Consider the following 459,313-nt stretch of genomic DNA (forward strand, 5'->3'; position numbering starts at 1 on the left):
GGTTGATTAAATGTAAAAGTAAGTCCAAAGGACCTTCAAACGAATCTATTTTCACCTGATATTCCAGCATTTTTTTCTCACCATTTCTACTGTCTTCTAAGTACCGTTTCACCGGCTAACCTTTAGTATAAGACAGGATAAAGCTCTCGTCCAATATAATTTCGACCATGATGTCCTAGGCAAAACAAGAAAAACAGTGGTTCCGCCCATACCACTCAGGGCATTTATACATAGAATACCATTGTAAAACAGAACTGATGAAAAAGGAGGCCGTATCATTATGGGAGATGGCTATAACTTTAGCGGAGGTTTCGCGCTTATTGTCGTGCTTTTCATCTTGCTGATCATCGTTGGCGCGGCTTGGGTTTATTAAAGAAACAGAGCGTCCTTTTCACGAAGGGCGCTCTTTCTTCTTTTCTTTTCAATATGTTAGACTGAGAGTGGAAAAGGAGATGACCACTGTGTATCCTGAAGCGTACGTGGCTTTTTTACATGAATTTCATACGACAAGAGATTATTTTGAGTGTCATGAAATTCTTGAGGAATATTGGAAGGAAGACCCGCCTGAGCAGCGCAAAGAATATTGGGTTGGTTTCATTCAGCTTGCCGTTGCTTTGTATCATCAAAGACGGGGAAATGGAAAAGGGGCAAAACGGCTCATTTCAAACAGCCTCCACTTGCTGGAAGCAAACCGGCCCGTATTAGCGAACCTCGGTCTAGATGATGAGGCGTTTCTCATACTTCTGAGAACGCTAAAGAAGAAAATGAATGAAGACATGCCCTACGAAAGTGTGTTGCTCCCGATCAAAGATCAAGCGCTTCTTTCTTTATGCCAAGAAATGGCTCAAAAAGAAGGACTGACCTTTGGACAGGAGAGCAACTTATCCCACACATTTTTGATCGAAAAACATAGACTGCGTGACCGGACAGATGTATTGCTTGAACGAAAAAAGCAGATCGAACGTAAAAAAAGCAGAGGACTGTAGCCTCTGCTTTTACATGTGTGATATTTAATTTGTTTCGCTGTGACACTTATGAAAGAAGCCTTGCGTTAATTCATTTGGAATGAGTGTTTTGGTTTTGAATACCTCTTCCACGGCTAAAACCATTTCCTTGCCGATTCCTTGATCTCGATGGGATGGATTCACACTAATATGCTCGATTTGTACTTGGTCGTCTGTTTTCAACACACCAATGGCACCTACGATATCCTCGCCATCTTTCCAAAGGAACAGCTGCCGATTTTCATCCATTTCATATGACTTCATCGTCTGCTGAAGCTGTTTGACGTCTTTCTCACCCGGCATGAAGGAGAGTAGCCCCATGGCAATTTTTTCAAAAGACCTCTTATAACGAATTAACATATATACCCCTCAATATTCAAATTATCCTAATGTCCAGCAAATGTCTCACGAATCATTTGCTCATCACACATTATAAACATTTTTATACCGTTTTTAAACTCTTTTTCACTAAATTAACGAAAGGTTCGATTGAGATTCGCCATTTCAATGGCAGCTGCAGCCGATTCGCTGCCTTTATTTCCAGCTTTTGTGCCGGCTCTTTCGATGGCTTGTTCAATGGATTCTGTTGTTAGTACACCAAAGATAATCGGTACTCCTGTTGACATGGCACTTTGAGCAATTCCTTTAGCGGCTTCATTACAAACATAATCGTAGTGAGTTGTTGCGCCCCGGATTACGGTTCCTAGTGTAATGACGGCATCGTATTTCTTTGTTTCAGCTAGTTTTTTTGCCATGTACGGAATTTCAAAAGCACCCGGTACCCACACGACATCAATATCGTCACCGTTTGCTCCGTGTCTGAGCAATGTATCTTCTGCTCCGTCAAGCAGTTTACTTGTAATAAAGTCATTAAATCTCGCGACGACGATTGCAAATTTTAGTCCTTCTGCTACTACATGCCCTTGTATTGTATTCATATGTTGATCATCCTTTTTTGTGATTTTTATTTTGTTTCGATAGTTGCTGTTTCGTTATTGTTTAAATAGGTCTGCAATGCTTCGATTGTCAGCATCTTTAAACCGTGCTGTTTTTGGATCTCTTTTAGTTCGGGGACGCGCGCCATTGTGCCATCTACATTCATAATTTCACATATGACACCCGCTGGCTCTGAACCTGCCAGTTTCGCAAGATCTACCGCTGCCTCTGTATGACCTGGTCTTTCTAGTACACCGCCCTCTTTTGCAATGAGCGGAAACACATGACCTGGGCGGGCAAATTCTTCTGGTGTTGCGTCTTTATTTAACATGGCAAGCATGGTCGCAGAGCGCTCAAAAGCACTAATACCAGTCGTCGTTGTCACATGATCAATGCTCACTGTAAACGCTGTATGGTGTGCATCTGTATTTTGTTCTACCATTGGATGCAGGTTCAGGTGTTTGGCGATCGACGCATGGACCGGTGTACAAATGAGGCCTCTTCCATGTAAAGCCATAAAGTTAATAACTTCAGGCGTGGCATGCTCAGCAAGTGCCACAAAATCTCCTTCATTCTCTCTGTCTTCATCATCCACTACAATAATGATTTCTCCTTCTTTTAGAGCATATACTGCTTCTTCTACTGAATGATACATACAATCGCCTCCTAGAATCCGTGCTCTTTTAAAAATGATGGGGTCAATCGGGATGGCTGCTTTTCGCCTTGTTCTTTTGTTAAAAAGCGATAAATGTATTTGCCGATCATGTCACACTCTATATTCACAATCTCTCCCATAGATTTAGTCGGGAAAATAGTTCCTTCAAGCGTATGAGGAATAATAGAGACTGTGACGTGTGAATCTTGCAAATCGAAAATGGTTAAGCTGACACCATCTATTGCGATCGAACCCTTTTGCGTGAGCATATCTGTGAGGGTCTTGTCCATCTCCAAATCATAGTAAATGGCATTACTTTTCTTTTCTATTCGGGTAATGACTGCCGTTCCGTCAACATGGCCTGAGACAAAATGGCCGCCGAATCGTCCATTCGAGGACATGGCCCGCTCTAAATTCACTGGACTGCCTGATGTCAGCTGATCCAGTGATGTCGCTTTGACCGTCTCTGGCATCACATCTGCTGCGAACTGTGCTTTTGTAAAGCTTGTGACTGTAAGACATACACCATTGATCGCAATACTGTCTCCAAGGTGAACATCTTCTAGCACACGGCTGCACTTAATGACAATTTCCATGGCATCTGCTGACTTTTTACTTAATGACTGTACGGTGCCAACTTCTTCAATTATCCCCGTAAACATGTGATCCTCCCTTTCTTTTCATTTGTATTTCTCACTTTATAAAAAAGCGATGTTAGGGACATGTGATCGATTGAGCACCTTCGTCGCTTTTTAAGGTCCATACAAGGTAGATGAGGGATCACCTAATAAACACTGCATGCCGGTCTATTAACTACATGTACATACAGAAAGCCCCGGAAAAAATTCCGGGGCTTTGGCTTTTTTGCATCAGAAATAAAACTATGATCAACAAATATTTTTCGTTCATAGCTTTCTTTATCCTTCTCCCATCCAGACTTTCACTGTCGGCTTCAGCTTTTCACTGAATCAACCGTTAATAAATTAACGGGTCACGGGCTGTAAAGCATTTGCTTTATTACCGTCGGTCGGGATTTTCACCCTGCCCCGAAGGATACAATCGATATTTAGCTGTCCTTAGGGGCTATTATAGCGATCCTTGTTGTCAAATGCAACAATCAAGATTTCTCACAAAAAAAGTCTCCTTATAGGAAAGGAGACTTGTTAATTAACGACTTTTACTACTTTTATAAGTCCATCTATTCTTTTTTCATTACTAAAGTAGGCTTTAATACGATCGCCTTTCTTCAAGTCGGCCACATCATCTTCGAATTTCTTTCCATTAAAAATGATTTTTGTGCCGTTTTTTGCTTGACCGTAATATTCATCTCCATCAATTTTCGTAATGGTATATTCATAGATGGTATAATCTTTATCATTATTTGTTAAGCTTTCACCAATGGCTGTTGGCACATCTTCAATTTTCATGCCATTCATGTATAAATAACCTGCGCCTAAACAAAGCAGTAAAACAAATAAGACGGCAATTTTCAATTTAATTTTCCCCATATTTAGAACCTCCATCATCTGCACTTCGCCTATTTGTATGTTTTATTCCTTCTTTTGATGAAATAAAACCAAAAAAGCTGATTTCCATTAATGGTTACTTATATAACGATTGAGTTGGACCTTTGGTTCCACCTTTTCATCATTACATATGATACGAATATGCGTTCTTTATTAAGGGGGTCTCTTTCCTCTTTATCCGTTAGTAGGGCGCACACCATTGATGATCATCTTTTTTCGAGTGCGAATAGATCTTCCTCTAACAATTGCGATCTCTGAACAGCAATGTTCCGGCTGTCACGAACCCCTTGATTATAATAGTAACTTCCAAGATTTTTTGTGATAAATTCTAGTATATTAATGGCTGCTAATTCACCAATCTCTTCTTCTCGTTCTTCGGCAAAGTAACGCTGAATGGCAATCATCATTTGATTTTTTTCTTCTTTTGTTAATGGTTTCAAATTATCTCCTGCTTTCTTTCAGCATGAAACACGCTTTTTTAATTTGCATTGACATCTGTTTTTCAGTTGAATGTGGCGACACCCACAAATGCGAATATTTGTTCTCTTATCATATCACAAAATCGAGTTCTGTCCATAACTGTCCTAAAAGAAAAAGCGTGTTTTGATAGCTTGATCAAAATACGCTTTCCCTATATTGACTGTTTTCCACGTAGACTGTTTATTTCAATATGGAAAGTATCGTCGCTACAGAATGATCTACAAATGAACGCTCTGGACGAGATTTCATGAGGACGGTAAGTCCAATGAAAGAAACGACCAGTGTCTGTGCTAAAGCTTTAGCATTCAGACTGCTTTCGAGCTCACCCGAGCGAATACCTTGAACAATCCTTTCTTCAAAAATGACCGAAAGATACATCTGATGCTCTCTTGTAAGAATTTCAAATTTCTCTTCGTGTGGCGCAAGTTCCACTATTGTATTGATGCAAAAACATCCTTTACTCGGACCATCTCTATATTCCTCTTCTACTAAATCTGCAAATAATGCATGAAATGCTTCCTTTGCAGAAAGATTGCTTTGAAGTTTTGTTCGAATATGGCCAGCATGCTGTTTTGTATATTTGCGTAATGCGGCCTCAAATAATTCCTCTTTATCTCCAAAAGCTGAGTATAAGCTTGGCCGCTGTATTCCCATTTTTGCAGTCAAATCGCTTAATGTAGTGGCCCTATACCCCTTTTCCCAAAAAAGCACCATTGCCTCATCCAACGCTTTTTCCTTATCAAATTCCCGTTGTCGAACCATCAGCAATTCCTCATTTCAACAATAAAATTTCTTCACAAAGTCAGCCATCTATTTCTTGATATTATTCTCTATTTGGTTACCAATCAGTACATTATAATTTTATTTTATTGACGTACTAATGTCAAATTGCCTTACCCTCTCAAGATCAGCATCAATTAACTGTATCAAAGTCTTGACTTTAAAACGTTTTGTTGGTTATCCTTAACAGGAATCATAATATACCGAACAGTATATTATACTTTTTAGTACAAAAGGAGACGATGAAATGCATGGTGAAAGAAAAAATCACTTCCATTGAACATCTTGATATGGAAACGACTCATTTACCAATCAAACCAAGATCAACGATGACTCGCTATATGGCACTGCTGTTTGCGATAGCCTGCGGGATGGCAGTTGCAAACATATACTTTGCACAACCGTTATTAGACTCCCTCGCATCCGAGTTTGGTATCACCTATTCATCCATTGGCATGGTCATTACGATTACTCAGCTTTGTTATGCGCTGGGACTGCTACTGATAGTACCACTTGGTGATCTATTGAATAGACGCCGGCTCATCATTGGTCAGATGCTTTTATCCGTGTTGTCTCTCATTCTAGTCGGCATCGCTCCTATCGTCACCGTCCTCTTTATAGGATTAGCTGTGGTCGGACTGCTTGCTGTGGTCACTCAAGTACTCGTAGCGTTCGCAGCGACTTGGGCCGCTCCAGAAGAGCGCGGTCGTATTGTTGGCTTGGTGCAAAGTGGAATCGTGATCGGGATTCTTCTCGCACGAACGTTTGCTGGTGTACTAACCGATCTCGCCGGCTGGAGGTCAGTCTACCTAGTTTCTGCCATTATGATGCTTATCATAACTGGCGTGTTGTTCCGAATTCTCCCGGGTGATGACAGCGAAAGAGAGTCATTATCCTATGCAAACCTGCTTCGTTCAATGTTTACATTGTTCAGACAAGAACGAATCCTGCGCATCCGTGGAATTCTGGCTCTTCTTATTTTTATTGTGTTTGGTACGTTATGGACTTCGCTCGTGCTGCCCCTCAGTACCACGCCATTCTCTCTTTCACATACTGCTATTGGCGCATTTGGCCTTGCTGGAGTAGCCGGAGCATTAGGTGCTGCTCGGGCTGGGAGTCTTGCTGATCGAGGTTTAGGACAGTTCACAACCTGCATTGCCCTTGTCCTATTGCTCGTTTCATGGTTTTTCATCGGTTTGGTTAAGCATTCACTTATTGCATTAGTCATTGGTATTATCATTCTTGACCTATCTGTGCAGGCCGTACACGTGACCAATCAGAGTATGATTTTCACTGTGCGGCCTGAGGCGAGAAGCCGGCTTACTGCTGCTTATATGATTTTTTACTCCATCGGCAGTGCGACTGGTTCTATTGTTTCAACCAGCATCTACGCAAACGATGGCTGGATCGGGGTATGTTTATTTGGTGCCTCTGTCAGTGCCATTGCCCTTTTGTATTGGATCATCACCTACCGCCTCACGGAACAAATAACCGTAAAATCAGATTTAACATAAAAAAACACCGCGATTAAGCGGTGTTTTGGATTAAGCATCGACAACTTCGACTTTTTCCATACCTTGGCCTTGTTCCATATCTAGAACAGCCTCGATACCAGATGTTACTTTGCCAAAAACAGTGTGAACACCGTTTAAATGCGGCTGAGGGTCATGTACGATAAAGAATTGGCTGCCGCCTGTATCTTTACCAGCATGCGCCATTGATAATGAACCTCTTTCGTGTTGATGTGGATTCCCTTCTGTTTCACATTTAATTGTGTAACCAGGACCACCAGTTCCATTACCGTTTGGATCGCCGCCTTGGCTTACGAAGCCTGGGATGACGCGGTGGAATTTCAATCCATCGTAGAAGCCTTCATTCGCTAATTTTTCAAAGTTTGCTACTGTACCTGGAGCAGCCTCTGGGTATAGTTCAAACTCAATTTTCTTACCATTCGTTAGTTGTATGTATCCTTTTTTCGCCATTTTTCACATTCTCCTTTCAGGTTAAACAACGCTCATTATAGCACATTTTCGGTGATGTTAAACATCCCCTGCTCTTTGATTGTGATTTACCTCTTTTCTTAGGATTGATACAATAGAAGAGCTTGATCCTTTTTTCCTATTAAATTGATGACAGACTGTGCAACATGTCTTCATTATATTGGAAAAGGAAAACATCTTAAAAAGAAAATTGAAACGTCGAATCGATTTGTTACGTCTATATGATGGAGTGCATTTCTTTACGTGTGCTCAAAAGATGAGTTTCTCTTGAAAGAGGAACCCTTTCGACTTGAAGGAGGTCAACATGTTTAAAAAATCAATGCTTGGTATGATGGCAGCGCTCCTTTTCCTAATTGGTGCGCCAAAAGTCAGCTTAGCGGATGCAGCTGTCGGCGATGTCATCGTCACACTTGGGCAAGACTTAACTCCGGCTGATCGCCAGAAGGTGCTTGACGAGTTGAATCCACCTGAAAATGCGACAAAAATTGAAGTAACCAATAAAGAAGAGCATGAATATTTAGGAAAGTATATCCCTCGTTCTTCTATCGGGACGAGAGCATTATCATCTTCATCTATCACCATTGAAAAATCAGGTACTGGTCTGACTGTGGATACACATAACATCAAGACCATTACAGATGAGATGTATTTAAATGCTTTAATGACAGCCGGTGTCAAGGATGCCAAGGTTGTCGTGACTGCGCCGTTTGAAGTTTCTGGTACAGCCGCACTGACGGGTCTATTAAAAGCCTATGAAGTGTCAAGCGACAAAGCCATTCCAGAAGATGTGAAACAGGTAGCAAACGAAGAGCTTGTGACAACTTCTAAATTGGGTGACTCCATCGGGAAAGACAATGCTTCTGCCCTTATTGCAAAAATCAAGGATGACATTGCGAAAAATGGTGTCCCTAAAACAACAAAAGAAGTAGAAGAAAAAGTGGATCAGGCTGCTTCTGATTTAAACTTAAATCTAACGCAAGATCAAAAGGATCAGCTTGTTTCACTATTCGATAAAATGAAGAACATCAATATCGATTGGAGCCAAGTAGGATCTCAAATCGATAAAGCAAAAGACAAGATTACGAAATTCATAGAATCAGATGAAGGGAAAAACCTTCTTCAAAAGATTTGGGATTTCTTTGTCTCCATTTGGAACGCAATCGTCTCTGTATTTACTGGAGGAAAATAAGTCATCATAAAAAGCTGCCTGTACATCAGGCAGCTTTTTTACGTAGATGATTTCACTTTTGATTGATACGGTAAATCAAGTTTGACAATATCGGCATATGTTTCGCGTTCAACGACAAGCTGCGCTTCCCCGTCTTCTACAAATACAACAGCCGGGCGCGGGATGCGGTTATAGTTGTTTGACATACTGTAGCCGTAAGCTCCGGTACAAAAGACAGCTAATAAATCTCCTTGTGATAACTCTGGCAAATCGATATCCCAAATGAGCATATCTCCGCTTTCACAGCATTTCCCTGCAATGGAAACCGTTTGATCATGCGTTTGGCTCATTTTGTTGGCACTTGCCGCTTCATATTTCGCTTGATATAAAGCTGGACGAATGTTGTCACTCATTCCCCCATCTACCGCAACATAATCGCGAATGCCAGGTACATGTTTTGATGAGCCGATCGTATAAAGCGTTGTCCCTGCATCTCCAACGAGAGAGCGGCCTGGCTCAATCCAAATTTCCGGCATATCAAACTCATAGCGGGCTACGTTCTCTTTTACAGCTTGGATAATTTTCTCGACGTATTCTGTCGCAGGAAGTGGTTCATCTTCTTCTGTATAACGGATACCAAAGCCGCCGCCTAAGTTTAACACGGTCGAAATAAAACCAAATGATTCTCTCCATTCATCTAGCTTCAAAAAGATTTTATCTGCTGCAAGGACAAAACCAGCCGTATCAAAAATTTGTGAACCGATATGGCAATGAACGCCTAAAAGCTCGATCACTTCTGATCCAAGCACTTGTTTCACCGCTTCATCTGCTTGTCCATTGTGAAGGTCAAAGCCAAATTTGGAATCCTCTTGGCCTGTTGTAATGTAATCATGTGTATGCGCTTCGACACCTGGTGTAATACGGAGCAGCACTTTCACCTGTTTTGACAGCTCTTGACCAAGCTCTTCAATGAGCTTCATTTCGTAGAAATTATCTACGACAATACAGCCGATCTCGTGCTCTAACGCCATTTTCAATTCTTCCCTGCTTTTATTGTTGCCATGGAAATGAATTTTTTCTACCGGAAACCCGGCGCAAATGGCTGTGTGAAGCTCCCCTCCTGATACGACATCAAGAGATAATCCTTCTTCCTTGGCAAGCTGAAACATGGCGATGGAGGAAAATGCTTTACTCGCATATGCTACCTGCGCTGTTAACTCTTCTTCTATAAATGCTTTTTGAAAGCTTTTTGCACGCTCCCGTATTAAAGCCACATCATATACATAAAGTGGTGTCCCATACGTTTCAGCTAAAGAAACGGCATCAACACCACCAATTTCTAAATGACCGAGTTCATTTTGTCTGCAAGTGCCGTGTAAATACAATGTCATTCCCTCTTTCTCCGCCTCGGCTGAAAAAAGACAGCTGCGTGAGCTGCCTTTTGCCGTTTCTCAAAGTTAAAAATACAATATCACAATCTTCAGCCACTTTCAATGAGCGTTAAGAATTTGGCGGAATTTTTGATCTGTTTTGAGGGTGAACGATGCTTGGCCTTACTTTTGAGCCAGGAACAGACGTCCGAATTAACACTTGCCATAAAGCTTTCCCATTAAAAGGAAGAAACGGCCACATATAAGGCGTCTGCAATGAACGTATGGATGTTAAATATATGATTAACAACGTAAAACCAATGATGAGTCCATTCAGCTTAAAGATCGCCACGAGTGCTAGTATGATGAGTCGTACAATCTTATTGGCGACACTCAGCTCATAGCTTGGCGTTGTAAATGTCCCGATAGCCGCTAGTGAGACGTATAAGATGACCTCTGGCGTAAATAAACCGACATCAATGGCGATTTGTCCAATTAAAACAGCCGCAATCAGCCCCATGGCGGTCGACAAAGCGGTTGGCGTATGAATCGCTGCCATCCTTAAAAATTCCACCCCAAAATCAGCAAGGAATACTTGTAATATGACCGGGATATGAGAAGGTTTATTAAAGCCAATATAGCTTAAATGATCCGGCAGAAGACTTGGTTCGAGGATAAACAGAAACCAAATCGGTAAAAGAAACGTTGAACATAAAATGCCTAAAAAGCGTACCCATCTTAGGAACGTACCAACTGCAGGTGCCTGGCGGTATTCTTCTGCGTGCTGAACGTGGTGAAAAATGGTGGTTGGCGTAATGATGACACTAGGAGATGTATCCGTAATGATGATGACATGACCTTCTAGTATATGGTTAGCGGCGACATCTGGACGCTCGGTGTAGCGTACAAGGGGAAAGGGATTGTATCCTTGTTTAATAATGAATTCTTCAATCGTTTTATCAGACATCGTCAGCCCATCGACTTTGATTCCTGATACTTCTTTCTCTATAATATCGACAAGATCTGGGTCCGCAATATCTTCAATGTAGCAAACACATACATCCGCTTTCGAACGTTCGCCTACTTTGAGCATTTTGTATCTCAGTTTTTCATCTCGCACCCGTCTTCGTATGAGCGCTGTATTGACAATAATGTTTTCAACAAAGCCGTCTCTTGCGCCCCGGACAACCTTTTCTGTATCCGGCTCCTCTGGCATTCTGCCAGGATAGCTTCTGACATCAATGATAAATGCGTAGTTTTCACCTTCTACTACAACTGCCACAAGCCCCGACAGTACTTGGTCTACCGCTTCATCGAGCGTTTCAACCTTTGAGACCTGCTGATTGACTAGACGGTTCTCGACCACACGTGCCAGATCATCTGATTCAGGTTCGTTGTCATTGATTTCAATTAGCTCTTTTAATAAGTAGATGACATACTGTGTATCACACAGTCCGTTTACATAGTAAAGTTGGATTTCCTGATCGTGTATATAAATTTTCCGCACGCCAAGGTCAAAGCTGAGACCCATTCCGACATTTTCCTTGAAGTAATCTTCATTTTTCTTCGGGTCTCGGTACACGTTTACCTTGTCTTTCTTCATGGAAACCACTCCTTTCTAAAATTAATTCAACTGCTTTCATTGTGATCGGAGATCCCTTGCTCAGATCATCTTTACGTCCCATTTTGCCAATATCTCCAATCCCAACAACAAACGGAAGATGGAGCGAGTCAAGACAATACACTGTATCCCCGCTCATTTTATGAGGCTCCATTTCAGGAAGACCATGCTTGTCGACACCGTATTCTGTCAGTTCACCCTCCCGGTCAATGGAAACATGAACTTTTGTCCATTCAGCTTGATGCGTTTTGGATGCAACGGCGATCGCTCCTATGACTTCAATTTTAGGGTGACGCGCCACATGCTTCATCGCTGTCTCTCCTGTTCCTTCACCTGTCAGGCCAGAGTCATCAAACATGACAAACACTGGATCATACGGCGTTTTTAAAATCATCTGTACAAGTTCAGGCCCTGTCCGTTTGCTTGGATTTCCTTTTGAGCTGGAAATACATCGTCCACCGACTTTTTTAGCAGCAAGCTCAATGGTTTTGGCAGCATATATATCTCCGTCTGTCACTAAAATGACTTTCCGTCTTTGCCCCATATTAGGTTATCCTTTCGGTTTAAAGATAAGAGCGATAATAAATGAGAATAAAATCGCAGCTGATATTCCAGCAGAAGTTAATTCAAAAATACCGATCCCGATTCCGATGAACCCGTGTACATCTGCCTGATGCATCGCCCCATGAAGCAAGCTATGACCAAAGCTGACGATTGGTACGGTTGCGCCCGCACCAGCAAATTCAATAAATTTATCATAAATACCGAAACCGTCTAATATGGTACCCGCCACAACAAAGGTGGTCATGACATGTGCAGGCGTAAGTTTGAGTACGTCTAGTAAAAGCTGGCCAATGACGCAAATAAGTCCGCCTGCAACAAAAGCGATAAGATAATCCATTAGCTCTCTCCTCCTGCACGCTCAAATACGACACCGTGCGCAATGGTTGGAATGGTCTCTTTTTGCTGGACCATCGTCGGGCTGAGAAGTGCCCCGGTTGCGACAACCAGTACTCTTTGCAAATTCCCTGCCTTCATTTCTTGAAAGATGTGACTGAATGTCACAATAGCTGAACAAGCACACCCGCTGCCTCCAGCGAACACGTTTTGATCGGGTGTATAGATGATTAATCCGCAATCATCGTGCTTTCGGCCGAGCTGAATGCCGTCTTCTTTGAGCAGATCCTTTAAGATCGGTGAGCCAATGCCAGATAGATCACCTGTTAAAATAAGATCGTAATCGTCAACCGTTCTCTCTAGATCTTCTAAATGCTGCTTGATGGTATCTGCTGCTGCCGGTGCCATTGCGGACCCCATGTCAAATGGATCTGTAATCCCAAGATCCATAACTCGTCCCACAGTTGCGCTTGTAATTTGAATTTGGGAGGGCTCTTGGCTGATAATAACGGCCCCGCTCCCAGTCACTGTACTTGTCGCTGTATCTGGTTTTTGTCCGCCGTATTCTGTCGGATTACGAAATTGGCGTTCTGCCGTCGCATTATGACTGCTTGTCGCAGCAATGGCTCTTTTTGCAAAACCACCATCTACTAATGCCGAAGCAATGGCGACCGATTCCATTGATGTGGAGCATGCTCCAAATAAACAAAGAAACGGGATTTTAAGTTCTCTTGCCACATAGTTTGCTGTGACGTTTTGATTCAGTAAGTCTCCTGCCAGCAAAAGATCAACATCGCTTTTTTGCAAATTTGCTTTTGATAAAGCGGTTGATATCGCATCATCCATGAGCTGCCTTTCAGCCATTTCCCAGTTCTTTTGATAACAATGCATTTCGTCGTATGTTTTATCAATAAGATGACCGATCGGGCCTTCTTTTTCTTTCGGTCCTGCAGCTGTTCCTTCTGCATTGACATAAAGCTTGTGCTCAAATACCCAAGATTGTTTACCTGTTAGTTTCACGTTTCATTCCTCCTACGAAAACGCCTTTTCCAAGATGTATCGAATGATCCCTACGACATATGCCGAGACGACACCAAAAACAATGACGTTCCCAGCAAGCTTAAACATATTCGTGGCTACACCTAACACAAGCCCTTCACTTCTATGTTCAAGAGCAGCACTTGTCATGCTGTTTGCAAACCCTGTCACCGGGACAGCGGATCCCGCTCCAGCAAACTGGCCGATTCTATCGTAAATACCGATACCAGTTAATATAGAAGAAATTAAAATGAGGGTCGCTACGGTTGGGTTCCCTGCTGTCTTTTCATTAAAATCAAAAAAGTGAATATAGAAATTTTGCAGCCCCTCGCCTATGGCACAGATCAATCCACCAACAAGAAAAGCCTTGATGCAGTTGAGGACATAAGGAGGTTTAGGCTGATACGTTTTCACCTTAGATGGATAGTTCTCTTTTAAACTCGACACGTGTTGTTCCCTCCAAATTCTTAAATATAAATTAGCCAATGAAATAGTGAACCAAATACCTTTCCTAAGACAATGGCCATGAGAAGCAAAACAATTTTCCCGTCCATTCCAATTCTTTTCGTTAATATAGGAAGTACATTTAATACTTCAGTCAGCGCAGCTGCAAGCATGCCGACGAAGATGCCCGCTAAAAGACCGATCGGAAGTGCCAGCCATTTGGATAAATGCAAATGTATTGGACTTAAGGTTGCCCAGCCGCCAACGACCGCCCCGCTGATGACAGCCGCCTCGTACCCTTGTATGAAGCGCTGCGTTTTGGTTAATTGCATTAAACGAGGGATGATGCCCAGCACTGTGAGAAATGCCACAAATCCTGCTCCTACCGTTAAACCGCCGCCAAGTCCAACAAGCACGACAAAAAGCCACTTACCGATCATGAATGTCTTTCATTGTCTCTTTATTTTCTTTGAGGGCGACATAATGATCGAGATCGAGCTGATATTTAAACATTTCCACTTCAAGCGGACTTGGTTCTTCATTTAAACGCTTTTTAAATACATGATTGAAAAATAAAATCATGCCGAAGCCTAGTCCGAAGCTATATGGAATTTGCAATAAATAAGGATGCTCAACCGTTTTTCCTGTGATCATTTCATATAGGCGGATATGAACGAGCCGCATACTGACATCCTCGTGGAAATTCATAATGGCAAGCGCCGCTCCGACAAATAACAGGAGCCATACAAACACAAATAAAACGGGAGAAAGCTGGCGTTTGCCTGTATCAATTTCGACAATGGCCTCAGCGCCTCCAACGGTTTGAATGTCGATGTCTGGCCATGTTTTTTTGATCGTTTTGACCACATGCATGATATCAAGAACGGCGATGTGACGATCCTTTTTACTGACATGATATATCGGCATTTTGCTAAGCTTTTGCACAGCAAACTCATCACCAGTGATTTGGGCGATATCTTCTAAATAAACAAGCTGATCATTACCGGTCTTGATTCGATGGCGCAGCCGAAGAAAGATTTGTCCGTCCATCCAAGTCACTTCCTATACGATGGGTTAAAAATAGTATGTGGTGAAAAATGGTTCTCATACTGATAGAACTTGATTTACCGGTAATTACCACAAAAAAAAAGCCAGCCTAATTGGCTAGCTGTCTTTTTGATCCATTTGCATTTGGATTTGTTTTAAAATTTTCTTTTCAAGCCGCGAGACTTGTACTTGTGAAATACCGAGCCTCTCTGCTACCTCAGATTGTGTTTGGTCTTTATAATATCTTAAGTACACAATGAGTTTTTCTCGTTCTTCTAATTCCTTGATCGCTTCTTTCAGAGCGATTTTATCAAACCATCTTTCTTCTGAATGATCCGCAATTTGATCAAGCAATGTAATCGGGTCTCCGTCATTTTCATACACGGTTTCATGAATCGATGTCGGTGAGCGGACCGCTTCTTGGGCGAGAACGACATCCTCTGGTGTGATATCAAGATATTCGGCAATTTCCTGGACAGTGGGCATTCTTCCGTGAGACTTAGACAATTCATCTCTTGCCCGCCGAATTTTATTTCCAAGTTCTTTTAGTGACCGGCTCACTTTGACTGTTCCATCATCACGAATGAATCGCTGGATTTCACCAATGATCATTGGAACAGCGTAGGTCGAAAACTTCACATCATATGACAAATCAAATTTATCAACAGATTTCAGCAGTCCAATACAGCCAATCTGAAACAAATCATCTGGTTCATATCCTCTATTTAAAAAGCGCTGAACAACGGACCAAACAAGTCGCATGTTTTTTTCTACGAGGAGGTCTCTTGCTTGCTGATCACCGTCTTGGCTTTTTTTGATGAGCTCTTTGACTTCATCATTTGACAGCTGGGCTTTTTTTGCTTGCTTTTTTACCTCCACATCCATATGAGCAGCTCCTTTAATTACAAAGCGCTTTGCTTTTTGATAGATGCTTTGTTAAACGGATGGTCGTGCCCATTTCTGGAGATGAGTCTATCATGACATCATCCATAAAATTCTCCATGATGGTAAAGCCCATTCCAGAGCGTTCTAAGTCTGGTTTTGTGGTGAATAGCGGCTGTCTTGCTTCTTCAAGATCTGTAATGCCCATGCCTTCGTCACGGATGGTGAGGTACACAACATGGTCATCAAGTGTGACATGGATATGCACCTTGCCATCTGGATTTCCATCATAGCCATGGATAATGGAGTTTGTCACCGCCTCTGACACAACGGTTTTGATTTCTGTTAATTCATCTAATGTCGGATCAAGCTGGGCGATAAACGCTGCGACTGTCACCCTCGCAAAGGATTCATTTTGACTTAAAGCAGAGAAGGTCAGGTTCATTTCATTCCTCATGATGCCACCCCCAATGTTTGCAATGCCGTTTGCTCTGAAGGCTCCATACGGATGATTTTAAATAAGCCAGACATATCAAATAATCGGTTCACTGCTGGCGAGATAGCACAGACGACCATTTCTCCGCCAAGCTGCTTAATTTCTTTATATCTTCCTAAAATCACTCCGAGACCTGAGCTGTCCATAAACGTTAAATCAGCCAAATTCAGCACGATGTGGCGAATGTCCTCTGTTTCCAAATAATTCGTCACCTTTTGTCTCAATGTTTCTGCGGAGTGATGATCAAGCTCTCCTGTTAACCGAATGCAAAGTACGCTCTCTTTTACTTGAAAATCAATTTCAAGGCTCATCTTTTTATTCCTCCTTGCTCTAATTTCGGATAAAGATTGTTTCTCTTTTTTATCAAGTAAATCCTTCACCATGACAAAACTAGTGACCATTCGTCACATTTAGATGTTCTTTTCTTCTTACTCATAGCAAAAAGACTGCCAATTACAGCAGCCTTTCACATTTTATTTCCATTTCACAAATTCCGCCATCGCTCGTTTCAAGAAAGTCCAAACGCCTGCTTTTTCCATTCCTTCTTTAGCTTCTACAGGGCTTTCATGCAGCACTTTTCCGTCTTTTTTCAAGACAATTGTACCTAGTTCCGTTCCTTTTGAGAATGGGGCCGTGACATCCTGAGACAATTTGATTTCTTTTTTAATCTGATCCACATTTTCGCCTTTTTTCGTTAAAAGGGAGATTGGCTCAGAGGTGACAAGCTGAATTTTTTTCTTTTTCCCTTTGCTTACCTTGATCTCCGCTACATCTTGTCCTCGTTTGTAAAGCGGGTGAGTGGTGTATTGACTAAATGCATAGTCTAACATTTTGACCACTTGAGCGTTTCTGTCTTTCGGTGTACTTGCGCCGAAGACAACTGCAATGACGCGCATGTTGCCTTTTTTAGCGGATGCAGTTAAACAGTATTTGGCTTCGCCTGTAAAACCTGTTTTCAACCCATCGACTCCTGGATAAAATTTAATCAATCGGTTCGTATTCACAAGCCAGAATTTTTTATCCGTGTTTTGACGGAGATAGTCTTCGTAGACCCCTGTGAATTTAGTGATTTGTTCATATTTCAACAGCTCTTTTGCCATTTTTGCCATATCATGAGCTGTACTGTAATGGTCTTTTTCAGGAAGTCCTGTTGGGTTTTGAAAGACCGTAGAGGTGAGGCCGAGTTCTTTTGCCTTTTTGTTCATTTGCTCCACAAACTGTTCTTCAGACCCTGCAATATGCTCTGCCATGGCAACTGAAGCATCATTTCCTGACGCAATCGCAATGCCTTTCATCATTTCTTTCACGGTCATTTCTTCTCCAGGCTCAAGGAAGATTTGTGACCCTCCCATTGATGCTGCATAGTCACTTGTTCTAACCTTGTCAGTCATTTTCAGTTTTCCTTGATCAATGGCTTCCATGATGAGAAGCATCGTCATGATTTTGGTCATACTTGCGGGTGCAAGCTTTTCATCGCTGTTTTTGTTGTAAAGCACTTTTCCCGTGTCACGTTCTATTAAGATCGCTGATTTGGCTTCGTGCACCAATTCTGATGTTTGTTTTTCTCCTGGTTTTTCAATCTTTTCTTTTGCTATCGCTGATGGTGAAACCATTGAGATAAGGATCATTAAAATAAACAATGCACATATATGACGTTTCAAGTGGCAGACCTCCATTATCGTAATCCTTTCTATTTTTTCCTCATACAGGCTGTTTTATTCAGAGATCGTATGATTGCCATAAAAAAACCTTCTGTCGATAAAACAGAAGGCTTCTTGAAACATGCTATGAGAGTTGTTTGACTACATCTTTTACTAAATCAAGGAAACTCGCTTTCACTTTTTCCGTTACTTCAATGACTTCATCATGAGACAGCGGCTGATCTAAAATACCTGATGCCGCATTAGAAATGCATGAAATACCAAGCACTTTGATTCCTGCATGACGCGCAACAATCACCTCTGGAACAGTTGACATGCCTACAGCATCTGCTCCAAGTGTTCTGAGGAAACGAACTTCAGCCGGTGTTTCATATGAAGGACCTGTCATCCCTGCATAAACACCATGCTGTACAGATATACCTAAGCGCTGAGCTGTTTCTTCTGCAAGTGCCAGCAAATCTTTATCGTATGGGGCAGACATATCAGGGAAACGAACACCTTGACTGTCATTTGGTCCAATTAATGGATTGGTCCCCATCATATTGATATGATCTGTAATCAGCATGAGATCGCCTGGATGGAAGGATGTATTCACACCGCCGGCTGCATTTGTCACAATACATGTCTCAATGCCAATTTCTTTCATCACACGGACTGGAAACGTCACTTGCTTCATATCATATCCTTCATAGAAGTGAAAACGTCCTTGCATAGCACATACGACAGTGCCTTTCAGCGTCCCGATGACGAGCTGTCCTGCATGACCCTCTACTGTTGAAACAGGGAATCCAGGAATATCTTCATATTTCAATTTGATTGGATTTTCAATCTCATCTGCTAAAATGCCAAGCCCTGAACCTAAGATCAATCCAACTGTTGGTACGTTTGTCGATGCTTGTTTAATGTATGCCGCCGCTTCTGAAAACTGTGCTCCCACGAGATTTCCCCCTATTTGAGTTTAGATAAAAAGCTTGTGCCGTATTTTGGCATGGCTGACTTGAAATTGTCTGCAACTGTTGCTCCAAGATCAGCAAAGGTTTTTGCTGTTGGCAGTTCATTTGCTTCCTGATGCTTTTTGCTGTAAGCAATGAGCGGAACGTATTCTCTTGTATGATCTGTTCCGTGATGAACAGGGTCATTTCCATGATCTGCTGTGATCACAAGGAGATCATCCTCTTTCAACAGGTCAAACACTTCAGGAAGTCGTGCGTCAAATTCCTCTAATGCTTTTCCGTAGCCCTCTGGATCTCTTCTATGTCCGTAAAGAGCGTCAAAATCAACAAGGTTTAAAAAGCTGAGTCCTGTAAAGTCTGTTTTAAGTGTATCGACCAGCTTGTCCATTCCATCCATGTTCGATTTTGTTCTAAGAGAAGATGTGATTCCTTCGCCATCATAAATATCAGAGATTTTGCCGATTGCAATCACATCGAGCCCATCATCTTTCAGCTCATTCATAACTGTACGGTCAAATGGTTTTAAAGCATAGTCATGGCGGTTTGGTGTTCTGACAAATGCGCCAGGCTCCCCGACAAACGGACGAGCGATAATACGTCCAACCATATACTTTTCATCTAATGTGAGTTCACGTGCAATTTCACAAATACGGTAAAGTTCATCTAAAGGCACCACTTCTTCGTGCGCAGCAATTTGCAGCACAGAATCCGCAGATGTATAGACGATTAGATCGCCTGTTTTCATGTGCTCTTCGCCAAGCTCGTCTAAAATTTCAGTACCAGACGCAGGTTTATTTCCAATAATGCCTCTGCCTGTTTTTTCTTTTAGTTCATTTAATAGTTCATCTGGGAATCCGTCTGGGAAGACTTTGAACGGTGTGTCTATGTAAAGACCCATGATTTCCCAGTGTCCTGTCATTGTGTCTTTACCATTTGATGCTTCTTGCATTTTTCCATAATACGCAAGCGGTTTTTCATCCGCTGGAATTCCTTTGATTTCTTTAATATGGCTCAGCCCAAGCTTCGCCATATTCGGCATATGAAGCCCGTTCATTTTTTCAGCAATATGTCCTAGTGTATCTGCACCTACATCATTAAATTCAGAAGCATCGGGTGCTTCCCCAATTCCTACTGAATCCATTACGACGAGGAAAATGCGTTTATACTGATAATCAGGCATTAAAAAGCGCCTCCTTCAATATTCTTGTCTTTTGACCTTTCAAAAAGAGAGGTCTGACATCTCAAGTATAAACCGTTTACAAGCCGGTTGACAACCATAAACGGTGCAAACATGAAAAAGCATGACACACGTTCACTGTGTCATGCTTTACTTATGCCCTTGGATGGAATTTGTGATACACATCTTTCAGTCTTGTTTTCGTCACATGTGTATAAATTTGTGTTGTTGAGATATCGGCATGTCCGAGCATCTCCTGCACGGCTCTTAGGTCTGCACCGTTTTCAAGCAGATGTGTTGCAAATGAATGCCTGAGTGTATGGGGTGTGAGTTCCTTTTGAATCCCTGCTTCGATGGTTCTTTTTTTCAAATTCTTCCAGAAACCTTGCCGCGACATTTTTTTTCCGTGATGATTGAGAAATAAGGCATCTGCCGGCTGTTTTTTTAACAGCTTGCTTCTTCCCTTTTCGATATATTCTTCAATCGCACTTGCAGCAGCTTCACCAATTGGCACAATCCGCTCTTTTCTTCCTTTTCCAAAACAACGGATAAAGCCCATTGTGAGGTGAACATCAGCAAGAGTCAGATCCAGCATTTCACTGACGCGAATGCCTGTTGCATATAAGAGCTCGAGCATCGCTTTGTCACGGTAGTCAAACGGAGTGTGCTGATTTGGTGTATCAAGCAGCTTTTCGACTTCCCCTAGTGATAGAACTTTCGGTAGTTTCCGCTCTGTTTTTTGCGTTTCAATGTTCCACGACGGATCATCTGTTGTCACTTTTTCCCGGAGCAGAAATTGATGGAAGGAACGGATCGAGGATAGATGCCGCACTGACGTTTTGCTCGATTTCCCTTCCTCCTTTAGCTGCTTTAAATAATGAATGATATGCAGGCGCGTGACATCTTTGATATCCGTCAGCTGCTCATGTGTCATTAAAAAAGAAAGGTAGTTCTGTAAATCTCGTTTATAAGAAACAATGGTATTTTCAGAGAGTCCTCTCTCTACTGTCATAAAATGAATAAAGTCGGATAATTGATCGTTCAATGATTTCTACTCCCCGTTTTGATAAAAATAAATCAATCGGTCTTGCCAGTTGTCTTGATTCGGCTGATCCATTTCCATCACTTTAATTGCTGCACCCTCTGGTTTATCATAACGATGGTAGCTTTCATATTCTGAATTTATCCATATCATAGCATAATAGAACAAGACGGTAAAACCAGTGAACAAGATGAATACTTTCATCACTTCACCTGTTGTTTTGAGCCATTTTCGCATGATTTTCATGTCCTTTCTCAAGCTTCTCATTACTTCAGCATATGCCAGGTGGGACAAGGAATATACAGCGAAAATGCAAAAAACCTCTTCATCTTAAATGAAAAGGTTCCAATTCGGATTATTTGCCGGATTCATCATCATGACACCGGTGGCAAATACCATGGAATGTCAATCTATGATCCTTAATTTTAAATTTCCAGTCACGTTCAATAATCTCTTCAACGTCTTCTAATAAATCATCTTCTATCTCATCGACTGTCCCGCATTCCATGCAGACAAGATGATGATGGAAGTGAGCGGCTCCTTCTTTGCGAAGATCATATCGCGAAACGCCGTCTCCAAAGTTAATTTTATCAACAACTTTCAGTTCAGTTAGCAATTCTAACGTTCGATAAACAGTAGCAAGACCAATTTCAGGAGACTTCTCTTTTACGAGGAGGTATACATCTTCTGCACTTAAATGGTCTTCTTCATTCTCAAGCAGTACTCTTACTGTTGCTTCACGCTGTGGCGTGAGCTTATAGCTGGAAGAATGAAGCTGTTTCTTAATTCGATCAATCCGATTTTCCATTGACTTTCCCTCCTACGCCACATTACTTGATCATTATATCAAATGATGTGCTGAGAGCCAACTATAATCATTTTAAATTGATAAATAAATTGATTATTATTTAATAACGATTATAAAATTATGAAAAAAGAACACCTGCCAGCTTTTTCATGAGCATGAAAGATACGTAAGATTCAAAAAAGGACGAAAGTGCAGCAAGCGTTAAAATCATCAGCAAAACAGATGCATACCGGGCGAACCACTGAACAGGTGCTTGACTGATGGTTTTTTTCATGAACAGCTGCCCAATGAGACGGATGGAAAACGCAATCGCACATGTACCAATCACTAAATAGGCTGGAATAAGCAATATGTTTTGCGGAAGAACCGATACGAACGAAAGGAAAAAACCACTCAGCCCCATTTGATTTACTAGAAAACCAACTGTAAACCCAACGACAATTCCTTTTAAAAAGATCATGAGAAAGATGAGCGGCAGGCCAATGATAGATATTCCTAGTATCCACATAAGACCTAAATATTTCATATGATGCAAAAAGCTTTGCAAAAACATTTCTTTTGATTCTGCTGCTTTCTCATTCGTCAGCTGACCAAAAAATTGATTTAAATAATAGAATAAATCCTCTTTCTGACTAATTGTCATACTATTAACGATGATGGCCCCAAAGATCACGCCCATTAAAAAGAGTACAGAGACAAACAAATAAATCGATAGATGGTCTTTTACGTGCTGAAGAAGATGTTCCTTCCAAGACTTTTTCCGCATGCGTCTTCCTCCCAAATAGTAAAGGTTACTAGATTCTATGAGAGAGATTACGAAACATGACAGTTTTATTGAAAGAAAAAAGAGAAAGCAGCCTAAACACTGCTCTCTCTTATCATTTATCGGGCGGCTTTTTGTACGTTCACAAGCCCGGCACCATAATAAAAAGGATCTCCAAGCTTTGCAGCCGTTTTTGAAAGTCTCTCGCGCACTTCATCGTTTGTCAAATTCGGATGTTTTGATAGAATGACAGCCGCAGCGCCCGCTACATGCGGTGATGCCATGGATGTTCCACTCTTATAGCCATATTCATTATGAGGAATGGTGCTGAGCGTTGAAACGCCCGGTGCTGAGACTTCCACTTCTTCGCCGACAGATGAATCAAAGGCTCTTTGTTTTCTTTCGTCAACAGAGGCAACCGCCATCACTGAGGCGTACTTAGCTGGATAGTCAACCGTGTTGAGAGAGCCATAACTTCCTGCATTCCCAGCAGAAGCCACAATGAGAATCCCTTTGCCATATGCTCGATCTACCGCTTCTTTCAGCGCTTCAGATTCACTTGCTCCTCCCATACTAATATTGATGACATCCATGTCATTCTCAATGGCCCATTCAATTCCTTTAATGATCCAGCTATAGTAGCCGTCACCATTTTCATCTGCCACCTTGACCGCATAGATAGAAGCCTTTGGCGCAACACCAACGACACCTACCTTATTATCTAACGCTGCAATTGTGCCTGCCACATGCGTTCCGTGTTCATGCGGGTCAACAAGCGGATCTGACTTTGTTGGAACAAAGCTGACTCCGCCGGTGACATGTAAATCTTCATGTTTGCCATCGATGCCGCTGTCAAGAACGGCTACTTTGACATTCTGTCCGGCGTATCCCCGTTTATGTACCTTTTGTGCTTTGATGCTTTTGATGCCATATGGGATCGTTTGACCGCTTGTTTTTGCCTTTTGGTCCTCCTCAATGAAGGTCACTTCTTTTGCCTGATTCAGTTTCTCTTTCGATGCCTCATTCAAGGAAACTTTCATCATATCTATTTGCTCTATGGATTCTTTTACATGCCCACCAGCTTCTTCGACAAGCTGTTTTTGTGTATGATCTTGAACGGAAGAAGAAAAGCCGATCATGTACTCTTTTTTTGCTTGCTCCTTTGCAGAAATATGTGAGGCGCCGAACGTGACCGATGCCAGCATCATACTTGCCATACAAAGCCTTGCTCCAATTGACTTGACGTTCACAATACTCACTCTCCCTTTCATCTTTTTGTCATTTAACTACATTTTCAGACAAAAAGAAACGACCGTTTGTCCTATTTTTTAAATTTTTTCCATTTATTTGAACTAGTTGTCACAAAAAAGCAAAATAAAAATGCTTATGATCCTCTTGATAGTGGTCATAAGCATTCCTTCTTTTATGTTTTTTCATCATATGCTGCAAGGCTTCTTGTTTTGTTTTTGTCTTTCTTTCATGTGTGCTAAAGTGCGGCATGTTTCCTCTCGACAGTTCCGGGTTTCGGCTGTGCTGCCTTTCAATATGTTCTCGTTTTTTCTTTGCATTGCTTTTTCCCATTTGGCAAAACCCCTTTCGTTGACGTTATGATACACGATGTGACATAAAAAAGATAGACGTATACACGCCTATCTTTCTGTTTTCACCATATCAAGATGCGGAATTCCATCTTCATCATAACAATCTGAAACGGCCTTAAAACCAAATGATTCGTAAAACGACTTCAAGTAGGCCTGCGCCTGAATTTTGACACTTGTTTCACCTAATTCACTCAGCTTTTCCAAAGCCTTGCTGAGCAGCATTTTTCCATAGCCTTTTTTTCGGCCTGCCTGCGTCACAAGAACGCGGCCAATGGACGCCTCTTCGTACATGATTCCGCTTTGAAAAATTCGGCAATAAGCCACAATCGTGCCGTCCTCTTTTGCAGACAGATGAAGCGCTTCTTGGTCCCGGTGATCAATTTCAGGGTAAGGGCATGTTTGTTCAACAACAAACACATTGACTCTTTCCATTAAAATCAGGTAAAGATCCTCTTTTGTTAATTGGTCAAACGTTTGACATGTCCAGTTAACTTGATTCATGATTGATATCCACCTTACCGTACACTCCGCCCCCGCCAGCGATCAGTTCGACTTCACCTTTTCTTGCTTTGATGATGTAATTGGCTGTTTTTTCTGGCAGGATAGCTTTTAGTTCTTGTTCTGTTGCTTGATGAAGGATATTCATCTCTGTGTGAAACACGGCTTTTAGCTTCTCCAGCGTTTTGGCTCCGACACCCGGAATAAATTGAAGCGGGAGCTGATGAACATAAGGAGGTCTTGTTCCTTTGTCACTTTCTTGGTCAGCAAGCTCCTTTAAACGCTCACTCACCCCTTTTGTCATCCGGGTATGTCCGCATGCGTGGCACTTTTCTTGATCTAGCGCGCGAGGTCTTACTCCGCACTTCTCGCAGGTTGTATGATAGTACTTCCCAAGCCGCGGAGCGAGTCCATAATTTCCTGTAATGGCTCTTCCCTCTTTCCCTTCAAGGGCTAGTTTGAATTCGGCAAAAGAGGCATGATCCATTCGGATTTTTGTATATTCTCGCGCAATTTTCCCTAAAGAATGAGCGTCTGAATTCGTTAAAAAGGGATAACGGTTCAGCTCACTTATTTGGGACGCCATTGACGTATCGCAGCTAAGACCTAGTTCAACAGCATCAATGAGGTCTGGGTCGAATACTTCCGTTAAAGACGTGTTGACTCCTTTGCCAAATAAGCTTTTATGCGGCGTGAAAATATGAGCAGGAATAAACAAGCCTCCTAGCTCCTTGACCTTGCGCTGAAGTGTTTTCCCATCAACATAGAGGCGCTGTGAACTCAAATGCACATTTTTCATATGAAGCGCGAGCCATACGGAGAACTCAGACATTTTGTGAAGTGTGGGCATAAATGCAAGCACGTGAATTGGACCTTTTGAATGGTTATCGTTAATTTCTAATTCACTGCCTAAAAGCAGCACAGTCTGTCCAAATGATAGACCGCCATCATTTAGTTCAGTGTACTTGCCTTCCTCTACACCCTCTATTAATTCTTCTAGGACTTCTGGAGATTGTGCATCAATCACACCAATCATCCCCATCCCTTTACTTTGCGTTGCTTCAATGAGAATTTGGTCAATTGTCAGTGACCTTGCACCTGTAATTTTAACAGCTCTGCCTGTTCTTGTTCTGCCAATATGAATATGGATGTCTGCAAAAAACTCCCTCATTTTGTTGACTTAAGTACCTCTTGCAATTGTAAGTACTGAATGGCATAGGCTGTTTTTGCATCATAAATGTGCTGCTTTTCAATGAGGTGCAAGGCTTCTTCTAATGAAACTTCCATCACTTCAACAAATTCATCTTCATCCAGCTCTCTTTTTTCTTCAAGCGGAACCAGCTGATCTGCAAGATAAATGTGGACGATTTCATCTGCGAAACCAGGTGATGTATAAAAGGCCGTCAGCTTTTGGAGCTGCTGAGTGGTGTACCCTGTTTCTTCTTCTAATTCTCGCAGTGCTGTATGTGCCGGCTCTTCTCCTGGCTCTAATTTTCCAGCCGGAATTTCAACGATGGCTCTCTCTAGTGCTTTACGGTATTGCTTGACCAAGATGATTTTATTTTCGTCTGTACGAGCAATGACGGCTACTGCACCAGGATGTTTGATGATTTCGCGTTTGCCTTGTTTTCCGTTTGGCAATTCTACATCTTCAAGAACCAAATCAATGATTTTTCCATTATATAATTCTTTAGTCGATAATGTTTTTTCTTCAAAGTCCTTCAATTTTGTCAGCTCCTCGTTCTACTTTCACTTTTTACTTCATTCATTTTAACATAGATGATTTAGGAGAAGCGAAATGCGAACGCTTGCTTCAATGCGCCACTTGAAATCACCTAGCTTGAATTCCAGATTTTTTTCACTTAATGTGAAGGGATAGGAGTGTGATGGAATTGAAAAAAAGACGAATTGGTACCTCGGATCTTTTGGTGAGTGAGGCAGCACTAGGATGTATGTCCCTTGGAACGGAAAAAGGAAAAGCGCTCTCTTTATTAGATGAGGCTATAGACCTTGGAATTAATTATTTGGATACAGCCGATTTATATGATTTTGGGACAAATGAAGAAATTGTCGGGGAGGCTATTAAAAACAGGCGGCAAGATTTGATTTTGGCCACAAAAGGCGGCAACCGCTTTGAAAAAGGCAAATCTGGCTGGGACTGGGACCCTTCAAAGGCGTACATAAAAAAGGCCGTGAAACAAAGCCTCAAGCGGCTGCAAACAGATTATATTGATTTATACCAACTGCACGGAGGCACGATAGATGATCCTATCGATGAGACGATTGAGGCTTTTGAAGAATTAGTGGAAGAAGGCGTTATTCGCTATTATGGCATCTCTTCTATCCGTCCAAACGTCATTAAAGAATACGCCAAAAAATCGAACATCGTCAGTGTGATGATGCAATATAGTTTACTCGACCGCCGTCCAGAGGAATGGTTCTCTCTTCTTGAAGAACAAGGCATTAGTGTCGTCGCAAGAGGACCTTTAGCAAAAGGGCTTTTAACTGAAAAACCACTTTCGCAAGCAAGTGCAGCGATTCAAAAAAACGGCTATCTTCAATATTCATTTGACGATCTCCAGCAGGTCATTCCTTCTTTAAAGAAAGTCGCTTATGACCTATCACTCACAGAGCTGTCCATTCAATATTTGCTTAAGCATTCTGCGGTCAGTTCCGTTGTATTTGGCGCAAGCTCGGTGGAACAGTTAAAAGAAAATGTTGCAGCGGCAAATGCACGTTCTTTAAGTGACCAAGAAGTAAAAGCATTGACTTACTATACAAAACCATCTGTGTATGAGGCGCACCGGTTTAAATAAGATAAAAAGAGATCGCTTTATGTGATCTCTTTTTTATCGTGTTTTTCTCTATTAAAAATGAGAAGGGGCTAAAAGCCCCTGTACTCTTATCTATTTGCACTTTCATAATACGCATAATTTCCGGCTTTGCCTTTAAGGTGAAATGTAGTACCAAAACGTTGAAAATTATTTGCAAATACGCCATTATCTGAATGCATACATAATCGATTACCTCCACCTTTAAAAGGAGTTACAGAACAATCAACAATTGTAGTCACCGACGTACGAAAATCCGCTTCCGTTGAATCATTTGTAGCAAGAGCTTGTCCAGAAACAGGTAAAAGCAATCCTAAAGATAAAGCAACTCCAGTCATTGTTCTTCTCAATTTCATGTGAATCATCTCCATTTCCAAATTTTTCAATGCATCTTCATTATAAGAAGAATGCTCCTTTATTTAAAGGGTCTTAATTACTATATTTGTAATAAAAAGGGATTTTAATAAATCAATACTCCCGTTTCTTCTATTTTGATCACGTATAAAATAGGTGATGGGATTTAGTTTTAAATCATATTGTCACGAAGCTGAAATGAAGTGAAATTCGAAGGAGTCAGAAGAGTCTGCTCTCAAATCACCTATGTTTTGAACAAGTTCATTTCGTGTTGATCAATCTCAATGATGACATGAAAAAAAGGAGCATCAGAGCTCCCTTTTTTTAGCTTTTATATTTTCTCCAGTCCAAATGACTTTCATCTAGCAGCTCGGAGAAGCTTTTATTTTTTTCTTTTTCTTTCTGCTGCCGAAGGAGGTCTTGTCGTTTTTGTTCTTCTCTTTTTTCTGTCTGGGCGGCAAGGTTCTGCTTCATTTGAAGGAGCTGCTGTTTGAGATCCTCGTTTATGCCGTCCTTTAATTTCGCTTGATCTTGATTGGTCTTTTTCATTGTGCCTCTCTCCTTTTGCCCTAAGTGTATCATCCGTTTTATTTGCTGAGCAAGAGTCACGCCAATCTCCCAACATGTGGTATGATCGTCATAGGAAAAACTTCGGAAAGGAAGAATCAGCTGGATGAAGAAATGGATCGCTATACTTGCCTTGATATTATGTCCGCTCGCTGCAATCGGCATTTTTTTCACCAATAAAATGATGTATATTCGAAAATTAACAGATGAAGAGCTCATCAAAAGAGAATCAGATGAAGGACACTATCATCACGAAGAGTTTCAACAGCTTAAAAAAGAGAAAGTGTGTATTCCTTCAGCATTTGGTTATGATCTTCATGGCTATTTTGTACCGCACCCACATCCACATACAACACGCACCATCGTACTTTGTCATGGCGTCACAGTCAGTTTGATTAATTCCGTTAAGTATATGAAATTATTCCAAAAGCTCGGATGGAATGTGATGCTTTATGATCATAGAAGACACGGAATGAGTGGCGGGAAAACCACGAGTTATGGATACTACGAAAAAGAAGATTTAGCGCAGGTCGTGAAGTGGCTCAGACAAAGACTCGGGGAAAATGCCATTATCGGCATACATGGAGAATCAATGGGTGCAGTCACGACTTTGTTATATGCTTCAAAGCCGGAAGCAAGCGCCAATTTTTACATAGCTGACTGTCCTTTTGCTTCTTTTGAGGATCAGCTTCTCTATCGATTAAAAACAGATTTTCGTCTTTCAGGGCAATGGATTCTTCCACTAAGTGATCGAGTGTTAAAATGGCGGGATGGATACAGCATTCGGCAAGTTTCACCGCTGGATGTGATCGATCAGGTGAAAGAACCTGTGCTTTTTATCCATAGTCTTCATGATGACTATATTCCATGCGAGCAGAGTCAGCAGCTATATGCTCGAAAAAAAGGTGATAAACAGCTATTTATAGCGCCGCACGGGGCACATGCGATGTCTTTTAGCGAAAATAAGGCAGCTTATGAACAAGAAGTTCAAGGATTTCTTCAACAATTTGAATCGAATGAAGATAAAAGAGGAGAATGAACAGCGGTTCGTCTCCTCTTTTTGAGCTAACTTATGCGATAGTCACCACTGTTGTATGATGTCTGCCCGCCAGCTCCATATGACTCTCTTCCGATTGCTGCTGACTCATGACCGATAATCCTGCAGTTGCTGCCAATAAAAGAACTATCAAACTCGTTTTCATATAAATGACCCCCATTTTGAATTTTTGATATGGCTTGAATCTTCCTTTCGTAAAACCGTGTAGATGCTTCATACAGTCCAAGCTCATTGTAATAATGAGCCGCATCAAGTGCCAATTCCTCAATATCTGGGTATAAGCGCTTGTCCTCGAGCAGGTCTAATGTATCGTCTATGATCGTTATTTCTGCATCAACGTATAATGCTTTTAAGAACTGAAATTTGCAGATGTAAATTTCATCTTCTAATTCACAGGCTTTCATAATACCTTGTTGATAGAGGGTTAACGACTCTTCTATTTGTTTTTGTTTAAACAGGATTTGGGTCAGCATAAATAGTGGGTCTAGAGAGCGATTAAGATGGGTTAAATTCTCCTTTTCAAACACTTCAAGAGAGTCTTTCAGATAACGGCTTGCTTCCGCAAGATCGTTCATTTGGTAATAACAGTTACCTAAGTTGAAAAGGGCCGAACCTATGACTCGAGGGTTTCCAATTGAGCGTGCTCGATTTAGAGCATTTTTAAAGTAGGGCAATGCATGTTCATAGCATTTCAAATCATCATAGTTTGCACCGATGACAAATTCACAGTGGATGATTCTCAGCGTGTACGTTCTGTAGGCAGAGTACGTATCTAACGCTTGCAAGGCATAGTGCATCGAAAAGTGGGTTTGTTTCATGTGGTAGTATATTTCAGCTAATTTAAAGTAAAATTCTGCTCTTTCTATATCATCTGATATAAGATTGAGCTTTTTTTCTGCTGAACGGTAATAAGCAATGGCACTTAAATAGTTTTGCTGTTCAAACTCAAACATTCCTGTGAAAAAATGAACATAGTATTCAAGCATGTCCGTTAATTTCGTTTGCGAATGTTCGATCGTTTCTAGCAGGTTCTTAATTTCTTCATCGTTTGAGGCTTTCTTTGCCGGTTCAAAATATTCAAGCATCACCTTATGGCGAAAATCCATCAGCTGGTAAAACAGCAACAAGTTTTGATCCTGTTCCATCTCCAGAATTTCCTGCTCGATCTCGGCCTTCAGCTTCTCTGCTTTCATGACATGAAATCCGCAAATCTGCCTATACCATTCGTTTATTTTGATTCCAACCTGAGGCGATGACAGCTTGAGCTTCAATTCACTTTAGCACCTCCCTTCTCATATACGATACATGTTGTATTCTATCACATTCCCTCGAATGGAAGAAATATGAAATGTCATTTTTCGCAAAGTTTTCGGTATCCCGCAATAAACGCTTTCATTGCCTATTTTTCGGCATTTATAACCACGATTTTTCCATTTCTATTTTTCTCATTTTGTCGAATTGGTTGTTATAAAACGGTTTTTTTGCGTTTTAAAAGATCATTTTTCAGATTAGACATCCCTGCTGTTTGATGAGATGATGAAGGCACGAAAAAAACCCTTTTGTCAAAAAAGGGCTTTTATAATACATCTGTTACCTGTTCCATATTCTCTTTGATCCAATTGACAGCTAATTCGAGCGTTGGAAATTCTTCCGTTTCAAATGTGACTTCATCTTGAAGAAGCCAAACGTCCTTTTTCACCGAATCCATTCCACCTATTGACCAGTGCAAAAGGGTATAGGGATGATTGTTATTTAAAAACGACACCCATGTTTTATTTTGTGCCGTGTTTTGTATCACTCTAAGCTTCTGATCCACTACGTTTCCACCTTACTTTACAAGTATGCCCATTCTTGGACTGAGTATTTGCTGAGGACTTTTCAGCATCAATGTATTGGCTTTTTCATTAAAATCGATGGTCATTTCCTCATCAAAAAATACCTTCTGTGCAATGTGTATATATAGTTTTAAATGTTGGCTATTATTCAGTTGTTCCCATTCACCTGTTCTTTCACTTGTTAACCAAAGCATTGGTACGCCACTCACTGCACAGCCACAACCTTCTGAATCGTAGCGAAGCAGTAATTCCTTAGTTTCGTTTCCTATTTGCTGTTTTTCTATATATGTTTTAGCCAGTTTTGTGATGTGAATATACATGGCGAACATCCTTTTTAAATTGATGCTTACATTGTAACACATAAAACACCATAAAACATGACACACGACTAAATCCGAAAGTCATATTCTTTGAAATACACGCTCTTCTCACTAGGATTATATCTATCTATTGGCTCTTTTCGCTTCTTGTTTTTTAGAATTATACTTATGACGCTACCAATTTTAAAAGAATAAACAGGAGGTTTTAGATCGTGAAAAAAAGATTATCTCTCTGCTTCATCGGGGCACTGATATTTATGTTGAGTTTTGCTGTGCCAAACATGAAAGCGGCATCTGTCCTTGATGAAGTACGAGAAAGCTATGCGACTTATACGGGATCTGGTTACTCAGGGGGCGCCGCATTATTAGATCCTATTCCATCTGACATGAAAATTACGGCTTTAAATCCTCATGACTATAACTATAAAGGGGTAAATGCGGCACTTGCAGGTGCTTACCTTGAAGTAAAGGGTCCAAAAGGAAAAACCGTTGTGTATGTAACCGATAAATATCCAGAAGGAGCAAAAGGAGCTCTTGATCTTTCTCCTAATGCCTTTGCCAAAATCGGTAATATGGCAGATGGAAAAATCCCAATTAGTTGGAAAATTGTAAAAGCACCGATTAGCGGAAATGTAGCTTACAGAATAAAAGAAGGCAGCAGTGAGTGGTGGGCTGCGATTCAAGTGCGCAATCATAAATATCCGATTATGAAAATGGAATATTACAAAGATGGACAATGGGTGAACATGGAAAAGACAGACTACAACCATTTCCTTGGATTTAATATGGGGTCTAAATCTCTTCCTGTTCGAATCACAGATATTCGCGGGGCCATAGTAAAGGATAAATTACCCGCTCTTCCATCTACTGCTGCTTCACAGGCCTATATTGTAAAAGGCAATGTTCAGCTTCCTAATTAACGAGGAAAAGAGGTAGCTTATTTAAGAGCTTCCTCTCTTCCTTCTCTATCCCAGTGATATGCCTCATTTTCTATTTCTTTTATGATTTCATTCTTTCCTGCCATATAGCTTTGTATATCTTCCGGATACTGATTTGCTAATTGTTCCTTGACAGACGCATACGCTTCAGCTCGTTCTGGATGTGCCCTTAAGTAATCTCGAATCAATAAATGCCTTTTCACATCAGGGTGATTTCTCTCATAAACATGGACATGATGCGTACGATTCAAGCCACCCTTTTGAAAAAAACGTCTCCCTTTTATGCCATTTTCACCCAGCGCTTGATATCCAAGATGTTCAAAGCTCTCTCTTTTTCTATCGATCTCTTTTATATGACTTACTTCTATTAAGATATCAATAATTGGTTTGGCAACAAGCCCTTCAACTGACGTACTACCAATATGATGTCCTTCTATCCAGTTCTTTTGAATGATTTGCTTGAGTTGCTGCTTTTCTTGATGGAATTCTTCATGCCACTCTTTTTTGAATTCGACAACCTCAACCTTTCGCCTTGGTCTCCATTTCATTTTTGATAAGGTGAGCTCTTTTGCAACATGAATCACATCTGTTTCAAGAAATCCCAACTTTTCGTATAGCCTTTTTGCAGGGGTGTTTGTTTGCCCTGTGGTCAGTTCTATAGGGACATTTTTCTCCATAATTGTGGACATAAGTCTTGTTCCAATACCCTGCTTTAGCGCTTTTGGATGTACAGCCAATCGACTAATGATCAAATAATCTTTCTGCTCTTCATAAGAGGCAACACCTAGTAAGATTCCCTTTTGCTCAAAACCAATAAATTGCTCTTTTGCTTTCATTACATCTTGAATGGTCTCTTTTAATGGTGGGAGATCGGCATAGCCAATTTGTTCAGCTTCTTGTTGGTATGCAGCTAGTTGAATATGTAAGATCTGCTTTGCTACATCACTTATTGTTTGATCTAAATTGACAATCATTGCATTGCCTCTAATTTTTTCACAAATAAAACACGATCTTCATTTATTCCATCATAGTCTGAAAACACGGAGATTCCTTCTACAGTTTTGTCCCCTTTTTCAATTTGAAAGCCCAATTTTGCATGATAGGCAATCGATACTTTATTTACAGGTGCTGTTACCGCTTTAATGGTTGTTCTTCCTTCCTGTTTTGCCACATCATAAAAGGCTTGATATAGGATTTTTCCTATCTTTAATTTCCGATGGTCTGGATGTACACCTACAAAATGAATATACGCTTCATCTGAATGAGATTGCGATAAAAAACCGACTAAAAAGCCAATCAGTTCACCTTTTTCAACGACGACAAAACTTGTTTGCTGAAAATGTTCAAAAAATAGCTTCGGCAATTTTGCGCGCAAATCTCTGCCTCCCCACCAGCTTTGGATGACGGATGTGACGGCGTAAAAATCTGACGGCTTCACTTGACGTATCATGATGACCTCGCCCCTTTTCATTTTTGGCTTACCGCTCTCTTTTTTTAAAAAACTGTTGTTTCAATAGTCTACCTGTTCGATTAATTGTTTGTAAAGATCACGTGTCAGCCTTTTTTCCTTTCAGCTTTGTTGATTCTTCGTTCTTTCGCCGTCATCTCCTTTTAAATCTTCACACTTATTTCAAAAAGTTCACTTTTTGTGCGAAAGTTTCATTCTTTTGGTATGTTAAGATGGTTCATATAGGAAATGTAACAAATGTTTATTGGAGATGATGATATTGGTTTGGATTGTTACTTCACTTGTTGTGTTTAGTCTTTTAAAGCTTCTTGTCACTTCGCTGCCTTCTGGTGTTGTGGAACGCCTTTTTAGTCGTTATGCGGTGCATGCAAAAGTAACAAGTGATCAAACAACGATCATGTTTGAAGATCGTCCGCTCAATGATCAGCAAGTATCTGAAATTATTCGACATTTTAATGATGCGATCTTTATTGAACGCTATTATATTTATCCTGGTGATGAAGAGCGTTTTCTTCATCCGCAGGAAGGGCCTGCGCCGCTTACCATGCAAACAAAGCTTGGCAAACATGATGTGACCCTTTATCTGTATCATTACGATGACCACGTGGATGTGGTGCGGCAGTTTACACATAAGCCTAAGAAAAAACTGACGGCCTATCGTTTGCGTTCTGAGCCGCTCCAAACATCTCACAACTTGGCACATGCTTAAAATAATGTTGCATCAAATGAGACGAAGTGGAAGACACTTCGTCTTTTTTGTATGGATTTACACTCTTTTCTTTGAATGATTTACCAGTATCAATTTCGCCTCCTGACGGTTACAATATAAACGGAACATATGTTCTAAGAGGTGAAAATAATGAATGAACGAGCCATTCTGCTTGTGGATATGCAATCGTTTTATGCGTCAGTCGAAAAAGTGGAGGCTCCCCACTTGAAGGATGTGCCGCTCATCGTCTCTGGAGATCCTGAGCGGCGGAGCGGGGTCGTACTTGCCGCCTGCCCGCTCGCTAAAAAACGAGGCGTACAAAATGCATCAAGATTATGGGAAGCGCAGGAGAAATGCCCCGAAGCTGTCGTCGTACGCCCCCGTATGCAGCGCTATCTTGATATCTCTGTCATGATAACAGAGCTGCTCGAACAATACACAGATCTTGTCGAACCCTATTCAATTGATGAACAATTTCTTGATATTACAGGCAGTCTGACACTACTCGGGTCTCCCCGCGAGATCGCTCAAAATATACAAACAACCATTATGAACCAGACTGGCATTTACGCACGTGTTGGCATCGGTCCTAATAAAGTGCTCGCTAAAATGGCCTGTGACCATTTTGCTAAAAAAAACACATCTGGTATCTATGAACTTCGTACAGACAGTGTTGCGGCTGATTTATGGCCGCTTCCGATTGGAAAATTATTTGGCGTCGGCAAACGAATGGAGCACCATTTAAAACGAATGGGCATCAGTACCATTGGGACGCTTGCTGCTTATCCGTTAGACCGGCTTAAAAAACGCTGGGGAATCAACGGAGAGCTTTTGCAGCGAACAGCTTTAGGGCATGATCCCTCTCCGGTCACCATTCACACACATGATCAGCAAAAAGCGGTTGGACATCATATGACTCTTCCCCATGATTATGCGTCTTTTGAGGATATCAAAGTCGCTCTTCTTGAATTGAGTGAAGAAGTGGCAAGACGTGCACGCTTTAAGCATTATCTTGGGCAAACAGTGTCTGTTGGCGTGAGAGGCGCTGATTTTTCTCATCCGACTGGATTTCATAGACAAATCAAGCTTCATTCACCTACACAGTACGGGACAGATATTGCAGACGCAGCCATTCAGCTATGCCAGCAGCACTGGGATGGCCAGCCCATTCGCAGTGTGGGTATTACTCTCTCACAGCTGCAGTCTGACAGCCAATATCAGCTGACTTTATTTGATCACCATGTTCAAAAAGACAAACTCAGCAAAGTATTTGATGCGATCCACATGAAGTATGGACCTGCTGCCCTGCTGCACGCTTCGTCACTGACAAGCGCAGGGCAGGCGTATCACCGCGCCGAAAAAATTGGCGGACATTACAAATAACGGAGGCGAACAGCCATGAATCCCAATAAATTAACACCTGGATACAACCTCATGTGGGAATCAAGCCGAATGATGCTTCCAGAGCACCGGGAGCAGCTGCTTGCTCAAAAACGGAAGAAAAAAGAGTACACCCCTCCCCCGCTGAGCACCGATCAACTGGAGGAAATGAATTTTTTGATCACACAGTCGATTACCGAGGATCAAGCGATTTACGTGACATATGCCGCAGCAGGTATGAAAGAGCAGTTTTGGGGCTGGGTAAAAGCCATTCATTATGAAACGCAGCGCATAAAAATCGTCAATGATGAGGATGTTCTCAACCTGTCCTTGCAGCAAATCGTCGCGATCGACCTTGATTAAATGGTCGCCAAATGACCGCGCGAATCAGTGACATAGAAGCACTGGCAGTAAAAAGCAAACCTCCAAATGGCGAGCCAATCTTGCTTCTTTGCCATATGGCAGATGTCTCCTCCATCAAATTGTGTATTTAATTTGCACAATTTTTCATGTATGATTGGAACATCTTACAAACTCAGGGGAGAAACAGCATGAAAAATAACTTACGTACGTTACATCCGCTTAGTTGGACGATCATCATCGGCACCATATTTGGCCGAATGGCGACGTCCATGAGCATTCCTTTTTTGGCCGTTTATTTGACACAAGTCAAAGGCGCCTCAGCGTCTTCTGCTGGATTAATCATTGCCGTTAGCTCTCTGATTGGGATCGTTGCGAGTTTTTACGGCGGATATATTTCTGATCGTATCGGCAGAAAAAAGGTCATGCTTCTATCGATCTTCGGTTGGTCACTTGTCTTTGTTGGCTTTGCATTTGCAGATGCCATTTGGGTCTTCTTTATCATGAACGCTTTAAACGGACTGTGCCGGGCACTGTTTGAACCAACATCTAAGGCGCTCTTATCTGATGTCACCCCATCAAGTATTCGGTTGTTTGTGTTTAATTTACGGTATACAGCCATTAACATAGGGGTCATCTTCGGTCCTCTGCTTGGCTTATATCTCGGGTCATCGAAAACAACGTTCCCATTTCTCGTTGCTGCCTTCATTTACTTGTTATACGGATTAACGCTGGTCTGGCAATTTCAGAAACATCCAGTTGCTGCTCCAGAAAGCACGAAACAAATTGGTGTCAAAAAAGCCCTTTCCATTATCCAAAAAGATACGGTCTTTAGCATTATCCTCATCGGCGTGACCTTATGTTCGTTCGGTTATTCGCATTTGAGCTCAACGCTGCCTCAATATTTATCCGCTTCGCCTATGATTGAGGATGGTCCGAAACTGTTTGGATACCTTTTATCTTTAAATGCAGTTGTTGTCATTGTCGTACAATATCCGCTCATCATGATCGCCAAGCGCTACTCCACCATATTGTCGCTGACCACTGGGAATATTCTTCTTGCCGGCAGTTTGTTTGCCATTGCTTTTTCACAGAGTCTCGGCATGCTTGCTTTCATCATTGTCGTGTTTACAATTGGAGAGGTTCTGCTGTTTGCGATGATGGATCTTTTTGTAGACAATGTGGCAAAGCCAGAAGTAAAGGGATCGTACTTTGGTGCGATGGGATTTTCTCAGCTCGGCAGCGTCATCGGACCATTTGTCGGCGGACTGTGCATTGACTATTTTGGCGCAGCCCATCCCTTCTCCATTTTTTCAGTCTTGTCGATGGTCACCATCGCAGGTGTCCCGTTCTTACTCATTGGATACTACCGCCTGAAAAAGCGATCCGCAGCTGCGGTCGCTGTTAAAGTCAGTGGAGATCATTAAAAAAACCGCTCTCGTTTGAGCGGTTTTTCTTTATACTCGGCGGATAGCAATCTCTTCCACCTTATGCTGATCACCTTTTTTCAAAATGAGATCGGCTCGATATTTTGTCGGTAAAATATTTTGATATAAATTAGGGCGATTGACGGTATTCCAAATCGTGCTTGCCATGTGATCTGCCTCTTCATCCGTCAAATCTTTGTATTGATGAAAGAAGGATTCAGGGTCTTGGAAAGCTGTTTCCCTTAGCAAACGGAACCGTTCTTTATACCATGATTGAATTTGCGTTTCAGCAGCATCTACATAAATCGAAAAATCAAAGAAATCTGATACAAACACACGCGGTTCATCCTTCAGATCATCCAGCGCTGGGGATTGCAGCACATTGATTCCTTCAATGATGACAATATCGGCATCCTCCACTGTTTCATACACCCCTTCAAGCCGGTCATAGGTCAGATGCGAATATACCGGGGCATGAACAGTTTGTTTGCCTGATTTTAATTCGTTTAAAAAAGATAACAAGGCTTTGACATCATAGCTTTCCGGGAAGCCTTTCTTTTCCATGAGTCCTCGATCCTTTAATTCTTTTTGAGGATACAAAAAGCCATCTGTTGTCACAAGACTCACTTTCAGCCCATCTCCAAGTCTCGATAAAAGCGTTTCAATGATACGAGCCGTTGTACTTTTCCCGACAGCCACACTTCCAGCAATCCCAATTAAAAAAGGGATTTTCGCATGATGCGGGTAGTTTAAAAAGGCATTCACATGCTGATTTTTTTGTTTTTCTGCAAAGACATGCAATGTCAGAAAACGAATAAGTGGTATGTAAATATCTTGAACTTCTTCAAGCGATAAATAGTCATTTAATCCTTGAAGTGCTCTCGCTTCCTCTTCTGAAACAGATACCGGCATATATTCCCCAAGAGCAGACCAAGCCTCTCTTGTATGCCGTGTATATAAAGTATTAAAATCTAGTCGTGTGTCACTCAAAGTCTTTCCCACCAATCTTCACTAAACTCGTAACCAAAAAGACGATAATCCGATTGTAGCTTAAAATGAAGGCGCTGTCTTTATTTTTCAACTAAAGTTTGCTTCTTTTGCGAAAAAAAGCATTAAAAAAAGGAAAATGAGGGTAAATAAGAGTATTCAGTTCGATAGATAGAAGGGAGCACACCAAATGAAATATGTGATGATTGGCGGAGATGCAGCAGGAATGAGCTGTGCTATGCAAATATATAGAGAGGATCCAGAGGCACATATTGTCGCTTTTGAAAAAGGAGAGATTTTCTCATATGGACAGTGCGGCCTTCCCTACTTGATCGGCGGTCTCATTGATCATCACAGCAAGCTGATTGCACGCAGCGCTGAAACCTTTCGCGACAAATATGGAATTGATGCTAGATGCTTACACGACGTGACCTCCATTGACCCAAAGCAAAAAACGGTGTCAGGTCATCATACGAAAACAAAAGAACCATTTACCGAAAGCTTTGACCGCCTCTTAATTGCGACAGGAGCAAGCCCCGTCACACTGGGTTTAGACAATCAGCCGCTAGAAGGCGTACACGTATTAAAAACCATTCCGCATGCGCTGTCCATTTTAGACCATTTAAAACAAAATATCACACATGTCACCATCATTGGCGGCGGGTATATTGGCTTAGAAATGGCTGAAAATTTAAAAGCGCTGGGAAAAAAAGTACATATCATTCAGCGGGGTTCAACACTAGGTCCGGGCTTTGACCCCGATATGGCGAAGCACCTGAAAGAAGAGGCGGATGCCCAAGGTATTCACGTGACACTTGGGGAAACCGTGCAGACATTAGAGGGCGAGTCACATGTAACAGCTGTTCAAACAGACAAACAAACCATTAAAACGGATATGGTCATCATGGCCATCGGCGTCACACCGCAAACATCCTTTTTAGACAAAACAGGAATCAAGCGTCTTCCAAATGGCGCCATTGTTGTAAACGAATACATGCAAACCAATGTAAAAGACATCTATGCTGCCGGGGATTGCGCAGCAACTTATCACCGCATCAAACAATCACTAGATTATATTCCGCTCGGCACAACGGCGAATAAACAAGGAAGAATCGCTGGTTTTCATATGACGGGAACAAACCGGGCGTTTCAAGGCGTGACTGGAACAGCAGTCATGAAATTTATGAGCATGACAGCGGGACGAACGGGCTTATCAGAAAAGGAAGCACAAGCAGCTGACATTCCTTATTCCACCATCACCATTGACAGTACGGATCACGCTGGATATTTTCCAGATGCGCAGAAAATGAAAGTCAAACTGATTTACAGAAGTGATGACTACACCTTGCTCGGTGCCCAAATCATCGGAAGAAACGGTGTAGATAAACGGATCGATGTGATGGCAACAGCCCTTTACCAACAGCTGACCATAACAGATCTAGAAGATTTAGATATTAGCTATGCCCCGCCTTTTAACAGTGTGTGGGACCCGCTTCAGCAAGCGGCAAGGCGGAGATAAAAAGACGGTCAAAATGGCGTCTTATCTCAAAAAAAGAAACCAGCTCACGACCGGTTTCTTTTTGTTATTTTTTCATCATCGCTTTGCGTGCTGCTTTTTCAAATAAAAACGGGAATAATTGATACAATTTACTGCCAGCGTTCATCCATCCAGGCAGATTAATCTCTCTTTTTTTCGTCATCATGGCGGATACGACCTTCCCAGCCACCTTGTCCGCACTAAGCATCATGAATTCAACATTCTTCACATATTCACCGCTGCGATCGGCGATGATAAAAAAGTCAGTGGCGATCGGTCCTGGATTCACCGTGGTGACGTGAATGCCGAGGTCTGCCAGCTCCATTCTAAGGCTGTTTGAAAATCCAAGGACGGCATGCTTTGATGCCGAATAAATGGCTGATTTCGGAGTGGCAATCTTTCCTGCCTGAGAAGCAATATTGATAATATGTCCCTGTCCTCTTTGTTTCATCTCTGGAATGACCTTTTTCGTGCAGGCGATTAAGCCAAACACGTTTACTTCAAACATCGACACCATTTCCTCAATGGACGCATCTTCAACGAGGTCAAACGCACCAAAACCGGCATTGTTAACCAAAATATCAACAGCCCCCACTTCTTGATATGCGCGATCAATGTCCTCAAGGTGACTGACATCTAACTCCACGATGTGACACACCCCGCCAGCACTCATAATCTTTTCTTTTACACCCGTCAGCTTTTCGATTCGTCTTGCTGAAATAATGATTTCTGCGCCTTCTTCTGCTGCCAAGTACGCCATTTTTTCACCAATGCCCCCAGATGCGCCTGTAATCCATATCCTCTTTCCTGTTAATCTCCCCATGCGTTTCACTCCTTAGTTTGCCCTGTAATAGAGAATTCCGTCTTTTTGCACTTCTTCAATTTGCCCGGCTTCTAAGAGGACATCCAGCTGCCCAACTGTCTCCGACATCGTTAAAAATAAGGCCTCTTCATACAGCACTGGAAATAGCTTGCGGCAAAGATGAAAGGCAGTCATTTCTTTTCGTTTGAGCAGCTGATACATCGTATTTGCCCGTTTCTCTTGTTTCTTAAATCTTTCTTCGATCAATTCATGATGAGAGGTAATGAGCTCACCGTGTCCTGGATAAATCGTCTTGATTGGCAGATGCAATAATCGATTGAGTGATGCTTTATATTGAAGCAGCGATTTTTGGCGTTCCTCCCCTTCAAACGGCGCTTCCATTAACGGGTTTGAGGAAATGGTCGTCAAAAGCAGGTCTCCACCAATGAAATGGCCCGTTGTTTCATCTAGAAAGGAAAGATGAGATTGTGCATGTCCCGGTGTTTCCATCACGAAGAAGTGTTCATGCTCTTTCAACCGATCGCCTTCTTTGATGACGTCATCTACATGTGCAGTACAGGAATATGTATAAGATTGCTTCACGATTCTTTCACACTCACCTTGACGAAGCGGCACACCTAACTGCTGAAAAAAGCGTTCCATAAAAGCAATTTGACGCTCTTTAAACACAGGGTCCTGGCTAATATACGGCTCATTTAACTCGTGTCCGATTACACGGACATGAGGTTTCATCAGATTTAAAAGACCGACATGATCTGCATGATGATGGGTCAACACCACTTGATCAATATCGTCTATCGATAAACGATGCTCTTGTAGTTGCGCGACAAAGGCGTGCTCCGCCTCTTCTGTCATCGGCCCGCAGTCCACTAAGGTCACGGCTTCTCCTTTTAATATATATGCATGTACATCCCCAACAGCAAACGGTGTAGGGATGGATAATTGAATGATGTCTTCTTTCACTTTTATATGTCATCTCCTGCTTTTTGACTCATGGTTCATTGTAACTCTGTCTTCTTTATTCATTGTATCTTGCAAAAGGCAGACTGTCATGCGGTTTAGGCGGTCAATTTTTTTATCTGTCCCTATTGACACAAACTTGTCCATCGTTGCATAATGAACAACAAATATAAGATGCGCGATGACAAGGATTAGTAAGCAAAATAATGATGAAAGAGAGTGAGGTCCGCCGGCTGTAAGGCCTCACCGTCCTCTTATTTGCTGAACCTGCCCTTTGAGCTGTTAGGCAAACCTAAACGTTTCCCGCGTTAAGGGACTAGAGCTGAGTATGCATGTCTGCATGCTAATTGAGGGTGGTACCGCGAAAAACCTTTCGTCCTTTTCAGGCGAGAGGTTTTTTTATTTTCTACAAGGAGGAGCAGCTTATGAGTAAAATTGGATTTATTGGTGCAGGCTCGATGGCAGAGTCGATGATAAAAGGTTTATTAAAAAGCGGCATCATGTCAAATGAAGATATTATTATCACAAACAAAACGAATGAAAAACGTCTAGAAGAATTAAAGGTGCGTTATGGGGTCAAAACGGATTTCTCTCGTTCTTTTATTTATGAAGAAGCGGATATTCTCGTATTTGCTTTAAAACCGAAAGATGCGGAAAGCGGGATATCTGATGTGCGGCCTCATTTACAAGGACAGTTGATCATTTCGATTTTAGCTGGCATCTCCATTGAAACGATTCAGCACTATGCTGGCGAGAAGACTGCGGTGGTTCGCGCAATGCCAAATACATCAGCGGCGATTCAGCAATCAGCAACAGGCATTGCCGTAAGTCAAGAAGTGACAGAGGATCAAAAGAATAAAGCAATCGAGCTGTTTGAAACGATCGGTCATGTGACGGTATTGGATGAATCACAGCTGAATGCTGTTACAGCTATTGCAGGAAGCGGCCCTGCCTTCATTTATCATTTGATTGAAGGAATGGAGCGAGGCGCCTCGGAACTTGGGATGGACCAAGCAACAGCGAAGTTACTCATTTGCCAGATGATTGCGGGCGCCGCCAACATGCTTCAAAGCAGCGGTAAAGAACCTGCTGAATTGCGCAAAGAAATCACAAGTGAAGGCGGAACGACAGAAGCCGGCCTGAACACACTTGCTGCCTATCAATTTGAAGAAGCCGTTGTCGATTGTGTTAAAACGGCAACAAAACGCGCAGCAGAATTAAACGAAATGTTTTCAGCAAGCACGTATAAATGATAGAGAAAAGCACCTGTTTTGATGACAGGTGCTTTTTTACATACTGCTATCGTTCACTCTTTGACATGATGGCTTTGATTTGATCCAGATGATGTTGTTCATGTAAAGCGATGGTTTCAGCTAATATTTGCACTGTCATCACCCCTTCTTCAGGATGCACACCCGATTGCTCCCATGTATCCTTTTCTAATAGATAAAGTGTGTTGTTTCTTCTCTCTTTCAATCGTTTGATCAGTGCTTTGATCTCCTGTTCGTTATACCTTTCATAGCCTCTTTCCTTCACATATATTTCAGGATCATACGATTGAAAAGGCGTCTGCTCATCTGATATCGCCTGCTCTATCCGCTCTGACCAGACTTCTTCTGTATCATACAAATGCCCTGCGATTTGCTTGATCGACCACTTGCCCTCTCCCAAAGATTGATCTAGCGTGTGCTCATCACATGTTTCCACTAGCTTTTCTAGTTCACGGATACTTTCCTGAAGCGATGTAATGATGTATGTTTTTGTTAATTTTCCAGTTTCCATTTCATCCTCACAATCTCCCTTCAAATAAGTGTAAGTCTTATTCTTTATCATACTCTATCTAAGTCGATGGATCGTCTATTTAAAAATAAAAGCCCTATCATCACGATAGGGCTCTTCATCATATACTTACTTTTTCTCTAACAAAGCATGAATCGCTGATTCTAGTAATTCTGGCAAAATGCCGAATGAGAACGGGATGTGCAGCCGCTCTGTCCATTTGTGCGGGTCCTTTCCTAATGGCCCCACGTTAATAACTGGAACGTAAAGTGCTCCCTTTTCTCCTTCCGGTAAAGAATAGCCTTTTTGATAAAGCGGCATATTGGTCGTGTAATGACCTACTTCCTGTTTTTCGAGCTGTAAGTAACTTAAATCAGACAATCCGGGGAAATATTTCACTTCTTCTATTTCAAGTCCATAACTCTTTTTTGCCTCTATTTGAATCCTCTTTAAGGTTGCTTGGATATGCGGATCTTCCGTTGAAGAAACCGCAGGATAAAATGGCGGACTATAAAATAGAACAATCAGCGGCCCTTCTTCCTTACAAAGCGTCGTCAGCTCAGAGATGATTTTGGTTGAAAAATCACGATCTCCAAGCTCACCTCGATTGGCGAACGCATAGTTAACAATGCGTTCAACCTCCTGTTTACCTGAGCGTTCTGCAGCTTTTTGATACAGCTCATGATACGTGAGAACCGTAATCTTCGTATCAATCGGTGTAAAAGGTTTAAAGCGCTGAAATTCAACTGTTTTCTGTTTGAGATTTGCCTCGATTTCGTTTGCTGCTCGTTTCGCAGTGTCATAGAGAAGCCCGTGCAGTTCTTCACTTGAACGATTCATCATCAGCACATTAAATAAAGAAACAGCTGTGTGAGGTGTTTGAACGGAATAGGCTTCTTTTAAGTCCTTTTGCATCAAGTTGGTGGGCGGCGGCGTGACTTCACCGTCTACTTCCTCACAATAATCACTATTCAGCTCTAACAGCCGGTTTAATTCAGATACCATAAAATTCGCATTTAAGCCTGAGAATGGCTCTCCTACATGCGTTTCAATTCCTTTGCAGAAAAATCCGGCCAGCACCTTCCCTATACTGCCTGTATACATATATTTGTGTTCATCACCTGGATATTTTTCAAACATGGGCTCACTGTTTAAGCACGCGGTATAGTCAAGGTCATGCTTTTCCTTAAGCTCCTTTAGTTTCGGAACAGCTTCAAGCATTCCTTGAGAATTCACTTCTTCATCAGGGACTGTGACGAGCAGGACATTTCCATGAAAGGTTTCTGTCATCGCTCTTTCCAGCATAGAAAGCTGTACAGTAAGACCTGCTTTCATATCCATGGCACCTCTTCCAAACAACCAGTCACCTGAAGCTAGATCTTCTCTTGCTCTTTTTGGGAGAAGCGCACTTTTTTGAGAAAATGACGCCATTAACTCTTCTGGCTTGCATGCCATGTTTTGAAATTCACCGTAATCTTCTGTATCGACGACATCGAAATGACTAAGCAGCAAAACGGTACGTGGCAGCGTGCTGCGCTTTACAAGCGCCGTTAAATAATACCGGCCATCTTTCATCGGATGCAAAGCCAAATGATCAGGGTTCTGCTTGAAATAAGGCCGCTCCCTCAGCAAATAATATAAATATTCAGCTAACGCGACTTCTCCAGTTGTACCCGATATGCTTTCATACTGCATAAGAGCGGTGAGCAGTTCCTTTAGTTCACTCTCTGTTTGCCATTTCATCCCTTTTCCCCCTTTGTTGTCTCTATCTCTCCATTATACAAAAACGCGTATAAAAGCTATATTCTTTGAGCACCTTTTATGACGAAAGTTTGAATGGCTGTTATAATCGGCTATACAATTCCATGAGGAGGCGAAGGTATTTGGAAACAAAACTTTTTTCACCTTGGACATTAAAAGGTGTTACACTGAAAAACCGCATCGTGATGTCCCCGATGTGTATGTATTCATCCTATGACCATGATGGGAAATTACAGCCTTTCCACTTTACGCATTATATTTCCCGTGCCCAAGGTCAGGCTGGCCTGATCATGGTGGAGGCAAGTGCTGTTTCTCCCGAGGGAAGAATTAGTGATCAAGACCTCGGTATTTGGAGTGATGAGCACATTGAAGGATTTGCTTCATTAAACGAACAAATCAAAGCATACGGAACCAAGACAGCTATCCAGCTGGCTCATGCAGGGCGTAAGGCTGAACTAGGTGGTGACATCCTGGCACCATCAAGCATTCCATTTGATGAACAGTCTAAAACCCCTGCCGAGATGTCTATCGATCAAATCAAAGATACCGTTCAGGCGTTTCAGGATGCAGCTGTCCGAGCAAAAAAGGCCGGCTTTGACATCATTGAAATTCATGGGGCGCATGGCTATTTGATCAATGAATTTCTTTCACCGCTGGCAAATCATCGAACAGATGACTATGGCGGTTCACCAGAGAACCGTTATCGTTTCTTAAGAGAAGTCATCGATGCAGTCAATGAAGTATGGGACGGACCATTATTTGTCCGTGTGTCTGCTTCTGATTACACGACAAAAGGACTTGATATTGCAGATTACATTGGCATTGCTACATGGCTGAAGGAACAAGGTGTCGACTTAATCGATGTCAGCTCAGGCGCTGTCGTACAGGCGAAAATCAACACATTCCCTGGCTACCAAGTGACCTTCGCAGAAAAAATAAAAGAAGGTGCCGGTATTCAAACAGGGGCAGTCGGTCTGATCACATCTGGTGTACAGGCAGAGGAAATTTTACGAAATCAGCGTGCAGACTTAATCTTTATAGGCAGAGAATTTTTACGGGATCCATACTTTCCAAAAACAGCTGCTCAAGAACTTCGTACATCTATCGAAGGCCCGCGTCAATATGATCGCGCTTGGTAAAAGCTCATAGAAAAAAGGTGTCTATTTTTTGAAATAGGCATCTTTTTTGTTTTTAAGAGAAACATATCAGCCTTTTGTGCCGTCTTTTAGCTAAAGAACCACTTAGAGGAGATGGAAGAATGAACTCGGCAATGATTGAAAGAATGTATCATATAGATGGACATCATTTTTATACAAAACATCGTCAAGGCAAAAGGCAAGCCACCATTATCTTTGAAGCAGGCTACGGCATTTCGGGTGATACGTGGTCGAATATGGCCCGCGATATTGATCCTGAGCTTGGGGTTTTCTTATACGATCGATTAGGAAATGGAAAGAGCAGTGACAGCAGTGAAGGAAGAACATTGCATGATCTTGCAGATGATTTAGATGCGCTGCTAGAAGAAGCCAATATTCAGCCACCCTTTCTCATTGTGGCTCACTCATTTGGCTCTCTTGTCAGCCGGTTATGGGCAAGTCGCAGAGGAGATGACGTCATTGGCATGGTGATGTTAGACCCAGCAAGTGAGGAGCAAGAACAGGTCATCCTGCCGCTTTTATCAAAGGAAGAACGCACCTCATATATGGCGCAATTCACAGCAGAATGTACACATGAGGACTTTCAGCAAATGCTAAGTACAATGAAAGAGGAGCAAACCCATTATGGGATGATGCCGCTCCTTGTCATTTCCTCAGGTAAGAGCCGATTGTTTCATCCAGCGCATGAAGCTTGGCTCAGACTTCATAAACGGATGCTGTCTTTGTCATCCCAAAGCGGATGGATTCAGGCGCAGAACAGCTCGCACTATATTCATCATGATGAACCGCATATTGTGCAGCTTGCGATCTATGATGTATGGTGCGCAGCCAAACAACCTGTTTCCTATTATCAAACAGCCAATTAAAAACAAAAACTCCTTGACTAGTTATCAGTCAAGGAGTTTTCTTTTCTTTATGCCGTTGGAGCAGACTGACTTTTTTTAGAAAGCAGCTTTTCAATGCTGACAAGCTGAACACATAATGTAAAGATGTCAATCGCTTGCTCTAGCTCTTCAAGTGTTGGGAACGTTGGCGCAATGCGAATGTTACGATCAAGCGGGTCTTTTCCATAAGGATATGTCGCGCCTGCACCTGTCATTGTAACACCTGCTTCTTTTGCCTTTTGCACAACAGCTTTTGCACAATGATCGAGCGTATTTAAACTAATGAAATATCCGCCATTTGGCTTGTGCCATTCAGCAATGTCTTTCCCGCCAAGTGTTTCATCAAGAATGGAAAGAACGAGGTCAAACTTTGGCTTAATGATCGCTGCATGTTTTTTCATATGTTCCTTCAAGCCTTCTGGATTCTTGAAGAAACGAAGATGTCTTAATTGATTGATTTTGTCTGGTCCGATCGTTTGAACCGATAATTGCTTTTGAGTGAAGCTTACATTGTCCGGGCTAGACGCCATCAGTGCAATACCTGATCCTGGGAATGTAATTTTAGAAGTAGACGCAAACATAAACACACGATTTGGGTGCCCTGCTTCCTCTACTGCTTGAAAAATATCTTTTAACGTATCAGGCGTATCAGTTAGATGATGGACTGCGTATGCATCATCCCAAAAAATGCGGAAGTCGTCTGCTTTTGTTTTCATAGAAGCGAGGCGGTCAACAACCTCATCTGAATACGTAATGCCATCTGGGTTGCTATATTTCGGTACACACCAAATGCCTTTAATCGCTTCATCTTCTGCGACCAATTTTTCTACCTGATCCATATCAGGTCCATCAGCCTTCATATCGACTGTGATCATCTCTATGTTAAATAGCTCACAAATGGCAAAGTGACGGTCATATCCTGGGCTTGGTGCAAGGAATTTTACTTTTGGCAGCTTTCCCCAAGGTGTTTTGCTGTCATATACGCCGTGAGTCATGGCACGGGCAATGGTATCGTGCATCATATTAAGGCTGGAATTACCGCCGATGATGATTTGTTCTGGCTTCAGATTGAGTACATCTGCAAAAAATGTCTTCGTTTCAGGAAGCCCTGTCAAGCCGCCATAGTTTCGCACATCTGTGCCATCTTCAGCAGTCATCGCATCCTTTGATGTCACAACATCGAGCATGCCCATAGACAAATCGAGCTGTTTTGGTGAAGGTTTTCCTCTAGACATGTCTAAGTGTAAGTTTTTACTTTTATAAGTTTCGTACTCATTTTGTAGTGCTGCATATAGGTCATTTAATTCTGCTTCACTTAACGCTGTAAAACCGCTCATCTTTGATTGTGCCTCCCGTATTCTTCATAGTTTCATTCTTCATAGTTTCATTCGTCATTTGTTTTTTCTTCACCATTTTACCACTACCTGAAAAAGAGAGTCATTATAAATATCAAAAAAATCACACAACTTTTTTTGACGATTCATCCAATTTTTACAGCGTGCGGTCAATGGAAAAAGAAAAGAAATCATGTGCAGCTTCTGTCAGCGGGAATATATCGCGGGCTTCTTTCAATAGTTGTTTCAGTGCCTCTTCTCCTTGGTAACGTGCACTAATATGGGTCAAAATTAATCTTTTTGCGCCTGCTTCCTGCGCCGTTTTCGCTGCTTGTTCTGTCGTGCTGTGATAATAATTGTAGGCTAGATCAGCATCTTCTTTACCGAATGTTGCTTCATGGACTAACACATCCGCATCTTTGGCAAGCCTTGTTATATTCTCGCATAAACGGGTATCTCCTGAAAATGCAACGATTCTCCCTTTTTTAGGGGGTTCCAAATAATCGGTTCCATCAATGATTCTTCCATCTTCGAGTGTCACGGTTTCCCCATTTTTTAACTTCTGATACAAAGGTCCAGGTTTTACACCGATTTCTTTCAGGTCTTCGGCTTTTAATGCACCTGGTACATCTTTTTCCACTACCCGATAGCCGTAAGCTGGAATACCGTGAGATACTCGTCTTGCTTCTACTTGAAAGGTATCATCTTCAAATATGATCCCTTCATCTATCTCTATGATATGCAGCGGATATGTCAAATGCGTTTGTGTAGCTGAAAGTGCTGCGTTCACAAACGCTTTGATGCCCTTAGGCCCATAGATCGTTAGTTCATCCTCTCCGCCTTGAAAGGATCTGCTGCCAAGCAGTCCTGGGAGACCGTATACATGATCACCATGCATATGAGTGATAAATATTTTCTCGATCTTTCTCGGTTTAATCGTTGTATGTAATATTTGATGTTGCGTCGCTTCTCCGCAATCAAAAAGCCACACTGCTTTTCTTTCTTCTAAAAGCTTTAGCGCAGTGCAAGTGACGTTTCTAGTTTTTGCAGGAATGCCTGCACCTGTTCCTAAAAAGAGCAGTTCCATTACTTTTCCTCCTAAAGCCGGTATACAATATCTTCATTCATATAGAATACATGAAGACAAGGTAAATGTGAATTCAGCGGAATTTTCGAAAAAAGTCAAACGAGAGCAGAAAAAGTCGAATCAAATGTTTGCTTTACGAACAATGAACCTTTAAAATAAAGAAAATGTACATACAATCTCGGTTTTTACAACAATGCTACGAATAAAGTGAGGTACTTTTCGTGAATACAGAAACTAACAATCCAAAAGCAGTCATTGTCATTTTTGGCGCAACAGGAGATCTTGCCAAACGCAAGCTCTACCCTTCTATACATAGACTTTTTCATAGCGGAAAGCTTGGTGATCAATTCGCCGTCGTCGGTGTTGGACGCCGTCCGTGGTCTCATGAGGATCTCAGAGCTGTGGTGAAAGAATCTGTTTCTTCTGATGATGCAGAAGCGAAAATAGAGGAATTCAGTTCGCATTTTTATTATCACGACTTTGACGTATCAAGCCCTGCTTCCTATCAATCGCTTAACACACTTTTAGCAGGCCTTGAAGATACGTACAGTATCCCAAATAACCGGATGTTCTATTTAGCGATGGCACCGGAATTCTTCGGAACGATTGCGAAGTTCCTAAAAAGTGAAGGCGTATCAAAAACAACCGGCTGGTCAAGACTTGTCATTGAAAAACCATTTGGCCATGACCTGCCAAGTGCCAAAACATTAAATGAAGAAATTCGAGATGCATTCTCTGAAGATCAAATTTATCGTATTGACCACTATCTCGGTAAACAAATGGTTCAAAACATTGAGGTCATCCGTTTTGCGAATGCCATCTTTGAACCACTTTGGACAAACCGATATATCTCAAACATTCAAATTACATCTAGTGAATCATTAGGGGTTGAAGACCGGGCTCGCTATTACGAAAGTTCAGGTGCACTAAGAGATATGGTCCAAAACCATATGCTTCAAATGGTGGCACTTTTAGCAATGGAGCCGCCAATTAAGCTGAATACAGAGGAGATCCGCAGCGAAAAACGGAAAGCATTACGCGCTCTTCGTCCTTTCTCTAAAGATGAGGTCGATCAATTCTTTGTCCGCGGACAGTATGATGCTGGTACGGTTGATGGCAGCATGGTTCCTTCCTATCTTGAAGAGCAAAATGTAGACCCGAACTCAAACACAGAAACCTTCGTTGCAGGGAAGCTGCTCATTGATAACTTTAGATGGGCCGGGGTGCCATTTTACATTCGTACAGGAAAACGATTAGAAAAGAAATCTACTCAAATCGTTGTTCAATTTAAAGACATTCCAATGAACCTGTACTATGGAAACGGAAATTCCATGCATCCAAACTTACTCGTCATTCACATTCAGCCAGATGAAGGCATTACCCTTCACCTGAACGCTCGCAAGCTTGATGGCGGTACGTATGCGAAACCGATTAAGCTCGACTACCAAACAAACTATAACGACATCATGAATACACCAGAAGCATATGAAAAGCTGATTCATGACTGCTTGCTAGGCGATGCAACGAACTTTGCTCACTGGGATGAAGTGGCGCTTTCTTGGAACTTTGTTGATCCGATTTCTGAAAAATGGGCAGAAAACAAAACATTAAAACCAAATTATCCTGCTGGTTCAATGGGACCAAAAGAAGCCGATCAGCTTCTAGAAAAAGACGGATATCATTGGTGGAATATATAAAATGAAATAAAAAAAGAGCAGTCTCCCTCGGGGGTTCTGCTCTTTTTTTAACGTCCTGTTTTCGTAATTTCAACCGTTGAAAAGTCGAACTTATCATAGCGGTGATGACTAAAGGAGTACTCAAACGGGCGGCCTGTGTTTAAATAAGCAACCTGCTCGACTTCGAGCACAGGATCCGTTGGGTCACAGCCTAAATATTGCTGGTCCAGCTCATCTGATTTAGCCGCTCTAATTTTCTTGTGCGCTCCTGCCACTTTTAAATGGAGTTCATTTGATATGTAGCCATAAATCGATCCCAATAAAACCTCTTCATCTATGCCCTTAATGACATTGACCGGCATAAACGTTTTTTCTAATACATATGGCTCCTCATCCACGAGGCGGAGCCGGATGATGTCATAAACGGGTGTGGTTAAGTCAATGGATAGGTGGGCTGCCACTTCTTCGCTTGGAAAATGGACATCAAAGCGAATGATTTGGCTCGTGACGTTTTTGTCCGCCATGACTTTCGTGAATCCTTTATTTTCATGACCAGATACATTAATAGCCCCTTGGTTTAGCGCTGCCTTCACAATAAATGTGCCGTGGCCTCTTTTTCTAAAGAGCAGACCTTCTGCTACGAGAAGATCGAGCGCACGCTTCATCGTCATTCGGCTGCATTGAAATTCAGCGGCAAGCGAGTTTTCATCTGGAATGGGTTGATCTTCTGGATAATAAGCTGTTCCTATTCGTTTTCTGATTTCTTCTGAAATGAGTTCGTACTTTTTCATCTCACACCACCAACTGACTTGTTTTTTCATAGCTTCCTCTCATTCTACACTAAGCCTAGTGAGCTTAAAAGGTACCAGCCATTTTTGTTTCATCCACTTACCGTCACATAAGAAAAATACTTGCCCTTTTCAGGAAAGAGCAAGTATCTTGATTAAAAACCGTTATTCTCTGATACCGATTGAAACCAGTATCCGCTTTTCTTGATGGTTCGTTTCCCGTCTTCTTGAAGATCAACTGAGACAAATCCATAACGATTCTTATAGGCATTCGACCATGACCAGTTATCCATAAACGTCCACAGATGATAGCCTTTTACATTACTTCCTTCTTGAATGGCTTGATGCACCCATTTGAGATGCTCAGAAATAAAGTCAATGCGGTAATCGTCATGAATCATTCCTTCTTTATCCTTAAACCGCTCTTCTCCTTCGACACCCATTCCATTTTCAGAAATAAAGCATTCAATATTATCATAGTCTGTTTGAACTTTTTTCAATATATCATAAATACCTTTTTCATAGATTTCCCAGCCTCGATACACATTCATTTTTCTTCCCGGCATTTCAAACGCATCAAAATAATGATTTGGCATAAATGGTGCTTTCGGATGCGGCATATGCTCTTTCGCTTTCACTCTTCTTGGCTGATAATAGTTGATCCCAAGGAGGTCGACGGTATTCTCTTGAATGAGCTCAAGGTCTCCTTCTTCAATACTTGGCATAAAGCCTTCTTTCTTTAAGACCTCTACTAGTTTTTCTGGGAAATGTCCCTTCACCGCAGGATCTAGGAAGGAACGGTTAAAGAAAGCATCAGCCATCTCAGCTGCTTCTACATCGCACGGATTCTGGCTTCTCGGATAAGATGGGGTTAGATTTAGGATGATGCCAATCTTCCCGCCTTGCTGCAGCTTTTTATAAGCCGCAATCGCCTTAGCATTTGATAAAAGTTCATGAAAACCGACCTGTACAGCCTTTTGGAAATCGACTTCGTTTGGATAATGAAAGCTATACATATACCCGCCCTCTACAGGAACTATCGGTTCATTATGGGTAAACCATTTTTTCACCCGGTCGCCAAATAATTGAAAGCACAATTCCGCATAGCTGACATAATCATCTACTACCTGTCTGTTCACCCATCCGCCTTTTTCCTGCAGCGCCATTGGCATATCGAAATGGTACAGGTTCACAAACGGCTCAATATCATGTGCAATCAGTTCATTGATCACATCATTGTAAAAAGATACTGCTTCTTCATTGACCACACCTTTCCCTTCAGGTAAAAGACGTGACCATGAAATGGACAGCCGAAATGAATTGTGCCCAATTTCTTTCATCAGACGGATATCCTCTTTATATTTTCGATAAAATTGGGATGTCACGTTTGGGCCTACACCATCAAAAAAACGAGTCGGCTCTTGTTCAAACCAATGATCCCAAATATTCGGTCCCTTACCATCTCCAGGGACACTGCCTTCTGTTTGCGTGGCAGAGGCAGAAGATCCCCACCAGAAACCTTCTGGAAATGTATATGATTGCTTGTTATTTTCCATCGACATGTATTGAGTCTCCTTCGCCTTTGATGTTTGTTGTCTTCGTTTTTTCCGTTGGGGTTATTTTTTCATTCTTCACATTCATACGGTCAATAAACTTCAGGAACGGGAACCAAATGACAAACACAATCATCAGATTAAACAGCTGAAGCAGACCGCCCGCTAGTGAATTTGTTGCCATTATTCCGCTAATAAAGATCGGCACCGTCCATGGAATATTCACGCCTGTCGGCGGCGGTACAATGCCTGTTGCCATCGCAAAATAAGAAATACATGTAATGACCATTGGCGCCAAAATCCATGGAATGAGAATAAGTGGATTCATGACAATCGGTAAACCGAAAATAATCGGTTCATTGACGTTAAATAATCCTGGTCCTAAGCCGAGCTTTGCTACTTGTTTTAATTGCTTACTTTTCAGGAAAATTAAAATCGTAAACACAACAGCCAGCGTCATACCGGTTCCGCCCATGCCAACCGTATAGATTTCGATAAACTGCTTGCTGATGATATTCGGAACCTCACCAGTTTTTGTGTAGCTCTCTAGGTTTTGAATGGACAATGTATTCCAAATCGGGTCCATGACAGAGTTGATAATAATTTGGCCGTGGAGCCCAAAGAACCAAAGAATTTGTATAAAGAAAACAGCGATCAAGGTCGGGATGATACCGCTTCCAAGTCCAACAAGCGGCGCCTGAATGGCATGATAAATCAGGTCATGCATGTTTGTTTTGAAGCCTTGTGTAATGATGATATTGATCAGTAAAAAGGTTGTGAGTGTCAAAGTAGCCGGGATCAGTGCAGCAAAAGACTTTGAAACAGCTGGCGGAACCCCTTGCGGCATATTGATGACAAATTTCTTTTGGACAAAATAACGATAAATTTCAGCAGACAAAAAGCCTGTGATCATTCCTAGGAACATCCCCTTTGCTCCTAAACGATCGACTGGGATCACACCTGCAATAGATGCACCGCCTTCTTGTTCTAGTAAAAATGGCGTCAGAAGCAAGAAAGAGGCTAAAGCAATCACGCCGCCAAATACAGCTTCCACATCATAGCTTTTCGATAAATAGTAGCCAATCCCAAATACAACAAACACGCTCATAATGCTGATGGTCGCACTTGGCGCGATATTCAGTGCAGACTGGACTCCTTCCAGTGCGGTTTGACTCATGATTTTATCTAAAAATGGCAAATTCATTAGCACAACCATAATGGAACCAAAAATGGTGAGCGGGAACGCAAGCATAAAAGCATCCCGTAATACGCCTAAATAGCGGTTGTTGTTCAATCTCCCAGCAATCGGAACCAAAATGGCACTTATTTTATCAAACATTGGTTTCCCCCCTTGTTTACACCCTTTATTGTTTAAGCGATTGGAAAATCGGCAGGAGCTCTCCCACAAGCTCCTTGATCGTAATGGTGGACATTAAGTGATCTTCGGCGTGCATGAGCAATAAGGAGAAAGGCGTTTTCTCCCCGCCTGCCTCTTGCTGCACGAGTTGAAAATGGATACCATGAGCATGACGTAAATCTTCTTCCGCTTCTTTCATGAGACCAAATGCCTCATCTTCTTGACCTTCTCGAAATTGTTTAAGAGATTGAAGCAATTTGCTGCGTGCATTTCCACTGTGTAAGATCAATTGAAAACTGACTTGTTCCTCTGTGAGCCCTTCGAGTGTTTTCTTTTCCATTCTTTACGATTCCTCCATCAATGTAACGGCTTGTTCATACGCTTTTTGTCCATCGGCAAGCCCGTACGCCTGCATATCTATGACCTCTACTGCAATCCCGTATTTTGTTGCTTCTTTTTGAAGATCCCCTTTTAAAAAGCTCATTTGCGGTCCAATTAACACAACATCCGCATTCGCCATTTCTTTTCTCGCTTGATCTTGCCCAACTGCCCAAATTTCTGCCTCGTCCCCTATTGAGTCGGCATGAGCCTTCATCTTTGTAACTAGTAAACTCGTAGACATTCCTGAACTGCATGCTAATAAAATACGTTTCATTTCTCTCACCCCATTGTTGTAATAAAAGCGCTTCCATTTAATATTATATATTTTTATTTTTAAATGTCTAGACATTTAATTTTATTTGTCTGTATTTTATATAAAAAAAGAGCGTCATGTGTGTACGCTCTTTGTCTTTCTCCCTATCCTTTTCCTGCCTGGAAGCCAGGATACTTTGTCATGCCGCCGTCCACATAGAGCGTCAAGCCTGTGACATAGCTTGCCTCTTTTGACGCCAGCCAGACAGCACATGCTGCCACTTCTTCCGGCTTTCCAATATAGCCGATGGGGATCAATTCAATCACGCCTTTTTTCAATGCGGGATCATCGAATTTTTCCGCATTGATCGGGGTATCGATGGCGCCTGGTGCAATGCTGTTTACACGGATTTTTTTAGGGGCGTATTCTAGTGCCAGCGTTTCTGTCAGCAGCTTGGCGCCCCCTTTACTTGCTGCATAATGAACGAAATGAGGCCAAGGGATTTGCTGGTGAACCGACGACATATTGATGATCGATCCTTCTATCCCGTGATCTGTCATATACTTCAGTGCATCACGGCAGCCGAGAAACATACCTGTTAAATTAGTCGACATGACTTTGTTCCAATTATCCAGCGTCATTTCTGTGGAAGGCACTTCGTTTTCAATACCTGCGTTATTGATCATGACATCAAGGCTGCCGTACGTATGAATGGCTTTATCAATCATTGCCCGCATATCCTCTTCCTTTGATACATCTCCCTTGATTTTCACAGCCTGGCCGCCATTTTTTTGAATATCCGCAATGGTGTCATCCGGATTTTCTTGATCTGAGAAATAATTGATCACCACATTGGCTTTTTCTTGTCCAAACCGGCGCGCCATTGCTTGCCCTATTCCTGTGCCGGCTCCTGTAATCAGGACTGTTTTTCCTTCTAAATCTGGATACATTCGTTTACCCTCCTATTTTGTAAAGCCTAGCAGCACGCCGCCTGCAATGATCATCAAGCAGCCTGCAATGACAAAGCTTGTTCTGGATGCTTTCTCTTTTAATAAGTAAATGCCGCCTAATGTTGAGATGACAATCCCTGTCTGTGACATCGAAAAGCTTACGGCTACGCCAATGAGCGGAATGGCCAAAAGAAGCCCAAGATTTCCTGTCGACCAAACCAAACCGGCAATGATATTTTTAAACGTATATTTACTAAACGGGTTCTGTTTTAGACTAATCGCCAAGGATGAAAGCAGCATACCGACCGATTGCGGAACGAGGGCAGACCACCCATCAATATGAAACCATCTTAAAATGACGACATATCCGACATAGCCAACCGTTGAGATGAGCAGAATAATGATCCCTTTTTTGAAATTGCCTCCACCGTTCCCGCCGCCATTCTTCTTTTGACCGAGCGATGTCATCACAACACCTGCAATAATCAGTAAAATGGCGCAAGAACCAATGAGTATGACCGTCATCGTTTGCCATTCTTTAAAAACCATGACACCAAATAAAGTAGTGCTCACAAGCTGCATGCCTGTTGACAAAGGAACCGCCTTCGAGACTCCGAGAAACGCAACACTTGAAAGCTGATTCATTTGTCCAATGCTCCAAAAGATGCCTGAAATCACAGAAACCGCAAAAATAAACGGTGTCAGCTCTGGCATTTTGATGAAGAAGGCTGCAATTGAAAATAAAAATGCGCCAAGCGTAATGCCGAGCGTTTGCTGGTATGCATTCCCGCCAAGTTTGACACTGATCAGAACAATACTTCCCCAAAATATTGCTGGGAGAAGTGCATATAAGATGCCCACTTCTATCCCTACTTTCTTTTCTTTTTTACATAGCATCCCTCTTTTTCGCATTTTTAGCCGAAAAGATGCAAACACAAAAAAACCTTACCAATCCAATGGTAAGGTTTTTCTGACGTTCTATTTTATTTCATCCATTCCGTATGGAAGACGCCTTCTTTATCTGTGCGCTCATACGTATGTGCACCGAAATAGTCACGCTGCGCTTGAATTAAGTTCGCTGGCAGGACAGCTGTGCGATAGCTATCAAAGTAAGCAAGTGCACTTGAGAATGAAGGAACAGGAACTCCTTGCTCCACTGCAAGTGAAATGACTTTACGAAGTGATGATTGATAGCTTTGAGCAATATCCTTAAAGTAAGGATCTAGCAATAGGTTTTTCAGTTCAGGGTTACGGTCATATGCTTCTTTAATTTGTTGTAAGAAGGCTGCACGAATGATACATCCACCGCGGAAGATCATCGCAATTTCACCGTATTTTAAATCCCAGTTATATTCATCAGATGCTGCTTTCATTTGCGCAAAACCTTGAGCATACGAGCAGATTTTACTCATGAATAGGGCTTTTCTAACAGCTTCGATCAGCTCTTGTTTATTCTCAGCTGATTGCGTTGGCTCAGGACCTTGAATTGATTGACTTGCTTCTACACGCTCATCTTTCATTGCTGAAATATAGCGCGCAAAAACAGACTCAGTAATGATTGGAAGCGGGACACCTAGATCAAGAGAACTTTGGCTCGTCCATTTTCCAGTTCCTTTTTGACCAGCTTTATCTAAGATGACATCCACAAGCGGCTGGTTTGTTTCTTCATCCACTTTTGTGAAAATATCCGCTGTAATTTCGATTAAATAGCTGTCAAGCTCGCCTTTATTCCACTCTGAGAATACTTCATGAAGCTCCTCTGCTGATAAGCCAGCCACATGCTTCAAGATAAAGTATGATTCAGAGATCAATTGCATGTCTCCGTACTCGATGCCGTTATGGACCATTTTGACATAATGTCCTGCTCCATCTGGGCCAATATACGTTGTACATGGCTCGCCATCTACTTTCGCAGAGATCGCTTCTAAAATTGGTTTCACTAGCTCATGCGCTTCTTTTTGACCGCCTGGCATGATAGATGGACCTTTTAGTGCACCTTCTTCACCGCCAGAAACACCTGTACCAATGAAGTGGATACCACTTTCCGCAAGCTCTTGATTACGTCTTTGCGTATCCTTGTAATATGTATTTCCACCATCAATTAAGATGTCACCTTTCTCTAGGTGAGGAAGTAATGATTGAATGGTTGCATCCGTTGCTGCACCAGCTTTTACCATTAAAAGAATTTTACGCGGTGTTTCAAGCGACTGAACAAATTCTTCAATGCTGTATGTGCCTACAACGTTTTTTCCTTTTGATTCTTCGAGAAACTCTTCCGTTTTGCTGCTAGATCTGTTATAAACGGACACGGAGAAACCGCGGCTTTCAATATTAAGGGCAAGGTTTTTCCCCATAACGGCTAGTCCAACCACACCGATTTGTTGTTTTGACATAATTCTGACGTCCCTTCTAACACACTATATTGATTACTGCTGAAATGATGTACCCTTTGAAATTACCACAACACCACCTCTTTTATCAAGTTTTCAGGCTAGTCATTTCCTTTTTCGTCCTGAAAAAAGTCTTTATTAAAACTTGTTCCGCTTGTTTTGCTCTCTTTTTCCTTGATAGTCATTCCTCTTTGAATGAGTGATTTGCCATATTTTTCTTTCAGCCCTTCTAAAACGGTTTGGAGAGGCTCTTCTTTTGCATCTTCTGTATAGGAAAATAAATCAAGCTGTTTAACAGCTGCTTTTCGTTCTACAAGGTCTGTCCCCGTCACACCCAAGAGCCTCACGGGCTGGTCATTCCAATGTTTAAGGAATAACTGCTTTGCTGCCTCAAATAAGTCTTCCTTTCGATCCGTTGGATTCGTGAGTGTGACACTTCGCGTGATATTTTTCCAGCTTGCGTACCGTATCATGATGAGAAGCCGATTTGCCATCACTTCTTTTCTCCTTAATCTTGCACTCACAGATTGTGACAGCTTATCAATTAACGTGACAAGTTCATCTGGATCGTCAGAATCATGAGGAAGGGTTGACGAATTACCGACGGATTTAAATTCGTATATCCTTTCTGGGTCCACGATACTGTCATGTTCACCATTCGCCTTTTGCTTTAATCTCGGTCCATTGATGCCCAGTAATTCCTTTAGCGTATACTCATTTGCTTTCGCTAAATCTTCAATGGTATGAATGCCAATCGTTTTCAATTTATCTGCCGTTTTCTGTCCAACTCCGTGCATGTCACCCGCTGGCAGCGGCCAGAGCATTTGGGGCACATCTCGTTTACGTAAAATGGTGATGCCCATTGGTTTTTTCCAATTAGACGCCATTTTCGCTAAAAATTTATTCGGTGCAATGCCAATACTTGAAGGAAGCATGAGCTCCTCTACAAGCCTCGTTTGAATATCATGAGCCGTTTTCACCGCGTGCTCGGCATAAGGCGTATGCGTTAAATCAATATAGCCCTCGTCAATGGATACGGGTTCGACTAAATCGCTGTATTCTCTTAGTATCGTAAACATCTCTTGTGAGGAGCTGCGGTACCGGTCAAAGTTAGGTGTACGGACAATCAGCCCCGGACAAAGCCGCTTCGCTTCCCATAACGGCATCGGGGGCTTTACACCTAGTGCTCTTGCCTCGTAGCTGCACGTCACAACAATCCCTTTACGCTCTTTCGCATTTCCGCTAATGGCTAAAGGTTTCCCTCTCAAAGAAGGATCATACGCCATTTCGACAGATGCATAAAAACTATTCATATCAATATGAAAAATAATTCGACCCTTCCTTTGAGAATCACCCATTTGCCTGCCTCCTACATTTATTGACTCTTGTTACTTCATGTTTGTTCCAATAGACATTTCATATAGTGTATAGTACACTGTGAGTAATGAAATGGATGTGATAATCATGATTATTGATACATTCAATGAAGTCTTTTTCCTTGTTGAATTCTTTACGATTATTCTTCCAGCGCTGACGGCTATCGGCATTGCGTTTTTATTAAAAGACTGCCGTATGAACGAACACCTCGGTGGACATCGTTTGGAAGAGTTGGACGCATCTTTATTGAACCGAACAGACTTTCTGTTTATCATATATGATCGCATTACAACTTGGATTAGTAAAGTCATTCGAATGAAACGATCATCAAATGATGATGAAGACCATTCGCTTCCTCTCTCTAATTAATTTTTTAAAAAATGAGGAGGAAACGAATTGAAACGTTTATTGACGATTTGTACGACTTTATGTTTAATGATGATTGCCTCACCTGCTTTTGCAGCGAGTGGGCAAACGAATGCGAGCTCTGATGGGTTTTTCCATCATTATTTTGTCCAGCCTTTTTCGGAGCTGATCATTTGGCTTGCGAACTTCTTCCATGATGATTATGGTTTATCGATTATGTTCGTGACCTTGATCGTCCGCCTGCTGATTTTCCCTCTTTTTGCGAACCAATTTAAGAAACAAAGAGTCATGCAGGAGAAAATGGCACTGGTGAAGCCTCAAATTGACCAAATTCAAAGCAAATTGAAGAAAACGAAAGAACCTGAAAAACAAAAAGAACTACAAATGGAAATGATGAAAGTATACAAAGAGAACAATGTGAACCCGCTGGCAATGGGCTGTCTGCCTATGCTGATTCAAATTCCAATTGTTCTTGGCTTTTACTCAGCGATCCGCTCAACACCTGAGATCGCAACACATTCGTTCCTATGGTTTAACTTAGGACAAACCGATCTATTGGTCGCGATCTTTGCAGGCGCCATGTATTTCTTGCAATTTTATGTTACGCAAAGATTTGCGAAGCAATCAGGCACCCAGACAGAAGCTGCGCTGAAGCAAGCCAAAGTCATGGGCATGATTTTCCCAATCATGATGCTGTTTATTTCAATCAATGCACCCGCTGCCCTTCCTTTATACTGGATGACAAGCGGATTACTACTCACAATCCAAACAATTATTTTGAATGTTATGTACCAAAAATCAAAATCGAAAGCTGAGGCAAACGACCAAGCTAGCCCAGCTGCTGAATAAAAATAATCCCCTTATCATCAGATAGGGGGATTTTCTTTATGCCAACTCTTCTTTTAACCGCTTTGGCAGTTGATCGAGGTCATCAATTCTCCCAAGGAACTTATTAGGGTCCACTTGTAAAATCATCTTGTTCTCTCTCTCCACAACGCCGAAGAAATATTCGGAGGCTTTCGTGTTCATATGAAATGGCTTGATCTCGCTTAGCTCGATATCGATAATATCTTTTGCATCTGAGACAAGACAGCCAATCATTTGATCGTTTAATTCAAATAGCAACACCTTGGACTGTTCGTTCACATCAAGAGGCTTTCCGTGAAGCATCACGCCTGTGTCACTTACAGGGATGACTTCTCCTCTTAATGACATCAGTCCTTTAATTTCTTTTGGAAGGTTCGATACTTCTTGTAAATAAGGGACCTTCTCAATCGAACGAATATGCTCTACACTGATGCCAAAATCCTCTTGCCCCACTTGGAAAATAATGATCTTTTGCGTGCTCACAGAGTCTCCTGCCTTTACGATAGATTTGTCGTTTCTTCGATAATGGCGAGAACCATTTCAGCTGTTTTGACTAATTCTTCAATCGGCATTTTCTCATTTTTCGTATGAATATCTTCATATCCAACAGCTAGGTTGACAGTTGGGACGCCGTTTCCTGCAATGACGTTTGCATCACTGCCTCCGCCGCTCGTCTGTAGTTCTGATGGACGGCCAATTTTCGCAGCCGCTTTTTTCGCCACTTCTACGACTTGATCGCCGTGAGAGAATTTGAAGCCTGGATACATGATGTCAATTTGTACATCGGCACTTCCGCCCATTTCTTTAGCGGTTTTTTCAAAGGCTTCTTTCATCTTCGCTACTTGTGCTTCCATTTTTGCAGGTTCTAAAGAGCGTGCTTCAGCAAGGATATCGACTTGATCGCACACAATATTCGTTTGCGTTCCACCTTCAAAACGCCCGATATTCGCCGTTGTTTCTTCATCAATTCGGCCAAGCGGCATGCTGGCAATGGCTTTTGATGCAATGGTAATCGCAGACACGCCTTTTTCAGGTGCCACACCTGCGTGAGCTGTTTTTCCGTAAATGGTTGCGCGTACTTTCGCCTGTGTTGGCGCAGCTACGATAATTGTCCCGACCTTGCCATCTGAATCAAGGGCATAGCCGTATGCTGCTGTCATCAATTTTGGATCTAACGCTTTTGCTCCAACAAGTCCTGATTCCTCACCTGCTGTGATGACAAATTCAATCGTTCCATGCGGTAAATTCTTCTCTTTCAGCACGCGGATGGCTTCAAACATAGCCGCAAGCCCTGTTTTATCGTCAGCACCAAGAATGGTTGTTCCATCTGTCTTCACATAGCCGTCTTCAATGACTGGTTTTACGCCATTGCCGGGAACAACTGTGTCCATATGAGAAGTGAAATAGATAGTATCAGCCTCTTGATTGCCTTCCAGTGTACAGATGAGGTTGCCTGCACCGTGGCCAGTTTTCGCTTTTGAGTCGTCTTCCACCACTTTAAGACCAAGCTGCGAGAATTTTTCTTTTAAGACTTCCACAATTTTCTCTTCGTGTTTTGTTTCCGAATCGATCTGAACCAGTTCTAAAAATTCGTCTAGTAAACGTTTTTCATTGATCATGATGATGCTCCTCCTCTTATAGCGGCATGTTGCCATGCTTTTTTAACGGTCTATCTTCTTCCTTCCTGCGAAGCAAATCAAACGAGCGAATCAATCGCTCTCTCGTTTCATCCGGCATGAAAATATCGTCTATCAGCCCTGCCTGAGCCGCTTTTAATACACTTGGTTCCGTCTCAACCTCGCGCGAAGCAGGATGAACGATTTCGTCTGCGAACGTTTTCCCCATGACATCAATTTCTGCCGCTGGCCATGCATAAACAAAGTCAGCGCCTAAGCCCTTGCTATTCATCGCGACATATGCACCGCCAAACGCCTTTCTTAAAATCACCGTGATTTTTGGAACGGTCGCTTCAGCGTACGCATATAAAAGCTTTGCGCCGTGACGGATAATTCCCGCATGCTCGGCTTTCTCCCCTGGTAAAAAACCAGGGACGTCGACAAGCGTTAAGATCGGAATATGAAACGCATCGCAAAATCGAATAAACCTGGCCGCTTTATCGGCAGCGTCAAGGTCAAGGCTTCCTGCCAACACCTTTGGCTGATTGGCAACTACGCCAATTGGAGCCCCTTTTAATCTGGCAAACCCTGTGACGATATTTTTTGAGAAACAAGGCTGGGTCTCAAAGAATGAGCCTGGATCGATGATCGCTGTCACCACTTGTTTGACATCATAGGTGCGTGATGGATCCTTTGGCAAGATTTTGCCTGGATCAACGGCGTCATGCTTTTGCACTTCAGTGTGCATGTCAGGCTGTTTAGTCGTTGGTATGTACGTTAAAAGTGTTCGAACCGCCTTTAACACGTCCTGCTCATCTTTCCCAGTATAGTGCACATTCCCGCTTGTCTGATGCTGAACACTTGCACCGCCAAGACGGTCAGGACAGACCGTTTCTCCTGTTGCCTTTTCTATTACTTTCGGACCTGTTAAAAACATATGAGCTGTTTGTTCTGTCATGAAGACAAAATCAGTCAAAGCAGGAGAATAGACTGCACCTCCAGCACATGAGCCTAAAATAACGGATATTTGCGGGATTTGACCAGAGTACAGCACATTCCGTTTAAAAATCTGTCCGTATCCTTCTAATGATACCACACCCTCTTGAATTCTCGCACCACCTGAGTCTTTTAGACCGATGACCGGCATCTGATTTTTAGCAGCGAGATCCATTAGAGAAGCAATTTTTTTGGCATGTATTTCGCCTAAAGAGCCCCCATGCACTGTTGCATCTTGTGCATAAACACATACTGGCTTTCCATGAATAAGTCCCGTTCCAATGACGACGCCATCACCGACATGCTCTGACATGCGGCCTGTTGCAAACCTCTGAATTTCCATGAAACTGCCCACGTCAAGAAGTTCATGCAGCCGCTGACATACCGATAGCTTTCCTTTGTTTCTGTGCGCGGCTGCTCGTTTTTCACCGCCGCCCATTAACGCTTTTTCCCGCCATTTAGACAAGTCATTGAACGATTCATTCATTGCCATGTTTTTCTCCTTTCAAGGGCTCGCACAATTCGAATAACACACCAGACGTTTCTTTAGGTGAAATAAATGCAATCTGCTTGCCGCTTGCGCCCTTCTGTGCTGATTTTTGGAGAAGCTGCACGCCAAGGTGTTCAAGATGGTTAAGATCTGCCTGAATGTCTCCTGACTTTAACGCAATATGATGGAGCCCCTCTCCTCTTTTTGTTAAAAAGGTATGTAGTTTACTGCTGTCTGACATTGGTTCAATTAATTCAATGTGCACATGATCAAGTGAAGCGAAGGACGCTTTAATCTCCTGCTCAGGAATCTCTTGTATGTCTGAAAAATGCCAGTTAAACAGCTGATGAAGAAGTTGAGATGTTTGTTTAATAGAAAAGACCGCAATGGCAATATGATCGATTTGATTCATCCGTTCACTTCCTTTGTTGATCACTTGTCGCATTTGAAAAAACCAGCTAGAATAAAGAAAGGTGCGTTCGTCGCAAAAAATCTTCGGTTATAGGGGTGCGATATGTCTCAGAAATTTATGAAATTCATGGTATTGCTCATGATTAGCCTGCTGTTAATTTCTTCACTTTTAGCAGGAGCAGCAACCTTTTTATAAGGTTTCAATAAAAGCAGACAAGCAGGTGATTCGTTCAATCAACGAATGGCCTGTTTGTCTTTGGCAAGCTTTTCAAATGAATCGCTTGATGTTGTAATCCATACTTTTGTTCCAACCGGAAGCTGGTCAAATAGAAGCTCTACATCTTGATTATGAAGTCTCACACAGCCTGCCGTGATAAATTTCCCAATCGATGTTTCGTCACTCGTCCCATGAATTCCGTACGTTCTGCCATCTGTTCCTCGTGCATCAAATCCAATCCACCTTCGGCCAAGAGGGTTATTCTTCGCACCGCCTTCAATATTCTTTTTTCTGTAATAGGGATCTTTCGCTTTGATCATAATGGTAAATTCCCCTTCTGGTGTTAAATCGGCTGTTTTCCCTGTAGAAGCAGGATATATTTTTTGGATTTGTCCTTGATCAATATAGGCAAGTTCATTTGTTTGTTTATTAATAATGACATACGGGTCTCCTGGAAGCGGGTTTTGTCCGAGCGGCCAGATAGGTGAAAGGGACATGGTCAATACGGTATAAAATAAAAGACGCATAGGCTCCTCCTTTTTCATTAGATTGACCAATGAAGGAGGAACTCATGCGTCTCTATTCTTTCATCCCTTTAAAATAGCTTTTCAGTACTAAATATTGTTCCATTTCTCCGAGGAAATGAAAAAGTGCAGCTCTTGCCTCAAACTCTTCTCGTGTTTGCGGCAGCGGAAGCTTATCGAACTCTTCTTTCATATCAATGAGACGTCTTAAAAATTTATGCGCCGTGTTCCCTGGGTGAATATGTTCGCGTAAGTCTCTGACGTATTCGGCAATCATTTGCCCATGCTCTGTTGTGATGGAAATGGACGTGATTTTCGGAAGCACACGCTCAATGATTTCGAATTGCTTTTGCCTCATATTAAAATAATGATAATACAGGTTTTCATGTCTTAGGACATGGTTTTCAACATCACGATATGCGAGAGCTTTCGCTTCTTTGATCAATTGATGTGTCTCTGGTATTTCTTTTCCTGTCCAGTCTTGTTTCCCTGTCATTAAGTATTGCTCGATTTCCTCAAAGATTTTTGCAAAGTTGGCTTCAATCTGTTCGCTGTAGCGTTTGAGCTTTTTATCGACACTTGGCATATACAAGTTCATGATAAGTGCTACGCCAACACCAATTGTTATCAGCAGCAGCTCATTCCAGATGAGGTGAAGGGTAATCCCGCCAGACATGTATAAATGGAGAATGATGACTGAACTTGTGACAATCCCTTCTTTAATGCGGAGCAAAACGGTTGTCGGAATAAAGACAAGCAGCATCAGACCAATCACAAAAGGATGATACCCAATCAGATCGAAAAATAGATAAGAAAATAAAATGGCAAGACTGCATGCTGCAAAGCGGGCTCCCGATGCTAAGAGGGACCTTTTCTTTGTCACCTGAATACACAGAATCGTAATAATCCCGGCAGCCGAATAATTTTGAAGGCCGAGCAGTTGTGCAATATAAATGGCGATCGCTGTTCCTAGTGCTGTTTTCAGCGTTCGGTAGCCGATTTTAAACATGATGTGATTCACTCTTTTCTGTCTTGTTTCCATTCACTTTTGTGAAATGATGAACTTTTTTTACTTTCCCCATTATAATCAAAAAAAGAAGGAGATGTTAAGTCGCCTTCTCTTTTTTCTTTATAATATTTTTTGTAAGAAGTCTTGCGCGCGCTGTGACGACGGCGATTCAAAGAATTGCACAGGGTTTGCATCCTCTACAATTTTCCCATCATCCATAAAGATCACGCGGTCAGCCACTTCTTTTGCAAAGCCCATTTCATGTGTGACGATCACAAGTGTCATTCCAGATTGAGCAAGCTCTTTCATGACCTCTAGGACTTCCTTGACCATTTCTGGATCTAGTGCAGAAGTTGGTTCGTCAAACAGCATGATGTCTGGAGTCATCGCAAGCGCACGTGCAATTGCCACACGCTGCTTTTGACCGCCTGACAAACGGTTCGGAAAATCATCTTTTTTCTCTAAAAGCCCTACCTTTTTCAGCAGATCTTCAGCTTGTTTGATGCTGTCTTCCTTCGATTGATTCTTCACATTCATTGGCGCATACGTGATATTTTCCAGCACGGTTTTATGCGGGAACAGGTGGAAATGCTGAAACACCATTCCGATGTTCTCACGCACTTTGAGTGCATTGGTTTTTGGGTTTGTGATTTCGGTATCCTGAATTGTAATGACACCAGAAGTCGGCTTTTCAAGCAAGTTGATGCAGCGAAGAAACGTCGATTTTCCTGAACCAGATGGTCCAATGACTGCGACAACTTCCCCTTCTTTAATGGTGGTGTCGATCCCTTTTAATACTTCATTTTTGCCAAAAGATTTTGTGAGTTTCTCTATGTTAATCATTTGATTTTAACTTCCTTTCCACCGATTTGCCGACAAAGGTGAGAACAAGCACGATGACATAATAGATGAGACCCGCAAAAATAAGCGGTTCAAGATAATTATACGTGACGGCACCTGCTTGATAGGCTCGTCTCATGACATCTCCCAGTCCAATAACTGTCACAATTGCTGATTCTTTTGTCAGTGTAATCGTTTCATTCACAAGTGCAGGTGAAATATTTTTAAACGCCTGCGGAAGCAATAAGTCCTTCATCATTTTAGCATAAGGGATGCCTAAAGCAACGGCTGCTTCTTTTTGACCTTTATCAATCGCATTAATACCAGCACGAATAATTTCAGATACGTATGCCGCAGAGTTTAGTGAAAATGCGGCTACAGCAGCCCAGTATTGATCGATTTGAAACCCGAGAAGCTGAGGCAGACCAAAATAAATAATGAGCAATTGAAGCACAAGCGGTGTGCCTCGGAAGATGGATGTATAAAAATCTGCAAGCCAAATGAGCGGCTTAAATACACTAATTTTGCAAAGCGTTAATAAAATCCCTAAGATAAATCCAAGAAAAAGTGATACCACAACAATAGAAAGTGTGACCTTAAGCCCTTCTAAAATAAAGGGCATCTGAGGTATTACATCTTTAAAATCTAACATGACAGTCTCCTTTTTTATGCCTTCATACGAAATCAAAAAATAAAACAGGAAAAAAGTTCAACATAAGTTGAACTTTTCAGCGCTTTCTACTGAATTTTCATGAATGACGCTGATCCTTTTCCTGACTTATTTTTCATCAGCAAACCATTTTTTAATTAATTTATCAAGTTCGCCATTGTCTTGCATTTCTTTTAATGATTTATTAAATTTAGCTGTTAAGTCGCTATTTTTCTTGAATGCAATGGCTGAACCTTCGTTTGAACTATTCAATCCAAATGCTTGGAAGTCTTTTTCTTTTTTCAAATAACCAGCAGCTACTTTATCTTCAATAATGGCTGCATCAAAACGACCTGCTTTGATTTCTTGAATGATATCAGAGATTTTATTACGGTCTTCCACTTTTAAGTTATATTTCTTTTGCAAACCGTTTGCTTCATCCTGCTGGATTGAACCTAATTGAACGCCGACTGTTTTATCTTTTAAGTCTTTCTCTGTTTTCATTCCGCTAGATTTCTTTGAGACAACTAAGTTTTTAGCATTGTAATAAACATCAGAGAAATCTAATTGTTTTTTTCGTTTTTCTGTAGGGGTCATGCCTGCAAGGACAATATCAGCTTTATTTGTTTTAAGGGCTGATACAAGGCTTGCAAAATCCATATCTTGAATTTCTAGCTTGTAGCCGTTCTTTTTCGCTAGTGCTGTTGCAAGATCGACATCAAAACCGACAATTTTATCTCCGTCTTTTGATTCAAATGGCGGATAATCTGCCGATGTCGCCATAACGAGTGTTTTGTCATCTCCTGATGCGTTTGAATTATTAGAAGAAGTTCCGCAAGCTGCGAGTGCAGCTGCAAGACCAGCTGTCATAAGTAATAATAACCACTTTTTCATAAGATAATGCCTCCCAGTTTTTAAAATCATGTATTGTTTTGAATATTTATTCACTATAATGTATTTTAAACACTTTCTTTTTAAGATGCAATAGTATTTTGCTAAAATTATTTTGATTCAATGGTCTTATAAAACAAAAAGCAGACCGATCTAAAGACCGGACTGCTTTATATTTCATCATTCAAACGTCACACGTTAAATTTCTTCGCAATGCTCATCGAATGCAGCTTGAAGCTTTGACACGACTTCCATTGGCTCGTGTCCTTCAATTTCATGACGTTCGACCATTTTAATGATCTTTCCATCTTTTAATAATGCAAAGGATGGTGAAGATGGCGGGAAGCCTTCAAAGTATTCACGGGCTCTTGCTGTTGCCTCTTTGTCTTGTCCAGCAAACACTGTCAACAATTGATCTGGACGCTTATCGTAATGAACAGAATAGCCTGCAGCTGGTCTTGCAATACCGCCAGCACATCCGCATACTGAATTCACCATCACAAGTGCTGTGCCTTTTTTAGACAGTGCTTCATCTACCTCTTCAGATGATGTAAGCTCAGTATAGCCTGCCTGTTTGATCTCTTCTCTCGCTTGTTTCACAATATCATTCATAAATAAATTAAAATCAATATTCATTGTCCGTCCACTCCTTTAGCATGCCAAAACCATTTTAACAACATCATATCAAGGAAAACGCCTGCGGGCAAATGTGTTGTCTTTTCATCCCCCCACTTTTTCCGAACATCGTTTATGAGCTGTCAAATTGGGGAAAAGTGATGATAAAGAGATGAAAGGGAGAACTGCGTGATGGCACAATTCAAAAAAGCGATGCTCATTTATAATGGAAATGCTGGACAAAAAAACATGGAAAAAATTCTCGGTCAAACAGTACCTCTTCTTTCTCTACATATTGATGAACTCATTCTTAAACCAACAAAACAGCCAAATGATGCTTATCAATTCTGTCGTGCAATTGATGAGACGATAGAATTGCTGATCATATTAGGCGGAGATGGAACCGTGCATGAATGCATGAATGGCATCGGCGGTTTAGAAAAAAGGCCGGCTGTAGCGATATTACCAGGCGGGACATGCAATGACTTTTCTCGAACGCTTGGTATTCCGCAACAAATGCAAAAAGCCGCTCAAATAATTGTAGACGGCATAGAAAAGAAGGTCGACTTAATCAAAGCAGGAGATCGATACTTGTTAAACTTTTGGGGCATCGGGCTGATTGCAGACACATCCAACAATATTAATGACAAGGAAAAAGCTGTACTCGGCAAAATCAGCTACTTCACAAGTGCCCTGCGCACCTTGCAGCAAACAGATCCTTTTCACGTACGAATTGAAACAGAGGAGGAAAGCTGGGAAGAAGAAGCCGTCATCGTTCTTGTCATGAATGGACATTTCATCGGGACAAATAAAATTGATTTGCCCAATGCAGCAATTGATGATGGGAAAGCAGAAATCTTAATTTGCAGAAATACGAGCTTCTCTGCTCTAAAAGAAATCTTTTCTATGAACCGGGAAGAACTGGAGGATTTCACCGGGGACCTCTCCCTCATTCAAGCATCCAATATTCAGATCCATACAAAGGAGGAAATGGATGCTGATACAGATGGCGAAGTGTATATGACAGCCCCAACTTCTTTAGAAGCGTTAAAACAGCATTTGACCTTTATTGTTCCAGCAGAATAAAGAAAACGCCCGAGATCATTCTTTTTCGGGCGTTTTTTTGATATAGCGTCTGTATAAATATTCAAGTGCATAGCCAAGCAGCGTCCCAGCAAGAAGAGAAATTCCTAAGAGGCTATTTGCTGCTCCTTTAAATCCACCGACAATCAGCAAGCAATACACAATTTGAATCATTGAAACGATTGATATGATGAGTAGTAATCTTTCAGGATGATTGCGTGATTTAGAAATATATCGAAGAAAAGCGAACGCAATTGCTGTGATAAACATGAGCCCAACCGTTAAAAACGCAAAAAAGTCTAATCCAGACATATCACCGCTCCTTTCTCATTATGTAGAAATCCCCCTCTCCATATCGGGAGGGGGACATTCTTGTTTTAGTAAACAGATGTCTGCTCGTCAATGCCTTCAAGGATTTGTTTTATTCGTTGCAGGAATCTGCCGCATACAAGACCATCAAGTACTCTGTGATCTAATGAAAGACAAAGGTTGACCATGTCTCTTGCTGCAATCATGCCGTTTACAATCATTGGACGCTTCACGATCGATTCTACTTGTAAAATCGCCGCTTGCGGGTAATTAATGATTCCCATGGATTGTATAGAACCAAATGATCCCGTGTTGTTTACAGTAAAGGTGCCGCCTTCCATGTCACTTTGCTTCAGCGTTCCTTGTCTCACCTTGGAAGCAAGCTCATGAATTTCTTTGGCGATGCCCTTAATCGTTTTTTCATCCGCATCCTTAATGACTGGAACAAAAAGAGCGTCATCAGTCGCAACAGCAATCGAGACATTGATTGCTTTCTTTTGAACAATTTTATCTCCAGCCCACATGCTGTTCATTTCTGGGAATTCCTTTAAGCCCTGAGCCACTGCTTTGACAAAGAACGCAAAGAACGTCAAATTAAAGCCTTCTTTTGCTTTAAATTGGTCCTTGAGCTGATTTCTTCTTGTCACAAGGTTTGTCACATCGACTTCCATCATCGTCCATGCGTGCGGAATTTCATGTTTGCTTCTCAGCATATTTGCCGCAATCGCCTGCCTAATTGGCGTGACTGGCAGTTCAACATCACCAGGCATTGTAGAGACGGAAGGGGCCGCTTTTGGTTTTGATGGCTGCGCAGGCTCCGGCTTTACCGCCTGTTCATTAACAGGTGCTGCCTTCTCTTGTACGCCGCCGTTTTCAATGAGCTGAAGTAAATCTTTTCTTGTGATTCGTCCGCCTGCTCCGGTTCCTTGAACAGCCGCTAAATCAATGCTGTGCTCATCTGCTAAACGAAGGACTGCTGGAGAGTAGCGTTTCTTTTGACTTTGATTCTCTTTTGTTTGATCTGCTTCAGGTGCTTCACTTTGCTCAGGTGCCGCTTCTTCTTTCGCACTCTGCTGCGAGCTGCCCTCTACTTCAATTTCACAGAACACTTCTCCTACTTGCAGCGTATCGCCTTCTTCAGCCGATAGCTTTGTAATCGTTCCTGTAAAAGATGACGGGACTTCTGCGTTCACTTTATCCGTCATGACTTCCGCAATCGGATCGTATTTATTCACATGATCGCCAGGTGAAACGAGCCATTTGCTAATGGTTCCTTCTGTTACACTTTCACCTAGCTGAGGCATTTTCATTTGTTCAATTGCCACTTGAAACCCTCCTCTTTCTTAAAACGCCGCTAGCTCTCTCATTTCAGCTTCTACCTTATCTGGATTGACCATGAAGAATTTTTCCATTGGCGGCGCATAAGGCATTGCCGGGATTTCTGGTCCGGCTAGACGTTTGATTGGTGCGTCTAAATCAAATAAGCAATGCTCCGATATGATCGCCGCTACCTCACTCATGATGCTGCCCTCTTTTGTATCTTCCGTTAGAAGAAGCACTTTGCCTGTTTTTGATGCCGCTTCAATAATGGCTTCCTGATCGAGCGGGTACACTGTTCTCAAATCGAGAATATGCGCAGAAATGCCGTCTTTCGCAAGGCGGTCTGCTGCTTGCAGCGCAAAATGGACACAGAGGCCATATGTAATGACCGTGATATCATCGCCTTCACGTTTCACATCTGCTTTTCCAATAGGGAGTGTGTAATCCTCCTCAGGTACTTCTCCTTTGATGAGACGGTAGGCACGTTTGTGTTCAAAGAACAATACAGGATCTGGATCACGCACCGCAGCCTTTAAAAGACCTTTTACATCATAAGGTGTAGAAGGCATGACAATCTTCAAACCAGGCTGATTGGCAAAAATCGCTTCAACCGATTGTGAATGATAAAGCGCCCCGTGTACACCGCCCCCGTAAGGTGCGCGGATGACCATTGGACAGCTCCAATCGTTATTTGAGCGGTATCTGATTTTCGCAGCCTCTGAAATGATTTGGTTGATTGCAGGCATAATGAAATCCGCAAATTGCATCTCCGCAATTGGGCGCATTCCATACATCGCTGCCCCAATACCTACACCAGCAATGGCTGATTCTGCAAGAGGTGTATCCATGACGCGCGCCTCTCCGAATTGCTCATAAAGACCCGCTGTCGCTTTAAATACGCCGCCCTTTTTCCCGACATCCTCTCCGAGCACAAACACTTTTGGATCTCGTTCCATTTCTTCTTTCATCGCCAGTGTAATGGCGTCTATATATGACATAACAGGCATTTTTCTTCCCCCTTACTCCGCATACACGTAACGAAGTGCGCTTTCTGCATCAGCATAAGCAGCGTTTTCCGCTTCATCAGTCGCTTCGTTTACGATTTGCATGATTTCTTTTGTCATCTCTTCTTTCATTTCAGAAGTCATGACGTTTCCTTCAATTAAATACGTTTCATATTGGATGAGCGGATCTTTCTTTCTCGCTTCGAGCACTTCTTCTTTTTCTCGATAGCTTGAATCATCATCATCACTTGAATGCGCAGTTAAACGGTAAGAGATCGTTTCAATCAACGTTGGCCCTTCGCCTCTTGCCGCACGGTCTCTCGCTTCTTTGACAGCGGCATATACTTCAAGCGGATCATTGCCATCAACGGTTACACCAGGCATTCCGTACCCAATTGCACGATCTGAAATGCGTTCACATGCCACTTGTTTGTCATACGGCACGGAAATCGCGTACTTATTGTTTTCACACATGAAAATAACAGGCAGCTTATGCACAGCAGCGAAGTTAGCACCTTCGTGGAAATCACCTTGGTTTGAAGAGCCCTCACCGAACGTGACAAAGCTGACAAAGTTTTTCTGCTCCAGACGTCCAGCAAGTGCAATCCCCACTGCATGAGGAACCTGCGTTGTGACAGGTGAAGATCCCGTCACAATTCGATTTGATTTTTGTCCAAAATGACCTGGCATCTGTCTTCCGCCCGAGTTTGGATCGTCTTGTTTTGCGAAACCAGACATCATTAAATCTTTGGCTGTCATCCCAAATGCGAGGACAACCCCCATATCACGGTAGTAAGGTAAGACGTAATCCTCTTCTCTATTGAGAGCAAAAGCAGCACCGACTTGCTGCGCTTCCTGCCCTTGACAAGAAATCACGAATGGAATTTTACCAGAACGGTTTAAAAGCCACATCCGTTCATCAATTTTCCTTGCTAGAAGCATTGTTCTATATATATCAATTGCTTGTTCATCTGATAATCCTAATTCCTGATGACGCATGTTACTCATCCTATTTCCCTCCTTGATTAAAAATGGATCGCCTTCCCGTCAACAGCAAGAGCTGCCTCACCAATCGCCTCTGATAAGGTTGGATGCGGGTGGATCGTTTGCCCCACTTCCCACGGCGTTGCATCAAGTACTTTGGCTAATCCAGCTTCAGATATCATATCTGTTACATGAGGACCAATCATATGAATCCCTAAAATATCATCTGTCTTTTGATCGGCAATGATTTTGACGAATCCATCAGATTCCCCGTACACAAGCGCTTTACCGATCGCCATAAATGGAAATTTTCCCATTTTCACTTCGAAGCCTTGCTCTTTTGCCGCCTGTTCAGTGAGTCCAACACTAGCGGTTTCTGGGTGAGAGTAGACACATTTAGATACGAGCGTTTCATCGAGCGGCTTTGGATCTTTCCCAGCCATATGTTCCACAGCAATCATGCCTTCGTGTGAAGCCACATGTGCCAGCTGAAGCCCGCCAATGACATCTCCTATTGCGTAAATATGCGATTCTTTCGTTTGATAATGTTCATTCACGACAATGCCTTGTTTTTCTGTTTGGATGTCCGTGTTTTCAAGACCAATGCCTTCAATATTTGGTACTCTGCCGACTGAAAGAAGAAGTTTTTCCGCTTCAAAAGTCTGAATGTCTCCATCCTTTTCTGCTTGAATCGTCACGAGATTCTCCTGCTTTTTGATGGTATCTGGCAGTACTTTCGCATTTTTCACAAAGGTGATGCCTTTTTTAGATAAAAGCTTTTCCATTTCTTTAGAAATGTCATGATCCTCTGTTGGCAATATGCGATCTGCAAATTCAATCACAGTCACCTTCACACCAAAATCATTGAGCATGGAAGCCCACTCAATTCCGATCACCCCGCCGCCGACAATGAGCATTGACTGTGGAAGCTCTGGCAGTTCAAGTGCATCATCTGATGAAAGAATGTGCGTCCCATCTGCTTCAAGCCCAGGCAGCACCCGTGGTCTTGAACCTGTCGCAATAATGACCTGCTTTGGAATGAGCATTTCATTTTCATCTCCATTTGCCATTTCTACGGAGATGGTTCCTGGCATTGGCGAAAAGATAGATGGACCAAGGATACGGCCGATCCCTTCATAGACATCAATTTTTCCTTGTTTCATTAAGTGTTTGACGCCGCCTGCTAGTTTCTCTACAATCTCTGTTTTTCTTTTCTGCACATTGGCAAATTGCAAGGCAATGCCGTTTGCCTCAACGCCAAAATCAGCAGCACGTTTGACGGTTTGATAGACTTCTGCACTTCTAAGCAGCGCTTTAGACGGAATGCATCCTTTATGCAGACATGTTCCGCCAAGCTTTTCTTTTTCTACAACTGCTGTTTTCAATCCAAGCTGTGAGGCACGGATGGCCGCTACATAGCCGCCTGTGCCTCCACCAAGAATGACGAGGTCATATTCAGTTGCCATGACTTGTCACTCCTTTCTTCATTCGTTGATCATTTGGGTATTCTTTCGGTGATTCTTCTTCTTTTAAAATACGAAGTGCACCTTCTGCTAAGGATTGCAGTTCATTTTCGCCTGGATACACGACAACATCTGAAATCCAGTCAATGTATCCTCTAATACTTGATGTAATTTGTTTGCTGTACGCAAGTCCGCCTGTTAACACAATGACGTCAACTGCTCCTTTTAAGACAGCACTAGCCGCACCGATTTCCTTGGCAATTTGATAGCACATCGCTTCATAAATCAGCGCCGCCCGTTCATCGCCTGCTTCAATCATGCGCTCCACTTTCACAGCATCTGTCGTGCCAAGGTAGCCCGCAAGTCCGCCTTCACCAATAATGCGTTTCAGCATTTCCTCTTGGCTATACTCACCAGAAAAGCAAAGATTGACGAGGTCACCTGTTGGCAGGGTCCCCGCTCGCTCCGGGCTGAAAGGTCCTTCGCCATGCAGTCCGTTATTGACATCAATGACTTTTCCTTTTTCATGTACACCAATGGTGATGCCGCCGCCCATATGCGTAATAATCATGTTCAAATCTTCGTAACGCTTCCCAAAGGATGCAGCCGTTTTTCTTGCGACTGCTTTTTGATTTAATGCATGGAAGATGCTTTTTCTTTCAATCGTTGGCAGCCCTGAAATACGAGCAATTGGTTTTAGTTCATCCACCACAACTGGATCGACAATAAAAGCTGGGATGTTCAGGCCAAGTGCAATTTCTCGTGCAATGATACCGCCCAGATTTGATGCATGCTGGCCGGCATATCCTTCTTTCAGGTCTTCCACCATTTGCTCATTGACTTCATATGTGCCTCCTTCGATAGGCCGGAGAAGGCCGCCGCGTGCGCACACTGCATCAAACTTTGAGATGTTCATCCCTTGTTCATGCAGCGTTTTCAGGATTGTTTCTTTACGAAATGAAAATTGATCAATGATATGTGGGAATTGCTTTAATTCCTCATCTGTATGTCTGAGTGTCGTTTCAAAAATAGATCGTTCATTGTGAAACACACCGATTTTTGTTGAAGTAGAGCCAGGATTAATTGTGAGAATACGCCATTCTTTTGTCAGCAAAAACAAAACCTCCGTTTCAACTCATTCTTCAAATTAGCGACGACTTAAAATATGTTGACCATTTTGCAGGAATTGGCTTCTTGATTTGCGCATTCTTTCAATTCGCTCCTCTGCCAATCGGTCTGCCGCTTTATAAGTTGGAATGGCATCACGGTTTGAAATTTCAATGACACGTTCAATATTTTGGTAAATACCTTCCACTTTTTTCATCGCACGATCTGCATTATAGCCATAAAGCTCATCAGCAACGTTAATCACGCCGCCTGCATTGATCACATAATCAGGTGCATAGACAATGCCCATTTCATGGATAAGATCGCCGTGATGCGTTTCTCTCAGCTGGTTATTGGCTGCACCTGCGATGACCTTTGCTTTCAACTTAGGAATCGTTACATCGTTAATCGTTGCACCAAGTGCACATGGTGCATAAATATCACATGCTTGATCATAAATATCGTCAGGGTCTACTGCTTTTGCACCAAAGTCTTCAACAGCTCGCTTTACAGAGTCTTTGTTGATATCTGTGACAATTAGCTGTGCACCTTCTTCGTGCAGGTGTTTACACAAATTGTAGGCCACATTCCCAACACCTTGGACAGCAATTGTTTTTCCTTCTAATGAATCGGTCCCAAATGCAGCTTTGGCAGCAGCTTTCATCCCTTTATATACACCGTAAGCCGTAACAGGAGACGGATTTCCGGAAGAACCAAATGCAGGAGAAATACCTGTCACAAAGTCTGTTTCTTCATGAATAAGATCCATGTCTTCTACCGTTGTACCGACATCCTCCGCTGTGATATAGCGGCCATTCAATCCTTGAATGTAGCGTCCAAACGCACGGAACATTTCTTCATTTTTATCTTTTCTCGGGTCACCGATGATGACTGTTTTCCCGCCGCCAAGATTCAGGCCTGCTGCTGCGTTTTTATAAGTCATCCCTCTTGCTAGACGTAACGCATCTTCGATCGCTGCTTCTTCGTTTTCATACGTCCACATTCTCGTCCCGCCTAGTGCTGGCCCAAGTGTTGTATCATGAATAGCAATAATGGCTTTTAAGCCAGACTGTTCATCCTGACAAAACACAAGCTGCTCATAATCGTATCGTTCCATATATTTAAAAAGTTCCATTGTTTATTCCTCCTATGACTTCCGCTTAATTTGATGTACAGATGGCAAGTGCAATTGAATAAAGCTTACTTTCAGCTGTATCCGATCGGCTTGTTAAGGCAATCGGCGCCTTCGCTCCTGCCACCACAGCTCCCACCTTTGCATGTGCAAAGTAGATGAGAGATTTATAAAGAATGTTCCCTGCTTCAATCGTTGGCACAAGCAAAATATCTGCATGACCGGCGACATCACTCGTAATATTTTTATGAGAAGCTGCCGTTTGAGAAATGGCATTGTCTAAAGCAAGAGGTCCATCAATGAGGCAGCCAGAAATTTGACCTCGCCTATTCATTTGTGCCAGACTTGCCGCTGTCAAAGTTGAATCCATTGCCGGGTTCACGACCTCTACCGCAGATAACACTGCCACCTTTGGCATGTCGTTTCCGACAGCTTGTGCTACTTGAACAGCATTGATCGTGATCTCTTTGAGCATATTTAAATCGGGCGCGATGTTCATCGCAGAATCCGTGACATAAATAAAACGATCAAAGCCCGGCACTTCGAATGCCGCGACATGTGATAGGACACTCGCTGTCCGCAGCCCGTACTCTTTATTCAGTACCGCTTTTAAAAGAACGGCTGTCGGGACATGCCCCTTCATCAATATATCTGCATGCTTCTCACTCACTGCCTGCACGGCAATTTTGGCTGATTCTTCAGGAGAATCCGAATGAATAATATCTATCCAGTCCTCATTGATCTCATGCTGTTTCACCAGCTCCTTCAGGTTGCGTTTGTTCCCAACCAGCAGGAAGCGAGCGACCTTTCGTTCAATTGCCATCTTGATGGCATGAAGCACTTCTTCGTCTTCTGCATGAGCCACAGCAGCAGTTTTATTTTGCAGCTGGGCGGCTTTCATAATCAGATCGTCAAGCTTCATATATGTCCACCTTTCCTTATGCTCGGTTCATGGTTTTCATATGCAAGTTCTGTGCCAGCTTGAAATGCAGCGACATAAGGCATTTCGCATGAAATACATGCAATTTTTTGCAGGTAACATGCATTTTATTGCATGCTATCTTTTGCAAGTTGATATTTATCCATTTTATAGTAAAGGTTTCGAATGCTAATCCCTAACGTTTTCGCTGTTTTCGTGCGGTTGAATTGATGCTTTTCAAGGGTTTGTTTAATCAGCTGCGCTTCAAATGCCTCAACAGCATCCGAAAGTGTCTCTCCCTCAAATTGACTGACAGCCAGTTCCTGCTGCTCTTTTTCTTCCTGCTCTTCTGACTCCATGAAGGAAATATGATCTTCATCGATCCATTCTTCTTGCGGGTTCAAAAAGATCATGGCTCGTCCAAGGACATTTTCCAGTTCTCTTACGTTTCCAGGCCAGCTGTAGGATCGAAGTCTATCGAGCGCCCCTTCCGTTAAGCCGCTCACATTTCGTCCATAGTCTAAATTGATCTTCTGGATGAGACGTTTGCTTAAGGAGTCAATATCTTCAAGGCGCTGCCTTAGCGGCGGAATAGAGATCGGATATCTGTTCATGCGATAATATAAGTCCTCTCTGAACTTTCCTTCCGCCATCGCTTTTTCAATATTGACATTTGTTGCGGTGATCACACGTACATCAACAGGGATGGCTTTTGTTCCGCCTACTCTGACAATTTCTTTCTCCTGCATGACGCGTAATAATTTCGCTTGTGTACTTGGCGTCATTTCACCAATTTCATCCAAAAAAATACTGCCGTGATTTGCCTCTTCAAACAGCCCTTTTTTACCGCCGCGCCTTGCACCAGAAAACGCTCCTTCCTCGTAGCCAAAAAGCTCTGACTCTAAAAGGGTTTCCGATAAGGCCGCACAGTTGACTCTTACAAAGCGATTATATTTCCGGTCACTTTCATTGTGTATAGCGTGCGCGAACAGCTCTTTCCCAGTACCTGATTCTCCCCTGAGTAAGATGGTGGCTGGTGTTTTTGCCCCTAGCTTTGCCTGCTCAAGTGCCACAAGCATTTGCTCACTTTCTCCAATAATGTCTTCAAATGTGTACTTTGCCTCAAGTGTCCGGATGAGCTGTCTTGCTTTATTCAATTCATTGGTGAGTGATTGAATTTCTGATACGTCATGAATGACGCCGACACTGCCTTTTAGAATGCCATCAACGATCACTGGCGCTACGTTGACGATCACATCCTTCTTATTTGGTCCGACTTTCATTCTAACGCCTCGAACCGGCCTTCTCGTTTCAAGCACCTTCAAATGCATGCTTTCGCCTTCAGAAATATCCGCACCTGCTGGTTTGCCCACAACTTCTTTGTCTGTTAACCCCGTCATTTTCGTGTAAGCTCGGTTGATTAAAATTCCTTTCCCCTGCTCATCTACGACGGATATCGCTTCATCCGATGATTGAATAATAGCCTCAAGCATTGTCCGCACTTCTTTGAGGTTTGTGACTTCCTCCGCAAGCTCCACCGCATCTGTAATATCTTTGAAGATCGATAAAGCGCCCAGCATTCTTCCTGCGTCATCAATAATTGGCAAACGCGTTGTGACAATTTGTATTTGCTGATTCAGAAATTGTTTTTGATTAAATTCAGGCTCCCTCGATCTTAAAATATCGGGAAGCTTTGTGTTTGGAATGACTTCACGTATGTGACGGCCAATCGCATCTTTTTGCGAACATCCAACCATTTTGGCAGCCGACCGATTAAATAGGACGACTTCTTCATCCATATTAATAAAAATCATGCCATCGTTCGTTGCATTAAAAATGCGGTCATGTTTATAGGTTTGTTCCTTTAATATTTGAATGAGCTGATGCTTTTCTGACATTAATTCTGATATGACGTATGCCATCGAACTCGGAACAATGACAGCATGCTCTCGTTTTTCTTTCATCAGTTCTTTAAGCACAGCTGAACTGCCCGTTGTTTCAATGATGATATCAATGTCATCTTTTATGTATTCTTTCCAATCCGTTGTCGTATCGATTCCATTCTTTTTCGCTTCTACCATCCCCGGTGCCCCAAGATCAAGGTCGGCGATCGCAACGATTTGAATCATATTTGTTTTCAGCAATGTTTCAAGCAATATTGATCCACCGTGTCCTGCACCGACAATCAAGACTCTCTGCATCCCGTTACCCCTTTATATGAAAAAATTTGCACACCATATTTTTCCGTTGCAAAAAATTGCACAACTCTTATATTACCACGTTTTCCTTTCTTGACAAAATATTTTTTGAATTAGACAATGGAAGTAAATGACGTTTAAGGGGACATTTGATGGGGAGAATACTTGCATTAGTGATTATTTTAATACCTGGCGCGCTTGCTGCACTTGGGATTAAGCTGCTGCGTGACACGGTTTTCGGCATCATCATTGCACCATTTCCATTTTTATGGCTGCAAGGAATTGCAGGGTTGTTATTTTTAGGAGGAGGTCTTTATGTAGTCGCTGGCTTTATTTTATATAGAGACCGCAAACGCAATAAAGTGACCACCCGCTTTAAGCAGAGATAGACATGAAAAAAGACCCGCTTCTGATAGCAGGTCTTTATTTCATTTCTTCTCTTATTTTGACGGCTCTGTCAGGAAAATCAGTGAAAATTCCATCGACACCTAAGGAAAACATGCTTTTCATCTGCTTTTCACTGTTTACCGTAAATGGCCTGATCACTTGCTGAGCGGCACGGAGAGCCGACACGACTTCTTTTGTCACCCCTGCGCCCTTTATATTCGGATGATAACCTCTTGCAGGTACTGTTTTCAAGTACATCTCCGGCTGATGAATCACATCCATTGTGAGAACAGCAAGCTCAACATGCGGCATCAGCTTGTGAAAAAGAGCTAAACTCCCATGATGAAACGATGAGACAAGTACACGATCTTCTATTTGAAAGTGTTCAATTTGCTCCTTTACTTTCTCTTCAATACCAGGATATCGATAAATGGAATTTTTCAGTTCAATATTGATGATGAGTGATGGTTGCTGCGTCACTAACTCCAATACTTCCTCTAAAAGAGGAATGGATACAGCACCGGTTTCTTCATAGAAAGAATGACTCGCATCTCCTGCTTTTAACTCTTCATATGTATGGTCTTTCACTAAGCCCTTCATATTCGTTGTTCTGTTCAGCTTCTCATCGTGAATGACAGCAAGCTTGCCATCTTTCGTCAGCTGAACATCGAGCTCAATTCCGTCAGCTCCAGAATGGAGTGCATGCTCAAAGGCTATCATGGTATTTTCAGGGTAGATTCCTTTAAAACCTCTGTGTGCAAAAATTTTCGTCATAGGTCACCTCTAAGTATGATGCTTCCTTTCATTATGACGTGTCTCTTTTCATTTTTCCAGTTTGAGCACATAAAAAAACCTCTTCTGATTAGTACGAAGAGGCTCACAGGTAAATTCGATCACGTAATCGCTCTGATGGCTTGCTCTGTCGTCTCTGCGTCAAGAGCAAAAAGGGAAGAAACAACTGCGACTGCTGTAACGACGGTTACACCTAACAACAACTTTTTCATAAGATAACCTCCACTTTCTTTTGAAGTATTTGTGCATCGAATTTCTTTTCAAGAAAACGAATGGCGTTTTGATAGTCATTTCGTTCCTTGAAGTATTTCGATATTTGTTCAGACAAATCCTCAAGCTCCACATATAATCTATTTTTTTCTATGTAGTCTAATTTTTCAGAGAATACGTCTGCTGCTCCACTATTTTCGCACATCAAATCCAAAATTTCAAATTTTACTATATATTCATTATTTTGGATATCGCAGCTATACTGAATACCCTCTTTAATATATTCCTTCGCCTCTTGATCTCCTAGATGAACCAAGGCATTTGCCAGAACATATAAAGATTGGATGTAATAATGGCTATTGTCACGGTGAATTTGAATGCCCATCCCTTTTTTGGCATATTGTGCGCTTTTTTCATAATCAGGCTTCGCATAATAAAGAACGGCTAAATTGTGATAGCATTTCCCAATCAGCACTTCATTGTTAATGCGTTTACTTTTCTCAAGTGCTTCTTGGTATTTTTCTTCTGCTTCTTCAAATTGAAACAAATCAATACAATTACTTGCATGTAAAATCAAACTGTCAATCGCCTGCGCTGTATACTCTTCATGCGCTTTGAACGTATCGATGGCTTTTTTAATATGATTAATGGATATGAAATTTTGTTTCAGTTCGTAATAGATTGAAGCAACCTTATGGTGAAAAGTTCCTACTTCCAGGTCTTCATTCACACGTTTTAGGCGCTGTTCTGCAATTTTGTAAAAACTGATGGCTTCATCATACTTTTTCACATATGCAGCATATTGGCCTTTGTAAAAGTAAAAATAAAAATTAATAATGTCATCTGCTTTCTCATCGAGCGTTCCGACACTCTTCATAATGTGATTGGCTTTTTCAATATTTCCAAGTAACATTTCATTTCTGCCATTAACAAGCTGATAATAAAGGAGAACTTCACGGTCTTCATCTGTATTTTTTAGCAAATTCTGAATTTTCTCTTTATAGACAGCAGATTTTTCTAGGTCATTCTGAGAAATGACCCTCGTCCACTTGCTAATTTCGTTCGCTACCTCAGCAGAGTGGATTTTCAGCTTTCCCATAACCTCACCCTCTTCTTCTCATTATTATAGCATAGTAAAAGAATGTGAAAATTATTAAATTCGACAATGGGAATATTCAGTTCAAATGGCACAATCTCTAAGAAGCCAGTGACTTTAAAACGCCAACCAATCAGGTCAATAGAAATAGAACTTTCGATCTTATTTGCTTTATTTACCAAATCCATCAGACCTTTTCCTCTCATCCTTTTCCTTACGAATGAGCTTTTTCTTCTTCTATTTGAAGACCAAACAATTGATTGGCGTAGCTGATTACCACTAATTTATGACATACCCATTTCTTTCATGCTTTATTTTTCATTTTATTCCGAAAATAAAGCAAGCCGAGTTGTCCAAATGAAACAATAAGATGATTGTATCAATACAACCAATTTTTAACAATATTTTTCGAAATAAAAAAACGCCTCTTTGCAGAAACGTTTTTTTAAGAGAATGAACTAGCTAGCTCTATGCTCTAAGCGCAGACGATCAGCCACCATAGCAATAAATTCAGAATTGGTTGGTTTCGCTTTAGACATGCTGACTGTATAACCAAAGAGTGAGGAAATGGAATCGATGTTTCCTCTGCTCCAAGCAACTTCAATCGCATGACGAATCGCTCGTTCTACCCTGCTGGCAGTCGTGTTAAATTTCTTCGCGATGTCTGGGTACAACACTTTTGTGATGCTTCCGAGAAGCTCAATGTCATTGTACACCATCGAAATTGCTTCTCTTAAGTATAAATAGCCTTTTATATGAGCGGGTACGCCAATCTCATGAATAATCGTCGTAATGCTCGCATCTAAGTTTTTACGTTTCGGTTCAGATTTGTTCCGAAGGACACTGTTTTGGATAGATGAAGATCGATGGGTGACTTGTGTGCCGTTTCCACTGACTTGACGAATATGACCGACTAGGTTTTCCATATCAAATGGCTTTAAGATGAAATAGGATGCGCCCAAATCAACTGCTTTTTTCGTGACATCTTCTTGACCGAACGCCGTTAGCATAATCACACTTGGCTGTTTGGTCATGTCATTGTTTTCACGGAGGCGTTCCAGTACAGCAAGACCGTCTAAATGAGGCATGATAATATCTAAGAGGAGAACGTCGGGCTCTTTATCTTTAAATAATGTCAGACATTCCTGGCCATTATACGCCACGCCAAGTACTTCCATATCTTCCTGTCCCTCAATATACTCTGTCAAAAGGCCAACAAGCTCTCGATTGTCATCAGCTACACACACTTTAATTTTCTCCACGTTCTTTCCTCCCCAATGTCGATTCCTTTAGTCTTTTGCATTTCTCTTCTGAGTGTTCAATTCGACAAAACCATGCTATCCCCTTTAAAAAACTTTAATTTTCCGAATAATAGAGCATTATCTAGCTTTTTCTACGTTTTTCTTAACGAATCGACGATTATTGCAATTTGACAACATACTATTTTCCATTTTGTCGAAAAATCTCTTTTTCCTTATTTTATAACATGATGGCAGAGAAAGAAAGGGGAGAAAAAAACTGCCGGGAGATTCGCGGCAGTTTGATGATCAGCTTGCTTTTTTGTTTTTTTGATAAAGATCGATTCCTGCTTCTGACAGCATCCATTCAATGTGTACGCCGTACCCGCTTGTCGGATCATTGACAAATACGTGTGTGACCGCTCCAATGACCTTTCCGTTTTGGATGATGGGGCTTCCGCTCATGCCTTGGACGATACCGCCCGTTTTACTTAAAAGACGTTCATCTGTTATCTTCAATACCATCCCTTTTGTTGCCGGGAATTTCTGCGGTGTCGTGCTGACGATTTTAATATCAAACTTCTCCACTTTATCATGATCCACAACGGTTAAAATTTCTGCTGGACCTTCTTTTACTTCATTTGATAAAGCGACTGGAAGCGGTTTGTCTGATACATGATTTTCAAGCTTTTCGGTTAACGTACCAAAGATACCAAATGGGCTGTTGCGGGAGATATCCCCTATCGTTTTTCGTTCAGAAGAGAATCTCGCCAATTTTTCTCCAGGATTGCCTCCTGTGCCTTTTTCAATTGATGTCACGGTTGATCTGACAATTTCACCATTGTTGACAACGATTGGTTTTTTTGTATCCATGTCAGAAATCACATGCCCAAGGGCACCATATTTTTTAGAAGATGGTTCAAAGAAGGTCATCGTGCCGATTCCTGCTGCGGAATCTCGAATGTAAAGACCAATTCGGTAGGTGCCTTCACTTGCATCTTTTGCGGGTGTTAATGTTGTTTGAAAGGTTTTATGGTCTCTTTTTATGAGTAAACGAAGCGTTTCACCTGTTTTTCCTGCTTTCTGGATAAATGGGGTGAGGTCATTCATTTTCTCCATCTTTTGACCATTGATTTCAATGATCATATCCCCTGATTGAATGCCTGCGGCTTCGCCTGGTGATTTTTTGCCGTCTGCTGTTGTGATTTGATGAAAACCTACAACGAGAACTCCTACAGAGTGGAGCTTGACGCCAATGGATTGTCCTCCAGGAACGACTTTTAATTCAGGGAGAACGTCGACTTTTGTTTTCTTAATAGGAAATCCTTTAAAATCATAAACAATTTCGGCTTTTCCCGCCTTTTGTCCTGTCACTTCAAGCTGATTCTTTTTCTTTGAAAGACTAAAGGCTTGTGAAGAAGCATTGGCTGACGCTTCTATTGATGTGTCAATTGAGTGCTTCTGTTTTTCAAATACAGCAACATTTGTTGGAATGCTGATGTATTCCTTCACTATGCTCATAAACCCTGTACTTATTAAAGAAACAAGGAGAATCACACCAATGGCTTTTCTCATCTTTTCGGGCATTCATTTTTCACTCTCCTCGCTCCTTACCCACACCAGAACACTCATGTTTTGGCTACATCTTTACTTTTGCCTTCTTCGCTAGGATTTATAACCGGCACCTATAGAAAATGATTGGATAAATTGATAAAAGAAAAAGACGATTTCACGGGTATATACAGCGATTTTGACACAATATAAAAAAGGCAGCTGATTTTTCAGCTACCCTGTTGTTTTGACATCATTTGCTTGATGAAGCAATTCTTTTGCGTGCTGTTTTGTCAGCTCAGTGACTTCCACACCCGCAATCATCCTGCCAATTTCACTCACTTTTTCTTCATGACTTAATGGTTTGACGCTTGTCAGTGTTCTGCCGGCTTTAGAGCGTTTAGAAATGAAGAGATGCGTGTCAGCCATTGCTGCTACTTGCGGGAGGTGCGTAATGCAGAGCACTTGTGAGCCAGCCGCCACTTTGTAAATTTTTTCGGCAATCGCCTGTGCCACTCTGCCGCTTACGCCCGTATCCACCTCATCGAAAATAATGGACGTGACTTCTTGTTTGGCTGAGAAAATACTTTTCACGGCGAGCATGACACGTGAAATTTCTCCACCCGAGGCAACTTTTGATAAAGATTTCATCGGTTCGCCAGGATTAGTAGAGATCACAAATTGAGCTTGGTCGATTCCGTTTTTTCCAAGCTGGACGGGCTTTCCATCTAGCAGCGGATTATCCGTGCTGCTAAAAGGCGCATACCGAATGGAAAAGGATGTATCAAACGTTGACTTCTCCATATACAAATCTTTTAGTTCTGTTTGAATTTGCTTCGCTAGTTTTTTCGCCCATTTTTTACGAAGCTCTGAAACGTTAAGTGCTTCAAGCAGGGCATCACGGCTCATTGCATCCAGTTTGTTTTTAAGCGTCTGCAGGTGGCTGTCTCGATTTTGAATTTGATCTATTTCTTCTTCTATCTTCGCCGCATACTCCAAAATTTCCTGAACCGTTGTCCCATATTTTCGTTTTAACTGCTTCATTTCATTCAGCCTAGATTCAATAAAATCAAGACGTGCTGGGTCGAACTCTAATTGATCCAACATGCTTCGCATTTGGAACGTCGAATCCTCTAATAAGTAATAGGAGTTCGACACTTGTTCGGATAGCTTTTTCAGATCGTCGTTGATCTCAGAAACCTGCTCGAGCTCGCTTGATGACATGCCAACCCAATCAAGTCCTCCCTGCTCATTGCGCAAGGCATTATATGCGTTTTGAAGTGAGGAAAAGATTTTTTCGTAGTTGCTGATCTGATGGCGCTCTTCTTGAAGCTTCTCATCTTCTCCCGGCTCTAATTGTGCCGCTTCAATCTCCTCTAGCTGAAATTGCAGTAAATCTAACCGGTGCACCATCTCTTGCTCATTCTCAGAGAGCTGTTTTAGCTTTTGGGCTGTCTTTGTATATTGCTCATATGCTTCTTGATATTGTGACAAAGCAGGTGCAATTTCTTCTGCTCCAAATTGATCGAGCAAATGCAGATGATTTTCATCCTCCATCAATAACTGGTTATCGTGCTGCCCATGTATATCGAGCAAAAGGCGTCCTACCTCGCGTAAAAGTGAGATCGTGACAAGTTTGCCATTGATGCGGCAGATGCTTTTTCCGTTATTGTTAATATCACGGCGAAGAATCATCATTTCATCCGATGCGTCAATTCCCTGCTCTTCGCATAAAGCAAATACAGAGTGATCGGCTGGCACAAGAAAAAGCCCCTCCAGCTCTGCCTTTTTTTCACCATAACGAACAAATTCAGACGACCCTCTCCCTCCTACAAGAAGTGAGACTGCGTCAATCATGATGGATTTTCCAGCACCTGTTTCCCCTGTTAGGACTGTGAGTCCTTTTTCAAACGAAACCGTTAACTCTTCAATGATTGCAAAGTTTTTAATGGTTAGTTCTGCTAACACTCATTTGACACCTCTTTTTGTAAACCTGATTCTTTATAGAAGCTCTAAAATTTTGCTCGAAACTGTCTCCGTATCATCTGGTGTGCGGCAAATGATCAAAATGGTATCATCTCCGCAAATGGTTCCCATGATTTCTTCCCAATCTAAATTATCCATTAAAGCCCCAATGGCCTGAGCATTACCGGGCATGGTTTTGAGGACGATTAAATGACTGGCAGCATCCATTTTGATAAATGCATCCATTAAGGATCGCTTCAGTTTAGACAGCGGGTTAAACCGCTGATCCGCAGGAAGACTGTATTTATATGTTCCATTGTTCGTCGGCACTTTCACTAAATGTAATTCTTTAATATCTCTTGAAACGGTCGCTTGTGTGATGTTATATCCATCGGCTTTTAAAATATCGACTAGTTCATCCTGTGTTTCAATCTCTTGGCCCGCAATGATTTCCCTAATCTTAATATGCCTTTGACCTTTATTCATGTTTGACCCCCCTAGGCGTTTGATCTCAGTTTGTCTTTACGTTCTATGTTATATGAACCACAGTTCAAAAAACAAGCATTACGTGAGAATCGGTCAATTCTCGTCTTTTGACCATGTAAAAAGGAATAATAGCGAGCTATTATTCCTTTTGTTTCGATGATCTCATGTGTCAGCCGGCTCAGGGCTGTTTTTCTTTTCTTTCAATACAGAATGGGCTTCCTTGACGACCTTTTCAAGCTCTGAAGCCGGAAGTGCCGCATTCTCTTCTTGATCGGAATGAAGCACTAAATGAAGAAGGAACTCAATATTCCCGTCTCCACCAGTAATAGGCGAAAATGATACATCCTTTACATCATAGCCTTCTTTTGCAGCAAACTGATTCATCTCTTCCAGTACACCGAGGTGGACGGACGGATCTCGCACAATGCCTTTTTTCCCAACAAGCTCTCTGCCTGCTTCAAATTGAGGCTTGACGAGTGCAATACAGTCTCCGCCTGGGACAAGAATGTGCTTTAAAGCCGGCAGGATGAGTTTAAGTGAAATAAAAGAGACATCAATTGATGCTACTTCTGGCAACCCTTCAGTAAAATCTGCTGGGACGGAGTGACGGAAATTGGTGCGCTCCATGACGATTACCCTGTCATCCTGCCTTAATTTCCACGCAAGCTGATTGTAGCCAACATCAACAGCATATGATTTGACCGCTCCATTTTGAAGAGCACAATCTGTAAATCCGCCTGTTGATGAACCAATATCGATTAGCAATTTCCCTTCAACGGTTAAGTCGAATTCTTTGAGTGCTTTTTCGAGCTTTAACCCGCCGCGGCTCACATATTTCAGAGGGTTCCCCTTCACAGTGAGCGGAGTATCACGAGCGATTTTCTCTCCTGGTTTATCCAAACGGTTTTCATTTGAGTAAACGATCCCTGCCATGATGGCACGCTTTGCTTTCTCTCTCGTTTCCATTAGTCCTTGTTCGACTAATAAAACGTCAAGTCGTTCTTTCTTTGATGTCATGATCCAATTCCTTTTCTTGGTGCTGCGGGAAGCAGGTCACGTAAAGAGTCAGCAACGTGTGCTTTCGTCAGACCAATTTCTTCAAGCAGGGCATCAACACTTCCATGCTCAATAAATTCATCTGGAATGCCCATACGCTCTACTTTGATATGAGATGCTTTCTTATCGTGTATATATTCTAAGACGCTGCTGCCAAATCCGCCTTGGAGCACAGCTTCTTCAATCGTTAAAATCGGAATACCTTCAGAAAGAATGTCATTTAACATCGCTTCATCAAGAGGCTTAATAAAACGAGCATTGACGACACGAATTGATTTCCCTTCTTTTTGAAGTTCTTCTGCTGCTTGAAGCGCCATTTTAATCGTCGTACCAAATGTTAAAATGACAGCGTCCTTCCCTGGACGAAGAACCTCCCAGGACCCAATCGGAATGGTTTTCAGCTGTTCATCCATTTTCACACCCAGCCCATTACCGCGCGGGAAACGCATAGCAATAGGACCGTCATCGTACTGAATGGCTGTATTGACCATGTGCTGTCCTTCATTTTCATCTTTTGGCATCATAAGTACCATATTCGGCATATGACGCATAAAAGCAATATCAAACACACCTTGATGGGTTTCTCCATCTGCACCGACAAGTCCCGCACGATCAATGCCAATAAATACGTTGAGGTTCTGACGGCAAATATCGTGCAGCACTTGGTCATAGGCTCTTTGCAGGAACGTTGAATAAATCGCTAAAAATGGCTTCATGTCCTGCGTCGCAAGCCCAGCTGCCATTGTGGCTGCATGCTGTTCGGCAATTCCTACATCAAACATCCGCTCTGGAAATTCCTTCGCAAAGCCTTCAAGCTTTGAACCAACAGGCATCGCAGGCGTGATCGCAACAATCCGCTCATCTTCCCGCGCCAGCTTTCTGACCGTTTCACTGACGAGACCACTCCAAGACGGAGCTGCTGCTGCCGGTTTTACAAAATCACCGGTATCGATTTTGTATGGACCAGTACCGTGCCAAGTCCCGATTTTATCGGATTCTGCCGGTTGATAGCCTTTTCCTTTTTTCGTAATGACATGCAGAAGAACTGGACCTTTTGTTTTCTTTGCATATTCAAGATTTTCAAAAAGATCTTCATACGAATGTCCGTCTACAGGACCTAAGTAAGTAAATCCCATTTCCTCAAAAAACATGCCAGATACAAGTAAATATTTGAGGCTGTCTTTGATACGCTCTGCTGTGGCAGCAAGCTTTCCGCCTACAGCTGGAATGCGCTTGAATAAATATTCGAGCTCGTCCTTTACCCATTGGTATTTGCCTGCTGTACGTAATCTGCCAAGCATTGTGTGAATCGCACCAACGTTTGGTGCAATACTCATTTCATTGTCGTTTAATATGACAATCATATCTTTCTTTTCATCACCGATATGATTCAAAGCTTCCAGCGCCATCCCTCCGGTTAGTGCACCGTCTCCGATAATCGGCAGGATATATTCATCTGTCCCTTTAATATCACGCGCTGCCGCCATACCCATCGCACCAGATAACGAGGTTGAACTGTGACCTGTCTCCCAAACGTCATGTTCGCTTTCATTTCGTTTAGGAAAACCGCAAAGCCCTTTATATTGACGAAGTGTATCAAACTCCGACCCTCTTCCCGTTAACAGCTTATGAACGTAAGACTGATGTCCAACATCCCAGAGGAATTTGTCTTTTGGGCTGTCAAATACTTTATGAAGCGCAACAGTCAGTTCAACGACTCCCAGGTTCGGACCGATATGCCCGCCAGAGTTAGCTAAGGACTCAATTAAAAACATGCGAATGTCAGCGCTAAGCTCCTCTAATTCTGCATTTGACATTCCTTTTAGAAACGTTGGATTTTTTATTGATAAAAGATCCAATTAGGATCAACTCGCTTTCAACAAAATTTCTATATACAGCTATAATGCCTTATTCCTTTGAAAACCAATAGGGAATAAGAGTTGTCTCATCATAATAAACTGTTTACAGTTTACCACAATTGCTCGAGGACCCTCAAATCTAGGCTGTTTTTAATGATCTCTTGAGGCAATTAGATCACATAAATCATGCAGCAATTGCTGCTCTAATTGAAGATTTGAGACAATTTCTTTTGCACGTGTGATGTGCTCATGCAGTTTTTCTTTTGCTCCTGAAAGCGTTAATAAAGAAGGATATGTCGACTTTTCATTTGCTGTATCAGAGCCGACCCGTTTGCCGATTTTTTCTTCGTTTCCTTCAAGATCTAAAATGTCATCACGGATTTGAAACGCAATGCCAATATGATAGCTGAATTCCCTTAGCTTTTCGATATCGTCATCTGATGCTCCTGCCAGCATTGCACCTGCCGCGACGCTGAACGTAAGAAGCTTTCCTGTTTTACGGGCGTGAATGGATTCTAGTTCAGCAAGCGATACTTGTTTTTGCTCTGCTTCCATGTCGTCAAATTGACCGCCAACCATTCCTAGTGCACCTGCTGACTTTACAAGCTCCTCTACAATTCTGAGCTTTTGGTCAGCTGAGACGCTGCTAGACAGCTGTGATGTAATCAGGCGGAAGCTTTCTGTTAAAAGGGCATCACCTGCGAGAACCGCTGTTGCTTCTCCGTACACTTTATGATTTGTCGGTATTCCTCTGCGAAGGTCATCGTCGTCCATGCAAGGAAGGTCGTCATGTATCAATGAATACGTATGAATCATCTCAACTGCACAGCCGACAGGTATACCGTCTTCTTCGTTTTTACCGTAGGCATGTAATAGAGCAAGAACGAGAACAGGTCGAAGCCTTTTCCCGCCCGCTTTAAGAGAATAGAGCATAGAAGATTTCAGGTCTTCTGGAATCGTCAATTCCTGAACATATGTAAATAAATAATCTTCAATGGCCTGTTTTCGTGTTGTTAAAAATTCATTTAAATTACTTGTCACCAGCATCTGCCTCCTTCACTGAGAAGGGAGCCAGCTCACCGTCCTCTTTTAAAATGAAATCCATTTGCTTTTCAACATGCTGTAATTTTTCATGACAAAGCTTCGAAAGGGTCATGCCTTCTTGGAAATAATGAATGGCCTGCTCAAGTGGTACATCTCCTTCCTCGAGCTTTCCCACAATCTCCTCAAGACCTTTCATCGCCTCTTCAAATGTCATTTGTTCTTCTTTTTGTTTATTGGATTCTGTCATGATGATTGCCCCTCCTTCTCAATAACCTCACAAATCAGACGTCCATCTTTCATCGTGATAGTCAGCTGATCCTTCGTCTCTACTTGGTTCACACTTTTTATCAGTTCTTCTTCTTTATAGGCTAAGCTGTAGCCTCTTTCCATCACTTGAAGTGGATTTAATGCATTTAGTTTACCAAGAACCGATTGGAACTGCGAATGAATTGTTTTCATTTGCACATTCATACTGCGGATGAGCTGTTCTGATTCATTGGCGTGGCGTTTTTTCGCCTGAAGCAGCTGCTCTTTAGGATGAAGCGGCTTCAGCCTGTATGTTTGTCTGTCTAGTTGACTGCGTTTTTGCTCAATTTGTCTCGTCAGCTGTTTTTGAAAACGGTCAAATACCAAATCAAATTGCTGCTCTTTTTGCTCCTGTAATCGTTTTGGAAAACGGAAGGCATACGAGGATTGCAGCGCCACAAGACGGTCTTTCGCTTGTGAGGTTTGATTCTTTACCGCTCTTGTCAGCCGTATATCGATTGATTTGATTCGTTCAATTAAATCGGTCGTGCTTGGAACAGCAAGTTCGGCTGCTCCTGTTGGTGTGGGTGCTCTCATGTCTGCAGTGAAATCACTGATCGTAAAGTCTGTTTCGTGCCCAACTGCAGATATGATTGGAATGTCTGATGCGAAGATGGCCCTTGCGACAGCTTCTTCATTAAAGGCCCAAAGTTCTTCAATCGAACCGCCTCCTCTTCCGACAATCAAGACATCACAGAGCTGTTTTTCATTCGCTTCCTTGATCCGTTCTACGATGGAACGGGTCGCATGTTCACCTTGGACAAGCGCCGGAAGCACAATGATTTTCGCCTGCTGATAGCGCCGGTTGATGGTCGTAATGACATCTCGAACAGCCGCTCCTGTTGGAGATGTAATCACACCAACAACCTCTGGATATTCAGGAATTGGTTTTTTATAGCGCGCATCAAATAAGCCTTCACTTGCCAGCTTTTTCTTCAGCTCTTCATAAGCAAGATGAAGAGCACCAACACCATCAGGCTGCATTTCTTTTGCATATAATTGATAGTTGCCGCTTGGTTCATATACTTGAATCCCGCCGCGTACAAACACCTTCATTCCGCTCTTAGGAGAGAAAGGCAGCTTAGACGCAGAGCGCTGGAACATGACAGCTTGCATGCGTGCGTTTTCGTCTTTTAAGGTGAAGTACACATGTCCTCTTGAATGAATCTTTACATTGGATAGCTCACCTTTGATCCAAATATCTTCTAAATGTGGATCAACATCAAATTTTCTTTTTATGTATTTTGTAAGGGCTGTGACCGTCACAAAGGCTTTTTCACTCATGACGTATTCCTCCTCTTCAAAAACGCACATTCATCCACCAGCAGCATGCAGGTGGATGAATGGATAAAGCTTATGCTAATGTACGTTTTGCTGATTTAACCGTATTGTGTGCAAGCATCGTAATCGTCATTGGACCGACTCCGCCAGGGACTGGTGTGATATAAGAAGCTTTTTCTTTTGCCTCTTCAAAATCAACATCTCCAACAAGCTTCCCAGTATCTAAACGATTGACTCCTACATCAATAACAATAGCGCCTTCTTTAATTTGGTCAGCTTTAATAAAGTTTGCTCGACCGACGGCAACAACTAAAATGTCCGCTTTCAACGTATGTTCTGAAATATTCACTGTTCTTGAATGGCAGTAAGTAACCGTTGCGTTTTCGTTTAACAGCAATTGCCCTACTGGTTTACCGACAATATTGCTGCGTCCCACAACAACGACTTCTTTTCCAGAAAGATTAACACCCGTTTTGTTTAGTAATTCAACAATGCCTGCTGGTGTACATGGAAGGAATGTGTCCTCCCCAAGCAGCATTTTCCCGATATTCAATGGATGGAAACCATCAACATCTTTTTCAGGTGAAATACGTTCAATAACGGCTTTTTCAGAAATATGTTTTGGCAGTGGAAGCTGAACAAGAATCCCGTGGAATTGGTCGTTCGCATTGTACTGATCAATCAGCTGAAGCAATTCTTCTTCTGTTAAAGAAGCATCTAAATGGTCAAGCTGGAAATGCATCCCCATTGCTTCTGCTGCTTTCTTCTTCCCGCGCACGTAAGAAAGTGAAGCCGGATCATCACCGATTAGAATAACGGCAAGACCAGGTGTGACACCTTTTTGTTTTAGCTCTTCTACTTCTTTTGCTAATTGCTCACGCTTTTCTTTTGCTGTTTCTTTCCCATCGATGATTGTTGCTGTCATGTCGAATCCTCCTATTGCTGCTTTAGGTCGTTTTTAATGTTTGAAAGTACACCATTTACAAATTTCGGTGCTTTATCATCACCGAATAATTTGGCCAATTCAATCGCTTCATTCATCGAAACACTAAGCGGGATATCTTCTTGATACACCATCTCGTACACAGACAGCCTTAAAATGGCTCTGTCTACGTTTGCAATACGATCGAGTTTCCAATTCACTAGATGCTGTGAAATCATGTCATCGAGCTTGTCCTTTTGTTCAAGCACACCGAAAACCAGTTCCTCGAAAAAAGGATCTGATTCTTGTTCATCCAGCGCATGTGTAATGGCCTCTTTCGGATCAATATTGCTCACATCAATTTGAAATAATGTTTGTAGCGCCTTTTCTCTTGCAGTTCTTCTTTTCATTATTTACTCCTTTAACCACTTTATCCGCTTGTCGTTAAGCCATACAGAGATCATAACATATTTTGCCCGTGGTCGCACCAAGATCCATGCGAGCTGTGACGAAAAACGAATCAATCAACGCGTGAGATCATTATTATTCGGAAATGACCCAAAAATGGGCTTTAAAAAACCAAAGAGGCAATGCCTCCTTGGTTTCACTTGAACTCTTTTTTTACATTTCTTGATCTACTTCAGCCTCAGATGCTTTAGTATCAAATTGAATACCAACGACATGAATATTGATTTCATTAATCGTCAAGGCAGTCATGTTCAAAAGAGTTTGACGGATATTTTCTTGGACAGCAGTGGATACCTTTGGAATGGATAGGCCAAATTGAACCACACAGTATACATCGATTGTGATGCCTTCATCAGAGACATCTACTTTCACACCTTTACGGTGATTTTTCTTACCAAAGCGTTCTGCTACATCAGCAGCGAAATTGCCGCGCATTTCGGCAATGCCTTCGACTTCTGAAGCGGCGATCCCAGCAATGACCTCAATCACTTCTGGTGCAATTTGCACTTTTCCCAATTGATCTTCATCAAGGTTCATTTCAAGCAAATTGTTTTCTGACACGATCATTCACCTCCGAAAGCTATGATTATTTCATGATTTGGTATGTTTCTAAAAACTTCGTATTAAAATTACCGCTCACAAATGTTTCATGCTCAAGCAATCTTAGATGGAATGGGATCGTTGTGTAGACTCCTTCAATGACGAATTCTTGAAGCGCGCGTTTCATTCTCGCAATCGCTTCTTCTCTCGTCTTACCATATGTGATCACCTTTGCAATCATACTATCGTAATATGGCGGAATCACATAGCCCGGATAAGCGGCAGAATCAACACGTACTCCTAGACCGCCTGGCGGAAGATACATTTTAATTTCACCAGCTGATGGCATGAAGTTTTTCTCTGGGTTCTCTGCATTAATACGGCATTCGATCGCCCATCCTGCATATACGACATCCTCTTGTGTAAGAGAAAGTTTTTCACCTGATGCAACTTTAATTTGTTCTTTGATCAAGTCAACACCTGTGACCATTTCTGTTACAGGATGCTCTACTTGAATACGGGTATTCATTTCCATGAAGTAGAATTTCTCTTCATTATAATCATAAATGAATTCGACTGTTCCAGCACCAGTGTATTCAACAGCTTCTGCTGCTTTTACGGCTGCTTCACCCATTTGCTCACGGATGTCTGCATTCAGCGCTGGTGATGGCGTTTCTTCAAGAAGCTTTTGCATTCTTCTTTGGATCGAGCAATCACGCTCTCCTAAGTGAATGGTATGGCCATGCTGATCTGCAAGCACTTGGATTTCCACGTGTCTAAAGTCTTCAATGAACTTCTCTAAATAGACGCCAGGGTTACCAAAGTTTTGCGCTGCTTCCTGCTGCGTGATGGTGACACCATTAATGAGCTCTTCTTCGGTACGAGCCACACGGATTCCTTTACCGCCTCCGCCGGCAGTTGCTTTAATAATGACAGGATACCCAATACTTGCTGCTGTTGAAACAGCATCATCAAGATCTTTTACAATTCCTTGAGAACCAGGAACAATCGGAACCCCGGCATCTTTCATTGTTTCCCTTGCGACATCTTTCGTTCCCATTTTGGAAATCGCTGACGCAGTTGGCCCAACAAAGATGACATTGCATTCCTCGCAAAGCTCTGCAAAGTCTGCATTTTCAGCAAGGAAGCCGTATCCTGGATGGATGGCATCTGTCCCTGTTAATTTTGCTACACTGACAATATTCGTGACATTTAAATAACTATCTTTTGAAGCAGTCGGTCCGATGCAATATGCTTCATCAGCCATTTGAACATGAAGCGCATCGCGATCCGCTTCAGAAAATACCGCAACTGTTTCAATTCCAAGCTCTTTACAAGCGCGGATAATTCTAACTGCGATTTCTCCTCTGTTTGCAATTAATAGCTTTTTAATCATGATCGTACTCCTTACTCTGCTTTCACTAGAAAGAGGGGTTGTCCGAATTCTACAAGCTGACCGTTCTCAGCTAATACTTCGACGATTTCACCTTTTACTTCTGCTTCGATTTCATTAAACAGTTTCATCGCTTCTACGATGCACACAACTGTGTTTTCCTTCACCTTAGAACCTGTTGTCACGTATGGACCTGCTTCTGGTGAAGATGAAGCATAAAATGTGCCAACCATTGGGGATGTGATTTTATGCAGATTTTCAGACGCAGCTGCCTCTTGTGCAGGGGCTTCGGTCTGAGCTGGAGCTTGTGCTTTAGGAGCTTGTTGAGCTGGAGCTGCTTGGACAGGAGCCACTGGTGCCGCAACTTGCTGAACGACTTCTTTATTTTTCTTCAGTTTGATTTTTGCACCTTCGTTTTCGTACGTAAATTCATCAATTGTAGATTCGTCAATTAATTTAATCAGTTCATGAATTTCTTCAATTTTTAACATGGATTTGCACCCCTATGTATGGATTTATCTTTTTCTTATAGGCTAGTACTAAAAGTACATACTATAACCATCTTACAGGAGGATTTCAATGAATTCAACTACTATTGTGGCGAAGCGCCTCGCGAAAGCACCTTGGAGAGGGCGCCAAACCGCATCAAAAAACGCCCTTTTCGGCAAAGGGCGCCTGTTCATTTTTTATTGATTGGAGGGCTCAAAAGTGACAGCTACGTTATCAAGACCTCTCATTTCTTTTGTGACCATATCAATAATATCGGCCGCTTGGGACTTTGATTTTTTGTCAGAACGAACCGTGATGCTCACTTTATCTCCTTCAGCACTCACTAGCGCATCTTTATATCCTTTTGTTTTAATTAAGGTTTCGAGCTGACGCTCCGTCCCTTCTGCCTCACTAAGCGCTGTCATTTGATCATACGCTTCACTTTTTTCTTGTGCTGTTGCATCATCACTGGATACGATTTCGTTGAACTCTTCGCGCTGTTTGCTTCGTTTATCTTCAAGCTCTAATCTGTATGTTGTAAAAAGCTCATCGTCTGTTTGCTCCGACACAGCCTTTCCTTCTTCACCGCTTGTTTCGATATCCTCTTGTTTGCCATTTGTTTCTTTGTCAGTGGACTTCTCATCAGTGCCTTTTTCCGTTCCTTTGTCCGTCCCTTTTTCTGTTTCAGTCTTTTTCTCTTCCGTTCCTTTTGATTTCATATCTTCTACTGTCACTGCATTTTCACCTTGTGGAGACATGATATAGTACACACTTAAGACGACAACTAAACTTAGCATCGTTAATAGCCAAACCGTTTGTTTTTTTAACATCATTCCGAATCCTCCTTGATTTTTTTAGGGGCAACAGCCACTCTATGGCTCGGTACATCAAGCACTCGTGTAACCGCTTCAATGATGGTTTTCTTTATTTGAACGTTGTCTACTCCTTGAGCAACAACGAGGACACCGCGAATATCTGGTTTTTTCGTTTGAACCACTACAGGTGTTTCTTCATTGCCATTTTTGATGATGACGATTTCTTCTTCTTTTGTTTGATCAGTGACACTTCGCACGCCGCCTTCTTTATCTGTTTCCTCGGTCGTTGTGCTTTTATTTGATTTGTTTTTTTCAAACACTTTTAAAGAAGTTGCGTCTACATTGACCACAATCGATACATCCTCAACGCCAATGATGGTCTCTAAAATTTCTTTCAACTGATTTTCGTATTCTTGCTCCACATCCTCAATCGAATTCTTTGATTTACTTGACGATGCCGGCTTGAATACCTCCTGCTCTTGTGAGGATGTTTTTTTAGAAGCAGGAACAGCAGCCTGTTCTTTGCTTGATGGCGGTGACAAGATCTGACTGACTAACATGAAAGATACGCCGATGATGAATACAAGCAGCAAGTAATGGTGCTTCGTTAATTTTGGTTTCCCTTCACCTTTTTCAGGCGGCTGCAAGAATGATTTCAGCTTTTGTTTCCAGTCCTTGTTATTCATGATCTGCTGCGTCACCTCCCTCAATGTTCAGCGCAATGTGCTCAGGACTCGTATTCCAAACATCAGCAAGTGTCTCTTTCAACCTCGTGATCTCTTTGCTAGAAGATTCAGCGCTTTCCTCCTTTTGCGTGGAGAGATCAATGTCCACCTTTGCCACCGTTTCTACAGCATCACCTGTGAGCGGGGAAAGAACTGCTTTGATGCGAAATTGATCCGCCTCCATATTCTGATCCAGGTGCTCCTCATCTGCCAGCACTTCTACGTGTTTCATTTCATAGCTCTCCTTCTCCAGTGGCTCCTTTGCGCTTTTTTCTAGTTGGACAGCCATTTGCTTTAAAATATATGCACGCTGAGAGGCTTGTATTTCTTTTTTTTCTAAATTCATCTGATTTTTTATTTCTTCTGACTGTGCTTCTTCCTTCCCCTTCATCAATTCTGAGAAAATTTGATCAGGGTCTGCCCGAAATAAAGCAAAGATCGGATTGAGCATCACCACAATCAATAGCAGGCTGACGACCATTTTGGCATATTTTTGCATGCTTGAATTGGGAAGCAGAAGATCAATGACAATCGCAAATAAGATAAAGAGAATAATACTTGTGATCCATTCCGTGAGAAAACTCAAAAGGTGTCCCCTCCTTACTTCATCATCATGGTCAAGTTGCCAGCAGTGATAATGACGGTAATGCTTAAAAAGAACATGAGCGACACGACAGCAAGTGCGGCAAAGATATAAAGAACACTTTTTGAAATGACATCAAGACAGCTGATGATCGGTCCGCCTCCTAATGGCTGAAGAATGGCTGCGGCAAGCTTATATATAAGGGCTAGTGAGAGCACTTTAATCGCCGGGAAGGCGGCAATTGAAATGAGAATGGCGACGCCAACAAGTCCGACCGTATTTTTGAGTAACACAGAGGCACTGATCACGGTATCCGTCGCATCTGTAAACATTCTGCCAAGGACAGGGATGAAATTTCCGGTAATAAATTTGGCTGTACGAAGAGCGATTCCATCCGTAATTGCAGCAGATGCACCTTGCACAGAAATGACGCCAAGAAAGACAGTTAAAAAAACGGCTAACCCGCCTATCGCCACATTTCTTAACAGCTGGGCAAGCTGGGTGACCTTGTATTGTTCGGTCAGCGTACTGACAATGCTCAATATCGCAGATAAAAAGATAAGGGGAAGAACGACATATTGAATAAAAACGCCGCTCGTATTCATCAAAAATAAAATAACGGGATGAAAGAATCCGGCTGAGACAAGCCCGCCTGATGAAGCAATAAGTGCTAATAAAAGAGGAATAAGAGCAAGAATAAAACTGGTCATCGTTTGAATGGCTTCTGTTGCATAAGAAATCGCCACATGAAAGCTGTTGAGTGCAATAATGATCAGCACCATATAAACAAGAGCGTATGCGACTTTACTGACGGTGCTTTGCTCAAACGCATTCTGCAAAAGCTGCAAAAGCGAACAAAAGATGGTGAGTAAAATCAGTGTACCTAGGAGCTTTCCGTTTGCTATGACCTCGTGAAAAAGATAATGAACAAAGGCTTTCAGCCATGTTTGGGGAGACAGCTCTTTATCGCCATCAATCATTTCCTTCACTGTGCCTTTTTGGCTTTCTGGCAGAAAGCCGCCATACTCGTCCAATATGGTTTCCCAAAAGTCATTGATGGATTGAAGCTCTAGTGCATCAGCCTGTCCATTCGCCACTTCCTCTGCTGCTGGTTCTTCATTTGATAAAGGTACTTTCTCTTCTGCACCTGCATGCGGAGCGATCAGCCAGAAGAAAAGCATCAGTCCCATAACAGCTGTCACCCGTTTCATTGTCATCACCTCTTTTCAATTACGTCATGGACGGGATCATACCTAAGATGGTCTCAATGATGACTGTTAAAATAGGGACTGCCATGACCAAGATGAGAATTTTGCCGCCAAGCTCTATTTTTGATGCAATGGCGCCTTGTCCAGCATCTTTTGTCAGCTGGGCGCCGAATTCTGCAATATAGGCAATGCCAATAATTTTTAAAATGGTTTCAACATACTTCATATTGACGCCGGCGCTTGCCGCAATTTTTTCAATCATCGAGATAATGGCATAGATTTGATCAATTAAATAAAGAAAAATCACACATCCTGTAAAAACAACAAGCATAAAGGCGAAGGTCGGCTTTTGTTCTTTGACGATTAATGCTAAAAAAGTAGCGATTAAACCAAGTCCAACAATTTGTATGATTTCGATTTGTAAGCCCTCCCCTATCCTTGAAATAGAAATACGGCTTTAATCTTTTTAAACAAATCATCTACAATGGTTGCCACCATAAACAAAATGTAGATAAACCCAAGCAGCGTGACCCACTGAGCGTACTCCTTTTTCCCCATTTGATCTAAAATCGTATGGAGGAATGCCACAACGATGCCTACTCCCGCAATTTGAAAAATGACGTTTACATCAACGCCCATGCTCTCGACTCCCTTCCTCTCACATCAATAAAAGAATCAGTAGTAATCCGCTTAAAAATCCGAGACTTCTGACCATTTTTTCATTTTTCGCTTGGGCAATTTCAGCTTCCTTCTCCTCCGATTCCAAATGACCTAAAGCAAGCTTGATATACTTTTGCTGAGACGTGACATCATGCTGGCCAAGTGTTTCTCCAAAGTGCTTCAGTGCCTCATATTCGCCTTTTTTCAAAACGGTTTTTTTCCAAACATCCTCAAGACTCTCATTCCATGCATGCCGTGCCGAAAAAGTTCCGACTTTGAGTTTTTCTGCAAATTGTTCAAATAACCGATTCACAGGAGGACCTACTTGCGACGCAATTTGCTCTGCAGCCCGCGCTAGAGGCGTTTGCCCATACATAATTTCAGCTTCAAGAGACTGGAGCGCAAACCGAAGCTGCCGAATTTGTTTCGGCCGGTCGCTATATCGTTTGGCAAACTCGAACCCTCCCCAAGTCGTAGCCGCGACAATCAAGATAGCGCCAATGAGCTTTAACATACGTCCACTCCCCGCCTCCATTTCATCTCTTGTCCGTCTTGGTCATATATCCGCCTAATCGTGCCGGGACCATTCTTGCGATTTAATTCAACATATCGTTCAAATACTCGAAGCTCCCATAACGGCTTCAATGATGGGCGTCTATACACATCTTCAAGTGAATAGCCATGAACTGAGACGATAATGGTGACTCCGGCATGAATCGCTTCTAAAAGTGCCTGTACATCCTCGCTTTTTCCGATTTCATCGACAATCATGACCTCTGGACTCATAGATCGAATCATCATCATCAAACCTTCAGCCTTTGGACACGCATCGAGCACATCAACCCGGTGTCCAAACTGGTGCTGCGGCACCCCTCTTATACACCCAGCGATTTCGGAACGCTCATCTATAATGCCTGTTTTTTTAGGAGGAATTGCTTTTGTGCCAGTACTAGCCAGTCTTGCTACATCCCGCAATAATGTCGTTTTCCCTGTTTGCGGTGGACCGATGATGAGTGTATTGCACCAGTGTTCGTCATATAAATAAGGAAGAAAGGGAAGCGCAATCCCGATTTTTTCTTTTGCGATGCGGATATTAAATGAAGAGATATCTCTTAATCCTTTGACAATGCCGTTTTCAACGATCACCTTTCCTGCAATTCCCACCCGGTGTCCGCCAGATATGGTGATGTAGCCTTGCTTTAGCTCTTCTTCAAGTGTGTACATGCTGTAATTGCTCAGCCTGCCTAATAGCTGAGACGCATCTTCTCCTGTTGTGCGATAAGAAAGAAAGCGCGGTTTTCCTCTTTGCATCAATTCAATAGGACGATCCGTGCGAATGCGGATTTCTTCTATTTGATCCCATTCTGCTTCTTTTAGCAGTCTAAGTTCTTGTCCAATCGAGTGCGGGAGAATATCCAACAAACTCCGCAACGAATTCCCCTCCTTTTTTTCTTCTCTAAAATGTATGATGGGAGCCGTTAATTATGCCAAGCCGTTTCACTTATAGATCCCAACAAGAATAAACACGACACCAATGAAAATAAAGACGAGCTTGGCATAGGATAACTGCCCTGCAATTTGATAGATTCCAATCGTCATCGTGATAATAAAAATGAGCGGCCCAATGATCGCCAATATACTATTGATGACAACCGCTTTTCGAACGTCATTTGTGACTAAAATGAGGATGGCGGCCGTCAGTTCAATCGCTGCCGATAAGAACCTCATGCCGGCCATTGCAGCTACTGACGGATGGATGCCTGGGAAAAGAAATGGTTTCATATAGAACCTCCAGCTTTTTTTACACTATATGCTTGTCTAGATGGAAGTAGTCTTGTTTTTCAGAAAGGAAAAGAGATGAATGAGAGAATTGAGAGAAGGTCTGCCTTTTGAGGAGTCTTACATGTTTTACAATAAAAAAAGACTGTAAACACGACGTTTACAGTCAAAGCGTGTAGACAAACCCTCGCATTCGGTGTCAGTCCTGCGCGCCGATGCTCACGAATGGCAAATTCGCTCCGCTTCGGTGCTCGTCCTTCCTAGACTTCAAAGGTTTTCTATCACGCTGAAAAGAAGACAAAGGGCTAAAATAAACGTCATTTTAGCCCTTTGTCAACAATCTAAAAAGACTGTAAACACGAGGTTTACAGTCTTTCTTCGTTCATTACGCTCTTGACACGTATGAACCGTCTGATGTATTAATGACTAGTTTATCTCCTTGGTTCACAAAGAAAGGAACGTTGACGATTAAACCAGTTTCAGTTTTTGCAGGTTTTGAGCCGCCTGATGTTGTGTCACCTTTAATACCAGGCTCTGTTTCTACTACTTCTAGTTCTACCGTGTTTGGAAGTTCTACTCCAAGTGTTTCAGCACCGTACATCACAATTTGAACTGACATATTTTCTAGCAAATATTTCAGCTCATCTTTAATTTGTGTTTCACTTAGTTCAAGCTGCTCATAAGAACTTGTATCCATGAAGACATGCTGGTCGCCATTTGCGTACAAGTACTGCATTGTTTTTGTTTCAATTTGAGCTTTCGCTACTTTTTCGCCTGCACGGAATGTTTTTTCTTGAATGGCACCAGTACGCAGGTTACGCAGTTTCGAACGAACAAACGCTGCGCCTTTCCCTGGCTTTACGTGTTGGAAATCCACTACACGCCAAATACCGCCGTCCACTTCAATTGTCAGGCCTGTACGAAAATCGTTTACTGAAATCATTTTGTCATCCTCCTACATTTCACCATCATAATATGATAAGTTCTTTCGGTGAGTGGGTCAATCGTTTATTGCCGTCAGCTGTCAGGACAATATCATCCTCAATTCTCACGCCGCCGACATCCGGCAAGTAAATTCCCGGCTCAACTGTCACGACCATTCCTTCTTCTAAGACGACCTCTGATCGTGAGGAAAGGCCTGGCGCTTCATGTACTTCCATCCCTAGCCCGTGGCCAGTTGAATGCCCGAAGTATTGACCATAGCCATACTTTTCAATGATGTCACGTGTGATGCGATCAGCTTCTTTTCCTGTTAAGCCTGGCTTGATTCTATCCACACCAGCGTTTTCTGCTTCTAATACGATATGATAAATTCCCTTTAGTTTATCGCTCGGTGTGCCGACAGCAATCGTTCTTGTCATATCAGAACAATAACCTTTATAGTAAGCACCAAAATCGAGTGTGACTAAATCACCAGATTCAATCACCTTTTCACTCGCTCTTCCGTGCGGCAGGCTTGAACGAACACCTGAGGCGACAATCATATCGAATGAAGATCCTTCAGCGCCTTCTTTTCTCATGAAAAATTCAAGCTCGTTCATGACAGCAATTTCCGTCAAGCCCGGCTTGATGTAAGTGAGAATATGATCAAAGGCGTGATCTGCAATCTTCGCAGCTTCCTCTAATATCTTAATCTCTTCACTAGACTTAATCAAGCGCAACTTTTCAACTGATTCTGAGACCGGAACAAGCTCTATATCGCCTGCTTTATCTGCATACTGCTGGTACGTGGCAAATGTCATATGATGTTGTTCAAACCCAAGGCGTTTTATCCCAAATTCCTTTGCCGTTTGGGCTGCGGTTTCCACGATGTTTCCTTTATGTTCAATAATGTCGTAGCCTTTTACTTGGTCCTTCGCTTGCTCTGTATAACGAAAATCCGTGATAAAAGCTGCCTGGTCCTTTGAAACAACGGCAAGACCGGCTGAGCCAGTAAAGCTGGTCATGTACTGTAAATTAAAGCTGCTCGTAATGACAAGACCATCGATCTCTAATTCAGATAAAAGTGTTCTTAACTTTTCAAGTTTCATGATACTGCTCCCCCTTCACTCACTAAATAACGAATCGCCAATTTATACCCTTCTAAACCAAGACCAACGATTTGCCCTTGGCATACTGGAGCAAGTACAGAATGATGGCGGAATTCCTCTCTCTTATGAACGTTTGAGATATGTACTTCGACGACGGATAAAGAAATACTTGCAATGGCATCTCTCAGCGCATAGCTGTAGTGTGTAAAAGCACCCGGGTTAAACACGACTCCATCGTACTGATCTTCTGCCTCGTGGAGCGCATCAATCAAATCCCCTTCGTGATTCGATTGAAAGAACGTTAACTGGATATTGGCTCTTTCTGCAAACTGGAACAAATCCGTTTCTAAATCTGTCAGCGTCTTACTTCCGTAAACAGCCGGCTCTCTTTTGCCAAGCCTATTTAAATTGGGCCCATTCAGCACAAGAAAATGAGGCATACAACCACTCCTTCACCCTAATTCAATCTATATCGAGATCTGTTTCTTTTTCATTAGAAACCTTTCGTTTCCAAAAATATTTTATCATATGAATAGGTGATTTACACTTTATTCTGTCTTTTTCCCGAGTGCCCTTGCAAGCTTCTGACTCGTTAATTCATTATATTCAAACGAAATACTGTACCCGACAAACATGCCATATAAAATATATAGGCAAAATGTCGTGACGATGGTGCTTTGCTGCAAATCTTGGACTTGCTTTACATCTGGGAAAATCGGATTAAATACGTAAAAAACGAGCAGCCATAAAAGCGCGCCATATATCAGCCCCATCCAATAGCCTTTGATTCGTTTTAAAACCCCATAATAAATAAAGGCTGTTCCAATCGATAAAACCCCTAAAAGCACAATACTAATAAAAGTTCCAAGTCCTCCCTTTTTCCACTCTCCGAGCACAAAAGGCTGAAGGAGCATATTGGGACTCACCTCTGAGAAATGAAACATATGGGTCAGAAACCCGATAAAGCCCCAAAAAACACCGCCAACAAAGCCTGTCGCAGCTGCTCTTGCCCACAGCGATGACGTTTGTACAGCCTGATTTGTCTCTTCTTGGTTTTTCTTTTCATCACGTTTCATTTGTGAACACCTCCAGCAAGTAGTATGTCCAAAATGTCATAAAAAAAAGGATTTCCATACGTGAGTGTAAAATTTTTATAACAGGGTATACTGGCTAAAAAGAGGTAGATAGAATTCTAGTAGATAATCGACTTGTGCGCTAGTGATTTCCCCTCATTTCCTGTACAATAAAGGTATAAGGAAATGCATGTAAATTACAGGAAACAGGCAGGTTGATGAAATATGTCCAATCAAACAAAACGTCCAGCATATGGAGGGCAGGCAGTTGTCGAAGGTGTCATGTTTGGAGGTAAAAAGAACTATGTGACAGCGATTCGGCGAAAGGATCAGTCCATTGAGTTTTTGAAGCTTCCCCGGACCTCCAATAAACGAACCGCCTTTCTCAAGAAAATCCCCTTTGTCAGGGGTGTTGCTGCACTTGTTGAAGCAAGCGCAAATGGCAGTAAGCACTTGAACTTCTCCAGCGAGCGCTATGACTTAGATCCTTCAGAAGATCATACTCTTGAAAAAGAACAAAAAAGCTCGAAATTATCCATGATTTTCGGCATTGCTGTAATCGGAGTTCTCTCTCTTCTCTTTAGTAAATTTGTCTTTACCCTAGTACCTGTCTTTTTAGCTGAACTGGTGCGGCCCGTCTTTTCAGGGAATTTCGCACAAATCGCAGTGGAAACATTCTTTAAACTGGTCCTGTTATTAGGCTACATTTACTTTATTTCCATGACCCCTTTAATTAAAAGGGTATTTCAATATCATGGCGCAGAACATAAAGTCATAAACTGCTATGAACAGAATCTTGACATCACAGTGGAAAATGTACAAAAACAATCACGGCTGCATTATCGATGCGGTAGCAGCTTTATTTTATTCACTGTCATTGTCGGAATGTTCGTCTATTTACTCGTACCGACAGATCCTTTATGGGTGAGAGTTCTGAATCGCTTGGCGCTCATTCCGGTTGTTCTGGGCATTTCATTTGAAGTGCTTCAGCTCACGAACAAACTCCGAGAAGTGCCTGTGCTTAAAGTGCTTGGCTATCCTGGCCTTTGGCTGCAATTGCTCACAACAAAAGAACCCTCTGACGATCAAGTCGAGGTAGCCATTGCAAGTTTTAATGAACTTCTTCGTTTAGAGGAAGCGTCTGAGAAACAAGCATCAGATTCTGCTCATCAAGTGATCTAACTTATAAATCCGGTAAATTCCTTCGGAGGTGGACAGTTATGAATCGCCGAGTACATCCTGCTTTTACCATTATTTTCGCTTTAGGTTTTTTGGGATTTGTGTATTTACTCACAACGAATCCAGGCAGACTTTTTACAATGCTGCTATCAGTTGTGATCATTGGAGCGGCTCTATTTTTCCTATTTAGATGGCTGATGAATCGAAGAACTGGAACAGAGGGCAATCTTTATCGTAAAGCAGTCAAACAATCAAAACGTCGCTACCAGCAGCCTAAACCAAAAACGAAAAGCCAGATGAAAAATCGGGTCACTCATTTGCGAAGCGTGCCGACTGACCACAAGTCTAAGCCCGTCCTTCTCAAAAAGAAAAGCCAAACACAGTTAACTGTGATTGAAGGCAAGAAAAACAAAAAGAAAAATCGCGCCTTGTTTTAAAATGTCCAGCTTTTTAAAAATTGCTCGGCTTTCTGTCTGCCTAGATCGACAAGCGCCTTTTTCTTTTCTGTCTTCAGATGAAAATCAGTGGCAATGACGTGTTCTACAGGAATAAAAATAACATGACGTTCGTGTTTTGTGGCAATGTGTCTTTCGTCATGAGCACCACGCATCGTTTCAAAAAGAGCGCCAAACAGTTCAAACGCATTGCGGATGGAGTGTTGAGGGCGTTCTTTTTCGTTTGGGGTTAATGTGACACCGACGAACGGTCTTTTTTTCTCTTCCGCAAACAACCAAATTGGAAAATTGCTAAGCACTCCTCCATCCACAATGGTACAAATGCCTTTTGATGACCTTAGTTTGACAGGCTCGAAAAAATACGGCAGGCTGCAACTCATCCGAATCGCCCTTGCAACGGAAAAGCGCTCTGGATTTAAGCCGTATGAAGGAAGGTCGTCTGGCAGCACGAGGATTTTCCCATTTGTTAAATCGGAGGCAACAATTTTCAGCGAATCTTTTTTAAGATCTCCAAATACGGTGACCCCTTTTCGTTTTAAAACGTCTGTCAGCCATTTTTCCAGCCGGTCGCCTTTGTACAGACCGAGGCGCCAGTAAATGGATACCCACCTGAGCATTTGAAACGGAATGAATTGGCATCTCCTGTCAAGCAAGTGATGTTCCTCCATTTCATCTAAAAGCTCCCGAATCTCCTGACTAGTAAAACCTGCTGCGATGAATGAAGCAATGATCGCTCCAGCACTTGTACCAGCAAGGCGGACAAATTGATATCCTCTCGCTTCAAGCGCTTCATAGGCACCCGCAAGTGCTGCCCCTTTAATGCCTCCACCTGAGAACACACCATCTATCTTCATCAAGGAGCCCCCTTTGATATCACGCTATTAATAGTGTAAGAGCATATGCTTTCAATTAGAACTTTAATCAAAAAGGACACCCATGCTGAGGGTGTCCTTTCAGCGCGCGGACAAACCCTCGCATTCGGTGTCAGGTCTGCGCTCCGGTGCTCACGAATGTCAAATTCGCTCCGCTCCGGTACTCGTCCTTCCTAGACTGCAAAGGTTTTCAAGTCACGCTGAAAAAACAGAAGACAAAGGGCTAAAATAAAGTTCATTTTAGCCCTTTGTCAACAATATGAAAGAACACCCTTGCTAAGGGTGTCCTTTTTCTTAAGATTCTTGATTTGTTTGTTCGTTTTTCTTTTGAATCGCTTTCAGCTGAACAGATCGCTCGTCGTTTTCTTCAAAGAATTGAACAAGATCGCCGATGCGGTCAATGCTGTTCCAGCTGAGATGATGTTCAATGCCTTCTACATCATCATAAATTTTCTCTTCATCTACACCAATGATTCTTAAAAATTGCTCTAGCAGTTCATGTCTGTATACGAGACGTTTTCCAATTTTTTTGCCTTTCGGGGTTAAAATTAGACCACGATACTTCTCATAAATGAGGTATTCATCTTTATCTAGCTTCTGAACCATTTTTGTTACAGAGGAGGGATGGACAGCGAGTGCTTCTGCAATATCAGAGACTCTGGCATATCCTTTTTCTTCTATCAGCATATATATTTGTTCAATGTAATCTTCCATACTAGGTGTAGTCATAAAACCCCTCCATAATGCACCTTTACTTAATAATCATAACAATTCTACACCATCGCCCATTAAAAAACAAGGAGTGTCCACTGTCTTAGCGCTTGTAATTCCACTCGTCTGAGGCATATTTCGTTTTGGCGAGATGATGGACAAACGCTAATTCTTCATCTGTCAGCTCATAAGGCACAAGCTCAATATTTAACCCTTTTTCAAATCCTCGTTTAAACGCAACACGCGCATCGTCTATTGTACAAGTTCGGTCTGAGATTTCATTGATGGCGACCGCTTTGTTTTTAAAGCTCCGCTGCATCCGCTCTCTCACACGGTCGTTTGGATAAAGAAATAAATCGAACAATTTGTCCTCATCAAGGTCAATTAAGATGGAGCCGTGCTGGAGGATCACTCCTTTTTGTCTCGTTTGAGCACTGCCTGCTACCTTTCTGCCTTCTACGACAAGCTCATACCAGGAAGGAGCATCGAAGCATACAGACGACCTTGGATTTTTTAAGCTTTCTTTTTCTTTATCTGTACGAGGAATGGCAAAATATGCATCGAGTCCCAGTTCTTTAAAGCCCTCTAAAATGCCTTCTGAAATGACGCGGTATGCCTCTGTCACCGTCGCTGGCATTTCTGGATGTTCCTCTGACACAATCACGCTGTAGGTCAGCTCCTGATCATGAAGAACCCCCCGCCCTCCAGTTGGTCTGCGGACAAACCCAAGACCATAGCGCTCGACTGCTTCCATGTTGATTTCCTTTTCAACATGCTGAAAATACCCAACAGACAATGTCGCCGGATTCCATCCATAAAAACGGATGACAGGCGGGATGAGCTTCTCACTATGCCAATAAAGCAAGGCTTCATCCATTGCCATGTTAAAGGCAGGGTCTTGATTTCCTGTATCAATGAAACACCATTTCTCTTTTTGCATATAAAAATCCCTTCTCTTTTACGTAGTCAATGTTAGATGATGGTGATGGCCACCGGTTTTCTCTCTTCATCAGTCTATCAAATAGGGAACGAATTGAAAATAATTCTTACCATTTATGATGACAAGTTTCTTTTGCTTTACTATAATAGTATTTGTCTAAAACGTACCATCAGACAGGCTACTGTGCTGATGCTCAAGAAGGAGTCGAGTTGTATTGTCAATATTCAACTATATCGTCCTCTCACTTTGTGGACTTTTCGTTCTTTATTCCATCGGCAGCTACATTTATCAGCAGCGCATTATGAAAACGCTGACGGAAGCAGAATTTATTAAAGGTTACCGCAAAGCTCAACTCATTGATGTGAGAGAGCCAAATGAGTTTGAAGGCGGACATATTTTAGGGGCAAGAAACATCCCCCTTTCCCAGCTAAAGCAGCGCAAAAATGAAATTCGTCCTGACAAGCCTGTTTATCTCTATTGCCAAAACAATTTAAGAAGCGGAAAAGCAGCTCAAACTTTACGTAAAAACGGCTGTCGTGAGATTTATAATTTAAAAGGCGGCTTTAAAAAATGGGGCGGCCGCATCAAAACGAAGAACTAACAAAAAAGACTCTGGGAGCGTGATCCCCCTGAGTCTTTTTTTCTTTATCTTTCAAAAACGAGGACTGGATTCCGCGCGGCCTTTGTTTCGTCCATTCGTTTGACGACCGTCGTATGCGGCGCTTCCTGTACCACTTCTGGATTCTCTTCTGCTTCTTTGGCAATCTGAATCATCGCTTCGATAAAGGCATCAAGAGTTTCTTTTGATTCTGTTTCAGTTGGTTCAATCATGATACATTCCTCTACATTGAGCGGGAAGTAGATCGTTGGCGGATGATAGCCAAAATCAAGTAATCGTTTGGCAATATCGAGTGTCCGCACACCTAATTTTTTCTGACGTTTACCTGAAAGAACAAATTCATGCTTACAGTGACGGTCAAATGGCAAATCGAAATGAGCACTTAAGCGGCGCATCATATAGTTCGCATTTAACACGGCATTATCAGTTACAGCCTTTAAGCCGTCTGGACCCATAGAGCGAATGTACGCATATGCTCTGACGTTAATGCCAAAGTTGCCATAGAACGGCTTCACGCGGCCAATTGATTCTGGTCGATCATCATCAAAGTAAAAGCGGCCTTCCTTCTTCACAAGCACCGGCTTTGGCAAGTATGGGATCAAATCCTTTTTGACGCCTACAGGACCTGAACCAGGGCCTCCGCCTCCGTGTGGACCTGTAAAGGTTTTATGAAGATTTAAGTGAACGACATCAAATCCCATATCCCCCGGTCTTGCTCTGCTTAAAACGGCATTCAAGTTGGCTCCGTCATAATAAAGCTTACCGCCAGCTCCATGAACGATTTCAGCCATTTCTAAAATATTTTCTTCGAATAGGCCGAGTGTATTCGGATTCGTCAGCATTAAAGCAGCTGTTTCTTCATTGACAACACGGCGCAGGTCCTCTAAATCAACAAGCCCATTCGCATCAGATGCGACGGTAATGGTTTCAAATCCGGCCACTGTCGCAGATGCCGGGTTCGTTCCATGGGCAGAATCAGGCACAATGACTTTTGTTCGCTTATGGTCTCCTCTTGCTTCATGGTACGCACGGATCATCATGAGTCCTGTCCATTCCCCGTGTGCTCCTGCCGCAGGCTGTAATGTCACAGCGTCCATCCCAGTAATTTCTTCAAGATGAGCACCCAGGTCGTAGAGTAACTCTAATGCACCTTGTACAGTGTCTGCCTCCTGTAGTGGATGGACTTGCGCGAAGCCTGCAAGGCGTGCGACCTTTTCATTAATCTTCGGATTATATTTCATCGTACAAGAGCCAAGAGGATAAAATCCGGAATCGACCCCATGATTACGTCTTGATAATGCTGTATAATGACGCATGATATCAAGCTCAGATACTTCAGGAAGCTCAGCATCCTCATGACGGATATACGTGTCATCAAATAAAGACGGGATCTCCTGTTCAGGTACATCTAAATCAGGCAGGCTATAACCAATTCTTCCTTCTTTGGATAATTCAAAAATAAGCGGCTGATCTTGTTTATTCATGGCGATCCCCCAATTCCTTAATGAACGTATCAATTTCTTCTTTCGTTCTTAGCTCTGTTACGGCGACAAGCATGTGATGTTGAAGCTCTGGGTAGTCTATCCCTAAGTCATAGCCGCCGATGATTCCTTTTTCAAGCAATCGTTTATTGGCTTCTTTCACAGGCTCTTGTAATTTGATCACAAATTCATTAAAATGGGCCCCTTCTACATCAGCAAGCAGTCCATATGTTTGAGCCTGCGTCTTAGCATAGTGCGCTTTTTGCACGTTTTGATAGGCGATGTCTTTGATGCCTGTTTTTCCGAGTGCTGTCATGGCAACGGAAGCGGCTAATGCATTTAATGCCTGATTCGAACAAATATTGGACGTCGCTTTATCTCTCCGAATATGCTGCTCACGCGCTTGAAGGGTCAGCACAAACCCACGAACACCATTTTCGTCTTCTGTCTGCCCGACTAAACGACCTGGCACTTTTCGCATCAACTTTTTCGTCACAGCAAAATATCCGCAATGCGGCCCGCCAAACGCTGCTGGAATGCCAAACGGCTGTGCATCACCAACGACAATGTCTGCCCCAAGTTTACCTGGCGGCGTCAGTAACCCGAGTGCAAGCGGATTACTTGAGACAATGAACAGACTTTTTCCTTTATGCGCAATAGGTTCAATGTCTTTTAACGGTTCGACGACACCAAAGAAGTTTGGATATTGCACAAGAACTGCTGCTGTATCGTCACAGACGGCCTTCTCTAATGCTGCTAGATCCGTCTGCCCTTTTTTTGCAGGCACTTCAACAACTTCGATGTGCTGTCCTTTGGCGTATGTTTTTAGCACTGCTCTTGATTCAGGGTGAACCGTTTCAGAAACAACCACTTTTTTCTTTTTTGTATGTCCCGCAGCCAGCATCGCCGCTTCAGCTAATGCCGTCCCGCCATCATACATCGAGGAGTTAGCAAGATCCATACCCGTCAGCTCAGCAATCATTGTTTGAAATTCAAAAATGGCTTGTAGTTCACCTTGCGAAATCTCCGGCTGATAAGGTGTGTAGGCTGTATAAAATTCGGAACGTGAGATGACATGATCAACAATGACAGGCTGGTAATGATCATATACACCGGCACCAAGAAACGATGCATAGGAAACCGTATCCTTATTCTTTGCAGCTAATCGGGATAATTCCCTTACAAGCTCTGTTTCAGATGCGGCTTCTTTAATGTTGTATGCTCCTTTAAATCTCACTTTTTCTGGGATATCTGAAAAAAGCTCATCAATCGACTGAACGCCGATGACATCCAGCATTTCTTTTTGATCTTGCTCTGTTTGCGGCAGATACCTGTGCTTCATCCTCTATTCCCCCTCATTATTTGGCTCTTTTATAAAATGGTGTCGAGACGATTTTAGCTTTTAGACGTTTTTTGCGAACTTGTACTTCCACCTCTGCCTGAAGCTGCGCCTGAGAAGATTCGATCAAAGCAAGCCCGACATTTTTCTTTAGTGTTGGGGATTGTGTGCCGGTTGTGACAACCCCAATCTGCTTTTCTCCTGAAAAGACCGGATAGTCTGTGCGCGGAATCCCTTTATCGATCATTTCAATGCCGACAAGCTTTCGCTTCGCTCCCTCTTCTTTTTGCTGTTTGAGCGCTTCTTTGCCAATAAAATTGGCTTCTTTATCCGTTTTGACAGCAAAGCCAATCCCGCCTTCTAATGGAGAGATATCCTTTGTCAGCTCCTGGCCATAAAGCGGAAGTCTTGCTTCAAATCTTAAGGTGTCACGTGCACCGAGCCCGCACGGTATTAACCCTTTTGGCTCGCCTGCTTCTAATAAAGCCGACCAGATGTGGACCGCATCTTCTGACTGGCAGTAGATTTCAAAGCCGTCCTCCCCTGTGTAGCCCGTTCTCGAAACAAGCACTTCTTTTTGAGCGACCTCAGCTTTTGATAAAAATGTAAATGGCTTGAGAGATGTCACCTCTTCATCCGCCACATCTTTCATAATGTCAGCAGCAAGAGGTCCTTGAAGTGCTAGCAAGGCGATTTGATCAGAGACATTTTGGATCAATACGTCGTTCTCACCTTGGTGCTGAAGCAGCCAATCCACATCTTTTTCAATATTTGATGCATTAATGACAAGCAGATAATTGTTCTTTTCTTTTTGATAGACGAGCAGATCATCCACCGTCCCGCCATCTTCATAGCACATGGCTGTATATAGTGCCTTACCGTCTGTCAGCTTAGACACATCATTGGTTAATAACCTTTGTAAAAAAGGAAGGGCATCTTGACCTTTGATTTCCACCTCACCCATGTGAGACACATCAAAAAGCCCTGCTTTTGTTCGAACAGCTTCATGTTCTTCTTTAATGGAAGAAAATTGGACAGGTAATTCCCAGCCCCCGAAGTCAATGGTTTTTGCGCCAAACGTTTCATACGCATGAAAAAGCGGTGTTCGTTTCAACATCAATCGTTTCCCCCTTTTTTCTTTCAGTGCAGATCACAAGCTGAATTTTCAGAAAAAAATCGCAGCAAAAAAGGACAGAGCGCTCCCTTTTATCAAAAAGAAGTCTCTGTCCTTGCACCTGAAAGTTTACAGCACAACAGCATTGTGCGTTTTCCCCTTTGGTGGTTTGCTAAAAATCGATGAGCAAACACTCTCCAGAGTTGCGTCCGGTAAGAGTACTTTTGCCTGAGAGATTCACTGAAACGATTCAGCTTGCTCCTTCGGCGCCTGCCAGTGCTAAATAACCGCCAAGTCTCTCCCCATACCATCATCCGCTCATATTCTTCACATTTATTGGACATACTATCAAAATGGGTGACTTATTTTCTAGATCACTTACCAACATCCTACCATTAGAAACGGATGAAGAGCAACAGAAAAATCATTAACATTTTTTAAACAAACATTCACTATCGTTCGCTTTTATTCATATATCTAGTCTTTTAAAGACCTCTTAAAAAATGAAGCGTTTAAATACAGAACAATTTTATCATTAACCTATTAGAAAGGCAGGCGATCACATTGAATATTCAAACGATTTTTGATCAGGAATGGGCAAGTGAATTTCAGCAGCGGCTTGCAGCAGACGGCCCCTGGGCGAACTGGGAAATGTACCGTTTAGCGACGCAGGTTCAAAAAGTCACAGCCATTGATTCATTTGAAGGACTGCAAGCTCCCGCGCACCTGCCTGCATTCACGCCTTTAAAACATCAGCTTGAAGTAGCCAGAAGAGTCGTAGAAGAGATGAACGGAAAAGCCATTTTAGCAGATGAAGTGGGACTTGGAAAAACCGTAGAAGCAGGACTCATTATCAAAGAATACATGATTCGTGGACTTGCAAAAAAAATTCTCATACTTGTCCCCGCCTCCCTTGTGTCTCAATGGGTACAGGAGCTGCGGACGAAATTTTACATTGATGCTGTTGAACAAAAAAAGAGCTACGTGTGGGAGCAGTGTGACGTCGTGGTTTCCTCCATTGATACAGCCAAAAGACAGCCGCATCGAGACACCATTTTATCAATTGCCTACGATATGGTCATTATTGATGAAGCACACAAACTGAAAAACAATAAAACGAAAAACTATGAATTTGTGAGAAATCTAAATAAGAAATTCTGCCTGCTGCTGACAGCGACACCTATCCAAAACCGTATCGGAGAAATATTTAATCTCGTTTCCCTTCTGAAGCCAGGCCACCTCGGGAATGAACATCAGTTTAAAGATGTCTTTGCCAAAAAGGATTTACAGCTTGAAGACCACGACCGATTAAAACAGCTTGTGAATAAAGTGATGATTCGTAACCGAAGGCAAGACACGGGCATCGAGTGGACAAAACGGCATGTCAAAACGATTTCCATTGATTTCTCTCCAACGGAACAAGCTTTATATGATGAAATCTGCAAGCTGAAAGAGAACCCGTCTTATACAAAGCACATGTTTTCCATCATGACCTTGGAACGTGAATGCTGTTCAAGCCGCGAGGCGGTCTATATGACGATTAAAAAAATGCAGGAAGATGAAAAACATATCCTTGGATCTTCTGCTATAGCGCAAATTATGGAGAAAATCAATCAAGTTCAGCAAAACACAAAGGCGCTTGAAGTCGTCAAGCTTATTCAGCAGTTAAATGAAAAGGTCATTATTTTCACCGAATACCGCGCGACACAAATATATTTACAATGGTTTCTTCAGCAAAATGGCATCAGCTCCGTTCCTTTTCGAGGCGGCTTTAAGCGGGGCAAAAAAGATTGGATGAAAGATTTATTTAGAGAACGGGCGCAAGTGTTAATTGCGACAGAAGCGGGCGGCGAAGGAATCAACCTTCAGTTTTGTAACCAAATCATCAACTACGATCTTCCGTGGAACCCGATGCGTCTAGAACAGCGAATTGGACGTATCCACCGCCTTGGACAAGAGCGAGATGTCCACATTTACAATATGGCAACAAACGGAACCGTTGAGGAACATATCTTAAAGCTTTTATATGAAAAAATTCAGCTGTTTGAAAACGTCATTGGCGATCTAGATGATATTTTAACGCGAATAGATATCAAAGATGCCGAAACAGAACTACATCAGATTCTCTTTCAGCACGAATCAGACGGAGACATGAAAAAGAAATTAACCCAGTTTGCTTCCTATTTATCAGAAGCAAAAACACCACTTTTAGAAAAAAGACAGCAAGGCTCATAAAGGAGAGTTGATCAATGGAGCAGCGTGACATACATACCTTTCTTCTCCGTTTCTTTCAGGCAAATCAATGCGACATACTAGAAGAAAGTGCAGGACATATGACCGTACAACTAACCATCGATATGGATAAATTGATTATGAACCGCCCTTTTTATTGGCACTGGCTTGAAAAAACTGGTGGTGTACCAGAGCCGCGGCAATTGACCCTCATCACCGATCAAAAAAAAGTGGATGATACGATTGAGGGTGAATTTATCCACTTTGGCTCCCCTCGTTTATTTCAAATATTTGAAGCTGTCAAACAGCAGGGCCGTTTTATCCGTCTCTATGAACGAGTCACTCCGCTCACGAACAACCAGATCGCACTCGAGCCATGGCTTGGTCTCAATGTGAAAATTTCTTATCTCGCAGATCGAAAGAAGGATAAACTTTTATCACTAGGACTTCATCTAATACGCGGAGAAGTCGTTGAACAATTTCAAGAAAAGCTGGAAACCCGTGAGCTGTCATCTCAAATTCCCGATTATTGCTTTACAATGAGTACAATGATCAAGCCAGAAAGCGGAGTCAAACGGCTCTATAGTCTAATGGAGCGTTACGCCCATGAGGAACCAGACAATTGGGCGGTGAGAGCTGTTCAAAAATGGAAAGAAGACACTGAACTTTTAAACCAATTTTATGAAGGGACTTCAGACACGTCTGTAGAATATGAAATAGAAAGACAAGCACTCAAAACTTTATACGAACCAAAAATCAGTCTTACGATTGAAAATGGCGGACTTTTTTACTTACAGCAAAAAAGAGGAGGTTGACCCATAGGTCCCCTCCCTTTCATGTGACATACAATTTTCGATCAGCCAAAAGCAACGTTTGTCTGTTTGTATTGGGCGGAAAAATGACGCAAGCAAACTATGAGGTCTTACCACCTGTGTCTTTCCATTTCATGCGTTAAGTGCCTGAAATACATGATTCAGTATTTTAGGAGGGTATTTGTATGGAAAAGAAAACGAACATATTAGACAGTGAATGGATTGAATTATTACTTGAAGCTCGTAAAGCAGGGCTAACAGTTGAAGAAGTCCGTCAATTCCTCAAATCAAGTGAAAAGTCCTCTGAGTCTCACCCTCTGGTAAGAAGTCATTCTATCAAACCTTTCTGAATGTGCTATAATATCGAAAGGAAGGTGATGACATTGATTGGCCAGCGTATTAAACAATACCGCAATGAAAAAGGCTACTCACTATCAGAACTGGCCGAAAAGGCTGGGGTAGCGAAGTCTTATTTAAGCTCAATAGAAAGAAACTTGCAAACAAACCCCTCCATTCAATTTCTTGAAAAAGTCTCCGCTGTTCTGGACGTCTCGGTTCATACACTGTTACACGAAAAAGATGAAACCGAATACGATGGTCAATTAGATAGTGAATGGGAAAAACTAGTTCGAGATGCAATGACATCAGGGGTTTCGAAAAAGCAATTTCGTGAATTTTTAGATTATCAAATCTGGAAAAAAAATCAAGAAGAGGAGTAAAGCGCACATTTTAGCGCATACTCCTCCAATTGCTATGCAGAGCTTGATATCAGTCTAAAGACTGGCTTTATTTTTTATCTTCGCTGTGTGCTTTTTCGTTTTCTTTCACGTAGCCTTTTTCATCCGTATGCTTTTTGGGATTGATCGTTAAACCATTCCACTGAGTCGCTTCGAAGGAAAGATCAATTTGAATCGCATCGCCTTGGTATTTATTTTGGATATAGTGACCAGCTTTATCCTTCGTCTGGTCATTGACAAATTCAATGATCATTTCCATTTTATCGTAATCAAACGGGTTCTTTGGAATGCCGTCATACTCTGGAGCCACTGTTCCATCAACAGTTGCTACATTAATCTTCCCACTTTCATGTAAAAACTTCTCATCGACGGCATGACGAAGCTTTTCAAATGCGGTCTGATCCTGTTTTGACGTTAGTTGATGCAAGTCAAGCAGGTTTGCATGGTCTAAGATAATATTTTTCGGATAACCATTTCCACCTTCGGCTCCAACCGTAAGAACACTCACCTGAAACTGGCTGAGAAATTCTTCAGCTGTATTCTTACCGCCATTCTTCGCGGAAGCTCCGTCTTGAAACTGGCTGTAATCAAGACTCATCAGCACTTGATTGATCGCAAGCGATCCTTTATTTTCAAAATGAAATTCTTTCTTGATCCGATCACCAGGTTTTAAGTTCGCAAGGTTGATGGCGCCGGAGTTCTCTTTTGCTGATAAATCCAGCTCTCCTGTCGAGTAGACCGCGTTTGCCTTTTCTACATCGTTAAACGCCGCCCATGTCCCCCCGCCGATTAATGCAAGGCCTAAAGCCCCTGATAATACACCTAAACGAATTGATCTTTTCTTTGCCATGAATGAACCTCCTAATAAATTGTTTTATTGAAACCTAATTAGGTTACAAACGAAAATTTAAGCTTGTTCCTCTGACATATGTAAATCAGCCGTGTGTCTTCGGTGTTTTGCAGCGCCCACAAAATGAAGAGTGGAATAAACGAGCAGCATCACACCTGGTATAATGAGCAGCAACGCAGTTCCAGCCGAAGTCCCTGCATACGATAGAAGCTTTCCTGCATAAGGAATGTTCACACCCGTATACTGCGCAGCCACCTGTTCCGCTTTTACTAGCGTGCCGTCCTGATACATATTGTGGTCACCTTTCGTCTCAAAGGCTTTATTTGCTCCCTTTCCTTTCACCCCAACAATTCGGTGGGTCACATAAGACTGGTCCTGCTTCGTTTGAAACGTGATAATATCTCCTTTTTTAAGCGCCTCCGGTGAAGTCACTTCTTTTACGACAATGAGTGAGCCAGTCGAAAATTCTGGTTCCATTGATCCAGATAATACTTGCTTGAATTGATAACCGAAAATCTGAGGATCTCCCCCAGTAGTTCTTGAAGACAATACGACAATAATACATGCAATCATCACCGTGAACACCACCACATAAAGAATACTTCCAGACATCTTCATCCATTTTTTCATGACCTCTTCTCCCCTTCGCCTATCATTGTTTCCTTTAGAAGACAGCTCCATTTAGGATGCCTTTTCTTGACACTTTGCGAGCTGCATATGTTTAGACCATATGAATGCTTCTTCAGATCCACCAAAACCTTTAGGATAATAGATTTTAAACGCATAGATTCCATTCGTTTTTGCTTTATCTGTCGTGACAGTCGTTGTTTCTTGTGAAAGAAGGGACTGTATAGAGCCTTTTTCAAGAATATGACCATCTTGTAACGGCTTCTGCTCACTTTTTACTTTATGTAATTCCCATTTCCATTCAGAGTGTGCAATAGATTGTCCACTATTTTTTAATGTCATGCTCAAGCTTTGAGGCGCGCAGACTGTTCCTTTGTTCATCGTTTGATCGATGAGTTCCAAATGACTTCTATCCCATTTGGTAGGCTGACAATGCTGATCCGTCTGTTCAAAATTTTCGCATGTTTTCATGACAAAGTTTGAGTGCTCAACATCGTTAAAAGAAGCGTTCGTTGTTGAGATCAAAAGAGATGTGAAAATCAAACAAATGGTACAAAAGAGTACAAAGAGCGACTGTTTCATTCATTCTCCAACTCCTTGAACGATTGTTCTTTAATAAGAACGATTACATACAGTATAAGGAAATACCTATAAAACCCAAAACGTCAAATTAGTCCATTTTGTTCTTAAACAAGAACTATTACGAGAAAATTCTTCCATTTTCTCATTCTTTCGCCGTATTCAATAATTTTTTGTGTGACATTTGTACTTCTTAAAAATTTACATAAAAGTGCAGCATTTGGTCAGAATAATAACAGGTGAGGTGATGTGAAGTGAAATATGGAAAGATGTTAATCTTGCTCAGTTTATTGTTGGGCCCTATGATATACGACGCCAATCCTGCTGATGCGAAAGGTTTCACTGCCGCCGCAGATCAATGGGAAACACGGGCAGTCAAAGAAGCAAAGAAACGATATCCGCTGGCACAAGTCTTATTCAAACAAAAAGTATGGGACCGTCATCGTGAGAAGGAATCTGTGAAACAGTATCATATTACGTTAAAAGACCACGCCAAAGAATTTGGGGTATTTGTCACTATTTCTTATAACCCTTACTCAAACAAGGTCAATAAAGTGATAGTTGTGGAAGAATACAGCTAAAGGGGCATAAAAAAACCGCCTGCTGGCGGCTTTTTACTTTCGTCGATGTCGCTGACGTTTTTTTAACATCATTGAAAACCCAAACGGCAGAACCCCAAATAAACGCTGTGAAAATGGCGGTTTCGTTTCCATTTTCTCTTGTTTATGTTCCTTCCGTTCGTCACGTGGTGTATTCATATATTTAATGATTTCCTGCGTCATATATTTTACATAGTCATTGGTTTTCAACACATTCACCTCTTCTTTCTTCAAGTGTTACCTAGAAGAGGATCATTTTATACACTGGCTATTCAGGGTTTGCCCATTTCATGATTTCACGGGTCTTCCAATCCAGCACCAGTTCCCGCTCATCTGATAAACCATCCTTTGTTTTCACACTGACTAACATGAGGATACGCTTTTTCTTTTGATCGCATGTCATCTGCTTCAATGTCACGCGGCCTTCTTCAGTGTCAATATGGGTATGCTGCTTTTCACACAAACGATGTAATGTACGGGCAGCTTCACTCGCCCCCACTCTGAAAAGCTGCTGTTTTTTATAAAAAGAAATCGTCAGCTCTGCACTTCTCAGCTCTTTTTGAAACCCTATCGTCATTGATCCTAGGATCAAGAGAAAAAATAGAATCGCAGCCAGTACATGCGGATAGATAAATCCTCCTTCTCTTTTCACGATGTAGGAACCACCCCTTTATATATGAAAAAAACGGCTTCATACACCTTACCAGATTCATCTGTGACTTTCAGGATGGCTCTATATTGATTCGTTCTGACACGAAATTCTTTCACCTTTTGCAATAAAGGAAGATGGCCTGCTTGATCCATTCGCTTCCGAAGCATCTCTTGATATGGCTCAATCGTTACCACTCGCCCTTGATCAGATACATACTCTAACGCTTTACCTCCTTGCACCGATCTAACAGCCGTTGCACGGCTTAATTCCTCATCTAATTGCAGGACAGTCTGTTTCCACTCCATTTGTGAAAATCGGTTAATCTCTTCAAAAGGACGGGCTTTCTCAGCTGTAGAAAAGATTAGTACACAGCCAAAAGAAAGGAACAAAAATAGCTGTAATTGCCACAAAGCCTGGACAAGGGTAAAACCTTGTTCACCGTTCAGCAACATGGTGAAAGCATATGGTCTGCTTTTTTTGTATTTTGTATGATACACATCCCTTCTCTTTACTCCAATTGAATACATATGTGACGTCGCCTCGTTTCTTTTTGACAGAAGGTTTTGTACCATCTATGAACGATTCATTCATCTGTTCATGCAAGATTTGGTAAGCTTCAAGTTTGGCTCTTACTTCATTTTTCCCTATCATGATTTTTTCATAGGCTGGCATGAGCACAAGGGCTGCAAATAGGAAGATATGACAAGCAAACAGCGCCTCAATCGTACTAAACCCTCTATTGTTTTTGAACATGGATTCGCCCGCTTCCTAAATAGATCGTGAGTTTATACGTTTGACTGCCAAATTGAATGATGAGAGACCCGCCGCTGCTTGGATGTCCGTTTACATTAAAATAGATACCTTGTGGAAATGTAGAAGCCTTAATGCTTCCCTTTTGTTGCTGAAAAGAAGTAATGACTTCGCCATCCTTCTGATCGATTACCTGATACGATACATGTGGCGGATGGAATTCAACATACACACGTGTTTTTTTGATAAATGCAGTATAAGCAGCCAATTGAAAATCTTGTTTCATGATGTTCACTTGTCTTTTGGCTTCAGCGCCTTCTATTAAATTTGGGATTTTTCCTCCTATGATCGACAATAGAATCGATAGAACAAGTAAGATCATTAGCTGTTCAATGAGGGTAAAACCCTTCTCATGAAAAATCAATTTATTCATGCTTCACATGGCCGTTTTGAATGACAATCGCTTTTCCATTAGGACACGTTAATCCATTTTTGACATAGCCTTCTTTTTCTAATTCAGCTAAAGATGGTGTCTTGCCATCATGCTCTAATTCATATGCCATCACCTGTGTGCTCACCATTGATTTAAGCCCTTCACAGCCCTTTGCTTGAATCGTTTGGTGGTGACGAGTGATATTCGGGATGGTAATAAGTAAAAGAATCGAAATCACGAGCATGACAATTAACATTTCTAACAGGGTAAATCCTTTATCATTCATGTCTTTGTCCTCCTTCTTACACTTGCTCCATGAGTTGATACATTGGTAAAAGAATAGATAGATACACAATGAGTATAAGAAGTGCTGTCACACCATAGATCACCGGCTGCAGCCACGAAATCCATTTTTCAATTTTCAGCTCTGCATTCTCTAATAGAAATTGGCTGTACGTGTACATTTCTCTTGCAAGCATCCCGCTCGCTTCACCATGCTCGATGACGGCTGCAAAATGTTTCTCGAAAAAAGGAGACGAGCTTACTTGATATGCCATGCTTTCTCCTTTTCTTAGCTCTTCAATCATCTGTTCTGATATTTCTTGAAGAAAGGGTAAGTAGCTTTGCTGTTTAAAAGCTAGCAAGCTCTCGTACATCGATAATCCAGCTTGAAGCAGTCCGCTTAACTGAAGAGAGAAAAGGTACGTATGCATCAGCCGCATTCCTTTATATAAAAAAGGAAACCTGCTTATCACCCTCAGCTTCTCAAGGGTGGACTTTTTCTTAAAAAAGACAGCATAGTATCCGGTCAAACAGATACACACACAGCCGATGAGGAGGAGAGAAACATGCAGCAATTGAAAAAGTCCAAACATACCTTGAATCAGCCATGACATTCGGGTATCCATCGAGGAGTACAAGAGAGAAAATTGAGGAATGATCATTTGTTGAACGAGTATGAGCACGACCAAAACCGTAAAGATGAGGAAGATCGGGTAACGTAACATGCGTTTAAACGTGTCTACCTGTTTGATTTTTTTCTCTAAAAACCGCGCGCTTTGTTCAAGTGCTTGTGCTAGACTGCCATGCTTTTCGGAGAAACTTAATATGGCAATGACTTCCCGCTGAAATTGGAGTCTCTCCAGCACCACATAAAAAGGCTCCCCTTCAAGTAGCCACTGAATGCCCGGTGTTAATTGTTGCTGCTGCTCATTCGACAACTGGATATTCACCATCGTTAATGCCTCAATCACTGTATATCCAGCCTGAATCAATTGAGCAAGTTTTGATAGACATTCCGCTTGGTCCTTTTTAGACCATGCTTTAGAGGCTTGCTTCTTCATAAACCCAGCGATGATAGGTGTTTTTCGATAAATAGCCTAGTGCCACTCCTTTACGAATTAATCTTTGCAGTGTTTCATATGACGAGTGAGCATATTCTCCTTTAGCCTCCTTGATACACTCACCTAGCTCCTTTCCGAACAGCAGTTCAAATACATTTGTTCGTCTGACCGATCGATTTAATTTACAGTAAAGCTGACATGTTTCTCCGCAAAAAGGACAGGTGAGCTCGATTAATCGCTGCGCAGCAATCGCAACCATCGTTTGTTCGAGTTCATTCATCGTGACACCAAATTCAAGCATACGATAAAGGGCTCCTTTTGCATTTTTCGCATGAAGCGTACTCATCACTAAATGGCCTGTCAGTGCTGCTCTAATTGCCGTTCGGGCCGTTTCGGCATCTCTTATTTCTCCTAGCACAATCAGATCTGGATCATGTCTTAAAATAGCACGTAATCCTGCGGCATATGTGATGCCGGCTTTTTCATTCACTTGAACCTGTAACACTTCTTCATTTCTTGTTTCCACAGGATCTTCAAGTGTAATAATATTTCGGTTGAAATTCTTTTTTGCAAACTGGATTAATGAATAAAGGGTTGTTGTTTTCCCTGAATTTGTTGGACCGGTAAATAAAATCAGCCCATGCGAATGATTCAAAAATGATAATAATCTGATGGAGGCTTTCGGAAATAGTGACAGATGTTTTATTTTTGGAACATGATCCTGCGGCAATATTCTAATCACTAAACTCTCATCATTTACAGTTGGTAAGGTAGACATCCGAATAAACACCTGGCCGCTTCTTAGCATCACAGCTAGTGACCCATTTTGCGGCCTCCTTTTTTCCCCGATATCCATGGATGATAAAAATTTAAAATGAGCAATGAGCCGCTCGCCGCTTTTTTTATCAATGGTTCGCTGCTGAATTAAATCTGAGTCTACGCGGAAAGATACCGACGCTTCCTTTTCTTTTGGAACAATATGCACATCAGATGCTCTCATGCGGCATGCTTCTTCTAGCAGCTCTTGTCCCAAATATTCAATACCATACAAATGGTTCACTCCCTTCTCTGACCATATTGTAAGTTGGAGGAACCTGTCTGACAAAAGAGCATTTTATCATTTTAACGACTAAGCATGCGAAAAAATCATCAGCTTGCGATGGAAAACGTGGTTTTTTAAAAAAGAGCATATAAAAAAACCTGACTTTTACAAGTGCAGGTTTTTTGGTCATGTGGCTTCTTGCGGCTGTTCTTCAAAAATACGAAATCCTCTTTTTTCTAAAGCTTTTGCAAGGCTGTGTTCAGTATTTACTTTTGAGAAATCAATGCCCAATTTCACGACGGTTTGAGCAATTTCTGGGCGGATGCCTGAAATAATCGTCTCGATTCCTAGAAGCTTCGCACTATCCACCACTTTAAAGAGCTGATAAGCAACCATCGTATCAACGACCGGTACGCCTGATATATCAATAAACAAATGCGTTAGACGCAGTCTTGAAGCCTGTTCTAGTACGGATTCTAGAATAATTTTGGCCCGGTACGTATCAATCTCTCCGATGAGCGGCAAAATCCCAATTTCCTTTGAAACTGGAATAACAGGAGCACTCAGTTCCTGAATCATCTCTCTTTGTGCATTTAGCTGACTCAGTGTCACACGGTCGTATTCTTCTGATAAACGCTCGATCATATTATCAAACGTGGAATGAAAATGCTGATTCCACCCGCACACATCTTGGAGCGTCACTTCAAGCTCGGTTTCTAGTATGAATTTCTCGATTCTCGAACAGAAAATCTGACGGAATATCTTAAATTGTCCAATGATTTCATATAAAGGCACCTCGTGAACGGCTCGATCACGTGCAATATCAACAGACCATTTTTTTAAATGATTTTCTACTTTGTCTGACAGCGTCACAAGCGTTGCTGCAATGGTTTGAATAAACGCTGTGTTCTGTTCCTTCAGCTTCATTTCCGTTTCCTCTGAAGCATGTTTGGAATATAATGAGCCTTCTTCTGTTCTTGTTTTCAGCCATTCTTCGGTCATGACAGGGGCTTCTTTTAGGATAAATTCATATAATTGCTTAGATTTTTCATTTTTCATTTACTTCTTCCGCTCCTTTTTCACTTAAAACTAGTGACATACAACTTTTATGTATAAATGACCGCAGATGGTGAACAATATCATTACACGTTTGATATTGGGCTATAGCCAAGTGGTAAGGCAATGGACTTTGACTCCGTGATCGTTGGTTCGAACCCAGCTAGCCCAGTTCAGCACAAAAACGAAGACGGCTGAAGAATGTTTCAGCTGATCTTCGTTTTTATTAGGAAACTGATTGATGAATCGCTTTCTTTTTTGATATTTTCATGAGTTCTCCGGGATTATAGCCTACTACTAATTTATTTCCATCAATGATAATTGGCCTCCGGAGCAGTTTTGGTTTTTCAATGAGAAGCTGAAGAACCTCGTTTACTTTTAAATCATTAATATTTAAATTTAAGCTTTTAAAAGCCTGGCTTCGTGTGGCTAAAATTTCATCCATTCCTTCTGTTGTTAAGGAAAGAATCTTTTTTAATTCATCTAGGGTTGGCGTTTCTCTGAAAAGGTGACGCTCTTTAAAATCAATTTGATTCGCCTTTAGCCAATGTTTTGTTTTGCGGCAAGACGTGCAGCTCGGGTATGAATAAAAAGTAATGTCACTCATTAGTCTTCCTCCTTAGGTCGTTAACCTTTTCTCTTATGGAGTAAGTACCCTCATGTATTTCGGCATAAACACGTTTTGATCACTTTTTCAAAAAAATTTTTTCTACTTGTAAAATAAATGTTCACACGTTGTCAAAAATGTAAATGTTTACATAACAAGTGGTGATCAGCTATAATATGAATCAAAGGGGTTTTTTTAAGGGGAGGGAAAGAAATGAATCGCATGTTCCGCGTGCTTGGCTTTTGGACGGGTATTTTTGCTGTCATGTTCTATTTAGGGCATATGAAAGATGCATCGTTGCTGTTCTTCGGTCAAACCGTTCTTTTTGTATTTTTATCCTACTTGAATTTATCCGAAAGAATGTATATTTACATTTTCGGAGCGTACTTGACGATTTTCTTTGCCGGATTTACATATTATTCGATCTTCATCATGGTTCCCGGTACCGGACATTAATTGAAAAAAGCGTCTCTTTAAAAAGAGATGCTTTTTTCATACCTGTGTTTAAAGAGAAAAACCATTGATAAACGGATTTTGCTCCTGCTCTGTGAGTACAGTGGTTTCACCGCCATGTCCACTTAAAACAAGAGTTGATTCTGGTAATGACAACAATTTGTTATGAATCGATTGAAGCAGCACTTCTTGACTGCCCCCTACTAAATCTGTTCTCCCGATGCCACCTTCGAATAACGTGTCACCAGAAATCACAAATCCTTCTTCCGCCGAATAGTAAGACACACTGCCTGGTGAATGCCCAGGTGTATGGAACATCTCTAATGTAAACGATCCAATTTGAAGAGTTCCTTCTGACGTAATTAATTTTTCTGCTTCTTTGACCGTAATTCCATTCCCAATCAATCGAGATGAACCGTTTAATTCAGCGTTCGTCAGCCATTCCTTTTCATTCTCGTGTACATAGAGTGGCACTCCCCACTCTGCACGCACCTCATCTGCCGCACCGATATGATCAAAATGAGCATGTGTCAGTAAGACAGCAAGCGGTGTGAGCTGTTTTTCTTTTATATAGGAAATCAGCTTTTGTGCTTCACCGCCTGGATCAAAGATTAAGCATTCTCCGTGCTCATTTTTCCAAATATACGCATTCGCTTGTACATAGCCTAGTGGCATTCTTCTCCAATTCATTTTCATCACCTACTTTATTCATTCTTTTTTATTATGAAGGCTACACAATAAAAATTCAAACAATCGTCAACTGGAATCTACTCGACAAGCTTTATGAAAACGGTTAAAATGAAAAGAAAGGAAATCAAGGGGATTGATGACAAAGGGGGACTTTCACATGATGCTCGTCATTATTTTTGGTCTAGTCACGATTTTAGCTGCACTCGGGATCTATCGCTCACTTAAAAAAGTGAACGTACTTGCCATCGCTTTTGCTGGCGCGACATTTTTGGTTTTTGGATGGTTTACTGTCATGACCATCATCTATAGCGGTTATCCAACCGCACATTAAAAGCCTGCAAATAGCAGGCTTTTTTTATTGATTCAAGTGCTTATTCACGCTTTCTATTTTACTTGTAAGCGTTGTGGTTTGATCCCGCCTGTCATCAATGCGGATATTGGTCGCTACGCGGTGCAATCCCTTTTCAAAAGGTGCTTCATGAATGCGCTGAATGACTTCAAATAAAACAGATAATTCACCTTCAATTAACGTATTCATTGGTGTTAATTGATAATTAATTTTCCCTTCTTTTTGAAAGCCTTCTAAAATTCTTTGTACATCTGCTACATAAGCACTGACACTTGGTGTTTCAGTACCTATTGGAATGATGGTCACATCTGCTATGGCCATGTTTCTTGCCCCTTTCCATTGAATCCTCATGTTTTCTCGTCCTCATTGTAACCTATTCACAATCAATCATGCCATGCTCACGTTGCATTTAAAGAAGGTTTGTCTCGTTCTATCGTCAAATCCGCCCTCTCTACCTTCCCAATCTTTGTGAATAGAAGCAGGCATATCCCTGACACAGCTTCAATGATGCCGCCAGCCGCAATGACATACCCAGACCCAAATAGTGTCGCCATATAGCCGCCAATGAGAGCGCCTAACGGAATCATGAAGAAGGAGATCATGTTGATAATCGCATACACCTGCGGCTGATCCTCTGCTTTTACTGACAATTGAATCATTGTATGTTCAGGCACGTTGACTGCACTGATGGCAGCCCCTAAAGCAAAGGCTGATATAAACACAAGTGGTAAAAATGCGTTCATGCCTGTGATGAAGAACGAGATTCCATCAACGATCCCGGCACCTATAAACAGCAGCCCATACCGGTTCACTTTTACCTTTGTCAAAACAAACCCCATCAAGAAGGCACCTAGTGCCGTTGTGACTTTAATAAATGAATAGATAACTGGTCCACTATGTAAATCCTCTGTTAAATAAATAACAGACAATGCTTCCCATGGTGCTGCAGCGAAGTTTGAACAGACACAAAAAATCGCCAATGGAAACAAAATATGATGCCTTTTAACAAGTGAAAATCCCCGAATTAATCTTTTGCCGTATGATAACCCTTTTTTGGCTTTATCGATGATGACTTCTGTTTCATATGTAATCATTAATACCAATAAAGCGGAGAAGAGATAAAGAGGAATGATCACAAGCATTGTATACCCTACCCCTACAAACGCAATCATGACACCACAAATCGTTACCGTCACAAGCCTGACCACATGACTTGCTGATTGGATAGTTGCATTCGCTTTTTGTATGAGGTCCTCATGGACAAGCTTTGGAATAATTGATACGGACGCCGGTTCGTAGGAGCCACCAGTCGCCGAATGAAGCAGCATACAGCCAATCACAAGTGCTAATGGCGTGAAATCATAAAAGTAACTGACCACGATCACAAGGATTATCGCTCCTCTTGTTAAATCAGCAAAACACATCCAAAATTTCAATTGATGCGGCTTCATCATTGGGGTAATCAGCGGCCCAACAATGGCTTGCGGAACAAAGCTGACCGCAATAAAAAAAGCTGTTCCAATTGCCCCTTTCCCGCCTAGTACTAAAAGCCACAAGATGGTGTTGAAAGATAAACTATCAGCTGTTATTTTGCACATTTTAGAAATAAATAAGTAAGTGAAATTCCTTTTCCACAGGCTTTGAGCACTCAATGTTCGACATCTCCCTAAAACATATCCTTTTTTTTACATCCGTACTTTTCACAATAGCTCACAAGGCGGCCTTCGTCAATTGCTCTAACATTATTTTTATTGACAATACGAAATTGATTCACGTTCAAATGTAAAAAGCACCTGACAGGTGCTTTTTAACACTTACATGCTTCCCATAACAGCCGCTTTGTTTTCTCATAGATGGTGTCAAATTGATTCATGGAAAGAGGATTTTTTCCTAGACCAAGCTCGACTGTATAGCCCTCATTGTGAAATTGATAAATAAACCAATCGCGATAGCCTGCATAGCTGTCAAGATATCGAACCGGTTTATAGCCGCTTACTTGCTCGAATCGTTTGACCGTTTCTTTTGAGATGGCAGGTTCGTGGCCAAGAAAGCCCCAGTATATCTCTTCTCCTTGTGTATGGAGAGCGATCAGCCGGTCAAAGCGTTTTCGTAACGCTAGATTTGCCATCGCTTTCGCTTCTGGTTCTGTTAACGGCTCGCGCCCTGGAAACCCCCGATTGGACGGTGCCTTAGGCTCATGACGGTAGTATTCGACCTCCCAATAAGCTGGAAATTGATTGTTCAAATCCACCCCTCGAATATTTGCTTTCCACTCCTGATAATCAGCATATCCACCATGTAGCGGTGTGAATTCTTCACTGCTGAGACCTAGCGACTCAGGTCCATTCCGAACGAGGTCTACGCCATCTGGATTCACCATTGGCACGATGGAGAGAGCTGTGGTTCGCAGAATATGAACGGCTTCATGATGTCTTGCTTGCACCGGGTCAGATGCGGCTAAACACAGCGATTTCAGCCATTTTATTAAAACAGACGTCGTGATCCATTCATTTGCATGAAAAGAGGCATTCAAATGAATAGAATGTAAATGCTGAACAGGCTCTGTTCGGATTTCATAAATAGGTGTATCAAGCACTGAATGACCTATTATGCTGATTTGAAGAAAAGGAAATGCGGCTTTCAAGCGGCTCAGCTCTTCTTCTAATTGAGCACTATCATATTCAAAGGTTCCATTGATCCAATCATCGGATTGCTGCAGCCTGTAAGGCGCAATAAATTTCTGCAGCTCACCTATGGAAGAAAATGAATGGATGCCTTCCGGAAGTCTATATCCCGGTAAAAGAAGGTGATCAGTGCTTGTTTGATTGGATAAATGAAAAGCCGCATTCCCTATCCCTAACTGTTTTGCCACATTATCCTTTCCCGCTTCATCCAGCTGCCATTCAATTTTCCCAAACGACGTTGTCTTCATTTACATCCCTCCTCTCATACTATATGAGCCGGCAGACAAAAAAAGAAAACCTCTGCATCTAAAAATAGCAGAGGTTTTCTCATATGTTAGGACGCCTTTTTCAGCTTCGTTTCATCTTCTTTTTTGGATGGAGAATGGTCCGGGCTGTTCCGGTCATAAAATCTAAGGAGATCACCGTAGATGATTTGATCAGAGAATTGGAGCTCTTGCTTTGCCTTCTCTTCATAAGACTGACAAACGGTCTCATCATCTCTTGGCTCACCCGTTTCTTTATTGTAGCAAACTCCATCTGTGAAAACACTGTCCTTCGTAATAAAGCTGCCATCACGAAGCACGGTAAAGTCATTCTTATCTTTTGATAAAAGATCATGACCAAATTGAATCTGTTTACTTGTATCAATTCCTAAAAGATTGAGTATAGTTGGACGGATATCGACTTGACCGCCTACCGTATCAATTTCTTTTGGATGTTGATCTGTGATCCCTGGAATGTGTACAACAAACGGGACTTTTTGAAGCTGCACTTCTTCAAATGGCGTAATCTCTTTATTTAAAAATTGTCCCATTGCCTCGTTATGGTTTTCTGAAATTCCATAGTGATCCCCATATAAAACAAAGATGGAATTTTCGTACAAACCTGTTTCCTTCATCTTTTCAAAGAAAATCTTCAGCGCCTCATCTTGATAACGCACTGTAGGAAAGAACTTGTTTAACGTTTTGCTCTTAGAATCATATTCATCAATGAGCTTATCTTCTTCATCTAGATCAAATGGAAAGTGATTCGTTAATGTAATCAATCTCGTATAGAAAGGCTGCGGGATCGATTTCATCAATTCCGCTGACTGTTCAAAGAACGGACCATCTTTCAAGCCCCAGCCAACTGAGTTCTCTTCATTCACATCAAATGATTTAATATCAAAAAACTTATCGTAGCCAAAGCTATCGTAGATCAGGTCACGATTCCAGAAACTTTTGTTATTCGCATGAATAACAGAAGAGTGATACCCCTCATCCTTTAACAACTCAGGTGTGGCTGTATACTCATTGCTTGGGTTTGTGAAGAACACAGCCCCTCTTCCAAGTGGATAGAGAGAGTTATCAACAATAAACTCTGAGTCCGATGTTTTCCCTTGACCTGTTTGATGATAGAAATTAGTAAAGTTGTAGCTTTTCTTGATTAGTTTGTTTAAAAATGGGGTAATTTCTTTCCCATTTAATTTTTCATTGACCACAAAGCTCTGAGTAGACTCTAGGGAGACAAGAATGACATTTCGCCCTTTCGCTTGACCAAACGTTTTTTCATTACGGTCGGTTTGATTTGCGCTTACATAGTTTTCAATTTCCGTTAAGCTATTGCTGTCGGCAAGGGCTCGTTGAGCAGACTGCTTCGATTGCAACACTCCATCATAAATATGGAAATTATATAAGCTAATATTTTTCACCAGCATCTCACGGTCAAATGAGCGAGTGAGCAGTTCTGGTCTTTCTGTTTCAGCCAAACCAAGGTTAAAGAAGAAAGTGGCTGCCACAAATAAATAATAAGCTGCTCGTTCTTTTCGTGAAATGGTGACATCCGTTCTAAAGGAAGGCTGCTTTTTATAGAGCCACATTAAAATCATAATATCAACGAACATCAGAAAATCGACTGGTTCAATTAAAGAGGTAATACTTGACCCGAGGTCACCCATATTGTTTGTTTGAAATAGGACGGGGATGGTTAGAAAGTCACTATAGAATCGATAAAACACAATGTTAGCTAACAAAATGAATGTCAGGATAAAACTCATCACGATGATATATCGATTGCGATTTTTTTCTTTCATAAATAAACCGATACCGAAGATAAACAAGAGAAAGCTAAGCGGATTAATAAACAGGATAAACTCCTGCATGAAATTTTCTATTTTAATATTAAAGCTAGATTTATAGATAACATAGGTTTTGACCCACATTAACAATGTCGCAATCAGTAAAAATGAAATCGCCTTTAATCTTTTCTTTCGCATTGTAACCTCCTTATGCTCTAAGCATGCACTCAAGTTAGGGAATACCCTAATTATTGGTGCTTCTTCAAAAATAACTAAACTATATCTTATCCTGTATGTGCTGGAAAATCAATGTCTTTTTCCTCATGACAAACTTATGAATATGCTAAACATTTCATTTCATGCCCATCTATGGCTTTTTTTAATAAAAATGACATCATGATGACTTTTTTGTTTAAGACAGCCATTTGTTTTTTGCCATCCATGCACCACCGATGACTCCTGCATCGTTTCCGAGTGAAGCAATCACGACTTCGACATCATCAGCGCAAGGCGGAAATGCGTGATGTTTAACAACGCGCTCTACTTTACTGCGAAGAAGCTCCCCTGCTTTTGAAACACCGCCGCCAATGACGATTTTTGTTGGGTTTAACGCACTGGCAAGATTCGCTAAGACTAGTCCAAGATGAGTCGTCACTTCTTCTACGACACGTATGGCAAGATCATCTCCACTTTCAGCGGCCCTAAACACATCCTTTGCAGACAGCGAAGTGAGCGTGCCAAGTGAAGATGTATGCTGCTCCGTTTCTAATTTATCCTTTGCAAGCCGAACGATGCCAGTCGCAGATGCAATGGTTTCAATACAGCCTGTTCTTCCGCAGTTACACGGTGCTCCTTGGAATGGAACGGCACAAATATGGCCAATTTCTCCGCCAGCCCCAGTCTCACCTTGAACAACTTCACCATTTACAATAATACCGCCGCCAACACCCGTGCCAAGTGTGACCATCAGGATATTTTTTGCGCCATCTCCTGCCCCCTTCCACATTTCACCGAGTGCAGCAATATTCGCATCATTTTCTATGACAGATGGAAGTCCTGTCTCTGCCTCCAGGTGATCTTTGAGTGGATAGTTTGTCCAGCCGAGATTCGTTGTTTTATAGACAATCCCAGATACTTTATCTACAGGCCCAGGTGCACCCATTCCAATCCCAATAAGCGCTGATTTTGGCATACTGATTTCGACCAGTTTGTGGTCAATTGATTTGGCAATATCGACTGTGATCGTCTGCCCTGATTTATCCGTAGGAATCTCCCACTTATGCTGAATTTCACCATATAGATTAATGAACGCAAGCTTAATTGTCGTACCGCCAAGATCAACTCCTACAAACCAATCCCCTATCATATGCCCTCCACCTTCACATTGTTTTTCGATTTAATTTGGCTAGTTCCATTTGAAGAATAGTCATTGCGTTTGACCATTCGGTCCGGTCAATAATGCCCGATGTATACATTTCCTTCAGTTCATCTGCCATAAATTCTAATTCCACTTCACGATCTCCGAAATACACATAATTTCCAAATCTCATGAGCAGCTGCTGTACATCATATAACGTTTTCATTATTTCCACCATTTCTTCTCATCAACAGATAGGATAAGCGTATTCATAAATGCGCTTTCAGTCAAGTCATTCAATGTGTTTGCGTGCTTTCAATATATTGTTTCAGTTTTAAAAATTGATCATTTTTTGGATCTTGGTCTAACCCTTTCTCGATTAGATCCTCCGCTTTCGCTGTCTCTCCTTTTTCTACGTACAACAACGATAAATGATACAGTTTATTTGGATCATCAGGATCTTTTTTAAGCGACTTTTGTAAAAATTCAATCGCTTTGTCAAGGTGGCCGAGCTGCGCTTCAGATAGTGCATATATATGGAGAGCATCAGCTGATGCATCCTTTTGGTGTACATGTTCCTCTAACCGTTTACTTGCTTCGTTATAGTTCTTCTCATCAAATAGACTTGCTGCCTCACTTACTGCCGCCGCTTCCTTTTGATCGTCTGAATGAAACCCTGTATACAGTCCAAAACTGCCAATCAACAGCAAAACAACACTAGCAACAAACATTTTGACAGGCTGCACCTGTTTAGGGAGCCGGACAGCTAAAGCGGCTAAAAAACCGCCAACCAGACCGCCAAGGTGCCCTGCGTTATCAATACCTGATACGGTGAAGCCTATCCCTAAATTGATAAGGATGATCACAATAATATTTGTCCCCATCGTTCGAAAGAATAGCTTGCGGTTAGAAATTGCTAAATATAATAGCGCACCTAAGCAGCCAAAGATCGCACCTGATGCACCGGCTGCGATGGCCGTATTAAAGACAAAGCTCGCAATGGAGCCAAAAATGCCGGAAATGAAATAGATGAGCAAAAATCTCCCTGAGCCATAAATTCTCTCAACAGCCGCTCCGACAGACCAAAGAGCAAATGTATTAAAGAGTAAGTGCGTCAAGCCAATGTGCAAAAACATTGGTGTAATGAGGCGCCACCATTCTCCATCTAAGATCAGCCCATTATTTTTAGCACCAAACGCTGTTAAAGTTGCCGTATTGGTACTTCCGCCAGATAGTTCAAGCAAAAGAAACATCACCACTTGAACAGCGATGAGCAAGTAGGTGAAAATCGGTCTGCCATTTTGAAAAACGGCCCGTTCTCGTTCACGCTGCTTTTCCTGATCATCAAATGCCTGAAGTACGTTCACTTTAAGCCGCATGACATCCTCAGCTGTGTCTCTCTTCGCCTCTTCTACATCCACTGTCAGCGAGGTGTTCAGCCATTTTTGCAGCTCGTTTACGTCGTGCTGAAGAGTGTCTGCGTTCAGTAATACAGGTGTAACCGTCACCTTTTGTTTTTTTTGCGGCTGACCGTTTAAGTCTTCCCAATCATCTACAGGATTGTCAGCTGTAAATTGGAGCTGCAAGAGATGAAGAGACCGTTTACGCATCGCCTCTCTCAGCTTATTCATCCGATACGTCTGCTCTTCGATATCTCGAACGATCTCCTGTCTAAAATTCACATCTTTTCTATATAGACGGATGAGATCATACCCTGAGTTTCGTGGTGCTTCAAAAAATATTTCATCTTCTGGATACGGACTTTGAATCATCTCGTACCCTTTTTGTCTTAATTCATCAACAACTCGCCAAAATAGACTATCTATGACATTCATTCATTCGCGCTCCATTTTTTACATTATTATAACAAGAATCGTTCTGATCCGCATTTCTGAACAAAAAAATCCCGGCTTCTGCGGGATTAGAATGCTTGGCGAATAAATTTCGTCCGAAAATATGGGATTTTCATCAGCCACTTAATAAAAAAGTGACGCACTTGATTTTGACCTAAGATCAAATTCATCAGCCGATAACGATTTTGCACGAGAACGAATGCAAACAATGTGAACACAATGCTCCAAATCATTTTATTCATCATATTCCCTCCTATGTTCGTATCGTGGCTTAAATAGGATTTGTTTATGCATGAACGATCATTTTTATCGCTTACAATGGTTCTTTTCATTAGCCGGCTTTCACAATCTAATCCCTTGTTCTTTTGATTGAATATAATAGACCTCTTCACACTCTGATTGATCATAAGAAACGTCATTATTCACTTCCTCCCACATATTACGGAAGTATCTTTTCTTTCCACGAAATTTTTTCAAAACGGACCTCCTAGCAAAATGCCACTACATGCAGATTTGTTGATCAATGTGAAATCATATTGCGTTTCACCCTACCGTTACTACAACTCTGATGAAAGGATCTCAACACAAAAAGCCCGTTCTTTGGACAATCAGCGGACTTTTACTTTTGATATAATATACCTTTTTCACTGACAATCATAGACACCGGTATGTCGTGTGCTTCAGACGGCACATGACTGATTTGCTGTAAAGACAGACAAAGTGCAATGGTTACACCGTGATAGTCAGCTAAGTAGCAGTCATAATAGCCGCCCCCAAATCCAATCCGGTAGCCTTTTTGATCGAAGCATACCCCAGGCACAATGATTAAATCAATGGTTTCTTTATGTACAGCTGTTGATACTTGAGGGTCTGGTTCCAATAGCCCAAAGTAGCTGGATGTCATCTTTGTTTGCGGTGTATATTCATAAAACATCATCTCTTTTGTTTTCGGAAAACAGGTAGGGATACATACTGTTTTTCCTTCTTCCCACGCTTTTTCAATCAGAGGCATTGTCGGTATCTCTTTTCCTCTAGACATTGTCAAAGCGATCGTTTTCGCCTGTTTCCATGCTGGCAGCTGCAATAAGTACTCATGAAGTAAAGCCGTGCTGCGCTCAAACTCTTCAGCGCTTATCTGATCCAGCTTGGCTAATGTTTGAAGGCGAAGCTCCTTTTTCATAAAGATCATCTCCCATCATAAAAAAACAGCAGGAAAATTCCCTGCTGCTTACTTTGTTTCACGATGTAAAGTTTGTTTTTTATCACGTGAGCAATACTTTTTGAATTCAACGCGATCTGGATTGTTTCGCTTATTCTTTTTAGTAATATAGTTACGCTCACCGCATTCAGTGCAAGCTAGAGTAATATTTACGCGCATATTTTTCCCTCCAAACTAAAATCAATTCACATTCAGACCTAACTATAATACCACTTCTAGCTTAGGAATGCTAGAATGTTTTTTCACCAATTTCATTTTGAGTGCATTCACTTACATATCGCATGGTTATGTCATGAAAAATCGTCTGCTCCCCTATAAAACCTTATCCTTTGTCGTACTGTATACATGAGACCCCTCTTCTCCGCGCCTCTTTCATTTATTTTGACAGCGAAGCAAGGTTTCATACCCGTTTTACATATAAAAAGAAAAAAGATGAAAAAAAGGTGATTTTCTTCAGCAATTCCTTTTGAAACTAGCTTTTTTATGGTATAAAAAAGAAGGGTCGAAAACTGTCTGAAACAATCTTGAAAGCCTTTTATGGCTTTCAGCATAAAAATATGAATAAAAGGTGATGAAACATGGAAATTGCAATTATCGGATTGCTTGTTGTCAGTATTGTACTGATCGCATTCTCATATTTTCAAAGAGAGCCGATTAAAGAAGTCGAGCAGGAACTTGAAACACTTCAACTATCTGCAATGCAAGAAATCTATAAACTGAAAAAGAAAATGAAAGTGCTTGAAGAAGAATTACTTGAAACAAACATCGTCGTTCGCAAGCATTCAGAAATTGATCCACCCATCGCAAGACAGATCATTTCAAAGCACCAAAATGGCATGTCTCCTGAGGCCATTGCGCGCGCTGAGCATGTATCTGTAGAAGATGTCAACATGATCATTAAAGACAACGAGAGGGTGCTTGTATGACGAAAAAAAGCATCCAAACGTTTGCAGCAGGTATGATTCTTGCAACTGGGGTTCTTGCGATTGTCTTTTTTCTCACTGGGAAAGACGAGGCAGCAGCTGATACAACAACAAAAGAAACCCTCGCACAGAAAGTAACAGACACTGACGTGAAAAACTATTTAGACTCCAAAAAAGAAGTCACTGTCAGCCGTGAAACGTACCAGCAGCTTCTTGACTATAAAGAAAAAGCGCTGAAGGCAAATGAAGACGGCGATTCTAAGAGTGATAAACAAAAGCCTAAAGGCAAATCGATCAAATTCGTGATTAAAAACGGTATGAGTACAAGTGATGTTTCAGACATGCTTGAAAAGGACGGCATCATCAACTCGTCTAAAGATTTTAATGATTACGTAATTGACGCCGGCTACCATAAAGAAATTCGTGCAGGCAAGTTCAATTTAAAAACAGGGATGACGTTCAAACAGATTGTCAAAGCCTTAACAAAATAACAACAAAAGCCCCCTGGCGGCACTGACCTCCAGGGGGCTTTTCTTATCCAAATCGACCAGATATATAATCATTCGTTCTTTGATCGTTTGGCTCAGAAAACATCACATTCGTATCATTAACCTCAACAAGCTCCCCCATTAAGAAGAATGCCGTTCGGTCTGATACCCTAGCCGCTTGCTGCATGTTATGCGTCACAATGGCAATTGTATATTTCTCTTTCAATTTCATAATCAATTCTTCAATCTTTAATGTTGAGACAGGATCAAGCGCTGATGTTGGTTCATCCATTAATAAGATGTCTGGGCTTGTGGCAATGGCTCTTGCGATACAAAGACGCTGCTGCTGACCGCCAGAAAGACCTAGAGCGGGCGCACTTAATCGATCTTTCACTTCATCCCAAAGGGCAACATCTCGAAGCGCTTTTTCAGCGATTTCTTTCAATTGCTGCTTGCTCTTTACTCCGTGAATTCTTGGTCCGTATACGACATTATCAAAGATAGACTGAGGGAATGGATTCCCTTTTTGAAACACCATCCCGACATTTTTACGCAGCTCCACTAAATCGACACGGCCTTTTAAAATGTTGTCACCGTTATACATCATATCCCCGGTGATTTTCACACCTGGCACTGTTTTGACCATAAGATTTAACGTTTTAATAAACGTTGACTTTCCGCAGCCGGATGGGCCGATAATCGCTGTGACTTCATGCTCTCTAATCGCTAAGTCAATATGCTTCAATGCATGATGCTGTCCATACCAAAGGTTCATATCATTCACACGAAACACTTCTTTTTTTGCTGTTTCAGTTGCTACTGCATTCATCAAAATCCACCCGCCTTATCCAAATCGACCATTGATATAGTCTTCTGTTTTTTGCTGCGCAGGACGTGTAAAGATACGTTCTGTGGCATCATATTCTACTAGATCTCCGTTTAAGAAAAAGGCCGTACGATCAGATACACGGAGTGCTTGCTGCATGTTGTGTGTCACAATGACGATTGAATAATCATTTTTCAATTCCCCTAATAGTTCTTCAATTTTCGCATTTGAGATGGGGTCTAGGGCAGAAGCCGGTTCATCTAATAGCAGAACACTAGGTTTCATCGCAAGTGTACGTGCAATACAAAGGCGCTGCTGCTGACCGCCTGACAATGACAAAGCAGATCTGTGCAAACGATCTTTGACCTCATCCCATAGCGCCGCCTTTGTTAAGCTTTCCTCAACCGCATCATCAAGCACAGATTTTCTTTTTTCCCCGGCATACTTTAACGCATGGGTGATGTTATTGTAGATCGATTTAGGAAATGGATTTGGCTTTTGGAAGACCATGCCGATTTCTCTTCTTAAATTCACCACATTAATGCGGTCATCCAAAATATTTAACCCTTCGTACATGATCGCCCCTTCACTTCTCGCACCTGGAATTAAGTCGTTCATGCGGTTAATGCTGCGTAAAAAGGTAGACTTACCGCAGCCAGATGGGCCGATTAATGCGGTAATCGCATTCTTCTCGATCTCGAATGAAATGTGATTGACCGCTCTTTTTTCACCATAATAAATGCTTAAATCCTGCACCTGTAAAATCTGTTCCGCTTGAAGTGGAGCCTTTTTCGCTGCAATTTCTTTTTTTTCTGCCAGCATTTGAACCATATCCCCTTCACACCTCTCTCACATTATTTTGACGTAAGCTTTTTATGAATAAATGAACCAAGCCATCTAGCTGCTAAGTTGAACAATAAGACTGAAAGCACAAGTACGGCTGATGCACCATTTGCAATGGCTTCTGCATCTGGAATGATTCCTTGTGTATTGACGTTCCATATATGAACGGCTAATGTTTCAGCCGGTCTAAAAACATTCAGCGGTGACGTATCAGAAAAAGGACTCCAGTTTGTGAAATCAAGGCGCGGTGTTGAGAGACCTGCTGTAAAAAGAAGAGCTGCCGCCTCACCAAAGACTCTTCCTGATGCTAAAATCGCACCGGTGATTATAGACGGAAGCGCACCTGGAATAAGGACCGTTTTGACTGTGTGCCACTTCGTTACACCAAGCGCAAGTGATGCTTCCTTTTGATCCTTCGGTACAGAGCGCAGCGCATCTTCTGTCACCCTGACCATCACCGGCAGGTTAAACACAGTGAGCGCAAGAGCTCCTCCAATGATCGTATAGCCCCAGCCTGTTAAATTCACAAACATGAGTAAACCAAACATCCCAATGACGATAGACGGAAGTGAAGACAGCACTTCAATACATGTACGAATAAAATCTGTGACTTTGTTTTGAGGTGCATACTCTGCCATATACACTCCCCCGCCGACGCCAAGCGGGACTGTGATCAGCATCGTAATAAACAAAATATAAAACGAGTTAAACAGCTGATCCCTGATGCCGCCGCCAGAGCCAATCGCACTTGAGCGGGTTGTCAAAAAGTCGAAATTTAATTCTTTTGCACCGTTGAAAATGATATAAGAAAACAAACCAACGAGAATCGCCGTAATAATGGCAGCACATAATCCAAATATAAATGTGGCAAAACGATCGGTCATTTTGCTATTCATTAAATCTTCCTCCTAGACGACAAGTATCTGATAATGAGTATGAACATAAATGATACAACTAGAAGGACAAGTCCCATTGACCAAAGTGTATTGTTCTCAACACTTCCATACGTTGTGTGACCCATGTTTAACGTAATAATGGTTGTTAATGTACCAGCTGTATCCATAATGCTCTCTGGTAAATTACGTGTGTTTCCTATGACCATTTGAACAGCAAGAGCTTCTCCAAATGCTCTAGCCATGCCGAGCACGACCGCTGTCATTAATGTTGGCAGAGCTGCCGGGACAAGCACACGTCTAATCGTTTGCCATCTTGTTGCGCCTAGTGCATACGATCCCTCACGTAAACTTTTTGGTAGTGAAGCCATTGCATCAGTCGCAATGGATGTAACGGTTGGTAGGATCATAATAGACAGGACAATCGTTCCTGCTAGCACGCTATGTCCTGAGCCGCTTGACTTGAAATGTCCGATAAACGGCACCAATACTGTAAGACCTATGAATCCGTAAACAACGGATGGAATCCCTACAAGCAATTCAATGACTGGCTGGAGGATTTTACGTCCCCAAGCAGGTGCAATTTCTGTCATAAAGATGGCGCCTGCGATGCCTAGCGGCGCTGCAATGAGTGCCGATAGGAGCGTGACGGCGATTGATCCAAAGATAAACGGAAATGCACCGTACTGCGGGTTTTCTGCTGTTGGGTTCCAATTGATACTGGTTAAGAACTCAATTGGGCTTACACCATTTACGATGAAAGATTGTAAACCCTTAATGCCAAGGAAGATGGTGATGGCGATGGATACAGCAATCATTAAGAATGCGCAGAATCTCACCAAAATACTTCCTCTTACTTCATCCATTTGCCTATTTTTCTTCGAGCTGATCAGTCGATCGCTCGCTTCTGTATGTTCTATCTGCTTCATCTTTTTCTACACTCCTATGAATGTCATAAAAGGAAAAGTGAAAAGCTCCACTTTTCCTTCATCAGCAATTCAAGACCTCTTACTTATCTGTTTGTTTGCCTGTTGCGTCTCTTTCTACTTTCATATTAGAAACTGAGATGTAGCCTTGGTCTTTGACGATTTCTTTTTGTACTTCATCACTCATGAGGTAATCTAAGAATTGTTTTGCTAGACCATCCGGCTCACCTTTTGTATAAGAGTGCTCGTATGCCCAAATTGTATATTTACCGCTTTCTACATTGCTTTCTTCCGGTTTCACACCATCAATGCTAAGCGGTGTAATTTTGTCATCTGTTAAATAAGAGAATGCTAGGTATCCAATCGCACCTGGTGTTTCAGCAATCAGTTTTTTCACTGTGTTTGAAGAATCTTCTGTGATTCCTTCTGCAGGTGTTGCACCATCAAGTGCATACTTCACAAATGTTGCACGAGTTCCTGAAGAGTCAGGTCTGTTCACAAGAGTGATTTTTTGGTCTTTCCCGCCAAGCTCTTTCCAGTTTTTGATTTTACCAGTGAAGATTTTTTTCAATTCGTCCTTTGTGATGTCTTTGACACCCACTTCAGGGTTTACAGCTGCGGCCATTCCAACAACTGCTACTTTGTGGTCTGTTAAAGCTTTTGCGTCGATTCCGTCTTTCTCTTCTGCGAATACATCTGAGTTACCAATTTGTACAGATCCTTCTGACACTTGAGAAAGTCCAGTTCCTGAACCGCCGGCTTGCACTTGAATATCGGCTTTTGGATGTTTATCCATGAATTTTTCTGCTGCCGCAAGAACTAAAGGCTGCATCGCAGATGATCCTGAGATGGTAATGGAACCTGATGCCTCATCTTTGTTTGAAGCATTTCCTTTACTGTCTTTTGAATCTCCGCTTGAGCTGCTGTTTCCGCATGCTGTGACGAATGCTAACAATGCGATAGTAAGGAAAGTAAGCAGCCATAATTTGTTCTTTTTCATTTCAAGAATACCCCCTGAATAATTTGTCCTACGAGTAATACATTAAAGGTTCTTTATTAATTTCGTTTAAATGGAATGTTAAGGTTTTGTAAATGTCGAAGTTTTGTAGAATTCTTGCGATGTTTTTTATGCATTTTGTCAATTTATCTCGAATAATTTGAAGAAAACGTAAAAAAACGCCCACAAAAAGTGAGCGTTTTTACCTAGAAAAGGTCTAGTCATTTGTTTCTGCTTCATTTTCAATTTTATTTTTGTTCTTCGCTTGTGTATCATTGCTTTCCTGTTTTGATTTCAGCTCAAAGTACTTGTCTAGTACTTGTTCACCGATATCATTTGTAATTGGATAGCGCTGATTGTAGTCTTGATACACCCACGGTACAACGACGGAAATGGCCACTTCTGGATTATCAGCAGGCGCATACGCAACAAGAGTGGTGTTATACGTCGGTGTGCCGCGTTTGCTTTTAATTGGGCCGTCATAGAATGATTGAGCGGTCCCTGTTTTGCCAGCCGGGTTGTATTTTTTGTTGCCAAAGTTCGAATAGGCTGTCCCTCGTGGGTTCTGCATAACAAGCTTGAAGCCTTGCTGAACACGCTTGATCTCATCACTCGTCATGTCTAGCTTATTCAATACGTCCGGTTTGACGGATTCTGTCACAGCACCAATGCCGCGCTGCGGATCTGGCTCTCTCACTTCTTTAACAAGCTGCGGACGTAAACGATATCCGCCATTGGCAACTGTTGAAACGTATTGCGCCATTTGCAGCGGTGTAAACGTATCATACTGTCCAATTGCATAGTCAAGCAGGAGACCAGATTGTGTAGACGTTCCCCGGTAGCCTGTCGCTTCGTTTGGCAGGTCAATCCCTGTTTTGACCCCAAGACCAAATTTACTGAAATTATAGCGGAATGTATCAAAAGCTTTCGGATCGATTGGGAGCGGTTGGTTCTTACGATACTCCCCTTTTCCAACGGCAATCGCTGTTTTAAACATATACACGTTAGATGAACGCTCGAGTGCCGTTAAATCATTAATAAGTCCCATATTTTGATAGGATTTCTTGGGCGGTGACTGCGCGATATATAGCGGTTCATCGTACTGGGTACTTCCTATGTGAAGCACGCCTGTTTTATATCCCGTCAGTACAGTTGCCCCTTTGACAGCTGAGCCCATCGCATAAGATGATGTCATCGTTCCTAATGCGTAGTCATCAAATTTGTATTTTCCGTTTTTGTTTGAAATCTGTTTCCCCGCAACTGAGAGAACCTCTCCATTTCTCGGGTCCATCATGACAACAAACGCGCGATCAAGAAGCTCTGTTCCGCCTCTTTGTTTCGCACTTCTCAAGTTCTTTTCAACGATTTTTTCAACCGCTTTTTGCAGCTGAATATCAATGGTGAGCACAAGATCTTTCCCGCTCTTTCCTTCTGTTAGCACTTTAGAGCTTGTCACATTGCCCTCTTTATCGGTTGTGCTCTGTTCTTTTTCCTTTTGGCCTTGCAGGACATCTTCATATTGATATTCTAGATAGCTTTTTCCTACACGGTCATTTCGGCTGTAGCCGAGCGATAAATAATGTTCAAGAAGTGACTGCGGAAGTCCTTCATCACTTGAGGACACACTGCCGAGCATACTGCGGAGCAGTCCTTTATACGGATAGCTGCGTGACCAGTCTGTCGTGACATCCACACCTGGCAGCTCGTCCAAATGCTCAGAGACGTAAGCAATTTCGCTTGGCTTCACATCTTCATTTTTAATAAACTGAGGCGTAAGTGCATAGCCTGCATCCATTTGTCTTTTAATGGCAAGCACTTGTAAGTCTTTTTTCGTCAGTTGATTTAATTCCTTGTCCGTGATGCGTTTTAGTTGAAGCTCATATAGTTTATCATCAGAGACCTTATCGTCACCCTTTAATTCCGATTCCTTTTGAACAAGCTTTTTCGCTTCATTCGGATGCGTTAAGATCCAGAAATCTTTTTTGTCACGATCTGTGATTTTTTTCGTACTCACATGAATCATATCCGCTAATTTTGTTGCCACTTTGAGCCGCTCTTCTTGTGAAGTTGTCGAGGTTCTCGTATATGTAATGGCATTTAGCGCTTTATTGCTGACAATCGTATTATAGTTTCGATCGTAAATTTTTCCGCGCGGAGCAGATGAGCTGACATTCACATCTTCTTGTTTTTCTGCCTGCTTTTTATAATCTTCTCCATTGACAATTTGTACAAATCCGAGTCTCACAACAACACCGGTAAAAATAATAAACGCAGCTAAAAATAGTAAATTCAGCCGGAGTGGAAGTGTTTTGCGCCCTTCCTTTGCGTCTTTTTTGTTTTTCTTGTTTCTCATCACATCACCTTTTCTATCAAGAAAGAAATGGCACCCCTTTTTGTGTATAAAAGGTGCCATCATCATTTTAGCGGTTTTTCTATTATTTATCTAGAAATTTGATGTTCCATTGGTAAGAAATTTTACCTTTCTCCCTTAATAAGGTTCGTGTGAGAAACTGGCTTTTGACCGTCAGTCTCTTTCATATCAGCTGTTTTTTCTTTTAAATGAATATCTTTTACAAAATAATAAATGAGTGTGTGTCCCGCTCCAAGCACAACAAGAGAAGCAGGAATTCCGAGCTCATCACCTAGTAAGGTGACAGACAGAAGAAACAACACAATGGAACAAATACGGCCAGCATTTAAAAACAGCTCTCTGACCACAATATATTCAATTCGGGCTTTCCTTGCATACCTTGCATGACCGATGACATCGTATGTTAAGGATACATATGGAACAAGCAGAAGCGGGTATCCTATCGCAATGGCTACCGCATACATGAGAAGTGATACATAGGACAAGTGAAAGACGATTAAGAACAAGGCGCCGTATAAAATCAGCCCGCCAAGCATAATGGCTTTCTTTCGCCACTTTTTCTTAATCAAACGTGTAGCGAAGAAATAAGCGAAAAAGGCAACACCGGAGTTCACTAAACCAAACGTCCCGAGAGCAAGCTCACTGTTTGTTGCGATAAACACAAAGACACTGATTAAGAAGACAAAGACCCCTTCACGAAGCCCTTGAAAAAAGTGAGCTGTTGTAATCTTACGCCAATTCTCGTCGGCATGGCGTTCTTTCCATATTTGCTTGATGATAAATTTCCCTTTTGACTGCCTTCTCTTGAGGAAAAAGCTCATCACAACCGCCAGTGAAAACAAAAAAAGCGATAACGTGAAAATCACCGTATAGCCTGTATCATCCGTTAATTGAGAAATGACAATCCCCGCAATGAGAGGACCGATCATGCCAGCAGTAGATGACAGCACTCCGAGAAACCCATTAAAGAAATCTCTTGTTTCAGGCTCAGTGATCTCAAAGGTAAGTACGTTAAAAGCAAGCCAGTAAAAACCATAGCCGATCCCAAGGACACTCCCTAATAAAACAAGCCGCGCGGCCGCTTGCTCTCCTGCCATTAAGACAATTAAGTAAAAAGCGGCTAAAAAGATAACGCCGAAACGAAGGACAAACGCCCGGTCTATTTTTTTAGCGAGCCGGCCTGCGAATAAAAATGTAATGGGCTGAAGCACAACAATAGCCAGATTGTAAATCGCAAGATCCGTGAATTTCCCAGACTGTTTCCATAAATACACGTTTACAAACGTATTTGAAAGCGCAATGGCAAGTGCGTATAATCCGCCAATCGTGAGGAGGAGCATTAAATCTCTTGTAACATCCATGTCCCCGAACATTTTCTTTAATCTGCTCATATATTTCATTCTCCTTTTCTACACAATAGTCTGTCTCATCAAAAGGCAGATATGTAAAAAAAGGAGGGAAAATATAAAAAGACCTGCTTCTCTAAAGAGCAGGTCTTTTCAAATCAAATGATTTATTTAGCTTCGCTGTAAAGGCGAGCCACTTCATCCCAGTTCACAACATTCCAGAAAGCTGAAATGTAATCAGGACGACGGTTTTGGTAGTTTAGGTAGTAAGCATGCTCCCAAACGTCAAGTCCTAGAATTGGTGTTTTTCCTTCAGTTAAAGGAGAATCTTGGTTTGGCGTGCTTGTGATTTCAAGTTTGCCATTGTTCACAACAAGCCATGCCCAACCAGAACCAAAGCGTCCTGCAGCTGCTGCAGCGAAATCAGATTTGAATTTTTCAAATCCGCCTAATTCTTTTTCGATTGCATCTGCAAGTTCACCAGTTGGTGCGCCGCCACCGTTTGGTGAAAGAAGCGTCCAGAATAATGAGTGGTTAGCATGTCCTCCGCCATTGTTACGTACAGCTGTACGGATGTTTTCAGGCACAGAGTTTAGGTTAGCCACTAGCTCTTCGATTGATTGATCTTCAAGAGCTGATACACCTTCGATTGCTTTGTTTAAGTTTGTTACGTATGTGTTGTGGTGTTTTGTGTGGTGAATCGTCATTGTTTCCTTGTCGATATGTGGTTCTAATGCATCGTAAGCATATGGTAATTCTGGAAGTTTAAAAGCCATGGTTAAATTCCTCCTTAGAAATGTATGTACTGAAATGCTTCCTTAGGTCGTAAGCAAGCAATTCAACCTACTCAAAGAGTATCAAAAGAATTGGCTTGTTTCAATGTTATTGCTCATGATCTGAAACATTTCAGTGTTTATTTTGTATTTAGCCCTTTAGAAAAAGTTTTAAACTCCCTTTTTCTATTTAGCGAAGGACATAAAATAAAAAGATGCCCAGCATCAGCGCTTGAATCAATCCTTTGGCAAATACACCTGATATAAACCCGATTAATGAGCCTAATCCCACTTTCACACTCGTCTTCACATCTTTTTGATGAACAAGGAGCTCTGCAATGACACTTCCGATAAATGGACCAATGATAATTCCTGCAACGGGAATCACAAAAGGACCGACTAATAACCCAATGGTGCTTCCCCAAATAGCTGCACGACTGCCGCCAAAACGCTTGACCCCAATGAGGTTTGAGACATAATCTGCCGCAAATAATACCGCGGTAAACACGGCTTGAATGAGCCAGAACGTCAGTGTAAGCGGCTCGAAGCTGAAAAAGAAACCATATAGAATAAATCCGAGAACCATAAAGACCACGCTAGGGATAATTGGATAAACAAGTCCAACAAACGCAATGATAAATGCACAGATAACCAGAATCCAATACATTACGTCCAAGTCACTGCCGCCTCCTTTTTATATGCTGTATACATTATGCCTCATTCCATCTATCTTAACCAGCGATGAAGGCCATACTTGTACTTGATAGATAGACATTGATACAATATGAGAAATAGAAAAGAATGTAGGAAGTGAATTGATTGAACGTATTTAATCTATTGTTAAAAGGCATTTATTCTCCAAAAGATATTGCTAAAGCACGGTTTACAGGGATTGGCAAAGCGATTTTATTCATTTTTATCCTTTCGATCATCGCAGCAGTTCCTCAGGGTTATCATATGAGTCAAGAAATCTCGAATGCGATGTCAGGATTTCAGCATGTGATCAAAAAAGATTTACCTGATTTCTCAATCGAAAAAGGAAAGCTTCAAGCGGATCAAAGTGAACCGATAGAAAAAGAAGAAAACGGCATTACGATCATTTTTGATCCTGCTGAAAAAATAAAAGCAAGTGAGCTTGAATCAAAGCAAACAGCCATCGCATTATTAAAAGAAAAAGCAGTGATTGCCATTGATGGCCAAATGACAGATATCCCGTATCAACTTCTTGGCGGAACGCTGACAAAAGACGAACTTGCCCGCGTCACAAATCAGAATCAAGCGATTATTATCCCAGTCATCTGTGTGCTGCTATATCTATCAACTGCGGCTCTCATGTTCATTAGCGCAACTTTCCTTGCGATGCTTGGTACATTTATTAAACGCATGCAGCAAAAAGAGCTGTCTTTCCAAATGCTTTGGAAACTCTCTGCTTATTCACTCACATTAACAACGGTCTTTTTCGCCATCATGAGTGCATTAAACACGCCTGTTGCGAATTCATTTTTATTAAATTGGGTCATTAACTTTATCTTCTTATACCTTGTCGTAAAGGAAATACCCGCTAAACATAAACCACTTGTCAAAAGTTAATGAGTAAATGAAAGCTCCCCCAACTTGGAGGAGCTTTTTATGTATGTTCATGCTCTATGATTCATCTGGATGAATCATCGCAAACAAATAATGATCCTCCCACACGCCATTAATCTTTACTTTTTTACGATTCAGTCCCTCATTTTCAAAACCTGTCTTTTCAAGCACACGAATGGAACCTATATTACCCGGCTTTACTCCAGCCTCAATACGATGAAGGTGCAGTTCATCAAAGGCATAATCGATGATTAAACGAATGGCTTCTGTCATATACCCTTTCCCGCCATGCTTTTCATCAAGTACATACCCCAGCCAAGCTCCTTCTATTGGGCCTCTTACGACAGAACTTAATGAGATCGTCCCAATTAAGGCATCTGTTTCATTTAAGAAAATACCATGCATGTAAGCTTCATCCCGTGCACATCTTTCCACACTGCGCTGAATTCGTTCAATTTGACGAGATAACGTGAAAAAATCATCTTTGACCAAAGGTGTAAATTGCTGAAAATATGAGCGATTCTCAAGTTCAAGTGTGAATAGTGATTGTGCATCATTTTCTGTTAGCGTTCTCACATATATATGCTGACTTAGTTTCTTCATAAACTCCCCCTTCTTTTATTTTATCATAATGGTCATAGAAGCTTGAAAAAAGCACCGCCAAGCGTAAAACAAAGTGTTTTTTCAATTCATTACAAGACTCACTAGAACTAACTAGAACCACGCTTTCCAGCTTTTCTCCTCATTTTGGTTCTATCATTTCAGGACATGCATAGACTGAAGTAAACTCTTAAAAGCGGTGAGTGAAATGCGGCGTATTATTTTTTTGCTAATCAGTTTGTTTGTCCTTTTTATTATCTTTTTTGATTTAAAAAATGGCACCATCCCTGTTGAAGAAGGTCCAGCTGTCCCTGCAAATGCCTTTCAAACACCTGAGAAAAAAGCATATAAGAATGTGACTGTGAAACAAGGTGAAACCGTCGTCTCTATCGTCCATACAAGCAAGCCACTTGATGAAGTCATTGAAGATTTTGAAGAGCTGAATCAAGGCGTCAAAGCAAACGAAATTCGGGCAGGCAGCACATATAAGTTTCCGGTGTATAAGAGATAAAACGTTAATTCCTTGTCATTCATACAAAGAGACTGTTACAATATGAACTGTAAAACAAGACGTACATGGCAAATGATTGCTTGTACACTAAGGAGCGATTGACAAGTGAGTGAAGTCACACATCGTACTAAAACGCGTCCCGTCAAAGTGGGACCTTTAACTATAGGTGGAAATAATGAAGTTGTCATCCAAAGTATGGCAACAACCAAAACACATGATGTCGAAGCGACAGTAGCTGAAATTAAGCGTCTTGAAGAAGCAGGCTGTCAAATCGTGCGTGTCGCATGCCCAGACGAGCGTGCAGCAAATGCGATTGCGGATATTAAAAAACAAATCAACATCCCGCTTGTTGTCGATATTCATTTTGACTACAAGCTTGCACTGAAAGCCATTGAAGCAGGTGCAGACAAAATTCGAATCAACCCAGGGAACATCGGAAGACGAGAAAAAGTCGAAGCTGTTGTGAAAGCAGCAAAAGAAAAAGGCATTCCAATCCGTATTGGGGTAAACGCCGGTTCATTAGAGAAAAAAATTCTTGATAAATACGGCTACCCAACAGCAGATGGTATGGTCGAAAGTGCACTGCACCACATTAAAATTCTAGAAGATCTAGATTTTCATGATATCATCGTCAGCATGAAAGCATCTGATGTTAACCTAGCAATTGAGGCGTACGAAAAAGCGGCAAAAGCGTTTGATTACCCTCTTCACCTTGGGATTACTGAATCAGGTACATTATTTGCAGGTACAGTCAAAAGTGCAGCTGGTCTCGGCGCTATTTTGAATATGGGGATTGGGAATACACTCCGCATTTCATTAAGTGCTGATCCAGTTGAGGAAGTAAAAGTAGCACGTGAACTGTTGAAATCATTTGGTCTTGCAGCAAATGCAGCCACACTGATCTCTTGCCCAACTTGCGGCCGAATTGAAATCGACCTCATAAGCATTGCAAATGAAGTCGAAGAATATATCTCCACGATTAAAGCACCGATTAAAGTAGCTGTTCTTGGTTGCGCTGTAAACGGTCCAGGTGAAGCGCGCGAAGCTGATATCGGAATTGCTGGAGCTAGAGGCGAAGGCCTATTGTTCCGTAAAGGTGAAATTGTTCGTAAAGTGCCAGAAGAAACAATGGTTGAAGAACTGAAAAAAGAAATCGATAAAATCGCTGAAGAGCATTATGCAAAAATGGAAGCTGAAAAAGAAAAAGCGAACGCATAACAAAAAACGCCTGACGTCACTGTCAGGCGTTTTCCTGTTCTTGTTAAAAGAACGGGGTGATAAATATGCCAAGGATGACGGAAACAATTCCGATCCCGATTGACCATGCGCCAAGCGCATGTGCTCCTTTTCTTCTTGCAATATAACCAACGACGATTGCCGCTACTCCTAATAGCACCGGCAAGACAAATAGTGAGATAATCGCAATTGCGAGTGCTGTATAGCCTATCCCCTTACTGCCTGAATCGTCACCTGCTTGGTCACGTTCTCGTCTGTCTACTCGATCTCTTGAAGCCTGATATGGCTCTGCAATTTCAGCAGCTGTTTCCTCTAGATAGCCATCATCATTACTAAAGTTTGTGTCGATTTCACGATCATTTCTTCTGAAATCTTCGTCTCTTTCCATGATCAATTCCCCCTTTTGGTTAATAGAAAGGAGCTTTTTTAGTATGAGCAAAAATGTCTGTTTCATGTTTGCTAAAACTTGCTGGAATTGTGAATTGATTATGTTACACTTTAAGAGTATAAAAATGAGGAGTGTGGGCATGTTACGTTTAGGAATTGATATAGATGGCACAGTGACGGCGCAGGACACCTTTGTTCCCTATTTAAATAAGTCGTTTCGATGTGCCATGACACTAGATGATATGACAGAATATGATTTGACGAAGCTTTTAAATATTTCTCAAGAAGAATTTTGGGGCTGGATGAATGAGCATGAGCCTCTTATATATAAACAGGCAAAGCCTGCTAAGGATGCAAAAGAGATTCTTGATCAAATGAAACATCAACACAGGCTGATTTATATTACAGCAAGAAGGCAGCATCACGCGGATATCACCTACGAGTGGTTTCACAAACACCACGTGCACTATGATGACATTGAGCTGGTTGGCGGTCATCATAAGCTCGAAGCTGTTCAAAAGCACAAGATTGATGTGTTTTTCGAGGATCATCATGGGAATGCTACGATGATTGCAAAAGAGGCTGACATTCCGGTTATTCTTTTTAACTCCCCTTATAATCAAATGCCCCTTGACGACAGGATTATACGCGTCAACAACTGGCAGGAAGCATCTCAATGGATCAAACAATACGAGCAGCGTTTGGAAACTGCTTATTAATGTAGAAAAGCCGATACTTTAATATATCGGCTTTTGATTGTGGACAAAGAATGCAAGGGTTTGTCTACATGCTGAAACCGATACGTTTAATATATCGGCTTTTTTGATGGAACAAGCTGACCTTCTTTCATGAGAAAATGGTACAGTGCTCCCTTCATGCCTGCCTGATTCAAGTAGTAGCACGTTTCCAGCTTCACCTGAATATTCTTCCATGCATGCAGTGTATGTAAATGTTTCTCAATGCTTGATAGTAAATCCGGTCTTGCACTTACGCCGCCGCCTATGAGGATTTTCTCTGGATTAAGAACAGTTGCTACATTGTAAATGCCAATGGCGATTCGCTTATACCACTGATCCACCAGCTTCTCAATGGACGGATCGTGCTTTGCCTTTTCAAAAATTTCTTGACCGTCTATTTGAGTACTTTGCGGAATTCCTTGCTTTTCTTTATAGCTGCGAATTAATCCAGCCGTTGAAGCACTGCTGTTGAGTGTTGTAAATTGTCCATTTTCTGTCTCTGTCAGCATCATGCCAAATTCACCGCCGCGGAAGGAAGCCCCGCGCACAAGCTGACCGCCAGCGAAAAGACCACCGCCAACACCTGTCCCAATCGTCATACAAATAAAGCTGTCACAATCTTTCGCATGGCCACTATATTTTTCTGCAAGAGCTGCACAATTCGCATCATTTTCAACTTCAACACGAAGAGATGTTTTCTCTTCTAGCAGTGTTTTTACATTTTGACCATTTAAGGCGATGATGGCTCCTGCAAATTCTGTATAACCTATTTCACTGTCCACAAAACCCGGAAGACTAATAGCGATTCCGCTGACATCCGACGTTCTTTGATATTGCTTGACCACATCCGCCATAGCTTCTAAAAACGGTTCAAGCTGCCGGCAGTTCGTTTGATAGTCACCGCTCGTGACCAGCTCCCCATCCTGATCCATTAATCCATGTTTTGTTCTCGTCCCGCCTACATCGAACACGACATAATACGCCACTTTTGACCCCTCCCTTTACTCCAAAAGACGCAAATTGCTGCATCGTACCTTGTTCTCATTTTAATGAAACAGCCGCCCTTTGTAAAACGTTTTCAAAAAGACAAAAGAAAAAGCCAGCTCTGCGGCTGGCTTTTTCATGAGTGAACTTCCTTCGGTTCGCAGGAAGGACACGTTCCGTAGATTTCGAATTTATGTCCGCTAATGTGATAATCCTCTAAATCGGCGTCTAGCTTGTCCATAGGACAGGCATCGATCTCCTTTGTTTTACCGCATGCAAGACAAATAAAGTGATGGTGGTGATGAGAAAATGAGCATTTAAAACGAAAAAGCTTCTCCCCTGACAATTCCGTTGTTTCTAATATACCTAAGTCTTCATATAGCGATAAGTTTCGATATATCGTATCAAAGCTAAGACCCGGGTAGTCTTCACTTAGTGCCGTCAGCACATTTTTAGCGGTCAAATATTTATCAGAATCAGAAAACAATTGAAGCATATCTTCACGTTTGCTTGTATATTTGTAGCCTTTTTCCTTTAATAAATCAAGCGCTTCTTGTACGTTCATGATGATTCCCCCTTCTGAATTTTCCAATACTAATACATCCGATTAAAATCAAAATGGACAGCATCACAATGGTTCCGCCTGGCGCTAAATCTAGATAATAGCTTAAGATTAATCCGGCCAATACAGACAATTCACCGAACAAGATCGAAAGGAAGATCGCCTGTTTAAATCCTTTAGCAATGCGGATACTTGCCGCAACAGGAAGCGTCATAAGCGCAGAGACAAGCAGTGTACCTACGATACGCATTGATGCCGCAATGACAAGTGCGACGACTAAGATAAAAATAAAATGAATCCATTTCGCTGAAATACCAGAAGCCTTTGCATGCTCTTCATCAAAAGAAAGTAAAAACAATTCTTTATATAAAAGCACGACAACTAACACAACAACGAGTGAAATCCCAACAATAATCCAAAGATCTAATCTCGAAACCGCACTGACACTTCCGAACAAATAACTAAACAAATCGGTATTAAAGCCATTCGCTAGTGAAATGAAGATGACGGAAATCCCGATACCACCTGATAAAATAATAGGAATCGCAAGCTCCTGATAATGCTTATACACGGAGCGCAGACGTTCAATAAACAATGAACCGGCAACAGAAAACGCCATCCCTAAGTACAGCGGGCTCACCCCTGTCAAGAGGCCAAACTTTTTATCAAGAAATAAGCTTGCTGCAATACCGGCAAGTGATACGTGACTGAGGGCATCTGCAATCAGCGAGAGCCTTCTCACGACGATAAATACACCAAGTAAGGGCGCAATAAAGCCGATCAGCATTCCTGCGATAAACGCATTTTGTAAAAATTCATAATGAAAAAATGGAAATAGCATTATTCATGTCCCCCATGATGGTGATGATCGTGATGAATCACTTGAATGTCATGTCCGTAAAATTGAGATAACGCTTGATCATCCATTGAATCAAACGTTTCTGCATCCCCGTGGAAATGAAGTGTCTGATTTAAGCAAGCCACATGGGTGACTTTATCAGACACGGTGCCAACGTCGTGTGTGACGAGAATTAAAGACATTCCTTTTTCTTTGTTCAATGTTTCAAGCAGCTGATAAAAGCCTTCTACTGTCCGCTGATCTACCCCAACCGTCGGTTCATCTAAAATGAGCAGCTTTGGCTGACTGACGAGCGCACGGGCAATAAAAGCACGTTGCTGCTGACCGCCTGAAAGTTCACCGATGTTTTGGTGCTTTAAATCTTGTATGCCAACTGAGCGAATGGCATCCTCAACTTGCCATTTGTCCTGCTTGCTCATTCGTTTGAATAAACCAATTTTCGCCGTCAATCCACTTGCAACGACCTCGTAAACAGAAGCAGGGAAACCCGTATTAAAACTATTCGCCTTTTGAGAAACAAATCCAATTTGATCCCAGTCTCTAAATTTTGACGCAGGCGTGCCAAATAGCTTTAATTCACCTTGCTGTGGTTTAATGAGCCCAAGCAGGCATTTTAATAAGGTTGTTTTACCAGATCCATTCGGTCCAACAAGTGCTAGAAAGTTCCCTTCCTCTACTGTTAAATGAATGTGATCAATGACATTTCGCTGTCCATACGAGTACGAAATATCCTTCATTTCAATAATTGGCTTTGCCATGAATCTTTCCACCTTTAATCAATATAAAAAGAATGATTACGATTTATACAACAAAAAGAAAATGGCTTTTGCCATTTTCTCTGTCCATACATATATTTCATTATATAAAAGAAAGATTAAAAAGTAAAATAAAAGCTAATGAATGGCTGTTTTGAACTTACCGCCTTTTGTTTCATGCGTATCCATAATCGTAATAAATGCTTGACCATCAATTTCAAATACAATGGATTTTAGCTTTGTAATTTCAAGTCTTGTGACAACGGCGTAGATGACATCCTTTTCTTCATCTGTATAACCGCCTTTCCCTCTCAGCTTTGTCGTTCCCCTGCCAAGTCGATGAAGAATCGCATCTGAAATTTCATCATAATAATCTGACACGATAATGACAGCTTTTGTTTCATCAAGCCCTTGAATGACAGCATCAATTGTTTTCATTGCCAAATAATATGTCATGACAGAATACATAGCCTGCTCTGGTCCGAAGACAAAGCCTGCCCAAATAAAAATGAACACATTGACGATCATGACAAACTCACCGACGGAGAAAGGAATTTTTTTCGTCAGAAGAATTCCTAAGATCTCTGTTCCATCCATTGAGCCTCCATTACGGATGACAAGTCCAACACCAAAACCAAGTAATAGCCCGCCAAATACAGTGGCTAAGATCGGCTGATTTGTAAATGCCTCTACATGATGGAGTGAAGATTCAATCACGGCTAAGCTGACAATCCCAATCACAGTGGAAATGAGAAACGTTTTCCCAATATGTTTGTATCCTGATATCATAAATGGAATATTTAAAATGACAACAATCGTCGCAAAATTGATGAATGGGTTATCTGTAAAGAGATAATCCAAAATAAGCGAAATGCCGATGATGCCTCCATCAATAATATTGTTTGGCACTAAAAATAATTCAATGCTGACTGCTGCGCATGCAGCTCCTACTAGAATCAGGAAAATTCTCAAAATAAAATGAGGCACTGATTCCTTTCTATGCTGTTTACTATTTGCCATACGTTCTCCCTTCTACACATGTTAAATTTTCAATAATCATTTTATTCACTTTACTATTTTATCATTTCACAGGGTAAAATAAAATTTTTTGCACATTTTCCGTTTTCGCCCATACATTGTTACAGAGGGGAGGAATGGAATTGATTTTAATTCAAAAAATTGTCCTGCAGCGGCTTAATCAGATCACAGCAAATGATCTGTTAAGGTATGCGAAACAGTATGGTGTCAGTTTAACGTCAAACCAAGCTGCCGAGGTGGCCAAACTCATGAATGGGAAAAACGTCAATATTTTTAATGATGCAGAGCGTAACCGGCTTCTTAAGCAAGTGGAAGCGATTACTTCTAAACAGACAGCTCAGACTGTCAATGATCTGTTTAATCAGTTTACAAGTTAAGCAAAAAAGGGCCGCATTTAGCGGCACCTCATGATGTTGTATGCTTTTTTACTGACCCTTAATTTTATCTAGTAAGCCTTCGTCAAATTGCTTTTCTTTCAGCATCGCAATTTCGAATTTGTAAGGTGGTTTTTTGTTCTTTTTATCTTCACCTACATAAGGCGTTTCTAAGATTTTGGGCACTTCTTGAAGCTGCGGGTGATGCACAATATAGTTCAGTGCATCGAAGCCAATTTCACCAAAGCCGATATTTTCATGTCGGTCTTTTCTTGCGCCTTGTACGTTTTTACTGTCATTAATATGAAGAACCTTGATTCGGTCAATACCGACGATTCGATCAAATTCTTCTAACACCCCATCAAAGTCAGTCACAATCGGGTAACCAGCATCGTGTGTGTGACACGTATCAAAGCAGACAGAAAGTGCTTCGTTATGTGTCACTCCGTCGATAATTTGGGCAAGCTCTTCAAAGCTTCTTCCGCACTCTGATCCTTTGCCTGCCATTGTTTCAAGTGCAATTTGAACCTTTTGCCCTTTTACGATGACTTCGTTTAAACCTTCAATGATTTTTTGGATTCCTGCTTCTGGTCCTGCTCCGACATGTGCACCTGGGTGGAGAACAATCTGCCCTGCACCTAGCGCTTCTGTACGTTCAATCTCAGAGCGAAGGAAGTCCACGCCAAGCTCAAATGTCGCTGGATTGACGGTGTTCCCAATATTAATAATATACGGTGCATGTACGACGATATCTGTCATACCATGCTCTTTCATATGCGCTTGTCCAGCTTCAATATTGAGGTCTTCAATTTTTTTGCGGCGCGTATTTTGCGGTGCACCTGTATAAATCATAAACGTATTCGAACCATAAGAGGCAGCTTCTTGACTCGCTGCAAGAAGCATATGTTTTCCGCTCATGGATACATGTGAACCAATCTTCAACAATGTTTCCCCCTACTTTCCATTACGCTTTGACTTTCTACGTTCCTGTCTCTTGATTTTGTCCATCTCACGTGTCATTTTCTTTTTATATCCAGGTTTGACGGCTTTCGGTTTTCTCACAAGACGCTTTGCTTTTTCTTCAATTTCATTAGGTGCTTTTTTACGTCTTTGACGCTTCAAGCGGTCATCTGCATCTCGCCATTCGCCATGAACAATGGTTTTGTTTTCAAACACAACGCCCATTTTCTCGATTTGAATGAGTGCATCCTCATCAGCAAGCTCATAAATAGTCATCGCAATTCCAGATGAACCAGCTCGAGCTGTTCTACCAACACGGTGAACATAAAAATCAAGATCAGTTGGAAGTTCATAGTTGATCACGTGGCTGACGCCTTTAATATCAATTCCGCGGGCTGCAAGATCAGATGCCACAATATAAGTGAACTCTAAATCATCAATTTGTTTCATTACTTTTTTACGTTCGCGCGGCGTTAATCCGCCATGAAGCACTCCAACTTTCATTCCTTTTTCTTGTAGGAATGATGCGATTTCATCAACGGTTGTTTTTGTATTGGCAAAAATGATGCCTAAATAAGGCTGTACATTCGTCACCATTTCATGAAGCAATTTTAGCTTGTCACGCTGTTTAGATGGGACTAAAATATGCTGAATATTTTCAGCTGTAATTCGTTTTGGTTCAACATGGGCATATTTTGGATTGTCCATATATTTTTTCAGGAACGGCTTTAGTTTTTCTGGAATAGTTGCTGAGAACACAAGCATTTGCAGCTGTTCTGGCATTTGTGAACCAATACGGTCCACATCTTCTAGAAATCCCATATCCAGCATTAAATCCGCTTCATCAATGACAAGAGATGTCGCTTTGTAAACATTCAGCGCCTGCTCATGAATGAGGTCAGCAATACGTCCAGGTGTACCGACGACCAAATGCGGCTGGGTTTTTAGCTTTTGAATGGATTTCTGCTTGTCCGTTCCGCCAATGTAAAGCTTTGCTTTCATCTCTTCTTCTGGAGAGGCATTCTTTAAAATCGTTTGGGCTTCTTTGAAAATTTGATTGGCTAATTCTCTTGTAGGTGCAGTAATCACAACTTGTACTTGCTCTTTGCTTGGATCAATTGAATGAATAAGCGGCAATAAGTACGCGTGAGTTTTTCCTGTTCCTGTTTGTGATTGACCAATCACGCTTTCTCCTTTTAACACAGCAGGGATGATTCTTTTTTGAATATCAGTTGGCTCATAAAAGCCCAGTTCATGAATAGCATCTATAATAAAAGGCTTTAATTCATATGTCGTAAATTTTGTTTCGTTCATGTTTTCACTCCTTAAGGCAATGCCTTTTTGCTCATCTCCTCATTATAGCTGATTTTCAGCAAAAAAACCATGTCCGCTTTTCTTACAGGAAACCAATTGATGCTTCCTTGCATAACCTATGAAGAGAAAGAGAATGCAGTAAGGGAGGTACAAGTATGTTAGGGCAAAAGCCTATGGGCGATTTTCAGCCGCACCGTCCCTCACGCCGGCATCTTGGAAATGGCGGACAACCCGGGATTTTTCAAAGAGGGCAGCAGCCTCCTATCGAACAGCCTTTTCAAGGGCAAGGCAATCAATTTCAGCAAATGATACCTCGCTCCCCGTCTGTACAGGGAGGCGGTATACGCGGAATGGGCGGAATGCCAGGAGGCGAAAGCCGTGCACTAGGCGGCGGCACAGGAATGAAAGGCATGCTCGCTAAATTTCTTCCTGGCGCAGGGGGAGCAGGGGTCTCTGGAGGTGGTGCGGGATTACAAGGAATCCAGAGCTTCACAAATCCTGCGACCCTCTCAAGCATGTTAGGAAATGTACAAAAAGTGCTCGGTATGGCGCAGCAATTTACGCCAATGATTCAGCAATACGGTCCTTTAGTAAGAAATCTGCCTGCGATGATTAAGCTGTACAGTCAGCTCGGCAGTGCGGATGATGAAACAGGCGAAGATGAAGAACCTAAAGAGATCGGCGAGGAAACAGAAGTGCCGCAAGAAGAAGCAGCACGAGATGATGAAATAGAAGAAAACAAAGAACCAGAGGACATCCTGGTCAAAAAAGCAGCTCCTCACACATCATCTGCTCCTGAAGCAAAACCGAAAAAAAGACCTGGCAGTTCTGTTCCAAAACTATATGTCTAGTGATCTTTTAACGGCGAAGTGTTCACTGCGTATAACAATCTTTGATATATGCGCTTACTTTGGCTATAATGGAAGCTAGAGAATGATAAAAAGCCGTTTTTTACGGCTTTTTATATTGTTCTTCTCTAGAAGCACTTCCCTACAGGAGGACGAATAAATGAATGTAATTAAAATTTCGCCGCGTGGCTATTGCTATGGCGTTGTGGATGCAATGGTCATTGCTAAAAATGCCGCACTTGATAAAAACTTGCCACGCCCAATTTATATATTAGGTATGATTGTGCACAACAAGCACGTGACAGATGCCTTCGAAGAAGATGGGATCTACACACTGGACGGACCAAACCGCATGGACATTTTAAAGCAGGTTGAAAGCGGAACAGTCATTTTCACCGCTCACGGCGTTTCACCTGAGGTTCGTCAAATTGCAGAAGAAAAAGGCCTTATCACCATTGATGCAACCTGTCCCGATGTAACGAAAACACATGAACTCATTTCAGAGAAAACAGCCGATGGATATGACATTATTTATATTGGGAAAAAGGGTCATCCTGAGCCAGAGGGAGCTGTCGGAGTAGCTCCTGACAAGGTGCATCTTGTCGAAACAGAAGCCGACATTGAGGCGCTCGATTTAACATCAGATAAACTGCTCATCACCAATCAGACGACGATGTCTCAGTGGGATGTTCACGATCTAATGGAGCTGATTAAAGAGAAATACCCTCACGTCGAGTACCATCAAGAAATTTGTCTTGCGACACAGGTACGTCAGGAAGCTGTTTCCGAGCAAGCTGGCCAAGCTGATCTTACCATTGTTGTCGGCGATCCAAAAAGTAATAACTCCAACCGTCTGGCACAAGTGTCCATGGAGATTGCTGGAACGCAGGCTTACCGTATTGGTGACCTAAGTGAGCTCAAGCTGGAGTGGCTGCAAGGCGTAAATACCGTTGCCGTTACTGCTGGTGCTTCAACACCAACACCTATTACAAAGGAAGTCATACGTTTCTTAGAAAACTACGAGCCGGATGATGAAGCAACTTGGAAGATTGAACGGTCGGTTCCTCTTTCGAAAATACTACCGCGCGTGAAAACAAAGAAATAAAGAAAACGTCAGAGCATAGCAGCTCTGACGTTTTTTTGTTTACATAAATTGAAATGGGTTTGTGTTCGATTCAGAAACAAAGAGCTGTACATCATACTTTTTATCTGAACATAGCGATTGAAGCTTCGCCTTTACGCCCTCTTTCATAATCTTTTCTGCATAATGCCCTGGGTCCACTACGTTCAGCCCGAGCATCATGGCATCATGGGCGACATGGAAATAAAGATCCCCTGTCACATACACATCAGCACCCATTCTTTTCGCTTGATGAATGTATTTATTTCCGTCTCCGCCAAGCACAGCCACTTTTTTCACAACAGCGTCCTGATCACCTACAAAGCGAGCACCATTTACATCCAGCTTTGTCTTCACAAATCGTGTAAAATCTCCAAGGGTCATAGGCTCTCTTAGCTCCCCTATACGGCCAAGGCCTTTTTGAATAGGAGGAAGATCTGTCGTGTGTACACTATAAGCGACTTCTTCATAAGGATGTGCTTTAATCATTTCACGAATCACTTGTTTTTCTATACTTGCCGGGAAAATGGTTTCAATCCGCACTTCTTTGACAAATTCCAATTGACCGCTCTCACCAATGAACGGATCCGCATCTTCTGATGGCAAAAAGCTGCCTGTCCCCTCATTTGAAAACGCGCAATGGCTGTAGTTGCCAATATGGCCTGCGCCTGCATTTCCTAAAGCTGTACGGATGGCTTCTTCAAATTCCTGCGGGACATACAGGGCAAGCTGTTTGATTTGATCTTCATATGTCGGGACTAACACACTTGTTTCTTCAAGCTCTAAAGCCTCCGCAAGCAAGTCATTGACTCCTCCATCAGCCACATCTAAATTCGTATGTGCCACATATACCGCAATATCATGTTTGATGCATTTCTCAATGATCCGTCCAGCTGGCTGATCTGTCGCTACATGTTTTAACGGACGGAAGATCGGTGGATGGTGAGCAATAATGAGATCCACATTTCTTTCGATCGCCTCATCTACCACATTCTCTAATACATCCAAGGTGATCATGACATTGTTTACCTTTTTATTTAACGTCCCAATCTGGAGACCGATTTTGTCACCTTCTACGGCATATGCCTTTGGTGAAAATTGTTCAAATAATTGGATGATTTCATGTCCGTTTACTGTTTTAGCCAACAGTCAAAACCTCCTTTAGAATCTTTATTTTTACATGCAGCTCTTCAAGGCGCTCCTTATTCTCTTCTGCCCGCGCTGCCTGCTGAATTTGACTTTCTATTTTCTCCATATGCTGAAGCTCTTGCATCCACTTGCGCCGGAAGACGTCGTTTTGCTCTTTCGCAAGAAACGGACCAACTAGCATGCCTGTTTCAATCGACATCCCTTCATAGGCTTTATCTTTGTCGCCTTTTTCTGCGATCATGATTTCGTATATTTTGCCATCCTCTTCTAAAATGACTTCATTCATCAATTCATACCCCTCTTGATAGAGCCATAAACGAATGTGGTGAGCATGGATATTTGGCTGAAGAATGAGCCTCTCATGGCCTGCGAGCTTATGCTTGCCATCATTTAAAATGCTTGCGATGAGTGCTCCGCCCATACCTGCAATCGTGATAGCATTCACTTCGCCCTTTTCAATAACTTCAAGGCCATTGCCTTTTCTGACCGAGATCTGGTCATCTAATTCAAGTCTATGTACTTGCTGCTTCGCCGATTGAAGCGGTCCCTCTGTAATTTCACCAGCAATGGCTTTTACTGCTTTTTGATGCAGGATCGCATAGCATGGCAAATAGGCATGATCTGAGCCGATATCAGCAAAGACGACCTCATGCGGTAAAAAGTCTGCGACTCTTTTTAATCGTTTTGATAAATTCATTTCATTCATACGTATCACTACTTTTCTTTAATGTTCATACTTGTCTATCTTATATAAATTATGGACTTTTTAAAAGTCGTTTTCAAATGAAAAAAGCTCTTCTGATGAAAAAGAGCTTTTTGCGTAACATTATTTAATTTTGGATACCCATTCCGACATTTCATCGAGCTTTTCATTCGGGATCAGCCCGCCTGGCATCCCGTTGCCGCCTTCTTGAATTTTCTTCTTGATGTCTGCCACTTCAAGCTTGTCTCCAACGCCTTTTAATGCAGGACCTGCGCCGCCTTCATAGTTTTCCCCGTGACAGCTCAGACAGTTTTGCTTATACAATTCTTCCGGCGTCGCATTCGCTGTCTCTTCTTGTTTTTGCTCCTCGCCTCCAGAGGCGATTTTGTCTTCATCTTTCAACCCCTTCATTGATAAGAAAAAAGTGAGTCCAATACCTAAAATGGCAATCAATAAGAATGGTATAAGTGGATTCCGTTTCATTTCTTTCATCCTCCCCTTTGTGAAAACCCCTTTGAGACTATGCAAACAATTCTAATTCTACTTTAATTTTACAAAAAGTAAACGAATTATGATACAAAACTTTGGTCAAGTTCACAGATTAGACAAAAATGATGCAAGATGAGAAATGAAGCCTTCAGCACATTTTGATGTATTTTTTATACATCTTTTCTCTAAGAACGTTGCAAATTCATTTGTTATTCAGTAAAATATAATCAGATTGAAAAAAGCGTTTTCATTTTTGATGAAGAAAGAACGGATCTCTTTCAAGATCCGTCCAGTTTCTACTCTAAGAAGTCTTTTAATCGTTTACTTCTGCTTGGGTGTCTTAATTTACGCAGAGCTTTCGCTTCAATTTGGCGGATACGCTCTCTTGTGACGCCGAACACCTTTCCAACCTCTTCTAACGTACGTGTTCTTCCGTCATCTAGTCCGAAGCGTAGTCTCAGTACATTTTCTTCACGGTCCGTTAGCGTGTCTAATACATCTTCAAGCTGCTCTTTTAACAATTCGTATGCAGCATGGTCAGATGGAGATGTCGCCTCTTGGTCTTCAATAAAATCACCAAGATGCGAGTCATCTTCTTCACCAATAGGTGTTTCTAAAGATACAGGCTCTTGCGCAATTTTAAGAATTTCTCTTACCTTTTCTGGAGTTAAATCCATGTCTTCAGCAATTTCCTCTGGCGTTGGTTCTCTGCCTAGGTCTTGCAGAAGCTGTCTTTGAACACGGATCAATTTATTAATGGTTTCCACCATATGAACCGGGATCCTGATTGTTCTGGCCTGATCGGCAATCGCACGCGTGATCGCCTGTCTAATCCACCAGGTTGCATATGTTGAGAATTTGTATCCTTTGCGGTAATCAAACTTCTCAACTGCCTTCATAAGACCCATGTTTCCTTCTTGAATCAAGTCAAGGAACAGCATACCACGACCGACGTAGCGTTTCGCGATGCTGACAACGAGACGAAGGTTTGCTTCCGCTAATCTTCTTTTTGATTCCTCATCGCCTTCTTCGATCTTTTGAGCATACGTAATTTCTTCTTTAGCAGATAACAAATTGACGCGTCCGATTTCTTTTAAATACATACGAACAGGATCATTAATTTTGACACCTGGTGGTACGCTTAAATCATTCAGGTCAAATTCCTCTTCTGCTTTAGCCAGCTGCTGAACATTTGGGTCTTCTGTCTCTTCGTTTTCACTGATGAGCTCTACACCCTGTTCGCCTAAGTATTCATAGTATTCATCCATTTGGTCTGATTCAATTTCAAAGCTAGACATACGCTCTGCAATTTCTTCGTATGTTAAAACGCCCCGTTTTTTACCCGTTTCAGTGAGCTTATCTCTCACCTGTTCAAAGGTTAATTCAGTTTCGGTTTCGTGGGCTTGTTTATCAGCCATTATGGATCCCTCCTTCCAAAGCTTGCAACGAATTCTAAAGTAACTTGCGATTTGCTTTCGCTCTGCTTTTCTCTCTTTATCAAACAGATGAGCAAATAGGAATAAAATAAATAATGATGAAGGCAAGATGCTTGCGGTCTTATGCTCCTCCCGTAAAGGATTCATTGCCAGCCGTAAGTCTTGTCATAAATATTAGACGTATTACTTCAGCGAACGGTTCAACTGAATAATTTCTTTTGCAAGTGTTGCCGCTTTGAAGAAATCTTTTTGCCTCTCCGCTTCTGCACGTTCTAGTTCTTTTTCCTTTATCATTGACAAATTCCGATGATTCAACACTTTTTTTACATAATCACTTAATTCAGCTTCACTTAGTTCGTCTCCAACTTGAATCATGAATATATCCGTCAGAAGCTGATTGATAATATCATCTTCTATACGGTTCATCAGATGCTGCGGCGTTGGTTCTTTGCCTTCTTCATACAAAGCATAAATGTACGTGGCCAGCGCCCTGTGAGAATCTATATTAAATTCAATACCTACTCTGTCAAGTACTTTTCGGATCACGTCATCACTTTTTAACATATGAGCAAGCAGCATTCGCTCTGCATTTTCATATGCTGGCCGCAGACGCTTTCTTCTTACCTGTGTTGACAGATGTGCACGCCGTTTTTCAAGCCCGCTTTCTTCCTGTGTGCTTTTGGCTTCTTGCCGCTGCTGTTTTTCAAACAGCTCCAGTTGTTCTTTTAATGAATCAAGTGAGATCGAGAACTCTCCAGCAATCTGTTTCATGTAAATCTCTTGTTCCAAGGAACCGTTTAACCGGCTAATTTCTCGGAGTACCTGCTTCATATAAGTAAGCCGGTCTCCTTCATCAGATAAATTCTTTCCTCTACGGAAAAAGTTCATCTTAAAAGTCATTAATGTCACACTTGCATCTATGATGTCATTCCTAAATTTCTCGCCGCCATATTTACGAATGTAATCATCTGGATCAAGTCCATCTGGTATCATGGCAACGCGAACTTTACATCCTCTTTTTCCAAGCAAATCTGATGCTTTCATGGTGGCTTCATAACCGGCCGTGTCAGAGTCATAGCAAAGAATGATCTCTTCTACGTTACGTCTGAGAAGTTTTACGTGCTCTTCTGTTAGAGACGTACCCATTGTTGCAACACTTTCGCCGACACCTGATGTGACAGCTGAAATGACGTCAGCAAATCCTTCGAAAAGAACCGCCCGTTCGCGTTTTCGTATATGCATACGCGCGTCATGAAAGTGATAAAGCAGCTTACTTTTATGAAAAAGTGGCGTTTCAGGACTATTCATATACTTAGGCTGCTGATCACCAAGCGATCTTCCGGAAAAAGCGACGACTGTCCCATGATGATCATGAATGGGAAACATCACACGATCCCTAAAGCGGTCAAAAAAGCCTGTTCCGTTTTCACGTTGAATCAAAAGACCAGCCTTCTCCATCATCACAGGATCAAACCCTCGTTTTTCTAAAAACTTGGTCACGAAATCCCAAGAGTCAAGAGCATATCCGATCTCAAACTTGGCAATTGTTTCATCCGTAAAGCCTCTCGCCCGTAAATAATCGAGTGCGTTTTGACCTTCCTTTGTATTTACCAGCAAATGGTGGTAAAATTTCTTAAGAAGCTCATGCGCTTCAATCATTTTATGATCTGCAGTGTCCTCTTGCTGTGAGGAGCTGACCTGAGCATTTGCTACATGATCAGGCAAATCAATATGGTACTTATCAGCAACATGTGAAACGGCTTCAATAAATGAGTAGCCTTCCATTTGTCTGAGGAACGAAAATACATTACCTCCTGCACCACAGCCAAAACAATGGAAGATTTGCTTATCTGCTGAAACAGAGAATGAAGGAGTATTTTCACCATGGAATGGACAAAGACCGAAGTAATTTCGACCTTGCTTTCTAAGCTGTACGTATTCTCCAATCACTTCGACAATGTCTGCGTTTTTTTGGATTTGCTCCAAAAGTTCATCTGGTATACGTTTGCTCATCCTATAACACTCCGTCGTACATTATTCGCCTTTTAATTCAAAAATCCTTCATGATTCGACAGGATTTTTTGTAGCTGCGCAATAAATCGCTTTTTATCCTCTTCTAAAAGCTTTTTGGGACCTTTTCCATATACACCTTTTCTTCGCTGTTTACTGGAAACATGTCTGCGTTCCAAATCAAAATCAATTGTTTCGTTTGTGTACATCCGTCCTCTTTCAGACAGTACAATGACCTGTCTTGGAAGCAGTAAGGAGGCAAGACCAATGTCTTGGGTGACGACAATATCATGCGCGGCAGCTGAGTTCGCAATGACTAAATCCGCTGCTTCCTTATGTGTATCTACAAACCGCCAATCTTCAAGTGGAGATCTTTTGGTTTGAAAATGCTCATATGAAGCAATGAACGTCACAGGTACTTGAAATTGAGATGCGACAGAAAGGATTTCGTCTTTTACAGGACAAGCATCTGCATCGACATAAATCGTCCTCTCTTGTTTATGTTCATTCAGGTGACTAATTCTCCATCCCTCCACCTTATTCCTGCTTTAGAGAAGCAAAAAGACCATACTTTCCCCCCATATAGCAAACAACAGTAAAACTCATTTTGTCGAAAAGTTATGTTCAGAATCACTTGACTTCTGCCAATATTAGTTTATTCGTTCTTGACTTAACTTAAACCTAAAATCAATCATTTTATCACAATTTTTTATTATAATACAAATGCAGCAAATATGCCATTGTTTTTGTTTACCCGTTTCCCACCATAGGAAAAACCCAGGAGGAGCATCCTGAGTTTATTCGGAACCTCTTTTGGTCAGCATTTGATGAATGACATTTGCCGTTTCCTCAACTGCTTTATTCGATACATCAACGACTTGACAGTTAATGCGGTCCACCACTTTTTCAAAATACTCTAGTTCTTCTTTAATCCGCTCAATGTTCGCATAAATTGCGCGATCATTTAAACCTAGAGATTTCAAACGCTCTTTACGAATATGATTTAGTTTGTCTGGACTGATTTTTAGACCGATGCATTTTTTTGGATCAACTGAAAATAACTCCTCTGGCGGATCTACTTCAGGAACAATTGGAACGTTCGCTACCTTCAGCCGTTTATGCGCCAAGTATTGAGATAGTGGTGTCTTAGATGTGCGTGATACACCGATGAGCACAATATCAGCCTTTAGAATGCCTCTTGGGTCTCTGCCGTCATCATACTTCACTGCGAACTCAATGGCTTCAACCTTTTTAAAATAGTCCTCATCTAATTGACGTACACGCCCCGGCTCATGTTTCGCTTCATTTCCATAAGCAGTCTCCATTTTATCGATGAGTGGTCCGATGATGTCATAATAAACGACTCCGTTTGCTTCTGCCTCTTCAATTAAGAATTGGCGCATTTCTGGCACAACAAGAGTAAAGCAGACGATTCCGTTATCTGCTTTCGCCAGTGAAATGACTTCTTTAATCGTACCGACATCCTCTACATACGGAATTCTTCTAATATTTGAATGGTCTGATGAGCCGCCATCAAATTGGCTAAGTGCCGCTTTGACCACGAGCTCTGCCGTTTCTCCTACTGAATCTGATACCACAAAAATTACGCGATTACTCATAACATCCCCTCGCAGTCTTCTTTAATTAGATTATTTCATTCTCCGATAAGCTAACAAGTATTTTCGTCATGTTTGTTTTCGTAATTCTGCCGACCACTTCAAAGCCTTTATCCGTATCTTTTATAACAGGAAGTGCATCTATCTGCTTTTCAATCAAGTGCTTCGCCACATCCATAATGAAATCTTCCTTGCGGCAAACGGTGATGTTCGGCATTCTTGTCATAATAATATGGACAGGGATAGATGGAAGCTCCTGTTTTCCTATACTTGCGCGAAGGAGGTCTTTCCTTGACAACACGCCTGTTAAAATAGAGTGATCATCCACAACGAATAATGTGCCCACATCCTCTAAAAACATCGTACAAATCGCATCATAAACTGAAACATTCTCATGTATCACCACTGGAATGGATTGAAAATCTTTTACTTGAAGTTTTTTCAGCTTATCTGCTAGAAGCTGCGTGCCTGTTTTTCCTGTGAAAAAGTAGCCGACCCTTGGTCTTGCTTCTAAAAAGCCTGACATCGTTAATATGGCTAAATCCGGTCTGAGGGTCGCCCTAGTTAAGTTCAGCCGATCGGCGATATGCTCTCCAGTGATCGGACCATTCTCTTTGACAATCTGTAAAATCTGCTCTTGCCGTTTATTTAACTCGATTGTACTCACCACCTTTAAATAGAGAGAGCGAATCTTTACTTTATGTATATCATTTTCATAACTCATCATATTATAGCGCATCTTTGTCCGAATGAAACAAAAATCCACTCAAAAACCGTGAATTAAATGAGTAAAAAACGATTGCCCTTCGAAAAAGGCAACCGTTCTTAGGTATTTATTTTACAATTAAATTGTTCATATTCGCAAATGATTGAATGACTTTGGCTAGTTTGACCATTTGCGCCAAACGATTTCGCTTCAGCTTTTCATCATCCGCATGTACCATTGTGTGATCGAAATAATGAACAATCGGTGTTTTTAACGTATCTAGCGCCTCAAGTGCTGCGCTGTATTGCCCTGCTGCTACATGTTCCTTGACAGCTGTCTCTACTTGTTGATACGCCTCATATAGCTTTTGCTCATGCTCATTTTCAAACAGCTCAGGCTGAATCTCTGCATCTTCCCCTTTTTTACTGATTGAAATGACGCGTCCTAATGCTTCTGCCGTTTCTTTGAAGCTTTCTTGTTTCACGCTCTCTTCAAGAACAGCTGCTTTTTTCACGACTGCATAAGGTTCAATATTTTCAACATCCAGCACTGCATCGACAACATCATGACGGATATGCTCTGCTTGGAGGACATATTTTAAACGGTGTGTCAAAAATTCAATCAGAGCAGCTTCATGTTCTGCTTCTACTTGAGCAAGTGCCAAAAGCTCTTTAAATGAAATATTCCAATGACGATCGAGCAGGATTTGAACGATACCGCTCGCTTGTCTTCTCAGTCCATAAGGGTCTTGAGAGCCTGTTGGAATGACATCAATTGAGAAGAAGGAACAAATAGAATCCAGCTTATCTGCTACTGCCACAATCGCACCAATCAAAGTGGAGGGCGCCTCATCACCGGCAAAGCGCGGCATATAGTGCTCGTTGATGCTCTTTGCCACTTCTTCATGTTCGCCAAGTGCTTTTGCATATTTCTCGCCCATGATTCCTTGTAATTCTGGGAATTCATAGACCATTTGAGTCACAAGATCAAACTTCGAAATACTTGCTGCTCTTGCCACTCGTTTTGTCGTTTCGTCATCTGCATCGACATGCGCTGCTAGGCGGGTCGCAATGTCTGTCACTCTCTTTAGCTTGTCGCCAATTGTGCCAAGTTTCTCATGGAATACAACTTTATCAAGCTTCTTAATATTGTCATCAATGACTAGTTTTTCGTCTTCTTTATAGAAGAATGCAGCATCTGATAAACGTGCACGAAGTACTTTTTCGTTCCCTCTTGCGACATTTTCAAGCGCCTCACTGTTTCCATTTCTGACCGTAATAAAGTGCGGCAATAATTCCCCTTGCTCATTTTTCACAGGGAAGTAGCGCTGATGCTCTTTCATTGTGGTCACTAATACTTCTTCCGGCAATGCAAGGAATTCTTCTTCAAAGGAACCAGATAGTACCGTTGGGTATTCTACAAGATCGTTGACTTCTTCTAGAAGCTCAGGATCAACAGGAATGACCCAGCCTTTTTCTGAAGATAGAGCATTTAGCTGCTCAGTAATGGATTGTTTTCTTTTATCTGAATCTGCAATGACAAATTGATCGCGCAATGTTTGCTCATAAGAAGCAGGCGAGTCGATGGTGGCTCCCCTACCAAGGAAACGGTGTCCTCTTGTCTCACGGCCGCTTTTCACCCCGGCAATTTCAACAGGTACAATCTCCTCTCCAAATAAACAAACAATCCATTTAATCGGACGGATATAGCGTAAATCTTTGCTTCCCCATCTCATGTTCTTTGGAAAACTTAATGAGGCAGCAATCTCACCTAACGCTGGCAGAAGGTCTTTGACTTGCTTTCCTTCTTGAAACTTTTGGACATGAACGTAGTCCACTCCTTTGATCTCTTTAAAATAGAGATCAGCTGTTGAGGCACCTTGTCCGCGTGCAAAGCCTTCTGCTGCTTTTGTCCAATTGCCTTCAGCATCTTGCGCAATCTTTTTAGCTGGACCTTTTGCTTCTTCTTTGATGTCTTCTTGTTTTTCTGCGACACCTTTCACGAGTACAGCAAGACGTCTTGGTGAGTTGAATAAAGCAACATCTTCAAATGAAATATTTTGCGTTTCAAACCATGCTTTTACTTTCTCACCTAGCTGCTTTGTGCTTTCCGGCATGAAACGAGCCGGCATCTCTTCTAAGCCAATTTCGAGTAATACATCTTGTTTATTCATGAGAAGCCGCCTCCTCTTTTAGCATAGGGAATCCCAATTTTTCTCGTTCTTCATAATATGTTTTGGCTACTTTTCTGGCTAACTGGCGCACTCTTCCGATATAGCCAGTTCGCTCGGTAACAGAAATCGCGCCTTTAGCATCGAGCAGGTTAAACGTATGAGAGCATTTGAGCACATAATCGTATGCTGGGTGAACAAGCCCTTTGTCCATTTGGCTATGCGCTTCCTTCTCATAGGTCGTAAATAACTCAAACAGCATGTCAGTATTAGATGTTTCAAATGTATAAACAGAGTGCTCATATTCAGCCATTAAGAATAAATCTCTGACCGTAAATCCCTCTGTCCATTCAAGATCGAAGACATTTTCTTTGTCCTGGATGTAGGAAGCAAGACGTTCAATACCGTATGTGATTTCAACGGAAACAGGCTTACATTCTAAGCCGCCGACTTGCTGGAAATACGTGAATTGTGTAATTTCCATCCCATCAAGCCATACTTCCCAGCCAAGTCCTGCACAGCCTAGAGATGGGTTTTCCCAGTTGTCTTCCACAAAACGAATATCATGTTTCAGCGGGTCAATACCAAGTGCTTTCAATGATTCAAGATACAGTTCTTGAATATTGTCAGGTGACGGCTTAATGATCACTTGAAATTGATGATGCTGATACAATCTATTTGGGTTTTCTCCATATCTGCCATCAGCCGGGCGTCTTGAAGGCTCTACATATGCTACCTTCCACGGCTCTGGGCCAATGCTTCTGAGGAACGTGTATGGACTCATCGTTCCGGCACCTTTTTCTGTGTCATACGCCTGCATTAATACGCAGCCTTCATTTGACCAATGCTTTTGCAGCGTCAAAATCATGTCTTGAATATTCAATGATCGCACCTCCATCTTTTCTACACCATCCGCTATGATATGGCGGGTGGGGATGAGAACCCCGCAAAAGAACACAAAAACTCCCGTCTCTATGCTCGCAAGGCTCCTTGCAAACATAGGGACGAGAGTTTTTCCCGCGGTTCCACCCTATTTGCTGGTGTCGTAGCATCCAGCCGCTTTGTTTTACGTTGCTCAAGAATGCCTTTCGTTACGCCTCCATCCTTAGCTCACACCGCCCTAAGGTCGCTTTTAATGAATTCTGCGTAAGTACTTCTTTCTGTCAATGCAACATATTTTATCTTAGATGATCTTACAAAAAGTCATGGGAGATGTCAACTTTTGTTTTCCCCGCCCATTAGCTTTTTCATGGATTCCATCTGATTCATGAATTTTTTTGATTTCAAATAAAGGCCTGAATACTCTTCATAGTAGTGATCGAGCACTTGACGAATTTCTTGTTTCGTCTGCGGTTTCACATCAACCTGACCGAGCCTTGATAAATCAAAATAATGAAATAAACGGAGCAGCCTTGCAGCTGCTGGGGATAAGGGCAGTTTATACGGATCTTTAGAAAAGCAATTTTGGCAAATGAAGCCGTTATCTCTAATAGAGAAATGAAACTGCCCTTCTTTTTGACCACAATGGACACATTGATCAAGTTCAGGCTTCATTCCCATTACTGATAACATTTTGACCTCTACGATAAATAAGATAATATCAGCATCTGTGCCTTCATTCAGATGACGCAGAGATTGAAGCAGGAGCTCAAACAAATAAGGGTTTGGCTTTTTTTCTTCTGTGCCTTTATCGAGTAACTCTGTCATATATGCGGCATATGCGGTCAAAAATAAATCCTCCCGAATGGTTCGCATACTTTCAATCATTTCGCCTTGCTGGAGCGTTCCAAGTCCTGTTGATGATTGGATCAGAAAGGTTCCGTATAAAAACGGCTGGCTTATGGCTGACAGGCGGCTGTTTGATTTTTTTGCACCTCTTGCCATCACGCCAATTTTCCCATGTTCTCTAGTGAGCAGCGTGACAATTTTGTTTGTTTCGCCATAATCTGTTGTTCTAAGGACGATTCCTTCACTTTTAATGAGCATTTGTCTACACTCCGAGCATTGGAGGGGGTCAAGAATTATAAGATTGGAAAATCAAATCGTGCTATCTCTTCTTCAAGTACATCGGGTCTTTCCAGGTTCTCCTTTTCTAACTCTTTGAAAAGCAGATACGTGTCAACGCTTCCTGTTTGTGAAAATACGTTCCATGTAAAATTCAACATAAAAACCCCACCTTTCTTTATTAGAAGCAGCAACGCTACATCCAACATATTAATTTTATCTTGACCAAGCTACCTCCATTTCATGATAAACAATTTTTACTAATCGAACCGCACCATTGTCAGATTTTATGACAACAGCAGCGATTTTTTAATATTCGTCTTCTCTAAATCCGAAGTCACGAAGGTGAGTGGATTTATTACGCCAGTCCTTCTGAACCTTTACCCAAAGCTCCAGATACACTTTTGAACCGAGAAGTGCTTCAATATCTCTGCGCGCTTTTTGTCCCACTTCTTTTAATAAGCTGCCTCGTTTACCAATGACGATCCCTTTTTGTGAATCACGTTCTACGACAATGGTCGCCGCAACATGGATCTTGCCATTTTCATCTGGCTTAATGGATTCGATCGCAACTGCAATACTGTGCGGGATCTCTTCTCTCGTTAAATGCAGCACTTTTTCACGAATTAATTCAGAAATAATAAACCGCTCTGGATGATCTGTTACTTGATCTGCCGGATAAAATTGAGGGCCCTCAGGAAGATAACCTTCAATCTGCTGAAGAAGCGTGTCAATGTTGTTTCCTTCAAGAGCTGAAATTGGCACAATTTCCTTAAATGGATAACGTGTGCGGTATTCATCAATTAAAAGGAACAGCTCATCTGGGTGAATTTGGTCGATTTTATTGACGACTAGGAATACCGGTGTAGATGTTTGCTTGAGTCGTTCAATGATGAATTCATCACCCTTGCCATAGCCTTCCTGTGCATTGATCATAAACAAGATCAGGTCGACTTCCTTCAGTGTATTTGTAGCCACTCTCATCATAAAGTCACCAAGCTTATGCTTAGGTTTATGAATCCCTGGTGTATCGATAAAGATCGTTTGTGACGTGTTTGTTGTCAAGACACCTTGCACTTTGTTTCGTGTCGTTTGGGGCTTATCACTCATGATGGCGATCTTTTGTCCAATCACACGATTAAGAAAGGTTGATTTTCCTACATTTGGTCTTCCAATAATTGATACAAATCCTGATTTGAAGCTTTCGTTAGTCATTTAAATCCTCCGGTGAAAATGCGCCTGGCAATAGTTCGTTTACTGTTGTTTCGTATATATGTCCTTTTAAGTTCGTTAGAATCACTGGCATATCAGGTGCACACAGCTCTGAAATGACCTGTCTGCATGCGCCGCACGGCGAAACAGGCCGGTCTGTATCAGCCACTACCGCTAGCATTTGAAACGATGTGATGCCTTCTGAATAGGCTTTAAAAAGTGCTGTTCTTTCCGCACAATTACACATGCCATATGCTGCATTTTCAATGTTGCAGCCGCCATACACTTTTCCATCATTCGACAATAATGCTGCACCGACTTTGAATTTTGAATAGGGTACATATGCAAAATCTCTTGCTTTAACTGCTTCTGAAATCAACTCTTGTTTGTTCATTCCTAGTTCCCACTTTCAGAAGAAATGGACCCACTGTCACATTTATATTTTACATAATTCACGTGACATTTTCACGCCCATTTCTAAAAATGTTAATAAATAGTAATATTGTTCTATTGCATGATCTTCGGTAAGAAGATGATCACCCCAATCATAACCGAAATCGCGGCGTAAACGCAAACAGCGCCTGCTGCAGCGTCCTTCGCTCTCTCTGCAAGAGGGTGCTTATCTTCTGTCATCAGGTCCACTGTATGTTCAATGGCTGTATTGACAAGTTCAAGCGCAAACATCCCCCCGCATAAAAGCAAAACGATCATCCATTCGTATGGTTCAATGTGAAACCAAAAGCCGCAGATCACCACGATGATGGCTGCGACTGTGTGAAATCGAAAATTCCGTTCATTCAAGAAAGTTCGCCATATTCCTCTAAATGCATAATAAAAACTCCGAAAAAAACGGGCAAGCGGCCTTCTTTTCTTACGAAGATCTTGAAAGGCCATAATCATCCAAGATCTTTGTCTGTTTGGCGAACATTTCTTTTTCATCTTCTTCTGTCATATGATCAAACCCGAGCAAATGAAGGAACCCATGAATGGTGAGGAATCCAAGCTCTCTCATAAAGGAATGTCCATATTCCTCTGCCTGCTCTTTCGTACGGTCCACACTAATGATGATGTCGCCGAGTACAGGCGGAATATCATCAGCACCAATGATTTCAATTTCCCCTTCTCCTTCTTCCTCAAGTGCAAAGGAGATGACATCCGTTGGTGCGTCTTTCCCGCGGTATTCTTTATTGATTTGATGAATCTCTTCATTCGAGACGATCGTCACTGATACCTCCGCTTGATCTTTGACCTCAAGGGCATCTGCAGCGAACTGAAGAAGCTTTTCCACTTCTTCAAGCTGCTCTTTTGATACTTGTCCTGTTTCATCTATTAAATCGATTAACAATGTCATTTACTTCACCTTCTGCTTCGGGGCATCTGGATATTCAATCCGAGAATGAAAAATCCCCTTTAATGTTGTACAAATCGTTTGACCAATAATATTTAATTCTTTAAATGTCAGATCACATTCACTAAATTGCCCATCCTGCATTTTATCTGAAATAATGCCTTTGACGAGCTTTTCGATTCGCTCTGGATTTGGATTATGCATCGATCGTACTGCCGCTTCAACGCTGTCCGCTACAGAAATAATTGCCGCTTCTTTTGATTGCGGTTTTGGACCAGGATAACGGAATTCTTCCTCTGTCACCTGATCATCACGCTCTTTTGCCTTATAGTAAAAGAACTTTAACAGTGACTTCCCGTGATGCTGTTCTGCAATATCGACAAGCTCTTCAGGAAACTTCTTTTCTCTCAGCATATCAGCTCCATCTGTCGTATGGGCAATAATGATATTTTTACTTAGCTGAGGAGAAAGCTTGTCATGCGGATTATCAATGTTCATTTGGTTTTCGATAAAGTATTGCGGTCTTTTCGTTTTCCCAATGTCATGATAATAAGCGCCAACCCTTGCTAAAAGACCGTTTGCGCCGACTGCTTCACATGCAGCATCCGCTAAATTTGCCACCATGACACTATGATGATATGTACCTGGTGTCTCTGTTAAAATCTTTTTGAGCAGCGGATGATTTGGGTTTGATAATTCAATCAGCTTCATTGTTGAAAGGATGCCGAACATACTCTCAAACACAGGCATTAACCCAATGACCAAAATAGATGATGCAAACCCTGACACAAACGCCATCATGAGGTTCACACCGATTTCAAGCCCTGATGGTGAGGAGTTTTGGATCAGCGTAATGGATAGAACCACAAGGACATTCATTAAAGCGACCCAAAGCCCTGCCTGCAATATTTTTGAACGTGCATTATGCTTTCTCAAAAATAAAATGCCCGCCATCCCGTTCACAAGGTAATAAGCACAGATCACATAGTTAAAGACGCCGGTTACTCCTTGATTAAACATCATACTGCCGCAAAGAGCAAATACAAGGCCAGAGAAGATCGCTAGCCGCTCATTGATAAGCAGCTTGATCAGCATCGTGCCAAGTGCCACTGGTACCACATAACCTATCGTCGTATACTTCGTTTCCTGGAAGAGACTGAATACTTCCATGATGACTAAAATAATGGTGAAAATAAGCGAGTAGAGCAGCAACGACTTATTCTTATGAACAAGCGATTTTTTCCTCGTTTCAAGTGAATGAATAATCGCTGCTAAAAACAGACCAATCAATATCATAAGACCGCTTACAGGCTTAATCAAATTGGAGCTGTTTAAGAGGCCTGTCAGTTCTAATTTACGATACACTTCCCGGTCGATAAGTTCTCCTTCTTCGACTAAAATTTGCCCTTGCTTAATCTGAACCGGCTGAATATTATCAGCGGCTTCTTGTCTTTTCTTCTCTGTAGCCACTGGATCAAATACATAGTTTGGAATGATCGCAAATTCACCAATTTCTTTTGCTGCATTTAAGTATTTTGATGGAATTGAATTATTTTCAAGCTCTGTTTTCACTTGTTTTTTCTCATCTTGTAATTTCGCTGCTGTGATTTCTTTACTCATCAGTGAATTCACCACTGTGATGATGGAATCCTTAGTAAAAGAGAGATTTTCGTCACTTGCCTGAAGCAGTGCTTTGATGGATTGGTCTGAAACAGCCTCCTGCATATCTGATGTGAGTTTTTCTTTGACACGCTTGACCATTTCTTTATCTGATGGCGGATTCTCTTTTTCATCAGCTGCTTTCTTCTCTTCTTTAATGGCTTCAAAAAGGGAGGAGATGAGGTCAACACGATTGTCAGAATACGCTTTTTTGAGTGTATATTGATCCTCTACTTGATCTGTTGCTTCTTGCTTCTTTTCTTCTGTCGCTTCTTGATCATCGACGGTTGATGGAGAATAGATGGTCTGTTCGCTCACTGAAAATAAATCTAAGTCGAGCGATTCAGGCTTTACATGGAAGAAGAGCACCACGAATAGAATGGCTGCTAAACCTGCGTATAGCAAAACATTTAAATAACGTGAGCGCTCCATTTTCTGAGGTTCTTTTTTAGACAGTAGTCTTTTGCGCTGACTGTCTTTCTGATTCTTTCTCAAGGAAAGTACCTCCTTTTTTACTTTAAACCACGATCGAAACAAAATGACCCGATGAAGACGATCGGGTCACTAAGTTCATTTTTGCTTTTCGTATGCTCCGATGATCTTCGCCACAAGCGGGTGTCTGACCACATCTGTCTGGTCTAACTCAATAAATGAAATGCCCTTGATCTCTGCAAGCATGTCCTTTGCAGCTGCAAGACCAGACTGCATGCCTTTCGGCAGATCAATCTGTGTAATATCTCCTGTAATGACCATTTTAGAGCCAAACCCAAGTCTCGTCAAAAACATTTTCATTTGGGCAGGCGTTGTATTCTGCGCTTCATCTAAAATAACAAATGCATCATCGAGTGTCCGCCCTCTCATGTAGGCAAGAGGCGCTATTTCAATCACGCCGCGCTCGATTAAACGTTCCGTATGATCACTGCCAAGCACATCATGCAAGGCATCATATAGTGGTCTTAAATAAGGATCTACTTTTTCCTTTAGATCACCTGGTAAAAAGCCAAGACTCTCTCCTGCTTCAACAGCTGGTCTTGTCAGGATAATCCGTTTCACATGTCCATTTTTCAGTGCATGTACCGCGTTGACGACTGCCAAATACGTCTTCCCTGTTCCAGCTGGTCCAATTCCAAAGACCAGGTCATCTTTTTTCATCGCCGCAGCATATTCCCGCTGGCCAATGGTTTTTACCCTGATTGACTTCCCTTTAGCATTTTTCGTAATTTCATCTTCATACATATTTTCAAAATAATTGAGCTTGTCTTTTTGCGCCATTTTAATGGCATAGACGACATCCCGTTCAGAAATCTCAATTCCTTTTCGGATGAGATGTAAGAGAGATGTAATCAGACGGCTCGCTGTTTCTCTTGATGCTTCCTGACCAGAAACATACACTTTTTCTCCGCGCGTAATAATGGAGACATTCAGCTCGTTTTCCATCAGTTTCAGATAAGCATCTTGATTTCCAAATAAAGCAATCGCTTCGTTTGGGCTATCTAATTTTTGTTGAATTTCAAGTAAATGTTCTGTCATTCTCTAGTCTCCCTGAACAATAGGTGTTGGTTGAACAATATCTTCTATTACTTGGTAAAGGATGATTAACTTAACTTTACCATTCCCTGTTGTCTCGTGCAAAACTTTTTCACTTTTCACCTCTCCTGTTTGACCTAGCTTCTCTTCTAATTCTTTTTTACCCATTTTAATCCCTGCTTGAACCGCTTCTTTATTTGTGTATGTCCGATTTATTTTTTCACTTTCGCGTGTCATTTCTTTTTCATAGGAAAATGGGAGCTGGAAGTTTAAGAAATGTAGTGGGTGAACTTCTGTTTCTGTTTTTGGCTGCTTAAAATCATCCTTTTTAAAGGAAATGCCCCAAAATGGCATTGAACCTCCAAATGCGGAGAGCTTGTGCTTTGTCTTCATTTTACCCGTAAAGACATCAAAAGATGTTCGAAGAGGGACAGAAACTTCAGAACGGTACCACGTTTCACCATAAATTTTCGCTCTAGCACCCACCGTTTTTTGCTGGTCTTCGCTGCCGATGAGGCCAGAGACGAGCATCTGCCCTTTCTTCACATGTTCGTCAACCGCGGCAAGCGGCTCCCCTTTTTCCACATACATTCTCGTGATGACAGCCTTCTTCTTGGCAACGATGTGCTGAGGACTCGTATATTTCTCTTCTTCCGGCTCATTTTTTTCCACAACTTTCATTTGAAATGTTGTACCGTTTAGTTCAACGCCGACCCATGTAATGCTTTGAATATTGGCGGTCAGTGATTTTTGAATTTTCTCAGGTGTTCCCATTAGAAACTGAAAACGGCCTTTTTGCACTCCAATCTCGTCTAAATGCTTTCTCATCTGATGTTCAGTTTCTGGATTGGCTCCTTTAATATCAATTTTCCACACCATGTTTGAAAGCGCCAATATCGTCGCTAGAAAACACACAATCCCAAGGGTAAACCCAATATTCTTCCTTGACCATAGGAGAAGAAACGGAAATCCCTTCTTTTGATGAAATGAACATGTCACTTCATGATGTCTTTGTACTTTTCTGAAGGCATGTACATCTGATAAGCGAATAAATAAGCGCACGCTGTCTTGACGGCGGCTCACTTGAAACATTGTGATCCCCTGTCTCGTGCACTCATTGATGAGCCGCTCAATGCCGTTTCCCTTGATCTCCACTTCCACTCTACCAATAAAATAGGCGAACCATTTATTCTTCACACTTCTCCCCTCCGTCAGTTAAGAATCAATATAACGGACCTCATCGATTTTCCCTTCTAATAAGATCTCTTCTGGCAAAATCGTTTTAATCACAAAATCTTTCCCTGAAATAATGCATTGTCCTTGTTTGAGCATCAGCCTTACCTCTTGATCACTGAAAAGCAAAAGCCCTTTATGGTTCTCTATGTAAATGTGGAGTCTGCCAACCATCGTAATACGGGGAAGATCCATCATGACGTCTGGAGGGATTTCAAGTGTTCTTGTCAGCCATGCTTTAAGTCGATTTTTTCTTTTTCCCATTCAATAAGAACCCCTTCCCGCCCCATGTGTATGAGATCAAACTGAAAGATGGTGAGACTGATGAGAAAGCCTCTATATCATCCTATTCCTCAGCGGTTCAGATCATGCTAATGAATCCCGCAAAACAGCCGTTTCATCATTTTTACTGCGAGAAATCTCCATCAGGAAAAACAAAAAAGCCCCTTTATATAAAGGGACTTTCTTCTTTATCTTTTATATGGCCGTTTCATCGTTCTGTGCGGCTTTTTCGCGCGCGGCTCTCCAAATACTTCTCCAAGAAGCATGCCTTGAACAACAGTATTTTGGTTAAGCCTGTTAATGACGTGCGGCTTCATTTCCGCAGCAGAAGCTTTCGGTCTGGTCAGCTGCCTTTCAAGAGATTTGAACTCTTTATTCAGCTCGCTTTTTCTTTCTTCCATTTCAGCTAGTGTAGCGGTATAACGATCCTGTAAGGACTGTGAACCTTGTTTCTTCATCCCGCCATGATCATGTACATCGCCGAAATCGTCCAACTGGTCTGTTTTGACTGGGTTCGGGCTGGTTTGTTCTGCTTTCTTTTGAGGCATAGGCTTATTCTGAGGAGCCGGCTTATGTTGCTGGTTGTTTTGTTCCTTCTCCTCTTGTTTGCCGATTTTCCCAAATACAGCAGAGATGATACCGATGATAATCGCAATTAGTAACGGATTTTCAAATAGAATGTCCATTGGGCTCCCTCCTTAAAGCGTGAGAGGATGCTTATTTGTTTTCATTATCAGATGGACCTTTTGTCATTTTACCAAATGAATCTCTCATATCCGTATCAGCATCGATATTCTTAATGTTCATGTAGTCCATGACTCCAATATTACCTTCGCGTAATGCTTCAGCCATTGCAAGTGGTACTTCAGCCTCTGCTTCTACGACTTTCGCGCGCATTTCTTCAACTCTTGCACGCATTTCTTGTTCTTGGGCAACAGCCATTGCGCGGCGTTCTTCCGCTTTCGCTTGTGCGATGTTTTTGTCTGCTTCTGCTTGGTCCGTTTGCAGAATCGCCCCGATGTTCTTACCGATATCCACATCTGCGATATCAATCGAGAGAATTTCAAACGCAGTACCTGAATCTAATCCTTTACCAAGAACCGTTTGAGAAATCATATCTGGATTTTCTAAAACCTTTTTATGATTATTTGATGAACCGATTGTAGAGACAATTCCTTCACCTACACGAGCAATGATTGTTTCTTCCCCTGCACCACCGACAAGTCGTTCGATGTTTGCGCGAACTGTAATACGTGCTTTGGCTTTTACTTCAATCCCGTCCATTGCCACACCAGAGATAAATGGTGTTTCAATGACTTTAGGATTTACACTCATTTGTACAGCTTCAAGTACGTCACGGCCTGCTAGGTCGATCGCTGCACAACGTGCAAAGTTCAATTCGATATTCGCACGTTGAGCCGCGATTAATGCGTTCACAACACGGTCAACGTTACCACCTGCCAGGTAGTGACTTTCTAATTGGTTAATCGTCACATCAAGACCTGCTTTATGTGCTTTGATGAGCGGATTGACCACTCGGTTTGGAATGACTCGACGAAGTCTCATTCCTACAAGTGTAAAAATGCTCACTCTTACGCCAGCCGCTAAGGCAGAAATCCACAGCATCACCGGTACAAAGGTGAAGAAGATCGATAGAACGATCAGACCTGCTGCGATAATCACAAATAATAGTAAAGTAGATGGATCCATTTTATTCCTCCTATAAAATCAGTTATCTATACTTTCCTCACGACAATGCGTGAGCCTTCCGCTTTGACGATTTTAACCTGTTCATCCTTGTCAATAAACGCACCTTCTGACACAACGTCAATGCGCTCATCTCCGAGTACAGCCGTCCCAGATGGGCGAAGCGCTGTTAATGTAACAGCGATCTGTCCAACAAGATCCTCTCTTGTTTCATTTGAGACATAACCGCTTTCTTTATTGGTTGAATCGGTTAAAATGAACTTTTTAAAAAATTTCATACGTTTCCCCAACACCTTTGTCAATAAAATAACTGCTATGATTGAAACAGCAGTGGCAATCAAGATGGAAATCGCCATTTCTGTAAAGCTTCCAGCTGCTAAAAATAAGCTGGCAACAACACAGATCAGTCCAATGACACCTACGATTCCCCCCGGCAAAAACAATTCCAGAATAATGAGCAATATCCCTGCTAAGAACAGGAACAACGTCTCATATCCTGCAAAACCAGCCACGAGATGTCCATAAAAGAATAAAAGAAGCGCTGTCACTCCCATGGTGCCTGGAACCCCAAAGCCAGGAGAATAGAGCTCAACAATTAACCCTAAGCTTGCGATGGATAAAAGGATTGGAATGACGATTGGGTGCGTGAGAAAGCGCGCAACCTTTTCAGCAAAGCTCACTTCATCGTATTGAACAGAAGCGTCTGCTAATTTCAGCTTCTGAAGCAAGTCATCTAAATTCTTCACTTCACCTTCTGCGTAACCAAATTGAAGCGCTCGATCCGTATTAAAGGTGAGCAGTTCTCCTTTTGGTGCACCAGCATCCTTCGCATCTATGTCTGGATCAGCCATCGCAAGCGCATATTTCGGATCACGCCCCTGCTTTTCGGCAGCATCACTCATTTCAGCAAGCCATAGCGATTCAGATTTTTGATCGGCAGCATTGCCTTCCCCATCAATGATCGCAGCAGCTCCCATCTTTCCATTTGGGGTCATATAAATCTCGTCGGCATTTAGTGCAAGGAATGCCCCGGCTGAAAGCGCTCTATGATTCACAAATGCTGTCACAGGGATATCAGACGCACGAATGGTATCTGCAATCTCAAGCGCCGCATCGACTGCACCACCTGGTGTATTGATGTCTAGAATGATATGTTTCGCTCGTTCGGACTTTGCCTGCTCAAATGATCGTTCAATAAATTTAGAAAGTCCTTTTTCTACTGTATCTTCAATTGGGATAACATGAACTTTCTGATCTACTGATTTCGCGGTCAATTGAACCCCTAATAACAAGCATATTATAAAACAACTGAAGAGAGCAATAGAAATTTTTATTTTTTTCATCTATTTGGTGATCCCTCCTCTCTATCTTCCATTTTACCGTTCCTTTACATACGTTACAAATGTATCATAGGTTTCATTTTTATATGACAGAATGATGAAGGTATAAAAAAAGTACCCTTCTAACAATAGAAGGATACTTTTTTATTGAGACAGCTGCTCGCTGACAAGTCTGTTAATGACAGCACCATCAGCTTTACCTTTTACTTTTGGCATAATAGCGCTCATGACTTTACCCATATCAGCCTTCGATGAAGCACCTGTTTCAGCGATCGTTTCTTTCACGATCGTTTGCAGTTCTTCTTCAGAAAACTGTTCAGGTAAATAAACGTCTAAGATGTCAATCTCTTTTTGAACTTTATCTACTAAATCTAAGCGATTAGCTTTCGAAAATTCATGGAGGGAGTCTTTACGTTGCTTAATCTCGCGGGAAAGGACGGTTAGTTCCTCATCGCCGGTCAAACTGTCTTTCTTAAGCTTAATTGCTTCATTTTGGAGCGAAGCCTTTACCATACGAATGACAACAAGCTTGTCTTTCTCACGGTTTTTCATAAAAAGCTTCATATCAGTATTTAATTGCTCAAGAAGACTCATAAAATCCACCCTCTTTAGAATTTACGTTTTCTAGCAGCTTCAGACTTTTTCTTGCGCTTTACGCTAGGCTTTTCATAAAATTCACGCTTTCTTGCTTCTTGCAATGTTCCAGTTTTGGATACACTGCGTTTAAAGCGACGAAGAGCATCTTCAAGCGATTCGTTTTTTCTAACGACCGTTTTTGACATTCTCTTTCCCTCCCTCCGAATACACCAATCGACTGCATTAAAAAAAGATATACATGCAAAACATGTACCTAGACATTATAATATAAGCCTAGTGTGAGGTCAACTAAGTGATTTGGAAATATATTTTCGTCATGAGCAGGTAGACAAGTCCATATATTCATTGGTAAGAGGAGGACTTTTCTATGATGGCGATCATTTATTTTTGTGCACTTATTTTCATTTTTTTATGGTCAATGGGTTTGCTGAGAAAAGGATTAATGGCGCTTGCGTCGTCTCGTATTGAGAAATCACTTCTTCTCTTTACAGATCACCCAATAAAAGCATTCTTGGTCAGCATCGTATTTACAGGGATTCTTCAAAGCAGTTCAGCCTTTATGGTCATCGTGATCGGCTTTGTCAGTACAGGCATTCTCTCTTTTAAAAAATCCATTCCAATGATTCTTGGCACCAATATTGGCTCCACGTTTACAACAGAATTTATCGCCATTAAAATGGATGTTTTCATGTGGGTCTTAATCCTAGCTGGTCTGATATGCATCATGTTAGGCAGGAAATCTTTTAGGCATGCAGGAAAAAGTATATTTGGGCTCGGGATGATCTTTTTTTGTATTCAAGGCTTTTCTAAAATTGCAGGTATGATGACAAGTCAGCCTGAGACATTGCGCTTTCTTGAAATGATGCAGCATTCTGACTGGACGGCGCTGCTTTCGGGTACCATTTTCACAGCGATTGTTCATTCGAGCTCCGTCTGTATCGGCATTTTAATGGGGTTTATGAATGAAGGAACTGTTGGGCTTCAGGAAGGCATAAGCTTTGTGTTAGGGTCAAATATCGGGACATGTATTACAGCCGTAATGGCTGCCATATCTGGCGGCTATGCAGCACGTCAAACCGCTTATGCACACGTTTTGTTTAATGTGCTCGGCGTGCTTTTATGTCTCCCATTTCTCGCCATGATGACGGAATTCGTCGCCCTTCTTGCAAACGCTCCAGCCCAGCAAATTGCGCACTTCAGCCTGCTGTTTAATGTGGCAAGCTCTTTGCTTTTCTTCCCGTTCATTCATCCATTTCACACATTGATCTTATGTCTTTTACCAAATCAGTCAAAATAAAAAAACCAGCTTGCCCTTTTGGCAGCCGGTTTTTTTATCTATTATGAGGTCATTCTCACTTTGTCTGTTTGCACATCATCACTGATACGAACGAATTGTCCTTCGTTATAAGGATAACCCGCTTTCATGATTTTCACTTTGACCAAACGGCCGATCATGTCCTCTGTTCCTTCAAAAACAACCTTCATATAGTTATCTGTATATCCCACATAAAGATTGTGCTTTCCTTCTTGTTCTTTGAAGGATTCTTCCGGAATAATCTCTAGGACATCTCCTTCATAAGCTGATGCATATTCTTTCGCAAGCTGGTCAGAAAGAGCAATCAAGCGGTGGACGCGTTCGTTTTTCACATTTTCATCCACTTGATCTTCCATTCTTGCAGCTGGCGTACCTGTACGTTTGCTGTAAGGGAATACGTGTAGTTCAGAGAATTGATGGTCTTTGACAAAATTGTACGTTTCCAAAAACTCTTCCTCTGTTTCCCCAGGGAATCCAACAATCACATCAGAGGTGACAGCAAGGCCTGGCAATGCTTTTTTCAGCTTTGTTAAACGCTCTGCAAAGAATTCCATCGTATATTTACGGCGCATTCTTTTCAGGACTGTATTCGAGCCAGATTGAAGCGGGATGTGCAAGTGTCTGACAATCTTATCTGACTGATCAAGCACTTCAATCACTTCATCTGTAATTTGGCTTGCTTCGATAGATGAAATACGGATTCGTTTTAAACCGATGACACGTTCATCTAATTCTTTCAGAAGCTTTGCAAAGTTATAATCCTTTAAGTCTTCTCCGTATCCGCCTGTGTGAATACCTGTTAATACAATTTCTTTATAGCCGGCATCCACAAGCTGCTGCGCTTGGTTGATGACCTCTTCTGGATTACGAGAACGAAGAAGTCCGCGAGCCCAAGGAATAATGCAGAATGTACAGAAATTGTTACAGCCTTCTTGGATTTTTAATGAAGCGCGTGTTCTGTCTGTAAATGCAGGAACATCGAGTTCTTCAAACACACGTGCTTTCATGATATTGCCAACCCCATTAATCGGCTGTCTTTCTCTGCGATATTCTTCAATGTAACCGAGTAATTTATGTCTGTCTTGTGTTCCAACGACAATATCAACACCAGGAATCGCCATAATTTCTGCTGGAGATGTTTGCGCATAACAGCCTGTTACACAAATGACACCATCCGGGTTATGACGAATGGCTCTTCTAATAACTTGGCGGCTTTTTTTATCGCCTGTATTCGTGACCGTACATGTATTAATGACATATACGTCTGCTTTTGATTCATACTCTTTTCTTTCATAGCCTGCTTCTTTAAACAGCTGCCAGATCGCTTCTGTTTCATAGTGATTGACCTTACAGCCAAGTGTATGGAACGCTACTGTTCCCATCATGATTCACCTCTTAATAACTCTGTTTGATAAGATATAGCAGAAAGCGCGTAAAGAGGAGCTGTTTCCGTTCTTAAAATGCGTGGTCCGAGCCCGCAAATGACTGCACCAAGCGTTTCAAGCTCGTCAATCTCCTTTTCTGCCAAACCGCCTTCAGGGCCAAAAACCACGAGCAAGGTTTGTCCGCCTTTCATCTGTTGGAGCACAGTTTGAAAGCGGCTTTGCTCTCCTTCTTTCGATGATTCTTCGTATGCAACGACACATTTATCGAATTCACCAGCTAATTGAGTCAGCTCTTTAAACGTTGATACTGGATCAACACGAGGAATGATATTCCGGTAGGACTGCTCAGCTGCTTCTTTCGCGATTTTCTCCCAGCGTTCTCGTTTTTTATGTGACTTCTTTTGGTCAAGCTTTGTAATGGAACGAGCCGCTTGAAACGGGATAAATGCACTTGCGCCAAGCTCTGTGCCTTTTTGGATAATCAGCTCAAGCTTATCTCCTTTTGGGAGACCGCTCGCAATTGTTACTTTTACCGGAAGCTCTCTGTCCTGATTTGTCCAGCCTTCAACGTGACAAATGACTTCTTCCTTTGTTATTGTATCAATTTTACTGAGCGCTTCAAAGCCGTCTGTCGTTAAGCAAAGGATTTCCTGCCCTGCTTTCATGCGCATGACGTTGGAAAGGTGATGTACATCTTCACCTTTTATGACGATAGATCCCTTTGCGATCACTTCTTCTTTCGTGAGGTCGATAAAATATCGTTGCATACGTGTCCTGACACCTACTCGCTTTATTTTTTCGCTATAATGCTGACCCAATCTTCCATTGACAGCACTTCAACAATGTCAAAACCTGCTTCTTCTAGTGCTGTTTTGACTTGTAATTTCTTTTGTCCAATGATGCCTGATGTAATGAAATAGCCATCTTTCTTCAATAAGTCATAGGCTTGATCTGTAAAGCGCAAAATCACTTCTGCGAGAATGTTGGCGACGATCACATCACGTTCACCTGAAATCCCATCAAGTAAGTTGTTTTGCTTGACCGTCACTTGTTCGCTTACACCATTTAGTTCGATGTTTTGCTTCGCACTTTCAACCGCAACGGTGTCGAGATCAAAGGCTTGAATGTCCTTTGCACCAACCATCGCTGCTGCCACACTTAAAATCCCGGAGCCTGTTCCAACATCAATCACCGTATCATTTTCCTTCACATAGCGCTCAAGCGCCTGAATACAAAGAACGGTTGTTGGATGTGTCCCTGTTCCAAATGCCATTCCTGGGTCCATTTCAATAATCAGTTCATCAGAATGAACCGGAGTATATTCTTCCCATGTTGGAACGATGGTGAATTTTTCAGAGATTTTCACAGGATGATAGTATTTCTTCCATGCGGTGGCCCATTCCTCTTCATTTACTTCACAAATAGACAGCGTGTTTCGTCCAAGGTCAATATCGTATAGAAGAAGATTGTTGATGGCTTCTTTGATCTCATCTACCGTTTCCATCAAAAAGCTGTTCATTGGAAGATAGGCTTTGACGATGACCCCTTCATCAGGATAGTCATTCGGATCGAGCTGGTAGATCTCACCGTATACATTTTCACGTTCCTTGACTAAATCAAGCGGGTCCTCAATCACGACACCACTTGCACCTGCTTCATGCAAAATATTGGTGATCGGTTCCACCGCTTCATTTGTTGTATGGACGCTAATTTCTGACCACTTCAATACTACCAACTCCTTATCCGTCTTACTCGCCTTTAAATGCGCGTTTCACCTTATCGAAGAAGCTCATTTCTTGTTCGTCCGGTTTATTTCCGCTCACTTCAGCAAATTTTCTAATGATATCTTTTTGATTGTCCGTTAAATTTGTCGGTGTGACGACTCGTACAACGATATGCTGATCGCCTTGGCCATAGCCGCGTACATTTTTCACACCTTTTCCTTTGAGTCTAAACTTCGTGCCAGTTTGCGTGCCAGCAGGGACTTTCAATTTTACTTTACCGTGTAATGTCGGCACTTCAATTTCGTCACCTAATGCAGCCTGTGCAAAGGTTAGCGGCATTTCGCAGTAAATGTCATCTCCGTCACGTTCGAAGAATTCATGCGAACGCACATGGAACACAACAAATAGATCGCCTGGAGGCCCTCCATTTACACCTGGTTCCCCTTGACCAGACACTCTGAGCTGCTGACCATCGTCAACACCTGCTGGAATCGTCACATTGATTTTCTTACGCTTACGCACTTTACCAGAGCCGCCACATGTAGAACATTTGTGATCGATTTGTTTTCCTGTTCCGCTACAGTAGTTACATACTCTGCGGTTGACCACTTTACCAAACGGAGTTGACTGCTCAACATTTAATTGACCAGAGCCGCCGCAATGTGAACAAGTCTTTGCTTCTGTCCCAGGCTTTGCCCCTGATCCATGACATGTTTCACATGATTCCTCGCGAGGGATTTCAATCGTTGCTTCTTTCCCAAATGCTGCTTCTTCAAATGAAAGCGTCATTGTATATTGCAAGTCTGCTCCTTGACGCGGTGCATTTGGATCTCTTCTTCTGGCTCCGCCGCCAAAAATACTAGAGAAAATGTCATCAAAGCCGCCGAAGCCGCCAAAGTCTCCTCCTCCGCCAAAACCGCCGCCGCCAAAGCCTTGGTTTGGATCGGTATGACCGAACTGGTCATATTGCGAACGTTTTTGATCGTCAGAAAGGGTTTCATAGGCTTCTTTTACTTCTTTGAATTTCTCATCTGAGCCAGCTTCTTTATTAATATCAGGGTGATACTTTTTTGAAAGCTTGCGGTATGCCTTTTTGATCTCGTCTTTTGAGGCGCTCTTACTCACGCCAAGCACTTCATAGTAATCACGCTTACTCATCTCTTCACACTCCCGATTTCTCACATAAATACGATTGTATCATTTTGATTTGACCTTTTTCAATTGCTTTCATCATTGGAAAGAAAAAAAGTCAAAGCCAAGAGATCCTGACTTTGACTTTCTGACGAGTACGTTTCAGCAGTCTTTTTCAAAAGTAAAGGTGATTATTTTTTCTCTTGATCGTCGTTTACTTCTTCGTATTCTGCATCCACTACATTGTCATCTGCTTTTTGAGCACCTTCAGCGCCGCCTTCTTGCTGAGCTTGTGCTTGTTTTGCAGCTTCTTCATAGAGCTTTGTCGTTAGTTCTTGAACGATTGTTTGCAGCTCATCTTTTTTCGCTTTGATGTCTTCAAGCTCGCCTTTTTCGATCGCAGCTTTTAGTGCATCTTTCGCGTCGTTTGCTTTTTTCACTTGCTCTTCATCGATTTTGCCTTCTAGATCTTTTAATGTTTTTTCAGTTGTAAACACTAATTGATCTGCTTCATTGCGCACTTCGATTTCTTCTTTTTTCTTCGCATCTGCTTCAGCATTTTCTTCTGCTTCTTTTACCATTTTTTCGATCTCATCATCAGAAAGACCTGAAGAAGATTTGATTGTGATGTTTTGCTCTTTGCCTGTACCCATATCTTTCGCACGTACGTTGACAATACCGTTTTTATCGATATCAAAAGATACTTCGATTTGTGGTACGCCGCGTGGTGCTGGCGGGATGTCAGTCAATTGGAAACGGCCTAATGTTTTGTTATCTGCTGCCATTGGGCGCTCACCTTGCAGGACATGGATGTCTACCGCTGTTTGGTTGTCAGCAGCCGTTGAGAATACTTGAGATTTACTTGTTGGAATGGTTGTATTACGTTCAATCAGCTTCGTGAATACGCCGCCCATTGTTTCAATTCCTAAAGAAAGTGGTGTTACGTCAAGAAGAACAACGTCTTTGACATCTCCTGTGATGACTCCACCTTGGATCGCCGCACCAAGAGCAACCACTTCATCAGGGTTTACACCTTTATGAGGCTCTTTGCCTGTTTCTTTTTTGATTGCTTCTTGTACTGCAGGAATACGAGTTGATCCACCAACAAGGATGACTTTATCAATCTCGCTAGCAGATAAACCAGCATCTTTCAAAGATTGACGTACAGGTGTCATTGTGCGCTCTACAAGATCTGCAGAAAGCTCTTCGAATTTAGCACGCGTCAGCGTTAATTCAAGGTGAAGAGGACCTGCTTCTCCAGCTGTGATAAATGGCAATGAGATTTGTGTAGAAGATACACCTGAAAGATCTTTTTTCGCTTTTTCAGCAGCATCTTTTAAACGCTGAAGCGCCATTTTATCTTTAGAAAGGTCAATACCATTTTCTTTTTTGAATTCAGCTACTAGGTGATCAATGATGACTTGGTCAAAATCGTCTCCACCAAGACGGTTGTCACCAGCAGTTGAGCGTACTTCAAAGACCCCGTCTCCAAGCTCAAGGATTGATACGTCAAATGTACCGCCGCCAAGGTCGTATACAAGAATCGTTTGATCTTCTTCTGTTTTATCTAAACCATACGCAAGTGCAGCTGCTGTTGGTTCGTTGATGATACGTTCTACTTCAAGACCAGCAATTTTACCAGCATCTTTTGTCGCTTGGCGTTCTGCATCGTTGAAGTAAGCAGGAACTGTGATTACAGCTTTTGTTACTTCTTCGCCAAGATAGCCTTCAGCATAAGATTTAAGGTGTTGAAGAATGATTGCAGAGATTTCCTGCGGTGTATAGTTCTTGCCTTCAACTTCTACTTTATAATCTGTACCCATATGTCTTTTAACAGACATGATTGTGTTCGGGTTTGTAATTGATTGACGTTTCGCTACTTCACCAACTTGGCGCTCTCCGTTTTTAAAAGCGACAACTGATGGTGTTGTACGTGCTCCTTCAGCGTTTGCAATAACTTTTGGCTCTCCGCCTTCAAGTACTGCAACACATGAGTTTGTTGTTCCTAAGTCAATCCCAATGATTTTACTCATAATCGATGACCTCCCATTATGTAGTTATTGATTTACTTTTACCATTGATGGACGAATAACTCGGTCTTTGAGTTTATAGCCCTTTTGCAATTCTTCTACTACGATATTTGAATCGACATTTTCATCTTCAACTTGCATGACGGCTTGATGAAGGTTTGGATCGAACTCTTTGCCGACAGCTTCAATCGGTTCAACGCCTTCATTTTTCAACGCTTCTACCAGCTGGCGGTAAACCATTTGCATTCCTTCTAACAAACTTTTCGTCTGCTCATTGTCTGGATCAATTCCAAGCGCTCTTTCAAAGTTGTCAAGAGCTGGGAGAAGATCGCTGACAACATGTTGAGAACGATATTTTTGCACGGTCTCCACTTCAGTTCGAGCACGGCGTTTATAGTTTTCAAAATCTGCTTGAACACGCAGAATTTTGTTTTCTTTTTCATCTAGAAGCTGCTGCAATTCATCGATTTTCTCTTGGAAGGCAGACTGTTCATCATGTGTTACTTCCTCAGTATCTGCTTGAACTGCTTCTTCTTGTGCTTCAACCTCTGCTTCTTGCTCAGGTGTCTGTTTTTCTTCTGACATTGTGTTCACCTCCCTCAAAAGATTCAAGAATACGAAGGGGCAATGCCCCTATCTTTTATCACCCTACTCATCATACAAATTGGAAAGTGCGTTTGACAAGTCTTTTGATACATGATGCAAAAGACTAACGACTCGCCCGTAATCCATGCGGGTTGGACCGATGATGGCAATGGAGCCAAGTGATTTTTGATCAATCGAATAAGTGGCTGTGATCAAACTGCAGTTCTCCATTGCTTCCAAATTGTTTTCTGAACCGATTTTAATGGTGATTCCTTGCTGATTTGGATGAAACAGCTGCATGACATCATTCTTTTGCTCAATCAGCATCATGAGTGAGCGAATGCGGTCGATGTCATGAAACTCTGGCTGATTCAACATATTAATCTTCCCGCCAAAGAAAAGTTTTGATTCATTTTGTGTCGATGTAAATGTGCTGCCCAGCGCATCTAAAATGTGATCATAATCTTTTAAATGTGTGCGCAGAAGCATGACCACTTCTTTATACATCCTGTCCTTCAGCTGGTCCATTGGAACGCCAGCTAATCTGCTGTTCAAAATATTCATCAGCTTCTCAATATCGGAGACATCGAGATGCTCAGAGAAGGTAATGGTTTTGTTTTCAACATGCCCGCTGTCTGTAATCATGATCGCTACTGCTTTGTTTGGCTGAACGGGGACAAGCTGAATTTGCTTTAATCGATTTTCACTTAGCTTTGGACCAAGCACAATCGATGTATAGTTTGTGAGATCTGATAAAATTTCCGCCGATTTTTGAACTGTTTTTTCCAGCTCAAAAATTTTCTCCTGAAAAGCCGACTGGATGAGCACAAGCTCTTTAGACGACAGTTTTCGCGGAGAGAGCAAATGATCTACATAATAACGATATCCTTTTTCTGAAGGAATTCTTCCAGATGAAGAATGGGTCTTTTCAATAAAACCAAGTTCCTCCAAATCAGCCATTTCGTTTCTAATCGTCGCAGAGCTGAATGTGATGTCCTCTTTTTTAGAAAGAGTCCTTGACCCAACTGGCTGCGCCGAACGAATAAAGTCATTAATGATGACTTGCAGAATCAAAAGCTGACGATTTGTTAACATCATCATCACCCCTGTTAGCACTCTCTTTCAACGAGTGCTAATTGTATAAACAAAATTACCAAACTCAAATTAAAATGTCAATTATAACTCACCGAGAAACGCTTGAAATACTTCATTTCCTAACAATTTCCCTTTTCTTGTTAAACGAATGCCGATGTCATCTTTTACAATGAGACCTTTTTCTTCTAATTCTTCAAGAACAGTGGAAAAAAGAGCTTCTGGTGCAACACCATATTTGGCTTGGAAGTCGGCACTTTTCACCCCTTCGATCTTTCGAAGGCCTAAGAACATTTCTTCTTCTATCTGCTCTGCTTTTGTGACCTGATGAGTTTCCTTATACGGGAACCCAGTTTGCTCAATCAGTTCCAAGTAATGCTTCACAGGCCCTGCGTTCACATTTCGGATGCCATCTACATACCCGTGTGCTCCTGCACCGAAACCGAAGTAGTCTTCATTGCTCCAATAGGTCAGGTTATGCTGGCTTTCAAAGCCAGGTTTTGCGTAATTGCTAATTTCGTATTGCTTTAATCCATGTCGCTCCATTTCATCCATCACAAGCTCATACATTTCAGCCTCACGTTCTTGCGGCGGTAAATGCAGTTTGCCTTTTTGCATTAAGTTGTAAAAAACTGTTTTCGGCTCCACAATCAGTGAGTAGACAGAATAATGCTCTGCCCCTAATGAGAAAGCTGTCTCAAGTGAATTCATCACATGATGCTTTTCTTGATGCGGCAATCCAAACATGAGGTCGAGGCTAATGTTGTCAAACCCAACCGCTCTTGCTCGCTGGAAAGACGTGAGGACATCTTTCTTTTGATGAACTCGTCCGATTTTTTTGAGTAAATCGTCTTCAAAGGTTTGCACCCCAAAGCTTAGCCGATTGACGCCGGCTGCTTTTAATACATGCAGCTTCTCGAGTGATAATTCATCTGGGTTCGCTTCCACTGCAAATTCAACCAGATGCTTTGCCGGTTTTAACACACGGTGAATGCTGTTCATGAGCTGGTCTAGCTGGCTGACGGTCAGTGATGTCGGCGTTCCCCCGCCAATAAAGATCGTCTTTAGTTCTTGCTCGCCCTTTTGCTCGATCGTGTGCTGCATCTCTTTTTCAAGAGCCGCTAAGTATTCATCGACTGGCTGCGTTTTAATGAAAAATTTATTAAAATCACAATAGTGGCAAATGTGCTCACAAAATGGAATATGAATGTATGCTGCTTTCATTTGATGACACCTTCTTTACAGGTAAAGAGCCGCAGTTTATCGCTGCGGCACCTTTGTTTGTTTTCGACTATAAACGCCAAGGCTGACATTGTAAAGCAGGTTGCCTTGAGGGTGTTATTTTTTTGGTGTGCTGTCGTCCATCTTCAGCACAGCCATAAATGCCTCTTGCGGGACTTCAACAGAGCCCACTTGTTTCATGCGCTTTTTCCCTTCTTTTTGCTTCTCAAGAAGCTTCCTTTTCCGGGAAATGTCTCCACCATAACATTTAGCAAGTACGTTTTTACGCATCGCTTTAATGGTAGAACGAGCCACGATTTTTTGTCCAATCGCTGCTTGAACTGGTACTTCAAAATGCTGGCGTGGAATGAGTTCTTTCAGCTTTTCTACGATGATTTTGCCTCGTTCATATGCGTAATCGCGGTGAACAATAAAGGAAAGGGCATCGATTTTTTCGCCATTCAGCATGATATCCATTTTCACTAGAGTAGATGGGCGGTAGCCAATCAGCTCATAATCAAAGGACGCATAGCCTTTTGTGTTGGACTTGAGCTGATCAAAGAATTCGTACACGATCTCCGCCAAAGGAATTTCGTACACAATGCTCACTCGGTTTGCATCAAGGTATTGCATATCAATGAAATTGCCGCGCTTTCCTTGGCAAAGCTCCATGACAGAGCCTACATAATCATTCGGCACCATCATTGTTGCTTTCACGTATGGTTCTTCAATTTTCTCAATCTTTTGCGGATCAGGCAGATTCGACGGGTTATCTACGACGATTTTTTCTCCGTCTGTCATATACACATCGTAAATAACACTTGGTGCTGTCGTAATAAGATCGATTTTGAATTCACGTTCAATCCGTTCTTGGATGATTTCCATATGAAGCATTCCAAGAAAGCCGCAGCGGAAACCGAAGCCAAGTGCTTGGGACGTCTCTGCCTCATATTGAAGGGAAGAATCATTTAATTCAAGCTTTTCTAAGGCTTCACGTAAGTCATTATATTTCGCTGTGTCAATTGGATAAAGTCCGCAGTACACCATTGGGTTCAGCTTTCTGTATCCTGGCAGCGCTTCTTTCGCTGGGTTCTCCGCACTTGTGATCGTATCCCCCACACGTGTATCACCGACATTTTTAATCGCTGCTGTTAAGTAGCCAACATCTCCAACAGTGAGTTCATCTGTCGGCATCGCTTTTGGTGTGAATACGCCGACTTCAAGCACTTCAAATTCTTTACCCGTCGCCATCATTTTGATTTTCTGACCTGGTCTGACGGTTCCTTCAACAATTCGTATGTACGCAATAACGCCGCGATACGCATCGTAGAGAGAATCAAAAATAAGAGCTTGAAGCGGTGCTTCTGGGTCTCCAGCAGGTGCCGGGACCTTTTCGACGATTTGTTCTAAGATATCTTCGATCCCAATACCCGCCTTAGCAGAGGTGAGAACAGCTTCAGACGCATCCAACCCGATGACATCTTCAATTTCTTCTCTTACACGCTCAGGCTCTGCACTTGGCAGATCGATTTTATTGATAATCGGAAGAATTTCTAAGTTGTTATCAAGAGCTAAATAAACGTTCGCAAGTGTCTGTGCTTCAATTCCTTGTGCTGCATCTACTACAAGAATTGCACCTTCACAGGCAGCTAGGCTTCGAGATACCTCATAGGTGAAGTCGACATGCCCTGGTGTATCAATCAGGTGCATAATATATTCTTCTCCATCCTTCGCCTTATATTTCAGCTGGACAGAGTTTAATTTAATCGTTATGCCGCGTTCACGCTCTAAGTCCATGGAATCAAGTAATTGTTCTTTCATTTCTCGCTGAGTAATCGCCGCTGTTTTTTCCAAAATACGGTCCGCCAATGTGGATTTCCCATGGTCAATATGGGCGATAATGGAGAAATTTCGAATTCTTGATTGCCGTTCTAATCGTTTTTCTTTATCTGTCACAATCTATCACTCCTACTATAAAACGCGGGTTGCGCTAGCTTAGATTATATCAATAGGGCTGTAAAGATTCAATCGAAATCAAGAAAAGCCGCTCATCGGTCAGCGGCTTTAGTCATATGGTGTTGATTTGTTTATTTCCCATTCATCCAATCATAAAGAGAACGGGCTGCATGTGTCATGCCATCAGACAGCGCTTTTCCTGCCTTGGAGAAGGCATTAAAGCTCTCTATTTCCTCAAGCTGCTTTTGTTTTTCGGCAAGATCCTTTTCTGTAACAGCCGTTCCTAAGATAGAGGCTTCTCGTTCTTCATCTTCGTTCATTTGGATGGAGAACGCGCCTTTTAATTGCGGGTCATGGTAACCCTTCATTTGCAGCATGCCATTATTCGCCTGCTGCATTCCTAAAAAGACGCCAAATAGCAAGACTAGTCCTAAAATAATGGTTTTTCCAATAAATGATCCCATGCACCGTCACCACCTTAAGAGCGTTTTTTCTCATCCTTTGCTTTGCCGTTCACCTTTTCCGCGTCCCAGAAAATGTCGCTGAAGACATCAGCTGCTGCATTGGATGCATTTTTCAATTCTTCCATATTATTATCCACTCCGCCAAATTCTAAAAGAAGGGCTTTGTCGGATAAATCTTGATTATAAATTCCATTATCGCCAATTTCTCCTTTGGCAAACACACCGACACTGAGCCCTTTATATTTTTTCTCCATCAAATGGTGGAACTCCGTCGCAAGCTTGAGGTTTTTCTCATAGCTTTGATTCTTCTTCCCTACAACAAACGCAATTCTCGCATATTTTTTCCCTTTGATCTCGACAGTGGTGTCTTTCTTTCTTCTTGAGTCACGGTGGATATCAATTAAGTATTCGAGGTCATCATTTTTCGCTAAGGCTTCTTTTACGACCAATCTTGATTCATTATAAGATTGAGGATACTTTAATCCTTTTTGCAGGAGCCTTTTTTCAACTTCCGTTTTGTCGACCGTATTCCCGATTCCTTGCTGATCAAGCGCCTTTCCGAACATGTCGCCTACAAGAGTGACATTCACTTTTGAGTGCCGTGCATTGTTTGGATTCGTTTCTCCTTTTAAAAATGGTAAATATGATTCCGTATTATGCGTGTGGTAAATGTACACGGCTTTTCGTTTTCCTGTCGACCGGTCCGGCTCTTTCGCAGGCTTTTTCGGCACATCTTTGTCGAGCTTGTCCAACTCTGCCAAATTTGCTTCTTTTTCATCTTGGATGACTTCACTTGGCGGCGGCGATTCCATTGGCATGTTGGTATAGTCTGTTCCTTCACCCGCTAAGATGATTTTTGTATCAAAATGTTCAAAACCTGGGAGTTCTCTCCCTAGAAAACTACGCGGGTCTTCTAAATTGATACTAGTCGCAAGCTTGAGTGACAGTCCAGAGAAATGAAACCCTTTTTGATCTTTCGGGACTGCTGAGGCGAAATATTGATTTTCCATACCCATTAATGTAGCGAAGAACGCTCCGGAAAGCTCATCTGCTACACCATATAGTGAGGCTTGCGGCCTCAGCTCTGGCTTTAAAGATGTCAACGCCCCTGACATCACAAACACCACAACAAGCGAGGCTATAAATAAGAAAATGCTTTTCACTACTTTTGTTCCATTAATCGCAACGACCAACTGTCGAGGACGGCGGGGTCTTTTTTTCATGATTTACTCCCTCCAGCACGCTTTCTAGTAATTACACTATGAGCGAGCTAGAGAAAGTAGAACCGATTAATGATTATAAGAACCCATGTTATCTTGAGAGATTTTTTGATGGAGTGCTGTATTTAATCCATTGGCGAGTACGTTTGCCATATCATCAATAAATGTATCCACTTCCTTAGGCGTGACCATTAAATTTTGCCCTAGCGGCGCAAGTACTTCATGGATCAGCTGCCGTTTCTCTTCTTCCGGAAGAGTCCCTACGATACCTAAAAATGATTGACGCGTTTCCTCATCTGGTAAGTCTTCTTCGTTTAGCACTTTTTTCTTCCCAAAAGTCAAACCAGCCGGCACAAGAGAGCGGGACGGCCGGTCATCTTTCAGTTCTCTACCAAAATGCTTTAAGACATAATCAATTGTGTCACTTGCAATGGTTACTGCATCTACCACTGTTGGAACGCCAATCGCAATCACTGGAATTCCCAACGTTTCTTTGCTTAATTCTTTCCGCTTATTCCCTACACCTGAACCGGGATGGATGCCTGTATCAGAGATTTGAATCGTGGTATTCACCCGTTCCACTGCACGAGCAGCAAGAGCATCGATTGCAATGACAAAATCAGGTTTGGACCGCTCGATTACACCTTGTATAATGTCGCTTGTTTCAATACCGGTCAGTCCCATCACTCCCGGTGATAAAGAGGACACTGGGCGATACCCTTCCTGTACATTTTCCGGCTGCAATTCAAAGAGATGCCGGGTCACAAGCAGGCTTTCAACCGTGAGCGGGCCTAGCGCATCTGGCGTGACATTCCAGTTTCCTAGTCCTACTACAAGACAGCTCGCATCAGCCTGAATGCCTCGGTCTTTTAAAAACTGAGCAAAATGACGCGCAAATACTTCGACGACTTTTTCCTGCATCTCAGAATCTTTCTCCCGAATGCCCTGCGCCTCAAGCGTCAAGTATGTTCCTGCCTTTTTGCTGGTCAGCTCCTCCCCTTCTTTCGTGATCTCCACTGTGCGTATACGGATGCCGTGCTCCTCTTTTTCCTTTTCGACAATCCCTTGAATTCCGTCCTTTTTGACGACATTCGGATCGTTCTCTTGTTCTAGTATCTCTTTTGTTTCAACAGCCAAGTCTGTCCGGATTTGATAAGCACTTAAATCAAGTTTCTGTTTCTCCATAAAAAGACTCCTTCCACCAAGTAATTAACAGTAGTCTTTCCATCTCTTTAAAGAAACATTCGAGCGCTTCATCAATGAAAAATACTTTACATTTATATTGCATTCTAAAGGTGTGTTTGATAGAATACAACTTGTTCTATTGTGAAGATTTAACCTTAAGACAATTGTGTTTAGGTTGTATCTTAGGAGGTGAAACACATGCCAAATATTAAATCAGCGATCAAACGTACAAAAACGAATAACGAACGCCGTGCACACAACGCAACAATCAAGTCTGCGATGCGTACTGCGATTAAACAAGTTGAAGTTTCTGTAGCTAACAACGATGCTGAGCAAGCAAAAGCTGCTCTTTCTTCTGCTGCAAAACGCATTGACAAAGCCGTTAAAACTGGTCTTGTACACAAAAACGCAGCTGCGCGTTACAAGTCAAGACTTGCTAAACAAGTAAACGGACTTTCTGCATAATGCTTGCAACGCCTCAGTGATGAGGCAACTGTTTAACTGTACGTCCGTCCTGACCGGCTCAGCCATTAGGACAGACTGGCAATTATACATCTAAACAAAAACGACCCTCTTTTTAGAAGGTCGTTTTTTTATGTTCAAGCGCCCAATAGTCGAAGCAGGAACAATTCTAACAATAGCTGCTTGTCCTTTTTACCGGTTTTCATTTCATAATCGATCGTTGATAGCTCTTTGACAATCTGCTTGAGCTCTTCTTCTGAAAACAGCCTTGCCTGATCCATAGCAAGTTTGACACGGAATGGGTGGACTTTTAGATTTGAAGCAATTTGTTTTTGCCCATATCCTTGCTGAGCGAAATACTTCGTCTGCAAAATCAATCGAAATTGAGTTGATATGAGTGCTAATATTTTAATGGGTTCCTCATTTTGTTTCAGCAAATCATAAAACATCTGCATGGCCTCAGAGCGGCGTCTGTTGACAATTTGGTTAATTAATTCGAAAATATTCTGCTCTAAGCTTCTTGCAACGAGCTGATTGACATCCGCTAATTCAATTTCTTCTCGTTCTCCAATATATGTACTCAGCTTCCTGACCTCTTGAAACAATGAGGATAGACTCCCACCGCATAGCATCACAAGCTGCTCAGCCGCTTCAGATGTCATCGCCTTTCCTTCTGTTTTCACCAGTGTAATGGTGAAATCCGTTGTTTCTTTTGGGTTTAACTCTTTTGCCTCAACCATAGCCGCTTTCTTTTTTAGCAATTTGGTGATTTTCTTCCGTTCATCCAGCTTTTCATATGGTGCTAATAACACGAGAATGGTATAAGGCGCCGGCTTTTCTAAATAAGCTTCTAACACAGAAAGCTCATGCTCAATCTTCTCCTTTTTCTTTTCCGCTGTAAGAAAATAAGGATTCTTGATCACAACGAGCCGCCTTTCTCCCATAAACGGAAAGGTTTCTGCATCCGTCACAGCCTGTTCAAGCGGCACCTCTTCCATATCAAAGACGGAGTAATTAAAATCCTTCGTCTCCTCGTCTACTACAGCTTGTCTTAATTTAGCTGCTGTTTCTTGCAGTAAATACGTTTCTTTTCCATATAAGCAATAAACGGGATGGATATCCCCTCTTTTTAAATTGTTCCAAACTTCAAAGACCATAAATTGAATCCCTCTCTTTCACTTCCTCCTCTATCCTAAAGTGTGTGAAGACATTAGTAAAGAGGAAGCTGAAAGTGCCGCCTCCTCATTTATAGTAAACGTCTGGTGCAAGCTCCCGGGTCAGCTCGCTGTCAGACGATATTCATAAAATGATCATGAAAATGGAAAACGGTTACTTTACCTTCTAGCAATTCCAAATGAGTTCAAGTATACTAAAATTAGCCAGGAGGGATGAAAATGAATGAATTTGAAAAAAATGTTCAAAGCAAGCGGAATGATGTGACCGACTCAGCCGTTGGTTTTATCGTCACATTCGGATTTTTCGCCTCAATGTTTATTTTGGCAACAATTATACACCTCGTTGGATCTTAACTTCATGATTGCTAAATGACTGCCGTTTTGGCAGTTTTTTTATTGATTTTGTAAGATATCATATGGAGGTTGCGTGTAAAACGTTCCTTTCTTCTCAAGAAATTCATAGGTCACACTCCCGTCTCGATCTGTGCGGTACACCTCCATTTGATGATCCTTTAGTTTTTTCAAAACTTCCTGATGAGGATGCTGATAACGATTGCGTTCACCAGCCGAAATGAGTGCATAGGACGGCTCCAGATGTCGAAGCCACTCCTCACTTGTTGACCCTTTACTCCCATGATGCCCAACCTTTAAGACATCCGCTCGCAGGTGGGGATAGGCTTCTATGATGTCTCGTTCCCCTTCTTGTTCAAGGTCTCCAGTGAACAGAAAACGTTTCCCACCAAGAGTAAAAGCCAGAACGAGTGAATCATTGTTCTTACTTGTCACCCGGTCTTGCGAAGGGTGCAGAACCTCAAATATGTGCTCTCCAACTCGGAGCTGATCTCCTCTTTCTAATTCATCAATAAATATCCCTTTTTTAGCTGCTTCTTTTAGCAGCTTTGCGTCCTCTGGACTTCGGGCAAAGCCTTTTGGTATGGCCAGCCGCTTTACTTTATTTCGGTTGATTAAACGAACCGCTTCTCCCATGTGATCTTGATCCGCATGCGTGAGAATCAGTACATCAAGTTTTGCTATACCTTTAGAATGCAGAAACGGGATCAGCGTTTGATCACCGATCGTAGATACTTTACGTCTTTTTTTCCACGGTTCCTCTTCAAAAGAAAGTCTGCCCCCTGTATCCACAAGCAGATGCCCCTTTCGATAGGGCAGTTGAATAAACAAACTATCCCCCTGTCCTACATCCAGCATCGTGACCTCCCCTTTTTGGAGAAAGTTCGGAGTAAAAAAGTGTACACTCAAAACACCAATAGAAAAAAGAAGTGGCACAGAATAGGATTTCACAGAAGCTTTGCACTCCATCACAAACAGCAGAAAAACAATGGCACTCACTTCCAGAAGAATATGCCACCAAGTAGATTTCATAAAAATCAAGTTAAACCCATCAAAAACTGCCATATATGCTGACAACTGATGACTTAGCTGGATGACCGAATCAAGCAGCTGGAACAATGCTTGTCCAAAAGGGAGATAAATGATGGACAAAAGAAAAAAGAGTAAGGACAGAGGCAGGACAGCCGTCGTATAAAAAGGGACAAACATCATATTCAATGGGATGCTCAGCAAAGAAAATTGCTGAAAATGATATAAAAGAACAGGAAGTGAGGCAAGCTGCGCAACAAAGGATATAAGGAATAACTGCATCACTGCACTTTTCGCTTGTGATAAGATTTTGGTCGATAACAAAATAAAGAACGTTACCACGAATGAAAGCTGAAATCCGATATCAAATAGATATAGAGGATGAATCGCTAATAAGAGTAAAAACGTTGCGCTTAATACGACAGCAGAAGGCTGTTTCATTTCTTTCGGCAGGCTCGTCATCGCTAAATAGATTCCTGCCATGAGACAAGCTCTTAAAACCGATGGTGCAGCACCTGTCAAACAAGCATAAACAGGAAGAAAGAATAATAGAAGAATACGTGCTGTCTCTCTTGTCACACCGGCACGAAGCAGACACCAAAATAAACAGGCAAGAAGCGTTTGCACATGCAGTCCTGAGATCGCTAACAGATGAATAATGCCGAGCATTTGATAGTCTCTTAATGTGTCAGGATCAATCAACTCACGATCACCAAAAATAAGGGCCTGTACAATGCCTACAGAGTTTTTCGGCACATGATCTTCTAAGAATTTTAAGCCCTTTTGTCTCATCGCTTGAAGATAATAGGAAGGTCTGTCTTTTTTTGTACAGCCTTTGATTGACTGCGGTAAGAAAATGGCGCTAATGCCTTTTGATTTTAGAAATTGATCGTATTGAAACCCGTTAGGAATGGTTGCGTGTTTAGGCGGCCGAACATCACCTGTCATATGACAGCTCATACCTGGCTCTACATCTTTTAGCGCCTCTTTTTCACGCTCTGTTTGAATGGTATAGAAAGCGGCTAGCCGTTCATGTTCTGTTGACACAGTTGCTGAAAAACGATTGCCATCTGTTTTCGGAATACTTTCAATCACAACGGAGCCGGAAAGAAATTTTTCTTGTACAGGTTGATCCGTTTCAAAAAACTCATGAACCATAAAAATAAGAGTATAAACAGCTCCACATAGGCTGACCATTAGAAAGAGCCGGGGAATTTTTTTCAGTAGGCTGAGAAGTAATATGATGAGAAGAAAGAGAAGGAAATACATATGAAGATGATATGCAGCCAGAGCAATTCCAACAGCTGCTGAAATTGCCCCAAACGGCAAATAATTAAACATAGGAAGTAAATAATTGATTCGCCTTCTCATGCATAACGCGAATTTCTGTTTCACTAAGTCCTGATTCACTTAACTTGCCAATTAAATCTGCAACAAAGGCCAATTTTTCTTGATTTTTTAAGTCGATGATCATTTCATCCAGTTCAACTTGTTCCGTTTGAACACCTGCCTGCTCAAATAAATCAACGGCATATGGGTGATTTTTATAATCCTTTGCATAGTACACGGTTCGAATACCCGCTTGAATAATGGCTTTACAGCACTGCAAACAAGGAAAATGCGTGACATATATTTCAGCATCCGCTGTAGGTGCACCAAATTTGGCACATTGTAAAATAGCGTTCATTTCCGCATGGATGGTGCGAACGCAGTGATGATCAATGACATAGCATCCCACATCTGCACAATGGACATCACCAGCAATTGAGCCATTATATCCCCCTGCAATGATACGCTTGTCTCTGACGATGGTCGCCCCAACAGCTAACCGCTCACAGGTGCTTCGTAAAGCAAGCAAATGGCTTTGTGCCATAAAATATTGATTCCATGAAATTCTTTCCACGAGCTGATCCCTCCAGAATGATGGTTGGTATTAAGTGTACATGCCTTCCTTCTATACCGTCAATTCTACTTAACGGTCAATTCACTTTTCAGCCGTTCAATGGTCTTCTCCCCAAAACCTGAAATGTTCCGCAAATCTTCAATTTGTTGAAATTCCCCGTGTTCCTCTCTGTACGTAATGATGGCTTCTGCTTTAGCTGGCCCTATTCCGTTAATAGTTTGCAATTCCGCCGCATCAGCCTGATTGACATTGACACCTTGACTCTTTTCATTACCCGATGGAGCGTCAGCAGCTGCTATTTGCGTCTGCCTCTCCGCTTCTCCCTGCTTCCGGACATAAATCATCATACTGTCCTCTAATTTTGCTGCTTGATTGATTTCAATCGTGTCTGCTTTACTAGTAAAGCCCCCTGCTCTCCGGATCGCTTCTTCTACCCGTGCATCAGATTGAAACTTATAAACACCTGGTTTTTTCACAGCTCCTTTGACCTCTACAAAAATGGGAGATGATTCATGATCGGTCTTTTCTTGTTTGTCTTCTAATGTGACTTGTATGTCTTTATCTTCCTTCAATACACTTGGCTCTCTGCTGCTCTCCCTATTTCCTGCGAAAAGGAAAAAAGTGATGATGATCACGACCATGAGCCCAGCTCCGATATAAAGACTGTATTTTTTCAATGGAATGAGTCGTTTCACGTGCTCACGCTTCTTTCAATCATATTTTTCTATTGCTCAACATACTGTTTAGAAGATAACAGATCCTATGCGTCTAAGGAGGGAGAACGTTTGAATATAGGGATAATCGGTACAGGAAACATGGGTACCATACTTACTGAGGCATTTATTGAATCAAAGGCAGTCAATCCCTCATCCATCACCATCACAAACCGGACCATTGAAAAAGCGTTCAATATAAAAAAGAACCACCCAGAGCTTGAAGTTACGAAACAGCTTACAGGAGCTGTCACGAATAAAGATTTTATCTTTGTTTGTGTCAAACCACTTGATATTTATCCACTTTTAAAAGAGCTGAGCCCTCTTTTAACAGAGCACCAAACCATTGTCATCATCACAAGCCCGGTACATCCTGAACAGCTTCAGGATATCGTTCCTTGTCAAACAGCACGGCTGATTCCAAGCATTACGAACCGCGCTTTATCAGGGGCGTCACTTTTAACATTTGGATCGTCATGCAATGTCGCGACGAAAACAGCGTTAAGACAGTTAGCTTCCTGCATTTCAACACCCGTTGAGATTCATCATTCGATTACAAGAGCGGCGTCAGATATCGTCAGCTGCGGTCCTGCCTTTATCAGCTTTCTCGTTCAGAAAATGATTGAAGCAGCTGTCGAAGAAACAGATATTTCTAAAGAAGAAGCCACCACCTTATCAGAAGATATGCTTGTAGGACTTGGCCGTTTGATTGAAAAAAGAGTCTATACCCTTCCGACACTGCAAGACAAAGTGTGTGTTAAAGGCGGCGTCACTGGTGAAGGGATTAAAGCACTTGAAGCAGGTGTTCAAGATATGTTTCACCGCCTCTTTCAAAACACCCATGAAAAATTCGATGAAGACCTTGAAGCGGTTGCGCATCAATACCCGCCAAGTGTGTTTACTGATGATCGCAGAAATTAATCATCTCTGCAACAAGCGAAAAAAGGGTTTTAAAAAACCATCGTTCCATTAAACGATGGTTTTTGGTTTCTTAGCTGAAATGAAATATCTTTCGGCGAATTCCCCAGGGACTTCATTTGTAAAATCAGCAGTCACTTCTATCTGTACAAAGCCAGCGGACTCAAGGAACGCCGCATATGTCTCAAATGGAAATGTGCGCTGTTCATGTGTCTCATCATAACGCTGATACACGTCTCCGTCCTTTACAAAAAAGCTTAAATCGTGAATGACCGAATACACGTCATCCCCTTTATCACTCTGCCAAATATAGCTGATCTCTTCATCCTGATCGGCATAAGTCGAACCTGGGAATACCTCTTCCATTTTATAAGGTGTATGAACATCAAAGAGTAAAACCCCATCTGCCTCTAAAAGCTGAAACATGTTTTTAAAGGTTTTTTTGACGTCATTTTCGTTTTTTAAGTAATTCAAGGAATCACAGCAAATAACCGCTGCTTGAAAGACTTGCTCAAAACCCGTAAGCTCTCTCATATCTTGGTGTAAAAATTGAATTGACTGCCTTTTCGCCTGTGCTTTTTGCTGCGCGAAGGCCAGCATTTCTTCACTGAGGTCAATTCCTGTGACTGTGTGGCCCTTTTCAGCTAACCGAAGAGAAATCTCTCCAGTTCCACAGCCAACATCAATAATGGCAGCATTCGGTTTGATATTCTGCTGGATCCACTGAACCCATTCATCATAAGGTGCATGTGTCATGAGCTCGTCATACACACCTGCAAACCCTTGATAAATCATGAGTTAATGCCAAGTGAAAGCGTTTCTCTCGGCGCATCTCCCCATAGCTTCTCTAGGTTGTAGTATCCTCTTTCTTCTTTGTGGAACACATGAGCAATGACATCACCAAGATCAATCAATACCCATCTTGCTTCATCAAAGCCTTCCATCTTCTTCACTTCGATTCCACTTTCCTCTGCAAGATGTTTTACTTCTCTTGCAATGGCCTGCACTTGCTTATCAGAGTTCCCGTGACAAATGAGAAAATAATCGGCAACAAGTGAGATTCCTTGCATATTAAGGGCAATAATATCCTCAGCCCGTTTATCATCGCATGCTCCTGCCGCGACGTTTAAAATTGATGATGAATCCATCCAAATTCCTCCTTAATTGTTCTTATGCACAAGCGAGTTGTAAGTAGCCAATGTATCTGGAAAGACTGGCTGATTCTTTTTCAATAAGAAGCTGATGGTGTTTTTTAGTGACTGAACCAGCGCGCTATCCAAATCATGCTCTGCTAACTCTCTTACTTCTTCAACACCAGGGAAATGACGTCCTGGTTCGATATAATCAGCGACATAAATGACCTTTTCAAGTAATGTCATGTTTGGCCTGCCTGATGTATGAAATTCAATGGCAGTTAAAATGTCTTGGTCGTTAATAGCTGCTTCCTTTTTAACCAGATAAGCACCAACCGGGGCATGCCAAAGCTCAGGCGAATATTCGAGCAATAGAGGGTTCATCTGTTCCTTCTGGATAATTCCCTTCATTTCTTCCTTTGGTCTAAATTTCGCATAATCATGAAAAATAGCGGCGATCTCTGCTTTTTTCACATCTGCACCGAACCGTTCCGCTAATGAAATGGCTGCACTCATGACCCCGAGTGTATGTGTATATCTATGCTCTGTTAACTGCTCTTTGACACAGTTCAATGCTTCTTCACGATTCATATAAATGATGCTCCTTTATATAACGCTCAACAGCTTTCGGTATCAAATAATCGACAGGTTTTTCCTGCTTTATTCGCTGCCTAATCAATGTCGATGATACATCAAAAGCTGGAACATCTGCAAATAAAAGAGGATATGCCGTACTTCCGGCATAACCCGGTCTTTTCATCCCAATAAAGGTAATCATCTGAAGCAAATCATCAATCCGATGCCATTTTGGCAAATACTCGACCATGTCAGCTCCAATCATAAAAAAGAACTCATCTTCAGGATGACGCTTCTTTAAAAGCTCCACCGTATCCACTGTATAAGATGGACCCTCTCGCTCCATTTCAATGAGCTCCAGCCGAAAATGTGGATTTGACTGGATCGCCGCTTCCACCATTTTCACTCGGTGACGACTATCTGCTCGTTTCCGGTCTGTTTTATGAGGGGGCTTGTGATTTGGGATAAACCACATTTCATCAAGCCCTACTTGAAAACGCACCTCATTCGCCATCAGCAAATGCCCATTATGAGGAGGATCAAACGTACCGCCAAACAACCCTATTTTTTTCATATCACATCCACCTTTACGGCAGCTTAATTTGTTTATTTTCCTTCGATTCTTTATAAAGGACAATCACATTTCCGATCGTTTGAACAAGTTCAGCTTTTGCACCTTTTACAAGTGCTTTCGCAACTTCCGTTTTGTCCTCGTCGCAGTTTTGTAATACGCTGACCTTTAACAGTTCTCTTACTTCAAGCGCCTCGGAAATTTGCTTGATCATATTGTCATTTACCCCGCCTTTTCCTACTTGAAAAATAGGTGATAAATGATGTGCTTTTGCACGTAAAAAACGTTTTTGTTTCCCTTTTAACATGGTGTTCCTCCTAATTTCTCTATCACAATTGACTTCATTTTTCTGGCGTCAGGCGTGATGCCTGTCCACAATTCAAAGGCTCTTGCTGCTTGTCCAACAAACATGCCGACACCATCTACTGTTTTCAAACCTAACCCGGCTGCTTCTTTGAGCAGCTTTGTTTCTATTGGATTATACACAATATCACAAACGACCGCTGTTTTTTTTGCGTTTGCTAAAGAAATCGGGGTTTCTTCAACATTCGGGTACATACCGATTGAGGTCGTATGGATGATGACATCATATTCCCCAAGTCGTTCTTCTGCTGTCTTTAAAGTAATGGCACTAGATGTGATGTTCCCATCTGCACTTTCAATTAAAGCCTCAGCTTTTTCAATGGTGCGGTTGGTGATATCAAAGCTTTTCGGTGCATAGTCAGCGATTGTCGTATAAATCGCTCTTGCCGCTCCGCCAGCACCAATCATAAGAAATGACAGCTCTGATAATGGCTGATCCAAGGCTTCAAGCAATGAATGAAGAAAGCCCTCTCCATCTGTGTTGTACCCGACGAGCTGACCTCCTTCGAGCCGCACCGTATTGACTGCACGCAGGCGTTCAGCTGTCACATCAATTTTATCAAGGTACTGCATAATGTCTACCTTGTGCGGAACAGTGACGTTAAAGCCGCTTATTCCTAAGGCTTTCATACCGTGAATGGCATCTTTAAGGTCTTCGTCTTCTACTTGAAAGCCATGATAATGTCCATCAATCCCAGCATCCTTCAATGCTGCATTATGAATATCCGGAGACATTGAATGACCAACAGGGTTACCGATTAATCCGTATAAAGGTTTCAAGGTCTCTCCCCCTTTGAACATTTAAATTAACGAACGTCTCATAAACACATGAACGCCTTTTGGCGCATAGACTTTGATTTGCTTCCCTGCATCATTTGCCGTTACCCATCCTAAGCCTGAAAAGACGATGTCCATTTTCGGCTGATCAATCGTAAAGGTATGCGGAACGAGCGGAGGGAAATCTTCCATCCCCTCTTTTGATGGCGGTGATAGCAGTTCCCCGGCATGTTTTTCATATAAATCATCTGCGTTCTCTAACTTTGTTCTGTGTATGTTCAGCTCATTTGGCATGTAACAGACAAATGACGTTCTGCCGCCTTTTACATAATCAAATCGAGCAAGCCCGCCAAAATAAAGTGTTTGTGCTTCATTTAATTGGAACGTTCTCGGTTTCAATTCTTTTTTCGGCGCTAAGATCTTCAAGTCATTTTTGCTGACATAGTGCGCCATCTGATGACGGTTGATAATGCCCGGCGTATCAAATAGAGCAGATCCGTCATCAAGCGGGATCTCAATGGCATCAAGTGTTGTACCTGGATATTGGGATGTGGTGATCACGTTCTCTTCGCCAGATACTTCTTTGATGATTCGATTGATAAATGTGGATTTTCCAACATTCGTACAGCCGACGACATAGACATTTCTTCCTTCGCGGTAATGATCGATCGCTTCCATCACCTCAGGTACGCCCTGACCTCTGCTTGCACTGATTAAGAAAACATCGATCGGGTTCAATCCGTTTTCTTTCGCTTCCCGTTTCATCCAATGAATCAGACGATCTTTTTTCACGGATTTCGGTAAAATATCTACTTTGTTGCCGACGAGTAAAATCGGATTACCACCGACAATACGACTCAGCCCATTGATCCAGCTTCCGTTAAAGTCAAAAATATCAACGACCTTTACAATCAGAGAATCTGTCTCTCCAATGCTGTGCAATATATTTAAAAAGTCGTCTTCTGTTAAAGAAACATCTTGTATTTCATTGTAGTTCTTTAACCTAAAACAGCGCTGACAGATCACATCTTCTTTCAATAGAGATGCTGCCGGCGCATATCCTAATTGATCTTTATCTTCCGTCTGAATGGCTACACCGCAGCCAATACAAACAACCTTTTCCATTATTACTCTTCCTCCCACTGAATGTGGCCCTTACGCTTTAAGGCTCCTAAAATTCTGCGTTCAATCTGCCTGTTAAACTTGGTGAAAAATCCGTCCGAGGCAGCGACAGGGACGACCAAAATCGTATGGAAGCCATGACGATTCCCGCCTAGTACATCGGTCATGAGCTGATCCCCAATGACCACCACATCTTCTTTTTTCAATTGCATATCAGAGACTGCCTTATTAAAGGCTCTTCCCATAGGCTTTTTCGCTTTATAAATAAACGGGATATGAACTGGTTCAGAAAAAAGCTTGACCCTTTTTTCATTATTGTTCGATACAATCGTCACTTGTATCCCGTGATCCTTCATTTCTTGAAACCATTCAATTAAGCGGGGCGTCGCACTTGGACGGTCCCATTCTACTAGTGTGTTATCTAAATCGGTAATAATTCCTTTTACATTTCGTTCTTTTAGTTTTTGCGGTGAAATGTGGAAAATGCTTTTCACAAATTCATCCGGTAAGAAATACTTCTTTAGCACAATTTGCACCCTTTCTTCCATTGGTTTTTCAGCGATTGTGTCGAATCAAATCACAATTTGTCTGTCTATCGAATACAATGAAAAAGTTTTCGACATATGATGAGGACCTTCAACAGGTGTGGATAATTTTACACACATTATCCACCTATATTTCATCACGCTTTCATTCAATTATAAACACTCTACCCACAAGTTATCCACTTCACCATGTGGATAACAGAACGATTGTTCTTGTTTCCCATTCATGGTAGATTAAAGGTACTTCAGAGACATTCGATCAACCTATGATGATATGTCTTTTCCTTAAGTTTTATGCCAACTTTTTCAGGGGAGGTGTTTTTCCCATCATATGGGTTTCTAGTATGAAAAAGCTGTCAGATGATTTACTTATAGAATCGTATTATAAAGCAAATGAAATGAACTTAAATCGCGACTTCATTGAATTAATTGAGACAGAAATGAAAAGACGTTCGCTCGGGCATATGCTCTCTGTTTCCTCTTAATTCCATTTCGCAGGAACCATGCCTCCCGAGCACTCTCCTTTTTTAAACTCAGGTGACTGATATTATATCACTTGCGCTATAGGCTTACTACTATTTTCCGTAAAAAACACCCCTTCTCATCAAAGAAGAGGTGTCTTATTTGCAAGGCTGTTCATTCCAAAACCATAACCCTCCGCCTACGACCAAAATGACCACAAGGAACACAACAAGAAAAGCGTAACCGATTCCTGCTCCTTGAGCTGGATAAGGTGAACACGCAGGGTAAGGATAAGGGCATCCCCACATATCAGTTACCTCCTTCTAGGAAGATATACTGTTAGACTATGCTGGATGGATGGTCTTGTTTAGGCAGATGGCCATCATTTAAAAATGTTTGATGACATCACGCTCTTTGATTTCGTTATAAATAATTCTTGCCCCTTTTGGCGTCATATGATTGCCAGAAGGGTCGATCAAACCTGATTGAATCAGCGCATTGTCACTATCTTCTCCAGCTTCTCGGATGAACGCTTTCCAATTGTCGACAAGCGGTACTTGCTGATACTTGGCTATTTCTCTCGTAATGTCATTATAGGAATTTTGCCAAGCTCTTGCCCCGCCTCTCTCAGCAAAATAAGATGACTTATACCTAGAGTAGTAATACAAGCCCTTTTTTCCGCCTTCTACAACAGGTACACAGGTCATGAGAATCGGGGTAATGCCTTCTTTTCTACTTTCAGAAATGAAGTAGGATACATTTTCTTTAAATCGTTTTTTCGTCACGCGGGGATGTTTCCCATCTAAAATCGCCGCATCATTCGTACCGAACATGATGAGGACGTAAGTTGGTTTCTGCTTTAAAATATCCTGCTCAAAGCGAAGCTTCGCGTCTTCAGTTGTCTGCCCACCAATGCCCGCATTCTTCACTTGAATTTGGCCGCGCTCGACGTTTTTCATGAGATTCACCCATTTTTCAGATGTTGGATAATCTCGAAAGTCCCAGTTTGATCCCCTTGTATTGCTGTCGCCAAATGCAATGACACTTTCTTGTTCTGGCTTTGAGCACCCAGCAGCGACACAAAGCAGGATAAAAAGGACAACACATTTCTTCACAACATTCACCTCCAAAAGCCCTCTTCATATAGTAAACGACAAGACTTTTGGTTTCAATGAATGACTGTTTTTGACGAATGCTTCCTATTGCAGTTGAACAGGTACATACGCTTTGTCATGATGCAGCAGTTCGCTCACTTTGACAAATTCATAGCCTCGGTCCTTTAATTCAGGAATCACTTGTTTCAGTGCTTCTACCGTCTGCTTCCGATTGCCCCCGCCATCATGCAAAAGAATGATATCGCCGCCTTGAATATGATCAATAATCCGGCTCGCAATTTTGCGTGAGCCTGGTCTTGACCAGTCCTTCGGATCTTGCGTAAAGGACCACATGACCACATCATATCCTTGCTTTGACAAAATGCGGAATGATGTCATCGTCAAGCGGCCACCAGGGGGGCGAAATAATAAGGGTCCGCCAGGCTGAAGTGAAGCGATATGAGCCGATGATTCTTTTAATTCCTGCTTGATCTCCTTTGATGATAACAGGTCAAAATACGTATGATTCATCGTGTGATTGCCAAGCTCATTTCCCTCGCCTACGATTCGTTCCGCAATCTCTGGATATGTATGAATACGGCTGCCTACAACAAAAAAGCTGGCATTCACTTGATGCTCCTTGAGCACATCCAATACTTGATTCGTGTACACTGGATGAGGTCCATCATCAAAGGTCAGTGCAATCTTTTTTCGTTCCTGTCTCATGTCCCAAAAAGCTCGTCCTGTTTTTTCTAGGTCGATCCTTTTTAATGTTCGAGCCTCTATTTTATTAGGAACAAACGTGCATAGCAGCAATATACACATCAAGACATGCAACCCTCTCATTTGACCGCCTCCACAGAACATTCTTACAGATTAAATTGCCCGCTTTTTGATGAATCATTCAGCATTCATAGTCACGGTCCGCATCTCTGACTTCTTTTTTGACATAAAAAAAGCCGGCCCATCAGGCCCGCTTTTTATTTCACGTTTGGTTTCTCTCTTCAACTGTCGAACGTTGCTTAGAATTCATACAGACACTCTCCTTCTTGGATTTGATTTTGAGCCCATAATAATTTCTGATAATACTGGTTGGACTTCTGGTATTGTTGAGAGGCTTCTAAGGCTGTCGCAATTTCTAGTGAGATATCCTCTATATAAGAGTATAGGCTAAGTTTTTCCAAATAATCAATGGTTTTTTGCAGTTGTTCTTCATTCATTCCTTGAACATATAAAGCATCCAGATACTCAAACATATGACAAAACAGCTGGTCTTCATGCTTCTTTGCAGCTAATTTTCCATCTTCTAATATGCGGCGTGCTTCCACTTGTTCATTTTGTCTAAAAAGCAGTTTTGCCAGCGTATAGAGCGTATGCGGAAGCGTGGGAAGCTGCTCTTTACAGGCAATATCAGCCGATTCCGTTAAATAGCGTTCTGCTTCCTCTCTATAGCCCAGCTCCCCATAACATTTTCCTAAATTATAAAGCGCTGAACTGTATATCCGCGGGTGATCAATCTGTGATGCGAGCTGTTTTGCCTTTTTTAAATGAGGCAGTGCCCGGTCTTTTCGTTTTAGATCTTGATAGTTTCCTGAGATAACAAAAAGGCACTGAATGATGCGAATAGAGTAGGCATCATGCTGATCGTATATTTCCAGCGCCTTTAAAATATGATGCATCGAGACATGCGTTTGCTTCATTATATAGTAGGCTTCTGCTACTTTAAAATGAAACTCAGCCTGCTCAATATCATCAAATACCATGGACAGCTGTTTTTCTGCCACTCGATAATATTTGACGGCTTCTAAATATTCTTTTTGACTAAACTCATGCATGCCACGAAAAAATGCATGGTAATAATGCAGCATATCAGATAACTCATGATTGGAATTTTCGATTTTATCGACAAGATTAGATACTGAGAAAGGTTGATATTTTGAAGGGTGTATATAGTCAAGCATGATTTGGTGCCGAAAACACATGAGCTGATAATAAATCAGTAAATGCTGGTCCTCTTCCATCCGTTCAATTTCCGCTTCTACTTCTGCTTTCAGGATTTCCGCATCTGGAACACTGAACTGCCGTATCATTCGATACCATTCATTAATTTTCATACCTACATGTGAAGAAAGAACCTTCCCCATGTTCCGAAAAAACCCCTTCCTTTTCGGTCTAATATTACATATTTTAGCACGCTTCTTGACCGCCAAGCACCGCAAAGAAACCGCAAACATATGAGAAGGGCAGCAAAAACAGACGAACAGAAGCCCGTTTTTTTCGAAAAAGATGATTTTTTCATCGTACAGACACAGACAATCCCCCCTTCACATACATTTGAGGATATAGGCAGTGGCCTAAACATGGTGGAGGTGAAAATCGTGGCAGGAGTATTTACAGCGATGGGATTGATGGTCAAAGAATTGGTGTTCTTGGTGTCCTATGTCAAAAACAATGCCTTTCCACAGCCCCTTTCAGGAGATGATGAAAAAAAATACTTAGCCCTTATGGCACAGGGCGATGAACACGCGAGAAATATGCTGATTGAACATAACCTTCGGCTCGTCGCCCATATTGTCAAGAAATTTGAAAATACCGGGGAAGACGCTGAAGACCTCATCTCCATCGGGACGATCGGACTCATTAAAGCCATCGAAAGCTATTCCTCTGGAAAAGGAACAAAGCTGGCAACGTATGCGGCGCGGTGTATTGAAAACGAAATTCTGATGCATTTACGCGCACTCAAAAAAACTAAAAAGGATGTCTCCTTACATGACCCCATCGGTCAGGATAAAGAAGGCAACGAAATTTCTTTAATTGATGTCTTAAAATCAGAAAGTGAAGATGTGATCGATACCATTCAGCTCAACATGGAGCTTGAAAAAGTAAAGGAGTATATCGACATTCTCGACGGCCGAGAAAAAGAAGTCATCGTCGGCCGGTTCGGTCTTGATTTAAAGAAAGAAAAAACGCAGCGGGAAATAGCAAAGGAGCTCGGGATTTCGCGGAGCTATGTATCCCGTATTGAGAAGCGGGCGCTGATGAAGATGTTTCATGAGTTTTACCGGGCGGAGAAGGAGAAACGGAAGCGGGAGAAGGGGAAATAATATCAAAGAAGCCGGTCCAAATTCCGGCTTCTTTTCATTCCACTAAGCACTCAACATAATAAAACCATATCATTGGTTATGGAGCTTATTTCCATTACACTCCTTATATTCATTTGCCATCGTTTCTATACGTTTATGTGAATTATGGTTAAAAATGGTAAGTCAAAACAAGGATCGTTCTTTACTTTTTCATCTTATTGATTAAGAATTTTAATCTCTAGTCTATATATAGTGTTTTTTATAAACAGACAGTAATCACCATGTCGTGGCATGTCTGTTAAAGTAACCACCTGTCTTAAATCCAACTTTTTTATAGGAAAAATTGGATGGCTAGTTCTCCATGTTTTATAATTACTGATACAGAACTCCGGCTTGCTGAAGTTTTTCTATCCTTTCAAAATCCTTTACATAAATGATCTCAACTTTTTGACTGCTTTCTTCATATTCCCCTTAAAAATTAATAATCACTTTCCCTTTTGGTCGTCCATTTGCGACTAGTTCTAGCGCTTCATTTACGTTGTCTATAGTAAATAGTATTGGATGAATTGCTGGAACAATGTCGTTTTCTTCAATGATTTTGGTAATCTCTTTAAGTTGTGCGCCGTCAGAACGAACGAAAATAAAATGATATTCCACGTTTTGTTTCTTAGCTTTGCGGTCATAATTTGCGCCAGCAAGGGAAAATAACATTCGTTTCCACCATGGGGAATTTAGGTATTTCCCGAAACGTTTATTTGGTCCTGTACGGAGAGAGAGCAATCTTCCGCCCGGTTTGATGATACTCAATTCACTGTCAAATTCTTTAGGTCCCAGTGTATCAATCACGTAATCCACATTCGACAACAAGTCAACATAGTTTTCTATTGCATAATCCAAATATTGGTCTGCACCCCTTTCCAAAGTGCGTTCGCGCGCTTCTGAGTTGCCACTAACAATGACATTTAGGCCCATTTCCTTTGCTATTGGTACAGCCATTTGACCAAAGCTGCCTGATCCACCTGGAATGAAGACAGATTTACCTGACTGTGCCTCAAGTTCTTCATGTAGACCTTGATACGCTGTGAGTCCAGCCAGTGGTACAGCAGCGGCTTCCACGTAAGACAAATTTTTTGGCATGGGTGCAATTGCGGCAGCATCAATTGCGGCATATTCCGCAAAAGCACCAATTTTTTTAAGGGGAAGACGTGTATAGATGGCATCTCCTACGTGAAATTCTGTCACATTTTTTCCGATTTTTTCGATAACTCCTGTCAATTCATTACCAAGCGTTAATGGGAATTCATAATCTTGAATCAGTTTCACGCTGCCTGTAATAATTAACATTTCGAGTGGATTGACTGCCGCAGCTTTGACCTTTACCAAGACTTCGTTTTCATCGATTTCTGGAATTGGAATGTCATTGACTTTGGCATGGATATTTTTTGAATACTTGGTGATCTGAGCTGCTTTCATGAGTGTTTTCATTTTTTCATTAGCATCCTTCCTTGAGATTATTACAGCTGGTGTTCCCACACTCAATCAGTAGAACAGATGTTAGAGTTCATCAGCCCATAGCGTTCGAATGCAGTACACGTCAGCCAGTGTAGCGCAATTCATGCGTCAAGCATTTTTCAGTTGTATGCCTTTTTTAAGCATTACTGTCCATTTTGCAGGTTCAATTTAAAAACTACTTTTCATTCCCTTTTTTTTGTTACAAAAATAGAGAGTCACTTCCCAGTCCCAAACAGTTTGTGGAACCTTGATATTTGCCATAAGTTATACTTATCTCTTGCGCTCTGCTACGTGTCATTGGTGCCAGCGCTAAACGATTATGTTACCATATATATAAAAATTAGATTTAAAGGCTTTCTAGTATTGGAAAGATCGGCTTTCTCAACTTAAATTCATAGTTTTCATCTACAACCCCAACCACTTCATCTTTGTCATAAACCTCCATCATAAAACCTGCCATTTGCTTAGCTGTGTGGTACATAGGGAGATTTGCTTTGTAATCAAACTCTTTTATATCATTTGCATGTTTTGCGAATTCTGTTTCCGTCATTGCTGGTGCTAAAACTTTTGCCTTCATTTTCGCACCTTTCAGTTCAAGTTCTTTTGCAAGCCCTTCGGTGAAGGCACTAACATAATATTTAGAAGCAGAGTAAGCAACACTGCCAACAGCAATTACATATCCAAGTGCTGAGGATACGTTAATTAATTGAGTTCCCTCTACATCAGCATATTCTCTTACAAATAGTGTAGAAAGGATTGTCAAGGATTCTATGTTCACGCGTAACATGGTTTCTACTTTATCTAAATTCTGATCTATGACAGAAGAGGTTTCACCAAGACCAGCATTATTAATCCAAGTCTCAATTTGATACTCCTTTAAACTGTTATACAGTATATATGCCTGATCTTTGACAGATAGGTCACTTGTCCGAATAATAACATCTAAACTAGGATTTAGATTCTGAATGGTTGATTTAAGTTCTTCTAATTTATCTAATCTTCTAGCTGCAATAATTAAGTTTTTGCCACGAGCAGCAAATGCTAATGCTGTCTCATATCCGATACCTGAGCTTGCTCCTGTAATAACTGTGTACTTCATATTATTCTCTCCTTAAAAATATTTCTCATTGTTCTTGACCATGTTTCAGTAGATCAAATAAGAAGGTTTCCGTCTTTATAAAAATCTCTGTAACTTTTTTAGTAAACGATTTATTCCAATACGAGATCTTGGCTAGATGGCAGATCATAATCAACTGCCACTCCCCCCTGGTCACCCTCAATTAGATCAATGCCCTGTTCTTTGCTGTGTGGATCTGACCATACGGGTCACCATTTTGCGCGGCATCAGTCGTGGAAGGAATGCCATGAACCGGTTTCGAGCCCCTGGCATTATGAACGTCTTGCCGCGTAAGAAGCCTCGGTACCCTTCCTCAGCCACCTGCCCGGCCTCCATGATAGCACCACTCTGGAACAACTTCGATTCCCCAATACCCGAACGTTCAACAAAGCCGGTTGACGTCAGTCCCGGACATAGTGCCGTCACAGTCACCCCTGTACCGCTCAGTTCGTTCTCCAAAGCCTCAGTGAACGACAGCACGTACGCCTTCGTTGCGTAGTAAACCGACATCATAGGTCCCGGGAAGAAAGCCACCAACGAAGCCACATTCATCACGCCTCCTTGGCCCCGTTTGACCATATCCGGCAAGAACAGTTTCGTCATAACAGTCAGAGCCTTGATATTGACGTCAATCATATTCGTCTCTTGTTCTAACTGCGTCTCCAAGAACGTCCCGTACAAACCGAAGCCGGCATTATTGACAAGATAGTCGACGACGATCCCCTTCTCCTTGAGCTCCGCAAAAATCTCTTTCGGCACACCGGGTGAAGCCACATCCTTTGCGATGACCGTCGCTTGACTGCCATATCTTTTCTGATATTCCTTTGCGAGCTCCAAAAGCTTACCCTCGCTACGCGCCACCAGCACCAAATTATATCCTCCCTTGGCGAAACGATCCGCCAACTCTTTGCCAATTCCACCCGATACCCCGGTGATAAGAACAGTTTTTTTCATTTTACAGCACACCTCCATTTTTAGTTTAATTAAACCTTTAAAACGTTTTACTGCGTTTCTTACTGCGAGTTGTTACTATGGATGTAGGTTATCGGTAATTGTAATTTTTGTATAAAAGGATTTATACTTGCCGCATATACCTCAACTAAGACCTCGCCATTATTTATTTTGGGCTTAGGGAAGTCTAAAAAAATTTGGTTTTTCACCGTAGTTTTCAATCGTTAAAACTTTCATGACAATCCTTCACATTTTTAATTAACGCACATGTATCTATTTATAAAGAATCTAAGAAAAAAAGATATGAATATCCCTAGATGGGATATTCATAATTAATTAAATTATTTTAAGAAAGGATAATCTGTATAGCCTTCTTTTCCTCCTGCATAGAGCGTGTTTTTATCAGGTTCGTTTAGAGGAGCACCTGAATGAATCCGTTCTACAAAGTCTGGATTAGCTAGTACCCAAGTGCCTACTGTGACAACATCTGCAAGATTATTATCTACATCAGACGAAAGTTGATCTAGAGGACGACCTGGACGGTTAACAAGAAGTGCTTGGTCCCAAAGTTGACGAACATCTTTTAGGAATTGCTCGTTTCCAAAGTGCATTAAATGCAGATAAGCAAGGTTAAGCTTATTTAATTCACTTATTAAATAGCGATACATCTCAAGGCTATTCTCCCCCTCATCAATGCCTTGCAGTGTTCCTTGAGGAGAAAAACGAATGCCTGTTCTTTCTGCTCCTATTTCATCAACAACTGCTTTAGCTACTTCAATTGCGAATCGAGAACGCCCCTCAATCGTACGACCGTATGCACCTTGACGATGATTGGAGTTTTCACTAAGGAATTGTTGGATCAGATAACCATTCGCTCCGTGAATTTCAACTCCGTCTGCACCAGCTTCAATTGTTGAACGTGCTGCTAAACGAAACTCATTTATAACATCTTTTATCTCAAGCTCACTCAGTTCTCTTGGTGTTGGAATTTCTTTCATTCCTTCTGCCGTGAAAATTTCTATACCAGGTGCAATAGCTGAGGGTGCAACTGCTTGGCGGTGGTGAGGTGTGTTATCAGGGTGTGATACTCGTCCCACATGCATAAGTTGAATAAAAATATGACCGCCTTCACTATGAACTTTAGAAGTGACTTTTTCCCATCCTCTAATATGATTTTCTGTATAAATACCAGGTGTATTAGTATAACCTTGCCCATCATCCGAAGGTTGGGTTCCTTCACTTATAATTAAACCGACTGAAGCACGCTGACCATAGTACTCTGCTACTAATTCGCTCGGCGTACCATCTGGTAAAGCTCTATTTCTAGTCATCGGAGCCATACCTATGCGGTTTTTTAAGTCAATGTTTCCGATACGAACTTTTTCAAATAATCTGCTCATATGAATACTCCTTTTTAATAAGAATTAGAATCAAGAAATAAATTTACGTGTTCTGCAAATAGTTCTGGAAATTGAAACAGATGCCCGTGACCAGAATCAGGATATATAATCAACTGTGCTTTGGGTAATTTCTCTGTTAAGATATAGCTGTTTTTAGTCGGTACCATCACATCATTAACACCATTAGTGACAAGTACAGGGTGTTTGATGTTTTGTAACCATTCATAATCATGATTAGATTTTTGTTTAGCCCATTTTGCAATAGCTTGTAATTGTGCCTCTTTTACTTGTTCCGAACTATTTACTTTTTTCTGATTAAAAATTCTTTGTAGTGAAGCTATTCCTGCTGATTTACTTGTTTCGGTTTGTTCGTAGAAAAAGAACATAAAATCATTTATTCCATCTTCTTCCGTTCCGCCGTGACGATTCATTCTTTCAAGAATTTCTGGATTTGGATTAATACCAGATTCAGGTGAAGTACCTGCCATAATCATTTTTCTTACTAAATCTCCTTCTTGTAAAGCTAACTCTTGTGCAACCATGCCACCAATGGAAAAACCAAGAATGTCAACTTGTTCTAATCCAAGAGCTCTTATAAATGTTGCTGTATCTTTTGCCATATCAGTAATTGTAGTAGGTGTTAGTCCATCGGTCTCACCAACCCCTTTATTGTCAAATAAGATTACTGGGCGTTTATTTGCAATAGGTTCAAGCATGTCTGGATCCCAGTTTTCCATCGTTCCTCTAAAGTGAACAAGAAATACTACTGGTATACCATCTTTTGTACCAAATCTCCTATATGCGTAACGAGTTCCTTCTACTTCAATAAATTCTGATTCTGTTGGTATTTTAAAATTTCTCATTTTTGTGTTCCTCCTTAGAAATTAAAAAACGATTTATAACTATGCATTATGATGGTGTGTTTCATGCTTATTTTAGAATGAACATTCTAAAAAGGGTAAAAAAAGAAAGCTAGTCCAACACTGAAAGTGCTAGAGAAATGATGCCTTCTAATTCTTTTTTACTGTAATCAGTTTTTATTAGTACTCTTATACCTACCAAATTGTTGTGTAAGAAACGAGATATGTTATCAGAATCGATTTCTTTTGATAGCTCTCCATTAGTTTGACCCTGTTTTATAAGGTGATTAAACATATCTTCAGTACGATTAAACATTTTTGTAACGATGCGCCCAATTTCTTTGTCCAACAAAGATAATTCAATGGCTGCATTTACTGATAGACATCCTTTTGGGTATTGTTTAATGGAATTCAGTACGAAAATAAAAACATCACGTATCGCCTGTTTAATGGATGAAGTGCTGCTGATTATGCTTTCCATCTCATTAACGATGAGCTCTTCATAATGATGAAGGGAAGCTAAAAACAATGAACGCTTGTCGCCAAATGTGTCATATATACTCCTACGGTGTATCCCCATATGATCCACCAAATCTTGCATGGATGTTTTTTCATAGCCTTGTTCCCAAAATAACTCCATTGCTTTTCTTAATACTTCTTTTTCGTCAAACTCTTTACTTCTAGCCATTTTAATTCTCCTTAAAAAAATCCATGAACCAATACTAACAAAAACAAAAGTCATCATCCATTATAGAATGAACATTCTAAAATAAACACATGAATTACAAACCATGATTACATAATACCCTTTTTAGAACGATAAGTAAAGAATTATACTTCTGCGATGAACACCCATATGTCACCAAGTCTTGCATGAATGTTTTTTTCATAACCCTGTTCCCAGAAAAGCCCCATTGTTTTCTTAATGCTCTTTTTTATCAAATTTATTTCTAGACATAATCCCACCTTACAACGTATTACCTCTTAATTCTGAGAAAGGACTAAGAATCATTGATGCATTCACCCCTCCCTCATTCTAAAATAATAAAGAATGATCACTCTCGTTTGAGTAGCAAAACAGTTAGATCTAACGTGTTTCAAGCATAGCAAATTCAAGAACGATCGGTAAAGAATTTGGAATTCATCATATGTTTTATATGGTTAGCTTTCAATTAAACGTTTTAACTTAAGCTCAGTTTCAGTATTCTCAACTGGAGTATAGACGCTGCATCTTAAATCAGTATCTCCATGCACTTGTAAAGAAGTAAGATTAAACAACATTTTACCTACCTTAGCATGACGAAACTCAATTAATACTTCAGGAGCAGAGCTTATCTCATTTTCATTCCAAATTTTATGAAACTCTGGATATGCCTGTTCCATTTCTTGTATAAATTGCTCATACCAGTCATCAGCCACATACTGTCCATAATACGTTCTAAATATTGCGATATATCCTCTAACAAAATGCTCCCAATTCACTGCTAAACTTTTAAATTCCTTTCTTGCGAATAGTAAGCGTATGATATTCCTTTCTGCTGGGGTGATTTGTTCAAAATCCAAAAATACATTAGCTGCTGCTTGATTCCACCCAACAATCTGACTTCTTCTATCTGATATAATTGTTGGACAATAACGAAGTTCCTGCAAAATTTTCACTAAAGCTGGACTGATTTCTTTCTCCTTCTCATTTATAAAGGGTTGTTTCACTCCTTCCTCTAACGCTAGAGCATACAAATATCTCCTTTCATCGTTATTTAATTGTAATGCTCGAGAAATAGCATCTAATACCGAAGTAGACACTTTTATATCTCTACCTTGTTCTAACCATGTATACCATGTAAGACTTACACCGGCTAGTTGAGCCACTTCCTCTCTTCTTAGTCCTGGTGTTCTTCTGCGGGTTCCTACTGGTAAACCAACCATTTGAGGAGTAATTTTCGAACGTTGATTCTTTAGAAATTCTGATAAAGCTTGAAGTCTTGTTTCAGGTTTCATTAAAATCTCCTTTTTAAATAGTGCTAATTATACTAGGATAAACAACAACTTGTAATAGGATAACACAAAAGTTAAAGTTAATAAAAAATAGGGAGGGAATTATTATGAAAAGAGTTGTCATTACTGGAATGGGAATTATTTCGCCTCTAGGAAATGATGTAAATAGCTTTTGGAATCAACTAGTTAAAGGTCAATCGGGAATATCTCTAATTGATTCTTTTGATACTATTGATTATAAAACAAAGATAGCTGGAATGGTTCGTGATTTCGATGTAGATGGAATATTTGGGAGGAAAGAAGCCAAACGATTAGATCGATTTAGTCAGTTTGCTTTAGCAGCAGCCGAACAAGCACTAGAAAAATCACAATTACAGTTATATAAGGTTGATCTTGAACGTTTAGGGGTATACGTTGGTTCAGGGATCGGAGGTATACAATCACTTGTTGATAATGTGAATGTATTAAATAAACGAGGTCCCGCAAGAGTAAGCCCTAGCCTTGTACCAATGATGATTTCAAATGCAGCTGCGGCTCAAATAAGTATTAGATTAGGGGCACAAGGCCCGTCATTATCACCAGTAACGGCCTGCTCAATCGGGAACACCTCTATTGGTGAAGCTTTCAATGCTATCCGAAATGATGAGGCAGATATTATATTTGCCGGTGGAGCAGAAGCTGCAATCACACAGTTATCTTTGGCTAGTTTTGGAAACGCCCATGCACTATCTACAAAAAACCAAGATCCAAGTCGAGCCAGCCGTCCGTTCGATACAGATAGAGATGGCTTTGTTATGAGTGAAGGCGCAGGTATTTTAGTATTAGAATCATTAGAAAACGCTATTCTTAGAGATGCGCCGATATTATGTGAAGTAGTGGGATACGGAGCTAGTTCAGATGCTCATCATATGGTAGCATCACACCCAGAAGGTAAGGGTGCCTACTTAGCAATGAAAAAAGCATTGAGAAGTGCAAATATATCAACAGGTGAAATTGATGTTATTAGTGCTCATGCAACAAGTACACAAATAGGTGATCGTTCAGAAATTCTAGCTATTAAGAAATTGTTTGGTGAACATTCCCACAAAATTCCAACAACTGCAAACAAATCAATGACTGGTCACATGCTTGGTGCTGCTGGTGGAGTAGAAGCAATTGCTTTAGTGGAAAGTTTGAGACAAGGAATTATTCCTCCAACTATTAATGTAGAGAATTTAGATCCAGATTGCGACTTAGATGTTGTCTCAAAAACGCGAAATCTTCCAATGAAATATGGACTATCAAATTCTTTTGGCTTTGGCGGACATAATTCAGCAATCGTGTTAAAGAATTATGATTGAAGATCCACCTTTATAATTCAGAGGTGAAATAAATGCATCTACCAAGGGTTGATCACCCTTGGTTTCAAATTTAGAATATCATGATCCGGATCTAGAATGTTCATCTGCCCGCCGATGATTTCCGCAAAGAAGGTCACGATGAGTGCATGATGCATTTTATCGTGAAAGAATCCTTCTCGAACCGAATGAAGTTCATTTACTTTGCAAACATACCCTGTCTCTTCTTTCACCTCACGGACCACGGCCTGCTGCAGGTGTTCACCTTTTTCTACAGTACCGCCTGGAAGTTCCCAATATCCCTTTACATTTTTGACCATTAACATATTTTCTTCCTCATCATAAATAATAGCTGATACTACGTCTACTCGTTTCAAAGAAATCCCCCCAACCATTCTCTGTTTACATCAATTGTCGAATAAATAGAACGAACTGTTCATTTCAATACATTCATTATACTGTATCCTTGATACAAGATAATGGATACAGAAACTAAATAGGAATTAGTCAGCAGATTGGAGGCCACAGCATGTGGATCATCATCATTTTACTTATTGTCCTCATTGGATTTACAGGGAATATCGTTTCTTTATTAAGACAAATGAAAGAGTCAAACGAGAAAATCATACAACTGTTAGAACATCAAAAACCGAAAAAATAAAAACCTCACCCTTTTAGAGAGAGGTTTTTAGAGTAAGCAATTATTCTTATCGTTTCTCATGAAGCAACATATATCTGATTCGACGAATATAATGCAGCGCAATATGACCGAGACATAAAATGAGCCCGATCATCGCAAGAATATAGATGGGCAGCATCAAACCAGGTACATAGTTGACGATAAAACCCAAACAAAACGCTGTCAGCATATATAGACTGATCAACCTCATCAATACCATCCGAAGCCCTCCCTTTCTACATTCACTTTAACATATTTTCCCTTTATTTTCATGATTGGCTTTTAAAAAAAGATGCGAATCCACTAAGATTCGCATGATCATTATGTATTCAATTCACCTTTCTTCGCGCGCGCTTCCTTCCACTGCTCAAGCTCTGAAACTGTTAATAATTGATATCCTTGTTTGGTCAATTCCTTGATAATCGTGACAGCTGCGTTTGCCGAGGTGTCATAGATGTCGTGCATTAAGACCGTTTCTCCGCTAGACGCATGTGTGAGAATGTAGTTGGCGACGTATTGGCTGTTGCGATATTTCCAGTCTTCGGGATCTACGTCCCAAAGCGTGACTTTCATGTTGACAGCTTCGTTGATCTGCCCATTTGTTCCACCATATGGCGGTCTAAAGTGAGTCGGTGTGAATCCGCCTGCTTTTTCAATAATTTGCTGCGTATCTTCTACTTGTTTGATAGCTTGTTTTAACGGCAGTCTTGTGAGTAAAGGATGGCTATAGGAATGATTTCCGATTTCATTCCCACCCTTTCTGATCTCACCCAGCATATCGGGGTAATATTGAACCCTGCTACCTAATACAAAAAATGTCGCATGTCCTTTGTTTTCTTTTAAGGCTTTTAAGATTTTTGAGGTCGTGGATGGATTTGGTCCATCGTCAAATGTCAGAGCAATGGCTTTTTGATTTGGGTTGAATGTTGCCTGTTTTGGCAGTTTTACAAGCTTTCTTTTTGAGATCGGTTCTTTTTTCTCATTTTTGTTCTTTTCTTTATGAATGTATTCAGGCTTTAACATTCCTTTAAGCACTGTTTTTTTAATCGCCAGCACTTGAGGGCCTTTTTTGTCTGGTGCGATTTGCCCTGCTGGAAAGTAGAATTCTATAAAACGATCCTTGATGGCAAAATACTGATAATGCTCTGCCGCAGGAGATGTTCCTTGCTTGAGCAAATGCTCGTTTTCAGCAAGAGTGCGATCTTTCTTTAATTCCTCAAATGTCATTTGAGACAGTTTTTGCAGACTTTCTTTCTTTGATAAAAATAAATCATCTATTGATAAAAAATGCTGTTTCTTGAAATCAAAATTGAATATCTTCGTTTCATGTGCGCCTTTTACTCCGCCTTTCAATTCATATGTATTGAATTTGATCGCAGCAGTTTGTTTGGCATAATGAGTAATCTCGTAATCTATGTTTAATTCGTATCGATGATCTTCATCGACATCGCTTGCTTCACTAAATGATGTTTTGAATTTGTCGAGCGCTGTTTCTGCAAATCTTTTCATCTCTTGATCTAGCTTTTTTTGATGAAACACTGGATAGTTCACAGCATATCTCAAGTATCTCCCGTCATTCACGAGAGTGACAATTTCAACTTCTTTATAGCTCGAATCTGGTTCTACCTTCTTCTTCTCTGTCCCGCTTGCCTGCTGATTATGATAAAACGCAGCGATTCCGATGATGATTGCAAGTCCGCATAGGACGAGACTAATTTTCCATTTCATTGACACAATGATTCCCCTCTCGTGATGGCGTCATGTCTTGATGACGTGTGTTTGTAGGATAGACTTTGCGTGAACTCGATTTAGTTTTCAAAAAACACATTTGTCACATTTTCGTCACAATTAAGAGAGGTTGAAAAAAAGGGCTTGATCTCTCAGCCCTTTGATTATTTTTGCATATATAGTTGAAATAATTTCGTTTCTTCATCAATAGAACTCGCTCGATCAAAAGCCGCTCTAACCGTCTTCGTATTGTTCATGAGCTCATACAGCATTGTCAGGACAAAGATAAATGCCGCATCTCCATCAATGTAATCATCAGGCGCTGTATAGGACAAAGCACCTGCTTCTAAAAAGGCTTCTGCAAGTTTTTTCTCACCTAGTGTGCAGCCGGTTGATATGACGTGAACCCCTTTTAATGAAGCATACCGCTTGATTTCATCCGCTCCAAAAGTTACACCTCTAGGCTCCCCATCTTCGTATACATCTTCCCCTAACTCCGGCATGAGAAACGCTCCTTCTTCCCCATGAAAAGATAAAAGAAAGTAGTCCGTCTCCCTTCTATTTCTCCCAGATAACACATCAATCAGATCATTGGGTCTGCCTATCCAATGCATATCGACTTTTGCACCAAAGTTCTCAAATGCTGCACGCAGGGCAAAAGATTCTAGCTCACTATTTGGTCCTGTTGCTAATGTGATGCGCATGGTCTGTTGTTCCACTTGTATCTCCTCCAAACGATGATAAAAATAAACCCATTTTTTCTTCATCTGCATATGTATCCGTCCATTTTAGTGCACTGATCAATACATTTGCTCGGTGCTTTAATTTCTGTAAGGTTTCTTGGATGAGCGTGACCGTCCCCACAAGCTGCCCTTGATAAAAGGTGCCAAAGATCCACATAGATTGTGCCGAAGCAAAACGAGCCGCATATTTGTCTTTTGTATCTATTTGTTCTTCTTCATAGCTCATTGCAAAGCCCTCTGGATGTAATCGCAGTGCTTCTAGTCTTAATGCTGTATATTCTTCAGATCACCTGCGTTAACAATTGAATATTCAGACAACCACCTCCAACAGAATGATTGATACTTCCAATTTTATCTTGAAAGGAGGTTTTGATCAAAGGATATTGATCTCTTAGCACCAATCTCTTTTCCTATATGCAATTAGACTTGCTTATCCATCTGTGAAAACAAGGTATTTCCGATCATGTTTACTCGTTTTATCCTAGCAAAAACGATTCTTTTCTCACTTATCTTTTCACCTTTTTTATATTAATCTATAACTAATTCATGAAAAAAAAGAAAAAAAAGGATTGCTATGAATGAAAAGATATCATAAGATAGAATAGTAATAAAAAGACAAAAAAGGGAGGAATTTGATATGACAGAAACAAGAAACGAAATCAAACTACATGTTCTTTTTGGTGCTTTAGCAGTAGGTTTCCTTATGCTAGCTCTTTTTTCCTTCTCGCTACAGATGTTGCCAGTTGCTGATCTAGCAAAAGAATTTGGTATTCCAGGCAGTGTTGCAGCTGTTGTTTTGAACGTTGTTGAAGCGGGCGGAGCTGTTACAACAATCGTCTCCATTTTAACTGCTGTAGGATCAGGTGGTCTTTCACTTATTGCAGCGGCTGGTAAAGAGACCATTCGTCAGTACCTTAAAGCCCAAATTAAGAAAAAAGGCCGTAAAGCCGTTATTGCTTGGTAATTCATTTTTATGACTCAATAGAAGGAGACTTTGTTCTCCTTCTATTTAAATTTTGATGCAGGTGAGAAGATGTTATATCCATTATTATCACTACTTCTATCAATTAGAATTCAACAACAATATTCAAATCTAGCTCAGTTTATAATACGTAAGGTTCCATTTTTCACATCGTTTTCTTCTAAACAGTACATATTATTTTCTTGTATCCTTGATACTTTATTCGGATGTATGATTGTAATCGTTATTTCTTCATTTCTTTACTCTCCGATCTATCAAATAGAATGGGAAAGTGCTTTTGTGATATTTTTGTTTCTTTTCTCTATCGTCAAAGGGATTGAATCTTATAGAAGAACTCATATTCTTCCTTTTGAAGAATTGATACAGCTTGCACCTGTTTCCTCAAGACACCTTTTCCAAACGCTTTTGTTTTCAGAACTGATCTGGTTGATGTTGACCAGTTTGAGTACTTATTTAATCTATTTTCTGTTTCAATATTCTATTGCTCCAACACATGATTGGATATTCTGGTTAAAGCATCTCAATGTCATGTTGACAGGTTTCTTCCTATTTATCGTCAGCAATAAGATATTTGGTGCTTACATCTATAATATTGTCGTGAAAAAAATCGGGATCATTCGTGTTCTTTTTTTCGCAAGCATCTCTTTACTTTTTTTCTTATTTGGAAGAGTCCTGATATTGAACATTATTTTCCCTTTTTATCACACCTTCCAACAACTTTTTCAGTCGATTTCATCGCTTGCAGAGGATTCGTTTTGGATTACACTTTCCAACAATTTGGTGGCTTTATATCAAAATGATCTTCAGCATATCCATCATGCTTTATTCTCAAAGGATTCTGTATTTCTACAATTTCAAGCGCTTTTCACTTCACCTGTCACATTTTTCGTGGTGATATTAGCAGCTATACTCGTCATGAAGAGTCCTGTACGCTGGATTCCAACTGGGAAAGATCATGATCAAAACTCAACACATTTTCGAGATTTATTTTATTGGTACTTTCAAGTACTTAATAAAATTCAAGGCTCGCTGTTTCAAAAGAATATGTTGATCCAAAAAGACCTCAAGGTGTTAAAAGAAAAAAGATGGCTGCTGTCTAAAGAGTTTTTTAATTATATGTTTATGTCATATGAAGCCTTCTTTTATATCGGGGTTATGACTAGTTTGATCTCCATTATTAATCATCCGGCTTTGCAGATTCAGCTGCTTTTTACATTAAATGTGATGATTTTAGCAAATCAAACGTATGAGATGAGAATGCTGACCCCTTCTATTTTTTCTTTAAGTGCTGAAAAAAAGAATATTTGGCTTTTTGAGCTTTCTCAAACATCTCTTATTCAGTTTTTCTTATCAAAAATCCAGTTATTTTATTGTTTATTTTCCATACCAGCTCTCTTTCTGCTATTCATTAATCTATCAATCATGGGTGTATATCAGCTTTTTGATATTCAGATGCTCATTCAATTTGTGGCATTAGGGATTGGTTTTTTCATTTTCCCTTTGATTCAGCTTTACTTGTTTCCATTTACAACGAAATTCAATTTTATTCATGAGCATGAAATAGGGACAACCAATGAGGAAATAGAAGTTATCGATAAAGGGCAGGCTTTTGCAAGAAACTTTCTTGTATTACCTTTTATGTACTACATGATCTTGACCTCTTTTCTACCTATTTTGCAGCAATCCTCAGGTCTCATAAACTTTCTGTTTGCTTTATATTTTGTGATCGTTTCATTGATCTGCTGGGTGTTATGCCGCAAGACCATCTATAAAGGGATTGAGTATGTTGAAAAAAATAAGATATTTTCTATCGGAGAATAGACTGATTTTACGCCTCGGCTACATTTATGCTGCTATCTTTATTGCAGCAGTGCTGATTGGTAGCCTTCTTCCTTATGATCAGATTCCTTATTTAAAAAAGGATGAAGAGATGTTTTTTCTATCTATTTTCTTAAACAATTTGCAAGTTGGGATGGCGATATTAGGGATCGGAGCTTTTACAGGCGGCATCATGGCTGCTGGCATTCTTTTTTACAACGGATACATTATTGGCAAACTAGTTCAGTATTTGATTGTCAATCAAGAAGTGCAGCAGATATTCACAGGATTACTGCCTCATGCTTTCGTAGAGATTCTTGGTTTCATCCTGTTTTCAATTGTCAGCTCTTTTCCTTTTATTTATCTTTATCGATTTATAAAAGGAGAAACAATTGATTTAAAAAAGTTGACTGTGACTGTGCTTCAATTGATTTTTGCAGCAATTGTTCTCTTATTCGCAGCATCTCTTTTAGAGGAATACGTTAGCCATGTACATCTACCATAGAAGAAAGGGGAATGTGGTTCCATGGAGCTACTTCTACGACCTAAGGAATTTTTCAATCAGAATCAATCGATTAAAACCATTGTAGGCCTTGTCTTACTATCATTATTTGTTTCGACTGTCTTTTTAACATTTTTTATTATTGATTTGTTAGTAGATGAACCGTTACCTGCTGGAAAACAAGTAGCCAGCATTGTTTTTATTTTTTTGCTGACGATCCCGCTTTATTTCATTTTGAATTTTCTCAGTACTGTTCTCACTTCAATTTATATGTATTTTTTTCATAAAGCTTTTATTTTACGCAAAATGTATCTTGTCATTTTGGTTTATAATGCATTTCTTTTATTAGTGAATAGTGCAGCGATCTATTGTGTGATGGTGTTACAATTAGACCACTATTTTATCTTGATCCAAGCAATTTCCTTCTTCATCAACTTATATCTTTTGCGCATCCTTTATGATGGCATCATTTACTATGCAGAAGGGTCGAAAAAGGCTGCCCTTGCGACAGTGATCTTGTATATGCTGGTGACCACTGTGTTTGTTATTGGAGGATTCATCAATGGCTAGTCTTCAAGTGTCTCAGCTATCTTTTCGCTATGAAACAACAGAAGAAAGCTCTCTCCTTCTCGATCAAGTTTCGTTTGATCTGAAAGGAAGTGATCGAGCTTGTATCATTGGAAAGAACGGCAGCGGTAAATCGACTCTTTTAAAGATCATCGCTGGTCTGCTTCCATCTGTATCAGAAACGATTTTACTCAACAAACAGCTTCACCCCAGGACCACTCAATATAAAAGTCTGGTGGCGTACATCCCTGATAAGCCTTTAGTCTATGATACGCTCACTGGTCTTGAGCACATGGAGCTTGTTCAGTCTTTATGGAAAATGAACAAGTCAGAAAAAGAGTTATACAAAGAGACCTTTCTAACGCTTTGTGATGCATTTGATTTAACGCATGCCCTAAAGATGCCAGTCAAACAGTATTCATTGGGCATGAGATATAAACTTTTCTTTAATTGTATGGTGGCAAGATCTCCAGAGCTGATCATTCTTGATGAGCCTTTTACCTCTCTTGATGAGGCCTCACAGATACAATCGATTTCTTTATTAAAAAAAGAATTCTCACATCGATGTGTTTTATTTACCAGCCATCAGCGCTACCTTTATTCAGAATTAGGAAATCGTTTCTTCCAGCTGGATCAAGGACAATTAAACGAAGTGGAACGTTAGACATACAAAAGGCATCCCATAAAAGGATGCCTCTCTTCTTTTTCTCGATCACATTACCACTTACAGCGTTTCACTGGACGGCAGCAAGGTTTTTTGATATCCCTGCCGCAATCGTATTCTTCCACAATGTACTCGTTATGAGTAGATTGAGTGACAGGGTAGTAGTTTTCAATTCTTTTGATGTTTTTATTGACGTTTGTGATATGCGTTGGATGAATTTTTCTGATGGTTTGTTCATTCGTTGTCGTGTTGACAATTTGACGTGTGGGGAAAACAACCGTTTCATCTCCTCCTTGGTTTCCTCTGCGAGGACCAAAGAAAAAGTCATCTAATCGATTTCGGCTCATCTCAACACCCCTTCAAGTTGTCTTTCACTTACACTCTATCGTATGTAAGAAGCGCATTTCGTGACTAGATGCTTGTCTATTTTTAAAAAAATCCACTATTCATCTCGTTTTCTCTTTCTTTACAAAAGGGCAATTTTAACATATTATACAATATGATATATTGTGGTAGAAGAAATTGTGGCCCATAACCTTCCCACTTATCAAATACGAGGTGAACGATATGATCAATACGACACAACCAATCGAACGAAACAAGCTAGACATTGCACTTGAACTGACTCAATTGCATTTGAATCGATATGAAACGAATCATCCTGATCAGTTGAGTGAGGTTTATGCGAAATATTATGCGCTGCTTGAAGTGCTGGATTTATCTTCTTATGATCAATTGATTGATTTATTGCCCGCTGAGCTAAAACAGACGCTTGAGTAAAAAACCCCTCTATCCACATGGGATAGAGGGGTTTCTTTATACACGTGCTGCCATATCGGTTTCGATTTGCTCTAAGCTTCTTCCTTTTGTTTCAACTAGTACAAAGCGGGTGAACAATAGTCCGATTAAGCAGATGACACCAAATGAGGAGAAAATGACCCCAAAGCTGAACTTATCAGCTAAGATAGGGAAAACGAGTCCAACTGCTAACGATCCCGTCCAGTTAAAGGCAGATGAGATACCTGCTCCGATACCTCTAACAGAAAGCGGGAAGATTTCGCCGATGATGATCCACGTGATCGGTGCCCATGAGAAGGCGTAACACAAGATAAAGCAGCAAAGGGAAATCAATGTCACCCAGTTTAAAATCCCTTCACTAACGCCAAGTGCACCTAATGCCGCTGGTGCAAAGAAGGAAAGTGCCATACCTGTGCCCCCTACGGTGAGAATCGTTCGGCGGTCGAACCTGTCGACAAATTGTAAAAAGATAACGGTTGTCACGACGAAAATGACACCGACAATGACTGTAAAGCCTGCTGCGACCTGCGGCGCAAGGCCTACATTCCGAGCAATACTCGTTGCATAATACACAATGGAGTTCGCGCCTTGAATTTGCTGAAGGGTCGCCATCCCAACCCCGATGAAAAGAGCCATTCTGAATTTCTTTTGGAACAATTCACGAATACCAGAGCGTTCTTCTTTCGCGACTTCTAAAATTTCCTGCATTTCTGCTTCGATTTCTTCACGGGAAGAACGCAGTGATCCTAATACCTCCCGTGCTTTATGAGCCATTCCGTGTTTAATTAAATATCTCGGAGATTCAGGGAGCCTCAGCATACCAATATAAAGCACGATAGCAAATAAAGCGGCACTTCCCAGCATCCAGCGCCAGCTGTCTGGAATAGGTTCAAACACAAACGCGACAATATAGCTCAGCAATAGTCCGCTCACGATCATGAGCTGATTGAGCCCAGACAATTTCCCGCGAATTTTAGCAGGAGCAATTTCAGACATGTATGCCGGCACCAAAGATGAGGCTGTACCAACGGCTGTTCCTAAAAAGATACGTGCAATGGTTAATGAAATCTCTTCTGGTGCAATAGCTGATCCGATCGCTCCGACAAAAAAGATAACGGATGAGACCAAAATAAGCTTTCTGCGGCCAAATTTATCCCCTAAGAGACCGCTTAAAATGGAGCCAATGATGGCCCCGCCCATTAATGAAGAGACAACGATTCCAAGCCATAATGGGCTGAGCTGAAATTCTTGCTGAATATGTCCCTCTGCCCCTGCAATAATCCCAATATCATATCCGAATAAGATGCCTGCAAAGGACCCGAAAAAGAAGATAAATTTGCTTGACACTTTTTTCTCCAAGTGGATGACCCCCTCACTTAATTAACCGCTTTCATTTCTCCCGGTGCTTCTACTGTAAACAGTAGAAGACGTTTCACCCTTCTATAAAACCACATATTCTGCATGAACAAGCTTTGTAAAATGAACAATTTGATCAACCGTTAAATTGAGGGATACGACTGTATGATGACCCCCGCCTTGCTTAATCCATGCTTTGACTCCGTCCTGAAAATTCGGCTTGATTTTCCAGAGCACACGTGCAACCGGTAAATGAGGTGCTGCTTCCTCCGGCTCAAAGGCTTCGACTTCTTGTATGAGCCATTTGAAATGGGTTCCAAAGTCAGCAATGGAAACAACAACACCTTCGCCTGCTTTTCCATCAAACACAAGACGCGCTGGATCTTCCCTGTTTCCGATACCAAGTGGAGATACGACAATCACTGGTTTCGTATGGGCGAGCGCTGGATCTACTTCTAACATATGAGATTGCAGCACCGCTTCCTGTCCAGAGGTCATTTCATACGTGTAGTCCTCCATAAAACCAGTGGATTGATGATGACTCATCACCTTTAATAATCGGTCCAGTGCAGCAGTTTTCCAATCGCCTTCCCCAGCAAAGCCATATCCCTTTGCCATTAGCCGCTGTACCGCAAGTCCTGGCAGCTGTTTCATTCCATGTAAATCTTCAAAGTTTGTCGTAAAGGCATTGTAGCCGCCTTCATCTAAGAAGCGTTTGATGGCAATTTCATAACGCGCTTGCACCTTGACACTTTTTTCCCATTCTTCAACTGAATACGTTCCATAATCCACATCATATTGCGTTAAATACTCCGCAAATAATGCATCTACCTCTGCTTCTTCTACTACATTTACATATTCGACGAGATCGCCTATTCCAAAGTAATCAACAGTCCACCCTAATTGAATCTGGGCTTCAATTTTATCGCCTTCTGTTACAGCCACGTGGCGCATGTTGTCACCAAACCTAGCTACTTTAATCTGAAAGCTCTCATGATAAGCAGCCGCCACGTCCATCCAATCAGCGATTTGCTGCTGCACATCCGGCTTAGACCAATGACCGGCGACAATTTGATTTTGTTTATTTAAGCGCGCATTGATATAGCCATATTCTCTATCTCCATGGGCAGATTGATGAAGATTCATATAGTCCATGTCGATCGTGTCCCACGGAATCTTCTCATAATACTGTGTGACAAGATGCAAAAGAGGCTTCTGCAAGAGATCGGTTCCGCGTATCCACATTTTTGCCGGTGAAAATGTATGCATCCATGTCATCACGCCGACAACCTCATCGCGATAATTGACTTCTTTCATGAGCTTTGTGATTTGATCCGCGCTGACAGCCAGCTCCTGAAGGATCACTGGGTAAGGAAGTAAACCGCTCTCATTTAAGGCATCCGTCATCTTTTGAGCATCTGCTTTTACTTTCTGCAGTGCTTCATCTCCATATAAATGCTGCGATCCAACAATAAACCAGCATTCTTTATGTTGACTTGTTAACATAGAAATCCCTCTTTTCTTTATCTTGAAGGTTTTTGTCCGTAATACGCATGTTCTCCGTGTTTTCTTAAGTAATGTTTATCTAAAATTCGTTGCGGGAGAGGCTCCGCGTATTCGTTTAATTGCTTTGCGAACAGATTCATTTTGGCGACTTCATCTAAAATCACACTGTTTGTGACCGCACTTTTTGCATCTTTTCCCCACGTGAATGGGCCGTGACCTTGAAGCAATACACCCGGCACCGCCATCACATCTAGGTTTCTTTCCTCAAACGTTTCGATGATCAGCCGGCCCGTTTCTACCTCATAACCGCGGTTGACTTCTTCTTCTGTCAGAAATCGAGCACACGGAACAGCGCCGTAAAATGTATCGGCATGTGTTGTGCCCATTGCCTGTAAATCAAGACCTGCCTGCGCCCAAACGGTTGCCCACATGGAATGGCTATGTGATATACCGCCAATTTCCTCAAAGTGTTTGTAAAGAACAGCATGTGTTGCTGTATCTGATGAAGGACTGAATTCCCCTTCCACTACTTCACCGTCAAAGTCGACCACAACCATGTCTTTTGCTGATAATTGGTCATACGCTATACCGCTCGGCTTAATAACAAATAGACCGCTGTCACGATCACACGCACTGACATTGCCCCATGTAAATTTCACAAGTCCGTATTTCGGCAAATCTAAATTTGCTTCAAATACTTCTTCTTTTAAGCGCTCTAGCATACGGTTGTCACTCCTTTCTTTGGAATCAGATGTGCTACTGCCGCTTCTTCAATCGCAAGGCCCTCTTGATAGCGCTTTAAAAATTCGTCAAAGCCTTTGACATCAAGCGGGTCGGGTTCCATGAGCTCTTCTGATGTATGGGCAAACACTTGATGCGTGAGAAATTCAGCCAATGTTTGCTTTTGATGATGGACCATATAGGAAGCAAGGACAGCCATCCCAAACGCACCGCCTTCTCCCGCAGTGGAAACGACTGATACAGGTGTATCAAGCGCTGCGGCCACCATTTTTTGACCAACAAGCGGGGTTTTAAATAACCCCCCATGCCCTAGTAAACGATCAATCACAACCTGTTCATGTTCTTTTAAACGATCCATCCCTATTTTCATTGCACCAAAAGCAGAAAAAAGATGGGTACGCATGAAATTAGCCAGATTAAAGCGGCTTTCAGCTGATCTGACAAAAAGAGGCCTTCCTTCTGGCAGTCTCGTAATATTTTCACCAGAATAATAGCCATAGCTTAAGAGTCCGCCGCCATCTCGATCTGCTTCTAACGCCTGCTGCAATAAGGCTTCGTATACCTTTTCTGATGCCACTTGCATGCCCAATGCTTCAAATGCCTCTCTGAATATATTCATCCAAGCATTTAAGTCACTTGTACAGTTGTTCGCATGAACCATTGCGACTGGCAGTCCGTCTGGTGTTGTGACCATATCCACTTCTGGATACACACCCTTTAGCTCCTGCTCTAGCACAATCATGGCAAAAACAGATGTCCCAACTGAAATGTTCCCTGTCCGTTTTTCTACACTTTTTGTTGCCACCATTCCCGTTCCGGCGTCACCTTCCGGGGGGCAAAATGGAATGCCTGGCTTCAAGTGTTTGCCTTGATCTAAAATGGCTGCTCCTGCTGCCGTTAACACGCCAGCCTCCTCGCCTGCTAAATAAACACGTGGCAGAAGGTGACGCAGCTTCCACGGGTAGCCTTTTTCTACGATCAAGTCTTCAAATTGATGGAGCATTACTTCATTGTAATCCTTCGTTTGTTCATCAATTGGAAACATGCCTGACGCATCACCAATGCCAATGGCCTGCTTTCCGGTTAACAGCCAGTGAATGTACCCTGATAGGGTGGTCATATATTCTAAACGGGAAAGATGTTTTTCCTCCTCTAATATCGCTTGATACAGATGGGCAATGCTCCATCTTTCTGGAATATGAAATTGGAAGACATCCGTCAGTTTTTGACTCGCCTCAATGGTTGTTGCATTCCGCCATGTTCGGAATGGAACGAGGACCTCTCCTGTATGATCACATGCCACATAGCCATGCATCATAGCTGATACTCCAATTGAGCCAATGCTTTGAATGGTCACGCCATACCTTTGCTCGACTTGCTCTTTCATCTCCCGGTACGCCACTTGAAGACCTGTAATGATATCAATTAAGTTGTACGTCCAAATTCCTTCCTGGAGAGAATTTTCCCATTCAAATGTACCTTGAGCAATTGGCTGAAACGCTTCATCTATTAAAATGGCTTTAATTCGTGTTGAACCAAATTCAATCCCTAAAGATGTCCGTCCTTCTTTTAAGGCTTTGGTCGTCTCTTCATGATCCATTCTGCGTTCACCTCCATAATTGATAGCGGTTTCATTTTTAATTTTCTAGATTCATTGATTCTCTGTGCACATTCACAATATAATATTTGTACGTACATATGTCAACATTAAATATAATTGTACATACACAATATGACAAAAACCTTCACTTTTCTAAAGCTAACACGACAGAAAGGGAAAGCGCCTGTTTTTGATTCGACAACCATGTTAAAATATGTCCATACAATTTCTTCTCAATCCGAGTAGATGATCAACTGAGAAAGAAGTGAAACGATGAAAAAGAAGTACCAGATCATTATCGATGATATAAAAAGCAAAATACTCACAGGGGATTACCGGATCGGGGAACGCATTCCAACCGAATCAAGCCTGCAGGAGATGTATCAAGTGAGCAGGCATACGGTTCGAAAGGCCATCTTAGAATTGTCGAGCGAAGGGTTTTTGCGAAGTGAAAAGGGCTCAGGTACATTTGTGACCAATCAATATCAAACAAAGCCTGCTGGACATGCACATATGAAAACGATTGGGGTTATCACGACATACATATCCGATTACATTTTCCCTTCTATTATTCGAGGCATTGAAAGCCGATTAAACGAAGAGAACTATTCTCTGTTACTGGCAAGTACGAATAATGATGTGGAACAGGAGAAAAAAGCGCTAGAAATGATGCTGTCCTTTGGTGTGGACGGACTCATTGTCGAGCCGACGAAAAGCAATTTATATAATCCGAACATCTCGTACTACCTATCTTTTAAAGAACAGGATGTACCGCTCATTATGATCAATGCCTATTATGAGCAGTTAGAGGTTCCTTTTCTCTGTTTAGATGATGTGAAATCCAGTTATTTAGCCACAAAAGAGCTGATCACCTCTGGACATAAGCAAATCGGCCTGATCTCAAAAACAGATGACTTACAGGGAAAGTACCGAATGAAGGGATATATTCAAGCGCTCGGTGAAGCCAAGCTTAATTTTCTGCCTGAGCACGTCCTCTTTTTCGATACAGAATCGAAGCAGCATTTGGGAGATGATATCAAAACTTTCTTAATAGAGCATCAGCATGAGCTGACTGCCCTTGTTTGCTATAACGACGAGGTTGGATTAGAAGTTGCCAATGTATGCAGTGACATCGGGCTGTCCATTCCAGAGGATCTCTCCATTATTGGACAGGATAATTCGTATATTGCCCAGAAAAATGCCCATGTGAAGCTGACAACATTGACCCACCCTCAGGAGCAAATGGGCCGGGATGCGGCAGACTGGATGATTAAAAAAGTTCAAGGAAAAAAGAATCTCCCTCATCAAACCTTTTACGAACCTGAATTGGTTCCAGGTGAAACGATCAAACAAATGAATGCAAGAAAAAAATGAGCCCTTGCCGCAGGAGGCTCATTTTTTATATGATTAGATCTCTTCTTTAGGGGCAGGCACTGCGCATACGCCATCTGCACATGCTGCTTCAAATGCATTGGCAGCCGCTTTCTCAGCTTGAGCTGCTTCTTCTGTCCATGCCGCTTCAAGTGCACGAAGGAAGGTATCGGCTGGCTGTGCACCTGCCACTGAATATTTGCCATTCAATAAGAAAAAAGGAACAGCAGAAATGCCAAGCTGTCTCGCCTCTTTTTCGTCTTTTCGTACATGATCTGCAAAATCTTCGCCGTCTAGAACTTGCTGCACATCCTTCAAATCAAGACCTGCTTTTTCTGCAATTTCTAAAAGGGTTTGACGATCACCAACATGCTTTCCATCTGTAAAATACGCTTGAAACAGCTCTCCCATGACGAAATCGCCTTTCCCCATTTGACCAGCATATTGCGCCAATCGATGGGCATCAAAGGTGTTTGTCAACACGAGTGGATCAAATTGAAAATCGATTCCTTTCTCTTTGCCGGCCTGCTTCACCTGCTCATTCATCGCCATGGCCTGGCTGCGGCTCATCCCATATTTTTTGACGAGCATATCATGGACATCATAATCGACCTGAGCAGGTGCATGCGGATCAAGCTCAAAGCTTTTAAACTCTATTTCTACCTGCTCCTTCTGAGGGAATTGTTCAAGCGCTGTTTCTAGCTGTTTTTTTCCTATATAACAAAAAGGACAGGCGATATCTGACCAGATTTGTACTTTCATCTTTATCTTCCTTCCATGCTTACGCTTTTTCTTTAACGATGTAACTATTATAGTTACATCCAATCGATGATGTCAAGATTCTGCTCTTGATTTAGATAAAAAAAGCCTCTCCTTCTAAGAAAGGAAAGGCTTTGAAAATGACTATTCTAAATTTGCATGGTGACCATACATTTTATGTGTGTCGAGCTCTTTTATTTCCATTAAACGTAAAATGACCGCATCGTATGTCAGAAGAAGCAATTGCTCAAATAGTGAGCCCATTGGCTGCATGGTATGATGGCTTCCTTCCTTTTGATCCTTTGGCGCACCTGACAGTAAAATGACTTCATCCGATAGATCAGCTAGAGGTGACTCAGCTGAAAGCGTGAAAGCTGCCACTTTTCCGCCAATTGCTTTTGCCTTTTTTGCAAGGACAAGCAAGGTCTCTGTTCGACCAGAGCCGCTCCCCACAATCAAGAGATCTTCTTCTGTAAAGGAAGGAGTATTGGTCTCACCGATCACATAAGCCTTGACGCCAATATGTGTGAGTCTCATGGCAAATGATTTTCCCATCAAACCAGACCTGCCAGCCCCTGACACAAAGACCTTTCTTGCAGTTAAAATGCTTGAGACAAGGCGCTCTGCCTGTTCGTCTTGAATATCCGGCGAGTGCTCAGAAAGCTCATTTAAAATGGCTTTCACATAGTCACTGGTCTTCATGATTGTGCGATCAGCTGCTTCATTTGTGCGGCTACTTCTGCTTTATTATCCTGGCTTGCGATACCACCGCCGACAATGATCAAATCAGGATTTAATTTTACGACTTCAGGTAACGTATCAAGCTTAATTCCGCCTGCAATCGCTGTTTTCGCTTGTTTGACGACTTGTTTAATGGTCAGAAGGTCAGCAAATGAGTTTTGACCAACCGCTTGCAGATCATAGCCTGTGTGCACACAAATATAGTCGACTCCAAGCTCATCCAGCTCTTTTGCCCGGCCAGCGATATCTTTGATACCTATCATATCCACTAAAATCTGTTTCCCTCTTGCTTTCGCTTCTTTCACGGCTCCTTGAATGGACATATCTTCTGCCGCTGCAAGAATGGTCACGATATCTGCTCCAGCTTCAGATGCCTGCTGCACTTCATAACCGGCCGCATCCATAATTTTCAGATCGGCGAGTACACGTAAGTTTGGAAATGCCTGTTTGACTTCTTTGACGGCACGCAAGCCTTCGTTGATCACAACAGGTGTCCCAATTTCGACCACATCAATAGATGCTTCTACTTCTTTGATCAGCTCAATCGCTTCTGGTATATTCACTAAATCTAATGCTAATTGTAATTTCATCAATGTTCACTCCCGTTTTTCATCTCATCTTCAAGAGCTCCGCGAATGATGCATCTTGAACGATGAAATGAGTATAACAACAGGAGTGAAGCAATCCAAGTACGCACTTTTTTTTTACATACTATACTTTTTCGCATATGGTCACAAAAAAGATACTGTCTTTCGACCAGTATCTTTTGCATGTATTACTATTTATCATCCTTTAAGAAATTGCTGTCGATATACTGTTTTCCCCAATCATACATCGCCTCTAAAATCGGCATTAAGCTTTCTCCTAGTTCTGTGAGGGAATACTCAACCTTTGGCGGAACGACAGGATAAACCTCCCGATGCACAATGTGATCTTCCTCTAATTCTCTTAACTGATTGACAAGCATTCTTTGCGTAATCCCAGGCATTAACGACTTTAACTCACCAAACCGTTTTGTCCCCTCTCTGCCAAGGTGCCATAAAATCAGCATTTTCCACTTACCGCCGATAATATTCAGCGTCAGCTCTTTTTCGCAGTTGAACACTTTATTTTCCATACGTGATGACAACGACATACACTCCTTTTATTACAAACCATTTACCCTATATCATATACTGCGGCAAAATGGATTGCCTAGCATATGGTCTTCGTTATTGATTTTGTTTTTTGACAAAAGCCATCACAGCCTCTGTCATTTTTTGTGCTTCTTTTGGCGCTCTGTCTGATCCAAACCATTTATTCAAGTCACTGTGGCTCAGCGAATGGACCCGAAAGACAAACTTAGAACCTTTATCATGATTCAGTTTTTCTGCAAATCTGTACACCTCAGGGTTTTCCCAGCCTGTAACCAAATAGACAGGAGGTGCATTCTTTTGATTCATATAAGTGACAGGTGATGCCTTTGTCCAATTCTCCTCTTGTTTGCCAAAGACTTTTTTGTACGATGGGATGGCTTGTATAAATTGATTGAGGTTTAACGGCCCGTCTAGAACAACAATGGAATTGATCGTTTTTGGCGACAGCCCCACACGTTTTAAGTAGGTTGAATCTGTGGCAACCAGCGCCGTCAAATGACCGCCCGCTGAGTGACCCATGACATTGATTTTTGATGAATCGATTTGATATTCATCCGCATGATCCTTCACCCATTTAATGGCGTTTGCCGTATCATCTGCCATCTGCTCGTAGTTGGCATCAGGATGAAGCCTGTAATTCATTGAAACAAACACATACCCTTGACCGGTAAAATAATCAGCCTTTGAAGCGACTCTATTCTTATCGCCGCCTGTCCAGCCGCCGCCATGGAGATAGATCATGACTGGATGCTTCTTCTTTTTGTCTTCTTTGCCCTTCGGCATGTACATATCGAGTGTTTGCTGTTTGTTTTGTGTGTCTGCATAATGGATGTTCGTCGTCGGCTTAGGCTGGTTGAAACGGAACACAAAGAATGCGCATACCAATAAGCCAGCGATGACTGCCGCAAATAAAAGCCATTTTATCATTCGATTCAATGTCATTGCACCTTTCTATGTTGGGATGGAAAAGCATCATTCGCACATATGTAGAGAGACTAGCCCGATTCATTTGATACGACTTGTATGACTTGAACCGTTTGACAATAAAAAGAAAAATACTGTTCTTCATAATCTTCAACAAAGTAATTCAAATATTCCCAGCCTCTATCCAAAAGTTGAATGTTCAATATAATATGGTCATCGTTTGTTAACTCCAAATCTTTGATTTGAACAGAAGAGACATTGGTGAATTTCAGACGAATGTCTGCTTGTAGATTCGGGGATTCATATGGGATATGCAGAACAATACAGTTGATCAAGTCGTAATGTTCATTATACTCTTTAAAGTAGTGAAATTCATTGATTTGCTTTAGATGGTTGATATTGAAATCAGGGATTTGTTTCTGGACTTTTTCATTTAAAAACCATGTCATCGTTTGTCCTCCAAGAGGTTATTGTATAAGTGCAATGATTCGTTTTCTTGTTTCTTCATGGTATTGAGCATAGGAGTGCAATAAAGGATATGATTCAAGGATCTGTTGATACGATTTGATTTGGGGATATTGCTCTTCAAATGACTGACGCAGCACGTTTAACTGTTTTTTCGGTATTCGTTTATGATCGACCACATAACTTAAGCTGCCTGCAACAAGTGAAAAAAACATATAAAAATCATCTGAGTACATACCAGTTTCTTCTTCAAAAGAGATGATATCATCTGGATAAGATGAATCTAATAAGTATTGATAACGTTGTTTTACATCATCGAATAAACATTGTTTATCACGGCTGATTTTCATGGATTTCTCCCCAACCTCTCATTGTTTTTAATTCTTATTTAGACGCTAATAAGATCTTCCTATACACTGCAAACAAATTCTTGTGAATCGAAACATACGTTTTTCGATTCTATTGCGAGTAACATCCCATTGATGTTAAATAGAAAATTTGCATTTGAATCAAATTCTTCAAGTAGTTCATTGTTCAAGTTCCCTGTATCATAAAGATGAAAGACAGATTTAAAATTTTCTATTTTACCCCTTCTGTTATTAATTCTTCAAATCTAGAATTACCTTACCACATTTGTAAATCGTATTTCATGATGAGTGACATTTTGTAATTTTGATTATTTTATTTTCAATTATTCTCTTGAATTACTTTTTACTTATATTTGTAGAATAATTTTTAATTCTTGGACTTCTTTTGTATTACCTCTATAACAATACACTTACTTTAACTTTCGTAAAAGTTTATAAGGTTCCATAAAACTATATACCCTTTTGGCATATCTTCTCATGTTTAAAATTTGGGCAACAAATAAATAACAAAAAATGCGCCTTTTAGTGAATAAAATACTAAAAGGCACATTTCTACTAAAGCTATTTATATTTTCTTATCCATTCTTCCAAATCCTCTTCTGTGTGGAAATAGGAATTGGGAGCATCTTTCAAATCAATTCCACTTAGAAGAATCAGCATATCCCAAACTTTTTCATCATCGACTTCAGGATCATCTGCACTAACATAAATCTCAGCCCAATCAGAAACTTCTTCTCTAGTCATAGTCCCATTTAAGACTTTTTGTATTTTATTTATACAGTCTATCATTTCTGGTTCGACCATAAATTACCACTTCCCTATATACTGACCTTTACTGTTAAAGCGGTAATGCACTTTAACTTTACCATTTTGTGGTCTTACTTGTCTTACTTTACCACGATGATCAATAGTTTCATGCCATGTTCTCTTTTTTCCTGTTTTATAATTCCATTCTCTTACTACTCTTCTGCCCGCCATTTCCCCTTTTTTCTTAGCCGGTGTTACGTGGCCATAGTAACGGTAACGTCCCCCAGATAAATGCCTAACTTTTGCCTTGCCATATTTTTGTGATTGCTTATAATGTTCTTTTAATTTGCTATGCCTAGCAGCATTGTGGGCAATATTTGAAGATCGTTTAGCACGCTTTACTACTTTTAACACCTTAAATACCTTCCCAGGTCCAAAATTCGAAGCTGCTGCTAAAGCTGCGCCTTTCCAGCCCTTGCCTGATTTATAAGCTTTGTATCCATCATATACCGAAAATCCTGCATTGACAACAAACCATACCCAATGGCCGTCTGGGTCTACATTCATGACTGGGTTGTTGTTGCCATAGGTATATCCGTTTTGATCTAGTGCATCTCCATCGCTTCCTGGGTCTGGATCTAGTGATAGGAATACTCCGTTTCTCGGTTCATAGTAGCGGGCGATTAAATAGTAAAGTCCTGTTTCTTCGTCGAAGCGGTAACCTGCATAGCGATATGGGTTTCCTTTTACTTCTTCATCTTCTTTTACCTTTGTTGGGACGCCCCATGTATCGTATTCGTACTCAGCAACGATTTTCCCTGCACTATTGGTCATGGCAATGACATCACCGTGTGCATTGTAGTGATAGAAATATTTGTTTCCATTTTGCGTGAATGATAGGAGTTGTCCACTCTCACCGTATGTGTATGCTTTTGTGACTTCGTTGTCTCCATCTGTTTCGTATAAAACATTCAAGCTGTCGCCGTCATAAAAGTAATTGGTGACTTTTCCATTCACTGTTTTTTGAATTCTATATCCACGCTCATCATATTTGTAAGTGACAAATGGCTTGTCTTCGCCTTTTTTCTTGATGGCCGTTATGTTATCTTCTGCATCCCATTCATAAAGGAATTGTCCGTCAGACGTTCGGTTGCCATTTTTGTCATAAGTTAAAGTCTCATCATTTACCTTTGTCAGTTGGTTCATGATGTTGAATGATGCGTTGATTGTTTTTTTTGTGCCATTTTTTTCAGTCGTAACTGTTTTTCTGTTTCCAAACCCATCATATGTGTACTCAATGACCGTGCCATCTGGATGACTTTCTTTGATCAATTGATCTAATTTTCCATATTCATAACGAATCTTCCCGTTGCTTCCTTGATCAACCGTTATTCTGTTTCCATTTTGATCATATTCGTAAGCTTCGTTTAAGATCGTCGTGCCTTGGCTTGTTCCAATATGCAAATTGTTGATTAAATTGCGCTCATCATAAGCAAAACTAGCACCACTGCCGTTACCTGTAATAAAGGACTGGACATTTCCATTTTCATCATAATCAAACGAATACGTAGAACTCGAATCCTTCATCTGCGTCATTTGATCAAGCTTATTGTAACTGAATTGGTTCGTCCCTTTTTGATTTCCGTGTGTCCACTCAAAAGATTTTAGTTTATCTGAATCGGCTGGATACGTCCAAGTTTGACTGCTGCCACGCTCTGTTAACTTTGTGATGCGGTTTTGTTGGTCGAACGTTCTGTTTTTGGTTGTGTTTTGTTCTTTGTTAACAACCGTTGTTTCGTTTCCGTTTTTATCATAGCTAAAGTTATATTTTTCTGTCCCATTGTATGACTTGGATTTCACTCGGTCTGTTCCATCATACGTGAGAGACACTTCATGTCCATTTGCAGAAATGGTTTTGATTAAGTTGCTATTCGCATCATATTCACTTTTCAACACATTCCCTAATGGATCAATGGTTTTTGTCAATTTGCCCATTAGGTCGTATTCGAATTGATACGTCTGATCTGACTCTGCACGAATGGTTTTCGACTGTTCATTGCCCTCTTTATCATACGTTCTCACAATGGATGTCCCGTTAGATAAAGTGATTTTCTTCAGCTGATCAGCCTGGTCATATTCGAATGTTGTTTTTTCGCCTTTCGCATCTGTTTCAGAGAGTTTTTTGCCTGTTTCATCGTAGGCAGATTGAGATGAGTAACCAAGCTCATCCTCTTCTTTAACTGCATAGTTCCCTTTCTCGTCGTAAGTGGTTTTCGTTAACAGACTACCTTCTACTAGACGGATATCATCAAACCAAACCGTTCCAGTCGCGCTTTTTTGGAAAACAATCTGCACGTCGACTTTTTTCAATGGTTTTGTTTTTGGTATAACAACCGCCGCTCGGTTCCACTCTTGTGTACCGGTTGGAAATTTCGCATTAAACGTTCCTGTTGTGCCATCTGTATACGTAACGGACGCTTGAAGTGAGTAATCATTTTCATTTGAGGCTTTGACATTTTCAGCCTTAGACATCCCAGTCAGGGTGACATACATAGATTGATCATTCGCACTTTGTTCAATCGGTACAGATTGTTTATAGATGGCATTTGCTTGAGATGAAGATGTTCTGGTCATTTTTAACGAAACGTCATCATTAAAGCCTTCTTCATTATCTAATGAACCACCTGTTCCGCTCCAGCTTGTTGTTTTATCCGTAAAGGAATTATTTTTGACTGGATTATAACTTGATGAAACTTCGCCTTTTTCCAGCTGAATCTCATCGAACCAGGCTTTTCCTTTTCCAGCCTTATCTCGATGATCTACTTCCATATAGATCACAGCTTTACCTGCATGAGACGGCGTCGTAAACGTGACTTGGCGTTTTGTCCAATCGTTTTTGCCTGATAATGTGCTGTAACCGTTGCTGATCCATTGAATTCGTTTGTTATTTGTATCTCTTAAATCAATGTTAAAAAATGCTCTTGCTTTCGTTAGCTCTGTCTTTATTTTTCCATTAAGTGTATACGTCGTATTTGGCTCTAGTGTCACTTCTTGAGTAGCAGAAGAATAGCCAAGTTCTGTTCCTTCAGTTGTCGATTGTGAACTGATTTCTAATACCCGGCCGCCAGATAACACACCACTTTTCCCAGCTGTTTGCGCTAATTTCCCGTCATCCTTAGATGCTGTAAGCTTCCAGCCAGTTAGCGTATCTTCAAAACTGCCATTTTTTAATATACTCGCACCTGCAGCAAGTTCTTTACTCGTTTGTACCAAATTCCCGTACGAGTCATAAATACTTGCTGAAGACATATTTCCACTTTGATCCGTTTCAGATACAGCATCTAATCCATCATAGGCGATATCTGTAATATCTCCTTCTGTATCTTTCACTTTAGTGACATCATTATTTTTGTTATACTCGTAGGTTTCTGTCCCATAAGCATCTTTCGCCTGAATGACGTTGCCATTTTTGTCATACGAATAGCTTTCTGTAGCTTTTCCTTTCTCTACATCATTTGGGTCAGTTTCTTCTACGATTTGATTGCCTTCATATTTCGTTTTAGTGGTGATTTTAAGCCCTTCCGCATCATCTACAACTTGAATTGGATTGGCTGCTTCGTTATACGTATACTGTATTTTTCGCCCGTTTGGCTGCGTTAGCATGAGTGTCTTTTTAGATAAATCATATGCATACTCAAAGGTTTCTTTTTTTGCATTAATTGCCTTGACTAAACGATGATTTTCATATTGATATTCTGTAAAAACAGGCTGATCTTTTGTACTGTTTTGAGAGAATTGTTTAATCAATCTGCCTTCTTTATCGTATTCATATGAGATACTTGTTCCATCTGAATCAATGACTTTCGTTAGTAAACCTGCATCATACTCATATGAAAGCTTTTTCCCTTTTGGTCCTTGAACCGAAATGATATGACCATCTTCATCATAATCCATTGTTATTTTTCGGCCAGATGCATCTTCCATTGAAGTGAGCTGATTGTTTTCGTTATATTTGTATGTCGTTGTATTTTTATGTCCATCTACAACCTTGGTGATCTTCCCACCGTTTTTACTAAAGTGCGCAAAGGTTTGATCCTTCGTTTTTAACATGTATTCATCTTTTGATTCCGTTAATTCAAGGAAAATACCTGTTGGTGGTTGATACGTACCATCTGCTTTTTTTGTAAAAACATGAGTTGTGGCATCTTCATCAAGATAGATGGCCCCTTCTTTTGTTGGCGTGATACTCGTTTCTACATCTGCGTACCACCCTTGACCAAACAGGTGGTCAGCTGCATCTAAACTATTGTAGGTTCGACCCATTCCAAGTCCTGGTCCTCTTCCATCAATCGACATTTCTTCTTCACTGACAATCACATTCCCAGTTGCACCATTAAGCTGACCGTCTGATATATCAATAATCGACCAGTAATCCTCTGTTCCAAGGAATTCGGCCCCTTCATGGAATGTCGGGTTAAAGGCTGGTGTCGGAATCGTTTCTCCATTTGCATCGTAGGCGGAAAGGGTAAAGGAGTAGTTCTTGCGTCCTTTATAATTTCCATTTGCATTTTCATATACTGGTGATGGGTCTAGCGCTAATTCTCCACCCTTTCCATCTGTATGAAGCACATATTTCCCACTTTTAACTTCAGTAGGAGTCGGCCAAATATTCTTGTTTTGTGTTGTCCAATGATCGACATCACCCACATCAAATGATTGATATGCCTTACCATTATAGATGTTAATTTTATATCCTTTTGCATTTTTCACTTTGTCCCAATGTAAATTGATATAACCTGTTTGGCTCTCTTTTGTATTGGTATAAGCATAACCAGATAAAGCTTTCGGTCTAGATAAATCAGGTAAAGTTGGTCCAGCTGGCGGTGAAGCAATAGCTTCTCCATCTTTATTATAGGCAATCACTCTGAAGGAATAATGTTTTTGAGCCGCATCTCCTCCAGCATTTTTGTAAGTCGCACCAGGATGAATTGGAAGCTCTGCCCCTTTTTCATCTTGGAGGTGCAATGCATATTTACCTGCTTTGATCTCAGCAGCTGTCGGCCATACTTTTTTCCCTTTTGTTGACCATGAAGTTTGATTCCCAAGATCCAACGTCTCATAGCTTTTCCCATTAAACATTTGTATTTTATAACCGGTCGCACCGGAAACTGAATTCCAAGAAAGATCAAAGTAACCTGTTGCATTATTATTATTGAATCCTTTTGTACTAGGTGCTTTCGCTCTAGCCACATTCGGCATGACAGGTTTTACTTTTGCTGACATTGCGCCTTCACCTTGGTCAAAAATCGCACTTACAGCTACCCAATAATTTTTACTTGTTGCATAATTGCCACCTGAGTTTTTGTAAACTGGGGAAGGATCAACTGCTAATTCAGTTCCACCTTTTCCGTCTAAATGAAGTTTATATTTTTTAGCTGCAATCTCGCTTGCTGTTGGCCATATATTCTTTCCTTTTGTACTCCATGATGCCACATTTCCAACTGAAATGGCTTCATACTCTTTTCCGTTGTATAACCACACTTTGTAGCCTTTTGCACCAGCTACCTTTTTCCAACTTAAATTGAAGTAGCCTGTACCATTTCCATTACTAAAACCTTTTACAGTTGGTGCATTTGCCTGTGGAATGGTATACGTTACTTCAATGACTGGTTTATTGGTAGAGTTTGTTGATGAGATTATTTTTTTCCAATGGTCTTGCCCATTTCCATTTGCATGTAATTTAAAGCCATAGTTAGCTGTTCCGCTATTCCAAGCTTTGATGGTTGAAGTCACATCATAGCTCGCCCATTGTCCTTTATATACATTGGCTTTGCCGATGTTTTTGGAGCTTGGTTTATTGTTCCACGTTAGTTTTGTATGATCATAGTTGGCATTCACTGTATCCAGCCAAAGACCAGTAGCCTTCGTCCCGTAATATGAATGAGCAACATATGTTTTGAGCGTCGCTTTCGTTACATTCATATTTTGAATCGGTTTGAATGAGTTAAACTTCATGAACGCATAGTTTGTACCAGTTGTTTTATCGTAATAACCTGTTTTGAGTACATAACTTTTAAGTTTAGCGTCCCATTTTTGCGTAGAGGATGAATAATTTGTTGTTGGGTACTTACTCATGATAAATGTGTCTGCTGATACAGATAAAGAAGTCGAAGGATCGATAGACACAGGATAAACTCGTTCAGGATCTTTGAGCCATTTTTCATCTGCTGTCACATGAAGTAAATAGCCATCGTCTTCTTTTTCTAATTTAAAGCTCACATCTTCTGAGCGAGCCACTTCACCTGACTTTTCATCTAAATTAGAATCAGTCATAAACGGTTTCGGGACTTGAAAAATGGTCCGTTTTTTCTGATCGTAAAATGTAATAGAACCGTCTTCCTCAATTTCCCCAGTTAGATCTGTCTTTATTTTAAATGTAAATGAATTGTAGCCATCATATTGATTGAGTACAATATCTTCCTTGATGTTTTCATTAAAGGTGAATGATTGTAAATCTATATTTGGAAATACCTCTTCATATGTAAGCTCGTTGGTGTTCTCTTTAAATTGTGCAGAGGTATCTTTGGAATTGATTTCTGATTTGTTTTTCCCTGAAGCTTTTAAAATTGAAAATTCAATTTGATGCTTCTTGTGTTCAAATGTCGCATATAGTCCTTGTTTCATTTGCTTTTGAAAAGTAGTTTCTAATTTCGCATTTTCTGTTTCTATTTCTTTTTTCGAGATCGTCTTTAATTCTGGAGAGATGGCCTCCCATTCTGCATCTGGAGCCTCTTTAATATGAATAGGATCAGGATACACCTCTTGTGTAAATACACCCTCTCCTTCATAAAAAAGTTTGCTGTTTTCTGTTCTTTCTGAAAGAACTTCTCCGTCTTTTCCAATTTCATCTTCGTCAATTCCTGCCATTTCCAGGGCTTTTGAATCATCAAACTCTTCTAAGCTGTTATGACTTGATTTTGTATTTTTGTCATGTTCTTCTGCAAAAATATCAGAAGGTAACATTGATAAAAGCATCACAAAGGCTAGTAGTGCCGCGATATTCCTTTTCCATTTTACTTTTCTTTTTAGGTTCATATTAATCTCCTTATCATATATTTGTAACATTTGTAACATTACGCCATATATAATAATACATTTGAAATGATACTTCAATATATTTCTATAAATATATCATTCTTTCAAACTAATCCATATATCATCAACTTATCTATATATCCCCTTTTTCACACATAAAAAAGCACCCTAAACGGATGCTTCTATCAAATGATATTTTTTCAAAATGCGATAGGTAATGTCTTTTGCTTCTATGCCTGTGCCTTTGATATTTGTGGCGAAGATGTAGGTTTTGTGTTCATGTTTGATAAAACCTACGTACCAGCCGATGTCTGATCCGGAGCCTGTTTTGCCGTATAGGGTGGCATGTTTCTCTTCTTCTTGTACCATCATTCGTTTGACTGTTCTCATGTTCTTTAGGTCAAATGGAAGAGTCTCTTCATATAGCTGTTTGAGGAAACGAACTTGTTCGATGGGAGAAATTCGCAGGGTACTGCTTAACCAAAATTGATCGATTCCGCCAGATATGTCTTTGTTCCCATAATGAATGGCTTTCACCCAATGATTCATGCGTTCTTCTCCAATGTCACGCGCCATGGCTTGATAGTACCAGACGACTGAATCTCTCATGCCAGATCCTAATGTATGATCTCTATTCCAATTGTCAATCTCTCTTTTTACGCCATCCCAATATTTGATGTGGTATTCATCTCTCACTGCGCCTGTTTGGAGTCCGATTAAGGAGTTTGCTACCTTAAATGTCGATTGAGGTGCAAAGCGCTCTTTCGCTCTTTTTTTGTTATACACCCAAGGGGACTTTTCTTTTACTTCTTGAATCACAAACGTGCCTTCCCGATCTTTCATGAATTCATCTACTGACCATGCTGGTGATGCTCCTTCAGTTGATGAAGGCTGGCTTATACAAAGTGCCATCAGCATCATGCCAGTAATGAGCCATTTTATATACTTTTTCTTCAAAACAATCGCTCCTTTTCCCATGATTCCATTGATTGTAGCATGTTGAGCGATGAGATATAAGGTACGCTTGTCCTCTTTTCTTTCAAACAAAAAAAGCCGGTTCATCCGGCTTTTTGCTGTATATTAGCTTTCTTTTTTCTCTTCAATGGCCTGTTTCGCCATTTTTGATATCGTCATATCGTCCATTGGCGGGTTATGGAGCCCGGCACGAATATCTCGATAGTAGCGCTGCAGTGGACAGTCTAGGCTTAAGCTTTTCGCACCGACTAAACGCATAGCTTTATCGACAACTTGCAAACTATGATTAACGACAGTATGCTTCACAGCACCAAATTCATTGATTAACAGCTCTCTTTTTTCTGGCTGTTCATACAATGTGGTCGTTGAGTAGATGACGTGGCGTGCTTGCTTTAATAGTAAATCGATTTCACCAATCAGTGTTTGGACATTTGGCAGGTCACTAATTGTGCCGTTGATGCTGTTCGGTGAATGGGTGATGGCATACTGAACAGCATAGTCTCTTGCCGCTTGCGCAATCCCTAAATAGCAGGAAGGAATGTGTGCAATCCAAGGATTTAGCGTACCACCGCGTGGCCCTTTTTGCACCTCAACAAGCATGTCATCTGAAACCTTCACCTGATCTAAGATTAAATCATGACTTTCAGTTCCTCTCATGCCCACAACATTCCACGTTTCTTCTATTGAAACACCTTCTGTCTCACGATGAATTAAGAAGAAGCCCATGGCCTCTTTTTCTTCAATCCATACGCCGACTAAAAAGTATGTAAGTGCTGGTGACATCGTTGTGAAAATTTTACGCCCATTGATGATCCACTCATTACCTGATCTAGTGGCTGTTGTCCCAGGCTTCCCGCCTCTTGTTGGACTGCCTGTCTGCGCCTCGCTCACAGCACGGTTGACAAGGGCGCCCTTCTTCACTTCTTCCGCAAAGAATTGCAGCTGCTGCTCATTCCATTGTTTCTTTTCGTAGATTTCGCCTACAACCCCTTGGTGCCAGCCGATGGATAAGGCAGTCGCTCCGTCCATACTGCCGAGCGTCTCTTGAAACAGAACCATATCCTTCACAGATTGACCTCCGCCTCCGTATTCAGCAGGAAGAGACAACGTCGTATAGCCCATCTCTATTAATGATTCAATGTTTTTTTCAGGAAAATAAGCGCCTTCATCGTGTTCTTTTGCCGTTTGTTCGATCGTTTCACGAAGAGATTCTAGTTGATGAAGCCATGTTTTTTGAAAATCGGTATCAACAAATAATGCTTTAGACAAAACGTATCCAACTCCTCTGTATCTCACAATCTATCATATCTGATTTTTCCAATCGGAATAAATAAAACATACTTTACTTATAGGATTTAATGTGTTAAATTTTATCAATATTAAGTACATATGTCAAAGGAACGTGATGCTTTTATGATTTCAGCTACTAATCTACATAAATCTTATGGGCAGACCCATGTGTTAAAAGGCATTGATTTCACCGTACAAGAAGGTGAAGTGGTCGCCATTATTGGACCGAGCGGATCAGGAAAAACCACCCTTCTCCGCAGCTTAAACAGCCTTGATATTCCAGACAAAGGAGAGCTGACAGTTGGTGAAGCCACGATTCAATTTGAACGATATCATAAAAAAGATCTGCTAAAACTCAGGCAGCAATCTTCCATGGTGTTTCAACATTATCACTTGTTTCAGAATAAACGAGCACTTGAAAATATTACAGAAGGATTGATCGTGTCTCAAAACATGTCTAAAAAAGAAGCAGAAAAGGTCGGAGAGCAATTTTTAACGCGGATTGGACTGCTTCATAAAAAGGATGCATTTCCGAGTGAATTATCCGGCGGTCAGCAGCAGCGAATTGGCATAGCCCGCGCTCTTGCGATGAACCCTTCAGTGCTTTTGTTTGATGAACCTACGTCGGCACTGGACCCAGAGATGGTAGGAGAAATTCTTGAAATGATCAAAGATATTGCGAGCCAAGGAATGACAATGGTCATTGTGACACATGAAATTTCTTTTGCAAAGGACGTGGCGGATACGGTGATCTTTATGGCAGATGGCGAAATCGTTGAAAAAGGCTCACCAGAAGACGTCCTGTTGAAACCACAGCATGAACGAACGAAACAATTTTTATCAAGGATTCATCGCGGAATGTGGCAAGGATCGGAGAAAGACAAATGAAGCAAAAGACAGCATTCATGATGTCCGGTGTCCTTCTGTTTCTCCTTTCTCTGATTGGCTGCAGCAGTGTGAAAACCACGACAGATGACGGCAGACAAATTGTGAAAGTCGCACTGAGTGCAGAGGTCAATCCACCCTTTTTAGCAACAAATGACCGAAACGAACCGATTGGCTATAACATTGATTATTTAAATGAAGTGGAAAAGAGGCTTCCCCACGTACATTTTGATTACATTTTTGGCGAGGAAGAATCCAATTTAATCGGTGTAGGCGCAGGGAAGTTTGAAATGGCGGCTAATTGGTTTTTTAGTAACCCTGAACGTGAAAAGCGGTTCCTTTACCCTAAGGTCCCGTATGGCTATTCGATGACAGGTTTAATTGTGAATGAATCAGACAAGAAGATTCGATCGCTTGATGATATGACATCTAAAAAACTGGCTCCTGTCAGTCCTAGCGGAGGCTTGCGTTCGATATTAAATCAATATAATAAAGAGCATGATCCGGATATTCCACTGACGACCATTGAAAGTCCTTCAAATGAACTCAACTTAAAACGTGTTGAAAGCGGACGGTCCGATGCAGCATTTATGAACATTTCAACCTTTGATACCATTCAAAAGCATTTGAACCTAAAGGTCAAAGTTGGCGGCATTGTGTCAAAGGAGCCTATCTATCTTGTCTTACAGCCAAGCGAGAAGCAGCTTGCAGCAGATTTGGACCGGATCACACAAGAAATGATTGATGATGGAACACTGCCTAAGCTTGCGAAAAAGTGGTTTGGTGTTGATTTCTTTCAAAATATTGATGACATCTCAGAGCAAGGGGATCAAAATGAAGAAAGGAAGGAAGCGTCATGACGTTTACAGCTGGAGATTGGCTGCGCATCTTTTTACAGGTGCTTGAACGCCTGCCACTCACTTTTCTCATTATTACGGTGTCATTGTTTTTTGCTATCATCATCGGGTTGCTATTTGCTTTCATTCGTATCAAGCAAATCCCAGTGCTGAAGCAATTGGCTGTTATCTATTTATCTTTTACACGAAGTACGCCTTTAATTGTTCAGTTGTTTTTGATTTATTTTGGACTGCCTCAGCTTTTACTTGTCGCAGGGATTCAAATCAATCATTGGGATCGTGTGTTATTTGTGATGATGACGTTTTCTTTACATACTGGCGCTTATTTATCTGAAGTCTTTCGCAGTGCGTATTCATCTGTTGGGAAGGACCAGCTGGAGGCCGCCTACATTGTTGGGATGACAGATACACAGGCCTTGATCAGGATTATTATCCCGCAGGCCTTTCTCATTGCACTGCCAAACCTCGGAAATTACACCATTGATCTCGTGAAAGACACAGCGATTGCCTTTACAATCGGACTTATTGATATCATGGGACAGGTGAAGATCATTTTAGGAAATAACTACGGGATCGGCATGTTTGAAGTGTACGCGATCATTGCGATTGTGTATTGGCTCATTTGCATGAGCATTGAACTGATCACCATGCTGCTTGAAAGGAAATTTGTAAAAGGCCGCACCAGCCTGTCACGTTAAGGAGGCGATTTGATGCAAACCATTGATATTCAATTTGCGATTGACCAAGTACCTCATATTCTAAAAGGCGTTCCTTTTACTTTATTGATTGCACTCGTTTCCATGGCTGTGAGCCTTTTGCTCGGATCTGTTTTTGCTTTCATTCGTCTCTTTCGCATTCCTGTACTCAGGCAGCTTGTGACACTCTATGTCTCCTTTTTTAGAGGAACGCCTCTTATTGTTCAGCTGTTCGCTTTCTTTTATGGACTCCCTTTTGTTCTAATCAAAGTGAGCGGTACATTCGGGCTGACCTTTCATTCAGATATGGTCTCCCCATTAGCTGTTGCCCTCATTACCTTCAGCCTCCATTCAGCCGCCCATTTAACAGAGGTGGTTCGGAGTGCACTCCTTGCGGTAGACAAAGGGCAGCTTGAAGCGGCAAAAATTGTGGGTATGACGACGCGCCAGGCGATGATGCGCATTATTTTGCCGCAGGCCTTTGTGGTCGCCTTACCGAATCTAGGCAATCAGCTCATTCAGCTATTAAAAGCCACCTCTCTTTCGTTTACGATTGGAGTACTTGAAATCATGGGGATTTCCCGAATCATTGCGAATGACGGCTATCAGTTTTTAGAAACGTACCTCGTCTCTGCTTTGATCTATTGGCTGCTGAGCATTTTCTTTGAACTCGTTTTTGCCTTGTTAGAGAAACGTGTCAGCGTGTACGGAAGATCTCTCGGACGTTAAAAAAGCCGATCAGGCTCAAATACCTGACCGGCTTTTTTTATTCGCCTTTTTTCGGTGTGTTAAACAGTTCCTTTGGTGCGGGTTTTAGTTTTGGTGCGGAACCGAACACGACTGGTGCAGAAATATATCTGAATTCCCCTTTTCCATCCATGCTTCGGCCATATGCCCATCTGCCTTCCTTGCTTGCTTCTCCTCTTGAGAAGTTAAACAAATCGTAGGATACTTGCTGTTTTTCTAGTGAGCGCGGGAAGGTGGTTGGTACGACGACGTCCCCTTCTCGTTCTTCTAATTCTTTAATGGCCGCAAGCCACATATTTTGATGATATGTATCACGAGCAATAAGAAAAGAAAGCATATCCTTCACGCCGGGATCATCGGTCATTTCGTAGAGCCTTGTAACCTGAAGCCTCCCTTGTGATTCTGCATTTAAGTTGGCCCTAAAATCAGCCATTAAATTTCCACTTGCAATGATATACTTGGCATTCCACGGATACCCTTGACTATCTGCTGCCATAGCTCCTAAACCGGCAACAATTGCATGCTGAGGATTCATTCCACCCATGACAGCTGCAAGTGCTGGATCACTTTGATACGCCTGTTCTTGTTCTTTAACCGGTGCTTTATCTAGTAAACGCGCGATCATCGTCGCCAGCATTTCGACATGACCAATTTCCTCTGTCCCTATGTCAAACAATAAATCTCTGTATTTTTGATCTGCCCGGCAATTAAAGCCTTGAAATAAATATTGCATCATGACACTAATTTCTCCATATTGTCCGCCTAATACTTCTTGTAGCTTTTTCGCGTAAAGCGGATCAGGCTTTGAGGGCTTTGCTTCATATTGCAGTTCTTTGATGTGATAAAACATGATGTCATCTCCCTTATCAAAACATCTTTTCACTTATCACTATTCAACCACATGCCTCTTTATGAAAATGAGTAGAATATGTGCACAAAAAAAGAGAATGGCCTCTGCCATTCCCTTTGTCATCCTACTCAGCACTAACTAAAATTTTCACTTGATCTTTTTCATTGATTAATGCATGGAAACCATCCTCGATCACATCGTCCAGCTTGATTTTTTTCGTGACGAGCGTATCTGCAGAGAAATAGCCTTTTCTCATTAAGTTTAATACAGATGGGAATACGTCTCTGTAGCCGATAATTCCTTTGACTGTACGTTCTTTAATGACAATGTCATTTGGCAGAATTTCTGCGCCTTTTTCCCAAATGCTCACAATGACTGTTTCACCTGAAATTCTTGTTGATTGGATTGCTTGCTTCAATACTACAGGTACACCTGTCACTTCAAAAGAAACATCGACGCCACCGTTTGTACGGCTTGCGATTTCTTGAACAACATCTTCATATTGAGAAGGATCAACAATGATCGCTCCAAGCTCTTTAGCTTTTTCTTGGCGTTCTTTAGATAATTCTACTGCGTAAATATCAGTAGCACCAGCTGCTTTTAATGCTTCAATGACAAGTAAGCCAATTGGTCCGCAGCCAAACACAGCCGCTGTATCCCCAGCTTGTACTTTACTAGAACGAACAGCATATAAAGCAACTGCAGAAGGCTCTACAAGCGCACCTTGCTCATATGAGATTTCGTCTGGTAATAAATGAAGTAATTCTTCATCGACAGATACATATTCAGAGAATCCACCGCCGCCTCCGGCAAGTCCTAAAAAGCCCATGTTTTCATCTAAGTTGTAAGCACCTTGGTGGCCGTGAGTCGCAAAAATAGGCTCAACAACCACTCGGTCGCCTACTTTGTAATTGCTCACGCCTTCTCCTACTTCAACAACCTCACCAGAGAACTCGTGTCCCAGCGTAACGGGTGCTTTTTCTTTTGTAAGTGGATGAGGTTCATTCACTGGAATGAAAATCGGTCCTCCTAAATATTCATGTAAATCACTACCACAAATGCCGCACCATTTTACTTTTAGTTTCACTTTTCCTGGAGCAACTGTTGGTTCGTCAATTTCCTCTAGTCGAATGTCCTTTTGATCGTGCCAGCGTAGTGCTTTCATGTGTAAGACTCCTTTTCTCATCAATTTGATTAACTTACTTAAATAATCATAACATAATTTTTTTAATTTTCTAAGTAGGATGCACTATTTTTTTGACATTCAATGGACGAAAGATGACAAAACATAGTAATAAACAGACAAGAAGCATACATACACACCCGATGACAACGGAGGTTCGGATTGATAAAACATGTGCAAGTCCACCAGAGACCCCTGTCATCATCATCGTCAGAATGGCTTCAACCAAAGCATAAAAACTGGCTACCCTCCCCATGACCTCTACCGGGATATTCGTTTGATAGAAAGTCATAAAACCTGTGTTCGCAAATGCTAAGAAGAATGCTAGTATAAAAAAACCAACAGCGGCTACAAACAATGTGCTGGAAAAAGCATAAATGAGATAGCCACATGCAACAAACAAACTGCCAATCCCAAGCATGATCGAAACAGGCAGCCTCTCCACAATCACCGAATTGAGACCTGCGCCTGTGATGATGCCTGCCCCAGCTATACTGACAAGAAGGCCATATTCTGTATCAGTCAGCAGCAGCACTTCTTTTGCAAAGGCTGTTTCAAGAGAGTCAATGGCAGTAGGAAGTACCGTGATGGCGGCACTAAACAATAAATACACCGCCATAATCTGGCGTGATGTCAAACTAAACCGAAGAACAAGCTTCGCATCCTCTTTTAACATTGAAAGGGAAAAGCCGTTTTGGCCAGCATCTTGTTTTAGCAAATTCGGTAAACACATCGTTAACAGAGCAGATATCAACAAGCAGATCGCATTTATATAAATTGAAAAAACAGGTGTACCGATTAAAAAAAGCAGACCTGCTGCTGCGGGTCCAAGTAAAAATCCACCCGATTGTAATAATGAGCGAATGGCATTAAACCGTTTTCGATTATCCGCCGGGATCAATCCTGTCATATATACCATCGAAGCTGGATGAAACATCGCTTGTGCCATTTGAATAAGAAACACCATCACATACAGGATCAGCAGATGTCCTGAAAATAACGCAAAGGGTACACATGCGATCAGGATAGCCCGGGTGATATCTAAGCTGATCATCACATTCCGCTGATTCAGCCTGTCAACCAAACTGCCAGACCAGCTGTTCGTCAAAAGAGCTGCAGCCGGTCTCAGCATATAGACGGCTGTTACAGCCAGCACAGAGCCCGTTTCTTGAAAAATGAGCAGATGGAGAGCAATCATATAAATCCATTCTCCTATGTTCGCAATTCCGATGGCTCCAAGCAGCAAACTCATATCCCGCCAATGTTTTTTCATAGCTGTTCCCCCTATTTGTCATAAAAAAATCCCGCCCTCAAGACATTTCTGTCTTAAGGACGGGATTTACTCCGCGTTGCCACCTCAGTTTATTCATCTGTTGCCAGATGAACCTTAGCAGGTCATCATGAACCCATCTCTGTAACGGGAGAATGTCGCTGCACCACCATCCGAAGGAATCCGGTGCAGAGCTAAGAGGCTTGGTTCCATCATGCTTCCCAGCTCCTTCTCAGCTTAACGGAGTTCTCTGTGCGGGACAGCTATGATGTACTCTTCTCTATTTGCGCTGTGTTTTTATTTCATCACGATCTTCAGCTGAATTGTTACATATTGTACTGCGTCTCGGTCAAAGCGTCAATGTTTTTTTCAAGTTAATCAGCATAGATCATCTTTCTGGTCATGCCGCCATCAACGACTAAATCTGTACCCGTCACAAATTGATTGTCTTCATCTGTTAAATAAAAGCAAGCCTTCACAATATCCTTTGGCGTCCCGACTCGATTGGAAAGATGCTGCTTGTGGTCGACCTCTCGAAGATTCTCCTCATCCTTCGTTTCAATCCATCCAGGGGAAATGCTATTCACCGTGATGTGATCCGGGCTAAAAGAAGCAGCCAAGGCATGAGTCAGTGCTGATATTCCGCCTTTTGATGCAGCATATGCTTCCGTATGAGGCTCTGACATGGTCGCGCGGGTGGATGAAATGTTCACAATAGAACCGCCTTTTGGATTCTCTTTTATATAATGTGCTGCTTCTCTTGCACATAGAAAAGTCCCTCTTAGGTTCGTATGTAACACACGATCCCACTCATCGACCGTTAATTCATAAGGCGATACTGTGCACATGACACCAGCATTATTGATGAGGATATCAATCGTTTTGCAGCGCTCCGCTGCAAACGACATTAAGTGTTGAATATCCTTCTCTTGTGTCACGTCCGTTTTTTTAAAATAAGCTTCTAACGATTCTTTTTTCAGATCTTCCTCCAAACGCTTGCCCTTCTCTTCATCTATATCTGCAAGCACCACACGCGCTCCTCCTTTTGCATAGCCCCAGGCGATCGATTCACCAATTCCATTGGCTGCGCCTGTGATGACGACGGTTTTCCCTTTAAAATGTAGCATATGATTGATTCCTTTCTATAACTAATATGAATGAAGTACTTTTATTCTTTCCTGAAAAGAGCGATCCAGTCATCCACCTCTATTGATTCTATTTTTTCCTCTGTCATTTTTAATCTATAATATTGCTTTATTTTCTCGTTAGCATCTAACAAGTATTCTGTAACAATCTCTTCTTCCTTTAAAGTTTTCGTTGTGCGCTTGACCCATTCTTGAAAAGGATAACGTTTTTTTCGTTCCATTGATCTTACTTCTTTTATTCCCTCTTCTAAAAACAATTTCCTCCATTGTTCTGTAGATAGACAGGACACATGACTTGGGTCTCTCAATCGTTCTAGCTGATTGATAAATAGTGCAAGCTCTTCATCATTTGGCGAAACATTATCAATAAAGAAAAACAGACCATTTGACTTTAATACGCGAGACGCCTCTTTGGCGAACTGTTCAGGGTGCGGGAAATGGTGTGCTGCAATTCGGCATGTGACCATATCAAAGGTTCCATCTAAAAAAGGAAGGCTTTCTGCATCCGCTACTACATAAAAAATTTGTGGATACGCTTTTAAATGAAGTGATGTATTAGAAAGCATCTCTTTCGTTAAATCTGTCGCAAACACTTGATTCACATATGGAGCCAGTGCTTTTGCGGTATGCCCGCCACCTGTTGCTATATCGAGTACGATCCAGCTTTTTTCTGGAGCTGCCCATTCAACAATTAGATCTAGGTCTGCTCCCTTTGCATGAGTTTGACTCGTCACATACTTTTCTGCATTTCTCCCAAATTGTTCTACAACTCTTCTTTTAGCCTGATCTGAATTCATCTGATTCCTCCCCTTTGAAATGGATTTGTATATTCTATGTGATTTCCCACAATAAAGAGCCGTCCCATTTTATTGAGCGGCCCCTTCCATGTTAAAAATTATCGAGAAAGCATTCCGTGCGGGTCAATCACAAATTTCTTCGCCACACCCGAATCAAAGTCGCTGTATCCTTGAGGAGCTTGATCAAGGTTAATGACGGTCGCATTTACCGCTTTGGCGATTTGTGCTCTTCCGCTTAAAATGGATTTCATTAGACTGCGGTGATATTGCATGACAGGGGTTTGACCTGTCACAAAGGTATGGGCTTTTGCCCAGCCAAGTCCAATTCGCACTTTCAGAGAACCAACTTTTGCATCAGCATCCACGGCACCTGGGTCTTCTGTGACGTAGAGCCCTGGGATTCCGAGCTTACCGCCAACTTTGGTAATATCCATAATTGTATTTAAAACGGTTGCAGGTGCTTCTCCTTGATCTCCATGACCTGACGCTTCAAAGCCGACACAATCGACGGCACAGTCAACTTCTGGCTCTCCTAAGATATTCGTGATTTGTTCGCCGATTCGATCATGTTTTCGTAAATTGATCGTCTCACAGCCAAAGCTTCTGGCCTGCTCCAGCCTTTGTTCATTCAAATCACCGACAATTACCGCAGAGGCGCCAAGGAGCTGAGCGGAATGTGCTGCGGCAAGACCTACTGGCCCGGCACCAGCAATATATACAGTCGAACCAGGCTTTACTCCAGCCGTATAAGCACCGTGAAAACCTGTCGGGAAAATATCGGAAAGCATCGTCAGATCAAGTATTTTCTCCATCGCTTGATCTTTGTCTGGAAATTTGAGCAGCTGAAAATCTGCATATGGGACCATGACGTACTCGGATTGGCCGCCAACCCATCCGCCCATATCGACGTATCCATAGGCAGAGCCTGGACGGTCCGGGTTTACATTTAAGCACACATGAGTTTTTTGTTCCTTGCACATGACGCAGCGTCCACAAGCAATATTAAATGGAACGGACACAAGGTCTCCTTTTTGAATAAACTCCACATCTCGTCCAACCTCAACGACTTCACCTGTAATTTCATGACCAAGGACTAGTCCTGCAGGCGCAGTGGTACGCCCTCTCACCATGTGCTGGTCACTTCCGCAAATATTCGTCGTCACTACTTTTAAAATGACGCCATGCTCACATTTGCGCCCCACATTGGCTTTCGGTACACCCGGGCCATCTCTTAAAATCAAATCAGGGTATCCAATATCCTCAACTGCTACATTTCCTGCTCCTTTATAAACGACACCTTTGTTTCCCGACATGTTTTCATTCCTCCCTTTTTGTTTAAAAATGAAGTCTCTACAATTTTCTCTATTTATGAAGCAATTCCCTGCTTCAAATGGCACAATGGATGAAAAAAAAAGCGAAGAATGTCTATCACGGAGAGAAAAATGTATCTTCCAGTCAAATAAAAAAGAAAATATTGAAAAAAAAGCTAAACTTTTGAAGAACGGTGTCGATATAAGAAATAAGCCAGACAGGTATCCTTAATCGACAAACAAATTCCTTATATATACTATCATTCCTTACACACCTGGCTGGCGCCTACATAACATTGAAAAGACTCTTCTGATGAAGAGTCTTTTTTAACTTTGCGTCCCATCAATCACGGATACAATTGTAAGCAAAGAGGCTCCTCTGACGAAGAGCCTCTTTTTAAACGCTTGTTCATTACCTGGGAAATATTTTCATCATTTTAACGCTTTGATACAGATGTATGTATCATAGTGATAAACCGAAACTTCTCTAAAGTGATACGCTGAAAATAGGCGGCTGATCTCTTGTTCACTATACGATGAAAAAGATTGTGACCGTTTTTGTTCCTTCATCAGTTCCTGCTGTTGGAAAGATAAGAATACTTCTCCATCCACTTGAAGAACGCGGTACACTTCCTTCATGACCTGCTCAATATCCTTCAAGTAATAGATGGTCTGCACCGTAAATAATTTATTGAATGATCTGTCTTCAAAAGGTAAATGCTCAGCTTTACCAAGAGTCACGACGGCTTTATCCTGTTCCACAAGCTTCTTATGTTTTCTTTTTGCATATTTGATCATATGACGAGAGGCATCCACTCCATATACTTTACCGCGATCAAGTTTTTCTGCTACCTTCGATAATGTCATGCCTCTTCCAGTCCCGATTTCTAAAATCCGGTCGTTTTCTTGTATATTTAAGAGTTGAATCGTCCATTCATTGATATTATGATGATTTTTTTCCATATAGCGGGCAACCCATTTTGAGAACAAGCCTTTTGGTTCCCTCATTTGTTTTCCAATCCAGCTTTGAATCAATGTTAACACCTGCTTTGCACCAGTAAATAAAACTATTTACGAATTTTCTTACTTTTCATATCGGCTCTCGCCTAACAAAGTTTAAGACCTAGTCCTAATTAGTTGTCATTGATTAGACGGCATCTTTTCAGAAAATGTTTCGCAGAACTTTTAAAAATTTTGTTCTGAATAGGCGTTTTCATTAATTGTGCTCAGATTGATTTCGTTTTCTGCATGAGCTGCATATTTTATGAATGTATCTTGATTAGATAAAGGTGGTGCTAGATTATGGGCTTTGGTGGCGGTTATTCTGGAGACTGCGGTGGTTACGGTGGCGGTTTTGCAGGCGGATTCGCATTGCTTGTTGTACTGTTCATTTTGTTGATCATCATCGGTGCAAGCTGGATTTGCTAATGTAAAAGGAGCAGGAAACGTATTGTTTCCTGCTCCTTTTCTTTAATACCAATAAGTTGGATAATTGTAATTGTACATATAGCGTCTAAGCATTTCTTGTTGCTCTCTTTGCATTCGGTATGGATTGCCGTACCCGTGCTTTAAGGAATGCGGAATGGACGTATACCCGTGCCCCACTGACGGAAACCTCATATATGGTGACATCGACATTCATTGATCACCTCACAATCTCCTTTTACGGATATCATATGTGCAGATGATCAATGTGGAGCGTGTCTAAACCTGGTCCTTCTCCCTAGTATAACAATCAAGCATTGCAAGCATCATAAACATGTCAATCTCCTCCTTTTCCAATTTTTCTTTTCCTGTTTTAGTTCATATACTTTAGTTGTTTCTGCTTCATTTCTTCATAAAATGTTTCGACTTGTTGTTCATAAAGAACGGTCTCAATGTCTTTGTATTTACGCTGAATCGTCAATGTAATAAAGAATAAATGGATTGTCATATACGCTCACCTCCCTTCAGTTCGCAGCATGCGAAATAGCCCGCAGATCTTCTTTATCAGTTGACCTGCGGGCACACAAAAATGCAGATCAAAAGACAATGTCTTCCAACCTGCAATGGATGATGCGTGAAATCCTCGTTTACTTAAACAGTTTTGAAGCGTGCACCGTATAAGGTAAAGGAAGGACACGAGCTCTTCCACAGGCTGATGACATGATGAAATTGTTGGTTGAATTGATCACAAGTAGATACGAATAACATATTCTTCAGCCTCCTTTACGTTTTTTAATTACTTTGTAAGTATATCCAGCAAGCACCATTTTGTAAACCTGTTTTTAGTAATATAGATGATTTTTGTGTTTTTGACTAAATTTCTACAGTTATTCTTGTCCGTTTGTCCAATACAATCAAAAAAGCCCCCTCACGTATATGAGGAGACTTTTCGAATTAATCTTCATCTAGTTCTTGCAGTTTCTTTTGAAAAAAGATCGCGCGTCTGACACAAAGAAAAGCAGCTAATAAGAAAACACAATCAATTCCCATCATCAGCATTTTTGGAGATGCTTCGATGTGCTGGTTTGGTATGATCGTACCAATATATAAAAAGGTGCTGACAGCAAGCAAAATAAAAGCGTACTGCTTGTAATCTGTCACTAAACCACTCCACTTTTTCTTCACTTGAATCACCTTCCTGTTTAACATGTCTATTGATAGCTTAACATAGTAAAAGAAAGGTAGTGGCATGTAAATCTATCCATTCACTAGTGCGTTTAGTCCTTGCTTCATATCATTCAGTAAATCATCCACATCTTCAATCCCGACGGATATACGAATTAAACCATCAGTAATGCCAAGCTCCTCCCGGCGGTCTTTCGGAATGGACGCATGAGTCATTCGAGCAGGAACAGAGATTAAGCTTTCAACCGCTCCAAGGCTTTCTGCGATTGTAAACAGCTTAAGCTGGCTTAAAAACACATCGACATGTTCTTCTTTTCCAATATCAAAAGAGATCATTCCGCCGAAGCCTGATGCTTGCGTTTTCGCAAGTTCATGTCCAGGGTGAGCACCAAGACCTGGGTAATAAACACGTGTGACCGCTGGATGTTGTTCTAGAAACTCAGCGATTTTCTGCGCATTTTGTTGATGTGCTTCCATTCTTAGTCCAAGCGTTTTGATCCCTCTCATGAGAAGCCATGAATCCTGCGGTCCAAGAATTCCACCTGTAGAATTTTGAACAAAATGAAGTTCTTCTCCAAGCTCTTTCGTCGCTGTTACAACAAGCCCGCCTACGACATCACTGTGGCCGCCTAAATATTTAGTGGCACTATGGAGGACAATGTCCGCCCCATATTCAATCGGTTTTTGGAAATAAGGTGTAAAAAATGTATTATCAACAATCATTAAGATGTTGGCTTCTTTTGTCAATTGGCCGATCGCTTTGAGATCAGTCATTTTCAGTAAAGGATTGGTTGGTGATTCAATGTAAACCGCTTTTGTTTCGGGTAAAATTGCTTTTTTCACCGCTTCAGGATCACTTGTGTCCACAAAGGTCGCATGAATGCCAATACGGTTTAGTACCTTTGTAATGACGCGGTAAGTTCCGCCGTACACGTCATCTGTCAGGACAATATGATCTCCGCTGTTAAACAGCATCATGACTGCCGTAATGGCAGCCATCCCTGAACCGAATGCGTAGCCGTTTGCTCCCCCTTCAAGATCACGAATGACGGTTTCAAGTGCCGTTCTTGTTGGATTCGCTGTTCTAGAATATTCATATCCTGTATGTTCGCCTGCTTTCGGCTGCTTATATGTGCTCACTTGATATATAGGCACAGACACAGCTCCCGTTTTTTCATCACCAGTTGTTCCGCTGTGTATCATCATTGTTTTTGGTTTCATTCTATTTTCCTCCCTCATAAATTCCTTTACTTAAATAGCGTTCACTGCTGTCAGGAAAAATGGTGACAATGACTGTCCCAGGTGCTGCCTTCTTTGCTTCCTCTAAAGCGGCATATAATGCGGCACCTGAAGAGCTTCCAATGAGAACGCCTTCTTTTTCAGCAGCTTCTTTCACCATTTGGAAAGCATCATCATCACTGACCGTATAAATCTCATCGAATAAAGCAGATTCCATATAATCTGGGATAAATTCAAGGCCGATTCCTTCCGTTCTATGCGGGCCCGGATCTCCTCCATTTAAAATCGATCCTTCAGGTTCGACAACAATTGTTTTTAACGCCGGATGCTGCTCTTTTAAATAGGCAGCACACCCTTGAAAAGTTCCTCCAGATCCCGCTCCTGCTACGAATACATCAATGTTTCCTTGTAGGTCGGACCATAACTCTGGGGCAAGCGTTTTATAGTAAGTCAATGGATTTACTTGGTTTTTAAATTGTAAAACGCAATAGGCATTGTCAAGGCTTGCCTCTAATTCAAGAGCTCGATCAATCGCACCCTTCATGCCCTCTTTTCTTGGTGTATGAATAATCTCTGCACCGAGCGCCTTCATTAGTTGTTGTTTTTCTTGACTAAAATGTTCTGGTACGCAAAAAATGGTACGCAATTGATGCTTTCTTGCACTGAGGGCAAGACCAATTCCTGTGTTTCCAGCAGTTGCTTCAATGATGGTTCCGCCTGAACGCAATTTGCCTGATGCCAATGCTTCTCTTATGAGCATATCACCTAAACGATCTTTAATACTTCCACCCGGATTCATCATTTCAAGCTTTGCATACACCTCTACACCATCTGGGATGCCAATCCCTGACAGCTTTAAAAGCGGTGTGCGGCCAATTAATTCTGTAATATCCTTTATGACAGCCATATGATTCCCTTCCTTTGTATGGAAAAGAAGGGGGAACCCCTTCTTTTATTGAGTTTGCTTTATCATACGCAAGACAAGGTCGGTTGAGTGAATCGCTGCTTGCTCAAGAAATTGATCAAAGGAGACATTGGATTCTTTCCCTGCAATATCAGATAGCGCTCGAACGACAACAAATGGCGTTCCAAAGAGCTGGCAAACTTGTGCAACAGCTGCGGCTTCCATTTCCACCGCATATAGTTCTGGAAACTTCTCTCTCACAAACGCTACACGATCCGGATCATTCATAAACGAATCTCCTGTTGCAATTGTTCCTTTTGCCACTTGAATATGATCGATCTCTAAAGCCGATTCCTCTGCCAGCTTCACAAGCTTTTCGTCTGCAGCGAAAGCAGCTGGCAACCCTGGTACTTGTCCGTATTCGTAATCAAAGATTGTCACATCCACATCATGATGTCGAACATCAGTAGAAATGACAATATCCCCTACATTTAATGTGTGATGGAAACCGCCAGCAGATCCTGTATTGATCACATAATCCGGCTGAAAGCGGTCAAGCAGAAGTGTTGTGCTGACCGCTGCATTTACTTTTCCAATCCCTGATTTTAATAAAATCACTTCTTTATCTTCATAAACACCTGTTGTGAATTCACACCCAGCGATGTTTTCTTGTGTAGCATTCTTTAGTTGGTCTCTTAATATTGTCACTTCTTCTTCCATTGCACCTATGACTGCGATTTTCAAATCAAAAACATCCTTTCATTCCCTTTTCTTCGCTTCTACGATCCAAACAAAATCATTCATTTGATGAAAGGACGTGCTAAAACCTTCTTCTTCAAAGATTTGCTTTAGCACATCAATGGATGGATAATATTCCGTTTCTAAATCCTCAGCAAGCTGATCGAATCCTGCGGCTTTCGCTTTGTCGATTTCCGCTTGATGTGCTGCTTGATTTTGAAACATTGTATCAGCAAAGACTATTTTACCATCTGAGTGAAGGATGTTGCTATAGGTGTGAATGGCTTGTTTTTTTTCTTCGTCCGTTAAATGGTGGAAAGCATATGAACTGACAATCGTATCCGGCTCAAATGGCGGCGCTGGAAATGATAAAAAATCCCCATCATGAAACACATCGGGTACTCCCTTTTGAAGAGCCGCTTTCTTCATGGCGTCTGATGGTTCAACACCAAACACGTTCTTATCAGCTGCAAGCAGTGCCACTGTTAGATTACCCGTGCCGCTTCCAAACTCAAGGACATATTGACCTGAACGTTCTACAATCTCTTTTAAAATGGCCGGATACCGGCGAAACACTTCTTCATACTGCTCGTCATGACCACTTACCGTGTCGTCATAAGACTCAGCCCAATGATCAAATAAAGAAAGAAACTCACGTCCCATTTTCTTTCCCTCCACTTTATCTATTTATTCCTATGCGTATAGTATGCTTTAATTCGTCGAACAGTTCTTATCCTACCACATCTTCTGTTTCTTTCCTACTAAAAAATACTGGGAGGGGTAGAAAAATATTTGCCCTTTTAGAGGAGAGAGATTAAGATGAATGGAGAGTATGGAGGAGTGAATCAAATGGATTTTCAGTTGGATTTTCTAAAGGATAAAATTGAATTCTTTGAAGCATCGTCTTTAAAAGAACTTGAACAAAAGATCCAAAAACAAATTGAACATAATCAGGCAATCTTGCTGACTGTTCATTCTGTCAGTCATCAAACAACTGTGATTGATGACCGGATTTTGTATACAGCGGTTGTTCATTTTAAGGCGAATATCTAAATAAAAAAGATAGCATGGCTGCTATCTTTTTTTCATGTTTATTTTAATTTTTCAACCTTTACAGGTTTCCAGCCTTTTTCATCTACCCATGTGATTTCCACGCGGTAGCGTTCACCTGATGATTTGTCACGGATGGTTCCCTTTGCATCTTGAGGACCTCCGTTATTTCCTAACCAAAGAACCGTCATTTGATCTTCTGAAATCCCCGTCGCATAGGACATGGCTTTGATCATTTCTTTCCAGTCTTTTGAGTTAGAATCATAGGTTGCTGTATGTGAACCGGATTGCTCTGTTCCTACAGGCTCCCAGTCATCGCTTTCATATGTTTTGTCTACGTCACTCGTTTTGCCGCCGTCTGTTTCTTTGGCGTCTTTTAACGCATCTTTATTAGGCTCTTCTTCATCATCTGTCTTCTTCGTATCGTCGTCTTGATCAGATGAGTCCTCTTTTTTTGCATCTGAATCATCGGATGTGTCTTTCTTTTGATCTTTCACATCTTCTTCTGAGTTTTGTTTATTTTCACTTGTTGCAGGCGCCGTTTTTGATGGTTCTTTCGCTACATCTGTATCTTTCGGTTTATTAAAAATTAACAAACTCGATGCGACAACCAAAATAAGCACCACAACGATACCAATTAATATGTTAAGCACCATATTCGCCTTTCTGCGCTTATCACGATGTTCAAATCGAGAATTTCTACTCAAAATCTCTGCACTCCTTTGCCTCGTTCCCTAAGTCGTTACTATTCTAACATGACATGAAGGGATGTTCTATGTCTGTTTCTTTTCAATTTCATTGACCTTTTTTACAATATCATAAAACGCATCATTTGTCTTAGCCCGGCCACTTGCCTCATCAAGGTGAACAACGACAAGAGCATATTTTGGTTTTTCCACCGGAAAGTACCCAGCAAACCACTTATGATAAAGCGGATTCCCCTTTTTATCTTTACTGCCGGTTTGGGCAGTGCCTGATTTCCCCGCTACATCAAATGGAAGATCTTGAAATCTTCTTCCTGTTCCTTTGTCAGACGTCACCACCTGCCTTAAGTACTTTTGCAGCTTTTGAGCTGTATAGCGGTCAATACTGTCTCCTTCCGGTCGTTTGTTTTGAAAGGTTAGCATCGTTGTTCCGTTTTGATACAGCACTTTTTCAGCGATTTTCACTTCTTTTCGTTCTCCGCCTCTCGCAATCGATGCCATCATATTGGCGATTTGCAAAGGAGTCGTTTTGACATTTTTTTGTCCTATTGCGGTTTGGGCAATGGCTTTTTTGACATGCTTGTCTCTTTTATCTCCCCACACACTGCCGGTTTCTTCACGATCAAACTGTTTGAAATGCTGCTTATGATAGACATCCCCTTCCCAGCCAGCTCGATCAATGAGTCCAAGCTTTGCAGCCGTCTTTTCGATGATTTGATCATCTGTTTGGATAAGCTTGCCAGCAAGTGTCGCAAAGGTATAATTACAGCTCTGCGAAAAGCTCTCAGACAGATTCAGCACTTCCTGCGTTCCTTCTGGCTCTCCATATAAATTCTTTCGACAGTCATACATCGTTTGTGGCTGGTCGAGGTTTTTTTCGATTGCTGCGGCAAGTACAGCGGTTTTAAAGACAGAGCCTGGTGCCATGGCAGTCAGCATATAATTTCTTGCCTCATGCCGGTTTTTGCTTGTGACATTTGGCGTACTCGCCATCGCCAGCACGCTGCTGCTTTCAATGTCGAGCAGAACGGCCCCGCCTTTTTCGACGTCTTGTTCTTTCAGAACTTTCTCCATTTCAGCTTGCATGTTTTCATCAATTGTTGTTTGAACCTGAAGAGGATAAAATGAATGAGCCTCTGCTGTATATTTGACGTCCATTCCAAACAAAGGGTTTCCCCTTCCGTCCACATGATATAACAATTTTGTGTCTTGCTCGGGTAATAGAAATTCGTCAAAGGTACTTTCTAGCCCAAAAGTACCGATTTCTGTACGGATGGAAAGCTCTTTTTTGTCAGGATAACGCTTTCTGAGCAATTCTGGATTTTCACTCGTGAAGCCTAATGTGTGGAGGGCAAGTCTTTTTTTGTCCTTCTCTTTCATATATACGCCGTAAACACCTGAATATTTCATATCATTGATGTCTTTCAACTTTTTTTTCGTGATGTCATCTTTGAGAATCAGAGGTTTTTTGGTTTCTATCAGCTGTTTTTTGAGTTCATCTTCTTCCATCTCAAGAATAGAGGCAGTTTGTTTTAAATGAGGAAGATCATATTGCAGAAAAGGAAATAAGATAACCGCGGGCTGTTCTTTTGTGAGAAGCGCTTCGCCGTTTCGATCTAAAAATTCACCGCGACCATCTGAAATGACCACTTCTTCTGTACGCTGTTTGACACTTTCTTGTATTAAATTGATATCAAGCTTTGAAAAAGATTCTGTGAAAAACAGTTGAATTTCTGCCAGTCTCATGAGAAGACCGAGCAGCAGCATAAAAATAATAGCACCTGTCCATTGAATTCTACGTTTTTTGCGCATAAAAACACCTCGTCCCTATTGTGGACGAGGTGTTTATCGTATAAACGTGATTATGAAATTTTTACAATTTGGACGAACATTTCTCCGCCAGGTGTTTGAACGGTTACTTTGTCGTCTACTTGTTTGCCTAACAGACTTTTTGCGATTGGTGAATCGTTTGAAATCTTTCCTTCGAACGGATCAGCTTCTGCACTTCCAACGATAGTGTAAGACTCTTCTTCTCCGTCTGGTAATTCAACGAAAGTGACTGTTTTACCAAGTGAGACAATATTTGAGTTTCCTTCATCTTCGATAATTTTGGCATTGCGAATCATATTATCAAGCGTTGTGATACGGCCTTCTACAAACGCTTGCTCTTCTTTAGCAGAATCATATTCCGAGTTCTCAGAGAGGTCTCCAAAGCTTCTAGCAATTTTAATACGCTCTACAACCTCTTTACGTTTAACCGTTTTCAAATATTCAAGCTCTTCTTCTAATTTACGTTTTCCTTCTTCTGTCATTGGAAATACTTTCTCTTGTGCCATGAATCATTCACTCCTTCTATTAATCCTCATCATACAAACTTTCTGCACGTGAGTGACGACTGAAATATACAAGAATGAGGACTTCTTCAGGCCCTCATTCCTTCTGTCCCATATTTGTAAAAGTCCATCTTACATGGCGTCCCTTTTAGATGCAACTATTATGCCTTTTTTCAGACAGAACCACTCTCAGTGGTCTAAAGATGATCTATCTTCATCGCACAAACTGTGGAAAGGCACAGGAAGCTCCTGTACCTCGTTCGCCATTTCGATCATATGTAGAAGAATAGCTTATCCATTCTCCATCTTCCAATACATAATATGGTCAGTGTACGATATGTCTATGCTATATTATTACAAAATTGCTTTTTGATCAAGAATTGTTTGAAAATTTGTGATGATTTGTTTGTCGTTTTTTTAATATACTATTACAAAATCGAAACAACTTCAATATTCAGCTTGAAAACGGCATTTTTCTACATCTATTTCACATCATTGTTTTCCTATCATACCAAATCTTTCATTAAAGGTGTTCCTTCTAAAAATATTTAAGCAGCTTCTACTTATAGAAACAAGTGAAATATTGGTATTTATTCTCTTTATCATGATGTTGAAAAGACCTTTACAATGTAAAGGTCTTTTTCTTCTCCACCATTTACTCTGCTCGGTTTTGAAGAATCGTTTGAATTTTTGTTACCATTAGGTCAATCGCCACATGGTTTTGGCCGCCTTCTGGGATGATGATATCGGCGTATCGCTTTGTCGGTTCAATGAATTGATTATGCATTGGTCTGACAACAGATACATACTGTTCAATCACAGAATCGATTGAACGGCCTCTTTCTTTTGTATCGCGTAAAATGCGGCGAATGATGCGAAGGTCTGCATCTGTATCAACATACAGTTTAATATCCATTAAGTCTCTCAGACGTTCATCTTCTAGTGCAAAGATGCCTTCAACGATGATGACATCCTTTGGTTCAACATGGACAGTCTCTTCTGAACGTGTGTTTAGCTTGAAATCATATATTGGTTTTTCAATGGATTCGTACCTTAGGAGCTGTTCCAAATGCTCAAACATCAGGTCATTGTCGAATGCAAGCGGATGATCATAATTCGTAAGCAAGCGCTCTTCAAATGGCATATGACTTTGATTTTTGTAATATAAATCTTGCTGAAGCATGAGGATGGAATGTCCTTTAAATTTTTCATAGATCGAATTGGTGACGCTCGTTTTACCTGAACCCGAGCCGCCAGCAATTCCAATGACAACTGGTTTACTCCTCATGTGCCTGTTATTTCCCCTTTCTCATCATGTTGCTAGGGTATACTTTTTGATCGAGCTTGAATTTTACGATTTGCAGCGGATGACGAGCGGCATCTAGTTCATTTCCTTTTTCATCCCAAATCGTCTCAATTTTGCATGTGAAATTCTCAATTTCTGGTCCGAAAAATTCGACTTCATCGCCAGCTTTAAAGAAGTTGCGCTGCTGCAATGTGACGATTTGTTCTTTTTCATCATAATGAAGAACGAGACCTGCGAAATCAAATGTCGTTTTCTTTCCATGAATGCCAAACATTTGTTCATCCGTTCCTGGTACACCTTCGAAAAAGGCTGGCGCTGTGTCACGGTTTGCGCATTTATCTAGTTCATCTAACCATTCCTGCTGAATGACAAAATTGTCCGGGTCAGCACAATAGGCGTCAATGACTTTGCGATATACACTCACGACAGTTGCCACATAATGAATTGATTTCATTCGCCCTTCGATTTTCAAGCTGTCAATTCCCATTTCGATCATTTGAGGAATGGATTCGACAAGCTTTAAGTCTTTTGGACTCATCGCAAATGGTGCGTCTTCCTCTCCAAACAATGGCGCTTCCTCAGAACCTTCTAGTTTATAAAGATCATAATCCCAGCGGCAGGACTGGCAGCAGCCTCCGCGGTTAGAATCTCTTGCCGTCATGTGGTTACTGAGCACGCAGCGGCCAGAGTAAGCAATACACATTGCACCGTGAATGAACGTTTCAATTTCAATATCGACCTTTTCTTTCATTTCTCTAATTTCCAGCGCACTTGTCTCGCGAGCAAGCACCACACGCTCAAGACCTTCTTCCTTCCAAAACTGAACAGCTTTCCAATTCGAAAGAGATTGCTGTGTGCTTAAATGGACTTCAAGCTTCGGTGCGACACGTTTACACGTTTCAATGATCAGCGGGTCAGCCACAATAATGCCCGCTACTCCAGCGCCTTCAATCCCTTGAAGGTATTCCTCAAGTCCGTCCATGTTTTCGTTGTGGGCAAAGATATTCGTTGTCACATAAATTCGTGCACCGTATTTGTTTGCAAATGCGACGCCTTCAGCCATTTCTTCAATGGAAAAGTTATCGGCATTTGAGCGAAGTCCAAATTCTTTCCCGCCAATAAAGACCGCGTCTGCTCCGTAATGTACAGCAATTTTCAGCTTTTCCAAGTTTCCTGCTGGTGCAAGCAGTTCTGGTTTTTTTGTAATGACACGTTTTCCATCAATCATTTCAGAAATACCATCTTTCAATAGTGCCATTTCCTCGCCTCCTCTTATATTAATAAACCGTTTCTTTAAAGAAGAATCCTGTATCAATCGAGCGATTCACTGGTTGAATCTCTTCAATTCGCTTCACCCAGTCCTCTTTCTGATCTTCATAGGCGTCTTTGTCAGCCGCTAATAAATCAATTGCTTTTCTATATAGTGACGTCACCTCTGTCATATAAGAAAGTGACTTTAAAATTCCGTCAATTTTAAATGAGTCAATGCCTGCGTCAACAAATTCTTCTAATTCGTCAATCATACACACATCATTAGGACTCATAATATGTGTGCCGTTTGCATCCTCGAAAATAGGGTATTTGTTTTGACGTTCCTGGTCATGAAGGAATAGTCCTTCCTCCATATTTCTGCCTTCAACGTCCATTTGTTTGCCTTGGTATTCAAAGTAGTTGCCAATGAGCGTACGTTTCGATTGAAACATACATGTCATGCCATGAACTTGAATTTCGATTTCCACCTCAGCATTTTCTTTAATGTCGATTACACTGTCCATGTTCAGCTCTTTGGCAAGAACAGCACGCGTTGCGCCTTTTCTGCCCCAGTAGTTACAAGTGTAATAGTTTGTCCCAGTCGTTTCTGTACTCCAGTGGAGATTCAGGCTCACCCCAGTTTCCTTTGCGGCCATGATCACGGCTGGGTCTCCAAAGACGACGCCATCTACGTTTAATGCATCGAGAAAGGTTAAATAATCTCCAAGCAGCTGCACACGGTCATTATGAAAAATCGCGTTCATCGCCACATACACTTTTTTGTGATGCGCATGTGCCAGCTCAACCGTCTGTTTCACATCTTCTCTTGAAAACTCGCCTGCAAGACGAATACCGTATGTTTGTTCGCCTATGAAGAATGCATCAGCTCCCGCCTCGATTAATGGCAGTACGTCTGACACCTTGCTTGGCGTCACAAGCAATTCTGGTTTTTTCATGATTGGTCACCTCTTTTTGTACTAATGGCGATCCCGTCTCCAACTGGAATAATACACGTTTGGAAATCAGGGTTTGACATGAGCCATTGATTGTATCGATCAATTTTTCCAATTAATTGTTTTTTTCGTTTATCTTCAATTTCTTCTTCATAGTTCGTTGCCACTAAGCCTTTGAATAATACGTTGTCTGTTATGATCATTCCGTCATGAGCAAGCATCGGTTCAAACAGCTCAAAAAAACGTTTGTACTGCCCTTTTGCGGCATCAATAAAGATCACGTCATAGGGCGCCATCGTTTGGACCGTTTTAGCCGATTCCATGGCATCACCAAAGAACACGTGTATTCTTTCTTTTAACTTTAATTCCTCAATGTTCCGTGTCGCTTCTTCATAGCGTTTCGCATTTCGCTCAATCGTATAAATCTCAGCATCTGGCAGAGTTGTCGCCATTCGAATGGCGGAGTAGCCAATCGCTGTCCCAACCTCAAGAATTTTCTTCGGCTTTTTCATCGACAGCAGCTGCAGTAAAAGCTCGATGCTCACCTTTTCCATAATTGGCACATGATGCTCTTTTGCGTATACCTCTAATTGAGCGATTGCATCAGGACTTGGGTGAATTAAATGTTCAATATAATCATTGATTTGATCATCTTCGATAGTCATTATTTGTCTAGCTCCTTCATGACCTGAAAAAGAAGAGTCCTGCCTATTGCAGCTCTCTTTCTCGTCAATCTTTCGTTCATCTAAGTAAAAACAACCCGATATATTTTACCACAAAGAAGTGGTAATTGCGAACCTATAAAATGGATATTTCAACGAAAAAAACTGCAGGCAATCTTGTATTGTCTACAGTCTTTTTCGATTCACATGTACATTAATTACTGCCTGTGATGTATTTTGCTTTCGCTTTGTTGTGCTCATTTAACGTTTTCGTAAAGACGACTTCTCCATTTTTCTTCGCAAGGAAATACACATAATCCGTTTTCTCTGGATGCAGTGCCGCTTTCCATGAAGATTCACCAGCATTTGCAATAGGTCCAGGCGGCAGCCCCTTGTTATTATACGTATTATAAGGAGATTTCACCTTAAGGTCTTTGTAATAAACGCGCGATTTATGCTCACCCAGTGCATAAAGAACGGTTGGGTCGGTTTGAAGCGGCATGTCCTTTTTCAACCGGTTATAAAATACACTGGAGATTTTTGCTCGATCCGTCTTTTCCGTCGCTTCCATTTCAATCAGTGATGCCATCGTTAACACATCATGTATGGACATGTTTGTCTTTTTCATGTCTTTTTCATACGTTTTCACGTATTGATCTGTTTGTTTAATCATTGTTTCAATGATCGTTTCGAGTGATTCATCCTCGCGATAAAATGGATACGTCGCAGGGAATAAATAACCTTCTAACGGATGTTTCACCTGTTTGCCATTTACCTGTGATGTCACCGTTTTCGGATATTTTTTCATTAACGTTTGAATAAACGCAGGATCATCAAGCTTTGCTTCCACTTCCTTGGCTGAAAAATGCGTCTGGTTTGCAATAATCGCCGCAATATCAGACAGCTGTTTTCCTTCTGGAATCACAAGCTGAAAGGCGTAGTCTGTCCCTCCAGATGTCAGCTTTTGAATCAGCTTGTCTGCGTCCATCGTTTGTTTTAAATGAAAATACCCTGCTTTAAATCCGGACGCATTTTTGTATTTTGCATAATAAGTGAAAATCGTGTCATTCGAAATGAGCCCATTTTCTTTTAAAATGCCCGCAATCTCACGGACAGATGTCCCATTTGGAATATGAATATTAATCGTTTGTTTGCTTTTTTGATCGACCGGTCCAAGTGCTGATTTAACATATAAAAAGCCTGATAATGCTGCAATGATGATGACAGCAAGAACAGATAACAGGACGATCCCCATTTTTCTTTTAAAAAATGGTCGTTTCTTTTGTTCTGAAAACATGCATGGCCCTCCTCACATCTAGCTTTTATAGTACATGATTCGACGGAGTTCGGCAATTACTTGCTCATGCATCTCATGACAGAACTTGACATAATACGGCTAAACCAACGCCGCCACCGCTTCCAATAGCAGCCATGACATAGCTTCCATTTGGTAAAGCGCGTGCTTCGTAAAATAGTCTCACCATCATAGCAGCTCCCGATGCGCTGTATGGATGACCAAGACAAAGTGCACCGCCTCTTTTATTGATCCGGTCATAAGGAATACCAAGCGTACGAGCAATCAACGCTATTTTCAGAGCAAAGGCTTCATTGATTTCAAACAGCGCTACATCCTCTGCCTTAATTTTCTCTTGATCTAGAAGTTTCTTGATCGCATCAATCGGCGCAGCAGCTGGAAAATGTGGATGCATCGCCGTCACAGCACTTCCAGCATATCGCAGCATCGGCTGAAAATCATTCGCCTCCGCTAACGCTCTTTCCATCACAACGACCGCTGCTGCCCCGTCTGCTTCTTTGCAGCTATTGGCGGCAGTCACAGTTCCTTTTCCCGGTGAAAATACAGGCTTTGCCCGCTGGATCAGCTTCTCCATCGGTCTTATTTTAGCGGCCGCTTCATCAATGCTCAGTCCGCTAATCGAAACAATTTCCTCTGAATATGTACCACGTTTGATTGAGTCTATACTTCTTTCCCAGCTTAATTGCGCATAATCATCTTGTTCTTTTCTTGTCACAGAAAATCTCGAGGCGGTCAGCTCTGCTGCTTCGCCCATAGCCGGATCTCCTATCCATTCAGGTGAAAAGCGGGCTCTTTCTTTCATTGGTGATCTGGAAATGCTCTCAGTCCCGCCAGCGATATACATTGAGCCTTCCCCTGATTGAACCATGACGCAAGCTGTTCGGATTGCTTCAAGACCAGAGGCACACTGCCTATCAATCGTCATACCAGGAACGTGCAAAGAAAGCCCTGCTTCTAATGAGGACAGACGGGCCATATTTCCGCCGCCTCCTACAACATTGCCTAATATGACGTCGTCCGGCGTCATCCCTTGAGACAAATGCTGAATAAGGGGCGCGGCTAATTGCTCTGGACGATAATCCTTCAGCATCCCGTTTTTATCACCGAAGGGTGTCCGTTTTGCTTGTACGATTACTGCTTGCATGACAACTGCTCCTCCGCCCACTTTTTCATGCTGGCACGTGCTAATTTCCCCCCAGATGTTTCAATCATTTGATCAATGACAAGCCATTTTTTAGGCATCTTGTAGGCAGCCAATTTTTCTTTGACAGCTTGCCGAACCGTCTTTGTCTGCTGTCCTTCTTCAATAATGGCAACAGGAATTTCACCCCAATATGGGTCAGGAACGCCAACCACAATCGACCGCTTCACCTCGGGCTGTTCATTTAGCACGCGTTCAATTTCCTCCGGAAAAATATTCAGCCCCCCATAGACGATCATGCCATTCTCACGGCCGCTCATATACAAATAGCCGTCTTCATCCATCCAGCCCATATCATAAACTGTCAGCCACTCCTCCGGCGGTTTCACCTCATGTAAGTAGCCTGAAAAAGACATTGGGCTCTTCACATAAATTCTTCCTGTCTCATTTGGCTGGCAGACAGATTGATCGGCCCGCCTCACTTCGACTTGAATGGAAGAAAAGGGTCGTCCGACAGAAGAAGGTTTTTGCAGAAAGTCATTTGAAGATAAGTAGGAAACAAAGCTTAACTCTGATGTGCCGTAAAAATCAAAAAAAGTGACATGCGGATAGTTGGTGACAAGTTGTTTTTTTGATGAGATGCCCCAATCTGCTCCGGATGATATGACAAGAAGCGGGTTGTCTCCCTCAAAAGCATTAATTTGCAGTAACGATTCTGTCATTGTCGGGACAGTATACATAAGAGTGATGTCTCCTGTCTCTAAAGCTTTCTTTGCTTTCACTGGCGTGAATTTTTCTAAAAGCGTCACTGTGCCGCCAAAGTATAGGGTACTGATGGCACCATATAAAAAGTGAGAGGATAAGAGTGTGCCTGCTATAAGAACATGATCTTGATGAGTGATTCCAAATGTATCCGCTGTCGTTCGAAAGCTTTCGATCCATGACTGCTGACGCCTGATAAAGGCTTTAGGTGAACCCGTTGATCCTGACGTAAATCCCATATAAAAGACAGGGTCGTTCTCGCTGTCGCTTTTGTTACCTTGTGTGATCAGGCTCATTCTTTCCTTCCATTCAGATAAAGAAAAAACCGGCATGTCTACGCTGTGTTTTTCAAATCTTTTCATATATCGATTCTCTATAATGACGAGAGCTGCCTCACTTAACAAGAGCTTTTCTACACATTCCTCATGGCCCCATCTCGGATCAAGCGGGATAGCTGTCCACCCTGCACAAGCAGCGCCAGCAAATATTTGCAAGAAAGAAGCACCATTTGATAATAAAAAAGCGACTCTTTTTTTCTCATGAGCCGTTCGTTGTAGCCATTGTGCCGATGTCTGGACACGTTCATACCACTCTTGATAAGTGACCCTTTCTTTTCCATCAATGATGGCGATATGATCTGGGTTCATTTCTGCATGTAATGCATAGCTATCCGTTATTCTGTTCAAACCGCACGCCTCCCTTTATGCACATCCCTTTTTCGATATGACATGGCCTCAATGATTTTCACCGTGAGAACGGCACACATGCCCGCTTTGATGAGATCACCTGGAATATAAATCAGACTAAGAAGAGCTGCCTGAGTGACCTTTATATCCATCATCATGGCTTGAAAAGGAATACCGCATAGATATAAAATCCCGATACTGCATACCGCATAGATCATAAAAAGACGCAGAGCGGTTACTTTTTTCAGACGGTTCAGCCACAAACTGATCATAAGGGCAGCCACTGGATAAGCTAATAAAAAACCCCCGCTTGGTCCAAAAAAGACCCCTATTCCGCCTCTCCCACCAGACAAAAGAGGTGCGCCTGCTGCCACAACCAAGAGGAACAGAAGTAAACTGATCAGTGCCTGTTTTGGCTTTAACAGCCCCCCAGCAAGCAAAAGACCTGCCGTTTGCAATGTGATTGGTACAGGTGTAAACGTAAGTAAAATCGGCGGGATCAACCCTAACATTCCGATAACCGCTGTCATTAACGCCATTTGCATCATGTCTTGAATTTTCAATATTCATACCCCTCACTCAATTCATTGTTAAAAATAGAGTAAAAGGTACAGTTTATTATGTCAACATAAAATAAAATAAAGTTAACATATTGATCGTAAAAAAAGACCTGTGAAGAAAGATCACCAAGATCCGTTCACAGGCCTTTTATTCGTTCTATTCTTCGTCTTCTTCTTGATCTAAGAACGTATTTAACGTTTCTTCAATCATGTCCCACTCTTCATCCGTTTCAATAGGCTCTAGCTCGCCATCTTCACCGTCTTCGTTCGGCGTGAAGCTTGATGCATGAATTTCAATTTCTTCATTGTCTTGCTCAGAAATTGGGTAGTAAAGAACATATGATTTGTTAAAATGGTCGCTTTCAAAAGTAAATAGTACTTCGCAAAGCTGTTCATTTCCATTATCATCAACGATTGTAATTTGCTTTTCTCCGTGTTCCATTTGATTCACCTCATTTTAATTTAAGCTGTCTAAATACCCTTGCAGGATCATAACAGCCGCCATTTTATCAATGACTTTTTTACGCTTTTGTCTGCTCACATCTGCAGAGATGAGCATTTTTTCCGCTGCCATTGTCGACAGACGCTCGTCCCAAAGCACAACAGGAACATTGTACGTGTTTTCTAACACTTTCGCAAATAATTGGCTGGCTTCGCCTCTAGGACCGACCGTACCGTTCATATTTTTTGGAAAGCCAAGTACGATTTTATCCGTTCCGTATTGCGCGACGATCTCAGACAGGCGGCTGAGACCGAAGTCTCCGCCTGCTTCATCAATTTTAATTGTTTCTATCCCTTGCGCTGTCCATCCCATTTCATCACTGATCGCAACACCAAGGGTTTTCGTGCCTAAATCCAAGCCTAAAATTCTCATGTTTTACGCCTCTTTATGTGTCTCTAAGTACGATTTAACCAATTCCTCAATTAATTCGTCTCGTTCTAGTTTACGAATTAGGTTGCGTGCATCCTGATGTCTTGGAATATAAGCAGGGTCGCCTGACAGCAAGTATCCGACAATTTGATTGATCGGGTTGTATCCTTTTTCTTGGAGTGCGTCATATACTGTAATGAGCACTTCATTCACATTGGTTTCAGCTGAATCATCAGAGAAGTTAAACTTCATTGTCTTATCAAATGAACTCACTGCTTCTTGCACCTCTCTTCCAACATTCTACTAGCAAGCTTTTTTCTAACCGCTCATCTAATACCATTATTCTACACTACATCGCCTGATTATAAAACGGATTTGACAGATTCTTCGACAGTTGCCAGTGCTTCTTCTAGCTTTTCCGGTTGTTTACCGCCTGCTTGTGCCATGTCTGGACGTCCGCCTCCGCCTCCGCCGCAGATTTCAGCTGCCTGCTTTACAAGTTTCCCTGCATGCAGACCTTTTTCGATGACGTCTTTTGTCACTCCTGCTGAAATGTTTACTTTTCCGTTTTGAACGGCTCCGAGCACAATGACAGCTGATCCTAATTTGGCTTTTAAGTCATCAACCATTGTTCTTAAATGGTTCATGTCTTTCGCGTTTACTTTTTCAGTTAACACTTTCACTCCGCCGATTTCTGTCACTTTCTCTAAAATAGAGCCTGCTTCAGCCTGGCTTAATTTTGCAAGAAGAGATTCGTTTTCTCTTTGAGCCTCTTTTAAATCTGCCTGCAATGCGGCGATACGTTTTGGTACGTCTTTCGTATTTGACTTCAGCTCACTTGCTGCCTGTTCTAAAATGGCCAGCTGGTCATTTAATTCTTCGTATGCACCTTTACCAGTCACAGCCTCAATCCGGCGTGTTCCAGCACCAATACCCGATTCAGACGCAATTTTAAACAACCCGATTTCCGCCGTGTTTTGCACGTGACAGCCGCCGCATAGCTCGATGCTGTAATCGCCTACCTGGACCACGCGGACAATATCGCCATACTTCTCGCCAAAGAGCGCCATTGCACCCATTTCTTTTGCTTCAGCAATCGGCTTCAGGTCAATCGCAACAGAGATGCCTTCCCAGATTTTTTCGTTCACGATTTTTTCAATCTGAGACAATTCTTCTTTTGTCACTTGTCCAAAGTGAGAGAAGTCAAAGCGAAGTCTGTTTTCATTCACCAATGATCCCGCTTGGTTCACGTGGCTGCCCAATACATCTTTTAGCGCCTGATGCAAAAGATGTGTCGCTGTATGGTTTTTCACAATGCCTTTTCGAAGAGCTGATTCCACTTTTGCAGTGACTTCAAGTCCTTTTTTGGCTGTACCGCTTACAACCACTCCCTCATGGACATGCTGACCGTTTGGCGCCTTTTTCACATCTTTAATGTCGATGATGACTTCAGCGCTTTTTAATGTTCCTTTATCAGCCACTTGTCCGCCGCTTTCCGCATAGAAAGGTGTTTCATCTAACAAGATTTGTACCGTATCGCCTTCATGTGCTTCTGTGACAATTTCACCATTTTGAAGCAATTCGACAATATGGGCATCTGCCGTTAGATTTTCGTAGCCAACGAATGTACTTTCTACTTTAATATCTCCTAGAGCGCCGCCTTGAACCTGCATACTGCCGACATCTTGTCTCGCATTTCTTGCGCGTTCACGCTGCTTCTCCATCTCAGCCTGGAAGCCTTCTCGATCCACTGTCATGTTCTCATCTTCTGCGTATTCTTCTGTCAGCTCAACAGGGAATCCATACGTGTCATACAGTTTAAAGACATCTTCACCTGAAATCTGCGTGTTGCCTTTGTCTCTTTCTTTTTTGATGACTTCTGACAAGATGGCTAACCCTTCGTTCAGTGTTTCATGGAAACGTTCTTCTTCATTTTTGATGACTTTCGCAATAAATTCTTCTTTTGCTTGTACATCTGGGTAGAAATCCTTCATGATTTCCGCCACAACTGGAACTAGGTCAAACATAAACGGGCGATGGATGTGAATGGTTTTTGCATAACGCACTGCACGGCGAAGCAAACGTCTTAACACATACCCTCGGCCTTCATTGGAAGGAAGCGCTCCATCACTTACAGCAAAGGCAACCGTCCGGATGTGGTCAGCAATGACTTTGAATGCTGTATCCTTTTCCTTTGTCTCGCCATAACTTTCTCCAGAAATGGTCTCAACTGCACGAATAATCGGCATGAATAGATCTGTTTCAAAGTTCGTTGGCACGTTTTGAATGACGGATACCATTCGTTCAAGACCCATCCCTGTATCAATGTTTTTCTTCGGCAGCGGCGTGTATGACCCATCTGGATTATGGTTAAATTCAGAGAACACAAGGTTCCACACTTCTAGATAACGCTCATTTTCTCCGCCAGGATATAATTCTGGATCGTTCATGTCGTCACCGTATGATTCGCCGCGGTCATAGAAAATTTCCGTATTCGGTCCACTTGGGCCCTCGCCAATATCCCAGAAGTTTCCTTCAAGACGAATAATACGTTCTTCAGGAACACCGATTTTATCTCTCCATAGAACATACGCCTCTTCGTCCTCTGGATGGACAGTTACAGATAACAAATTCGGGTTAAAGCCAATCCACTCGTCACTTGTGAGGAATTCCCACGCCCATTCAATCGCTTCTTCTTTAAAATAATCACCAATAGAGAAGTTGCCGAGCATTTCAAAGAACGTATGATGGCGTGCTGTCTTTCCTACATTTTCAATATCATTTGTACGAATTGATTTTTGCGCGTTGCAAATACGCGGATTTTCAGGTACGACGCGGCCATCAAAGTATTTCTTTAATGTTGCCACGCCGCTGTTAATCCACAAAAGTGTCGGATCGTCATGCGGTACGAGTGACGCACTCGGTTCTACAGCATGTCCTTTTTCTTTAAAAAAGTCTAAAAACATTTGGCGTACTTGAGCTGAAGTTAAAGTTTTCATTCAAAAATCCTCCCTTATCATTCATCAATCTCCACACAAACGAAAAAACATCCCGCCCTATGCAAGCACAAAACGACTTACACAGGGACGAGATGCTCTCGCGGTACCACCCTGATTATAGACCTATTCGTCTATCACCTTCACATCCGATAACGCCGGAAGAGAGCGGCAGTGTTTATCTGCACTCGGGACTAGCTTCCGTTAAAGGTCTGATAAGGCTTTTCTCAGCAAAATAAAGCCTCTCTCTGCAACAGCTTTTTAACGTACTCGGGTCCGTCATTGAATTCAGTATGTATGAATCGAAATTATTATAGACAACTCGGCTCCTCTTGTCAATGAACGCTTCGTCTCATGAGGATATATTGCACAATGATCACCCTGATTATAGCAGCTGTAGGTACCGCTAAAATCATCCCAATTAAGCCAAATAACTCTCCTCCTGCGAGCAAAACAAGCATAATGACGACAGGATGCATATGAAGACTCCTCCCAACGATGATCGGGCTGAGGACGTTGCTTTCTAAAAATTGCAGCACTGCTACTGTAATCAGCACAATAATAACCGATTTGACCGAGATGGTAAACGCGATAAAGACAGCGGGAATCGCGCCAATAATCGGTCCAAAATACGGAATGACATTCGTTGCGCCAATCAGCATACCTAGGACAAGCGGATACGGGATATGAAACAGCCAGAGCACAATGGCTGCTGCACCGCCGATTAAGGAACAGACAAGCAGCTGCCCTCTAATATAATTACCAAGCGATTCATCAACTGCTTTCACAAACGCATGCCCCCTCTTTCGAAATGAGGGCGGCGTTAAATACCATGCAGCCCGCTTCATCGTATTCATGTCCTTCACCATATAAAAAACAAGAAAAGGAATGAGCGCTGCAACTAATGCGTAATCAAGTAATACTTTACAGCTAAGAATCATCCGCTCAGCGCCGTTAGCTGCATATGTCTCCGATTGAACAATCAAACGGTCCAGCCTGTCGTGAAGTCCGTCGGGCCAATGGCTAGTATGACGATGAATATGAGATAAGGCGCCATTATACGTTTCGGCAAGCACAGGAATTTGCTCTGACAGCTCATTTAACTGCTTAATCATGACAGGTGCCCCTTTATAAACCGCAAGCCCAATCCCGCCAAAAAACAGTACATAAATCAATAAGAGACTAACAGTCCTTGGTAAGCCCCCCGCGTGCAATCTTTCCACTATCGGATAAAGCAGATAAGAAATAAAAATAGCAATGAGAAGCGGAATCAGAACCGCCTTTAACAACAAAAAAATAGGCATCCATAACTCGTCGAGCTGCAGTAAAATGAGCAAGGATGCAAGGACAAGCAGGACCCCTGCAGCATATAACAGAAATTGGATCGGACGTTTCTTCACCTTTTTCACCTCTTTTCTTATTGTTTAACCTTCTTCTGCAATTATCCATGTAAATAAAATTTGTCCTAACTTTGTTAAAAATGAATACACATGAAACATACAGCTCCATCAAAAGTCACTAAAATATGTCCACTGAATATTCCATCATGTACAAGAGGAGGTTTTTCATGATCACATTCGAAGAAGTCAACAAGCATTATGGCCAGTTCCATGTACTTAAGGACATTAACCTACATATTCAAAAAGGTGAGGTGGTCGTGATCATCGGTCCTTCAGGATCAGGTAAAAGCACGATGCTCAGATGCATCAATCGTCTTGAAAGCATTGATGAGGGAAAGGTACTCGTCAACCAAGTGCCTGTTCAGCATCCGAAGACCAACATTAATCTTGTCAGGCAAAATATCGGGATGGTGTTTCAGCATTTTCATCTCTATCCTCATAAAACGGTGCTTGAAAATATTATGCTTGCGCCAATGAAGGTGAAAAAGGTGAGCAAGGAAGAAGCGAGGGAAACAGCCGAATTTTATTTACATAAAGTCGGCATTCCTGATAAGGCTGACGCCTACCCTTCAAGACTCTCAGGCGGACAGCAGCAGCGTGTTGCCATTGCAAGAGGGCTTGCGATGAAGCCAGAGGTCATGCTGTTCGACGAACCGACTTCGGCACTCGACCCAGAGATGATTGGAGAGGTACTAGATGTGATGAAGCAGCTCGCCCGAGAAGGAATGACCATGGTTGTCGTCACACATGAGATGGGGTTTGCCAGGGAAGTGGCCGACCGCATTGTCTTTATTGATGAAGGCAGAGTTCTTGAAGAGTCAACACCGGCTGCATTTTATGAGAAACCGCGTGAGAAACGCGCTCAGCTCTTTTTAAGCCGTATTTTAAATCACTAGGGGGAAAGATTTGATGAAAAAAATGAAACGCTTTGGCCTACTACTCTTTATGACTTGCTGTATTGCCGCTTTAGCTGCTTGCGGCTCTGCTGAAAAAGGCTCGACGAATGCAAAGCAAGGAAGCTCTTTAGAAGCCATTCAGAAAGACAAAAAAATCATATTCGGGGTCAAGAATGATACACGTCTCTTCGGTCTAAAAAATCCTAGCAGCGGAGATATCGAAGGATTTGATATCGATATAGCAAAAGCCATCGCAAAGGAAATGCTCGGTGATGAAGGAAAAGCAGAATTCAAAGAAGTGACATCGAAAACGAGAATTCCTTTACTGCAAAAAGGAGATATTCATGCGATCGTCGCAACCATGACGATTACCGAAGAGCGTAAAAAAGAAGTCAATTTCTCAGATGTTTACTTTGAAGCAGGACAATCACTGCTTGTGAAAAAAGGAAGCGACATTCAATCGATTGATGATCTTAAAAAAGGGACGAAAGTGCTTGCAGTGAAAGGATCTACTTCTTCTCAAAATATCCGCGAAAAAGCACCTGAAGCGTCTGTATTAGAATTTGAGAACTATCAGGAAGCTTTTACAGCTTTAAAATCAAACCAAGGGCAAGTGCTGACAACTGATAATGCGATCTTATTTGGTATGGCAGATGAGGATTCAAATTACGAAGTCGTCGGCGGCACCTTTACAGATGAGCCTTATGGCATTGCTGTAAAGAAAGGGGATCAGGAATTAACAACTGCGATCAATAAAGCCCTAAAAACCTTAAAAGACAATGGAGAGTATGACAAGATTCATCAAAAATGGATCAAAGAATAACCGTTTGACTTGTTAAGACCTATTATCTTAGGGTGAGCCGCTCATTGGCTCCCCTGTTGGTCAGGAAGGAAGTGAACTGATTGCTGCGGTTTTCCATTCTCACTGAAAACTTCAATCTTTATGTAGAAGGCTTTAAATATACCATTGGTGCAAGTGTCATTGCTTTGATTGGAAGCTTTTTGATCGGTACACTCATTGCCATTATGAGAATTGCGCCACTCAGGCCGCTCAACTGGTTAGGAACGGCTTATGTGGAATTTATTCGGAATATTCCGTTATTATTGATCACATTCGTTTTCTTCTTTGGTTTACCCGTGCTAGGTATTGTAGCAGATGGCTTCACCGCTGGCACCATTGCCCTTGCCATTTATACGTCTGCCTTTATTGCTGAAGCCATTCGCGCAGGGATACAAGCTGTACCGCTTGGACAAATGGAAGCCGCCCGCGCTTCAGGTCTATCCTATGGCGGGACGATGCGGTATATCATTCTGCCGCAAGCGATTAAAATTGTCATTCCCCCTCTTGGGAATCAATTTATTAACCTTGTCAAAAACTCCTCTATTTTAGGTGTCATTGCAGGGTTTGATCTCATGTATCAAGGAGACCTCATCGCTTCTAGAACATTTGTGACATTTGATGTCTACATCTTTGTTGCCATGTTCTATCTGCTATTAACGATTCCGCTCAGTATAGGCGTTGGTTATTTAGAAAAAAGATTAGCAAGAAGCCACTAGAAAGGAGGAAACACCATGGATTTTCTAGGTGCCTACCAGCCTGATCATCTCGCCTTTTTACTTGAAGGATTTGCTGTCACCTTAAAAGTGGCTTTTATCTCCATTATTTTGAGCTTTCTCATTGGATTAGTCATTGGCACATTGCGGTTCGCTCAAATTCCGGTTTTATCAAAGATACTTGCAGTCGTCGTAGAAACCATTCGAAACCTGCCGCTCTTATTGATCATCTTTTTTACGTATTTTGCACTGCCCGAAATCGGCATTAAGCTGAGCATTACAGCCTCGGCTATTGCAGCTTTAACCGTATTTGAATCAGCGATGCTGTCAGAAATTATTCGAAGCGGTTTAAAATCAATTGATAAGGGGCAGATCGAAGCAGCCAGGTCTTCTGGTTTAACCTATATTCAAACGTTAAAAATGATTATTATGCCGCAGGCTTTACGCCGTATGGTGCCGCCAATTGTCAGTCAATTCATCTCTCTTTTAAAAGATACGTCGCTTGCTGTTGTCATTGCACTTCCAGAACTATTGCATCACGCTCAAATATTAAACGGTCAGAGCCAATCTTACTTACTGCCCATCTTCCTATTAGCGGCGATGATGTATTTTGTCGTCAATTTCAGCTTATCACTACTTGCACGCCGATTAGAATACAGGCAGGCGTAAAAAAGGACATCCGCTTTTGGCGGATGCCTTTTTGTTTACATCATTCTCATAACACGTTTTCTTAGCTTTTTCATATCCCGCTTTGATGGCATATCATATCGACTTGCAAAGTGATATGCGAGTGCACCTGCACCAAGCGTTAATAGTGAAGAAGTCATTTTGCCCATTCGAAATTCCCCCTTAACACTTATAGTTGAATTGAACGTTCATCATCACTAAACAGATCATCTAAGCTGCTTAGTGTCCCGTCTTCTTCCACTTGGTGTGTAGATATTTTGCCTTTTGACAGCGTCAATTCAATAAAACAGCCCCAGCAATAATATTGATTGACCCCAATTTTTCCGATGTCTTTACATTTGCAATTTGGGCAAATGAGCATAATCAGCACCTCTTTACGTTCGGTTTAGAACAAGTGCTTCCTTTTGAACGTTGATCAAGGTTCCGGCAGCCTGCAGCTGTTTTCGAATCCCTGATAGCTCTGTAAAGAAGCCGTCCGAGAGTTCATATGCTACGATTGTGCCCGAATTTGTGCAAAAGTATACATCTTCCAAAATGCCTAAATTTTCACCCTCAGGTGACTGCATCATTTTCTTTTTCAATTTCGAAAATAAGAAGGATGGGGCAGAGGAATCCATGCCTACTCCCTCCTGGCAGCTCACATATAAGCCTTTGTCTGTCAGCTGATCACCAGCAGAGAATGGAATGAGTGCACAGTCTTTCTTTTTCCCATCTAACACATATCCTCCGCAGCTGCCTCCGGCTAATAAGCAAATATCTTTAATGGAACCAAGTGAATGAGACAGCTCACCTGTATAGATTGACATTCCTTCAAGCTCTCGACATGTTCTCAAAATGTGCTCAACCACCTTTTGCGGAACAGTCTTATCGTGTGCGTTTGCTTCGATACTCATACGAAGAAATGGCTTCCATGAACGTAATATGAGGATTTCTTTTCACGCTAAAAAGGCTCCCGTATGGAAGCCTTTTATTCATGCATAAAATCAAACGGAGTGATTCCCTCCATGCCAATATTTGCGTCATGTACGCTAAACGGAAGCTCTTTTTGGAGCGCTGCAAGCTCCGCATCCATAACTTCATCAGTTTGCATCAGCCGCATCGTTAAGGACGTTTGTCTGAGCGAATCCTCATTGTTTTTCACACCCCACTCCAGCGCTGATTCCTCGCCGCACAGGATTAAAAACTTTTTACTTCGTGTAATAGCTGTGTACAGCAGATTTCGCCGCAGCATTCTGTAGTAGCTTCTCACGACTGGCAGCACAACGATTGGGAATTCACTGCCTTGTGATTTGTGGATGGAGCAGCAATAGGCATGTGTAAATTGATGAAAATCCTTTTTTGTAAAGGTGATTTCATTCCCATCAAAGGAGATCACAGCCATGTCTTCTTTTTCCGTGTTTTCTTTCGCATAAAAAATCGAGACAATTTCGCCGATATCACCGTTAAAAATATTATTTTCCGGCTGATTCACAAGCTGAAGCACTTTATCACCGGTCCGGTACACCACATCACCAAACGGGATTTCTCTGCCCTTTGGTTTTTTTGGATTCAAAATGTGCTGCAGCATTTTATTGAGCTCATTAATGCCTGCTTTCCCTTTATACATTGGCGCAAGCACTTGAATGTCTTTTGCTGAATAGCCTTTTTGAGCAGCATTGCTGACGACTTTCTCAATCACTTCTTTCATTTGATCAGCTGAGCATTTTATGAAAGATCGATCCTTTGAACGTGCGGTAATATCTTTTGGCAGGACGCCATTTTTCATATCATGTGCAAGTTCAACAATGCTGGAGCCGTCTGCCTGCCGGTAAATATCTGTCAGTGTAACAGCTGGTACGGCTTGTGAGGCAAGTAAATCCCTTAACACTTGGCCTGGTCCGACAGATGGAAGCTGATGTTCATCTCCTACCATGATCACTTGGATATGATCAGGAATCGCTTTAAACAAGTGATTCGCAAGCCAAATATCCAGCATACTTGATTCATCAATGATGACAAGCTTTCCTTCAATCGGCTGTTCCTCATCATGCGAAAAGCCCTCTGATCCGTTCCAGCCGAGCAAACGGTGAATGGTTACAGCTGGAAGCCCTGTTGATTCTGTCATCCGTTTAGCTGCTCGTCCAGTTGGCGCCGCAAGCACAAATGGAAAGGATTCATCTTTTTTGTAATCACTCGGATCAAGAGATACACCGTGAAGATCGCTGTAAAGCTCAACAATCCCTTTAATGACCGTTGTCTTCCCAGTCCCAGGTCCGCCTGTTAAAAGCAGCATCGGGGACATGAGTGCCTTTTGAATCGCTTCCTTTTGTGTCGGCGCATACTGGACGCCCAGCCGTTCCTCGAGCTCGCCAAGTGCGAGCAGGAATTCTGATTCAGGGAATTGATCTGCATATTCCGTTTGGGAGACGATTTTTTGTATTCGTTTGGCGACACTTTGCTCCGCATAAAATAAGGACGGATGATAGCAGCGCTCATCTTCAATGATCATCTCTTTCCCTTCGCCAAGTGCAATGATCTGATTGGCGACATCCATTTCCGTCACTTTGTACTCATTGCCTGTCTGATTGAGCAGCTTGCGGGTTTCAACGATCAAATCTTTCGTTTGTATGTACGTATGACCGTCCTGAAGACTTGCTGTTTCGACTGTATAAAGCAGGGCTGCACGGATTCGCTCTGGGTCATTTCCTGAGATGCCGGTTCTAGCGCCAAGCTCATCCGCCTTAATAAATCCGATCCCTTCGACATCCTTGACGAGCTGATACGGGTTTTCCTCAATCTTTTGCAGCGTTTCACTCTCGTACACTTGGTATATCTTCATGCTGAGCTGAGGACCAAAGCCATATTGATTCAGGCTGATCATGATTTGTTCCAATCCTTGATGTTCCTGGAGCGCTGCAGCCAGCTTATCTGCCTTCTTTTTTGATAAGCGCGGAACATCATACAAAACAGCTGGGTCACGCATAATTTTATGAAGCGTCTGGTTGCCAAGCTGCCCCACAATTTCTTCCGCCGTCTTTTTCCCTATCCCCTCAAATAAATCACTTGAGAGATAATGAATGATTCCTTGCTTCGTTGTCGGTACTTCCTTTTGAAAATGAGTGGCCTGAAACTGTTCACCAAATTTCGGATGGCTTGTGACTTTGCCATAGAAGGTGTAAGTTTCTTCCTCATGAAGTGCTGGGAAGTAGCCTGTGACAGATGCTGTTTTTTCCTCTAAGTTTTCCGATGTTTCAATGACTTTCACCTTTAACACCGAGTATAAATTACTTTCATTATGGAAAATAACGGCTTGAACTGTCCCCTTTAAAAACGGTTCGTCCTCAAGCTTCATTTGATCTGGATGTTCCTGCACAGGTCTTCCCTCCTTCCGTCTATTCTGCCTCTTGAATCAGCTTTTGCGCATGTAGTGCCAGCATATGGTCAGGCTGCACGTCAATGGCTTTTCCTAGCATCTCAAGTGCTTCGTCTTTTTTCTCTAAGTATGCATACGCAACCCCTAAATTATAAAAGGCATCTGCATGCTGCGGATCACGCGCGACCACCTCGGTAAAGGTTGTCACCGCTTCTTCCAGCAATTGTTCATTGGCTAAGCACATGCCAAATTGGAATCTTGCTTCATTATCTTCTTCATTCAGTTCGATGGCACGCTGAAGATAGGGCATCGCAAGCTTCGGCTGCTCTAATTTGATGAGCGTCTGCCCCAGCATATAAAATAAATCACTATTTTCCATGCCAGCTTGTAGTGCTTGTTCAAAATAGTCTTTTGCTTTCATAAAGTCTTCTTTTAATGTGTATACATTTCCTGCCCCGTAATAGGCTGCAGCTGCGGCGTGATCAAGTTCAATGGCTTTTTGAAAGAAGTTTAACGCACGTTCAAATTCATTGATGCTTGAAAGCAAGTTCGCAAAATTAATATATGGAACCGGGTCTTTTGGGCTTTCTTCAATGGCTTTCGTAAAAGCTTCAGCTGCTTTTTCGATGTTGCCTTGATTTAAGGCTTCTATGCCAATTTCGTTATGATTCATTCGCTCTCTCATCCTTTCATTAAAAAACCTCAACAGCGACGTTGAGGTTTTGAAAACATGTTACACATACGACAGCTTTTGACCGTCCTTAAAAACATCGTCAATTGTTCCGCCGCCAAGGCATTCGTCGCCATCATAAAAGACAACCGCTTGTCCTGGAGTCACAGCACGAACGGGTTCATCAAAGATGACCATCGCTTCTTGCTCACCTGTCATTTTGACCTTCACATGGTGATCTTCTTGACGGTATCTGAATTTGGCTGTGCATGTTAATTCACCATTTTCGTCGACAATATGAGGACGAGTCCAGCTGATATTGACGGCTGAAATGCTTTCAGAATATAAAAGTGGATTGTGGAAACCTTGTTCAACAAACAAGATATTTTGTTTCAAGTCTTTTCCAACGACAAACCAAGGATCACCGCTGCCGCCAATGCCAAGACCTTGGCGTTGACCGATCGTGTAATACATCAGTCCATCATGTTCACCTTTGACTTCTCCGTCCATTGTCTGCATCACGCCAGGCTGCGCAGGCAAATATTGACTGAGGAATGTTTTAAAGTTTCTTTCCCCAATAAAGCAAATACCCGTTGAATCTTTTTTCGTTGCTGTTGCGAGCTCTGCTTCTTTTGCCAATTCACGAACCCTTTTCTTCTCTAAATCTCCGATTGGGAACATGACTTTATCAAGCTGTTCCTGAGTCAGCTGATTCAAGAAATACGTTTGGTCTTTGTTGGCATCAAGACCCCTTAGCATTTTGACTTCATCGCCAGTTCTGTCGACGCGCGCATAGTGGCCTGTTGCTAAATAATCTGCACCGAGTGACAATGCATGCTCGAGGAACGCTTTGAACTTAATTTCTTTGTTACACATGACATCTGGGTTTGGCGTTCTGCCCGCTTTATATTCATCAAGGAAATATTGAAACACTTTGTCCCAATATTGCTTCTCGAAATTCACCGCATAATAAGGGATTCCAATTTGGTTACACACGCGGATGACATCCTCATAGTCCTCCGTTGCTGTACATACACCATTTTCATCTGTGTCATCCCAGTTTTTCATAAATATGCCGATTACATCATAGCCTTGCTCCTTTAACATAAGAGCAGCAACTGATGAATCGACTCCTCCGGACATACCGACCACAACTCTTGTGTCTTCTGGTCTTTTTGTCATCTTCATCAACTCCATTTTCAATGAAACAGCATGTGCGTTTCGTTCTTCAGGTGCCTGGCTGTTTCATTTTTCACACACGAACAAAAGAGGAACGTTTATTTGGCTAAGCGTTTGACAACAGCTGCTATCTTGCGTGCCGCCTGTTTCACATGATCCTCTTCATTCCCAAGACCGAAGCTTATTCTGACTGAGGACGTCAGCTTGTCTGCTTCTTCGCCATACATGGCGCTTAACACGTGCGAAGGAAGGACGGATCCAGCCGTACATGCAGATCCACTTGAAACAGCAATTCCTTCCATATCTAAATTCACAAGTAACGATTCGATGGAAACGCCCGGGAAATGAACATTTAATATATGAGGCAATGTCTCTTTCGGGTGCCCATTGATAGAGAAAGTAAGTGATTCCTCTTCGAATACTTGCAGCATGATTTCTTTGAGCTTACCATAATGCATGGCTTTTTCTCTTCTATTTTGCTTCGTTAATTGAACAGCCTCTGCAAGTCCCACGATCCCTGCCACATTTTCAGTGCCAGCACGGCGTTTTCTTTCTTGTTCTCCTCCGAATATTTGCGGAGAAAGTTTCACGCCTTCGTTTACATATAAAAAGCCTGTTCCCATTGGACCATTTAGCTTATGGCCAGAAGCAGATAAGAGATCAATATGAAGGTCTGCTACATCAATAGGCATTGTTCCAAACGCCTGCACGGCGTCTGTATGAAAATGAGCAGTGTGATTGTGTAAAAGCTCGCCAATGTCTTTGATTGGCTGAATCACACCTGTTTCATTATTGCCGTACATGATGGTCACAAGAATCGTATCATCTCTCAGTGCTTGTTTTAGTTGTTCAAGATGAATCAATCCAGTTTCATCCACATCTAAATATGTCACGTCAAATCCTAGCTTCTCTAGGCGTTCACATGTGTGCAGCACCGCATGATGCTCTGTTTTTGCTGTGATGATATGTTTTCCTTCATGCTGTCTTGCCATGGCCACACCTGTAATCGCCAGGTTGTCCGCCTCTGTCCCTCCGCTTGTGAGGATGATCTCCTGCGGTTTACAGTGTAATTCTCCTGCAATCACTTCTCTTGCTTCATCGAGCCACTTTCTTGCCTCGCGCCCATATGAATGAATACTAGAGGGATTGCCAAATATCTCTGTAAAGTAAGGCATCATCTTGTCCACAATACGCTGATCCATCGGCGTTGTGGCCGCATGATCTAAATAGATTCGTTCCATTTCCGGTACACCTCTGATCTAAATATAGAACATATACGCGTCTTGATTCCCGTCATCTGTATAGCTTGCCAAGTCTTCAAGAGTTGTATTGTCTAGTACGTCTTTTACTGCATCACGAATCCTAATCCAAAGTTCACGCTTTGCTGGTTCTTCGTTTTCGATGACTTCGACAGGACTAATCGGTCCTTCTAATACACGAATAATATCACCGGCTGTGATCTCGTTTGGTTCATGTGCAAGAACATAGCCGCCATATGCACCGCGAATACTTTTCACAAGACGGGCATTACGAAGTGGTGAGACAAGCTGCTCTAAATAATGCTCAGACAAATTATTGTTTTGAGCGATTGATTTTAATGATGTGGGGCCTTCGCCATGTTTTTTGGCTAATTCGATCATGATCGTCAGACCATATCTGCCTTTAGTTGAAATTTTCAAGTTAAACACCTCTGCGTTTTCTATTCTATGTCATCAATTATTTTTCTGATTTCATATACGCTGATATATAGACCAAAAGCAATTATATCATACTTTCAGCCAACTTTCATTTGCCGGTTCTGAGCGCTTGAGGAGGACGCATCCCTTTTCTATTTGAAGAAATTTCGGTACTCTATACAAACAAGACATTGCTTTAGGAGAGATAATCATGAAACCTTTAGCGTACCGGATGCGCCCAAGTCATATTGAAGACATCATTGGGCAGGAGCATCTCGTTGGAGAAGGTCAAATTATTAGACGAATGGTCGAGGCAAAACATTTATCCTCGATGATTTTATACGGACCGCCGGGCATCGGCAAAACATCGATTGCGACCGCGATCGCTGGCAGTACAAGCATTGCGTTTCGGACATTGAATGCAGTCATTCATAACAAAAAGGATATGGAAGCTGTCGCCGCTGAAGCGAAAATGAGCGGCCAAGTCATCCTTATTTTAGACGAGGTTCACAGGCTTGATAAAGGAAAGCAGGATTTCCTTCTTCCTTATTTAGAAAATGGCATGATCATTTTAATTGGCGCAACGACGGCTAACCCCTATCATGCGATCAACCCTGCCATCCGAAGCCGGACACAAATATTTGAGCTGAAACCGCTTGAAACAGAGCAAATCAAGGCTGCGTTAACAAGAGCGTTACAGGATGAACATCGCGGGCTTGGCGGTTATGAGGTGACAGTGAACGATGAAGCGATGAATCATTTTGCCAATGGATGCGGCGGAGACGTACGCTCTGCTTTAAATGCGCTAGAACTAGCTGTCTTATCGACAAAAGCAGATGAGGCCGGGCATATTATGATCACTCTTGCCGCAGCAGAAGAATGTTTACAAAAAAAGAGCTTCTCACATGATAAGAATGGTGATGCTCATTATGATGTCCTCTCGGCTTTTCAAAAATCCATTAGAGGATCTGACGCAGATGCGGCGCTGCATTACCTTGCCAGACTGATTGAAGCAGGAGACCTTGAAAGCATTTCAAGGAGATTACTCGTGATGGCTTACGAAGATATTGGTTTAGCTAGTCCGCAGGCAGGTCCTCGTGTGTTAAGCGCTGTTCAAACAGCAGAAAGAGTCGGCTTCCCGGAAGCACGAATCCCGCTGGCTAACGCAGTCATTGAACTGTGTCTTTCTCCTAAGTCCAACTCAGCATATAAGGCGGTTGATGCGGCACTGGGTGACATTCGATCAGGGAAAATTGGTGAAATCCCTGTTCATTTAAAGGATGCTCACTACAAAGGAGCTACAGCACTCGGCAGAGGTGTCGATTACTTATACCCACACGATTATGAAAACGGCTGGGTGAAGCAGCAATACTTACCTGATCCGCTGAAAAACAAGCAATACTATGAACCGAAGCAAACAGGCAAATTTGAAGGCGCACTGAAACAGGTATATGAGAATTTAAAACGTCAAAAATAAAAAAAGCCCCCTGCATGTTAGCAGGCGGGCTGTTTATTTATCCTTCACACGTGTAATTGGAATATCTTTTAAGAGCTGCATAATGACATGACCACCCATGATCAGCCCTGCAACAGACGGGACGAACGCATTGGATGATGGCGGCATTTGTGCCTTTCGAATCTTCGCTTCATCATTTCCAACTTCTTTTCTGACATCTTCGCGAATCACAATCGGACTTTCATCAGAGAAAATGACTTCAATTCCTTTACGAATCCCTTCTTTGCGCAGACGCGTTCTTACAACTTTTGCAATTGGATCGGTATGTGTTTTTGAAATGTCATCAATTTTGAAACGGGTCGGATCTGTTTTGTTTGCTGCTCCCATACTCGAAATGATGTTCACATTGCGTTTCAGACACTCTTTCATTAAATGAATTTTATAGTGAATCGTATCTGACGCATCGATCACATAATCAAGCGGATATTCAAAAAATTGCTCATATGTTTCCTCTGTATAAAACATCTTTAGTGCAACTACTTCACATTCCGGATTAATATCAGCGATTCTCGCCTGCATTAAGTCAACCTTTGGCTGACCAACTGTTGAAAGCAATGCTGGAAGCTGACGGTTCACATTTGTAATATCAATATCATCTTTATCAACAAGAACAATACGGCCAACGCCTGAACGAGCGAGTGCCTCAACTGCAAATGAGCCAACGCCGCCCACACCAAGCACTGCAACTGTACTGTTTTTTAATATATCTAAGCCTTCCTTGCCTATAGCAAGCTCGTTTCTTGAAAACTGATGTAACAAGTGCCTCACTCCACCTTTATTTAAAATGAATCGAAAGAATCATATCATATTCAAACTTCTTCGTCATCCTTCTGAAAAAGAAAAAAACACAAAAAAGTCCCGACAACGCCGCCAGCTTTTCCTTCGTTTTGAACCCCGCACCATGCAGGTGGGTGCTTTCTTCCTGACTTTATAAGTCCTCTAAAGAGGCATTTATGCAGAAAGGAAAGGCAAGCTCCCGTATAAAAAAATGTTCGGTCAAAACTAGGTAACCACCGTACGTATCAGGACTTTATTTATTGATTGAAGAAAGCATATCATAGGCATGCCGCTTTTTCAAGCGTTTACATGCCCATATCCATGCGTCTATTTTACTGTTTTACCTTTGTTTTAATGGCTAAACTTAGCTCATCAAGCTGCGCTTCGCTTACAGTGCCAGGAGCATCTGTTAGCACACAGCTCGCACTTGCCGTTTTCGGGAACGCAATGGTATCTCTTAAGTTAGAGCGGCCGGCAAGCAGCATCACTAAGCGGTCAAGACCAAGCGCGATTCCGCCATGCGGAGGAACTCCATGCTCAAAAGCATCTAGAAGGAAGCCGAATTGTTCATATGCCTCTTCTTTTGAAAACCCAAGTAAGCTAAACATTTTTTCTTGAATATCCTTTTCGAAAATACGAATCGAACCTCCGCCAAGCTCATAGCCATTCAGCACAAGATCGTAAGCCTGTGCCTTCATGTCTTCCGGGCTTGTCTCAATTAATTCAAGATCGTCGCGTACTGGCATTGTGAAAGGATGATGGGCAGCATAGAAGCGGCCTTCTTCTTCATCTTTTTCAAGCAGCGGCCAATCAACAACCCATAAGAAGTTGAATAGAGACTCATCAATGAGTTCAAGCTCTTTGCCGAGTTTTAGGCGAAGGGCACCAAGTGCATCATGGACAACAGACGTCTTATCTGCAACAAAAAGTAACAGGTCACCTTCTTCGACTTGCAGCTGCTCCTTTAATTCTGCCTGCTTTGCTTCATCAAAGAATTTAGCAATCGGTCCTTTTAATTCTGTCCCTTCTGCTTTTAGCCAAGCTAGACCTTTTGCACCGTAGTTCGCTGCAAATGCACCAAGGGCATCAATGTCTTTTCTTGAGTAGTTGGCTGCAGCACCTTTGACATTGATGGCTTTCACAGCTCCACCATTTTTCACAGCTCCGCTAAAGACTTTGAAATCGGAATCTTTTACCGTATCTGAAATGTTGACAAGCTTCATCTCAAAACGTGTATCTGGCTTATCAGATCCATAAGAATTCATTGCTTCATCGTATGTCATACGAGGTAATGGCAATGTCAGGTCTACGCCTTTGACATCTTTCATCACCTTTGCCATCATCTCTTCGGCAAGCGTCATAATGTCCTCTTGACTCATAAAGGACATTTCAATATCGACTTGTGTGAATTCCGGCTGACGGTCAGCACGCAAGTCTTCATCTCTAAAGCAGCGGGCAATTTGGTAGTAACGATCCATCCCTGAGACCATCAGCAATTGTTTAAATAGTTGCGGAGACTGAGGCAAGGCATAGAACTCTCCTTCGTGTACACGGCTTGGAACAAGATAGTCACGTGCACCCTCTGGCGTACTCTTCGTTAAAATCGGTGTTTCAATATCTAGAAAGCCGTTGTCATCTAAGAAATGGCGGAATGCTTTTGTTACTTCATGTCGCATTTTCATCGTTTCAAACATAGCAGGACGGCGAAGGTCTAAGTAACGGTATTTTAAGCGCACATCTTCTGATACCTCGTCCGCTTGATCTGAAATCACAAAAGGAGGGGTCTTCGCTTCATTTAACACGCTGACCGTTTCGACTTGAATTTCAATTTTCCCTGTTTTTAAATTTGGGTTGATTGTTGCTTCTTCTCTTGCGACAACCGTTCCTTTAATATCAAGGACATATTCATTACGAATCGACTCTGCTGTCTCAAGCGCCTCTTTTGATAGGTCTGGATTGAAGACAGCTTGTACAATCCCTGTACGGTCGCGCAGATCAATAAAGATTAATCCGCCAAGGTCACGTCTTTTTTGAACCCATCCTTTTAATACAACGGTTTGACCGATTTGGTCTTCTGTTACTTCTCCACAATAAAAAGTTCTACCAAACACAAACATTCCACTCCTTCTTTACGCCTTCTTGTGGGCCTTCATCATTTGAATCAGCTCATCAAGCTTCACTTCAATTTGTTCACCCGTTGTCGTATCTTTTACATTCACAATGCGCTGCGCCAGCTCATCTTCACCAAGGACTGCAATAAACTTGGCTTTTAATCGATCAGCCGCTTTAAATTGCCCTTTTAATTTCTTCCCTGTATAGTCCATTTCACTTGAAATGCCTTCTTTTCTCAGACGATTTAATAATGAAACAGAGTAATCCTTCGCTTCATCACCGAGTGCAGCAATGTATAGATCAATGCCATCTTGCAGAGGAAGATCAATCCCTTCAGCATCGATTGCTGATAGGAAACGCTCAATACTCATAGCAAAACCGATTCCTGGTGATTCAGGACCGCCAATTCCTTCAACAAGTCCATCATAACGGCCGCCGCCGGCTAATGTGGTAATCGCGCCAAAGCCTTCTGCATTACTCATGATCTCAAATGCCGTGTGATTGTAGTAATCAAGACCGCGCACTAAGTTCGGATCGACGACATATTCAATGCCTATATCTGTTAAGTATTGTTTGACCTTTTCAAAATAAGTCCGTGATTCTTCATTTAAGTAATCTTGAATGGATGGAGCCGTTGCCATCAATTCGTGGTCACGATCCTTTTTACAATCAAGAATTCGCAGCGGATTTTGATGTAAACGGGTTTGACAGTCATGACAGAATTCATCAATTCTTGGCTCAAAGTGCTCGACAAGTGCTTTGCGGTAGTCTGCACGGCTCTCTTTGTCACCAAGGCTGTTAATGACGAGCTTTAAGTTAGAAAGGCCTGCTTTCTCATAAACACTCATCGCAAGTGAAATGACTTCTGCATCAATGGCAGGATCCTTTGAACCGATCGCTTCAATCCCAAATTGATAAAATTGACGATATCTCCCTGTTTGCGGACGTTCATAGCGGAACATCGGTCCAATGTAATACAGCTTTGTTGGCTGCGCGGGCTGTGCAAATAATTTATTTTCAACATAAGAACGTACAGTTGAAGCCGTTCCCTCTGGACGAAGGGTGATGCTGCGTCCCTTTTTATCTTCAAATGTATACATCTCTTTTTGAACGATATCGGTTGATTCGCCTACTCCCCGTGCAAACAGCTCTGTATGCTCAAAAATCGGTGTACGGATTTCTTTGTATTGAAAGGCTGCACATGTATCTCTTGCAATTTGTTCAACATACTGCCAGCGTTCTGACTCTCCAGGTAAAATATCCTGTGTGCCTCTTGGAATATTAAAACTCATTTTTCGTCCTCCTACGACCATCATTCATTTTTTATGTGGACATATAAAAAACCCCCGCCTCTACTATGTGTATAGTAGGGACGAGAGTTATACCCGTGGTGCCACCCTAGTTGGAACATGATCCAGCCATGTTCCCGCTCAAATCCTTAACGCAGATTCACGTTCTCCGCCTATTGACTCATTTTTAGAGCGTTCAGCAGGAAACCTACAGAGTGTTCTTTCGTGATAAATGCCATGCGGATTCGCTTTCAGCCTAAGGCGATTCCTCTCTGCTCACGCAATTTACCCTACTATTCTCTATCATCAGTTCCACATTTTAAATTTTCAAGTGTGTTGATTTATATTATAATAAGGTCGGTGCTGCCACTCTGTCAACCCTTGCCGTGCCTCTTTTTCTTTTCCAGCTCTTCTTTTGACGTACATCCGTATTCAGATGCGGTTTCTTCAAGGAAGCCTGGTTGATCCATTTCGTCGTGCTGCCAGCGATCGATATCACGGTGTCCATTATATTGCACTCGTCCTAATTTTCTGCTTAATCTCATGTTTGTACATCCTTTTATCACGTTTTTATTTAGTATAAACAGATTGATTCATTTTTATTAGGGAAACTGCAAGGAATTAGTCCATTACATAACGAATTTACATTCATCGGTTTTACAAGGGAGGGGAAAACACCGTTTTGAATCTAAAAAAACACAATCAAATGTTGATGCTTCTTACCTGTTTTGTTCTCATCGCAAGTACTTTGCCTATGACACATGCTACAGCACAAACAGATCAAGCTGTGGTTGCAACAGATGAAATCAATGTGAGAACGGGCCCTGGTTTAAGCTATGGAATCGCAGCTGTTGTGAAGCGCGGAGAAAGCTATCCCATTCTCACTAAACAAGGAGAATGGGTGCAGATCCAATTATCAAACGGTCAAAAAGGCTGGGTCGTCTCATGGCTGATTACCACATCATCTGGCAGCCAAAAGTCTGCTAAGCCAAAGGCGCAAAATCAGAGCGCATCAGGCAGCAGTTCCATTACATCGACAGCCTCGGATCTTCGCATACGGACAGGCCCTGGGACTTCCTATCAAGTCATCGGAACTTTCCCGCAAGGCGCTTCCGCTAAAAAGCTGAAAACAAGCGGCGAATGGACAAAAATTTCGTATAAACAAGCAGCAGGCTGGGTTCACTCTGATTATGTTTCAGGCGGCAAAAAAGCTTCTCAATCAAGCTCTGGCGAGTCCTCTCGCTCTAAACAGACAGGCACAGTTGGCGTATCGAGCTTGAATGTAAGGCAATCGGCGGCACCGAATGCACAAGTCGTCGCTTCACTTGCCCGCAACGCACAGATCACCATTTTGCGCGAGCAGAACGGCTGGTATGAAATTGAGGCAAAAGGCGTAAAAGGATGGGCTGCAAGCTATTACATCGTCACAAGCAATGGAGCGAGTTCGGCGGGTGAACAGAATTCATCTTCTTCGTCTTCCCAAAAGAAAGCGTACATTGTCTACGATGGCACCAACATCCGAAAAAGCGCTTCTACCTCTGCTGGGATTGCAGAAAGAGCCACAAAAGGCGCTGCCTATCAAATTGTTCGCACGCAAGGTGACTGGTACGAGGTGACACTATCAAACGGCGGAACTGGTTATGTGGCAAGCTGGGTCGTTCAAACGAATAAAAATAGCAGCGAAGCACCAAGACCACAGCAGGATTCATCGTCTGGAACTGGGTCTTTAAAAGGAAAAACGATTGTTCTTGATCCTGGTCATGGCGGAAAAGACAGCGGCACGATTGGCGCAGATGGTGCATTTGAAAAGAACATTACCATCAAAACCGCCAATTTACTTGCAGGCAAATTAAGGGCTTCTGGTGCAAATGTCTATTTAACAAGAAGTGATGATACTTTTATCAGCCTTCAATCGAGGGTCGCGACATCTCATTACAGAAATGCAGATGCATTTATTAGTCTTCATTATGATAGTTTTATGGACCCAAGTGTCAGAGGAAGTACAGCGTATTATTATCAAGCAGCAAAAGACCAGCAATTAGCGACAAATGTCCATACAGAAGTCGCTAAACGCTCTCAAATCCCTGATAAGGGTGTCAAATTCGGAGATTATTTTGTTTTAAGAGAGAACAAACGCCCTTCTCTTTTATATGAACTCGGCTATTTAAGCAATCCTCAGGAGGAAGCGATCATTTATAGCGCCTCTTACCAAGAACGAGTCACAGAAGGAATGACGGAAGGATTAAAACAATATTTCCGTTAAAAAGAAAGAGGCCTCTGCGCCTCTTTTTTGTTTGATCGCAAAAGAAAAAGACTCTAAACAAACTCCTGCATGAGTTTATCTACAGTCTAAAGCGAATCTATTCTTTGCTATCCATCCAGATGGTGACGGGCCCTGAATTGGTCAATGACACATCCATCATCGCGCCAAAGCGGCCAGTTTCTACATGAATGCCTTTTTCTCTAAGGGCTTTATTGAAACATTCGTAAAGGGAGTTCGCGGCATCTGGCTTGGCTGCTTTCATAAAATTCGGTCGTCTGCCCTTTCTCGTATCACCATAAAGGGTAAATTGAGACACAGACAGGACGCTTCCTTTTACATCCAATAACGAATGATTCATTTTCCCGTTTTCATCTTCAAAAATACGTAAATGTGCAAGCTTTTCTGCTAAATAAAGCACATCTTCTTCTGTATCTTCATGTGTGACACCAACGAGCACCATATACCCTTCATTGATGGCACCTGTGATCTCTTCTTCTACCTTCACAGATGCACTTGTCACACGCTGCACTACAAGCCTCATAGACGATATACTTCCTTTCTAATTCATGAATCGGCGAACAGAGTAAATGTCTTTGATTTGTTTAATGCGCTCTACTACTTTGTGCAAATGGTTAATGTTTTGGATAAAGATCGCCATATGGATCGTCGCCACTTTGTTACGGTCAGACTTCCCAGAAACTGAAGAGATGTTCGTTTTGGTTTCATTGACTGCTTGAAGCACCTCATTGAGTAAGCCGCGTCTATCATATCCTAATATTTCAATTTCCACATTGTATTCTTTACGGTTTCGAGCAGGTTGTTCATGCTCCCACTCTACCGGGATTAACCGTTCCTGCGCTTCTCCTGTCTTCACGTTCGGACAGTCATCACGGTGAACAGATACGCCCCTGCCTTTCGTAATAAAACCAACAATGCTATCACCTGGAACAGGATTACAGCACTTAGATAAGCGGACAAGCAGGTTATCTATCCCTTTGACTCTTACGCCTGCTTCTCGTTTTTTCCCATGATACGTCTTTGACTCTACTGTCACTTCTTGAACAGTTTTCTCTTGTTCTTCTTGATCTCTTTGTTTTCTTTCTTTTTCTGTTAAACGATTGGCGACTTGGAGTGCAGTAATTCCGTTATAACCAACCGCTGCATACATGTCCTCTTCGTTTGAAAAATTAAATTTGTCAGCCACTTTTTGCAGGTTTTCAGCTGTCAGAATGTCTTTGACATCAAACTCAAGGTTTTTGATTTCTTTCTCCACGAGTTCTCGGCCTTTTTCGACATTTTCTTCACGGCGCTGTTTTTTGAAAAACTGCCTGATCTTGTGCTTCGCTTGGGAGGTTTGGGCAAGTTTGACCCAATCCTGACTTGGCCCATAGCTGTGCTTAGATGTCAGAATTTCAATAATGTCACCTGTTTTCAGTTTGTGATCGAGCGTGACCATCTTACCGTTGACTTTAGCACCGATCGTTTTATTCCCAATTTCCGAGTGAATCCGGTAAGAGAAGTCAATCGGAACTGAACCTGACGGCAGTTCAATGACGTCTCCTTTTGGTGTAAACACAAACACCATATCAGAGAAGAGATCGATCTTTAACGATTCCATAAATTCTTCTGCATCTGTCGATTCATTTTGGAATTCAAGGATTTCTCTAAACCAAGAGAGCTTCTTCTGGAAGACAGCTTCCTCCGTTGATTCTGCTGACTCTTTTCCTTCTTTGTATGCCCAGTGCGCTGCAATTCCGTACTCTGCAATTTCATGCATTTCCACTGTACGGATCTGAACTTCAAGCGGGTCACCTTTTGGCCCAATCACTGTTGTATGAAGGGATTGGTACATGTTCGGCTTTGGCATCGCAATATAATCCTTAAACCTGCCTGGCATCGGCTTCCAGCATGTATGGATAATCCCGAGCACGGCATAGCAGTCTTTAATGCTGTCAACCAAAATACGAACGGCCAGCAGATCATAAATTTCATTAAACTGCTTATTTTGCAGGACCATTTTGCGATAAATACTATAAATATGCTTTGGTCTGCCGGAAAATTCAGCCTTGATGTTCACCTCTGACACACGGTCTTTCACTTCATTGACAACCTCGTCCAAGTATTCCTCACGTTCCGCTCGTTTGCGCTTCATGAGATTCACGATCCGGTAATATTGCTGCGGATTTAAGTAACGGAGCGCTGTATCTTCAAGCTCCCACTTAATCTTTGAAATCCCTAATCTGTGCGCAAGCGGTGCAAAGATTTCAAGTGTTTCATTTGAAATTCTTCGCTGCTTCTCCTGAGGAAGGTGTTTGAGCGTTCTCATATTGTGCAGACGGTCTGCCAGTTTAATTAAGATGACGCGTATATCCTGCGCCATTGCCACAAACATTTTTCGATGGTTTTCGGCCTGCTGTTCTTCTTGTGATTTATATTTAATCTTCCCGAGCTTTGTCACACCATCAACAAGCATCGCAACTTCTTCGTTAAAATGCTCTTTTAAATCCTGTAATGTCACATCCGTATCCTCGACAACATCGTGCAGGAAACCGCCTGCAATGGTCGATGGGTCCATTTCAAGGTCAACAAGAATCCCCGCCACTTGAATTGGATGGATAATATAAGGCTCACCAGATTTCCGGTATTGCTCCTTGTGTGCATTTTCAGCATATTCATATGCTCGCTCTATAAATTGAATATGTTCAGCGGACAGGTATTCTCTTGCCTTGTCAATGACCTGCTGCGCCGTTAAAACTTGTTCGTTCGCCATGGAATCACCTTTTTAAATGAAAACTGTATTGTAGTTTATTATCAAGAAAAATTCGATAGATGTAAAGAGAAGAAGTCCGCTAAAAGATTTTTGATAGGAAAAAAGCACCCTTCTTACCGAGTGCTTTTTGCGTAAAACTCCATTAGTATTGCATTAACGTCAAGATGTCGTAACCGTCAAGCTTCTTTCTGCCGTCCAGATACGTCAACTCAATCAAGAATGCAATTCCTGCCACAACGCCGCCTAATTCCTCTACAAGCTTGATGGATGCTTCAATTGTTCCACCAGTCGCAAGTAAGTCATCTGTAATCAGGACACGCTGACCAGGACGAATCGCATCTTTATGAATCGTTAATACATCTTTACCATATTCTAAACCGTAATCGACTTTAACGACTTCACGAGGAAGCTTTCCTTCTTTACGAACTGGTGCAAAACCTACACCTAGTGCGTATGCTACAGGGCAGCCAATAATGAATCCACGCGCTTCAGGTCCAACAATGAGATCAATGTCTCTTTCCTTCGCGTATTCAACGATTTGATCCGTTGCATAACGGTACACTTCGCCTTTATCCATTAACGTTGTAATATCTTTAAATTGTACACCTTCCTTTGGGTAGTCAGGTACAACTGTCACATATTGTTTTAAATCCATCTTTTCCTTTTCCTCCTCGTACGTCAAAGCACAGGTGAGACTTCGCTCATCATGCTATTCAGCCATTCCTTCAGCTCTTTGGCTGAGGAATATGTTAGTGTTTGATCGAGTTCCATCAATCGTTGTTTTGCTGTATAGGATGCTGATGCCGTTAAATCTTTTTTAGGGGCATCACGTACTATTGACAGCACACCATTCTCTATTTTAACAAAACCGAGTTCAAAAAACACCTTTGTCATAAAAATGATTGTTTCTTTTGTCCAGCCTCTATGTTTGGCAAGCTCCATTCCTTGTTCTTTGAGGGGGAAACTTCCTCGTTTTAACAAGAATCCATAAAACCATTTGAATTGATCACGGCTAGGGAAAGAAGACATAAAATGATCTTCTTTTCTTTGAAAAACCGTATAAACTCTAGCTGGCTTTTGGTTTTCTAAAAGTCGCCTTAGCAAATGCTCATCTGCAGGAACATCCGCAAAGACGATATACTTGCCCTCTACATCGAACGTTGAAACATTTTCTGCATGGACATGATAAATTGGGATATTGACTTCCTGTTTTGTTTCTTCGTCAAAACAGACCACCACATATTTTTCTGGATCAAGCGTGGAGATTGTCTTTTCCCAATCCTTTTTGCCGCGCAAATCAAACAGCTGCCATTCATCTACTCGGGCATCTTTTAGCATAAGCTGAGGTTTCTTCCGGTTATTCCATTCATTGATGGACATTTCACCAATGACGGAAATGCGGCTACCTGTGACAATTTCTTCTTTTAATTGGCCTTGATGAAAACCGACACAGTCAAGCAGCTTGTCTTCGTCTTTCAGAGACATTTTAATATGATTCTGATTTGCCCCAATCGTTCGGATCTCTTCAAGCCTCGCATCTTCAATCATGATGAACGGCTTTGGATTCTGCATGCCAAATGGTGACAGCATCCCCACTTCTTCAATCGCTTCAACCGTCAATTCGTCTACCTTGCATACGGCATCGACCCGCTGAATCGGAATAAAATCTTCTTCTGTCAACGTTTCATTCGCATATTGATTTAATCTTTCTCTTAGTAAAGGAACATCATCCGCTCGAAGTGTCATACCCGCAGCCATCGGGTGCCCGCCGAAATGCGGCAGAATGTCACGGCATTTGCTTAAATGGAAAAATAGATCGAAGCCAGGAATACTCCGCGCTGATCCTTTTGCCATTTGCGTCTCTTCATCTATTCCAAGCACAATCGCCGGACGAGAAAATCTATCCGTCAATTTAGAGGCAACAATTCCGACAACACCCGGATTCCAGCCAGCTTTCGCTACAACGATCGCAGACTGGTCATCACCTGTCTCTTCAACCATTTGAATGGCTTCTTCTGTGATTGTACTCACAATTTTTTGACGTTCTTTATTGAGTTCTTGTACAAAACAAGCGAGCTCTTCTGCTTCATCCTTATCCTCTGTCATGAGAAGATGAACAGCTGGATCTGCCTGCTCAATTCGCCCTACAGCATTCAGCCTTGGCGCAATTTGAAAGCCGACCGTTTCTTCATTTGCTTCTTCAAGAGTAGCTCCCGCTTCTTTCAATAACGCTTTCAGCCCCGGTCTATTCGACTGTCGAAGCTGCACAAGCCCTTTTTTGGCGAGCCATCTATTCTCATCATGAAGCGGCACAAGATCCGCTATTGTCCCAATTGCCGCAAGATCTAACAGCTGAGCTGGCAGTTTCCCAAGAAGTGCATGTGCCACTTTAAACGCTACGCCTACACCGGCAAGTTCTTTAAAAGGATACTCACAGCCCGGCTGCTTAGGATGGACAATCGCAAGTGCCTCAGGCAGCTCCTCACTTGGTTCATGGTGATCTGTAATGATCAGGTCTAACCCTATTTCTTTTGCAACACGTGCTTCATTTACAGCTGCAATGCCTGTATCGACCGTGATGACAAGCGATGCGCCTTGCTCTTTGATATATCGAAAAGCCTGTTCATTAGGCCCATAGCCTTCTTTAAATCGATCTGGAATATAAAAGTCTACTTTCGCAGACCGCTCTTTTAATGTATGTAAAAGCACAGACGTACTTGTCACACCATCCGCATCATAGTCTCCGAAGATCACAATCGATTCCTGCTCTTCGATCGCTTTGTTGATGCGCTCTACTGCTTCTTTCATCCCTTTTAATAGAAATGGATCATGAAATTCGGCTTTTTGATCAAATAAAAAAGACCTCGCTTCTTCTACTTCTTCGAGTCCTCTTTTTACAAGAAGCGATGCAGTCAGCGCTGAAATATTCAGATTTTCAGAGAGTGATTTCACTTTTTCTTCGCTTGGATGTTCATATTCCCAGCGCATTTTGGATAATAACATAAATTCACCCCTCAACCACACTATTATACTAGAGTGGCCTGAGGGGTTTCAATTTTTATTTTATGAAATTGTGCTGGAAGATTATTTTTCCTTCCGGTCAAATGATGCTGGCTGTTCTTTTAAAGGCGTCACATTCGGTTTCTTTTGAACGTCTTTGTCGATCTTTTTATTCGAAGCAGCAGGTGCAGGTGCGGCTGCACGCTCAGCTTTTAAAGCCTTTAGTTCACGTTTTAGTTTCACAATTTGGAAAATCCCTGCGAAAGCCACAATGAGTCCGCCCATTAGCACAGAACCAATAATGACAAGAATCAGCGGCCATTCAGCCGTTCCAAATAAGTAGTCAACTTGCACTGGCCGCACATTGATCACGGCAAATACTGAGACAATTAATACGAAAATAAATGCGAAGATGATGGTCCATTGTTGTTTGTTCATCTACATATCCCCCAAGCTTTTTCTTTTATTCTTCCCTTTTCCTTGTCCATTTTAAACACAGAAAGAAAATAGCGGAAGAAAATCTATCAGCATGGGCATGATTAGCTGCTGAGTTTTTCTTTAATGAGGTTCTTTATTTCTTGTCTTTCTCCAGAAATAACAAGGGTATCTCCTTCTTCAATGACCGTATCAGGTCCTGGATTTAACATCTTCTCATGTGATTTTCTCACGATAGCGATGACTGTTACTTGATCATTTTGGCGGACATTGAGGTCTCCAATTGTCTGCTGAACAGCTGGTGCATTCTTTTCAATCTTAAACCATTCAATCATCAGTTCATCAATGGCTACCTCTACAGTTTCAAGCGCTTTCGGCTTATATACCATGCCGCCTAAAATAGCTGCAATTTGTCTTGCTTCTTCATCGTTTAGCAAAATACCAGAAATAGATTCTTCATGGTCGTCCTCTTGAAAATGATACATTTCTCTTCTGCCGTCATCGTGTGTAATGATGGCAAGCTTCTCATTATTTCTTGTGATCATTTCGGCTTTGTGACCGATACCTGGCAGTTCAGTTTCCCGAACCTTCATAACAGCCCCTCCAATGAATAAAGCCAAATGCCTCAAACGGACACTTGCTTTCTATACTGCTCTAAACGTATGTCATTATAGCAAAAGACCATTTCAAGATCAATGATACCCGAAATGTTTTTTTCGAATCGACTTATTCTCGGGAAATCTATAGAAAAAAGACTGCCAAAAAGGCAGCCTTTCTCAATTAAATATCTTGCTCAGTATCAATCTTCGCCGGCTTTTTCAACTCACGGCCTTTCCACATGAGCCAAATTTGTGCTGCGATATATAGAGATGAGTACACCCCTGTTAACAGACCGACAAGTAAGGCGATGGAGAAGTTTGTAATCGACGCCGATCCGAAGATAAGCAGTGCGATCACAACAATTACGACAGTGAGTACCGTATTGATAGATCGTGTAAAGGTTTGCTGTAAACTCAAGTTGACGATGTAAGATAGATCTTCTACCGTTTTTGGTTTACGTTTCTTCATTTGCTCACGAACCCTATCGAACGTCACGATCGTGTCATTGATCGAATACCCGATCACCGTGAGGATCGCCGCAATGAAGGTCACATCTACCTCTAATCGTGTGATACTAAAGAATGCCACAATGAAGAATGCATCATATAAAAGGGAAGCAATCGCTGCAATGGCCATTTTATATTCAAAACGAATGGAAACATAAATAATGATCCCAATCGAAGCAATGATGATGGCATATAAAGCATTGCGTGCAAGTTCTTTTCCGACAGTAGGAGACACCGTGCTGACATTCGGTTCTGTACCATACTTATCTTTAAAGTAATCTTTCACTTCTGCGATTTTTTCTTTATTTGGCACACCAACAAATCTTGCCGCTGCTTGATTTTCTTTTTGACCAGATAACACAACACTATCTGTATCAAGATCTAATTTTTGAAAGTCTTGCTCAATTTGAGCAGTTGACAGCTTATGGTCACTTTGAATGTCTACTCTTGTACCACTTGCAAAGTCAATACCCGCATTGAGTTTGAAAATCGAAAGGACGATAATCCCCGCAATGGTAATGGCTACTGAGAAAATCATGAAACCTTTTCGCTTGCTGACAAAATCCCATTTATCAAACGGTGTTTTTGGTTCAGTATTTTCTGTTGTTTCATGAATATCGATGATGTCTTTTTGACGGACACCAAACCAGCCTTTCTTGCGATCGAGCGCGCGGCTTTCCACAAGCAGTCCAAGAAGGAATCTTGATAGGAATACAGCCGTAATAAAGCTTGTTAAGATGGAAAGGATCAGCATAGTCGCAAACCCTTTTACAGAACTTGTCCCGAAGAAGAAAAGGACGCCCCCTGCAATAATACTCGTTAAGTTTGCATCAAAGATGGTCGCAAATGATCGGCGGTTCCCTGACCTGAAAGCAGAACGGACAGATTTACCGAGCTTAAGCTCCTCTTTGATTCGTTCATATGTGATGATGTTGGCATCAACCGCCATCCCTACTCCAAGAATCAGTGCCGCAATTCCAGGAAGTGTCAGAACAGCACCCATCCAGTCAAACACCTGTAAGGTAATATAGATATACGTTGATAACGTGATGACAGCAATAAGACCAGGTATTCGGTAATAAAAAAGCATGAATAAGAAAATGAGGGCAATTCCCACAATCCCTGCAAAGACAGTTTCATTTAATGCCTGTTCACCAAATTGCGCACTCACTGATGTGGAGTACTTTTCGGTTAATTTCACTGGCAATGCCCCAGCATTTAAAATACTTGCAAGGTCCTTTGCCTCTTGGACAGTAAATTTCCCTTCAATTTGCACGTCACTGCTGTTAATTTCTTGGTTCACATTCGGCGCAGAGACATACTTGTGGTTTGATTTTGAGACTTCTTTTTTGAAGGAATCTCCTTTGTGGTAATCAAGCCAAATGACAAGCTGGTTATTCGGCGCCATCGCCGCTACTTTTCTTGTGACGTCACCAAATTTTTTCGCATCCTTTAGTTTAACCGTCACAATTGGCTCATTCGTTTGACTGAATGTTTGTTTTGCACTGTTTTCGACCAAGTCAGCCCCGTTTAGGAGTTCTTTATCATTCGTATCTCTGAAGGATAGCTGTGCTTCAGTGGAAAGAATCTCCCTAGCTCTGTTTTGATCTTTTACCCCCGCAAGTTGCACGCGGATACGATTGTTGCCTTCAATCGAGATGTTCGGCTCACTTACACCTAGCACATTGGCTCTTCGGTTTAAAGCCTCCACTGTACTGACGAGGACACTATTTGTAATCTTGTCCTCTTTTTTCACTGGATGTACATCATACAGGACTTCAAATCCACCCTGCAAATCCAGCCCTAGCGTCATATCTTTCGCAACAGGCTTTGTTAGTAAGCCTACGCCAGTTCCGATTAACAGAACCACTAAGAAAAACGCAAGAATGCGCCCTTTTTTCATTATGTATTTCCTCCTTAAACACCTGAATCCATTAAGATGGCTTATTTCAACAGTTCATCTAGCATATTCTTGCCATCTTCACTGTCCAAAAAAGCAGACGTTTTAAACGACTGAACGGTTGCATAGTTCATAAATTCGCCAATTTTCACAGATAAAATATCTGCAACCATTTCATGAATCGGATACTCTTGTTTTTTCTTCCACTTCTTATTCTCTAAGTATGACCATAATTCCTCTAAATCTACATCTTTATAGCCCAAAACGATGAATTCTTCAAGCTTACTGAACAGAAAAGGCTTTAAATGGTCTTTGTAAATTGCAGCCGGATGTTGTGTCAATGGGATGCTCCCCCTTTTCAGTTTTTATCGAGAGACTTGTCATGCTTGGACGATATACACGCATATCTTATTGTATATGATTCTATGTCGTTTGAGAAGGCAGGTGATCTTTGATTTGACGAAGCAAACGTTTTTAAAGGGCACGATTATTTTAATTTTAGCAGGTTTTATCACGAGAATATTGGGTTTTGTCAATCGGATTGTGATTGCAAGGTTCATTGGCGAAGAAGGAGTCGGGCTTTATATGATGGCTGCCCCTACCTTTTTTCTCGCTGTGACGCTGACACAATTTGGACTGCCTGTCGCTATTAGCAAGCTTGTCGCAGAAGCAGAAGCCCGGGGTGACAAACAGAAAACTAAACGTATTCTAGTCATGTCCCTTGCGATAACAGGGACACTCAGCCTGATATTCACGCCGCTCTTTTTATGGTTTGCACCCATCATGGCAGAAAATATGCTGACAGATCCTAGAACGGTCTATCCACTTCTTGCTATTACGCCCGTTGTCCCAGTCATCGCCATTTCCAGTGTGCTGAGAGGATATTTTCAAGGCAGACAGCAAATGAGCCCGCTTGCCATATCTCAAGTACTGGAACAGGTCGCAAGAATTTCTCTAGTGGCAGTATGTACAACAGCTTTCCTTCCTTATGGGATTGAATACGCGGCAGCTGGTGCGATGATTTCATCTGTCATTGGAGAGATGATTTCACTTGCATATTTACTGATTGCCTTTCGTTATAAAAAGACCATTCGTATTCGAAAACGATTTTTTAAGGCGATTCATGACGGTAAGGACACGTTTAAGCAGCTGATGAGTATTGCCCTGCCAACAACAGGCAGCCGTTTCATCGGGAATATTTCGTGGTTTTTAGAGCCGATAGTTGTCGCGCAAAGTCTTGCTATTGCTGGATATGCGGCTGTAGAAGCGACAAGGCAGTATGGGGAGTTGACTGGTCTTGCGCTGACCCTTTTGACACTGCCTAGCTTTATTACGTACTCTCTATCCACTGCATTGGTCCCGGCGATCAGTGAAGGAATGGAGCAGAACAAACGCAAAACGGTCGAATACCGCCTGAAGCAGGCGATGCGTCTTTGTCTACTCAGCGGAGGCATTTCCTGTATTATTCTTTTCGTTTATGCAGAAGATTTAACGCTCTTTATGTATGGTTCATCGCATGCGGCTATCTATGTGAAATTCATGGCCCCATTTTTTCTATTATATTATTTTCAAGGGCCGCTTCAAGCTGTCCTGCAAGCACTCAATTTAGCTGGCGCGGCGATGACGAATAGTCTGATAGGTGCTGTTGTGAAAACAGGGATGATTTTTGTCCTTGCTTCACAGCCGGGCTTTGGCATTATGGGGGCAGCACTCGCGATATTAATCGGCATCGTCCTTGTCACGCTGCTTCATGCGGCAACTGTCGGTAAAGTACTGCCTATTCATTTACCAATGAAGGAATATGGGATATGCGTTCTTGTGATCATCGGCACCGGGGCTGTCAGCCTTTGGCTGAAGTCTCAAGTAAACGGGCTCTTTTCTGCCCCTATTGAGCTTGTGATGCTGATCTTTGTTACGTGTATGCTATATGTCATTCTATTAATCTGTCTAGGGCTAGTGAAGCGTGAAGAGCTTCGCCGCCTCCCATTCATTGGGAAACTGCTTTAGCTCATCTCTTCTTGATCACTTCATCTTTCAAATCAATATAAAATGTCTTTTGATTAAAGCTGCAGTAGGAAATCTGATCAATTTCATGATAGCCCCTTTTGGCAAGCTCATCTTTCAGCCACTGTTCATTTTGATTAATTTGCTTCAGATGATCGTGCTGTACAACACCATCTGCAATAAGTGGCAGCTCAAGCGCTCCGTGTGTGTGCTTGTTTTCTTTTTCAACGACCGCAAGCTTTCCGGATGGCTCTAAAATGGCGTAAGAGACATCCTGAATGCTATCGATGTTGTTTTCTCTTAATTGAATAAGCAGGTCATCAAAATTGTATCGCTGTTTTCTCATCGCCCCCTCGTCGATTTTCCCATTGATGATGAGCAGGGCCGGTTTGCCGTCTAGAAAGCGCCGGACACCTTGGAATTTCAATGAGAGGTAGGCGAGTGTGATTTGAATGAAGGTTAACAGCAGGATCGGCCATACCGTATGTAACATGTGATCTTCGACTTCTTCTATGGCGAGAACTGCAATTTCTGCGATCATCATAAAAATGACAAGATCTAAAATACTCAATTCGCCAATTTCTCTCTTGCCCATTAACCGAAAAATAAACCAAACAAGAAAATATAAAATGATTGTTCTCATGGAGATAATCAAGATGTCCTGCATGTGATGTAAACCTCCTTCTCCACCATAGCTTGTGTCAAAACACTTTATTTATGTAGAAAAGAAAGCCTCTGTTTTTATCGTGAGAAACATGTCTATTTTTTCTTCATGGTGAATACATTTTAGTAAAAGACAAGCTTCGGTCAATTGGAGAGGAGACGAATCACATGCAGGAAACGAAACAAATCGGAAAAGGGATTTTATCCGGCTTAATGGCCATTTTTATCGTGATGATTGTCACAAGTTTACTTGTATCGCTCATGCTTACCTTCACAAGTATGCAGGAATCATCGTTTAAATGGATGATTATGATTTTGTCCTTTGTGGCACTTTTATTAGGAGGGATCATTTCTGGAGGAAAAGCAAAGGAGCGCGGCTGGCTCATTGGCGCGATCACTTCTATGATCTTTTCTCTCACTGTATTCTTATTTCAATATTTAGGGTTTGGAGAAACCTTTTCACCAGAGCAGTTTATCTATCATGGGGCATTTCTAGGGATTTGTATGCTGGGCGGAATGATTGGCGTCAATCTTCGAGGCAAATAAAAAAAGAGCGGATCATATCGCTCTTTTTTTATGGCTATGTATCGGAGGATTAACCTTTGTCAGCTAATTCTCTAATAGCACGTCGATCGAAAGTTAAACGGTTGTTCTCGCTAGTTTTGATGACCACTTTTGATTCATCAATGTAGTCGATTTCACCGTGTAAACCACCGATTGTGACGATTTTATCGCCTTTTGATAAAGATTGCTGCATCTGACGCACAGCTTTTTGTTGCTTTTGCTGTGGACGGATTAACAAGAAGTAAAGCACAGCAAACATGACAACAATCATAATGATTGAACCCATACCACCATCCATTCTATTTCACCCCTTTCTAAAGCATTATAAAGCCTTTCGTTTATGCGTTAAAAGTTTTTCGCATTCGGTTCGTTAAAGCCATAACGTTCAAAAAACTCTTCTTTAAAATCACCTAAACGATCCTCACGGATAGCTTCTCTCACTTGCTCCATTAATTTTAACAGAAAATGAAGATTATGATAAGTTGTTAATCGAATTCCGAACGTTTCATTTGTTCGGATTAAATGTCTAATATAGGCGCGTGTGTAGTTTTTACATGTGTAGCAGTCACAATTTTCATCGATTGGTCTGAAATCACGTTCATATTTTGCATTTTTCACAACAAGACGTCCTTCGCTTGTCATCAAGGTGCCGTTTCTTGCAATTCGCGTCGGCAATACGCAGTCAAACATATCTACACCGCGAATGGCACCGTCAATTAAGGAATCTGGTGAGCCGACACCCATTAAGTACCTTGGCTTGTCTGCCGGTAACAATGGCGTTGTGAACTCCAGTACACGGTTCATCACATCTTTTGGTTCACCAACAGATAAGCCTCCGATGGCGTAGCCTGGGAAATCAAGTGAAACCAGATCTTTTGCACTTTGTTTACGAAGCTCTTCGTATTCTCCGCCTTGGACAATTCCAAACAGCCCTTGATCCTCTGGACGCTGGTGCGCTTCTAGACAGCGCTCTGCCCATCTGCTTGTCCGCTCCACAGAACGTTTCATGTAGTCGTACTCTGCTGGATATGGCGGACATTCATCAAATGCCATCATAATATCAGAGCCAAGCGCATTTTGGATGTCCATGGCCTTTTCAGGAGAAAGGAACAGCTTGTCTCCGTTTAAGTGATTACGGAAGTGGACGCCTTCTTCTTCAATTTTTCTAAATTCACTCAAAGAGAATACTTGGAATCCGCCTGAATCGGTCAGAATCGCTCGATCCCAGTTCATAAATTTGTGCAGCCCGCCTGCTTCTTTCACAATGTCATGACCCGGACGGAGCCATAGGTGGTACGTATTGCTTAAGATGATGCCTGCATCCATTGCCTTTAGTTCTTCAGGTGCCATCGTTTTGACTGTAGCCAGTGTACCTACCGGCATAAATACAGGTGTTTCAAAGGAGCCGTGCGGTGTATGAACGCGTCCTAGTCGTGCACCTGTTTGTTTGCATGTTTTAATGAACTCATAACGTATCGGTAATTGCGACAAAAATGAGCCCTCCTGTCTTTGTTGTATGATGTTATTGAATCAGCATGGCATCGCCAAAGCTGAAGAATCGGTATTCCTCTTTTACAGCCTCATTGTACGCTTTTAGTACATGCTCTCGTCCAGCTAATGCGCTGACAAGCATGATTAACGAGGATTTTGGCAGATGGAAATTCGTGATCATGCCATCAATGGCCTTGAATGTATAGCCTGGGTAAATAAAGATTGACGTCCAGCCGCTTGACGCTTTGAATTCGCCGTCATGCGCACTTGCAATGGTTTCGAGCGTTCTCGTTGACGTTGTCCCAACTGAAATAATCCGTCCGCCTTCCTTGCGAACGCGATTGAGCTCTTCAGCTGTTTCTTCATTCATTTCGTAAAACTCTGCGTGCATTTCGTGTTCTTCAATACGTTCTGCACTGACCGGACGAAAAGTACCAAGCCCCACGTGCAGTGTAATGAAAGCTATATGCACACCTTTTGCTTTCAGCGCATCCAGCAGCTCGTTTGTAAAGTGAAGACCAGCAGTTGGAGCAGCAGCGGAGCCAACCTCTTTTGAATACACCGTTTGATAGCGTTCACGATCGTCAAGCTGCTCTTTAATATAAGGAGGCAGCGGCATCTCACCGAGGGATTCAAGTACTTCATAAAAAATGCCTGTATACTGAAACTTAACTTTTCTTCCGCCATGTTCCATCTCTTCTGTACATACCGCTTGAAGCCGTCCATCACCAAATGTGATAACCGTTCCTTTTTTCACCCGTTTGGCTGGTTTTACAAGTGTTTCCCAGTTGTCTCCCTCCTCTTGTTTTAATAGAAGAAGTTCAACTTTTGCACCTGTATCCTCTTTCATTCCAAACAAACGTGCCGGCAGAACGCGTGTATTGTTTAAAACGAGACAATCACCCGTTTGAAAATAATCGGTGATTTGTGAGAATGTATCATGTGTCATCGCACCCGTTTGTTTGTTTAAGACCATCAGTCTTGATGCATCTCGTTTTTCAAGCGGCACTTGTGCAATCAATCTTTCTGGTAAATCAAAATCAAATAGTTCTAGCTTCATTTCCTTCACCTATTCTGTAGTTAACTAGTTAACGTTATTTCATCCGTCCAAAGATATTAAGTAATATGGTTAGCACAATGCTAATGGCAATGCATGTGATCACAGGAAAAAAGAACGTCACATTTCCTTTTTTCACAAAAATATCACCTGGAAGCTTACCAACCAATTGAAATACTAATCCTGCGGCAAAAAGGACACCACCTAAAATCATCAATATTTTAGGGAATTCAGTCACGAATCGGAACCTCCATTTGAAAATGTTCATACGCTTCTCTTGTGACGACCCGTCCTCTTGGTGTTCTTTGCAGGAAACCAATTTGCAGTAAATACGGTTCGTACACATCTTCAATCGTATGTGATTCTTCTCCAATTGTCGCTGAGATTGTATCAAGCCCTACAGGACCGCCTCTAAATTTTTCGATCATACTTAAAAGCAGCTTATGATCTATATGATCCAGACCAAGCCTGTCGACTTGAAGGCGCTCAAGGGCATCTTCCGCAATGTCCTCGGTAATCGCATGATTCCCAAGCACCTGCGCAAAATCTCTTACTCTTCTGAGCAGACGATTGGCAACCCTTGGCGTGCCCCGGGAACGTCTTGCGATCTCTTCGGCTGAGCGAAGATCGATCCCAATCTCAAACAGCTCGGCTGTTCTTGCCACAATGTGAGCCAAATCTCTTTGCTCATAGTATTCCAATCTTGCATGTACCCCAAACCTGTCACGAAGCGGTGCTGTTAAAAGCCCTACACGGGTCGTGGCACCTACAAGTGTAAATGGCGGTAAATCAAGCCGTACAGAGCGCGCTGTATCTCCTTTGCCAATGACGATATCTAAACAAAAATCCTCCATTGCCGGATAAAGCACTTCCTCAATTGAGCGCTGCAAGCGATGAATTTCATCTATAAACAACACATCACCTGGCTCAAGAGAAGTTAAGATTGCCGCCAAATCGCCAGGACGTTCAATCGCTGGTCCAGATGTTGTACGCAGCTGAACATTCATTTCATTGGCGATAATCGACGCAAGCGTTGTTTTCCCGAGTCCAGGCGGTCCATATAAAAGGACGTGATCGAGTGTTTCCTGCCTCATGCGGGCAGCTTCAATAAACACACTGAGGTTATCTTTTACTTTTTGCTGACCAATATATTGGCTAAGTGTCTGTGGCCGCAGACTTTGCTCAATGGCTGATTCATGGTTGTCTGCTTCAGTTGAGACGAGCCGTTCATCCATGAGACATCACCCTATTTCAACATTTTTTGTAAAGCTTTTTTCACATATTGATCGGTTGTGAGATTCTTTTCTTCTTTTAATAATGGAAGAACCTTTTTAATTTCACGATCACCGTATCCAAGAACATTTAAGGCTTCAAGCGCTTCGTCTAATGCCGTTTGCTGCGTTTCGACCTGAATATGGTCCTCGTGATTAAATAGGTTGCCAATCATTTCCGGTACGACATCGGCTAGCTTTCCTTTTAGATCGAGAATGATTTGGCGAGCTGTCTTTTTGCCAACACCAGGGAACTTAATCAGGAACGCTTCATCTTCACGTTCTATCGCTGAAATGACAGCGCCAGGATCACCGGAAGCAAGAATCGCTAGAGCCCCCTTCGGCCCAATCCCCGTGACATTTAACAGTTTTGTGAACAGCGCTTTTTCTTCTCGCGTTTGAAATCCATATAACGAAAAAGCGTCTTCCTTTATGTAATGATACGTATAAATCGTTTCTTGTTTGTTTACTTGATAGATAAACGGGTTTGGGGTATAGACTTGATATCCCACTCCGCCGTTTTCAATGACAACATATTGCGGGCACACATAATCAATGGTCCCTTTTACAAACTCTATCACCGTTTTCACCTCTTTGACTGTTCTTCATTGTAACATAAATCGAGAAGAAAACCGCAATAAAAGTTAACATACGTTCGCTCAATGCATTTTTACGATAAAACCACGAAAAACAGCTTGCGGCCTTCACACCAGCAAGCTGTTACACGCTTTAAAACGATATTTCATTTCGGTAAGGCTTCATGACTTCAAGCACATGCTCAAATTCATCCTTTGTTCGAAAAGGAATGCCTTGCTCAAGCTGCTCCTCCACATGACTTTCTAAACGGGACGTATCAATTTGAAAAAAGAGATGAATAGGCTCCGCCCAGCCGTCAGGCCTTCCATGAAACGTAGAAATCACACCGTCCTCTGATAATCCGATATATCCATTTGCTTTACTTAATGGAGAGATATCATCAATTTGCTTTCTAAAAAGCGCAAAATCCTCTCTCTGTTCTACTAGCGTCCAGCCTTTATACTGTGCCCAGAATGTGTCTTTGTCTTCTAATGAAGCCCGGTGTCTTTCAATACTCACATCTCCGTCTAGATAGACTTTTTCAAGCTGCACGGTGATAGAGTTTGACTGCTTTTGCAAGTGTTCTTTTCCTTCCATATCCGCAGCGAAAAAAAGCACACTTGTCATGATAAGTCCTGTAACGAAACATTTCATCTTCACTTTCACTATTTACACCTCTTTAGAACATGAGATCGATGCATGACATATGTAGTTTGACCCATTTTTCTAAACATTAACCAAATCGATGAATGAATATATGGGAAGAGTCTTTCGTTGTATCCTTCATTCGTAAATGGTATGTTTTATACAATCCATTGCTTTATCGAATGACTCGGTTTTTTCATCATTCGTTTTTCAGCCGCATAAACTGAAACCAAAGAAGGTGAAGTCAATGTCAGATGTTAAAAGATTAGCCGAATCGATTCAGTATCATGAAGATAAACGTCTTCATAAGCTTGCCTTTAAACCGGCAGAGCTTGAACTGTGCGGCAAAGGAAGAAGTGCCTATGTCTTTTCATACAAAAAAGACGGCAAGAAAATGGCACTAAAAGTCTTTTTCCCTTCTTATCACCATATTGCCCGCAAAGAAGCCGCCATTTATGAAAAACTTTCTGGTTCGTCTTACTACCCTGAGATTTATGAATCTGGGGATCAGTATATTTTAATGGAATATATTAAAGGCTACACATTCTATGAATGCCTCACAAAGGGGATTCCTATTAAAAAACAAATGATTGAACAAGTGGATGATGCGCTAGAAGAAGCACGCGAGAAAGGATTGAATCCTTCTGATATCCATCTGCGGAATCTGATCTTAACAAAGGAAGGCCAGGTCAGGGTCATCGACGTAGCCCGTTTCACACAAACAAAAGCATGCCACCAATGGAATGATTTAAAAGCCGCTTACGCTTATTATCAAAAACCTTTTTTCCCTAAAAAAGCACCGCGTCTATGGCTTGAAGTGATTGCTTATTTGTATAAAAAGAACTGGCTGTCCCGCGGTCAGCTTAATAATCGAAATGATTTTTCTGCATAATGAAAGCCGCTCAGAGAGAGCGGCTTTCTGTTTTAATCTGTTTCTACGTGGATGCTATTCACATTTAATAAGTTAATGATTTCATTATTCAGCTTAAACCAATGATTGGCTTCTTCAATTTTCTTATACACATCATAGGTAGCTGGGCGTTTTAGCTCGAAATCAAGCACTTCCCCATTGTTCATATGAAATGTTACCTTAAATACTTTCATCATAAGATCACCTTCCACTCTTTCTTGTTAGCTGGCCAAATAGATCGGCTCTTTTCATTCATTCTCTATTCAACACGTTTCCCCTCCTTCTTTCCTTTCAAACACAAGAAGTTTAAATTTTGTTTAAATTCAAACAACATCTCTATCCCTCTGCTTTGCAAAGAAGTATATTATTTAAAAAGGAGGCTGTCTTCATGAAACGGCAAAAGAAACGAACATCTCCCGAAAGACAAACCGTCTTTTTTCATTTAACAGATGCCCTCATTCCGAGTTTGGACATGATGGTATGCATTAAAAGCATTTTTCCACCTCTTAAGAAAAGCCTTTTCCGCCATCTGATAAAACCCCGCACAACATATGTGCGAGGTTCTTTTTTTAGGATGAATAAATTTGACTTCCTTGGCTGATAAACTCTTTCGCCTTCTTCTCCATCTCTCTTTTCACTTCTTCTGATTGATTGCGAATATCATGGGAAATTTTCATACTGCAAAACTTCGGTCCGCACATCGAGCAAAAATGGGCAGTCTTAGCGCCTTCCGCAGGCAATGTTTCATCATGGAACGCCATAGCTCTTTCTGGATCAAGTGACAGGTGGAATTGGTCACGCCACCTAAATTCAAACCTCGCTTTCGATAAAGCATCATCGCGCTTTTGAGCAGCAGGATGTCCTTTTGCTAGATCAGCGGCATGTGCGGCAATTTTATAGGCAATCACACCTTCTCTCACATCTTCTTTGTTCGGCAGACCTAAATGCTCTTTTGGCGTCACATAGCATAGCATCGCTGTTCCATACCAGCCGATCATGGCCGCACCGATGGCGGATGTAATGTGATCATATCCCGGGGCAATATCTGTTGTAAGAGGCCCTAACGTATAAAATGGTGCCTCTTTGCAAATCTCCATTTGCTTGTCCACATTCTCTTTGATTTTATCCATCGGAACATGTCCAGGCCCTTCAATCATCACCTGTACATCATGTTTCCAAGCGATCTCTGTCAATTCACCTAACGTTTCAAGCTCTGCAAACTGCGCCTCATCATTGGCATCAGCAATCGAGCCTGGTCTCAGACCGTCTCCAAGTGAAAAAGCAATATCATACGTTTTCATAATCTCACAAATGTCTTCGAAGTGGGTATAGAGGAAATTCTCTTGATGATGGGCAAGACACCACCTTGCCATAATGGCACCGCCTCTTGAAACAATTCCGGTCACCCGATCGACTGTCAGCGGAATATACCTTAACCTCACGCCCGCATGAATCGTGAAGTAGTCTACTCCTTGCTCTGCTTGTTCAATTAATGTGTCTCTGTACACGTCCCACGTCAAATCTTCTGCCACTCCATTTACTTTTTCAAGCGCCTGATAAATGGGAACGGTTCCTACTGGGACTGGGCAATTCCGTATGATCCATTCTCTCGTTGTATGAATGTCCTTTCCTGTAGACAGGTCCATCATGGTGTCTGCACCCCATCTGATCGCCCATGTCATCTTTTCTACCTCTTCATCAATGGATGATGTCACAGCTGAATTGCCAATATTCGCATTGATTTTGACGTGAAAATGCCTTCCAATAATCATCGGTTCACTTTCAGGATGGTTAATATTCGCTGGAATGACTGCTCTTCCGCTGGCTACCTCCTCTCTCACAAACTCAGGGCTTAGCTCTTCTCTTAACGCGATAAACTCCATTTCAGGCGTAACAATACCTTTTTTTGCATAATGCATTTGCGTCACACAGGCACCTTGTTTTGCGCGGAGCGGCTCATGATGAAAATCAGTATGAACATGATGAAAGGACTCTTTTTCCTTAGAACGATATCCGTTATCTTCTGGTTTCACATGGCGCCCTTCATAGCTTTCTGTATCCCCTCTTTCTTCGATCCATGCTGCCCTAAGGCGTTTTAATCCCTTAGTGACATCAATATGGGCTCTCTCATCGGTGTACGGTCCACTCGTATCGTACACACGAATCGGTTCATTTTGAATGTTCCCCGCCTGTGTCACAGTTTTTGAGAGGGCAATCTCCCTTTTTGGCACTAAAATGTCAGGTCTTGATCCTTTCTCATACACCTTTCGGCTGCCGTCAAAGCTTGATAATAAGGATTGAGTTGTTGGGGTATTTTTCTTTTCTTTCATTTGCTGTTCTCTCCTTCTCTTCTTGTCACCGGACAGGATGGAATCAGCACCAGCAAAAAAACCAGGCTCTATGAACAGAACCTGGTTTCGTCGACAGAAATAAACATGAATGTCATTCATATGACCCATGTATCATCTTCAACTTCCCCACGCTGGTACGAGCCAGATCAGGTCCAAAGGGTTAAGAAGCATACACTTCTCTCTCAGCCCAACTGCGGGCACCCCTAGTCACATTTATTGATTTCCACAACAGTGTAGCATAGAGATGCCATGAAAAAAAGAAGTTTTAGGAAAATAGTTCCTTTCCACTACAAAAGAGATACAGCAAGCTTGATATGCACCTTTATATACATCATCTCTCCCAATCATTCGATAAAATATGAAATAATCATTGATCCTTTTCTCCTATTATGTATAGTTAATCTAAACTGAGAATTTTTATACAAATTTTCCCAAAGGAAGTTCTAGTCGATTGCAAACATTTCTCGCATTTATCGTCGTAGGATTGTCAATTCCTCTGCCAGTTGGAGCGATCACGGTTGAAATGACAAAAAGGGATTAAAAAACGGATTCTTTCATGGATGCTGAATTTGCTCAGTTTTTATCACTGCCATTTGTCCAAATCCCGCTCTGGCTGATCGGAGCAGTATTCTTAATAATTCGGATCAAGACATCCATTTAGCTGGCGAAAAAGTCAATAAATCATTCGCAAAAACGTACAGAAACGGCTTGCTTGTTGCGGTGTCCCCTGTACTGGCAGATGCATATCCAAAAACAGATTCATCTGAATTTATGCTGGCTTCAGGCGGTATTTTGGCAGGGATTCTCCTTCATGACATCTGTCTTCTCCCCCTTGTATCCTTAACAAGAAAGGTATTTTATTACTTGGATTTGGCTGTTATTTCTTTTACGAATTTTATACAGGCATCAAGGGTTATTTTTAAGAAAAGGCTAAAGTTCTTGAGGAACTTTAGCCTTTCTTATTCTCCAACCTATCGAGTCATGCCTGTTTGGCCTGTTTCAAATTGTGTTCTTCTCATATCTCTAAAGCGTGTGAAAGCACCCTCGTCTTTAATGACTTGGACAGCTCTTCCATCCGCATAACGAGTCGCTGCTTCTTCAACTTGTGATACGCCCTCTGACGTCAGACGTCCATCTGATTTAATGGCAATATACACATTTTCATCTGTCACCATCACCTGTGAGTCTGCAACGTGGTTCATTTTATTGACACGGTTGGCAATTTTTCTTGAACGCTGGACGTTCTCTTGTTTATCGTAGCCAGAGAACGACATTTGGTTATGATAGTTCATATCTCCATGACTGTAGCGTCCATCTCCACCTGCGAGAGGCATTCGATCATCGGCTTGAGGACGGGTGCGATAATCAACATTCGTTGTGTTCCCACCGTTCATCCCCTCCATGAGTTCAGAAACTGGCCCTTGATGATCTTGATTATTGTCAGCCGCACGGTTATTCGAATGATATCCGACTGGCTGACCTGATTGATTATGACGTGTATCTACACCTGCATTATCATTTGTACCACATGCAGTTAACCCAATAGGAAGAAGCACTAATGCGATCGTTTTTTGCCATTTTTGTCTCAAACGAAAAACCCCCTGTACAAATTCAATCTCATGAGCGCGAAACAGGCTCTGTTTTAGCATGTACAGTTTGGGAAAAAATCAAGCTGTCAGTTATAAACAAAAAAAGGAACGATTGAGATCGTTCCTTCCAGATTGTTAAAATGATCTTTATTTTAGCCCTTTGTCTCTTTTTCAGCGTGATAGAAAACCTTTGCAGTCTAGGAAGGGCGAGCACCGGAGCGGAGCGAATTTGACATTCGTGAGCACCGGAGCACAGCCCTGACAACGAATGCGAGGGTTTGTCTACACGCTGAAAGGAACGATTGAGATCGTTCCTTCTGTCATTACTCTTCTTCGTCTTCTTCTGGCCTTGCAAAAACAGATTGACCTGGATATGGCTGCATATAAGGCTGAGCTGGATACCCCCCCATTTGGCCATAAGGAACAGGATTCGGATAATGTCCTGGCCACGGCTGATGCTGCTTCATGCCATCATCACATCCGCAGTCTTCCTTGCCATAAGCTTCATTTGAAACGTTTGGATAAAAGCCTTGATTCACGTTCGCATTGGCATTTGGGTGCATATGGTGATGCCAGTGATGCCCATCGTTTGCATGATGTGCATGATGTTCATAATGTTCCCCGTAATAAGCTGGCGCTTGATACGCAGGATAATACGGCTGAGCTGGGTATGGATATGGCATCATGTGATGGTGATAATATGGCTGGACAGGATAACAAAGACCTGAACCTGGTAAAATTGGCGATGCTGGCACCATTTGTTGCGGGTATGGATACATTGCCGGCATGTAATGTCCATGACCAAAACCATAATAAGGATCATATGAATCATGATGCTGGTGATGGTGATGATGCTCTTTATTCTCAGCCATTCCTCCTACCGCTGCGCCTCCAACATTCGGCATTTGCGGGAAATTAGGAAGGTTTGGGTAATTGCTTTGCTCCATATCTTTTCCCTCCTCCTTTTGATGCGGAATATGAATAAACGGATCATACCCCTTTGCCACTTCATCTTTTAGATGGCCTTTATTTTCATCATAAAAATGGTCCTTGTTATTTTTATGGTCCTTATTTTCATGATGAAAATGTTCCTTGTTATCTTTATGGTCCTTATTTTCATGATGAAAATGTTCCTTGTTATCTTTATGGTCCTTATTTTCATGATGAAAATGGTCCTTATTATCTTTATGGTCCTTATTTTCATGATGAAAATGTTCCTTGTTATCTTTATAGTCCTTGTTTTCATGATGAACATGATCTTTGTGATCCTTTTTGTCATGAACATGATCTTTCTTTTCATGAACGTAATCTTTTTTCTCATGATGTTCTTTTTTGGGAGGAGGCGTGAATGGCTGGTAGAGATTGGTCTGATAATAGTTCACATCGACTTGTGGAAAAACTGGATGCTCGATCTTTGGCACTGGCGGTACATAAGGTACCGGTTCATTTGGCTTTTCTTTCGGCTTCGTATCTTGAACTTGCACGACATCTTTTGGCTTTTCTTTCACATACGGATGTTCTTTCGGCTTTGGCATTTCTTTTGCTTTGTGATGATCTGTTTTTACAGGAACACCACTAGATGGAATCTTGATCTTCATACCCGGCATGATCAAATCTGGGTTACTGAGTTGTGAATTTAGTTTTTTCAATTCTTGAAAGTCGACTCCGTATTTCTTTGAAATTTTCCAAAGGGAGTCTCCTTTTTGCACAATATGAATTTTCAACGTTTTCCCCTCCTATGCAAAACGTGAACGTAACGGTTATGTCAGAAGTACAATATGTTTCACCATAAATTTATGCCTATTTACAAGCCGATATGATAAAAACTTGTTTTCTGATAGGAGGGGCTGATTTATTATTTAATGGCGAGCATTTTATTCAGTGCAAGTAAAGCCTCTTTGGTAATGTCTTCATTGACCTGAATCAAACCGACCGGATCACCTTTATCAATGCTTTCTAGTGACCATAACAAATGAGGAAGATCGATCCGATTCATGGTCAAACATGGACACATATCCGGATTGAGGGATTCAATTTGTTTATCTGGATGCTGATCGATTATCCGCTTGACTAAATTCATCTCTGTTCCAATCGCCCACTTGCTTCCTGCTGGCGCTTCCTTAATCGTATCAATAATAAATTTCGTTGAACCGGCAAGATCAGAAGCCCTGACGACTTCATGCGTGCATTCTGGATGGACAAGGATTTGAATGTCACGGTCTCTTTTTCTCGTTTCTTCAATATTCCGCACCGTAAATTTCTCATGGACAGAGCAATGGCCTTTCCATAAAATCATCTTGATGCGAGAAAGCGGCTGATCGGTGATGAGCTTTTCTTCTATTTGATCCCAGACAGCCATTTCTTCTAGTGAAATGCCTAAATCGAATGCCGTATTACGCCCTAAATGCTGATCAGGGAGAAACAGAATCCGCTCTTTTTGTGTGAGCGCCCACTCCAGCACTTTTTTAGCGTTTGACGATGTAACAGTCGCCCCGCCATGCTTGCCGACAAATGCTTTAATATCCGCTGTTGAGTTGACATACGTGAGCGGTAGGATCGTATCTCCAAACAGATCAGTGAGCTGCTCCCATGCTATATCCGTTTGCTTCATGTTCGCCATATCAGCCATTGAACAGCCTGCTCTCATATCTGGCAATAGGACCTTTTGATTCTTATTTGACAGCATATCTGCCGTTTCAGCCATGAAGTGAACACCGCAAAACACAATGTACTCAGCCTCCTGATTGTCCGCGGCTATTTGTGCGAGCTGCAGTGAATCGCCTGTTGCATCTGCAAATTGGATGACTTCATCCTTTTGATAATGATGCCCCGGTATAAAAAGCTTTGATCCAAAGGCCCGTTTAATGTCTAACACACGCTGCTTCATCTCATCAACAGAGCGGTGTTTATATTCTTCTGGCATCATGGCTGCATGTTGATTTGCGAGTACATCAAGCAGTGACATGAGTTGTTCCCCCTTTATGACTGAATTCCATATTCATACTAAAATCAAATGCTGGAGCAGAATGTGTCAAAAAACCAAGTGAAATAAAGTCGACACCTGTCCCCCTGTAACTTGGCAATGTCTCTAACGTGATGCCTCCTGAAGCCTCCGTCAGAATTATCTCCGGCGTCATTTGTTTAAAACGTTTTACTTCGTCTGGAGAGCAGTTGTCAAACATGATGACATCGGCTTTTGCATCAATGGCTTCCATTAGCTGCGTTTCTGATTCAATTTCTACTTCAATTTTCACCATATGACCGGCATATGCTCTTGCTTTATCTACAGCTTCACGAATAGAGCCGCATGCGGCAATATGATTATCTTTAATCATCACTCCATCTGATAAGCCGAAGCGATGATTCTTTCCGCCTCCTGTCTTCACAGCGTATTTCTCTAACATGCGCAAGCCGGGAGTCGTTTTTCTCGTATCACAAATCGTAATCGACGGATCCGCTAATCGCTGCACCGCTTCATGTGTTAATGTGGCGATACCTGTCATGCGCTGCAAAACATTCAAAATGACCCTTTCTCCTTTTAATAAGTCGCTGACCGGCCCCTTTATTTTCGCCAGCACAGCGCCTGAATGAATCCAATCACCTTCCTCAAAAAACAACTCAGCTTGAATCTGTTCATTCAGCAGGCGGTACCCTATGTCAATGACTTGAGAACCTGCCAATACACCCGATTGTTTTGCGATGATGTATGCTGTTCCTTTCTTTTCTCCAAAAATGGCATCAGCTGATACATCTCCAAAGCCAATATCTTCTGTGAAAAAATGAGTCATCATTTGTTTTAACTGTAAACGTTCCATTTGGCACCGATCCTTTCATTTTTTATCATATGAATGTGGCCTTTTTCATGGACAATCTGCATGCCCCGCCACAAAGCATCATTCCGATTTGGATAATCCATTCGAAAATGGCCGCCTCTGCTTTCTGTACGAAGTAATGCAGACTTCACAAGGCAAATCGCTAATGCCCATTGATTGCTTAATTCGATCTGTTCACTTGTGATATTCTTCACATTCGTTTGCTGATAAGGGACTTGCTGTAATACTTGAAGCAAGGCCTTTAGCCCTTTTTCGTCTCTTACAATTGCGGCATATGTCATCATCCATTGTCTCAACTGATCCTCTGAAATCGCTGGGACGGACCATACTTCTTGAATAGAAAAAGATGGGACTATTTTTTTCTGTTTAGGTACCTGTTCAATTCTCCGTGCCGCTTTGTGTCCTAAAACGAGACCTTCCAAGAGAGAATTACTCGCTAATCGGTTCGCTCCGTGTAAGCCTGTACAGGCCGCTTCTCCGATAGCAAAAAGAGATGGAACAGTGGTTTCTCCATATTCATTCACGCAGATTCCGCCCATTAAAAAATGCATACCAGGGGAAACTGGGAGCCTGCCGCTTGCCATATCGACACCTGCCCGCTGACACATCGCATTAATTGCTGGAAAACGAGCTGAAAAATGTGGAATCTCGCGGATATTGAGATACAGATCATGACCTAATTGCTGCTCATGAAAAATAGCTCTAGCGACCACATCTCTAGGCGCTAAATCAGCTTGTGGGTGAATGCTTTTCATCATCCTCCTGCCTGTTTCATCTTCTAAATAGGCTCCCTCTCCCCGGACTGCCTCTGAAACGAGACCGACTGCTTTTCCAGCGATCGTCAAGAGGGTGGGGTGGAATTGAACAAATTCAAGATCTGCTAATTGTGCCCCGGCTCGATAGGCCATCATCAGTCCGTCTCCTGTTACAGAAGGGTCATTTGTGTTTGTTTCATATAGGGAGCCGCAGCCGCCCGTGGATAAAACAACTGCATCTGCGGTCATGGTATGGACGTCGTGTCCTTTCTCATCTTTCCACACCACCCCTATGCAGGTTCCTTCATGGACCAATAGATCAATGACATGGTGATATTCGTATAAATGAATATGTGAGCCAAGCTGACTTTTTAAATACTGCACGAGGGTTTTGCCTGTTTGGTCTCCTCCTGCATGCAAAATGCGATGAGTCGTATGTGCCCCCTCTTTACCTAATTGCGGCTCGCCCGTCTCCGTCTGATCAAATGGACAGCCTTCTTCTACGAGCTGCTCCACCAATTGCTTTCCACGACTTACGATCTCTTGTACCGCCCTCTCATCATTGTGATCACAGCCGGCAGCTAATGTGTCTTGTACATGCTGATGAACTGAATCCTGTGCTGAAAAGGCAGCAGCGATTCCTCCTTGTGCAAGCATGGAATTACTAGAGGAAAATTGTTTTTTTGTCATCATGATAACTTGGCAGCTTTCTGAAATGGTTTTTGCAAAGGAAAGCGCTGCAATGCCTGATCCCACCACAATGACTTTTTTGATTGATGACACCTTCGCCCCTCCTATCATTTACACCTGTCTTGACACATATCATTACACAACACTACAATAAATACAAGAAAAAATTTTCTCATAGGAGATGGATGGATTGGTTTATTTAGATTACGCAGCTTCTACACCTGTTTCAGAGGAAGCACTGCATGTTTTTCAGCAGCTAAGTCAAGATTGCTACGGGAATGCAAGCAGTCTTCATGATGCAGGTGGAAGAGCAAATGACATACTGACTTACAGCAGACAATCATTCGCTGCCATTCTTGAGGGCGAACCAGACGGCATCTACTTTACAAGCGGCGGAACAGAATCCAACCTTCTTGCGATTCAATCGATTGCAAATGGTCTGCCAGCACACAGGCAGCATGTCATCACAACTTCTGTAGAGCACCCTTCTGTTCATCATGCGGTTAGTAGCTTAGAGCGTCTTGGCGTGAAGGTCACAATCATTGAACCGAATCAAGATGGGATCATCACTAAGGACATTCTCAAAGAAGCATTATTGCCTGAAACAGGACTAGTATCTATTCAGCATGCTAATTCAGAAACAGGGATTATCCAGCCGCTTGCTGAATTAGCACCCCTTTTAAAAGAAAGGCACATACTTTTTCATACAGATGCCGTGCAAACATTCGGAAAGATTCGTGTGTCCATCAAGGAGCTTGGGGTTGATGCCGTTTCCATCTCTAGCCATAAAGTGTATGCACCTAAGGGCGCTGGTGCTGTCTATATGGGCGCACATGTTGCTTGGAAGCCTTTATATTCAGGTGCAGTTCAGGAAAATGGCTTCCGCCTTGGAACAGTGAACGTTCCATGCATCGGTGCTTTTGCTGCTGCGAGCGAACAATTGATGCTTAAGCTAGATGAGCAGCATCAACAGAATGAGCTGCTTCGTGATTATTTTCTTCAGCAGCTGAAAATGAGACAACTTCCTGTTCGTACACTTCAAAACAATGGCAATCGCCGCATGCTGCCTCATATTATTGGTTGTTTTTTTGAAGGGTTTGAAGGACAATATGTAATGTTAGCATGTAACCGGCATGGGATTTGTATATCGACTGGAAGCGCATGTGCTTCAGGTTATCATCATCCTTCCCCCGCTGTGAAGGCATTGCACATATCAGATCGTGATGCCCTTCAATTCATTCGACTATCATTTGGATCGAAGTCATCAAAAGAGGACATCGATCAGCTTTTGCATACATTTGAACAATTGCAAAAGGAGAAGAAAGGAGCATAAGACGTGGAGCAAGAGAGGAAACTCATTGGCGAAGAGAGAAGAAACGCCATTTTAGAGTGGCTGAAAGAAACAGATACACCGCTCACCGGAAGTTTTTTGGCTAAAAAGGCGGCTGTCTCTCGACAAGTCATTGTACAAGATATGTCACTATTAAAAGCAAAAAACGAACCCATTATTGCCACAAGTCAAGGCTATGTGTATATGGCACCGCAGCATGCGCCAGAAAGAGAAATTGAACAAATCATCGCCTGCAAGCATGATCCTGTTCGCACAGAAGAGGAACTGACCTTGATTGTAGACTTTGGTGTGACAGTGAAAGATGTGATCATAGAGCACCCTGTTTACGGTGAACTAACGGCCTCTATTCGCGTCAGTACTCGCAAGCAAGTAGCTGATTTCGTTCATCACATTTCTAACACGGGCGCCTCCTACTTGTCAGAACTAACAGACGGCGTGCATTTACATACACTCACTTCTTACAGTCAAAAGCAGCTTGACCAAGCCATTCAAGCGCTCGATGACGCTGGTTTTTTAATTAAAGACTAAAAAAATAGTGTCCTGCAAGGGACACTATTTTTCATTCGTTAGTTCATATGTTTGGTAGCTGCCGAGCAGTTTGACCTCACAGCCAATCGCTTCTAATTCCTGAATCGCGCCAGGGACAAGGACATCATCCATTTCTTTTTCTATATCTATAATAAATAAATAGTGTCCAAGACCTGTTTTTGTCGGACGAGATTCAATTTTTGACAAGTTGAGATTCCGCCAAGAAAAAGCAGATAACACGCGATGCAATGCACCTGATTGATCATCCTTTGGCAGACTGACCACAATGGTCGTTTTTGGCTTCGATGAGAACCCAGCATTCATTGGGAACGACGCCTTAGGATCTTTATGTAAAATAACAAAGCGTGTATGATTGTGCGGATAATCATGAATGTCTTTTTTTGCAATCGTTAAACCATACGTTTGTGCGGCAATTTCATTGGCAATGGCCCCAGCAGCCTCATCCGGATGCTCACTGATATATTTTGCTGCATAACCTGTTGATTCTACTGGACGATGCGGAATATCTGGGTACTGCTTTTTCAGAAATTGATGACACTGGGCAATCGCGTGCGGATGTGATTGGATCACATCTAATGTCTCCCAGCTTTCCGCTCTTGATGGGTGGACAAGCAAATGCTGCCGAATCGGTGCTGTCATTTCACCAACAATGGACAGCGCTTCCTCATGAATTAAATAATCAATCGTTAAGTTCACAGATCCTTCGAGTGCATTTTCAAGTGGAACGACCGCCAAATCTACTTCGCCTTTTGACACAGCATCCATACATTGCGGAATCGTTGCATAGGCACGCTGCACTGCATCTGTTGGAAAGCAAGAGCATACGGCCAAATGAGTAAATGTTGCCTCTGGTCCAAAATAACCTACAGTTAATTGCTTCATCTGCTATGATCTCTCCTTTTACGCCCCAGAACCTAGAATTTCAACTTTTTCGACAAATTCAAGTTTTCTTAATTGATTCATGACTGTATTGATATCATCTGCCATACCAGCCGTGCTAATGGATAGGGTGACATTCGCTCTTCCCTGCAGCGGAATCGTTTGGTGAATGGATAACACATTACAGCCAGAGTCCGCCACAATTTGAAGCAGCCTTGACAGAGCCCCAGACCGATCCTCAAGGTGGAAAAACAATGTGATGATCTGCTCTTTCACCATTGTATAAAATGGAAAAACAGCATCTCTGTATTTATAAAAAGCACTGCGGCTTAAATCCGCTTGTTGAACAGCATCGGCAACTGAATCCGCTTTTTTGCGATCGAGAAGCTTTTTGACTTCAAGCGTTTTTCTCATCGCATCTGGAAGGACATCCTCTCTTACTAAATAGAACGTTTCTTCTTTCACCTGTTTTCTCCCCTTTTAAAAACGGGAGAGCCCATGGACTGGACCCTCCTTTTGATCAATCAATAAATTCAAATTCAAATTCAAGCAGACGAATGATGTCGCCGTCTTTTGCACCACGCTCACGCAAGGCATCATCGACACCCATTCCGCGCAGTTGTCTAGAGAATCGTTTCACGGACTCATCTCTTGAGAAATCTGTCATCTTAAACAGTCGCTCAAGTGCTTTACCCGTTATGACAAACGTACCGTCAGGATCTCTTGTGATCTCAAATGGCGCGTCTCCCTCATCAAACCTGTACATCACGCGGTTATCAGACAGTTCCTCTTCATTATAGAGCGGGAATTCCGGTGTTGTTTCAAGCTGATTGGCGATTTCAAATAAAAGCTCACGAAGCCCTTCTCTTGTGATCGCACTAATTGGGAACACTTTATAGTCATCCGTTAATTTTTCTTTAAATGCCGCTAGATTGTCAGCTGCTTCTGGCATGTCCATTTTGTTCGCTACAATGATTTGTGGACGCTCAGTCAATCTCATATTGTATTGCTCAAGCTCTTCATTAATCGTCACATAATCTTCGTACGGGTCACGCCCTTCAAGTGCTGACATATCAATGACATGGACAATAACCCGTGTCCGCTCAATGTGGCGTAAAAATTGATGACCTAAGCCAACGCCTTCGTGCGCTCCTTCGATCAGTCCTGGCAGATCCGCCATGACGAAGCTTCGGTTATCATCTGTTTCGACAACTCCTAGGTTCGGCACAAGCGTTGTGAAATGATAATCCGCAATTTTCGGTTTCGCAGAAGAGACAATTGAAAGCAGTGTCGACTTCCCGACACTTGGGAAACCAACAAGTCCAACATCTGCAAGTACTTTTAGTTCTAAGATGACGTCACGTTCTTTTCCCGGCTCACCGTTTTCAGAGAGCTGCGGTGCAGGGTTTGCCGGTGTTGCGAAACGTGAATTTCCACGTCCGCCTCGTCCGCCTTTTGCAATGACTGCCCGCTGTCCATGCTCTGTTAAGTCAGCGAGTACTTGTTCCGTCTCTGCATCTGTCACGACCGTACCGGGCGGAACTTTGACAATCATTTCTTCCGCATTTCGGCCATGCTGGTTTTTACTCATTCCATGCTCGCCGCGATCCGCCTTAAAATGGCGCTTATAACGAAAGTCCATCAACGTTCTGAGTCCTTCGTCTACTTCAAATACAACATCTGCACCATTTCCGCCGTCGCCGCCAGCTGGCCCGCCTTTTGGCACATATTTTTCACGACGGAACGCCACCATACCGTTTCCGCCGTCACCGCCTTTAACATACACTTTAACCTGATCTACAAACATAACTTCCTCCGTTTCTCTGCATCACATATCTCGTTCTTGCCTCAAACAAAGCTCAATCATGGACTCATGACTTGTCACATGAAATTGAGCTACACTCATACATGGATAGTTTGCGTCATGAAACGCATTTAACGCATCCAAACTTGTTAATTTTCCTTTGAAATCAAAATATAAGACCACATCATTCTCTTCTTGATCTGTTTGGAACGTGACCGTTAAATGATTTTCAGTTTTTTGGCAAACTGATTGATCGAATATCGAAAACAACTCCTGTGATACCGTTAGCAGCTGCGATTCATATGCTGATAAGTCTCGGGTTTCACCAAGCACTTCATATTCTAGGGTGATAAAATGCGACTCCCAATTAAATGTTAGAAAGTAATAGGCCAATTGGGGAATTTTTAAATTTGAGAGTTTGGATTCATGCTGTGCTTCAATGACCATTTCTTCTATAATTTCAAACACCCGGTCATATTTTTCTAATGTCAAGTTGCCCTTGATCAGCTGCAATTTATTCATCCAGTCGTGTCTTGAACGACTGAGCAGATAGATCAATTCATTTGTTAATGCAACGTGAGTTAATTTTTCGTTTTGTTTACTTGGTATCTCTTCCATTATCGCACTCCCAATCGTTTGGTCTCTCTTTTAGGAGTCTTATCATCACTATGTCTCCCTGAATTATAACAGAGAAGACAGCATAGAAAAACACTAGTTATGTGAGGAAAGGTTGTTTTTTCTGATCTATAGGAGAAAATGAGGCAAAGTCAGCAAACGTTCTTTGATATTTATGGAGTGCATCTTCTTTTATCATCTTCGATACTACTTGTAAAAAGTGAAAAAAACTCCAGTCAATGACCGGAGTTTTTAGCAATTATTGTGCCGCAGGATATACGCTCACTTTTTTACGGTCACGACCGAAACGTTCGAATTTAACCGTTCCGTCGATTTTAGCGAAAAGAGTGTCGTCGCCTCCGCGTCCAACGTTTTCACCTGGATAGATTTTCGTTCCACGTTGACGATAAAGGATAGAACCACCAGTTACGAATTGACCATCAGCACGTTTAGCGCCTAAACGTTTAGACTCAGAGTCACGTCCGTTCTTTGTAGAACCTACCCCTTTTTTAGATGCGAAAAATTGAAGATCTAATCTAAGCATGAAGTTCACCTCCTATTTTTTTGTAGATATTCTCACATAATCGTGATAATCTCGTTCGATTGTCTCTAAGGAAACGACCATGCCTTCTAAAAGCAGCTGGGCTTTTTCAAAGGATACTGGATCTGTATCAGCTGGCAATTCAAAAGAGAAATAGCCGCCTTCTTCACCAATATCGAGCAGTGGATCCATTCCTGTCAGTGCAATAATTGAATTGACTGAGCCGAAAACAACAGCAGATACACCTGCACAAACGAGATCCTGACCTTTTTCAGCAAACTCGGCATGTCCAGTCATCTGAAAAGACGTAATGCTTTCATCTGCTGCCGACCGAGTAATGGTTGCTTTGATCATATCACTCACACGCCTTAAGCGTTGATTTTTTCGATAACAACTTTAGTGTAAGGTTGACGATGACCTTGTTTCTTGTGGTTGTTTTTCTTCGGTTTGTACTTGAACACAGTAATTTTCTTACCGCGACCTTGTTTTTCAACTTTAGCCGTTACTGTTGCTCCAGCAACTGAAGGGTTACCCACTTTGACAGTGTCTCCGCCGACAAACAATACGTTTTCAAAAGTTACTGTTTCACCTGCTTCAGCAGCTAGTTTTTCAACATAAACAGTTTGACCTTCTTCAACTTTTACTTGTTTACCACCAGTTTCGATAATTGCGTACATCTCTGCACCTCCTAATAAACTCAGACTCGCCGAATACAGGGGGCCTTAGGCTCTTTACACCTGCTTCGCGCGGTTGTAGCACGGGTGCTACATATCCATAACATTAAAAAATATATCAAATTAGACGCAGAATGTCAACGTATTTTCATCACTAGTACGGCAAAAGGAGCTCTTCCATTGAGGAGGTGGTTCTTCGATCTGAAAAATACGCATGGAGCAGTTCATTTTCGTCAAGCTGGCTCATTTTCACGCCATCTCTTTCAATAATAATCGGATGCTTACAGCCTCTTTGGAATCGCGCCATTACTTCATATACTTTTTCCTCAGCGCTCGCTCTCAGCGGAATAAGCTTTTCTACCTTTTGCTCTTTTTTACCGTAATAGCGTTCTAGTAAAAAGCGGACCCTGACGTAATGCCGCTGCCGGTGTTCCATTACGAGTGAATAGGCTAAAAAAGTGAGCAGCACCCAGCCGTTGAATTGCAGCGGCGCAAACAAAAGCAACCCTGCAGTCAATAGAACGAAAAAGACAAGTGAGCCTTTTATGGCAAGGGTATGTGCACGTTGGAAAGGGTAATATGCTGATAAGAGCAAAAAGAATAATTTCCCGCCATCAAGCGGCCAAATAGGCAAAAGATTCACAAGGAAAATCGCCATATTATAAAAAGTGAACATCGTAAAAATGTCGTGCGAAATAAGAGAAGTTTCCATGAAAAGCCATGCCATAAGCTGGAGCGGTACATGCTGGAGCGGCCCGCATAAAATGACCGCCAACTCTTCCTTTAGCGGACGGTTCCCATGCTCTTCTACTTCTACCGCTCCGCCAAATGGCAGTAAAAAAATCCGCCGAATGCGCCAATGATAATAGCAAGCAGCCGCTGCATGTCCAAGCTCATGGACAAAGACGATGATGAGCAGACAAAGCAGCGGCTTGATTTGACCAGAGAGAATCGCAAACGCCATCACAATCCACAGCAGCGGATGAATGTGAATTTTCGTCAGCATGACCAGCCATCTATTCAAAGGTCATCACCTGAATAGGATCGATAAACTGTTCATTTTGCTTAATGGCAAAGTAATACGTGCCCTTTCCTTGATCATCAAGTGAGATCTGGCCAATTTTCTCACCCTTATCGACAAAATCGTATAAGGCCACATCGGCTTCCTTTAATTGACCGTACCAGCTATAGCTGTTATCCGCATGCTGCACGACCACTGTAAGCCCTGTGTCACTTTTCTTTTTTACCTCTACCACATAGCCTTCTTTCATACTGTCAATGGCTTCAGCCGATGTTTCGACTTTGACTCCTGCTCCATTTTGCGTAAAGGATTCCTGCACTTTTCCAGAAGCAGGTACAGCCAGTTCTTGGTTCGCTTGTACATCTTTTTGGTCTGCCTTTTTGTCGGTTAAAAAGGCAAGGGGGTTTCCAACTGTTTTCTCAAACCAGTGATTGGCAGCAGCAAATTGAAAATCTTGCTCAAAGGTCTGCGTAATGATCGGCTTCAGCTGCTGAAACGGCCCTGCCTGACCCTTAAATGAAATGGCTGCAATCAACACAAGGGACGCAGATAATAAACATTTAAGCACAAAAGCATTGGGGTTAAATAACGGATGCCGATATTTCTTCGGCTGGTGAGACGACGACTCAAAGGAAGACGACCCTGAATGCTTTTCTTCCTCTGTCAGCATGACCCATGGAGGGATATCTTCTTTTTTCTTGAAAGTCGTCTTCTTAGGTGGAGCAGCTGGCTGCTTCGTTTTGCGGCGCTGCGCGATTTTCTTTCGGTACTCGTCCACTCTTTTCATGAGATCACCCTTTACATACAAACAGTTTGTACATTTTATGTGACGACCTCATCTGATATGCAACAAAAAGACCGATTCTCATCGAATCGGTCTCATCTTACTTGAATGCTTATGCTCTTACACCAAAAAATGCTTTCAGCTTCGCAAACATTCCTTTGTTTTCATCTTCAAATGATTGAAGCGGAACAGATTCGCCTAGTACACGGCGGGCGATATTACGATACGCAATCGATACTTTGTTTTTAGCATCCATGACAATCGGTTCACCATTGTTTGAAGCCTTAATCACGTCATCATCATCTGCGACAATGCCAAGAAGGTCAATCGATAAGTGATGTACAACTTCATCCACATCCATTGAATCGCCACTTTTCGCCATGTGTGTACGAATACGGTTGACAATCAAACGAGGTGGTTCGATATCTTCTTGTTCTAACAAGCCGATGATACGGTCAGCATCTCTCACAGCTGAGATCTCAGGCGTCGTCACGACAATTGCCTTATCTGCACCAGATACAGCATTTTTAAAGCCTTGCTCAATTCCAGCAGGGCAATCAATGACGACATAATCAAAGTCTTGTTTCAATGATTGAATTAATTCTTTGATCTGCTCCGGCTCTACAGCCGTTTTATCGCTTGTTTGAGCAGCGGGTAAAAGATACAAAAGATCCTCGAAACGCTTATCTTTTACAAGCGCTTGGTGAATTTTACATCTTCCTTCTACTACATCGACTAGATCATAAATAATGCGGTTCTCAAGCCCCATCACGACATCTAGATTCCGAAGGCCAATATCGGTATCCACTAGACACACTTTTTTCCCTTGAATTGCTAGTGCTGTGCCTAAGTTTGCAGATGTTGTTGTTTTGCCAACGCCGCCTTTTCCTGAGGTAATCACAATAGCCTCGCCCAATTTCACATTCCTCCCTCAAGCCTTGTCAGATTAGGTCTTATATGAGCCAATTGCTGCAGGCGTTCAATGATCATGTTGCCATCTATATCTAAATAAGCACATTCCATTTCGTTTCCATCTTCTTTTTGATCTGGTGCACGGTTAAACACTTGTGCGATGCGAAGCTGAGTTGGAATCATACGAGATGCCGCAATGACAGCTTGTTTGTTCCCATTACATCCAGCATGTGCTACGCCTTTTAATGCGCCGAGCACAAAAATATTTCCCCCTGCACGAATCGTTCCGCCAGGATTGACATCTCCTATTAATAAGAGGTCTCCTTCGACATACAGCACCTGTCCAGAGCGCACAATTTTGGCTACAGAGGTAATTTCGGCCTCTGCTTTTAATCGTCTCGCCTCTTCAGTTGACATGACGTCACTTTCAATGGAGTGAATGACGAGATGTTCATTTTCAGAGACCGCTTCAGTCAAACGCATTTCCTGATCCTCTGTTAAATACCGAAAACCAAGCTTAATATGCACATTAACCTTATGCCCTTCTCTGCCATCTGTATATTGCTCAAGTAAAAGAACCTCTCGCAAGCCAGAAAGAAGGTCATCAAACGAACAGTCATCATTTAACTGTAATGTTAATCCGTTTTTTGTACCTTTTATCGTCACATATTGCTGTTTTTGAGTTTTCAAGATGCTCACCTCAACAACATACTCATTTCGCCGTAATTGGACAAACTCCTGCTTTTATTCGTCGATCAGTCCTTGTTTCATATTGATGAAAAAGAGCCTAAGCGGCACAACAAGTATGAGAGACGCAGCAGTATTTAAAAGAATCGTTGGAATAAAGCGTTCGATGACATACGTATTAAACGGCATAATTCCTGGTTGAATTGTCGCTTGAACGCCGTATACATAAAACTCCATCACGGAAACAGCAATAATCGACAGAAAGACGACCACTAACATATTCGTTTGCAGAACTTTAAAGGCTTTCGCTAGCAAATAGCAGAGCGCTCCATAGCCAAACATATGAACACCAAGTATGCCTGTATACGAAATATCATATAAAAGTCCAAAGATAAAACCGAAAATCACACCATATTTTTGATTCACAAAAGCAGTCATAAATACAAGTGCGAGTAAGATGAAATGAGGAGCTAAAATTTGATTGTCTGAAACAAATGGGAGCTTCACTAGATCGACAAAAATACTGTCAAATACGAAGATAAACAACATGACGAAAGCAAGAAGGACACGTCTCACGAGCCTTCCTCCTTCGTCAATTCAGATGCATCTGCCGTACTTGAGCTGCGATTCACCACAATCACGCGGTCTAAATTGTTGAGTTCAGCCGCTGGTTCTACATAAATAATTTTTGTCAGGCCGTAATGATCTGGTTCGATTTCACTCACCTTACCAATCGTCAAGCCTTGCGGGAATACGCCCCCTGCTCCAGATGTTTCAACAAGATCTCCTTTTTTGACATCTCCATCTGCATCAGATTTCAGAATATTCATTGTCAGCATTTTTTTCTTACTGTCATAACCGTTAATAATTCCGTTGAGTTCTTCTTTGCCCTTTTTCGCAAAAATTTTCGTTGAAATTCTATTATTTTGGTCCGTAGAGCTTAGCAACCTTACAGTTGAAGTAAAATTGTTGAGCTTATCACTTTCAATTTTCCCAATTAACGCACCACTCTCATTTGTGACCGCCATATCTTTGTCAACGCCTTGTTTTTTCCCTTTATCAATCATCACAAAGCTATCCCAAAGGGACGGGTTTCTCGCGATAACCGTTGATAGAATTGGCGTATAATCACGAATAGAGTTCACATATCCGAGCTGCTTGCGAAGCTTTTTGTTCTCATCTTCTAGCTCTTGAAGTTTCGCCTCATATTGAGTTTGTCCATCAAGTTTTTTTCGAAGACGCTCGTTTTCATCATATGTGTTCTTTAAATCTTGTACGTTCCCATAAATACCGGCAATAAATTGTGATGGTTTATGAAAGACACCTTGAAAAAAGCCTGTCGTATCCCCCACTAATTTTTCCGGCCATGAAGCACCTCTGCCGCTTTTCACTGAAAAACCAATCATGGCCACCAGTACGATGACACAGACAAGGAGCAACATTAATCTTTTATTCATAAAAAACTGCGGCATGTCTTACACCTCTTTATTTACGCCCGATTATCGATTATCTTTAGATTTTCCTTTGAACAAATGAATATGCTCTAGTGCTTTTCCTGTACCGATTGCCACACAGTCAAGCGGGTCTTCAGCAATAATGACTGGCATCTTCGTTTCATCACTAATGACTTTGTCAAGATTACGAAGCAATGCACCGCCGCCAGTTAAAACGATTCCGCGGTCCATAATATCTGCTGCCAGCTCAGGCGGGGTTTTTTCAAGTGTCATTTTCACCGCATCGACAATTGTTTCCACCGTATCGCGAAGCGCTTTTGCAATCTCATCTGCCGTAATAGAGATCGTTTTTGGCAGACCTGTTAAAAGGTCACGGCCTCGAATATCCATCTCATCATGTACATCAGGCTGCGCAGAACCGATTTCCATTTTAATGGCTTCTGACGTACGGTCACCGATCATCAGGTTATACGTTTTACGGATGTAGCTGCTGATCGCATCATCCATTTCATCTCCTGCCACGCGGATCGACTGTGAAGTCACAATGCCGCCAAGAGAAATAATGGCTACCTCTGTTGTACCGCCGCCAATGTCCACAACCATACTTCCTGTTGGCTCCCATACAGGCAGGTTAGCACCGATCGCCGCAGCAAATGGTTCTTCAATCGGGTATGCGTCACGTGCTCCAGCTTGTCTTGTCGCATCAATGACTGCACGCTCTTCTACAGCTGTAATACCAGATGGTACACATACCATCACGTAAGGTTTGCGAGCAAAAAGCCCTTTGCCTTTTAATGCTTGATTAATGTAATATTTCATCATTGTTGCTGTCGTCTCGTAATCTGCAATGACTCCGTCTTTCATCGGGCGTAGTGCCACAACATTACCAGGTGTACGGCCAATCATGTTTCTAGCGTCATTTCCGACCGCCACTATAGACTTCGTATCAGTTTCCAAAGCTACGACCGAAGGTTCTCTTACAACAATGCCTTTTCCTTTAATAAAAACAAGCGTATTCGCTGTTCCAAGATCTATTCCAAGGTCTTTTGTACCAATTCCAAACATATGTATGTATCTTCCTTTCTTAAACCAAAATTCCCTTTAGGGAAAAACTCATAAACTCTATTATATCGTAAAACATTGAAAAAAAAAGTGTTACAAATACCCTTTTTCCTTCAAACTCACAAATTTTTGATCACCTATGACAAGATGATCAAGCAGCTGTATTCCAATCAGCTTTCCACATTCAAAAAGTCGCTGTGTAACTTCAATATCTTCCCTGCTGGGCGTCGGATCTCCAGATGGATGGTTGTGCACACATATAAATGAAGCCGCCGAACGTTTAAAGGCCTCTTTGAAAATTTCACGCGGGTGAACGATCGATGAATTCAGGCTTCCAATAAACACGGTATGTTTATGAAGAACTTGATTTTTGGTATTGAGATAAAGACAAACGAAATTTTCCTGTGTCAAAAATCTCATATCTTCCATCACAAAGTTCGCTCCGTCTTCTGGTGTGCGGATCACATAGCGGTTATCCGTCGTTTGATGGTGTAATCTAGTGCCGAGTTCTAAAGCAGCTAAAAGAGAAATCGCCTTCGCCTTTCCAACTCCTCGGATCTTCGACATTTCTTCAATTGAGGCTTCTTTTACAGAGCGAAGACCGCCAAATGTTTGCAGAAGTCTTGCGGAAATTTGGAGAACTGATTCTTTTTTTGTGCCTGTTCTTAGAAGGATCGCAACAAGTTCATGATTTGACAAACTGCTGGGCCCGTATTTGATAAATCGTTCTCTCGGTTTTTCATCATGAGGGAAATGCTTTAGCAGCATAGGGAAATCGTTCAGGATGACCACTCCTTTTAGAATTCCTTCCTGTCTTCAAAAAGGGGTGATTCCAAAGGTTTCAAGCACTCTGACTGTTTTCGCAATAGGTAGACCTACAACGGAAAAATAATCACCATCTATTTTTTGAACAAACAGTGCGCCTTTCCCTTGAATGCCATAGCTTCCCGCTTTATCAAGGGGCTCGCCCGTATTGATATAGCGATCTATTTCATTTTGAGTCAGCGTCCAAAATGTCACTTCTGTCTGTTCATAAAATGTTTCTTTTCTATTCTCTGACTGAACCGTGACACCCGTCAAGACTTGATGTGTCTTTCCTGATAATAATTGAAGCATGAAAGCCGCTTCTTTCTTATCTTTTGGTTTCCCAAGACATTTGCCGTCAATTGCAACAATTGTATCTGCACCAATGATCACAGCTTTAGGATTTAATCTTTGAATATCATTTGCTTTTTGTTCTGCCAACCATTGGACGTTCTCAGCAGGAGAAAGGTTTCGATTTATTTCTTCTTTTAAATGACTTGCTTGAATGTCATAAGAAAACCCTGCTAGATCAAGCAATTCTTTTCTTCTAGGTGATTGAGATGCGAGAATCAATTGGTTCATGTTTGTTCATCCTTTCAGGGTTTAGCCTAAGAAGTAAGATACCCATTCATCCTAGCAAATGTACATCTTACCGACAATCTACGAAAATTCATTTTTCATGTACCTTCATCATTATGTTGGATGTAAAAGAAAAAAACTAGTCATTTTTTGACTAGTTTCGTTTCTAAAAAAATGATTTTACGTATTTAATTGATCAAGCAGTGCCTGCTGAGATTTCCAGCCGTTTTCAGCAGTTGGGTCATTTAATAGCTGCACAGCTTTTAGCAAACTGCTTTTAGCCGATGCGTCCGCTGTTTTGGCACTTTCAAGCTCAGAAACCAGCTGCGTGACTTCCTTTTGATCCACTTCATCGCCGGCAATCACTTTAGAGGATAATACAGATGCCTTTTCTATTAAACTAGTCAGCTCATCCGGTACTTGAAATGAGAGCTCCTTTCCTCCCCACGCCTCAAAGTGCTGATCGATCAGCTTCTTCCCTACAGCGCTTGTCATTCCCTGCTCTGTCGCAAGCCCAGCAATGACATAATATCCATCATCCATTGAGACCTTTTTCCCTGCATACCCTGCATCTTTTAAACTGCCAACTAAGTCATCTGCTCCTTTTTCAGAAGAAAATTTCCCAGCCTGTACAACAAAGGTTGATAAACTGCCAGAGGCACTTTTTTCATCGTTGTTCTCTTTTGAGTCATCCGTAGTACCTGCTTTCGGCGCATCCCCGCCGGCTTTCATCGATGATTGATTTCCAGATCCAGATGCCGAGACACTGATATCTCCTCCTGATGGACTTGGTGTACCATCTTGACTTAAACTAAGCGCAAACACCCCAAGGCCTGTCCCAAGAACCACCGCAAACACAATCGTTGTCATCACTCTCTTGAAGGGGCCGCGGTTTTTACCAAACTTCTGATCAAAGGAGCCTTTTTTCTTTTGATAAGGCGTGACGACCTTTGGATCAGAATGATAAATATGATCAGCTGCATCATCCCACTGGAAATCTTCTTCTTTCGGTTTAGACGAATCTTCCTGAGAAGCCGCTGTCTCCTGTTCCGACTGCCTCTTTTCCTCCCAATTCGAAAACGTCACTTGATCTTCCTGCTTTTTTGGCGGCTGATGATCATCTTCATGCAGCATTTCTTCCTTGCCATTAATATTGACCTTGAGCCCTTGTTTTTTTGCCTGCCTCTTTTTCACTGTCATTCCCCGCTTTCTGACATGTTTGTAAGAAAGACCTTTCTGTCCAATGAATCAGCGCGAATTTAACCCGTCCTTCTTTCTGTTTCACACTTTAACATAGCAGTAAAAAAAAAGAACAAGACTTTTGTCGGCAGGGCAAAAAAGTGTTCGCCAATTTTTTCACCCCTTCGACTAGCCAAATAGAAACAAGACAGGAGCACCAAAGAGATACAGCCAAAAAGAAAAAGCGATCGCAGGAACAAAGGGGAATGGCTCGTCTAATTGAAAGGAAAAGACCTTCGCATAGACCATTCCAGCGATACATGAGAGAAAAAGCATGAGAAGGAACGGCTTGAATCCAAAGCAAAACGCAAGCAAACTGAACAGCTTCATATCAGCTCCGCCCATGCTATTTGGCTTAAAATAATCTAGACTAGAAAACAAAAGAATGCAAAAAATCAGAGAAGCCGCTCCTTCCCACCAAATAAGGAGCGGTTCCAGCGTGCGGTATATGACGAAAAGAGGGAAAAAGAAGAGAAACAGCTCGTTCGGCACCCTCATATAGAGAAGATCACTCACGACAGCAATCACGAATAAACTACAAAGAATCACAAGGAAAAGACCTTCAAACGAAAAACCAGCGATCCTATAAACGAACAAAAAAAGACCGCCTGTCAGCAGCTCAACCGTTGGATATAGCCAAGACAACCGAGTGCCGCAATGTTTACAAGACCCCCTCCATACAACATAAGAAACGAGCGGGATCATCTCATGCAGGGAAAGCGGCTGTTTACAGACTGTGCAGTGAGAGCGAGGGAAGAGAATAGACCGCTTCACTGGCAGCCTTTCGCCAACGAGATGAAAGAACGACCCCATCGTGATGCCTGCAAGAAACAGAAAAATCTCAATCATACATGGTGCTCCTTCCGGGAATAAGATAGACCGGATTTTACCATGACCCTATCCACTAAAGCATCTAGTGAAAATATGATTTTCCCCCTTTTCTACATATAAAAAGAAAAAGACGCAGGAGGCATCAAAGCCATTTGCGTCTTTTCGTTACCCGATCATACGATTTCGTATATCTGAAATAAAATAAAGAGAACCTGTCACAAGGAGCACCGCTAAAGGATCATCACTCTTTTTCTGAATCCATTCAAGCACTGCACGAGGGTCATCACCATATGATTTTGCCTCTAACTGACTGCACGCATAAAGTTTTTCAGCTGATTCCGCTCTTGGAAAGTCAAACGAAACAAAATGAATAGATGAACTAACAGCTTCAAGCTTTTGAATCATTTGCTTGTACGGCTTATCCTTTAAAGCACTAAAACAAACATGCACTTGTTTACCAGAAAAATGAGCTTGTACCGTTTCAATTAAACGGTCGATTCCCTCTTCATTATGAGCGCCGTCTAAATAAACTGCTGGATGGTCTTTGACTTTTTCAAATCTTCCAGCCCAAACTGCATTCCGAATACCTTCATATACCTGTTCTTCTGTCACACTAATATAGCCTTCTTGCTCCAGCCATTCAATGAGTAGAACGGCAAGAGAAGCATTTTGCCGTTGATGCGTTCCAATTAATCCTGTTTCAAGCTGCGGATACTGCCTTTTTGATGTGTGTAACGTAAACCGTTCGCCTGTTTCTGTTGGCTGCTGCTCACCGAAGGTACAAGTATGCTGTAATGAGATGCATTCCGCATTCTTTTCTTTTGCGATGTTTTGAATGACCCCAAGTGCTTCCGGTTGATGAACAGCAGTGATCATCGGAATATTCTCTTTGATAATGCCCGCTTTTTCAGATGCAATCTGTTCAAGTTTGTCACCTAAAATTGCCATATGATCATGACCAATTGACGTAATCGCTGTTAAAATAGGTACGGCAACATTTGTTGAATCAAGTCTTCCGCCAAGCCCTGTCTCTAATAGGACAAAGTCTACTTGGTGCACATCGGCAAAATAAGCAAATGCACATGCGGTAATGATTTCAAATTCTGTTGCTGCGCCAAGCTCGGTTTGATCTAATTCATCAACAAAAGGCTTGATCTTATTCACCAAACTCAGCCATTCTTCATCCTGTATAGGCGCTCCGTTCACGCTGATTCGTTCATTGAACGTTAAAATAAACGGGGAGGTGAAGGTTCCGACCGAATAGCCTGCAGCCTGTAAAACGGAACGAGTAAACGCAATGGTTGAACCTTTTCCATTTGTCCCTGCAACATGCACCGCTTTTATGCGTTGTCCCGGATGGCCTAGTCTGTTCATCAGCCACTTCATTCTTTCAAGACCCGGTTTTACACCAAAGGCCAGTCTACTGTGAATCCACTCAATGGCTTCATGATAGGTTGTAAACAATGTCATCTCTCATTTCATACGAAATTTTCAAAAAAGACGACTCCATTTTGTTAGGAGCCGTCTTTTCAACTTTATGCTTTCAGCTCTTCAATCCGCTTTTGAACAGCTTCGCGTTTTGCGACATAATCACGTTCTTTCGCACGCTCTTCTTCTACGACACTTTCAGGCGCTTTTTTCATAAAGCCTTCGTTGCCAAGCTTTTTCTGGACGCGTTCTACTTCTTTTGTCAGCTTATCAAACTCTTTTTGCAGACGAGCAATTTCCTCATCTAAGTTAATTAAGCCTTCAAGCGGCAGAATGAGCTCTGCTCCAGAAATAACAGCCGTCATCGCTTTATCACTAGCTGGGACATCTGTGCCAATTTCAAGAACACTTGGGTTCGTGAAGCGCTCAATATATGAACGATTCTTCTCTAAACGTTCTTGTACATCAGATGTGGATGCTTTGATGTAAAGTTCGACTTGTTTGCTCATTGGTGTGTTTACTTCACTGCGAATGTTACGAACAGAGCGAATGAGTTCAACAAGCAGTTTCATGTCAGCAGAAGCTTGATCATTTGAAAGCTCCGGCTTCACCTCAGGCCAAGCTGCTACAGTAATGGACTCACCTTCATGCGGAAGATGCTGCCAGATTTCTTCTGTTAAGAACGGCATAAACGGATGAAGAAGTCTCATCGTTTGATCTAATACGTACGCAAGGATCGAACGAGTCGTTTTTTTCGCTGCTTCATCTTCACCATAAAGTGGAAGCTTCGCCATCTCAATGTACCAATCACAGAAATCATCCCAAATGAAGTTGTATAAATGTCTGCCCACTTCACCGAATTCATACTTGTCAGCTAGCTGTGTGACACTTTCAATCGTTTCATTTAAGCGGGTTAAAATCCATTGGTCAGCGACTGATTTTTCTCCAGTCAAATCAAGTTCATCATACGTTAAGCCATCCATGTTCATTAAAGCAAAACGCGATGCGTTCCAAATTTTGTTCGCAAAGTTCCAAGTGGATTCAACCTTTTCAAAGCTAAAGCGAAGATCCTGACCTGGTGAGCTTCCAGTCGCTAAGAAATATCTTAATGAATCTGCACCGTATTGATCAATGACCTCCATTGGATCAATTCCGTTGCCGAGCGACTTACTCATTTTACGTCCTTGTTCGTCGCGGATCAGTCCATGAATCAGAACGTCTTTGAACGGTTTTTCTCCTGTGAATTCAAGACCCTGGAAGATCATGCGAGAGACCCAGAAGAAAATGATGTCATAGCCTGTAACAAGCAGGTTTGTTGGATAGTAGCGCTTGAAGTCTTCACTGTCTGCATCTGGCCAGCCCATTGTAGAGAAAGGCCAAAGCGCTGAACTAAACCATGTATCAAGCACATCGTTATCCTGTTCCCAGTTCTCCAGATCTTCTGGCGCTTCCAGTCCAACATATACTTCTTTCGTTTCTTTATGATACCAAGCCGGAATGCGGTGTCCCCACCATAGCTGACGAGAAATACACCAGTCACGGATATTTTCCATCCAGTGTAAATACGTCTTTTCAAAGCGGTCTGGAACAAATTGAACTTGGTCGTCCCCATTTTGAAGGTTGATGGCTTCGTCTGCCAGCGGCTGCATTTTTACAAACCATTGAGTAGATAAATAAGGCTCAACGACAGCTCCGCTTCGCTCACTATGACCAACTGAATGCATGTGGTCCTCAATTTTGAACAAAATACCCTCTTCTTGTAAATCTTTCACAAGCTGTTTACGGCATTCGAAGCGGTCCATTCCTTTGTATTGCAGTGCATTTGCATTCATTGTGCCATCTTCATTCATGACAAGAATACGCTCTAGCTCATGGCGGTTTCCAAGCTCAAAGTCATTCGGGTCATGGGCAGGTGTAATTTTCACAGCTCCTGAACCAAACTCCATATCGACATAGTCATCACCAACGATTGGAATCTCTCGGCCTGTAATTGGTAAGACCACTGTTTTTCCAATCAAATGCTGATAGCGTTCGTCATCAGGGTGCACGGCAACGGCTGTATCCCCAAGCATGGTTTCAGGTCTTGTCGTCGCAATTTCAATTGAACCCGTGCCATCTGAAAGCGGGTATCTCAAGTGATAAAACGCACCTTGAACATCTTTATAAATGACTTCAATATCAGAAAGTGCCGTTTTCGTCGCTGGATCCCAGTTAATGATGTACTCTCCGCGATAGATAAGTCCTTTTTCATACAATTGGACAAACACTTGGCGTACCGCTTTATTCAGACCTTCATCTAATGTAAAACGTTCACGTGAATAATCAAGACCAAGTCCCATTTTCGCCCACTGGCTGCGAATAAAGTCCGCATATTCTTCTTTCCATTTCCACGTTTCTTCCACAAATTTCTCCCGGCCAAGGTCATAACGGCTCACGCCTTCTTCGCGAAGCTTTGCCTCTACCTTTGCTTGGGTCGCAATACCGGCATGGTCCATTCCTGGAAGCCATAGAACATCATAGCCCTGCATCCGTTTCATACGCGTCACAATATCTTGAAGTGTAGAATCCCATGCATGCCCAAGGTGCAGTTTTCCTGTCACGTTTGGTGGAGGAATGACGACTGTATATGGATCTTTCGTTTTGTCATTTTGTGCTTCGAAGAATTTCCCTTCAAGCCAGTACGTATAGCGGTCTTTTTCAATCGCATTTGGATCGTACTTTGTTGGCATTTCTTGATTATTTGTTCCCATTTGTGTAACCTCCACATTTTTTCGGCTGATGAAACATAAAAAAAGCCTTTCCATCCTTATAAAAGGACGAAAAAGCTTTTTCGCGGTACCACCTTTTTTCATGGAACACATAGACGTGTCCCATACACTCTAAAGGATAACGGGGTTCTCCCGAATTTCTCTACTTGTTCATTCAAGAAATTAAGCTCACAGGCGACCTTCCAAACAAGTACATCCTAGGAAACCTTTCAGCTCATGGTCTCCCTCTCTTTAGGGTCTTGCTCGTACTCTTCCTGATCCACACTTACGATATATCACGTTCATCAGCACATACTCATCTTTTATTTATATTACTAAATGCCTTTTGTTTTCGTCAATCATCTTTTCCGCTTTTCTTCTTCTTTATACAAATTGGGCAGGCACCCTTTGCCCTATTACCCATATGATAATAACAAAATGAAGAAGGAGGGCGTTTGCTTTGAAGAAGATCAATCCTTACACACTTCCCCCCTGGCTGAGACAAATTCGGGCAGTGGCCTCCCAAGTCGTTCTCCCGATTGCGATATTTCAAGGGTTTCGTACGATCATTTTCCCCACGACATTTGACGTCCTCATCCTAGGTATTTTGATTTTTCTCGCCTGCGCCTTTCACCTTGATTGGTTTTAAACTCGCGCTTATGTAACGGCCAATATGAACACAAAATAACCTCGTCATTCCGCTGATGACGAGGCACTTTGTTCTTCTTCAAGCCGTCTAGCCTGCTCAATCTCATGAATCTTCATGACGATCGGCTCTGAATTTTTCATCTGCCAATACGCTCTTAACAGCCGCTGACAGCTCTCCATTTCATCCTGCCCGCCTGCTTCATAGGCTTTTACTGTATCAAACAGACCTTGCGGATAAGCAAGGTAACTAAGAAACAAATGCAGCTCTTCCTCCCGAAGAGGATTTCCTTTTTGGTACGTATAAAACAAGGAAGTGCATTCAGGACAAGACGTAGGATAGGTTTTGAATGTCCGAAAGTAAAAGGTTAGAAGGTCATAAATGGGGGCGGCTTTTTTAGACCGCTCAAAATTGGTGAAATGTCCTGTGCCCACATCATTATACAAAAAGTGATGAATCGACAGCTGCCCATGATTTAACACAACACGTGTTGTCTCTTGATCTTTCATTTCTTCATGCCAATCTTCTAATCGTTCAAGCGCAAATTCGCTGGCAGACATCGCCTCTGAAAAATACATCGCAGCAGCCAGCTCAAATGGTGACATATACCAAGTCTGCTCTGCCCGCTCTATGAATCGTTCATACATGTCTTTCTCTGTTTCCCATTTGGTCTTGATTTGTGTGTAGTGCGCTTCTATCTCTTGCTCTGTGATATCCATCATCACTTCAGTCCGCTTATGAAGTCTTGCAATCTCTTGAAATAAATATTCATGTTTATCGTCCTGCTCTTCTCTCTTTTCATTCGTCAGCCACGGCATGAGATAGTATGCGTACTGGCTTTCTCGATGACTTGAGAAAAAAGAACCGCTCTTCGTCCGATAAATCGGCACAAAAGAGCGATAGCCCTTTGATTCTAGTTCAAGCATTTGCTCTGTAAACTGCATATGTCGACTGGCTTTTACTCGCTTTAGGGCAAATATGCCCTGCTTTGTATATACTTTGACAACAGCAGGACTGACAGGTTCAATGTATTCCGCCTCAAGCCCGTATTCGTATAGGATAGATTGGATTTCATCCACGTTCACTCACCACATTTTCTCGGTCGGTCATCGCTTGTTATGCATTGCTTTTTTGATATTCAGGAATATAAAGAATCTGCCCTTCTTCAAGCTCCGCATCAACCGATAATGAGTTTGTGCGAAGGAGCTGCTGCACATTCAACTGATATCGCTCACAAATAAGATCGACCGTATCTTCTTGCTGAACTATACATATTTTCATGCGAGAAAAATCTTCCTCCTCCTGCTTAGCAAATAGCTTTGTTAAATAAAGAGAGTTCTCACTGCCAGACGTTTCTCTCTCGTCATATTCAGGCTCCTCTTCTTCTTGAGCTGACTCATATACTTTTGGTGCTTCTCGTTCATATAACCGTCCGAGCTGGTTCGTATCATCCTGTTCCTGTTCCTCTTGCTCCTCTTCTACGTGGTAAGTGGGTGATTCAAATATTGGATACGGCTGAACCGTTTCTTCCAGCTCTTCGGCTGCTTCCGGATCTTTTCTCACTTCCACCTCAAAGAACGTATCTTCCCGCTTCTCTTCTTCTAAGAGCTTAGGCGGTTCAAAAAATGGTGGTTCTTGCACCTGAGCTTCAGGTAAGGAGCGATAACCAAGCGCCACTTCTTCTTGGCTCTCCGTTTCCTCCAGTTCTTCCGATTCTTCCGGTTCTTCGGTTTCTCCCTCTTCTTCCCTACTCACCAGCTCTATCTCAATTTCTTCTTCCTGTTCTTCTTGCTGTTCTTCTTGCTCGGCGCGTGTGTCATGCTGTAATACAGCCTGTTCCTCATATTCTTGGCTCTCCGTTTCCTCCAGTTCTTCCGATTCTTCCAGTTCTTCGGTTTCTCCCTCTTCTTCCCTACTCACCAGCTCTATCTCAATTTCTTCTTCCCGTTCTTCTTCCTGTTCTTCTTGCTCGGCGCGTGTATCATGCTGTAATACAGCCTGTTCCTCATAGACCTCACGTTCATTGCCTTGCAGCTCTTCTTGTTCCTCATGCTCTGGCTGCAGCTGATAATTGTAGGTCACATCGCCATATTCTTCTTCAGGACGATGGACAAATTCATACGGCTCCTCTACCTCTACAGGCGCTTGAGGCATTTTCTCGTCTAATAGACCCTCAATCGCCAGATCAGCTTGAATGGTGAGCAAACGATTTTCTGTCAGCTGGTAATCAAACGCATCAATAAACACAAACACATCATTTAAATGACTGATTTTATTCTTAGGGATGGTGATATCAACCGGGAATTGATGCAGAAGCTCCGCCGTTCCGTCTTCTCTTACCTTCACCTCATCAGCTTCCCTGTATGATGCATAGGAACTCAATTCACCCAATAGCTCCTCTTGATTTATGTTGTATTCTCCTGTTAGCTCGAGTGAACCTCTAATCGAAACATAATCATTCACTTCTTGAACGAGAATGTCAGGATCGAGAGAAATTGACAGCAGCTCACTGACTTCCTGTCCGCTTTTGAAATAAATGGATTCTTCTACCGAAAACTGTAATCGATTGTTTTGAGACAAGTCGGTGTCCTCCTTTCATCTAATCCTTCAAAATAAAATTAGATGTCAATACAGATGTATGTGAGAGGCAGTGAAAATATGATTGGTTTTCAGCAACACAAAAAAGCCGATATGTCCCCATACCGGCTTTCGTTTATCGACGCAGTTTTTGAAATACCTTTTCCACTGTCTCAATCGTATATTCGATGTCTTCATCTGTATGAGCTGTTGACAGGAACAGTCCTTCGAATTGAGAAGGAGGAAGGAAGATGCCGCGATCCGCCATTTCCTTGTAAAATTCAGCGAATAAAGCGAGATCAGCGGTTTTTGCTTTGTCATAATTGACCACTTCTTCATTTGTAAAGAAGAATCCAATCATCGAACCCGCACGGTTAAACGTTAATGGAATTCCGTGTACTTTCGCCGCTTTTGAAATGCCTTCTTCCAGCCGGTCTCCTTTTCGTCTAAACTCTTCATAAGACTCAGGTGTCAGCTGTTTTAAGGTTTCTAAGCCTGCTGTCATCGCAAGAGGGTTACCAGATAACGTTCCTGCTTGATAAATTGGACCGCTTGGTGCAATTTGTCTCATGATATCCGCTCTTCCGCCATAAGCACCGACCGGGAGACCGCCTCCGATCACTTTACCAAGGCACGTCAGATCAGGTGTGATGCCAAAATAGCCTTGCGCGCAGTGATAATCCACACGGAAGCCAGTCATGACCTCATCAAAAATGAGTAAAGCTCCGTATTGCTCCGTGATGTCTCTCAGCCCTTGTAAGAAACCTTCTTGCGGAGGAACAACCCCCATATTTCCTGCAACCGGCTCGACAATGACACCTGCAATATCGTCTCCAAACTCCTGAAAAGCAACTTGAATGCTCTCTAAATCATTGTACGGCACTGTGATCGTGTTGCTTGCAGTCCCTTCAGGTACACCTGGGCTATCTGGAAGCCCTAGCGTTGCGACACCTGAACCCGCTTTAATGAGCAAAGAATCGCCGTGGCCATGATAGCAGCCTTCAAATTTCACAATTTTATTTCTGCCTGTAAAGCCGCGAGCTAGACGAAGTGCACTCATGGTCGCCTCTGTACCAGAGCTGACCATACGAATGACTTCAATGGAAGGAACTCGCTCTGATACAAGCTTAGCTAATTCATTTTCAACTAACGTGGAAGCACCAAAGCTTGTCCCCTGTTCCGCAACTCGTTGAATACTTTCAACCACACGGTCATTCGTATGCCCTAAAATTAGCGGTCCCCATGATAAGACATAATCGATGTATTCATTTCCATCAATATCATATATCTTGGCGCCTTTGCCTCGTTCCATAAAAATCGGGTCTGTGTTAACTGATTTAAATGCACGCACAGGGCTGTTGACACCACCAGGCATTAAATGCTGCGCTTCTTCAAATGCTTGCTTTGATTTTTCATAGCTACGTCCCATTTCAACGTCCTCCTGTCTATCCGTTCTTTATTCTGAGAGCCATTTGGCTGCATCTTTTGCATGATACGTAATGATGAGCTCTGCTCCTGCACGTTTCATGCTTGTCAGCATTTCAAGAACAAGCTCTTTTTCAGAAATCCAGCCATTTTGAGCAGCGGCTTTGACCATTGCATATTCTCCGCTCACATTGTAAGCAACAACAGGGAGTGTAAATTCATTTTTGACATCACGCATAATATCTAAATAAGAAAGGGATGGTTTGACAATGAGGAAATCAGCCCCCTCTTCTACATCAGACTGCGCTTCTCTGAGTGCCTCTAAACGGTTTGCAGGGTCCATTTGGTATGTTTTACGATCTCCAAACTGCGGTGTGCTATGCGCCGCGTCACGAAACGGGCCGTAAAAAGCACTTGCATATTTCACAGCATATGACATGACAGGTACATGAATAAAGCCAGCTTCATCAAGTGCCTCACGAATGGCCACAACAAATCCATCCATCATATTGGAAGGAGCAATGATATCTGCACCTGCGCGCGCTTGGCTAACAGCTGTTTTCGCTAAAAGCTGAAGAGATTCATCATTTAAAATTTCACCATCTTCAACGATGCCGCAATGTCCATGATCTGTATATTGGCATAAGCAAGTGTCTGCAATGACCACAAGTTCTGGGAAATGCTTTTTGATCTCAAGCGTCGCTCTTTGAACAATGCCATGGTCGTGATACGCCTCACTGCCCACATGGTCTTTATGATCTGGAACACCAAATACAATAATTGATTTGATGCCTAGGTCGACAAGTTCTTGGACTTCTTCTTTTACAAGGTCCACTGAAATGTGATAAACACCCGGCATTGAAGGGACTTCTTTTCGGACATTTTCTCCCTCTACAAAAAAGATCGGATAAATGAAATCAGATGGTCTTAAAAAGGTTTCTCTGACTAATTCTCTCATTCCTGCGCTTGTCCGCAGTCTGCGGTGTCTGTTAAATTTCATCATTGGTTCAACTTCCTTTCAGATAAACGGCACATCAATTCAAGCATTCCGTCTACCGTATAAGTATCTGGGGTTTCAGAAGAAATCCCGTATTGAAGCAGTGCCTCTTTTGTCAGAGGACCGATCGTCACAAAACAGGTGCCAGAAGCAGCCAGCTTCGCTGCATCTGCCTCCATGGCATGCATAAATGAATGGACAGTGGATGAGCTCGTAAATGTAATAAAATCAAATGATTGCTTCGTCATCGCCGTTTTGAGAGCGGCAATACCTTCCTCATCCTTGACGGTTTCATATAAAATCCATTCCTTTACTTCTATGCCAAGCGGAATGAGGGTTTTCTTCACGACATCTCGAGACAGGTGTCCTTTTGCTACAAACACACGCTCTCCCCGACGCACATGGTCAAGTAACGCATCTGCGAGCTCTTCCGCTATGAATCGTTCTGGTACCACATCCACCTTCAAGCCGTGCTGCTCAAGATAGGCAGAGGTTTTCTCACCTACAGCAGCCACTTTCAAATGCGATAAACTCTTATGTAAATGATGGTCCTTTATGTAGCTCAGAAAAAAAGACGCACCATTCACACTCGTGAAAACAAGCCATTGGCTATTTTCTAAGTCCTTTAAAAAGGCCTGCGCTTTTTCTTTTGTGAGCGTAGGCTCAAACCGAATAAGAGAGGTTAAAACAGCATGGCCGTTCAGCTCTTCAATCTTTTGCTGAAACACACCCGCTTGACGTTCATTTCGAGTGACAAGCACCGTCTGTCCGTGAAGCGATTTGCCTATGGTCATTGGGAGGACAGATCCTTTTTCACCTTGTCGATTAAATCCTTTGCTCCCTTATCAGCCATCTGCTTCGCACATGCTGTCCCAATTGCCTCAGGGTCAGTGCCTGATACAGTTTCTCGAATAATCGTGTGTCCGTCAGCAGATGCCACAAGACCCGTCAGTTCAATTTCATCACGCTCATTCATCGTTGCATAGCCAGCGATCGGCACCTGACAGCTGCCATCCATTTGTTTGAGGAAGGCTCTTTCAGCGAGAACCGTTTTCTTCGTATATTCATTCGTAAATTGAGCGAGGAGCTGCAATAGCTCTTCATCATCCCCGCGGCACTCAATCGACAAAGCGCCTTGGCCAACGGCGGGCAGGCAAGTCTCAGGAGATAAAAATTCCGACACAACCTCTTTGCTCCATCCCATTCTGGACAGCCCAGCAGCCGCTAGAATAATGGCATCATATTCTTCATTTTTCAGCTTTTCCAATCTTGTATCAATGTTTCCTCGAATCCATTTAATTTCAAGATCTGGTCTTTCCTGAAGAAGCTGGGCACTGCGCCGTAAGCTGCTTGTTCCCACAATAGCACCCTTCGGCAGTTCATGAAGACGCAGATGATCCTTCGAAATAAGAGCGTCCCTTACATCTTCACGCTCAGGAATACAGCCGATGACTAAACCTTCAGGAAGAGCAGCCGGCATATCCTTCATACTGTGAACCGCCATATCGATGTCATGATTCAGCATCGCCTGTTCAATTTCTTTGACAAACAGTCCTTTTCCGCCAACCTTTGATAAGGTCACATCTAAAATTTGATCACCCTTTGTCACAATCTCTTTTATTTCAAAAGAATAAGAAGGGTTTAGTTCAGACAGCTTTTGAATAACCCATTTTGTTTGTGTAATTGCAAGCTTACTTCTTCTAGAACCTACTTTAATTGTACGCAATACGTCTTCCTCCCGACAATGCCCTTTAGACTCATCATTATTTATTGAAACCAATGAAAGGTTGATAAGCTACCAAGCAGAAAATAATTGATCATCAGCACAATGAATGAACCGACATTCCACAGTGCCACGATTTTGCCCTGCATATTTCTCACCAATCTGATATATAAGTAAAAGCCGTATAAAAACAGCATAATAAACGAACCAAGCACCTTTGCATCTGTCCAGTACAACGTATCATACGAAATATATGCCCAAATGATGCCAAGAATCAAACTAAGCAAGAGCATTGGCACACCAATAATGTTTAATACGTACGCCATATGATCAAGCTTCGATAAATCTTCAATTCTCAGAAGCCATTTTCCCCATTTTTTCTTTTTCAGCAAACGATATTGAAAGAGATAGAGAAGGGAGAAAGCAAATGAAAGTGAAAAAGCACCGTATGATAAAATCGCCATCGTAATATGAATCACAAGCAGTTCACTCGTCAGCTTCCCCGTTAGTTCTGCTGAGTGGAGATCAGATGGTGTAAAGGTGTGAATCGCCATCATGGAAAAACCGATGACATTTGTAAAAAAGACAATAAATTCAACACGCAATACTTTTGTGAGAACAAGTGAAAGTGTCACAAGCACCCACGTATAAAAATATAAACCCTCTGCTACATTCAACACAGGGAATCGGTCTGTTTCCATCATAATATAGAACATGTAGACTGTTTGCAGCAGCCAGACAATAGAAAGCAACCAGAAAGCCATTTTTCCAGCCTTCCGGTTGTGTTGAAGAAAATCTATGAAATAGAACAAGACACTTAGTGCATAGATCAAGGTCGTCGCTTCGCCTAGTCTCGCTACAATGGATTCCATCATCGCTTAATCACTCACTGGCAACTGTAGCAAAGCCTTGTGCCATATTTGGTTTGAACAGCTGAAATGACCCTTGCTCCACCTGTACAGGCTCCACCTTTTGCTCTTCATCTTCAACCTGTAAATCAAAGATTTCTTTGAAGAGTAAAAGTTTTTCCTCTGCATTCGGCTCCGCGGCAATTTCTTTTGCCTTTAAGATAGGATCTTTCAGCATTTGATTAATAATGCTTTTCGTATGTTTATTTAATAGCTTCATTTCACGGTGTGTGAGGTTCGGAAGCTTTCGTTCAATACTCTGCATCGTATCCGCTTGAATCGTCAGCGCCTTTTCTCTAAGTGCAGAAATGACAGGAACCACACCAAGCGTATTCAGCCATTGCTTAAATTCCACAATTTCTGCTTCAATGAGGAGCTCAACCTGCTCAGCCACCGCACGACGCTCTTTTAAGTTGGCTGCCACGATGCCCTCAAGGTCATCAATGTCATACAAAAAAGCACCTTCTACTTCAGAAATGGCTGGATCTAAATCACGGGGCACAGCAATATCCACCATAAATAGAGGTCTGCCCTTCCGCTTTTTATTCGCACTTTCGACCATTTCCTTTGTAATGACAAATTGTTTCGCACCAGTGGAGCTAATTAAAATGTCCGCTTCGGATAATGTTTTTTCCAATTGGTTTAAGCTTTTAGGCTCTCCTGAAAAACGACCCGCCAATTCTTTTGCTTTCTCATACGTTCGATTGATGACCGTTACTTGACCAATCCCTTGACCTTGAAGGTTTTGAGCCGCTAGTTCGCCCATTTTACCCGCACCAAGAATCAGGACATGTTTATCAGAAAGACGTCCAAAGATTTTTTTCGCAAGCTCGACAGCTGCATAGCTGACAGACACGGCATTAGACGCAATGTCTGTTTCCGCATGAGAGCGTTTTGCAACGGTGACCGCCTGTTTAAATAAATAATTGAAAACGGTACCAATGGTCTTCTCCTCTTGAGCTACTTTAAAGCTAGAGCGCACTTGACCAAGTATTTGTGTTTCGCCAATCACCATGGAATCAAGTCCACAGGCCACACGGAATAAATGCTCAACCGCTCCATCATTTTCATAGAACTTCAAATAAGGAGAGACATCTTCTTTTTCTAAACCGAACCAATCGGCTAAAAATCTTTTTATATAAAACCGTCCAGTATGAAGCTGATCTACCACTGCGTAGATCTCTGTTCGATTACATGTTGAGATGACGATATTCTCTAGAATGCTTTTTTCTTCTTTAAGCTTGGACATCGCTGTTCCGAGCTCGCTCGGTTCAAAGCTCAGCTGTTCCCGTATCTCAACAGGGGCTGTTTTATAATCTAAACCCACAACAAGAATATGCATAACTTCAGCTTGCACCCCCAACGCCCTGTCTAATTTATAATAATTACAATATAGAATTTATTATTTATAATGATTATAACATATATTCATTTTTAACTGGATGAAAATTGTGAACAGATTTCAAAAATGTTGTGATATAGTAGAAAAATGTTCGACACTAATTATGCCATATCATCACTTCAAGCAATTTACCAGATTTGGCGCGTGCGGACAAATGATCTGCTTAAAAGAAGGTGACATCTTTGAAGAAAAAATCCATTTTGCTGCCGCTCACTTTGCTGGCTGTAGCGCTATATGCCATTCTCTCAGGAGGTCAATTTGACATTTGGAAGGATCAAGAGAAATGGTATACACTCATACTGCTTTTTGGCCTCGCTTTCTTATATCAAGGAAAGAAGGAGCAAGAAAGCGCTCATGTGTTTATCGGTATGCTTATGACGGGCCTTTCGCTACACTTTATTCTTCAACCAAAATTAGACCACTGGCCAGACACATTTACAATGATCGTATTCATCGTTGGACTTGCACTCTTTATGAAATCATCTCAGAAAAAAGAATATCGTATTGAAAGTGTTGTTCTCATTGCACTCGGTCTGTTCCTTTATTTCTTTCAGCAAATTACAAAACAGCTAAGTTCCCTTTCGATCCCTACTTCCGGTTTTGAATTGTACTGGCCTTATGTACTGATTGCTGTCAGTCTCCTCTTATTATTTTTAAAAAGGAAATAACTTATACAATAAAAAGGCATCTGTCCATGACAGATGCCTTTTCTTTTAGCTGTTAATCTTCGCAAGGATGGCGTTCCAGGCTTCGTCTTTTCCCTTTTTCGTTTCAGAAGAGAACAGGACTAGTTCATCTGATGGGTCAATGTCGAGTGTCTGTTTGACGACTTTCGCATGTTTTTCCCATTTGCCTTTTGGAATTTTGTCCGCCTTTGTTGCGATGACGATTACGGGAACTCCGTAATATTTCAGAAATTCATACATGTTCACATCATCTACTGATGGCTTATGACGCAGGTCCACAATTTGGACGACTGCTTTTAATTCTTCACGCATTGTAATATACGTTTCGATCATTCTACCCCAGGCTTCGCGCTCTGTCTTTGATACTTTAGCAAAGCCGTAGCCTGGAACGTCCACAAAATGGAGCATATCATTGATGATGTAGAAATTAAGCGTTTGAGTCTTACCTGGTTTAGAAGACGTACGCGCTAAATTTTTACGATTAATCAATGAGTTGATGAACGAGGACTTCCCAACATTTGATCGTCCAGCAAGAGCGATTTCAGGCAGTCCCCCGCTCGGGTACTGCTCTGGTTTTACCGCACTAATGACGATATCTGATTTTGTTACTTTCATCTTCCCTCTCCTACCAACGCTTTCTCAAGCACCTCATCTAAATGTGAGACCGGAATAAAGGTTAGTCCTTCTCTCACACTTTCAGGAATATCATCAATATCCTTCTCATTGTCCTTTGGAAGAATAATGGTTTTCAGTCCTGCGCGATGTGCGCCTAATGCTTTTTCTTTTAGTCCGCCAATTGGAAGCACTCTTCCTCTTAACGTAATCTCTCCTGTCATACCAACCTCTTTTGACACAGGTCGTCCTGTGAGTGCTGATACAAGAGCCGTCGCAATGGTGATACCAGCTGATGGCCCGTCCTTTGGAACCGCACCCTCTGGAACATGGATATGAATATCATGCTTTTCATTAAAATTAGGATCAATGTTCAGTTCATCTGCTTTCGAACGAATATAACTGAATGCCGCCTGTGCAGATTCTCTCATGACATCACCAAGCTTCCCTGTTAACAAGAGCTTGCCTTTACCGGGAGAAAGTGATACCTCAATCGACAAGGTGTCTCCGCCAACAGTGGTATACGCAAGTCCTGTGACAACCCCCACTTGGTCTGTCGTTTCAGCCTGGCCATAACGGTAAAGTCTTTTTCCGAGAAATTCAGATAAATTCTTTTCCGTCACCGTGATGCGTTTGCGGTCTTCAGCCACAATCGCTCTTGCCGCTTTACGGCATATTGCCGCAAGCTGACGCTCTAATCCACGAACACCCGCTTCTCTTGTGTAATAGCGAATCGTATCATAAATCGCTGCTTCACGAAGCTGCAAGTTCCCTTTCTTTAATCCGTGCTCCTTTAGCTGCTTCGGCAGAAGGTGATCTTTCACAATTTCTGCTTTTTCAACCTCTGTATACCCTGCAATCGTGATAATCTCCATTCTATCACGAAGTGGACCTGGAATGGTTGCTAAATTGTTGGCAGTGGCAATAAATAGCACCTGAGACAAATCAAATGTTTCTTCAATATAGTGATCGCTAAAGTTATGATTTTGCTCTGGGTCTAAGACTTCGAGCATCGCTGAAGATGGATCACCTCTAAAATCAGAGGACATCTTATCGATTTCATCTAAAAGGAACACCGGATTCATCGTTCCTGCCTTGCTCATTCCGCGAATGATACGGCCTGGCATCGCACCTACATACGTTCTTCTATGTCCACGAATCTCAGACTCATCGCGCACACCGCCAAGGGAGATCCGGATAAACTTTCGGTCAAGTGATTTGGCAATGGATTTGGCAAGTGACGTTTTCCCTACCCCAGGAGGTCCTGCTAAGCAAAGAATCGGTCCTTTTAATGAATTGGTCAGCTTCTGTACAGCAAGATATTCAAGCACTCGTTCTTTGACCTTTTCCAGCCCGTGATGCTCATCATCTAAAATTTCACTTGCAAGCTTTAAATCTAGACGATCTTCTGTATAGATGCCCCATGGAAGGCTGATCAGCCAATCAATATAATTTCGAATCACAGAGCTCTCAGCAGAGCTTGAAGGAATTTTTTCATAACGATTCAATTCTTTGAGCGCCGTTTCACGAACAGAATCCGGCATGCTCGACTCTTCGATTTTAGACATTAAAGAACTGACTTCGCCAGTTTTTCCTTCTTTGTCTCCAAGCTCCTTTTGAATGGCTTTCATTTGTTCACGCAAATAATATTCTTTTTGCGTTCGTTCCATTGAACGTTTCACGCGCTGCCCGATTTTCTTTTCAATCTCGAGTACTTCTTTTTCATTGTGAATTAAGCTGATGACCCGGTTCAGCCGTTTTTTGACATCCACTGTTTCCAGTACTTCTTGTTTGTCCTTTAATTTGAGCGGCAGGTGAGAAGCAACGATATCTGCCATTCTCCCTGGTTCCTCAATATCCGTCACTGTTGCATATGTTTCAGCTGAGATTTTTTTTGAAATTTTTATGTATTGATCAAAGTGATCTAACAATGTACGCATGAGTGCTTCTGCTTCTGCGTCCTTTAAATCTTCTTCTGCCAATTCTTTTATGTCGACGGACGTATAGTCCTCCAGCTCTACGTATGATTCGATCTGCGCTCGATTCAAGCCTTCAACGAGTACACGAATCGTTCCATTTGGCAGCTTCAGCATTTGTTTAATTTTTGTGTAGGTGCCGACTTTGAAAATTTCCTCTTCACCTGGTTCATCTATTGAAATTTCCCGCTGTGTTGCTAGAAAAATCATATGATCGTTCATCATCGCCTGTTCTAATGCTTGAACAGACTTCTCGCGTCCAACGTCCAAATGCAAGACCATTGTTGGATAAACAAGTAAACCTCGCAATGGAAGGAGCGGAACATTCTTTTTGATTTCATCTGCCATGTTGATTGACACCTCCGTCACTAGTATGAATCATTATAATATACCTGTTTCAGTCTTGTACAATGTAAAAGACTTGAGAAATGTTGATCTTACCGTAGTATACCCTTTCTTTTTATCATGAAAAAGAAAAAAAGATCTATTTCACTAAAAAATCCCCATATGTGATGGGGATTAAACAGATTTTCTTTTCATTTCGTCTTCTAGTCCATCTTTCTTCTCGTCTGGCGGGTTGACCAAACACTGATCCAGCACTTCTTGGAAGTGCTTCACAGGCACAATGGTGACCCCTTCAATCTCTTTTAAGATCGACTGCTGGTTGTCATAAGGAATAATGACGGTTGTGGCACCAGCTTGTTTCGCTGCCTTAATCTTCGGTATCACACCGCCGATCGGCTTCACCTGACCCTGCAATCCGATTTCACCCGTCATGGCTGTCAGATGATCGATCGGGATTTGATGTATGGCTGAGAAGATCGCGGTCGCCATGGCAATCCCAGCAGACGGTCCATCAATAGGGGCACCGCCTGGAAAATTAATATGGATGTCATATTCATTTGTCCGAATGCCTAAATTTCGAAGCACCGTTAATACATTTTCAACTGACCCTTTGGCCATACTTTTTCGTCTAATGGATTTCGACTGATTGCCAATGCTTTCTTCTTCTGCAATGCCTGTAATGTTGATACTGCCTTTTTCAAGCGCCTTACAGATGTTCACTTCAATCTCAAGCAGGGCGCCGCTGTTTGGTCCATAAACGGCCAGTCCATTGACTACCCCCACTTTTGGCTTTTCTGGTACTTTTTGTTCATATCTTGGTGTCAGCTGGCTTGAATGAATGACCCATTCTACATCTTCGATCGTGATGTCTTTTCGGTTTTCCGTGACAGCCATACCAGCGGCAATCTGCACCATGTTGACCGCTTCACGTCCATTTTTCACATAGGATGTTAAAAGGTTCAGCCCTTCATCACTTAATTCCTTTTGAATTTTTTGGACAGCCTTGGCAGCGACGATTTTCAGTTCATGCTGGTCAAGGTCCTTAAAGAAAATTTCCAGACACCTTGACCGGATCGCTGGTGGAATTTCGTCAGGCGTTCTTGTCGTGGCACCAATCAATCGAAAATCGGCCGGAAGCCCATTTTGGAAAATATCATGAATGTGATTTGGGATTTGGGTATTTTCTTCACTGTAGTAGGCACTGTCTAAAAAGACTTTCCGATCTTCAAGCACTTTGAGCATTTTGTTCATTTGGATCGGATGCAGCTCGCCAATTTCATCGATAAACAGAACCCCGCCATGAGCATGTGTGACGGCTCCTTGTTTTGGCTGCGGAATGCCTGCCTGTCCCATTGCTCCAGCCCCTTGGTAAATCGGGTCATGCACGGAACCAATGAGCGGGTCTGCGATGCCTCGTTCATCGAATCTCGCGGTTGTGGCATCGAGCTCTACAAAGACCGCATCTTTCTTAAACGGTGAATCAGCGTGACGCTTCGCTTCTTCCATCACAAGACGGGCAGCGGCTGTTTTACCGACTCCCGGTGGTCCGTAGACGATGACATGCTGAGGATTCGGCCCGCATAGTGCCGCTTTTAGTGCACGAATGCCGTCTTCCTGCCCTACAATATCTTGAAACCCCTTTGGCCGGACTCTCTCTGATAAAGGTTCACTCAGCTTGATTGACCGCATCTTTCTGAGTGCTTCCATTTCTTTCTTTGACTCTTTGTCTATCGTCACCTTTTGTGTGCGCTGATTTCGCAGTAAGTTCCAAAAGTACAGCCCGATGACGATACCAAAGAACAGCTGTATGAATAATACGATTCCTGTCCAGCTCAATCGGTGCTCCCTCCTTCATCTATCGTATGTATTGGTTTCTGTCTGCTAGTATTTCCTAGAGCTGGACGGAATAAACACAACTTCCACGATAAATAAAAAACTCCTGAATCAAAAAGATTCAGGAGTGAGACTACCCTTATGCAGATGTTTTCGTATCTTTATTGACGACTGTGCCGTCCTTTAACACAAGACGCGGCGACTCGCCATCGGCAACCGTTGCACCAGTGATCACACATTTTTCAATATCATCACGTGATGGAAGGTCAAACATCACATCAAGCATGATGCCTTCAATGATTGAACGTAGACCACGAGCTCCTGTTTTACGCTCAATTGCTTTTTTCGCAATTTCGCTAAGAGCATCTTCTTCAAACTCAAGCTCTACATCATCAAGCTCAAGCATTTTTGTATACTGCTTAACGAGCGCATTTTTAGGCTTCGTCAAGATCTCTACAAGTGCTTTTTCATCTAACGGCTCTAGGCTTGCAATAACCGGTAGACGACCGATGAATTCCGGGATTAAACCGAAGCGAAGCAAGTCTTCTGGGAGTACTTTTGATAGAAGGACTTCTTTTTCAAGATCTTCGATTTTATTTTCCGCACCGAATCCAATGACTTTTTGACCTAGGCGGCGTTTGATGATTTGCTCAATGCCGTCAAAGGCTCCACCACAAATAAAGAGGATATTTGTTGTATCGATTTGAATGAATTCTTGATGAGGATGCTTACGTCCACCTTGAGGCGGTACACTAGCGACAGTTCCTTCAAGAATTTTCAATAGTGCTTGCTGAACACCTTCCCCAGATACATCACGAGTGATAGAAGGGTTTTCTGATTTTCTTGCTACTTTATCGATTTCATCGATGTAGATAATGCCTTTTTCCGCTTTTTCTACATCATAATCGGCTGCTTGGATCAGCTTTAGTAAAATATTCTCTACGTCTTCACCAACATAACCTGCTTCAGTTAATGATGTTGCATCTGCAATCGCAAATGGCACATTTAAAATACGAGCAAGCGTTTGAGCAAGTAAAGTTTTACCGCTTCCTGTTGGCCCAATCATAGAGATATTACTTTTTGAAAGCTCAACATCATCAATCTTGCTGTTGGAATTGATCCGTTTGTAGTGGTTATACACCGCTACAGCTAAGGATTTCTTCGCATTTTCTTGTCCGATGACATATTCATCAAGAATCTCCCGAATTTCATGAGGCTTCGGAACATCCTTGAATTCAACTTCTTCCTCAGTGCCGAGCTCTTCTTCAACTATTTCCGTGCAAAGCTCGATACATTCATCACATATATATACGCCAGGTCCTGCGACCAGTTTACGCACTTGATCTTGCGTTTTTCCGCAAAACGAGCATTTTAATTGACCTTTTTCCTCGTTGAATTTAAACATTCTTTCACCCCTTATTCTTCTTCACTTGCCTGTAGCTAACAGTCAGCTACCTTTCTGGGTCCAGTATGTATGCATTTTACCATACTTTCCTAAAAGACGGTAATGATGTGTTTCTAACACTGCACATTGAGATATGTATAACAGAAAGATGCGACTTACACTATCGTTTCCAAAAGAAGCGATGATAAGTCAAAAATTGTACAAAACAAGGCACGAGTCACTCGCGCCCTGTTTTATTATTATGCACCATATTAACGGTTTTCTACAAGAAAATCAATTGCTTTGCGAACTTTTAGATCTTCTTTCATTGCGTCAGTAGATCCGATCGCTTGTTTGATATTTTCAATTGGCATGTTGTATGCTTCAGCCATTTTTGAAAGTTCTTCTTCTACTTCTTCATCAGACACTTGTAAGTTTTCTGCAGCAGCAATTGCTTCAAGTGTTAGGTTAGATTTCACGCGTTTAGCAGCATCTTCTTTCATTTGCTCTTTCAGCGCATTTTCATCTTGTCCTGAGAATTGGAAGTAAAGCTCAAGGTTCATTCCTTGCATTTGAAGGCGTTGTTCGAATTCTTTCATCATACGGTCTAGCTCTGTGTCAACCATCGCTTGAGGGATGTCAACTTCCGCATTTTCTGAAGCTTTCTCCACTAGCTCTTCACGAAGTTTACCTTCTGCTTCGTTTTCTTTCGCTTCTTCAAGACGTTTCTTCGTTTTTTCAGTTAGTTCAGCAAGAGTTTCTACTTCTTCATCAGCATCTTTCGCGAACTCATCGTCAAGTGCTGGAAGTTCTTTTGCTTTGATTTCGTGAATTTTCACTTTGAATACAGCTGGTTTACCTGCAAGGTCTTCAGCATGATATTCTTCTGGGAAAGTGACTTCTACGTCTTTTTCAGCGCCTGCTTCAAGACCAACTAACTGCTCTTCGAAACCAGGGATGAATGAACCAGAACCTACTTCAAGAGAGTAGTTTTCAGCTTTTCCGCCTTCGAATGCTTCTCCATCAACGAATCCTTCGAAATCAAGCACAACTGTATCGCCGTTTTCGATTGCGCCTTCTTCTTTGACAACAAGCTCAGCTTGACGGTTTTGCATGCCTTTTAACTCTTCTTGTACATCTTCATCAGTGACAGTAGCGTCGTCTTTTTCTACGTTAAGACCTTTGTAGTCACCAAGTTTCACTTCAGGCTTCACTGTTACTTTTGCAGTGAAGATTAAGCTTTCGCCTTTTTCGATTTTCTCAACATCGATTTCAGGGCGGTCAACTGGCTCGATACCAGCTTCGTCGATTGCTTTTGGATATTCAACTGGAAGAAGAATATCTAATGCATCTTGATAAAGAGATTCTACACCAAAACGCTGTTCGAAAAGACCACGTGGTACTTTCCCTTTACGGAATCCAGGGATCGATACTTGCTTGACAACCTTCTTAAACGCATCATCAAGTGCTTTGTTAAATGTTTCAGCATCAACTTCTACAGTTAGGACGCCTTCGTTACCTTCTTGTTTTTCCCATTTTACTGACATGTGTGTTTCCCTCCAAAAATCTATTCAGATTGTGCGTTGTTACATTCTAAAGCATCATAAAGACTTCGTCCAATCAAAAACCACGCACGCCGCTCAAGAAGCGGTATTATGTATACAACATTTGACTTGATTATACATATCGTCTTTCAACCGTTGGAATCTACAACTGCACGATATATGCACAAATACAACCATTATATTATAACATAACAAGTCCGTCTTTCAACTAAATCGACAAATTACAAATAAGAAATTTCTTCAATATCTTTCAGCATTGTGCAAGCTTCTCTCAGCTCTCGTTCATTAAATTCATACAATAGATGCAATTCTTCGAGGTCAATCTCAATCCCGTGCATTTCATAGCCGACTTTATGAAGTGCTGCTGCCCAAAGATTCGGATCTGTGTATTTAGGAAGAAATGGATAAAGCACAAATAAGTGCCGGCGCCATAACTCTTCCACGCCTTGGTAAAGGGTTGGGTTCTCATTGCCGAGTGTGTCATCGAGCTTACGAAGGACTTGCTGAAGTAGCGGCATCTGCTCTGGCTTAACAGCCTCAGAAGGAACAAGCGTTAAAGAATCACCGAATTTCGTCACATGAACCGGCTTTGCCACATCATGATCTGACAGAAGCTGCAGGATTAATGATTTGACCAAAGGGTTTCCATCAGGCTTTTGTAAGATCGTATTTAATAGACCCATGTGTGGTGTGATGTTCCGGTCTTTCAACGAATGGATGAACTGCACCTGCTCTTCTGGCCGCTCAAGCATATCATCTATATTGATTTCGCCGGCGTCCTCCTCATCTTCATCTAAAATCTGTTCAGGCGATTCAATCATTTTTCTACTAAATTCGAGCAGCTTGTAAAAATGCTCCGCGCTTTCTGCTGGAAGGTGGTTTTCCTCAAGTACTGCCTCAATTGTCTGCTTCACTTCTTCATATTCTTTCAGCTGAATTAAAATCGTCATATACACTTGAAGCACGGTGAAGTAATGACCATATCCCTCATGCAGCATCTTTTCACAAACACGCTTTGCATCCTGCAGCTCGCCCAGCTCCAGAAAACAAATCGCCATGCCGAGGTGAATATCGGATTCTTCATCGTCATCATAAGATTTCGCTTCTGAAAACAAGTGAAGCGCCTCTTGATACTGTTTATCTTTTAATGCTGCCATTCCTTTTTCAATCAGTCTTTCTTTCAGACCAGGAAACAAAATGACATTATCTTTCTTCTTGTCATGTTTCATGCTTACGTTCCTTTCGGGCGCATATTTTTTATCAGTTTACCAACGAAGGTTAGTAAACACAAGTAACGAGAGGTTTTCATGCAAAAAAGAAGCCGTCACACCTCGGGCGGACGGCTTCTTGTTGTTTACGCACGCAGCCAGCTGCTGCGCTTATCTTCAAATGCTTGAATGTCATCTTCTAGTAGTAAAGTTAATGAGATCTCATCATAGCCATTCAGGAGCATTTCTCTCCAGTGAGGATCCACATCAAAAGGAGTGATATTCCCTTCATGATCTTCTATTTGCTGTTTTTCCAGATCAACCGTCATCTCATACCCTTTGTTCTCATATGACGCAGCGAATGTTTTCCACACATCATAATCAAGACGAATCGGAAGCATCCCATTTTTAAAGCAGTTTTGGTGAAAAATATCTGCGAATGATGGTGCGATGACAATTTTGAAACCATAATCATCAAGTGCCCAAGGGGCATGTTCCCTTGATGATCCGCAGCCAAAGTTTTCTCCTGCGATCAAAATGGATGCTCCTTCATAAATCGGCTGATTCAGCTCGAAATCAGGATTTGGGCTGCCATCGGCTAAATACCGCCAGTCGAAAAAGGCAAACCGGCCATATCCTGTTCGTTCAATTCTTTTCAAAAATTGCTTCGGAATAATTTGATCTGTATCTACGTTGATACGGTTAAGCACAGCGGCTTTCCCTTTGTGTGTGACTAAAGGCTCCATCTATGACAACTCCTTACACGACTGTTTTCTCTTGATTAAACTTCCTGACATCGACAAATCGGCCATGTATTGCAGCCATTGCAGCCATTGCCGGGCTGACAAGATGCGTTCTCGCACCTTTTCCTTGACGTCCCTCAAAGTTACGGTTTGATGTGGATGCGCAGCGTTCGCCTTCTGGTACCACATCGTTATTCATGCTAAGACACATACTGCAGCCAGATTCTCTCCATTCAAATCCTGCTTCAAGGAAGATTTCATGAAGACCTTCTTCTTCTGCTTGCAATTTGACGCTTTGAGAGCCAGGCACGACAATCGCTCTGACATGATCAGCTACCTTTTGTCCTTCTATCATAGAAGCTGCTTGGCGTAAATCAGTCATTCTTGAGTTTGTACATGAGCCGATAAACACATGCTCAATCGTAATATCTTCAATACGCTGATGCGGATGAACACCCATGTATTCGTACGCACGAATCGCTTCTTTTTGATCATCCTCTTGTGCAAAATCCTCAGGTCCTGGGATCGACGCATCTACAGGCAGCACCATTCCTGGGTTAATTCCCCATGTGACCATTGGTGAAATCTCATTCCCATCTAAAACAATCGTTTTATCATAGGTTGCACCTGGATCTGTTTTAAGTTCTTCCCATTCTTTAATCGCTGCTTCGAAGTCTTCTCCCTGCGGTGCATATTTGCGGCCGCGGCAATATTCAAAGGTGACTTCATCAGGTGCAATCAATCCTGCTCTTGCGCCTGCTTCAATCGACATATTACAAACCGTCATGCGTTCATCCATCGTCATGTTTCTGAATACTTCCCCAGTGTATTCAATCACATAACCTGATCCGAACTTCACGCCATGCGCACCAATGACTGCTAAAATGACATCTTTGGCCGTTACCCCTTTTTGCAGCTTTCCGTCTACTCTAATTTCTAATGTTTTCGGACGCTGCTGCCAAAGCGTTTGTGTGGAAAGTACATGTTCAACCTCACTTGTACCGATTCCAAAAGCAAGTGCGCCAAACGCGCCATGAGTTGATGTATGACTATCTCCGCAAACGATTGTTTTCCCTGGCAGTGTCAACCCAAGCTCCGGTCCAACAACATGGACGATCCCTTGATCTACACTGTGAAGGTCAGCTAGACGGACACCAAATTCAGCACAGTTGCGCTCTAGAGCACTCACTTGTTTTTTAGCAATCTCATCTTTGATCACAAATCGATTCACAGTCGGGATATTGTGATCCATGGTCGCAAACGTGTTTTGAGGTCTTCTCACCTTTCGTCCTTTTTGTCTTAATCCTTCAAATGCTTGAGGTGATGTCACTTCATGCACTAAGTGCAGATCAATATATAAAAGGTCTGGTTTCCCCTCGCCGCTTTTGACAACGTGCTGATCCCATATTTTTTCGATGATTGTTCGAGGCATAACCCTTTTCCTCCCTCTACCTAATTCCACAAGATTCTATTTATACAATTGTTTTCACGCGCTGCTTGAGTGCGTCTACAACTGCATGAGTGATGTCTTCAGTTGTTTGATACGTTCCCTCTTTTGCCGATAAGTCCTTTGTTCGTTTGCCAGAGGCAAGAACAGCTTCCACAGCTTCTTCTATTGCAGCCGCTTCTTCTTCTAACGCAAAAGATGTTCTAAGCAAGCTAGCTGCCGACAAAATGGTTGCTAGAGGGTTTGCGACGTTTTGCCCCGCAATATCGGGTGCTGAACCATGAATCGGCTCATATAAATGGAGGCCGGTGCTTGATAGACTGGCAGATGGCAGCATACCGAGTGACCCAGTAATCATTGAAGCCTCGTCACTTAAAATGTCACCAAACATATTCTCTGTCACAATGACATCAAATTGAGCAGGCTTATAAATCAGCTGCATGGCGGCATTATCAACGAGCATGTGCTCATATTCGACGTCTGGATATTGAGAAGCCACTTCTTCTACCGCATCCCGCCATAGTTTACTAGAAGCAAGAACATTCGCTTTATCCACAGACGTTACTTTTTTCCGTCTCGTTAAGGCCATGTCGAATGCTTCTTTTAATACACGGACAATCTCTTCCTTTGTATAAAGAAGCGTATCAACCGCAGCTTCTTTTCCTTCTTCATCCGTGTAACGCTCGCTTGGTTCACCAAAATAGAGACCGCCTGTTAATTCACGAACGATGACAAAATCGACTCCGCTAATGTGATCCTGTTTTAACGGTGACGCCTCGCTTAAGCTATCGAACACTTTGACAGGACGGATGTTTGCAAATAAGTCCAGTTGTTTACGAATAGCGAGCAAGCCTTTTTCCGGACGAAGCTCTGGCGGGTTTTGATCCCATTTTGGTCCGCCGACTGCTCCTAATAAAATCGCATCAGCGCTCTTGCATACATCAACCGTTTCTTTTGGGAGCGGATTGTTTTTTTCATCTATTGCGATACCGCCAATGAGCGCCTTTTCGAATTCGAATTCGTGTTGAAATTGAGCCGCTGTCTCTTTGAGGACAGCGACCGCTGATGTCACAACTTCCGGTCCGATTCCATCGCCGGGCAAAAGTGCAATTTTCTTTTTCATGAGAACCTACCTCCTTTCCTATGAAATCGCGTGATGTTTCTCAATTTCAATGAGATTTGATTTAAAGATTAAATGCCTGTTTACTGCATTGACGTAGGCTTTCGCCGATGCTTCCAGCACATCTTGCGCCACACCGCGTCCAGCTGTTTCTTTTCCTTCTATTGAAACAGTGACATATACTTCCGCTAGTGCATCTCTGCCTTTTCCATTCGATTGAATACGGTAGTCTAGCAAATGAATTCTTTCCTCCATACAGCGCTCCAGCGTGTTGTACACAGCTTCTACACTGCCTGCGCCTGTAGCTGCTTCTTGAATGACTTCCTGCGTTTCTTGATTTTTCAGAGAGACCGTTGCTGTTGGCATTTGTTCTGTTCCATAGTGCACTTGAAGACTTTCAAATTCGTAGCCAATTTTTCGGTCTGCTACTTTTTCTTCTAATATAATAGAGATCAAATCATCATCAGTGATTTCTTTTTTCTTCTCCGTCAAGTTCTTGAAGGTTTCGAAGAACTTATTGATTTCTTCTTCTGTTAGTTTAAAGCCTAGCGTTTTCATACGGTCTTTAAACGCATGTCTTCCGGAGTGTTTCCCAAGGACAAGTACATCTGTTGTCACACCGACAAGCTCTGGAGATATGATTTCATAGGTTGTTTTTTCTTTGAGGAAACCATCTTGGTGAATACCTGATTCATGTGCAAAAGCGTTGTTGCCAACGACTGCTTTATTGCGCGGTACAATCATTCCTGAGTATTTGCTCACTACATCACTTGTACGCTTAATTTCATTCAATTGAATCGTTGATTCGACCTGGTAGAAGTCTTTTCGAATATGAAGAGCGACTGCAATTTCTTCTAAAGCGGCATTCCCTGCACGTTCTCCAATTCCGTTAACAGCTGTTTCAATTTGATTTGCTCCATTTTCAATGGCTGCAAGTGAGTTTGCTACAGCCATTCCTAGATCATCATGACAGTGAGCAGACAAATTGACGCGGTCGATATTTGGAACGTGTTCCTTCATATATTTAAAGATATTGCCGTACTCTTTTGGCGCTAAGTATCCAACTGTATCTGGCAAGTTAATGACACTTGCCCCAGCGTCAATGACCTTCTCTACAATTTCTGCTAAGAAAGCTAGATCTGTACGACACGCATCTTCTGCGGACCACTGGACAACCGGAAAACGTTCTTTCGCGTATTTCACCATTGAGACAGCCTGTTCTACGACTTCTTCACGTGTTTTCTTTAGTTTATGCTTCAGATGAATATCAGAAGTAGCGATAAAGATATGAATTCTTGGTTCCACTCCATCTTTTAACGCTTCCCATGCAGCATCGATGTCACCTTTCACACATCGTGCAAGACCAGCAACTGAACAGTTTTTGATCGTTCTAGCAATTTCTTGTACGCCTAAGAAATCCCCTCGGGATGAAGCGGGAAAACCCGCTTCAATGATATTAACCCCAAGGCGCTCAAGCTGCTTTGCAATGATTAGCTTTTCTTGTGCATTTAAGTTCACTCCTGGTGATTGCTCTCCATCTCGAAGTGTTGTGTCAAAAAAATTAATTTTCCGCACCGACGCTCACCGCTTCCTTTTTCTTTCCTTGTTTGACGAAAGGCATCATTTCACGAAGCTTTCTTCCGACGATTTCAATTTGGTGCTCATTTTCATTTGCATTGATCGCATTGAAACGTGGACGATTCACTTGGTTTTCAACAATCCATTCTTTTGCAAATGTTCCGTTTTGGATATCAGTCAAGACGGCTTTCATAGATTCTTTTACGTTTGCATCCACAACGCGTGGTCCTGATACGAAGTCACCCCATTGTGCTGTATCAGAGATTGAATATCTCATGCCTTCTAATCCTTCTTCATACATTAGGTCAACAATTAATTTCAGTTCATGCAGACACTCGAAGTATGCAAGCTCTGGCTGATAACCAGCTTCTGTTAACGTTTCGAAACCTGCTTTCACTAGTGAAGTAAGACCTCCACAAAGGACCGCTTGCTCACCGAATAGATCCGTTTCCGTTTCTTCTTTAAATGTTGTTTCAAGGACGCCTGCTCTTGCTCCGCCGATTGCTTTTGCATAAGCAAGTGCTTTGTCTTTCGCTTGGCCAGATACATCTTGATAGATAGCAAATAGGGCAGGTACACCAGCGCCTTGTTCATATGTTCTTCTCACAAGATGTCCTGGACCTTTTGGAGCCACAAGATACACATCTACGTCACTTGGAGGAACAATTTGATGGAAGTGAACGTTGAATCCGTGTGCGAAAACAAGTGAGTTGCCTGCTTCTAATTGATCTTTGATTTCTTCGTCATATACTTTCTTTTGCTGCTCATCTGGCAGTAGTACCATGACGACATCTGCTTGTGCTGCCGCTTCTTTTACTGTGAATACTTGATGGCCGTCTTCTTGTGCTTTTGTATAAGATCCGCCTTTTCTCACGCCGACGATCACATCTACGCCGCTTTCTTTTAAGTTCAATGCATGTGCATGACCTTGTGATCCATACCCAATGATAGCAACCTTTTGACCATTTAATACGTTTTCTTGAATATCACCGTTATAATATACTTTTACCATTTGACTCTCTCCTTTTGTTTAGACAATTGAAATTGTTTTATTTGATTGCGGCTTTTGCTGATTATCTCTCGCAAAGGCCGTGGTGCCAGTTCTGGCGACTTCTTTAATGCCGTATGGCTTAAGTAATTCAATGAGTGCTTCAATTTTTGAAGACTCACCTGTCACCTGAATGACGACACTCTCTCTGCTTACATCTACAATAGAAGCTCTAAACGGTTCAATGACCCCTGTGATCTCCATTCTAGATGCCGGTGCAGAAACGACTTTTATCAAAGCCAGCTCTCGCTGAACGATTGATTGGTTTGTAATGTCTGTTACTTTGAGAACATCAATTTGCTTGTTCAGCTGTTTTGTCAGCTGTTCGATGTCTTTCTCTTGGTCTACATGGACGACGAACGTGATGCGTGATACATCTTGAATCTCAGAATGGCCGACCGTAATGCTTTCAATGTTGTAGTGTCTTTTGGTAAAAAGGCCAGTGATTCGGTTCAGTACGCCTGATCGATTTAATACAGTCAACACAATAATTCTTTTCAAGGTTTCACCCCCACCATCTCATGAAGTCCTTTCCCCGGTGCGACCATCGGGAATACTTTTTCATCTCTCGCTACATTGACATCGATGAAAACAGGCTCTCTAGAGGTTAACGCTTCTTCAAGCTTTTCTTTCGCCTCTTCGTCTGATGAGATTCTGATTCCTTTAATGCCATAAGCTTCAGATAATTTAACGAAGTCTGGCTGCTCTGAAAATTTAGAATATGAGTAGCGTTCTTCGTAGAAAATTTCTTGCCATTGTCTTACCATTCCAAGGCTGTGATTATTCAGAACAATCACTTTCACTGGAAGGTTCAGCTCACGGATAACGGCAAGTTCTTGCAAGGTCATTTGGAAACCTCCGTCTCCTAAAATCGCCACAACCGTTGCCTCTTGATCAGCCAGCTGAGCGCCGATGGCTGCCGGTAAACCGAAGCCCATCGTACCAAGGCCGCCAGATGTGACCCACTTATCTGCATTTTCAAATGGATAGAACTGAGCTGCCCACATTTGATGCTGTCCGACATCAGTTGCCACAATGGCTTCACCTTTTGTGAATTGATGAATGTATTCAATCAGCTTTTGAGGCTTAAAGCCCTCTGCTTCGTTTTCAACGTACCAGAGCGGATATTCTGCCTTCCACTGATCTAATTGGTTTTTCCATTTGTCTGATTCCCCTTGCTTCCCGTCTTGCTTGATCAGCTCTTCAAGGACTAGCTTACTGTCTCCAACAACCGGGATATGGGTATGAATGTTCTTACCAATTTCCGCCGGGTCGATATCAATGTGTGCTACCTTCGCATGTTTCGCAAAGTGATTGAGGTTGCCAGTTACCCTGTCATCAAATCTTGCACCGATTGAAATGAGCAGATCACATTGGTGAAGGGCCATATTCGCCGCATATGTGCCATGCATACCAGCCATCCCTAGAAATAGAGGATGCTTTGCTGGGAATCCGCCAAGTCCAAGCAGTGTATGAGCGACTGGGATTTGCTGCTGCTCTACATACTGCCTTAATTCTTCAGATGCTTTGCCATGAAGAACGCCAGCTCCTGCTAGAATGACTGGTTTCTTCGCTCTGCTTACAGCTTCTACTAATTTGCGAATTTGCAAATAGTTCGGCTCGACTTTTGGCTGATAACCAGGTAAATCAATTGGCTGATCATATTCAAACGTTCCTTCAATGCCTGCCACATCTTTTGGAATATCAATCAAGACTGGACCAGGTCTGCCTGTTGTTGCGATGTGGAACGCCTCTTTAATGACACCCGGTAATTCCTCTGGATTTCTTACTTGGTAGCTGTGCTTTGTGATTGGCATTGTGATGCCGAGCACATCTGCTTCCTGGAAAGCATCCGATCCAATAACTGAGGTTGCCACCTGTCCTGTGAAGACAACAAGAGGAAGTGAATCAATCATTGCATCTGCAATTCCTGTGACAAGGTTTGTCGCTCCAGGTCCTGATGTCGCAATGACAACACCCGGTTTGCCAGATACTCTTGCGTATCCTTCTGCTGCGTGAATCGCTCCCTGCTCATGCCTTGGCAGGACATGAAATAAACCAGAATCATAAATTTTATCGTAGATCGGTAAAACCGCTCCGCCTGGATATCCGAAAATGACTTCTACTTTTTCTCTTTTGAGTGCTTCAATTAACATGAGTGCACCGTTCATCGTTTGTGGTGCTTTAGATGTTTCCGTCTCCACTTGTACATTTGTCCCCATTTGATTTCCTCCTCTTTGTCTTGCTTCAGTCAAGTCTTTTCACCCTTTTCTATTCAAGATCGAGATTTTAGACCATATAAAAAAGCCTTCTCACCCCACAATGACACTACTTTTCACTAGGTCAAAGGGGCGAAAAAGCTTTGTTTTTCGCGGTACCACCCTTGTTCACGGCAAAATCTGCTGCCGTCTCATGGACATCTTTCATCCATTTTGGTAACGAGTGAGCAATGTCACTCGGTCTGCCCTACTATCATTTCAAGCAGACACTCAGAGGTGAGTTCACTTTAGAAAGTAACACCGGTTTCCAGCTACCACCGGCTCTCTGTAGATACTGACTCTAAAGCTACTAGTCCTCTTCAACGTTTATCGATATCTATTTAGCTTGCGTGAATGTTTTCATCTGTAAATACGACTTTTTCTCCTTCTTCAACCACTCGCTTGCGGAATTGTTCAAGAAGTTTGTTTGTGTGGACCCCAGGTTTCCCTTCACCGATTGTACGGCCGTCAACCTTTACAACAGCGATCACTTCGGCTGCGGTTCCTGTCAGAAAAACTTCTTCTGCTGTATACACATCGTGCCTTGTGAATGGTTCTTCTTTCACTTCGTAGCCTAAGTCTTCTGCAATCTCCATGATGGCATTTCTTGTGATGCCTTCAAGAGCGCCGATATAACCTGGCGGTGTATAAAGCTTACCTTTTTTATAAATAAACACATTGTCTGCAGAACCTTCTGCCACGTACCCTTGATCGTTCAGCATCAGCGCTTCACTCACACCGGCCATATGGGCTTCGATTCGGACAAGGATGTTATTCAAATAATTTAATGATTTCACTTTTGGGCTCAGTACATCGGGACGATTTCGTCTCGTCGGTACCGTTACAATATCAATACCCGTTTCATATAGGTGCTTTGGAAAGATGGCCAGCGGCTCTACAATGATCACTGTGTTGGCTCTCCCGCAGTTGTTTGGATCTAAACCAAGATCACCAGCTCCTCTTGAGACAACAAGACGAATATAGGCATCCTTTAGGCCGTTCCTTTCAACTGTATGAATCATTTTTTCCGTGAGTTCCTCAAGTGAATATGGAATGTTCAGCATAATGGATCTGGCGGAATCATACAGGCGGTCTAAATGTTCTTTCATTCGAAAGATATTTCCGTTATACACGCGTATCCCTTCGAACACACCGTCACCATATAAGAAGCCATGATCATAAACTGAAATTTTTGCATCCTCTTTTTTCACGAGTTCATCGTTTAAAAAGATCCACTGTTCCTTTTGGTCTTCCATTTTCAGTGAGCACCCTCTCTTTCAAGCAAAAAGTAGTTGAATTTTCAGACACTTTTTATTGAAGCCTCTCACGCTTGCTCTGCGTGTTTGTTTAGCTTTTGTTGAACCCATCTTACGCCGCTTTCCATACAGTGTCAACAGCATTTTTAAAATTATTAGACAATTTAGACTAATCAAAATTAAATGTATACGCTTACACCTTTGCTAGACAAGGAATGAAAAAACTTAAAATTTTTTGTATTTTTTCTTCAATTTATTTACTTTACCTGAACGCTTTTCTTTTGAGAAAACGTTTGTCATATTTTTTCACATCGTTTTTAATGAATACTGGTAGATTTCAACGCTTTTGATTTTCTATCGGCATGCCTTTCTAAAGCGTTTTCCTATGAATTTATGATAGAATGAGAGCATCTTATAGAAGGAGGGCAATACATGGCTAACATCAGAGGTTATATCGGAACATATACAAAGGGAGACAGTAAAGGCATTTATACTTTTACATTAAATACGGACAAGCAGCAGATCGAACAAGTAAAAGTAGCTGCTGAACTTGAAAATCCTACATATTTAACCGTCTCAGATTCTCAAAAATTTGTGTATTCTGTTGTGAAAGAAGGATCACAGGGCGGCGTGGCTGCGTATCAAATTGATGCAGAAACCGGCACACTTCGTTTCATCAACCAAGAGCTTGCCGATGGCGCTTCTCCTTGCCACGTCAGCGTGGACAATCAAACAAAAACAGCTTTTACAGCAAACTATCATAAAGGAACAGCAGAGATGTATGAAATCGATGCTGAAAATGGCTCAGTCATCCGCACGCTGTCACAGGCGCAGCATGAAGGAACTGGGCCAAACGAAGACCGTCAGGAAAAACCGCACACTCACTTTATGGGTCTGACACCAGATGAACAATTTGCAGTGGCTGTTGACCTTGGGACAGATGGCATTTATACGTATAAGAAAGAGGGCGACAAACTCGAGCTTGCTCATACATTTGAAACAAAACCAGGCACCGGTCCTCGCCATATCACATTCCATCCAACGAAACCTGTGGCATATGTGATGACAGAGCTAAGCTCAGAGGTGATTGTGCTTCGTTACTTTGAAGATGGTCATTTCGAAGAGATCCAAACGATCGCAACCATTCCAAGCGACTTTACAGAGAACAATCAAGGCAGTGCCATTCACGTCTCTTCAGACGGGCAATTTGTTTATGCAGGAAATCGCGGTCATGACAGCATTGCGATTTTTAAAGCAGACGCCGACGGCCAATTAAGTCTTGTCGAGATTGCTTCATCTGAAGGAAACTGGCCTAGAGACTTTGTGCTTGATCCAACTGAAGAATTCCTCGTCGGTTCAAACCAAGAATCTAGCAACCTAGTGTTATACAAACGCGACAAAGAAACAGGACGACTCACTGTCTTACAATCAGACATCACTGTTCCTCATCCAGTTTGCGTGAAATTTTTAGGATAATGAAAAAAGCCTCCGTTTTGGGGGCTTCAGCTTGTTGACAAAGGGCTAAAATGATTTTTATTTTAGCCCTTTGTCTTCTTTTCAGCGTGCAGACGGCATCCCGCCATCTTCAAGCTTTTGATCAATAAGAGACGTATCGGTTTTTTCACCGAACCATTTTGACAGCCTGTCCTTCGCTTTTCCTTTCACATCATCATCAATGTACATCGCTACTTGGAGCAGAGCAAATGTGATCGCTCCTAAATCATCTGTGTAGCCGACACCAATCAATGTATCAGGGATGAGGTCAATAGGAAGGATAAAGTATCCGAGTGCCCCAATAATAAGGGTTTTTGCTTTGACAGGCACTTCGGGTTTTTGCAATGTATAGTAAAGTAATAGCACAGCATAGACAAGAGAGACACCAGCCTTTTGTGCCGTCTTTTTTAACTTTTCCCAAAAGGCATGATCATTAAAATGCTTCTTCGAACGCTTTAATAGTTCTTTTTTCTCAGAACGGTTCATCATATCGCCTCCATCTACAGCATAGCCCTTTTCCCTTCGTTATACAAGATATCCGCCGATTCGACAAACAAAAAGCAGCAGAAAGCTGCTGCATTCTACTGCTCTTTGTAAAACTTTTCGATCGCCTTATCGATGTAGACCCATCCTTTATAAGACACATGAATTGTATCTTTAAAGAAGTAAGGATCGTATTCATGTTTAGTCAAATCTGCGACTTCATACCCATTATCTCGAATTTGACGATTGATTTTCTCATAATACTCTGTACGCCCCTCTTTCGGGAAACCGGTATAATCATACCATTTTCCATTGACAGGAATCGTCACAAACAAAGGCTTCGCCCCTGCCTGTTTTAAAATATCCAGCATGATTTGAAAATCTTTGTATTCTGGTGATTCCGCATAAGAGTGGTCTTCACGAGAATCTTTCATCTTTTTCATGATCGGTTTCAGCTTGCGGTCAAATAGTTTTTGATTAATATAAAACGGGTTGTTCCCTGCTTTTTCCGCACCTAAGACACTTGCTTCTTTTTCAAGCTCAGTCCATGTTTTTCCTTTGACAGAAGGAGACGGATGAAGCTTACGCTCTTTCCCCGATCCAATTGTATAGTACATGTCTTTCTTTTGAAGCATGCCATAATACATTTTTGCAATAGGAGAAATCGCGCCATAAGCGAATTTGTTCCCAGAAAGCTCTGCTTTAAAAAGTTCTGTGATGACCATGTCGTTCTTTACAGCTTTAAACGTCATGATTCTCTTGATCAGCTCTTTTTTCACAGCTGGATCAATTTCTTTATTATAAGCGAGATTAAGCGCTTGAAGCGCTGAATAGTTCGGTGCAAAGTGATTCTCGTCTGATCCCCATTTCACAAACCACTGCGGGGACACGATAAACACAAGCTTCTTCCCTTTTAATTCATCCATATGCGATGCGAAGTTCATCGCATGAATTAATGATTGTGACCCACCTTTCCCAATAAGATAAGGTGTAAACCCTTGAGGATTCTCATGAAAGAAATTCGAAGGGTGATATGGATCAAAACGTGATAGTTCAGAAGATCCATAGATCGGCAAATAAGTTGGATCTTTTAGCATTTCATCTTGTAAATAAAGCCCCTGAAACATCCCTGGATCTAATTCTGTGGCTGACTTTTGTAATTTGTCTTTTGGGATCAGATGTGAGAGCCATGCATTTGGTACAAGAAGAACACCAATGAATAGAACAGCCGCTAAAATAAGCGGCCCAAAAAAACGCTTTTTCATTACTTCATCTCTGCCAGCTGCTCAGCAATGTGATTCGGTGTATCCCACACATCACGATCGAACTCTGTAATCGGAACAGTGATTCCGAGCTGACTTTCAATTGCCATAAGCAGTTCTACTGTACCAAATGAATCTAGAAGACCTTCTTCAAAAATTGCAATCTCTGGATTTTCTTTCACAACGTCGTCCTGACAAACCTCTGCAATAATACCGTATACTTGATTTTTAAATTCCATAATTTTCTACTCCCTTAATGATTAATGATGAAATGGTTTTCCTGAAAAAATATAAAATCCGAAACAAATCACATGGAATGTAATAATGATCGACACAATCATTGTGACCTTATTATCCGGCCACCACTTGTGCTTTTTATTCCATTTCTCAAATAAATTGTAACCGGACATCACAACTGCGTGATATAGTCCGTAAATAATATATTGAAGTGCTAGACCATGCCAAGCACCCATCAATAGAAAGAGGACAAAGTACCCAATATTTGATACAGCCATACGGTTCTTGATCCACTTCTTTTTTGTCATAAAGAACACAAATCTCATAAACACGTAGTCTCTGAACCAGAAGGAGAGGGACATGTGCCAGCGATTCCAGAAGTCTTTAATGTTCCGGCTGATAAACGGTTTGTTAAAGTTTTCTGGTGATTTAATGCCCATAATATAACTCACACCAACAGCAAATGCTGTATATCCAGCAAAGTCAAAGAACAAATACATACTGTACGCATACATATACGTTAACTGTTGAACAAAGTGACTGCTGCTAATGTGATGAATATTCATGAGAATATACGTGTGAATCAGATAACCAATAATGAACTTATATAAGAAGCCGATAAAAATTTTATGAATACCGGCGTATAGAAGATCACTGTACGCTTCCTTTTCAGGCGGCGTATCCATATCCTTTTCAAACCGGCGGTAACGATCAATCGGACCTGATGAAATCGTCGGGAAAAAGACAATGAAATAGACCAAACGATGAATCGGAATTTTCTTCTTAATCAAGCCGTCTCTTGTCTCGATAATTAACTGGACACCTTTAAATGTTAGGTACGAGATTCCTAAAAAACTCAGCCAGTTCATTGGCGGCGGTTGATGCGGCTGATGAGTTAAAAAGAACGGTAAAACCTTTGAGAGTACAAGCGGCAAAATAGATGCCACCACTGCCATATAGAAGACAGACGCTTGATTCGCCTTCAGCCGGTACGAAAGGTACAAGCGGATGATCAAGATTTGCCACACTGTAAACAAGAAGAGCAGCAATGCGCCATGTGCATCCTTTGAGAAAATAAGCGCGAGCGCCACAACCGTTGCAAACATGTTGTAGCCCTGCATTCTTTTGCCGCGAAGACCAAGAATGATCGTCGGCAAAAGAAGAACACCAATTAGAATGAAGAAAAAGAATGAACTAAACGGAATCATAGAAGAACCTCTTTCGCGATTCTTTTACGATCAACCTTCCCGTTTGGCGTCATGTACAGCTGCTCAAGATAGACAAACTTTCTTGGAATCATGTACGCAGGCAGTGAATCCGCCATTTCTTTCTTAATTGCACTTGTCAGCTGATATTCTTTTTCAAATGAATGCGCTGCTGGAACAATGGCTGCAATTAAGTACTCCACATGACCGTTTGGCTGGAACGGCACAATCACACAAGCATTGACATACGTTGTCTCGCTCACATGATATTCAATTTCTTCAAGCTCCATCCGGTATCCATGCAGCTTAATTTGATAGTCCAGACGGCCGTGGCACGTAATCAAACCATCCTGTGCCACACCCGCGTCACCTGTACGGTAAGCAGGGCGTCCTTCGTATTTAAAGAACACTTTATCTGTTAAGGCTTGTTCACCTAAGTAGCCTCTTGTGATGCTTGGCCCCACGATGACAATTTCTCCTTTTTCACCATCAGGAAGGGTCTTGCCTTCTTCATCTAAAATGACGATATCTGTATCTGGCTTCGCATAGCCGACTGGTAAAGAATCGTGCTGATCGAGAATCGCCTGCGTGACTTCAATCGATGTGATCGCAACAGTTGCTTCAGTCGGACCATACGTATTAAAGACCTGCGCCTTTGGAAAACGCTCAAGGAGCGCACTTGCTACAGATACAGGAAGTGCCTCTCCGCAGAACAAGAAGACTTTCAGCTCTGGTAAAAGCTCCCCTGTAAAGGAAGGATCCATTAAGCACATTTGCACAAAGGAAGGTGTTGATGTCCACACTTCAACGTCAGATTGACCAAGTGCTGCAAACATATCCTTCGGCTTATTCACTAGATCTTTCACTAAACAGTACAGAGTACCGCCTGATTGAAGCGCTGGATACAAATCCATCACTGATAAGTCAAAAGAAAATGGTGCTTGATTTAAGAAGGTGCGCCCCCCGCCAATTGGGAAGTCTCGGCACATCCACTCTGTAAAGCTTTCTAAATTATTGGCTGTTACCTGAACGCCTTTCGGTTTTCCGGTACTGCCAGACGTATAAATGATGTAAAAAACATCATCCTGTTGAACCCACTGCGAGGATGGCGGTGCTTCTTTTTCAAGAGCTAAAAGAGATGCCGCACTTTTCACTTCAATGTGTTCTTCTACATCTAGTACATTCTGCTCATTTGCACAAATCAACAGACTGGCTTTTGAGCTTTCAATAATTGAGACGATACGCTCGGCAGGGATTGAGATGTCGACCGGAATATAAGGTCTGCCTGATTTCACACTACCTAAGAAAGAAATCAGCATCTCTGGCTCCATATGACCGTATACAATGACAGGTGCACTGCCAGTTGCGACTGCATCGATCGCACCAGCCATTTGGTCTGATAGATGCCAAAGCTCATCATATGTGATCGAAGCATGTTGAGAAACAAATGCTGGCTGTGTTGGTTTCGTTTGTTGGTATTCATGAATCGTGTGTAATAGTTTCATAGTTTAATCTCCAATTAAAAATCGTTGTAAATGAATGATCCCGTATTTGCTGTATGGAATCCGTAAATAAAGAACAATAATAGCAAAATAAGTAAGTAAAAACTCGTATATCCTATCCATTTTACAGACTTATTTTCTGATAGCTTTTTGAATAGCATATTGATAACCTCTTTTCTTTTGACACTTATAGAGACGCATGAATCATTAAAAGAGTTTCATACCAAAACATAAAAATTTTAAGAAATGATGAAAAAAGATGTCGAATCGATAAGCGTGTCTTTAGGCAAAGCTGTCTTATTGTAACAAAGATTTAATGTATTTGAAATGAAATTCGAGCTTAAATTTGCCTTAAAATTGCTGAAAGCTGTCGAATAAACGCAAAAGCCACCTAGTTTGCCTAGATGGCTTTGATTTCAATTACTTCTTATATTTATTGACTTCGAACATGAGAATGTTTTTGAACACCACATAATCCTTTTTACTTTCAAAGGGACCTTTATTGTTGTCATGCTCATCAATTTCATAAAAACCTGGCCCTTCACCTGTATCACGTTTTTTGTACCAGGATAGGAAGGAGTTGACTTCTTTCATTGAAAGGTCATACTCTTTCTGTAAGCCATTGACCATTGTGATGATGAGAAGGGCATCGCCGTCTTCATCTGTTAAACCGTCTTTTGGTGGTGTGGTTGGTTCTGGGTCTTTGTCGCCTGGACTAGTTGAATCGTCTTTTGGTGGTGTTGCTGGATCCGGGTCTTTGTCTCCTGGAGGAACTGTAGTGTCACTGTTTTTAAGACTTTTTAATGAAATAGATAAATTAGATTTGAAATCGTTCCTAGCGTAGTTAGGGGCATCATTACTCTGTGGAATACCTCCAATTACATAAAGTGTATCATCAATAATGGCTGATACATGCCCCATACGATAAGGAGCTGAAGAATTAGGGACAGTTCTTGATGTCTTAGTTTGCTTATCATAGAGTGTAACTTTAGAAACTCCACCTGTTCTTATAATATAATCTTCAAAATTTAATGCACCATAATAACGCCCAATTCCCCCAAGTCCTACACTTGTCCACTGATCTATTGATGGATCATATTCAAACGTTGCTTGTCCAGATAAAACATAGAGTTTATTTTTTATAACTACAGCATTTCCAGCAGGAGCGTCTTTTTCAAATTTTTTCTTCTTTGTCCATTCTTTTGTTTTTATATCGTAACTATACGTGTTACTGCTGTAATTCTCGTGCTTTAACGGTTTATTATAACCCAAAACATAGATTTTATTATCTATAGCACCTGCGTATAAATCGAAAGCAGATATTTTCAATTCAAATGGGAGGTCTTCTGCCTCTTCCCATTTATCCATTTTGATGTTATAAACTTCTACGCTATTTGAAAACCCTTGATCTGTTCTTCCACCCATTACATATATATGATCCCCTACAATAACACTAGCAGCACCCATACGGCCTGTTTTCATACTAGCTTTTTCTGACCATTTATCTAACTTCGGATCATATACATAAGTAGTATTAGAATTGGCCTTACCTGAACCTATTCCACCTATTACATAGATTTTCCCATCATATACTTCGCTTACAGCTCCTACTCTTGCAGCTGGCAATTCTGCTCGTTTTTCCCATTCAAGAATATCTGCCTTTTCTGCTTTTATTGATTGTAATGGATAAATTAATGAAAAAATCAACATAAATAAAATAAAAATACATTTTTTCAAGATAACCACACTCCTTCAATTTGTTTACATAACAAATATCGGATAGTTATTTATTTTTTCCATGTTTTTGTTACATATATATTTTTTTATTACTTATTTACTTACCGTCTCCCCAACGCGCCTATAAATTTCTAAAATTAGACTTCCGCATTAGAATTATTCCATATTTATATTCATTAATTGCAGGCATTACTCATATTTTTCTATTTCTCCATCATAAAAACCCATGATTCATAAGTTTCTTCTCAGTCCATTATTAGAAAATCCGTCACAAGGCAAGTGGGTTCTCCGTTTTCATCTAGCCCCAAAAGCTTGGATACATCCTGTCGCCGAAGCCTGTTGTAAACATGGCAATATCCACCTTGTCATGAAAACTTGTGACAAGCCAGTCCCATGTATGCTTGTAGTTTTGCTCAAATGCTTCTGCAAATTCTTCATAAAGATAGAAATCATTGTCCTCTTTATATCGTTTATCCTCATAAGCTTGTAAATATATTGCTGCTTCCGCATCCATGAAACAACCAATTCCCGTATTCACACCGTAGCCGAAGAACTCATCTTCTTTCAGATGTTTGAGTTCCTGCCCTGCTCGTGTGGCAATCTCCCATTCTATTGCTTGCTCGTTTGTAAACTTGACCATTGCATAGGCGACGCGTTCGTCACCGCTTTCTAATCGCTTAACTACAAGTAGAATAGGATATTTCCCTAGAGCAACCTTTCTCGTAAAAGATTGGTCCCCCTCTGAAACATTAGGATCACAGGCAACGATATGACCGCTCGTGATCTCGATATTTCCTAACTGTTTAGCAAATAATTGATTACCTTCTGAGCTGCTTTTGTTCTCACCATTTTCAAAAAGTAAGTTTGTTGGATCGATGTTGTACAAGGGATCATTCCTTTCATTGTTTTTATGGGGCGTTTGGGATTATGTAATTTTCTCTGTTTTGTCTTTTATTCCTGTTTTATTTTCTCCCCACTAATCCCTCAATAAAAAATCTGTAACAAGACAAGCTTCATCTCTATTCTCATCTCAGCTTCTTGTATCCTCAATCGTTTCTCTAATACCTCTTCAAGTTCATCATATATGTCATCTTCAACGTTTTGACTTTGTTTGGAAAGTATATATATTTCAAAGCATGATCATCCATAAAACATCCATTTTCAGTATCAACTCCGTAACCAGAGAATTGTTCCCCCTGTAAATCACTTTCTATCTGTCCATTTGATAATGCAGGCTCCCACTTAACACTACTTTTGCTGCTAAACTTTATGATTGCATATGCAATACGTTCATCTTCATTCTAAAAACGAATAATATTTAAAAGCACTAAATACTTTCCTGGTTTAACAGTTTTATCAATAGATCAATCAGGAGGTCATTCAGTGACACAGCAAAGCAAGCCATCCAAAATGTTATTAATTACTTTACCCGGCGCTATTATTGCCCTTGTGATGATCTTAGGGAAAATTGATACACCTGTAACAAATGTTTTATTTTATATTGTGGCTTTCGGTGTAATGGGTTTAGCTGTTTCAAGCTTAGTAAAAGACTACAGAAAAAAGAAAAGTTAAACTCTTCATTTAGGAAGCTGTGGTTTTATACAGCTCCCTTTCTTTTTGTGTACACTTTTAAAATTCTAATTTAAAGCTAAACTTAAATTTTAGAACAAAAAAGCCTGAAATCCTTGATAATAAAGGGTTTCAGGCTTTTAATTTAGTACGTCCCAGGAGAGATTCGAACTCCCGACCGACGCCTTAGAAGGGCGTTGCTCTATCCAGCTGAGCTACTGGGACATGTTGTTATGTAGTGTTCTGTTGGTGAGTACCTCACCGACAAGATTTATTATATTACTATTGTTCTTTAAAGTCAACGGTTTTTCGAAAGTTTTTTTCATAAGGGGCAAATGCTGCACCCTTATGAAATACCTTCCAATGTGACAGTGTTTTCGAGGTCTTGTATGACCAGACCTTCGTCTGTGAAAAACTGTACGTTTGCTTCGCTTCCATCTAGTGTCAGTATCGCATAGCTGCGCTCTTTACGCATTCTTGGCAGGTGCACGCTGCCCGGGTTAATAAGCAGTTTTCCTCTTAGCAGCTCACTGCCTGGGATGTGCGAGTGGCCAAAGCAGATAATGTCTGCGCCTAGCTCTTCTGCACGGTAGTAGACTTGAAGCAAGGATTGTTTGATGCCATGCAGATGTCCGTGAGTGAGAAATAGTTTTCCGCCTCCATCAAGTGGGAGCAGGAGCTCTTCTTCAAAATCGCCCATAAAGTCACAATTTCCTTTGACGACTTTGTATCCTTCGAGTGCTGGGTGGTTCGTTTCGAGTTCTGAATCTCCGCAGTGAATCATCATATCGACTTCATCCGCGTGCCGTTTGGCAATGGTTTGAAGTTCGTCTGTGAGTCCATGACTGTCACTCATGATGAGTATCTTCATGGCTTCATTCCCCCTTATTCATTTGCGTCTAGCAGTGATGAAAGCTTTTGAAGCGCGACCGCTCGATGGCTGATCTTGTTTTTCTCCTCTGGTGATAATTCGGCCATCGTCTGGTCTTTGTCTTTGACGATGAAAATGGGGTCATATCCGAAGCCGTTTTCGCCGATTGGTTCCTCTGCGATGAAGCCTTCTACTGATCCTTCTACCGTCTTTGTTTCTTTGCCCGGTATGCTGACAGCCAGGGCACATCTGAATCTGGCTGTGCGGTCTTCTTTTTCAATGCCTTGAAGTTCGCTCAGCACTTTTTCCACATTCTCAGCATCGTTTTTATGCTCACCAGCGTATCTCGCTGAATATACGCCAGGTTTTCCGCCAAGATAGTCAATCGACAAACCGGAATCGTCTGCAATGACCATTTCACCTGCTTTGGCTTGAATCGCCTCGGCTTTGATGATGGCATTTTCTTCGAAGGTTTGTCCTGTTTCTTCAATCTCTTCAGTAAAGCCGATGTCTGCTAGTGTTTTGACCGTGAATCCTTTTGGCTCAAGAATGGCTTTGAATTCTTTCGCTTTGCCCGCATTGTGCGTTGCAATGATGGCTGTTTTCATCCTGATCAAACCCTTCTTTTTATTCGATGACTTCTCCTGTAACCGCTTTTTGCTTTTCGATTAATTCTTTGATGCCCTTTTCGGCTAAATCAAGCAGTCCGTTTAGCTGTTCTCTTGAGAATGTCGCTTCTTCGCCTGTCCCTTGAAGTTCAACAAAGCGTCCAGCACCTGTCATGATGACATTCATATCTACTTCAGCTGAAGAATCTTCTTCATAATTTAAATCTAACAGAAGACCTTGCTGAGAATCAATTCCGACGGATATCGCCGCTAAATAATCAGTGATCGGGTTTTCTTTGATAACTCCTTCTGCTCGAAGCTTCTGAATCGCAAGTGTCATGGCGACAAAAGCACCTGTAATGGATGCTGTGCGTGTTCCGCCGTCTGCTTGAATGACATCACAGTCAATCCAAATCGTGCGTTCGCCAAGCTTTTCTAAGTCAACGACTGCGCGGAGTGCTCGTCCAATTAAGCGCTGAATCTCCATTGTACGTCCTGTAACTTTTCCTTTAGAAGATTCTCTCATCGTTCTTTGTGCGGTTGCTCTTGGAAGCATGCTATATTCTGCTGTAATCCAGCCTTTTCCTTCTCCTCTTAAAAAAGGAGGTACACGGTCTTCGATGGATGCGTTACAAATCACCTTCGTATTTCCCGATGAGATTAAGACAGAGCCTTCTGGATGCTTAATGTAGCCTGCCTCTATTTCAACTTTTCTTAATTCGTCATATTGTCTTTCATCTAATCTCATGATTTACCTCCATTACGATATACATTCCGCGCGGGTGCCAGCGGGGTTCTCCTACTAACTTTGACAACCTAGGCTCGTTCTAATCGCTTGGAATAAAAAAGAGGCAGCGAATATGCATGCCTCTTTTTCTCCATTATATCAATGTGTGCCGTTAAAAACTACCTGTATTCACTTGTTCTGGTCTTGAAACCGGCTTTGTCAGCTCTGCTCCTTTTTCGTTCACAAGCTCAGCCTTGCCGTTTACCTTAACCGATACGCTTTTGACGTCCGGCAGCTCTGTTAATGTGAGCACAATGCTATCAAGAACTTTTTGTGAAATGACCTTTTTCTTTTCATCTGCACTGCCAAAAATGGATTCGTTGAAATCAAGTGTCACATGTCCGTCTTTTACTTTCGGGACATCATTCAGCTTTACATCTTGATCAAAGTCTGTGAGCAAATGGCTTTTTTTGCTTGGTCCAGAGACGAGCTCATCAATGGCTGCTGTAATCGGATCATCCTCGTCTTTTGGCGCTCTTTTGGTCACAGGAACATAGTACGTCTGTTCATCAGATTCAGCTAAGTAGTAAACCGTCACTGGCTTTGTCGATGTCATATCAGCGGCAGCCTCGTGCTGAATATTTATACCGTCTTCTCTGCTTAAATCATCGGAGATCGGTGTACCGTTCACAGGCATTTCTTTTAGTTCATGTCCATTCATTTTCAATTTGACTTTGGCGACAGAATCAAACTGCGTTAACGTCCAAGTGACAGATTGCAGGATGCGCTGTTCGTCTTCTTTTTTATAGTTTTTAAATTCATTTGAAAAATCCACTACGGCCGTTCCGTCTTTAATGTCGACAGATACGCTCGTGTCGGCCGGCAAAACAGCTCGGAACCCATTTGGCATGAGGTTAGAAATCGGTCCTCCGTCCACGAGATATTCAAGGGTTTGTTTGGCACTTCCTTCGTTTTTCGGCAGCGGAATGGATTGAGAGACGACATACCCGTTTTTATCAATTAAATATAATTCTCTCATGACTGTATCTGCCTTCTTCTCCTCTTTTCCTTCTTTGGCTGTTTGTTTATCTTCTTTATTTTCTTTCACATATGTGACGTTTTGTGGCGGGTCAATCTCTGTTTTCGCTTGGTCTGTTTGAAACAATCCGCATCCTGACAAAAGCATGGCTGACGCGATACACGTCACAGCTGCTGTAGATCCTTTTTTCAGCATACTTCACCCTCCTCTAGTAGTTTGTACTACTATGTATACGAGCTCCTCATGTGGATTAGACCCTTTTCATAAAAAATAACCCACCTCAAGAAGAAGCGGGTTATTGCTGATAGACGTGTTCAAGTGATACGGTTTCGACCTTCCCTGGGAGGTAGCCAAACCAGTCACGAGCGATGTTTTGAAAATTTTGCTGCTGCCCTGTTGTATAAAATGTATGAACAGGTGCTTCTTGAGAAGTGTTTAACAGCCCTTTATACGAAAGAATCGTACTGGCTTCTCTAGCTGTCTCATCCCCTGATGAAATAATGCTCACATCACTGCCCATAAAGCGCTGAATCGGCTCTTTTAAAATCGGATAGTGCGTGCAGCCAAGAATGAGCGTATCAATTCCTGTTTCTTTCATTGGTTCAAGGGAATCTTTCACGACTTCATCTGCTGTCTGATCTAAAAATGTACCGCTTTCCACAAATGGGACAAGCAGCGGACATGCCAGACTTTGAACCGCTAGTCCTGCTTTTAGGGATAGCAGTGCTTCTTTGTATGCCTCGCTTTTGATCGTATTGGCTGTACCAATGACACCAATCTGCTGATTGTTTGTCACCTTGATGGCTGTACGGGCGCCGGGCTGAATCACGCCAATGACCGGAATATCAAGCGTTGCTTTGATTTCATCTAGTGCGATCGCCGTCGCTGTGTTGCATGCGATGACGAGCATTTTAATATGGTGATGTCTTAATAAGTAGTGTGCCATTTCCCAAGTATATTGAAGAACCTCTTCTTCTTTCCGAGGGCCATACGGGCACCGTTTTGTATCGCCTACGTAAATGATTTTTTCTTTTGGCAGTTGTCTCATGATTTCCTTTGCAACGGTTAAACCGCCGACGCCGGAATCAATGACGCCGATTGGTTGATCCAACAAAATCGCCTCATTTTCTTTTCATTTGCTGCTGTAGTTTCGTTAAGGATTGATTGAAAACGATGGCTTCTTCTTCTGAGAAAGCCCCTAGAAGTTCACTGACGTATTCTTGGCGTTTAACAATCACTTCTTGAATGATCCGCTCGCCTTCAGGTAATAAATGAATGCGAACCACGCGGCGGTCAGAAGGATCTTTTACTCGTTCAACAAGTTCACTTTTCTCCATTCGATCAATTAAGTCGGTGGTTGTACTGCAAGCCAAATACATCTTTTGTGATAGCTCACCTATTGTCATATCTCCGAATTCATAAAGCCACTGAAGCCCTACAAATTGAGGAGGTGTAATCGTATATTGATTCAGGATTTCTCTGCCTTTTTGCTTAATAATTGCAGCAATATGGCGCAATGATTTCTCAATCTCTGCTACATGGTCGAACTCATTCGTTTCCATTTCATTGATACCTCACTATAGCATCTCACTTTGATTAAAACGTACACTCCTATTTTCCTCGTTTTTCAGAGAAAATGCAAGAAGAGACTCATGGAAACCATATAGAAATAACCGGTTCCTCCCTAGTGTGGAAGGAAAACCGGCTGACTTTAGAGCTCTAGCTCACCCATACGCAGAAGCTCGACGACGGCCTGTGAACGACCTTTGACTCCTAGCTTTTGCATGGCATTTGCTAAGCGTACCTTTTGCAAAACGTTATCCGTGCTGTCATTTGAATCTATAATAGATGTTTATTTTCCCATTTGGATCAATAACGATACGATCAATCAGCTTTTCAAACACATGCTTTAAGTCTTTTTCTCTATCCTCAAGTTCTTGAATGACTGCTTTCATTTCAATGATTGAATTCTTCTCATTTTGTACATGTTGTAGTGAAAATAAACTCTGTTCAAGATTTGTTATTTTGGCCTGAATGTCGTTCCGTTTACTTTGAAATTCGGCTTTTGTAATCATTTGATCTTCTAAGTACAGTTCTAACAATCTTTTGTTTTGTGTCTCTAAAGATTTCAATTCTGCCTTAATGGCTTTAATTTGCTTTTCCTTTTGTTCAAGTGCATTTTTCTTGAAGTCGTGTGAAATACCCTCTGAAAATGTAATGAGATTTTCAACCACAAAATCTCGAAGTTCTTCATATTTGATCGGAACATGATTCACACATCCATCTTTCCCTGATCTTCTGAAATTACTACATTTTAGGTATTTCCAATAAGTTCGCTCTCCATTTTTCTTGTCTCGATGAGTTTGGATGATCACCATTTTAGATCCACATTTCCCACAAATAATTAACTTTCTCAACTCATTCCAAGGTGTGAATTTTCTCTTTTTATTGACTGTTCGTTTATTGTTAGCTTTTTCCCAATCTTCTCTAGAAACAATTGGCGGGCAGAAACCTTCATAAACAGTCCATTTTTCAGGCGGATTTCTAATGAATTTCTTTCGTCCATCTACCTTTATCGTCGTATGTCTATTAGCAATGTGAACTCCACAATAGATAGGGTTTTTTAAAATTGTCTGTACCGTTGTGAGCTGCCAGTTACTTCTTTTCCTGGGCGGAGGTATTTCACCAGCTTTACACTTCTCCTGCAAAGCGTATGTAACTCTTTTTTGGCCTAATCCCTCGTTGTTATATAAATGGAAGATCAACCTTATGACTTCTGCTTCATTTTCATTAATAACGAGGTATTTCCCCTCTTTCATATAACCATACGGTATTCTTCCAGAGTGCTCTCCTCGTCTGGCCTTTGCTGCAAGTACTCCGCTTATGTTTACGGACATAGATTTAGGTAACTGCTCTGCGAAAAGGGCCGACATTTCAAATTTCATCGAAGCTTTGCTTTCGTACAGGCTATCATAATCTTCTTCAAGCGTCACGACACGAACACCGTTAGATACTAAAATCTCTCTAATATAGAGGGCATCTTTCAAATCCCTGGCAAGACGTGTAATGGATTTGAAAATAACCATTTTTATTTCTTTCTTTTCAGCCAATGAAAAAATGTATTTCATTGCTGCCCTATCTTCAAGGACGGTTCCGCTGATACCATCATCTAACAAAACAGAACGGTCATCCCATTCATAGTTGTGTTGCTCGATCCAATATCGACAAACGTCAATTTGGTTTTCCTTAGAACTTATTTGCTCGTCGCGGTCTGTCGAAACCCTTGTATAGACCTTATAAGGGTAATCGTCATATTTGATGATTTCTTCAACTGGTTCTTTGCGGAAATGCATATAACACACCCCAATTGTGAATTGTTCTTAATAAATTATAACATCCCGACCATCAATTCCGTAATATTCTTAATTTGGAAAAAACATTATTTTTCCTCTTTCTAATTCAATAATATGGTAGACTTATTTGGAAAATATTTGTTTTGGAGGGTTTGAATTGAAACGCATTTTGCTTTTTTACATACTTATAATAAGTATTACTACATTAAGCGCATGTAGCAGTAGCACTACAACTTCAAAAGAAAAAGATTCTGAGGTCATTGAGATTGAAGAAAATAGTGAAACTGATGACGTTGATAATACAAAGAAAAACTTTAATTTCACAATTGATGAATTCGTGAGCGCATATAACGAAGTAGCTTTATCTTTTGAAAATGAAAAAATTAACTTTGATGAAATCGGAGATTATAAACTCTCTGATGTAGCAGGAGGTCAAGTTTACACAAAAGATTTATTAATGCAACTTGATGACTTTGGCGGCACTTTTAACCTGCAAGCATGGCATGATTTAGATAAAAACTTTTTTCGCCTGAACATATTTACAACCGGATCAGGAAATATATCATCTGAACAAGGAATGAGAAATACATTAGCTGTGCTTCATATACTAGGTATAGACTTTGAACACTTAAATGATTTTTCAAATAACGATAAAGAGTCTCTTAGTATAATTGACGGTGATTACTCTGTTCAATTAACTAAAATTCCTGGCTTCTCATTAATATTAAATATTGAACCTAAATAAATTCTTAGGTGTGGGATGTTTTTAAATTATTATATCCCCTGCAAATCCCCTTGAAGGGGATTTTATTTACCTTTATAATCGAACGTATATTCTATTTTGATGGGAGGGTATGCCGTGACGGATCTTGAAAGGAAGCTTTACCGAATCATCTACAACATGAGCCGGTTCCGTAAGAATATCACGATTGATGAGCTTAAAAGGAAAACGGTTCAGGATGAGCCGACGATTCGTAAGGCGGTTAAAAACCTAGTATCTCGCAAGGAGTTAACGTGGGATAAGGAGAAAAGAGAATGGCGTTTTTAATAAGGACATTTCACAGTCTCGTCACAAATGACGGGACTTTTATTTAGTCTATTTTTACCATTTTTATAAAAAGTATGGAAAATAAAACCTGTTAATTGTTACCATACGGGTGTGGGACAATACTTTTAGGGGAAGGATGTTTAGTATGAACGGTTTATTGCGCAAGCTCAATGTAAAACTTACACTTGTATTAACACTTATTGTGACTCTTGGAATCACATCTGCTTTTGGTCAGGCATCAGCCAAAGAACAATGGGACCCTCAAAAGCAACAAAGAATTGCACAGGCTATTTTCGATGCTGCTGCATACAATGAAGTAGATAAAACTTTTTCCTTTGATGAATCCAAAGTGATCAATGCTGGTTTACCAAAGGATATTTCATTAGAGATCAAAAATCATTTAGAATCATTGGCCGGAACTGATGCTGAAAAAGTGTATCAAGATCAATTAGCTGCACAGAAAAAAGGTGAAGTGACAACTATGGTTGCTCCGCTAGTGATATGGGCAGCCAAAGTATTGGCTGGCGCAGGTCTAGCATGGTTAGGTAAAAAGCTTTTAGATATGGGCGGCCATGAATTTTGCAAACGTTACAAGAACGAAAATAAAACAACCAAGTATGTATGCAAATTCCTTTAATTTTTGAAAGGAAGTGGTTTAATTGAGAAAAACAAATTGGTTTCTGTCTGTGTTTATAACTGCTTTAATCTCCTTTGTAATTCAATCGGGATTAAGTAAGTTCGGCATGATTAACATGTCAAATATTTGGGCAGATTTGGTCAGTTGGATAGTAATATTCTTTGTCGTATTCATTGGCGTTGAAGCGTCTTTTAGAACGATCAATAAAATGAGACATCGAACTGAATAAAAACAAACAAAAAGCCCTTCCTTTTGGAGGGGCTTTTCAATTGTGAATTTAGTTTTAGTCTTTGGATCATAGATACGCTATTACACTTAAAATTGTCTGCTTCTATAACATCAAAGAACAAATTGAATTTATTGCTTATCTAACTTAAGGAGCCCATTACCTTCTATTTTTTTGTCATATTCTAGATGTTCAGTTCGCTTTATAATTTGAGCATAAATCTCTGGTTCCGTAAAACTTCGCTCAAACTCTTTTTCGCATTGGTTGATTATAAGTGCTGCACCACCAGCAACATGAGGGCATGCCATAGAAGTTCCTGAAAACTCGGCATATTTTCCACCAGGAATTGTAGAGATAATTTTGACTCCTGGCGCAACTAGATCAATCTCGAGATTGGTGTTTGTAAAACAAGGCCACTTACCTTCCAAATCTACAGCTCCCACTTCCACAACTTCGTGATAATTACCTGGATAGCTGTATTCATCTTTTAAAGGAGAACAGTCTCCTCCACTACTGAAATCACCTTCGTTTCCAGCAGCACATACAACAAGAATTCCTTCGTTAACTGCTTCTTTTATAGCATCATGCAATTTCGGATCATCTTCAGGACCTCCCAATGACATATTAATAACACGAATTTTTTCTCTGTTTGGTCCTCTCCATTTAATACAATATTGAATTGCTTTGATGATATCGTTATTTGAAGCTCCGATATTTCCATTACTATCTTTTTTAAAAACTCGACCAATAAAAAGGCTTACTTCTGGAGCTACCCCGACTACACCTGCATCATTTATTGTCGCTCCTATAGTCCCAGCAACATGTGTACCATGTTGATCAATATCAGAAAAATCATTATGATCTCCTTGATCAGTAAAATTCTTACCATCTATAATCCTGTCCTTTAAATCTGGATGGGCGTGATCACACCCAGTATCTAAAATTGCTACAACTACTCCTGCCCCTTTAGCACTCTTGTCCCAAACCTCTGGAGCTTCAATCATTTTTACACCTGCTGGTATTTCTTTCACATCTTCAATTACTGATTCAACCGTATATGGAATAAGATTAAAATCTGCCATAAAAAACACCTCTTAAGTTATTATAAAGCTAGCTTGCCTTTGCATTTTAACTTTATACATAAAGTAGGGTTTCTTTTATTTTTGTTTTACCTGAACATATTTTGAAGCAGCTGTGATATAAAGACCTGATTTCAACTTATACATTTTTGACCCGTTAACCGTCACAGTCTTATCAATCGTAAATGCTTCACCTGGCTTTACTTTTTTGTACTTTGCTGACCAATTCGGCTTATCATAGACCCATAGCCACCCGTCAGCATTCGGCTTCACTACGGCCATTTTAACGCCTTTTGGCGCCGTTTCCTTTTTAGGCTTTGTTTTAGTTGACGAGGATACCTTTTTTAAACCGACGGCTGCAGCAATTCCTTCCGCATGCCCCTCGGCCAACAAATTCAGAAACGCGTCTTGTCTTAACAGTGCTGCGTCTTCTTTTCGATCAATAAAAAGGTTCTCTGTCAATATTGCTGGCATTCTTGTTTCTCTTAACACAGCTAGATTTTTAGACTTGGTCCCTCGATCTCGGTCTCCTAGTTTTCCTTTGATTTTGTTATAAATCGCATCATGCACAATTGCTTGCTGCTTGCCAGTGCTGGATGCTGCTGATAGTTTATCAAAACGGAACGTCTCAAAACCCGTTCCTCCGCCAGCGTTGATGTGGATAGATGCAAAATAATCAGCGCCCCAATTATTTGCTAGTCTAGCTCTTTGAGACAGATCAATGTAAACATCGGTTGATCGTGTGAGCTTAACTGATGCCCCATACACCTTTTCAAGAATCGCTTTAATTTTCTTAGCAATAGTTAGTACAAGGTCTTTTTCTTTCAATCCGTTTGCTACTGCGCCCGGATCGTGCCCGCCGTGTCCCGGATCAATCATAATTTTCTTTGTCATTTTAAATCTCTCCATTCATTTTTTTTATAGAAAAAAGCCGCCGATTACTCAGCAGCTTTCTTTTCCTCTTCTTCTTTTTGGCTGTCAGACTCGATGACATGAAGTCGGTCTGTAATAGAAGCCGGAATTTTCACGCCGATCTGTGCAAGGTTTTCCACGATGGAAAGCCCTTCGTTGGCGATATAAAAAAGCACTGTCCCGAAAGTCAGCACTCCATTTAAGCCCATGATCTGATCAATGATGTTAGCAACAATCACGACAACAAAACTAAGCATTTTACGCACGTAACCGAACCATGCTGTACGGCTGCGTAGTCTGCCAACTTTCCACGCTTTGATGATACCCGTCAGAACGTCAATAACACTTAGAAGCACGAGCAAGTCCAAAAATTTCACACCGCCAAATAAATAAGTCTTCGCTAAATCCAAAGTTTCAAAGTTAATAAACACTATCGTTTCCTCCATTTCGTTAATCACCTCCTTTAAGAAGGCAAAATAAAAAGCACCTGTTAAGATGCTGCGGTTCCTAAATCAACTGATACACTTGGCTTGTCGAATGCAAGACCTGTTATCTCTTCAAATTCTTCTTTTGTAATGACGCCCATTGCTACATAATCACGCATAATCTCAGGTGTATAAACTTCCCAAGCCCAAAACACTTTTAAATCTTCTGCTGTAGGGTATATCACGATGTGCCCCCTCGCTGTAGCTGTGCTACTTGATGCGTTAGCATGGCAACTTGTTTTTTCAGCATGGTAACGTCTGCCGCGGGTTGCGGTTTCGGCTGCAAGCTCTCTATATACTCTTCGGATGCTGATTCAAACCACTCTCTCTTGTCCGCATCATATTCAGGAAGGTATAAACCCTTTTTCGGCCGTACATCCGTAGCATTTTTCGGCATCTCTTCATAATCACTTATGACATCTTCACCTTGATATTTAAAATTCTCGTCAAAGTAATAAATGTGCATGATTCTTCCCTCCTTTACCACAACGGAATAGATTCATTTATCTCAATTCTCTTCACCTTGGAATTATCATTTGCGTTGATACCGTCAAATTTTAATGATCCATCTTTCGCAAGCGTCAAACGTGCCGACCCGTACGATCCAACCGTGGCACCCCCAAATACGGTTTCCCCTGACGGTTTTTGAGCAAAACGGGCAATGACTGTATCGTTCGCCGGGACTCCCTCAAACGATCCCCGAAGAAGTAAGTCATTTTGACGTATAGAGAATTGGAGAGGATTTCCCGCAAATTGTTTTACTGTTCCAGCGACTAACGTTACTTGGTTCCATGTGCTGCTTAAATCTTTTTCGGTTAGTAATCGATTCCAACCACTCCATACGTTATTGTTAAGGTAATTTGTATAAATATTGTTGATATAATCTGTTGCATATACCCATCCAAACGTACCCTTTCCATTTGTCGCATCTGTAATGTGGAAGAAACCTCTGAAAGAACGGTTGTTAGGTAAATCTTTTGATTTTGCTATTGCGTAAAAAGAGCCCATCCCTAGACCGTTATCAATCACGGCATCCAAAAGGCTAACTGATGTGTCTTTAATTGAAATCAACGGCAAGCCCGTATCGGTCGTGATTTTCTTTTGTTGAAAACCCGCCACAAGGTCTTTCATCTTTTTCGCAGCTGTATCTGCTTTATCTTGAGCGCCGGCGGGTGTCTCTGCGTAATCCTCCGTATATTTTTTAGCTGCTGCAAGCCCTTCGGCTACTTTATCTTGTGCGCCTTGCTTTGTTTCAATCTTTTCCAAGTCCTCAAACTTGGCCCTCAAATCTGCAATTGTTTTAATAGACTCATCATACAACGCGTTTATTTTCTCTCTTAGCGCCTCGAATTCATCCACGTAATATTCCGTTATCGGCACAATGTCTTGATCTATAAGTGATTTAGATATATTGAAAGAGAACTGATGCACAGACATAGATTGATCATTTGTATAGTACAAATTTAATTCAGCTTGTACATTTCCATAATGCTTGATCTCTTTATCTGACAAAACGTACTCGGCGTGACCATTCACTCTATCAACTATCGTTACGTCTCTAATGAATCGGCTGCCGTCGGCCATAACTAATACAAGTTTTCCCGTGACAGCTGCTAAAGGCAACGGCGCGCCATCTTTCGTGAGTTTGAAAATGAGCCTTGCCGTCTGTCGATCCTGCGTCCAAAAGTTTATGCTAGTTGATACACTTGAACTAGTATACGCATCCACATTAAACGCAAGCGGACCATCCTTCCGAATCATGTTATCACCTCTCTCATGTTACATTCTCGATTGTTTTAATTGGATCGACACTATTATCTTTCAAGCTGCCTTCTGCGCCAGCTCCTTTAAGTCGATTCCCAAAATGCTGAATCCGTGAGCACTTACTAGTAAAATACATCGCGTATCTGCATTTCTTTCCGCGTACTTTGTTGAATCGTACTGCTGAATCTTTGACCCCATCCATCAAAATAATTCCATAATACGGGTTTGATGAAGAAGTCCTTTTACCAGCATTCTGAATATCGCTGAAATCAACGTTTATGTCCTCTGAATCACCTGAAACAGAAATCCCCGAATATCCAACTTCACGTAAAGTTGTGTATGTTATATCAATATTTTTACAGCCTAATTCCACACGCACGCCGTTTCCTTCGATGTCTCGTCCAACATTTAGATCAGCTTTGCCATTGCTGCAGCGTGTTAAGAGTACCCCATGATGCTTGATGTCTCTAAATTGGTTGTTAGACACCAAAAAGCCGTCCACATCTGATAAGTGAATAGCATGCTTGACCTTTACGCCATTGATTTTATTGTCGGAAACATCCACGTCATCAATTTTTTGAATCCCTTTACGGCCATATACCTGAATGGCATGACGCACTTTAATATTTGTGAAAGTGTTATCTTTAACTGAAAGACGTTTTACCTTGTTGACCCTGTTCGTAGGATTGCCGTTCGCGTCTTGTGTGTAGACCGACTCAACCCTTGGAAGCATGAGCCTCACTCCAGATGCACAATTCTTAAATCGGTTTCGGCTTATTAAAACGTCTTCCCATTTGTTTCCTGATATTGCGTACTCGGTCGTATCTTCAAAATCGTTGTTTTCTATATGAATATCAGAATACCAATAGCCATCGGTGCTGGTGTGTGAATCTATTCCGCGAGCATATCCCCCTAGATTCTCTGATCTGCTAAAATAGCAGTCTCGAATAGTGACATGCTTGCTTACAGTTTGATCATAAGCACCAAAGGCACCGAAGTTGCCCGCCGATCGCATTAAGTCTAGCTGAATCGCAGCAGAAAACCATCTGTCTCCCTTATAATCAGCGAACCCTTTAAACCATACATTCTCTATTAATACGTGTTTATTACCTGCACAGTCAAAGGCATGACCGCCGCACACATCTTTGATCGTGATGTCACGGATGATGATACGCTCAGCATGAGCGAATCCCAAAACTGAACATTGTTCCTTGATCTCTCCCCCCGCGCTGTCAAACACCCCTTGACCGTCGATCAGTAGGTTTCCGTGGCCGTTATAACCTTTTGTCTGGTCATCTTTATCCCCATTTACAAGCATTGACCCTACAAATCCGCGTCTAATAACTGCGCCAGCTTGTAAGGTTAAGTGAGTGTTTTTATAGATACGTGCTGTCTCCATTAATTTGTATTTTCCAGGAGGAACAACAATGTGCACAGGATATAATTTTGCAAGACTAAGAGCTGCCTTGAATCCTGCGGTAAAACTTCCGTACTTTTTAATAAACCTTTTTAGATTCAGGGAAACGGCAGCGTCTTCTATTTCTTGCTCAAGAATTTGAAAGTCATAGTCTAATCTATCTTTTGCTGTGGGATGAATACTTGCATCCCTGGCAACCCGAATATCAACAACTTCTTTTACATCTTTTCCGTCATGATTCAACACTAAATTAATCAGCCTTGACCACAAGTTATCAATTCTATTTGCGACGGAAAATAACCCGTGCATAATCTGATTAGACGTGTGCGCTTTTTTATTGTCTTTATGCGATTGTAATTCACTGGCGTTCTTATTAAGCTCATTCTCAACCGTTTGCATGTCGCCGCGCAATTGGGATTCATAGACTGAATTTCTTGTCGTATCATAATCCTTTTTAAGCCGGACCAATATGTTCACTCCTTTCAATTCCAAAAGAAAAAACGCTCTTAATTGAGCGTTCTCATCAACTGGTCTATATATCTTTTTTGCTGTTTAATCTGCCGCGCCTGGCTTACTTGATAGTCCTGAATGTCTTTTCGGAAGTTAGCGAAAGTCATTTTAGGACTGTCATAAGGATTAAGGGGGTTATAGGTTACAGACACTAGTCTTACATCGTCCTCAAACGTGATCCCGTTTGCTGTATCAGCAATAACATGTATAGTGTCACCCTTCCAAAAATCCTCTTCTATTCCTAGTAGTGCTGGCTCATAGATATATTGATACTCTGCCTCAACAACCACGTCAGGATATGGATTTACTTGCTTTTTCAAAGCAGATACCATGTTGCTTGGTTTTTTTACTGTGTCATCTCTTATAGGCTCACCCCAGCGCGGCTTACCTTCGATCAAAAATTTATCTTCGTCAGGATGAATGTATAGGATAGGCTCGAATTCGTATTCAGGCTCTTTCTCCTTTTCATCCTCGCTCGTTTTTGTATCGGTTGACTTTTCGTCACTTTTCTTAGCTTTCTTTTCTTTCTTTTCTGCACCGTAACCCCATGCACGCGTTGACGTGTTTTGATCATTAATCTTCAACTTAAAGCCTGGCATATTGTATCGGCTGTCAAAAGTGTAATCTACTACTCTTCCCATCTTTTTATATACATAGATGACGTAGTTGTTTACATCAAGCTCTATTTCATAGTCATCTACAATCTGATCCATTAATTCGATTCTATTCTTTTCGCCGAAGCCATCTTGATCAACGGTATCAAATGATGATTCTTTTTCTTTCAGGACATACTGAAAAGGTGTATCCGCAAGTGCAATGTCTAAGGCTTCTTTGATGTTCAGTTTCTTTGACGTTTTTTCCTCGACCCTGTCATTTACAAGAAGTACAGTATAGACATGGTTGGCCGTTACTTTCTTCTGCAGCACGTTTTTTCTACTTTGATCAAGCTCAATGTCTGTAATGTAATACTTTTGATGGTTGTATACTTTCTCGTCTAAATACAGTATGTTCCCTGGAACAAGTAAATCAAATTCAGTTCCGTTATCCTCAGACCGCAATAGGGTAAAGGTGAAACTCTTCTTACCTGTTGTATCGTCTTGAAGCTCCAACACAGCGCCGACAATTTCCACAAGCTCTTTGCCGTCTTTGGTTGAGACATGCAGCTGCCTAAAATCAATATCAGAAGGTAGCCCGTCATTTAACTCTACATCCTTACCCTGATATTCCTTGCTTGGATATGTCGGTTTAGGTGGTGTTTCAGGTTCGCTTGGTTCTTCTGGAACATCGGGAACGGTTTCGCCATCGTACTTAGTCAGATTGTATTTTTCAATGATGCTGTTGAGTTTTGACGGGTAATGTATATCAGTAGCATATCCAGCTTTTGAAACTGCCGCAGTAGCCTTTTTGTAATCTTTTTCACCTACCACTTTTTTATAGCGACTCAAACGAGTATATAGACTTCCAAGATCAGCTAAGCTCTCCGCGTATGATGGATATTTTCTAAACTTAGCTTGTATCCTTGTAACGTTCCCCTTCTTATCTTGCTCGCTTGTCCACATTAGTACATATTTTCCGTTATATGTACCTTTGATCCCAAACAGGTTGTTGGCTTGTTTAGAAAGACCACTGGATCCGAAACCACTTTCTAAGCACCCTTGAGCAATGACAAGGCTAGCTAGGACATTATATTTTTTATATACTTTCTGCGCTCCTGGTGCTAGTTTCTTTATAAAATCTGCTGCAGCCATGACAACCCCCTTTTACGGAAAATAAAATCTTGTATCGAATACAATTTCAAAGTCATTTGTATTCTGTATCTCAAACTCATTCATACCTTTATCTAAGGACGGCAGCCTTCCCGACGTTTTCAATCTTTTATTACCGACAACGGTATACTGTTTCAGGTTTCTAACCTGCTGGGACTTTTTCAGATCGGTCTCTATTTTCAATCTTTCGTTATTCGTGTGATTGATGATTGTCACGTTTTTCCCTTTTGCGTTTAGCAGAACGTTGTAATCATGCTGCAGTGGATTAATTGGAACGCCGGGATTGAAAACACTAAACCGTTTTTTGTTTTTAAATCGGTACTGCAGATCGTCGCGCCTTTGGATACCCATTCCTGAAAACCATCTCTCGCCGGAAAAATTCTGAGCGCTTAAAGACGTGCCTTTTGACTCTGCCAGCCCTGTAATGTTGTTAAAATCCACCTGAAAAGATACCTGGTTTTTTTGCTTGTCTTTGGGTATTTGAAACCCTCCGTCACACGTAACCGCAAAACGTCTCCCAGGAAGCAGATCACATGAGATATAATACCAGGAGGGCTGAACAACGAGATCATAAAACTCGTGTCTATACTGATAAAAGTTTGCCGCGATTTTAGCATCAAGCAATATCTCAACCTTGATAGACCTTTCTTTGTACACTATGTCGCGCGGATGCTGCGTCGGTACAAGTCCGTTAAACCTGGTTAACTGTACAAGCTCTCTATCAGTGCTGGGCGCATCAGGTGCAAAACTCAACAACTTAAAATAGGGCAGTAACCCCGACAAAGGTTGCTCCCCCATTCCGTCTCTGAAATCAAAATACAGATCCATTATCTTTTCAGCCCTCCTTTATATGCATTCTGTTCGTACTTTTGAGCGCTCTTTTTATCCAGTATGGATGTGTCTCCTTGATTAAAAACGATGTCTGCTAAATGCTCACCGCCAATAATGACAGGTGCAGGATGGATTTTGATTGTTTGCCCTGCAGCACTTACGCTTTCATTGTTCGTTTGTAGATTATTTGATAGAAGACTAATAAGGGCATCTAGCTTTTGGTTTAATACAGGCGTATCAATCTCATTTCTCACAGTCAGTTCAGCGCACATTGTGTTTATTTCATCTGCTGCCCCCTGGATGTTAAACGCCATTCTATTAATTTCAGACTTAAAGGACGTCATAGCACCTTGCGCCATAGCTGCTGTGCTCTTTTTCACGTCCTGCGCCTTTTCTCCAAGCCCAATGATAAACCCATCGCCAAAGTTCACACCTTCTGCAATGGTCTTCTTTGCAGGTGATTTTGATTGTATGGAATCTTTCAGTGAACGTATTGCAACTTTACCGATGGTCCAAGCAGCTTTCCAAATTGTCCCGCCTGTACCTCCCATGCTGCGTATACCGTTAGCAAATCCTTTAGAAAAATCAGCACCTGTGCTAGTTGTTTTAACACTTGATAAGCCTTGTTTTCCCGATTGTGCTACGGTGCTACCCGAATTACTAGCGTTTCCGGCTTGGCTACGAATGCCCGATGCGAATTGATTCCCTGCTTTTTGCCCGCCTCCGCCGTCAGTGGTTTTGGCAAGCTGGGCTGTTGCTGACGCACTAACGGATGATGCTGCAGACGTATTGGCGCCCTTTGTGCTTGTTATTCCTGAACTGTGACTTTGTCCTTTTGTTACACCCGCTTGCGTGGCTTGCGTGGTATTTTTGTTTAGGTTTGATAACGCTGTTTGGTTTACACTGCTTGCTGCCGTGCTTGTGCTGCCTTTTGTTGAGCTTATACCTGCGCTAAATGATTGGCCTTTTTGTGAGCCGGATGTTTTAGCTCCTGCATTGCCTTCACTTAACTTTTGCCTAAGTGCTTGCTGTAGCACTGTTCCACTGTTTGATACACTGACTTTTGAAGCATTAATACCGTCACTAAACGATTGACCTTTTTCACGTCCTGCAATTCTAGGAATGCCGTTTTCCTCTCGCAGTTTTTGATCAAGTGACTGCTTAAGGATCGTACCACTGGCTAACGTGTTAGGCGTGGCAGCTGTTAAGCCGTCTGCAAATTCATCGCCCATTTTCTTTCCTGATTCACGGGCAGATGTTGCACGGTTGAATTCATTTTCAGCATTTATGATCGCTTCGTTTGCTTTACTCGCTGATTCTTCTGCAGAAAAGCCTAGACCCTCGTTAAACTCGATAAGTGCCTGCTTCGTTTTTTCTAACGCTTCTTCTTTGCTATCTCCAAGTTTTTGTAAGAATGCTACTTGTTTTTCGGCCCATCGATCTTGGTATTTCTCGTCGGTTTCTTCCCACTCATTGTAAATACCCATAGAGTTAATGTAGTATTCTTTTTGTTTTTCCAAGGCTTTCCCTGTTTCAAAGTCCAGCAATTTTCCATCTTGAGCCATTTGATCAAATAGTGCTTTTGAATTGTTTTTACGCATTTCTAGGTTCTTAGCAAGATCTTCTTGATAGTCTGCGTTAATTTTTGCTATTGCAGTCTTATGCTGTGCAGCTGATATGACTTCTTTTGCAAGAGCCTCATCCATTACTTGAGACATATAGTCTCTATCTTTTTTTGCCGCCACCTGACCTTCCTTATACAGCTTAGTGATCTGATCGTTATAGTCTTTAGCATTTTTAAAAGAGAGTTTATTTTGACTCTCAGAAACTCTCTGCTGGATAGCTAAAGCATCCTTTTGATTGGCCGCAAATTTACTCGTTGCCTCTTGATAGAATGAAAATAGACTTTCAAACTGTTTCTTTTGAGAAGCATTCATGTTTGATGATATGAAACCTGTCTCTTCCTTTAACTTCTCAAGCTGTTTCATTTTCTTACGAACTGTTTGTACATCCTCATCAATTTTCCCGACAATCTGATCGGACCAATCTTCTCCGATTTTCTTTGTTTCTTTTTCTTGGTCCTCAAAAATGCCTTTTAGGACGGCCAATGCATCTGTCTTAAACCCTTCTAGCTCTTTAATCAAAGAAGAAGACATTTCTTGATAGGTAGTCAATAGATTGCTTGCCATCTTCTCTGCTTCTTTTCCTGAAACCTGTGTTAACTGAAACAGTTGTGATGTAGCTTTTTCACGTAGATTTACATATGATCCGGCCGCTCTTTGTGTCGCTTTAGAAACGCCCTCACCATATAGAAGAGCCGATTCTTTCGCTTCTTCTTGTTGTTTCTTTTGGTTTTTAAGCTGCTCATTATACGCATATGTCGCTACAGCAATGCCGCCTAGTAAAGCCGTTCCCCCCACAATGGCAAGCCCCACTGGACCCGTAAATGCTAAGAGCGCACCGATCCCCATTGTGAGCGTTGCGACTGCTGTTGTGGCACCCAATACACCCGTAGCAAACAACGCAGTTTTAGCAACCGTTTGAGCTGTGGCAGAATCCATTTTGTTAAACATGGAAACGATGTCTGCTCCTTTTTCAGCTAGGTTACCAAGCGCAGGAAGTAAACTTTTTGTCAGTTTGATTTTTGCACCTTCAACTGCAGAATTAAAAGCGATAATACTTCCTCTTGCATTATCAAGCATGGTGTCTGCCATATCTTGAGCAGCACCATCTGATTCTTTTAGCGCCTTCGTGTTCTCTTTTAATGCCTTGCTGCCTTTTTGTAAGAGAATGGCCCAATGTTTATAAGACTCAGCGCCCACAATGGTTTTAAGGGTTGCGGCTTGCTGCTCTTTCGTCATGCCTTTCATGCCCTTTTCCATTTCTGCAACGACTTCCGGCATGCTTTTCATATCTCCGGCCGCATCAAAAAACGCGAAGCCTAAGTTATCAATTACCTTCTGAGCTTTTTTTGCAGGTGTTGCAAGACGAATCAATGATGTACCAAATGCTTGACCTGCTATCGAACCTTGTAAACCTGCGTCACCAAATGCCATGACTGCGGCCGCTGATTCTTCAAGGCCCCAACCTAGTGAATTGGCGTTAGGCGCAAGGAACTTCATAGCCTCTCCCATTTGCTCTACGTTGGTGTTTGCGTTAGCTGCGCCGTATGCAATAACGTCCGAAGCGTGACCTGCTTCCTCAGCCTTCATCGCAAAGGCTTGCATCATATTGGAGGAGATGTCGGCCGCTGCTGCTAAATCTAGTTGACCTGCGGCGGCTAAGTTCAACATACCTGGCATCGCTGCGTAAATGTCGTTTGCTTTAAAACCAGCCATCGCAAGAAAGCTTTGTGCGTCAGCTGCTTGACTGGCAGTAAAGACAGTTGTCGCCCCAAGATCCATTGCTTGCTTTTCTAGCTTTTTTATTTCTTGAGCTGTACCACCTGAAATAGCTTGGACTTTACTCATTTGCTTTTCAAAGTCCATACCCACTTCCACTGCATCTTTTAGTGGGAGGACCAAGCCAGCAAAAGCAACACCTGTAGTCATTGCTACTGAAGCACCCTTGCTTCTCATTGTGTTGCCAACTGTATTCATTCTTTGGCCCATCTTATAAAGCGATGAGGATGTTCTTTTTATCTCAGCTTCCATCCTCTGAATTTTGTTGGTCGTTTGTGTTAACTCGTTTTGCGTTTTATTCATTTCAGCTGTTGCATAGTTCAGTCGGCGGGCTAGGGTTTGCGTTGATTCAGCATCCTTTCCCTTCTTGATGGCTGAATCTGCATACGCTCTTTCGAGTGCTTTGACTTTCATTTTATGCTGATCCAATTGCTGTGAAAGGGTTCTGACTTTCGTTTGTGACGTTTTCAGTTCATTGCCCCACACACCAACGGCAGTCCGATTTTTCTCAAACTCAGACTTTATGTTCTTCATTTGAGTTGAAATTGCTTTCATTTCGCCATTAAATTGGGACGAATTAGAATACAGCTTTACTTTAATGTCTTTGCTCAATCCCTCACCACCTTTTTACAGTCCAGGTATCTGATCAATGTATAAAGGTTTATCCGATGCTGTAGCGTTCTTACTTGGCTTTTTCTTGCTCGCTTCTTTCCTGCGTGCAAGGCGTTTTAGATGATAGACAATGTCCATTTCGTCTATCTGATTTTGAGTAAAGCCAATGTCCTCTAATGCGTTATACATATCAAGGACAGCATCGGACAAACTTACTCCCCCAGCTCTGTTTCCTCTGCGGTTTCAGGATTCAGGATATTGCTCGCTTCAACGATATTTCCGATGACATAGTTTGCGGTTGCGTAGATTGTTCTGCTTAAAACGCGTGAGTCAATTCCTTTTTCAAATTCTTCTGCAGTGAATTTGTTTCCGAACACTTCACAGATAAACTCCGATTGTCTACTTGTATAAAGTCTTTCAGGATCATTTGATTCAAAGTCTTCTGTTACTTCTACCGCAGTTCTAAACAAAGCACCTGTGATAAAGCTAGGTGTGGAAAATTTCTTTTTCTTGCCGTTTAAATGTAGATCTATAGTCAACGCTTCCATGTTATTGCCTCCCGATTACAAAATAAAAAAGAGCGTTATTAAACGCCCTTTCCGATGTCTACTGAACTTGTGGAATCCTCTGTATCTTTTCCTTTTGCAAACGACGCCCCGTCGTATACAACTTGTTTAAACCATTCATCCGGATCAAAGCCTTCATCGAATTCAGCTTGAGCCTTCCAACGATTTTTTCCCTTCTTATTTTGAAGAGTCATGAAGTCTGCTTTAAACTTTGGTGTTTCAGGATCGGCTTTCCCTTCGGTAGTTTTGTGTTCATTTCCCAGCAATTCAGGAAGCCCCTTCAAGAACCAGTAATATCTGTGCCCGCCTGTGGATGTTTTCGCTCTAAACCCGAATGCCAAGAAAACCGCCTTATCATCAGAACTGGCAAAAGAAATCCCATTTTCGACCTTGTGACCGAAAATCTTATTTTGTACCTCAATAGGTAAATCTGCTATTTCAGCTTCAAGGTCAATGTCACCCATGTTGTTAAATGAATCAAACACGCCGTTATCGGCCCAAAACTTAGACTGCTCTGATTTAGGATCGACTTTAACGTTTACAGCTCCTGGCAGTCTTTCAGGCTTTGCATATTCGAGTCCTTTGTCATCATCCTGAATAAGCTCAGCATAATGAAACATGTCTAATCCGTAGATTGTTTTCCCCATCTGTTTTCCTCCTAGAAAAATGTTTTGACGTACCTCATACCTCTGTGAAAGATTTTTGTATCTGTTTCGTAAAGGTCAACGGAATCATACCTTCCATAACCTAAACCTTTCATAAGACGGTCTAATTGTTTCGCTATTTCTGTTTCATTCATTCTCGAATCTGCTTTTGAAAATATGCTTAACTGGAATCGAACCTCACTTGCAGCTGGTTGGTTGTCTCTGTATTCCTGGTCCCTGTCTGTAATTTCTGAATATACGACCCTAGGGAATGCGGCCACATCATCAGCCACAAGATTATGAAAACCACCCGTGACAAGCTGCTTTAACTCTTTGTTTTTTATTAACGCTGCACTTAATTCCTTCTTTGCATCAAAGCTCATTTAATAGGCGCCGTGATAATTCTTTCCATGATCTTCACAGCTTGTCCCTCCCCTTCGATTCTTGCTTTCTCGATGAATGGATGCGGCGGCATTTTAGACGTGCCCCACTCTAAAAAGCGTCCTCTGTATGCGACTTTTCTATTTGGCCCAACCGATACAAACAGCTCACCGTCTTTTGATTCTCTTGCAGCTGAAACCGTGATGTTATCGACCATGTGAGGTTGATTTTTTGAACTTTTATTCACGTTTCGTTTTTGGTGCTCTGCTATCACCTCGCCGCCAGCTTTAAGAGCAATCTTTTCAGCTTTTTCGATATCGTCACCTATCTTGTTGAAAAATCTCGTTAGATCATCAAATCCATCAATATCCATATCAGCCATTTACTCCGACCTCATTGCATGTGACTTCAAGTTGCTTCTTTTTATTTTCGATGTCGTTGAAATCCATTACATCGAAAGTGCGATATATTGGCTCTCCTGCGTCATCGGTTCCCGTTCGATGAAGAATACGCATATCTTGCGTAACGTCTTCCCGGTATCTTATTGTTATTTTCTTTGGTGACTTAACGCCTAACGCACCGGCAACAAGCGTATCTGATTTTGTGCCGGAAAATCCTTCAATTGAACCCCATGTCTCAAAGACATTTTCATAGGATTCATTCCAATTCAGCTCGTCATCCTGTACCCTTTTCTTTACTTGAAAGGTTAAGCGACGATTCAACTCGCTTATCTTCTTCATCCTCTGCCTCCACATAGCGAAGTTGGGTTAGTTGATCCCGAATAGTAAAAGGGATGGCTGAGCCGGAAACGCCTGACTCATACACCCCTCTATTTTCGTACCAATGAGCAACAAGCATGCCTGTTACAAGCGCATACTGTGCATTTCCTTCCACATAACGTCCTATACCATTTTTGATATATCCCTTTGCTGCAGTAATTAAGGATTTAAGCAAGGCGTCATCTTGATCGGTATCAATTTTTAAATATTCATCTTTCAGCATTTTTAAATCCATAGAAGACCGCCTACTTATTCAGTATTTTCTTTACCCTCAAGCTCATTGACTCTCGTCTGTAACTCGGTGATCATGTCTTTTACTGCAGAATTAAGATTCTCCCACATCACACTGCCAGTGCCTATAGTACGAGAGTTAACAGATTTATCTGCTAAATGATCGTTTTTAATAGACCCCGTTTCAATTACTGCAGGATCTCCTTTGTCGCCTTTTGGACCCTGCTCTCCCGGATCGCCTTTTTCTCCTTTCGGTCCTTGAGGGCCTTGTTCACCAGGATCACCCTTTAACCCCTTCACATAAAGAGGATTTTCTTCGCTATTGTCTTTCACCGTAACTGCTGTGATAGGTTTACCATCAGGGCCCGCCTCCGCGGACGTGAAGACTCCATTACTTTCGTTTAGATAACCTTTTGCCATGTTAGATCAATTCCTTTCCAATGTTTATTCTTTGTTCAGTTTGCTTTTCAGCTCTTTTATTTCGTCTTCCATTCCTTTGAGTCTAGTTTCTATTAATGAGTTAAGATGCTCCGGCATGACGCTCCCTGTCCCGATGTTTGCCGAACGGACAGCTTTTTCAGCAAGCATTTCATGTGTCACGCTTCCTGGTGCTGCTGATCCGCCGCCTCCTACACTCACTTCCTCGCCGTCTTTGACGATTTTTCCGCCTGCAAATTCTAAAACACCACCGATGACAGTTCGATCCCCGCCGTCAGTGGTGTAATTTTTTGTCACTCGCATGACTTATTCACCTCTTTTTTTTACTCACTAATTGACAACTGGCCGTATACTACCGCTTCTTTGTCCCAAGCCACAACGTCTTCACGTTCAATCGCTCGTACTTTCGTTGTGTTTGTCTCAAACGATCCTGCTGCAAGATTCGTATAGGCGATAGACTGTTGCTGACGATCAAATAAGATAACTGCCTCTTTTAAATCACCAACGATTACAGGTGCTTTCCCTGCTTTTGTTTTCAAGACTTTGTTTGAGATCACAACCACTCGGCGACCAAACAGCATTTTGTTTGTCGGCTCGGATGGAATGTCTTTGAGTAGATATTTGCCGTCCGCGTCTTTCAATTGATCAAGATAGTTGAAGCCGTCTTGATTTGTCATGATGATCGCCCCAGCAGAAATGGCAGTATCAAGCGTAACGTTTAAAGTCTTTTTGATGTCATCCAAGCCCTTAAATTCGACCTTTTTCAAACCATCAAGGATAGCCAAGATAAGAGAGTTTCTTGTTGCGACTGATTTTTTAACGAACCATTTCGCGACATATGTCATGATCGCTTGATCTGTATCTTGCAGCAATGTATTTGAAAGTGGTAAAAGCCCAGCATAGTCAGTGATTGTATATGATAGTTTTGTAAACTTAGGCTGATCTGTTTCTGGAATGTTTTCCATTTCCTCAATGTCTAGGAATGGTGTCATGTCTCCATTTTTTTCAAGCATACGACTACCTGAACGGGTTGCAACCGGCTCGACCGTGACATATTGCTCAAGTTGATGTAATTGCTCCCGCTTTAACTCTTTAATAGTTCTTGAAATATCTTCGGGGATTAGGATTCCGCCATCTTCTTCATTTTTTCCTGACATCGCTCTGAATTCAGGGTTTTCTAGGAATTCACGTTCTTCATGTGTTAAAGATTTACCTCGAAGAGACTTCATGAACAACTTGGTGAATTTCTTTTGACGTTCTTCTTTATCCCCTTCGGCTCCTTTTCGTCCCTCCGGGTTACGTTCTTGCTCAGGCACAAAATTTTCACCGCCAGGTAAATCGGGCACGTTCAGTGATCTTCCTTCTACCATCAATTCAATTTGATTCTTAAGCTCTTTCACTTCATCGAGAAGCTGGCGCGCTTCCTCTGTTTTTCCTTCTGCTAGTGCTTTATCAGCATCTTCTTTCTTTTGTGTAAACTGCTGACGCAGTTCAATTTCTTTTTTTGTCATCTTTATTTTTCCTCCTCATAGAACGCAAAAAAGCCTTATTCGGGAAGATCAAGGCTTAATAGTTCCAATTCAATTTTTAAAGTTTCATCTGTTGGTGCGCTTCGTTGTTCTTTCATTTCCTCTACTCTCTCTAAGCTGCGGGCACCTACCACAGCTTCGGTATCGCTATACGCAGGTGTCGTTACAAGAGATATGTCATAAATGCGGTGAATGTTGTTTATTCTTCGTTCGTATAAGTCCTCGTTTTCGTTAATTCTCCATTCGTCGGGTTCGCCTCCGTTGTAATCCAAAGAAAAGGCAAAAGAACATTGATTAATAACGCCACTGCGTATATTCTCCATGAGATCGCGCGCATATGACGTGTCTGACGGTTTAAATCTGAATTTAAGACCTATGCCATCTATTTCTAGTTCAAGCCGTCCTGACTCCCCTGAAACGGTATTTCTTGCTAGAGGAAAATCTTCTCGATGATTGAACAGTGCCACGACGTTTGATAGATCGGTAGATTCTAAAGCGTTCCTGCTTATGATTTCCTTGAACCATCCCAAACGCTCGGACCATTTTTCAAATTTCAAAGCATAGCCTTCCACATATTCGGATTGTCCTTCACCATCGGAACGGATCTCAATTGGCGTCGTGAGCAGCCGCACTTCTTTTTCTTTACTCATTCTTGCTGTCACCTCCCTTCACGGCTGATCCAGCTCTTAAGCGTTGATAATCTTCCATGAATTCAAGGAATACATAATTGAGACTTGCAAGATATTTGTCGCCATGCTCGATAGGGTTTCTTTCCATCAAGTCGCGAACCTCATTTTTATTTAATATTCCTGATTCGATCATAAATTTGAAATACTCTGCTTGAGTTTTACTGTCGCCGCGCAGCTCACTATCAACATTGAATTTTACATAATGACCGGATTTCTGATCATTGTCGGTGAACAATTTAATATTTAATTCTTGTTCAAAATTCACGATCCAGGGTTGCAAGGTGTTTTTCATGTATTCGATGGACTGGTGCTCAATATTTGAAAATGTGGCTTTATCTAATTCGTTGATCTTGTGCAACGGAACTTTATAAATCATGGCAATTTGTGCCTTGTTAAATTTCATAGATTCTACAAACTGCGCTTCTTGTAATGGCATAGCAATAGATTGATATTCAAGACCATTATCAATAATCGCTATGTTTTCACCTTGATTGACCCGTTTCCATTCTTTTCTGACGTTCTCTTTTGGCTTTTCATCCAAGAAAGAAGGAACCTTTAGAATACCTCGCGGCGTGGCTTCATTTTTATACAGCTTGGCGTTGTATTTCGTTGCAGCTGCTTGAGCGCCTATATGCTCTCGCACTACCCCAATAGGCGACTTGCCATGTATGCCATCCGTAGATAATCCTTTAAAGTGCAACACTTGGTGTTCATATAGTTCCGTCATTCTTCCGTTTACAGTGGTTTGGTACCAAAGCATTCCTGATTCGGGATGTATATATGCGTTCGTCGCATCTGGTCGTAACGGATAAAGATTTTCAGGAAAACCATGTGCTCCAAATTCAATCATCGAATAGGCATTTCCCCATGTGAGGACATGCGTCATCATCAGTTTTTTCCACACATAAGCTGTCATGTACGGGTTTGGCCTTGCGTAGATTGCATAGGCAGATGGATGATTAGGGTTTCTGTTGACTCCTTGACTCTCTTTTTTAAATGTGTGTATCGGTAGCTTTGCGATGTCGTCAGACAAGACATTGACACATGCAAAAATGTCCGGCTGCACAAGCGAATTGCTTTCACTGACTCTTTCACCGCTTGCCGTTTCTCTACCTCCGAATAGATTGATCAGCTGACTGAAACCGTCTAATGTTGTTGAGTCGGATCGTTTTTCAAAAAACTTGTCTATAAACATTTATTTTCACCTCTCTTTCTGCCGCGCGTGACTTGACAGCAGGTAGGCATAAAACATAAAAAATACACCCGTCAGAAATAGACCGATGTTTGTATTTATCCGATACGCTGCCAGCAGAATAAAGATGCACCCTCCAATAAACAGCAAGTCGTTTAATATTAATTTCAGAAGAACAATAAATTTTTTCACTCTCTCACATCCTAAAAACTGAAATTTCCTGAAAAGTGATCGTTTAAGTTAACACTCGCGCCCATATTGTGATACATGGCCCTAGCAAAAGCATTCATCACTGCTGCAGCTGGATCTATTCTTTGCGGTGATTTCGCTTTGTCTAACATGATATTTTCTTGCGCGTCTTGTTTAATGATTGCATTGTTATACGCAAAAGTTAAAAGAGGATCGTTCCCATGAATGACCTTGCCCTCATATACCTTTTGTCTGTAGTCCTTTGTCGGTAAAGAAAGATGTTGAATCCTTTGCGGCAGCTCAACCATATTAAATCCCTTACTCTCAAGCCGTTGTGCAAGGTGCAGCGCATTCCATTTGTCGTAAGCAGCTTCAATGACCCTCAATTTGTTGACGTGAGCAAATTCAATGATCCATCTTTCGACAAATTGATAGTCAACAGCCTCCCCTGGTGTGAATGTCATCCAACCTTGATCGCGCCATAAATCATAAGGCACTTTATCAGTAGCCATTTTCTCTTTTGCCTTTTCCTCTGGAATGAAGGAATGCTGGCCGACATAATAAAAACCATCAAGAACACCAACCCACCCGACAGAAGTCAAATCCGTTGTCATAGATAAATCTAAACCAAGATAGATCGCCATTTCTTTTAAATCAGGTATTTCACCATGACAGGCCCGCCATTTAGACATTTTCATGTAGCCATTGTCTTTTTGGTCGACCCATCCATTCATGTTTTTTGTAAGGAAACTTCTCATCTTTTCAGGCACATCTAATGCAACTTTTAACGCTGCCCTTAGTGATTCCATCCCCTCCGGGTAAGTTGCTACAATCGGGTTTGCCTTAATCCAATTCGACTCATCCTTTATATCGTCCTCGGGATCAAGCTCACAGATCATAACAAAATAATCATCGTTTTCAATTTCAATGTCGGGATCAAGAATCTTGGAAACATACTGATACTCTTTAAAACACGGCCCGTTCAAGTTGAAACCTGCAGTAGTAATGATAATCATCAAAGGGCTACGACGGGCTACCATACCGCTATCAATAACATCATATATTTCACTTGTTTCATGAGACATATATTCGTCGACTATCCCTAGTGATGGGTTTTTTCCGTCTCCAACCTTTCGGGCTTCACGGGATAACGGTTTGATAATTGAATTTGTTGCGTATTTTGTGACCTGCCCGTTAGCGTCTGTGTATTTCCCCTCTAAAATAGGTGCGTGCTGTAGTTGCTCAAGGATTGCTTGATAGACTTCATCTGACTGCTCCCTTGACCAACCAGCAATAAACACACGATGTTTTTCTTGAGTTGGGAAGATCTCATACGAAGCCATGATAGCCAGCAATTGTGATTTCGCGTTTTTTCTCGCTAACTGGATGTAAGCCTTCCTAAAACGTCTGGCACCATTGACCTTTTTGTAAAATCCATAGATATTAGCAGCCATGAATAACTGAAAGTCTGTCAGTTCAATCGGCTTACCAGCTAATATCCCTTCGACATGATTAAATTGCTTGGCCCATTCATAAAAATCAAGGACTGCTTCGGCGTCAAAATAATACAGACAATCCTCGTCGGCTAACCGCTCTACGTCTCTGGTAAATCTTTGAACAGCTTGCCTGTGCTTCCTCCCAGCTTTTATTTCCCCTGTTTGGATGTTTTCGCAATATGACCATACGCGCTCAATTAAAAGCTCCGCTGTCATCTCTTTCATTACATGCGCCCTCCAAAGCGTTCTTCCTCTTTTGACTTCGGCTTGTCATCCTTTTTAGGGATCATAAGTTTACAGCGAGAGGAAATGGTTAATCCTAGATCACTTGATGCTTGTCTGCATTGTTTAAACAGTTTGTCTTGATTTATTAGAAGATCACCATAGGCAGGATTCGCAATTTCAAATTTTTCACCATCTGAATTTTCGGTAAGTGCTGTAATCGGCGTATCTAATATGATTTCTGTTATTTGTAAATATTGTTTTCGAGCAAACAAAAAACGGGCAAGCGCATCTACATCTAAATTTGTCATGATTCCGATGTTTTTGAGCTCGTCCGCTATCTTTTTGAATTCTCTTTTTAAGTCTTTTGGTAAATATGCTGGTGCTTTTACTTTATCATTTGGCGCCTTTACTTCTTGTTGCCTTCTTTGCTCAATCTCTTTCTTGGTAAGGTTTTTCTTGCCCTTTACCAACAATAAATCTACGGGTTGTCTAGGCCTCGCCATCCTCTCACCTCCTTTCAAAATTTCATTTAGGGAATTTCTCGCAATGTTGAGGGAGACGCGGTCTACGGCAAATCGTTTCTAGGGATTTAACCCTGGGGGGTGCCTTCAACATCAACGCGAAGCTGATTCATGTCTCTTTCTAAATCTGCTCGTATTGAATCCATTTTCTTATAATGTTGATCAAGTAAACTTTTGTTCCTCGTCATTCGAATGGCAATGTACAGCTTTCTGATTTTGTTTTGCTGCTTTCTGATTTCAGCGTTTGTATAGTAGGATGTGTACTCAGCTTTACACCCTGGACATACAAGAAAGTGACGTTTGATTCCACGGCCGACCTTCATAATCCTAGAACAGTATTTAACTATGAAGATTGTTCCGCAGTGATCACATGTGCATTTTTTATAATCCATTTCCAAACCCTCCATCTTCTTTAGCGGTCTTCCTACTGTGACAGGACGCACACAGCGGCTGCCAGTTAGAAGAATCCCAAAACAATTTTTTATCTCCCTTATGCGGTTTGATGTGGTCTACTACTGTGGCCACAATACGTTTGCCTTGTAGCATGCAAGTTTGACACAACGGATGCTTTACTAAATAACCTTTACGCGCTTTACGCCATCGGCTATTATATCCACGACGTGCAGATGATTCACGGTGCAGGTCGTATGAAGGCTTCGATGTCTTATGCTGCTCACAATATCCTTCGCGCGTTAGTTTAGGACACCCGAGTTCATTGCATGGCTTTAATGGTTTTTTCATTTGGTTTCCTCCCCAAAACAAAAAGCACCCCGAAGGATGCTACTTTGTGGTTTACCTATATTCCGTTCTACTTTATTCTTTTAATTAAAAAGTTGTTTTTTTAAACACCTACTTCAGAATAATTAATAATAAACCTAGAAGGATCATATTTTTCTATACTTAAGAGCCATTTTATCGGCTCTTCTTTTTTATTAGAGGGGTTTAGCCAACAAACATCTGATATACCCGGAATACAATTATAAAAATGATTAAAGTTATTTCTAGCCTTATCATCGAGAGAGATTATGAACTTATCCTTTAGAATAGCAGCTTCCAATAGATGCATATCTTTTAAGGTTGCCATAACTCGCTGTTTATCTTTAATGCTGTGTATTTTCAGACGAAGATTCTCAACTGTTTCATGATCAGGAATTTCAATAATTCTTCTTTTATTATATAGCCTAGAATAAAACTTTGCTGTAAAAGTTGATTGATGATCAAACCATTCTTTTTTTAGATCTTCAGTCATACCAATTTCATTTTCGGTTTGTAAAAAAATCTCTAAAAAATCTGCTACACGTCTAGAAATTTCAGTTTTTGGTGAAGCAGAAGTTAACACACACGCATCTATGATATAACACTCTGCCATTTAAAAATCACCAGCCTGAATAAATTTAATTTCTGCTTCTAACTCAACGTCGGAGAAGTCTAAGGGCCAATCACCAAAAGTACCATTTGAATCTAGTTCTGTACTTTCAACTTGCGTTTCACCGTTCACCATTCTAAACCAATTTAAACTTACATGTTCACGATTGATTTTTTTATTCGCTACCTCAGTTTGAATACCCTTAATTATCAAAGAGCTATGAGTTTCGATAACAACTCTTACTCCTCGAGAGACAGCCTCTTGGATTATCTTCGAAAAAATATATTGTCCTCTAGGGTGTAAATGTATCTCAGGTTGTTCAATATAAACAATTTGTCCTGGTTGAGCATAGACTAACGCAACCAAAACTGGCAAAGTTTGAGATACCCCTAAACCAACATCAGCAATATTTACAAAATTATCCTCATCATCATCCAGATTTGTGCTTACGTTTATTTCTATTTGAGTGTCATTTATTTTTTTTGTACCAATTTTGTTTGTTAAATCTAACATCCCCAAATATTTTTCGACTTCAATAGCTTTTTCATTATCTTCATTTTTCCACATATTTAATATACTAGCTACGTATCTTTCAAACTTACCAGGAAGATTTACAAAATCATTTTTTCGGTTAAGGCTTGTAACTGGATAAGTTCTTTCCGGGTTCCCTCTTAAACCTGGTAAGTGAATGAGATTCTTGATAACTAACTCTGGACGTGGTAATCCTGGAAAAGAAATTCCTCTTTTTAAATTCTCATCGAGATCAAAAATCAGTTCTAGATTAATAAAGCACCTATTTCTTTTTACCTGTAAATGTGTTTTTTCTTTTTGAGTTTCCAGATGCTCATCAATCATTTTATAAACTCTACTAGGTATTTGTTCTCGCATCTCTTCGATAGTCATATCATAATCAATGCTTACGTGGTCATATCTTGGCTCGCCATCCTTGCCTTTCTTAAGTTTAGTGATATATGTTGCGTTTTTGACAATTAATTCATCATTGGTCTTAGCATATGTAAATTTGCATGTATGCTTATTATCAACTTTAAAGCCTACTTCAAAATCTTCAGCTTTATTATCCTTTGATTTATGTAGCAATTGTTCAAAATTCGTAAATTTCGCTAAAGGGCCGTTTAGTAATAAAGCTCCTGGATCATAACTTTCTTCAATAGTTTGTTTTAATAATAAAATAGGTTGAATAAAACTAGACTTCCCAGAACTATTGGTACCTACTAAAATTGTTAAGGGTTTCAATTCAATTTCCTGTTCATGATAAATTGATTTATAGCCTTTTATACTTATGTTTGTTAATGTATTACGCAACTTGGGTTTTTTTAGTGGCATGCAAAAGTCCTCCTATAAACATCCATGAATATTTTTATTCTCTTTTATATCGACTCATAAGTGAGGAATTTTATACTCTGCGGAATTTGTCGAACGAAAAAGCGGCCTCTATAATAGAAGCCGCTCTCAATTTATCACTAATACCATCATAACCGCTCTCAGACAAAATGCTTTGCCAAAATCGTGCCAAAAATATGCCATTTATAAAGTGTCTATATCTCACCCTCAAATTCATAGACTGATCTCAACAATATTTCTAAAAAATTAATTATTTTTTCAGTATCTTCCCTTGAAGATTTTTGTGTTTCATGAGCTGCTTCATTCCCGTTTTCCCTAACCGCATCAAGCCATTTTTTTGTACTTTTAGGAACAACAGCATTATCCACTAAAAACTCAACATAATACACAAAATTTTTGCCTTTTTTAGCTTCTTTTTCAATCGCTACATTCATAATCATTTTTCTAGCTAGAATACTTGCACCTGTATAAGCATGGACTGAATAAGAATCACAAACCTCCTTATATAATTCTTGTACATCACTTGGAAGGTGTTTGATATTGCGCATACTATTTGCCGGAGGATATTGCTGGTTGAATTCATCTAAATATGTAGCTTTATTACAATTTGGACATATAAGTATTCTAGGTACAACATGATACTCACTTATATTATATTCACTAGTTATATATCCAAAATTTGGTGCAGTTAAAGAATTACAGTAACCACAGCTAAACCTTTCTCCCTCCATAGCCACAGTGTTTATCCATCTTTCATTTTCATAATGACGCATATTATCCCTTCCTTATCCAAATTATTCATATATTCTATTATCCACATAATCCATCAATTAGCCATATCTATTATTGTGTCTAACTCAAGGAATCGCTGAATCCTTTGCCCCTCTTGCTTTACAACTATTTCCTTAAAATGAGTTGGACATTTTCTCATTTTGTCAAACTGATTAAAAGAATGAAAAAATTACCCACCTTCAATCAAACAGGTGAGTATCATTTTGATTATTCTTTTATAATGTTCATTTTTCCTGTGTTATTAATTTTAATAATTCAAGTCCAAAATCGAGATCATCACTAGCTTCTCTTGCGAGTTTATGCGCAACCTCATAAACACTTGAATCGTGAAGTTGATATTCAGTCTCTATTATATTCGTTATCATATCTATCTTCTCACAAACCTCTTGAGAAATTATGTTATGCCTAAACAGTTTCTGTTGTATATATTCAAATTCAAAATTTCTATCATAACCAATATCATGTCCTTCACAAAGTTGAACTAATTTCTCTTGTATCCTACTAAACAATTCGCAAAATTCAATATAAGTTGATTTTCTTACTGAAACTTTATATTTCTCTAAATCCTCTTTAATTGTGTCACTTACAGAAGGGTTAATATAATCTACTAATTCCCTTGGTGTGATATGAGCAAATCTCTTTCCATTTTTCTTGAAAAATTCTTGGGTTAGTTCACGTCTCGCCACAATAGATCTACCATTCTTCTCCGAGTAAACCCAATCTTCTTTTATATCCCCGCTTACAAAAACAACGTCATTGTCTATTTCTAGAATCGCTGACCATATTAAAAAATCACCTGCACTATTAGACTCTTTAGTGCTATCTTTATAACCAGGAGGTATCTTATCCTTGTAACGTTGATTCGCTTCTTGTAACAAGTCAGCTATTTTTTTATCAGATGAAATAACTGACTCCTCACTTATTTTGATTACTTTATTCAAAAATGGATCTTTTATAAATAGCCTTTTTAATTGATCCCTAAGCGCTCCAAGTTCATCTTTATATTTTTTCAGAGCCTCGTTATAATTTTTTCTAAGAGTTTCGACCGCTAACGTTGAATTATCTTTGGTCTGTAACATAGGCAGACGTTCCATAATTGGTTTTGTATCAGCTTGGTGTTTGGAAATTATTAAATCAATATCATTCATTCTTTGTTTAATTTGTTTCGGTCTATTTTCTGAAAATTCCTTTATTACTTGTAAAGGGATTCTAAGCCTTCCCTCTTTTTTAATTCCTTCTAACACTTGAAGTACTTCATTAACTGTGATTTCTCTCCATTGATAAGCTGCTAACAAAACATTAGTATCTATCACTATTATTGCTTCGTTTAGCCATTCTGAAACTGGTTCAGGTTGATATAAATGATATTTCCATTCGTCCAACAAAAACACTCCTGAATTTTTATATTTTATATCGACGAATATTGTATTAATTTTAACCTTTTAAGAAGTCTAAATATTATAGGCCAAAACTGTCCATAGTTTTATCCATTGTATCTTGTGTGATCCCTATATATCGCAATGTAACATCAGGTGTTGAGTGATTTAATAATTCCTGTAGCAGAGCCACGTCTTTAAATTTTTTATAATGCCAGTAGCCAAACGTTTTTCGAAGTGTATGCGTCCCTATACTATCAAGGCCCACATACTCCGCCGCTTCTCTCAAAATATTGTATGCACTGCTGCGGCTGATTGGTTTGTTGAGTCCTTCTCTACTTTTAAAAAGATACTCTTGATCATCTTTGTCTTTAATATATTGATCTATCGCTTTTCGTAGCGTCTTGTTTATTTTGATTCTTTTCTCTTTACCTGTTTTTTGTTCTCTTAGCGACACATATTGCTTTCTTACATCTTTCACTCTCAATTGCAACAGATCAGATATTCTCAAGCCTAAATTGATTCCAGCCACAAAAAGCAGCAGGTTTCGTTTGTTCCGCTCTCCAAGATATTTCTTAATATAATGGATCTGATCAAGGTCCCTTATCGGCTGAACAAAATTCATGATTTATCCCCCTACTTGTACACTTCTTCTCTCAAAGCAAAGGCCAGTCTATAATATGCTTTATTTTTAACACGATAATAATTCCTTTGGCTGAGTCCCATTTCAGCGTAAATCTCGTAATCATACATTTCTTCATCCTGCATATAGAGCATAACTAATATGCGCCGCTCTTTTTGCGTTAGACGATTAATGCCCCTCTCAATTCGCTTCATATATTTTTCCCGCTCAATCTCCCAATCCATTTTTTTAAGCGCTGCTTTTTCTGTGGAAGAGTGGAACTGATTAGAAAAACTCGGCGGCGTAATCATGTAAGTTGTTGTGATCTTCGGAAGAAAGTCTTCTGGAGTTTGAAGCCTTAACATTTTATACTTTTCTAGCATTCTTTCCATCTTTGCTCTAGTTTTTTCCTCGTCGATCTGCGGAATGTCTAAACTTGTTTGATTCATGATAATTCCCCCTTTATTTTCTGCGCATTGCCCCACCTTTGGCTCTTCTCAGTCTTTGCATGTATTGCCCCATAAGCTCCCGTATCTCTCTTTCTGTAAGCTCCTGCGGCTTTTTTTGGGGCTTTTCCTTCTTCATGGCTGCTCCTTTCCGACAAATAAAAAACGGACACCAACCAGCACCCGTAAAAGGCGTTGATCAGTGTCCGCAGGCTCTCCGTCTTGGACTTATTTTTTTCTAGGATTTTTTCTAGGAGTAAATATTGTCGCCATCATTATTATGAAAGATATCACGGCAGAAATCGTTAAAAGAATTAATGAATAATTATCATTATCATCCTTGAGAAAGTTAAGTTTGAAATTTAAAAATTCTAAAATAAACGCTGTAATAAAGAAAGTAATAAATGAACCAATCGCCCAAGTGAAAATTGTAGGAATACTTTTTTCAGTATCATCGCTATCCTCATTGTTTAAGTTATCCAAATGGTTGGATTTCAAACTTAATTCTTTCAATTCTAATAGTTCTACTGATATTTTTGATTTTTGTGAACTTGATAAAAAACTTGTCTCAAAAACTTCTTTGATAAGGTGATTAATCACATCCACTACCTTATTCATATCTCTGCTCTTTATTTTGTATGATTGTGAATACGAAATACACAGGGTTTCAATTAACGGAATATTTAAAGCTTCTCCTTCTGAAATAAAGTATTTCAGCGTTTTAATTAACTCTGAATTTGCAATTTCAACTTTGTTTTTATATTCTTTTCTATCTAAGAATTTAAACAAAAAACTAGTAATAATTGTAGAAATTAAACCAAAAATTAAAGTTTTTAACAATTCCATCTAAAACAATCCTTTTTGATTTAATTATAACATTTTATTTCACCTCGAAAGCTGGCGTGTAGATGTAGCCCTTAACGCCCGTCCAATTGCTGTTTTTGTAGATCGTCATTTTGATACGATGCGTGCCAGCAGTATGATTGACGATGTAAAACTCTTTTGCTGGTGTGGTGTTCTTAAATGATCCAACCAAGCTGAATCGCTGATCTTTCCATTTGCCGCTCACCTTCTTTTGAAGCGTGAAGCGGTAGTATACTGTTTCATTGCCTGTTTTGCGTGCTGTGACATCAATGCTTTTGGCTCTCGGTGTGTATGAATTGGCGTCAGTTGATACGCTGACTGTATGCCCTCCAATTGATTTATAACCGCTCGTTACTGCCGCAGCAGACGGCGCATAAAGCACCGCCGCAATAATAATAGTTAGTGTGATTAGTAGTTTTTTCATCATCATTCCCCTTTCAATCCCCAGCTTCTATGAATTCCAGCAAAACGGACATCGGTTCAATATCGTATTCTTCATGTTCAGAAGAAACTTTGTTCCAAACGTGCATTGTGGCTTCCTTGTCTCTACCGTTAATTTTTGTGTTTATTTTTAATGGCTCTGACCCGTGTAAATCCTCTTTTGAAGCTAGATCATTAGAATGATCCTTTATGTGTTGGTCAAAGCATTTTTGGGCATTCTCGATGTATAAGAAGAAGTTTTCTTCAACTGGCAAGCCTCTATCGAAAAGTTGAACTCGAATGATATCATGTGATTTCTTCATAGCAGGCTCCCGTCAATGATCAGCACCATTTCTTCTTCGTTGGTTAAATGCTCAAGCACTTCTTTGACCGGGATCACATTGTTGTCCTCTCCATTTACTCGGCTGTACATGATTGCTGCATATGCTTCTGTAACTTCGGTTATTTCTTCTGACAATGCGCCATCATCATCAGCGACAACATCAGTATAGATTGTCACAGCATTTTCATCGTTTTTCGCTTTGATCAGTGCGTAATACGGCTCGTTCACCTCATAAAACTTCATTTCCTCTTTGCTTTTAACTTGTTCTTCTAATTTTTGAATGGCTGTTTCTAGGTATGTCGCAAAATCAATCGCTTCTTCCTGCGCATGTTGCAACCAGCCTTTTAAGTCGTAGGAAGAGGTTTTGACCTCACCCCCGTACTTTTGCAGGCCTTTTTCCTGCTGCTTATGCAATTTCTCAATGACTGAATAGATAATCGGGTTATTTTCGTTCATCGTGCTTCCTCCTTTAATGATTCAGTATCGATATTTAAGACCTGCAGCATCCAAATAAGAGTGGCCATTCCGGCAACAGCTTCTTTATCCGCTCCATTCGAACGAACTCCTCTTTCTCCAAAGTCGTTCATTCGCTCAATGATTTGCCGCTGTTGCTTTTTATTGAGCTTCATCCGCTTATCTCCTTTAAGTCTGCGTATTTTGCTACATGCCCGCACTTGCTCTCCCAAGTGTGAACACTCCCATAAAAGCCATCTTCGGCATGTTGTGTGAGTTGAGGCTCGCACATTTCGCATCCACATGTAGGGCATTCCCAAAGCACATTTAATTCTCTAAAACCGATCAAGCAACCATTTGAGTCACGATCAGGAATAGTTATTTTTTGGGTGTTCATACCTTCTCCTCCTAATTATTCTTAAATACTTTTAAAAATACGAACACAAGTTCTCGTTTTGGTGTATAATATGTTTATTCTTATAAAAGGTGGTGATAAAAATGAATCTTAATAGAGAAAATGTAATCACTAGAATTACGAAATATTTCAAAGATTTGCTGCAATCTTTAATTACTGCTCTCAATTCAATATCTTTAATTATCGTTGGACTAGCAGGAGAATAATTCCCTGCTTGTCTATTATCCAATTCCGCTCATCAACCCAGCGATCACGATAAAGGACATGAAAGCCAGCAGCGTGAAGATGACAGGTCCGTTTGACTCACGCTTTGCCATGACTACATTTCCTTCGATGATCAGATCAGGGCAACTATCAGCAAGCACTGGTACAAAAAATTTCGGCACGCCTATATATGCAGCTGCATCATCAATCGTCATCGCTTGATTTTTGCAGGCTTTGACGGCCTGTGACAGTTCAACGTGTTTTGGTAAATTCACGGTATTTCCTCCCTCGCAGGGGAAGAACCCCTGCTATCGTTTAGTTTTATAACTGAAATCAAATCTAACTCTGTCAAAACTTCCTTTAATCGTTTCGATGATTGTGTGACCGTGTTCGGGAGCCTCTATGTAATGCGCTGTGTTGTTGATCCCGTCCAGCACGATCACTTGTACCTTGCCTTGTTCAACTAATGTTGTGAAAGGCTCGTTTTTTGTTAATGAGATAGTCTGCGGTTTATTCACAATCTTCACTCCAATGTGATATAATTAAGGTTCCTAAGTTTAATTACTCACATTGAACTGATGTGAATTCTTACCGCTGAGACTCGACGGATTGATCTGTGCGCTTCCAACGCCAATCTATTCGTCTGAGTCTTTTTTTATATGGTTTTGGTGGATGTTGTTGCCTATAAGCTACTAGTTCATCCTCTGACATAACCCACTCTTTCACAGGTCCTGCTTTGTATGGATTCGTTACTGTTTCCAATATGACCACCTCCTCTTATTCGTCACGCTGCGGCACGTTGAGATTATAGATTCTTTCGAGTTCTTCGTCTGATAGTTTTTCGCAATATTCACGACCAACATTAGTAAGGCTCAACCACTCGATCATTAACGCTCTATCTTCACTGCTCATCACTTGATGCCTCCTCTTTTTTTGAGATGGCGCATGGCTGTTGTCTTTAGCTGTTTCGGACACTCTTCATATCTCGCAATGACTTCCAGCTGGCGTGCTGTCGCTTTTTCAAATGGCAACAGGATGCTTTTTCTTTTCATGCTTGTACTCCTTTCCTAGCGCGCCGCCTTTACGTGGTTCGATCTTTCCTAACTCAGCTTGGTCTATAATCAGCAGCAGAATTTCAACGACATTGCGGGCCAAACGGTTTGCAATGTGTCTGATAGGCTCATGATCCTGCCACATTTGTCTAAATAAAATGATGTCTTTTTCATCCCATATGAAATCGCTGTGTGGGCAAGCGTAGTAAACCGGTTGTTGTTCGAACAGCCTGCGTAAATCTCTTTTTTTGTAGCTCATTGCGCTTTTTTTGATATATATAGGCTCATTTGCGCCGACACCGTTCGGACGCTCTTTGATCTTTCCTCGTTTGCTGAAATCAATCATCAAAAGCAATACTTCTTCTGACGGTCGGTTAAATAACTCCGCCATCTCTTCAATTGACCTACCTTCGTACCAGTAATCAAGAAAACGTTTTAGGCCAACAATCGTCCATTCAAAATTGACATGTTCTAAAATGATTCTAGTAGCACTCACTTTGCAATTTCCTTTCTGCGACCGACCTCTTTATGCACAACGTGTACAGATGACGTCAGATTCTTTTCTACGAGCCAATAAAGTGGGTTCAACCCATTTACCACTAAAATCTTTCTTTCGGCTCTTGTGGGCTTTCTACCGCCTTTTTTCATGATCTTTCCTCCTTGTGTTTTTTTATAGGCTATTAAACTAGCAATTTCGGAAGCAGTTGAATTGCTGATGGTCATAGTTTTCTCCTAAAATGGCAATTCTTCGTCACGCTTATCAAAGGTGTCTTTAAACAAAATGTATTTAGACTTTTTTGTCATGCGTGATACAAGTTTTGTGTCGTACATTTGTTTTAGTTTGTCCCCTGTTAAATTGGATGTGTAAATCGTTGTTTTATCCTGTCTAGCTGATGTGACTGCATAAAGTATCTTGTGAATAAAGTTGGTGGCTTCGCTCTTTGAATGTTCAGATCCCGTTTCAGCACCTACATCATCAATCACTAGATAATCCACATCACCTATCAGCCCTGTTACATAACCTTGTGTGAATTTGCTTTCTTTGTTGTTGAAAGAGTCTTGAATTGCAAAAGCAGCATCAGCAAGGTTTATAAACAAGCATGATTTGCCCCTATCCTCAGGGTTGTCTGGATCAGGCGGCACATTCAGAGCTTTGAGTGCGGCATAAGCTAGATGACTCTTCCCCACTCCTGGATGACCTTGGAGAAAGATATTAAACACTTTCCCTTGCTTCAAATGACCAACAAGCTCCATCATGAGGCGTTTGTTTGCCGTTTCCTCTGGCTCAGTCACTTTGTAATTATCAAACGTCGCTTTCGCGATGGTCCTGTCTCGGAAGATGCTGCGCTTCTCCAGCATGTTGAAATTCTTTGTACGCTGGCTAAACTCGATCTGCCTCTCCAAGTCTTTTTGTATCTTCTTCTCATCTGCCTCCAGCTCACATCTTGGGCAGATTATTTTGCCATTGAGGATCATCATGCGAACAGGCTTGATGACATCCTTGTTCCCTCTTGTATATGTGTGTTTCTCACAAAAATCAGAATGGAATGTCATTCTTGCGTTTAAGGCCTCCACCGCCACTGATTTTATGCTCTGCACGCTTTATCACCTCATCGCTGTTATTTAAGTAACCCTCAAATTTTGTTCCGAAAATCGTTTCGGGACGAAGGAATTTACTCATGTCAGGGTTATCACGCCATTCAAAGCATTTTGCTAAGATGACCTTTTTAAAATCATCGAATCTGAATCCCTCGTTCCATCTTGCTTTTATTAGTTGCTGTGTCTTTGGTGTGGTGTGACGGTAATTTTTCTCTGACATTTGATTGAGAAGATCCGTTATGAGTTTGAATGGGATTTCTGATTCATCCGCAGTCGGTTTTCCCGACAATATATCTTTCTTTTCTTTTTCTTTTTCTTTTTCTTTTTCTTTTTGTCCACTTGTCGTCAACGTATCGTGCAACGTATCGTTGGCGTATCGTTCAAACAAAACCCTAATGTTGGTATTTTCGATTTTTGGATAAAGTACACTCATGAGAGATTTATCTTTAACCTCTCTTAATTCTTTAGTGACACAGTCTAATATTGGCTTTCCACCTTTATTCAAGTTGTATTTAGGCCAATTCTTTATAGCCACTTCCCTTGTGTCATTGTTGTAAAGAATCAGTTTGTGATGATTTATGAAGCGATCCATCAAGCTATTGACCGACTCAATCGAGTACCCTAAATCAAAAGCCATTTGCTTCTTGGTAATTGGGTATATTCCTATTTGAGTGGTGTTTGGGTTAGTAATAAGGTACAAATAAAAGTATCTATCCTCGGGTGTCAGTTCTTCTGTGACTTTTGGATCTTGCCAAAAAGTCGTGTGGACATGTCTATATTTAGCCATGTGTTACTCACCTCTTTTTATGATTAGGCTTGTCCTTCAAAAAAAGGTGAAACAAAGTTTCAAGCCTCTTTAGTTTTTTTGTTCTTTTCTTTTTTTACTGGCGTGTAATAAGGCGCCACAGCCTCAGTAAAAAGTTTTTCTCTGTCTTCTGTTCCAAAGAAAACTTCTCCGAGAAACAGGTTGCTTTTTCTCTTTTGCTTTTTCTTAGCCATAAAGATCACCTCGACACATAATATGCAATGTGGACAGTAGGACTACCCACTAAAAACACATTGGAATATTCTTCGATATAAGACATTCCCACCTCAATATCGAATTCATCATCAGTTGTATCTCCTTACAAAATTGTTCCTACAGGAACCTAATCATTAAAAAAAATAGCCGATATTTAAATTCAATTTATTGCAGAATTGGAGGACACTTTTTATAGTCGGGTTAATCTTATAGTTCTCTATTTTAGAGATATAGGAGCTAGTAAAGCCAGTTAACTCAGCGAATTCAATAATAGACATTCCTTTTTCTGAACGAATTCGCTTAATTTTTTCACCGAAAACAATCTTAAAATCCAACTAAATACACCACCCTTAATGTTCCTATAGGAACTAACAAGACAAATATAACATCTTTTCCAACAAGTTGTAAAGTCGTTTTTCTAATTTTTTCCCAAAGGAAAAAACATGTTATAATAATGTGTATAACAAGCACTACAGAAAGGTGATTGCTGTTTATGGATGATATTAATAAAGTCATAGGGCAAAATCTAGCCGATTTAAGAAAAAGCAGGAGTTTAACACTCGCTCAAATATCAGAAAAAATAGGGGTTACTCATAGTTACTTATCGAAATTAGAATCTGGAAAAATAAAAAAGCCTTCATTTGAAAATTTAAATACAATTGCAAAATATTTTAATGTGGATCTCTCCTATTTCGTAACCGATAAAGAAGAACTTAATAAAATGAGTGATGAAGAAAGGGAACTCGTCTTCTCAAGAAAGTTAAGCCTAGATCTCATTGAAAAGGCAGATATTATAGATAAACATGGTAATAAAATAACAAAAGATGAAAGAGAATTTATGCTTAATGCACTTGAAAATTATCGAGAATCTAAAGCGAAGTTTTTAGGAAGTGCTTCCGTAGAAGAAGAATGAGATGGTTCTTCTTTTTTTGTTGGTTTTGATACCTTTTTAAGTAATTCTTCATAAATAATTGACATAATATCCTCCTGAATAATTCTTATAATATTGTATTTTCTTAAAAGGTTTCCTGTTTTTGAGATTTTGTAAAACAGGAAACTTCTCTTAAAAACACGAAAGACGTTACCATTTCTGGTAGCGTCTTTTTTACATTCCTACTTTTACATCTTTAGTTTGATAAACTGTTTCTTTTGCTGACACAGTGGTTTGGTAGCCTGATACTAAGAGAATTACGGTGGCTAAAATCAACACTTTAGTTAATTTTTTCATGAATTCACCTCCTGACTATTAGAGTTTATAGTCTAGTTCCATTTTTTTCAACTCTAATTTAGGAATGTTAGCTCTGAAATACTCGCGTTTTTCAGAGAAATAGTGAAGTGACAAAAGAATTTTATCTGCCCTAGCTTCTTTAATTCCATCGAATAAGTACGCATATGGCTTAAGGCGCTCATCACTATAATAATCAGATAATATACTGTGCATCTTTAATTTTTTGGTGAAGTCAGAAATATTATATCTTGTATCAACACTAGCTTTCCAATAATACTGTAGAATTGCAATTTCCTCTTTATTTTGAACAATCTCATCTACTCTTTCTGGATGCTGCTCCATGAGATTTAAAAATATATTGTAATATGCAAATGATTTTTCATATGATGTTAAAAAATATGAGAGTGCCAACAGGTGGTTAGCTGTTATCTCATGGCTTTCACTCACTTTATTTGCAAGAAGCGATTCAGCTGCGAGCCTTGCAAGTTCAACATTGTTTTCTTGCTTCAAATAAACATTTGCTAATACCTCATCTATTCTTGCACTGAAACTTTTCCTAATAAATGGATCTTTTATTTTTGTAATGTATGAGCCTGCTTTGCTAATATAAAAGTGAGCCATATCGTATTTCCCTAAATTATAGTAACCGTAAGTTTCAAGGATTAATAATAATGTTTTTGCCTCTAGAGATTTAAAGTTATTATTACGTAACTTACTGATATGTTGCATGTCAAAATTCCCTCTATAATTTAGCATCCATTTGTAAAGCAAACAAGGTTCAGGTGCAACCGCTGAGTATTCTACAATCAAGTAGCGCATAACATCAAACATTTTTTGAGTGTAACAATACTCTAAAGTACAAAACAAATACTTTTTATCTATACCGCTTTTGCAGTAATCCCCCATCAACTGTTTTTCTTTTTCTGGAAGTATGTATTTAACAGCCTCTATCACCATCCAGAAAGCTATCTCTTTTCCGGATAAGAATTTGCTCATATAGCCCTTAGTAATGCCGATTTTTTTTGCGATATCTAACTGAGTCATTTCTGATGAAATTAAACTGTCTTTGAGAATTTCCCCTATTTCTTTTTTTGCAATTACACTCATATGATCACCTTTCAAAATCAATTTAGCACACTAAAGCCGAAAAAACTGTCATAAATTGTCGAACAAGTATGAATTTTGAATAAGAAATCCCCAACCTAATAAATGTATTATAATCCATTTATGGTATGTGTTTACACATGACTTTTGAAGCTATTTTGTTAAATGTTGTTTTCATTTGCAAAAGGTATGCTTATCATTCGAAATATGATTTCGAACAGTCTTTTCGCTAATAAAAAGCTCGCTTGCAATTTCTTTAGTTGTTTTATCTTGGACGAGCAATTCGAATACTTCTCTTTCTCTTTTGGTTAATAGCGGCTTGGATTGAAACTCTTTCTCCTTCAAGTATTGTAACCCTCCTTGCTAAGGTGAGAGCTCTAGTCTCTATAGAATGGGATTCTGTATAGTCGAGATATCATATGCCGGGTGCCCGAGGTAGGTGACGTTAAAATCGAGAATTCCCGCATATGAGCGTCCAATTTGTGCGCTTTTATCAGCACAAAAAAGGACGAGTCTCCTATCCGAGACATCGTCCTTTTCATACACGTATTTAAAAGATAGAAATGGCTCCTGTTAACAAAGCGATCAATGTTGTAAAAAGGGCTGTTAACACAGTCCACAGCAGTGCGTATTTTTGCAAATCGCCAATATCTTTGTTCAGCATACTGACAAGAAGCAGCGTTGAAGCCACAAGAGGGCTCAGCAAGTGAACAGGCTGTCCTATAATAGAGGCACGTGCAATCTCCACCGGATCAATTCCGTATGCTGCGCCGGCTTCAGCCAAGATTGGCAGCACTCCGAAATAGTAAGCATCATTTGAAAGAACAAATGTAAATGGCATACTCGTTAAAGCGACAATGAGTGGAAAAAATGAGCTGTAGGAATCCGGAATCATGTAAATGACCAAATTAGCAATGGACTCCACCATTTTTGTCCCCGAAAAAATGCCTGTGAAAATTCCTGCTGCAAACACAAGGGTAATGACCGTTAAGGCATTTCCTGCATGCGATAAAATTCGCTCGCGCTGATCTTCAACCTTTGGATAGTTGATCATGAGAGCGATGACAAATCCAATTAAAAAGAGAACTGGAATCGGTACGATATCTAAAACAAGTGTCGCCATCACCGCAATCGTCAAGAAGAAGTTCACCCAAATGAGGTTGGGTCTTTTCATGTCTTCTACTCCATCTTCGATTGACGCTGCCAATTCAGGGGAGATCGAGGCCTCTTCTTTGTGCTGAATCTCTGCGATCCCAATCCGTTTTCTTTCTTTTTTCCCAAGTACATAAGCAGTAAAAAGTATAAAAAGACCGCCTCCAACCATCGTTGGGAGTAATGGAATGAAAAATTCGCCTGCATCCAAGCCAAGCGCAGCAATTGCACGAGTAGCTGGACCGCCCCATGGCGTCATTCCGCTCATAATTCCTAATGATAATAATGAAACTGTTCCTAAAATTAACGGGTTCATCCCAATTCTTAAGAAAAGTGGCAGCATAGCTGATACGGTAATCATGTAAGTTGTTGTTCCATCACCATCTAATGCAACAAGCATAGACAAAATTGCTACCCCAAAAGCAATTTTGACAGGATCACCTTTCACAATACGTAAAATGAGTTTAATCAGTGGATCAAACAGCCCAGCATCCAGCATGACACCAAAGAATAAAATCGCAAATAACAATAAAGCAGCTGATGGTGCAACAGTTTTAAGTCCATCAAGCATCATGTCCCCTAATCCGCGGTTAAAACCACCGATCAATGCAAATATGATAGGTACAACGGTTAGAGCCACCACCGGATGCATACGTTTTGTCATAATGAGAAATGTAAATGTCAAGACCATCAAGATCCCTAAAATAGCTAGCACTTTATATCCCTCCATCCTCTTCTTTACGCGATCAGCAAGCGCCCCTTTGCACTTGCGATGAATGTTAGCGCTTTCTATTTCAAGGATATAATAGCTCTTTTTATAATGAAAATATTGATTTTTTCGTATATTCTATAAAATTCTTTTATAATCAACCTTGCTGACTTCTTAAAAACTCAATGAATGCTTTCACAACAGATAAATGAAGGGAGTCTGGCTGGTACATAAGCCATGTATCTCTTAAAACAGGCTGTCCATCTTTATACGAAAGACCTTTTACAAATAACTCATCACTTGGTCTGAGGCAAATTTCTGGGACAATGGCATAGCCTAAACCATGCTTGACCATCTCTTTTGATGTATCCTGACGGTCTGTCTCCATCGTCACAAGTGGAGGCATGGTGAACGTTTCCTGCCACCATCTGTTAATCAATCGTTTTAATGAACTATCTGTATGATAGTCAATGAGCGGCAGCTTTGGGAGGTCTTTCAGCTGGATTTCTGATTTTGAAATGATACAAAGCCGCTCTTTATCGAGCAAAAACCGTTCTCCATTCCAGTCGTAATCCCCTCTTAAAATCCCTAAATGGACACTTGATGTGCCTAATAAGTCCATGACTTTCGTGCTCCAGCCTGTATTCACCATAAATTGAACATGTGGATACTGCTTAGAAAATTCTTTTAAAATTTCTGGCAGTTTATACTGGGCAAAGTTACTTGAGACCCCTAACCGAATTGTTCCTTTGACCTTTTTTTGCATATTGAGCATGCCATCTTTCGTTTGCTGGAGCTGTTTGAGCATGTCATTTGCGTATTTAGCCAAGTACTCGCCCTCTGACGTAAATTCAATTCCTCGTTTTCTTTTAAAGAAAAGCTTCATATCAAACTCCTCTTCAAGCTGCTTCAATCGATAGCTTAAGGCAGGCTGAGAGACAAATAATTTTTCTGCCGCTTTTGTGATGTTCTTTTCTTCATAGAGCACCTTTAGAAACCGCCAATCTTTTTCATCCATTATATGCCCTCCTTTTTTACTAATTATAAAATATTTTTATTGATTATTCTCAAAATAATGTATTTAACTTATTTCTTATTATACTTTACCATTTTGATTAGATAAACAGTTCATTAAAAAATTGAGGGTGAGAGTAATGAGAAAAGTTCCAATCACAATCATGCGAGGCGGTACAAGCAAAGGGGTATTCATTCAAGCAAACAATGTACCATTTGAACACGATGAGCTCGAGGCATTTCTATTAGACATTATGGGCAGCCCTGACCGGCTGCAGGTCGATGGAATCGGCGGCGGTAATTCTTTAACAAGCAAAGTAGCCATTATTGATAAAGCCACACGCCCAGATGTGGATGTGAACTATACGTTTGCACAAGTCAGCATTAATGAGAGATTTGTCGACTTTAAAGGAAACTGTGGGAACATCTCATCAGCTGTTGGACCATATGCCATCATTAAAGGACTTGTTCAAGCGGTCGAGCCCATTACGACTGTACGTATCCTCAATACCAACACAAATAAAGTCATTACAGCAGAGGTCGAAGTCGAAAATGGAGAAGTAAAATTTGAAGGACAGGCAGAAATTCCAGGAGTAAAAGGGACAGGTTCTCCCATTTATTTATCTTTTGAAAATCCTGAAGGCGCAGTCACAGGTAAAACTTTTCCGACTGGAAACAAAATTGATACGATTCAAACAAAGTTTGGTGAGATTCCCATCTCGATCGTTGACATTGCAAATCCAATTGCCTTTATTCGTGCCAAAGATATTCAATTAAAAGGAACTGAATTGCCTGAGGAGTTTACAGACGAATTACTGGATGATTTAGAAGAGATTCGTTCCATCGCTGCTGAAATGTGTCACTTTGCGCCAAAAGACATGGCGACATTACAGTCTCCAGCCGTTCCAAAGCTTGCGCTCATTAGCGAGCCTGCTGATTATGTAGATACAAATGGAATCTTGAGAAGAGCAGCCGATATGGACATCATCGTTCGTATGCTATCGATGCAAAGACCGCACCAAGCACTTGCCATTACCGGCTCTGTCTGCGTATCAGCCAGCTGTTTTATGGAACAAACGCTTCCTGCACAGCTTTATCATGGACAACATGATACGCTTCGAATTGGGCATCCTGCTGGGATTATGCAAACTGAAATTGACATCTCTCAAAACAGAGTCAAAGTCATTCGAACCGCAAGAGAAATTCTAGACGGGGTTGTCTTTACAAAACAAGACTATATCGTGCAGCCTCAGATCAAAAGAGAAGCCTAAAGCAGACGAGAACATCGTCTGCTTTTTTAATGCTGAAGCGGGGCATCAATATCTCCAGCAGAATGAGCTTTTATCTGCCCTTTCTCATCTTTTAACTGGAGATGACCGTAGCGGTTGACTCCGCAGCAAATGCCTTCTTCCCATGTTTGTTTTTCACGATCTAACGAAATGCGAAGGGGCTTGTTGAGACGATATAACCGTTTGTTATAGAGGGCAGTGAGTGCTTCAAACCCTTCATTCTGCCAGCGTGAATGGTACTTTTCAAAAGCCGCTGCCAGTTCTTTCACTAGCTGATCGGCTTTCACCTCTGTCAGCTCTGATAAGCAAATGGTTTTGTACGGGACATGCTCCGGCTTCGTCTCTACATTGATGCCAACACCGATATAAATGGAACTGCGGTCTGCTTCAATTAATGTGCCGGATACCTTTGCTTCATTAATGAGAATATCATTAGGCCATTTGATCGCCAGCTGATCCTCCGCTCTCATGAGTGGTTTCAGAACATCATAGATTGCTAGTGCTGTCAGCGGGGCGATCGTTGACTGGGTGGAGAGTTCTGCTGGCGGTAAGACTGTCATGGTGACCGCCACATTCCCTAAAGGCGTTTCCCACGGCCTGCCGAGTCTGCCTCTTCCTGCTGTCTGCTGGCGTGCATAGACAGCAAATGAGGGCTTTTCTCCTTGCTGCATGAGCCTTTTCGCTTCATTATTTGTACTATCAATGGTGTCATATTGAAAAATCTTCATGTGTTCTCCTCTTGTTTCTTCTTGATATGATGCTTTTATTATAACAAAATGAAGTGTGCATGTTGATGAGCCAGCATGTTACTCATTTCGCTGCGCCTGAAACGTCTCTTTTTCTTCCTCTGTAAACGGGACAGATGCGCCTGTGTCTTTACTAATTTGCACCATGGTGACTGAGCCTGTAAAGCATGGTTCCTGCTGCTCATTTTCTCCTAAATAATGAAGGATGAGTGAGCTTGATCCGACCTTTTCCGGCTTGACATACACACGAAGCCTCTCCCCAATCTCTACCTGCTTGATGTAATCACATTGCAGGTTTGCGACGACTGTAATGGTCTCCCTCACACGTTTCATCCGTTTATCAACAATTCCCGTCTTTTGAAAAAAGGCAATTCGTGCCTCTTCGAAATACACAAAAGGGGTGACATTGTTCATATGGCCAAACATATCCGTTTCTGAAAAACGAACGGTGGTTTCGACATAAAATCGAAAGGATGCCCTCCACTCTTCAAATGGTTCTTCAATATATGACGGCAATCTCACTTGATCATCTCCTTATTTGGAAACAAAACGCCTCTCCCGTATTGGAAGAGGCGTTTGTTTATATGTTGCATCCAGCCTCTTAAACACTCATCATGATTGGCAAAGAGGACTGAATGTGATGTTATTCTGCGTGATCGCTTCCGAAGAAGTTACGGAATGCTTGTAAAGTTGTATCTCGGTTAAGTGCTGCAATTGACGTTGTCAGCGGGATTCCTTTCGGACAAGCCTGCACACAGTTTTGGGAGTTCCCGCAGTTCGCAAGACCGCCGTCCCCCATAATTTCTTCTAGACGGTCAGACTTATTCATCGCACCTGTCGGATGTGCGTTAAATAAACGGACTTGTGAAAGCGGTGCAGGGCCCATAAAGGAAGACTTATCATTCACGTTTGGACAAGCTTCAAGGCAGACACCACATGTCATACATTTAGAAAGCTCATACGCCCATTGACGTTTTTTCTCAGGCATTCTTGGTCCAGGACCGAGATCATATGTGCCATCGATCGGTACCCATGCTTTCACCTTTTTCAAGGAATTGAACATCCGGCTTCTATCAACCTGCAAGTCTCTCACAACCGGGAATGTCTTCATCGGCTGAAGACGAATCGGCTGATCTAACTGATCGATGAGTGCTGTACATGACTGGCGCGGTGTTCCATTAATGACCATGGAACAAGCTCCGCACACCTCTTCAAGACAGTTCATATCCCAGTTAATCGCTGTTGTTTTTTCCCCTTGTTTATTGACCGGGTTCCGTCTTATTTCCATAAGGGCGGAAATGACGTTCATATTTGGGCGGTAAGGGATTTCGAATTCTTCATCATAAGGCTTTCCATCTGCTGTATCTTGACGTGTGATAATGAATTGAATCGTGTTTTTTTCACTCATCTTATTTCTCCACCTTTTTCTTCGAGTAATCTCGTTTACGAGGTGCAATTAACGATACATCGACGTCCTCATAGTGGAATGCAGGCTTTTGATTTTTCCCTTTGAACGTAGCCATCGTTGTTTTTAGGAATTCTTCATCGTTTCTCTCTGGGAAATCCGGTTTGTAGTGTGCGCCTCGGCTTTCATTCCGGTTGTATGCCCCGATCGTAATGACTCTTGCCAGCTGAAGCATGTTGTCAAGCTGACGTGTGAAGGCAGCGCCTTGGTTGCTCCATGAAGCTGTATCGTTGATGTTAATCTGCTTGTAGCGCTCCATTAATTCTTCGATCTTCTGATCTGTTTTTAAGAGTTTGTCATTGTAACGAACCACTGTGACGTTATCCGTCATCCATTCTCCAAGCTCTTTATGAAGCACGTATGCATTTTCTGTTCCGTCCATGCTGAGGATGTTGTCCCATTTCTCCTGCTCTTTCTTCACAGCGCTGTCAAATGTTGCAGAAGATAGGTCTTCCGCAGATTTTTCAAGGCCGCTAATGTACTTGACCGCATTTGGTCCAGCGACCATCCCGCCGTAAATCGCAGAAAGCAGTGAGTTTGCACCAAGTCTGTTTCCGCCGTGCATAGAGTAATCACATTCTCCGGCAGCGAATAGACCTTTGATATTCGTCATTTGATCATAATCAACCCATAATCCGCCCATTGAATAATGAACAGCAGGGAAAATTTTCATTGGAAGCTTACGCGGGTCATCACCCATGAACTTTTCATAGATTTCAATGATGCCGCCAAGTTTAATATCAAGTTCTTTTGGATCTTTATGAGAAAGATCGAGGTATACCATGTTCTCTCCGTTGATGCCAAGCTTTTGCTCGACACATACGTCGAAGATTTCACGCGTTGCGATATCACGCGGTACAAGGTTCCCGTATGCTGGGTATTTTTCTTCAAGGAAGTACCAAGGTTTCCCGTCTTTATATGTCCAAACACGTCCGCCTTCACCACGAGCCGATTCACTCATGAGACGAAGCTTGTCATCTCCAGGGATCGCTGTTGGGTGAATTTGAATGAATTCTCCATTTGCGTAATGAGCACCTTGCTGATAGACGATGGATGCAGCAGATCCAGTGTTGATCATCGAGTTCGTTGATTTACCGAACACAATTCCAGGACCACCAGTTGCCATGATCACTGCATCTGAACGGAAGGATTCAATTTCCATTGTCGTCAAGTTCTGCGCGACAATGCCTCGGCATACTTCCTCGTCATCTAACACAGCGCCAAGGAATTCCCAGCCTTCATATTTCGTGACAAGCCCTGCTACTTCATAGCGGCGAACCTGCTCATCTAGTGCATATAATAGCTGCTGACCTGTTGTAGCTCCAGCAAATGCTGTACGGTGGTGCTGTGTTCCCCCGAAGCGGCGGAAGTCCAGTAATCCCTCTGGTGTTCTGTTAAACATGACACCCATCCGATCAAGTAAGTGGATAATGGACGGCGCTGCTTCACACATTGCCTTTACTGGCGGCTGGTTCGCTAAGAAATCTCCGCCATACACCGTGTCATCAAAATGCTCATAAGGTGAATCCCCTTCACCTTTTGTATTGACCGCTCCGTTGATTCCGCCCTGTGCACAGACAGAATGCGAACGTTTCACAGGTACGATTGAAAATAGTTTAACAGCTGTTCCCGCTTCTGCTGCTTTGATAGTTGCCATGAGACCAGCTAAGCCGCCTCCGACAACGATGATGCTAGAATTACTCATTGTAGCCCCTCTCCCTCTTCTACTAATCTATTTCCTCTTAAACAAAAGCGAAAATTGCTCTTAGCCCTACATATGAAAGCGCTATAAATATACCTAATGTCACATATGTGGAGATTCTTTGTGAGCGTGGTGAAACAGTAATTCCCCAGCTGACAGCAAATGACCACAAGCCATTAGCAAAGTGGAAAATAGTAGATAAAACGCCGACAATATAGAAGCCTAGCATAAATGGAGAGCTTAAAATATTCGCCATCATGTCATAGTTCACTTCAGCTCCAAGCTGAGCTTGAATTCGTGTTTCCCATACGTGCCAAGTGACAAAAATTAATGTGATGATACCTGAAATCCTTTGCAGTCTGAACAACCAGTTTCTTAAGTAACTGAAGCGAGACGTGTTGTTTTGTGCCGTAAAGGCTATGTACACCCCATAAACAGCATGATAGATCAGTGGTAAGAAAATCACGAACAGCTCAAGTGCATATCTGAATGGAAGCTGTTCCATAAAGTGTGCAGCTTTGTTAAACGCCTCTGGTCCATTCGTCGCAAAGTGGTTAATCACTAAGTGCTGTACTAAAAATAGACCGACCGGAATGACGCCAAGCAAAGAATGCAATCTCCGATAAAAAAATTCTTTGTTCCCCGACATTACTTTACCCCCTAGTAAAAAGTGCAATTGCTGAAAATTGTCTTACCCCCGCTTCTTTCAATTGTAAGCACTTTATTCAAATTTATTGACAATTTCATTTTACTCCTATGTCAAAAAAGCGTCAAGAAACCGCGTACATAAATTAAAATTTTCCGAAATTTAAAAGTTTTAAATCAAAATTCGTTTTACTACAATAAGAATTTCTTAGACTTCAGGGAAAACTCTGTCATCATATGCTTACATAAGCTATAATAAATTGTTGAAAGAGGGGAGCCGTACAATGAATAAATTCGAATCTAACTTAGAACAGCTAAAAGAAATTGAAGTCAATGGATTTGCCTACGAGCTGATACGCGAAGTTCTGCTGCCTGATATTTTGGGTCAGGATCATTCATCTATGATGTATTTTGCGGGTAAACTGCTTGCTCGTAAATTTCCTCAAGAGTCATGGGAGAAGATCCCCGAATTTTTCCATGATGCCGGATGGGGAACGCTCACGATGGTCCATTCGAAAAAACAGGAAATTGAGTTTGAGCTCGAAGGTCCACTTGTATCAAATCGACTCACCTATCAAAAGGAGCCATGCTTTCAGATGGAAGCGGGTTTTATTGCTGAACAAATTCAGCTTCTCAACGAGCACGTGGCTGAATCTTATGAACAAGTGAAAAAGCGTGCTGATAAAGTCATTTTAACCGTTAAATGGGATTTAAGAGACCCTAGCTAACACTCTTTATGAAAGGCGCGGACTTCAGGTCACGCCTTTTTGTAGTCTTCTTCTATCATAGCATACTTAGTGAATGGGTTTACGCACGTTTTCCTTTCTTGTATGCGGCGGTTTCGAATATAAAAAAGAGGAGCACTCTTTTAAGAGATACACCTCCCTGCCTGTTTAAGAATGGGCAGCTACCTTTGATAAATCAAACGCATCATGCAGCGCTTCAACTGCTTTGACCATATCATCTCGGCCAACCACTGTTGAGACTTTGATTTCAGACGTACTGACCATTTTCACTTGTATGTCTTTTTCCGCTAACACAGCGAACATTTCAGCGGCTACGCCTGGATTTGAGACCATACCAGATCCAACGATAGATACTTTGGCTAATTTACTTTCTGTCTCGATCTGTTCGTAACCAAGCGCTCCTTTATACTCTTCTAATACTTCAACTGTTTTGGACAAATCATCCGTTTTCACAGAGAAAGAGATGGACGTCTGATTGGTGCTTGTGACGGACTGAATGATGATATCGACATTGATATTTTGCTTCGCAAGCGTCGTAAAGATGGTCGACAATGTGGTGAGGCCGCTTGAAAGACCGCACACCGTCACGCGTGTAATCTGATCCTCAAATGCAATGCCTCTGACGACTAAATTTTGTTCCATGGATGATTCCTCCTCAATTAACGTACCCGATTCATTTTCAATACTAGAACGGACTTCTAGTGGGACTTGATAATTTTTTGCAAATTCAACAGCTCTCGGATGCAAGACGCCAGCTCCTAAATTAGCCAGTTCGAGCATCTCATCGTATGAAATACCTGCAAGTTTCCGCGCGGATGGTACATAACGCGGATCTGTCGTAAACACTCCTGGTACATCTGTGTAAATATCACATTTATCAGCCTTTAATGCGGCAGCAAGTGCCACAGCCGTTGTATCTGATCCACCGCGTCCAAGTGTTGTGATATGTAAGTCATCTGCAATTCCTTGGAAGCCAGCTACAACAACGACTTTTCCCGCACTTAATTCCTCTTTTATTCTTGATTCATCAATATCCACGATTCTTGCGTTACCATGTACTTGCTCTGTTTTCATACCAGCCTGCCAGCCTGTAAAGGAAATGGCATCATAGCCTTTTGCTTGCAGCGCCATCGTTAATAAGGAAATGGTCACTTGCTCTCCAGTTGCGAGCAGCATATCCATTTCTCTTTTGCTTGGATGATCTGTGAGTTCTTTCGCTAGGTCTACTAGAACATCCGTAGATTTGCCCATTGCCGACACAACCACAACCACATCATGTCCGGCCTCGCGTTCAGCGATGACTCTCTCTGCGGCATTGCGAATTTTTTCTGTTGATCCAACGGACGTTCCGCCAAATTTTTGTACAATTAGTCCCATGTCTACCACCCTTTTTCAAAAGATCACGTGTGAGAGAAGAGGCAAGAAGCGGCTTTGGAGACTGCCTGCTCACTGCAAATAAAAAAGCAATGAGAGAACAGATCTCCCATTGCTTTAAAATCATCATTAAACGATGCAAACAATGAGATAGCCCTCCAAGAAATACATTCTTGACAGCCCTACATTTCTTCAATGTACAGCCAGCGAATAAAATGAGTGGATTTTATTCACTTCGGCGACGCTCCCCTTTCAGCCCTCTTCCTAGATCCCATCGATCTCTGAAGGCTTACTCTTGAAGTTCGCACCTCTATCTTCAACAAACAACACGTTCATTTATTAAATTTAGTCACAATCTTAACAGACTTTTGGAAAAAGTACAATCTATTTTTTTAATGCTTCCATTAAAAGTTCGGCCGTCTGTTTCGGGATGCCAGCCTCCTGAAAGTCTTGGATAGAGGCTTCTTTCATCTTTTTCACAGAGCCAAAATGTTTAAGAAGCTGTTTTTTACGCTTTTCTCCGATACCTGGTACATCGTCTAAAATAGATTGAAATGCATTTTTTCCGCGCAGCTGCCTGTGAAAGCTAATAGCGAACCGGTGCACTTCATCTTGAATGCGCTGCAATAAATAGAAGGCCTGGCTATTCCGCTCCAGCGCAACAATTTCTAGTGTATCTCCTATCATCAGATTCGAAGTCCGGTGCTTTTCATCTTTCACTAGACCTGCCACTGGGACAGACAGATTCAATTCATTTTCAAGCACATCTATCGCTGCATTGATCTGTCCCTTTCCTCCGTCAATTAAAATTAAATCTGGCAGCGGCAGCTCATCCTTTAACACGCGGGTATATCGCCTTCTAATGACTTCACGCATAGATGCATAATCATCTGGCCCTGTGACGGTTTTAATTTTGTATTTTCGGTATTCCTTTTTATACGGCTTCCCGTCCTGAAAGACGACCATGGCAGAAACCGGGTCTGCACCTTGAATATTCGAGTTATCAAATGCTTCAATCCGGTACGGCATATAAATATTTAGTGCATCCCCAAGCTGCTTCACCGCACCAATGGACCGCTCTTCATCACGCTCAATGAGCGAAAATTTTTCTTTTAAGGCGATTTTGGCATTTTGATGGGCAAGTAAAAGCAAATCCTTTTTCTTTCCTTTTTTCGGCTGATGAACGTTCGTCTCGAGCAATTGTTCAATCATCTCTTGATCTACGCTGTCTGGCACCAAAATTTCCTTCGGCAGAAAGTGATTGTTCTTTGCATAAAATTGCCCCATAAACGTGAGGAACTCTTCCTCAGGGTCTTGATACATAGGAAATAGGCTGACATCGCGTTCAATCAATTTCCCCTGCCTGATGAAGAAGACCTGGACACACATCCAGCCCTTGTCATAGGCATATGCAAAGACATCTCGATCTGATAAATCGCTCATCGTCATTTTCTGCTTTTCCATCGTTGAGTCGATGTAAGCGATTTGGTCTCTCAGTTCTTTTGCCCGTTCAAACTCTAATTGTTCGGCGGCTTCCTGCATCTTTTCGTTTAGTTCTTTTTTGATTTGCTGATGCCCTCCGTTTAGAAACCTTGTGATTTCGTCCACGAGCTGCTTATTCGTTTCTTCAGAAATGTCATATACGCACGGCGCGAGACATTGTCCAAGATGATAATATAGACAGACGCGATCAGGAAGGGTTGCACATTTTCTCAGTGGATATAAACGGTCGAGTAGCTTCTTCGTTTCTCTGGCTGCTTGTACGTTCGGGTATGGTCCGAAATATTTCCCTTTGTCCTTTTTCACATTGCGGGTGACGATCAGCTTAGGATGCCGTTCATTCGTAATTTTAATAAAAGGATACGTTTTGTCATCCTTAAGCATGACGTTGTATTTTGGGTCGTATTTTTTGATTAAATTCAGCTCTAAAATGAGTGCCTCGATATTAGAAGAGGTGACAATGTATTCAAAGTCCTCAATTTCACTGACAAGCCGCTGCGTTTTGGCGTCATGAGATCCCGTGAAATAAGAGCGCACTCTATTTTTTAAGACCTTTGCCTTTCCCACATAAATGACTGTATTTTGTCGATCTTTCATTAAGTAGCAGCCTGGTTGATCTGGCAAGACCGATAGCTTTTCTTTGATCAGTTTGTTCATATTTTCATCCGTCCTTGTTTTCCTCTTTCACTCCTTCTAGTGTATCACGAACATTTGTTTTATACCATGTTGAAAGAAAAGCGGCTCTCGTCTTTACGAGAACCGCTTCAGTGAGTATGCCGCTCGGGCATAGACAGGTTTATAGATGTTTGTTGACAAGTTCAGCAAGTGCTTCTTTTGGTTTGAAACCAACAGATGTTTCTACCACTTCACCGTCTTTTAAAACAAGAAGTGTTGGGATACTCATCACGCCGTATTTACCAGCAGTTTCTTGGTTATCGTCTACATCAATTTTTACAATTTTCATTTTGTCGCCCATTTCTTGATCAAGTTCTTCAAGAACTGGAGCAATCATTTTACATGGTCCGCACCATGGTGCCCAAAAGTCCGCAAGAACAACACCTTCTGCAGTTTCTTGTGAAAATGTTGCGTCAGTCGCTTTTACGATTGCCATTATTCATTCCTCCAATGTAAATTATGTTTTTTAGTATAGCATCTACCAATGTGACTTGCGAATGAAATGCTTACGAATCATTTTTTATGAAATGAATTAAAAAACAAACCGTACAATCGCACCAATGACAACAATTGCACCGATAATCATGAGAATCGTTCTAAGCATATAAATAACTCCCTTTCCGCTTCATTTACAATGTATGATGCCCCAACATCCTGCTCATCAAACATCTAAATATGCGATCAAGCCAGATCGACCGTGATCATCACCACCGACATTGGCGGCAGATCTATGGTCAATTCACCGGGTTTTACAGCAAATTGCTGAAACTCTGCTGGCTGGACAGCATGAGGATCGTCAAATGTGTTGTGCGCATTCATGCGGTCCGCTGTCAGCACGCGGCCCGTGACTTTCGTTTGAGCATCCAAACCTTCAATGGCAAGGGATACTTCGTTTTGTTCATGCGGATTCAGGTGACAGAAGCTAATATGCATCTTATCTGACGAACGCGAAGCTGACACACTAACCTGAGGTATTTTTTCTCCTCTGCGTTCATAAGGCGTTGACACAAACTCCACTTCAAGTGCTTCTTCCTCTTGATGCACTTGAAACATGTGAAACACATGATACGTAGGCGTTAGGAGCATCTTTTCGTCTTCCGTTAACACCATTGCTTGCAGAACATTGACCGTCTGGGCAATATTCGCCATATGAATCCGCTGGCAATGACGATGAAATATATGAAAATGCAGAGCACAAACAAGGGCGTCTCTTAGTGTGTTCTGCTGATACAAAAACCCAGGATTTGTCCCTGGCTCTGGGTCATACCATGTTCCCCATTCATCAATAATCATCCCGATTCGCTTGTCTGGATCATAACGATCCATGATCTCTCCATGATCCACGACAAGCCGTTCCATCTCATAGGCTTTTTTCAACGTGATAAACCATTCATCCTCATCAAATTCAGTCGCTGACCCTTTTTTCTCCCATGTACCGGGTACAGTGTAGTAATGCAAACTGAGTCCATCCATCCAAGGTGCGGCCCGCTCCATTAATACTTTTGTCCAATTCACGTCATTTGAATTTGCGCCGCACGCGATTTTGTATATCGTCTGACCCGCAAACTCTCTCACATACGTTTGATAACGTTTATATAAATCAGCATAGTATTCAGGCGTCATATTCCCGCCGCAGCCCCAGCTTTCATTGCCTACACCAACATAGGTCAGCTTCCAAGGTTCTTGTTTTCCATTTTGAATACGCCAATCAGACATAGGTGTTCCCTTTGGAAATGTAATATACTCGACCCATTCTGCTAATTCTTGAACAGACCCGCTTCCCACATTCCCGCAAATATAAGGCTCACATTCAAGCAGCTCACACAATTTCATAAATTCATGCGTACCAAATGCATTGGATTCAACCGTGCCGCCCCAATGAGTGTTCACCATCGGTTTTCGTTCACTGAGATCACCTACACCATTTGCCCAATGATACTCGTCTGCGAAGCAACCGCCTGGCCACCTAAGCACCGGAATATGTAATGCTTGAAGAGCCTTTAGCACATCCGTACGAATCCCCTCAATATGATCAATCGCTGAATCTTTTCCTACCCAAATCCCGTCATAAATCCCTCTTCCTAAATGCTCTTGAAAGTGTCCATAGATGTGTTTAGAAATACGTCCGATCACGTCATTGACTTTTACTGTCCCCTTCACTTGTCAACCGCTCCTTTGTTTATTGATTACATACAAAAAAACCCAGAATACCTAGGCATTCTGAGTGTATGAGCGTTACGAGTGGATATTCATCTTTTTTAACTCTTCATTCAAAAGCGGTACCACTTCAAACAAATCACCGACGATTCCATAATCGGCAATTTTGAAGATCTCGGCTTCTGGGTCTTTGTTAATCGCCACAATGACTTTACTGTTAGACATTCCGGCTAAATGCTGAATCGCCCCTGATATCCCGCACGCAATATAGAGATCAGGTGTGACGACCTTACCTGTTTGCCCAATTTGCAGGGCATAATCACAGTAGTCTGCATCACAGGCGCCACGCGAGGCACCGACTGCTGCGCCCAGCGTTTCGGCGAGTTCATTCAGTGGTTCAAACCCTTCCTTGCTCTTGACCCCGCGTCCCCCGGCGACGATGACCTTTGCTTCAGATAAATCTACACCTTCTGACGTTTTTTTAATGACTTCCTTCACAATCGTTCGCAGGTTCTGAATATCGACAGAAACGGGTGTAATGTCTCCGCTTCGTGAGGCATCCCGCTCAAGAGGTGCCACGTTGTTTGGCCGTATGGTCGCCAAAAGCAGACGATCTGTTGAAATCACTTTTTCGAAGGCTTTACCAGAGTAAATCGGTCTAGTGAAAACGAGGTGTTCTCCGGTAACGCTTACATCAATCGCATCTGAAATTAGGCCAGTCTGCAAGCGTGCAGCTATTTTCGGCGACAAGTCTTTTCCGATAGACGTATGGCCAAAGAGTACGGCATCTGGGTCAACCTGATCTAATATCGCTTGAAGCGCCTGCGCAAAACCATCTGATGTATAGTATGAAAGGTGCGGATGCTCCACAATCATGACATGATCCGCTCCATAGTAAAGCAGTTCATTCGCTAGGTCTTTGACGTCTTCCCCTATTAACACGCCAATGACTTCACCGCCATCTGCCACTTGATGAGCGGCAGCAATGGCTTCAAATGTCACATTTCTTAATTTACCGTCACGACTTTCTCCAAGTACAACAACTTTTTTACTCATCTTTCAAGTTCCCCCTTGTTCTCGTGATATCGTAAAGCGGATGTTTAGATGACCTTTGCTTCGTTTCTTAGTAGATCTGTCAGTTCTTTGACTTGATCCTGAAGCTCACCGCTGAGCACCTTGCCACCCTCTTTTTTCTCCGGTAAGAAACGTTCAATTGTTTTGATTTTATATGGCACATCGTCTTCATCAAGATCTAAATCATCAAGTTCCACTTCTTCTAAAGGCTTTTTCTTTGCCTTCATAATGCCTGGTAATGATGGATAGCGAGGCTCATTGAGTCCTTGCTGGGCAGTGACGACAAGCGGGAGCTCGGCAGAAATGACTTCCACGTCACCTTCCGCATCTCGTTCAATCGAAGCAGAGCCTCCGTCAATTTGAATACTTGTAATCGTTGTGACATATGAAAAGCCAAGTAATTCAGCAAGACGCGGGGCAACCTGTCCAGAGCCCCCGTCAATTGCCACATTCCCTGCTAAAATTAAGGAAGCCTCTTTGTCTTTTAAATAGTGGTAAAGAATCGTAGAAGCTGAATATTGATCCCACTCTTCTAAGTCGTCTTCCACATTTAATAAAACGGCTTGATCGCAGCCCATAGCGAGCGCTGTTCTCAGCTGCTTCTCCGCATCCTCACTGCCAACTGTCACAACGGTCACTTCTCCCCCGTGCTCGTCACGAAGCTGGATGGCTTCTTCTATGGCGTACTCGTCATAAGGATTAATAATGAACTCTGCTCCATCTTCTTGAATTGCACCAGACTGAATGGAAATCTTCTCTTCCGTGTCAAACGTACGCTTCATCAAAACAAATATATTCATCCATTTCTCCCCCTTGTGTCGTTCTAATCCCTTATTCCCCTTTAAAATTCGGTTTGCGCTTTTCGATAAAGGCTTGGATACCTTCTTTGGCATCATTCGATTGGAAAATCTCACCGAACTTTTTGGCTTCCAGTTTCATTCCGCCATCATATGAATACAATTTTGTTGCGTTCAATAAATCCAGCACATACTCGAGTGATTTTGGGCTTTTCGTTGCAAATTTTGCCGCAAGTGTTTTGGCTTCTTCAAGCGCCTCTTCCTCTGTTTCTGCCAGCTTTGAAACAAGTCCGCAGGCGAATGCTTCTTCACCTGTAATCGGTTCAGCTGTACCCATCATTTCCAGAGCTTTAGCCGAACCAACATAGCGCGGCAGGCGCTGCGTGCCGCCGAATCCTGGAATGATGCCGAGGTTTAGTTCCGGCAGTCCAAGCTTCGCATCTTTTGTTGCGATTCGGATATCACAAGACATTGCAAGCTCAAGGCCCCCGCCTAATGCAGCTCCGTGAATCGAGGCAATGACTGGTTTTGGACATTGCTCTATCCGTTCAAAGACCTGCTGCCCTCTGTCTGCAAGGCTTGAATAGTCAGACTCTTCCTGTAACGTCGTAAATTCCTTAATATCAGCACCTGCTGAGAAAAATCTTCCTTCTCCGTGGATCACAATGGCTCTTACTTCTTCATTTTGTTCGAGCTGGTCAAACATGTCATTTAGCTCGGTGAGCAGCTGAGAAGATAAGGCGTTTGCTGGTGGATGCTGAATCGTAATAAGTGCTGTCTGTCCTTCATGATGTAAGGTGAGTATCTTTTCCATGTCAATCATCCTTTTTCAAAATGTCTTTAAGATTGATGTATTCCGTTTAAGAGTAGATCACGTACGTTTTCTGCGAGTGCAGGAAGATCATATTTTTGATCATTCATGACCCATGTTGTAGCGGTCTCATCAATCGTCCCAAATACCATTTGTCTCGCTAAGCGGACATCTAGATTTTGTCTAAATTCTCCTGTTTTCTTTCCTTCTGCTAAAATCGACTCGAGCATATTTAAATACCCTTTCAGCACCTCATTGATTTTTTGCCGCAGCTCAAGGTTTGACTGCCTGAGTTCGAGCTGTGTCACAAGAGCCAAATGATGATTTTGCGCAAGCATACGAAAATGCTCCTCAATGAGCAGTAAAAGCTTTTCTTTCGCCGACGGTTTCTTTTGAATATCTGTTTCCATCCGTTCGATGAATTGTCCCATTTTTTCTTTGAACAATGAGATCAAAATATCCTCTTTATTTTTGAAATAAAGATAAATGGTTCCGTCTGCTACCCCTGCTTGTTTCGCAATCTTTGAAACTTGTGATTGATGATAGCCGTTCTCTGCAATCACCACAACTGCTGCATCAATAATTTGCATGTACTTCGGTCTTTTCTGCTTCAATGTGCTTCGTCCCTTTCTAAATTGAATGAGTATTCATTCATAACTTCATGTTAAAAAGAAACGGGCGATTTGTCAAGTGATCTTCTTGTTTCTTTTCCACCTTTAGCATAACAGAGCAGGCGGTCAACATTCAAATCATCCGGCCGGTGGACCGGATGATGCAGACCGTTATGTTTTCGGTTGATCGGCAGGCGTTTCAGATGAAGAAGCGTGCTTTCTTTTTTCTTCTTCAATTAATACTCTGCGCAAAATCTTCCCGACGGCTGTTTTAGGCAGTGATTCTTTAAATTCATACACGCGTGGTACTTTAAATGAGGCAATTCTCGTCCTGACAAAGCGATCAAGTTCGTCCTCTGTTAAGTAGGCATCCTTTTTCGGCACAATAAATGCTTTCACTGTTTCTCCTCTGTACGGATCTGGAATACCTGCGACGACGACTTCTTGTACAAGCTCATGCTCATAAAGGGCTTCTTCGACCTCTCTTGGGTAAATATTATAGCCGCTCGCTATGATGACATCTTTTTTCCGGTCGACGATATAGAAAAAACCGTCCTCATCCATATACCCTATATCTCCGGTGAAAAACCAGCCATCTCGTAATACAGCCGCTGTCTCCTCTGGCTGATTCCAGTATCCCTTCATGATCTGCGGCCCTTTGACAATGATTTCTCCATGCTCATATGGTTCTTTTAGGCCTCCAGTTTCCTCGCAATAAATACCGGCATCTGTATTAGGCCACGGACAGCCAATGCTGCCTGTTTTGTTCGCTCCCCATAAAAAGTTAGCATGGGTGACGGGTGAGGTTTCTGAAAGTCCATACCCTTCCACTAAGCGTCCTCCTGTTAATTTTTCAAAGCTTTGTTTGACTTCTACAGGAAGTGCCGCTGAGCCGCTTAGACATGCAGTGATGGACGACAGGTCATACTTTTCAATGTTCGGATGATGCAGCAAGGCGATATACATTGTTGGTGCGCCTGGAAATAGCGTCGGTTTCTGTTTTTCAATGGTTTTGAGGGTATCTGCGACATCAAAGCGTGGAAGAAGAATCAATTGATGCCCTTCTTTGACAGCAAGGTTTAAGACGGTCGTCATTCCGTAGACATGAAAAAACGGAATGATGCCGAGGATGCGTTCTTTCCCCCTGGTCGTTTTGTACATCCAGGAAGCGCACATTTCAGTATTCGCTAAAATATTTTCATGTGTGAGCATGACCCCTTTTGGTAAACCGGTCGTTCCGCCGGTATATTGCAAAACAGCGACATCCTCTTTCGGCTCAAAGGCAAGTGCGGGAATTTGCTGTTCACCTGCCGATTCTTTCGTGATCTGCGAGAAGTGATGAATGGTGTCATTTTTCTCCACTTGGATGACCATTTTATTTTTTCTTCTTTGCACAATAGGAAACAGTATGTTTTTCGGGAATGGTAAATAATCTTGTAGTTTGGTAATGATTAAGTGTTCCATACTTGTCAGCGCTTTCATTT

Annotated in this window: 506 protein-coding genes, 2 tRNA genes, 1 other RNA gene, 3 pseudogenes, 5 riboswitches and 6 other annotated features (2 of these 523 cut by a window edge); of the genes and pseudogenes, 84 read left to right on the forward strand and 428 right to left on the reverse strand. The window is 41.6% G+C overall.

Going from position 1 to position 459,313, the window contains the following annotated elements; all coding sequences use genetic code 11:
* Positions 1-70: the start of a segregation/condensation protein A gene (locus tag C6Y07_RS03850; protein WP_034661986.1), read on the reverse strand. Its footprint begins 689 nt before the window's first position; 70 of the gene's 759 nt are visible here — the first part of the coding sequence; it begins with the start codon at positions 68-70; its stop codon lies off the left edge, out of view.
* Positions 71-280: 210 nt separating this feature from the next.
* Between C6Y07_RS03850 and C6Y07_RS03855 the strand changes: the two genes are divergently transcribed.
* Entirely contained in the window at positions 281-373 is a 93-nt protein-coding gene (locus tag C6Y07_RS03855; protein ID WP_106048330.1) for a YjcZ family sporulation protein, read from the forward strand.
* Between the two features lie 88 nt (positions 374-461).
* Positions 462-986, forward strand: coding sequence for a DUF309 domain-containing protein (locus C6Y07_RS03860; protein ID WP_034661127.1), 525 nt, complete (start codon positions 462-464; stop codon positions 984-986).
* A gap of 24 nt (positions 987-1,010) precedes the next feature.
* Here C6Y07_RS03860 and C6Y07_RS03865 read toward each other — a convergent pair whose 3' ends face one another.
* From C6Y07_RS03865 to C6Y07_RS03900, 7 genes and pseudogenes are all read right to left on the reverse strand, one after another.
* On the reverse strand, positions 1,011-1,364 hold the full coding sequence (locus tag C6Y07_RS03865) for a GNAT family N-acetyltransferase (RefSeq protein ID WP_003215830.1): 354 nt from the start codon (positions 1,362-1,364) through the stop codon (positions 1,011-1,013).
* Positions 1,365-1,477: 113 nt separating this feature from the next.
* Complete coding sequence (ribH, locus tag C6Y07_RS03870; RefSeq protein ID WP_060596841.1) at positions 1,478-1,942, reverse strand: 6,7-dimethyl-8-ribityllumazine synthase; 465 nt, start codon at positions 1,940-1,942, stop codon at positions 1,478-1,480.
* Between the two features lie 47 nt (positions 1,943-1,989).
* Positions 1,990-2,595, reverse strand: a pseudogene (gene ribB / locus C6Y07_RS03875) (3,4-dihydroxy-2-butanone-4-phosphate synthase); the annotation flags it as partial.
* An 11-nt stretch (positions 2,596-2,606) separates the two neighbouring features.
* Complete coding sequence (ribE, locus tag C6Y07_RS03880; RefSeq protein WP_060596762.1) at positions 2,607-3,257, reverse strand: riboflavin synthase; 651 nt, start codon at positions 3,255-3,257, stop codon at positions 2,607-2,609.
* 254 nt (positions 3,258-3,511) lie between these two features.
* Positions 3,512-3,653: riboswitch (FMN riboswitch) on the reverse strand.
* 105 nt (positions 3,654-3,758) lie between these two features.
* Positions 3,759-4,103, reverse strand: coding sequence for a hypothetical protein (locus C6Y07_RS03885; protein WP_034318777.1), 345 nt, complete (start codon positions 4,101-4,103; stop codon positions 3,759-3,761).
* A 224-nt stretch (positions 4,104-4,327) separates the two neighbouring features.
* Entirely contained in the window at positions 4,328-4,561 is a 234-nt protein-coding gene (locus C6Y07_RS03890; protein WP_003215556.1) for a DUF2164 domain-containing protein, read from the reverse strand.
* Between the two features lie 220 nt (positions 4,562-4,781).
* Positions 4,782-5,363: a TetR/AcrR family transcriptional regulator gene (locus tag C6Y07_RS03900; protein WP_034661130.1), complete on the reverse strand. Its 582-nt coding sequence runs from the start codon at positions 5,361-5,363 to the stop codon at positions 4,782-4,784.
* 269 nt (positions 5,364-5,632) lie between these two features.
* On the opposite strand from C6Y07_RS03900, the gene C6Y07_RS03905 reads away from it, so the two are divergent.
* Positions 5,633-6,895, forward strand: a complete 1,263-nt coding sequence (locus tag C6Y07_RS03905) for an MFS transporter (RefSeq protein WP_060596763.1) — start codon at positions 5,633-5,635, stop codon at positions 6,893-6,895.
* A gap of 30 nt (positions 6,896-6,925) precedes the next feature.
* On the opposite strand, the gene C6Y07_RS03910 is transcribed toward C6Y07_RS03905, so the two are convergent.
* Entirely contained in the window at positions 6,926-7,363 is a 438-nt protein-coding gene (locus C6Y07_RS03910; protein WP_008359679.1) for a peptidylprolyl isomerase, read from the reverse strand.
* Positions 7,364-7,685: 322 nt separating this feature from the next.
* On the opposite strand from C6Y07_RS03910, the gene C6Y07_RS03915 reads away from it, so the two are divergent.
* Positions 7,686-8,570: a DUF1002 domain-containing protein gene (locus C6Y07_RS03915; protein WP_034661133.1), complete on the forward strand. Its 885-nt coding sequence runs from the start codon at positions 7,686-7,688 to the stop codon at positions 8,568-8,570.
* A 38-nt stretch (positions 8,571-8,608) separates the two neighbouring features.
* Here the strand turns inward: C6Y07_RS03915 and lysA are convergent, their stop codons facing one another.
* The 23 genes from lysA to C6Y07_RS04030 form a co-directional block, all read right to left on the reverse strand.
* Positions 8,609-9,934: a diaminopimelate decarboxylase gene (gene lysA / locus C6Y07_RS03920; RefSeq protein WP_060596764.1), complete on the reverse strand. Its 1,326-nt coding sequence runs from the start codon at positions 9,932-9,934 to the stop codon at positions 8,609-8,611.
* A 115-nt stretch (positions 9,935-10,049) separates the two neighbouring features.
* Positions 10,050-11,522, reverse strand: a complete 1,473-nt coding sequence (locus C6Y07_RS03925; protein WP_034661136.1) for a spore germination protein — start codon at positions 11,520-11,522, stop codon at positions 10,050-10,052.
* Positions 11,476-12,084 carry a stage V sporulation protein SpoVABEA gene (spoVAEA, locus tag C6Y07_RS03930; protein WP_060596765.1) on the reverse strand — a complete coding sequence of 203 codons (609 nt, stop codon included), beginning with the start codon at positions 12,082-12,084 and terminating at the stop codon, positions 11,476-11,478. The genes C6Y07_RS03925 and spoVAEA overlap by 47 nt, the downstream gene beginning before the upstream one ends.
* A 6-nt stretch (positions 12,085-12,090) precedes the next feature.
* Complete coding sequence (gene spoVAE, locus C6Y07_RS03935) at positions 12,091-12,441, reverse strand: stage V sporulation protein AE (protein ID WP_007501045.1); 351 nt, start codon at positions 12,439-12,441, stop codon at positions 12,091-12,093.
* Positions 12,441-13,457 (reverse strand): stage V sporulation protein AD, encoded by a 1,017-nt coding sequence (gene spoVAD / locus C6Y07_RS03940; RefSeq protein WP_060596766.1) that lies wholly within the window; start codon positions 13,455-13,457, stop codon positions 12,441-12,443. The genes spoVAE and spoVAD overlap by 1 nt, the downstream gene beginning before the upstream one ends.
* Before the next feature lie 12 nt (positions 13,458-13,469).
* Positions 13,470-13,922: a stage V sporulation protein AC gene (gene spoVAC / locus C6Y07_RS03945; protein ID WP_034661140.1), complete on the reverse strand. Its 453-nt coding sequence runs from the start codon at positions 13,920-13,922 to the stop codon at positions 13,470-13,472.
* A gap of 20 nt (positions 13,923-13,942) precedes the next feature.
* Positions 13,943-14,359 (reverse strand): stage V sporulation protein AB, encoded by a 417-nt coding sequence (locus tag C6Y07_RS03950; RefSeq protein WP_034661142.1) that lies wholly within the window; start codon positions 14,357-14,359, stop codon positions 13,943-13,945.
* Positions 14,349-14,969 carry a stage V sporulation protein AA gene (locus C6Y07_RS03955; protein WP_060596767.1) on the reverse strand — a complete coding sequence of 207 codons (621 nt, stop codon included), beginning with the start codon at positions 14,967-14,969 and terminating at the stop codon, positions 14,349-14,351. Before C6Y07_RS03955 ends, C6Y07_RS03950 begins: the two co-directional genes overlap by 11 nt.
* A gap of 114 nt (positions 14,970-15,083) precedes the next feature.
* A complete protein-coding gene (sigF, locus tag C6Y07_RS03960) occupies positions 15,084-15,851 on the reverse strand; it encodes an RNA polymerase sporulation sigma factor SigF (RefSeq protein WP_060596768.1) in 768 nt (255 codons plus the stop codon).
* Between the two features lie 13 nt (positions 15,852-15,864).
* Entirely contained in the window at positions 15,865-16,305 is a 441-nt protein-coding gene (spoIIAB, locus tag C6Y07_RS03965) for an anti-sigma F factor (RefSeq protein ID WP_034661145.1), read from the reverse strand.
* On the reverse strand, positions 16,302-16,655 hold the full coding sequence (spoIIAA, locus tag C6Y07_RS03970) for an anti-sigma F factor antagonist (RefSeq protein ID WP_034661146.1): 354 nt from the start codon (positions 16,653-16,655) through the stop codon (positions 16,302-16,304). Before spoIIAA ends, spoIIAB begins: the two co-directional genes overlap by 4 nt.
* A gap of 162 nt (positions 16,656-16,817) precedes the next feature.
* Positions 16,818-17,972 (reverse strand): D-alanyl-D-alanine carboxypeptidase family protein, encoded by a 1,155-nt coding sequence (locus C6Y07_RS03975; RefSeq protein ID WP_374955737.1) that lies wholly within the window; start codon positions 17,970-17,972, stop codon positions 16,818-16,820.
* A gap of 157 nt (positions 17,973-18,129) precedes the next feature.
* On the reverse strand, positions 18,130-18,942 hold the full coding sequence (locus C6Y07_RS03980; RefSeq protein ID WP_034661149.1) for a purine-nucleoside phosphorylase: 813 nt from the start codon (positions 18,940-18,942) through the stop codon (positions 18,130-18,132).
* 11 nt (positions 18,943-18,953) lie between these two features.
* The gene (gene deoB, locus C6Y07_RS03985) at positions 18,954-20,138 is read right to left on the reverse strand and encodes a phosphopentomutase (RefSeq protein WP_106156248.1); all 1,185 of its coding nucleotides are present in this window, start codon (positions 20,136-20,138) and stop codon (positions 18,954-18,956) included.
* A 151-nt stretch (positions 20,139-20,289) separates the two neighbouring features.
* Entirely contained in the window at positions 20,290-21,180 is an 891-nt protein-coding gene (xerD, locus tag C6Y07_RS03990) for a site-specific tyrosine recombinase XerD (protein ID WP_060596771.1), read from the reverse strand.
* A gap of 6 nt (positions 21,181-21,186) precedes the next feature.
* Positions 21,187-21,414 (reverse strand): YqzK family protein, encoded by a 228-nt coding sequence (locus tag C6Y07_RS03995; RefSeq protein WP_003215798.1) that lies wholly within the window; start codon positions 21,412-21,414, stop codon positions 21,187-21,189.
* Between the two features lie 118 nt (positions 21,415-21,532).
* On the reverse strand, positions 21,533-21,985 hold the full coding sequence (gene fur / locus C6Y07_RS04000; RefSeq protein WP_003215577.1) for a ferric iron uptake transcriptional regulator: 453 nt from the start codon (positions 21,983-21,985) through the stop codon (positions 21,533-21,535).
* Positions 21,986-22,103: 118 nt separating this feature from the next.
* Complete coding sequence (gene spoIIM / locus C6Y07_RS04005; RefSeq protein ID WP_060596772.1) at positions 22,104-22,751, reverse strand: stage II sporulation protein M; 648 nt, start codon at positions 22,749-22,751, stop codon at positions 22,104-22,106.
* A 116-nt stretch (positions 22,752-22,867) separates the two neighbouring features.
* Positions 22,868-23,998: a S8 family peptidase gene (locus tag C6Y07_RS04010; protein ID WP_106031041.1), complete on the reverse strand. Its 1,131-nt coding sequence runs from the start codon at positions 23,996-23,998 to the stop codon at positions 22,868-22,870.
* A gap of 109 nt (positions 23,999-24,107) precedes the next feature.
* A complete protein-coding gene (locus tag C6Y07_RS04015; protein ID WP_003215884.1) occupies positions 24,108-24,329 on the reverse strand; it encodes a hypothetical protein in 222 nt (73 codons plus the stop codon).
* A gap of 68 nt (positions 24,330-24,397) precedes the next feature.
* Positions 24,398-24,850: a GNAT family N-acetyltransferase gene (locus tag C6Y07_RS04020; protein ID WP_034661163.1), complete on the reverse strand. Its 453-nt coding sequence runs from the start codon at positions 24,848-24,850 to the stop codon at positions 24,398-24,400.
* Entirely contained in the window at positions 24,837-26,018 is a 1,182-nt protein-coding gene (locus C6Y07_RS04025) for a TIGR00375 family protein (protein WP_106156250.1), read from the reverse strand. Before C6Y07_RS04025 ends, C6Y07_RS04020 begins: the two co-directional genes overlap by 14 nt.
* Positions 26,015-26,572 carry an NUDIX hydrolase gene (locus tag C6Y07_RS04030; RefSeq protein ID WP_060596775.1) on the reverse strand — a complete coding sequence of 186 codons (558 nt, stop codon included), beginning with the start codon at positions 26,570-26,572 and terminating at the stop codon, positions 26,015-26,017. The genes C6Y07_RS04025 and C6Y07_RS04030 overlap by 4 nt, the downstream gene beginning before the upstream one ends.
* A 167-nt stretch (positions 26,573-26,739) precedes the next feature.
* On the opposite strand from C6Y07_RS04030, the gene C6Y07_RS04035 reads away from it, so the two are divergent.
* Entirely contained in the window at positions 26,740-27,663 is a 924-nt protein-coding gene (locus tag C6Y07_RS04035) for an aldo/keto reductase (RefSeq protein ID WP_060596776.1), read from the forward strand.
* Between the two features lie 86 nt (positions 27,664-27,749).
* Here C6Y07_RS04035 and C6Y07_RS04040 read toward each other — a convergent pair whose 3' ends face one another.
* Both C6Y07_RS04040 and C6Y07_RS04045 read right to left on the reverse strand, forming a co-directional pair.
* Positions 27,750-28,034, reverse strand: a complete 285-nt coding sequence (locus C6Y07_RS04040) for an LCI fold-containing protein (protein ID WP_066030702.1) — start codon at positions 28,032-28,034, stop codon at positions 27,750-27,752.
* 322 nt (positions 28,035-28,356) lie between these two features.
* A complete protein-coding gene (locus C6Y07_RS04045) occupies positions 28,357-28,581 on the reverse strand; it encodes a YqkE family protein (RefSeq protein ID WP_060596778.1) in 225 nt (74 codons plus the stop codon).
* Positions 28,582-28,705: 124 nt separating this feature from the next.
* On the opposite strand from C6Y07_RS04045, the gene C6Y07_RS04050 reads away from it, so the two are divergent.
* On the forward strand, positions 28,706-29,638 hold the full coding sequence (locus tag C6Y07_RS04050) for an alpha/beta hydrolase (RefSeq protein ID WP_060596779.1): 933 nt from the start codon (positions 28,706-28,708) through the stop codon (positions 29,636-29,638).
* A gap of 26 nt (positions 29,639-29,664) precedes the next feature.
* Here the strand turns inward: C6Y07_RS04050 and C6Y07_RS04055 are convergent, their stop codons facing one another.
* From C6Y07_RS04055 to C6Y07_RS04065, 3 genes are all read right to left on the reverse strand, one after another.
* Complete coding sequence (locus tag C6Y07_RS04055; RefSeq protein ID WP_034661176.1) at positions 29,665-30,927, reverse strand: response regulator aspartate phosphatase; 1,263 nt, start codon at positions 30,925-30,927, stop codon at positions 29,665-29,667.
* Positions 30,928-31,232: 305 nt separating this feature from the next.
* Entirely contained in the window at positions 31,233-31,472 is a 240-nt protein-coding gene (locus C6Y07_RS04060; RefSeq protein WP_003215790.1) for a YqkC family protein, read from the reverse strand.
* 12 nt (positions 31,473-31,484) lie between these two features.
* Positions 31,485-31,811, reverse strand: a complete 327-nt coding sequence (locus C6Y07_RS04065) for an iron-sulfur cluster biosynthesis family protein (protein WP_060596780.1) — start codon at positions 31,809-31,811, stop codon at positions 31,485-31,487.
* 257 nt (positions 31,812-32,068) lie between these two features.
* Between C6Y07_RS04065 and exlX the strand changes: the two genes are divergently transcribed.
* Positions 32,069-32,731: an expansin ExlX gene (exlX, locus tag C6Y07_RS04070; RefSeq protein WP_223251448.1), complete on the forward strand. Its 663-nt coding sequence runs from the start codon at positions 32,069-32,071 to the stop codon at positions 32,729-32,731.
* 17 nt (positions 32,732-32,748) lie between these two features.
* On the opposite strand, the gene C6Y07_RS04075 is transcribed toward exlX, so the two are convergent.
* Positions 32,749-33,723 (reverse strand): GNAT family N-acetyltransferase, encoded by a 975-nt coding sequence (locus C6Y07_RS04075; RefSeq protein ID WP_106156252.1) that lies wholly within the window; start codon positions 33,721-33,723, stop codon positions 32,749-32,751.
* On the reverse strand, positions 33,720-34,199 hold the full coding sequence (locus C6Y07_RS04080) for a GNAT family N-acetyltransferase (protein WP_034661184.1): 480 nt from the start codon (positions 34,197-34,199) through the stop codon (positions 33,720-33,722). The genes C6Y07_RS04075 and C6Y07_RS04080 overlap by 4 nt, the downstream gene beginning before the upstream one ends.
* A 277-nt stretch (positions 34,200-34,476) precedes the next feature.
* Here C6Y07_RS04080 and C6Y07_RS04085 point away from each other — a divergent pair, with 277 nt between their 5' ends.
* From C6Y07_RS04085 to C6Y07_RS04100, 4 genes are all read left to right on the forward strand, one after another.
* A complete protein-coding gene (locus tag C6Y07_RS04085; RefSeq protein ID WP_060596783.1) occupies positions 34,477-34,926 on the forward strand; it encodes a YfmQ family protein in 450 nt (149 codons plus the stop codon).
* Between the two features lie 150 nt (positions 34,927-35,076).
* Entirely contained in the window at positions 35,077-36,309 is a 1,233-nt protein-coding gene (locus tag C6Y07_RS04090) for a DNA polymerase IV (RefSeq protein ID WP_060596784.1), read from the forward strand.
* Between the two features lie 15 nt (positions 36,310-36,324).
* Positions 36,325-36,669, forward strand: a complete 345-nt coding sequence (locus C6Y07_RS04095) for a YolD-like family protein (RefSeq protein WP_034661189.1) — start codon at positions 36,325-36,327, stop codon at positions 36,667-36,669.
* A 188-nt stretch (positions 36,670-36,857) separates the two neighbouring features.
* On the forward strand, positions 36,858-38,093 hold the full coding sequence (locus C6Y07_RS04100) for an MDR family MFS transporter (protein ID WP_034661190.1): 1,236 nt from the start codon (positions 36,858-36,860) through the stop codon (positions 38,091-38,093).
* A 30-nt stretch (positions 38,094-38,123) separates the two neighbouring features.
* Here C6Y07_RS04100 and coaA read toward each other — a convergent pair whose 3' ends face one another.
* Positions 38,124-39,083, reverse strand: coding sequence for a type I pantothenate kinase (gene coaA, locus C6Y07_RS04105; RefSeq protein ID WP_034661193.1), 960 nt, complete (start codon positions 39,081-39,083; stop codon positions 38,124-38,126).
* A gap of 187 nt (positions 39,084-39,270) precedes the next feature.
* Here coaA and C6Y07_RS04110 point away from each other — a divergent pair, with 187 nt between their 5' ends.
* The gene (locus tag C6Y07_RS04110) at positions 39,271-40,599 is read left to right on the forward strand and encodes a CoA-disulfide reductase (protein ID WP_106036840.1); all 1,329 of its coding nucleotides are present in this window, start codon (positions 39,271-39,273) and stop codon (positions 40,597-40,599) included.
* Between the two features lie 64 nt (positions 40,600-40,663).
* On the opposite strand, the gene C6Y07_RS04115 is transcribed toward C6Y07_RS04110, so the two are convergent.
* Together C6Y07_RS04115 and C6Y07_RS04120 are read right to left on the reverse strand one after the other, a co-directional pair.
* Complete coding sequence (locus tag C6Y07_RS04115) at positions 40,664-41,440, reverse strand: SDR family NAD(P)-dependent oxidoreductase (RefSeq protein WP_106156254.1); 777 nt, start codon at positions 41,438-41,440, stop codon at positions 40,664-40,666.
* Positions 41,441-41,452: 12 nt separating this feature from the next.
* Positions 41,453-42,403, reverse strand: coding sequence for an MBL fold metallo-hydrolase (locus tag C6Y07_RS04120; protein WP_106031027.1), 951 nt, complete (start codon positions 42,401-42,403; stop codon positions 41,453-41,455).
* 169 nt (positions 42,404-42,572) lie between these two features.
* Positions 42,573-42,784 (forward strand) — a binding site (T-box leader).
* Between the two features lie 41 nt (positions 42,785-42,825).
* Here C6Y07_RS04120 and proC point away from each other — a divergent pair.
* Positions 42,826-43,653: a pyrroline-5-carboxylate reductase gene (gene proC, locus C6Y07_RS04125; protein WP_106036842.1), complete on the forward strand. Its 828-nt coding sequence runs from the start codon at positions 42,826-42,828 to the stop codon at positions 43,651-43,653.
* A gap of 46 nt (positions 43,654-43,699) precedes the next feature.
* On the opposite strand, the gene C6Y07_RS04130 is transcribed toward proC, so the two are convergent.
* A complete protein-coding gene (locus C6Y07_RS04130; protein WP_106156256.1) occupies positions 43,700-44,182 on the reverse strand; it encodes a DinB family protein in 483 nt (160 codons plus the stop codon).
* A 126-nt stretch (positions 44,183-44,308) separates the two neighbouring features.
* Complete coding sequence (locus C6Y07_RS04135; RefSeq protein ID WP_106048347.1) at positions 44,309-45,922, reverse strand: M20/M25/M40 family metallo-hydrolase; 1,614 nt, start codon at positions 45,920-45,922, stop codon at positions 44,309-44,311.
* Positions 45,923-46,062: 140 nt separating this feature from the next.
* On the opposite strand from C6Y07_RS04135, the gene namA reads away from it, so the two are divergent.
* Both namA and C6Y07_RS04145 read left to right on the forward strand, forming a co-directional pair.
* Positions 46,063-47,079, forward strand: coding sequence for an NADPH dehydrogenase NamA (gene namA, locus C6Y07_RS04140; protein ID WP_095285364.1), 1,017 nt, complete (start codon positions 46,063-46,065; stop codon positions 47,077-47,079).
* Between the two features lie 119 nt (positions 47,080-47,198).
* Positions 47,199-47,963, forward strand: a complete 765-nt coding sequence (locus C6Y07_RS04145; RefSeq protein WP_106048349.1) for an alpha/beta fold hydrolase — start codon at positions 47,199-47,201, stop codon at positions 47,961-47,963.
* A 47-nt stretch (positions 47,964-48,010) separates the two neighbouring features.
* Here C6Y07_RS04145 and C6Y07_RS04150 read toward each other — a convergent pair whose 3' ends face one another.
* Together C6Y07_RS04150 and rnz are read right to left on the reverse strand one after the other, a co-directional pair.
* Positions 48,011-49,318 carry an aspartate aminotransferase type Ic gene (locus tag C6Y07_RS04150; protein ID WP_066030694.1) on the reverse strand — a complete coding sequence of 436 codons (1,308 nt, stop codon included), beginning with the start codon at positions 49,316-49,318 and terminating at the stop codon, positions 48,011-48,013.
* 154 nt (positions 49,319-49,472) lie between these two features.
* Complete coding sequence (gene rnz / locus C6Y07_RS04155) at positions 49,473-50,402, reverse strand: ribonuclease Z (protein WP_034661203.1); 930 nt, start codon at positions 50,400-50,402, stop codon at positions 49,473-49,475.
* A 221-nt stretch (positions 50,403-50,623) separates the two neighbouring features.
* Here rnz and zwf point away from each other — a divergent pair, with 221 nt between their 5' ends.
* Entirely contained in the window at positions 50,624-52,099 is a 1,476-nt protein-coding gene (gene zwf / locus C6Y07_RS04160; protein ID WP_034661204.1) for a glucose-6-phosphate dehydrogenase, read from the forward strand.
* Between the two features lie 47 nt (positions 52,100-52,146).
* Here the strand turns inward: zwf and C6Y07_RS04165 are convergent, their stop codons facing one another.
* The 9 genes from C6Y07_RS04165 to C6Y07_RS04205 form a co-directional block, all read right to left on the reverse strand.
* Complete coding sequence (locus C6Y07_RS04165) at positions 52,147-52,869, reverse strand: GntR family transcriptional regulator (RefSeq protein ID WP_034661205.1); 723 nt, start codon at positions 52,867-52,869, stop codon at positions 52,147-52,149.
* Positions 52,870-53,021: 152 nt separating this feature from the next.
* Entirely contained in the window at positions 53,022-54,428 is a 1,407-nt protein-coding gene (locus C6Y07_RS04170; RefSeq protein WP_060596796.1) for a glycoside hydrolase family 1 protein, read from the reverse strand.
* Positions 54,412-55,758: a PTS cellobiose transporter subunit IIC gene (gene celB, locus C6Y07_RS04175; RefSeq protein ID WP_034661207.1), complete on the reverse strand. Its 1,347-nt coding sequence runs from the start codon at positions 55,756-55,758 to the stop codon at positions 54,412-54,414. The genes C6Y07_RS04170 and celB overlap by 17 nt, the downstream gene beginning before the upstream one ends.
* A gap of 25 nt (positions 55,759-55,783) precedes the next feature.
* Entirely contained in the window at positions 55,784-56,116 is a 333-nt protein-coding gene (locus C6Y07_RS04180) for a PTS sugar transporter subunit IIA (RefSeq protein ID WP_060596797.1), read from the reverse strand.
* 3 nt (positions 56,117-56,119) lie between these two features.
* On the reverse strand, positions 56,120-56,431 hold the full coding sequence (locus C6Y07_RS04185) for a PTS sugar transporter subunit IIB (protein ID WP_003215713.1): 312 nt from the start codon (positions 56,429-56,431) through the stop codon (positions 56,120-56,122).
* A 143-nt stretch (positions 56,432-56,574) separates the two neighbouring features.
* On the reverse strand, positions 56,575-57,360 hold the full coding sequence (locus C6Y07_RS04190; protein ID WP_034661209.1) for a glucose 1-dehydrogenase: 786 nt from the start codon (positions 57,358-57,360) through the stop codon (positions 56,575-56,577).
* 12 nt (positions 57,361-57,372) lie between these two features.
* Entirely contained in the window at positions 57,373-58,221 is an 849-nt protein-coding gene (locus C6Y07_RS04195; RefSeq protein ID WP_181185461.1) for a GRP family sugar transporter, read from the reverse strand.
* 122 nt (positions 58,222-58,343) lie between these two features.
* On the reverse strand, positions 58,344-59,753 hold the full coding sequence (gene gndA / locus C6Y07_RS04200; RefSeq protein WP_060596800.1) for an NADP-dependent phosphogluconate dehydrogenase: 1,410 nt from the start codon (positions 59,751-59,753) through the stop codon (positions 58,344-58,346).
* A gap of 98 nt (positions 59,754-59,851) precedes the next feature.
* On the reverse strand, positions 59,852-61,108 hold the full coding sequence (locus C6Y07_RS04205) for a DNA polymerase IV (protein ID WP_106042371.1): 1,257 nt from the start codon (positions 61,106-61,108) through the stop codon (positions 59,852-59,854).
* 106 nt (positions 61,109-61,214) lie between these two features.
* Between C6Y07_RS04205 and C6Y07_RS04210 the strand changes: the two genes are divergently transcribed.
* Complete coding sequence (locus tag C6Y07_RS04210) at positions 61,215-61,496, forward strand: hypothetical protein (protein ID WP_003215677.1); 282 nt, start codon at positions 61,215-61,217, stop codon at positions 61,494-61,496.
* 27 nt (positions 61,497-61,523) lie between these two features.
* Complete coding sequence (locus tag C6Y07_RS04215; RefSeq protein ID WP_034661213.1) at positions 61,524-62,342, forward strand: membrane protein insertase YidC; 819 nt, start codon at positions 61,524-61,526, stop codon at positions 62,340-62,342.
* A 36-nt stretch (positions 62,343-62,378) separates the two neighbouring features.
* Here the strand turns inward: C6Y07_RS04215 and C6Y07_RS04220 are convergent, their stop codons facing one another.
* The 4 genes from C6Y07_RS04220 to mce are packed head-to-tail and all read right to left on the reverse strand — an operon-like array spanning position 62,379 to position 65,874.
* Positions 62,379-62,843: a chemotaxis protein CheW gene (locus C6Y07_RS04220; RefSeq protein ID WP_060596803.1), complete on the reverse strand. Its 465-nt coding sequence runs from the start codon at positions 62,841-62,843 to the stop codon at positions 62,379-62,381.
* A gap of 14 nt (positions 62,844-62,857) precedes the next feature.
* Entirely contained in the window at positions 62,858-63,979 is a 1,122-nt protein-coding gene (locus C6Y07_RS04225) for a M20/M25/M40 family metallo-hydrolase (protein ID WP_060596804.1), read from the reverse strand.
* 16 nt (positions 63,980-63,995) lie between these two features.
* The gene (locus C6Y07_RS04230) at positions 63,996-65,465 is read right to left on the reverse strand and encodes an acyl-CoA carboxylase subunit beta (RefSeq protein ID WP_060596805.1); all 1,470 of its coding nucleotides are present in this window, start codon (positions 65,463-65,465) and stop codon (positions 63,996-63,998) included.
* Positions 65,452-65,874, reverse strand: coding sequence for a methylmalonyl-CoA epimerase (gene mce / locus C6Y07_RS04235; RefSeq protein WP_060596806.1), 423 nt, complete (start codon positions 65,872-65,874; stop codon positions 65,452-65,454). Before mce ends, C6Y07_RS04230 begins: the two co-directional genes overlap by 14 nt.
* Before the next feature lie 102 nt (positions 65,875-65,976).
* Between mce and prli42 the strand changes: the two genes are divergently transcribed.
* Positions 65,977-66,069 carry a stressosome-associated protein Prli42 gene (prli42, locus tag C6Y07_RS18820; protein WP_149865350.1) on the forward strand — a complete coding sequence of 31 codons (93 nt, stop codon included), beginning with the start codon at positions 65,977-65,979 and terminating at the stop codon, positions 66,067-66,069.
* 38 nt (positions 66,070-66,107) lie between these two features.
* On the opposite strand, the gene C6Y07_RS04240 is transcribed toward prli42, so the two are convergent.
* From C6Y07_RS04240 to C6Y07_RS04265, 6 genes are all read right to left on the reverse strand, one after another.
* Positions 66,108-66,617 (reverse strand): L,D-transpeptidase, encoded by a 510-nt coding sequence (locus C6Y07_RS04240; RefSeq protein WP_060596807.1) that lies wholly within the window; start codon positions 66,615-66,617, stop codon positions 66,108-66,110.
* A 52-nt stretch (positions 66,618-66,669) separates the two neighbouring features.
* Positions 66,670-67,623: an aromatic acid exporter family protein gene (locus tag C6Y07_RS04245; protein WP_034661221.1), complete on the reverse strand. Its 954-nt coding sequence runs from the start codon at positions 67,621-67,623 to the stop codon at positions 66,670-66,672.
* 120 nt (positions 67,624-67,743) lie between these two features.
* Entirely contained in the window at positions 67,744-68,466 is a 723-nt protein-coding gene (gene artM / locus C6Y07_RS04250; RefSeq protein WP_034661222.1) for an arginine ABC transporter ATP-binding protein ArtM, read from the reverse strand.
* Positions 68,459-69,115 carry an arginine ABC transporter permease ArtQ gene (gene artQ / locus C6Y07_RS04255; protein ID WP_003215691.1) on the reverse strand — a complete coding sequence of 219 codons (657 nt, stop codon included), beginning with the start codon at positions 69,113-69,115 and terminating at the stop codon, positions 68,459-68,461. The genes artM and artQ overlap by 8 nt, the downstream gene beginning before the upstream one ends.
* 126 nt (positions 69,116-69,241) lie before the next feature.
* A complete protein-coding gene (locus tag C6Y07_RS04260) occupies positions 69,242-70,006 on the reverse strand; it encodes a transporter substrate-binding domain-containing protein (protein ID WP_012010505.1) in 765 nt (254 codons plus the stop codon).
* Positions 70,007-70,201: 195 nt separating this feature from the next.
* Positions 70,202-70,639, reverse strand: a complete 438-nt coding sequence (locus C6Y07_RS04265) for a BrxA/BrxB family bacilliredoxin (RefSeq protein ID WP_034661224.1) — start codon at positions 70,637-70,639, stop codon at positions 70,202-70,204.
* A gap of 171 nt (positions 70,640-70,810) precedes the next feature.
* Here C6Y07_RS04265 and C6Y07_RS04270 point away from each other — a divergent pair, with 171 nt between their 5' ends.
* Positions 70,811-71,704: a YegS/Rv2252/BmrU family lipid kinase gene (locus tag C6Y07_RS04270; RefSeq protein ID WP_060596809.1), complete on the forward strand. Its 894-nt coding sequence runs from the start codon at positions 70,811-70,813 to the stop codon at positions 71,702-71,704.
* 15 nt (positions 71,705-71,719) lie between these two features.
* Here the strand turns inward: C6Y07_RS04270 and C6Y07_RS04275 are convergent, their stop codons facing one another.
* The 9 genes from C6Y07_RS04275 to C6Y07_RS04315 all read right to left on the reverse strand — a co-directional run bounded on the left by C6Y07_RS04275 (position 71,720) and on the right by C6Y07_RS04315 (position 82,140).
* The gene (locus C6Y07_RS04275) at positions 71,720-72,013 is read right to left on the reverse strand and encodes a YesK family protein (RefSeq protein ID WP_034661226.1); all 294 of its coding nucleotides are present in this window, start codon (positions 72,011-72,013) and stop codon (positions 71,720-71,722) included.
* Between the two features lie 65 nt (positions 72,014-72,078).
* Positions 72,079-73,335, reverse strand: a complete 1,257-nt coding sequence (locus C6Y07_RS04280) for a dihydrolipoamide acetyltransferase family protein (protein ID WP_106036850.1) — start codon at positions 73,333-73,335, stop codon at positions 72,079-72,081.
* An 18-nt stretch (positions 73,336-73,353) separates the two neighbouring features.
* Positions 73,354-74,337 carry an alpha-ketoacid dehydrogenase subunit beta gene (locus tag C6Y07_RS04285; protein WP_034661229.1) on the reverse strand — a complete coding sequence of 328 codons (984 nt, stop codon included), beginning with the start codon at positions 74,335-74,337 and terminating at the stop codon, positions 73,354-73,356.
* 12 nt (positions 74,338-74,349) lie between these two features.
* The gene (locus tag C6Y07_RS04290; protein ID WP_060596813.1) at positions 74,350-75,342 is read right to left on the reverse strand and encodes a thiamine pyrophosphate-dependent dehydrogenase E1 component subunit alpha; all 993 of its coding nucleotides are present in this window, start codon (positions 75,340-75,342) and stop codon (positions 74,350-74,352) included.
* A gap of 17 nt (positions 75,343-75,359) precedes the next feature.
* Positions 75,360-76,784 (reverse strand): dihydrolipoyl dehydrogenase, encoded by a 1,425-nt coding sequence (gene lpdA / locus C6Y07_RS04295; protein WP_060596814.1) that lies wholly within the window; start codon positions 76,782-76,784, stop codon positions 75,360-75,362.
* Positions 76,774-77,895 (reverse strand): butyrate kinase, encoded by a 1,122-nt coding sequence (buk, locus tag C6Y07_RS04300; protein ID WP_060596815.1) that lies wholly within the window; start codon positions 77,893-77,895, stop codon positions 76,774-76,776. The genes lpdA and buk overlap by 11 nt, the downstream gene beginning before the upstream one ends.
* A gap of 33 nt (positions 77,896-77,928) precedes the next feature.
* Positions 77,929-79,023: a branched-chain amino acid dehydrogenase gene (gene bcd, locus C6Y07_RS04305; protein ID WP_003215658.1), complete on the reverse strand. Its 1,095-nt coding sequence runs from the start codon at positions 79,021-79,023 to the stop codon at positions 77,929-77,931.
* A 25-nt stretch (positions 79,024-79,048) separates the two neighbouring features.
* Positions 79,049-79,942, reverse strand: coding sequence for a phosphate butyryltransferase (gene yqiS, locus C6Y07_RS04310; RefSeq protein ID WP_034661238.1), 894 nt, complete (start codon positions 79,940-79,942; stop codon positions 79,049-79,051).
* Between the two features lie 125 nt (positions 79,943-80,067).
* Positions 80,068-82,140, reverse strand: a complete 2,073-nt coding sequence (locus C6Y07_RS04315; RefSeq protein WP_034661239.1) for a sigma-54 interaction domain-containing protein — start codon at positions 82,138-82,140, stop codon at positions 80,068-80,070.
* Positions 82,141-82,289: 149 nt separating this feature from the next.
* Between C6Y07_RS04315 and C6Y07_RS04320 the strand changes: the two genes are divergently transcribed.
* On the forward strand, positions 82,290-82,526 hold the full coding sequence (locus C6Y07_RS04320; RefSeq protein WP_034661240.1) for a DUF2627 domain-containing protein: 237 nt from the start codon (positions 82,290-82,292) through the stop codon (positions 82,524-82,526).
* A gap of 34 nt (positions 82,527-82,560) precedes the next feature.
* Here the strand turns inward: C6Y07_RS04320 and C6Y07_RS04325 are convergent, their stop codons facing one another.
* The 29 genes from C6Y07_RS04325 to C6Y07_RS04475 all read right to left on the reverse strand — a co-directional run bounded on the left by C6Y07_RS04325 (position 82,561) and on the right by C6Y07_RS04475 (position 108,096).
* On the reverse strand, positions 82,561-83,298 hold the full coding sequence (locus tag C6Y07_RS04325; protein WP_060596816.1) for a glycerophosphodiester phosphodiesterase: 738 nt from the start codon (positions 83,296-83,298) through the stop codon (positions 82,561-82,563).
* A gap of 226 nt (positions 83,299-83,524) precedes the next feature.
* A complete protein-coding gene (locus tag C6Y07_RS04330) occupies positions 83,525-84,625 on the reverse strand; it encodes a Rap family tetratricopeptide repeat protein (protein ID WP_106156258.1) in 1,101 nt (366 codons plus the stop codon).
* 455 nt (positions 84,626-85,080) lie between these two features.
* Entirely contained in the window at positions 85,081-85,884 is an 804-nt protein-coding gene (gene spo0A / locus C6Y07_RS04340) for a sporulation transcription factor Spo0A (protein WP_106156260.1), read from the reverse strand.
* Between the two features lie 285 nt (positions 85,885-86,169).
* Complete coding sequence (gene spoIVB, locus C6Y07_RS04345) at positions 86,170-87,447, reverse strand: SpoIVB peptidase (protein ID WP_106156262.1); 1,278 nt, start codon at positions 87,445-87,447, stop codon at positions 86,170-86,172.
* A 198-nt stretch (positions 87,448-87,645) separates the two neighbouring features.
* Entirely contained in the window at positions 87,646-89,379 is a 1,734-nt protein-coding gene (gene recN, locus C6Y07_RS04350; RefSeq protein ID WP_106156265.1) for a DNA repair protein RecN, read from the reverse strand.
* A gap of 33 nt (positions 89,380-89,412) precedes the next feature.
* The gene (ahrC, locus tag C6Y07_RS04355; RefSeq protein WP_034661246.1) at positions 89,413-89,862 is read right to left on the reverse strand and encodes a transcriptional regulator AhrC/ArgR; all 450 of its coding nucleotides are present in this window, start codon (positions 89,860-89,862) and stop codon (positions 89,413-89,415) included.
* 162 nt (positions 89,863-90,024) lie between these two features.
* Positions 90,025-90,879, reverse strand: coding sequence for a TlyA family RNA methyltransferase (locus C6Y07_RS04360; protein WP_060596819.1), 855 nt, complete (start codon positions 90,877-90,879; stop codon positions 90,025-90,027).
* Entirely contained in the window at positions 90,876-92,777 is a 1,902-nt protein-coding gene (dxs, locus tag C6Y07_RS04365; RefSeq protein WP_060596820.1) for a 1-deoxy-D-xylulose-5-phosphate synthase, read from the reverse strand. The genes C6Y07_RS04360 and dxs overlap by 4 nt, the downstream gene beginning before the upstream one ends.
* Before the next feature lie 150 nt (positions 92,778-92,927).
* On the reverse strand, positions 92,928-93,824 hold the full coding sequence (locus C6Y07_RS04370) for a polyprenyl synthetase family protein (protein ID WP_189288356.1): 897 nt from the start codon (positions 93,822-93,824) through the stop codon (positions 92,928-92,930).
* On the reverse strand, positions 93,808-94,068 hold the full coding sequence (locus tag C6Y07_RS04375) for an exodeoxyribonuclease VII small subunit (RefSeq protein ID WP_003215880.1): 261 nt from the start codon (positions 94,066-94,068) through the stop codon (positions 93,808-93,810). Before C6Y07_RS04375 ends, C6Y07_RS04370 begins: the two co-directional genes overlap by 17 nt.
* Complete coding sequence (gene xseA, locus C6Y07_RS04380; RefSeq protein ID WP_106031011.1) at positions 94,065-95,411, reverse strand: exodeoxyribonuclease VII large subunit; 1,347 nt, start codon at positions 95,409-95,411, stop codon at positions 94,065-94,067. Before xseA ends, C6Y07_RS04375 begins: the two co-directional genes overlap by 4 nt.
* Positions 95,412-95,481: 70 nt before the next feature.
* Entirely contained in the window at positions 95,482-96,333 is an 852-nt protein-coding gene (folD, locus tag C6Y07_RS04385; RefSeq protein ID WP_060596823.1) for a bifunctional methylenetetrahydrofolate dehydrogenase/methenyltetrahydrofolate cyclohydrolase FolD, read from the reverse strand.
* An 11-nt stretch (positions 96,334-96,344) separates the two neighbouring features.
* The gene (gene nusB, locus C6Y07_RS04390; protein WP_034661255.1) at positions 96,345-96,740 is read right to left on the reverse strand and encodes a transcription antitermination factor NusB; all 396 of its coding nucleotides are present in this window, start codon (positions 96,738-96,740) and stop codon (positions 96,345-96,347) included.
* Positions 96,741-96,951: 211 nt separating this feature from the next.
* Entirely contained in the window at positions 96,952-97,359 is a 408-nt protein-coding gene (locus C6Y07_RS04395) for an Asp23/Gls24 family envelope stress response protein (protein WP_034661256.1), read from the reverse strand.
* Between the two features lie 25 nt (positions 97,360-97,384).
* Positions 97,385-98,734: an acetyl-CoA carboxylase biotin carboxylase subunit gene (gene accC, locus C6Y07_RS04400; RefSeq protein WP_034661258.1), complete on the reverse strand. Its 1,350-nt coding sequence runs from the start codon at positions 98,732-98,734 to the stop codon at positions 97,385-97,387.
* Positions 98,735-98,745: 11 nt separating this feature from the next.
* A complete protein-coding gene (gene accB / locus C6Y07_RS04405; protein WP_034661259.1) occupies positions 98,746-99,222 on the reverse strand; it encodes an acetyl-CoA carboxylase biotin carboxyl carrier protein in 477 nt (158 codons plus the stop codon).
* 195 nt (positions 99,223-99,417) lie between these two features.
* A complete protein-coding gene (locus tag C6Y07_RS04410; protein ID WP_034661997.1) occupies positions 99,418-100,050 on the reverse strand; it encodes a SpoIIIAH-like family protein in 633 nt (210 codons plus the stop codon).
* Entirely contained in the window at positions 100,050-100,721 is a 672-nt protein-coding gene (gene spoIIIAG / locus C6Y07_RS04415; protein WP_034661260.1) for a stage III sporulation protein AG, read from the reverse strand. The genes C6Y07_RS04410 and spoIIIAG overlap by 1 nt, the downstream gene beginning before the upstream one ends.
* Entirely contained in the window at positions 100,714-101,346 is a 633-nt protein-coding gene (gene spoIIIAF / locus C6Y07_RS04420; protein WP_060596824.1) for a stage III sporulation protein AF, read from the reverse strand. Before spoIIIAF ends, spoIIIAG begins: the two co-directional genes overlap by 8 nt.
* 14 nt (positions 101,347-101,360) lie before the next feature.
* A complete protein-coding gene (gene spoIIIAE, locus C6Y07_RS04425) occupies positions 101,361-102,554 on the reverse strand; it encodes a stage III sporulation protein AE (RefSeq protein WP_034661263.1) in 1,194 nt (397 codons plus the stop codon).
* Between the two features lie 19 nt (positions 102,555-102,573).
* A complete protein-coding gene (gene spoIIIAD, locus C6Y07_RS04430) occupies positions 102,574-102,987 on the reverse strand; it encodes a stage III sporulation protein AD (RefSeq protein ID WP_087978339.1) in 414 nt (137 codons plus the stop codon).
* A complete protein-coding gene (gene spoIIIAC, locus C6Y07_RS04435) occupies positions 102,984-103,190 on the reverse strand; it encodes a stage III sporulation protein AC (RefSeq protein ID WP_003153142.1) in 207 nt (68 codons plus the stop codon). The genes spoIIIAD and spoIIIAC overlap by 4 nt, the downstream gene beginning before the upstream one ends.
* Positions 103,191-103,209: 19 nt before the next feature.
* Positions 103,210-103,725, reverse strand: a complete 516-nt coding sequence (gene spoIIIAB, locus C6Y07_RS04440; protein ID WP_034661265.1) for a stage III sporulation protein SpoIIIAB — start codon at positions 103,723-103,725, stop codon at positions 103,210-103,212.
* Positions 103,719-104,642, reverse strand: coding sequence for a stage III sporulation protein AA (gene spoIIIAA / locus C6Y07_RS04445; protein ID WP_106036853.1), 924 nt, complete (start codon positions 104,640-104,642; stop codon positions 103,719-103,721). The genes spoIIIAB and spoIIIAA overlap by 7 nt, the downstream gene beginning before the upstream one ends.
* Positions 104,643-104,708: 66 nt before the next feature.
* Entirely contained in the window at positions 104,709-104,993 is a 285-nt protein-coding gene (locus tag C6Y07_RS04450) for a YqhV family protein (protein WP_066030673.1), read from the reverse strand.
* A gap of 382 nt (positions 104,994-105,375) precedes the next feature.
* Positions 105,376-105,933: an elongation factor P gene (gene efp / locus C6Y07_RS04460; protein ID WP_012010541.1), complete on the reverse strand. Its 558-nt coding sequence runs from the start codon at positions 105,931-105,933 to the stop codon at positions 105,376-105,378.
* Positions 105,934-105,958: 25 nt separating this feature from the next.
* Entirely contained in the window at positions 105,959-107,020 is a 1,062-nt protein-coding gene (locus tag C6Y07_RS04465; RefSeq protein ID WP_106156267.1) for a M24 family metallopeptidase, read from the reverse strand.
* Complete coding sequence (gene aroQ / locus C6Y07_RS04470; RefSeq protein ID WP_003215787.1) at positions 107,017-107,460, reverse strand: type II 3-dehydroquinate dehydratase; 444 nt, start codon at positions 107,458-107,460, stop codon at positions 107,017-107,019. The genes C6Y07_RS04465 and aroQ overlap by 4 nt, the downstream gene beginning before the upstream one ends.
* A 108-nt stretch (positions 107,461-107,568) precedes the next feature.
* A complete protein-coding gene (locus C6Y07_RS04475) occupies positions 107,569-108,096 on the reverse strand; it encodes a YqhR family membrane protein (RefSeq protein ID WP_106156268.1) in 528 nt (175 codons plus the stop codon).
* A 222-nt stretch (positions 108,097-108,318) separates the two neighbouring features.
* Between C6Y07_RS04475 and C6Y07_RS04480 the strand changes: the two genes are divergently transcribed.
* Positions 108,319-109,275, forward strand: a complete 957-nt coding sequence (locus tag C6Y07_RS04480) for a DUF1385 domain-containing protein (protein ID WP_060596827.1) — start codon at positions 108,319-108,321, stop codon at positions 109,273-109,275.
* 38 nt (positions 109,276-109,313) lie between these two features.
* Positions 109,314-109,709 (forward strand): SA1362 family protein, encoded by a 396-nt coding sequence (locus C6Y07_RS04485; RefSeq protein WP_106156270.1) that lies wholly within the window; start codon positions 109,314-109,316, stop codon positions 109,707-109,709.
* On the opposite strand, the gene C6Y07_RS04490 is transcribed toward C6Y07_RS04485, so the two are convergent.
* The 3 genes from C6Y07_RS04490 to C6Y07_RS04500 form a co-directional block, all read right to left on the reverse strand.
* A complete protein-coding gene (locus C6Y07_RS04490; protein ID WP_060596829.1) occupies positions 109,706-110,581 on the reverse strand; it encodes a patatin-like phospholipase family protein in 876 nt (291 codons plus the stop codon). The two genes, C6Y07_RS04485 and C6Y07_RS04490, sit on opposite strands and share 4 nt — an antisense overlap.
* Before the next feature lie 312 nt (positions 110,582-110,893).
* Complete coding sequence (mntR, locus tag C6Y07_RS04495) at positions 110,894-111,328, reverse strand: transcriptional regulator MntR (protein ID WP_003215946.1); 435 nt, start codon at positions 111,326-111,328, stop codon at positions 110,894-110,896.
* Positions 111,329-111,413: 85 nt separating this feature from the next.
* On the reverse strand, positions 111,414-112,250 hold the full coding sequence (locus C6Y07_RS04500) for a lipoate--protein ligase family protein (protein ID WP_003216009.1): 837 nt from the start codon (positions 112,248-112,250) through the stop codon (positions 111,414-111,416).
* A gap of 220 nt (positions 112,251-112,470) precedes the next feature.
* Between C6Y07_RS04500 and C6Y07_RS04505 the strand changes: the two genes are divergently transcribed.
* On the forward strand, positions 112,471-112,851 hold the full coding sequence (locus C6Y07_RS04505; protein WP_024718853.1) for a rhodanese-like domain-containing protein: 381 nt from the start codon (positions 112,471-112,473) through the stop codon (positions 112,849-112,851).
* 44 nt (positions 112,852-112,895) lie between these two features.
* On the opposite strand, the gene gcvPB is transcribed toward C6Y07_RS04505, so the two are convergent.
* Genes gcvPB through gcvT form a run of 3 tightly spaced genes read right to left on the reverse strand, consistent with a single transcriptional unit; the run spans position 112,896 to position 116,806 of the window.
* The gene (gene gcvPB / locus C6Y07_RS04510) at positions 112,896-114,353 is read right to left on the reverse strand and encodes an aminomethyl-transferring glycine dehydrogenase subunit GcvPB (protein WP_106156272.1); all 1,458 of its coding nucleotides are present in this window, start codon (positions 114,351-114,353) and stop codon (positions 112,896-112,898) included.
* Positions 114,346-115,692: an aminomethyl-transferring glycine dehydrogenase subunit GcvPA gene (gene gcvPA, locus C6Y07_RS04515; RefSeq protein ID WP_060596831.1), complete on the reverse strand. Its 1,347-nt coding sequence runs from the start codon at positions 115,690-115,692 to the stop codon at positions 114,346-114,348. Before gcvPA ends, gcvPB begins: the two co-directional genes overlap by 8 nt.
* A 16-nt stretch (positions 115,693-115,708) precedes the next feature.
* Positions 115,709-116,806: a glycine cleavage system aminomethyltransferase GcvT gene (gcvT, locus tag C6Y07_RS04520; RefSeq protein ID WP_060596832.1), complete on the reverse strand. Its 1,098-nt coding sequence runs from the start codon at positions 116,804-116,806 to the stop codon at positions 115,709-115,711.
* A 104-nt stretch (positions 116,807-116,910) separates the two neighbouring features.
* Positions 116,911-117,006: riboswitch (glycine riboswitch) on the reverse strand.
* 3 nt (positions 117,007-117,009) lie between these two features.
* A riboswitch (glycine riboswitch) is annotated at positions 117,010-117,117 on the reverse strand.
* Between the two features lie 250 nt (positions 117,118-117,367).
* Here gcvT and C6Y07_RS04525 point away from each other — a divergent pair.
* The 4 genes from C6Y07_RS04525 to sinR all read left to right on the forward strand — a co-directional run bounded on the left by C6Y07_RS04525 (position 117,368) and on the right by sinR (position 120,566).
* The gene (locus C6Y07_RS04525) at positions 117,368-119,038 is read left to right on the forward strand and encodes a DEAD/DEAH box helicase (RefSeq protein WP_060596833.1); all 1,671 of its coding nucleotides are present in this window, start codon (positions 117,368-117,370) and stop codon (positions 119,036-119,038) included.
* Between the two features lie 14 nt (positions 119,039-119,052).
* Positions 119,053-119,850, forward strand: coding sequence for a YqhG family protein (locus C6Y07_RS04530; protein WP_034661279.1), 798 nt, complete (start codon positions 119,053-119,055; stop codon positions 119,848-119,850).
* 182 nt (positions 119,851-120,032) lie between these two features.
* Entirely contained in the window at positions 120,033-120,197 is a 165-nt protein-coding gene (locus C6Y07_RS04535) for an anti-repressor SinI family protein (protein WP_106031001.1), read from the forward strand.
* Positions 120,198-120,230: 33 nt separating this feature from the next.
* Positions 120,231-120,566, forward strand: a complete 336-nt coding sequence (gene sinR / locus C6Y07_RS04540) for a transcriptional regulator SinR (RefSeq protein WP_095285385.1) — start codon at positions 120,231-120,233, stop codon at positions 120,564-120,566.
* 67 nt (positions 120,567-120,633) lie between these two features.
* Here the strand turns inward: sinR and tasA are convergent, their stop codons facing one another.
* Genes tasA through tapA form a run of 3 tightly spaced genes read right to left on the reverse strand, consistent with a single transcriptional unit; the run spans position 120,634 to position 122,643 of the window.
* Positions 120,634-121,434 carry a biofilm matrix protein TasA gene (gene tasA, locus C6Y07_RS04545; RefSeq protein ID WP_034661283.1) on the reverse strand — a complete coding sequence of 267 codons (801 nt, stop codon included), beginning with the start codon at positions 121,432-121,434 and terminating at the stop codon, positions 120,634-120,636.
* A 57-nt stretch (positions 121,435-121,491) separates the two neighbouring features.
* Positions 121,492-122,064, reverse strand: coding sequence for a signal peptidase I SipW (gene sipW / locus C6Y07_RS04550; protein ID WP_060596842.1), 573 nt, complete (start codon positions 122,062-122,064; stop codon positions 121,492-121,494).
* A 51-nt stretch (positions 122,065-122,115) separates the two neighbouring features.
* Complete coding sequence (gene tapA / locus C6Y07_RS04555) at positions 122,116-122,643, reverse strand: amyloid fiber anchoring/assembly protein TapA (RefSeq protein ID WP_060596834.1); 528 nt, start codon at positions 122,641-122,643, stop codon at positions 122,116-122,118.
* A 299-nt stretch (positions 122,644-122,942) separates the two neighbouring features.
* Between tapA and C6Y07_RS04560 the strand changes: the two genes are divergently transcribed.
* Positions 122,943-123,221 (forward strand): DUF3889 domain-containing protein, encoded by a 279-nt coding sequence (locus C6Y07_RS04560; RefSeq protein WP_223250494.1) that lies wholly within the window; start codon positions 122,943-122,945, stop codon positions 123,219-123,221.
* Between the two features lie 33 nt (positions 123,222-123,254).
* Here C6Y07_RS04560 and C6Y07_RS04565 read toward each other — a convergent pair whose 3' ends face one another.
* The 9 genes from C6Y07_RS04565 to C6Y07_RS04610 all read right to left on the reverse strand — a co-directional run bounded on the left by C6Y07_RS04565 (position 123,255) and on the right by C6Y07_RS04610 (position 128,518).
* Positions 123,255-123,449, reverse strand: coding sequence for a YqzE family protein (locus C6Y07_RS04565; protein ID WP_024718846.1), 195 nt, complete (start codon positions 123,447-123,449; stop codon positions 123,255-123,257).
* 58 nt (positions 123,450-123,507) lie between these two features.
* Complete coding sequence (locus C6Y07_RS04570; protein ID WP_034661288.1) at positions 123,508-123,891, reverse strand: competence type IV pilus minor pilin ComGG; 384 nt, start codon at positions 123,889-123,891, stop codon at positions 123,508-123,510.
* Complete coding sequence (gene comGF, locus C6Y07_RS04575; protein ID WP_034661289.1) at positions 123,888-124,388, reverse strand: competence type IV pilus minor pilin ComGF; 501 nt, start codon at positions 124,386-124,388, stop codon at positions 123,888-123,890. Before comGF ends, C6Y07_RS04570 begins: the two co-directional genes overlap by 4 nt.
* A complete protein-coding gene (gene comGE, locus C6Y07_RS04580; protein WP_034661291.1) occupies positions 124,327-124,644 on the reverse strand; it encodes a competence type IV pilus minor pilin ComGE in 318 nt (105 codons plus the stop codon). Before comGE ends, comGF begins: the two co-directional genes overlap by 62 nt.
* Entirely contained in the window at positions 124,628-125,074 is a 447-nt protein-coding gene (comGD, locus tag C6Y07_RS04585) for a competence type IV pilus minor pilin ComGD (protein WP_066030666.1), read from the reverse strand. Before comGD ends, comGE begins: the two co-directional genes overlap by 17 nt.
* The gene (comGC, locus tag C6Y07_RS04590; RefSeq protein WP_106072454.1) at positions 125,067-125,360 is read right to left on the reverse strand and encodes a competence type IV pilus major pilin ComGC; all 294 of its coding nucleotides are present in this window, start codon (positions 125,358-125,360) and stop codon (positions 125,067-125,069) included. Before comGC ends, comGD begins: the two co-directional genes overlap by 8 nt.
* A 16-nt stretch (positions 125,361-125,376) precedes the next feature.
* Positions 125,377-126,417: a competence type IV pilus assembly protein ComGB gene (gene comGB, locus C6Y07_RS04595; RefSeq protein ID WP_066030664.1), complete on the reverse strand. Its 1,041-nt coding sequence runs from the start codon at positions 126,415-126,417 to the stop codon at positions 125,377-125,379.
* Positions 126,398-127,468 carry a competence type IV pilus ATPase ComGA gene (gene comGA / locus C6Y07_RS04600; RefSeq protein ID WP_060596836.1) on the reverse strand — a complete coding sequence of 357 codons (1,071 nt, stop codon included), beginning with the start codon at positions 127,466-127,468 and terminating at the stop codon, positions 126,398-126,400. Before comGA ends, comGB begins: the two co-directional genes overlap by 20 nt.
* Before the next feature lie 177 nt (positions 127,469-127,645).
* Entirely contained in the window at positions 127,646-128,518 is an 873-nt protein-coding gene (locus tag C6Y07_RS04610) for an STAS domain-containing protein (RefSeq protein ID WP_034661297.1), read from the reverse strand.
* A 98-nt stretch (positions 128,519-128,616) separates the two neighbouring features.
* On the opposite strand from C6Y07_RS04610, the gene C6Y07_RS04615 reads away from it, so the two are divergent.
* Positions 128,617-128,687: transfer RNA gene (locus C6Y07_RS04615), tRNA-Gln, on the forward strand.
* A gap of 54 nt (positions 128,688-128,741) precedes the next feature.
* On the opposite strand, the gene C6Y07_RS04620 is transcribed toward C6Y07_RS04615, so the two are convergent.
* Complete coding sequence (locus tag C6Y07_RS04620) at positions 128,742-129,122, reverse strand: Spx/MgsR family RNA polymerase-binding regulatory protein (RefSeq protein WP_007501232.1); 381 nt, start codon at positions 129,120-129,122, stop codon at positions 128,742-128,744.
* A 213-nt stretch (positions 129,123-129,335) separates the two neighbouring features.
* Between C6Y07_RS04620 and C6Y07_RS04625 the strand changes: the two genes are divergently transcribed.
* On the forward strand, positions 129,336-129,578 hold the full coding sequence (locus C6Y07_RS04625; protein WP_003217440.1) for a DUF2626 domain-containing protein: 243 nt from the start codon (positions 129,336-129,338) through the stop codon (positions 129,576-129,578).
* 48 nt (positions 129,579-129,626) lie between these two features.
* Here C6Y07_RS04625 and C6Y07_RS04630 read toward each other — a convergent pair whose 3' ends face one another.
* Entirely contained in the window at positions 129,627-130,265 is a 639-nt protein-coding gene (locus C6Y07_RS04630) for an MBL fold metallo-hydrolase (protein WP_106156274.1), read from the reverse strand.
* A gap of 157 nt (positions 130,266-130,422) precedes the next feature.
* On the opposite strand from C6Y07_RS04630, the gene C6Y07_RS04640 reads away from it, so the two are divergent.
* Entirely contained in the window at positions 130,423-130,596 is a 174-nt protein-coding gene (locus C6Y07_RS04640) for a DUF2759 domain-containing protein (RefSeq protein WP_003217333.1), read from the forward strand.
* Positions 130,597-130,620: 24 nt separating this feature from the next.
* Here C6Y07_RS04640 and C6Y07_RS04645 read toward each other — a convergent pair whose 3' ends face one another.
* The 11 genes from C6Y07_RS04645 to rpmG all read right to left on the reverse strand — a co-directional run bounded on the left by C6Y07_RS04645 (position 130,621) and on the right by rpmG (position 139,942).
* Entirely contained in the window at positions 130,621-130,935 is a 315-nt protein-coding gene (locus tag C6Y07_RS04645) for an MTH1187 family thiamine-binding protein (protein ID WP_034662003.1), read from the reverse strand.
* Positions 130,936-131,012: 77 nt separating this feature from the next.
* Positions 131,013-132,266, reverse strand: a complete 1,254-nt coding sequence (locus C6Y07_RS04650; RefSeq protein WP_060596687.1) for an MFS transporter — start codon at positions 132,264-132,266, stop codon at positions 131,013-131,015.
* A 155-nt stretch (positions 132,267-132,421) separates the two neighbouring features.
* Positions 132,422-133,546 (reverse strand): M14 family metallopeptidase, encoded by a 1,125-nt coding sequence (locus C6Y07_RS04655; RefSeq protein WP_106036862.1) that lies wholly within the window; start codon positions 133,544-133,546, stop codon positions 132,422-132,424.
* An 86-nt stretch (positions 133,547-133,632) separates the two neighbouring features.
* Positions 133,633-135,552, reverse strand: a complete 1,920-nt coding sequence (locus tag C6Y07_RS04660; RefSeq protein ID WP_106036863.1) for an LTA synthase family protein — start codon at positions 135,550-135,552, stop codon at positions 133,633-133,635.
* Positions 135,553-135,766: 214 nt separating this feature from the next.
* Positions 135,767-136,720, reverse strand: a complete 954-nt coding sequence (locus C6Y07_RS04665) for an ROK family glucokinase (RefSeq protein ID WP_106030992.1) — start codon at positions 136,718-136,720, stop codon at positions 135,767-135,769.
* 13 nt (positions 136,721-136,733) lie between these two features.
* The gene (locus C6Y07_RS04670) at positions 136,734-136,937 is read right to left on the reverse strand and encodes a YqgQ family protein (protein WP_008342322.1); all 204 of its coding nucleotides are present in this window, start codon (positions 136,935-136,937) and stop codon (positions 136,734-136,736) included.
* Positions 136,938-137,007: 70 nt separating this feature from the next.
* Positions 137,008-138,546: a rhomboid family protein gene (locus C6Y07_RS04675; protein WP_106156276.1), complete on the reverse strand. Its 1,539-nt coding sequence runs from the start codon at positions 138,544-138,546 to the stop codon at positions 137,008-137,010.
* Positions 138,547-138,632: 86 nt separating this feature from the next.
* The gene (locus C6Y07_RS18845) at positions 138,633-138,806 is read right to left on the reverse strand and encodes a hypothetical protein (protein WP_017367602.1); all 174 of its coding nucleotides are present in this window, start codon (positions 138,804-138,806) and stop codon (positions 138,633-138,635) included.
* Between the two features lie 100 nt (positions 138,807-138,906).
* Positions 138,907-139,041, reverse strand: a complete 135-nt coding sequence (locus C6Y07_RS19200; RefSeq protein ID WP_258182066.1) for a hypothetical protein — start codon at positions 139,039-139,041, stop codon at positions 138,907-138,909.
* 142 nt (positions 139,042-139,183) lie between these two features.
* Complete coding sequence (locus C6Y07_RS04680; RefSeq protein ID WP_106156277.1) at positions 139,184-139,744, reverse strand: 5-formyltetrahydrofolate cyclo-ligase; 561 nt, start codon at positions 139,742-139,744, stop codon at positions 139,184-139,186.
* Positions 139,745-139,792: 48 nt separating this feature from the next.
* Positions 139,793-139,942: a 50S ribosomal protein L33 gene (gene rpmG, locus C6Y07_RS04685; RefSeq protein WP_008360061.1), complete on the reverse strand. Its 150-nt coding sequence runs from the start codon at positions 139,940-139,942 to the stop codon at positions 139,793-139,795.
* Between the two features lie 419 nt (positions 139,943-140,361).
* On the opposite strand from rpmG, the gene C6Y07_RS04695 reads away from it, so the two are divergent.
* Together C6Y07_RS04695 and C6Y07_RS04700 are read left to right on the forward strand one after the other, a co-directional pair.
* Positions 140,362-140,709: a hypothetical protein gene (locus tag C6Y07_RS04695; RefSeq protein ID WP_106156279.1), complete on the forward strand. Its 348-nt coding sequence runs from the start codon at positions 140,362-140,364 to the stop codon at positions 140,707-140,709.
* Positions 140,706-141,197: an endolytic transglycosylase MltG gene (locus C6Y07_RS04700; RefSeq protein WP_034661306.1), complete on the forward strand. Its 492-nt coding sequence runs from the start codon at positions 140,706-140,708 to the stop codon at positions 141,195-141,197. The genes C6Y07_RS04695 and C6Y07_RS04700 overlap by 4 nt, the downstream gene beginning before the upstream one ends.
* 43 nt (positions 141,198-141,240) lie before the next feature.
* Here C6Y07_RS04700 and pstB (C6Y07_RS04705) read toward each other — a convergent pair whose 3' ends face one another.
* The 9 genes from pstB (C6Y07_RS04705) to C6Y07_RS04745 all read right to left on the reverse strand — a co-directional run bounded on the left by pstB (C6Y07_RS04705) (position 141,241) and on the right by C6Y07_RS04745 (position 150,845).
* The gene (gene pstB / locus C6Y07_RS04705) at positions 141,241-142,023 is read right to left on the reverse strand and encodes a phosphate ABC transporter ATP-binding protein PstB (protein ID WP_066030657.1); all 783 of its coding nucleotides are present in this window, start codon (positions 142,021-142,023) and stop codon (positions 141,241-141,243) included.
* Between the two features lie 15 nt (positions 142,024-142,038).
* Positions 142,039-142,851 carry a phosphate ABC transporter ATP-binding protein PstB gene (pstB, locus tag C6Y07_RS04710; RefSeq protein ID WP_034661308.1) on the reverse strand — a complete coding sequence of 271 codons (813 nt, stop codon included), beginning with the start codon at positions 142,849-142,851 and terminating at the stop codon, positions 142,039-142,041.
* Between the two features lie 23 nt (positions 142,852-142,874).
* Complete coding sequence (gene pstA, locus C6Y07_RS04715) at positions 142,875-143,759, reverse strand: phosphate ABC transporter permease PstA (protein WP_003217489.1); 885 nt, start codon at positions 143,757-143,759, stop codon at positions 142,875-142,877.
* Positions 143,759-144,685, reverse strand: coding sequence for a phosphate ABC transporter permease subunit PstC (gene pstC, locus C6Y07_RS04720; protein ID WP_060596681.1), 927 nt, complete (start codon positions 144,683-144,685; stop codon positions 143,759-143,761). Before pstC ends, pstA begins: the two co-directional genes overlap by 1 nt.
* 79 nt (positions 144,686-144,764) lie before the next feature.
* Positions 144,765-145,682: a phosphate ABC transporter substrate-binding protein gene (locus tag C6Y07_RS04725; RefSeq protein WP_034661310.1), complete on the reverse strand. Its 918-nt coding sequence runs from the start codon at positions 145,680-145,682 to the stop codon at positions 144,765-144,767.
* 214 nt (positions 145,683-145,896) lie between these two features.
* Positions 145,897-148,032, reverse strand: a complete 2,136-nt coding sequence (locus C6Y07_RS04730) for a peptidoglycan D,D-transpeptidase FtsI family protein (protein WP_060596704.1) — start codon at positions 148,030-148,032, stop codon at positions 145,897-145,899.
* Between the two features lie 122 nt (positions 148,033-148,154).
* The gene (locus C6Y07_RS04735; RefSeq protein ID WP_060596680.1) at positions 148,155-149,441 is read right to left on the reverse strand and encodes an MFS transporter; all 1,287 of its coding nucleotides are present in this window, start codon (positions 149,439-149,441) and stop codon (positions 148,155-148,157) included.
* A gap of 122 nt (positions 149,442-149,563) precedes the next feature.
* Complete coding sequence (sodA, locus tag C6Y07_RS04740) at positions 149,564-150,172, reverse strand: superoxide dismutase SodA (RefSeq protein ID WP_007501264.1); 609 nt, start codon at positions 150,170-150,172, stop codon at positions 149,564-149,566.
* Positions 150,173-150,359: 187 nt separating this feature from the next.
* Positions 150,360-150,845, reverse strand: a complete 486-nt coding sequence (locus C6Y07_RS04745; protein ID WP_106156281.1) for a DUF456 domain-containing protein — start codon at positions 150,843-150,845, stop codon at positions 150,360-150,362.
* 143 nt (positions 150,846-150,988) lie between these two features.
* Here C6Y07_RS04745 and C6Y07_RS04750 point away from each other — a divergent pair, with 143 nt between their 5' ends.
* The gene (locus C6Y07_RS04750) at positions 150,989-151,759 is read left to right on the forward strand and encodes a DUF1189 domain-containing protein (protein ID WP_106156283.1); all 771 of its coding nucleotides are present in this window, start codon (positions 150,989-150,991) and stop codon (positions 151,757-151,759) included.
* Between the two features lie 54 nt (positions 151,760-151,813).
* Here the strand turns inward: C6Y07_RS04750 and C6Y07_RS04755 are convergent, their stop codons facing one another.
* Positions 151,814-152,359 carry a GNAT family N-acetyltransferase gene (locus tag C6Y07_RS04755; RefSeq protein WP_060596677.1) on the reverse strand — a complete coding sequence of 182 codons (546 nt, stop codon included), beginning with the start codon at positions 152,357-152,359 and terminating at the stop codon, positions 151,814-151,816.
* 205 nt (positions 152,360-152,564) lie between these two features.
* Here C6Y07_RS04755 and C6Y07_RS04760 point away from each other — a divergent pair, with 205 nt between their 5' ends.
* Positions 152,565-152,867 carry a hypothetical protein gene (locus C6Y07_RS04760; protein ID WP_003217371.1) on the forward strand — a complete coding sequence of 101 codons (303 nt, stop codon included), beginning with the start codon at positions 152,565-152,567 and terminating at the stop codon, positions 152,865-152,867.
* A 105-nt stretch (positions 152,868-152,972) separates the two neighbouring features.
* Positions 152,973-154,085 carry a flavodoxin-dependent (E)-4-hydroxy-3-methylbut-2-enyl-diphosphate synthase gene (gene ispG / locus C6Y07_RS04765; protein WP_106030988.1) on the forward strand — a complete coding sequence of 371 codons (1,113 nt, stop codon included), beginning with the start codon at positions 152,973-152,975 and terminating at the stop codon, positions 154,083-154,085.
* Positions 154,086-154,128: 43 nt separating this feature from the next.
* Here the strand turns inward: ispG and C6Y07_RS04770 are convergent, their stop codons facing one another.
* Positions 154,129-154,491 carry a DUF308 domain-containing protein gene (locus C6Y07_RS04770; RefSeq protein ID WP_060596674.1) on the reverse strand — a complete coding sequence of 121 codons (363 nt, stop codon included), beginning with the start codon at positions 154,489-154,491 and terminating at the stop codon, positions 154,129-154,131.
* A 139-nt stretch (positions 154,492-154,630) separates the two neighbouring features.
* On the opposite strand from C6Y07_RS04770, the gene C6Y07_RS04775 reads away from it, so the two are divergent.
* Entirely contained in the window at positions 154,631-155,209 is a 579-nt protein-coding gene (locus C6Y07_RS04775; RefSeq protein ID WP_106039260.1) for a 5' nucleotidase, NT5C type, read from the forward strand.
* 86 nt (positions 155,210-155,295) lie between these two features.
* Here the strand turns inward: C6Y07_RS04775 and C6Y07_RS04780 are convergent, their stop codons facing one another.
* The 5 genes from C6Y07_RS04780 to C6Y07_RS04800 form a co-directional block, all read right to left on the reverse strand.
* A complete protein-coding gene (locus C6Y07_RS04780) occupies positions 155,296-156,213 on the reverse strand; it encodes an ROK family protein (RefSeq protein ID WP_106156285.1) in 918 nt (305 codons plus the stop codon).
* A gap of 134 nt (positions 156,214-156,347) precedes the next feature.
* Positions 156,348-156,776, reverse strand: coding sequence for a zinc uptake transcriptional repressor Zur (zur, locus tag C6Y07_RS04785; RefSeq protein ID WP_012010595.1), 429 nt, complete (start codon positions 156,774-156,776; stop codon positions 156,348-156,350).
* Positions 156,754-157,614 carry a metal ABC transporter permease gene (locus C6Y07_RS04790; protein ID WP_060596671.1) on the reverse strand — a complete coding sequence of 287 codons (861 nt, stop codon included), beginning with the start codon at positions 157,612-157,614 and terminating at the stop codon, positions 156,754-156,756. The genes zur and C6Y07_RS04790 overlap by 23 nt, the downstream gene beginning before the upstream one ends.
* Positions 157,614-158,390: a metal ABC transporter ATP-binding protein gene (locus C6Y07_RS04795; protein ID WP_095285396.1), complete on the reverse strand. Its 777-nt coding sequence runs from the start codon at positions 158,388-158,390 to the stop codon at positions 157,614-157,616. The genes C6Y07_RS04790 and C6Y07_RS04795 overlap by 1 nt, the downstream gene beginning before the upstream one ends.
* A gap of 135 nt (positions 158,391-158,525) precedes the next feature.
* Positions 158,526-159,407 (reverse strand): YitT family protein, encoded by an 882-nt coding sequence (locus C6Y07_RS04800; protein ID WP_066030651.1) that lies wholly within the window; start codon positions 159,405-159,407, stop codon positions 158,526-158,528.
* A gap of 140 nt (positions 159,408-159,547) precedes the next feature.
* Between C6Y07_RS04800 and C6Y07_RS04805 the strand changes: the two genes are divergently transcribed.
* On the forward strand, positions 159,548-159,802 hold the full coding sequence (locus tag C6Y07_RS04805) for a DUF2624 domain-containing protein (RefSeq protein ID WP_060596669.1): 255 nt from the start codon (positions 159,548-159,550) through the stop codon (positions 159,800-159,802).
* Between the two features lie 48 nt (positions 159,803-159,850).
* Here the strand turns inward: C6Y07_RS04805 and C6Y07_RS04810 are convergent, their stop codons facing one another.
* On the reverse strand, positions 159,851-160,744 hold the full coding sequence (locus tag C6Y07_RS04810; protein ID WP_106061278.1) for a deoxyribonuclease IV: 894 nt from the start codon (positions 160,742-160,744) through the stop codon (positions 159,851-159,853).
* A 9-nt stretch (positions 160,745-160,753) separates the two neighbouring features.
* A complete protein-coding gene (locus C6Y07_RS04815) occupies positions 160,754-162,073 on the reverse strand; it encodes a DEAD/DEAH box helicase (protein WP_106071621.1) in 1,320 nt (439 codons plus the stop codon).
* A gap of 155 nt (positions 162,074-162,228) precedes the next feature.
* On the opposite strand from C6Y07_RS04815, the gene vrrA reads away from it, so the two are divergent.
* Entirely contained in the window at positions 162,229-162,924 is a 696-nt protein-coding gene (gene vrrA, locus C6Y07_RS04820; protein WP_066030649.1) for a VrrA/YqfQ family protein, read from the forward strand.
* Positions 162,925-163,081: 157 nt separating this feature from the next.
* Complete coding sequence (locus C6Y07_RS04825) at positions 163,082-164,026, forward strand: 4-hydroxy-3-methylbut-2-enyl diphosphate reductase (RefSeq protein ID WP_034661333.1); 945 nt, start codon at positions 163,082-163,084, stop codon at positions 164,024-164,026.
* Between the two features lie 39 nt (positions 164,027-164,065).
* Here C6Y07_RS04825 and C6Y07_RS04830 read toward each other — a convergent pair whose 3' ends face one another.
* The 25 genes from C6Y07_RS04830 to rpsU all read right to left on the reverse strand — a co-directional run bounded on the left by C6Y07_RS04830 (position 164,066) and on the right by rpsU (position 187,414).
* On the reverse strand, positions 164,066-165,187 hold the full coding sequence (locus tag C6Y07_RS04830) for a Nif3-like dinuclear metal center hexameric protein (protein ID WP_060596667.1): 1,122 nt from the start codon (positions 165,185-165,187) through the stop codon (positions 164,066-164,068).
* Positions 165,180-165,896 (reverse strand): tRNA (adenine(22)-N(1))-methyltransferase, encoded by a 717-nt coding sequence (locus C6Y07_RS04835; RefSeq protein WP_106156287.1) that lies wholly within the window; start codon positions 165,894-165,896, stop codon positions 165,180-165,182. Before C6Y07_RS04835 ends, C6Y07_RS04830 begins: the two co-directional genes overlap by 8 nt.
* Before the next feature lie 120 nt (positions 165,897-166,016).
* On the reverse strand, positions 166,017-166,376 hold the full coding sequence (cccA, locus tag C6Y07_RS04840; RefSeq protein ID WP_003217503.1) for a cytochrome c550: 360 nt from the start codon (positions 166,374-166,376) through the stop codon (positions 166,017-166,019).
* 302 nt (positions 166,377-166,678) lie between these two features.
* Complete coding sequence (gene rpoD / locus C6Y07_RS04845; protein ID WP_008342392.1) at positions 166,679-167,800, reverse strand: RNA polymerase sigma factor RpoD; 1,122 nt, start codon at positions 167,798-167,800, stop codon at positions 166,679-166,681.
* 201 nt (positions 167,801-168,001) lie between these two features.
* A complete protein-coding gene (gene dnaG, locus C6Y07_RS04850) occupies positions 168,002-169,831 on the reverse strand; it encodes a DNA primase (RefSeq protein ID WP_106030983.1) in 1,830 nt (609 codons plus the stop codon).
* A gap of 32 nt (positions 169,832-169,863) precedes the next feature.
* Positions 169,864-170,364, reverse strand: coding sequence for a YaiI/YqxD family protein (locus C6Y07_RS04855; protein ID WP_060596665.1), 501 nt, complete (start codon positions 170,362-170,364; stop codon positions 169,864-169,866).
* Positions 170,365-170,625: 261 nt separating this feature from the next.
* Entirely contained in the window at positions 170,626-171,447 is an 822-nt protein-coding gene (locus tag C6Y07_RS04860) for a pyruvate, water dikinase regulatory protein (RefSeq protein WP_008342399.1), read from the reverse strand.
* A 25-nt stretch (positions 171,448-171,472) separates the two neighbouring features.
* A complete protein-coding gene (gene ccpN / locus C6Y07_RS04865; protein ID WP_024423017.1) occupies positions 171,473-172,111 on the reverse strand; it encodes a transcriptional regulator CcpN in 639 nt (212 codons plus the stop codon).
* Between the two features lie 166 nt (positions 172,112-172,277).
* Positions 172,278-174,323 (reverse strand): glycine--tRNA ligase subunit beta, encoded by a 2,046-nt coding sequence (gene glyS / locus C6Y07_RS04870; RefSeq protein WP_106039267.1) that lies wholly within the window; start codon positions 174,321-174,323, stop codon positions 172,278-172,280.
* Positions 174,316-175,203, reverse strand: a complete 888-nt coding sequence (gene glyQ / locus C6Y07_RS04875; protein ID WP_106039268.1) for a glycine--tRNA ligase subunit alpha — start codon at positions 175,201-175,203, stop codon at positions 174,316-174,318. The genes glyS and glyQ overlap by 8 nt, the downstream gene beginning before the upstream one ends.
* A 332-nt stretch (positions 175,204-175,535) precedes the next feature.
* Positions 175,536-176,306 carry a DNA repair protein RecO gene (recO, locus tag C6Y07_RS04880; RefSeq protein ID WP_034661344.1) on the reverse strand — a complete coding sequence of 257 codons (771 nt, stop codon included), beginning with the start codon at positions 176,304-176,306 and terminating at the stop codon, positions 175,536-175,538.
* Positions 176,307-176,341: 35 nt separating this feature from the next.
* On the reverse strand, positions 176,342-176,485 hold the full coding sequence (locus C6Y07_RS04885) for a YqzL family protein (protein ID WP_003217288.1): 144 nt from the start codon (positions 176,483-176,485) through the stop codon (positions 176,342-176,344).
* 148 nt (positions 176,486-176,633) lie between these two features.
* Positions 176,634-177,539: a GTPase Era gene (gene era, locus C6Y07_RS04890; protein ID WP_060596663.1), complete on the reverse strand. Its 906-nt coding sequence runs from the start codon at positions 177,537-177,539 to the stop codon at positions 176,634-176,636.
* Positions 177,532-177,930 (reverse strand): cytidine deaminase, encoded by a 399-nt coding sequence (locus tag C6Y07_RS04895; protein WP_034661347.1) that lies wholly within the window; start codon positions 177,928-177,930, stop codon positions 177,532-177,534. The genes era and C6Y07_RS04895 overlap by 8 nt, the downstream gene beginning before the upstream one ends.
* A gap of 113 nt (positions 177,931-178,043) precedes the next feature.
* The gene (locus tag C6Y07_RS04900) at positions 178,044-178,430 is read right to left on the reverse strand and encodes a diacylglycerol kinase family protein (RefSeq protein WP_060596662.1); all 387 of its coding nucleotides are present in this window, start codon (positions 178,428-178,430) and stop codon (positions 178,044-178,046) included.
* A complete protein-coding gene (gene ybeY / locus C6Y07_RS04905; RefSeq protein ID WP_012010615.1) occupies positions 178,408-178,887 on the reverse strand; it encodes an rRNA maturation RNase YbeY in 480 nt (159 codons plus the stop codon). The genes C6Y07_RS04900 and ybeY overlap by 23 nt, the downstream gene beginning before the upstream one ends.
* Complete coding sequence (locus tag C6Y07_RS04910; protein ID WP_374955736.1) at positions 178,888-180,999, reverse strand: HD family phosphohydrolase; 2,112 nt, start codon at positions 180,997-180,999, stop codon at positions 178,888-178,890.
* A gap of 114 nt (positions 181,000-181,113) precedes the next feature.
* Positions 181,114-182,073: a PhoH family protein gene (locus C6Y07_RS04915; RefSeq protein ID WP_060596660.1), complete on the reverse strand. Its 960-nt coding sequence runs from the start codon at positions 182,071-182,073 to the stop codon at positions 181,114-181,116.
* A gap of 3 nt (positions 182,074-182,076) precedes the next feature.
* Positions 182,077-183,267: a sporulation protein YqfD gene (gene yqfD, locus C6Y07_RS04920; protein ID WP_106030980.1), complete on the reverse strand. Its 1,191-nt coding sequence runs from the start codon at positions 183,265-183,267 to the stop codon at positions 182,077-182,079.
* Positions 183,268-183,285: 18 nt separating this feature from the next.
* Positions 183,286-183,567 (reverse strand): sporulation protein YqfC, encoded by a 282-nt coding sequence (gene yqfC, locus C6Y07_RS04925; RefSeq protein WP_012010618.1) that lies wholly within the window; start codon positions 183,565-183,567, stop codon positions 183,286-183,288.
* Between the two features lie 206 nt (positions 183,568-183,773).
* Positions 183,774-184,271, reverse strand: coding sequence for a hypothetical protein (locus tag C6Y07_RS04930; RefSeq protein WP_060596658.1), 498 nt, complete (start codon positions 184,269-184,271; stop codon positions 183,774-183,776).
* A 31-nt stretch (positions 184,272-184,302) separates the two neighbouring features.
* A complete protein-coding gene (gene floA / locus C6Y07_RS04935; RefSeq protein WP_034661354.1) occupies positions 184,303-185,295 on the reverse strand; it encodes a flotillin-like protein FloA in 993 nt (330 codons plus the stop codon).
* Between the two features lie 26 nt (positions 185,296-185,321).
* Positions 185,322-186,635, reverse strand: a complete 1,314-nt coding sequence (locus tag C6Y07_RS04940; protein WP_060596657.1) for an NfeD family protein — start codon at positions 186,633-186,635, stop codon at positions 185,322-185,324.
* 141 nt (positions 186,636-186,776) lie between these two features.
* On the reverse strand, positions 186,777-187,226 hold the full coding sequence (locus tag C6Y07_RS04945; protein ID WP_060596656.1) for a GatB/YqeY domain-containing protein: 450 nt from the start codon (positions 187,224-187,226) through the stop codon (positions 186,777-186,779).
* Positions 187,227-187,240: 14 nt separating this feature from the next.
* Positions 187,241-187,414, reverse strand: coding sequence for a 30S ribosomal protein S21 (gene rpsU, locus C6Y07_RS04950; protein ID WP_003152957.1), 174 nt, complete (start codon positions 187,412-187,414; stop codon positions 187,241-187,243).
* Between the two features lie 182 nt (positions 187,415-187,596).
* Here rpsU and C6Y07_RS04955 point away from each other — a divergent pair, with 182 nt between their 5' ends.
* Entirely contained in the window at positions 187,597-188,526 is a 930-nt protein-coding gene (locus C6Y07_RS04955; protein WP_060596655.1) for a Na/Pi symporter, read from the forward strand.
* 41 nt (positions 188,527-188,567) lie between these two features.
* Here C6Y07_RS04955 and mtaB read toward each other — a convergent pair whose 3' ends face one another.
* From mtaB to gpr, 12 genes are all read right to left on the reverse strand, one after another.
* Positions 188,568-189,926: a tRNA (N(6)-L-threonylcarbamoyladenosine(37)-C(2))-methylthiotransferase MtaB gene (mtaB, locus tag C6Y07_RS04960; protein ID WP_034661359.1), complete on the reverse strand. Its 1,359-nt coding sequence runs from the start codon at positions 189,924-189,926 to the stop codon at positions 188,568-188,570.
* Positions 189,926-190,696, reverse strand: coding sequence for a 16S rRNA (uracil(1498)-N(3))-methyltransferase (locus tag C6Y07_RS04965; RefSeq protein ID WP_060596653.1), 771 nt, complete (start codon positions 190,694-190,696; stop codon positions 189,926-189,928). Before C6Y07_RS04965 ends, mtaB begins: the two co-directional genes overlap by 1 nt.
* 23 nt (positions 190,697-190,719) lie before the next feature.
* Entirely contained in the window at positions 190,720-191,655 is a 936-nt protein-coding gene (prmA, locus tag C6Y07_RS04970; protein WP_060596652.1) for a 50S ribosomal protein L11 methyltransferase, read from the reverse strand.
* 22 nt (positions 191,656-191,677) lie between these two features.
* Positions 191,678-192,811 carry a molecular chaperone DnaJ gene (gene dnaJ / locus C6Y07_RS04975; RefSeq protein WP_003217525.1) on the reverse strand — a complete coding sequence of 378 codons (1,134 nt, stop codon included), beginning with the start codon at positions 192,809-192,811 and terminating at the stop codon, positions 191,678-191,680.
* Between the two features lie 164 nt (positions 192,812-192,975).
* Entirely contained in the window at positions 192,976-194,817 is a 1,842-nt protein-coding gene (gene dnaK / locus C6Y07_RS04980) for a molecular chaperone DnaK (RefSeq protein WP_034661361.1), read from the reverse strand.
* Between the two features lie 24 nt (positions 194,818-194,841).
* Positions 194,842-195,399: a nucleotide exchange factor GrpE gene (grpE, locus tag C6Y07_RS04985; protein WP_034661362.1), complete on the reverse strand. Its 558-nt coding sequence runs from the start codon at positions 195,397-195,399 to the stop codon at positions 194,842-194,844.
* 63 nt (positions 195,400-195,462) lie between these two features.
* On the reverse strand, positions 195,463-196,494 hold the full coding sequence (hrcA, locus tag C6Y07_RS04990) for a heat-inducible transcriptional repressor HrcA (protein ID WP_034661363.1): 1,032 nt from the start codon (positions 196,492-196,494) through the stop codon (positions 195,463-195,465).
* 81 nt (positions 196,495-196,575) lie between these two features.
* On the reverse strand, positions 196,576-197,715 hold the full coding sequence (hemW, locus tag C6Y07_RS04995; RefSeq protein ID WP_066030641.1) for a radical SAM family heme chaperone HemW: 1,140 nt from the start codon (positions 197,713-197,715) through the stop codon (positions 196,576-196,578).
* 114 nt (positions 197,716-197,829) lie between these two features.
* Positions 197,830-199,668, reverse strand: a complete 1,839-nt coding sequence (gene lepA / locus C6Y07_RS05000) for a translation elongation factor 4 (RefSeq protein WP_060596649.1) — start codon at positions 199,666-199,668, stop codon at positions 197,830-197,832.
* Between the two features lie 131 nt (positions 199,669-199,799).
* Entirely contained in the window at positions 199,800-200,132 is a 333-nt protein-coding gene (locus C6Y07_RS05005) for a YqxA family protein (RefSeq protein WP_060596648.1), read from the reverse strand.
* A 14-nt stretch (positions 200,133-200,146) separates the two neighbouring features.
* The gene (locus C6Y07_RS05010) at positions 200,147-201,355 is read right to left on the reverse strand and encodes a stage II sporulation protein P (RefSeq protein ID WP_034661367.1); all 1,209 of its coding nucleotides are present in this window, start codon (positions 201,353-201,355) and stop codon (positions 200,147-200,149) included.
* Between the two features lie 66 nt (positions 201,356-201,421).
* On the reverse strand, positions 201,422-202,537 hold the full coding sequence (gpr, locus tag C6Y07_RS05015) for a GPR endopeptidase (protein ID WP_034661368.1): 1,116 nt from the start codon (positions 202,535-202,537) through the stop codon (positions 201,422-201,424).
* Positions 202,538-202,735: 198 nt separating this feature from the next.
* Between gpr and rpsT the strand changes: the two genes are divergently transcribed.
* Entirely contained in the window at positions 202,736-203,002 is a 267-nt protein-coding gene (gene rpsT, locus C6Y07_RS05020) for a 30S ribosomal protein S20 (protein WP_008342485.1), read from the forward strand.
* A 134-nt stretch (positions 203,003-203,136) separates the two neighbouring features.
* Here rpsT and holA read toward each other — a convergent pair whose 3' ends face one another.
* Positions 203,137-204,156 carry a DNA polymerase III subunit delta gene (gene holA / locus C6Y07_RS05025; RefSeq protein ID WP_060596647.1) on the reverse strand — a complete coding sequence of 340 codons (1,020 nt, stop codon included), beginning with the start codon at positions 204,154-204,156 and terminating at the stop codon, positions 203,137-203,139.
* A gap of 237 nt (positions 204,157-204,393) precedes the next feature.
* Here holA and C6Y07_RS05030 point away from each other — a divergent pair, with 237 nt between their 5' ends.
* Positions 204,394-204,528, forward strand: a complete 135-nt coding sequence (locus C6Y07_RS05030) for a YqzM family protein (protein WP_012010638.1) — start codon at positions 204,394-204,396, stop codon at positions 204,526-204,528.
* 39 nt (positions 204,529-204,567) lie between these two features.
* Here C6Y07_RS05030 and C6Y07_RS05035 read toward each other — a convergent pair whose 3' ends face one another.
* From C6Y07_RS05035 to C6Y07_RS05045, 3 genes are all read right to left on the reverse strand, one after another.
* Positions 204,568-206,895 carry a DNA internalization-related competence protein ComEC/Rec2 gene (locus C6Y07_RS05035; RefSeq protein ID WP_106156289.1) on the reverse strand — a complete coding sequence of 776 codons (2,328 nt, stop codon included), beginning with the start codon at positions 206,893-206,895 and terminating at the stop codon, positions 204,568-204,570.
* Positions 206,888-207,457 (reverse strand): ComE operon protein 2, encoded by a 570-nt coding sequence (locus C6Y07_RS05040; RefSeq protein ID WP_034661371.1) that lies wholly within the window; start codon positions 207,455-207,457, stop codon positions 206,888-206,890. Before C6Y07_RS05040 ends, C6Y07_RS05035 begins: the two co-directional genes overlap by 8 nt.
* A 65-nt stretch (positions 207,458-207,522) precedes the next feature.
* The gene (locus C6Y07_RS05045) at positions 207,523-208,152 is read right to left on the reverse strand and encodes a helix-hairpin-helix domain-containing protein (RefSeq protein WP_106039273.1); all 630 of its coding nucleotides are present in this window, start codon (positions 208,150-208,152) and stop codon (positions 207,523-207,525) included.
* 90 nt (positions 208,153-208,242) lie between these two features.
* On the opposite strand from C6Y07_RS05045, the gene comER reads away from it, so the two are divergent.
* Positions 208,243-209,091, forward strand: a complete 849-nt coding sequence (gene comER, locus C6Y07_RS05050; RefSeq protein ID WP_060596644.1) for a late competence protein ComER — start codon at positions 208,243-208,245, stop codon at positions 209,089-209,091.
* A 48-nt stretch (positions 209,092-209,139) separates the two neighbouring features.
* Here the strand turns inward: comER and C6Y07_RS05055 are convergent, their stop codons facing one another.
* The 8 genes from C6Y07_RS05055 to C6Y07_RS05090 are packed head-to-tail and all read right to left on the reverse strand — an operon-like array spanning position 209,140 to position 214,157.
* Positions 209,140-209,883, reverse strand: a complete 744-nt coding sequence (locus C6Y07_RS05055) for a class I SAM-dependent DNA methyltransferase (RefSeq protein WP_106039274.1) — start codon at positions 209,881-209,883, stop codon at positions 209,140-209,142.
* Positions 209,880-210,236 (reverse strand): ribosome silencing factor, encoded by a 357-nt coding sequence (rsfS, locus tag C6Y07_RS05060; protein ID WP_003217467.1) that lies wholly within the window; start codon positions 210,234-210,236, stop codon positions 209,880-209,882. Before rsfS ends, C6Y07_RS05055 begins: the two co-directional genes overlap by 4 nt.
* Before the next feature lie 12 nt (positions 210,237-210,248).
* Positions 210,249-210,812 (reverse strand): bis(5'-nucleosyl)-tetraphosphatase (symmetrical) YqeK, encoded by a 564-nt coding sequence (gene yqeK / locus C6Y07_RS05065; protein ID WP_060596642.1) that lies wholly within the window; start codon positions 210,810-210,812, stop codon positions 210,249-210,251.
* The gene (locus tag C6Y07_RS05070; protein ID WP_060596641.1) at positions 210,802-211,371 is read right to left on the reverse strand and encodes a nicotinate-nucleotide adenylyltransferase; all 570 of its coding nucleotides are present in this window, start codon (positions 211,369-211,371) and stop codon (positions 210,802-210,804) included. The genes yqeK and C6Y07_RS05070 overlap by 11 nt, the downstream gene beginning before the upstream one ends.
* A 13-nt stretch (positions 211,372-211,384) precedes the next feature.
* Positions 211,385-211,675: a ribosome assembly RNA-binding protein YhbY gene (gene yhbY / locus C6Y07_RS05075; protein WP_034661378.1), complete on the reverse strand. Its 291-nt coding sequence runs from the start codon at positions 211,673-211,675 to the stop codon at positions 211,385-211,387.
* On the reverse strand, positions 211,669-212,511 hold the full coding sequence (gene aroE, locus C6Y07_RS05080) for a shikimate dehydrogenase (RefSeq protein ID WP_106156291.1): 843 nt from the start codon (positions 212,509-212,511) through the stop codon (positions 211,669-211,671). Before aroE ends, yhbY begins: the two co-directional genes overlap by 7 nt.
* A gap of 21 nt (positions 212,512-212,532) precedes the next feature.
* The gene (yqeH, locus tag C6Y07_RS05085) at positions 212,533-213,633 is read right to left on the reverse strand and encodes a ribosome biogenesis GTPase YqeH (RefSeq protein WP_106031286.1); all 1,101 of its coding nucleotides are present in this window, start codon (positions 213,631-213,633) and stop codon (positions 212,533-212,535) included.
* A 2-nt stretch (positions 213,634-213,635) separates the two neighbouring features.
* Complete coding sequence (locus C6Y07_RS05090; RefSeq protein WP_034662006.1) at positions 213,636-214,157, reverse strand: YqeG family HAD IIIA-type phosphatase; 522 nt, start codon at positions 214,155-214,157, stop codon at positions 213,636-213,638.
* 362 nt (positions 214,158-214,519) lie between these two features.
* Between C6Y07_RS05090 and C6Y07_RS05095 the strand changes: the two genes are divergently transcribed.
* Complete coding sequence (locus C6Y07_RS05095; protein WP_003217327.1) at positions 214,520-214,660, forward strand: sporulation histidine kinase inhibitor Sda; 141 nt, start codon at positions 214,520-214,522, stop codon at positions 214,658-214,660.
* Between the two features lie 135 nt (positions 214,661-214,795).
* Here C6Y07_RS05095 and C6Y07_RS18850 read toward each other — a convergent pair whose 3' ends face one another.
* From C6Y07_RS18850 to C6Y07_RS05110, 4 genes are all read right to left on the reverse strand, one after another.
* On the reverse strand, positions 214,796-214,945 hold the full coding sequence (locus tag C6Y07_RS18850; protein ID WP_003217499.1) for a hypothetical protein: 150 nt from the start codon (positions 214,943-214,945) through the stop codon (positions 214,796-214,798).
* A gap of 78 nt (positions 214,946-215,023) precedes the next feature.
* The gene (locus C6Y07_RS05100; RefSeq protein ID WP_223254130.1) at positions 215,024-215,752 is read right to left on the reverse strand and encodes an SGNH/GDSL hydrolase family protein; all 729 of its coding nucleotides are present in this window, start codon (positions 215,750-215,752) and stop codon (positions 215,024-215,026) included.
* Between the two features lie 84 nt (positions 215,753-215,836).
* On the reverse strand, positions 215,837-216,577 hold the full coding sequence (locus C6Y07_RS05105; RefSeq protein ID WP_060596638.1) for a polysaccharide deacetylase family protein: 741 nt from the start codon (positions 216,575-216,577) through the stop codon (positions 215,837-215,839).
* Positions 216,578-216,753: 176 nt separating this feature from the next.
* Positions 216,754-217,875, reverse strand: coding sequence for a Rap family tetratricopeptide repeat protein (locus C6Y07_RS05110; RefSeq protein WP_034661385.1), 1,122 nt, complete (start codon positions 217,873-217,875; stop codon positions 216,754-216,756).
* A gap of 234 nt (positions 217,876-218,109) precedes the next feature.
* Here C6Y07_RS05110 and sigK point away from each other — a divergent pair, with 234 nt between their 5' ends.
* Positions 218,110-218,835, forward strand: a complete 726-nt coding sequence (gene sigK, locus C6Y07_RS05115) for an RNA polymerase sporulation sigma factor SigK (protein ID WP_034620857.1) — start codon at positions 218,110-218,112, stop codon at positions 218,833-218,835.
* 450 nt (positions 218,836-219,285) lie between these two features.
* Here the strand turns inward: sigK and C6Y07_RS05120 are convergent, their stop codons facing one another.
* The 7 genes from C6Y07_RS05120 to C6Y07_RS05150 all read right to left on the reverse strand — a co-directional run bounded on the left by C6Y07_RS05120 (position 219,286) and on the right by C6Y07_RS05150 (position 226,652).
* Complete coding sequence (locus C6Y07_RS05120) at positions 219,286-220,299, reverse strand: NADP-dependent oxidoreductase (RefSeq protein WP_106048445.1); 1,014 nt, start codon at positions 220,297-220,299, stop codon at positions 219,286-219,288.
* Positions 220,300-220,672: 373 nt separating this feature from the next.
* Positions 220,673-221,425 (reverse strand): SDR family NAD(P)-dependent oxidoreductase, encoded by a 753-nt coding sequence (locus C6Y07_RS05125; RefSeq protein ID WP_106156292.1) that lies wholly within the window; start codon positions 221,423-221,425, stop codon positions 220,673-220,675.
* 186 nt (positions 221,426-221,611) lie between these two features.
* Positions 221,612-222,397, reverse strand: coding sequence for an SDR family NAD(P)-dependent oxidoreductase (locus tag C6Y07_RS05130; RefSeq protein ID WP_060596635.1), 786 nt, complete (start codon positions 222,395-222,397; stop codon positions 221,612-221,614).
* Positions 222,398-222,735: 338 nt separating this feature from the next.
* A complete protein-coding gene (locus C6Y07_RS05135) occupies positions 222,736-223,794 on the reverse strand; it encodes an alkene reductase (RefSeq protein ID WP_106156294.1) in 1,059 nt (352 codons plus the stop codon).
* Between the two features lie 14 nt (positions 223,795-223,808).
* On the reverse strand, positions 223,809-224,657 hold the full coding sequence (locus C6Y07_RS05140; protein WP_060596633.1) for an alpha/beta fold hydrolase: 849 nt from the start codon (positions 224,655-224,657) through the stop codon (positions 223,809-223,811).
* Positions 224,658-224,766: 109 nt separating this feature from the next.
* The gene (locus C6Y07_RS05145) at positions 224,767-225,342 is read right to left on the reverse strand and encodes a TetR/AcrR family transcriptional regulator (protein ID WP_060596632.1); all 576 of its coding nucleotides are present in this window, start codon (positions 225,340-225,342) and stop codon (positions 224,767-224,769) included.
* 473 nt (positions 225,343-225,815) lie between these two features.
* Positions 225,816-226,652 carry a helix-turn-helix transcriptional regulator gene (locus C6Y07_RS05150; RefSeq protein ID WP_034661397.1) on the reverse strand — a complete coding sequence of 279 codons (837 nt, stop codon included), beginning with the start codon at positions 226,650-226,652 and terminating at the stop codon, positions 225,816-225,818.
* A 104-nt stretch (positions 226,653-226,756) separates the two neighbouring features.
* Between C6Y07_RS05150 and fabF the strand changes: the two genes are divergently transcribed.
* Positions 226,757-227,989 (forward strand): beta-ketoacyl-ACP synthase II, encoded by a 1,233-nt coding sequence (fabF, locus tag C6Y07_RS05155; protein ID WP_106156296.1) that lies wholly within the window; start codon positions 226,757-226,759, stop codon positions 227,987-227,989.
* 38 nt (positions 227,990-228,027) lie between these two features.
* Here fabF and C6Y07_RS05160 read toward each other — a convergent pair whose 3' ends face one another.
* Positions 228,028-228,363 carry an NUDIX hydrolase gene (locus C6Y07_RS05160; protein WP_106156298.1) on the reverse strand — a complete coding sequence of 112 codons (336 nt, stop codon included), beginning with the start codon at positions 228,361-228,363 and terminating at the stop codon, positions 228,028-228,030.
* Positions 228,364-228,515: 152 nt separating this feature from the next.
* Between C6Y07_RS05160 and C6Y07_RS19205 the strand changes: the two genes are divergently transcribed.
* A complete protein-coding gene (locus C6Y07_RS19205) occupies positions 228,516-228,647 on the forward strand; it encodes a hypothetical protein (RefSeq protein ID WP_003217310.1) in 132 nt (43 codons plus the stop codon).
* Positions 228,648-228,693: 46 nt separating this feature from the next.
* Here the strand turns inward: C6Y07_RS19205 and C6Y07_RS05165 are convergent, their stop codons facing one another.
* The 4 genes from C6Y07_RS05165 to C6Y07_RS05180 all read right to left on the reverse strand — a co-directional run bounded on the left by C6Y07_RS05165 (position 228,694) and on the right by C6Y07_RS05180 (position 231,362).
* On the reverse strand, positions 228,694-228,885 hold the full coding sequence (locus C6Y07_RS05165) for a hypothetical protein (protein ID WP_060596631.1): 192 nt from the start codon (positions 228,883-228,885) through the stop codon (positions 228,694-228,696).
* A 101-nt stretch (positions 228,886-228,986) separates the two neighbouring features.
* On the reverse strand, positions 228,987-230,399 hold the full coding sequence (locus C6Y07_RS05170) for a polysaccharide deacetylase family protein (protein WP_106071798.1): 1,413 nt from the start codon (positions 230,397-230,399) through the stop codon (positions 228,987-228,989).
* Between the two features lie 158 nt (positions 230,400-230,557).
* Positions 230,558-231,112, reverse strand: coding sequence for a hypothetical protein (locus C6Y07_RS05175; protein WP_034661402.1), 555 nt, complete (start codon positions 231,110-231,112; stop codon positions 230,558-230,560).
* On the reverse strand, positions 231,066-231,362 hold the full coding sequence (locus tag C6Y07_RS05180; protein ID WP_223254131.1) for a hypothetical protein: 297 nt from the start codon (positions 231,360-231,362) through the stop codon (positions 231,066-231,068). Before C6Y07_RS05180 ends, C6Y07_RS05175 begins: the two co-directional genes overlap by 47 nt.
* A 411-nt stretch (positions 231,363-231,773) precedes the next feature.
* Between C6Y07_RS05180 and C6Y07_RS05185 the strand changes: the two genes are divergently transcribed.
* From C6Y07_RS05185 to C6Y07_RS05205, 5 genes are all read left to right on the forward strand, one after another.
* Positions 231,774-232,100: an uberolysin/carnocyclin family circular bacteriocin gene (locus tag C6Y07_RS05185; protein WP_034661404.1), complete on the forward strand. Its 327-nt coding sequence runs from the start codon at positions 231,774-231,776 to the stop codon at positions 232,098-232,100.
* Between the two features lie 696 nt (positions 232,101-232,796).
* Positions 232,797-233,939: a hypothetical protein gene (locus C6Y07_RS19050; protein ID WP_223254132.1), complete on the forward strand. Its 1,143-nt coding sequence runs from the start codon at positions 232,797-232,799 to the stop codon at positions 233,937-233,939.
* Complete coding sequence (locus tag C6Y07_RS05195) at positions 233,902-234,441, forward strand: stage II sporulation protein M (RefSeq protein ID WP_223249893.1); 540 nt, start codon at positions 233,902-233,904, stop codon at positions 234,439-234,441. Before C6Y07_RS19050 ends, C6Y07_RS05195 begins: the two co-directional genes overlap by 38 nt.
* A gap of 21 nt (positions 234,442-234,462) precedes the next feature.
* Positions 234,463-235,008 (forward strand): hypothetical protein, encoded by a 546-nt coding sequence (locus C6Y07_RS05200; protein WP_066030632.1) that lies wholly within the window; start codon positions 234,463-234,465, stop codon positions 235,006-235,008.
* On the forward strand, positions 235,001-235,669 hold the full coding sequence (locus C6Y07_RS05205) for an ATP-binding cassette domain-containing protein (RefSeq protein ID WP_106071797.1): 669 nt from the start codon (positions 235,001-235,003) through the stop codon (positions 235,667-235,669). The genes C6Y07_RS05200 and C6Y07_RS05205 overlap by 8 nt, the downstream gene beginning before the upstream one ends.
* A 53-nt stretch (positions 235,670-235,722) precedes the next feature.
* Here C6Y07_RS05205 and C6Y07_RS05210 read toward each other — a convergent pair whose 3' ends face one another.
* On the reverse strand, positions 235,723-236,016 hold the full coding sequence (locus C6Y07_RS05210) for a spore coat protein (RefSeq protein ID WP_034661411.1): 294 nt from the start codon (positions 236,014-236,016) through the stop codon (positions 235,723-235,725).
* Positions 236,017-236,236: 220 nt separating this feature from the next.
* Here C6Y07_RS05210 and C6Y07_RS05215 point away from each other — a divergent pair, with 220 nt between their 5' ends.
* Positions 236,237-236,449 (forward strand): hypothetical protein, encoded by a 213-nt coding sequence (locus C6Y07_RS05215; protein WP_060596628.1) that lies wholly within the window; start codon positions 236,237-236,239, stop codon positions 236,447-236,449.
* Positions 236,450-236,485: 36 nt separating this feature from the next.
* Here the strand turns inward: C6Y07_RS05215 and C6Y07_RS05220 are convergent, their stop codons facing one another.
* The 4 genes from C6Y07_RS05220 to C6Y07_RS05235 form a co-directional block, all read right to left on the reverse strand.
* A complete protein-coding gene (locus C6Y07_RS05220; RefSeq protein WP_066030630.1) occupies positions 236,486-237,826 on the reverse strand; it encodes a sugar porter family MFS transporter in 1,341 nt (446 codons plus the stop codon).
* A gap of 81 nt (positions 237,827-237,907) precedes the next feature.
* Entirely contained in the window at positions 237,908-239,329 is a 1,422-nt protein-coding gene (gene araA, locus C6Y07_RS05225) for an L-arabinose isomerase (protein ID WP_106156302.1), read from the reverse strand.
* A 17-nt stretch (positions 239,330-239,346) separates the two neighbouring features.
* Complete coding sequence (locus tag C6Y07_RS05230) at positions 239,347-240,051, reverse strand: L-ribulose-5-phosphate 4-epimerase (protein WP_034661424.1); 705 nt, start codon at positions 240,049-240,051, stop codon at positions 239,347-239,349.
* Positions 240,045-241,670 (reverse strand): xylulokinase, encoded by a 1,626-nt coding sequence (locus tag C6Y07_RS05235; RefSeq protein WP_106156304.1) that lies wholly within the window; start codon positions 241,668-241,670, stop codon positions 240,045-240,047. Before C6Y07_RS05235 ends, C6Y07_RS05230 begins: the two co-directional genes overlap by 7 nt.
* Before the next feature lie 273 nt (positions 241,671-241,943).
* Between C6Y07_RS05235 and C6Y07_RS05240 the strand changes: the two genes are divergently transcribed.
* The gene (locus tag C6Y07_RS05240; RefSeq protein WP_106156305.1) at positions 241,944-243,044 is read left to right on the forward strand and encodes a GntR family transcriptional regulator; all 1,101 of its coding nucleotides are present in this window, start codon (positions 241,944-241,946) and stop codon (positions 243,042-243,044) included.
* A 33-nt stretch (positions 243,045-243,077) separates the two neighbouring features.
* Here the strand turns inward: C6Y07_RS05240 and C6Y07_RS05245 are convergent, their stop codons facing one another.
* From C6Y07_RS05245 to C6Y07_RS05295, 12 genes are all read right to left on the reverse strand, one after another.
* Positions 243,078-243,803: a DsbA family oxidoreductase gene (locus C6Y07_RS05245; protein WP_106156307.1), complete on the reverse strand. Its 726-nt coding sequence runs from the start codon at positions 243,801-243,803 to the stop codon at positions 243,078-243,080.
* 141 nt (positions 243,804-243,944) lie between these two features.
* Positions 243,945-244,502, reverse strand: a complete 558-nt coding sequence (hxlB, locus tag C6Y07_RS05250; RefSeq protein ID WP_106156309.1) for a 6-phospho-3-hexuloisomerase — start codon at positions 244,500-244,502, stop codon at positions 243,945-243,947.
* Positions 244,499-245,131 carry a 3-hexulose-6-phosphate synthase gene (gene hxlA, locus C6Y07_RS05255; RefSeq protein WP_060596622.1) on the reverse strand — a complete coding sequence of 211 codons (633 nt, stop codon included), beginning with the start codon at positions 245,129-245,131 and terminating at the stop codon, positions 244,499-244,501. Before hxlA ends, hxlB begins: the two co-directional genes overlap by 4 nt.
* A 188-nt stretch (positions 245,132-245,319) precedes the next feature.
* A complete protein-coding gene (hxlR, locus tag C6Y07_RS05260) occupies positions 245,320-245,676 on the reverse strand; it encodes a transcriptional activator HxlR (RefSeq protein WP_060596621.1) in 357 nt (118 codons plus the stop codon).
* 76 nt (positions 245,677-245,752) lie between these two features.
* The gene (locus C6Y07_RS05265; RefSeq protein WP_106156311.1) at positions 245,753-246,619 is read right to left on the reverse strand and encodes an alpha/beta hydrolase; all 867 of its coding nucleotides are present in this window, start codon (positions 246,617-246,619) and stop codon (positions 245,753-245,755) included.
* A 53-nt stretch (positions 246,620-246,672) separates the two neighbouring features.
* Positions 246,673-247,050 (reverse strand): hypothetical protein, encoded by a 378-nt coding sequence (locus tag C6Y07_RS05270; protein ID WP_106156313.1) that lies wholly within the window; start codon positions 247,048-247,050, stop codon positions 246,673-246,675.
* A gap of 18 nt (positions 247,051-247,068) precedes the next feature.
* Positions 247,069-247,416: a YxiJ family protein gene (locus C6Y07_RS05275; RefSeq protein WP_106156315.1), complete on the reverse strand. Its 348-nt coding sequence runs from the start codon at positions 247,414-247,416 to the stop codon at positions 247,069-247,071.
* Between the two features lie 59 nt (positions 247,417-247,475).
* Complete coding sequence (locus C6Y07_RS19390) at positions 247,476-247,604, reverse strand: YxiG family protein (RefSeq protein WP_423190654.1); 129 nt, start codon at positions 247,602-247,604, stop codon at positions 247,476-247,478.
* A 391-nt stretch (positions 247,605-247,995) separates the two neighbouring features.
* The gene (locus tag C6Y07_RS05280; protein ID WP_050943707.1) at positions 247,996-248,238 is read right to left on the reverse strand and encodes a DNA-binding protein; all 243 of its coding nucleotides are present in this window, start codon (positions 248,236-248,238) and stop codon (positions 247,996-247,998) included.
* 3 nt (positions 248,239-248,241) lie between these two features.
* Positions 248,242-255,276 (reverse strand): DNRLRE domain-containing protein, encoded by a 7,035-nt coding sequence (locus C6Y07_RS05285; RefSeq protein ID WP_106156317.1) that lies wholly within the window; start codon positions 255,274-255,276, stop codon positions 248,242-248,244.
* A 168-nt stretch (positions 255,277-255,444) separates the two neighbouring features.
* Complete coding sequence (blaBPU, locus tag C6Y07_RS05290) at positions 255,445-256,233, reverse strand: BPU family class D beta-lactamase (RefSeq protein WP_060596701.1); 789 nt, start codon at positions 256,231-256,233, stop codon at positions 255,445-255,447.
* Positions 256,234-256,356: 123 nt separating this feature from the next.
* Positions 256,357-257,520, reverse strand: a complete 1,164-nt coding sequence (locus tag C6Y07_RS05295) for an acyl-CoA dehydrogenase family protein (protein ID WP_106156318.1) — start codon at positions 257,518-257,520, stop codon at positions 256,357-256,359.
* Positions 257,521-257,664: 144 nt separating this feature from the next.
* Between C6Y07_RS05295 and C6Y07_RS05300 the strand changes: the two genes are divergently transcribed.
* Genes C6Y07_RS05300 through C6Y07_RS05315 form a run of 4 tightly spaced genes read left to right on the forward strand, consistent with a single transcriptional unit; the run spans position 257,665 to position 260,707 of the window.
* The gene (locus C6Y07_RS05300; protein WP_066030622.1) at positions 257,665-258,429 is read left to right on the forward strand and encodes an amino acid ABC transporter ATP-binding protein; all 765 of its coding nucleotides are present in this window, start codon (positions 257,665-257,667) and stop codon (positions 258,427-258,429) included.
* Positions 258,426-259,286 (forward strand): amino acid ABC transporter substrate-binding protein, encoded by an 861-nt coding sequence (locus C6Y07_RS05305; protein ID WP_106036901.1) that lies wholly within the window; start codon positions 258,426-258,428, stop codon positions 259,284-259,286. Before C6Y07_RS05300 ends, C6Y07_RS05305 begins: the two co-directional genes overlap by 4 nt.
* A complete protein-coding gene (locus tag C6Y07_RS05310; protein ID WP_095285488.1) occupies positions 259,283-259,981 on the forward strand; it encodes an amino acid ABC transporter permease in 699 nt (232 codons plus the stop codon). Before C6Y07_RS05305 ends, C6Y07_RS05310 begins: the two co-directional genes overlap by 4 nt.
* 12 nt (positions 259,982-259,993) lie before the next feature.
* Positions 259,994-260,707 carry an amino acid ABC transporter permease gene (locus C6Y07_RS05315; RefSeq protein ID WP_066030619.1) on the forward strand — a complete coding sequence of 238 codons (714 nt, stop codon included), beginning with the start codon at positions 259,994-259,996 and terminating at the stop codon, positions 260,705-260,707.
* Between the two features lie 37 nt (positions 260,708-260,744).
* Here C6Y07_RS05315 and C6Y07_RS05320 read toward each other — a convergent pair whose 3' ends face one another.
* The 7 genes from C6Y07_RS05320 to C6Y07_RS05350 form a co-directional block, all read right to left on the reverse strand.
* A complete protein-coding gene (locus C6Y07_RS05320) occupies positions 260,745-261,575 on the reverse strand; it encodes a manganese catalase (RefSeq protein WP_066030618.1) in 831 nt (276 codons plus the stop codon).
* Positions 261,576-261,699: 124 nt separating this feature from the next.
* On the reverse strand, positions 261,700-262,740 hold the full coding sequence (locus C6Y07_RS05325; RefSeq protein ID WP_034661461.1) for a 2,3-butanediol dehydrogenase: 1,041 nt from the start codon (positions 262,738-262,740) through the stop codon (positions 261,700-261,702).
* 70 nt (positions 262,741-262,810) lie between these two features.
* Positions 262,811-264,031 carry an MFS transporter gene (locus tag C6Y07_RS05330; protein ID WP_066030617.1) on the reverse strand — a complete coding sequence of 407 codons (1,221 nt, stop codon included), beginning with the start codon at positions 264,029-264,031 and terminating at the stop codon, positions 262,811-262,813.
* 371 nt (positions 264,032-264,402) lie between these two features.
* Positions 264,403-265,155, reverse strand: a complete 753-nt coding sequence (locus C6Y07_RS05335; protein ID WP_106156320.1) for an SDR family oxidoreductase — start codon at positions 265,153-265,155, stop codon at positions 264,403-264,405.
* A gap of 41 nt (positions 265,156-265,196) precedes the next feature.
* Positions 265,197-265,970 (reverse strand): class I SAM-dependent methyltransferase, encoded by a 774-nt coding sequence (locus C6Y07_RS05340; RefSeq protein ID WP_106156322.1) that lies wholly within the window; start codon positions 265,968-265,970, stop codon positions 265,197-265,199.
* A 98-nt stretch (positions 265,971-266,068) separates the two neighbouring features.
* Positions 266,069-267,283 (reverse strand): formaldehyde dehydrogenase, glutathione-independent, encoded by a 1,215-nt coding sequence (fdhA, locus tag C6Y07_RS05345; protein ID WP_106156324.1) that lies wholly within the window; start codon positions 267,281-267,283, stop codon positions 266,069-266,071.
* Positions 267,284-267,712: 429 nt separating this feature from the next.
* Positions 267,713-268,315, reverse strand: a complete 603-nt coding sequence (locus tag C6Y07_RS05350) for a class I SAM-dependent methyltransferase (protein ID WP_065098495.1) — start codon at positions 268,313-268,315, stop codon at positions 267,713-267,715.
* 267 nt (positions 268,316-268,582) lie between these two features.
* On the opposite strand from C6Y07_RS05350, the gene C6Y07_RS05355 reads away from it, so the two are divergent.
* On the forward strand, positions 268,583-268,708 hold the full coding sequence (locus C6Y07_RS05355) for a YjcZ family sporulation protein (RefSeq protein ID WP_106048532.1): 126 nt from the start codon (positions 268,583-268,585) through the stop codon (positions 268,706-268,708).
* A gap of 42 nt (positions 268,709-268,750) precedes the next feature.
* Here C6Y07_RS05355 and C6Y07_RS18855 read toward each other — a convergent pair whose 3' ends face one another.
* The 7 genes from C6Y07_RS18855 to C6Y07_RS05385 form a co-directional block, all read right to left on the reverse strand.
* Positions 268,751-268,912 (reverse strand): hypothetical protein, encoded by a 162-nt coding sequence (locus tag C6Y07_RS18855; RefSeq protein WP_212040727.1) that lies wholly within the window; start codon positions 268,910-268,912, stop codon positions 268,751-268,753.
* Between the two features lie 166 nt (positions 268,913-269,078).
* Positions 269,079-269,213 (reverse strand): YrzI family small protein, encoded by a 135-nt coding sequence (locus tag C6Y07_RS05360; RefSeq protein ID WP_008342648.1) that lies wholly within the window; start codon positions 269,211-269,213, stop codon positions 269,079-269,081.
* Between the two features lie 446 nt (positions 269,214-269,659).
* Complete coding sequence (locus tag C6Y07_RS05365; RefSeq protein WP_041815772.1) at positions 269,660-269,890, reverse strand: YrhC family protein; 231 nt, start codon at positions 269,888-269,890, stop codon at positions 269,660-269,662.
* A gap of 72 nt (positions 269,891-269,962) precedes the next feature.
* Positions 269,963-271,111, reverse strand: a complete 1,149-nt coding sequence (locus C6Y07_RS05370) for a bifunctional cystathionine gamma-lyase/homocysteine desulfhydrase (RefSeq protein ID WP_034661473.1) — start codon at positions 271,109-271,111, stop codon at positions 269,963-269,965.
* A gap of 1 nt (position 271,112) precedes the next feature.
* Positions 271,113-272,036, reverse strand: a complete 924-nt coding sequence (locus C6Y07_RS05375) for a PLP-dependent cysteine synthase family protein (protein ID WP_106156326.1) — start codon at positions 272,034-272,036, stop codon at positions 271,113-271,115.
* 45 nt (positions 272,037-272,081) lie between these two features.
* Positions 272,082-272,777: a 5'-methylthioadenosine/S-adenosylhomocysteine nucleosidase gene (mtnN, locus tag C6Y07_RS05380; RefSeq protein ID WP_034661478.1), complete on the reverse strand. Its 696-nt coding sequence runs from the start codon at positions 272,775-272,777 to the stop codon at positions 272,082-272,084.
* Between the two features lie 15 nt (positions 272,778-272,792).
* Positions 272,793-273,434: a class I SAM-dependent DNA methyltransferase gene (locus C6Y07_RS05385; protein ID WP_106031258.1), complete on the reverse strand. Its 642-nt coding sequence runs from the start codon at positions 273,432-273,434 to the stop codon at positions 272,793-272,795.
* Positions 273,435-273,620: 186 nt separating this feature from the next.
* Here C6Y07_RS05385 and C6Y07_RS05390 point away from each other — a divergent pair, with 186 nt between their 5' ends.
* On the forward strand, positions 273,621-273,824 hold the full coding sequence (locus C6Y07_RS05390) for a YrzA family protein (RefSeq protein ID WP_034620637.1): 204 nt from the start codon (positions 273,621-273,623) through the stop codon (positions 273,822-273,824).
* 38 nt (positions 273,825-273,862) lie between these two features.
* On the opposite strand, the gene C6Y07_RS05395 is transcribed toward C6Y07_RS05390, so the two are convergent.
* From C6Y07_RS05395 to C6Y07_RS05470, 16 genes are all read right to left on the reverse strand, one after another.
* Positions 273,863-274,528, reverse strand: a complete 666-nt coding sequence (locus C6Y07_RS05395) for a YrrS family protein (RefSeq protein ID WP_034661482.1) — start codon at positions 274,526-274,528, stop codon at positions 273,863-273,865.
* 66 nt (positions 274,529-274,594) lie between these two features.
* Positions 274,595-276,337 carry a peptidoglycan D,D-transpeptidase FtsI family protein gene (locus C6Y07_RS05400; protein ID WP_106031256.1) on the reverse strand — a complete coding sequence of 581 codons (1,743 nt, stop codon included), beginning with the start codon at positions 276,335-276,337 and terminating at the stop codon, positions 274,595-274,597.
* Positions 276,338-276,387: 50 nt separating this feature from the next.
* A complete protein-coding gene (gene greA, locus C6Y07_RS05405) occupies positions 276,388-276,861 on the reverse strand; it encodes a transcription elongation factor GreA (RefSeq protein ID WP_007501433.1) in 474 nt (157 codons plus the stop codon).
* A gap of 652 nt (positions 276,862-277,513) precedes the next feature.
* Positions 277,514-278,146, reverse strand: coding sequence for a uridine kinase (gene udk / locus C6Y07_RS05410; RefSeq protein ID WP_024423106.1), 633 nt, complete (start codon positions 278,144-278,146; stop codon positions 277,514-277,516).
* A 7-nt stretch (positions 278,147-278,153) separates the two neighbouring features.
* Complete coding sequence (locus C6Y07_RS05415; protein WP_034661487.1) at positions 278,154-279,422, reverse strand: peptidase U32 family protein; 1,269 nt, start codon at positions 279,420-279,422, stop codon at positions 278,154-278,156.
* A 19-nt stretch (positions 279,423-279,441) separates the two neighbouring features.
* Complete coding sequence (locus C6Y07_RS05420) at positions 279,442-280,371, reverse strand: peptidase U32 family protein (RefSeq protein WP_060596850.1); 930 nt, start codon at positions 280,369-280,371, stop codon at positions 279,442-279,444.
* On the reverse strand, positions 280,368-281,033 hold the full coding sequence (locus tag C6Y07_RS05425) for an O-methyltransferase (RefSeq protein WP_060596851.1): 666 nt from the start codon (positions 281,031-281,033) through the stop codon (positions 280,368-280,370). The genes C6Y07_RS05420 and C6Y07_RS05425 overlap by 4 nt, the downstream gene beginning before the upstream one ends.
* A gap of 211 nt (positions 281,034-281,244) precedes the next feature.
* Positions 281,245-282,327, reverse strand: coding sequence for an endolytic transglycosylase MltG (gene mltG, locus C6Y07_RS05430; protein ID WP_106036918.1), 1,083 nt, complete (start codon positions 282,325-282,327; stop codon positions 281,245-281,247).
* A gap of 73 nt (positions 282,328-282,400) precedes the next feature.
* The gene (locus C6Y07_RS05435; protein ID WP_106031253.1) at positions 282,401-283,489 is read right to left on the reverse strand and encodes an acetyl-CoA C-acyltransferase; all 1,089 of its coding nucleotides are present in this window, start codon (positions 283,487-283,489) and stop codon (positions 282,401-282,403) included.
* Entirely contained in the window at positions 283,477-284,934 is a 1,458-nt protein-coding gene (locus tag C6Y07_RS05440; protein WP_106156328.1) for an acyl-CoA synthetase, read from the reverse strand. Before C6Y07_RS05440 ends, C6Y07_RS05435 begins: the two co-directional genes overlap by 13 nt.
* On the reverse strand, positions 284,931-285,497 hold the full coding sequence (locus tag C6Y07_RS05445; protein WP_034661500.1) for a biotin transporter BioY: 567 nt from the start codon (positions 285,495-285,497) through the stop codon (positions 284,931-284,933). Before C6Y07_RS05445 ends, C6Y07_RS05440 begins: the two co-directional genes overlap by 4 nt.
* 154 nt (positions 285,498-285,651) lie before the next feature.
* Complete coding sequence (locus C6Y07_RS05450) at positions 285,652-285,936, reverse strand: DUF1292 domain-containing protein (RefSeq protein WP_034321391.1); 285 nt, start codon at positions 285,934-285,936, stop codon at positions 285,652-285,654.
* A gap of 15 nt (positions 285,937-285,951) precedes the next feature.
* The gene (gene ruvX / locus C6Y07_RS05455) at positions 285,952-286,368 is read right to left on the reverse strand and encodes a Holliday junction resolvase RuvX (protein WP_034661502.1); all 417 of its coding nucleotides are present in this window, start codon (positions 286,366-286,368) and stop codon (positions 285,952-285,954) included.
* A gap of 3 nt (positions 286,369-286,371) precedes the next feature.
* Complete coding sequence (locus C6Y07_RS05460; RefSeq protein ID WP_024718370.1) at positions 286,372-286,638, reverse strand: IreB family regulatory phosphoprotein; 267 nt, start codon at positions 286,636-286,638, stop codon at positions 286,372-286,374.
* A gap of 89 nt (positions 286,639-286,727) precedes the next feature.
* A complete protein-coding gene (gene alaS / locus C6Y07_RS05465; RefSeq protein WP_106156330.1) occupies positions 286,728-289,364 on the reverse strand; it encodes an alanine--tRNA ligase in 2,637 nt (878 codons plus the stop codon).
* Between the two features lie 80 nt (positions 289,365-289,444).
* Positions 289,445-289,653, reverse strand: a binding site (T-box leader).
* 43 nt (positions 289,654-289,696) lie between these two features.
* A complete protein-coding gene (locus C6Y07_RS05470) occupies positions 289,697-290,761 on the reverse strand; it encodes an AI-2E family transporter (protein ID WP_106036921.1) in 1,065 nt (354 codons plus the stop codon).
* 167 nt (positions 290,762-290,928) lie between these two features.
* Here C6Y07_RS05470 and C6Y07_RS05475 point away from each other — a divergent pair, with 167 nt between their 5' ends.
* From C6Y07_RS05475 to C6Y07_RS05490, 4 genes are all read left to right on the forward strand, one after another.
* On the forward strand, positions 290,929-291,657 hold the full coding sequence (locus C6Y07_RS05475; protein ID WP_060596857.1) for an amino acid ABC transporter ATP-binding protein: 729 nt from the start codon (positions 290,929-290,931) through the stop codon (positions 291,655-291,657).
* Between the two features lie 13 nt (positions 291,658-291,670).
* On the forward strand, positions 291,671-292,480 hold the full coding sequence (locus C6Y07_RS05480; protein WP_095285500.1) for a transporter substrate-binding domain-containing protein: 810 nt from the start codon (positions 291,671-291,673) through the stop codon (positions 292,478-292,480).
* Positions 292,481-292,560: 80 nt separating this feature from the next.
* The gene (locus tag C6Y07_RS05485) at positions 292,561-293,214 is read left to right on the forward strand and encodes an amino acid ABC transporter permease (protein WP_060596859.1); all 654 of its coding nucleotides are present in this window, start codon (positions 292,561-292,563) and stop codon (positions 293,212-293,214) included.
* Positions 293,215-293,229: 15 nt separating this feature from the next.
* Positions 293,230-293,880, forward strand: coding sequence for an amino acid ABC transporter permease (locus C6Y07_RS05490; RefSeq protein ID WP_003216394.1), 651 nt, complete (start codon positions 293,230-293,232; stop codon positions 293,878-293,880).
* A 35-nt stretch (positions 293,881-293,915) separates the two neighbouring features.
* On the opposite strand, the gene C6Y07_RS05495 is transcribed toward C6Y07_RS05490, so the two are convergent.
* The 8 genes from C6Y07_RS05495 to cymR all read right to left on the reverse strand — a co-directional run bounded on the left by C6Y07_RS05495 (position 293,916) and on the right by cymR (position 300,778).
* Positions 293,916-294,047: a YrzQ family protein gene (locus C6Y07_RS05495; RefSeq protein ID WP_003216198.1), complete on the reverse strand. Its 132-nt coding sequence runs from the start codon at positions 294,045-294,047 to the stop codon at positions 293,916-293,918.
* A 20-nt stretch (positions 294,048-294,067) separates the two neighbouring features.
* Positions 294,068-294,259, reverse strand: coding sequence for a hypothetical protein (locus C6Y07_RS05500; protein WP_003216308.1), 192 nt, complete (start codon positions 294,257-294,259; stop codon positions 294,068-294,070).
* A 13-nt stretch (positions 294,260-294,272) separates the two neighbouring features.
* Positions 294,273-294,791: a PRC-barrel domain-containing protein gene (locus C6Y07_RS05505; protein WP_045209900.1), complete on the reverse strand. Its 519-nt coding sequence runs from the start codon at positions 294,789-294,791 to the stop codon at positions 294,273-294,275.
* A gap of 74 nt (positions 294,792-294,865) precedes the next feature.
* A complete protein-coding gene (recD2, locus tag C6Y07_RS05510) occupies positions 294,866-297,250 on the reverse strand; it encodes an SF1B family DNA helicase RecD2 (protein WP_060596861.1) in 2,385 nt (794 codons plus the stop codon).
* 19 nt (positions 297,251-297,269) lie between these two features.
* Positions 297,270-297,923 (reverse strand): tetratricopeptide repeat protein, encoded by a 654-nt coding sequence (locus C6Y07_RS05515; protein ID WP_034661516.1) that lies wholly within the window; start codon positions 297,921-297,923, stop codon positions 297,270-297,272.
* A gap of 60 nt (positions 297,924-297,983) precedes the next feature.
* Positions 297,984-299,102 carry a tRNA 2-thiouridine(34) synthase MnmA gene (gene mnmA, locus C6Y07_RS05520; RefSeq protein WP_034661519.1) on the reverse strand — a complete coding sequence of 373 codons (1,119 nt, stop codon included), beginning with the start codon at positions 299,100-299,102 and terminating at the stop codon, positions 297,984-297,986.
* A gap of 95 nt (positions 299,103-299,197) precedes the next feature.
* Entirely contained in the window at positions 299,198-300,340 is a 1,143-nt protein-coding gene (locus C6Y07_RS05525; protein ID WP_060596863.1) for a cysteine desulfurase family protein, read from the reverse strand.
* 18 nt (positions 300,341-300,358) lie between these two features.
* Positions 300,359-300,778 (reverse strand): cysteine metabolism transcriptional regulator CymR, encoded by a 420-nt coding sequence (gene cymR, locus C6Y07_RS05530; RefSeq protein ID WP_012010726.1) that lies wholly within the window; start codon positions 300,776-300,778, stop codon positions 300,359-300,361.
* Positions 300,779-300,986: 208 nt separating this feature from the next.
* Here cymR and C6Y07_RS05535 point away from each other — a divergent pair, with 208 nt between their 5' ends.
* The gene (locus tag C6Y07_RS05535; protein WP_034661526.1) at positions 300,987-302,252 is read left to right on the forward strand and encodes a replication-associated recombination protein A; all 1,266 of its coding nucleotides are present in this window, start codon (positions 300,987-300,989) and stop codon (positions 302,250-302,252) included.
* Positions 302,253-302,285: 33 nt separating this feature from the next.
* Here the strand turns inward: C6Y07_RS05535 and C6Y07_RS05540 are convergent, their stop codons facing one another.
* From C6Y07_RS05540 to C6Y07_RS18860, 5 genes are all read right to left on the reverse strand, one after another.
* Complete coding sequence (locus C6Y07_RS05540) at positions 302,286-303,050, reverse strand: tRNA threonylcarbamoyladenosine dehydratase (protein WP_044140034.1); 765 nt, start codon at positions 303,048-303,050, stop codon at positions 302,286-302,288.
* Positions 303,051-303,142: 92 nt separating this feature from the next.
* A non-coding RNA gene (gene ssrS, locus C6Y07_RS05545) (6S RNA) lies at positions 303,143-303,323 on the reverse strand.
* Between the two features lie 77 nt (positions 303,324-303,400).
* Complete coding sequence (gene aspS, locus C6Y07_RS05550) at positions 303,401-305,179, reverse strand: aspartate--tRNA ligase (protein ID WP_106039645.1); 1,779 nt, start codon at positions 305,177-305,179, stop codon at positions 303,401-303,403.
* A gap of 18 nt (positions 305,180-305,197) precedes the next feature.
* Positions 305,198-306,472: a histidine--tRNA ligase gene (gene hisS / locus C6Y07_RS05555; protein ID WP_060596864.1), complete on the reverse strand. Its 1,275-nt coding sequence runs from the start codon at positions 306,470-306,472 to the stop codon at positions 305,198-305,200.
* A 73-nt stretch (positions 306,473-306,545) separates the two neighbouring features.
* Positions 306,546-306,785 (reverse strand) — a binding site (T-box leader).
* Positions 306,786-306,843: 58 nt separating this feature from the next.
* Positions 306,844-307,014 carry a YrzK family protein gene (locus tag C6Y07_RS18860; RefSeq protein ID WP_003216250.1) on the reverse strand — a complete coding sequence of 57 codons (171 nt, stop codon included), beginning with the start codon at positions 307,012-307,014 and terminating at the stop codon, positions 306,844-306,846.
* Between the two features lie 161 nt (positions 307,015-307,175).
* Here C6Y07_RS18860 and C6Y07_RS05560 point away from each other — a divergent pair, with 161 nt between their 5' ends.
* Positions 307,176-308,732 carry an N-acetylmuramoyl-L-alanine amidase family protein gene (locus C6Y07_RS05560; protein WP_404978216.1) on the forward strand — a complete coding sequence of 519 codons (1,557 nt, stop codon included), beginning with the start codon at positions 307,176-307,178 and terminating at the stop codon, positions 308,730-308,732.
* A gap of 97 nt (positions 308,733-308,829) precedes the next feature.
* Here C6Y07_RS05560 and dtd read toward each other — a convergent pair whose 3' ends face one another.
* The 8 genes from dtd to C6Y07_RS05600 all read right to left on the reverse strand — a co-directional run bounded on the left by dtd (position 308,830) and on the right by C6Y07_RS05600 (position 318,284).
* Complete coding sequence (dtd, locus tag C6Y07_RS05565) at positions 308,830-309,273, reverse strand: D-aminoacyl-tRNA deacylase (protein ID WP_060596866.1); 444 nt, start codon at positions 309,271-309,273, stop codon at positions 308,830-308,832.
* A gap of 18 nt (positions 309,274-309,291) precedes the next feature.
* Complete coding sequence (locus C6Y07_RS05570; RefSeq protein ID WP_060596867.1) at positions 309,292-311,502, reverse strand: RelA/SpoT family protein; 2,211 nt, start codon at positions 311,500-311,502, stop codon at positions 309,292-309,294.
* Between the two features lie 142 nt (positions 311,503-311,644).
* Complete coding sequence (locus tag C6Y07_RS05575; RefSeq protein WP_034661543.1) at positions 311,645-312,157, reverse strand: adenine phosphoribosyltransferase; 513 nt, start codon at positions 312,155-312,157, stop codon at positions 311,645-311,647.
* A 23-nt stretch (positions 312,158-312,180) separates the two neighbouring features.
* Entirely contained in the window at positions 312,181-314,505 is a 2,325-nt protein-coding gene (recJ, locus tag C6Y07_RS05580) for a single-stranded-DNA-specific exonuclease RecJ (protein ID WP_066030600.1), read from the reverse strand.
* 81 nt (positions 314,506-314,586) lie between these two features.
* Positions 314,587-314,940, reverse strand: a complete 354-nt coding sequence (locus C6Y07_RS05585) for a LapA family protein (RefSeq protein ID WP_060596869.1) — start codon at positions 314,938-314,940, stop codon at positions 314,587-314,589.
* Positions 314,941-315,041: 101 nt separating this feature from the next.
* Positions 315,042-315,530: a cation:proton antiporter regulatory subunit gene (locus tag C6Y07_RS05590; RefSeq protein WP_066030599.1), complete on the reverse strand. Its 489-nt coding sequence runs from the start codon at positions 315,528-315,530 to the stop codon at positions 315,042-315,044.
* A gap of 187 nt (positions 315,531-315,717) precedes the next feature.
* Positions 315,718-317,946, reverse strand: coding sequence for a protein translocase subunit SecDF (gene secDF / locus C6Y07_RS05595; protein WP_060596871.1), 2,229 nt, complete (start codon positions 317,944-317,946; stop codon positions 315,718-315,720).
* 41 nt (positions 317,947-317,987) lie between these two features.
* Positions 317,988-318,284: a post-transcriptional regulator gene (locus C6Y07_RS05600; protein ID WP_003216788.1), complete on the reverse strand. Its 297-nt coding sequence runs from the start codon at positions 318,282-318,284 to the stop codon at positions 317,988-317,990.
* A 115-nt stretch (positions 318,285-318,399) separates the two neighbouring features.
* On the opposite strand from C6Y07_RS05600, the gene spoVB reads away from it, so the two are divergent.
* Positions 318,400-319,950 carry a stage V sporulation protein B gene (spoVB, locus tag C6Y07_RS05605; RefSeq protein ID WP_060596872.1) on the forward strand — a complete coding sequence of 517 codons (1,551 nt, stop codon included), beginning with the start codon at positions 318,400-318,402 and terminating at the stop codon, positions 319,948-319,950.
* Position 319,951: 1 nt separating this feature from the next.
* Here spoVB and C6Y07_RS05610 read toward each other — a convergent pair whose 3' ends face one another.
* Positions 319,952-320,614 carry a DUF421 domain-containing protein gene (locus C6Y07_RS05610; protein WP_060596873.1) on the reverse strand — a complete coding sequence of 221 codons (663 nt, stop codon included), beginning with the start codon at positions 320,612-320,614 and terminating at the stop codon, positions 319,952-319,954.
* Between the two features lie 164 nt (positions 320,615-320,778).
* Between C6Y07_RS05610 and C6Y07_RS05615 the strand changes: the two genes are divergently transcribed.
* The gene (locus tag C6Y07_RS05615; RefSeq protein ID WP_034661565.1) at positions 320,779-321,156 is read left to right on the forward strand and encodes a TIGR04086 family membrane protein; all 378 of its coding nucleotides are present in this window, start codon (positions 320,779-320,781) and stop codon (positions 321,154-321,156) included.
* 49 nt (positions 321,157-321,205) lie between these two features.
* Here C6Y07_RS05615 and yajC read toward each other — a convergent pair whose 3' ends face one another.
* From yajC to C6Y07_RS05650, 7 genes are all read right to left on the reverse strand, one after another.
* A complete protein-coding gene (gene yajC, locus C6Y07_RS05620) occupies positions 321,206-321,472 on the reverse strand; it encodes a preprotein translocase subunit YajC (protein WP_003216659.1) in 267 nt (88 codons plus the stop codon).
* Between the two features lie 47 nt (positions 321,473-321,519).
* The gene (tgt, locus tag C6Y07_RS05625) at positions 321,520-322,665 is read right to left on the reverse strand and encodes a tRNA guanosine(34) transglycosylase Tgt (RefSeq protein ID WP_060596874.1); all 1,146 of its coding nucleotides are present in this window, start codon (positions 322,663-322,665) and stop codon (positions 321,520-321,522) included.
* A gap of 31 nt (positions 322,666-322,696) precedes the next feature.
* Complete coding sequence (queA, locus tag C6Y07_RS05630) at positions 322,697-323,725, reverse strand: tRNA preQ1(34) S-adenosylmethionine ribosyltransferase-isomerase QueA (protein WP_034661572.1); 1,029 nt, start codon at positions 323,723-323,725, stop codon at positions 322,697-322,699.
* 34 nt (positions 323,726-323,759) lie between these two features.
* Positions 323,760-323,960 carry a DUF2905 domain-containing protein gene (locus C6Y07_RS05635; RefSeq protein WP_034661574.1) on the reverse strand — a complete coding sequence of 67 codons (201 nt, stop codon included), beginning with the start codon at positions 323,958-323,960 and terminating at the stop codon, positions 323,760-323,762.
* Positions 323,953-324,957 (reverse strand): Holliday junction branch migration DNA helicase RuvB, encoded by a 1,005-nt coding sequence (ruvB, locus tag C6Y07_RS05640; RefSeq protein ID WP_060596875.1) that lies wholly within the window; start codon positions 324,955-324,957, stop codon positions 323,953-323,955. The genes C6Y07_RS05635 and ruvB overlap by 8 nt, the downstream gene beginning before the upstream one ends.
* An 11-nt stretch (positions 324,958-324,968) precedes the next feature.
* Positions 324,969-325,574 carry a Holliday junction branch migration protein RuvA gene (gene ruvA / locus C6Y07_RS05645; RefSeq protein WP_034321303.1) on the reverse strand — a complete coding sequence of 202 codons (606 nt, stop codon included), beginning with the start codon at positions 325,572-325,574 and terminating at the stop codon, positions 324,969-324,971.
* A gap of 148 nt (positions 325,575-325,722) precedes the next feature.
* A complete protein-coding gene (locus C6Y07_RS05650; RefSeq protein WP_181185478.1) occupies positions 325,723-326,223 on the reverse strand; it encodes an intercompartmental signaling factor BofC in 501 nt (166 codons plus the stop codon).
* A gap of 238 nt (positions 326,224-326,461) precedes the next feature.
* Here C6Y07_RS05650 and C6Y07_RS05655 point away from each other — a divergent pair, with 238 nt between their 5' ends.
* Positions 326,462-327,106: a serine/threonine protein kinase gene (locus C6Y07_RS05655; protein ID WP_060596876.1), complete on the forward strand. Its 645-nt coding sequence runs from the start codon at positions 326,462-326,464 to the stop codon at positions 327,104-327,106.
* Positions 327,107-327,138: 32 nt separating this feature from the next.
* Here the strand turns inward: C6Y07_RS05655 and C6Y07_RS05660 are convergent, their stop codons facing one another.
* Entirely contained in the window at positions 327,139-327,321 is a 183-nt protein-coding gene (locus C6Y07_RS05660) for a hypothetical protein (protein WP_003216799.1), read from the reverse strand.
* Between the two features lie 372 nt (positions 327,322-327,693).
* Positions 327,694-329,454 carry a phosphomethylpyrimidine synthase ThiC gene (gene thiC, locus C6Y07_RS05665; protein WP_034661590.1) on the reverse strand — a complete coding sequence of 587 codons (1,761 nt, stop codon included), beginning with the start codon at positions 329,452-329,454 and terminating at the stop codon, positions 327,694-327,696.
* A 127-nt stretch (positions 329,455-329,581) separates the two neighbouring features.
* Positions 329,582-329,690: riboswitch (TPP riboswitch) on the reverse strand.
* A gap of 236 nt (positions 329,691-329,926) precedes the next feature.
* On the opposite strand from thiC, the pseudogene C6Y07_RS05670 reads away from it, so the two are divergent.
* Positions 329,927-330,398, forward strand: a pseudogene (locus C6Y07_RS05670) (lysine transporter LysE).
* Between the two features lie 48 nt (positions 330,399-330,446).
* Here C6Y07_RS05670 and C6Y07_RS05675 read toward each other — a convergent pair.
* From C6Y07_RS05675 to nadB, 5 genes are all read right to left on the reverse strand, one after another.
* Positions 330,447-331,064, reverse strand: coding sequence for a YhcN/YlaJ family sporulation lipoprotein (locus C6Y07_RS05675; protein ID WP_060596878.1), 618 nt, complete (start codon positions 331,062-331,064; stop codon positions 330,447-330,449).
* A gap of 323 nt (positions 331,065-331,387) precedes the next feature.
* On the reverse strand, positions 331,388-332,788 hold the full coding sequence (gene safA, locus C6Y07_RS05680) for a SafA/ExsA family spore coat assembly protein (protein ID WP_106156334.1): 1,401 nt from the start codon (positions 332,786-332,788) through the stop codon (positions 331,388-331,390).
* 131 nt (positions 332,789-332,919) lie between these two features.
* Entirely contained in the window at positions 332,920-334,029 is a 1,110-nt protein-coding gene (nadA, locus tag C6Y07_RS05685; RefSeq protein ID WP_106048525.1) for a quinolinate synthase NadA, read from the reverse strand.
* Positions 334,016-334,879 (reverse strand): carboxylating nicotinate-nucleotide diphosphorylase, encoded by an 864-nt coding sequence (gene nadC, locus C6Y07_RS05690; protein ID WP_106048524.1) that lies wholly within the window; start codon positions 334,877-334,879, stop codon positions 334,016-334,018. Before nadC ends, nadA begins: the two co-directional genes overlap by 14 nt.
* Entirely contained in the window at positions 334,861-336,435 is a 1,575-nt protein-coding gene (gene nadB / locus C6Y07_RS05695) for an L-aspartate oxidase (RefSeq protein ID WP_106156335.1), read from the reverse strand. Before nadB ends, nadC begins: the two co-directional genes overlap by 19 nt.
* Before the next feature lie 97 nt (positions 336,436-336,532).
* Here nadB and C6Y07_RS05700 point away from each other — a divergent pair, with 97 nt between their 5' ends.
* Both C6Y07_RS05700 and C6Y07_RS05705 read left to right on the forward strand, forming a co-directional pair.
* Entirely contained in the window at positions 336,533-337,675 is a 1,143-nt protein-coding gene (locus tag C6Y07_RS05700; protein WP_066030595.1) for an IscS subfamily cysteine desulfurase, read from the forward strand.
* A 3-nt stretch (positions 337,676-337,678) separates the two neighbouring features.
* Positions 337,679-338,221 carry a transcription repressor NadR gene (locus tag C6Y07_RS05705; RefSeq protein ID WP_060596884.1) on the forward strand — a complete coding sequence of 181 codons (543 nt, stop codon included), beginning with the start codon at positions 337,679-337,681 and terminating at the stop codon, positions 338,219-338,221.
* Between the two features lie 24 nt (positions 338,222-338,245).
* On the opposite strand, the gene pheA is transcribed toward C6Y07_RS05705, so the two are convergent.
* The 20 genes from pheA to C6Y07_RS05805 all read right to left on the reverse strand — a co-directional run bounded on the left by pheA (position 338,246) and on the right by C6Y07_RS05805 (position 356,306).
* Complete coding sequence (pheA, locus tag C6Y07_RS05710; RefSeq protein WP_060596885.1) at positions 338,246-339,124, reverse strand: prephenate dehydratase; 879 nt, start codon at positions 339,122-339,124, stop codon at positions 338,246-338,248.
* Between the two features lie 18 nt (positions 339,125-339,142).
* On the reverse strand, positions 339,143-339,586 hold the full coding sequence (locus C6Y07_RS05715) for an ACT domain-containing protein (RefSeq protein WP_003216269.1): 444 nt from the start codon (positions 339,584-339,586) through the stop codon (positions 339,143-339,145).
* Between the two features lie 55 nt (positions 339,587-339,641).
* Complete coding sequence (obgE, locus tag C6Y07_RS05720; protein ID WP_034661626.1) at positions 339,642-340,928, reverse strand: GTPase ObgE; 1,287 nt, start codon at positions 340,926-340,928, stop codon at positions 339,642-339,644.
* 21 nt (positions 340,929-340,949) lie between these two features.
* A complete protein-coding gene (locus C6Y07_RS05725) occupies positions 340,950-341,543 on the reverse strand; it encodes a sporulation initiation phosphotransferase B (protein WP_034661629.1) in 594 nt (197 codons plus the stop codon).
* A 256-nt stretch (positions 341,544-341,799) separates the two neighbouring features.
* Positions 341,800-342,084 (reverse strand): 50S ribosomal protein L27, encoded by a 285-nt coding sequence (gene rpmA, locus C6Y07_RS05730; protein ID WP_003216586.1) that lies wholly within the window; start codon positions 342,082-342,084, stop codon positions 341,800-341,802.
* A gap of 12 nt (positions 342,085-342,096) precedes the next feature.
* Positions 342,097-342,435, reverse strand: a complete 339-nt coding sequence (locus C6Y07_RS05735; RefSeq protein WP_034661634.1) for a ribosomal-processing cysteine protease Prp — start codon at positions 342,433-342,435, stop codon at positions 342,097-342,099.
* A 14-nt stretch (positions 342,436-342,449) separates the two neighbouring features.
* A complete protein-coding gene (gene rplU, locus C6Y07_RS05740) occupies positions 342,450-342,758 on the reverse strand; it encodes a 50S ribosomal protein L21 (RefSeq protein WP_003216781.1) in 309 nt (102 codons plus the stop codon).
* Positions 342,759-342,770: 12 nt separating this feature from the next.
* Positions 342,771-342,843, reverse strand: a sequence feature (ribosomal protein L21 leader region).
* A 66-nt stretch (positions 342,844-342,909) separates the two neighbouring features.
* A complete protein-coding gene (locus tag C6Y07_RS05745; protein WP_060596886.1) occupies positions 342,910-343,779 on the reverse strand; it encodes a M50 family metallopeptidase in 870 nt (289 codons plus the stop codon).
* A complete protein-coding gene (locus C6Y07_RS05750; protein WP_034661641.1) occupies positions 343,772-344,563 on the reverse strand; it encodes a M23 family metallopeptidase in 792 nt (263 codons plus the stop codon). Before C6Y07_RS05750 ends, C6Y07_RS05745 begins: the two co-directional genes overlap by 8 nt.
* 109 nt (positions 344,564-344,672) lie before the next feature.
* A complete protein-coding gene (minD, locus tag C6Y07_RS05755; protein WP_003216504.1) occupies positions 344,673-345,476 on the reverse strand; it encodes a septum site-determining protein MinD in 804 nt (267 codons plus the stop codon).
* Between the two features lie 2 nt (positions 345,477-345,478).
* Complete coding sequence (gene minC, locus C6Y07_RS05760; protein WP_034661644.1) at positions 345,479-346,162, reverse strand: septum site-determining protein MinC; 684 nt, start codon at positions 346,160-346,162, stop codon at positions 345,479-345,481.
* Between the two features lie 54 nt (positions 346,163-346,216).
* The gene (mreD, locus tag C6Y07_RS05765; protein WP_106156337.1) at positions 346,217-346,735 is read right to left on the reverse strand and encodes a rod shape-determining protein MreD; all 519 of its coding nucleotides are present in this window, start codon (positions 346,733-346,735) and stop codon (positions 346,217-346,219) included.
* Positions 346,732-347,631 carry a rod shape-determining protein MreC gene (gene mreC / locus C6Y07_RS05770; RefSeq protein WP_003216396.1) on the reverse strand — a complete coding sequence of 300 codons (900 nt, stop codon included), beginning with the start codon at positions 347,629-347,631 and terminating at the stop codon, positions 346,732-346,734. The genes mreD and mreC overlap by 4 nt, the downstream gene beginning before the upstream one ends.
* A gap of 27 nt (positions 347,632-347,658) precedes the next feature.
* Positions 347,659-348,678 (reverse strand): rod shape-determining protein, encoded by a 1,020-nt coding sequence (locus C6Y07_RS05775; RefSeq protein WP_012010766.1) that lies wholly within the window; start codon positions 348,676-348,678, stop codon positions 347,659-347,661.
* A 90-nt stretch (positions 348,679-348,768) separates the two neighbouring features.
* The gene (radC, locus tag C6Y07_RS05780) at positions 348,769-349,443 is read right to left on the reverse strand and encodes a RadC family protein (RefSeq protein WP_034662037.1); all 675 of its coding nucleotides are present in this window, start codon (positions 349,441-349,443) and stop codon (positions 348,769-348,771) included.
* 48 nt (positions 349,444-349,491) lie between these two features.
* Positions 349,492-350,061, reverse strand: coding sequence for a Maf family protein (locus C6Y07_RS05785; RefSeq protein ID WP_034661651.1), 570 nt, complete (start codon positions 350,059-350,061; stop codon positions 349,492-349,494).
* Positions 350,062-350,238: 177 nt separating this feature from the next.
* Positions 350,239-351,258, reverse strand: coding sequence for an SPOR domain-containing protein (locus C6Y07_RS05790; RefSeq protein ID WP_060596888.1), 1,020 nt, complete (start codon positions 351,256-351,258; stop codon positions 350,239-350,241).
* Between the two features lie 168 nt (positions 351,259-351,426).
* Positions 351,427-352,146, reverse strand: coding sequence for a prepilin peptidase (locus C6Y07_RS05795; RefSeq protein WP_106071780.1), 720 nt, complete (start codon positions 352,144-352,146; stop codon positions 351,427-351,429).
* Positions 352,147-352,293: 147 nt separating this feature from the next.
* Entirely contained in the window at positions 352,294-353,592 is a 1,299-nt protein-coding gene (locus C6Y07_RS05800) for a bifunctional folylpolyglutamate synthase/dihydrofolate synthase (protein WP_317615058.1), read from the reverse strand.
* 71 nt (positions 353,593-353,663) lie between these two features.
* Positions 353,664-356,306 (reverse strand): valine--tRNA ligase, encoded by a 2,643-nt coding sequence (locus C6Y07_RS05805; RefSeq protein ID WP_066030591.1) that lies wholly within the window; start codon positions 356,304-356,306, stop codon positions 353,664-353,666.
* A gap of 59 nt (positions 356,307-356,365) precedes the next feature.
* Positions 356,366-356,595: a binding site (T-box leader), on the reverse strand.
* A gap of 168 nt (positions 356,596-356,763) precedes the next feature.
* Between C6Y07_RS05805 and C6Y07_RS05810 the strand changes: the two genes are divergently transcribed.
* Positions 356,764-356,952 (forward strand): hypothetical protein, encoded by a 189-nt coding sequence (locus tag C6Y07_RS05810; RefSeq protein WP_003216497.1) that lies wholly within the window; start codon positions 356,764-356,766, stop codon positions 356,950-356,952.
* A 44-nt stretch (positions 356,953-356,996) separates the two neighbouring features.
* On the opposite strand, the gene ysxE is transcribed toward C6Y07_RS05810, so the two are convergent.
* The 8 genes from ysxE to hemA form a co-directional block, all read right to left on the reverse strand.
* Entirely contained in the window at positions 356,997-358,028 is a 1,032-nt protein-coding gene (ysxE, locus tag C6Y07_RS05815) for a spore coat protein YsxE (protein WP_066030590.1), read from the reverse strand.
* Positions 358,029-358,065: 37 nt separating this feature from the next.
* On the reverse strand, positions 358,066-359,529 hold the full coding sequence (locus C6Y07_RS05820) for a LysM peptidoglycan-binding domain-containing protein (protein WP_106071778.1): 1,464 nt from the start codon (positions 359,527-359,529) through the stop codon (positions 358,066-358,068).
* 133 nt (positions 359,530-359,662) lie between these two features.
* On the reverse strand, positions 359,663-360,955 hold the full coding sequence (hemL, locus tag C6Y07_RS05825) for a glutamate-1-semialdehyde 2,1-aminomutase (protein ID WP_034661671.1): 1,293 nt from the start codon (positions 360,953-360,955) through the stop codon (positions 359,663-359,665).
* A gap of 27 nt (positions 360,956-360,982) precedes the next feature.
* On the reverse strand, positions 360,983-361,954 hold the full coding sequence (gene hemB / locus C6Y07_RS05830; RefSeq protein ID WP_034661673.1) for a porphobilinogen synthase: 972 nt from the start codon (positions 361,952-361,954) through the stop codon (positions 360,983-360,985).
* A complete protein-coding gene (locus C6Y07_RS05835; protein WP_106048519.1) occupies positions 361,951-362,742 on the reverse strand; it encodes a uroporphyrinogen-III synthase in 792 nt (263 codons plus the stop codon). Before C6Y07_RS05835 ends, hemB begins: the two co-directional genes overlap by 4 nt.
* Entirely contained in the window at positions 362,739-363,674 is a 936-nt protein-coding gene (hemC, locus tag C6Y07_RS05840; protein ID WP_066030588.1) for a hydroxymethylbilane synthase, read from the reverse strand. The genes C6Y07_RS05835 and hemC overlap by 4 nt, the downstream gene beginning before the upstream one ends.
* A 41-nt stretch (positions 363,675-363,715) precedes the next feature.
* The gene (locus tag C6Y07_RS05845) at positions 363,716-364,546 is read right to left on the reverse strand and encodes a cytochrome c biogenesis protein (protein WP_034661681.1); all 831 of its coding nucleotides are present in this window, start codon (positions 364,544-364,546) and stop codon (positions 363,716-363,718) included.
* A gap of 7 nt (positions 364,547-364,553) precedes the next feature.
* Complete coding sequence (hemA, locus tag C6Y07_RS05850) at positions 364,554-365,921, reverse strand: glutamyl-tRNA reductase (RefSeq protein ID WP_012010780.1); 1,368 nt, start codon at positions 365,919-365,921, stop codon at positions 364,554-364,556.
* Positions 365,922-366,163: 242 nt separating this feature from the next.
* On the opposite strand from hemA, the gene C6Y07_RS05855 reads away from it, so the two are divergent.
* Entirely contained in the window at positions 366,164-366,649 is a 486-nt protein-coding gene (locus tag C6Y07_RS05855) for a hypothetical protein (protein WP_060596895.1), read from the forward strand.
* A 45-nt stretch (positions 366,650-366,694) separates the two neighbouring features.
* Here the strand turns inward: C6Y07_RS05855 and yihA are convergent, their stop codons facing one another.
* The 14 genes from yihA to ilvE all read right to left on the reverse strand — a co-directional run bounded on the left by yihA (position 366,695) and on the right by ilvE (position 385,040).
* The gene (gene yihA, locus C6Y07_RS05860; RefSeq protein ID WP_034661689.1) at positions 366,695-367,282 is read right to left on the reverse strand and encodes a ribosome biogenesis GTP-binding protein YihA/YsxC; all 588 of its coding nucleotides are present in this window, start codon (positions 367,280-367,282) and stop codon (positions 366,695-366,697) included.
* Positions 367,279-369,603 (reverse strand): endopeptidase La, encoded by a 2,325-nt coding sequence (lon, locus tag C6Y07_RS05865; protein ID WP_066030587.1) that lies wholly within the window; start codon positions 369,601-369,603, stop codon positions 367,279-367,281. Before lon ends, yihA begins: the two co-directional genes overlap by 4 nt.
* Positions 369,604-369,774: 171 nt before the next feature.
* Complete coding sequence (gene lonB, locus C6Y07_RS05870; RefSeq protein ID WP_012010784.1) at positions 369,775-371,436, reverse strand: ATP-dependent protease LonB; 1,662 nt, start codon at positions 371,434-371,436, stop codon at positions 369,775-369,777.
* Positions 371,437-371,572: 136 nt separating this feature from the next.
* Complete coding sequence (gene clpX, locus C6Y07_RS05875; RefSeq protein WP_012010785.1) at positions 371,573-372,838, reverse strand: ATP-dependent protease ATP-binding subunit ClpX; 1,266 nt, start codon at positions 372,836-372,838, stop codon at positions 371,573-371,575.
* Positions 372,839-373,089: 251 nt separating this feature from the next.
* A complete protein-coding gene (tig, locus tag C6Y07_RS05880; RefSeq protein WP_060596897.1) occupies positions 373,090-374,364 on the reverse strand; it encodes a trigger factor in 1,275 nt (424 codons plus the stop codon).
* A 239-nt stretch (positions 374,365-374,603) separates the two neighbouring features.
* Positions 374,604-375,611 carry a DNA damage checkpoint antagonist DdcA gene (ddcA, locus tag C6Y07_RS05885; protein ID WP_066030586.1) on the reverse strand — a complete coding sequence of 336 codons (1,008 nt, stop codon included), beginning with the start codon at positions 375,609-375,611 and terminating at the stop codon, positions 374,604-374,606.
* Positions 375,612-375,736: 125 nt separating this feature from the next.
* Positions 375,737-376,336: a 3-isopropylmalate dehydratase small subunit gene (gene leuD / locus C6Y07_RS05890; protein WP_060596899.1), complete on the reverse strand. Its 600-nt coding sequence runs from the start codon at positions 376,334-376,336 to the stop codon at positions 375,737-375,739.
* A 13-nt stretch (positions 376,337-376,349) separates the two neighbouring features.
* On the reverse strand, positions 376,350-377,765 hold the full coding sequence (gene leuC / locus C6Y07_RS05895; protein ID WP_034661700.1) for a 3-isopropylmalate dehydratase large subunit: 1,416 nt from the start codon (positions 377,763-377,765) through the stop codon (positions 376,350-376,352).
* 40 nt (positions 377,766-377,805) lie between these two features.
* Positions 377,806-378,903 carry a 3-isopropylmalate dehydrogenase gene (gene leuB, locus C6Y07_RS05900; RefSeq protein ID WP_060596900.1) on the reverse strand — a complete coding sequence of 366 codons (1,098 nt, stop codon included), beginning with the start codon at positions 378,901-378,903 and terminating at the stop codon, positions 377,806-377,808.
* 18 nt (positions 378,904-378,921) lie between these two features.
* Entirely contained in the window at positions 378,922-380,475 is a 1,554-nt protein-coding gene (locus C6Y07_RS05905; protein WP_034661703.1) for a 2-isopropylmalate synthase, read from the reverse strand.
* Positions 380,462-381,490, reverse strand: coding sequence for a ketol-acid reductoisomerase (ilvC, locus tag C6Y07_RS05910; protein ID WP_034661704.1), 1,029 nt, complete (start codon positions 381,488-381,490; stop codon positions 380,462-380,464). Before ilvC ends, C6Y07_RS05905 begins: the two co-directional genes overlap by 14 nt.
* Before the next feature lie 18 nt (positions 381,491-381,508).
* Positions 381,509-382,027 carry an acetolactate synthase small subunit gene (gene ilvN, locus C6Y07_RS05915; RefSeq protein ID WP_034661705.1) on the reverse strand — a complete coding sequence of 173 codons (519 nt, stop codon included), beginning with the start codon at positions 382,025-382,027 and terminating at the stop codon, positions 381,509-381,511.
* The gene (ilvB, locus tag C6Y07_RS05920) at positions 382,024-383,748 is read right to left on the reverse strand and encodes an acetolactate synthase large subunit (protein WP_060596901.1); all 1,725 of its coding nucleotides are present in this window, start codon (positions 383,746-383,748) and stop codon (positions 382,024-382,026) included. The genes ilvN and ilvB overlap by 4 nt, the downstream gene beginning before the upstream one ends.
* 122 nt (positions 383,749-383,870) lie before the next feature.
* Positions 383,871-384,117 (reverse strand) — a binding site (T-box leader).
* Between the two features lie 8 nt (positions 384,118-384,125).
* The gene (ilvE, locus tag C6Y07_RS05925; protein WP_003216381.1) at positions 384,126-385,040 is read right to left on the reverse strand and encodes a branched-chain-amino-acid transaminase; all 915 of its coding nucleotides are present in this window, start codon (positions 385,038-385,040) and stop codon (positions 384,126-384,128) included.
* A gap of 432 nt (positions 385,041-385,472) precedes the next feature.
* Between ilvE and C6Y07_RS05930 the strand changes: the two genes are divergently transcribed.
* Complete coding sequence (locus C6Y07_RS05930) at positions 385,473-386,516, forward strand: lactonase family protein (RefSeq protein ID WP_106156340.1); 1,044 nt, start codon at positions 385,473-385,475, stop codon at positions 386,514-386,516.
* Positions 386,517-386,597: 81 nt separating this feature from the next.
* On the opposite strand, the gene C6Y07_RS05935 is transcribed toward C6Y07_RS05930, so the two are convergent.
* The 9 genes from C6Y07_RS05935 to C6Y07_RS19270 all read right to left on the reverse strand — a co-directional run bounded on the left by C6Y07_RS05935 (position 386,598) and on the right by C6Y07_RS19270 (position 394,246).
* Positions 386,598-387,020 (reverse strand): YkvA family protein, encoded by a 423-nt coding sequence (locus C6Y07_RS05935; protein ID WP_034661711.1) that lies wholly within the window; start codon positions 387,018-387,020, stop codon positions 386,598-386,600.
* Positions 387,021-387,115: 95 nt separating this feature from the next.
* The gene (dltD, locus tag C6Y07_RS05940; protein WP_066030583.1) at positions 387,116-388,282 is read right to left on the reverse strand and encodes a D-alanyl-lipoteichoic acid biosynthesis protein DltD; all 1,167 of its coding nucleotides are present in this window, start codon (positions 388,280-388,282) and stop codon (positions 387,116-387,118) included.
* Complete coding sequence (gene dltC, locus C6Y07_RS05945; RefSeq protein WP_024423191.1) at positions 388,282-388,518, reverse strand: D-alanine--poly(phosphoribitol) ligase subunit 2; 237 nt, start codon at positions 388,516-388,518, stop codon at positions 388,282-388,284. Before dltC ends, dltD begins: the two co-directional genes overlap by 1 nt.
* A 21-nt stretch (positions 388,519-388,539) precedes the next feature.
* Entirely contained in the window at positions 388,540-389,724 is a 1,185-nt protein-coding gene (gene dltB, locus C6Y07_RS05950; protein ID WP_066030582.1) for a D-alanyl-lipoteichoic acid biosynthesis protein DltB, read from the reverse strand.
* On the reverse strand, positions 389,721-391,226 hold the full coding sequence (gene dltA / locus C6Y07_RS05955) for a D-alanine--poly(phosphoribitol) ligase subunit DltA (protein ID WP_106156342.1): 1,506 nt from the start codon (positions 391,224-391,226) through the stop codon (positions 389,721-389,723). The genes dltB and dltA overlap by 4 nt, the downstream gene beginning before the upstream one ends.
* A 14-nt stretch (positions 391,227-391,240) precedes the next feature.
* The gene (locus C6Y07_RS05960; protein WP_024427820.1) at positions 391,241-391,390 is read right to left on the reverse strand and encodes a teichoic acid D-Ala incorporation-associated protein DltX; all 150 of its coding nucleotides are present in this window, start codon (positions 391,388-391,390) and stop codon (positions 391,241-391,243) included.
* Positions 391,391-391,643: 253 nt separating this feature from the next.
* Positions 391,644-392,960 (reverse strand): Kelch repeat-containing protein, encoded by a 1,317-nt coding sequence (locus tag C6Y07_RS05965; RefSeq protein ID WP_106156344.1) that lies wholly within the window; start codon positions 392,958-392,960, stop codon positions 391,644-391,646.
* A 298-nt stretch (positions 392,961-393,258) separates the two neighbouring features.
* A complete protein-coding gene (locus C6Y07_RS05970) occupies positions 393,259-393,846 on the reverse strand; it encodes a DUF4241 domain-containing protein (protein WP_066030579.1) in 588 nt (195 codons plus the stop codon).
* 172 nt (positions 393,847-394,018) lie between these two features.
* On the reverse strand, positions 394,019-394,246 hold the full coding sequence (locus tag C6Y07_RS19270; protein ID WP_081311390.1) for a DUF4241 domain-containing protein: 228 nt from the start codon (positions 394,244-394,246) through the stop codon (positions 394,019-394,021).
* A gap of 97 nt (positions 394,247-394,343) precedes the next feature.
* Here C6Y07_RS19270 and C6Y07_RS05980 point away from each other — a divergent pair, with 97 nt between their 5' ends.
* The gene (locus tag C6Y07_RS05980) at positions 394,344-394,532 is read left to right on the forward strand and encodes a hypothetical protein (protein WP_060596910.1); all 189 of its coding nucleotides are present in this window, start codon (positions 394,344-394,346) and stop codon (positions 394,530-394,532) included.
* A 148-nt stretch (positions 394,533-394,680) separates the two neighbouring features.
* Here C6Y07_RS05980 and C6Y07_RS05985 read toward each other — a convergent pair.
* The 9 genes and pseudogenes from C6Y07_RS05985 to C6Y07_RS06025 all read right to left on the reverse strand — a co-directional run bounded on the left by C6Y07_RS05985 (position 394,681) and on the right by C6Y07_RS06025 (position 401,127).
* Positions 394,681-394,754: transfer RNA gene (locus C6Y07_RS05985), tRNA-Arg, on the reverse strand.
* 121 nt (positions 394,755-394,875) lie between these two features.
* A complete protein-coding gene (locus C6Y07_RS05990) occupies positions 394,876-395,400 on the reverse strand; it encodes a YfcE family phosphodiesterase (protein WP_060596911.1) in 525 nt (174 codons plus the stop codon).
* Between the two features lie 14 nt (positions 395,401-395,414).
* Entirely contained in the window at positions 395,415-396,017 is a 603-nt protein-coding gene (locus C6Y07_RS05995; RefSeq protein WP_181185471.1) for an XTP/dITP diphosphatase, read from the reverse strand.
* Between the two features lie 10 nt (positions 396,018-396,027).
* Entirely contained in the window at positions 396,028-396,756 is a 729-nt protein-coding gene (rph, locus tag C6Y07_RS06000; RefSeq protein ID WP_060596912.1) for a ribonuclease PH, read from the reverse strand.
* A 151-nt stretch (positions 396,757-396,907) separates the two neighbouring features.
* Complete coding sequence (locus C6Y07_RS06005) at positions 396,908-397,969, reverse strand: GerMN domain-containing protein (RefSeq protein ID WP_034661739.1); 1,062 nt, start codon at positions 397,967-397,969, stop codon at positions 396,908-396,910.
* 100 nt (positions 397,970-398,069) lie between these two features.
* Positions 398,070-398,888 (reverse strand): glutamate racemase, encoded by an 819-nt coding sequence (racE, locus tag C6Y07_RS06010; protein WP_095285543.1) that lies wholly within the window; start codon positions 398,886-398,888, stop codon positions 398,070-398,072.
* A 7-nt stretch (positions 398,889-398,895) separates the two neighbouring features.
* Complete coding sequence (locus C6Y07_RS06015; protein WP_003216546.1) at positions 398,896-399,336, reverse strand: MarR family winged helix-turn-helix transcriptional regulator; 441 nt, start codon at positions 399,334-399,336, stop codon at positions 398,896-398,898.
* Positions 399,337-399,485: 149 nt separating this feature from the next.
* A pseudogene (locus tag C6Y07_RS06020) lies at positions 399,486-399,572 on the reverse strand (hypothetical protein); the annotation flags it as partial.
* A 31-nt stretch (positions 399,573-399,603) separates the two neighbouring features.
* Positions 399,604-401,127, reverse strand: a complete 1,524-nt coding sequence (locus C6Y07_RS06025) for a recombinase family protein (protein WP_106156346.1) — start codon at positions 401,125-401,127, stop codon at positions 399,604-399,606.
* 157 nt (positions 401,128-401,284) lie between these two features.
* On the opposite strand from C6Y07_RS06025, the gene C6Y07_RS06030 reads away from it, so the two are divergent.
* The 3 genes from C6Y07_RS06030 to C6Y07_RS06040 all read left to right on the forward strand — a co-directional run bounded on the left by C6Y07_RS06030 (position 401,285) and on the right by C6Y07_RS06040 (position 402,812).
* Positions 401,285-401,872, forward strand: coding sequence for a hypothetical protein (locus tag C6Y07_RS06030; RefSeq protein ID WP_106156348.1), 588 nt, complete (start codon positions 401,285-401,287; stop codon positions 401,870-401,872).
* A 114-nt stretch (positions 401,873-401,986) separates the two neighbouring features.
* Complete coding sequence (locus C6Y07_RS06035) at positions 401,987-402,175, forward strand: hypothetical protein (RefSeq protein WP_106156350.1); 189 nt, start codon at positions 401,987-401,989, stop codon at positions 402,173-402,175.
* Positions 402,176-402,320: 145 nt separating this feature from the next.
* Positions 402,321-402,812, forward strand: a complete 492-nt coding sequence (locus C6Y07_RS06040; RefSeq protein WP_106156352.1) for a hypothetical protein — start codon at positions 402,321-402,323, stop codon at positions 402,810-402,812.
* A 357-nt stretch (positions 402,813-403,169) separates the two neighbouring features.
* Here the strand turns inward: C6Y07_RS06040 and C6Y07_RS06050 are convergent, their stop codons facing one another.
* The 49 genes from C6Y07_RS06050 to C6Y07_RS06270 all read right to left on the reverse strand — a co-directional run bounded on the left by C6Y07_RS06050 (position 403,170) and on the right by C6Y07_RS06270 (position 437,365).
* A complete protein-coding gene (locus C6Y07_RS06050; RefSeq protein WP_106156356.1) occupies positions 403,170-404,120 on the reverse strand; it encodes a S8 family peptidase in 951 nt (316 codons plus the stop codon).
* Positions 404,121-404,195: 75 nt separating this feature from the next.
* Positions 404,196-405,011, reverse strand: coding sequence for an N-acetylmuramoyl-L-alanine amidase (locus C6Y07_RS06055; RefSeq protein ID WP_106156357.1), 816 nt, complete (start codon positions 405,009-405,011; stop codon positions 404,196-404,198).
* A gap of 44 nt (positions 405,012-405,055) precedes the next feature.
* On the reverse strand, positions 405,056-405,475 hold the full coding sequence (locus C6Y07_RS06060) for a phage holin family protein (protein WP_106156359.1): 420 nt from the start codon (positions 405,473-405,475) through the stop codon (positions 405,056-405,058).
* Between the two features lie 44 nt (positions 405,476-405,519).
* Complete coding sequence (locus C6Y07_RS06065; RefSeq protein ID WP_106156361.1) at positions 405,520-405,699, reverse strand: XkdX family protein; 180 nt, start codon at positions 405,697-405,699, stop codon at positions 405,520-405,522.
* On the reverse strand, positions 405,696-405,980 hold the full coding sequence (locus tag C6Y07_RS06070; RefSeq protein WP_106071426.1) for a hypothetical protein: 285 nt from the start codon (positions 405,978-405,980) through the stop codon (positions 405,696-405,698). The genes C6Y07_RS06065 and C6Y07_RS06070 overlap by 4 nt, the downstream gene beginning before the upstream one ends.
* Before the next feature lie 14 nt (positions 405,981-405,994).
* Positions 405,995-407,275, reverse strand: coding sequence for a BppU family phage baseplate upper protein (locus C6Y07_RS06075; protein ID WP_106156363.1), 1,281 nt, complete (start codon positions 407,273-407,275; stop codon positions 405,995-405,997).
* 13 nt (positions 407,276-407,288) lie between these two features.
* Positions 407,289-409,163, reverse strand: a complete 1,875-nt coding sequence (locus tag C6Y07_RS06080) for a right-handed parallel beta-helix repeat-containing protein (RefSeq protein WP_106156365.1) — start codon at positions 409,161-409,163, stop codon at positions 407,289-407,291.
* A 38-nt stretch (positions 409,164-409,201) separates the two neighbouring features.
* Positions 409,202-410,953: a phage tail protein gene (locus C6Y07_RS06085; protein WP_106156367.1), complete on the reverse strand. Its 1,752-nt coding sequence runs from the start codon at positions 410,951-410,953 to the stop codon at positions 409,202-409,204.
* A gap of 12 nt (positions 410,954-410,965) precedes the next feature.
* Positions 410,966-411,799 (reverse strand): phage tail domain-containing protein, encoded by an 834-nt coding sequence (locus C6Y07_RS06090; protein WP_106156369.1) that lies wholly within the window; start codon positions 411,797-411,799, stop codon positions 410,966-410,968.
* A complete protein-coding gene (locus C6Y07_RS06095) occupies positions 411,799-415,815 on the reverse strand; it encodes a phage tail tape measure protein (protein WP_106156371.1) in 4,017 nt (1,338 codons plus the stop codon). Before C6Y07_RS06095 ends, C6Y07_RS06090 begins: the two co-directional genes overlap by 1 nt.
* A 15-nt stretch (positions 415,816-415,830) precedes the next feature.
* Complete coding sequence (locus C6Y07_RS06100) at positions 415,831-416,025, reverse strand: hypothetical protein (RefSeq protein WP_106156373.1); 195 nt, start codon at positions 416,023-416,025, stop codon at positions 415,831-415,833.
* Positions 416,026-416,027: 2 nt separating this feature from the next.
* A complete protein-coding gene (gene gpG, locus C6Y07_RS06105) occupies positions 416,028-416,363 on the reverse strand; it encodes a phage tail assembly chaperone G (RefSeq protein ID WP_106156375.1) in 336 nt (111 codons plus the stop codon).
* A 38-nt stretch (positions 416,364-416,401) separates the two neighbouring features.
* Positions 416,402-417,028: a major tail protein gene (locus C6Y07_RS06110; RefSeq protein WP_106156377.1), complete on the reverse strand. Its 627-nt coding sequence runs from the start codon at positions 417,026-417,028 to the stop codon at positions 416,402-416,404.
* 11 nt (positions 417,029-417,039) lie between these two features.
* Positions 417,040-417,408, reverse strand: coding sequence for a tail completion protein gp17 (gene gp17 / locus C6Y07_RS06115; protein WP_106156379.1), 369 nt, complete (start codon positions 417,406-417,408; stop codon positions 417,040-417,042).
* Complete coding sequence (locus tag C6Y07_RS06120) at positions 417,405-417,788, reverse strand: HK97-gp10 family putative phage morphogenesis protein (RefSeq protein ID WP_106156381.1); 384 nt, start codon at positions 417,786-417,788, stop codon at positions 417,405-417,407. The genes gp17 and C6Y07_RS06120 overlap by 4 nt, the downstream gene beginning before the upstream one ends.
* Positions 417,781-418,146 carry a phage head closure protein gene (locus C6Y07_RS06125; RefSeq protein ID WP_057079388.1) on the reverse strand — a complete coding sequence of 122 codons (366 nt, stop codon included), beginning with the start codon at positions 418,144-418,146 and terminating at the stop codon, positions 417,781-417,783. Before C6Y07_RS06125 ends, C6Y07_RS06120 begins: the two co-directional genes overlap by 8 nt.
* A complete protein-coding gene (locus C6Y07_RS06130) occupies positions 418,082-418,420 on the reverse strand; it encodes a head-tail connector protein (RefSeq protein WP_106156383.1) in 339 nt (112 codons plus the stop codon). Before C6Y07_RS06130 ends, C6Y07_RS06125 begins: the two co-directional genes overlap by 65 nt.
* 14 nt (positions 418,421-418,434) lie before the next feature.
* Positions 418,435-418,836 (reverse strand): collagen-like protein, encoded by a 402-nt coding sequence (locus tag C6Y07_RS06135; RefSeq protein ID WP_106156385.1) that lies wholly within the window; start codon positions 418,834-418,836, stop codon positions 418,435-418,437.
* Between the two features lie 24 nt (positions 418,837-418,860).
* On the reverse strand, positions 418,861-419,157 hold the full coding sequence (locus C6Y07_RS06140) for a hypothetical protein (RefSeq protein WP_060832515.1): 297 nt from the start codon (positions 419,155-419,157) through the stop codon (positions 418,861-418,863).
* A 20-nt stretch (positions 419,158-419,177) separates the two neighbouring features.
* Positions 419,178-420,365, reverse strand: coding sequence for a phage major capsid protein (locus tag C6Y07_RS06145; RefSeq protein WP_106156387.1), 1,188 nt, complete (start codon positions 420,363-420,365; stop codon positions 419,178-419,180).
* A gap of 35 nt (positions 420,366-420,400) precedes the next feature.
* Positions 420,401-421,033, reverse strand: coding sequence for an HK97 family phage prohead protease (locus C6Y07_RS06150; protein WP_106156389.1), 633 nt, complete (start codon positions 421,031-421,033; stop codon positions 420,401-420,403).
* The gene (locus tag C6Y07_RS06155; protein WP_106156391.1) at positions 421,026-422,267 is read right to left on the reverse strand and encodes a phage portal protein; all 1,242 of its coding nucleotides are present in this window, start codon (positions 422,265-422,267) and stop codon (positions 421,026-421,028) included. The genes C6Y07_RS06150 and C6Y07_RS06155 overlap by 8 nt, the downstream gene beginning before the upstream one ends.
* Before the next feature lie 6 nt (positions 422,268-422,273).
* Complete coding sequence (locus C6Y07_RS19055) at positions 422,274-422,456, reverse strand: hypothetical protein (protein ID WP_106156393.1); 183 nt, start codon at positions 422,454-422,456, stop codon at positions 422,274-422,276.
* Between the two features lie 11 nt (positions 422,457-422,467).
* Entirely contained in the window at positions 422,468-424,174 is a 1,707-nt protein-coding gene (locus tag C6Y07_RS06165; RefSeq protein ID WP_106156395.1) for a terminase large subunit, read from the reverse strand.
* A complete protein-coding gene (locus tag C6Y07_RS06170; protein ID WP_106156397.1) occupies positions 424,174-424,677 on the reverse strand; it encodes a phage terminase small subunit P27 family in 504 nt (167 codons plus the stop codon). The genes C6Y07_RS06165 and C6Y07_RS06170 overlap by 1 nt, the downstream gene beginning before the upstream one ends.
* An 86-nt stretch (positions 424,678-424,763) precedes the next feature.
* Positions 424,764-425,087 (reverse strand): transglycosylase, encoded by a 324-nt coding sequence (locus C6Y07_RS06175; RefSeq protein WP_106156398.1) that lies wholly within the window; start codon positions 425,085-425,087, stop codon positions 424,764-424,766.
* Positions 425,077-425,436, reverse strand: a complete 360-nt coding sequence (locus tag C6Y07_RS06180) for an HNH endonuclease (protein WP_106156400.1) — start codon at positions 425,434-425,436, stop codon at positions 425,077-425,079. Before C6Y07_RS06180 ends, C6Y07_RS06175 begins: the two co-directional genes overlap by 11 nt.
* Before the next feature lie 100 nt (positions 425,437-425,536).
* Entirely contained in the window at positions 425,537-426,064 is a 528-nt protein-coding gene (locus tag C6Y07_RS06185) for a hypothetical protein (RefSeq protein ID WP_017367783.1), read from the reverse strand.
* Positions 426,065-427,405: an AAA family ATPase gene (locus tag C6Y07_RS06190; RefSeq protein ID WP_017367784.1), complete on the reverse strand. Its 1,341-nt coding sequence runs from the start codon at positions 427,403-427,405 to the stop codon at positions 426,065-426,067.
* 212 nt (positions 427,406-427,617) lie between these two features.
* Positions 427,618-428,196, reverse strand: a complete 579-nt coding sequence (locus tag C6Y07_RS06195; RefSeq protein WP_017367785.1) for a DUF4145 domain-containing protein — start codon at positions 428,194-428,196, stop codon at positions 427,618-427,620.
* 243 nt (positions 428,197-428,439) lie between these two features.
* Positions 428,440-429,597 carry a PIN-like domain-containing protein gene (locus tag C6Y07_RS06200; RefSeq protein ID WP_106156402.1) on the reverse strand — a complete coding sequence of 386 codons (1,158 nt, stop codon included), beginning with the start codon at positions 429,595-429,597 and terminating at the stop codon, positions 428,440-428,442.
* A 76-nt stretch (positions 429,598-429,673) separates the two neighbouring features.
* Entirely contained in the window at positions 429,674-430,216 is a 543-nt protein-coding gene (locus tag C6Y07_RS06205) for a site-specific integrase (protein ID WP_106156403.1), read from the reverse strand.
* A gap of 11 nt (positions 430,217-430,227) precedes the next feature.
* Positions 430,228-430,662, reverse strand: a complete 435-nt coding sequence (locus C6Y07_RS06210; RefSeq protein WP_106156405.1) for an ArpU family phage packaging/lysis transcriptional regulator — start codon at positions 430,660-430,662, stop codon at positions 430,228-430,230.
* A 225-nt stretch (positions 430,663-430,887) separates the two neighbouring features.
* Positions 430,888-431,505, reverse strand: coding sequence for a hypothetical protein (locus tag C6Y07_RS06215; RefSeq protein WP_106156407.1), 618 nt, complete (start codon positions 431,503-431,505; stop codon positions 430,888-430,890).
* 34 nt (positions 431,506-431,539) lie between these two features.
* Positions 431,540-431,947, reverse strand: coding sequence for a hypothetical protein (locus tag C6Y07_RS06220; protein ID WP_106156409.1), 408 nt, complete (start codon positions 431,945-431,947; stop codon positions 431,540-431,542).
* Positions 431,948-431,960: 13 nt separating this feature from the next.
* Positions 431,961-432,266, reverse strand: coding sequence for a hypothetical protein (locus tag C6Y07_RS06225; RefSeq protein WP_106156411.1), 306 nt, complete (start codon positions 432,264-432,266; stop codon positions 431,961-431,963).
* A complete protein-coding gene (locus C6Y07_RS19060; RefSeq protein WP_106156413.1) occupies positions 432,263-432,742 on the reverse strand; it encodes a hypothetical protein in 480 nt (159 codons plus the stop codon). The genes C6Y07_RS06225 and C6Y07_RS19060 overlap by 4 nt, the downstream gene beginning before the upstream one ends.
* Positions 432,739-432,915 (reverse strand): hypothetical protein, encoded by a 177-nt coding sequence (locus C6Y07_RS18875; RefSeq protein WP_156417738.1) that lies wholly within the window; start codon positions 432,913-432,915, stop codon positions 432,739-432,741. The genes C6Y07_RS19060 and C6Y07_RS18875 overlap by 4 nt, the downstream gene beginning before the upstream one ends.
* Before the next feature lie 460 nt (positions 432,916-433,375).
* Complete coding sequence (locus tag C6Y07_RS06240; RefSeq protein ID WP_106156415.1) at positions 433,376-433,633, reverse strand: hypothetical protein; 258 nt, start codon at positions 433,631-433,633, stop codon at positions 433,376-433,378.
* A 33-nt stretch (positions 433,634-433,666) separates the two neighbouring features.
* Complete coding sequence (locus C6Y07_RS06245; RefSeq protein ID WP_411266288.1) at positions 433,667-433,885, reverse strand: XtrA/YqaO family protein; 219 nt, start codon at positions 433,883-433,885, stop codon at positions 433,667-433,669.
* A gap of 61 nt (positions 433,886-433,946) precedes the next feature.
* Positions 433,947-434,120, reverse strand: coding sequence for a hypothetical protein (locus C6Y07_RS18880; RefSeq protein ID WP_189310180.1), 174 nt, complete (start codon positions 434,118-434,120; stop codon positions 433,947-433,949).
* Between the two features lie 15 nt (positions 434,121-434,135).
* Complete coding sequence (locus C6Y07_RS18800; protein WP_140352787.1) at positions 434,136-434,270, reverse strand: BH0509 family protein; 135 nt, start codon at positions 434,268-434,270, stop codon at positions 434,136-434,138.
* The gene (locus tag C6Y07_RS18885) at positions 434,270-434,410 is read right to left on the reverse strand and encodes a hypothetical protein (protein ID WP_189318363.1); all 141 of its coding nucleotides are present in this window, start codon (positions 434,408-434,410) and stop codon (positions 434,270-434,272) included. The genes C6Y07_RS18800 and C6Y07_RS18885 overlap by 1 nt, the downstream gene beginning before the upstream one ends.
* Complete coding sequence (locus tag C6Y07_RS06250) at positions 434,379-434,906, reverse strand: hypothetical protein (protein WP_106156419.1); 528 nt, start codon at positions 434,904-434,906, stop codon at positions 434,379-434,381. The genes C6Y07_RS18885 and C6Y07_RS06250 overlap by 32 nt, the downstream gene beginning before the upstream one ends.
* Complete coding sequence (locus tag C6Y07_RS18890; protein WP_189318364.1) at positions 434,903-435,058, reverse strand: DUF6906 family protein; 156 nt, start codon at positions 435,056-435,058, stop codon at positions 434,903-434,905. Before C6Y07_RS18890 ends, C6Y07_RS06250 begins: the two co-directional genes overlap by 4 nt.
* Before the next feature lie 84 nt (positions 435,059-435,142).
* Entirely contained in the window at positions 435,143-436,009 is an 867-nt protein-coding gene (locus C6Y07_RS06260) for a P-loop NTPase family protein (protein WP_223254133.1), read from the reverse strand.
* The gene (locus tag C6Y07_RS06265; protein ID WP_106156424.1) at positions 435,948-436,796 is read right to left on the reverse strand and encodes a conserved phage C-terminal domain-containing protein; all 849 of its coding nucleotides are present in this window, start codon (positions 436,794-436,796) and stop codon (positions 435,948-435,950) included. The genes C6Y07_RS06260 and C6Y07_RS06265 overlap by 62 nt, the downstream gene beginning before the upstream one ends.
* Before the next feature lie 59 nt (positions 436,797-436,855).
* Positions 436,856-437,008, reverse strand: a complete 153-nt coding sequence (locus tag C6Y07_RS18895; protein ID WP_017367805.1) for a hypothetical protein — start codon at positions 437,006-437,008, stop codon at positions 436,856-436,858.
* A 156-nt stretch (positions 437,009-437,164) separates the two neighbouring features.
* Complete coding sequence (locus tag C6Y07_RS06270; RefSeq protein WP_106156426.1) at positions 437,165-437,365, reverse strand: helix-turn-helix domain-containing protein; 201 nt, start codon at positions 437,363-437,365, stop codon at positions 437,165-437,167.
* A 158-nt stretch (positions 437,366-437,523) separates the two neighbouring features.
* Between C6Y07_RS06270 and C6Y07_RS06275 the strand changes: the two genes are divergently transcribed.
* Positions 437,524-437,943, forward strand: coding sequence for a helix-turn-helix domain-containing protein (locus tag C6Y07_RS06275; RefSeq protein ID WP_106156428.1), 420 nt, complete (start codon positions 437,524-437,526; stop codon positions 437,941-437,943).
* Between the two features lie 192 nt (positions 437,944-438,135).
* Here C6Y07_RS06275 and C6Y07_RS19210 read toward each other — a convergent pair whose 3' ends face one another.
* The 5 genes from C6Y07_RS19210 to C6Y07_RS06295 all read right to left on the reverse strand — a co-directional run bounded on the left by C6Y07_RS19210 (position 438,136) and on the right by C6Y07_RS06295 (position 442,241).
* Complete coding sequence (locus C6Y07_RS19210; RefSeq protein WP_262982769.1) at positions 438,136-438,258, reverse strand: hypothetical protein; 123 nt, start codon at positions 438,256-438,258, stop codon at positions 438,136-438,138.
* An 18-nt stretch (positions 438,259-438,276) separates the two neighbouring features.
* A complete protein-coding gene (locus tag C6Y07_RS06280; RefSeq protein ID WP_106156430.1) occupies positions 438,277-439,365 on the reverse strand; it encodes an AimR family lysis-lysogeny pheromone receptor in 1,089 nt (362 codons plus the stop codon).
* A 171-nt stretch (positions 439,366-439,536) separates the two neighbouring features.
* Positions 439,537-439,707 (reverse strand): helix-turn-helix domain-containing protein, encoded by a 171-nt coding sequence (locus C6Y07_RS06285; RefSeq protein WP_106156432.1) that lies wholly within the window; start codon positions 439,705-439,707, stop codon positions 439,537-439,539.
* A 205-nt stretch (positions 439,708-439,912) separates the two neighbouring features.
* On the reverse strand, positions 439,913-441,229 hold the full coding sequence (locus tag C6Y07_RS06290) for a CitMHS family transporter (protein WP_060597080.1): 1,317 nt from the start codon (positions 441,227-441,229) through the stop codon (positions 439,913-439,915).
* A gap of 151 nt (positions 441,230-441,380) precedes the next feature.
* The gene (locus C6Y07_RS06295) at positions 441,381-442,241 is read right to left on the reverse strand and encodes a LysR family transcriptional regulator (RefSeq protein WP_060596953.1); all 861 of its coding nucleotides are present in this window, start codon (positions 442,239-442,241) and stop codon (positions 441,381-441,383) included.
* Positions 442,242-442,377: 136 nt separating this feature from the next.
* Between C6Y07_RS06295 and C6Y07_RS06300 the strand changes: the two genes are divergently transcribed.
* Entirely contained in the window at positions 442,378-443,508 is a 1,131-nt protein-coding gene (locus tag C6Y07_RS06300; protein WP_060596954.1) for a 2-methylaconitate cis-trans isomerase PrpF family protein, read from the forward strand.
* Between the two features lie 26 nt (positions 443,509-443,534).
* Here C6Y07_RS06300 and C6Y07_RS06305 read toward each other — a convergent pair whose 3' ends face one another.
* The 5 genes from C6Y07_RS06305 to C6Y07_RS06325 all read right to left on the reverse strand — a co-directional run bounded on the left by C6Y07_RS06305 (position 443,535) and on the right by C6Y07_RS06325 (position 448,088).
* Positions 443,535-444,254: a biotin--[acetyl-CoA-carboxylase] ligase gene (locus C6Y07_RS06305; protein ID WP_034661753.1), complete on the reverse strand. Its 720-nt coding sequence runs from the start codon at positions 444,252-444,254 to the stop codon at positions 443,535-443,537.
* 78 nt (positions 444,255-444,332) lie between these two features.
* Positions 444,333-444,794, reverse strand: a complete 462-nt coding sequence (locus tag C6Y07_RS06310) for an acyl-CoA thioesterase (RefSeq protein WP_060596955.1) — start codon at positions 444,792-444,794, stop codon at positions 444,333-444,335.
* A gap of 121 nt (positions 444,795-444,915) precedes the next feature.
* Positions 444,916-445,680 carry a succinate dehydrogenase iron-sulfur subunit gene (gene sdhB, locus C6Y07_RS06315; protein WP_060596956.1) on the reverse strand — a complete coding sequence of 255 codons (765 nt, stop codon included), beginning with the start codon at positions 445,678-445,680 and terminating at the stop codon, positions 444,916-444,918.
* A gap of 1 nt (position 445,681) precedes the next feature.
* Entirely contained in the window at positions 445,682-447,442 is a 1,761-nt protein-coding gene (sdhA, locus tag C6Y07_RS06320; protein WP_012010817.1) for a succinate dehydrogenase flavoprotein subunit, read from the reverse strand.
* Between the two features lie 37 nt (positions 447,443-447,479).
* Positions 447,480-448,088 (reverse strand): succinate dehydrogenase cytochrome b558 subunit, encoded by a 609-nt coding sequence (locus tag C6Y07_RS06325; protein WP_047945318.1) that lies wholly within the window; start codon positions 448,086-448,088, stop codon positions 447,480-447,482.
* 280 nt (positions 448,089-448,368) lie between these two features.
* On the opposite strand from C6Y07_RS06325, the gene C6Y07_RS06330 reads away from it, so the two are divergent.
* Positions 448,369-448,812: a YslB family protein gene (locus C6Y07_RS06330; RefSeq protein WP_003216293.1), complete on the forward strand. Its 444-nt coding sequence runs from the start codon at positions 448,369-448,371 to the stop codon at positions 448,810-448,812.
* Positions 448,813-448,977: 165 nt separating this feature from the next.
* On the opposite strand, the gene C6Y07_RS06335 is transcribed toward C6Y07_RS06330, so the two are convergent.
* From C6Y07_RS06335 to C6Y07_RS06375, 9 genes are all read right to left on the reverse strand, one after another.
* Positions 448,978-450,207 carry an aspartate kinase gene (locus C6Y07_RS06335; RefSeq protein ID WP_060596957.1) on the reverse strand — a complete coding sequence of 410 codons (1,230 nt, stop codon included), beginning with the start codon at positions 450,205-450,207 and terminating at the stop codon, positions 448,978-448,980.
* Positions 450,208-450,347: 140 nt separating this feature from the next.
* Positions 450,348-450,525: riboswitch (Lysine riboswitch) on the reverse strand.
* A 63-nt stretch (positions 450,526-450,588) separates the two neighbouring features.
* The gene (gene uvrC, locus C6Y07_RS06340) at positions 450,589-452,361 is read right to left on the reverse strand and encodes an excinuclease ABC subunit UvrC (RefSeq protein ID WP_066030578.1); all 1,773 of its coding nucleotides are present in this window, start codon (positions 452,359-452,361) and stop codon (positions 450,589-450,591) included.
* Positions 452,362-452,500: 139 nt separating this feature from the next.
* Positions 452,501-452,815 (reverse strand): thioredoxin, encoded by a 315-nt coding sequence (gene trxA / locus C6Y07_RS06345; protein ID WP_007501629.1) that lies wholly within the window; start codon positions 452,813-452,815, stop codon positions 452,501-452,503.
* Positions 452,816-453,060: 245 nt separating this feature from the next.
* Positions 453,061-454,539 carry an alpha-N-arabinofuranosidase gene (locus tag C6Y07_RS06350; protein WP_066030577.1) on the reverse strand — a complete coding sequence of 493 codons (1,479 nt, stop codon included), beginning with the start codon at positions 454,537-454,539 and terminating at the stop codon, positions 453,061-453,063.
* Between the two features lie 75 nt (positions 454,540-454,614).
* On the reverse strand, positions 454,615-455,592 hold the full coding sequence (locus tag C6Y07_RS06355) for an electron transfer flavoprotein subunit alpha/FixB family protein (protein ID WP_060596960.1): 978 nt from the start codon (positions 455,590-455,592) through the stop codon (positions 454,615-454,617).
* 44 nt (positions 455,593-455,636) lie between these two features.
* Entirely contained in the window at positions 455,637-456,410 is a 774-nt protein-coding gene (locus C6Y07_RS06360) for an electron transfer flavoprotein subunit beta/FixA family protein (protein ID WP_060596961.1), read from the reverse strand.
* A 31-nt stretch (positions 456,411-456,441) separates the two neighbouring features.
* Positions 456,442-457,221: an enoyl-CoA hydratase gene (locus C6Y07_RS06365; protein WP_060596962.1), complete on the reverse strand. Its 780-nt coding sequence runs from the start codon at positions 457,219-457,221 to the stop codon at positions 456,442-456,444.
* Between the two features lie 26 nt (positions 457,222-457,247).
* Entirely contained in the window at positions 457,248-457,832 is a 585-nt protein-coding gene (gene fadR, locus C6Y07_RS06370; protein WP_003216590.1) for a fatty acid metabolism transcriptional regulator FadR, read from the reverse strand.
* A 168-nt stretch (positions 457,833-458,000) separates the two neighbouring features.
* A protein-coding gene (locus C6Y07_RS06375) for an AMP-binding protein (protein ID WP_060596963.1) crosses the window boundary here: on the reverse strand, positions 458,001-459,313 show its 3' portion. 409 nt of this gene lie beyond the right edge of the window; the window shows 1,313 of its 1,722 coding nt (coding positions 410-1,722); its start codon lies off the right edge, out of view; the stop codon is at positions 458,001-458,003.

The sequence above is a fragment of the Bacillus sp. LNXM12-1 genome (assembly GCF_003004375.1).
Classification (GTDB): Bacteria; Bacillota; Bacilli; order Bacillales; family Bacillaceae; genus Bacillus.

Bases quoted from the DNA above. Each gene is read 5' to 3' on its own strand.
- C6Y07_RS05435 (WP_106031253.1), bottom strand. From the start codon at position 283,489: ATGCAAGCAGTAATCGTACAAGCAAAACGGACACCCTTCGGTGATAAA.
- C6Y07_RS05610 (WP_060596873.1), bottom strand. From the start codon at position 320,614: ATGCAGGACATCTTGATTATCTCCATGAGAACAATCATTTTATATTTT.
- C6Y07_RS04465 (WP_106156267.1), bottom strand. From the start codon at position 107,020: ATGAAACTTGAAAAGTTAAGAACACTTTTATCTGAATTAGAGATCGAT.
- C6Y07_RS05070 (WP_060596641.1), bottom strand. From the start codon at position 211,371: ATGAAAAAAATAGGGTTGTTTGGCGGTACGTTTGATCCTCCTCATAAT.
- C6Y07_RS04270 (WP_060596809.1), top strand. From the start codon at position 70,811: ATGGCACAATTCAAAAAAGCGATGCTCATTTATAATGGAAATGCTGGA.
- C6Y07_RS06130 (WP_106156383.1), bottom strand. From the start codon at position 418,420: ATGGATTTAAAAATGCTGAAAGATGAATATTTAAAAATTGATACCGAT.
- C6Y07_RS05120 (WP_106048445.1), bottom strand. From the start codon at position 220,299: ATGAAAACACTCATGAAAGCAGCTCAGATCACCAAGTATTCAAAAAAT.
- C6Y07_RS19205 (WP_003217310.1), top strand. From the start codon at position 228,516: ATGTGGATCATCATCATTTTACTTATTGTCCTCATTGGATTTACAGGG.
- C6Y07_RS06070 (WP_106071426.1), bottom strand. From the start codon at position 405,980: ATGCACATTTATTACTTTGACGAGAATTTTAAATATCAAGGTGAAGAT.
- C6Y07_RS05450 (WP_034321391.1), bottom strand. From the start codon at position 285,936: ATGGAACACGGAGAAAAGCAAATTACAATCGTTGATGATAATGGAAAT.
- C6Y07_RS04110 (WP_106036840.1), top strand. From the start codon at position 39,271: ATGAAATATGTGATGATTGGCGGAGATGCAGCAGGAATGAGCTGTGCT.
- C6Y07_RS05035 (WP_106156289.1), bottom strand. From the start codon at position 206,895: ATGTTTAATTATTTGCCGTTTGGGGCAATTTCAGCAGCTGTTGGAATT.
- C6Y07_RS04130 (WP_106156256.1), bottom strand. From the start codon at position 44,182: ATGGAAACTGGAAAATTAACAAAAACATACATCATTACATCGCTTCAG.
- C6Y07_RS04835 (WP_106156287.1), bottom strand. From the start codon at position 165,896: ATGAATGAAATGAATTTATCAAAACGATTAAAAAGAGTCGCAGACTTT.
- C6Y07_RS04695 (WP_106156279.1), top strand. From the start codon at position 140,362: ATGGAAATTGCAATTATCGGATTGCTTGTTGTCAGTATTGTACTGATC.
- C6Y07_RS18845 (WP_017367602.1), bottom strand. From the start codon at position 138,806: ATGAATAAAATGATTTGGAGCATTGTGTTCACATTGTTTGCATTCGTT.
- C6Y07_RS05615 (WP_034661565.1), top strand. From the start codon at position 320,779: ATGCAGGAAACGAAACAAATCGGAAAAGGGATTTTATCCGGCTTAATG.
- C6Y07_RS05930 (WP_106156340.1), top strand. From the start codon at position 385,473: ATGGCTAACATCAGAGGTTATATCGGAACATATACAAAGGGAGACAGT.
- araA (WP_106156302.1), bottom strand. From the start codon at position 239,329: ATGTTAACAAGTCAACATAAAGAATGCTGGTTTATTGTTGGATCGCAG.
- C6Y07_RS06305 (WP_034661753.1), bottom strand. From the start codon at position 444,254: ATGAAGATTTTTCAATATGACACCATTGATAGTACAAATAATGAAGCG.
- C6Y07_RS04145 (WP_106048349.1), top strand. From the start codon at position 47,199: ATGAACTCGGCAATGATTGAAAGAATGTATCATATAGATGGACATCAT.
- yihA (WP_034661689.1), bottom strand. From the start codon at position 367,282: ATGAAAGTAACAAAATCAGATATCGTCATTAGTGCGGTAAAACCAGAG.
- C6Y07_RS04560 (WP_223250494.1), top strand. From the start codon at position 122,943: ATGATATACGACGCCAATCCTGCTGATGCGAAAGGTTTCACTGCCGCC.
- C6Y07_RS05130 (WP_060596635.1), bottom strand. From the start codon at position 222,397: ATGAAAAAAACTGTTCTTATCACCGGGGTATCGGGTGGAATTGGCAAA.
- C6Y07_RS06185 (WP_017367783.1), bottom strand. From the start codon at position 426,064: ATGGCAGAGTGTTATATCATAGATGCGTGTGTGTTAACTTCTGCTTCA.
- holA (WP_060596647.1), bottom strand. From the start codon at position 204,156: ATGGTCTTTGAAGTTTGGAACAATTTAAAAAGAGGGGATATCCATCCC.
- C6Y07_RS06195 (WP_017367785.1), bottom strand. From the start codon at position 428,196: ATGCGTCATTATGAAAATGAAAGATGGATAAACACTGTGGCTATGGAG.
- spoIIAA (WP_034661146.1), bottom strand. From the start codon at position 16,655: ATGAGCCTTGAAATTGATTTTCAAGTAAAAGAGAGCGTACTTTGCATT.
- queA (WP_034661572.1), bottom strand. From the start codon at position 323,725: ATGAAGCTAGAACTATTTGATTTTGATTTACCAGAAAGATTGATTGCA.
- rplU (WP_003216781.1), bottom strand. From the start codon at position 342,758: ATGTACGCAATTATCGAAACTGGTGGTAAACAAGTAAAAGTTGAAGAA.
- yhbY (WP_034661378.1), bottom strand. From the start codon at position 211,675: ATGTTAAAAGGGAAACAAAAACGTTTTTTACGTGCAAAAGCACATCAT.
- C6Y07_RS05095 (WP_003217327.1), top strand. From the start codon at position 214,520: ATGAAAAAGCTGTCAGATGATTTACTTATAGAATCGTATTATAAAGCA.
- C6Y07_RS04735 (WP_060596680.1), bottom strand. From the start codon at position 149,441: ATGAGCAGATTAAAGAAAATGTTCGGGGACATGGATGTTACAAGAGAT.
- C6Y07_RS06365 (WP_060596962.1), bottom strand. From the start codon at position 457,221: ATGGAAAAGATACTCACCTTACATCATGAAGGACAGACAGCACTTATT.
- C6Y07_RS04080 (WP_034661184.1), bottom strand. From the start codon at position 34,199: ATGATACGTCAAGTGAAGCCGTCAGATTTTTACGCCGTCACATCCGTC.
- C6Y07_RS05480 (WP_095285500.1), top strand. From the start codon at position 291,671: ATGAAAAAAATGAAACGCTTTGGCCTACTACTCTTTATGACTTGCTGT.
- uvrC (WP_066030578.1), bottom strand. From the start codon at position 452,361: ATGAACAAACTGATCAAAGAAAAGCTATCGGTCTTGCCAGATCAACCA.
- obgE (WP_034661626.1), bottom strand. From the start codon at position 340,928: ATGTTTGTAGATCAGGTTAAAGTGTATGTTAAAGGCGGTGACGGCGGA.
- tig (WP_060596897.1), bottom strand. From the start codon at position 374,364: ATGTCAGTAAAATGGGAAAAACAAGAAGGTAACGAAGGCGTCCTAACT.
- mreC (WP_003216396.1), bottom strand. From the start codon at position 347,631: ATGCCGCAGTTTTTTATGAATAAAAGATTAATGTTGCTCCTTGTCTGT.
- C6Y07_RS04090 (WP_060596784.1), top strand. From the start codon at position 35,077: ATGAATGAACGAGCCATTCTGCTTGTGGATATGCAATCGTTTTATGCG.
- C6Y07_RS05165 (WP_060596631.1), bottom strand. From the start codon at position 228,885: ATGGTATTGATGAGGTTGATCAGTCTATATATGCTGACAGCGTTTTGT.
- C6Y07_RS05135 (WP_106156294.1), bottom strand. From the start codon at position 223,794: ATGAGCAGATTATTTGAAAAAGTTCGTATCGGAAACATTGACTTAAAA.
- dltC (WP_024423191.1), bottom strand. From the start codon at position 388,518: ATGGAATTTAAAAATCAAGTATACGGTATTATTGCAGAGGTTTGTCAG.
- C6Y07_RS04230 (WP_060596805.1), bottom strand. From the start codon at position 65,465: ATGGCAATGAATGAATCGTTCAATGACTTGTCTAAATGGCGGGAAAAA.
- rpmA (WP_003216586.1), bottom strand. From the start codon at position 342,084: ATGCTTAGATTAGATCTTCAATTTTTCGCATCTAAAAAAGGGGTAGGT.
- fabF (WP_106156296.1), top strand. From the start codon at position 226,757: ATGAAAAGAGTTGTCATTACTGGAATGGGAATTATTTCGCCTCTAGGA.
- tapA (WP_060596834.1), bottom strand. From the start codon at position 122,643: ATGAAACAGTCGCTCTTTGTACTCTTTTGTACCATTTGTTTGATTTTC.
- C6Y07_RS05835 (WP_106048519.1), bottom strand. From the start codon at position 362,742: ATGACCATAGGCAAATCGCTTCACGGACAGACGGTGCTTGTCACTCGA.
- ilvC (WP_034661704.1), bottom strand. From the start codon at position 381,490: ATGGTAAAAGTATATTATAACGGTGATATTCAAGAAAACGTATTAAAT.
- C6Y07_RS05525 (WP_060596863.1), bottom strand. From the start codon at position 300,340: ATGGAACGAATCTATTTAGATCATGCGGCCACAACGCCGATGGATCAG.
- artQ (WP_003215691.1), bottom strand. From the start codon at position 69,115: ATGTTAGATTTTAAAGATGTAATACCTCAGATGCCCTTTATTTTAGAA.
- C6Y07_RS05585 (WP_060596869.1), bottom strand. From the start codon at position 314,940: ATGAACAAACAACAATGGACCATCATCTTCGCATTTATTTTCGTATTA.
- C6Y07_RS04630 (WP_106156274.1), bottom strand. From the start codon at position 130,265: ATGAATTGGAGAAGAATGCCACTAGGCTATGTACAAGCGAATGCGTAT.
- C6Y07_RS04670 (WP_008342322.1), bottom strand. From the start codon at position 136,937: ATGAAAACGTTATATGATGTACAGCAGCTGCTCATGAGATTTGGAAAT.
- hemW (WP_066030641.1), bottom strand. From the start codon at position 197,715: ATGAAAGCAGCATACATTCATATTCCATTTTGTGAGCACATTTGCCAC.
- C6Y07_RS05150 (WP_034661397.1), bottom strand. From the start codon at position 226,652: ATGAAACCTGAAACAAGACTTCAAGCTTTATCAGAATTTCTAAAGAAT.
- C6Y07_RS04775 (WP_106039260.1), top strand. From the start codon at position 154,631: ATGTTACGTTTAGGAATTGATATAGATGGCACAGTGACGGCGCAGGAC.
- C6Y07_RS04210 (WP_003215677.1), top strand. From the start codon at position 61,215: ATGATTATTGATACATTCAATGAAGTCTTTTTCCTTGTTGAATTCTTT.
- C6Y07_RS06220 (WP_106156409.1), bottom strand. From the start codon at position 431,947: ATGAAAAAACTACTAATCACACTAACTATTATTATTGCGGCGGTGCTT.
- C6Y07_RS04290 (WP_060596813.1), bottom strand. From the start codon at position 75,342: ATGAGTAACATGCGTCATCAGGAATTAGGATTATCAGATGAACAAGCA.
- dnaK (WP_034661361.1), bottom strand. From the start codon at position 194,817: ATGAGTAAAATCATTGGGATTGACTTAGGAACAACAAACTCATGTGTT.
- fdhA (WP_106156324.1), bottom strand. From the start codon at position 267,283: ATGTCGGGAAACAAAGGTGTCGTTTATAAAGGAGCAGGAAATGTAGCA.
- mce (WP_060596806.1), bottom strand. From the start codon at position 65,874: ATGAATCAAATCGATCATATTGCCATTGCGGTCTTTTCTATTAAACAA.
- C6Y07_RS05475 (WP_060596857.1), top strand. From the start codon at position 290,929: ATGATCACATTCGAAGAAGTCAACAAGCATTATGGCCAGTTCCATGTA.
- ahrC (WP_034661246.1), bottom strand. From the start codon at position 89,862: ATGAATAAAGGTCAAAGGCATATTAAGATTAGGGAAATCATTGCGGGC.
- C6Y07_RS04285 (WP_034661229.1), bottom strand. From the start codon at position 74,337: ATGCCTGTTATGTCATATATAGACGCCATTACACTGGCGATGAAAGAA.
- C6Y07_RS04800 (WP_066030651.1), bottom strand. From the start codon at position 159,407: ATGGCAAATAGTAAACAGCATAGAAAGGAATCAGTGCCTCATTTTATT.
- C6Y07_RS04655 (WP_106036862.1), bottom strand. From the start codon at position 133,546: ATGAAGACAACGTCGTTTGGGAAAATTGAATGGCAGCTGGATGAAGCG.
- C6Y07_RS04320 (WP_034661240.1), top strand. From the start codon at position 82,290: ATGGGGAGAATACTTGCATTAGTGATTATTTTAATACCTGGCGCGCTT.
- C6Y07_RS05495 (WP_003216198.1), bottom strand. From the start codon at position 294,047: ATGGGCAAAATGACTTCTTCACTATTAACGCTTGGTGCAGGTGCACTC.
- C6Y07_RS05235 (WP_106156304.1), bottom strand. From the start codon at position 241,670: ATGGATCATGAAGAGACGACCAAAGCCTTAAAAGAAGGACGGACATCT.
- C6Y07_RS06225 (WP_106156411.1), bottom strand. From the start codon at position 432,266: ATGAAGAAATCACATGATATCATTCGAGTTCAACTTTTCGATAGAGGC.
- C6Y07_RS06335 (WP_060596957.1), bottom strand. From the start codon at position 450,207: ATGGGACTAATTGTACAAAAATTTGGCGGAACGTCCGTTGGATCAACA.
- C6Y07_RS04725 (WP_034661310.1), bottom strand. From the start codon at position 145,682: ATGAAAAAGAACAAATTATGGCTGCTTACTTTCCTTACTATCGCATTG.
- sdhB (WP_060596956.1), bottom strand. From the start codon at position 445,680: ATGAGTGAAAAAAACACGATTCAATTCATTATCACACGTCAAGATACA.
- C6Y07_RS05935 (WP_034661711.1), bottom strand. From the start codon at position 387,020: ATGAACCGTTCTGAGAAAAAAGAACTATTAAAGCGTTCGAAGAAGCAT.
- mntR (WP_003215946.1), bottom strand. From the start codon at position 111,328: ATGACTACACCTAGTATGGAAGATTACATTGAACAAATATATATGCTG.
- C6Y07_RS05400 (WP_106031256.1), bottom strand. From the start codon at position 276,337: ATGCGCAAAAAACGTAGAATTCAATGGACAGGTGCTATTATTTTTATG.
- C6Y07_RS04770 (WP_060596674.1), bottom strand. From the start codon at position 154,491: ATGGAAAGAGACGAAGATTTCAGAAGAAATGATCGTGAAATCGACACA.
- yqfC (WP_012010618.1), bottom strand. From the start codon at position 183,567: ATGGGAAAAAGAAAAAATCGACTTAAAGCATGGCTGACAAGAACACTT.
- C6Y07_RS04075 (WP_106156252.1), bottom strand. From the start codon at position 33,723: ATGATTGTCAATTTAGATCAAACAATAAGTGATGTAGCAAAGCAGATC.
- C6Y07_RS06360 (WP_060596961.1), bottom strand. From the start codon at position 456,410: ATGAATATATTTGTTTTGATGAAGCGTACGTTTGACACGGAAGAGAAG.
- C6Y07_RS04620 (WP_007501232.1), bottom strand. From the start codon at position 129,122: ATGAGTGACATTACTTTTTATTCATACCCGAGCTGCACGTCTTGCCGC.
- yqeH (WP_106031286.1), bottom strand. From the start codon at position 213,633: ATGGAAAAGGTTGTTTGTATTGGCTGCGGTGTAGCCATTCAGACGGAA.
- C6Y07_RS04325 (WP_060596816.1), bottom strand. From the start codon at position 83,298: ATGACGAAAATTTTTGCACACAGAGGTTTTAAAGGAATCTACCCTGAA.
- C6Y07_RS06210 (WP_106156405.1), bottom strand. From the start codon at position 430,662: ATGAATCAAACAAGTTTAGACATTCCGCAGATCGACGAGGAAAAAACT.
- hemL (WP_034661671.1), bottom strand. From the start codon at position 360,955: ATGGGACGTAGCTATGAAAAATCAAAGCAAGCATTTGAAGAAGCGCAG.
- C6Y07_RS18885 (WP_189318363.1), bottom strand. From the start codon at position 434,410: ATGAAAAGAAAAAGCATCCTGTTGCCATTTGAAAAAGCGACAGCACGC.
- C6Y07_RS05030 (WP_012010638.1), top strand. From the start codon at position 204,394: ATGAATGAATTTGAAAAAAATGTTCAAAGCAAGCGGAATGATGTGACC.
- sipW (WP_060596842.1), bottom strand. From the start codon at position 122,064: ATGAAAAAATGGATGAAGATGTCTGGAAGTATTCTTTATGTGGTGGTG.
- ddcA (WP_066030586.1), bottom strand. From the start codon at position 375,611: ATGAAACATGACAAGAAGAAAGATAATGTCATTTTGTTTCCTGGTCTG.
- clpX (WP_012010785.1), bottom strand. From the start codon at position 372,838: ATGTTTAAATTCAACGAGGAAAAAGGTCAATTAAAATGCTCGTTTTGC.
- C6Y07_RS04490 (WP_060596829.1), bottom strand. From the start codon at position 110,581: ATGAAGATAGATGGTGTGTTCTCAGGTGGAGGCATTAAAGGGGCAGCA.
- hisS (WP_060596864.1), bottom strand. From the start codon at position 306,472: ATGAGTTTTAATATTCCAAGAGGCACACAGGATATTTTACCTGGAGAG.
- C6Y07_RS05415 (WP_034661487.1), bottom strand. From the start codon at position 279,422: ATGGCACTATTGAAAGATGGTATTTCTGAAATGATTGATGGAAAACGT.
- C6Y07_RS04500 (WP_003216009.1), bottom strand. From the start codon at position 112,250: ATGCAAAAAGAGAAATGGTGTTTCATTGATACAGGAAATCAAGACCCT.
- nadA (WP_106048525.1), bottom strand. From the start codon at position 334,029: ATGTCACTGCTTGATGTACTCGCAAATCAACATGCAGCCATGATGCCA.
- C6Y07_RS06165 (WP_106156395.1), bottom strand. From the start codon at position 424,174: ATGAAAGAGATGACAGCGGAGCTTTTAATTGAGCGCGTATGGTCATAT.
- C6Y07_RS04225 (WP_060596804.1), bottom strand. From the start codon at position 63,979: ATGATCAATGAAAAACGTTTACTAGACGAATTTTTAGAACTGGTTCAG.
- mtaB (WP_034661359.1), bottom strand. From the start codon at position 189,926: ATGGGAACAGTAGCGTTCCATACACTTGGCTGTAAGGTCAATCACTAT.
- nadC (WP_106048524.1), bottom strand. From the start codon at position 334,879: ATGGAACGTTTACAGTTAAAACAAATGATGACTCATTTTTTCACAGAA.
- hrcA (WP_034661363.1), bottom strand. From the start codon at position 196,494: ATGTTAACAAATCGTCAGCTTTTGATTCTGCAAGTCATCATTAATGAC.
- ybeY (WP_012010615.1), bottom strand. From the start codon at position 178,887: ATGACATTGTTAATCGATTTAATAGATGAAACAGGACAAGTATCAAAA.
- C6Y07_RS03885 (WP_034318777.1), bottom strand. From the start codon at position 4,103: ATGGGGAAAATTAAATTGAAAATTGCCGTCTTATTTGTTTTACTGCTT.
- C6Y07_RS05005 (WP_060596648.1), bottom strand. From the start codon at position 200,132: ATGGGATCATTTATTGGAAAAACCATTATTTTAGGACTAGTCTTGCTA.
- C6Y07_RS04165 (WP_034661205.1), bottom strand. From the start codon at position 52,869: ATGAAAAAGTACGAACTCATTTCAGAAGAAATCAGAAAACGAATAGGA.
- C6Y07_RS04330 (WP_106156258.1), bottom strand. From the start codon at position 84,625: ATGGGAAAGCTGAAAATCCACTCTGCTGAGGTAGCGAACGAAATTAGC.
- efp (WP_012010541.1), bottom strand. From the start codon at position 105,933: ATGATTTCAGTAAACGATTTTCGTACAGGCCTGACAATTGAAGTGGAC.
- spoVAEA (WP_060596765.1), bottom strand. From the start codon at position 12,084: ATGGGGCAAAGACGGAAAGTCATTTTAGTGACAGACGGAGATATATAT.
- C6Y07_RS05215 (WP_060596628.1), top strand. From the start codon at position 236,237: ATGATCAATACGACACAACCAATCGAACGAAACAAGCTAGACATTGCA.
- C6Y07_RS06040 (WP_106156352.1), top strand. From the start codon at position 402,321: ATGAACGGTTTATTGCGCAAGCTCAATGTAAAACTTACACTTGTATTA.
- C6Y07_RS06175 (WP_106156398.1), bottom strand. From the start codon at position 425,087: ATGGATTATAAAAAATGCACATGTGATCACTGCGGAACAATCTTCATA.
- gcvT (WP_060596832.1), bottom strand. From the start codon at position 116,806: ATGTTGAAACGAACACCGCTTTTTCATGCGTATGAAACGTTTGGCGCA.
- prli42 (WP_149865350.1), top strand. From the start codon at position 65,977: ATGTCTCAGAAATTTATGAAATTCATGGTATTGCTCATGATTAGCCTG.
- C6Y07_RS04050 (WP_060596779.1), top strand. From the start codon at position 28,706: ATGAAGAAATGGATCGCTATACTTGCCTTGATATTATGTCCGCTCGCT.
- C6Y07_RS04610 (WP_034661297.1), bottom strand. From the start codon at position 128,518: ATGAAAAATGAAAAATCTAAGCAATTATATGAATTTATCCTAAAAGAA.
- C6Y07_RS06265 (WP_106156424.1), bottom strand. From the start codon at position 436,796: ATGGCTAAATATAGACATGTCCACACGACTTTTTGGCAAGATCCAAAA.
- C6Y07_RS05145 (WP_060596632.1), bottom strand. From the start codon at position 225,342: ATGGCTAGAAGTAAAGAGTTTGACGAAAAAGAAGTATTAAGAAAAGCA.
- C6Y07_RS04730 (WP_060596704.1), bottom strand. From the start codon at position 148,032: ATGAGAAACAAGAAAAACAAAAAAGACGCAAAGGAAGGGCGCAAAACA.
- C6Y07_RS04180 (WP_060596797.1), bottom strand. From the start codon at position 56,116: ATGGAAAAGAAAACACTCGAAGGGCTCACAGAGGAACAAGTCAGTTTT.
- pstA (WP_003217489.1), bottom strand. From the start codon at position 143,759: ATGAATAGCAAAATGACCGATCGTTTTGCCACATTTATATTTGGATTA.
- sodA (WP_007501264.1), bottom strand. From the start codon at position 150,172: ATGGCTTTTAAACTTCCAGAATTACCATATGCTTACGATGCATTAGAA.
- C6Y07_RS06155 (WP_106156391.1), bottom strand. From the start codon at position 422,267: ATGTTTATAGACAAGTTTTTTGAAAAACGATCCGACTCAACAACATTA.
- C6Y07_RS04245 (WP_034661221.1), bottom strand. From the start codon at position 67,623: ATGTTTAAAATCGGCTACCGAACGCTGAAAACAGCACTAGGAACAGCG.
- C6Y07_RS05725 (WP_034661629.1), bottom strand. From the start codon at position 341,543: ATGGAAGAGATACCAAGTAAACAAAACGAAAAATTAACTCACGTTGCA.
- C6Y07_RS06295 (WP_060596953.1), bottom strand. From the start codon at position 442,241: ATGGATGAAAAAGATTGGCGGTTTCTAAAGGTGCTCTATGAAGAAAAG.
- C6Y07_RS18895 (WP_017367805.1), bottom strand. From the start codon at position 437,008: ATGGCTAAGAAAAAGCAAAAGAGAAAAAGCAACCTGTTTCTCGGAGAA.
- comGD (WP_066030666.1), bottom strand. From the start codon at position 125,074: ATGAATAAATTGATTTTTCATGAGAAGGGTTTTACCCTCATTGAACAG.
- C6Y07_RS06110 (WP_106156377.1), bottom strand. From the start codon at position 417,028: ATGGGGAAAACAATCTACGGATTAGACATGTTTCATTATGCTGAGCTT.
- C6Y07_RS05735 (WP_034661634.1), bottom strand. From the start codon at position 342,435: ATGATCAAAGCAACCATTACTCGGTCGGCAGCAGATGAAAGCATTACG.
- C6Y07_RS04015 (WP_003215884.1), bottom strand. From the start codon at position 24,329: ATGGGAAAAAGCAATGCAAAGAAAAAACGAGAACATATTGAAAGGCAG.
- folD (WP_060596823.1), bottom strand. From the start codon at position 96,333: ATGACAGCAACAATCATCGATGGGAAAGAAACAGCAAAAGAAAAGCGT.
- C6Y07_RS06170 (WP_106156397.1), bottom strand. From the start codon at position 424,677: ATGGCGAGGCCTAGACAACCCGTAGATTTATTGTTGGTAAAGGGCAAG.
- C6Y07_RS05845 (WP_034661681.1), bottom strand. From the start codon at position 364,546: ATGATGGAATCCATTGTAGCGAGACTAGGCGAAGCGACGACCTTGATC.
- C6Y07_RS05330 (WP_066030617.1), bottom strand. From the start codon at position 264,031: ATGAAAAAACATTGGCGGGATATGAGTTTGCTGCTTGGAGCCATCGGA.
- accB (WP_034661259.1), bottom strand. From the start codon at position 99,222: ATGTTAAAAATTGAAGAAATTCATGAACTGATTAAATTAATTGACGAA.
- era (WP_060596663.1), bottom strand. From the start codon at position 177,539: ATGACTAACGAAAGCTTCAAATCAGGATTTGTATCAATTATTGGAAGA.
- C6Y07_RS05360 (WP_008342648.1), bottom strand. From the start codon at position 269,213: ATGACAATCCATTTATTCTTTATTACATTGACGATTCAGCGTAAATAC.
- C6Y07_RS18850 (WP_003217499.1), bottom strand. From the start codon at position 214,945: ATGTGGGGATGCCCTTATCCTTACCCTGCGTGTTCACCTTATCCAGCT.
- C6Y07_RS05325 (WP_034661461.1), bottom strand. From the start codon at position 262,740: ATGAAAGCACTACGCTGGCACGATCAAAAGGACATTCGACTAGAGGAA.
- xseA (WP_106031011.1), bottom strand. From the start codon at position 95,411: ATGAGTGAAAAAGCCTTTGTGACGGTCACAGCCCTTACAAAATACATA.
- C6Y07_RS04360 (WP_060596819.1), bottom strand. From the start codon at position 90,879: ATGACATCAAAGAAAGAACGACTTGACGTTTTATTAGTCGAACAAGGA.
- hxlA (WP_060596622.1), bottom strand. From the start codon at position 245,131: ATGAAATTACAATTAGCATTAGATTTAGTGAATATACCAGAAGCGATT.
- hemA (WP_012010780.1), bottom strand. From the start codon at position 365,921: ATGCATATTCTTGTTGTGGGTTTAGATTATAAAACAGCCCCTGTTGAG.
- C6Y07_RS06215 (WP_106156407.1), bottom strand. From the start codon at position 431,505: ATGGAATTGTTAAAAACTTTAATTTTTGGTTTAATTTCTACAATTATT.
- C6Y07_RS05375 (WP_106156326.1), bottom strand. From the start codon at position 272,036: ATGGCTGTCATAAAGGATATTACAGAATTAATTGGCCGCACACCGCTT.
- C6Y07_RS04205 (WP_106042371.1), bottom strand. From the start codon at position 61,108: ATGGGTGATTCTCAAAGGAAGGGTCGAATTATTTTTCATATTGATATG.
- C6Y07_RS04660 (WP_106036863.1), bottom strand. From the start codon at position 135,552: ATGCGAAAGAAAAGATTAAAGGCGATTTCATTTTTACTGATTGCGACA.
- C6Y07_RS06140 (WP_060832515.1), bottom strand. From the start codon at position 419,157: ATGCGAGTGACAAAAAATTACACCACTGACGGCGGGGATCGAACTGTC.
- C6Y07_RS05140 (WP_060596633.1), bottom strand. From the start codon at position 224,657: ATGAGAAATTTTAAAATACCAACAGAATCAGAATTTATTGAAGTAGAA.
- C6Y07_RS05200 (WP_066030632.1), top strand. From the start codon at position 234,463: ATGGAGCTACTTCTACGACCTAAGGAATTTTTCAATCAGAATCAATCG.
- dnaG (WP_106030983.1), bottom strand. From the start codon at position 169,831: ATGAGCAAACGTATACCAGATGAACTTTTGGAGCAAATCCAAAAAAAC.
- mltG (WP_106036918.1), bottom strand. From the start codon at position 282,327: ATGTTTTCAGAACAAAAGAAACGACCATTTTTTAAAAGAAAAATGGGG.
- C6Y07_RS04065 (WP_060596780.1), bottom strand. From the start codon at position 31,811: ATGTATATTCACATCACAAAACTGGCTAAAACATATATAGAAAAACAG.
- gpr (WP_034661368.1), bottom strand. From the start codon at position 202,537: ATGGAGAAACAGAAACTTGATTTAAGTGCTTATCAAATCCGGACAGAC.
- greA (WP_007501433.1), bottom strand. From the start codon at position 276,861: ATGGCACAAGAGAAAGTATTTCCAATGACAGAAGAAGGAAAACGTAAA.
- C6Y07_RS04945 (WP_060596656.1), bottom strand. From the start codon at position 187,226: ATGAGTCTTCTTGAGCAATTAAATACTGATATGAAGCTTTTTATGAAA.
- rpmG (WP_008360061.1), bottom strand. From the start codon at position 139,942: ATGCGCGTAAATATTACTCTAGCTTGCACTGAATGCGGTGAGCGTAAC.
- gndA (WP_060596800.1), bottom strand. From the start codon at position 59,753: ATGTCAAAACAACAAATCGGTGTGGTTGGACTAGCCGTTATGGGGAAA.
- cccA (WP_003217503.1), bottom strand. From the start codon at position 166,376: ATGAAACGGAATCCACTTATACCATTCTTATTGATTGCCATTTTAGGT.
- proC (WP_106036842.1), top strand. From the start codon at position 42,826: ATGAGTAAAATTGGATTTATTGGTGCAGGCTCGATGGCAGAGTCGATG.
- leuD (WP_060596899.1), bottom strand. From the start codon at position 376,336: ATGGAGCCTTTAGTCACACACAAAGGGAAAGCCGCTGTGCTTAACCGT.
- C6Y07_RS05515 (WP_034661516.1), bottom strand. From the start codon at position 297,923: ATGAATCATAACGAAATTGGCATAGAAGCCTTAAATCAAGGCAACATC.
- C6Y07_RS03905 (WP_060596763.1), top strand. From the start codon at position 5,633: ATGGTGAAAGAAAAAATCACTTCCATTGAACATCTTGATATGGAAACG.
- C6Y07_RS04645 (WP_034662003.1), bottom strand. From the start codon at position 130,935: ATGGCCATAGCAGATGTGACCATCATTCCAATAGGTACTGAAACACCA.
- ribE (WP_060596762.1), bottom strand. From the start codon at position 3,257: ATGTTTACGGGGATAATTGAAGAAGTTGGCACCGTACAGTCATTAAGT.
- rnz (WP_034661203.1), bottom strand. From the start codon at position 50,402: ATGGAACTGCTCTTTTTAGGAACAGGTGCAGGCATTCCTGCAAAAACT.
- C6Y07_RS05320 (WP_066030618.1), bottom strand. From the start codon at position 261,575: ATGTTTTATCACATCAAAGAACTGCAATATGAAGCAAAGCCCTCAAAG.
- C6Y07_RS06325 (WP_047945318.1), bottom strand. From the start codon at position 448,088: ATGTCGGGGAACAAAGAATTTTTTTATCGGAGATTGCATTCTTTGCTT.
- C6Y07_RS05385 (WP_106031258.1), bottom strand. From the start codon at position 273,434: ATGGGACGTGAGTTTCTTTCTTTATTTGATCATTGGGCTGAGTCTTAT.
- gpG (WP_106156375.1), bottom strand. From the start codon at position 416,363: ATGGAAGCGTTGACTATAGATCTACATTTAAACGGCAAGAAAAAGAAA.
- C6Y07_RS18800 (WP_140352787.1), bottom strand. From the start codon at position 434,270: ATGAGCAGTGAAGATAGAGCGTTAATGATCGAGTGGTTGAGCCTTACT.
- mnmA (WP_034661519.1), bottom strand. From the start codon at position 299,102: ATGACAAAAAGACCAGAAGACACAAGAGTTGTGGTCGGTATGTCCGGA.
- C6Y07_RS04930 (WP_060596658.1), bottom strand. From the start codon at position 184,271: ATGGACATTCTATTTGAAAATCCGTTACTAATTGCGATTATCATCGGT.
- spoIIIAE (WP_034661263.1), bottom strand. From the start codon at position 102,554: ATGAAACGGGTGACAGCTGTTATGGGACTGATGCTTTTCTTCTGGCTG.
- C6Y07_RS04480 (WP_060596827.1), top strand. From the start codon at position 108,319: ATGTCCAATCAAACAAAACGTCCAGCATATGGAGGGCAGGCAGTTGTC.
- hemB (WP_034661673.1), bottom strand. From the start codon at position 361,954: ATGATGAAATTTAACAGACACCGCAGACTGCGGACAAGCGCAGGAATG.
- spoIIIAC (WP_003153142.1), bottom strand. From the start codon at position 103,190: ATGGGCGTTGATGTAAACGTCATTTTTCAAATTGCGGGAGTAGGCATC.
- C6Y07_RS04680 (WP_106156277.1), bottom strand. From the start codon at position 139,744: ATGAAAAAGGAGCTTCGCCTTCAAACATTAGCCAAGCTGGATCAGATA.
- C6Y07_RS04150 (WP_066030694.1), bottom strand. From the start codon at position 49,318: ATGAGCGGTTTTACAGCGTTAAGTGAAGCAGAATTAAATGACCTATAT.
- C6Y07_RS04135 (WP_106048347.1), bottom strand. From the start codon at position 45,922: ATGAAATGGCAAACAGAGAGTGAACTAAAGGAACTGCTCACCGCTCTT.
- C6Y07_RS05355 (WP_106048532.1), top strand. From the start codon at position 268,583: ATGGGCTTTGGTGGCGGTTATTCTGGAGACTGCGGTGGTTACGGTGGC.
- sdhA (WP_012010817.1), bottom strand. From the start codon at position 447,442: ATGAGTAATTCTAGCATCATCGTTGTCGGAGGCGGCTTAGCTGGTCTC.
- hxlB (WP_106156309.1), bottom strand. From the start codon at position 244,502: ATGAAGACCAGTGACTATGTGAAAGCCATTTTAAATGAGCTTTCTGAG.
- C6Y07_RS06075 (WP_106156363.1), bottom strand. From the start codon at position 407,275: ATGATTCGGAAGGATGGTCCGCTTGCGTTTAATGTGGATGCGTATACT.
- C6Y07_RS06330 (WP_003216293.1), top strand. From the start codon at position 448,369: ATGAATAAATTCGAATCTAACTTAGAACAGCTAAAAGAAATTGAAGTC.
- C6Y07_RS04790 (WP_060596671.1), bottom strand. From the start codon at position 157,614: ATGCTATTTCCATTTTTTCATTATGAATTTTTACAAAATGCGTTTATC.
- C6Y07_RS04100 (WP_034661190.1), top strand. From the start codon at position 36,858: ATGAAAAATAACTTACGTACGTTACATCCGCTTAGTTGGACGATCATC.
- C6Y07_RS04965 (WP_060596653.1), bottom strand. From the start codon at position 190,696: ATGCAACGATATTTTATCGACCTCACGAAAGAAGAAGTGATCGCAAAG.
- C6Y07_RS04640 (WP_003217333.1), top strand. From the start codon at position 130,423: ATGATGCTCGTCATTATTTTTGGTCTAGTCACGATTTTAGCTGCACTC.
- C6Y07_RS04755 (WP_060596677.1), bottom strand. From the start codon at position 152,359: ATGAAGAAACTAAGTCAGCATATATATGTGAGAACGCTAACAGAAAAT.
- pheA (WP_060596885.1), bottom strand. From the start codon at position 339,124: ATGAAGCAATTAACTGTAGGTTATTTTGGACCAGAGGCAACATTTACT.
- C6Y07_RS05245 (WP_106156307.1), bottom strand. From the start codon at position 243,803: ATGAAAGTACAAATCTGGTCAGATATCGCCTGTCCTTTTTGTTATATA.
- C6Y07_RS05010 (WP_034661367.1), bottom strand. From the start codon at position 201,355: ATGAAAAAAAGACCCCGCCGTCCTCGACAGTTGGTCGTTGCGATTAAT.
- C6Y07_RS04315 (WP_034661239.1), bottom strand. From the start codon at position 82,140: ATGCAGAGAGTCTTGATTGTCGGTGCAGGACACGGTGGATCAATATTG.
- C6Y07_RS06055 (WP_106156357.1), bottom strand. From the start codon at position 405,011: ATGACAAAGAAAATTATGATTGATCCGGGACACGGCGGGCACGATCCG.
- C6Y07_RS06060 (WP_106156359.1), bottom strand. From the start codon at position 405,475: ATGGAGGAAACGATAGTGTTTATTAACTTTGAAACTTTGGATTTAGCG.
- ruvB (WP_060596875.1), bottom strand. From the start codon at position 324,957: ATGGATGAACGGCTCGTCTCAACTGAAGCAGACAACCATGAATCAGCC.
- C6Y07_RS06180 (WP_106156400.1), bottom strand. From the start codon at position 425,436: ATGAAAAAACCATTAAAGCCATGCAATGAACTCGGGTGTCCTAAACTA.
- C6Y07_RS05500 (WP_003216308.1), bottom strand. From the start codon at position 294,259: ATGCTCATTTGCCCAAATTGCAAATGTAAAGACATCGGAAAAATTGGG.
- C6Y07_RS06025 (WP_106156346.1), bottom strand. From the start codon at position 401,127: ATGCATTTCCGCAAAGAACCAGTTGAAGAAATCATCAAATATGACGAT.
- C6Y07_RS05490 (WP_003216394.1), top strand. From the start codon at position 293,230: ATGGATTTTCTAGGTGCCTACCAGCCTGATCATCTCGCCTTTTTACTT.
- celB (WP_034661207.1), bottom strand. From the start codon at position 55,758: ATGTTTGATAAAATAAGTGCCATTTTGGTTCCGATTGCTGGGAGATTG.
- C6Y07_RS05590 (WP_066030599.1), bottom strand. From the start codon at position 315,530: ATGAAGGTTCGGGAAACTGAACTGCCAGGTATCGGTCACAAAGCCGAA.
- C6Y07_RS04370 (WP_189288356.1), bottom strand. From the start codon at position 93,824: ATGCTGGTGACAAGTAATTTAAATGAATTTTTAACAACACGAAAACAG.
- C6Y07_RS04095 (WP_034661189.1), top strand. From the start codon at position 36,325: ATGAATCCCAATAAATTAACACCTGGATACAACCTCATGTGGGAATCA.
- C6Y07_RS05305 (WP_106036901.1), top strand. From the start codon at position 258,426: ATGAAGCAAAAGACAGCATTCATGATGTCCGGTGTCCTTCTGTTTCTC.
- yqeK (WP_060596642.1), bottom strand. From the start codon at position 210,812: ATGAATCGTGAAGAAGCATTGAACTGTGTCAAAGAGCAGTTAACAGAG.
- C6Y07_RS04900 (WP_060596662.1), bottom strand. From the start codon at position 178,430: ATGGCCTTTCAAGATCTTCGTAAGAAAAGAAGGCCGCTTGCCCGTTTT.
- dltB (WP_066030582.1), bottom strand. From the start codon at position 389,724: ATGATTCCGTTTAGTTCATTCTTTTTCTTCATTCTAATTGGTGTTCTT.
- C6Y07_RS04185 (WP_003215713.1), bottom strand. From the start codon at position 56,431: ATGAAACGTATTTTATTAGCATGCAGTTCAGGAATGTCTACGAGTTTA.
- glyS (WP_106039267.1), bottom strand. From the start codon at position 174,323: ATGAATAAACAAGATGTATTACTCGAAATTGGCTTAGAAGAGATGCCG.
- C6Y07_RS05790 (WP_060596888.1), bottom strand. From the start codon at position 351,258: ATGACAGTGAAAAAGAGGCAGGCAAAAAAACAAGGGCTCAAGGTCAAT.
- C6Y07_RS06280 (WP_106156430.1), bottom strand. From the start codon at position 439,365: ATGAGTGTAATTGCAAAAAAAGAAATAGGGGAAATTCTCAAAGACAGT.
- C6Y07_RS04115 (WP_106156254.1), bottom strand. From the start codon at position 41,440: ATGGGGAGATTAACAGGAAAGAGGATATGGATTACAGGCGCATCTGGG.
- pstC (WP_060596681.1), bottom strand. From the start codon at position 144,685: ATGAAGCAGATAGAACATACAGAAGCGAGCGATCGACTGATCAGCTCG.
- C6Y07_RS05340 (WP_106156322.1), bottom strand. From the start codon at position 265,970: ATGAATTCAGATCAGGCTAAAAGAAGAGTTGTAGAACAATTTGGGAGA.
- lon (WP_066030587.1), bottom strand. From the start codon at position 369,603: ATGGCAGATGAAATCAAAAAGAATGTTCCGCTCCTTCCATTGCGAGGT.
- C6Y07_RS06190 (WP_017367784.1), bottom strand. From the start codon at position 427,405: ATGCCACTAAAAAAACCCAAGTTGCGTAATACATTAACAAACATAAGT.
- dnaJ (WP_003217525.1), bottom strand. From the start codon at position 192,811: ATGAGTAAGCGTGATTACTATGAAGTGCTTGGCGTGAGTAAGAGCGCC.
- comGC (WP_106072454.1), bottom strand. From the start codon at position 125,360: ATGAATGATAAAGGATTTACCCTGTTAGAAATGTTAATTGTCATGCTC.
- C6Y07_RS04170 (WP_060596796.1), bottom strand. From the start codon at position 54,428: ATGTCGATGGAAAATAACAAGCAATCATATACATTTCCAGAAGGTTTC.
- C6Y07_RS05270 (WP_106156313.1), bottom strand. From the start codon at position 247,050: ATGACATGGTTTTTAAATGAAAAAGTCCAGAAACAAATCCCTGATTTC.
- C6Y07_RS06275 (WP_106156428.1), top strand. From the start codon at position 437,524: ATGGATGATATTAATAAAGTCATAGGGCAAAATCTAGCCGATTTAAGA.
- ilvE (WP_003216381.1), bottom strand. From the start codon at position 385,040: ATGGAAGACCAAAAGGAACAGTGGATCTTTTTAAACGATGAACTCGTG.
- radC (WP_034662037.1), bottom strand. From the start codon at position 349,443: ATGCTGCTAAAGCATTTCCCTCATGATGAAAAACCGAGAGAACGATTT.
- C6Y07_RS04825 (WP_034661333.1), top strand. From the start codon at position 163,082: ATGAATGTAATTAAAATTTCGCCGCGTGGCTATTGCTATGGCGTTGTG.
- spoIIM (WP_060596772.1), bottom strand. From the start codon at position 22,751: ATGCGGAAAAAGTCTTGGAAGGAACATCTTCTTCAGCACGTAAAAGAC.
- rph (WP_060596912.1), bottom strand. From the start codon at position 396,756: ATGAGATTAGATGAAAGACAATATGACGAATTAAGAAAAGTTGAAATA.
- alaS (WP_106156330.1), bottom strand. From the start codon at position 289,364: ATGAAAACTTTAACTTCAGCTCAAGTACGCCAAATGTTTTTAGACTTT.
- C6Y07_RS04020 (WP_034661163.1), bottom strand. From the start codon at position 24,850: ATGAATCAAGTTAACTGGACATGTCAAACGTTTGACCAATTAACAAAA.
- C6Y07_RS05535 (WP_034661526.1), top strand. From the start codon at position 300,987: ATGAAACCTTTAGCGTACCGGATGCGCCCAAGTCATATTGAAGACATC.
- C6Y07_RS05205 (WP_106071797.1), top strand. From the start codon at position 235,001: ATGGCTAGTCTTCAAGTGTCTCAGCTATCTTTTCGCTATGAAACAACA.
- C6Y07_RS03925 (WP_034661136.1), bottom strand. From the start codon at position 11,522: ATGAAGAAAGACAAGGTAAACGTGTACCGAGACCCGAAGAAAAATGAA.
- C6Y07_RS05125 (WP_106156292.1), bottom strand. From the start codon at position 221,425: ATGAAGTACACAGTTATTACAGGAGCAAGCTCAGGTATCGGATATGAG.
- C6Y07_RS05785 (WP_034661651.1), bottom strand. From the start codon at position 350,061: ATGAACCAATTGATTCTCGCATCTCAATCACCTAGAAGAAAAGAATTG.
- C6Y07_RS03855 (WP_106048330.1), top strand. From the start codon at position 281: ATGGGAGATGGCTATAACTTTAGCGGAGGTTTCGCGCTTATTGTCGTG.
- C6Y07_RS04275 (WP_034661226.1), bottom strand. From the start codon at position 72,013: ATGTCTGGATTAGACTTTTTTGCGTTTTTAACGGTTGGGCTCATGTTT.
- C6Y07_RS05505 (WP_045209900.1), bottom strand. From the start codon at position 294,791: ATGAGTATCGAAGCAAACGCACACGATAAGACTGTTCCGCAAAAGGTG.
- C6Y07_RS04265 (WP_034661224.1), bottom strand. From the start codon at position 70,639: ATGAATATTGATTTTAATTTATTTATGAATGATATTGTGAAACAAGCG.
- spoVAE (WP_007501045.1), bottom strand. From the start codon at position 12,441: ATGGATTATCTTATCGCTTTTGTTGCAGGCGGACTTATTTGCGTCATT.
- C6Y07_RS05300 (WP_066030622.1), top strand. From the start codon at position 257,665: ATGATTTCAGCTACTAATCTACATAAATCTTATGGGCAGACCCATGTG.
- C6Y07_RS05230 (WP_034661424.1), bottom strand. From the start codon at position 240,051: ATGCTAGAGCGCTTAAAAGAAGAAGTATTTGAAGCAAATTTAGATTTG.
- trxA (WP_007501629.1), bottom strand. From the start codon at position 452,815: ATGGCAATCGTAAAAGCGACTGACGCAACATTTTCACAAGAAACTGCA.
- aroQ (WP_003215787.1), bottom strand. From the start codon at position 107,460: ATGCCTCATTTTCTTGTGCTGAATGGGCCCAATTTAAATAGGCTTGGC.
- dtd (WP_060596866.1), bottom strand. From the start codon at position 309,273: ATGAGGCTTGTAGTGCAGCGTGTGACAAGTGCATCTGTGAAGGTAGAA.
- tasA (WP_034661283.1), bottom strand. From the start codon at position 121,434: ATGGCAAAGAAAAGATCAATTCGTTTAGGTGTATTATCAGGGGCTTTA.
- C6Y07_RS04885 (WP_003217288.1), bottom strand. From the start codon at position 176,485: ATGTTGAATTTTACATGGAACGTATTTTCACAAACAGGAAGCGTTGAC.
- dltD (WP_066030583.1), bottom strand. From the start codon at position 388,282: ATGAAAAAGCGTTTTTTTGGGCCGCTTATTTTAGCGGCTGTTCTATTC.
- spoIVB (WP_106156262.1), bottom strand. From the start codon at position 87,447: ATGCCCGAAAAGATGAGAAAAGCCATTGGTGTGATTCTCCTTGTTTCT.
- rpoD (WP_008342392.1), bottom strand. From the start codon at position 167,800: ATGGCTGATAAACAAGCCCACGAAACCGAAACTGAATTAACCTTTGAA.
- C6Y07_RS04025 (WP_106156250.1), bottom strand. From the start codon at position 26,018: ATGAGGGAGTTTTTTGCAGACATCCATATTCATATTGGCAGAACAAGA.
- C6Y07_RS05805 (WP_066030591.1), bottom strand. From the start codon at position 356,306: ATGGGAACAAATAATCAAGAAATGCCAACAAAGTACGATCCAAATGCG.
- rpsU (WP_003152957.1), bottom strand. From the start codon at position 187,414: ATGTCAAAAACGGTCGTTAGAAAAAACGAATCGCTTGAAGATGCTCTT.
- C6Y07_RS03915 (WP_034661133.1), top strand. From the start codon at position 7,686: ATGTTTAAAAAATCAATGCTTGGTATGATGGCAGCGCTCCTTTTCCTA.
- C6Y07_RS04260 (WP_012010505.1), bottom strand. From the start codon at position 70,006: ATGAAAAAGTGGTTATTATTACTTATGACAGCTGGTCTTGCAGCTGCA.
- fur (WP_003215577.1), bottom strand. From the start codon at position 21,985: ATGGAAAATCGGATTGATCGAATTAAGAAACAGCTTCATTCTTCCAGC.
- C6Y07_RS18855 (WP_212040727.1), bottom strand. From the start codon at position 268,912: ATGTCACCATATATGAGGTTTCCGTCAGTGGGGCACGGGTATACGTCC.
- C6Y07_RS04240 (WP_060596807.1), bottom strand. From the start codon at position 66,617: ATGCGTCTTTTATTTTATACCGTATTGACCATGTCCCTTTCACCTATC.
- yqiS (WP_034661238.1), bottom strand. From the start codon at position 79,942: ATGAAGCTTGACGATCTGATTATGAAAGCCGCCCAGCTGCAAAATAAA.
- C6Y07_RS03975 (WP_374955737.1), bottom strand. From the start codon at position 17,972: ATGATCCTTATCTCAATGGTTTCACCATCAGCGATAGCAAAAGAAAAG.
- sigF (WP_060596768.1), bottom strand. From the start codon at position 15,851: ATGGATGTGGAGGTAAAAAAGCAAGCAAAAAAAGCCCAGCTGTCAAAT.
- C6Y07_RS05655 (WP_060596876.1), top strand. From the start codon at position 326,462: ATGTCAGATGTTAAAAGATTAGCCGAATCGATTCAGTATCATGAAGAT.
- C6Y07_RS06015 (WP_003216546.1), bottom strand. From the start codon at position 399,336: ATGGAAACGAATGAGTTCGACCATGTAGCAGAGATTGAGAAATCATTG.
- C6Y07_RS05795 (WP_106071780.1), bottom strand. From the start codon at position 352,146: ATGATTGAGATTTTTCTGTTTCTTGCAGGCATCACGATGGGGTCGTTC.
- C6Y07_RS04860 (WP_008342399.1), bottom strand. From the start codon at position 171,447: ATGAGTAATCGCGTAATTTTTGTGGTATCAGATTCAGTAGGAGAAACG.
- C6Y07_RS05110 (WP_034661385.1), bottom strand. From the start codon at position 217,875: ATGGGGAAGGTTCTTTCTTCACATGTAGGTATGAAAATTAATGAATGG.
- exlX (WP_223251448.1), top strand. From the start codon at position 32,069: ATGTTGAGTTTTGCTGTGCCAAACATGAAAGCGGCATCTGTCCTTGAT.
- grpE (WP_034661362.1), bottom strand. From the start codon at position 195,399: ATGTCAGAAGAAAAACAGACACCTGAGCAAGAAGCAGAGGTTGAAGCA.
- leuC (WP_034661700.1), bottom strand. From the start codon at position 377,765: ATGCCTCGAACAATCATCGAAAAAATATGGGATCAGCACGTTGTCAAA.
- leuB (WP_060596900.1), bottom strand. From the start codon at position 378,903: ATGAAAAAGAAAATTGCACTTTTGCCCGGCGATGGAATCGGACCGGAA.
- C6Y07_RS05335 (WP_106156320.1), bottom strand. From the start codon at position 265,155: ATGCTACATTTTAAAGGGAAAACCGTCGTCATCACAGGCGCAGCCAAT.
- C6Y07_RS04535 (WP_106031001.1), top strand. From the start codon at position 120,033: ATGGAAAAGAAAACGAACATATTAGACAGTGAATGGATTGAATTATTA.
- C6Y07_RS03910 (WP_008359679.1), bottom strand. From the start codon at position 7,363: ATGGCGAAAAAAGGATACATACAACTAACGAATGGTAAGAAAATTGAG.
- recJ (WP_066030600.1), bottom strand. From the start codon at position 314,505: ATGTTATTATCCAAAATGCGCTGGGAATATGAACATCCAAGCGAAGAA.
- C6Y07_RS04045 (WP_060596778.1), bottom strand. From the start codon at position 28,581: ATGAAAAAGACCAATCAAGATCAAGCGAAATTAAAGGACGGCATAAAC.
- C6Y07_RS03865 (WP_003215830.1), bottom strand. From the start codon at position 1,364: ATGTTAATTCGTTATAAGAGGTCTTTTGAAAAAATTGCCATGGGGCTA.
- pstB (WP_034661308.1), bottom strand. From the start codon at position 142,851: ATGGTTCAAATGCTGGCAGAAAAAAAAGAAATTGCAGCGAAAAAGGCT.
- C6Y07_RS04190 (WP_034661209.1), bottom strand. From the start codon at position 57,360: ATGTATCCAGATTTAGAAGGAAAAACAGTCCTGATTACAGGAGCCGGC.
- accC (WP_034661258.1), bottom strand. From the start codon at position 98,734: ATGATTAAAAAGCTATTAATTGCAAACAGAGGAGAAATCGCAGTTAGA.
- deoB (WP_106156248.1), bottom strand. From the start codon at position 20,138: ATGCCTGATTATCAGTATAAACGCATTTTCCTCGTCGTAATGGATTCA.
- C6Y07_RS18890 (WP_189318364.1), bottom strand. From the start codon at position 435,058: ATGAAAAAAGGCGGTAGAAAGCCCACAAGAGCCGAAAGAAAGATTTTA.
- ruvX (WP_034661502.1), bottom strand. From the start codon at position 286,368: ATGAGAATTTTAGGCTTGGATTTAGGCACGAAAACCCTTGGTGTTGCG.
- C6Y07_RS04665 (WP_106030992.1), bottom strand. From the start codon at position 136,720: ATGATAGGGGATTGGTTTGTAGGAGTTGATCTTGGCGGTACGACAATT.
- C6Y07_RS05420 (WP_060596850.1), bottom strand. From the start codon at position 280,371: ATGAAAAAACCAGAATTGCTTGTGACGCCAAGCAAGGTGTCAGACGTA.
- C6Y07_RS04795 (WP_095285396.1), bottom strand. From the start codon at position 158,390: ATGGCAAAGCCAATTATTGAAATGAAGGATATTTCGTACTCGTATGGA.
- comGB (WP_066030664.1), bottom strand. From the start codon at position 126,417: ATGAAGAAGCAAGCCTCTAAAGCATGGTCTAAAAAGGACCAAGCGGAA.
- C6Y07_RS04475 (WP_106156268.1), bottom strand. From the start codon at position 108,096: ATGAAACGTGATGAAAAGAAAAACCAAGAAGAGACAAATCAGGCTGTA.
- C6Y07_RS06050 (WP_106156356.1), bottom strand. From the start codon at position 404,120: ATGGCAGATTTTAATCTTATTCCATATACGGTTGAATCAGTAATTGAA.
- C6Y07_RS06125 (WP_057079388.1), bottom strand. From the start codon at position 418,146: ATGAAGAAGATAAGCGAGTTGAATCGTCGCTTAACCTTTCAAGTAAAG.
- lpdA (WP_060596814.1), bottom strand. From the start codon at position 76,784: ATGGCAACTGAATATGACCTCGTCATTCTTGGTGGAGGCACAGGCGGC.
- C6Y07_RS05195 (WP_223249893.1), top strand. From the start codon at position 233,902: ATGTTGAAAAAAATAAGATATTTTCTATCGGAGAATAGACTGATTTTA.
- udk (WP_024423106.1), bottom strand. From the start codon at position 278,146: ATGAGGAGTAAACCAGTTGTCATTGGAATTGCTGGCGGCTCGGGTTCA.
- C6Y07_RS05570 (WP_060596867.1), bottom strand. From the start codon at position 311,502: ATGGCGAACGAACAAGTTTTAACGGCGCAGCAGGTCATTGACAAGGCA.
- C6Y07_RS06150 (WP_106156389.1), bottom strand. From the start codon at position 421,033: ATGAGTAAAGAAAAAGAAGTGCGGCTGCTCACGACGCCAATTGAGATC.
- C6Y07_RS05280 (WP_050943707.1), bottom strand. From the start codon at position 248,238: ATGGTCGAACCAGAAATGATAGACTGTATAAATAAAATACAAAAAGTC.
- C6Y07_RS05210 (WP_034661411.1), bottom strand. From the start codon at position 236,016: ATGAGCCGAAATCGATTAGATGACTTTTTCTTTGGTCCTCGCAGAGGA.
- C6Y07_RS04410 (WP_034661997.1), bottom strand. From the start codon at position 100,050: ATGTTAAAAAAACAAACGGTTTGGCTATTAACGATGCTAAGTTTAGTT.
- C6Y07_RS05575 (WP_034661543.1), bottom strand. From the start codon at position 312,157: ATGGATTTAAAACAATATGTGACAGTTGTACCTGACTACCCAAAGGAA.
- C6Y07_RS05240 (WP_106156305.1), top strand. From the start codon at position 241,944: ATGAAAAAGAAGTACCAGATCATTATCGATGATATAAAAAGCAAAATA.
- C6Y07_RS04530 (WP_034661279.1), top strand. From the start codon at position 119,053: ATGGAGCAGCGTGACATACATACCTTTCTTCTCCGTTTCTTTCAGGCA.
- C6Y07_RS06120 (WP_106156381.1), bottom strand. From the start codon at position 417,788: ATGGCTGATATGGATATTGATGGATTTGATGATCTAACGAGATTTTTC.
- C6Y07_RS05650 (WP_181185478.1), bottom strand. From the start codon at position 326,223: ATGAAATGTTTCGTTACAGGACTTATCATGACAAGTGTGCTTTTTTTC.
- C6Y07_RS05560 (WP_404978216.1), top strand. From the start codon at position 307,176: ATGTTGATGCTTCTTACCTGTTTTGTTCTCATCGCAAGTACTTTGCCT.
- C6Y07_RS05275 (WP_106156315.1), bottom strand. From the start codon at position 247,416: ATGAAAATCAGCCGTGATAAACAATGTTTATTCGATGATGTAAAACAA.
- C6Y07_RS04815 (WP_106071621.1), bottom strand. From the start codon at position 162,073: ATGAACGAAACAAAATTTACGACATATGAATTAAAGCCTTTTATTATA.
- rpsT (WP_008342485.1), top strand. From the start codon at position 202,736: ATGCCAAATATTAAATCAGCGATCAAACGTACAAAAACGAATAACGAA.
- C6Y07_RS04450 (WP_066030673.1), bottom strand. From the start codon at position 104,993: ATGAAACCATTTCTTTTCCCAGGCATCCATCCGTCAGTAGCTGCAATG.
- C6Y07_RS05180 (WP_223254131.1), bottom strand. From the start codon at position 231,362: ATGAGCTATGAAGAAGAACAAATAGATACAAAAGACAAATATGCGGCT.
- C6Y07_RS03950 (WP_034661142.1), bottom strand. From the start codon at position 14,359: ATGATCGGTAAGTGGCTTTTTGTCGTGCTTGTTGGACTTGGCGGCGGT.
- C6Y07_RS05265 (WP_106156311.1), bottom strand. From the start codon at position 246,619: ATGACATTGAATCGAATGATAAAATGGCTTTTATTTGCGGCAGTCATC.
- vrrA (WP_066030649.1), top strand. From the start codon at position 162,229: ATGTTAGGGCAAAAGCCTATGGGCGATTTTCAGCCGCACCGTCCCTCA.
- C6Y07_RS05310 (WP_095285488.1), top strand. From the start codon at position 259,283: ATGACGTTTACAGCTGGAGATTGGCTGCGCATCTTTTTACAGGTGCTT.
- zur (WP_012010595.1), bottom strand. From the start codon at position 156,776: ATGAACGTACAAGAAGCGCTTGATTTATTAAAGGAAAAAGGCTACAAA.
- gp17 (WP_106156379.1), bottom strand. From the start codon at position 417,408: ATGAGCTTTGATGCAAAGAAGGAATTAAGTGCAGCGTTAATAAAAAAC.
- C6Y07_RS04675 (WP_106156276.1), bottom strand. From the start codon at position 138,546: ATGAATGTCATAGATAGTCTATTTTGGCGAGTTGTTGATGAATTAAGA.
- spoIIIAG (WP_034661260.1), bottom strand. From the start codon at position 100,721: ATGAATAACAAGGACTGGAAACAAAAGCTGAAATCATTCTTGCAGCCG.
- C6Y07_RS06085 (WP_106156367.1), bottom strand. From the start codon at position 410,953: ATGGCTGCAGCAGATTTTATAAAGAAACTAGCACCAGGAGCGCAGAAA.
- dltA (WP_106156342.1), bottom strand. From the start codon at position 391,226: ATGAAACTATTACACACGATTCATGAATACCAACAAACGAAACCAACA.
- C6Y07_RS06355 (WP_060596960.1), bottom strand. From the start codon at position 455,592: ATGAGTAAAAAAGTTGTTGTACTTGGAGAAAGTCGTGACGGTAAATTA.
- C6Y07_RS03995 (WP_003215798.1), bottom strand. From the start codon at position 21,414: ATGCGAAAATGGCTCAAAACAACAGGTGAAGTGATGAAAGTATTCATC.
- C6Y07_RS04375 (WP_003215880.1), bottom strand. From the start codon at position 94,068: ATGACAGAATCCAATAAACAAAAAGAAGAACAAATGACATTTGAAGAG.
- nusB (WP_034661255.1), bottom strand. From the start codon at position 96,740: ATGAAAAGAAGAACTGCAAGAGAAAAGGCGCTACAAACATTATTTCAA.
- C6Y07_RS19210 (WP_262982769.1), bottom strand. From the start codon at position 438,258: ATGAAAAAATTAACTAAAGTGTTGATTTTAGCCACCGTAATTCTCTTA.
- ribH (WP_060596841.1), bottom strand. From the start codon at position 1,942: ATGAATACAATACAAGGGCATGTAGTAGCAGAAGGACTAAAATTTGCA.
- C6Y07_RS18860 (WP_003216250.1), bottom strand. From the start codon at position 307,014: ATGAGATTAAGCAGAAAATTAGGACGAGTGCAATATAATGGACACCGT.
- C6Y07_RS05990 (WP_060596911.1), bottom strand. From the start codon at position 395,400: ATGAAGATACTCATCATGAGTGACAGTCATGGACTCACAGACGAACTT.
- secDF (WP_060596871.1), bottom strand. From the start codon at position 317,946: ATGAAAAAAGGGCGCATTCTTGCGTTTTTCTTAGTGGTTCTGTTAATC.
- C6Y07_RS06145 (WP_106156387.1), bottom strand. From the start codon at position 420,365: ATGACAAAAAAAGAAATTGAACTGCGTCAGCAGTTTACACAAAAGAAA.
- C6Y07_RS05055 (WP_106039274.1), bottom strand. From the start codon at position 209,883: ATGATTTATCAAGGGTTTGCAGGTGTGTATGACGAGCTCATGACACAT.
- C6Y07_RS05425 (WP_060596851.1), bottom strand. From the start codon at position 281,033: ATGACTATCGAAGATGATCAAATCAATGATTATATTGAACATTTAATT.
- C6Y07_RS04625 (WP_003217440.1), top strand. From the start codon at position 129,336: ATGAATCGCATGTTCCGCGTGCTTGGCTTTTGGACGGGTATTTTTGCT.
- spoIIIAB (WP_034661265.1), bottom strand. From the start codon at position 103,725: ATGTTAAAGCTCATTGGCGCTATCTTGATTGTCGCGGCTACGACTTGG.
- C6Y07_RS04700 (WP_034661306.1), top strand. From the start codon at position 140,706: ATGACGAAAAAAAGCATCCAAACGTTTGCAGCAGGTATGATTCTTGCA.
- C6Y07_RS05105 (WP_060596638.1), bottom strand. From the start codon at position 216,577: ATGAGAGGGTTGCATGTCTTGATGTGTATATTGCTGCTATGCACGTTT.
- C6Y07_RS05750 (WP_034661641.1), bottom strand. From the start codon at position 344,563: ATGAAAAGAGTGGACGAGTACCGAAAGAAAATCGCGCAGCGCCGCAAA.
- C6Y07_RS19060 (WP_106156413.1), bottom strand. From the start codon at position 432,742: ATGAACGAAAATAACCCGATTATCTATTCAGTCATTGAGAAATTGCAT.
- ilvB (WP_060596901.1), bottom strand. From the start codon at position 383,748: ATGGGGACAAATGTACAAGTGGAGACGGAAACATCTAAAGCACCACAA.
- hxlR (WP_060596621.1), bottom strand. From the start codon at position 245,676: ATGTCGTTGTCATCACGTATGGAAAATAAAGTGTTCAACTGCGAAAAA.
- C6Y07_RS18875 (WP_156417738.1), bottom strand. From the start codon at position 432,915: ATGAAGCTCAATAAAAAGCAACAGCGGCAAATCATTGAGCGAATGAAC.
- floA (WP_034661354.1), bottom strand. From the start codon at position 185,295: ATGGATCCATCTACTTTACTATTATTTGTGATTATCGCAGCAGGTCTG.
- artM (WP_034661222.1), bottom strand. From the start codon at position 68,466: ATGATTAACATAGAGAAACTCACAAAATCTTTTGGCAAAAATGAAGTA.
- C6Y07_RS06090 (WP_106156369.1), bottom strand. From the start codon at position 411,799: ATGGATCTGTATTTTGATTTCAGAGACGGAATGGGGGAGCAACCTTTG.
- C6Y07_RS03900 (WP_034661130.1), bottom strand. From the start codon at position 5,363: ATGGTTCGACAACGGGAATTTGATAAGGAAAAAGCGTTGGATGAGGCA.
- C6Y07_RS04955 (WP_060596655.1), top strand. From the start codon at position 187,597: ATGATGGCGATCATTTATTTTTGTGCACTTATTTTCATTTTTTTATGG.
- spoIIAB (WP_034661145.1), bottom strand. From the start codon at position 16,305: ATGAGGAATGAAATGAACCTGACCTTCTCTGCTTTAAGTCAAAATGAA.
- C6Y07_RS04895 (WP_034661347.1), bottom strand. From the start codon at position 177,930: ATGAACAAACAAGAGTTGATTTCAGAAGCAGTTAAAGCAAGAGATTTT.
- C6Y07_RS04940 (WP_060596657.1), bottom strand. From the start codon at position 186,635: ATGAAAAAAATAAAAATTTCTATTGCTCTCTTCAGTTGTTTTATAATA.
- C6Y07_RS05775 (WP_012010766.1), bottom strand. From the start codon at position 348,678: ATGTTTGGAATTGGTACAAAAGACCTTGGAATAGATCTTGGAACAGCG.
- C6Y07_RS04040 (WP_066030702.1), bottom strand. From the start codon at position 28,034: ATGAAATTGAGAAGAACAATGACTGGAGTTGCTTTATCTTTAGGATTG.
- recO (WP_034661344.1), bottom strand. From the start codon at position 176,306: ATGCTCATTAAAAGTGAAGGAATCGTCCTTAGAACAACAGATTATGGC.
- rsfS (WP_003217467.1), bottom strand. From the start codon at position 210,236: ATGGATTCATCATCAATTTTAAACGTCGCGGCAGGAGCATGCGATGAT.
- C6Y07_RS05660 (WP_003216799.1), bottom strand. From the start codon at position 327,321: ATGATGAAAGTATTTAAGGTAACATTTCATATGAACAATGGGGAAGTG.
- comGE (WP_034661291.1), bottom strand. From the start codon at position 124,644: ATGTTCAAAAACAATAGAGGGTTTAGTACGATTGAGGCGCTGTTTGCT.
- C6Y07_RS06005 (WP_034661739.1), bottom strand. From the start codon at position 397,969: ATGCTGAAAAAAGGATCTACAGCAGCTGTGACGTGTATCGCGTCAGCC.
- C6Y07_RS05285 (WP_106156317.1), bottom strand. From the start codon at position 255,276: ATGAACCTAAAAAGAAAAGTAAAATGGAAAAGGAATATCGCGGCACTA.
- C6Y07_RS05185 (WP_034661404.1), top strand. From the start codon at position 231,774: ATGACAGAAACAAGAAACGAAATCAAACTACATGTTCTTTTTGGTGCT.
- C6Y07_RS05315 (WP_066030619.1), top strand. From the start codon at position 259,994: ATGCAAACCATTGATATTCAATTTGCGATTGACCAAGTACCTCATATT.
- C6Y07_RS03955 (WP_060596767.1), bottom strand. From the start codon at position 14,969: ATGGACGGACAAATCTTTCTTCGGCTGCGCCATCGAATCAAGACCGGT.
- pstB (WP_066030657.1), bottom strand. From the start codon at position 142,023: ATGAATGCAGTAGCAACTGAAACAGCAAAAAAAGAAGTGTTTCGTGTG.
- C6Y07_RS06205 (WP_106156403.1), bottom strand. From the start codon at position 430,216: ATGAATTTTGTTCAGCCGATAAGGGACCTTGATCAGATCCATTATATT.
- C6Y07_RS05370 (WP_034661473.1), bottom strand. From the start codon at position 271,111: ATGAAACCAAAAACAATGATGATACACAGCGGAACAACTGGTGATGAA.
- C6Y07_RS06300 (WP_060596954.1), top strand. From the start codon at position 442,378: ATGAGAAAAGTTCCAATCACAATCATGCGAGGCGGTACAAGCAAAGGG.
- C6Y07_RS04760 (WP_003217371.1), top strand. From the start codon at position 152,565: ATGCGGCGTATTATTTTTTTGCTAATCAGTTTGTTTGTCCTTTTTATT.
- gcvPA (WP_060596831.1), bottom strand. From the start codon at position 115,692: ATGAAGCACAGGTATCTGCCGCAAACAGAGCAAGATCAAAAAGAAATG.
- gcvPB (WP_106156272.1), bottom strand. From the start codon at position 114,353: ATGAATAAACAAGATCAGCCGCTTATTTTTGAATTATCCAAAGAAGGA.
- C6Y07_RS04915 (WP_060596660.1), bottom strand. From the start codon at position 182,073: ATGACAGAACATTTACTTGAAATTCAACAAAAATTAGATAGCCCAAAC.
- C6Y07_RS04485 (WP_106156270.1), top strand. From the start codon at position 109,314: ATGAATCGCCGAGTACATCCTGCTTTTACCATTATTTTCGCTTTAGGT.
- yajC (WP_003216659.1), bottom strand. From the start codon at position 321,472: ATGGATGGTGGTATGGGTTCAATCATTATGATTGTTGTCATGTTTGCT.
- thiC (WP_034661590.1), bottom strand. From the start codon at position 329,454: ATGAAAGAAAAGAAAAATACCCCAACAACTCAATCCTTATTATCAAGC.
- bcd (WP_003215658.1), bottom strand. From the start codon at position 79,023: ATGGAACTTTTTAAATATATGGAACGATACGATTATGAGCAGCTTGTG.
- C6Y07_RS06135 (WP_106156385.1), bottom strand. From the start codon at position 418,836: ATGGCAAAAGGTTATCTAAACGAAAGTAATGGAGTCTTCACGTCCGCG.
- C6Y07_RS05390 (WP_034620637.1), top strand. From the start codon at position 273,621: ATGGATTTTCAGTTGGATTTTCTAAAGGATAAAATTGAATTCTTTGAA.